Source organism: Oscillatoria nigro-viridis PCC 7112, assembly GCF_000317475.1.
GTDB lineage: Bacteria > Cyanobacteriota > Cyanobacteriia > Cyanobacteriales > Microcoleaceae > Microcoleus > Microcoleus nigroviridis.
In genome coordinates this window covers 6,050,542-6,511,914 of sequence record NC_019729.1, presented here as the reverse complement: position 1 = coordinate 6,511,914, position 461,373 = coordinate 6,050,542, and the positions used below count along the sequence as shown (strand labels likewise).

Here is a 461,373-nt window from a genome sequence, read left to right as displayed (position 1 = left end):
TCTACAGCTTCATTTTGACTGGCTAACCAGTAGAATGCTTTTTTTTCTGAGTCTGATAAACGCTCTATGTGAGATGCTAAAAGGGGTTCTAAATCACCTAAAAATAAATCATTTGTATTGTCTAAAAATAGGGAAACGCTACCATCAAATAATTCTATAATTGTTGAGGCGATAATATTTAGCCATGAAGGATGACCTTGATAAAGGGCTATCAACTCTGACCATTTTTCCTCATCTTTCAATCCTTTTTCTCGGAGAATTTCTGCCGATTGTTCTCCTAAGCCTTGGAGGTGTAATGTTTTATTAGTCTGGTTTTCTGCTTCTAAATTGGCGATATCTTTAGGTTTTTCCCAACTGAGGAGAATTAAACAACTTTGGTGCGAGGATGTGGCAATTTGTTTAAACATTTTACCATAGTCTTCATAGCCTGGTAAATATTGACTGACTAATTCACCGGCGTTAAAGATGTTCTGCACGTCATCAAGGATTACTAAACAGCGTGAGGTGCGAAAATAATCAATGACTGTGGTTAATGGGGTTGGTTGGGATTGAGAAAAAAATTGTTTTAGTTCGGTTTGGAGGGTTGAAAGGATGGGTGTGCGATCGAGGCTTTGCCAGATAATATAATCGAATTGGGTTTGAATTTGTTCGATGAGTTTGAGGGCGATCGCGCTTTTGCCAATTCCACTTAAGCCGTAGACGGTAATCAAGCGGGTGTGGGCTTGTAAAATCCATTGTTTGAGGGTGGAGAGTTCTGAAGTGCGGTTATAGAATAGGTTTGGATCTGGTGCATCGGATAAGTCTTGATGAATTTTTGGTTTAGTTTGGTTATAAAGTGGCTGATTAGGTTTTTCTGTATTGGCGATTGCTGAGGGGTGCAAATTGTTATTACAAAAATTATCAATTTGTGCATAATAGTTTCCAAAGTTTGATTCAACTATGGATAATTGCAATCTTTCCACTGTGTATCGAAAGTTAGATTGATTAATGTCTTCACCTAATATTTCTGATAAAAGTTTCCATAATTTTGATGCTACTTTCTTGACATGAGCTTCACTACGGTAGCAGGCTTTAGCAATTTCTGGGTATTTCTGGCGTTGCCAAGTGCCACGCAATATACCTTCTTGTAAATGATTGAGGTGTTTTCCTGTCTTAGCGAATACGATATCATCAGCTATTTTTAAGACTTCTTGAACGTCCATAGTTAGAAGAGGGGGTTGGTTTTGCCTATTTTATCCTACTGTTTGATACTTTGGCAACTAAATCCTATTTTATCCTACTGACTGAAATCAGAAAAACTAAAAAAATGCCTACTAAATCCTATCTTTTGCGATTGCAATAAAATAATTTTATTGATAACTTAGAGTTGCAATAGTTCGGAGATATTTCACTGTGTTACAAGTAGCAATCAGATTATGTAGTGACAAAATTTTATTTAAAATAGCAACGATAAATTTTGCAGTTGATGATACTATCCAACGGTCATCTAGGGCTACATAACACTGTAGTAGAAATCATAAATACTGGAAAATAAGATTTTTAGTGCAAATAAAATATGTCATTTTTAACCCGTTTTGGTGTGCTGGCGACTGTTGCATCTTTTCTCTCAATATTTGCTGGAACAGCTAGTTCACAAACATCACCCCAGAACCAGAATTGGAATCTAGGGGGAACCTGGAAATTGAGCGTTGGTTACTTTGAACTCAGTTCAAATGGAAGTTGTACTGTCAAAATACCTACCGGTGGTTCTGGAGCGACGATTGAAGCACCTAAACTATTTACCAAGACAGGTTCCGGGTATAGCGTTAGCGTAAATGTGCCAGCAGAAATTAAAGTGTCTGGTAATAGGGCTATGTTTGTCGAGCAAGTCCGGTATGGTACGCTAAGATGGGAGGGAACACTGAGTAATAAGGTTGATCTGGATAGGGGACGAGTAGTTACTGAGTTCAGTGGTAAAGAAACTTGTAACGGTCAGGCGACTCTACCATTCACGTTCAAAAAAGAAAATAAACCTGTTTATAACTATATCTACATCAATGGCATTAACACGCCGAGAGGCAACAGTAATGATTTTCGGGGTAGTTGTCTTTCAGAGCGTCGTATGGTGCAACAAGTTCTAATTGATAGAACCCGTCTATGGGATGAAACGAATAAACTTCTCGACACTGACTGCAATTTGTCTGGCTTTGATGGGACAGAAGCTCTAAGAAAGATAACTACATGGAACGCCCAGGGTGTTCCTCTCTCCGTTGGTGATATTGTGCAATCATTTTCACAGACTCAAGGTTCGCGAAACCCAAGAGTAGAATCCGATCGTCTATCTGGCAAGATTGTTTCACAGATGAGAGAAATTATCAAAAAAGAAAACAACTCGCAAAATAATGAGCAAAATTATTTCATTATTGTTGCTCACTCGCAAGGTAACTTTTTTGCAGAAAAAATTGGTGGTGAAGTTGCATCATCTAATAGCGAAATCGATCAGAAACTTGTAAAGCGTCTCCGTATTATTGCAATTGCTTCACCAACCGATTACACTTATTCGCTAAATACAAACAGTGGGAGTACAAGGGTCAAAGTACAACACTTTACACGCTGCGATGACATCATCCTATTTTTGCCACTCATCAAGATACCAGGTTTTCAGTCTGCGCGTCCGTTTCCTGGCAATCTACGACCTCCTCTGAGGCGAGACGGTCAATGTGTTGTTCCCAATCTTCTAACTTCCAAAGATCCTCTGCTAGGTGATAATGTCAGAGCACATTTTCTTGATGAATATTTCAATTCACTTCCTATAGTCCAAGTAATAACGGATAGATTAGTGGCTGAGAAGAAGAATCTACTTTATGAAGATTGATACTGAAAGTTGAGCAGTAGTGGTGGGGTGGGCACTCCTTAACTACGGATAATAACTGCTTGTTCATTGGATATGTTTGTCATCTTTATAGCCTCCTAGAAATTATTTCTATATTAGGAGCTGACTACTCCCAAGTCACGGAATTGCGATCGCACCCAAAATTATAATCAAATTCCTCCTCACTCACGATCGCAAAATATCATCGACAAGAACCTTACCACCATCACAGAAGTCTATACTGAGATGACAATCTTCAAGTAGTGCAGTCCCTATGAGCGGACGATGACCCATTCCTAGCACGGCAACATCTTTTTCTACACCATTCCACAAATTAGAGGTTCTCCCAATCACTAATATCAACTTTAGCCTGTCGCAAAATCTTAGCTAAAAAGTTGGCACTGATATCACCTTGATGAGGATTGGGGATGGTAATGCGAAGGTTATCTTTCAACATGAACTGATGCCTTTTTCCCGAATAGTGGCCGTCAAATCCCAGTTGTTTCAGATAATAAATTAAGTCTCGACGTTTGACTGGTTTTAAAGGAGGCATCAGGCAACTTCCTTGGTAACTGTAAGGTCGATATTATCAAGGACAGGTAAAGGAAGTTTCAGGGTGAGACTAAGTAAAATCCAGTCTTCCAATACCTCTTGCAATTCTTCTCGACAAGCTTCGAGACTTACAGCATTTGCATAGACTCCCTCACAGATAGGAATTTCTCCGTAGAAAGTCCCATCATCAGGGAAAATTTCATACTTAGCTTGCTTCATGGCAGCTTGGATGTATTTAGTTAACATATTAAAGCAATCTCCTTTAAGGTGACAAAACGAATTGGGATGATATCAAGCCAACCTTGATTAGCAATAGAGCCAAACAAAATTAGGGCGTGTCCGTTGAGATTACGATCTAGCAAAAAAATTATGCTTTAGCATCAAGTTTTGCCTTAGCTGCTCGAAGCTTTTCCCATGCAGCTTCGGTTCCAGGTTTTGGTGGCTGGGCGGCAATTCTGGCAATGAGATCGCGATTTTTTTCTTCATAATACAGCCGAAGTTCCTCAGCTTCCTTAAGAACCATTTGATACTCAGCTTCAACATCAGCGCGATTGGCCTCAATATAAGCTAAAGCCGCATTAATTTGTTCTTCTGTAAGGTCAAACAATCCCCTGATAAACTTAGGCGGATATTGAGCCGTCACATAGTCCATGATGTCGTAGAGGGTGATGCGCGTACCTGCGATCGTCAGTCCTCTTTCTGTACGGATGATAGCTGTTTGTTCGTCGGATATGGTTGTCATACCTATAACCTCCTTGAAGTTATTTCTATATTATACCAACTCTCAAAAGTCGGGCAACAATCATTAGTGTTGGGTTTATTTCCTGTTTTAGTAACGCGATCCAAATCCAAGAAACCGGGTTTCTGCGATCGTCTTGGAATTCTCACGCCCGATTTAGTGAAGAAACCCGGTTTCTAACTCCTACGCTATCCTCCAACTTCAACTAAACCCAGCTAACCACAGCGGAAGCATCAACAGCAACCCGACAGAAGTGATGGCGATGCTGCTAGCTAACAAATCGCGATCGAGTTCGTAGACTTCTGCTAAAATCAGCACGAAAAGAGCTGTGGGCGTTCCCGACATCAAGACCAACACCAACCTCGGATCGCCCCTCAATCCGAAATAACTAGCACCCAATCCGATCAGCACCGGCACAATTACCACTTTTAACAGCGACGGGATTAACGCCAGTTCAAAACTTTCCCATTTCTTAATAGACCTCAGCCGGATGCCAACCAGCAGCAAAGCACTGGCAATTACCACCCAAACAGCAGTCTGCAATCCCGATTCCACTGTCTCGGGCAGGGGGATGTTTCTAGTAGAAAAACCAATTAAAAATGCCCAGATGGCGGGAACTGTCAGCACGTCCCGGATCAGAGTCCACCTGTGATTTTTTGGCTCGGAGTTCCCGAAATAGCTAGCAATAAATACACCGAAAAAATAAGTTCCAATAACATTGTTAGTGACGCTGTACAAGACAGCCCAGTTGTTGTTATCGGTGCTGATGATAGACAGGGTGATTGCTAATCCAACAAAGCCCGTATTCCCTAACATCGCAGCTAGGATAAAACTCCCTTCGCTCGATCGCTTCAGGGAATTAAAATTTAATAGAAATAAATTCACCAGAGAATTTTTGCCCTGAAAATAGGGCTTTTTGATGTGGGCCGCACTCAGCCTACGCAATAATACCCAAGTCAGCCAAGCACAACTCGTACTCAGAAATAACACGAATAGGGCGATCGCCGGCGTGAATCCCACAGCACCCGAAAAATCGCTCTGACGGGCTAAAACTAGAATTTGCAGCGGTATCCCAATCCAGAAAAGAAAGTGGCTCAGCAGCTTGGGAAAATCAACTGGGATATACCGAAACAGCAGCAGTCCCAAGCCCGTCCAGATAACTAGAGGCGTATAAGCGTGAAATAAGGTTTCAATCATAAAAATTTAACAAGACAATTTGAAATGCCTCTATCTATTAATAGTAATGCTAAAATCAGTTTAAGAAATGGGAATTGTCGTTAGCGGAGCCCTCGAAGAGAATTGCACTTGCACGCTTTTTCGTCCTAGCGTGTTCGCAGCACAGCAGTCCCGAAAATTTCCGCCCAAATTCCCGCACCTTGCAAGGCACAATCCTCAGACTGGCAGCCCCAAATGCTTGCAGATTTTTGCCTTCAGTTTCACAAAACCTCTGTTAATTTGACCAATGTGCGATCGATTTATCTTGCCTTGGACGAACAGACGTGCAACGTTTTCCTGCAGCTTCGAGCGAACGGAAACAGGGCGAGACTAAAGCTGCTGATGACTTGCACTCATTAATTCAATTTCAAAGCATTAACAGGCACCTCATCCCAAGAACTAACAGTCCGCAAGGTAGCAACCCAGCCCTGCTGTTTTTGCTCTGCCGTCAAATTCTGCTCAAAAGATTCGTGGCAATCCTTCGCTTGAGTCTCATCGCAACAAGCAATGCAAGAATAAAGAATGCCCGACGGATCGATTTGCTCGTTTACCCAAATAATCACGATCTACTCTCCCAATTAACTTAACTCTTCTCTAAATTTTCCTATATTTCTGTCAATTAAGTAGGTAGGTATTAATTAACCCGAGTGCGGCATTTTAGCTTAACAGGCAAGATGCCTGTGCCACACACAGGCAAGATGCCTGTGCCACACACAGGCAAGATGCCTGTGCCACACACAGGCAAGATGCCTGTGCCACACACAGGCAAGATGCCTGTGCCACAACAGATAAATTTTTTGTGGGGTGGGCACGCGAGCCCGCCCTGAATTACTTCGATGCCAAAGTTGCCAAAGACTCGCCCGCAACCCGGCAAATCCGCCAGTCGGGCATCACATCTGCACCGATGCCCTTGTAAAATCCGATCGCCAATTCATTCCAATCCAAAACACTCCATTCCAAACGCCCGCAGCCTTTTTCTACTGCCAACTGCGCTAAATAAACTATCAAAGATTTGCCAATTCCCCGCCCTCGAAACTCAGGCAGCACGAACAAATCTTCCAAATAAATTCCCGGCTGAGTCAAAAAAGTAGAATAATTGTAAAAAAACAGCGCCCAGCCCACCACTTGACCTTCACACTCGGCTAAAATCGCTTCAGCAAAAGGTCGATCGCCAAACAAATGATGCTCCAAATCAAGCGCATTGCCAGTAACGGCATGAGATAATTTTTCGTACTCAGCTAAAGCTTTAATCAAATCAAACAGCACCGGCACGTCGGCGCGGGTAGCGGGGCGCAAAATTACCTCAGAAGACATAAATAAGTAAGTAGTACGCGACAATCAACAATTAAAAATACCACATCAAGACATTTTTAATTGGTAATTTTTAATTAAGTTTTTCCACCTAAAATCAGCATATTTATGGCGGGGTGGGAGTGTCCCCCACAATAATTTTAAGATTTTTCAAAATGCAACCTCAATGTTTTTTAGCTTATTTCAACCAGCCCTTCAATCGTTCCGTCACTTGAGGGCGGCGCAGCTTTCGCATTGCCTTATTTTGAATTTGACGGACTCGTTCGCGGGACAAATTGAACAAACTGCTGACCTCTTCTAAAGTGTAAGGTTCGCCGGTCAGCAAACCGTAACGCATAGCAACAATCTCTTTTTCCCGCTCAGTCAAAATACTGTCCAACACCTCCAAAATATCTTGGCGCATCATCATCTCATTCATCTGAGCTTCGGGAGATTGCGTCGCGTTATCTTCGAGAACATCCAAAAGTTCCGAACTTTCTTCTGAGCCGATGCGGTGGTTGAGAGACAAAGATTGGCGGCGTACTTGCTGGAGGTAGCGAAGGTGTTCGCAACTAACTTCCATTTCTCTAGCAAGTTCAGTTTCAGTTGGATTGCGTTGAAGAGAACGCTTCAAATCTCGATAAACTTTTTTGAGTTTATTTAACTGTTCGACAATGTGAACCGGCAAGCGAATCGTCCGCCCTTGATTGGCAATTGTCCGGGTAATTCCTTGGCGAATCCACCAATAGGCATAGGTAGAAAACTTGTAACCCTTCTCCGGATCGAACTTTTCGGCGGCCCGATTTAAACCTAAAGCTCCTTCCTGAATTAAATCGAGAAAAGGCACGCCCCGATTGAGATAGCGTTTGGCAATCGAAACTACCAAGCGCAAATTTGAGCTGATCATTTTCCGTTTCGCCGACTGACACTGGTGGCGAAGCTGTTGCAGTTGAGTTTCGCTTATCCCCAAAGCCGCTGCGAGTTCAGCTTTTGTCGGCACTCTGTCTAATTCCTGCTGCAAACGCTGTTCTAGTTCATCCAGGGCTACCAATTCTTGAACGCGGCGCGCCAACTCCACCTCTTCGGCTGCTGTCAGTAGAGGATACCGAGCCATTTCTTTGAACAAAGCTCCCACTGGATCGTCGGCAGACCAGTTGTTGTATGCTGACGACCGAGTTACCGTGGGACGATCGCTCTCGGTGTCTTCATCTTGTGCGATCGCGAATAAGGCTTCGGGTGCCACCGCAAAACTGCCTAGGTCAGATTCTGCCATATCGTGCTTGGTGTCGGTGGAATGATTTGAAAAGTATCCCTTAACTTTAACGAATTTAACCGGAAATTTCCGAAATCCATCTAGAATCCCGTGACCGACATTAGATGGCCCCAATTTTATACCTTTCTATTGAGTTCGAGCCAGTAAAGGAGCTGCCTGCAATAATTGCTGAGTATAAGGGTGCTGCGGATTAGTAAAAATATCCCTAGTCTTACCGATTTCAACAATTTTTCCAGCATTCATTACCGCAATACGATCGCAAAAAAATCTCGCCACCCACAAATCGTGCGTAATAAACAGATAAGTCAAATTAAATTCCTGCTTCAACTCCAACATCAGCTCTAAAACTTGAGTCTGCACGCTGGCATCCAGCATACTCACAGGTTCGTCGCAAATTATCAGTTGCGGGCGAGTAATTAAAGCGCGGGCGATCGAAACTCGCTGCTGTTGTCCTCCTGACAATTCCCCCGGATAGCGGCGAAAGAAATCCTCCCCTGGACTCAAACCCACCCGCTCTAACATTTGGATTACTTGTTTTTTCGCTTCGCTGCCATTAGCTAATTTGTGAATCAACAAAGGGTCAGCAATACTTTGCCCGACAGTCATCATCGGATTCAGGCAAGCGTGGGGGTCTTGAAAGATCATTTGCATTTCGCGGCGGTGCTTCCTCACAGCATCGCGGTTCAGGGCAGTTATATCTATTCCTTGAAATTCCACTTTGCCGCCAGTCGCGGTAATTAGCTGCAAAATCGTGCGTGACAAGGTACTTTTGCCGCAGCCGGACTCCCCCACCAGCCCTAGGATTTCTCCCCGTTCTAGCTCTAAACTAACGCCGTCTACTGCTTTAATTACCTGGCGATTCCTGGAAAACAACTGATCTAATAAATTGCTTTCTAAACTGTAGTGTTGCTGCAAATTCGTTACGGTCAAAAGAGGCGAATTTGTTAAGTTTGCAGTAACGACTTCAGTCCTGATTTCCTCGAATGCTAACCCTTTGTCAGAATCGGCTTGAATGTGCAAAGCTGCTTTGAGGAGCGATCGAGTATATTCGTGCTGCGGCTTTTCAAAAACGTTTTGCACCGGCCCTGTTTCTACGACTTTACCGCCGTACATCACCGCAATGCGATCGCAATACTCGGCCACCATCGCCAAATCGTGAGAAATCAACAAAATAGCCGTTCCCCGTTCCTCGCAAAGTCTGGTTAATTCCTGCAAAATCTGAGCAGCTACAGTTACGTCCAAACTTGTAGTCGGTTCGTCCGCCACAATTAATTTGGGATCGAGCAAAAGAGCCAAAGCAATTGCTACTCTTTGCCGCATTCCGCCGCTAAATTCGTGGGGAAATTGCGACCAGCGGGACGCGGGAATTTTCACAGATTCCAGAGTTTCGATCGCCCGTTTCTTAGCTTGCTTGCGATCCAAATTCGGTCTGTGAGCTTGCAAAGTCTCGATGCAGTGTTCCCCGACAGTCATCAAAGGATCGAGACGAGTCATCGGATCTTGAAAAATCAATGCCACAGCTTCGCCCCGAAACCGTCTCAGCCGCGAAGCATTCATATCAAACACCGACTCTCCAGCAAAACTAACTCGCCCCTCAATCAGCGTCGAATCCGGCAGCAACCGCATCGCCGCCCTTCCCAAAGTTGACTTACCGCACCCAGACTCCCCAACTAATCCGAGCTTTTCCCCCGGTTTCAGCGTCAGGGAAACCCCGTCAACGGCCCAACCGGATTGGCCTCGCCGCTGAGGATAAGCTACTCGCAGATTGTCAACGGAAAATAGAGAAGAGTCATTAGTCATTAGTCCTTAGTCCTTAGTCAATCGATTTTAGATTTTAGATTTTGGATTTTAGATTAAATAATTAAAGCATTAACCCCACGGATAAATTCGGGGGCTTGTATCGTGGATGCTTGATTGTCAGTTGTCAGTTGTCAGTTGTTATTTGTTATTTAATGGTCAATATACTGGCTGTTACTTCTTAGTGTTTCAGAGTTATTAGTTATTGGCAAGAGACTGAGCTGCTGTTTGTAAATACAAATAAAAATAGCTACAAACAAAGCTTTTATTAGTACATCATTCACCGAGCAACTGATAACTGATAACTGACAACTGACTACTGACAACTAACCACTGACAACTGACAACCATCAACTGACTAAATTTCCCTTCGCTTCAACTCAGCTCTCCGCAGTATGTAAGTAGCGGCACAATCTGCGTGAGGATGGTCTGCTAAAACTTCCGCGAGTTCCAACACATATCCGGCGATATCCGGCCCCAGCTTCTCAGTCAGCACTTGACGTTCCCGAGAGGCGAGTTCTTGCACGCGGGCCTTAGCTTGCCAATTCGGAGAAAACATCTTGTCAATCTCGGTGTAGAATCCGAGACTTTCGAGAATGTCCCACTCGCCGTTATCGCACCAAATGCCCCCGCACAACATACAGCGCTCTATGTAAAAGGGCACTCTGCTGAAAGGAACTTTCGCCCGCGACAGATAGTGACCGTCTTCGGGACACAGCGCTGCTTTGCTGTCGTAGACTGACGGGGTGAATTCTATGCCGAGAGTCCCTGTCGTCGCCTCTGGCTTCTGAGATTTGTTGTACCACTGGTTCTGCTCTTTCTGCCAAGCTTCGTATTCTCTGCCTGGAATCCAGATACCGTAACAGTTCGGACACCACTGCACCGACATGCTGCCGGCTAAGGTACCGCCTTCTAAATTGGGATGTTTGCATTTTGGACATTCCACCGCTTTATTTCTCCTTGCCTTATTAATTCCCTGTTAATTCAATTATTAATTCTGTATCTGGGCGGGCCCTGAAGAACCAGAATTTTTTTGCAGCAGCGCGCCACAGTAGCCAATTAGCGTGTTGAGCCGCGCGATCGTCGCAGTTTGCCTCGCCTCTGCTGTCGCTGGCTGGCGCGACGCTTGCAAAAACGTGACATCTGTCCCCAATAACCGCAGTTGCTTGTGAATTTCCGTCAAATAGGACTGCTCTGGGGGTGTTTCTGAGGCGTCTAACTCATCGCTTTCGGCTTTCATAATTTGGTTTCCGAAAAATTGTTGCACTTTTGTGTATTCGATCGCCAGCGCGGCCCGATCCAGATTATCCTGTGCAGCAGTTCTTTGTAGTTGTTCTAGTGCTCGCTGTAATTCTTGGTAGCACTGGCGGCGGTCTTCGGACAATATCATGATTTTGTAAACAAATTTGTATTTATAATCAAAGTAGATACTTACTTAAGTTTGCTCATATGGAGGGAAGCCGTGCGTTTTTGGAGCAATTCCCTGTTTTTTGAGAACTTTTTTGGATTTGCTGCCCTGACTCTACCCTTCTGGCTGCTGCTTTTAGTTTAGCGTTGCCGGTAAATGCCGATCCCCCGCAACCTCAACTGCTACCGCCAAAATATGCTTATTTTACCCGATTTTCCCCGATCGACAGACTGCGGCGGCGGCAGTGGTGTCACTATATTTTCCTACCTACGAGGGGGGGGCGACTCGGGATTACATAGGTATAGTTTGAGAAAAATCGACTATTTTTTTGAATTGCAAATTGTGGCATTCAATTAGTTTAGTATAGCTAAACACATAATTTCGGCAATTCAACCGGAAACCGGCTTTTAACCATTTGTATTTCTAAGTTTTAAAGGTGTACCCCATGAACGCGAACACTCTGACTCCCTCTCCTTCGATCGATCCTGCTGTAGTTCCCGATTGGCTGCAAGAATGCCTGAATGCTCGATCGCAGCCTGATGGCGGCCCTAACCAGAATTGCTCCACGGACGACAGCTTAATTTGTCGGGCCTTTGAATTTGCCCGCGACTTGCACGAAGGACAATACCGCAAATCTGGAGAACCTTACATTTGCCATCCGGTAGCTGTCGCTGGAATACTCCGGTATATGGGCGGCAACAACGTCATGATTGCCGCCGGCTTCCTCCACGATATTGTTGAAGATACAGATATTACTCTCGAAGAAATAGAACAGCGGTTCGGCGCCGAAGTGCGACAGTTGGTTGAAGGTGTCACCAAGCTTTCTAAGTTTAATTTTTCCAGCAAAACAGAGCGCCTTGCGGAAAATTTCCGCCGAATGTTCCTAGCAATGGCTAAAGATATTCGCGTCATTGTCGTCAAACTCGCAGATCGGCTGCACAACATGAGGACTTTGGAGCATTTGTCCGAAGAAAAGCAGCGCAGTATTGCCCTAGAAACCCGAGATATTTTTGCTCCCCTAGCAAACCGTTTGGGTATCGGCCGCTTTAAGTGGGAATTGGAAGATTTAGCGTTTAAATACCTGGAACCCGAAGCTTACCGCGAAATTCAGGAATTGGTGGCGGTGAAGCGCGCCGATCGAGAAACTCAACTCGCAGAAGTCACCGATTGTTTGCGAGAACGGCTTGACAATTTAGGCATTAAATGCTATGAAGTTAGCGGCCGTCCCAAACATTTGTACGGGATTTACGCGAAGATGCAGCGCCGCCAAAAAGGGTTTAACCAAGTGTACGATATTGCGGCGGTGCGGATCATAGTAGAAACCAATGATGACTGTTATCGGGCTTTGGCGATCGTCCACGATTCTTTCCGCCCGATTCCCGGCCGCTTTAAAGATTATATCGGTTTACCAAAAGCCAACCGCTACCAATCTTTGCACACCGGAGTAATCGGAACCAGCGGCCGCCCCATCGAAGTGCAAATCCGCACCGTAGCAATGCACCACATTGCAGAATACGGCATTGCCGCGCACTGGAAATACAAAGAAACTGGCGGTTCTAACACAACAGTCACCGGCGACGACGAAAAATTTACTTGGCTGCGACAACTCCTAGAATGGCAAAGCGACCTCAAAGACGATCGCGAATATTTACAAAGCATTAAGGACAACTTATTCGACGAAGATATTTACGTTTTTACTCCTAACGGAGACGTGATTGCTCTCAATAGCGGCTCGACTCCCGTAGATTTTGCTTACCGCATTCACACAGAAATTGGCAATCACTGCACAGGTGCCAGAGTCAACGGGCGAATGGTAACACTAGATAAGGTTTTAAAGAACGGCGATATTGTAGAAATCTTGACCCAAAAAAACGGTCATCCGAGTTCCGACTGGCTGAATTTTGTCAAGACAAACGGAGCAAAAAACAGAATTCGCCAGTGGTTGAAGCGATCGCACCGAGATGAAAACCTCGCTCGCGGCCGGGAATTGCTGGAAAAAGAATTAGGTAAAAACGGCTTAGAATCTTTGCTGAAATCTGAACCCATGCAATCGGTGGCTCAGCGCTGCAACTACCACAGCGTCGAAGATTTAATCGCCGGTTTGGGCTACGGCGAAGTCACCCTAAATCTAGTAGTAAATCGACTGCGAGATTTAATCAAAGTGCAGCAAAAAATTGAAGCTGCTCCCGCAGGAGGACAGGAATTGCCCCAGCTAATACCTGCATCGACACCGAAACCAGTACCGAGTTCGTCTCCGAGCAAATCGCCGATCGCAGGTGTAGAGGGATTGCTGTACCATTTAGCCGGCTGTTGCTGTCCGATTCCTGGGGAATCAATTATTGGAGTTGTGACTCGCACTCGCGGAATTTCGATTCACCGACAAGGATGTTCAAATGTTGAGAGCGTACCTGGGGATCGCTTGGTTCCTGTGAGTTGGAATTCCAGCAACCGCAATGAATCTCGACCTAACACTTATCCGGTTAACATTCAAATTGAAGCCCTCGATCGAGTGGGAGTTCTCAATGATGTTTTATCCCATTTGAAAGACAACCAAGTAAACGTCCGCAGCGCTCAAGTCAAAACATATCCCGGATTGCCTGCCTTAATTGACTTGTGCATGGATATCCAGGATAAACAACAGTTCGAGCGCACTTGTATGCAAATTAAAAAGATGAGCGATATTTTGAATTTGCGCCGGATCAGTGAAGGGACTTAAGAAGATAGCCTAACTGTATGCTAGGGTGCGCCCCGCGCACCTTATCCTATGTTCCTAATTGTTTAATCTCAAATCTAAAATCCTCTAAGCCGCAATGAAATTTGCACTGTTTTCACAGGTAGCATTGCGCGAAAATATCCCCAAATACAATCTAAGAAAAGGTATTACAGGCACTATTGTTGAGAAGTCCCCCATGCCGGAAAATCAATAATACGGTTATAGCTTAGAGGGTTTGAATGTCGAAGCAATTACAGTTGAATTTGCCGAGCCCCAAACTGAACCTATAAAAGCTTCTGTTTTGCAGCTTTGCCAATTAAGTTGACGTGGGAATATAATAAAATTCAAACCCTTTATTTCGCCAGAGCGACTGGCTTTGACACGCCCAGCTTTTGCTGCAAAAACTCCTGGGCTACTTGTCCGGCTTCCTGCTGTTTTTTATCAACTTGATAATTCAGTTGGCGCATATCTTCCTCGGAGATTTTGCCGCCCAATTCTGCGAGCACTTGACGCAATTCCGGGTATTTTTCCAAAATTTGCGATCGCACAACCGGAACTGCTTCGTAGGGCGGGAAATAGTTCTTGTCATCTTTGAGAACTACTAAACCCAAACTTTGAATCAAACCGTCCGTCGTATTACCAGCAATCACATCTACTTCTTTTTGTTGCAGCGCTTGATAAAGCAATCCTAACAGCAACTCCTTCGGTTCTTCTCGAAACTTAATCCCGTAAGTTTTAGCCAATCCGGGAAATCCATCTTCTCTCTCGTTAAATTCTGGACCGAAACCAGCCCGGAGGTTAGGTGCAGCTTTCCCAAGTTGCGAGAGAGTTTGTAAATTGAGTTTTTTGGCCTCGTCTCCCCGCATAATAATCGCAAAACTGTTATTAAATCCCAGCGGTTCCGTCCATTCTGCTTTAAACTGTTTGGGATATTCTTGTTTGAGGTAATCGAGGACTTTTTTGGGGTCAGAAATCGGTTTCTGTTTGAGCAGGTTGGTGTAAGCAGTCCCCGTGTATTCGACGTACAAGTCGATTTTACCTGCTGTTAGGGATTGATGGCAAAGCGAGCCTCCGAGATTCAGTTCGCGTTCTACTTTGATATCTGTTTTAGCTTCGATATGGCGTGCTAAAATTTCTGCGAGGATGACTTGTTCGGTAAAGTCTTTCGAGCAGATGACAACTTGCTTTTTGGGCTTAGAGGTACATCCTGCTACTGCAAGCAAGCAAAGCAGCCAGCAGGAATAGAAAAAAAAATCTTTCTTAGATATTTTCATAAGCGAACTCATTTTTTAGTGACACAATTATCAGCTTCTAATTTATAGCATTTCTCAATCATTTGTAAAGGCAAAATCCGCAACTGCTGCTAAGATTTTAGGATTAGCACCGCTGACATCTCGCAAGATACCTACTTCTTCTCTTCCTCTTCCTAATTCTTGCTTCGTGTTTTACCCTTCGGGAACGGCTTCGCCAAACGCACCTCGAAGCAGTTCAATCATCCTAATTCTTCCGGCCCGCAACGAGTAGATTTTTTTTACACCCGCACTTTACCCGACTTTCCTTTTACTATTGTAACATTTATTTATAGACATGGAGGACAACAGATGGTAATCAGCGTCAGCGATATTATCCAGCAGCAGCGGCAATTTTTTGCGACTGGGAAAACGAAAGATGTGGATTTTCGGATCGAACAACTGAAAAAACTTAAAAGTGCGATCGTTTCCAATCAATCACGGATTGTGGATGCTGTCAAGGCTGATTTGAACAGGCCGGAGTACGAGGCTTATTTTGAAATTGCTGCGATCGCAGAAGTTAATTATGCCATCAAAAATGTTAAATCGTGGGCAAAGCCGAAAAAAGTGCCTACTTCGATCGATCAATTCCCAGCATCAGCCCGCATTTACCCTGAACCTTTGGGCGTAGTTTTAATCATCGGGCCTTGGAATTACCCATTTCAGCTCATGATATCACCTTTAGTCGGGGCGATCGCCGCCGGCAACTGTGCACTTCTCAAACCTTCGGAAATCGCCTCGCACACGTCGGCAGTTATCGCCGACATGATATCCAAAACCTTCGATCCCGCCTACGTAGCCGCCGTCGAAGGAGGAGTCGAAATCAGCCAACAATTATTAGCGGAAAAATTCGACCACATTTTCTTTACAGGCGGCACTAAAATCGGTCGAATCGTCATGGAAGCTGCCGCTAAACACCTGACACCTGTCACCTTGGAATTAGGCGGCAAAAGTCCTTGCATTGTAGACTCCGACATTTACCTTGAATACACGGCTAAACGCATTGCGTGGGGCAAATTCATCAATGCAGGTCAAACTTGTATCGCTCCCGATTACCTGTTAGTCGATCAAAAAGTTAAACCCGATTTGATGCAGGCAATTAAAACAGCAATTCACGAATTTTACGGCGATAATCCGCAAACAAGTCCCGACTATTCGCGGATTATCAACCAGCGGCAATTAGACCGTTTGAGTTCGTTTATCAAAGATGGAGAAATTGTCGTCGGTGGGGAAGTTAAGCCGGAAGATAGATATATTGCACCGACGGTTTTAGATCGTGTTTCCTGGGATGCGCCTGTGATGCAGGATGAGATTTTCGGGCCGATTTTGCCAGTTTTGGAGTATGAGGATTTCGGGGAGGCGATCGCCCAAATCAACGCCCGTCCCAAACCTTTAGCTTTGTATTTGTTCTCGAAAAATAAAGAGAAACAAGAGCGAGTTTTGCGGGAAACTTCTTCGGGGGGAGTTTGTCTCAATGACACGGTTATGCAAGTGGGAGTAACAGATTTACCTTTTGGCGGAGTTGGCGACAGCGGCATCGGCACCTATCACGGCAAAGCAAGTTTTGACACTTTTTCGCATCAAAAAAGCGTGCTGCAAAAGTCATTTTTACTTGACTTAAAATGGCGCTACGCTCCCTATAAAGGCAAGTTAGATTTGATTAAGAAAATGATCGGTTGAGCGATCGCACTTGGAGGGGCGGGTTCGCTAACGTTTACAAGATCGGATAGCCAAATCAACCCGCCCCTTCCCGATCTTATCGGTTAAGCGATTCCACGGTGAACGGTTATTTCCATAAATTTTAAATGATTGCTCATCTGTTTTTGGAACGGTTTCGATCGCAATCTCTACGTCACTCCTAAATGACTGTTGCCCCATCCAAAATAATTCACATTAGAAATGTCTATAATATCTTTTAGCATCTTCTCGCTAACAAGCAATTTATGGAACCTTTAGCAAAAGAACGCTGTGCAGCCTGCCGCCCAAACTCTCCCCGCGTCACAGCATACGAAATTGTCCAGCTCAAACCTGAAATTCCCGACTGGAATTTTATCGAAAAAAATGGCATTCCCCAATTAGAACGCACCTACAAATTCCCGGATTTCAAAACTGCGATCGCCTTTACAAACAGCGTCGGCGAAGTAGCAGAAACCCAAGGACATCACCCCGCACTGTTAACCGAGTGGGGAAAAGTTACCGTTACTTGGTGGACTCACGCGATTTCTGGACTGCACCGGAATGATTTTATTATGGCGGCGAAAACCGATGCGATCGCCAATCAATTCCCGAAATAAAATCAGACTTATAGCCCGATCGCAGTCTAAGAACTCACAGCTCCGGGTACCAGCGAAGAATGCCGTTGATTCCCATTCAACAACTCTAGATTCAGTCGGTAGCCAACATTCCGTACAGTTTGAATTAGGCTCGGCTGTCGCGGGTCGATTTCGATTTTTTTACGCAGAGAGAGTACGTGAGTGTCGATCGTCCGGGGGTTATCAATAGCATCAGGCCAGGCCCGACGCAGCAAATCCGAGCGCGACAGCGGCACTCCTCCAGCTTGAGCCAGCACGTACAGCAGGCTAAATTCCTGGGGAGTGAGCTCAATATGTTCCTCGTACAACCTGACTCGGCGCTGCACCAAATCAATTTTCAGCAGCCCGCACTCCAGCGTCGCCGGCGGTATCATGGTGCGGTTGCGGCGCATCAGAGCTTCCACCCTCGCCATAAACTCTTGCATCCCAAAGGGTTTAGTCAGGTAATCGTCTGCCCCCGCCTTCAAACCTTCAACAATATCCGATTCCGAATTCCGCGCCGACAGCATCAAAATCAGCGACTGCTGCTGCTGTTGCAGCCAGTTGCAAAATTCCAAACCGTCCCCATCGGGCAATTGGGCATCCAGAATGACTAGGGTTGGCTGGCGGCTGAAAAATATTTCCCTAGCGTGACTGATATCCGCTGACTGGTGCACCCAGTGACCGACTTGCTGTAGATGCCAGCCCAAGAGCGATCGCAGGTGCGGATTCCCTTCAACAATTGAAATACTTGCAGATTCCACAGAGGCGAGCTTCCCATATCACTAATTGCTACAAGGTTAACAGAGCTTTTGTCAAGCTTTTGTAACCATCGCTACTCAAGCATGAGCTGCATTTACAGCAGCGGACATACCTAGGGTAGGAATTTTAAAGATTGGGTTAATTTGGCAGGGTCAGCCTGCAGAAAGGTTAGATCATTCTGGCGATGAGCTTACAATGAAAATAAGACAGTGTAAAGACGATCGATCCCATGCCCCAACCGCCTGCTAAAAGCGAACCCCCCGACCCAGCCCCCACTCCCAGGAGGTTGACAAATCGCGCAAGTGAAACTAGAATTCCTCCAACCGTTCGCTCGGTAGCCGGAACACTCAGCCACTTTGACCGCAAAATTCAGCAAAATCCCGACTGCATTAAACGCACGGCGAATTATCTAGGTGCGCGCACAAAGTCGAGCAATTGCTTTGCAACGAGTGAAATTTTTTATGGAGGGTAGCCTGTTGAGCAGGGTAAAAACTTTTATTTAGAAATAGCCTCAAGCTGAGCCACTCAGCATCAATCGAGGCCATTCCTAAATCCCGCCGTCATTATACAAACCACAAAGGATTTCAACCTCACCATGCTACAAGACACCCAAACAATCCGGCACTACCAAAAACTCACCGACGCCCTCGTCGAAATGTGGAATAGAGGTTATCGCTTTGATGACCTGCGGCTTTACTTAGACGGTTATTTAGCAGCCCTGCGGCATTCCAACAGTCTGGAACCGCTCTATAAAACTTACCCAAAGCTACCCATTGCTCGAAAGTTTTGGACTTTAGTGTTTACTTCCTGTTTCAGCGTAGTCTCAGAATGACTTCTGAGGGTTTGCCTACTCCACAGGCAATCTCGGTAGAGCTTACCGTTTGACTTACTTAATCTGAGCGAATCGGAATGTGAATTCCTTCAAACCATCGCTCAATGTTTTTAGCTGCGTTCAAGTCTCTGTCCTCTGTATGACCGCAATCAGGACATACATAGACTCGATTCTTTAATGGCATTTTGTGGCGGTGATTCCTACAATTTGAACAGATTTGAGAACTAGGAAAGAAGCGGTCAACTAAAATCAACTGACTAGAAAATTTCTCAGTTTTATATTCAAGTTGTCGCTTAAATTCGTACATTCCACAATCGGCAATCGCACCCGCCAATTTGTGATTTTTCAAAAATGCTTTGACGTTCAAATTCTCAATTTTAATCACGCTGTGGTTTTTAGCGAGATGATTGGTGAGTTTATGAATAGCATCTTTGCGGATGAATGAAATTCTAGAATGCAGTTTTGCCAGCTTTCTAACTGCCTTAGTTCTGTTCTTTGAGCCTTTAACTTTGCGACTAACAGAGCGCTGCAATCGCTTCATTTTCTTACTCATTTTGCGGTAAGCTTTGGGGTTAGCAAAAACCTTTCCGTCACTGGTGACAGCTAATTCCTTAATACCAATATCAACACCAATAGAGGGGCGATTTAGAGGTATTGGTGGCTGTTCAATCTCATACTTGATGGCTATGAACCATTTGTCGGCAGTGCGACTAATTACGCAATTATGAGTAGCCGTAATGGGGAGAGGTTCGTGCAATCGCACCCAACCAATTTTAGGGAGTTTAACTCGCTTACCATCATTGCTGATACCAGGTTTTGCTTTAGTGCCTTGCTCAAGATAAAAACTGTCTTTAGACTTGCCTTTCTTCTTGAATCTAGGCTGTTTAGAGACTTTTTTGAAGCATCTATCCCATGCCGTCCTTACCTCTGCCAGAGCCTGTTGTGGACTTGCTTTGGAGCTTTGATAATACCAGGGATTAGCTGGTTTAATCTCAGCGACTAGACGTTTGTGCAAGTCAATAGCAGAGGGAATTTTGATTGTTTTATCAGCCTCTCTAAGTTGTAAAGCTTCCTGAATAATAGCATTGCCAAAATTGTAAGCGTGTCTGGCTACTCCACAGTGTTGACGGAATAGAGTCACCTGTCTATTGTTAGGTTTTAATTCCGTCTTGAAACTGAGTAGCATTATTTTACGTCCTCCACTGCTTTAGCTATACCATCAATCAGTTTTTTGTTTTTGTGACTTCTAGCGCCATAAAGTCTAGCGCTAAAAACCTGAATTAATTCAATCATATCTTGAACTAATTCCTGTTCAAAACTCAATTCATCCGGCGATTTATTGACTATTACTACCTCGCATTCAAATTCCTCACACATTGCGAAAACTAACTCGGAACCAAACCTTAGAAGCCTGTCTTTGTGAGTAACAACAAGTCTGCCAACCTCACCGGACATGATTCGTTTGAGTAGTTTTGTCAGTCCTTTTTTCTTGTAATTAAGTCCAGAGCCTAAGTCTTGAATTGTTTCAAATTGCCAGCCATTGGCAGCGCTAAACGATTCCAAAACAGCAGCTTGACGCTTTAAATCTTCTTTTTGGTCATGACTAGAAACTCTGGCATAGTTGATAGTGATTCGATCGTCTGCCTGGTTTAAGTCTCTGGGAGTAATTCGCTTGATATCGGTAAGGTAGAAGCGTCTCTGTCCCGTGGGAGAGCGCTCAAACTTAATCTTGCCTGCATCAGTCCAGCGTCTCAGCGTCTTTGTCGAAATACCAAGCTCCTTAGCCGCTTCCCCGATTGAGAGTGTCACGTCTGATTGAGTCTCCAAAGTTGCTTACCTCTAATACTACAACTCAATAGTTACCCAATCCGGGAAGAATGTCAATACCTGTCTAAGAAATCTATTTCAGCGCCTCACCCTATCTGATTCACAGACTAGAGGAAGAAGCAGCGCGTTACATTCACGACCCCTCCAATTTTGCAATGCCACAGACCCAAACTGAAGCAGACTACTATTAAATAGCAAATTGGTTTGATAAACCCTTGATGAATTGGGAATTGGGAATTGGGAATTGGGAATTGGGAATTGGGAATTGGGAATTGGGAATTTTAACGGGTTCCCTCGCTCCGTCTGGAAACCGATGTCCAGAGGCTCTGCCTTGCTTTGGGAGCATAAAAATTGGAGGCAGAGCCGACCGCATTGGGTTCCCAGGCTCTGCCTGGTAACGAATAATTAAGTAAATCAACCTAATTGCACGTAAAACGCAATTTCTGTTATTTCCCCGACTTCTTTAAGAAGTGGGGGATATGTTTTTTCTGTCTAATTTAAGAAGCCAAAGCCACTTCTACAATTTCTTGCAATTCGCCCTTTTGATACATCTCGATCATAATATCCGAGCCACCAATAAACTCGCCGTTGATATAAACCTGGGGAATTGTCGGCCAGTTGGAATACTCTTTAACGCCTTGACGAATTTCCTGGTCGGCCAAAACATCAAGAGTTTTGTAAGGCACTCCCAAAGTATTGAGAATTTGCACCACAGTATTAGAAAAACCGCACTGGGGCATTAACTTATTGCCCTTCATAAACACCATGATTTTGTTTTGCTTAACCAACTCGTCAATTCTTTGATGTGCTGTTGTACTCATTGTAGCTCCTAATATTGTTTGAAAATTTTTCAACGTTGACTGACGCAGAAACCGCGTTTTTTAGGAAAATCTTTCGTTACAGCCATAGATTCCGGTAAAAAAACCGGGTTTTTGTGGTTTTTGTGCGTAAGCGGAGCAGTTGTATTTCAACCAACTCTTGACACCAGCACCAACTTGTGATATCAACTTGCAATTCAACAGTTAAGCAACTTGATTTTTAGCTTCCCATTCTGCGGGAGTTAAGGTTTCCAAGCCCAAAGCGTGGATGGCTTCACTAGCCATTGCCTGCTTGAGAGCGCCGTAAACCAGTTGGTGCTGCTGTACTCGGCTTTTTCCTTCAAAAGCGGCAGAGATTACTCTCGCCTGGTAGTGGTCGCCACCGCCAGTCAAATCGTTAACTTGTATTTTAGCGTCGGGCAACCCTGCCTGAATCATTTCTGCTACTTGAGACGGTGTAACCATTGGTTTCTCTGATAAACGGCTGTAATTTAGATTTTAGTGGAACTATTTTTTCGATGAGCTCGGCTGACTGCTGGCAGGCCGGGGAAAGGGCGCATCCACAAAACCCAATTCCAGTAACTGCTGGTAAGCTTTCTTACCCAAATCGCGAGTTGGCTGCTGCGATCGAATAATCTGAATCAGCAGGGGCACAGCCAGTTCGGGCTTATTTTGGGCCCGGTGTACCAACGCCAGCCGATAGGTAGCTTCGTCGCGCATTTGGGCAGTTTCTACAGCTTTGGCGCGGTGGCTTTCGGCCAAGCGGATGTCAATTCCGGCAAAACTGCTACCCAGTTGTTGGTAGAAGTTGGAGAGTTGATTGAAAATTTGGCGGGATTCTTGGAGTTTTTGACTGGCGAGTGCGTAATTCTGATTGGAAATAGCACTGCTGGCTTCTGTCATCAAACGCTGGCCTCCTTGGACGCTCAGCAAGCTGCTGTCTTGCGTCAGAGGGCGGAGATTGTTGGGGTCTGTGGGGTCGTCGGCAGGTTCGACTTGCGGTTGGTTCTCTGGCGCAGAAGGTTGTTGTGCTTGGACTTGGAGCGGTTGCAACAGGGTAAAAGCTGCGATCGCCCCGATCGTAATCCGGGCAGTGGAGCGAAGCCAGCAAACAGTTCCAGAGTATACCATGAAATTACTTTGCGCCTGTGCGCTTTAAAAAAATATTTAGCTTGAGCCGATCTTACCATTGGCGATCGCAACCGGCTAAGTGTAAACCAAATTTGTTGAAAAGTCAAAGGGTGGGCGATCGATTTTGGATTTGAGATTTTGGATTGAACAAGGAAATCGCGGGGGATTGGACAGATCCCGGCAATCTAGTCCGGGACGCAGAAACCCGGTTTTTTTAGCTAAATACTGCCTTTGAGACTTTAAAAATGGTGGAAAACCCGCTTTCTTTGGTTTTCATGGGTAATATCAAATCCGTTGGCATCGTCCTGTATTCATCTCTCTCTTCCCTTTCTCTGTATCCTCTGTGTTCTCTGCGGTTTAATCATTCCGATACAACCGGAATGGATATAAGTCCCGATCTAATTCAACAATCGAACGAACCACGAATATCCCAATTGAAAGAACAGCTTACGGTCAACTGCTGGCGAAATCGCAACCTAAGCCCATCCTGAACGAAGAAGATGACGATCTCGCCCTCGCAGAAGTCGCATCCCTAATGTCCCAGGAAGAATTAACTCTAGAAGAAAAAACTTTACTGAGTCTCTGGGCGCTGTCGATCGAAGAATACGAAGCCAAATATTACCCAATTCCAGAATCGACTCCCCGAGATATCCTATGACACCTCATCAAAGTTCGCGAACTAAAACAAGCCGATTTAGTGGCCGTGATTGCGTCAAAAGGAGTAGTCTCTGAGGTGGTTAATGGCAAACGGGCGATTAGCAAAGCCCAAGCTAAGACGCTGGGAGAATTTTTTAATGTTAATCCTGGTGTGTTTATTTGAGTGAGATGTTGCACCATTCTCGCTTAACAGGCAAGATGCCCGTTCCACGAGAAAATTTATCTTTTGTGGAACAGGCAAGATGCCCACCCCACAAGAAAATTTAGTCTTCGCTTCACAGGCATCCTGCCTGTTAAGCGAGAATATAGTAAGACTGGAGTGAAATTAAACAAAAGCATTTCTGATGGTACAACCAAACAAACCGACCTCCGACACTCTCCAAAACTATCAAGGAATTGGAGTACCCGATGAAAGTCTGGCAGTGATTTTGCAGCGCGGCGGCGATGAATTGCTGCTGTCAAAAGCGGACGATCGCTTTACGATTCGCCCCTCACCAACAGCATCAGCCTCAAACGATTGGGCCGCAACAACAGGGGCAAAACTCAACCGCCGCATCGGCCAAACCAATCTCGAAGAATATCTCGTTTCGCCCGATCGCCTAGAAGCAGCAATGCAAGCAGCCCGCACCAGCGATGCCGTAGCTTTTGCCAGCCACGTCTATTGCCCCGCGAACAATCCGAGTACATTCTTTTATTTAACCGACCAAATTACGATTCAATTTGGCGAACAAGTAGACGAACAATTGCGAAAGGGGATCGCCAATGCAGCAGCTTTAAAAATAGTCCGACCAGTAGAAGGAATTCCCAACACTTTCGTCTGCCAAATCACAAAACAAGCAACAGAAAACCCGGTCAAAATTGCCAACCGCCTGACAAGATATCCAGAAGTTCTCGTAGCAGAACCAAACATTGTAGTAGAGACGCAGCAGCATTATACGCCCCGCGATCCCCTTTATCCCAAACAGTGGTATCTCAACAACAAAGGCGGCAAGGAACTTGTCGGCGGCGCTCAAATTTATGCAGAACCAGCTTGGGACATGACTCGCGGAGTTCGATCGATCGTAATTGCCATCGCCGACGATTCAGTTGACATCACCCACCCAGATTTTCAAGGCCAAGGCAAAATCGTCTCACCCATCGATTTCAAAGAGGGCGACACTTCCCCCATGCCAGTCGCCGACTCAGACAACCACGGCACAAGTTGTGCAGGCGTCGCCGTTGCTGAAGAAAACGGCAAAGGCATTGTCGGCGTCGCCCCCGGCTGCGCCCTGATGCCCATCCGTACCACGGGTTTTCTCGATGACGATTCTGTCGAAAAAATATTTAATTGGGCGATCGAAAAAGGTGCCGCCGTCATTTCTTGCAGTTGGGGGCCTTCAGCAGTTTACTATCCCCTTTCCCTGCGGCAGAGTGCCGTCATCACCAAAGCAGCAACCCAAGGGCGGGGCGGCAGAGGCTGCGTTATTCTGTTCGCTGCGGGCAATGCCAACCGCCCAGTCAACGGTACTGTTAACGAGAAAGGCTGGCCCGACAACGTCCTGGGCGGTCAAACTAGATGGCTGGCAGGATTTGCCGTTCACCCAGACGTAATTGCCGTCAGCGCTTCCACTTCCCTCAACAAAAAAGCAGCTTACAGCAATTGGGGCACCAGCATCTCGGTTTGCGCCCCCAGCAACAACGCGCCGCCGGGAACTTGGTTGCCAGAAACCGGATTTATCGGCACGCCGCCGGAGGTGACGCAGTATTTGCCCGGTTTGGGGGTGTTTACTGCCGATCGAGTCGGGCTTGCCGGCTACGATTCGGGGGACTACACAAATACCTTTGGGGGTACTTCCAGCGCCACTCCAGTAGTCGCTGGGGTTGCAGGGTTGATACTTTCGGCCAACCCCCGTTTGACGGCGCGGGAAGTGCGGGGAATTCTCGAACAAACTGCTGAGAAAATTGTCGATCCCGATCCCGATCCCCAGTTGGGCAATCGCATGGGAAATTACGATCCTAACAACGGTCGCAGCGATTGGTTTGGTTACGGGAAAGTGAATGCTTTTAAAGCTGTGCAAGCTGCAGTGAGAAAGGGCGGCGGCAATCCAAATATCGGGGGTCTGGTGTTCAGCGATATTTCTGGACATTGGGCACAGAAGTTTATTGAAGCTTTGGCGGCGGCGAATATAATTAGCGGTTTTCCTGACGGTTCTTTTCGGGCTGATGACAGTTTAAACCGCGCTCAATATGCGGCGCTGTTGGTGAGTGCGTTTAGTCCGATTCCGAGGTTGCCGGCTACAAATTTTATTGATGTTTCTGCTAGTTTTTGGGCGAGAAGTGCGATCGAACGGGCAAATCGGGGGGGGTTTTTGGCGGGGTTTCCGGGGTTGAAGTTCGGCCCGAATCAGAATTTGACTAAGGCTGAGGCGATCGTGTCTTTGGTTAACGGTTTGGAACTTAAAGGGGGCAATCCTGATTCTTTGAAAGTTTACATCGATCGTTCTCAAATTCCTAATTATGCTTTGAGTGCGATCGCCGCAGCAACTGCTTTGAAGATTGTGGTTAATTATCCTTCCCGCGATTGGCTTTCGCCGCAGCAGGATATTACCCGCGGTGAGATTTCGGTTTTGATTTACCAAGCTTTGGTGGCGATTAATCGGGCAAAAGCGATCGATTCTCCTTACATTGTCTAATGGCAATTGGTTCGTAGCAAGAACTTCCCTCCTCTTCCCCGCGAGGAGACAAGCAGCAACCAGCACGACACGGATAAACACGGATACACGGAGGATAGCCAAATTAGCCAATTACCTAAACCTCAGATGAGTCAAACCATCCGTGTATCCGTGTCAAAATCCGTGTAGTGCTGTGCTTTCTAGAGAAAAAAATTTTCTGTCTGGGTGAATTTTTTGGGTGCTATGCCAAAATAAAGAAAAAAGCATCTCAACAATTGGATATAAAAAAATGGGCGAAAAGATTCACGCTCCACATGAAGACCTAACTTATCGGATCATAGGTGCAGGTATGGCCGTTCACAGACAGCTTGGGCCTGGTTACAAAGAAGCAATTTATCAGGAAAAACTCGAACAACAACTGACAAAAGAGGGAATCGCTTTTGAGCCACAAAAAAACCTTCCCGTTTACTATAACGGGCAATTACTTGGTTTGTACATTCCAGATTTTATTATTGAAAACAAAGTTATTCTGGAAATCAAAGCCTTCGCTACACTTCATAACAAGTATTTGGGACAAGTCATTACTTACTTAAATCACACGGCTTTACCCATTGGTTTATTAATGAATTTTGGTGACAGAAGACTGCTATCGCGGCGTGTATTTCCCTCACCTCAAGCTACTGAGTTTCGCGACAACCATCAGTGGATATTTGTCCCTGACTGGCTGCAAGCTCAAAAACGAAGTCAAGAAGAGACTCCGTTTTAGACCCAGATTGCGCTAATCAGTAGCGAATAGTAAGATGATTCAATTCATCCGTGTATCCGTGTCAAAATCAGTGTCGTGCTTACACCTAATTTACCCTCGCAAATCCCCCAAAGCTTTCAATGCAAATTGTGGCAAAGCTAACATCCTGCGCCACCGCCAAGGTTCTTGATAAAGCCGGTACAGCCATTCTAAATGATTGTCGCAAAACCAAGCAGGCGCGCGGTCTTTTTTTCCCGCCCAAATATCGAAACTGCCGCCTACTCCCACCCAAATTGACTGAGGGCAAAGGTGTCGGTGTTCGGCAATCCAAAATTCTTGGCGCGGCACTCCCAATCCTACAAAAATTAGTTTTGGCTGCATTTTGTTGAGGCTTTCACGGAAGTCTTTTTCTTCATCTGCGGCCAGATAACCGTGTTGAGAAGCAATCGACAATCCGTTAACCTTTTGCTGCCAAGTTTCTGCAGCAGCAGCCGCTACTCCGGGGAAACCTCCATAGAAAAATACTGGTTGCGAATCCGGCAATTTTCCGGCTGCTTGCAGCAGCGATTCTGCTAATTCAATCCCCGGATAGCGCTGGGCCGGTTTGCCGCGCAGCCTCAAGTACAGCACCACTCCCGAACCGTCGGGAATCACGAGTTCAGCAGAGCGAATTACATCCGCTAAAGCCGGATTTTGCTCGGCTTGCATCGCCATTTCAGCATTCAGCGTCACGACGTGACTTCCCAATCCTTGATGCAGGCGCTGCATCAGCCAACCTGCATAATCATCTAATATGTGAACTGGTAGTCCCAGCACTGAAAATTGCGGGCGCGATCGATCCATATTTTTTTCTTTGAGATTCCTACACACCTAGTTATTTAAATTAGCTTAGATTGGCGATCGACGCTAGAGCAGTCTTGGACGCAAAAAACCCGGTTGGTGCCACCAACAGTCTGTTAAGTAATCGTTCGGTGGCCCAGAAACGGGTTTTTTTGTAAGCGACGGGTCGCGCAAGTTGATTAGAGTTGGCCAGCCAAGTGCGATCGAGCATTAGTGTTCGATTTTTTTGACCGACCCGTCAGCGTACCATTCCATAGGTACTAGCTCAATTTTACCATTGATTTTCACTGTAGAGTAGACAACTTTCACGAAAGGAACGCTGTTGTTATTGTGGTTGTGGGTAGACATGACTGTTACCTTCTTGTGTTTGGATAACTTGAGAAAAGATCTAATCTCTGATATATTTAAAAGTCTATTCCCCCCAAATCTACTCGCATCAGGAAAAACAAGGAAAACGAAATGGCGATCGCAAAAACCCAGCGGGAAACCAGGTTAGATTATTACTACCAGCAAATCAAAAACATCATCCTCAAGCGCCAAAATCCAATTACTGGTTTGCTGCCGGCGAGTACGGCCGTTAACGCTCACGGCGACTACACCGATGCCTGGGTGCGCGACAACGTGTACAGCATTCTCGCGGTTTGGGGTTTGGGTTTAGCTTACCGCAAAATTGATGCCGATCGGGGCAGGACATTTGAACTCGAACACAGCACAGTCAAACTGATGCGCGGCTTGCTGTTTGCGATGATGCAGCAATCGAGCAAAGTAGAACGTTTTAAAAATACTCAGTCGCCGCTAGATGCCCTGCACGCTAAATACAATACTCAAACTGGAAGTATTGTTGTCGGTGATGACAAGTGGGGACATTTACAGTTAGACGCTACATCTATATTCTTATTAATTCTTGCTCAAATGACGGCTTCCGGGCTGCACGTAATTTTCACAATAGATGAAGTCAATTTCGTGCAGAATTTAGTTTACTACATCGGTAGAGCTTACCGCACGCCGGATTACGGAATTTGGGAAAGAGGCCATAAAATCAATCGCGGTAATGCAGAATTGAACGCCAGTTCAGTTGGCATGGCCAAAGCAGCGCTGGAAGCAATAAATGGGTTAGATTTGTTCGGGATTAAAGGCTCTCAAGCATCGGTTATTCACGTTTTGCCAGACGAAATTGCCAGAAGTCGCATTACTTTGGAATCACTTTTGCCTCGCGAATCTAGTTCAAAAGAAGTAGATGCTGCTTTATTGAGCGTGATTAGTTTTCCGGCTTTTGCTGTTGAAGATCGAGAATTAATAGAACGGACTCGAAATAAGATTATTGACAAATTGCAAGGAAAATACGGCTGCAAGCGGTTTCTGCGGGACGGACACCAAACAGTGTTGGAAGATGCCGATCGCCTGCACTACGAACCCACAGAATTAAGGCAGTTCGATCACATTGAATGCGAGTGGCCGCTATTTTTCACTTATTTATTCTTGGACGGCATATTTCAGGGAAATCAAGCTCAAGTGCAAGAGTACCAGCAGCGTTTGGAATCTCTGGCAGTCGATCGCTCTGGTTTGCCGCTGCTACCCGAATTGTACTACGTCCCCGCCGAAAATATAGAAGCAGAAAAGCTAAATCCCAGCAGCCAGCAGCGCTTACCGAATGAAAATATTCCCCTAGTTTGGGCGCAAAGTCTGTATTTTCTCGGTCAATTGCTGAACGAAGGATTAATCGCAGTTGGCGACATCGACCCGCTGGGAAGGCACCTGTCAGTGGGTCAACACAGAGAACCTTTAGTGCAAATTGCACTGTTAGCTGAAGACGAATATTTGCAAGCAGAATTAGCCGCTAACGGTATTGCGGCGCAAACCCCAAAACAGGTAGAACCAATTCAAGTCCGCCAGACTAAAGAATTATCAGCTATTTACACGCAAATTGGACGAAACGACCAATTAGGCTTAACCGGCCGCCCCGTGCGCCGTTTGCGGAGTTTAACAACTTCTCGGGTGTTTAAAATTCGCGAAGAGGCGATCGTATTTCTCCCCTCATTTTTGGACAGACAAGAATTTTACCTAACTCTAGATTACCATTTCCTAGTATCTAAAATCAAAAGCGAAATAGCTCACATTCACCGCCACTGGTATCAGTTGGGACGCCCCACGGTAACGCTGATGTTGACTCATACCATGCTGGAAACCGGCCGGGAAGCGCTGCTGGAATTAATGAAGGAACTCCGAGACGGACTCTCAGAAAATACGCCTGTAAAACTGGGAAATCTCAAGCAGTTAATGCTGACCGCTGGCACCGAGAGAATTGATTTCATGCACGATTTTGAATTTACCGAATCTCCGGTGACAGGTGCAGTAGAAACGCGCAGCTATCTAACTTACAAGCATGAAAAAACTTGGCCTTTGGGTCACACGCAAGAATTCAAATTAGAGTGCGAAACTAATACTCAATTCTTGCTAAGTAGCCTGCGCGATTCAGAAAATTTGTACGAACAAATTGAGTTGCTGCACACGTTAGTTCGCCTCAAAGGATTAAATTTTGATACAGGATTTGGAGGTGCAGAACAAACAGTTAAAGTAGTGGATTTGCTCAACGAAGTTTATACAAAAGCTGGAGAAAGTTCGCAATCAAAAATCCAATGGGCAGTCATCCGCCATGCCGCAGGTTTGCTGGACAAAGTTGATATCAGCTTGTCCGATGCGGTGACAGACATTTTGGTGCGGCAAAAACAGATTGCTGTGGGGAAAGCCTACAGCGAAGATTCGATAATTTCGCGGCCGGGATCTTACACGGAAGTGATGGACAAAATTCGCCAATTCTGCGGAGAAGACATTCGCGATCGAGTTCTAACTCAAGAAGTTCTCATCTACCTAGGCTTGCTAATTAAAGCCGAACCGCAGTTATTTAAAGGCCTGCTGACGCTGAGAGTTAGCTACTTTATTTTGCTTTTAACAAGCGAATTAGCCCGCGAGTTGCGAGTTACGCAAAATGAAGCTTACGAATATTTAATGCAGCTAAGTCCCTTTGAAATCAAAAATCGCCTGCGCCAAGTGTTGACAGAATACGAGGAAATGAATCAAATCCTCAAACAGCAAGAATCCCTGCGCGTCAAACAGCCGGAAAAAGATATTGAATGGGTAGTAGTGCCAGTTTCCGAAGAACCGCAAATGCCTGCGGGAGGATGGCGCCGGAAGCGGCAAATGGAAGGTGCAGTCAATCGCGTACCGAAGGATTTTTATCCGAGTGTGTGGGGACTGCTGCGGCACTGCAAAGGCTTGATAATTGGCGACAAATTAGAGCGGCGCAATCGGTTAGATAGCCATATCATTTTATCGGAAATGACGCCTGGGGAAAAGAATTTCGCGCTACAAATTGAGCATTTGCTAAATAAAATTGTGGCGCCAGAATACCGACAAGTCAATATTGAGGCGCTGATGGAGTTGGCCGCAATTGGCCAGCGCAACCCAGAATTGCAAGTAGAAGAATATATCGTTTTAGATGTATTAGTCGGTCACGCAGTGCGGCTGAATTGGCAGGGAAAACACCCGGAAAGAGCGGACAGGTATGATGAAGATAAAGCGGCGGCTTGGCAAGGTTTTTACAATACTTCACCTTACGTTTGTGCGAGTCACGTACTCGATGCTTTCCGATTCTTAACCCATTTTGGATAGACAGGAATAAAGCAAGCGTGTCACACTCAAATCGAATTGTAGGGTGCGTCAGATGAAGTTCTATAACGATTATCGAGTTTTTCCGGTCTGACGCACCTTACTCAAATAGAATTGTTTATGCTTTAGCTAATTGGCTGAATAGTTTGGGAAGGTAAGGTAATATAGATTTATGAAGTAGCCACGGCTTGACATGAAACTACCCGATCGCATCACAACTTATAAATACCCGATTAAAAGTCAGGTAGAACTCGAAGCGGAGTTTAATAGCCTTGCAGAAGAATGGCGTGCCCAGACAAGGATGCTGTCATTGGTTACACAAAAGTCAATGCACCCAGCTTATCAAAGAATTATTGGCATGGGACAGCCTGTTGTACCGTTAATTTTTCGCGATCTCGAACAAAAACCCGATCATTGGTTTTGGGCGTTGAGGGCAATTACTGGTGATAATCCGGTAAAACCAGAGCAGCGCGGTCGAATGAAACAAATGGCTCAAGCGTGGATACAATGGGGAAAAGAACACGGTTATGAATGGTAGGCTGGAATATCGCAAACTCTTGAGATTTCCTAATTTAGAGAATACTGAATATGAAGTAACAAGTGAAGAAACAGTAGATTATAATTGCTTTGCTTTCGTAGCTGGCGAAGAGGACTGTAGATGGGACCCGGTAGACCCAGATGGATACTGGCCCGATGGTGTACCAAGAGAGTTAACGTTGGATGCTTTTATCAAGGCTTATCAAACTATTGGATATGAATGTTGCGATAATGGTGAGATTGAACCGGGATTTCAAAAAATAGCAATATACACCTATAACGGTGAACCGCAGCACGCTGCAATACAAGAAGAGAATGGTATGTGGAAAAGTAAATTAGGGGATTGGGAAGATATCCAACATGAATTAAAAGGCTTAGAAAATCCTAATTATTATGGGGTAGTTCAACAAATTTTAAAACGACCTGTAAATCTACTAAAGTAGATCGAGTATCTGCAACAATTTATGCAATAATTTATGCTTCAATACGGTTCACTTAAGGAAAATTGTAGCGAAAATGTTGGGCGGAGTGAAACGGAGGGTTCGTTCCTCAACCCAACCTACGCACTGCTGGCTACAATCAAGTATTTTCGTAAAAAACCCGGTTTCTGGGCCCCCATGCGTGCAGGACTGTAAAAGTCGCGCTCGACCTTTTTGTAGTATGGACTGAAGTCCTTTCTTCGCCAAGTCATCAGCAAGGACTAAAGTCCTTACTAGAAACATATTTCACTTTTGTCACAAGTCTAGTCAACAGAATATTTGCAGTAAAATAATGTCAGCTATTAGCTCAACTACCCGCGTCATAATCAAAGCATACTTAGAAGTTTTCATCGAAAACCTTGTCAATGAATACAGAGGACGGCTAATACCGAAACTTGATATTCCAGCAGCATATTTATCAGGCCAATCCTCTACAGAGCAATCCGAACTATTACAAACTGCGATCGTGCCGTCAGAGTTGCTACGGATTAACGAGTTTGAAAGAGGTTTCAGCAGCCGTTTGGGCACAACTTATGAAGAATGTGCAAAACTCATTGCTTTGGAACATCACCAAGAAGCAAGCAGAAGCTATGAAATTTCTGGCGAAGTTAGCATAGAGGCTATCCATGAAATTGAGCGTCAGCTAGCGCTATTTGAGCAGTCAGCAGACAAAAATGAAAATAAACCTGCTTTTGAAGAAATGATAGAAGCTGTTCTTGAGGCTCAAAAAACTAACCATTTAGTTACGCGATCGGTCAAAGCAGATTTGTACGTGCTATCTCATGACGGGAGGAAATTTTTATTTGAAATTAAAGGGTCAAAACCCAACAAAGGACAATGTTTGGAGGTCATTCAACGACTGCTGAGATTTCATTTACTTTGCGGACAGTCTCGCCCCGCTGCTCAATGTTATTATGCTATGGCTTACAATCCTTACGGGCCAAATCGTTCAGATTATAAATGGTCAGCGGCAAGGAAGTATACGCCCTTTGAACAAGCTGTAATTATGGGAGATGAGTTTTGGAATATTATAGGGGGAGAGACTGCCTACGAAGAACTTTTGGATATATATCAAGAAGTCGGGCGGGAGAAGGGTAAGTATATGCTTGATGCTCTTGCTTTTGGATTTTAGTAAAGTACAATTTTCATTACAGCAATATCTAAGCTTGAGGCTTAAACGTGTGATTAACAACAAACCGATAACTATTAGCCTATTTACGGGAGCATACGGTTTAGATTTAGGTCTAGAAAAAGCAGGATTTCAGACAGTAAGTTTAGTAGAAATCGAGCCTGATGCTACCAAAACAATCTCTCTAAATCGTCCTCATTTATCCGTATCTGCTGTACCGAGAGATATTTGCGAAGTCAGCGCTAAAACTTTATTAGAAGAAGGCGGACACATCTTAGGTTTAGATAGACCTCTACGCGCTGAAGAAGTAGATTTAGTGACTGGTGGCCCCCCGTGCCAACCCTTCAGCACAGCCGGAAAACGGGGGTCTGTTGGCGATCCGCGCGGCAGCTTATTTATGGATTTCATACGCATTGTTGACGAAATCAAACCGCGCTTTTTTATCATGGAAAATGTTAAGGGATTGCTGTCAGCTCCGATTCGACATCGACCTCACGATCGCCGAGGTTTAGGTTGCCCCCAGTTAGAAGCTGATGAGATGCCCGGTGCAGCTTTACAAGTGATTTTGGCAGAGATGAAACGCATTGGTTATGAAGTTGTGTATGATTTGCTCAATACTGCTGACTACGGCGTTCCTCAAGTTAGAGAAAGAGTAATTTTTATTGGTTATAAGGGTAATGATTCAGTTACTTTACCCCTCCCAAATTACAGTCAGAAAGGTACTGGTAAAAAACCCAAATGGCTGACGCTTAGAGAAGGATTAAAAGATTTAGTAGATTCTCAGCCAGAATTTGTCCCTTACTCAGAAAGTCGCGTCAAGTATTTGCGCCTGTTAACAGCAGGTCAAAACTGGAGGGATTTACCCAGCGAATTAAAGCAAGAAGCAATGGGAGGAGCTTATAAATCTGAAGGCGGTAAAGTTGGTTTTTATCGACGCTTAGCGTGGGAGAAACCATCGCCTACTGTGACCACGAGTCCTCATCAAAAGGCTACAGATATGTGTCATCCCGATGAATTGCGTCCTTTGAGTGTAAGGGAGTGCGCCCGAATTCAAACGTTTCCAGACGATTGGGTTTTTTATGGCTCAACTGCTTCTAAATATCGGCAAATTGGGAATGCAGTTCCGGTATTATTGGGAGAGGCGATCGGTAAGTACCTTTGTCAGGTAATTAAGGGCGATCAAGTTAGAGGAAGAGAAATAAGTCAACAGCTTTCTCTTTTCAGTTAACTAATATTTAAAATAGAGTTGAGGAGAAATAAAAGTGTCCGAGCAACTTCATGAATTATTAGCATTTGTCTTAGAGAAAGAAATAGGATTGCCTGCCAGCAAGTCTCGCTCTTTCGCCAGTCACTTTGCTGAGTTAGAAGAATTTTTTAACTTAGAAGCTGCAACACTCAGAAACGGCATCAGCAGCATATCGGGCAAAAGAGCGCTCAGATTTACTCCCGATGAGATTGAACGCATTTTAGCATTTATATCTTCAGGCAAGCTGTCGCTGCAACTTACTATCGCTGAAAATTTTTTAGCCAGCATTTGTCGCGATTTTACTGGGCGACAGCTAGTTATGGTTGAAAATCTGACTTTAGGGAAAATTCATCCCAACCCATTTTTAATTAGGGCGTTAAATCTGGACACTCCCGAAGAAGTTGTCAGGCTCAATGTTTATATGACGGCTACTAGGTCTATTGTCACTTCAATGGGATTTTTTATTCAAAAACTATTGATATCTTGCTCTGAAAGTGCAGAAAGTCCACCCGGCAAGTCAGGATGGGATGCAATTAAAACTACCAGTGATGGCGAGAAATGCTGGATACAGGTAAAAAGCGGCCCGAATGATATGGATAAAGACCAGATAGTATATTGGGCTGCCAAAATTGAGGAAAAAATTCAGGAGGGCGATCGCGCTTATATTGGTATAGCTTACGGTAAAAGAACTAATAAAACTGTAACACTTGGTTTACTGAAGCAAATTTTGCCAAATTCGGAAATGATCACTTTAATAGGTCGAGAACTGTGGGATTTTGTCAGTGAAGATACTCGCTATACTGTGAATCTGTTTGAAGTTTTGCGTCAGTCGGCTCGTCAAGTTTTAGCACAAAGTTCTATTGATGAAGCTATAGAAAGGTGTAGCGTTCGAATCATCGCTGAATTTATCGGAAAGTACGGCGAGGGAAGTCAAGGTGTTTTTAACTATATAGCAGATATATTTTGATTTACAAGTTCGTAGTAGCGCCCAAACGCTACTACAAACCACATACTACAAAACCCCTTTAGAACTCGGAATCCGAGCAGCGCGCCGCGGGTCGATTTCCACCGCCATCCGCAGAGCTCGCGCAAATGCTTTAAACGCCGCTTCTACAATGTGATGAGAATTTCCGCCCTGCAACTGTCGAATGTGCAGTGTCATCTGAGTGTGGTTCACCACCGCCGAAAAAAACTCTTTCACTAATTCAGTATCGTAAGTGCCGATCCGCTGGTTGGGAATTTCCAAGCCGTAACTTAAGTGAGGCCGTCCCGAAAAGTCTAGCACTACTTCAATTAAAGCTTCATCCAAAGGTGCGATGAAATGTCCGAAACGAGAAATGCCCGATCGATCCCCGACTGCTTTTGCTAGGGCTTGGCCCAAGGTAATTCCCACATCCTCGTTCGTGTGGTGGTCGTCAATCTCCAAATCCCCGATCGCCTGCACGTCCAAATCGATCAATCCGTGAGAAGCAATCTGGTGCAACATATGGTCTAAAAATGGAATCCCCGTAGACGCCTTGCAAGTTCCCACACCGTCGAGATTGAGGCTGGCAGTGACATCCGTTTCCAGTGTCGTGCGTTTCACCAAGGCGGCCCTAGCTGGTTGAACTGAATTTGCAGGAGGAAGAGAAGGGCGATCGATTATCTCCATAATTTGCAATGGGTCATTCATTAGTTATTGATAATTAGTAATTTGAGAACAGGATTTTTTTAGTGTTGAGTCTCAAGCGAGGGGCTGGTTCTGCATGCAACTGACATCAGACACAAATGTCAATCAAGGGATTTTGGGTGGGTGGGGGCGGGTGTATTTAACCTGTCTGTCACCGGAGAAAGTTTTTGGTGAACCCGCCCCTACAAGTTCTTGAAAATGGTGCAAGAAGATGCGAGTGGGTGGGGGCGGGTGTATTTAACCTGTCTGTCACCGGAGAAAGTTTTTGGTGAACCCGCCCCTACAAGTTCTTGAAAATGGTGCAAGAAGATGCGAGATCAAACTTACTTGTTAAAGTTAAAGTTTATTGTCTAAACCCGCCCCTACATAACTCAAAATAATCGACAACTGTTACATTCCCATGATTTCGTAACCGGCATCGACATACAAAACTTGACCCGTAATCCCGCTAGCGAGATTGCTGCACAGAAAAGCCGCAGCATTTCCCACTTCCTGCTGAGTCACCGTCCGCCGCAGCGGGGCCACTTCCTCAACGTGGTGGATCATGTCCAGAATACCGCCAACTGCTGACGAAGCCAGAGTCCGAATCGGGCCAGAAGAAATCGCATTTACCCGAATATTTAACGGGCCCAGTTCAGCAGCCAGATAGCGAACATTCATTTCCAAAGCCGCTTTAGCAATTCCCATCACATTATAATTAGGAACTACCCGGACGCCGCCCAAATAAGTCAGGGTCAGAATACTGCCGCCCTCGGCCATCAGGGGTTTAGCAGCAGCACAAAGCCGCACCAGCGAGTAAGCGCTAATATCCAAAGCATTGGAGAAACCTTGGCGCGAAGTGTTGGTGAAGTCTCCCGACAGTTCGTCCTTGCCAGCAAACGCCAGACAGTGGATCAGGACATCTAACTTGCCCCACTTGTCGGCGATGGTTTGAAAAGTAGACTCAATTTCGCTCTCGTCTTGGACATTGCAGGGCAAATACAGACTGGGATTGAGCGGTTCCACCAGTTCAGCGACTTTGCGCTCGTGCTTGCCTTTCTCGTCCTTCAAATAAGTTATGCCGAGGTTGGCCCCAGCTTTGTGTAGCTGCTGAGCGATGCCCCAGGCGATCGAGCGATTGTTGGCAATGCCCGTAACAAGAGCATTTTTTCCGGTCAAATCTATCATCTGTATTTCTTCTAGAAGCAACTAGCACCGTTCTCATTGGCTCTATGCGACAACCCCGCCAGTTTAGACACAACTGATTCAGATTTAACTGATTGAGACACAATTGAGACACAATTGAGACACAATTGATATTAATTTTGCTGTGGAGCTACATGGGGGGAATTGAAAAAGTTAAGAGAAGGGCTAGATTTAATCATACAGCGTGTGTTTACCTTAACATTAGATGGAAGTAACAGAATCCTTGCATATTGGAGGTTGGGAAGTATATTTACTCAATAAGGTTAATCGGCAAGTTACAAAGTATTGATTAGTACAAAGGATCTAGTCGTGACGCATGATAGACCGCTAGCAGCCGTGTTCCGCCAAATCAGCGGCGGGGCGTTTCCACCCATTGTGGAAACCTTTGAACGGGGCAAGACAATTTTTTTCCCTGGAGACCCGGCTGAGCGAGTCTACGTTCTCATTAGAGGTGCTGTGAAGCTGTCCAGGGTGTACGAAGCAGGGGAAGAAATTACAGTCGCCCTCCTGCGCGAAAATAGCGTATTTGGGGTGCTGTCTCTGATTACGGGACACCGATCGGACAGGTTTTACCACGCGGTAGCCTTTACGCCGGTAGAGTTGATCTCGCTGCCGATCGAACAAGTTGAGAAAGCGCTCAAGGAAGACCCGGAACTGTCTATGGTGATGCTGCGGGGACTGTCGTCTCGGATTTTGCAAACCGAGATGATGATCGAAACGCTGGCCCACCGAGATATGGGTTCGAGACTCGTCAGCTTTTTGCTGATTCTGTGCCGAGATTTTGGCGTGCCCGGTACAGAGGGGATTACGATAGATTTGAAGCTGTCCCACCAGGCGATCGCCGAAGCGATCGGCTCGACACGGGTAACTGTGACTCGTTTGCTCGGGGATCTCAGACAAGAAACCATGATCTCGATCCACAAGAAAAAGATCACAGTCCACAACCCGGTGGCCTTAAGCCAGCAATTCACTTGATGCCGAGAAAGTATCGGATTTTGGATTTTGGATTTTAGATTCAATCCAAAATCCAAAATCCAAAATCTAAAATCGGAATGACTGCTGGATACATCCTGGTATTTGTAATTTTAGTGTTGGGGGGTGTGATCGCCACTGTCAGCGATCGCCTTGGGACGAAAGTCGGCAAGGCAAGGTTGAGCTTGTTCAAACTTCGCCCCCGCGATACTGCTGTTGTTGTGACAGTAATGGCCGGCAGCATCCTGTCAGCACTGACTCTGGGCATTTTGTTTGCGACTAGCAAGCCGCTGCGAACCGGAGTTTTTAGAATAGACGAGATTCAAAAACGGCTCAACAACGCCCGCCGAGAAATCAACCAGGCCACTCAAGAAAAAAATCGAGTTGAAAGTGAATTAGCTCGAGCCAGAGCCGCTCAAGCGCAAGCTAGAGCCAATTTAGAGCAAATTAATCAATCCCTCCAAGCAGCTAATGCCGAGCAAGCTCGGACGCAAACAAAATTAAACTCGCTGCGGGCTCAGCTCAACAGCGTGCAAGCAGCCAAGTCTAAAACTGAAGAGCAGTTAAGTCAGGTAGAAGCGGCTAAATCCCAGACAGAAGAACAGCTCAGCAGCGTGGAAGCAGCTAAATCCCGCACCGAAGAACAATTGAAACTGGTTGAAACTGCCCGATCGACTACACAAGCTCAGCTCGCTCGCACCGAGAACCAATTGAAAACAGTTTCGGCTCAAAAAATGACTTTAGGCTCGGAAATCGCCCAACTGCAAGAAGAGCGCCAACAGTTAATCGAGCAGCGGGAACAGGTAAAAACTCAAATTGCCCAGCGCGATCGAGAAATTGCCAAGCGAGAGAGAGAAATTGCCAAGCGAGACGCAGAAATTGTCGATCGCAACGAACTAATTGCCCAGCGAGACAAGGAAATTGCCCAGCGGGTGCAAAATCTCGCCGAGCGCGATCGAACTATTGTCGAGCGCGACAAAGTAATTGCCGAGAGGGAAGCACTCCTAGAAACCTTGGCACAGCAACAAACTCAGCTCGAACAGCAACAAACTTTATTGCAGCAGCAAGTGCAAGTTTTGGAACGCGATTTTCAGGCAATCCGCGAGGGTACAGTTGCCATCAGGCGCGGTCAAATTTTAGCTGCTGGCGTAGTTCGCATTATTGAACCCGGTATGGCGAGTCGGGCGATCGATCGGCTCTTGCAAGAAGCAAATAAAACCACCGTCGGACTCATGCAGCCGGAAAATAAGAAGGTTAGAGACCAGGTTATTCAAATTACTAAAGCTGAAATCGATCAACTAATTAATCAGGTTAAAGACGGTCAAGATTACGTGGTGCGAATTGTCGCCGGCGCTAATTACCTGCGGGAAGAAAAGGTAATTAAGGTATTTGCAGAAGCAGAAATCAATCGAGTTGTGTTCCGCGCTGGAGATGTGATTGCAGGAGTTGCTGTCGATCCCGTGACTTTGACCGACGAACAGGTGCGGCAGCAGTTGCTGCAATTGATAGAAGCTTGTCAATTTCGCGCTCGCCTGATCGGTGTTGTCGGCGGTAGAGTACAAGTTGCCGACAATCAGGTTGAAACTTTAGCTGGTTTTATCGAGCGATTGCAGCAGTACGAGAAACCTCTGGACGTTCAGGCGATCGCAGCAGATGTCACTTACATCGCCGGCCCGCTTAAAATAGATTTAGTGGCTCTAGAAAACGGAGCCGTTGTTTTCCGCACCGGGCAACAAAAACAAGGCCCAGGAGACTTGAAAATTAAAAATTAAATTTGGTAATTAATAATGGGTAACTGGCTATGATTTTAGGTTTCGATCCGGGTAAAGACAAATGCGGCATAGCTGTAATGGGTAGAGATAAGAAGGTCTGCTACCATCAAGTTGTACCCTCCGAAAGTGCAATTTCTACTATTCAATCTTTGTGCGGACAGTTTCCCATTGAGTTATTGGTGATCGGAGATCAAACGACTTCTAAGAGTTGGAAACAAAAACTGACGCAGAGTTTGTCGCCGGAGATCGAAATTGTTCAGGTGGACGAGAGGTACAGCAGTTTAGAAGCGAGGGAACGCTACTGGCAAATGTACCCTCCGACGGGACTTTCTCGCTTGATTCCCGAGGGAATGCGGACGCCGCCGAGACCGGTGGACGATATTGTGGCGATCGTCCTAATTCAGAGGTATTTGAACAAAAGTTAGTCAATTTTATAAGCGTTGCCACGGATTCTCTTTGATTGTTAAGGAATCAATATGTTTTGGTGGATATTAAATTTTTAACTTAAATCATGTCCAATCGAGCGATCACAATTTTTGTAGGGGCGGGTTCACCAACAATACCTGCCAATAATTGACAATATTAAAAACCCGCCCCCATCGGCATATTATGGTTAATCGATCGGACATAATATTAAATAAAATACACCCTAAATTTAGTGAATTTATCATTAAATAACAGTTAGTGTTACTTGATGACAGCTTCGGTCAAGATTACCTTACCATTCTGCCGGACTTGTAGCCGTTCGGGGTTAATCGAATAGATAATATTGCCGTTAGTCGCTTCATAAGTTCCGTCATCACCTGTCGTTACTTGCATGACATTGATTTGGGTGCCATTTATTTTACTGAGGCCGCGGTAAAAAATATCGCCTTCCTGGGTTTTGCAAATGTATATAGAAAAGTTGGGCGTTGCGAAAAATTGCACCATTTCGGCCCTCGGACATCCCTCAACTTGAGCAATTTGCAGCGGTTGATTATTGCCCAAAGGGTTGGGTGCGATCGCCTGAACTTTGCCAATCGGTTGATTTAGTGCAGTTGCTTCTGCTGAGGCAGTCAAAAAGCCAATCGCACTAATGCCTGCCATAACTAGAACTACTCCTTTAATGCCCTTAACTCTATCTTTATCAAACATCTTGTCACTCCTGGTTTTAAGTATATAATTATATCTTAAGCGATCTTTGCTGGATATTAATAATATTTAATGTTAGAGGTGAGAGGTGTAGGGAACACGGTATACTGTCGGTTTAAGTAAGGTGCGAACGGTTCACCCTAAACCAGTGAAAATACATAAGTATTTCAATGCGATCGAAGGAAAGCAATCTCTTGCATTTAGGACATTTTTAAGATTTGATGACTTGTTCGCGCCGATCTGAGAAACCGGGTTTCTTCATATATTTGTCCTTAGTAAACCTTTGATTTTCGTAGAAACAAGGTTTCTAGCCTCCCATGCGATCGCCAACTGACTCAGTTACACGGTAATGTTTATTTGCGCTTAGCTATTTAGTGAATAATAAAAAGGGAAACAGAAGATACATTTTTCCTCCCATTTCCCATTTTTTTAATAACCCTCGTCCTGACTGCGAACCTGGTAATTAATTAACTGCGGTTAACTGTTTGTCTTTGATTTCCACAGGCGCGGTTAATGCGTCTTCCAAATCGGCACAGCCGAGTTTTTCCTCCAGAATTGCCATCACTTCGCGGCCGAAATCATGGGAATTACGCTGCCAAGCTTCTAAACAAATTTGTCCGAAAAACGAACCCAAAGGCTCGGGATTCCACAGCAACTTGCGCGCTGTCCAAGGCATCAAACTCATGGGATCGTAACCCGGTTGCAGAATATCCTTTTTAAAGGCGTATTCTTCCAAAATCGTGTGCGGCTGTAACCCGATAAAGAAAATAGCTGGTTCCACTTTATCTGCTCCGAAAATACGCTCTAATTCTCGGTGATAAGCAATAGTTTGCCGGATGGTTTCAAAGGTTTCGTCAATGACGTTAAATGAGTAATTCACGGAAACCACATCGTTGTAACCGGCTGCTTTTAAATCGCGACAATTTTCCAAAACTACTCGCAAGTTGTAGCCCATTCGCATTTTACGAACCAGTTCCTGAGAACCGCTGGTGATGCCGATTTCAAAGTAATTCATCCCCGTTTTTACCATCAAATCGCACAACTCGGGTGTGAGATTGTCCGCACGGATGTAAGCGGCCCAGTGTATGTCGTCCATGCCGGCGGCGATGATTTTTTGCAATAATTCAACTGCATCGTCGATGAATTTGCGTGCGGGGATAAATTGAGCGTCGGTAAACCAGAAATTGCGGATACCTCGATCGTACAATTGCCGCATCTCCGCCACCACCTCATCCGCCGGATTGATCCGCACTTGTTTCCCTTCAATCACCGTATAAATGCAGTAACAGCAATTGTGAGGACAGCCGCGCTTGGTTTGGACTCCCACGTAGAAGTCCATATCCTGTAGATAATAGGAAAATTCCGGCCAAATGGTTTCGATGTAGTTATAGTCGCAAGCGGTTTTCTCGATGTTGGCTGGCTTTTCGTGAATTAGCTTCGCGCGCGGCAGGGTTTCTCCCACCACATAACACCTTTCCTCGGCCAAATCTTCGCCCTTAATCAACTTCTCCAGCAAAGCTTCGCCTTCCCCCACCGAAACCACTGTTCCCGCCGGCAAACTGCGGCCCAACTGCTCGTAAAACACGCTCACAGCACCGCCTCCGACCACTGCACGAGCTTCGGGGCGGTATTTCCGGGCCCGCTTCAATCCGCGCTTGATCAGTCCCAAATTGCGCCAGAGTTCGGTGTAGTAAGACGCTGCTAAACGCAGTCCTCCGAGGGCTCCCCGGAACTTGATCAGCGGATTTTTGGCGTAGTAAAACTCGAAGGCATTTTGCAGCGGATTGCCGCCCCGGCCGCCGACGGGCGCGTAAATTTGAATGTCCCGCCAAGAGAAAACTAGCAGAGTCGGCTTAAACTCGTCTATGCTGGCATCCAAAGCTTTAGCGAAATCCAGGGGGGGTACGGCACCTAAATCGAAAATGCGCTGTTCGACATCGGGAAACAGCTTGTGTACGTGATCCGAAAGATAGACAACTCCGATCGGGAAAATCGGATTGCAAGGGAGGCGAACGTACAGGACTCGGTTTTCTCGGCTTTCCATGATTGCCATATCCTAAAGTGGAACTTTTTCAGCTATGTTAATATTCTTTTAATATAACTTTACAATATGTCTAATTTTCGCAATTTGACATTAAATATTCTTAAATTTTTCTATTTGGTTCCAGCCCGAGCTTGTTGGTGTAGATCGGCGAGAGCAGCAGAAAAAAGCTAATTTTTAAGTCTATACAGCGTATTTTGACTTAAAATCCCAGCGGGGAGTCAAAAATGCGATATTTATCCGATTAAATTTAAATTTAGGTACGATCGGTCTCTCATGTATTAGGGAGTTGGTAGTCGGCTTTACAGTAGGTGGGATCGCCTAGTGTTAGCCTAATAAGATAACTAAAACTTTTAGGCAAGGCTCCCTCAGCAGTTATGGCTCAAATTCTTGACCCCGTACCCTCAGACAGCGACAGCAAGATTCTGTGCTGCTACGTCAACGCCACCAGTCAAATTCAGATTGCTCGTATCACCAACATCCCTAACTGGTACTTTGAACGAGTAGTATTTCCCGGACAGCGCTTAGTGTTTGAAGCGATACGGGCCTCGGCATTGGAAATTCACACCGGCATGATGGCCAGTGCAATTTTGTCCGATAAAATTCCTTGCGATCGCTTGCAGATTAACGAAGGCCCCTATTCAAACCTCAATCCTAGCAGATCCGCAGAGGCAGTTCAGGGCGATCGAACAGCCGTGGCCGGCCGCCCCAAATCCAGAGAAATCTCAGAACCTTTGACTGTACCGGCGCTAACCGCCGTCGATTAATCGCAGTTGTGAGTTTTGAGTTATAAATTGTCAGTGAATTGATAACTCCGCGCTCAAAATTCCAACTTCAGCAAAGCGGTAAAAGCTCAACAGTTAAAAATCAAAGTTTGTGAAATGAATTTTAGATCAAAACTTCCGACTGCATATATTGTCCGGTTTTTCGTATTTTTCTGAGTTTTGTTGGCGGGCTCGACAACTGTGCAAAAATATCCTTAAACAGCTTCTCGAATTTCAGCCATGTCAGCACAACCTCTTGCCTATTCCCCATCTTCTGCCCCAGTATTTGAGCCGGCGGTATTCCGGCTTTCTCCCCTGATTAGAATCACGCTGTTGAGCTTGTACGCAGCCCTGACAATTCCCTTGCCGTTTTTGTCGGAAGTAACGAAAGCACCGGTTTCCCCGGCCGCACTCTGGGCGGCAATTGTTGTCGGGGCTGTGGGGCTGTACGGCGTGCTCAGTGAAAGGGTAATTTTGAGCGAGGAAGGGATTGAAGTCACCTATCCCAAGTGGTTTCCGCGTTTTGTTCGCAAGGGTTGGTCCCTACCTTGGACTGAGGTAAAAGCTCTCAAACCTCGATCGACCGGTCAAGGAGGTTTAGTTTACTATTTTTTGAGTCATTCGGGTGAAGGTTATTTGTTGCCGATGCGCGTGGCTGGATTTGCTAAATTAGTCGGTTTGGTGGAAGCAAAAACAGGTATTGATACTAGAGATGTCCGCCCTTTGTCGCAGCCTTGGATGTATCTTATTTTACTTTTATGTACGCTGCTGTTGCTGTTGGTGGATGCGTGGACTATTGTCACTGCGATCGGGCTTAAAGGTAATCTGTAAGATGATCTCCGGTACAATAATCGCTATAAAGTTGGTAATGAGGACTTCAGTCCTCATAAAACTTGCTCGGACTGAAGTCCTCACTAAGCTTTACTGCATTTAGTTTTTATTTTTGGGGCGGGCTAGGAGCCCCTGCCCACAATAGTTGCCATCAAAATAAGTATAGAGATTAAACGTGTGACAACTTACAAACCTCTTTGATTGTGTTTTTTACAGCGGATACACTCAGCTAAAAAACATTGAGTTAGTTTGCCTTTTTAAAACTCTTAAATTTATTGTGGGCTGGGCATTTTGCCCGACCTCAATATGCAGGTTAAATGTGGAACATCTTATAATCAAACACGCCCAAAAAAGAAAAACCAGGCTTCTTTAAAAAGCCTGGTTTTTGCATATTCTATTGTTTATTTAAGCTACTTAACTTCAGCCGATCCCCGACTGTGAGGTGATTCGTAGCAAACTCCCGAACCTGTATCCGAGACAAAATGACAATCCCAGTAAGAGCGAATAAAGCTCTTCCAAATTGGATCGGTTGACTTGCGATAATAATCGCCCAACACTGGCTTGATGGCTTCCGTTGCTTCCTTCAAGTGATAGTGGGGCATCGTCGAGAAAATGTGGTGGGCTACGTGAGTCCCGATGTCGTGATGGATGGAATTGATGATTCCGTAGTCGCGATCGATCGTAGATAACGCACCTTTCAAGAAATACCAATCATCACCGCGATACCAGGGAATATCGGCTTCTGTGTGGTGGAGGAATGTTACCAAATCCAGCCACATCACGAATACTACATAGGGAACCAAGTAGAATTTCAGCAAAAACAGCCAACCAAACTGATAGGTTAGCGCGCCTAAAAAGCCTACCATCAGTACCAAGGATGCGGAACTGGTCAACACGTCCCATTTTTCGGAAGGACGGAAAAGCGGGCTACCGGGCAGGAAGTGAGAACCTACCCGATCGGGCGAGCGGCGAAATAGATAAATTGGGTAGGCAAATAACATCAAATAAAAGCGTCCTAGCTTTTCGTACCAAGGCATTTGATTGTATTTGCTCTCCGATACCGGATACCAGCTTTCATCGTTATCTAAGCTGCCTGTATTTGCGTGGTGGGTTCTGTGACTAATCCGCCAACCGTGGAAGGGCACGAGAATTGGAGCGTGGGAGAGGTGTCCGATCAGGTTGTTGAGCCATTTGCTCTTAGAAAATGAACCGTGTCCGCAGTCGTGGCCCACTACAAACAATGCCCAAAACATGGTTCCCTGCATCAACCAAAAGATTGGGTAAAAGAGCCAGGAATCGACGGTGTAGGCGATCGCATACAAACCTGCGATAATTCCAATATCTAAAAAGAAGTAAGCCAGAGATCTCCCGGCCGAGGGTTCAAAACAGTGGGCTGGAATGGCTGATTTGATATCACTAAGAGTAAAAGGTAACTCTGTTGTACGAGAGGACGAGCCTTGATTGCTCGGGGGATTGAGAACAGTATTTGATTGCACGAAGTTTCCGATTTTAGCTGACTTGAGAAACCGCATTCCGCCTTGTAACAGTCAATCGATTTGAGATTTTAGATTTTAGATTTTAGATTCACTCCACAGATTAATTTGGGGGCTTAACTAATAACTAATATCTAAATTTTTTGGCTCTCCCGGACTGGAGTCGGGGGGTTGTATCCCTATGCAGGTGAGGTAACATTCAACCTGCAAGGAGCCATATTTTTACTCTGCAAGGGTTTCTAAAGTTCTTTAGTTCGCATGAACAGCCCGTCCGCGATTCTCAAGCAAGTTGGCTTGTGGAATACTTGTGTGGGAAAAATTAGTGCGATCGACCCTGTTATTTGAAAAAATCTCATGTGCCCGTTGTTGGTGCGAAATGCGACTTCTATCTGAGAGTGGACATCTGGAGGAACTACCTCCTGTCTGCAGGTAGCATACACCGCTTCGAGCAATAATTGTGAACGAGAGTGTAGGGAAAGACCCATCGATTTTAGATTCAAGGACAAATCTCAAATCTCAAATCTGCACTCTCAATCTCAAATCCGAGTGTTGGGTTTCACACAAGTTCTACCCAAGCGACTATTCACTACCGTTCACAAATTCTGCAAGAATTGCTAATGCTAAGTTAATTTAACATTACTACACACATTCTGGCAACGACTTACCAGAAAATTTTGAAAATTCATAAATCGCGGAAAGTTACGGGCGATCGCTTTCTCGCTTTTTGATTTTCTAAGTTCCAGCTTTTTCTAATATGAGCTTAGACCGTTTTACCACTTCTGGAACCTCGATCGGATAATCGCCGGTAAAACACGCCGAACAAAAACTCATCGGGTCTTCGTTAGTCGCCTTCAGCATTCCATCCCAACTCAAGAAAGCCAAAGAATCTACCCCAATTTGGGCGCAGATTTCTGCGACTGACTTAGTAGCAGCAATCAACTGATCTTGATTGTCGGTGTCGATCCCGTAGAAACAAGGATGAGTCACCGGCGGCGAGGAGATTCTCATGTGAACTGCGATCGCACCCGCATCCCGCAAGGCTTTGACAATTTTGCGGCTGGTAGTGCCGCGCACGATCGAATCGTCGATAATAATTACTCGCTTTCCTTCCAACACATCTTTGAGAGGGTTGAGTTTCATGCGGATTCCTGACTCCCGCATTGTCTGAGTCGGTTGAATAAAAGTGCGCCCGACGTAGCGGTTTTTAATCAATCCTTCGGCGTAAGGAATGCCGGAAGCTTGAGAAAAGCCGATCGCCGCCGGGATTCCAGAATCGGGAACGCCGATGACTATATCCGCATCAGCCGGAGATTCTGCTGCCAACAAACGCCCGATCCGCAGGCGGTAGCTGTACAAACTTTCACCTTCCATCTGGCTGTCTGGTCGAGCAAAATAGATCATTTCAAAGATGCAAAGTTTGCGCTTCTGCTGCTGGCTCCAGTGGAACGAAGCCATACCTTCCTCTGTAATCCAAACTAATTCTCCCGGTTCTACGTCCCGCAAAAATTCAGCACCGATAATATCCAAGCCGCAAGTTTCCGATGCTAAAACGTACCGTACCGGAGTTGTGGGGAGAGTGCCAATTACCAGCGGGCGGACGCCCTGCGGGTCCCGGACTCCCATCACGCCTTTGGGGGTGGCGATGGTCAAACTAAAGGCTCCTTGGCACATAGCAAAGGCACTGATCGCTGCTTCCAGCCAGCCTTTGCCCTTGTCTACCTCGGAACCGATCGCCACCGCGATCGCCTCTGAATCCGTCGTGCTCACAAACTCGCAATTGCGAGACAGCAACTCTTCCCGCAATTCTTTTGTATTGACAAGATTCCCATTATGTGCTAATGCCAGACTTCCCAAACGAGTTTCGACAACCACAGGCTGAGCGTTGACCACGCGGGACGAGCCGGTAGTAGAGTAGCGAGTGTGGCCTACGGCTAAGTTACCGGGCAAGTGACCTAAACTCGATTCGTTGAAGACTTGGGAAACCAGTCCCATATCTTTGTGCAGGTGTACTTTGTCACCGTCAAAGGTAGCAATCCCTGCTGATTCCTGACCGCGGTGCTGCAAAGCGTACAAACCGAAGTAGGTCAATTTGGCGACATCTTCACCCGGTGCGTAAATACCGAAAACGCCACAAGCTTCCTCGGGCTTGTCGGGTTTGCTAGAATGCTCGTCAGCCGCGAAGGAATGGTTGGGAATCATAGATGGGTGGGTTCCTAATGGGGAGGGTGGGTTAGCGGGACAGTTTCAGCGGTTCGTTCTGTTGGGGAAGATGCCACATAACTTAACACTTTCTTAATCTTGCCACGGATCTGTCATTAATTCCAACTCGTGTAGCATTTCAGACAAAAGCTATGCGGCATTTAATGGCATTGTAGTATCGATCGCCCCCAAATTATATATTAACCTTGATTAAGGGCGGGCGATCGCCCGATCGCGGGGGAACTCCCCAACCCCCCAATGGGACATTGCCCCTACTGCATAAACTTTCGTCCCTAAGAAGCGGAGACTGAGAAATAGGCGATCGTGCCTTGGAAAATAAATTAGAAACTTGCTTGATGGGCTTTTTCAAATATTAGAATGTAAGGGCGATCGAGCTTGACTTTTTCAGGGAATTGACCTACTATATCATCATGGGAATCTGTGCGGCCATGTAAAGTCATTTTGGGGCGCGATCGAGTATTAAGTAATGTCGTATTTTGTAGGCTGCATAGCTATGAGATTTGTGCTCTTACTAGGAGCAATGCCTGCGAGGTCGGCACTTTTCAAGTCTTCTATGCAAAAATGTTTGAAAGGGCGATTCCCTACGGGATAGCTACGCTTCACGGTTGTAGCCGTCATAGAATTATATTTTCTCCGGTACTGTGCGTGTTTGAACCTGGGATAAACTGAATATGATTGCCAAACTGGTCGTATCGGCGGCGGTAAAAGTTACCGCGAACGATTGACTTTTCCATGAAATTGACCTACGATATCATCATGAGAATCTGTGCGGTTATATAAAATATTTTCAACTAAAATTAGTGGCAGAAAATATGGAAACTTTGCTGTTAACCGTCGTAATTATTTTGCAGGTCGTGCTAATCTTTTTAATTCTACAGCGCGAGTACCAGTTGTTGCCAGAAGGTTTGGGTGTCCGTGGAGAATCTCAACTTTCAAAGGCTACAATCCAGAAACAAAGGGCAAGTTCACAAAACTTATGGGATAACCCACCACCAGCATCAGAGGAACTTAAGTTGACTGTTGCTGAATTTAAGGATAAGTATGACAGGAGTGAACCGTGGGATGGAGATTTTGCAGCCTGAAAACTTTTCCTACTCTACAAAAAGAGGAGTTTGACTGTGGAGAGGAGGAAATTAATAATTATCTAAAAAATTTAGTTGAAACGGCTGATGAAGCTGGTTTTTCTAGAACTTTTTTGATGATTCTGGAACCGGGAGATGCAAAGGTTTGTGGATTCTATACTCTTAGTGCCTCGACAATTCCTGTTAAAGAATTGCCAGATGAATACAAGCAACCGCTTCCTTTCCCGATTCCGGCTATCTTGATAGGACAGTTTGCAATCGATCGGGTGTGGCAAGGGCAAGGAATAAGCCGCCTACTTTTGGCAGATGCCTATCGTCGAATTTGCTTGTTATTTGAACAAGAAATTATTGGATTTCAGGCGATTAGGGTTGATACTAGAAACGAGGAGGCAAAAGCATTTTGGTTAAAACAGGGTTTTGTGCCTTTTAGAAAGACTCAGCGTTCTCTATTTCTGCCAGTTCGGACTGTTCTGAGAGAATTATAAATGTATTCATAAAATTAGAAATTCAACCCGCTATCGTCTGGTTTCGTTTGACGTTTGACAAGACGCGGTTTCGACCGCCGAGTCTTTAAAAAAAAGGCCTCGCGGGAGACTACTGTACAGAACCGAAAATCCGAGACTACGGGGAAACCAAAGCCACGCGAAAACCGATGTCCGAGAAACGATCGCCCGCCGAATTGCTAAGACGATACGCACTGCGACAATTCACCGCAGTGTCCTTCCAGGAACCGCCACACCGCACCCGGCGATCGCTTCGATCGTTGTCGGGATGACTGCACCATTCCCACACATTCCCGTGCATATCATACAGTCCAAAAGCATTGGGTGAAAAATTCCCGACATCAGTTGTTTGTTTGCGGTAAAGTCCCTTCGCTGCCGAAGCGTAGGGATTATTGCCATTATAATTAACTAAATCTGGGGTAATTGTTTCGCCAAAATAGAAAGGTGTTTTAGTTCCGGCGCGGCAAGCATATTCCCATTCCGCTTCTGAAGGTAAGCGATAAGTCTTGCCTGTTTTTTTAGAAAGCCGCTTGCAGAATTCCACAGCGTCATTCCAGCTTACTTTTTCGACAGGCAGTTTCGCACCTTTGAACTCAGAAGGGTTATTTCCCATCACCGCTTGGTATTGTTCTTGAGTAATCTCATATTTACCCATAAAAAAAGCAGGGATATTCACGGTACGCTGCGGCCCTTCATAGCTACTTCGTCCGGCTTCCGTATCGGGCGAACCCATCACAAAGCTGCCGCCAGGAATTGCTACCATTTCTAGAGTAATACCATTCCCCATATTTTCTATCAAAGCCTGTGCTTTTCCTTGACGGCGGTTGGCGATTTGCCCCGTTGAGTTGACTGTCACTGCTTCAAAAGTAAAGCTTTTTAAAGCATTGGAAGATGGCTTAGGTTTTGGAGTTTCTGGTGCGGGTTTTGGAGATGGTTTTGGCGATGGTTTTGGCGATGGACTTTCTGCTACAGATTGTGGAGATGGTTTTGGCGATGAACTTTTGGCTGTAGTTTTTGGAGATGATTTTTGAGCTGATGATTTAGGAGATGGCGCATCCTTGTTGGATGAAGGGGGAAGATTTGGTGAAGATGAAGAAGATTTGTTGTTCAACAAACTTTGACTCAGCAGGGCTAATGCAAATCCTCCCCCAGCAAAACCCGCTAATTGCAATAAACCTCGCCTTGTTGTCTTAGTTGGTAACGGCAAAGAGTGCTGTGGAATCACAGGAATTGTGGGATTTGGTGTCGGTGCGGGAGTTTGTCTTGACTGACGTTGAAAATCTCTTAAAACTTCCTCTGCTGATTGATAGCGCTGCTGAATATCTTTTGCCAACAACTTAGATAAAATCAATTCCAATCCCTTGTCTATGGGACTTTTCAAATGTTGCTGCCAATTTCCAGTCCAGCTATAACCGTGTTCCGTCCACAAACCATAAGGATGTACCCCCGTCAATAGATGAAAAGCCGTCGCCCCCAAGCTAAACAAATCGCTTGCTGCATAAGCTTCACCCCCTTGCATTTGTTCAAGCGGTGCATAACCGTGCGAACCAATTTGCGTTCCCTGTCGCGACATCACTGTTACCGACAACTGTTTGGAAACTCCGAAATCAATCAGCATTAACACACCGTCGCTGCGACGGCGCATAATATTCTCTGGCTTGATATCTCGGTGAATGATTTTTTGTTCGTGAATAAACTTGAGAACAGGTAGGAGTTCTAGTAACAGTTGCTTAACTTGGCTTTCTTGCCAAATTCCCTGCTTTTGCAAAAGCTTTAACAAATTATCCCCATCGACAAACTGCTGTACGAGATACAAATATTTGTTGTCTTCAAAATAGGCATCAAGTGACGGAATTTGGGGATGTTGTCCTAGCTGTTGCAGTTGTCTGGCTTCTTGCTGAAATAGTTCTACCGCTTTGTTAATCGCCCAAGTTCCCTGGACATTTGGTGCTAATTGTTTAACGACACAGCGTTGATTTAGTCGATCGATATCTTCTGCTAAATAAGTTCTGCCGAAGCCACCTTGACCGAGGAGTTCGATCGTGCGGAAACGATGTCGCAGGAGGGGTACGAGTTCCAGGCCGCAACTGATGCAATATGTTTGTCCGTCGGGGTTTTGAGGGTTTGGGCAGTCGGGATTGATGCAGCAAATCATTTATTTTATGAATGATATTGTTCGTATTATATAGGACTTACGCATGGGGCCCTGAAACTGGTTTTTTTTATGAAAATACTTCGTTCGATCTCGCACACTCGGTAAAAAACCCGGTTATCAAGGCGGAGTGCATCCAGTAGTCTAATTTGTAGGGTGGGGATATGTGAGATTTGCATCTTACTTGGAGATTGTAGATGGCGACGCGCCCTAAAGCTTCAACCCACGCACCATCAGGTTTTCGTTGGTGTAGACGCGGTTTCAACCGCCGATTCCAATTCTTGAAAAATTTTGTAACTACCGCAAACTACTTCGATACAAATATCCCCTTCCAGCCGAAAGTAGAAAAGAGCCGAAGAACCTGTCTCAATCAAACCTGCTTGATTTTGAAAAGGATAGGACAAACCCGATAAAATTTGACTCTTATCTTCTGTCAATTGTCTTAATTCTGCGTTACCCACCCAGAAGCAAGACTCTTCGGAGTCGGAGTTGACTGGTTGAGAAATTACCTGATGAACGAGTTGATAGAATTCTATGGAAGTGTCATAAATCCCGGTTCCGAATGTAAAGTCTAAGCGCAAGGTTAAAGGTTGGGGGATTAGAGTAATGCCTGCGAGGTCGGCACTTTTCAAGTCTTCTATGCAAAAATGTTTTAAAGGGCGATCGGCTATAGCAGTCATAGAATTATATTTTCTCCGGTACTGTGCGTGTTTGAACCTGGGATAAACTGAATATGATTGCCAAACTGGTCATATCGGCGGCGGTAACTTTTACCGCGATCGTTTTTAATTTTAGGCCCGGTTCGGACAATTTCACCAGCGGGTCTAATATGAATTAAACTGCCATCAGGATGCTCGAATGTTTCATATCCACCCTCTGTTTTAGTTTTGAAGACAAAGCCGCTGTCTGCTATAATTACCAGAGCTTCTGACTTGGTTTTTGCCGTTAAATTAGGCAACTGCTGAGATGCTACATTCATCGCTGCTGTCGGTCAAGTTTCTGCACCAAATGAGCGCGTTTTTGTTCCCACCAATCATCGGTAATTTCTATAGAATTGCCACTATCCAAACCAGCCAACAATAACGACTCAACCCGCGCGGCTCTTGCTTGTTCTTGGCGAATTAGGTGCAAGATGTATTCGGCTGCATTATTGTAGCCTTTGATTGCGACTTGTTCGTTAATAAATTTTTGAATTGAATCGGGAAGAGGAAGATTGAGGGTCATATTTTTTGTCCTTCCTGATGTGTGACTTTGGCATATTTTAACGAAAATAAACCAGGTTTGATCGATTTCCGTTATTGTAGGGTGCGTCGCTGCGAGATTTTAGATGTTATTTACAAATTTGAGATGGCGATGCACCGGGCTGACTCTCGCGGTGCGTCGCTGCGAGATTGTCGATTTGATTTGTAGATTGTTGCGGGCGACGTACCCTACCACTTAGCTCGCGGGAGACTACAGCACAGAAAGAAAAACCGGAGACTACGCAGAAACCAGAGCAACGCGAAAACCGAAGCGACTGTCGCGATAGCCCGCCGAACTCCAGCTACGATGGGCACTGCGGCAATTGACCGCATTGTCGCTCCAGGAACCGCCACGCCGCACCCGGTTATTATCTGTTCCAGTTTCCCAAGAACTTCCATCAGTCGGTGCGCCGTTATAATTATCGTGCCATTTATCGCTGCACCATTCCCAAACATTGCCGTGCATATCATATAAACCAAACGAATTCGGCCCAAAACTTCCCACATCCGTTGTTTGTATGCGGTAAAGTCCTTTCGGCGCACCACCGTAGGGATTATTCACATCATAATTAACTAAATCCGGCGTAATCGTGTCGCCAAAATAGAAAGGCGTTGTAGTTCCGGCGCGACAAGCATATTCCCATTCGGCTTCCGAAGGTAAGCGATAAATCTTGCCGGTTTTTTGAGAAATTTTCTGGCAGAATTCCAGAGCATTATTCCAGCTTACTTGTTCTACAGGACGTTTCAAACCTTTGATCTCAGAAGGGTTATTCCCCATCACTACTTCCCACTGTTCTTGAGTAATGGGATATTTACCCATAAAAAAAGGAGAGATATTAACAGTACGCTGCGGCCCTTCATTGTTACTTCGCCCTGCTTCCGTAGTGGGGGAACCCATCACGAAACTGCCACCAGGAATTGCTACCATATCTAAGATTGCACCGCTACCTAAATTTTCACTATAAAATTGTGCTTGACAGCGTTGACGGCTACTTATATTACCCCGCACCTCAACTGTCACCGGGTCAAAGTCAAACCTTTTTAAAGTCTGTATAAAATTTGGTGTTGACTGACGTTGAAAATCTATTAAAACTTCCTCTGCTGATTGATAGCGCTGCTGGATATCTTTTGCCAACAACTTAGATAAAACCAATTCCAATTCCTTGTCTATGGGAATTTTCAAATGTTGCTGCCAATTTGCAGTCCAACTATAACCATGTTCCACCCACAAACTAAAAGGATATACCCCCGTCAGTAGATGAAAAGCCGTCGCCCCCAAGCTAAATAAATCGCTGGCTGGATAAGCTTCACCTCCTTGCATTTGTTCAAGCGGTGCATAACCATCCGAACCAATTTGTGTTCCCTGTCGCGACATCACTGTTACCGACAACTGTTTGGAAACTCCGAAATCAATCAGCATTAACACACCGTCGCTGCGACGGCGCATAATATTCTCTGGCTTGATATCTCGGTGAATGATTTTTTGTTCGTGAATAAATTTGAGAACAGGTAGGAGTTCTAGTAACAGTTGCTTAACTTGGCTTTCTTGCCAAATTCCCTGATTTTGGCAAAGCGTCAACAAATTATCCCCATCGACAAACTGCTGTACGAGATACAAATATTTGTTGTCTTCAAAATAGGCATCAAGTGACGGAATTTGGGGATGTTCTCCTAGCTGTTGCAGTTGTCTGGCTTCTTGCTGAAATAATTCTACCGCTTTGCTAATCGCCCAAGTTCCCTGGACATTTGGTGCTAATTGTTTAACGACACAGCGTTGATTTAGTTTATCAATATCTTCTGCTAAATAAGTTCTGCCGAAGCCACCTTGACCGAGGAGTTCGATCGTGCGGAAACGATTTCGCAGGATGGGCACGAGTTCCAGGCCACAACTGATGCAATATGTTTGTCCGTCGGGGTTTTGAGGGTTTGGGCAGTCGGGATTGATGCAGCAAATCATTTATTTTATGAATGATATTGTTCGTATTATATAGTGTCTAAGAACCCCGACTTCTGTCATAGGTTTTTCTAAGAATCGTGAATTTTGTAAGAAGTTGGGGTTCTAGGGTGTGTTTTAAACCCCGAGATCCCCCCGGCGCCAAGGGCGGGCACGGGGGCACCGCCCCTACGAAGGGGGGGACAAGAGTATTCAAAGTCAGCCCCTACTCCCCTTTTTAAGGGGGATTTAGGGGTATCGAAACTTCAGGTTGTCAAACAGATGCAATCCGACGCTCGATCGCATTATAGAACCGATCGCCCATCTCACCCATCGCCACCTCAATTAACACTTGATTATCAGCACTCACAACCCGCAAAGGTGAGTCAGCCCCGCCAACTAAACCGATTTTATGCCACATTTTAGTCAAATGTTCTTGCAGGTAAGACTCCCAAACTTCTTGATTTTTCGGTGCGACTGAAACTACAATGCAGTTGCCCATTTCACCAAACAAAACTTCATCCCAGCGGCCGACCTTTTCCGAATTCAAACTGAGATAAATTTCTGCACCCATTTTAGCAGAAATACAGCATTCTGCGAGGGCGATCGCAATTCCACCTTCCGCACAATCATGGGCAGAACCTACCCAACCTTGCTGAATTCCATCGCGACAAACCGATTGCACTTTTCTTTCTAACTCAAAATCTATCCTTGGCGGTTTCCCAGCGACAATCCCGTGAATTGCCGCTAAATATTCCGAACCTCCGAGAGTAGGAGAAGTTTCGATTTTTGAGCTTTCCGATGGAAGTTCTGAGTTTGGGGATGATTCACCAATCCCCAGCACATAAATTAAATCACCTTTCTTTAGCCAAGCTTGGCCGCAAATCTTCTTCAAATCGGGAATTAACCCCACCATTCCGATTACCGGAGTTGGATAAATTGGTTGAGGATTTCCCTCAGCATCAACCGTTTCATTGTAAAGAGAAACATTGCCGCCAGTAACAGGCGTTCCCAACTCCCGACAAGCATCAGCAATCCCGCGACAAGCTGAGGCTAACTGCCAATATCCTACAGGCTTTTCGGGACTGCCAAAATTCAAATTATCAGTAACTGCCAGAGGTTCAGCGCCCACACAGCTTAAATTTCTCGCTGCTTCCGCTACGACTGCTTTTGCACCTTCATAAGGATCGAGATAAACATAACGAGAATTGCAATCAACCGTTGCAGCAACTCCAGGAATCATCCCCAGGGGCGCTTCCTTCTTGCTAAGGGGGGGAGAAACTTTTGGAGTTTCCCTACCTTGTGCCTTTGTAACTAGAGGAATTACCTCTTCTTCCTGTTTGATTTCGGAAGCTAGAGAAACAGCATTTTCTCTCAGTAGATCCCCCTTAGCAAGGGGGTGTACTTCTACCCCTTCAGCAAGGGAAGATTGGCAGGGTTCTAGCGGACGCAATCTGACAACGGCAGCATCAGCGCCTCCCGGTAAAACAACAGTATTGTTTTGCACTTGATGGTCGTATTGGCGATAAACCCAGCGTTTAGAAGCGATGGTGGGAGTATCTAAAAGCGTCAGCAAAATCTGATTCCAAGTTTGGAAATTACCGTTAATTTCGATACCTGTAACTGTGGACTGTGGCAGGGAATCGGCCGTCCATTCCCATGCTTCTTTAGCATATTCTGGCGGTTCTGTCAACAGTTCTCGGTGATAAATTGGCGTGTTATCGGCCAAAGCAGTCGCGGTAATTTCGGCAGCGATTTCGCCTTTAAAGAGAATTCGGACGATCGGCTTTTCGATAACTGTCCCCGCTACTACCGCGTGCAATCCCCAGCGGTGGAAAATATCGATTAATTCCTGTTCGCGTCCTTTTTGGGCAACAAATAACATCCGTTCTTGGGATTCCGAAAGCAGGTATTCGTAGGGAACCATACCGCTTTCTCGAACGGGAACTTTGTCTAAATCGAATTCAATGCCGACGCCGCCTTTGGCTGCCATTTCTGATGTGGAACAGGTGATTCCGGCTGCACCCATATCTTGGGCGGCGACGACTGCACCGGTTTTGAATGCTTCTAAACAAGCTTCAATTAAGGATTTTTCTAAAAATGGATCTCCTACTTGGACGGCGGGGCGATCGTCCATTGATTTGTCGGTCAATTCTGCACTGGCAAAACTTGCTCCTCCCATGCCATCTCGCCCGGTAGTTGAACCGACATAAAGCACGGGATTTCCGATGCCCGATGCCCCGGATTTGACGATTTCTTGAGTTTCCATTAAACCCAAGGCCATGACGTTAACTAATGGGTTGCCGGAATAAGCAGGATCGAAGTAAACTTCGCCGCCAACTGTGGGTACTCCGATGCAATTTCCATAGTGACTTATTCCTGATACTACGCCTTTGAACAATCTCTGAGTTTTAGGGTCGTCTAAATTGCCGAAACGCAGGGAATTTAAAAGTGCGATCGGGCGTGCACCCATTGTGAAGATATCGCGGAGAATCCCGCCGACACCGGTTGCTGCACCTTGGAAGGGTTCGACTGCTGAGGGGTGGTTGTGGGATTCAATTTTGAAGGCGAGTTGCAAGCCGTATCCCAAGTCTACGACGCCGGCATTTTCTCCAGGCCCGACGAGAATTCGATCGCCCTCTGTGGGAAACTGTTTTAATAGCGGCCGCGAATTTTTGTAACAGCAGTGTTCGCTCCACATAACGCCGAACATTCCCAATTCAGCTTTATTAGGATGGCGACCGAGACGGTGAACGATTTCTTCATATTCTTCAGGTGTGAGTCTTTCACCGGCAATTTGTTCGGGGGAAAATGGGGATTCGGAGATGGGAGACATGGAAACTCGTTATAAACCACAGGCTTTATTCTAAATGCCCTGTGCTTGGTTAATCTAAAATCTCTAATCTAAAATCTAAAATCCCAGCCCTTTGCTTGGTTAATCTAAAATCTCAAATCTAAAATCTAAAATCGAATGACTTTACCTCGAAATCTCAATTTTGCCAACCAAAACTTGCGGAACCGTTCTTTTAAAGGGCTTGACTTGTCAGGGGCGAATTTCAGCGGTTGCGACATTCGAGGCTGCAATTTCACCGGGGCGATTTTGAGGGGGGCAAATTTTCAGGGTGTCAGAACCGGACAAAGCCGCAGGCGGGTGAGAAATTTGATTGCTAGGGCTGGGGTGACAGCGGTGACAGTGACGGCGGCTGGGGCTTTGACTGGACTGATTGCCGGGGCAGATGCGGGGGCTGTGGCGGTGGCCGGAACGGCTGCTACGGCGATTGCTGCGACTCGGGGCGAGGCGGGAATTGTGGCGGGGGCTGTGGCTGGGGCTGCTGCTGCGATCGGGGCTAGCGGTATTGTGACCTTTTTGGGCGGAGATACTATCAGGGGAATTGTCTTATTTTTGGTTTCTGGGGTAATTCTTGGGTTAACTGCGATCGGCTTTTTTATCGCTGTTGAAGAAATAGAAAAATTGTCGGTAACGTCGTTTAGAAAGGCTGATTTAACTGATGCTGTATTCGATCCGGGGGCGGTTCTAGATGCAGATTTTTCCGATGCGCGAGGAGTGCCGTGGTAGACTGCACAATTACTGATTTTTTTGATTTTTTACCGAAAGCATCCAGGATACCCGCCACGTGATTCATCCGTGGAAAAATAAAAAACCTGTATCCGATGAAACTTGCCGAACGTATTTATTTCGCGCAAGTGAATGCTTCAATTCTAAAATCTCAAATCTCAAATCTCAAATCGATTGACAATCAAGCATCCAGGATACCCGCCACGTGATTCATCCGTGGAAAAATAAAAAACCTATATCCGATGAAACTTGCCGAACGTATTTATTTCGCGCAAGTGAATGCTTCAATTCTAAAATCTAAAATCTAAAATCTAAAATCTAAAATCGATTGACCCATTCCCGGAATTCTCGCACTGCTGCGCTTGCGCCTGTAGTTTGAGTGCGATCGATAAATTCGTCAACTTTTGCAGTCGGTAGCATCGGGAAAGCCCGGGAAAAATTGCACTCGGCATATTCGCCATTTTGCAAGTGATAAAACTTGATGTTTCGTCCGTCGTACCGCCAAATTTCTGGTACGCCTAAATCTGCATATAAATCGAATTGATTTAAGGAACTGCTGGTAATATCAATTTCCAGTGCTAAATCTGGCGGCGGATCTCGAGCAAAGTCTAATTCTGTTCTCCCTCTGACCAGTGCTTCATTCTGGATATAATAGCATGAATCTGGTTCTTTTCCCGCTGCTTTTTGGCGTTTTTTAATCGTCATCGAGCCAAAGGGGTTGTACTCCAGATTGAGTTTTTCTATGAGAGTTACAATTAAGCGATCGATCAGTCTGTTGCGATTTTCATGTTCCGGTAGCGGCACCATAATTTCTAATTGACCTTGATGATAGGCAATTCTGGCGGAACGTTTGTTGCCCAGTTCCCCTAGCAGGCTTTCATATAACTGCCAACTGATATTGGGGAGTAAAACTCGCTGTTCGGGGGGCGTTGATATTGTTAGCATTTTACTTGGGTTTTAAAGCTTGAGTATATTTTAGTTGATCTTTTTGTTTTGCGAACTGAACAAAAAGTCTCGGCCGACAGCTACGGTCATGCGCTACTGTAGTTAATAATAGACTGTGGTCATTAGTCCTTGTTGTATGAAGCTGCGATCGTTCTTTTCTTTCCTCATTGCTGGCGTCTTGGCACTCTTAGGCTTGAGTGCCGGCGGTTTTTACTGGCTGACAACTCAAACTCCCCTGAATTTACTCAACGGCGGGCCGACAACTACTCCGGCTGCGGCTGTGTTTGTCTCGAAACAAGCACCTTTGTTAGCTTCAATGCTGGTAAATCCCGATCGCCTCGAAGCATTGCGGCAAGTTTTTGCCACTCCCGAAGAAAGAAGTCGATCGCACGCGGAATTTGAGCAAATTAAAAAAAGTCTCCTCGCAAATACAAACCTGGATTACAGTCGAGATATCCAACCTTGGATAGGTGACGAAATTACTCTCGCCGTCACAACGCCAGATTTGGATGGCGACAGCAGCAACGGCAAAGAAACCGGGTTTTTGCTGGCGGTTTCCTCCCAAAAGGTCGATCGCAGCCAACAATTTCTCGACTCGTACTGGCGAAAACAATCTCGTGCCGATAAAACAGTTCGTTCGGAACTATATAAAGGGGTGAAAATTAATTATAAACAAGCACCAATAGCCAAGAAAAAATCTGCTTCGCTTTCGCCTTTTAACCCGTTGTCTCTGCCGAATTCAAAGTTGCCATCTAGCTTCGCAACCGCAGCCATCGGCGGTAATTTAAATTCTGAGAAAAACCAAAATTTTGTGTTATTTGCCAACAGTCCGAATGTGATTCGAGAGGCAATTAATAACGTTGAATTAGCCAACCTAAATCTCAACAATGCCCCGGAATATCAAAAAGCTTTGCAGGAGCTAACTCAAGGCAGAATCGCTTTAGCATTTGTCAATCTCCCGCAGTCAGCAACCGAGCAAAATCCCCAAGTTTCTCTTAATTCTCTCGCAGTTGCTGTCGGAGTCAACCGACGGGGATTGCTGGCTCAAACTGCTTTAGTGACATCGCGAGAAAACACAGCTTCTCCAACACTCTCCGAACCAGTGCAAGCCTTGCAGTACATTCCCTCAGCCAGTCCTTTCGCGGTCGCCAGCACCGATTTAAGGAATTTTTGGGCTGATTTGTCATCTGCGGTGTCAGCTAACGCTGAAGTCTCAAATTTAGTCGATCGCACCCTGGCAGACATTCAGCAACTTTGGGGCGTCAACCTGCCGCAGGATATATTTGACTGGGTACAAGGAGAATACGCTTTAGCAGTGCTTCCGAATTCGTCAAATAGTGCCGATTGGATTTTTGCCGCCGAACACTCTGCTGATTCCCAAAAAGCGATCGACAAACTCGATGAAATTGCCCGCAGCAAAGAATACAGCATCGGCAGCTTCACTCTCAGAAACCAGAAAATTACCGCTTGGACGCAGTTGACAACGAACCAAAATTATGGGACAGAAAATAAGAGAAAAACTGCGATCGAAACCGAGGCAAAAGGAGTCCGAGCCACCCTCGGCAAATACGAAATTTTCACCACATCAGTAGAAGCAATGGACGCAGCACTAGAAGCAGCCGCAACAGGCTCTTTAGTTGCCAATCAAGATTTTCAAACCAGCATTGAACCGCTACCGCCATCTAACGACGGCTATTTTTATTTAGACTGGCCCTCCAGCAGGAGAATTTGGGAAAAACAAATCCCGCTGTTGAGGTTAATTGAACTTTCGGCAAGACCATTGTTCGACCACTTGCGATCGCTCACGGTCACCAGTACGGGAGAAATAACAGGAATTCGCAAAGCTACTATATTTATGCGGCTGAATTAGTCAGTAGTCAGCAGTCATTAGTCAGCAGTCATTGGTTAGGAGGAAGAAGGAAGGAGGAAGAAGGAAGGAGGAAGAAGGAAGAAACTATGCCCAATTCCCTATGCCCAATTCCCAATTCCCCATTCCCAATAACTAAGGACTAATCACTACTGACTGCTTCACCTTTTTCGGTTGCCCAAAATAAGCTTGAAATACCTCTTTGGCGATCGGGGCCGCGGCAACAGAACCAAAACCGCCATTTTCCACAACCACGGCGATCGCAATTTCCGGCTTGTCAGCAGGCCCGAAGCCCACATACAAAGAGTGATCCTGCTGTCCGATGACCTCCGAAGTCCCTGTTTTGCCCCCCGTCAGCGGAATCGAACCGTCATTCATCCCCTGTCCAGTACCCTCGGCAACTACCGCGATCAGTCCTTCCTTAACCACCTGAAGTGTCGAAGGTTTTATCCCGATCTTTACCCGTTGAGTCTGGGGTGTGCCGGTCATAGAAGTCAAAAGATGAGGCTTCACCCGATAGCCCCCATTAGCGATCGAACTCACCATCACCGCCGCCTCCAAAGGAGTCACCAACACCAACCCCTGACCGATGGACATCGTTACCGTATCACCCGCATACCAAGGTTCTTTATAAATTTTCTCCTTCTCCTCCGGCGTCGGGATTTGACCGTGAGCGCCGCCGCCTAGCCCCAAAAGCTTCAAATCCGTATCCTTGCCAATTCCCAAGCGGTGTCCCCACTTAGAAATTTGCTCCGGCCCCGTACTCATCCCCACTTGATAAAAAAACGTATTGCTGCTGAAAGCCAAAGCCTCCCGAAAGCCGATGTCGCCGTAACCGCCGCTGTGTTCGTTAAAATCAATTCCCCCCACAGTAATGTAAGACGAAGTACCCAGAATTGAGTCCGGCGAAAATTTGCCCGACTCCAGGCCCGCGACGGAAGTCACAATTTTAAAGGTGCTGCCGGGGGGGTAGCCTTGCATGGCCCGATTCAAAAATGGATCTTCCTGGTCTTGAAGAGTTTCCCACTCATCCTTAGTGATTTTTCGCGTAAACAGATTGGGGTCAAAAGTCGGGTGGCTGGCCATAACTAATACCGCCCCGGTTTTGACATCCAGCGCCACTACTGCTCCCCGGCGGTTCCCCAGGGCTTTTTCGGCTGCTTTTTGCATGGACAAGTCTATGGTTAGCTGCACCGCCTCACCGGGTTTGGGCGGTGTCTCTCCCATCAGCCGCAATTCTTGATTTTGGGCATTTACCTCGATCAGCCGATCGCCCCAAACTCCGGCAATTTTCTTGTTAGAGCTCGCTTCTATGCCCATTTGACCGACAATCATCCCCATCGGATATTCGGGATGAGCTTTCAAGTCTGCTGCGGTAGCTTCGCCAATATATCCGAGAACGTGAGCCGCCAAACTGCCTTCGGGATAGTAGCGGTTCGCTTCTGGCCGCACTTCCACTCCCCGCATTTGTCCCACCTGTTCTGCTAGCGGCACAAACACCTCTGGCGGCATTGCTTGCTTGAGCCGCACCGGTCTGTAGGATAGAGGATCGACCTCTTTTAATTTTTTTAAAATTTCTTTGACCGGGATTTTAACCAGCGGACTCAACTTTTCTGCTGTCGCTTTCCACTCTTCCGGCGTTTGTTCTTTCGGCCACAAATATACCGATCGAGCTAAATTGTTTGCCGCTAGCAACTTGCCTGTGCGATCGATAATATGTCCGCGATTCGCAGGCATTGGCACTAGGCGAACGCGATTGTTTTCGGCTCGTTCTCGGTTTTGCTTCCCTTGTATCAGTTGCAATTCCACCAGCCTACTAGCGTGCAGCCCCAGCAAACCTGTTGCCACCAGCATGAACACGATCGCCCGGTGTATCGGGCGATCCTGTTTTTTAGGAGTTTCCCCCAGGGTTTTGTCAGAAGAGTGAAATGCTGAGATTGAATAAACTTGTCGTTGCATCATTCTATAGGTAGATGTCAAATCCTAGATTTTAGATTCTTGATTGTCAATTGTGAAGTATACATCATCAAACCGGGGCCGCTCGGCCCTTGACCATTGGGGGAAGCGGAATAATTGATCGTTAACTTTTGACCGATCGCTAATAACTCATGACTGCTTGCTAATCCCCCAAGCACCAAGAAATAGCCAGAAAAATCAAGGCCAGGCTCAGCCAATTAGGGAGGTGAAGCCAGCCGGATAGACCTATAGGTAACAATACCAAGGCCTGTGTCAATAGGGAGCCGATCGCCAACAGCAAGGCTAAAAGTATCAAATTGATCATCTTGACACCGTACAATTTCGGACATGAGTCGATCGCCTGTGGCAGAAATCCGAGTGGCACAAGCGAGCGCGATCGTACAGGGATTGTCCTGATAGACATAAGGAAGAGAAGCCAGGAGGTTTTGAACTAAATTAAAAAAAATTATTTTTCCTCCCCAGTTTGAATTCTTAGGGGCTGCGATGGGTAAATTCTGAGTTGTGATTTTAAGTTGTGACCGAGGAGTATTGCCATGTTGTTTAATCAGGGAGCCAATTTCAAAAACGGTGCGCTTTTGGCTGCGATCGCCGCGATCGCCGCCCTACCAGTTTTAGCAGAAACAGTCAATTTCGGCACTTTAACTTTATCGCGAGGTTTTGCAGCCCCAACAGCAGTTTTGAGAGGTTCCACAGGCGGATCGTACTCTCTATCTGCCATAGCCAATGCCGATCGCCACAAAAACAAATGTTTGGGTTTTGCCACCCCAACTCCCGACCACATCCTAGTCTTGCAGGAAAACTTTTCAAAACTCACACTCCAAGTCAACAGCGGAGGCAAAGACACAACCTTACTCGTACAAGGCCCCGGTAATGCGGTGCGCTGCGGAGACGATATAGGTCAGAATAAAGATGCTGCCATATTAGATTCAGACTGGCAAGCAGGCTCTTACAGAATTTGGGTAGGTACTCTCGAACCCGGAGTCAAGTCTAACTATACAATCTCAGTACAGGAATAGAACGCAGCGGCGCTGTTGGATGGTGACATTGACACTCTCCTGGCTAAAGCCGAGGAGATTCTTGATTCGCAGAATCGACTTGCCGATGCAGAATTACTTCAACATCGGTAGCGGTCAATTCTCCACAAGCGTTCGGATCTAAGATCCAAGTTCCGACGTGCCCCGCCGTACTCAATCCCCGACTTAGGATATTTTTAGCTGCGTTCCAGTCACGATCTAATACGCATCCACACCGACAAGCGTGGGTTCGCGTTGAGAGACTTTTCTTAACAATTGTTCCGCAACTAGAGCATTCTTGACTTGTTCCGTTAGCTGGTACGGCAATCGTAATTCTTCCGAATACTTTGCCAAAATATTCCAGCCAAATTCGGAACATATACCAAGAAGCGTCGTTAATCGATTTTGCCAGACAGTGATTCTTCACCATATTTTTAATCCTCAAATCTTCGTAGACTACACAGTCGTTAGACTGGATGACGCATCTTGCCAACTTCACGGCAAAATCTTTACGCTGTCTGCTTATTTTGAGGTGGCGCTTTCCTAGAATCGCTCTAGCTTTTTTTCTGTTTTGCGAACCCTTGACTCGTTTTGAAACTCGTTTTTGGGATTTCTTCAACCTGCGTTCTCCCTTGCGGAGGAAACGCGGGTTATCAACTGCAATACCATTTGAGTCAGTGTAAAACTCTTTAAGTCCTACATCTAACCCGATGGCGTTACCCGTGATTTCAATCTTTTCAGAACGGTCAACTTGAATGCAAAACTGGACATAATATCCGTCTGCCCGTCTCACCAAGCGTACTCGTTTGATTTGACTGCGCTGGTAGAAATGTAAGTCGCGCGTTCCTTTTAACTTGAGCTTTCCGATTCCTTTTTTATCGGTAAAAGTGATTGATTTCCGGTCGTCTGCCAGACGCCAGCCCGTAGTCTTGTATTCGACGGAGCGGTTGTGTTTCTGGAATTGCGGGAATCCTTTTTTTCCTGGGACTTTCTTTTTGCAGTTGTCGTAAAATCGTGAAATCGCCGACCACGCTCTTTCTGAACTCGATTGTCTGGCCATGCTGTTTAAGTCGTCGCCAAACGGGAATTCCTTCGCTAGAATGGCGCTGTATTTATTCAAGTCGTATTTGTTGACTTTTTCGTTTTCCATCCAAAAGCGCAATGCTTTGTTGCGGATGAACTGCACCGTTCTAATTGCTTCGTCTACAGCTTCAAATTGCTGCTTTTTACCGTATGCTTTCAACTCGAAAACTAGCATGACTTCGACCCTCATCACGATAGGTTTATGCTAGCAGCGTTGGCTTAACCCGGTTCTCATTGTTCACAAAGATTTACATAGTTGTAATTTACAGTACATACAATTCAGAAATCTCATGAAAAATACTGGGAGGCTAAAGCCTCCTTACCCCTTTCATCCCCGGACTGAAGTCGCGGGGTTTTCAGGGTGTTCTTTATAAAATACAGTCAAATTCTACCCCCATCTCCCCATCTCCGAGTGTTCCGCGGCCCCAATCTTCCACTCTCTTAATCTCCCACTACCCAATCTCCCGACCGACCTCTCACTTCCCCATCCAGTAAAATGTAAAATCGAAAGTAGCGTGTTTAACCAAAATAGGTAACTCCGAAAGTGCTAAAGACTCTTAGAGCTGACTTCAGTATAATTTTCGATCGCGACCCTGCCGCTCGCAACTGGCTGGAAGTTTTGTTTTGCTACCCCGGTCTTCAGGCCCTAGTGCTGCACCGCCTCGCACACTGGCTTTATGTGTTGGGACTTCCCTTCATCCCCCGCTTGATTTCCCACATTGCTCGCTTTTTGACCGGAATTGAAATCCACCCAGGGGCAACCATCGGCAAAAGCGTATTCATCGACCACGGTATGGGGGTTGTAATCGGCGAAACAGCGATTATCGGCGATTTTGCCCTAATTTACCAAGGTGTCACCCTCGGCGGCACAGGCAAGGAAAGCGGCAAGCGTCACCCTACCGTCGGCGAAAATGTAGTTGTAGGTGCAGGCGCCAAGGTACTCGGCAATTTGCTAATTGGCAACAACGTCCGCATCGGCGCCGGTTCCGTCGTGCTCCGGGACGTACCATCTGACTGTACAGTGGTAGGGATTCCCGGCCGCATCGTCTATCGATCGGGAGTGCGCGTCAATCCCCTAGAACACGGCAGTTTGCCGGATTCGGAAGCTGTGGTAATTCGCTCTTTGCTCGATCGTATCGAATCCCTCGAACAGCAAGTAAAAAGTTTGCTTCCTCAACCATCTGTCTCCTTAACTTCTGTTCCCAATTCCCACAATTTCCACTCAGTATCAGAAGCTTTAAACCAAGCCAGCAATGTAGCCTTAGCCGAAAAAACGCAGCTAGTTACAACCCCTAGCTGCCAGTTAAAAGATAAAGCAATTCAAGAATTTTTAGACGGCAGCGGCATCTAAAATTTGAATTGGGCATAGGGCATAGGTCTCCGTGGGAATTGGCAATTGGGTCTGGAAGGTTACTGGTAACAAATAACCAATAACCAACAATCACCGACTAATGACTACCCAGATTTATCAGTGGAGTCGCTTTCTTCAATCTAAAATCTAAAATCTAAAATCTAAAATCGGTTGACTTCTTTTTCAAGGATTAACCGATCGCACAGACCAATTTCCCTCCCCGTCGCGCCGATAAAGCGATCGGTTTTGCGGTTCCCCCCGCAACTCCAACAAATCCACCGTTTCCGGTTCCAACAACAGCAAGCAAAAATTAGGCAGCGGCTCGATCGCATCTGGGGAAGCAGAATCAAAAGCACTAGCCTCGGCTTTGTCATCCCCCGGATGCGGCCAAGCAAACTGCGATCTAGCCGCCTCAGAAAGCTCCTGCCAAGCTGTGCGGCGCGACGAGCACAACTGGGCCTCTGGATAATCTGCCCCTACCAAAACTAGCTTTCCAGCAATCCGAAATTGTTCGCGAGTTTTAGGAAAATACCAGCAAATTTCCCCCCAAGGATAGAGGTTAATTTCCTCTGCCTTTTGGCTGCGAATATCTGTAATAAATTTCAACTGATTAGTATCTGCTAAAAAGCCGCGAAACACCACAGTGCGGTTGGCCGGACGCCCGGTAGCCCGAACAGTTGCTAGTTGCAAGTAGCGGGCAAAAGCAAGACTGCGGTTGCGGTGGAGGGCGCGAGCTAAGGGCGATCGCCAAAGTGCTAAAGACATAATTAATAACCTATCATATTGGTAATGGGATTAGTCAGTAGTCAGTAGTCATTAGTCAGTAGTCATCAGTCATTGGAAACAAGGTAATTCGGAAAAAGAGAATTGCTAATTGGATAAGGTGTAAACACCAGCACGCTACTACTGACTGCTGACTGCTAGCTAATAACTAATAACTAATAACTGATGACTACTGACTGAGGACTCTTCTTTCTGCTATTGGTAATTTTATGTCAAATTCACTCTCAAAACTCAAAACTATTGAAACTCCCCACAGCGGCTACCACTGGGACGGCAGTTCCAGGCGCTTTTTTGAAGGCTGGTACTACCGAATAACATTACCGATTCACGGGCAATCCTTTGCATTCATGTATTCCATCGAAGACCCCAGAGGCGGTCAACCTTACAGCGGCGGTGCAGCTCAAATTCTCGGCCCGAAAGATAGCTATTTGTGTCGCACCTTTCCCGATGTAAATAAGTTTTGGGCGCACCGAGAAAGCTTGGGTTTGGGACATTGGGGCCGAACAGATTTACAAATTAAACCTCAATATTTAGAGCCGCAAGTATTCGACAGCCGCGTCGAAGAAGGCTATCAAGCTACTGCTACTTTGAATCAAGGTTATCTGCACGATCCGGGAAGCAGCAGTCACTGTTTTTGGCAGTACGAAATTCAACCTATTTACGGCTGGGGAAACTCTGAAGAAATCCAGAAATCAACGGCGGGAATGCTATCTTTCCTGCCCGTCTTTGAGCCTGGATGGCAAATTTTAATGGCTCACGGTTTAGCCACGGGCTGGATCGATTGGAACGGGCAACGCTACGAATTTAAAAATGCTCCCGCTTACAGCGAAAAAAACTGGGGCGGTGCTTTTCCGCAAAAGTGGTTTTGGATTAATTGCAATTGTTTTCAAGGCGAAAACGATTTAGCTTTAACTGCTGGCGGGGGCAAGCGGGGCGTGCTGTGGTGGATGGAATCGGTAGCAATGATTTGTTTGCATTACCGAGGAAAATTTTACGAATTTGTGCCTTGGAATTCCCAAGTTAGTTGGAATATTGAACCTTGGGGAAGCTGGAAAATGCAGGCTAGAAACAGCCAATTTGAAGTTGAGTTGATTGGCACTACAAACAATCTTGGTACTTATGTGCGAACTCCTACAGAAAAAGGCATGGCTTTTTGCTGCCGGGATACGACGCACGGCGAATTGCGCTTGCAACTGCGAGAGTTGTTGGGGGGAAATGTTGAAAAAAATGGCAAGCAGCGTTCTAGAATTATCTTAGAGGCTCAAAGTTCTTTATCGGGTTTGGAAGTTGGGGGCGGGCCTTGGGATGAAGTTTGGCGATCGCATTAAGTCAGTAGTCAGTCGTCAGTAGTCATTAGTCATTAGGCAGTATAGTCAGTAACCTGTTGCGGCATTTAAATTGTCTGTCAAAAAAATTTAAAGTCTTGTGGGGTGTCCCGCCCGCCCTGAATATACAATTTAAATGCGCGACAGCTTAGTCAGCCGTCAGTTGTCAGTCGTCAGTTAATAGTTAACAGGAGTCATAACAGCCATGATCGATTTACTCGGTTTGCAATTAGGTGAATTTTACCGCAGCCAGCGTTTACAAAAAACTTTCAAGGTGATTTTGGGACTAATTTTATGTTTGAGTACAATCTTGATGCCGGCGGCAATTGCTAGTGCTGCCGGTGATTTGTCTCGCCAACCTGTTACCGAAATTACTGTTAGTTTGGGTAACGAAGCTGGGGAACTAAAATTTTTTCCCAATCAGCTAGAATTTGAATCGGGCAAGCGCTATAAATTAGTGCTAAAAAATCCCAGTTCCCAGAAACATTATTTTACTGCTAAAAACTTTGCTGATGCGAGTTGGACTCAAAAAGTTGAAGCTGGTAATGTGGAAATTAAAGGAGCGATTCACGAATTGGAACTTAAACCGGGCGCTATGGCAGAATGGCTGTTTGTGCCAATCAAATCGGGAAGTTACAACCTGCGCTGTACGGTAGCCGGACATACAGAGGCGGGGATGATTGGCAAAATTACGATCGCCTCTTAAATCCCAGTTAATACATTAACAGATTGACTAACTTTTGTGTAATCGGAAAACCAGTCTGACGCTCAAAATGTCTGAACATCGGACTAGGATTTGCCTCTAAAAATACATACTCACCGGTTGGCTTGAGACGCCAATCAATAGCAGTCCAATCGAGCCTAAATGCCTTTGATATTGCTAAACATTGTTGGTGAACTGATTCGGGCAAATCTATCGGAATCAACTCGGACTCTAAATCTTCCCGAAAGTCCACAGCTTGACTGCGAATTTCTGCCGAATAAACTGATTCACCTATCACATAACTGCGAATATTTGTCCCAGGAATATACTCTTGTATTGTGACTGGAGAAATACTCAAGGCCAAGTCCAGGCGATTAGGTTCTAAATGCGCCTCTGTCACCAACTTGGCATGAGCGCCACCATAAACAGGCTTAAAAATTGCTTTTTCATGAGGTTCGACAAATTCTCTAACTTGCTCTGGATTGTTACTGATTAAAGTTGCAGGAATCGTAACTCCTATTTGCTTTGCCAGACTCAGTTGTAGGGGTTTTTCTTTATGAAATTGGTATGCCTGCCAGGAATTAATCCAGCGAGCCCGACAAGCTTGCATTAGCGATCGCACTGTACTCATGGAATCGTTCAATGCAACTTGCTGTTGATTTGCATCGTTTAAAGGTGGAACGCCAACACCGGAAAAATTGCGCCAAAATACACTGTGAATATCTTGAAAATTCAACTGGCGACCTCCGGGTAGCGTCAAGCACCCTACCAGGGTATCGGGTTGCCAAGACAGACGTAACTGTCTTGGAAACAGATAGGTGTCTAAGTAATCTACTTCTGCACCGGCTTGGGTGAGAGCATCTTTTATATGAGCAGCATGAGCATCTGAATCATTACCCAGAATTAAAATGTTCATGGGAAATTTGAAAATTAAAAATGTGCTAAAATCAAGTAAAAATATAAAAAGTCGCATCACTTGTTTTGAGAGTGTTGCAACTTTTTATATATTGAAAAAAAACACTCGAATGAGGCTGAATCTTTGAAAGTCTTATTCACGAATTAGGCAGAAGCTCTACCATTGTCGGCACGAATGAGATTACCAATAAATAGGGCCTCCACCGCCTTCAAACCAAGCTTTTGTGTAATGTCCTCCACCCTCTTCACCTAGTGCCATAGTGGTCATCGGAGGGTCAATGGGAATAGGCTTGGGAGGAAATCCTCCTCCTCCTTCACTTCCCGGACAGGGAGCTGAGATACACTGTATCCCACCACCACCTTCTTCACCTATAGCTAGAGTGGTAGCCCTTAATCCACCTCCGATGCGGGTGGACTCTTCATCGGTTAGCGTCTCTTCAAAATCCAAATCAATTGCTTCGAGATCGGCAATATCTAGATCAAAAGGATGATTCATAAAATTATCCTACTTGAGTAAAAGATTAGGTGTACTGACACATAATCTAAATCAAGAGGATGAAGTGATGTTGCCATTTTGGCAAGTTTCAAAGTAAGTCTTGTAACTGTCAGTTAAAAAATATTAAGCTGACTCTAGCGGAGCCATTGTCAGTCCCGCACGGCTTAATTGCATATGATAAAGTTCTGCTTGCTCTTGCGGCCCAACCCAGACAGTGGCCTGGCCTTCGTGGTGGATTTGGTTGGCGAGTTTCCAAGCCCGATCGCTCGTCATCCCTGGAATGTATTTCGTCAAACATTCCACAACGTGCTGAAATGTGTTGAAATCGTCGTTGAGAACTATTACCCGATAGTTGGGATAAGGTTTGCGTGTAACTTGACTCGATCGAACGGGTGCTATGGTTGGTGAAGAGGTCATCGCGCGAACAGCCACTGAAACTACAAAATTCGTAAAATAGTTACCTTTAAAATTATAACACAATTGCCGAATTTTTCAACCCCTACTTGGTATTTCGATCCGCTTCGGGGTTTATTTTCAGCGCCGGGCCCGGCGTTAGACTTCTCCAGAAAGTCTTGTGGGGAGTAGGGTTAGGCATCCTGCCCCCCATTGACAGGCTTTTGAGGAGAAATCTATTGCACCGCGACGATTAAACTACAGTTAACACTCGATCGACCTCAGAAGTGTCGCCGTGAGAGTACGCTTGCACCAGAAGTTGCTTTAAATCTTCAATCAGCGGGTAGCGGGGGTTTGCTCCGGTACACTGATCGTCAAAAGCGCGATCGGCCATTTCCTCAACGCGAGCAAAAAAGAAATCATCGCTCATTCCCTGACTGGCGATCGCCTCCTGAATCGTGCTAGGAATATCTACCTGACGCTTCAGATCTTCCACCGCTGCGATCAACTTCTCAACTTTCTCCTCTTCTGTATCGCCGCCCAAATTCAGATAGTCCGCAATTCGAGCATACCGCCACTTGCTGTTAGGATACTTGTTTTGAGAAAAAATCGCTTGTTTGAACGGAACATCCGTTGCATTGTAGCGAATTACATGGGAAATCATCAGCGCATTCGCTAAACCGTGAGGGACGTGGCAAGTTGCACCTAATTGGTGAGCAATTGAGTGACAAACCCCCAGAAAAGCGTTGGCAAATGCCATCCCGGCGATCGTAGCAGCATAATGTACTTTCTCCCGCGCTTTCGGATCGCTAGCACCATTTTTGTAAGCGCTGGGCAGGTATTTAAACAGCAAACGAATTGCTTCTAAAGCCAAACCATTTGTATACTCAGAAGCCAACACAGAAACATAAGCTTCTAAAGCGTGGGTTAGCGCATCAATGCCGCCGTAAGCAGTCAGTTTCCGGGGCATATTCAGCGTAAGTTCTGGATCGACGATCGCCATACTCGGAGTCAGAGCATAATCTGCAAGCGGATACTTAATCCCCGATTGTTCATCCGTAACAACCGCAAAAGGCGTGACTTCCGAACCCGTTCCCGAAGTAGTTGGAATTGCCACCATAATTGCCTTCGATCCCAAAGGCGGCAGTTCGTATACCCGCTTGCGGATATCCATAAACCGCATCGCCAATCCTTCAAACTCAATTTCTGGATGCTCGTACATCAGCCACATTACTTTAGCAGCATCCATCGGCGAGCCACCACCAAAAGCAATAATCACATCTGGATGGAAACTATTGCAGATTTGTAAACCTTTGCGAACAGTAGCAAGCGAAGGATCTGGTTCCACATCGTAAAATGTGTAGTGATCGATGCCGATTTCTTCCAAACTATCTGTGACTTCCTTAATCAATCCCAATTCAAACAATGGTTTATCCGTCACGATCAAAGCACGTTTCTTACCTGCAAGATCCCTCAAAGCTACAGGAAGACAACCCGACTTAAAATAAATCTTGGGAGGAATGCGGAACCAGAGCATATTCTCGCGGCGTTCTGCTACGGTTTTGATATTCAGCAGGTGATGGGGTGTCACGTTGACAGAAATAGAATTATCGCCCCAGCTACCGCAACCGAGGGTAAGGGAGGGATCGAGGCGGAAATTGTACAAATCGCCGATCGCACCTTGAGAAGAAGGGGTATTAATCAGCACCCGCGAAGTCTCTACTTTGCTTTCAAAATAACGAATGTGCTTCTGATTGTGCGGAGCCGTGTAGAGTACAGAAGTATGTCCGTGTCCGCCAAAAATTATCAGCGCTTCAGCTTTGTCTACTGCTTCAGTAAAGTCCTTGGCGCGGTACATGGCGAGAATCGGCGAAAGTTTTTCGCAAGCCAAGGGTTCTTCTTTACCAACCGCCTCCACTTCTCCAATCAAAACCCTGATGTTTGACGGCACTTCAAAACCCGCAACCTCCGCCACCTTTTGCACGGATTGTCCGACAAGTTCAGCATTCAATCGACCATCAATTAAGATTACCTGCCGCACTTTTTCCCGTTCTTCCGCATTGAGGAAATAAGCACCGCGCTTGATAAATTCCAGTTGCACGGCATCGTACACCTCATCCACAACAACCACCGATTGTTCCGAAGCACAAATCGTGCCGTTGTCGAAAGTTTTGCTGAGCAAAATTGAGCTGACAGCCATTTGGATGTGGGCGGTTTCATCAATGATGGCGGGAGTATTTCCCGCGCCGACACCGAGGGATGGGTGTCCTGAAGAGTAGGCAGCTTTTACCATTCCCGGCCCGCCAGTTGCCAAAATTAGTTTGATATCGGGGTGCTGCATCAAAGCTTGGGAAAGCGGCACAGTTGGCTCGTCAATCCACCCAATAATATCCGGTGGTGCTCCTGCCGCTACAGCAGCATCGAGGATGATTTTTGCCGCCGCAGCCGTGCAGGATTTGGCGCGGGGATGGGGCGAAAATATAATGCCATTTCTCGTCTTGAGCACGATTAAAGACTTAAAGATGGTGGTGGAAGTCGGGTTAGTTACAGGAACGATTCCCGCCAGCACTCCCACGGGTTCGGCAATGCGTTCGTAGCCAAAATGCCGGTCGGACTCGATGATACCGCAAGTCTTGTCGTTTTTGTATTTGTTGTAAATCATTTCCGAGGCAAAATGATTTTTGATTGCCTTATCTTCGATGACTCCCATTCCCGATTCTTTGACTGCTGCCTTGGCTAAGGGAATGCGGGCGGCATTAGCGGCTAAAGCTGCTTGCTTGAATATGCGATCGACCTGTTCTTGAGTATAGGTAGCAAATTCAGCTTGGGCTGCTTTTACTTTTTGAATTAGCACTTCTAATTCATCTACATTGGTAACTTTCATGTTATTTTTCCTGATGTTTTTTTAGGGAAAATTATTGCCTCAATCTTTAATTGGTGAGGAACCCGCCGATCGACGCAGATAATTTTACGATTGTTGGTGACTTGCGAACGCGGTCTTTTAATTATTATATACCGCTAGCTCCCATCGCATTGACCCCGCGACTGCGAAAAATATCAACAGTTTGTTGCACGAGTTCCGGTGAAGCTGGATGTGTATCCTTGAGTTCGTAATCCAATTTTAATTGTTCCCATTTGTATTCTCCCATTTTATGAAATGGTAATACTTCTAATTTTTCCACATTCTTCAGATTGGCAATGAAGTCCGCTAATTTTTCTACGTTTTCGATGTCATCTGTGAGGTGAGGAACTAGAACGAAGCGAATCCACGTCGGTTTGCCAATTTCGCTGAGGTATTTGGCCATTGCTAAAGTAGGCTCGATGGAAACGTTGGTGACTTTGTAATACAGATCGGGAATGTAGGATTTGATGTCCAATAAAACCAGATCGGTCATTTCTAGCACCGGTTTAGCAACTTCTAAAAGACAGAACCCTGATGTGTCCAGCGCTGTATGCAAACCCATTTGATGACAGCGGATAAAGATTTCTCTGACAAAATCCGGCTGCATCAACGGTTCGCCGCCGCTGACGGTAACGCCTCCTTTTCGCAGGTAGGATTTACATTTTGTAATTTGAGCGATTAAATAATCGACGGTTACTTCTTTACCATCGTGGGAATTGCGACAGTCGGGATTGTGACAGTACAGACAGCGTAACGGACAGCCTTGGGTGAAGACGATAAACCGGATTCCGGGGCCGTCTACGGTACCAAAAGTTTCGATTGAATGAATGCGACCAATTCCCGACATTTAATTTGCTGTTTGTTGGTGATGTTTCGAGATTAGGGATGAGGGAATCTCGGTGTTAACTTAAGCCTGGAAAATTGCGGATTTTTAGTTTGGTTGCTGAGGCTAGATCCCCCTAAATCCCCCTTAATAAGGGGGACTTTGAGAAGGGGACGGTTCCCCTTGAATCCCCAGATAGTCGGGGGAATTCAAGAATACTCTTCCCCCTTAAGAAGGGGGGTTATATCGTTTCCGGTTGCATCGGAATGATTTAACCACAGAGGGCGCAGAGAACGCAGAGGGAGAGAATACAGAGATGAATAATTCCGATGCTACCGGATTTGATATTAGGGGTATCTGGTCTCATGGTTCAACAGCGAAACTAGACGAAAAAAGACTTATTCAGAACCAATTATGTAGGCGCTTCTTGAGTCCCCCTCTGCTCGGACTTCGTTTGACTCGCTTAGCGGTTTCAACCGCCGATTCCAATGGGATTTAGACGCGCTCGTGGAAAGTCCGTTTAATCACATCTAATTGCTGTTCGCGGGTAAGTTTGATGAAATTAACCGCATAACCGGAGACGCGAATTGTTAGCTGGGGATAGTTTTCTGGATGTTCCATCGCATCTAGTAATGTTTGCCGATCGAGCGCGTTAACATTGATGTGATGGCCGCCATCGTGGAAGTAACCGTCTAGGACACCAACTAGGTTGTTAGTCCGATCGCTCTGGGTTCTGCCCAAGGCCTGCGGTAGAATCGAAAAAGTATTCGATATGCCATCTTGACAATCGCTGTAAGGCAGTTTGGCTACAGAAGATAAGGATGCGATCGCCCCACAGGAATCTCGGCCGTGCATCGGGTTAGCACCGGGAGCAAAGGGTTCGCCTGCTTTGCGTCCGTCGGGAGTGCTACCAGTTTTTTTGCCGTACACTACGTTAGAAGTAATCGTGAGTACCGATTGAGTCGCTACAGCGCCGCGGTAGGTTTTGTGCTGGCGAATTTCGTTCATGAAGCTTTGCACGAGTTCGATGGCCAGACTGTCTGCGCGATCGTCGTTATTGCCGTATTTTGGATATTCTCCTTCGATCGAGTAATCTACGGCCAAACCTTGCTCGTTGCGAATCACCTTAACTTTAGCGTGTTTAATCGCCGAGAGCGAGTCCGCCACCACAGACAACCCGGCAATTCCGCAGGCCATTGTCCGGTAAACATCGCGATCGTGCAATGCCATTTCCAGGCGTTCGTAGCAGTATTTGTCGTGCATGTAGTGAATGACATTCAACGTATTGATATACGTTTTTGCCAACCACGCCATCATTTCTTGGAACCGCGCTCTTACCTCGTCGTAATCGAGATATTCGGTAGTAATCGGTGGGAACTGCGGCGCGATTTGGTCGCCGGACTTCTCATCTTTACCGCCGTTAATCGCATAGAGCAAAGTCTTGGCCAAGTTAACTCGCGCGCCGAAAAACTGCATTTGCTTGCCAATTCGCATCGCGGAGACACAACAGGCGATCGCGTAATCATCGCCGTATACAGGACGCATCAAATCGTCGTTTTCGTACTGAATCGAACTCGTATCGCTGGATACCTTGGCACAGAATTGTTTGAAGTTTTCCGGCAAGTTTTCCGACCACAAAACGGTGAGATTTGGTTCGGGTGCAGTACCGAGGTTGGAGAGGGTGTGCAAGAATCGGAAACTGTTGCGAGTTACCAATGTTCTACCGTCATTGCTGGTACCGCCGATCGCCTCTGTTACCCAAGTTGGATCGCCAGAAAACAGAGCGTTATAGTCGGGAGTTCGCAAAAACCGCACCATGCGGAGTTTCATGACAAAATGGTCGATCAGTTCTTGCAATTCTTGTTCGGAACTCGCGCCGCTTTGCAAATCGCGCTCGAAATAAATGTCTAAAAACGTCGATACGCGGCCGAGAGACATCGCTGCCCCGTTTTGTTCTTTCACTGCTCCCAAGTAGCCAAAATACAGCCACTGGACAGCTTCTCGTGCATTTGCCGCCGGACGGCCAATATCAAAGCCGTAGCTAGCAGCCATTTCTTTTAACTCAAACAAGGCCCGAATTTGCTCGGATAACTCTTCGCGCAAACGAATTGTTGCCTCGTCCATCGCCTCTAGTTCGAGCGATTCTTGCTGTGTTTTTTTATCATCAATCAGGCGATCGACACCGTACAAAGCAACGCGCCGGTAGTCACCGATAATCCGCCCGCGTCCGTAGGCATCTGGCAAACCTGTGATGATACCAGAACGTCTCGCCAGACGCATCGAGCGCGTGTAAGCATCGAATACACCATCGTTATGAGTTTTGCGATATTTCGTAAATATTTCTTCAGTTTGCCGATCGAGCTGATAGCCGTAAGCTTCTAAACCTGCCTTGACCACGCGAATCCCGCCGAAGGGCATAATCGCGCGTTTCAATGGTCTATCTGTTTGCAAACCTACTATTTGTTCTAAGTCGCGATCGATGTATCCTGCTGCATGAGCCGCGATCGATGTGGGAACTTTTGTATCAACATCCAATACACCTTTTTCGCGCTCTTGCTTCATTAGTTCCAGAACTTGGTGCCAAAGCTGCTGGGTTTTTTCAGTTGGTGCTGTGAGAAATTCTGCATTCCCTTCATAGGGGGTGTAATTTTTTTGAATGAAGTCTCTGACGTTGACTTCTTTTGTCCAGTTGCCTTCAGTAAAGCCGTGCCATTCTGCAAACATAGCTTGCTTTCACCTCTATTTTTTGTTGGCGACCGATCTTTTTTCTTCGACCACCACATTTAGTATATATTTAATTTCAATATTTTAAATACCCTGTTCGGTATTTGTTACAAAAATTGACTTGCTAATTCCGTGGGAAGAATTAAGATAGATAGTAGGCAGAACATCCTCGTGAATTGTTGAGGAAGCTCTGACTAAAGGAGTTCCCGAACTAACACTTTGACAATGGAAATGTTGTTTAAGGGTGGGTGGGTCGGAAACGCGCAATGAGATTTTTTTTTCAGGAACTGCGAACCCCCGAAGATGGTGAAGAAAAAGAGTTGAGATTGGATGCGGTAATTTTTATCGAAAGCAGAGCAATATTAATTGCTGAATAGAAGTAGGGTATTATGCAGATAAATTCAAGAAATGAAAGCACAGCGAGCGATCCGGCTCACGATATTTGGAAAGAACAGCGTCATCCGCTCGATCGGATTTTTGAGCCTCGCTCCGTGGCTGTAATCGGCGCCACAGAGAGAGAAGGAAGCGTCGGACGTACTCTCCTGTGGAACTTGATTCGGAATCCGTTTGGCGGAACAGTTTTTCCGGTGAATCCGCAGCGCCGCAGTGTCTTGGGGCTCAAGTCTTATCCTGACATTGCTAGCGTCCCGGAAGTAGTGGATCTGGCGGTGATTGCTACGCCTGCTGCTGGGGTGCCGCAAGTGATCCGCGAATGTATCGCTGCTGGGGTGAAAGGGGCAATTATTGTTTCTGCTGGCTTTAAAGAGATTGGTGCGGCTGGGGAGGCTTTAGAACAGCAAGTTCTCGCCCAAGCGCGTCTGGGCGGAATGCGGATTATCGGCCCCAATTGCCTCGGCGTGATGAATCCCGTCCTCGGGCTCAATGCTACTTTTGCAGGTACGATCGCCCGTCCGGGTAATGTCGCTTTCATCAGTCAAAGCGGCGCCCTCTGTACTTCGATTCTCGACTGGAGTTTGGGGGAAAACGTCGGTTTTAGCGCCTTTGTATCGATCGGCTCTATGCTCGATGTCGGTTGGGGCGATCTGATCGAGTATTTCGGGGACGATCCCCATACCCACAGTATCGTTTTGTACATGGAATCTATGGGTGATGCTCGTTCGTTCCTGTCCGCCGCCCGCCCAGTGGCGATCGACAAACCGATCATCATTCTCAAGGTAGGACGTACCGCCGCCGCCGCCCAAGCCGCCGCTTCCCATACGGGAGCTTTGACCGGCAGCGATGACGTGCTTAACGCTGCTTTCCGCCGCTGCGGCGCGTTGCGGGTACATACCATTTCCGATTTGTTCGACATGGCAGAAATTCTCGCCAAGCAACCCCGACCGCAGGGCAACCGCCTATCGATCGTCACCAATGCAGGAGGCCCGGGGGCGATCGCCACTGATGCCTTAATTAGCGACGGCGGTGCGCTGGCAGATCTGGCACCGGAGACGCTGCAGCAGCTTGATGAGTTTTTGCCCCCTCAGTGGAGTCATCACAACCCGATCGATATTTTGGGCGATGCTAGTAGCGATCTTTACGCCAAAACTCTAGAAGTGGTCGCTCCCGATCCCAATAGTGACGGATTGCTGGTCATCCTGACGCCACAAGCGATGACAAATCCCACCCAAACCGCAGAAAAACTCAAGTCTTACAGCAAACTCGGAAAGCCCTTATTAGCAAGCTGGATGGGCGGTGTGGAAGTGTCAGCGGGAACGCAAATTCTCAATCAGGCAAATATTCCGACTTTCCCTTATCCCGATACCGCCGTCAGGTTGTTCAACTATATGTGGCGGTACACATACAACCTGCGCGCTATCTACGAAACGCCATCTCTCCCCGCTGATTGCAAAATCGAGACTTCCGGGTGTGCGACTCCTGCGAAGATTTTGACTGCCGCCCGCCAAAACAATCGCACTCTATTAACCGAGTACGAATCAAAACAGTTGCTGGCAGCTTACGGCATTCCCACCGTAGCGACAGAAATTGCAGCGAGTGCGGCCGAAGCTGTGGAAATTGCCGGTCGCCTCGGTTATCCAGTGGTGCTAAAACTCCATTCTGAGACGATTACTCACAAAACCGATGTGGGGGGCGTCCAACTAAATTTAGGCGATGCTAAGGCTGTAATTAGTGCCTTTGAGGCGATCGCCCAGCGGGTACGGGCGATCGATCCTGCAGCGTTTCTCGGCGTAACCGTGCAGCCGATGGTGAATTTGGAAGGCTACGAACTAATTTTGGGTAGCAGTATTGACCCGCAATTTGGGCCGGTGATGCTCTTTGGTTCCGGCGGACAATTAGTGGAAGTCTTTCAAGATCGATCGCTGGCACTTCCGCCCTTAAATACCACCCTAGCGCGGCGGATGATGGAGCAAACGCGCATCTATAAAGCTTTGCAAGGAGTGCGCGGGCGATCGGCAATTGACCTGGTACAACTCGAACAGCTATTAGTTCGTTTCAGTCAACTGATTGTAGAGCAACCTCAAATTTCCGAGATTGATATTAATCCGCTGTTGGTTTCTCCTGAAGGTGCGATCGCTCTTGATGCCCGCGTTGTTCTCAAGACAACAGAAAACCCGATTTTACCGGCGATTCGCCCCTATCCTACGCAATACGTTCAAACATGGTCAAGTAACGGCGATCGTCCCATCACGATCCGTCCGATTCGTCCAGAAGATGAGCCGCTGATGGTGCTGTTCCACCAAGAACTTTCCGAAGAGAGCGTCTATTTGCGCTACGCTCACATGGTAAAGTTAAAGAACCGCATCGCTCACGAACGTTTGACTCGGATTTGTTTTATTGACTACGATCGGGAAATGCTGTTAGTAGCCGATCGTCAAGACCCGGAAACCTCAGAACACCGGATTTTGGCAGTAGGGCGTCTGAGCAAACTCCACGGCACAAACGAAGCCGAATTTGCCCTGATCGTTAGCGATAGCTATCAGCAGCGCGGTTTGGGAACAGAATTATTGAGTCGGCTGCTGCAAATTGGTCAGGAAGAGAAATTAGAGGCGATCGTCGGCTACATTCTCAATAGCAACTACAAGATGCAGAGCCTCTGTAAAAAACTAGGATTTGAACTCCAACCAGACCGAGGCGAAGGAATGTTGAAAGCTGTTTTTGTTTGCTAATATCATTTCCGGTTACACTCATACATGATGTTGACTGTTGACGCCGTGAACGCCGTGAACTCGAATTTACTATTCCGATGCTAACGGATTTGATATTAGTCCTCACTACAAACTTTATCGGTTTGTAGTGATATCATGTCCGATCGAGCGACCGCGATTTTTGTAGGGGCGGGTTCACAAACAATACCTGCCAACAATGGACAATCTCAAAAACCCGCCCCGACCGGAATATTATGGTTAATCGATCGGACACGATATGAGGACTTTAGTCCTCAAACTCAGATGCTACTAAGCCGCAGCCAAATTTGCTGCTGCGAAATCCCAGTTAGCCAAATTATCCAAGAAATTAGTAATGTAGTCGGGACGGCGGTTTTGGAAATCCAAATAATAAGCGTGTTCCCACACATCCAAAGTCAGCAACGGAGTTTGGCCGTGTGCTACCGGAGTGTCGGCGTTAGCAGTTTTGGTGACTTTCAAAGTGCCGTTATCCAAAACCAGCCAAGCCCAGCCGCTACCGAACTGAGTTGTCGCTGCAGTCTTAAATTCTTCTTTGAATTTGTCAAAGCTGCCGAAGTCGGCGTTAATTTTGTCAGCTAAAGCTCCTGTCGGAGTACCGCCGCCGCCCGGTTTGAGGGAATTCCAGAAAAAATTGTGGTTCCAAACTTGACCTGCATTGTTGAAAATGCCGGCTTTGGATGGGTCTTTAGCAGATTCCTTGACAATTTCTTCAAGGGATTTGCTCGCCATTTCCGTTCCTTCAATCAGTTTATTCAGATTGGTCACGTAAGCAGCGTGGTGCTTGTCGTGGTGGAACGAAAACGTGTTCGCCGACATATGAGCTGGTTCTAGGGCGTCAGCGGCGAAGGGTAACGGTGCAAGTTCAAATGCCATGGTGTTCAATCCTCTCTGGATTACTTTGGGTTTTTCGGTTGACTTGTTGGCTTTTGTATGATTAAAGCCGAGAGTCACTAGCTTGAGTTTATCAAGCTGTGGTAAATAATTCTTTACAATTTTCCTATTTTATAGCAGTTGCAGCATTTTAGGATTCAGACTTCTATTTTTTAGATATCAAACCTACTTATTGCAGGCTTCAGATAGCATAAACCATCACTAAATGTCAAGCCACCTGGGAGGCAAATAAAAGTGTGGGTGAAATTGTCAACCGCTCGAAATTTTATGAGACTGATAAAGAGATTAAACCTGTAAATTGGCAAAGATTAACCTAAGTTCAATTAAGCTGTAAGAAAGTCAAACAAGTTCCAGGAGCTGTCAATGGAAAAGCGTTTAAACAACTCGTCCAGTAACCCCCCTCAATGGTTGAACCTGCAATTAATCGTCACCGCTCTGGAAACAGTCCAAGACTTAATTGTAATTTCCCTATGTATTGGTTTGTTTTGTTTCATGGTGCTAGAACTCCGAGAAATGTTCTTCTCGCTGCTACCTCCTTTAAATTTCCAGCAAGTGACTGCAGACATTCTATTTTTATTGGTTTTAGTGGAATTGTTTCGGTTGCTAATTATTTACTTGCAAGAACAAAGAGTTTCGATCGGTGTAGCTGTAGAAGTTTGTATTGTATCAGTTTTACGAGAAGTGATAGTGCGGGGAGTGCTGGAAACTCCCTCGGTTCAAATATTATCAACAGGCGCATTTTTGCTGGTTTTGGGAGTGTTGTTGGTAGTCCGAGTTTGGTTGCCGCCAACTTTCGAGGGAATTGACCCGGAACGTCGCATGGCTAGCAGAAATAGAAAATATTCAGCGCCTGAATCTTTTTCCGATCCTGTTGCAGTTGATAGCAAGTTTAATTCTCATTGAATATGGCAGGACAGGCGATTTTAGATTTTAGATTTTAGATTTACTCTTCGATCGCTTGTCACGTTAACACCTATCATTTTCGATCGAACTGAGATGTTGCACCATTGTCAAAAACGGGATCTGTGGCCCGTGAAGCGAAGAGTATATTTTCTCCTAGGGTGGGGAGGAGAACCCACCCAAAAAAGAATTATTGAGAATGGTGCAAGATGTGAACTCAAATCAACCCGATCGTGTTTGCAGTGAAGACTAAAATTATCTGCATTTTCAGAGGATGTTAGTCCTCACTACAAACACAAGCTTCATCAGTCATTCCCAATGATTCAAATCTAAAATCTAAAATCTAAAATCTAAAATGGTATTACCCGTTAGCCTGTAATTCACCCAAACGAGCCAACACTTCTTTAGAATGAATCGCGGGATTAATCTTCACAAAAGTTTCGCGCAAAATACCTTCAGGGTCAATAATAAAACTGTGCCGCGCCGAGATAAAACTCATCCAAGAACCGTAAGCTTTACTCACTTTACCATCCGTATCAGCTAGCAGCGGAAACTTCAAACCTTCCGAATCGCAAAATTCCGCGTGGGAGTTGACATCATCAGCGCTAATACCGAGAATTTGAGTATTCTTTGCCAAGTATTTCGGCAAGTCTTCCTGAAATCTCCGCGCTTCGATCGTACAACCCGATGTAAAGTCTTTCGGATAAAAATAGACTACCAGCCACTTACCGCGATAATCGGACAGGGAAACTTGTCCGTCGCCGCTGTTTGTCGGCAAACTAAAATCCGGTGCGGCTTCATTCACCGTGGGAAGCTTGCCACCGAGGGCAAATGCAGGTGCGGCAAAATTGAAACTTAGAAAAACTAGACAAATTGCCAATAAAGTGCTAAAAAACTTGCGACGGGACATCATAAATTTAGAAGTAGAACTGTACTTAAGATAAGTTTACAGTTTTCTGATTAAATGGGTAGGGGCAATTCGCGGATTGCTTCTAAAACCCAAATATCACTCACTCAAATAGCAATTTATCTATGAGCGCTGCACTCCCATTACCAGGCAAAGCTATAGTAGTTCAGGTAATTAACGGTCAACCCGTGACGATCGAAGTAGACGGCACTAATGCCCCGATTACTGGGGGAAATTTTGTTGACTTAGTTGAACGCGGCATTTACGACGGGGTGATGTTTCACCGAGTTGTGCGCCAGCCAGATCCTTTTGTGGTGCAAGGAGGCGATCCGCGCAGCAGAGATACTACAATTCCAGCCAGTCAATTGGGAACGGGTAGTTTTATTGACCCGGATACCAATCAGGCGCGTTTTATTCCTTTGGAAATTAAGCCGCAAGGGGCCGCGCAACCTGTTTACAACCAAGTTGTAACCCAGACGCCGCAGTTGCAGCATACTCGCGGGGCTGTGGCAATGGCTCGTTCTAATGCTTTGAATTCGGCTTCTTCGCAGTTTTATTTTGCTTTGGATGATTTGCCCTTTTTGGATGGGAATTATGCTGTTTTTGGCAACGTTATTCAAGGTTTTGAAACGGTGAATGCGGTGCAGCAGGGCGATCGCATTTCGACTGCAAAAGTCGTTGGAGGTATTGTCCCCAGCCGGGTTTCTAGCATAATTACCGACGTTAATGTACTCAACGATTTCATTAACAGTACCAATTTCGTAAATTTATCTTTGCGATCCCTCAGACTGTCAAACACCCCCAACAACTATCAAGCCACTTCCCAAGACTCTCAGCAAAATCCCAGCGGTGTAGTGGGAGGTAGCGCAAACGATCGCATCCTCGGTTCACCGACGGATGATGCAATTAATGGCAGCCAAGGTAACGATACCATCACTGGCGAAGCAGGCGACGACTTTTTGCGAGGCGGCAAAGGTAACGACTTGATTAGCGGCGGTGTTGGCAACGATATTATCAACGGAAATCTCGGCGACGATACTGTCAATGGCGATGCTGGTAACGACTTTTTGCGAGGCGGCAGAGGTAACGATGTTTTAATCGGCGGCGATGGTAACGATATTTTAGTCGGCGATATTGGTAGCGATACTCTCACTGGTGGCGCAGGTGCAGATACTTTTGTTCTGACCACAGGCGAAAATCTGGCTTTAGATACGGCAAGCGATATAATTCTTGATTTTAGGCCGGGAGATGGCGATCGTATTGGCTTAACCAGCGGTTTATCCAACACCTCCTTCACCCAATCTGGCAGCGACACACTCATTCAATTTGGAGGAGTTACTTTGGCTGTGGTTCAAAATTCCGTCCCCGCAGCAGTTCAAAACGCCGCCTTTGCAATTAACTTTTCTACTATTTCCCGTCCTGATGACTTGCCAGTCGGCGACGCCGCCTTGAGAATTGGCTAACTTTAACAAGACTGAGGCAATAAATATAAGGGTAGGGTGCTCTTCGGTGCACCTTACCTGATTATCAATTCCCAATTCCCAATTCCCAATTCCCAATTCCCCAATTCAACTAATACCATAGCTGGCTAATTTTACAAACCGCATCTTGATAATAATCCATCCTCCCCTGTTGCTTAAAAAGCTCGGCAGCCTTCTGAAAATCCTCAAATGCTCCCTGAACCTCTCTCAATTTATATCGAGTCACTCCTCGGTTAAAGTAAGCTTTAGCAAAATCGCTATCGAGGCGAATTGCTGACTCAAAATCAGCTAGTGCTGCCAGGGAATTTTCCATTTGCAGGCGGATAGCACCTCGGTTAAAGTAAGATTGAGCTACATTAGGGTTGAGCAGCAGTGCCGAGTTGTAATCGGCGATCGCCGCAGTATAATGTTTTAAACCAGTCAGCATAAACCCCCGATTGGTGTAATACTTGGCTCGGTAAGGATTGAGTTCGATGGCTGTAGTTAAATCTTCGAGCGCCGATTGCTTGTAGCCTAATTTGTAGCGGGCCACACCGCGATCGTTGTAAGCTGACGCAAATTGCGGATTAATGTTAATTGTGGCAGTAAAATTTTTAATAGCGCCGTGCAAGTCTTGTTGTTCGAGATTTTTTAAACCCTGAGTGTAAAATTTTTTGGTACTAACTTTTAAATTTGCCTCTTGTCGGGATTCAGCTTGCTCCCCCGGAAATACTTTGGCTGCAATATTAGTGAATCCCAAAGATTCGATCGAATTGAAAATATTTGTCACAACTAATTGGGTTTGGAGAAGGGGGATAGTAGGCATGGGAGAAGTGCTGTTTAACTGTATGCTCTTATTTTCCTAAATGATTGAGCTATTGACAGTGATATCCGCAGTCTCAGAAAAGTGATAAGTTTGATGAGATTTGGTGATGCTGGGGCATTGACTTGTGTGATGAAAGTTCGGCTTAGTTAGTGATGACGATCGCAATTCAGACAAAATGCGTCTACAACCATTTAAATATAAGGTTTTCAGGCTAGCTTGGCGGTTTCTTTCTTCCCGTATTGAGCAGTTCCTACCGGGATTGTTTGCAGGTATGCCCCTGGGAGATCGATCGCAACTGCCGGCTGCAAGTATTACTTTGTAGCGATATTGCACTGGCAAATCTCGATCGAACTTGCGGTTATCTCATACCAGGTTTTTAGGAAAAATTTTAGTTTGGAAGAGAGGCATTTGTGAATCAACCGGGTTTCTAGCTCAAAGCGCGTCTAAGGCTGGCTGAGTTAAGTTTGTGCATGCGCCAACCCTCATTAATCTTTCACTACACTAATATTTTTGAGTAATCTTGCTGAGGGAAGTTGCAGATTATTTGCTATGCTTTGATTAGACATCAATAATTTATGGCGCAAATTAGTGTCAATGAAAAGAGTTATGAGGTTGAAAACTTTCTTCGCTGCCGTGTTGGCGATCTTCCTGTTCACTCTCTACTTAACTCCTCCTGTGATGGCCGCGAATGGGGAGGATTTGAGTCACCTATTAAAAGATAATTGGTGCGTCAGCTTTCTGTGGAAGCAATGCGATTTGAGCGCTGTCGATTTGCGGGGAGCTAATCTCCAAGAAGCCAATTTGTCCGGCGCTAATTTGAGCGGCGCTAATTTGTCCGGTGCTAACTTAAAAAATGCTGACCTTTCTGACGCAGACCTCACCGGCGCTAATTTAGCAAATGCTGATATTTTAGGCACGGATCTCAGTCGAGCCAATTTGACCGAAGCTAATTTCAACGGCACGAAGTTGTGGGATGCTAATCTGACTTTGGCAAATCTGAGCCGCGCCAATTTACAAGATGCTAATGTCTTAGATTCTCGACTGTGGGGAAGCAATCTTACCCACGCTAATTTAACGAATGCGACGCTGCACGGTGCTGACTTGCAATATGCTAATTTGGCAGACAGTAATTTGACAGGTGCTGACTTGCACAGCTTCTTTTTCCGAGGTTCCAAACAAGTCACAAATTTGAGCAATGCTAATTTAGAAGGCGCTATTTTAACTGGCGCAAATCTCAGAGGTGCGGTGCTGGCAGGGGCAATAATGCCAGACGGCTCTATTAATGAAGAAATTGGCTTTAATTTAAAGTAAAGTTTAATTAAAGTCTGTTTGAATAATTTTCACAACAGGTTTTCGGGCTGATTTCGCAGTCAATGAATTATCTGGTGTAGCTGCACCCCTTGCCCACAGGTTGTTGAGGATGCTGTCAAGATATCAATTTCAACCAGGGTGCGATCGACCTTTTCACTCCCAAGCTGCGCCCGTTGCCAACAGCTTGTTGAGGATGCTGTCAAGATATCAATTTCAACCAGGGTGCGATCGACCTTTTCACTCCCAACCAGTAAATCTCGCTAAAATCTTAAATTTCAAACCAAACCTGCGCGCATCTGTTACAATTTTCAACAAACCCAGAACAGCCCCGAACGTGAAGTCACCTGCCTAGGGATACCAGCCCCCGACAGAAGTCGTGAAGAGCAAAAATATTAGATATTTAGTTTAAGCTCCCAGATTCATCTGTAGAGTTAATCTAAAATCAATTGTGGAGTATCTAAAATCTAAAATTTAAAATCGATGGGCTGTGAAGTTAATCTAAAATCTAAAATCTAAAATCTAAACTCGATGGGCTGTGGAGTCAATCTAAAATCTAAAATCTAAAATCTAAAATCGACTGATGGAAACCCTGCAAACTCAACTTTACCAACTCGCACTATTTGCTAATAATTTAGTAAATACTCAACTGACAAACCTCAGTTTAGTCAGCGTCGGAGTCATCTTTCTGGCAGGGTTGCTAACGAGCTTAACGCCCTGTATGCTTTCAATGTTGCCGATCACGATCGGCTACATCGGTGGATACGAAGCAAAAAGTCGCCTGCAAGCTGCAGCCCAGTCTGCGTGGTTTTCCCTGGGATTAGCCACCACCCTTGCGGGCTTAGGTATTGTAGCATCATTTGCCGGACAAGTTTACGGCAAAATTGGTCTGGGTTTGCCAATTCTTGTCAGCATTATTGCTATTCTAATGGGGCTGAATTTACTCGAAGCTTTACCCTTGGAAATGCCGTCTTTCGACGCTGTGGGGTGGGTGCCGAAAGATTTGCCTGCGGGCGTGCGATCGTACTTATTGGGCTTAACTTTTGGTTTAGTAGCGTCTCCCTGCAGCACGCCGGTTTTAGCTACACTCTTAGCTTGGGTTTCCAAAACTGGAGATACAGTTTTAGGTGGTGTGTTGCTGCTGTTTTACGCTGCTGGCTACGTCGCTCCCCTAATAATAGCAGGTACTTTCACTGCCAGCATTAAAAAGTTGTTAGAATTACGTCGGTGGTCGAGTTGGATTACGCCTGTTAGCGGCGTTTTGCTAGTAGGATTTGGCGTTTTCTCCCTGCTTTCCCGAATCCTTCCCGCGTAAGGCTTGTAGTAAGGACTTCAGTCCTTATTTAAGGATATAGCAATCTTAACTAAATGCGTGAATTAAGTTTTTTTTGACGAACCGCGAAGACGCGAAGAACACGAAGGAAGGAAAAAAGAAAAGTGAAAGACTTCAAAATTGATTGAGACTTTCTCAATAAAAATAATAATAATATTTTGTTCATTTTTTGTTTTTTCCTCCTTTTTCTTCCTTCTCCCTTCTTCCTTCCGTTACAAAATCCGTTGCCGAACTTCCTTCATAATTACCAATGACATCAAAAGACGTATTTCTATCAAAACTCTCAAGCTGGGCGACTGCCCCTCAAAGGTTTTTCAAGCGAGAAATTTTGCCGGTGCTAGCAGATTTGCGGCTGGCAATTATCTTACTGCTGACGATCGCATTTTTCAGCATTTCCGGCACCGTCATCGAACAAGGTCAATCAGTACCCTTTTACCAATCTAACTATCCAGAACACCCCGCTTTGTTCGGCTTCCTAACTTGGAAAGTTGTGCTAATTGCAGGGCTAGACCACGTATACCGCACTTGGTGGTTTTTGTCAATCCTAATTTTGTTCGGCAGCAGCTTAACAGCTTGTACGTTTACCCGACAATTTCCCGCATTAAAATCCGCCCGCCGCTGGAAATTTTATGAAGAACCAAAGCAGTTTGAAAAATTAGCTCTCAGTGCGGAATTAGAAACAGTTGCTTTAACTTCGTTAGAACCACTTTTGCAGCAAAAAAACTATCGCATATTTCGAGAAGGCGAAAAAGTTTATGCCCGCAAGGGAATAATTGGCAAAGTCGGCCCGATTATTGTTCACGCCAGTATGCTAATTATTTTAGCTGGGTCGATGTGGGGCGCGATGACGGGATTTTTAGGTCAAGAAATGGTTCCCAGCGGCGAAACATTTCAGGTGCAGAATATCATGGATGCGGGGCCTTGGGCGGGGCCGCAAATACCGAAGGATTGGTCGATGCGAGTTAATCGGTTTTGGATTGATTATACTCCGAGCGGTGCGATCGACCAATTTTACTCTGACCTGTCAGTTTTGGACAAAACAGGCCAAGAGGTCGATCGCAAAACCATTCACGTTAACGAGCCCCTCAGATACCGGGGAGTCACATTTTATCAAGCAGATTGGGCAATAGCAGCCGTGCGAGTTCGCCTCAACAAAAGCCCGGTTTTACAATTGCCAATGGCTCAGCTAGACACCCAAGGTAAAGGTCGAATTTGGGGTGCTTGGATTCCCACAAAACCAGATTTGAGTGCAGGAGTTTCTCTGCTAGCAAAAGACTTGCAAGGAACGATGTTAGTGTACGGTACGGATGGCAAATTGTTAACTACAGTTCGCGCAGGCACGGCGGTAGAAGTTAACGGAGTCATGCTGGCAATTGACGAAGTTGTAGGCAGTACGGGATTGCAAATTAAAGCCGATCCGGGCATTCCAATAGTTTATACTGGCTTCGGGTTGCTGATGCTCAGCGTGCTGATGAGCTATCTGTCTCACTCGCAGATTTGGGCTTTGGAAAAAAACGGCAAACTATACGTCGGCGGGCGCACTAATCGCGCTCAGGTGAGTTTTGAAAGAGAAGTTGTGGAGATTTTGGACAAGTTGGCAGAATCGAAAAAAGAGGAAGAAAAGAGCGAAATAGCACCGACTTCTCTAGCGAATCAAAACTAACCGTAGGGTGCGCCTAGCGCACCTTACACCAGGTGAAAAACGGATAATTAAACAGGAAATAAATGTGATAAAAAGGATTGAGTTCAGTCAACATGCCTTAGTGACATACTCCCACATCAAACTGAGTACAGTTATGATGTGGGCTTCTTAGCAGCCCGATGAAGGGTGTGCAAGATTTCCTTTACGGTACTGTCATCCATAGTTCCCACCACAGAAAGATTCCCGCTACGGCGTTTTATACTTGGGAAAATGTCCAACCCAAGTCTCTTTAGATTTATCGCAGCATTAATATCGCGATCAACCATCAGAGAGTTTTGCTCATCCCAATAATTCCGTATCCCACAATCGGTAAAAATGATTTCATTCCGATAGCACAGAACCATTGAAGTATAAGCAGGTTTTTGCGAAACGACGACTGATCCAGCTTTTTCGGCTATGTATTCCAGCGTCTTGAAAAATTGACCGAACGCAGCATCCAACCAAGATTTATTCAATCCTGATTTTGCTGATTGACCGTTCGGAAGGTAATTACCCTCATCGTCTTGCTTAACTTTATTCCGCTTTGTTAAGCCCTTTAAGTTCAAATCTTCGTGAAAGAAAAACTTAGCTCCAGACTTGACAAGTTTGTGAGCCGTTTTGTAATGGAAGTCTTGGCGAGAACGCGCTATTTTTTGGTGTTGTCTCGCTTCTTTTTTGGCTAATTTTCGTCGAGATTTAGAGCCACGTTTTTGCTTATTCCGCTTCCTTGAAATGCGGTCTAACTTAGATTGGTTTTTACGAAGTGGTTTTAACGAAGGCAACTTTTCGCCCGATGATGATGCCAGGTAGACATCTTCATGCAGTACCGCATCCAACCCGATCGAGTTGTTCCAGTTTGGGGTAATTTTATCAGGAATAAACTGCGGTACTGAAGCGTCTTCAAGCATTATTTGGATGAACCAACCGTCAGCCTTCCTAGTTACGCTGATTTGCTTGACGCTAAACCCATCAGGGATTAGACGGTGCATCCGAACTTTTATGATGCCTAGCTTTGGCAGTCGGATATAAAGCCAATTCTTACGAACCAACTTAATCCAGTCGCTGTTAGCTGTAGAAAAAGTCATCGTCCGGTAGTCTGCCTCAGTCTTGAAGCGGGGTTTACCCGATCTTCCGCCCTTACTATCCCCTATGACAAACCGCTCGAAAGCTTTGTCTACTCGCTTAGAGACATCTTGCAGTACGGTTGAATCTACCTGCTTAAAATCCAAAAGTTCGCCACTATGAAAAACTTTTACTAGGTCTTTCTTAATGACGGGCAATTGTTGTTTTTGGGAGTAGTAGTTGGGCTTCGCACGGGGCGCAGAGATGCTAGCAATCAATGGACAAGCATTTATAGCAGTGCGGTTCATCTCCCACCAATCAAATCGATCACCTAACTGTCGATTATACCAATAGCGACAGATTCTCAGCCAATGGTTGAGGGTTAACTTTTGATTAGTGTCGGGATAGAACTGGTACTGGTAGGTCGCTTTCATTGCATCGTAGCCGATACGCATTAATTAGTGTTAATTTATCAGAGAATGTTGTTTGGTGTCAAGTCTATGAGTACAGATTTTATCCATAAAGCCAGAGGAGTTTCCGATCTCAAGTGTCATTTAGTGTTGACAACCAAGTATCGGCGGAAAGTTCTGACCGATCAAATGTTGTCTAGGCTTGAGGAAATTTTCAAGAACTTAATGGAAAAATGGGAAGGAAGATTGGTAGAATTTAATGGTGAGCGTGACCACGTACATTTGCTGCTTCAATATACACCGCAAACTGAACCAAGTAAGCTTATCAACAATCTTAAGACTGTATCTAGTCGCTATTTGCGGAAAGAGTTTGTAGATGAAGTTGAAAAAGTTTACTGGAAAGATGTTTTTTGGACAAATGGATATTTTATTGCTTCATGTGGTGGCGTGACGGTTGAGCAATTAAAGAAGTATATTGAGGGGCAAGATAGACCTGTAGAATAAGATTTGTTCGTCTCGTCATCCATCTGTCCACCGCTCAAAGCTGCGCCTTGAGATTGTGGACAGATGGAATCCTCGTCTCACGCGCCTTTCATCCCACACCAACCTTGATCGGTATGGTGTGGGGATTCCCGTCTGTCTAGCTAAAAATAGAGATTCTAGAAAGTCGCGGGGTTACAATATCAACAGATTTGATTTCGGAAACTATCAGAACCCCTAGTAAGTTAGAAGCAAGTGGTGAAGGAAAGTTTATTTGTCAGCAGAGATTGAATGGACTTGTCCTAAGAGTAGTTTACCAAGAATATGATGATAAAATTTTAGTAATTACTGCTTATCCTGGTAAGAGGTCAAGATATGAAAAAGATTAGATATAGCCCTGATGTAGATGCGATGCTGATCGAAATTTCCGATTGCCCGATCGCTTATGCCGAAGATGAAGGGAACATGATTCTGCACTATTCTAGCAGCGGAGAACTGGTGTTGATTGAAATATTAAATGTCAAACAATTTATGTCATTAGAATCTCTCTCCGATGAGATACCTACCCGCTAAAGCAGTTCAAGCGGGCGGACACTCAAAGGGACTGCACCTACTTCTGGTGCGACACCTCAATCACGGTGTGGACGTTCCCCCGCGGCGAAAAATCGCCCTTAATCGTCGCTTCTAGGGGCGCGCAAGCCGCCACAAAATCGTCTAAAATTTGATTGATCGATTCTTCGTGAGAAATGTAGCGATCGCGATAACTGTTAACGTACAGTTTCAGCGCCTTTAACTCTACCACCCGCTCGTCTGGCACGTAAGTAACGTGAATTGTCGCAAAATCGGGATAGCCAGAAAACGGACATTTGCAAGTAAACTCCGGCAACGTAATGTTAATCGAGTAGCGCCGCCCGACTCGCGGATTCGGGAAAGTAATTAACTCGCCTTCCAAAATCTGGCGTTCGCCGTATTTCATTGCCTCGGTGCTTGACTTTTGCGACATAGTTTGTTCCGGTGCGTAGTTGTTCATAGCGATTGACTAAAAACTTGTAACATTAAATTAAATTTACCTTCAATATCTGTAACAAATATCTTGACGAATTGTGTTGCGATCGATCTAATTGCAAATACTCTCAGGCTAAACTAAAACAAGCTCACCCTCGCCATCTACAATTATGCAAAATACTACCTTATCTGACAATACTTCCCCTGAAAACTCAAATAGTTACTCTCCATCGGTACCGATTTCCCTCTATCGAGAAGTCACGGCAGAGCTCCAAGCAGCCCAAGCGATGGTGGATTCCCTCAAAACCCACAATCAGCAATTAGTCCAACAAAATCAACAACTGCGGCGAGAAGTAGAAACAGTAGTTCAAGTATCCCAACAGTTACAGCAAGTAGTCAACTCGGCTCAGAGCGTCACCCAGACAGGGATGCCTCAAATGCCGTCAGTCAACAAATTCAATTTCAGCGTTCAACCTCCGCCCCCACCACCTGCAACCTCCCAGACTAACTCTGCCATACCTCAACCACCTCAGACAGTGGCTTTCCCCTTCCCACTACCGGAACCGGAAGCAACAGCCGCCTCGATGCCGCAACCACTCCCCGAAAAATTATTTACAGAGGTGCCGGAAACTCCTTACCGCGTGCGATCTCAACTCAAAAAAACCTCAGACTTAAGCGGATTGTGGTTGGCGATCGCGATTTTTCTGATTGTGATTGCAGCTTTCGGTGCAGGTTATTTAGTTGTCCGCCCTTTATTAATCAAAAAGTAAATTCCAGCAAGAATCCCACGGATTGAGCCGTGGGATTTTAAACAAAACCTAGCATAAATTGTTCAAAGTTACGCTAATTGGCTATCATCCTCTGGCGGCACTCGTTTCTACTGAACGAGGGGCATACTGCTCTTCACAAGCAGAACCTACAATGCCCACCCCTGGCTCGAAACCGCGCGTGAACTCAGTGAGTTTTACCTGTTTAGCTTCCAAAGCTGTCTGTAGCACCTTCATGGCTCGGTGAGGGTCGCCGGCTCCGCAGAAAAATAAGTCTGCTGCAAAATAACCGTGTTCAGGCCAAGTATGGATTGCTATATGAGACTCTGCCAAAGTAGCAGTAGCTGTCACTCCGTGAGGACTAAACTGGTGTACGCACAAATCGATGAGAGTAGCTCCTCCGGCTTCGATCGCATCGAGAATAGCGCGGCGGATACGTTCAGGATCGTTGAGCAGGTCTCCAGGAGACTGCCAAGCATCAGCGACCAGATGGGTTCCCAATTGTTTCATTCTGCGGGGTTTTACCTCTATTGATGTTAAGTCTCAAACCTTTTAACCGTAGCACGATGTCAAAAATTTTGCAAGTATATTTCGCAAATAAAGATGAAGATTAGGAGAAGTACGCATGACCAACCGCTGACGGTATGCTGGGGTCAAACTGCGGAGCATCTCAATGAAAGGAGCCCAGCTAGAAATTGGAGTTGGGAGCCCCTCTTGCTGCGAGCCTGGAGGAAAGAGTCAGAAAAAAGGAGGAAGAACGAAGGAGGAAAAACGAAGGAGGAAGAACGAAGGAGCCCGAAGAAGTGTTGTTACAAATATGAGATGCTCCTTCAAACTGTCTCACAGGCACAGGCTAGTAATCGAATTCGTGTTATTTCAGCGCTGCCTTGTTCTGCTCAAACAACCTTCTTTGACTAAAGCGATCTTTTGTTTTACTTGGTGGCTAAAAAACCAAAGCTCGATCGTTCTGGCTGTGGCCCAATTGATACGATATCGAAAGCCCAAAGATGGACGGCTATGCTCTCATGGGTAAAATTCGACAGATCCTAGACGATCGCCCGGCGGGCAGATTCCCGCGCTCGCTTTGGCAGCCTATGCTGGAGAAGTTGACCCGCAACCGGCGATCGCCGCTGGGTTTCTGCGTCACCTAGCTAAACCCGCCCGGTCAGCAGAGATAGTGAAGATAGTTGCCCGTTTGTGTCGGCCAAAGGGAAAGACAAGCCCATGATCCAGCAGTATCAACTCGTCGAACAGATTTTTGCAGGCAATAGCGAGATGGCGATGCTGATGCGATCGCACGATTGGTCGCAAACGCCGCCGGGGGCTGTCGAAACCTGGCCTCAAAGCTTGAAAACCGCCATTCGGATCGTCTTAGGATCTCGCTACCCCATGTTTGTCTGGTGGGGACAGGAGATGACCAAGTTTTATAACGATGCTTACATTCCTATCCTCGGCAAGCGACATCCGCAAGCACTAGGTCAGCCTGCCTCACAGATATGGGCTGAAATCTGGGACACGCTAAGCCCCCAAGCAGAAGCGGTTTTGAACCAGGGACAATCGACGTGGAATCAAGAATTGCTTCTGGTGATGGAACGCAACGGGTATACAGAGGAAACCTACTTTACCTTTTCCTACAGTCCGGTAGCCAATGATGATGGCCCGGTGGGGGGCGTTTTCTGCGCCTGTAGCGAGGACACTCAGCGCGTTTTGAGCGATCGCCGCTTGGCAACGTTGCGCGAATTAGCAGCAGAAACAGTCACTGCCAAGACGCAAGAAGCAGCTTGCGAGATTTCCGCCACCGTATTGACCAATAACGCCTATGACATCCCGTTTGCGCTGTTTTATCTACTCGATGGCGAAAGCCAGATCGCACGACTCGCCGCTACAACAAGGTTAGCAGCCGGAACCCTTGCCTCTTGTGAGGCGATCGAGCTTGCATCCGCCCAAAAGTGCCAGTGGCAATTGAAGCAAGTCATGGAGACGGGCGAAAGCAGAATCATTGAAGATTTGGAGGCGCAATTTGGACTTTTACCGGGCGGCGCGTGGTCCCAATCTCCTCATCTAGCGGTAGTTCTACCGCTGGGCCGATCGGGAGAAACCTTCGGGTTCCTGATTGCTGGAGTGAGTCCGCTGAGAACCTTTGATGATGATTACAAAGGTTTTTTCGACTTGATGGCAGGGCAGGTGACAACAGCGATCGCCAACGCCCAAGCCTATGAACAAGAGCGTAAACGCGCCGAAGCATTAGCTGAGTTAGACCGCGCCAAAACCGCTTTTTTTAGCAATGTTTCGCACGAATTCCGCACGCCGCTGACCTTAATGCTGGCTCCCTTAGAAGACACGATCGCCAACCTGGATGGAACAATTCCACCTCAAGAATGCGAACAATTACAGTTGGTGCAGCGCAATGGAATGCGGCTGCTCAAACTCGTCAATAGCTTGCTCGATTTCTCGCGCATCGAAGCAGGTCGAGTCCAAGCATCTTATGAACCTGTAGATTTGGCAACCTATACGGCGGAACTTGCCAGCACGTTTCGATCGCTGATTGAACGGGCAGGAATGTCGCTGATTGTTGACTGTCCCAGCCTGCCCGAAGCGATTTATATCGATCGCGAAATGTGGGAAAAAATCGTTCTCAATCTATTATCAAATGCTTTTAAGTTTACCTTAGCAGGAACAATTACTGTTCGATTGCAGTGCCTAGAAAATTGTGTTAAATTAACGGTTTCAGATACAGGAGTCGGTATTCACTCCGAAGAACTACCGCATTTATTTGAGCGATTTCATCGAATCAAAAATTCTCAAGGACGGAGTTTTGAAGGCTCCGGCATAGGGCTGTCGCTGGTGCAAGAACTCGTCAAAATACATGGGGGAGCGATCGATGTCAGCAGCACTTTTGGGCAGGGCAGTTGCTTTACGGTGACGATTCCCGCCGGAACAGCTCATCTGCAGCCGGAGCGCATTGGCGCAAGTCGCACGTTAGCATCAACGGCGTTAGGGTCGATGCCATATATCGAAGAAGCTCAACGCTGGTTGTCAGAAGAGAAATGGAAGTCGGAAGAATCTACCGATGCCCGATGCCCGATGCCCGATGCCCGATGCCCGATGCCCGATGCCCGATGGCCGATGCCCGATATCTTATTGGCAGATGATAACGCTGATATGCGCGATTATATTCGGCGACTCCTGAGCGGTTCTTATATTGTTCAAACCGTCGCCGATGGAGTTGCCGCATTGACTGCCATTGAGAAGAATCCACCCGATTTGGTATTGACAGATGTGATGATGCCGGGGATGGATGGGTTTGAGTTGTTGCGATCGCTGCGCTCTAATCCCGCAACCCAAGACATTCCCATCATTCTATTATCAGCCCGCGCGGGCGAAGAATCCCGCATTGAAGGACTCGCAGCCGGAGCCGACGACTATCTGATTAAACCGTTCTCGGCGCGCGAACTGCTGGCAAGGGTAGAAGCAAGTTTGAAGCTCTCCCGGCTGCGGCAGGAAGCAACAGTGCGAGAGCGAACCATTCTGGGGCGCGTAACCGATGCGTTTATGGCAATGGAGCTCGACTTTCGCATTACCTACGCCAACCAAGCCGCACAGCGAGTGTCGCGAACTCCCCTAGAAGCAATGCTGGGCAAAACGATGTGGGAAGCATTTCCAGGCACGATCGGCACTCAGTTTGAATTCCAGTATCGCCGATCGCTCAGCGAGCAGGTTGCGGTGGACTTTGAGGAATATTATGCTCCGTTTGATGTGTGGCTTGAGGTTCACGTTTATCCTTCACCGACTGGGCTGTCTCTTTTCTTCCGGGATATCAACGATCGCAAAAAAATCGATCGGGAACGGGAACGGTTTCTTGCCGTCGGTTCGGATTTGCAAGTGATTGCGGGCATCAACGGGTATTTCCGCTGGGTCAGCCCAACCTTTGAACGAACCCTCGGCTGGACACCGGACGAAATGACATCCCGCCCCTGGACAGAGTTTGTCCACCCAGAAGACCTCAGCGCCTCCATTGCAGAAGCCGACAGTCTGTTCTGTGGTAACGAAACCTTGACGTTTGAAAACCGTTACCGGCACAGAGACGGTTCTTATCGCTGGTTTCTCTGGAATGCCCAGCCGTACCCAGAAGAACAAGTGATTTACGGCGCTGCCGTTGACATCACCGATCGCGTGCGCGTCGAACAGGAGCGCCAACAGGTCCAACAAGCCTTGCGCGAAAGCGAGGATCAGAGCCGGAATATCCTCGAGAGCATTGCTGAAGCATTCTTTGCCGTGGATGAAAACTGGCGGTTTACCTACGTCAATCAATCCGCCTGTACACTGCTCGATCGCATTCCGGGTGATTTGATTGGCAAGAATTTATGGGAAGAATACTCAGCGCTGATGGGTAGGGAGTTTGAGCCGATCTATCGGAGCGCCATGCGCGATCGCGTGGCTGGGTCACTCACGGCGTTTTATCCGGATCGCGATCGATGGTACGAAGTCCGCACCTACGCAGCGGCAAAGGGAATCACCGTTTATTTCAGGAATGTCACCGATCGAATTCAAGCGGAAGCAGCCCTGCGCCAATCGGAGGAACGCTACCGAACGCTGTTTGAGTCGATCGATGAAGGCTTTTGCATCATTGAAGTGCTGTTTGATGCCAATGACACGCCGATCGACTACCGCTTCTTGGAAATCAATCCGGGCTTCGAGCAACAAACAGGACTTCGACAAGCCGTTGGTAAAACGGCGCGTCAGTTAGTTCCAAATCTTGAAGACGACTGGATTAAGATTTACGGACAAGTCGCGCTGACGGGTAAATCCGTTCGCTTTGAAAATGGCTCCGAAGCGATGAACCGTTGGTTTGACGTTTATGCTTGCCGCACCGGGCAGCCAGAATCCCGAAAAGTTGCCGTCGTGTTCAAAGATATTAGCGATCGCGTTTCGCACGAAGCTGAACGCGAACAACTCCTGCAACGCGAACAGACTGCACGAGAAGCAGCCGAAACCGCCAACCGAATCAAAGATGAGTTTTTGGCAGTGTTGTCTCACGAGTTGCGAACGCCCCTCAACCCTATTCTCGGCTGGTCGAAGCTGTTGCAGCACGGGAAACTCGACGCTGCAAAAACGGCTAGCGCCCTTGTCTCGATCGAACGCAACGCCCAACTCCAGTTACAACTGATTGATGATTTGCTCGACATCTCCCGCATTCTGAGCGGCAAACTTAGTTTGAATGCGATGTCCGTTGATTTGAATATGGCGATCTCGGCCGCCTTGGAAACCGTTCGACTAGCAGCCGAAGCCAAGTCACTGCAAATTCAAACAACCTTTTCACCGGGCATCGGAATGGTAATGGGCGATTCCGGGCGTTTGCAGCAAGTAATCTGGAATCTTTTATCGAATGCAGTGAAATTCACCCCTCAAGGCGGGCAAATTAGGGTTAGGTTAACCCAAACTGGAAGCTATGCCCAGATTCTGGTCGCCGATACTGGAAAAGGCATCAATCCTGAGTTTTTGCCTTATGTGTTTGAGCATTTTCGGCAAGAGGATGGAGCCATAACTCGTAAATTCGGGGGTTTGGGATTGGGGCTGGCGATCGCGCGTCAAATTGTGGAACTGCACGGCGGCAGAATTTGGGTGGAGAGTAGGGGTGAAGGACGGGGAGCCACCTTCACCGTTGAACTTCCCCTCTGGCATACCGCGAATCCGGTTGAAGCAGTTGCCGGCCGGGTTGAAGCTCGATCGGACGATCTTCACCTGGCCTCTGTGCGGGTGTTGGTTGTGGATGATGAACTCGATTCGCGGGAGTTTGTGGCGTTTGTAGCCGAACAAGCGGGGGCAAAAGTGACTGCTGTTGGGTCTGCGATCGAGGCACTGCAATTGCTCTTAGCCACACCCTTCGATATCCTCCTGAGCGACATCGGAATGCCAGATATGGATGGCTATATGCTAGTGCGGCAAGTGAGAGCTCTACCACCAGAGCAGGGCGGGCAAATTCCGGCGATCGCCCTGACTGCTTATGCTGGAGACTTTAATCAGAAGCAAGCTCTTGCTGCTGGGTTTCAACATCATCTTGCAAAACCTGTCCAACCCAATGAGTTAGTCAAAGCAATCGTGACTTTGCTAAGGAAACGCTAAGGTAACTGCATCGCTGACTCCAAATTTTAATAGATTGTCGAGCGCCGACAATCTATTAAAACCCGTCCCCCACAACTGAATTATGACTCTTGAATCCTGAATTCTTTCTTGTTAAAAGTTTTGAGTTTTGAATTAAAGATTCTTTAATTTAAAACTCAAAACTATTTTCTCTTAATCAACTCATCAATCCCGGCTGTGAGTAGCTCCATTCGGCAAAATCGCCCCGCCCAAAGCTGCTTCATTCAAATTATCAACATTCAAGCTTGCCCCAATCAAATTAGCCTCGGACAAATTAGTTCCTGTCAAATTCGCCCCTGTCAGAGAACTCAGCAGCAAACCCGCTCCCGACAAATTGGCGTGACTCAAATTCGCCCCCCGCAAATCTGCTTCCAGCAAGCTAGCACCTGCCAAATTTGCACCGCTCAAGTTAGCTCCCCGCAAAGAAGCTTTGTTCAAATTCGCAGCCCTCAAATCAGCATTGTGCAGAATCAAACCATTTAAATTAGCTTTACTCAAATTAGCTCCCTGCAAGTCGGCACCGCTCAAATTAGAGCCATTTAGATTGGCCGATTGCAAGTCAGCACCGCTCAAGTCAGCAGCGCTCAAATTAGCAGCGCAAATAGAAGCTTCCCGCAGACTTGCTTCGCTCAAAGAAGCCCCAACTAAATTGACGCCGCTGAGATTTCCGCGATTGAGATAAGCCCGAGTTAAAGTTGCTCCGCTCAGGTTCGCCCCAGTCAAATCTACCTCGCTGAGAATCGCTCTCGTCAGATTTGCTCTGCTTAAGTCAACCCCGCTCATAATTGCTCGGCTCAGCGTCGCCCCGCTCAAATTAGCCTCATTTAGTTTCGAGCAGCTTAGCAAACAAGCTCCTACTAAACTCGCTCCCGTCATCACAGCTTTGCTCAAGTCAGCCTGAGACAATATTGCTCCGCTGAGATTTGCCCCGCTAAAATCTGCGGCGATCGCCACAGTTCCAGTTAAACTAGAACTCCCCAGGTTAGCTTCAATTAATTTCGCCTTACACAAATTAGCCCCGCTCAAGTCGGCGGCGTTTAAATTAGCTCCAATCAGTTTGCTTTTAATTAAGTTGGCACCTTTCAAATTAGCGCTGCTCAAATTTGTTCGACTGAGATTAGCTTCACTCAAATGAGCTGCAATGAGGTTAGCTCCTCGAAAATCTCGTTCCCCGTTTCTATGTCTAATTAAAAGTTCATCGGCACTTAAAGCTTCAGTGAAATTCATAAAAAAATTGAGTGAGTTTCCTTAATCTCTCGATGTTCTATGTTGTGTGAAAGTTTGTACTATCGTGTTTGCCAGTCAGTTTTTTAAACTAATACTGCCACATTAACAATTGTCAAAACTGCTTAATTCCTACCATCACCCTGCTCACCTAGTTATAATTTTTTACGAAAATAAACCAGGTTATGGTATAATCTGAGGTTGGCTAGCGCGGAAGTTATGAAAAAACCGCGTTTCTCGCCTGTAAGTCCTGTAAGTATTATTTTGCTAGTAATTAGTTGGCGGTTGATGTTAGTTGTTAATGGTTAGTTGTATTTATACTAACTGCTAACCACTAACTATTACCTGCTAACTCTTTACCAAAATACCGAGAAGTTGTCGATCGCTCTTGTCAAGGTCGATCGCATATTTGGGCGATTGGTGGCAGCATCCGCGCCGCATTCTGACCCGAAAATTTGCCAGTACAGGCGATCGAATTTATGAGTGCAATCAAGAAACAAGATATTGGAGCTTCAACCCCTAATGCCTTCTACATAAGTGCCTTCTACCTTCGAGTAACCCGGACGGCAGCGCCAGCCCAGCTCAGCTAGTGTCACCTCCCCCCACTGTGCTCCGTGCCAGTGAAAACCAACAGGAAGGCTGTTTCCCTCTGAGTGCTGAGCGAGTCGCCGGCGAAGCAAGCAATACGCTCTGCTGAGCCTGAGATTGCGCGAAAAAATGGATCGCGAGTCGTTCCCTTATTCCCGCGCTGCTGTGCTTGCTGTTAATGTTTTCTCGATCCATGAGCGCTTGCGGTTCTAATTTACAGAACACTCGACACCAGACGCGCTCCCGGACATAAAAGCTGTTCCTGGGCTTCTCAAATGCTTTTCTGAGGCATTCCCAGAAAAACTGTATTCATGCCGCAGGTCTTGCCAACAGCAATTGGGCTGCTACAGCCAAGCAATGACCAGCCTAAGTCTTGCGGGAAGGCGACGACAATATTATTCTAATAGTTGCCGACCACTGCAGGCCGTAGTCGGCGCGCGGGACTGGCTACTTCACCTGTATAAGTTGCTAAAATTAGCTACCCATAATTAAAGATAGTCGCTCTTTGACTAACTGGGCAATATCTGCGGTAATTTAGGTCATTAAATTTGATATTACTGCGGGGTTTAAAATCGAGCAGTAGTGAGTGTTACAGACTAAAAAAACGCTGCCGAAATCGGCTGTAAAATTTCAGGGAGCCGATCGGTCCTCCGGCGCAAAGCCCAGCTCGCGGACTGGGCCCCTAATCAAAATTAAACTTTTGACAGGTGGCTTTTTTAAGTTTCCAGAACAAAACACAAGCCGGCTTTCAGAGAAAAAGCCGACCTGTGAGATACTTTTACCGACGAAGCGTAAAACCGCTAGCTCGCCGCTGTTGGTTGGATCGCTTTCCACAATCCGAGTGCGCGAGGGCCACTACCCTGCAGGAAGTAGAAACAATCCCCAAACAAAGTCTGAAGTATTAAACCCTAGGGTGGCGGGTAACGCCCTGATTGGGGTCGTAAATATGAGCCGTAGTATCAACGCCCGGAGTCCCAGGAGCGCCGTAATCAGCCCGAGCGCTATCGACGCTGGGATTATAGTCGTAGGTGTTCCAATGCTGAATGCCTCCGCGGCTCAGAATGGTTTCTGCTTGAGCGACTTCTGCTTCGCTGCCGTCAACCAGTACCAAGTAATCTCCCCTTGCCACGCGATCGTTGTATGCTCTAGCTTCCTCTTCGGGAATTCCCATACCGACTAAAGCTCCGATCAAGCCGCCTGCTGCAGCACCCAAAGCCGTACCGGCGAGTGTAGTGGCGAGGGCGGTAGCTGAGGCTCCTGCCAGCATAATCGGCCCGATTCCCGGAATTGCCACTAGGCCCAGACCTACCAACAAGCCTGTCAAACCGCCCAAAGTACCGCCTGTGAGTGCGCCCTTTGTGGCCCCTTCGTCGGATTTGTTGTCCGCGCTGTCGTGTACGTCAATGCCTGCGATGTCCCCTTTAGAGTCAGCATCCTTAGCGATGACCGAAACCCGATTCATGTCGAAACCGGCAGTTCTCAGTTCTCCCAGTGCGTGTTCCGTCTCGCGCCGGGTGGAAAATACTCCCACGGCGCGCTTCTGGCGGCCCGAAGCTCTCCGGCCGGTGTCTGCGGGAACATCGTAAATGCCCCAATCGTGAATGCCCCGCACGCTCATAATTCCTTCGGCTGTGGCAAGTTCAGCATCTGTTCCTTCTACGAATACCAAATATTCTCCGCGCGAGACCCGATCGCTATAAACTTTAGCTTTTGCTTCGGGAACTCCCAAACCGACCAAACCGCCTACCAAACCGCCCGCTGCAGCCCCAATCGCGCCTCCGACTACAGTATCTGCCAGCAGAGTTGCGATCGCGCCCCCCGCCATCACCGGGCCAACTCCCGGAATCGCCAGCGCTCCAATGCTTCCGAGTAACCCAATCAAACCGCCCGTTACAGCTCCCGCTGTCGCGCCTGCTTTTGCGCCACCACCCACTTTCTCGTCAGTACCCTTACCAGCGGTAGCGCCCGCAATTTCGCTGCGATCGAGATTTTCCCCAACTACCGAAACTTTATTCATCGGAAACCCCGCACTTTGCAGCTCCATCAGGGCTAGTTCCGTATCTCGGTAATTAGAAAATGCTCCTACTGCTCGCTTGTGTTGACCTAAAGCCATTTTCTTTCTCCTGCAAAATATACTACTTTTTCACAACCACAGAATTTATGCTCTGCTTGCTGCCATCAATCACATTTAGTCATTCTTTCCCAACAATTTTCATCGGTCGCTGGGAATAACCTCGTTCTCTATCTTCAGGTTGGTTTCCCACTCATTCTCCGCGATGGGAAAGCAGAAATTGGGAAGGGAAAGTTGTAGGTATTGCGAGAGTTTTGAGGGCGTGAATTGTAAATTCAATTTACACTCTTTAACTTAAAACCCCGCTCTCCCTAGAGGATGACCTAAGCGTTGCGATCGACTCCGAAAGCAGTCTTAAAATGCCAAACTTTACCCTCTTCCCTCAGACTTTTCTCCTCGATAACTAAATCCTTCTTCCTTGTTTCCCTCGGAATTCTTCTTTCTAATTTATTGCTTGCTGCTAGGCGATTCGGGTGCAGCGGGGGCGACAACAGCCGTAACATTCACCTGTTTAACACCCTTAATCTCTTTAGCTAGCGGCTCAATTTTAGCTAAATCAGCTTGACTGGGAACTGTGCCACCTACGGTGACAACCCCGTCTTTTGCATCAACAGTTAGCTGACCTTTAGTGATGTTTACTTCTAACTTGGAGCGCACTTCACTTTTGAGGTCGCCCTCGGCTCTTGTTGCATCGCCGCCGGTCGCATTGTTGCGCTGTTCTCTGGCCCTAATATCAGAATTTGCTTGGTTTCTGCGAATATCGCTAGTTGCGTCACCCTGAGTTTTTTTAACTGTCTCGGCTGGGGGCGGGCTGGTGGTATTTTCTGTGGTAGAATTAGGAGCATCAGCGCTAGTTTTAGCCCCCTCGCTGCAAGCAGCAGCTCCAAATAGTAGGAGGCCGCTGAGGAGAATGGGTGTTAGTTTGTTCATAATATGTTAATACCCTCCGGGTAAGCTTTCTATGAGCCTGACTTCCCTGACTTCGTGGAGCCAGATGTGAGCCAGATGTGAGCCAGATGGAGCAAGACAGAATCTTTGTTTGTGCTTTCTGCGATTTAAAAATCCTTATATCAAATGTATAAACTTGAGGAAATATCCACATCGCTCCACGGGTGTAAAATATATCTATGCCGTTAGATAGAGTACAAAAAACAAAATAAGGTCTTAAGTCACATTTAACTTAATGAGTTCTGACCGCATTATTCCTCAGAAACTCGGTTGATGCCGACTTTGTTTGTTGCTCACGCCAATATTTTCCCAGACACCAAGTTGAAAAGCGTAAGTTTGATCGATAAATTCGATCGCCACTCCCAACTAATTTTTCCCTCGAACCTCGAACCTGGGACTTCTTTCCTCAACATCCATCCATTAAATCCGTTAAATCTCCTACACTACTCATTGCCGAACCTCCTGCTTCAAAACAAACGAAAAGAGTCGAGAAATTTTTGAGCATTTTCTGGTTCTGGAGTAGTGGCAACCAGCCCGTAAACGCGCGTTTCCACCAAAAAAACTTGACCTACACCTACAGGTTCAGTGGGGGAAAGCGGCTGAAACTCAAACTCTTTTCCCGGATAGCCTCCGAGGGAAATATCGCGCACTTGCAACAATTTAGCATTCGCTGCCACGACGAAAAAATCAACGGCATTATTTAAAGTAATTCTGATATTATTGATATTATTGTTCCTCATCCGAAAATCTAGATCGAAGTATTGAAGCAAATAAGTTTCTTTGTTTTTTAAGTGGGAGCGGTATGTATGAGCAATAATTTGATTTGAAAAAGTTTCGGAATTAATTTTGGGATTTCCCGGCATATCGATCGCAAACTGACCCATCGCCGAGCAAAATGGCTGCCACTCTGGCGTCTGAATGGCTGTCCGCAGCGGGGCTGGTTGAGATGCAGCGGGACGGGCAAACTTGACAGGCCAGACAAGTAATGTAGCAGTAACTAGAAGTAAATACAAAAAATTCATTTGGGTAAGAAATATATATGCCCGATCGATCTGCGCTAGCCTAGAAATATATCCGCAAAGGGGCGATTTATGCTGAATATTATATTTACTCAACGGCGAGGCAAGGCTCAAGGACGATCTAAAATTACTAAAACCAATAAAACCAATATACTCGCTGCTGTAAATACTTGGCTGGCTGTGTGTCTGCTGGCTGCTGTCACAGGTTGTGCAAACAGCCCCAACAGCAAGGCACTCGAAGAATCATTAGCCGCCGATCCGAAATTAAAACAAAATCCAGTAGTTTTCTCTTCCCCGCCACCAGCGACAGCAATTGAGACAAACTCTACCGCCAAACTTCCTCCCGATTTCCCGACAGAGATTCCACTCTATCCTAATGCTGAGTTAATCGAAGTTGGTGGGCCAACCGATCCGTCCCAAAAAAATGTGCGGCTGCGCTGGGAAAGCACAGATCCTGTTAATTCGGTTCAGAACTTTTACTCCACAGAGTTTGGGCGCCGCAACTGGGAAATAGTCAGCCGCCCCACCGCCGAGGGACAAGGTTCTTTCGTCGCAACGCGAGATAATTTACGGGTAACAGTCTCGCTTTCTCCTACTCAGAAAGTAGGGGGTTCTACAGAATTTGCGATCGACTACAGCAAAGAAAGCCCCGAAATTGCCGCCAGTCCCCAACCTAATAATTCCGAGTCTAGCCCATCTCCAACCGCTTCACCAACTCCATCTAATTCCGAGAAAACTACTCCAACACCATCCGCCTCGTCAAAATCAGCAAATGTTAGCGAACCAGAAAGCCAAATTCCTCAACAGTTGCGGCAGTATGTGGCAGATTTGACTCAGTTGGAAGTGCTGAAAGTGCGATCTGCCCAAAGTGCTAATTTAGAAACTGGCAGCACTTTACCCAAACCCAACAAAATTATCACTCGCCGCGAATACGCCCGCTGGTTAGTAGCAGCTAACAATCAGATTTATGCTAGCCGTCAAGCCAAACAAATTAGATTAGCAGTAGACTCTAGCGAACCAGCCTTTTCTGACGTACCCAAAACAGACCCGGATTTTTCAGCAATTCAAGGTTTAGCAGAAGCCGGTGTAATTCCGAGTTCGCTTTCGGGAGAAACTAAAGATGTGAAATTTCGCCCGGATGCACCTTTAACTCGCGAAACAATGATTCTTTGGAAAGTCCCTTTAGATAGTCGTCAAGTTTTACCGACAGCTAACATTGAAGGAGTGAAAGAAAAGTGGGGCTTTCAAGATGCTTCTAAGATTGATTCCCAGGCGTCGCGGGCCGTTTTAGCTGATTTTAACAATGGAGATTTGGCGAATATTCGCCGCGTTTTCGGTTTTACTACTCTGTTTCAGCCGAAGAAACCAGTGACTCGCGCCGAAGCTGCTGCTAGTTTGTGGTATTTTGGCGTTCAAGATCAGGGATTGTCTGCTAAAGATGCCCTGGAAGCCAAGTCTAAACCTGCTGAGTAGAGTTGTTTGGGGTTGTTAATAGTTGCGAACACAGCATCTACTTACCAATACCCCAAAAACCGGGGCTTTTCTCTGTAACAAAACCCGGTTTCTGCGTCCAAGACTGAAGAAATTGTACCAATTTTCGATCGATCGGCGTGCGATCGCCCGCCAGAAAACTTGCAGCTTGAGTTTCTAGGATTTCTGTGAATACGGCTGACCCAAAAACCGACTTTTATCTACGAAAATGCCCAGTAAAACGCGAGGCATATCCGGTGAAAAACTTTGTTTCTTTAATTCCTATGGGCGAGTTATCGTAAAAAATCCTTTCAGAGATTATACATCGGCTTTTGTGCCCTTGTGGCCTACCCTAGGAGATAGATTTTTTTTTTATCTTAATTTCTGTATCCTGCCATACAACCGCTGCATTTGGCGGGCAAATTTTCTACATATTTTAACTAACACTTTGTTCAAAACTCTCAGTAGGATTCCGGATGCGGTAGCGGCCTTAACGATAAATGAAAAACAGTGTTTGAGCTCTTGGAGAGCATTTTTTAATGTACGATATTACCTTATTTACCCCGCAAGACATGGCAAAATGCAGCTTAGTCCTGCGCCAGTTAGGTAGAAATACTGCTAGTATGGAAGCCAGCAGCCAGAAGATTGTTAACTATATTTACCGACATTTTTGCAATTCGCAAACTGGAGAAAATTCCTGTGCCTTAGTGCGTTTGTTCAAAACTCATCCCTACGGGGAATTAGAAGACTCATTGCAACAATCCGCCCGCCGCTTGATGAAGGGCAATTCCCCCGCCCCCGACATGAAATGTTGGACTCTGCTAGCAGCAGCAGGCACAGAAGCGCACTGGAATTCTCGACACACAGCAGCAGAAAATACAGCTATTCCATTAGTTAGCACAAAATTAGTGGCTCAAATGCCAGCGATTTCGGAAATAATCCGGCAGTTTGGTTTAGACATTCCTACATTCCTCGGAATTGAGCGAGAAAGGTTCCTGAAATTAGAGCGCGCAGTATTAAATATTTTTCACGTATCAGAGGCAAAAGGCAGCCCCTTTATTCCCGAGCAAAATTCTTTAATTATCCCCTACCAAGTCAAGTCTGTCTTGGCATTTGGGGGACTTCTGCCGTCAGGAAGTTTGTTTGCGGTAGTGATGTTCCTGAAAGTTAAAATTCCCCAAAGCACGGCTGAAAAGTTTAAAGATTTGGCACTTAGTGTCAAAACAGCATTGTCCATCCCCGACCAAGAAAGTGTTTTTGAGTATTCAGAAAATCCTACAACGTTTGTTACAAATAACAATATTGACGAAACCCAATTACTGGAAGCTCAAGTGGCTAATCTGATTCAATTGCTGGACTTTTCAGAACAAGAAAGGCTCAGAGAAGCCGCTCAGTTTCAACAGACAATTGACAATTTACAGCGCGAACTGGCAGAGTACAAAAATAAGGAACAAGCTTTGAAAGTAAGCCAAAATTCATTTACAGGCATCCTCAATATTCCGAAAGATGGTATTGTGCGCGTAGAGGAAAATCAAGGAATTCAGCGTTTAAATCAAGGGGAAGAACTGATTTAAACCAAGCTCTGTGTGTAGCAACCCGGTCGATCCAAGAAACCGAGTTGTTGCTGTTTTTGTTGAGGAAATTTTGTTTTTACAGGAAGGAGTGCGAGTATTCCGCTCGCTGTATATAAATCGTAGCTTGCTGGTTAGAGTATACTACCCAAAAGCTAGCAAAATATCGGATCGAATACTGGTGTCATATTAAATCTGTTAGTCTCGGAATTCTCCGCTCTATAAAACTTACCCAAAGCTACCCATTGCTCGAAAGTTTTGGACTTTAGTGTTTACTTCCTGTTTCAGCGTAGTCTCAGAATGACTTCTGAGGGTTTGCCTACTCCACAGGCAATCTCGGTAGAGCTTACCGTTTGACTTACTTAATCTGAGCGAATCGGAACCCACATTCCGCACCCTCAACTGGCACACACGCAGTTGGGGTGCCCCGTCCGAGTCGATCAGTCGGCTCTAGATGAGTAGAAATACTCTCGCCTGCCGTGTCAGGTGATCGAGCAAGCGATCGATTCAGTTGGAAAATGTACGAGCGTGTAAATTAACAACAAAAACCAATTATCCCCCGTGCGACGCGGAGGATAAAAATAGTCTAAACTCAAGTAGCAAACAATTCGCTCGATCGAATGAAACCCGTGCATCAAGCAACTGAACTCGCCGTCTCTAACCTCGACCATCTTGGTTTAATAGCAGGTCTAGTTGATGAAATAGAAATTGTCCAAAAAATCAATGAGTTAGTAGGGGAACAACCGGGTGAGATTGTCAGTCCAGGTCTAGCAGTCAAAGCAATGATTATCAATGGGTTAGGGCTTGTTTCCGCTCCATTATACTTATTTCCTAAATTTTTTGAAGGCAAAGCGCTCGAACATTTAATGGGTGAAGGTATTCAAGCATCACACCTGAATGAATACCGTTTAGGTAGAGTATTAGACAAGCTATATTTAGCAGGCAGCAGCCAAATATTTACAACTATTGCCGCTTCAGCAGCTCAAAAATTTGAGCTCGATACAGAGACATCCCATTTAGATTCAACTTCCTTTCACCTGCATGGCAAATACGAATCCGAGCTACCATCTGTATCTGTTATCGAGCCAGAAACGGCGCTAGATAGCGAAGATAGCGAAGATAGCGAGTCAACTAAACCCGTGTCATCTGCCGTGCCAATTAAGATTACCTACGGCTACTCCCGCGATCGCAGACCCGACTTAAAACAATTCATTTTAGATTTAATTTGTAGTAGCGATGGAGATGTACCGCTATTTTTACGGGTGGGTTCGGGAAATGAATCAGATCGAGCCATATTCGCATCAATTTGTCAGGAGTTTAAACAACAGTTAAACCTTGACAGTTTAATGGTTGCAGATAGTGCATTATATTCAGCTCCTAACTTAGAAATGTTAACCAATTTAAGATGGTTAACCCGCGTACCGTTGAGTATCAAGCAAGCGCAGCAACTGGTATCTCAGTTAAATGAAGCAGAATTTACCCCCAGTTCTGTGAGTGGATATAGCTGGTCAGAACACAAAAGTAATTATGGTGGAATTGAACAAAGATGGCTAGTAGTAGAGAGCAGTTTGCGACGCGATTCAGACCGACAAAAACTCGAAAAAAACTCAAAAAAGCCCAGGCTGAAGCTGAGAATAAACTGCAAGAACTCTCAAAAATTGAATTTGCTTGTGCCGCCGACGCTGCCGCCGCAGCTCATCGCTTATCCAAACAACTAAAATTTTACAATATCACCCAAGTTAGTAGCAAAGAAATTACAGTAAAGACTAATACTAACGATCCAAATGCTCGCGAGAAATCCAGCTCGAAACAGAGATTTAAAGTTCAAGCAAAACTGGAACCAGATACAGGTGCGATCGCCAAAGAAACCAAAGCCTGTGGCAGGTTTATTCTCGCCACTAATGTGCTGGAAACTCAGCAATTAGAGCCTGACGATATGATTGTGAAATACAAAGAACAGCAGTCAGCAGAAAGAGGGTTTGGGTTCTTGAAAGATCCGCTGTTTTTTACGGACAGTGTATTTCTCAAGTCGCCGGAAAGAATCGAAGCTTTGGCATTGGTAATGGGTTTGTGTTTGTTAGTCTATACTTTAGGTCAAAGGTTACTGCGTCACAGTTTGCAACGCACTAATTCCCAATTGAAAAATCAGTTGGGCAAACAAACTAATCGACCGACGCTCCGTTGGATTTGCCAGATATTTCAATCAATTCATCTGGTGAGCCTACAAGGGATTCAACAAATTTCTAATTTAACAGCCGAGCGAATGGCTATATTGAACTTGCTGCCGCTCTCCTGTAAGTCTTATTATTTATTAATCTGAGATCGAGCAGTTTGTTTGATGAGCAAAACTGACAGAAATTTCATAAATATTTGATTCAGTAGTGATGTGTAATTATCAGGCTGCTGGAAATATCTGCTGTCGATTAATAGTTAATTATGACGGATGAAGGTGTTGTTAGATATCGAGAATCTAGGATTTGCCCGAAAGCAGTTAATTTTCAACTTGCCCCAACAGGTCGATGCGATTGTGACCCAACAGGTCGCGGGTATTTTTGATTATTATCTCGGACGAGAGACTCGGACGGAGCACCCCAACTGCGTGTGTGCCAGTTGAGGGTGCGGAATGTGGGTCGGAATGTGAATTCCTTCAAACCATCGCTCAATGTTTTTAGCTGCGTTCAAGTCTCTGTCCTCTGTATGACCGCAATCAGGACATACATAGACTCGATTCTTTAATGGCATTTTGTGGCGGTGATTCCTACAATTTGAACAGATTTGAGAACTAGGAAAGAAGCGGTCAACTAAAATCAACTGACTAGAAAATTTCTCAGTTTTATATTCAAGTTGTCGCTTAAATTCGTACATTCCACAATCGGCAATCGCACCCGCCAATTTGTGATTTTTCAAAAATGCTTTGACGTTCAAATTCTCAATTTTAATCACGCTGTGGTTTTTAGCGAGATGATTGGTGAGTTTATGAATAGCATCTTTGCGGATGAATGAAATTCTAGAATGCAGTTTTGCCAGCTTTCTAACTGCCTTAGTTCTGTTCTTTGAGCCTTTAACTTTGCGACTAACAGAGCGCTGCAATCGCTTCATTTTCTTACTCATTTTGCGGTAAGCTTTGGGGTTAGCAAAAACCTTTCCGTCACTGGTGACAGCTAATTCCTTAATACCAATATCAACACCAATAGAGGGGCGATTTAGAGGTATTGGTGGCTGTTCAATCTCATACTTGATGGCTATGAACCATTTGTCGGCAGTGCGACTAATTACGCAATTATGAGTAGCCGTAATGGGGAGAGGTTCGTGCAATCGCACCCAACCAATTTTAGGGAGTTTAACTCGCTTACCATCATTGCTGATACCAGGTTTTGCTTTAGTGCCTTGCTCAAGATAAAAACTGTCTTTAGACTTGCCTTTCTTCTTGAATCTAGGCTGTTTAGAGACTTTTTTGAAGCATCTATCCCATGCCGTCCTTACCTCTGCCAGAGCCTGTTGTGGACTTGCTTTGGAGCTTTGATAATACCAGGGATTAGCTGGTTTAATCTCAGCGACTAGACGTTTGTGCAAGTCAATAGCAGAGGGAATTTTGATTGTTTTATCAGCCTCTCTAAGTTGTAAAGCTTCCTGAATAATAGCATTGCCAAAATTGTAAGCGTGTCTGGCTACTCCACAGTGTTGACGGAATAGAGTCACCTGTCTATTGTTAGGTTTTAATTCCGTCTTGAAACTGAGTAGCATTATTTTACGTCCTCCACTGCTTTAGCTATACCATCAATCAGTTTTTTGTTTTTGTGACTTCTAGCGCCATAAAGTCTAGCGCTAAAAACCTGAATTAATTCAATCATATCTTGAACTAATTCCTGTTCAAAACTCAATTCATCCGGCGATTTATTGACTATTACTACCTCGCATTCAAATTCCTCACACATTGCGAAAACTAACTCGGAACCAAACCTTAGAAGCCTGTCTTTGTGAGTAACAACAAGTCTGCCAACCTCACCGGACATGATTCGTTTGAGTAGTTTTGTCAGTCCTTTTTTCTTGTAATTAAGTCCAGAGCCTAAGTCTTGAATTGTTTCAAATTGCCAGCCATTGGCAGCGCTAAACGATTCCAAAACAGCAGCTTGACGCTTTAAATCTTCTTTTTGGTCATGACTAGAAACTCTGGCATAGTTGATAGTGATTCGATCGTCTGCCTGGTTTAAGTCTCTGGGAGTAATTCGCTTGATATCGGTAAGGTAGAAGCGTCTCTGTCCCGTGGGAGAGCGCTCAAACTTAATCTTGCCTGCATCAGTCCAGCGTCTCAGCGTCTTTGTCGAAATACCAAGCTCCTTAGCCGCTTCCCCGATTGAGAGTGTCACGTCTGATTGAGTCTCCAAAGTTGCTTACCTCTAATACTACAACTCAATAGTTACCCAATCCGGGAAGAATGTCAATACCTGTCTAAGAAATCTATTTCAGCGCCTCACCCCTATCTCTCTTCTCGACCTCTGCGTGCATCTGCGTCCATCCCTTGTCCGGGGCGGTTAATACATTCTCTTTTTTTGACCGCAGATGAGGGCAGATAAACACAGATTAACGCGGATGAATTAGAGCGAGTCCGCCTGCACGGTGATTGTTGACTGTTGATTGGATTGTACGGCTGGCGATGCTACTGGATTTGATATCAAAATGAAACTAGAATGGGCTTAAAAACGATTTAATGAAAAAGAATTACAGTTTTTGGATTTAAAGCAATAGGTAAACTTAAATGAAATTTTAATAAAATTGAAAAAAGTCAAAAGTAAGAAAGCTTTCAGTAAAAACAAGTTTTTTTACTTTTGGCTTTTGACTTTTGACTTTTAGCACATGGAGTATTCAACTCAAAATTCAAAACTCTTAAGGCGCTGCTGCTGCCCTGCGGTTGGCAACAATCAGATTAGCCTGATACTCTGCTGCTTTTTGCTGAGCCTTTTGATAGTTCGGGCTGGTTGACGGTACGGCTCTCATGAGCTTAACCGCTTGCTGCCACTCGCTTGCTACTGCTATCCACTCATTTTGAGACTGAGCCTTCTGGGCCAAAATTGCTGCCTTCTGAGCTGTGTTAACGGCTACCCTCCAAGAGTCAGGCTTAGGCGCGGCGGGTTTTGGTGCAGGAGAAGCTGGGCTGGCTGGTGCTGCAGCAGTGGGAGCGGGTTTTGGTGCAGGGGAGGCTGCCTGTGGGGTGCCCGGAGATGCGGCGGTCGAGGATGCAGCGGCTTTAGAAGGGGGAGATGAGGGTTGCGGGGAGGGGGAAGCTGCTTCGGGGGCGATGGGTTCTGGGTTCGAGTCGGCGAAGGGGAAAGTTTTAGTAAAGAATAGCCCTGCGATCGCCGCCAGAGGTACTAAGATACCCACAGGTATTACCCATTTGGGAAATTGTTTTTTCGGAGGCGGGGCTTGATCTTCGTCTTCGTCTTCGTCTTCGTCTTCCTCGTCGTCATCTCGATCGAATTCTTCTTCTTGATAATAGTCTTCGCCTTCGGGCTCGACATCATCTAAACCTACAGAGTCGTCAGGCATTCCACTATCCAAGGGGTAAGGCATTGAATCCGCAGGCATCAGATCGATTTCATCTTCCCACGCAGGCGATCCGTCACCTGTTCGACGCCCGTAAACCTTTACAGTGTGAATTGATGCGAGTCCCAGCTTCGTCATGCCGGTGCGGATGAAATCGACCAATACCATTTGATCCGGTACTTTGTCTGCCTCCAGAATTATGTGGAGGCAGCCGTTGTCCCGCGTCACATCGGCGTTGATGCCTTTGGGTTTGAGTGTACGGTTGATGCTAGATGCGATCGCTTTTGGATCGCCCTGCTTGAGCAGTTCCCGCAGGTTCTGTTGTGTCATGGGTAGCGCTCTTTTTTGGGGGGGGGTGGAGAGCCGGCAAATAATATTAACCGATCGGCATTCGGCGGACAATATTTATTTACCACATTAACTTCTACTTTGGCATTCTGAGAATATTTCTAGTATCTATTGACCTTTTGCCCCGCGCTCCGGCATCAAGCACATAGGCGCTATTGAAATTTGTTGTAAAAATTTGTTGTAAAAATTTACAGTAAGGGGCCGTTCCTGTGCCCTGTCGCGCCTCAGCGAAACAAGCTAGAAAGTTCTATAACTTTGGTTTGCAGGGTTGAGTTTTCTTCTCGCCCCCGTTTTAAAGAAGCTTCTAAGTCTAGCAGCAAGGGCAAACTCTTTTGCAGTTTTTCTAAGCTGGCGTTCTTGACTTCTTGACGAAAATAGTATACTCGTTTCGGATTGCCGAGATCTAGAGCTTGAGCAATTTTATCATCGCGATCGCCCGCTTGGATCATCGCCTTTACCCACAGCCAAGTCCGAAACTTACCTGTCAAGCCAGCCACAATCCTCAAACCAGGCTCGCTGCGGCCAGTTAAGCCGGCCAGTAAATCCAAAGCGGCGGAGGTATTGCCCTCGCGAATCGCATCGGCTAGCTGGAAGGTATTCTGGGCGTGACAGTGCACCAGTGCTGCAACTTCCTCCGGGTTCAGAGGTTGGCTGCGGTTGCCCGCAAACAGCAGCAATTTTTCGAGTTCGCTGTATAGCTGTCTAGTATCGCTGCCAATGGATTGGGCCAAAAGTTCGATCGCCGTGGCTGTCAATTTTACGTTCATTTCGCCGGCGACTTGGCGCACCCGCTGGGCTAATTCTTTGTCATTCCAAGGCGGAATCGGTGAAAATTCCCGCACTTGGGCGGACTGGGAAATTAACTTGGTAGACTTGAGCCGGCTGTCGGGTTTTTTGACGGATGTCAGCAGCAGCACGGTGGTAGGGGGAATCACCGGCAGCGTCCGTTCAAATTGCGCTAACAGTTCGGGAGAGCACTGCTGCGTTACAGTCGTATTTGCCAGCCAGACAAAACGGCTGCCGGTACCGAAGGGGGGCGTTAAGGCTCGATCGAGCCCTTCGACCACAGCTCCGGCGGAATCGGCAATAATCTTGTCATAGTTAAAACTAGCCCAGTTGGGGTCGAGGACTGTTTGGCGCAAACTTGTCACAGCCTGGGCCATCGCAAAGTCGTCTTCCCCCCAAAACAGGTAAATTTGCATGAAGAACGCTCACTAGCCAAAAAAATTAGAGTTGCACGCGAGGCTTGTCCAACATATCCTGAATAGGGCTGTTGGAAGCCCGCGCCATAATATAAAATTTGGTGTGGGAGTATGTCACCGCGAGGAAATCAAGATTGGATGATACTTATCAAGCTTACGTAAATCGGGTGGCGCGAATGACGCTGCTGGACTCCTACAAGTCCCAGGTGGAACACATTCAGGAATCTCCAAAATTTAAGCCCGACGAAGCAGGCCGGAGAGCTCCTGTACCTTTTCCAGGTTATTCAGTGATTACGCCCCCTGCGGGAGAAGATGCAGAAAATGCTGCATTGTATAGTAATTTGCACTCGATCCAACAACGGCTATTGCAGGAAACAGCGGAGGGTGCGATCGTGGCACTGCCTCCTGATACCTTCCATTTAACCGTAGCCGATTTGATTTGGAACAGCGCTTTTCGAGATGCCTCTGATAAAAATCCCGAATTTGAGGAGCAACTGCGCTCGCGCATGGCCGATAGTTTTGCCGCCTGCAAACCCTTGGCGGGCGGCGCTCCCATTCGCTGGATAGTGCTGGGGTTGATGGTGATGACTAGAGCTGTGGGTGTTTGTTTGGCACCGACGGATGAAAACTCTTACAAGCAAATTCTGGAGTTTCGCCGATCGATCTATCAAAATCCCGATTTAATGGCTTTGGGAATTGAACAGCAATATCATTTTACTGCCCACATTACTCTGGCTTATTTTGGGGACACCGGGCCGAACCTTGACCGCGATCGCTTGTGCGCTTTGCTGTCAGAGTTGAACGAGCAATGGCTGGACACGCCGCAAGAACAGTCCGTAAACCGAGTGGAACTGCGGAAGTTTGAGGACATGGCCACCTACCTCCGGCAACCGGACTGGCCTGTTTTTGAGTTTTAACGAAGGAAGAGGGAAGAAGGAAGAGGGAAGAAGGAAAAAGGAAAAAGGAATAGGATTGATGTGAAGATTTTTTCCATCTGCCACTCTCCCCATCTCCCACTCTCCCACTCTCTCGCCCCCTCTCCCTCTCTCCCCTTTGACAAGAGTCAGGATATTGCCTATTAAATGCTTTAATTATTTTTGTTTGACAGTAAAGTCAAGGAAAAAATTTATGAAAAACCAGGAAAAATCAATAATTCTGGTTTTTTACTTTTTGCTTAAAAAGTGACAGTACACGTTGTTGGTATCGGTTTAGATGGAGCTGCTGGGCTGAGCGAATCGGCGCGGCAGGTTGTAGAAATGGCCGCTCTGCTAATAGGGAGCGAGCGCCATTTGAGCTATTTTCCCCAGCACGACGGAGAGCGCTGGGCTTTGGAAGATTTGACCGAAGCAGTTCTGGAAATTCGGCGCTGGTGGGCGACCCAAGCCGAATTAGAACCCTCTGCGGGGACGGTGGAACCCCGCGATCGACCGATCGTAATTTTAGTGGCCGGCGACCCGCTGTTCTACGGCTGGGGAAAGTTGTTAATTTCCCAATTGCCGGCAGAAAAATTGACTTTTCACCCCCACGTCAGTTCTGTGCAGTTGGCTTTTAACCGCTTGCAAATCCCTTGGCAAGACGCTCATTTTGTTGGCTCTCAAGGACGTTATTTTGAGGAACTGACTGCAAAACTCAAACTCGGTGTCGAGAAAATTGCGGTGCTCGCCGACGAAACTCATACTCCGGCGGCCCTGGCCAATTTGGTGAAAGCTCTAGATTTGCCTGCACGCTACCAGTTTTGGGTTTGCGAGAATTTGGGTTCGGCCCACGAGCGGGTGGGCCTCCGTTCTCTGTCTGCTTTGCTGGGAGAGTCTTTTGCACCGCTGAGCGTGGTTGTGATGCTGCGGGAGTCCCCGCCGAGGGCAGAACCTTTGGATTTGGAAAAGTTGCCTTTGTTGGGCATACCGGATGCAGCTTTTATCGGTTGCGGCGACAGGCCGGGTTTGACGGTTGAACGGGAAGTGCGGGTGTTGGTGCTGGCACAATTGGCTTTGCAACCGGGACAGGTTGTCTGGGATGTGGGTGCTGGTAACGGTTCTGTGTCGATCGAAATTGCTCGTTTATTCCCGCAGTCTGAGGTGTACGCGATCGAAAAAACGGTTTCTGGTACTTCTGCGATCGAGTTCAACTACGGCCGTTTTGGGCTGCAAAATGTGTTTTCGATTTACGGAACTGCCCCGGAAATCTTGCACCGCTTGCGTCCTCCGCACCGGATTTTTATTGGCGGTAGTGGCGGAGGGTTGACTAAAATTTTGGGCGTTTGCGCGCTGCGGCTGCTCCCTGGAGGCTCGATCGTGTTGGCTTTGGATGCTTTTGAGGATATTGCTACTGTTTTGAGCTGGATGGGCGATCGGGTGCGCCGGGAACCGCACTGGAGTTACCGAATTTTGCAAGTGCAGTTATCGCGTTCTGTGGCTGGGGGGAATTCAACTCGTTTTGATGCGTTGCGGCCGGTTTCGATTGTGACGATCGATCGACACTTGAATTAATCTGAAATCTGTCATATCAAATCCGCGCTTCATCGTCTGGCATAAAATCGAGTCAACATCCAACACTCAACCATCATTCAGTTTTTCGATTAACAGTTAACAGTCAACAGTTAACAGTCAACAGTCATGAGCAGTGCAACCGGAATTGATATAACTCTAACTTTTGGGTCTACGCAGAACACAGAGCATCCTCTGGTTAGCGGACAATCTCCAAGGGGTGCAACAATGAGTTGAGAAGTCAAATAATTAATTTAACACCTATGGATCAACTGCTGCGCCAACTAATTGAGGAGGTATGCGAGTACCCCCCAAACAGCTCCCAAAGGCGCAAAGCGATGAACCGATTGCTCGCCGAACTGCAGCAACTTCCCGGACTACTGCGATCGCCACATCCCGATTATTTAGACGCCTTAAATAAAACCTGGGTATGGGTGAACAAAAGCATTTGCTCGAACTTCAAGCTTAGCGATCCGAATGTGTCAAGACGACTGCGACAATGGATAAATAGTTACCTAGAGTGGCGCATTAAGGATTTGAAGTTACCTTCTCAACCGCCCACCTACAGTTTAGATGCCCCCATAGGAAGCTCAGATACTGAAACCGCGTTGCTGGATTTGCTTTCAGAAACAAGTTTTTATACTCCTACCCGCAGTGGTTTGGATGGCTATATCACACTTTTAGAGCAAGAAAATTATCAGAATATTATTCAACAGCTAGAACAATACGTCCAAGAAGACCCCGATGGGAAATTTCGATCCTGTCATCCTAAAAATTATCCAGAGTGTAACTGTCAAGTTCTCACATTAAAGGTGCTGTTTAAAACCACGCCTGACAAGTTTACTGCGATCGCCAAAGAATTTAACATCAACTACCAAACTCTAAAATCACACTGGGAAAGGAACTGTCGCCCCTTGCTCCAAGCGATCGCATTAGAGCTAGGATACACAAGAGAGGATTAAATTATGCAAAGCACAAACCCAACGCTATTGACAGTTCCACTAGGTACTGATGCTCACCGCACCGCTCGAAAATTTGCTGCCGAAACTCTGCAACTCGCTCCTGAATTGACAAAGCACGAGGCTGCCAAACGAGTTTATGTGAATACTTTAGCAGTTTATGTTGTTTATAGTTACCTCAAATGGCAAGCTTACGAACCCGATTTAATTCAAGGCGATAGTTGGCATCCTGTCGTCCGCGCCCAGTGGGATATTGCTGATTTGGTGTTACCAGGGATTGGTAAATTAGAATGCCGCCCGGTTTGGTTTGGAGAAAGTGCGATCGCAATTCCACCAGCAGCCATAGAAGACAGAATCGGCTATGTAATAGTTGAATTTGGGGAAAAATTAGACTCAGGAAAACTGCTAGGATTTACCCCGTCACTGGATAATTCCCCGTTGCCAAGCCAGATCCAAATTGCCCAACTCCAAAACTTAGATGCTCTGATCGATCATCTCTATCGTCTGGAATTAGGAAATCAGTTTTTGAGAAGTGACGATCCAGTAGCCGTAGAAGTGCGACAACTCTTAGAAACACAAAACTTTTCAGAAATTATCGCTCAATTAGAGCGCATTTACCGAACTACTAAACCCATTAAATGGCGGTATGCAGGAGCAGATGTATTAGTCGCTAGTATTCCTATTAATCCTCACCACAAAATAGTTGAGTATTCTGCTGAACAACAAACTTTTATTGGAGAAATTGGTCGAGAAGAAAAAGTTATTTCCGCAGATTTACAACGCCAACAATTAGCCCAAAAACTGCTAAATAAATTAGCAGAAATTTGGGGCATTGAAACAAAAAATTAAATATTTTTTCACCAAACTGAGAACATTCCCATTTTGTAAAAAGCGTTTTTTAGGAATGCGAGTATCATGCTCGCTTGCCTATATATTTGTAACGATACAGATACTTGCACTCCTGTGATATCAAATCCCCTACCCTCGGAATTAATATTACTCAGAGCTTTCGACACGGCGCAGTGTCGCGTGTCCCGAAAATTAATCCAGGTAGGAAAACGGCACTGCCGTCTCCTCTAGATCGTGTCACTCGTGCAACCGGAATTGATGTAAAACCAAAACTGATATTAACCCAAAAAATGTAACATGAAAGAACAGCTCAACTCTGCTTATCGTCACCTAATTGAAATGCTACGTACCTGTCCGGAGGGTGAAGAAGGAGATATTTTGGATGACTGTTCAGACCTGATTAATGAAGGTTTATTAGAGGTGATGAACGAGGTAGCCGATGAGTTATTGATTGAGGGAAATGAAGAGGGTTCTGACTGGCTGCGGAGTGCTGCGGCGAAGATAAAAGACTTAATTCAAATTCGGTCTGAATTAGCTAATTCTGAAGAATTATTAAAATTTCTCATAGAAGTCTTGGAAGCAATCGAAGCAAGTGAAGGAGATGCAGAAGTTGTGTATCCTATTTTAGAGAAAAATTTAGATAAATTAGATGATAATTTTGATTGGTTTTTGCGAAGTTGGGCAACTGACGTTTTAGCGAAATTAGAGTCTGAAGAAGCTTACGATATAGCCACGGTAATTGGAACTTTTAGTAGCCTTATTCAAGATTTTACTCTGGGCGATTGTGTAAACAATATTGAAATTGCGATCGCGGGATATCAACAAGTAGCGACTGCGATCGATCGAGAAGATTACCACGAGGATTGGTTGATTGCTCAAAACCATTTGGGGTTTGCTTATCAAATTCGCCTTGCTGGGAACCGTAGCAGGAATTTAGAAAGGGCAATTGAGTGTTATGAATTAGCTTTACAATGTTGTAATGATACCGATGAACCGGAATTGTGGAGTTTAATTCAACATCGCTTAGGTTTAGTTTATTTTGACAGAGTTGAAGGTGATTTAGAAGAAAATCTGGAGAGGGCGATCGCTGCTTTTCAATTAGCATTAAAAGTGTGTAATTGTCAAGAGTTTCCCTTAAAATGGGCGGAAATTCAGCATGATTTAGGTTTGGCTTATCTCCACCGTGTTAAGGGAGATGAATCGGAAAATATAGAACTAGGAATTAAATATTATCATGCTGCTTTGGCTGTTTATCCAAAAGAGGATAATCCTACAGATTGGGCAAGAATTCAAAATAATTTGGGTCTAGCTTATTATAATCGTATTCAAGGGCAAAAATTAGATAACATTGAAAGGGCGATCGCCGCTTTTGACAATGCCTTAAAAGTCCGTACTTATACTGATTTTCCCCTACAGTGGGCAGAAACGCAAGAGAGCTTAGGTAATGCTTATATGACAATAATTGAAGATAGTCGAGACGACAATCTCCAAAAAGCAATTGAGTGTTATCAAGCGGCTTTAACTGTTTATATTCCTGAAGAATTCCCCGAAGAATCGAGTACGATCCAATTTTGTATGGGAGATGCTTACCGTCAAAAAATAGAAAATCGTGCTGATAATATTGAGAAAGCGATTGAGTGTTATCAAACTGCTCTACAAATTTGTAAAAAAGAAGAATTTCCTGAATTATGGGCGTTTATTCATAATGATTTAGGGGCGGCATATCTCAGCAGATTCAAGGGAAGTCAAGAACAGAATATAGAATTAGGTAGGAGTTTGATAGAGGCTACTTTACAAGTTTATAATCGTGAGGACTATCCCGACAATTGGGCGAACACTCAAAATAATTTAGGATTTTCCTATTATCTTTCTACAAGTGGAAAATATTCCGATAACTTGGAACGGGCAATTGCATATTATGAATTAGGATTACAAGTGTATAATTCTGAGAGTTTTACAGAAGTGTGGGGACTGATACAACTTAACTTAGGAGTTGCTTATTTAGAAAGACTAAAAGGAGACCTTTCCGAAAATATTGAAGCTTCAATTGCTGCTTCTCAAAATGCCTTAACTATTTACGATCCAGAGACTTCTTTAGAAAATTGGTTGAAAATTCAGAATAATTTAGGGTATGGCTATCAAAATAGAGTTAAAGGAGAGCGAGTTGATAACCTTGAGAAAGCTCTCGGCTATTATAAAATTGCTTTAGATGCTGGCTGTTCTAGTCAATTTCCTGAAATTTGGGGTTTGCTCCAAAATAACTTAGGAACTTTTTATTTAAGAAATGCTCAAGGGAATCAAGCTGAAAATGTAGAAGAAGCTATTGTTCTTTATCTTACCTGTCTTGAATCTTATCAAAAAGCATTTAATCGGAAACAATGGTCGATGATTCACAATAATGTAGGGATTGCTTATCTCAATCGCAAATATGGTAGCCGTCTCGAAAATATAGAATTAGCAATTGAAGCTTTTAATAATGCTTTGCAAGTTCGTAATTATGAAAATTATCCCGAACAGTGGGCGGAAACACAACAGCATCTAGGAATTGCTCATAGCGAACGAATTTATGGAGATTCCTTACAAAGTTTAGAAAGTGCTATCAAATGTTATGAAAATGCTTTACTAATATATACTCGTTCAGATTTCCCTGAACAGTGGGCAATGCTGCAAAATAATATTGGTAGTGCTTATAGCGAACGTCGGCTAGGAGATGAGGATAATAACTTAGAAATAGCCATTAATTACTATCAAATGGCTTTGCAAGTAAACACCCGTCAAATTTCCCCTGATGATTGGGCAATGATGCAAAATAATTTAGGAAATGCCTATAGGAGTCGCAGTATTGAAAATGAAGTTGAAAATTTAGAAATGGCTATTTATTACTATAAGTCAGCTTTGGAAGTTTATACTCAGAAAGATTTTCCTGAAGATTGGGCTATGGTGCAATTAAACTTAGGTAATGCTTATAGCGATCGCACTCAAGGAAGTTTTGACGAAAATCTAAATCTGGCGGGGGACTATTACCAAGCTGCTTTAGAAGTTTATACTCTCAAAGATTTTCCTGAAAATTGGGCAACTGTACAAAATAATTTAGGTTATCTCTACCACAACTTAGAGCAGTTTACTGAAGCAATGCAATACTTCAAGTTAGCATTAAAAGTCAGAACTCCTCAAGATTTCCCCCAACATTGTCTGATTTCGGGACAAGTTTTAGGTCAAATTGCCTTCAAATTAGGACTATGGATAGAAGCTATTGAAGGGTATTCTCTTGCTATTGAAGCTTTAGAACAATTGCGAGTTTGGGCTAATACCGATCGACGCCGCCAAGAAATTTTAGGAGAAGATATATATCTTTATGAACATATTGTACAAGCATTAGTTAATACGAAAAATTTTCAACAAGCTTTTGAATATGTAGAACGTTCCCGCTCTCGTCGCTTAGTAGATTTAATTGCCAGTAATGACCTTTACTCTCATGGAGATATACCTTCAGAAGTAGAAGAATATTTAGCAGAATTTGAAGTAATTCAACGACAGATAGATTGCGAACGTTCCGGTTTAAATAAATCAAGCAAAAAGCAGAAGTTAATTGCAGTTAGAGCTAAGGATCTAATTGATATGGAGCGTACACGCAATAGAGCAGCTTTAGAAGCCATTAGTGAAAATATCCAAGGTTTAGAAAGTGAAAAACAACAAATTTGGGAACAACTAAGACGTTTAGATCCGGTTTTAGCGGGCGAAATTCAAGTAAGTCCCCCTGATTTAACCGCTATCCAAGAACTCATCGATCGCCCTACTACAGCTATACTTAATTTTTACACTACTGATGAAGATACATATGTATTTGTTGTGCGACAAACCGAACTTAATTTGTACAAAATAACCAGAAAACGAGGCAAAAACTTACAACAATGGATTTATGAAGGTTGGCTAAAACCCTACTTGGAGGCTGGCGATTCAAGTAAATCAGCCCAAGAGCAATTACAATGTAAAGCTAAGTGGAGAAATCGAATTCCGCAGTTTTTAGCGAAACTTTCCCGCCGCCTGCAAATCGATAACCTGATTAGTCAGTACCTGAATAATATAGAGGAACTGATTATTGTTCCTCACCTTTGCCTACACCAAATTCCTTTTGCTGCTTTACCCTTAAAAAATGGTCAATATTTAGGAGATAAATTTCTTATTCGTTACAGTCCTAGCTGTCAAGTTTTAGAATTTTGCCACAAACGTCCACCTGTCAACGATCGATTAATGTATGGTATTGTGGAAGATGCAACGGAAGATTTACCCTGTGCAAGTTTTGAGGGTGAACAAATTGCCAAACTGTATAATATTCGCAACGAACAACGCTTACGAGGACGCAGCCAAGCAACCGTCAGCAACTATCGGCAACTGTCTCAACAAGTCCAGGGAATTATCTCTAGCCATCACGCTCAATCTCGCCTTGATAATCCGTTAGAATCCAGACTAGAATTGGCAGATGGTAGCATTACTTTGGGGCAGTTAATGACACCGGGCTGGCGGCTTCCTCATCTAGTTGATGTGTTTTTATCCTGTTGTGAAACAGGGTTGGGAACTGCGGAAATTACTGATGATATTTTGACATTATCGACGGGCTTTTTATGTGCGGGTGCTCGGAGTGTTGTGAGCGCGCTGTGGGCTGTAGATGATTTAGCAACAGCCTTATTTTCAATTTTTTATCACAAACTTCGGCAGCAAGGAAGTAGCCGCCCAAAAGCCTTGCAGCAAGCACAAATAAATTTGCGATCGCTCTCTGGGTCAGAATTTGTCGCTTGCTATTCTCGGCAACTTGGTGATTTATTAGAACGCAAATTTGAAGAGGCTGAGGGCGATCGCCAGTTTGCAGAAAACCAGCGTAATTCCTATTCAGAAGGTTCCCCCGACTACCTGCAATGGCTACAAGAGGAAGAAAAGCGGGCCGAAACAGCAACACGCAATTACAAAACTTTGCAACGACTGGAAATAATTAGTTGCTTAGATTTCCCTTTTGCTGACCCTTTTTATTGGGCCGCTTTCACTTGTTCCGGTTTACGGTAAACTTCAGCCTCAATCTAAATCTGGACTCTTCAGCATCCCCATTAACTTCCGCTTCCGATTGTGTACTTGCATAAGTTGAGAACGATAAGCAGACCACTGAATATTTTGCCCCATTTGTAAATAGGCAGCGCGGGCTTTTTCCAACCACTTAATTGCACGATCGTAGTCCTCTGATTTCCCCCGATCCATAATCGATTCAGCAAGCCGACAAGCATTGGCGATCGTCCAATCGGGGCGGTGGGCGATCGCAGCCCCCATTACTCGGTGAATCAGTGCGGATTCGTAGCCACTCAAACCATCAGCAACAGCGATCGCATCTTCAATAAGTCCTTCATAGAGAAAAATATCAACCTGTGCTTCAGAAACTCCCCAACTTCTATCACTTCTCAGAGTTGCTAACAAATTTGCTTTTACAGTTGACCAACTGTTTCCTGCCAACTCCTTCACTAAAAGATAATCGGCAAAGGATGGTTTGATTTGAAAGACCTGCATTCTAGAATTTAATGCAACTTCGTTCTCTCCCAACTCAACAGCCAACTCACTCGTCCAAATTGCTAGTTTATAAAGGCAATTGCCTGACAAATTCAACCCAGTTTGAGCAATTTTTAGAGCTTCAGATTGGGCTTCCTGTGCTTGTAAACTTTGAGCGAGAGCAAAAGCATCTTCCGCTGATTTCATCTGAGTAGCAGCAGCTTCCACTGCTTCTTCTACTCTCCCCAAACGACTTAACATCGTCAAGTATTGTTGAGAGCAGTTTTCTGCTTGCGCTAAGTATAAGTATTCTTGATAGCGTTCCTGGCGATCGAGGATTTGCAAGCGAATTAATGCTAAGTTCTTAGCACATTCTGGTGCGTCATTAGCTCCTATTTCTTGCCCCGTAATATTTCCTTGAAGTACCTGTTGAATTAGGGGGTCATCCCAACCTTGGCGTAAAGCTTTCAAGCTCATGGTGAAATCGCAATCCCATTCATCTTGCCAAGCTTCTAACATCACCTGGAGATCGATCTCTTCTTCAGCAGTTAGTTCAGCCGTCAAAATGGCTTCTGTCCAAGCTTCATCCAAAGCGTTAGCTATATCAGAACTTTCAGCGCCATATTCTTCTACGTCATCCCAATCTTTAACGCAGGCTTCGGTGATGGCTTGTAAGATTACTAAGGCGTTGTTACCGTCTCCCTCTGCGATCAATTCCTGTGCTTGCTGAATCACATCTAAAAGTTCTTCTGTAATGGGGTCTTCTTCCCCCCATCCCTCGTCGAAATAACGCACAGCATTTCGCAAAATTTGTCGTACTTGTTGTCGAAAAGGAGCCGGATTAATGGAGGTGCGACGGGGTGCTTTAGTAGGTTGCTGTGGAGGCGTAGAAATAGCAATTAAGTTAACGTATCGTTCGATCGGATCGATGAGGGAGGGTTCTTTTTCTACTAAATGTTGTATTAATTGCTGGGTTTGTACATCGTGGAGGCGATCGAGTAATTGTTCCAGTGTCGGGCGCTGCTCAATTATTTGTGGTTGTCGCAGACATAATAACAGGGTAGCAACAATATGTTTGCACCACCCAAAGCGATCGTAAGCACAAGTACAATTTGATGATGCCACATTAGCGCCATCAAAGTTTATCGTAATACGGTAAGGTTGCACAGAAGAACCCTCCACTATTGCTTGCACGATATTGCCACGCAGGACAGCGCTAGTAACATTACCCGCTAAATAGTAAGTTTCACCGCGCTTGAGGGATTCGGCAGAGGTATTGTGCTGGATCGTCGCTTCACTGAGTTTGGGAATTGGCATGAGACTATGCCTGAGCAATTAAAGGATTAGACTTGATTTTACCTCAGAGATGTACTCTGCCTAGGATTTAATTGCGTCTCAATGTAAGATTTTCAGAAATTTCAATAATCCGTAAAGCAAGCACTGAGAAGGTTTGCAGCTTGATGAGGGGAAATTTTTTCTGAAAATTTTGCATAATTGTTTCCCTACCCCCTGGTTAATAATAGAGCGCAGTTGGCCAACTCGCTTCTCCCTGATCCCTTTCTTTGACGGAGAAACGAGCTGTGATACCTATAGTTTCATCTACCCCCCTGACATTATTAGCAATGGTGGTTCCCAATGCTGCGGGAGAAATCATCGCCAATATAGAGGCAAGTTTAGTATCAGCCATTGGTAGTTACCTCTTGATGGAAATTGCCCAAGCTGAGCGCAGAACAAAATGCAGTTCTGGAGAGGAAGATCCGATAGTTCCTCCGAACTAAATAACTTTAATTGCTAGCGCTCTTTTATTAGGGTGCGTCAGCTAGTTAAATGGTGAAGTAGGATCGAAAAACTGAGAACTACTGACGCACCCTACAGTAATTGAATTAATTAGGTTCTCTGCCCGAAGCACTGAGGCGGTCGCGGGCAAAACTCTTCCAAATACTTAATTCTGGAAGTTTCCACGCCACACCTTCTTGTTGTTGGCCTTGTGCAGAGCAATTCAGGCATTTTTGCCAGCAAGAAATAGCTGCTGTTGTATCCCCTTTTGCTTCGAGAACTTGTGCTAGCAAGCAGTGTGCTACAGCATAGGAGTTATCTAATTCAATTGCTTTTTCCAAGTGAGTCTCTGCGTCACTGTAAAGTTGCAGTCCTAGATAAGCCCATCCCAGATTTTTGTGGAGCGTGACTTGCACTATTTTGTCATTAACTTGTGGCAAAATAGAGAGAATTAGTTCTACCGCTACGTCAAAATTTTCGCTGAGAATTTCCAATCGAGCTAAATTATTGACAGCAGCACCGCCAGCGCGACTGTTTTTATATTCTGCTGCTTTTTTGTAGTGCTGGCGAGCGTTGGGCAAATCTTCTAGTTTTTCGTAGGTTGACCCTAAATTGTAGTGAGCTGCTGGCAGTTCTGGATTGTAGCGAATGGTTTGTGTTAAATAACATTTTGCTGTCTGTAACTCACTCTCTAAGTATTTCTTGTAACCAATTTGATTCAGGTATTTAGCAATTAATTGATGGGTGACAAATCGCCTAGCCTGCGGGCTGACTGTCAGGCGTTCTTCCCCGGAGTCGGTGAGGGCTTGCAGGAGCGATCGCTCGATTAGAATTTCTACAGCCAGTTTCAATTCTGATAAGTCTTCAGCAAATAGTAGACTGGATTGCAACTCGCTAATGGTGGCGGGTTTATTGCTTGCCAAACAAGACAATACTTTTACTTCTAATTCATAAAAATTCTGAAATTTATCCTCAAACAAATCTCGATCCTCAAACAAATCTCGGACAATGCCCTCAATAACCGACGGAGTTTTTTTAATGAGTTGTGCTAAATTGCCCGCTAACATATCTTGAGCATGAGTGACGGCTATTTTTAAAAGGAGGGGATTGCCGCCATATAGGTCAATGATTTCTGATAGTAAATTACTCTCTGAAGTATAAACTTGGGGGGCGGATAAGATGATCTTTTTGGCATCTCTTTCTGGTAATTCACTCAGTTGTAAAGCTCGACAAGGTAAGGTTGTTTCTACTAAATTACCGAGTTCTCTAGGGTGAGTCCAACTGATGATAAGCAGGCAACTTTGGTGAGGGGTTTGTGCTATTTGTTGGAAGAGTTCCCGGTAACTTTCGTATCCTGGGCGGTATTGTCCTGGTAGCTGTCCGCTTTCGAGGATAGTTTCGACTTCATCGAATACTAATAAACAGCGGGTTAAACGCAAATATCCTATTAATTGGGAGATGAGTGAGTTGCTGGGTTTGGGAAGCTCAATTTCTGAATTATGAGATAGGAATTGCAAGAGGTCTGGCAAGAGTTTTTCAAGGGTGCCAGAGGTGGCGATATTTCGCCAGATTATGGTTTGAAATTCCCCTTGAATTTGTTGTATAGTTTGGGTGGCTAATGCTGTTTTGCCAATCCCTCCCATGCCACAAATTGTGACTACTCGACAACGGTTTGTTACTATCCATTTTTTGAGAGTTTCTATTTCGGAATTACGCCCGTAGAAAGGTTCTTGAGCTGGGAGTTCTCCCCAATCAATACGCGGTGAAAATTGAGGGATAGTTGCGTCTTGGAAGCGGGTATTCTCTAGGGTTGGAGCAACTTCGCGGTCGGTTGTAGCATCGTGACGGTTCGTGGCAACTTGTTTCTGGTATTCAGTTACGAGAATTTGCTGGAGTTTTGCTAATTTTCCAGGCCCAGCACCTTGAACTTCAAATTTTTTATACACTTCTCCCAGGCGTTTTTGTAAGGCATCTTTGCGAACTCGAAGCTGGTCTGAAATATCAGACATGGATTCGCCTTTAATTGCTCTTGATAAGACTTCAAATTCGTTTTCGGAAATGCCAACTTTAGTGGCTAAAGTTATTAAAAAATCTTCGGGAAGTTTCATACTACGTTGAATACAGGTATTACAAGGCGGGCGGTTCTACTCAAAGATAGCTGGGAAAGGACGGGGCGATCGCTGCAAATAAGCGAACACAGGCATTTGGGTATCGGAAACAGAGGCTTCTGGGCTGTAACTTGATTATATGGCTTTTTTCTCACTTAAAACGAGATAAACGAGATATACAACAGAAGAACTGAGGGGTGGCGCAAACAGAGGTTTCTGGGCTGTAACTTGATTGTACGGGCTTTTTTCTCACTTGTCGCGAGATAAACGAGATAAATAACAGAATAATTGAGGGGCGACCGGCTGAAATTTAGAGCCGTTGCTCGGTCTGAATACTTTATTGGTAGAGGTTTAGAGCTTGTTTCAGTTGCCGTTAGAGGGGCTAAAGCCTTTTGAAATCAACTTTTGAGGGTCTTGTCTCACTTAATGAGATTTTTTTGAGCATTAGCTTGACAAATTAGAACTTTGCTTGATACATTAATCTCAGTTAGGCGCGGTGGATGTTTCAGAAAGTCGGCGCAGCCGGAGAGCTTTCTGAGTTCAGCGAACCTGAATACAGTTTCCCCCCTCAGCTTTGCATAATTTTTGGGTTTGACCCTGGTTAATCAGTGGAGGTCAAAACCAGATTTATCTGTGAAAACTGCTGGACTAAAACAACTTACGAGTATCGTTGCCGATTGGAGAGTAAAAAGCCATGTTTAGGTGCGTCAAGTTGATAACCGCTTTACCTGCGATCGCGCTTCTGTCTGCTTTCAATCTGTTTCCGAGGGCGATCGCCCAAGAGTATCCGGGGTGTTTTCAGTTGAATTCTGAAAGAAAACAGTATGAATCTCTCGATCGGCTTTGTCGATTTCCCAAACCACCTGAAAACACGCGGAAGCCAGACCCTTTTAGGGTTCAGCTCGTGAATGGACTGGAGTTAACTGGATTAGCGATGGAAAATACAGGAACTCAGCGATTTCTTGTAGGGCGGTTGACCAACAAGCAAAGTAAGACGGCTAAAGTTCAGTCTATCAGCGTCCAATTTATCGATAAACGAGACGGAGCTGTAGTCCAATTTTTGACTGTTCAGCTTGGGGGTGTATTAGCTCGCAATCAGGGTTATGAATTCAGGAAAATTATGGACAACGCTCTTCAACTAGGCGATCGCAATAACAATGATTTGTCTATCAAGTTTTTGGAGTGGGACTAGCTAAGATACTAGAGTTCAAACTTAAACACATACCAAATCTTTCAATCAATTAGGAAAAATTAATGAAATGAGTATTTTTTTTCTTGTTTCATTGAAGCCTTTTGTTAAAAGGAAGTCAAGGCAAAAAAACAAAAGTATATGATGTTTAATCCCTCTATATACAGACTAGGAGCGACATTATGGACGAGTTTGTTAGGAAAGCAGCAGGACTAGGATTGCCTGTGATTTTACTTCTAATTGTGATGGCAACTACAGGTTTTGCAGGAGCCGCCGCAATTACGACGGCTTTGGCAATGTTAGGTGGGCCAGCAGGAATGTTCGGTGGCATTGCTTTGCTGGGCATCATCGGTTTAGCGACAGAAATGTTATCTAAGTACGGTCTAGAAGCGCTGTTAATTGGAATTTACAGGCAGCGCATTCAAAATGGAGAATCTCATGCTGCAATTTGCAAAGAAATCCGCCAATTACCACTATCTGGAGATTTGAGGCGGAGACTTGCAGAAGAGTTTGGGTGTTAGTAAATATAAGATGAGCAATTTTATTTGTAAATTGCCCAAGAGAGATCGCTGCTAATTGCTTAGAGAATCGAATAGGAGGAACAGATGGAGAGCGAATTGATTGGAGAGGTTAAATTACGCAACTGCCACCTCGTCTACCGTGAAGGCTCAAACTATCGAGTAGATGTGATTAAGACTCAAAGACCTACAATCGTATTTACAAAAAACATTACTTGTGAAGTAGTGGAGTATTTGTACAATCAACTCAAGGGACATCAAGTTAATAAAGATGAAGCAGCCAATGTCCTCAAACCAGTGGCCAGCCAGTTAGATTTACCTTACAGCTACGGGCATCAACTTTCCTATTATACGCAAGAGGTTTTAGTGGTACTTGTGGCGATAGGAAGAGCAAGTTTGAGTCAACAAATAGGTCGAGGTTGTTGTTATACAATTCTTCGGACGTGCTAAATCATAAAACGAGGCGATATAATAGCTTTTCCGAACCGCCAATAGACAATAAATATGAAATCTAATCAAGTCATCCAAATCAGCGGTACACCCGGTCAAATTGTGGGGATTGTTCCAGTTCAAAGTAATGGCACAATTGCGGTTAAATTAGTTGGCGAAATGTTACAAATCAGCTCGGAATCTTTTTTCGGATTAGAAACAAAAGAAGTGTTTATTCCGATTGAGGATGTTAGAGCAATTGAAACAGGAGAGGGTTGTACTTGGTGGCTGTTTTGGTTAGGAATTCCGACTCTCAGTATTTTTATCGGTGTTGTCTTTATTATTCTTGCCTTCATTGTCAAACAGCGCTATCTGACTATTTACAGCAGTCGGGTTAACGTGATAGTATTTCACAGGAAGGGAGAAAAAGTGGCTCAGTTTAGAACTGGTGTTTTAGAGGCTCGCTATTCTAAGTCTCTGGCGATCGCTAAACCGCCAATGCCACCACCGCCATCGCGTCCTTTGAATATTTGAGTCAAGAGAGTAGATATCATATCTAATTCGCGCTTCGCAAGTCGGGCGTAAAATCGAGTCAACATTCAACACTCAAGCATCATTGATTTTTGCGATCCAGAGTTAACGGTTAACAGTCAACAGTCAACTATTATCAGGAGTGCAACCGGAATTGATATCATAATCCAAATGTCCTGAGTTTATGGTGCTCAGCAAAATAAAAATTCTCGTGGTGCGGGCCCCATATCTCGGATGAGGAAGACGCTTATACTATCATTTATACCACAAATTCAGGAGAGCCAATCTTTTCTAAGAAACCGGATTTTTTAGGGTAAGTCTTATTTAAATTAACAAAAGCACGGCTGCTGTTACTAGCAATAACAAAATTCCGGCTGCACCTGCTAGGGGTTTCGCTGCTATTCCTGTAATCCATTCCGGTGCCCTGCCTGTGGGATTAATTGCGCCTTCTGTATCTACGGTAGTTATACCCCAAATCCAAGCTGCGTGAATGCCGATCGCCAATCCTAAACTGCCGTTGTCGGCGATGCGGGCTAATGTTAAAACCATGCCCATCAGCCACAATCCGGGCAGTTGCGGTAGAGTTTCTTTGGCGGCCCAAATTAGATGGGCGATCGCGAAAATGAAACTGGCGATCGCTGCTGCAATTAGCACTGAGTAATCTTGCTGGAGGATTGTTTGCAAGCAGCCGCGAAAGATTAACTCTTCTGTGGCGCTGATCCACAGTCCTAATAACAGAGTCAGCAGACTAGCAGGGTTAAAAATTAAAGTCCAAAAATTTATTTGTTTTTCGCCTGTTTCGGTGGAATTTTCGCTTTTTTTTATATCGAGCCAGCCTGCGGTTAATTGCAGACCGAATAAAAATACTAAGCTGATTATTCCTAATCCTAATCCCCGCATTAATGACATCAAAACTGCGGGTTGCCAATCCCAACCCCAGTTAGTAAAAGATGTGTTTTCGATCCAACTTGTCGCCCATAAAATGAAGGGGACAATCAGGTATAGGGAAGCTAGTAAAGGTAATTTTTTGTTTCCCAGGGGTTGGGGCGGATGCCATTTGAGGGCGATCGCCAGCACGATCGCTGCGGGAAGCCACACAACAATCCAAGTTGAGAAAAACAAGATTATTTTGACAATTGCTGGTATTGACGGCGACAGCAATCGCAGGTTAGTTATACTATTCCACATTTAATGGGTTGCAACTATAATACTGTTGGCTGTTGACTGTTAACTGTTAACTAATGACTGCTGACTGCTGCCAACTGCCAATTGACTACCGATCGAGCTTGCGCTGAATTTGCCTCAGAGACTGGTACATTTCGGGCAAGCGGTTGTAGATTGCTGCGGCTTTGAGAAATAGTTTGTGGGGAATTGCTGGAACGCCCGTCACGATCGCACCTGCAGGCACGTCGTTGTGAATTCCAGCTTTAGCAGTGGCGATCGCCCCATCTCCGATTTTGGCTTGATTGGCAATTCCTACTTGACCTGCCAAAATTACATTGTTGCCAATTTTTACTCCCCCAGCCATGCCGACGTGAGCGGCAAACGCACAATTTTTCCCGACTTGACAGCCGTGACCTACCTGTACTAAATTGTCGATTTTTGTATTTTGGCCGATGCGGGTTTCTCCGACAGCGGGCCTGTCGATCGTGCTGTTGCAGCCAACCTCAACGCCCTCTTCTAATACAGTGCAGCCAGACTGCTCCATTTTCACCCACCCGGAGGCTGTCGGCACGAACCCAAAACCTTCGGAACCGATCGCCGCACCGCTGTGAATCACGCAATTTGCCCCGATGCGAGTACGTTCGTGAATGACACAATTAGCGTGTAAAACTGTGCCGGCGCCTATTTCCGCATCAGGGTAAATTACGACATTTGGGTGAATGCAAACGTTGCTGCCAATTTTGACTTTTGCTTGAATAACGGCGTGGGGGCCGATATAGACATTTTCACCAATTTCTGCTGAGGGGTGAACGACGGCTGAGGGATGAATTTCCGATGCTGGGCGAAACGGTTGATAGAAAATGGCGATGGTTTCAGCAAACAGCAATCGCGGATCTGCTGCGGCAATCCAAGCAATGTTGCGATCGGTACATTGAGCTTGGAGGCTTTCATCTAAGGGTAAAATTAAAGCCGAAGCATTTGTAGTGGCTGTATGAACGGCAAATTTAGCACCTTCTATGTAACTTATAGTACCGGGTGCAGCTTCATCAACAGGGGCCGCGCCTGTAATTTCCGGATCGGTAGCAGCCGACGCTGTGAGGGTGCGACTGGTGGCTAAGTTAAGTTTTTCTACTATTTCGCTAAACTTCATCTATAAAAATTTGTTGTTAGCACAGATGGATCATAGTTAAAATTACCAGCTTTGGAGCACGATCTGAGCAGTTACCATTTAAAAAACAAGAACCCCGATTTCTTGAAGAAGTCGGGGTTGTAGCGATCGATTATTTTTGGCAATTATTGTACAGAAACTGCATCTACGTCAACGGTGCTGCCTTTGGCTTCAGAAGGGCTGCCGGTGGCTTCGGATGCTGAAGCTGTCTCTGTTTGGCGGGATTTAAAGTAGTCGATCGCCATTTGGGACACTTCCGAAATCAGCAAGACTGCAATGGCCACATCGTCAATTTGTCCGACGACGGGGAGAAAGTCTGGGGCAATGTCGATCGGGCTTACCAGATATGCCAGGGTTCCCAGAATAATCCACCAGCGGTATTTGGGGTTGCGGAGGGTGTCGCGGTACCAGTTGTAAACAGATTGTATAGAAAAGCTCATGGGGTTGTCCTCTACTTATATTTTCAATCTTGACAAATTGTCGCTCGAAATGGTTGTGGAGATATCCCCCCTAGGGTTGGCAAGAGACTTCTACCTGGGAGTATAGGGAATTGGGGAGGGAGAAGTTGTCAATCGATTTTAGATTTGAGATTTTAGATTTTAGATTAAAGAATTGAAGCATTGACTTGCGCGAGATAAATACGTTCGGCAAGTTTATCGGATACAGGTTTTTTATGTATGGACGGATGAATACCGGGGCTTGTATCCTGGATGCTTGATTGTCAAGCTGTGTTGAAAGGGCGGGGACTCTTGGTAACGCCCCTACAGAAACCTGACTGATGAAAGCCGATGGAATTTATCTGCGTTTATCTGCGTTTATCTGCGGTTTAAAAAAACATTCATATTGACGGTAGATTCGGAATCTATTACTTGTATATCGTGATTAAAGCAAGTTACTCAAATTGGGATTTTTTAACCGCAGATGTCAGCAGATAAACACAGATGAACGCTGATGGGGTTTATCTGTGTTTATCTGCTGTTTAAAAACATCTTCATATTTGTCACTCACGAATTTTGAAAGATCCATTTTTGGTCGCCGATCGCAATTTCGCAACCATTTGGCAGCCAAAAAGGCTCGTTAGCAGCCAGCCTCTGCCCACCCACAAAAGTGCCGTTGGAACTGCCGCTATCGACAAGCTGATATCGCTGTTTGCCAAGTTCGTCAGTGGCCCGGCGGATTTGAGCGTGGTAGCGCGAACTTTGCGGATCTTGCAATACTAAAGTGTTGGTTGGTTCGCGTCCAATTGTAAAGGGATTGGCTGTTAGGGCGATCGCCTCTCCAGAAAGTTTGTAGATTAAATATGCGGTTGTTTTGCGATCGCTGCTTGCGAGTACGGTTGGTGCAAGTTGGGGAGGATTTCTCCCAGGAGGGAGGCTGTTTTGAGCAAGTTGTTGTGTCAGTTGTTGTAAATCTCGATCGAACCCTGCTGCTGTGTCAGAAGCTGGAAGACTCGCAGGAGAATTACCTGAAATTAAGTTTAACTGCTGTACGGGAGATTGAGGAACGATCGGACGGCCTGCTTCGGCAATTCTCATTTGCAGGGCGGCGGCATTTTCTGCTTCTTGTCGGGCACTCATTCCCTCAACTTGGCGAATAACTCCGTTGGTTTCGGGAAAGCTGACATCGCCAATTCGCACGTCTTCTAAGTTGAAACCTAGGGTATAAAAATCTTGGACGCGATCGAGCAAATTTTGGCGCAGCAACAGCCGTCCTTGACTGATAAGCTGTTGTAGGGGTATTTGCCCGATCGCTAATCCCATACAATCCTTAACTGCACTTGCTAAAACAGCTAGAGGATCGGACAATTCCAAAGCTACTCGTTTCGGATCTATAACTTGATAAATAACAGTCAGAGTGGCATCAATTAAAAATCGATCCTTAGACAAAAAATCTCCGTGCGACTGTACCTCCAAATTGCGGAGTTTGGTGTCTACGATGACAATTTGACACTGTTCTAGCAGGGGAAGGGCGAAGCTGAAATGCCGCCCGGATTTTAGGGTACGCACGACGCGGCCGTTTTTGACCAACAAACCCGTGTAACCCGCCCCTATAAAGTCCATACTAAACCCGGCCCAGCGTTCTGGAGTCACGGTTTGAATCAGGGGAGAAGCGTTGTTCATGGGAGGGAGTTGAGGGAGGGGAGATTCTATTTTTAGGGTAACAAATTGCTGGGGGCGAGCGATCGGGCGGTGTGCCGGTTCGGCAACCTCTATTCTATACTTCTGGACTCCCCCCGATTCAGGCCGGACTGGATCTAGTTTGCATCTAGTTGGTGGTGAGGGCGATCGAAATACTGTTCGTAGGGTGCGTCAGATCCTTCAAACCGGTTGAAATCGAAAGAATTAATGTCTAACGCACCCTACAATTTGGTTTAACTGTGACTATTTGTGCTAATATTAAAGAGCTTAAAAATTACCAATTAATAGCCTTTAACTATAATGTCTAAGGAATCCGTCATCACAGAACATATCGAAATTACGCCTGGGGTACTTGGTGGTAAGCCACGCATTGCTGGTCATCGAATTGCTGTAGCACACATCGCCGAAATGTATCTGAAAATGGGAATTTCTATAGAAGAAATTGCCGGCAAGTATGACTTACCACTTGCCTCAGTTCATGCAGCAATGACCTATTATTACGATCGTCGAGAAGAAATCGATCGTCACACTGCTGAAAGTCGAGCTATTGTGGAAGAATTAAAGCGTAATAGTCCACCATCTCCGTTACAAGAAAAATTGAGGGCAATTAGAGGTGAGTGAGCAAATTCGTTTTCATTTAGACGAACATATTGACTCTAATATTGCGCGCGGTTTACGTCGTTACGGGATAGATGTGACGACAACAGTTGATGCAGGGTTGCGTACTAAAAGCGATGAGTCACACCTAGCGTTTATTCGCGAAGAGCAGCGCGTGATATTAACTCACAATGACGATTTTTTAATTATGGCAAGCGATACCACAGATTATCCGGGGATTGTCTATTGTCCTCCTAATTCTCGTTTTGTTGGCGAGATTATCCGTAGTTTTATTTTAATTTATGAAGTGTATGCGCCTGAAGAAATGATGGGGAGGATTGAATATATTTGACATGATTTTAAGGCGATCGCACTTTCGGAAAATAAGGGCGATCGCACTTTAAGATTGAGGAGGGGAGAGGGGCTATCGCTCTGGGAAAAACAAAAAACTGCTACATCTGAGCAACTTGTCTCATCAACTCATTCAGTTCCCCATCAATAGCATTTAATTGCTCCGAGAGCAATTTTAACTCCTGAATCTTTTGGTCAACATTGACTTGACCTTTTTGCTTTTCAGCCAAAATTGAGTTAACTTGAGTCCGAACACTTTGAATCTCGCTACCAAGTCCTCCATCTACACCGTCCTCAATTTCTTTAATCTTAGCTGCAACAGCATTAGCTACTTCATTTGGCTGGTTTGATGCTTGCAATGTAGATCCATATTCTTTGCCTACTTGTTGTTTAACCTTATCGTTAATTCCGTTAACCTTAATAAAGGCTTGTAGTGTACTACTACCAAATATTGCTGGAATTAATACCCAAGGATTGAGTCCAGCAAACGCTATTGTTACTGCAACGGTAGCAATTTGAGGAATCAGACTCTTGAGCATTTCTTTGTAGCCAAATAACCCTCCTATCGCGGCTGAACCATAGTCCATGAATACAAAACCAGCAATACCAGAGAGAATGCGATTAATAGGAGAAATTTTAGTGTCTTCTACTTCTACATCTAGTTTTGATATCTTAGTTCCAGAAACCTCAACACGCACTCGATCTAAATCGGAGAAAAAATTACCTGCCTTGTCTTCTAATTCTCGGAATAGATCGTCCAAACGGCTTCCCAAAAAAGGCTGTAACTCGTGACGTTGCCATTGGGTAAACTCTTTCTCTACTTTGCTAGAAAGATATTGAGTTACCTCTTCGACAACTCTTTTAGCTGCCGCTTCCATGTTGAAGATATCTTTAGAGAATAGTTTTACGCTTTCTTGGATTGTATATTCACTCACCCAGTCATCAAGTTTTTCATTGACTTTATTGAGAAGCTCGCGAGCTTTACCCCGAACTAACTCTTTAATATCTTCGCGGAAGTTCGATATCCGTCTAACTATGCTTTCACGCTCCTTTTCTAGGGATCGCAATGACTCTTGAGCATCAGCATAGCGTTTTTCCAAAGTTTGCAAATCAGTTCTCAGCATCGATTCTCGCTGAGGAATAATTTTTCTGGATTCCTCAACAGACATTCGGAAAATCTTTTCTGAACGAACAATTTTTACCCGCCCTCTTTCCTTAGCTAAAAATGTTGCTAGTGCTTGCTCTACAAGTTCTATACCAGAAGCCTTAATCCGGTTCACATCGTTCTCTAAATAACCTTCCAAAGCATCCACAGCCGTGATGAAAAAGATACCCTTGGTTCCTTGTTTGGTTAGATTACTAAACTGAGATAAGCCGTGTTGTCTGACTCGCTCTTGCTCTTCTTTTCTGCGAATATCATTGAAGCGATTGCAGATAAAAAAGATATCCTCATGACCGCAATTACTCAACAGTTCAATCATCTTCTGTTCAGAAATTGAAGGACCAAGTTGTTCGCAAGACAGAACAAAAAGCACAGCATCGACTCTTGACAAGTAATCTACCGTGACTTGCTGGCGTACTTCATTTTCATTGAGTCCGGGAGAATCAATAATTTCTACACCATTGCGACAAAGTTCTAAAGGCCAAAATAATTCCACCTTTTCATAGGGGCTTTCTTGGCCTTCTTTTTTACCAGAGTCTTTAATAACAACATACTCCTCAATTTTGTCCACAGGTATTTCCTGGGGCGGTCGCGGTGAACCAGAAGCAGGCTTTTTGTGATATAGCATCGCTTTCTGCTTATCTCCCCATTTAACTTCATTGATGATTGCAGTAGTTGGGGTTGAATAAGCAGGTAGCACTTCTTGTCGCAACAAAGCATTAATAAAAGTGCTTTTTCCCCGCTTAAACTCACCCACTACAAGCACTTTGAAGCCATCGGTTAAAATTCGCTCCTCTAGCTTACAAATATTTGCTTCTGTTTCGGTCATGTTAAGAGAATGTAACACATCTATTTGCTGCTTTACTAAAACAGCTAGGGCGTTACGTTTTTGTTGAAATAACTGATATTGTCGATCGTTAGAGTTCATAGTAGTCTCCTTTTGACTATTAGATAGAGTTAGCCAGTGAGATTAGAGAGATTGAGTTAGGTAACTGATTTAATACATCAACGTAAATTGACTTTTATTTGCAGTTGCCTTCGCTCAATCTCCGCTAAGTCAGCTTGAATGGTCGCTTGCAACTGTGTCAATCGCTGCAATTCCATTTTTTGTTCGTTCAACATACCATCTACAACAGATTTGTAGTGAGTAATGTAAGCATTAATCCGCTGATTGATGGCTGTCTTCAGATTGTCTGCATCTTTCTTTACTGTTGGTTGCACCTGTTGTTTGATTTCAGCAAAACAGTTATAAATTTTAGGTCGAATTTCATTCCAAATCTTTTGCTTGCGATCGTCAAGTAAACCACGAAATACATGAGAAAAAAAGCCTGCCATTGCATTACCAAAATTTGAACTATTGAGTTGTTGTGCAGAAGAAATAACTGAATATGTATTGATTGAAATATTACTACTGGCGAACACCGAATTAGTTTCAACACGCCCACCTAATGCTTGTAAGCTTCGATAGACTTCAGTAAATTTTTTATCAAAATATTGCCCAACTTCCTGTGCAGACTGAGAAAGATTATGGCATTCATTTTGAATACTATCACTTAGTAAGTTTTGTTGATCTCGTAAAATTGTCGCAACCTTAGTATTAACAACATACTTGAGACCGTCCCAATCACTTGCGCCAAAAATAGCTTCTTTTACTTTAGCAGTAGTTCGATCTCTAAAAGTGTCAACATGATCGTTGATTTTATTTTCCGAGCGACTAGCAGTTCTATCGATCATATTAATACACTCTCTATATTGTTGATTTTTAAAAAATTCAATGTCTTGAATCGTTTCTTTCTGAATTTTAGATTCTTTTTCCTTGTATTGATTCCATTGAGATTGTAAATAACTTTTGATTTGATTAAATAGCTGACCAAATAAACCTTGGATATTTTCACTAATAATTGCGTTCCGTTCAGCTTTTAAGCGTTCTATGATTTCAACCTGCATTTGCGTAAATTGCTCGATCCAAAATTCCGGGTTATTTACTGCTTGCTGCTCTCCTGTGACATCATCTATAACAACCTGAGCAGAACATGAATACAATTTATTAGGATTAACTTCTAGCTGATCTACCAATCTCTCTCTCACATTAGCCAACATTCTATTATGTTCTCTCTGGCGAATTTGATCCATGCGGCTAACAACAAATATACAGCGATCTAGCGAAGATTGTATTGTCGAGCTCAAAAATTCCGCCAAAGTGTCACTTACAGGTTGTGTAGCAGGAATTATAACAATAGCAACATCAGCTTCATTTTCTACAATTTCTCGTGTAATTTGTGCGTGTCTGGTATTGGTAGCATTAGTACCAGGTAGGTCAATAATCACGATATTATTTTGTAGAAAAGTGGCTGGATGATTAATATTAACATCAATAACTTCTTTAGCTATCTCTTCTTCAGACGTAACTTTGTGAATAAACTCCCTAATATCTATACCCTTAGCCCTAATGTCTTCAGATGTAATTATATTTGTAAGATTATTTGATATGTTAAAAAGGCTGAATAAAAAAGCAACGACATCATTAAAAAAAACTTCAATAGCAGTTATTATGTCAAAGTCTAAACCTAAACTATCGAGAAATCTAATAATAGCTGATATCGCATTTCTAGCCCAAAATCTTCTGGGTTTAATTATTTCTGGAACTTGCCTAAAATTTATTTCTATGTTAATTTCTTGACCATAGCGTAATCTAGTAGCAGCAGCAGTTGTCACTAAAGCTGATGTTTTCAGCAAATTATCACGGAGTAAGGCATTGATAAAGGTACTCTTACCACTAGAAAATTCTCCAATCACTGCTAAATAAAGATTTGGATCGTTTTGTCTTTGCTGAATGCGCTGGATTAGCTGACGTAACCCATCTCTTTGAGATTGGGGAAGTTGCGATCGCTCAATTACATTCTCGGCAAATTGTATATGGTCATCATAATTATTCATATTACTATCCGTTCAATTTTTGATACAGAAAAGCGTGTATTGCCCGATCGCACTCACCCCAAATAGATACCGCAACGCCTAAGCATCCAGTACCAACTCAGTCCCGCACCAAGCAAAATCTTCCTCCTATATATGTATTCGGCTTCAATCCCGAATTTTTACGCAGAATTTGGCGTATTGTTACAAATCTTTACACTAGCCCATTAACCGCTGCTGTATCTGCACCCTAAACTCTTGACACATAGCCCGCTCTTTTTACAGCAGAGCGATCGCCACACCGGTTTCAGCAATGATAAACTAAGTTATACTCAGATAGCAACTAGCCAAAGCTATAATTTTAGTTAGGCTTTAGCTATCAACTAAGCGAGACATACTGCGATGACATCCAGCGACGAGATGTTTGCCGAAGCTGCGAATAACTGGGACTTGGAAAGGCTCTACAAAGCTATGGCAGAAGCCAAGTGGCAAGTATCTCCTCGTGCCAGAAAGGGACTTACAGAACGAGAAAAGCTTTTTCTCCGAGGTTTGCTCTGCGGTCACAGTCCTGCGGAAATAGCTAGCCAACTCCATCAAAGTCGTAAAGGTGTTGAGGTTTATGTATCTAAAACTTTATATCAATACTTCAAAAAAATTACAGATGTACCTAACGAAAAGGTAAGCAACTGGAGAAATATTCATAACTGGCTAGAGGAAGCTGGATATAAAACTATGCCCTCTGTTAAATCTCACTCAAGCAATTATTCACCCCAAATTCCGTTAGTAAACATAGTTAACATAGGTTTGAATAATCAAACTCATACCATAACAATTGACATTCACCTCCAACTAACATTACCTTCGCTTTCAGAAGCAACAATGACAGAAGACATGGATACAAAAGATCGCCCCTCAACAAACCAATCTAACTGAAGGGCGATCGCCTACAATAGAATAAACACCCCCTCATCTCAAACACCATGCAAATTGTTTTGCCACCTGAAGCCGAAGCCCTCATACAGCGCCAACTCACCAGCGGCAAATACAACAGCGCGATCGACGTTATCCTTGCAGCCATTAAACTACTCAAACAACAGCAAGATATTTATCAAGGACGACTGCAAGAACTCCAACAAGACGCACTGATTGGACATCTTGCATCCCAACGCGGTGAAGTCGCAGACGGTGCAACCGCAATGGCACAAATTCGAGCTAATTTGCGATCGCGCGATCGAGAGTAAAACAGAATTTCCTAAACAGCCTAAGCGACACCATAGCTCGTAAACTGTCTTGCATAGGGAGGCTGAAGCCCCAAAACAATATCCTCCCGCGCCACACCCATCAGCACTAACTCCTGAGCAATCAGTTCATCGGTTTGATTGCGTTGAATCCAGACTTTCCCATCTCTGATGTCTAAGTGGATCGGGCAACTATAAATCCGATTGTGACCGTCCCAACCTAAATCTACTATCTGATAATGGTCATGTTCTGTGTCAAACAATACCTGGATTTCAATGTCGTCATTGATCGGTTTAGTCTTGCTATATTCCATCAAGAAAGTGCGAACAATTTGCCGATATTTAGCTAATCTATCCATTCTACAATCACCTCATTAGTAGGGTCGTATACTAACAACTTTAAATCGTACTCAGCTATCGCCGCTTGGGGCAAAGCACGAGAGAAAAATGAATTATAAGCAGCGATCGGAACTGCCAAATAGAGCGATCGATCTGGCTCCAAATTTCTGAGTGCTAGTCGATAATTCAAAAATTGACCGAGGGCTAGGTGGAAATCAAACATAGCTGATTCACTCAGAAAGCTTTTAACTTCCACCGCAATCTTCTGCACACCTCGCTCTGCGGCTAAAAGCTGTTCCGCCCCCAAGTCAATCCTGAGCCGATCGTCTTCGCTAAACTTTAGCTTCAGCGGATCGTGGGTAATTACCCAATTATCCTTCAGGAGAGCGGATTTCACAGACTCATGGAAAACATCCCTAGCCGACATAAACTTTACTCAAAGACCTAGTTTCCATTCTCTCCAAACCCACGCACTTAGGAACTTAGCACAAATAGTATTATAACACTCAACCAAAATGCCAAGAATCAAATAAGCGCGATCGCCCTTTCATTCCCAAAAACCGATCGCCCTTTCATTCACCGCACCAAAAACGCCGCACACTCAACATGAGAAGTCTGAGGAAAGAAATCCGCCGGCTGCACTCGCGCTAACTTATAATCCCCATTTTCGCACAAAATCTTCAGGTCGCGAGCCAAAGTAGCAGGCTTGCAGCTAACATAAACAATACGATTTGGTTTGATTTCCTCGATCGCTTCCAAAACCGCGCGATCGCACCCTTTCCTCGGCGGATCTAGCAGCACAATATCCGGTGTCAATCCCAAGGAAGGCAGCAAACTCTCTACAGTTCCTACCTGAAACTCGACATTTCTCACGTCATTTAACTCAGCATTTAATTGGGCTTGTTCGATCGCCGCCGCTTGCACTTCTAGACCTATGGCTATTTTTACTTGTTTTGCCAGGGGTAAAGTAAAAGTACCAATTCCGCAGAAAGCATCAACCAAAACCTCGTTTCCCTGCAAATTCAATTCTCCTACCATCACCTCTAACAACGCTTCAGCCGCCTCTGTATTTACCTGAAAAAAAGTATCGGCTCTTAGCTGAAAATTCATCCCAGCAAAGCTTTCTCGCAGATAAGAACGACCCGCAACGCAGCGAGTTTCGGTACCAAAAATCACATTAGTTTGAGCGGGATTTATATTCAAACAAACCCCTGCCAGTTGAGGATATTGTTTCAGCCACTCTGATGCTTGCTCTTCGATTCCCGGCAAGTCTCCAGTCCGAACTATTAAAGTTAGCAGCATCTCGCCGGTGCGCCGTCCGATCCGCAAGGACAAGTGACGCAATTCTCCTGTATGTTTCTTTTCGTCGTAGACTTGCCAATCCCGCCAGTGGATGTCTTCTTTGACTTCTTTTAACAAAGGATTGAGGCGCGGGTCTTGCACCGGACACTGATTGAGATTGACTAATTTGTGGGTGCTTTTTTGATAGTAACCTGCTTGGACTTGACCTGTCGCAGATATTGCGACTGGATAAGTCGCTTTGTTGCGGTATCCCAAAAATTGGGGAAATCCCTCGATTTTTCCCGTTAAGATTTCATCAACTGGCGGATTGCTAAATCCGCCAATCCGTTCTAACGCTTGAGTGATTTGATTTTGCTTGGCTGCAAGCTGATATTGATAATTTACGTGCTGCCACTGACAGCCGCCGCACTTGTCGGCGACAATGCAGTTAGCTCGAATGCGGTGTTCGGAGGTTTCCAGAAGTGTGTCCAGCTTGCCTGTAGCATAGGTGGATTTGACTTGCACGAGGCGGACAAGGACTCGATCGCCCGTCACGGTATCGGGCACAAAGACTACTAACTCGCCAAAACGACCAACTCCGTCGCCGGTGTCTGTCAAGTCAGTAATCTCTATCTCAATCAGTTGACCTTGCTGGCAAGGGTTTGCCAATTTCGTCGAGTTTGGGGTGGGGAATTTAGATTTGGTCACAAGTAGTCGTGGTAGGATTTAATATGGTAATGCAATATCGCTCTCTCTTTCCTGAGATAAGTCGTAGCGAAGCGGGGCGTAAGCCATCGCACTCAAGCTCAATTGCAGGCTGTCTTCCTGCTGCTGAACGTCTTGCTGATAAAGCCAAGCTTCAACCGGGGAGTCTAGCTTGTCGCGAGTTGCCTCGATCCCGTCGGTGCGATAGGCTGTTGGGGCGATGTAGCAAAAACTCGTTAAACAGTCAAAGTGTCTGCCGACATCAAAACTCTCACTCGCAGTTTTTGAGTTTTTCCCGCAGTACCTTGGAACACAAGGAAACTGGCTTGAACATCAAGCATAACGCTTGGGGAGATTTACCCTCTACTTCTAGGATTGATAAATGTTAGGAGCAAGGCGAGTCTACGAACCAAGAATCCCGTCGCCAACAGATGGGAATGTTTATTAATGTTATCCTCAAATTTGAATAACAATGAGCGTAGTTAGCCAATTAATTCTCCAAGCCGACGACGAACTTCGTTATCCCAGTACCGGCGAACTCCAAAGTATCAATGATTTCTTTAAAACCGGAGAACAGCGGGTGCGTATTGCTACTGCGCTGTCTGATAGTGAGAAGAAAATTGTTGAAGAAGCTAGTAAAAAACTCTGGAAAAAACGACCTGACTTTATCTCTCCTGGGGGCAATGCTTACGGCCAGCGCGAACGGGCTTTGTGTCTGCGCGATTACGGCTGGTACTTGCGCCTGATTACCTACGGTATCTTGGCGGGTGACAAGGAGCCGATCGAAAGCATCGGTTTGATTGGCGTTCGGGAAATGTATAATTCTCTGGGCGTTCCTGTTCCTGGCATGGTCGAAGCTATCCGCTGTTTGAAGGAAGCTTCTTTGGCTTTGCTCAATCAGGATGATGCTAAGGAAGCAGCTCCTTATTTTGATTATATCGCTCAGGCAATGTCTTAATTGCTTTGGCGATTGCTTTCATGGATGTGGCGGAGCATTCGCGGGTGATTTTTGGGGTGATTCGATCTCGCAATTGCTCGCAAATGTTTCGCTTCTGTTTTGGGCAAGGAAGAGTTGACAGTTGACAGTTGACAGTTGACAGTTGACAGTTGACAGAATCAAAGGCAAGGTTTGAGTAATTAACAGCGTCCTCACGGTTGGGTGCGGTTGCTAGTGTTAGGAAATCTGCTTGATTTCTGCTAGGAAGCAATGCAGTTTGAGCTTTCCCAGATTTCGAGAATGTCTTGTCTTTCAATGCACATTTGAACTAAAAAGTCAATGGTTTTTGGAAGAGATTGTTTTTGAAATTTCCGGCTGTCGTAGTGAATGGATGTTTTGATCTGCGAGAGTTCGGAAAGGGTGGGGCAGGTTTGGATGTGATGGGCGATCCTCTTCGAGGGCTTCGCTAACGCATTTTGCCATTCTTCCAGCCTGCGGTAGCTGACAAACAGGCCGCCTCTATCCCGCCGGTGGACGAAAACCACGAAAGCCCATGATTCGACTCGCTTAATCAGGTTTTGGCTGATTTTGAGCAGTTGGGCGATGGCTACGCCCCGGCTTACGCCTACGACCTGACGGTGATGCGGAGCTTTTTCGAGGGTTGGATGCGGCGAAACAGTGCTGTCATGGCTGTATACTCAGGGTTTGAGAGGCAAGTTCTGTTGAGAGTCAATTACATATTACTAGATCGGAGTCTTATTGCACTTGTGCAAAGAGATTTAATTTAAACTTCTTAAGCTCAGATGTTGCTCGTGGAACCCTCAATCATTGATGCTGTGCTAGTTTGAGAGTTAACGTAGGTGGGAAAAATGTCAGGACTCTCTAACAAGGCTGTGGTAGATAATCGGCAGGAATTGCGTCCCGTTCGCTTCACGGAAACGGGGCGGATGCGTTTGGGGAAGATTTTAAAAGCAGCAAGACAGACAACAGGCTGGTCTGTCAGCGAAACAGAGTTCAAAACAAAGGGATATGAAGAGGCGCTGTTCACAGCTACAAATCAACCCGTACCCAAAGATGTGGGTATCAGTGCCGCAACAGTCAACCGTTACGAACGCGGGAAGCTGGATAATTTGGATTGGCGATCGCTCTCTCTGTTATGCTTTGTTCTCAAGCCGATCGATCCGGTGACAGGGCAGGCCCTGGAACCGACAAATGCTTTATATATCGCGTGCGAACATCCGCCGTACAATGATGCCAAGCTCTACGAGTAGTTGATATCTGAACTGATTAAACCAAATTAGTTAGATTTGGAGTTTTTAACCGCAGAGAGCGCAGAGGGCGCAGAGAAGGAGAAAAGAGAGAGATTTATCATTCTGATACCAACGGATTTGATATTAAGCATCGCCCTTTTGAGCCACTATAGCTTTAGCATGCTGCCAAATTGCTTCTATTTCTTCCACCGGATAATCGGACAAAGGTCGATCGCAGTTGGCTTCAACTAAGGCAAACCGCTGCACAAACCGCTGATTCGTTCCCTGCAAAGCAGCCGACGGATCTAAATCGTACCAGCGAGCTAATTGAATCAACACAAACATAATATCTCCCAATTCCGACTGCTGCGCTGCCTTATCCTCGTGTTTGAGAGCGTGTTCAAATTCTGCCATTTCTTCGTGAAATTTATCCCAAACGCCCTCTACACTGTCCCAATCAAAACTCACTTCCGCAGCTTTTTGAGAGATTTTCATCCCGGCGGCGATCGGCGGCAAAGTGCTGGCATAACGGCTCATTTTCGAGGCTAAAGTTGGCGGCTTTTCTGAAGTTTCACCTTTTTCTGCTGCTTTGATTTTTTCCCAGTTTTCGTTAACTTCATCGACGCTGTTAATCTCGACATCGCCGAAGACATGGGGATGGCGCCGAATCAGTTTTTCGGTAATGCCCGCAGCGATTTCGGCGAAGGTAAACTGATTCGATTCGCTGGCAATTTGAGCTTGTAAAACTACCTGTAACAATAAGTCGCCCAATTCTTCGACGATCGCATCTTTATCTCCTTTGCGAATCGCGTCGGCGGTTTCATAAGCTTCTTCGATTATGTGGGGAATTAGAGTTTGGGGAGTTTGGGCTAAATCCCAAGGACATCCGCCGTCTGGCGATCGCAATTTAGCCACAACTTCTATGAGTTCTTCGAGTGCTGTGAGCGATCGACTTTCAGAATTAGACATAATAATTTACCTTTTATATCAACCGCCAAGACGGTTATAACGTTGTTACTCCCACAATTGATTTTATTACTTCTTCCTTCTTCCTTCTTCCTTCTTCCTTCTTCCTTCTGCTATGGATTTGCTAGATGTGCGAGTGGGAGCTTTGATTTTGGGCCTCTTAATTGTCTTAGGAGGGCGCAACCCGCTCAATCCTTTCTTTTTGAATCTTTTGTAAGCCGAGCCGCCCCAATCGCTCAGATAGTGGCTCATAGCGCCCAATTCTAGACCGATGTAAACGGCTAAAATTTCGATGTGGTGTTCCCAGATCGATCGACCGCAACTCAAAACCACATCCTGCCAATTCCCGCCTAAGTTCCCGACTTTTTCGGCAATTGCCAATCCCAACACTCCGAAAACCGCGATCCAGATAGCGAGGTACAAGATTCGCAAAGCAGTGCCGATCAGAGGGCCGTGGGACAAAAAAGAGCGGTGGCGCAGGCTTTTTTGGTACGGGAGCCAAATCGGTTTGAACCATCCCCAGCGCTGATACTGGCAGGAGTAGATATCCAAGTCGGGCCCAAACATCAGCCCGCCGAATAAGAAACTGCCGGAAACGAGCAAAGTCAGGTTGCTGCTCTGAGTCTGGCCAAAGGTGAGGGCTGCCACAGCGGGCAAACTCCACATGGTTATTCGATCGTGGGTGCGGCCAGAGGGCATTTAAAGTTTAGGATTTTTTTTACTTGATCTTTCTGAGTTACTGTGATATGATAAATCCTTGTGAGTGCAATTGGGTGATTAGCTCAGTGGTAGAGCGCCTGCTTTACACGCAGGATGCCGTAGGTTCAAATCCTACATTACCCATCCGATAACTCAATATCAACAGTTTCAGCCGTTTTTAGCCGTCAAGCCGAGAACGGCTGTTACTGTTGCTGTTGACGGTTGACTTTTGAATTTGGTGAGGACTAAATTTAACATTCTGTGGCGAATGTCTCAAAAGTTGGCACCCAATGCTAGAAAATTAATTTATTGATTTTCTTTTTTAGAACCCTGTATATGAAGCCTAAAATAACTAGCCCGATCGCGTGGCAGCAAGCTGAACTGCTCATGCAGCCGGCGATGATTCGAGTGCTCGACAACATCCGCAAACAATTAGAGGAGTCAGTTTGGACGGGTACTTATCAAGAAGTGCAGATTCCAATTCCTGGTTATCAACTACTTTTAGAGCTTCAAGGCGAGCAAAGATGCCTCGATATTTGGGAACTTTGCTATCGAGTCTGCTTTGTCAACTACCAGCCCGGCCACACTCACATCCAAAGCCAAGAAGTTGTAATTGATACTAGCTTGATTGATGATGAGACTGGCGATGTAGATTGGAATCGTCTTGATGCTAAAGCCAGCCAATTAATTCAAGAAATATTCGCTAATTTGGGTAATTAGTTATTGGTTATTTGTTATTGGTTATTGGTAGCAGCTAACAAATAATATCGTTTCCGGTGGCATCGGAGTAAGATATTTGGATAATGTCAGCGCTCACGTCGTGCCCGATCGCACGCTGATAATTCCGCTCCCACCGGATTTGATATAACAAATAACCAATAACAAATAACCAATAACAAGAGTCAACAGTCAACAGTTAACAGTCAACAAAATCTTATGATTCAAGAATTGCACGACATTCAAGCAGCGGCAGGTGCTACTTTTGCAGAGTTAACAACCAAAGAAATTGTGCCAGTCAGTTTTGGTAACGACGCAGAAGCGATCGCAGCAACGAAACAAGGTGTGGCTTTGTACGATCGCACTCACTGGGGACGCATTCAAATCTCAGACAGCGATCGCCTCCGGTTCTTGCACAATCAAAGTACCAATAACTTCAATATACTCAAACCCGGTCAAGGTTGCGATACCGTTTTCGTCACATCCACCGCCCGGACGATCGACCTCGCCACCGCTTACGCTACAGAAGATGCCGTACTGCTGCTAGTTTCGCCCAACCGCCGCCGCCAACTACTGGAATTGCTCGATCGCTATATTTTCCCAATGGATCGCGTCGAGTTAACAGATTTAACCGATACAACTGTTGCTTTCAGTTTCCTCGGCCCGGAAAGCACTCAACTATTAGACAAAATCGGAGTTACCGAACTAGAAAATCAACCTTACGCTACCCACAAATTGATACATTTTGCAGGTAGGGAAGTCCGAGTTGCGGTGGGTAGCGGTTTAGCAACTCTCGGATACACGTTAATTGCACAAGCTTGCGATGCAGCCAATTTGTGGCAGGAATTAGTCAAAGCTGGGGCCGTACCGATGGGCGATCGAGTTTGGGAACAACTGCGAATCGAACAAGGACGCCCCGCCCCCGATTTTGAACTCACAGACGATTACAACCCCCTAGAAGCCCGTCTTTTACACACGATTACCTATGACAAAGGCTGCTACATCGGTCAAGAAACAATTGCCCGGTTGAACACCTACAAAGGAGTCAAACAGCAACTTTGGGGCGTTCAGTTGAGCGGTGCGGTTGAACCCGGAACAACAGTCACAATCGAGGAGGAAAAAGTCGGCAAACTCACCAGTTTTACGGAAACTGAATCTGGCTTTTTTGGTCTTGCTTACATCCGCACAAAAGCGGGCGGCGAAGGACTGAAAGTGCAAGTCGGATCGGTGTCAGGGGAAGTAGTAAACGTGCCTTTTTTAAGTTTGTAAGCTTGGGAGGACTCATATTTGTAAAAACCCTTCTTCTGACTCCTGACTTCTGACTCCTAACTCCAATTTCTAGCTGGGTTGCTTTCATTTAGATGCTCCCGTTATACTCGACATCATAAGCTAGCTCAGTATTTAAATTGCACGTCAATAAATAATCAAACTCTTGTGGGCCGTTGCTCCGACGCCGCCCCAAGTATGCAGTTTAAATGCACAATAGCTGATTAAATGATGACATAATCTTCGCCCAAAACAGCTTGAGTGACCTGTGGTTCCGGCTCTACTGGGTCGCTGTAATGAGTCTCAATGTGTTTGATGAAACTTTCCCGATAAGCTTTGAGATGCGAGTTCAGTGCTTCGATATCCTGCTCTCCTGTCGCGTAACCCCTCTCTCTTCTGAAGTGACCGGATTCCTTAACAAAAGCCATGTCAACTTGCCACAAAGCTGAATCAACCGGGCGATATGACAAATCAACTATATCGTAAGCTGCGAATCCTTGGGACTTCATAAAACTCATTACATCATACATCTGACCGAACAAAGTAACTTCTACAATTACATATTCTGTCTGCTGCAAAATCTCAGTTGCTCCCGCTAAAACATCTAATTCCTGTCCGTCTACATCAACTTTAATTAAATAGGGCCCTGGCAAGTTTCTTTCCCTGCATATTCCATCTAGGGTAATTGCTGGTATGTTTCTCAAATAAGGATCGCTGCTGTTAGTAACGCGATTTTCAGAAATTGAAGAATGTACCATACCGGGACTGACGTTGAGGGTTAAAACTCCCGCTTCTTTGGTCGCTGCAGCAATAATGTATTCTGCACTTTTGAGCTTGCGGCAAATTTTTGCGAGATAAGGTTCATTTTCGGCGATGGGTTCAATTAGCAAATGTCGCGAATTTGGGAAAGTTTCGTAAAGGTTAAAAGTTCCCAAGGCGGCACCGACATCAATCACAGTTCCTGGTTGAAAACCTAATTTTTTAGCCAGCAGCAAGCTGCCTGACATCGAGTTTCTGAGAATTCCTGTTTGTTGTTGGCTCACAATTTTTTCCTGATTTCAATGTGGATCAAGTTAATATTATGTCTGGCAGCAGAGTTATTGTATGTCCGAATAAAGAAACTCAGCAATCGCCGACGTTTGCGATTGCTTCGTGTCGGATGGCAATGACAGAAATATGTTTTAACGTAACCTCCTACTATTTCGCAGGTTTCTGCGCCTTGTTTTCCGGTTCGACAGATTGCAAAGCTTCGTCGAGAATTGCCCGCGCTTCTTCGGCTTTACTTCTAGCTTCTCGATAGCGGACGTTAGCTTGAGCAAAGTTTTTGAGAACCTTGAAACCATCTTTCAAACGACCAATTTCCTCGGCAGTCACAGCCTCATCTGTAAACAAAATGTCGATCGCCGCCCGGATTTTGAGTGCTTCTTCGCGGGATTCCATGACTTTCAATTTGAGACTTGCCAAATTGCTCAAAATCTGGACGGCTTCAGTAATCGCGTCCTCGCCGTCAGACGCAGCATCTTCGATATCCTTAACTTCAACAAACTGCTTGGGCCCAAATCCCTCCACGAGTTCCGTAGGCAGCTTTCCCTCATCCATGAGATCCATCAGCCGATCCATCGCTTCTTCGCGGGCTTTGGCTGAATCTTTCCCTCTGACAGTTAAAATAATTTCGGGGCTTTGAGGAAGTGTATAGCGAACCATATTTTGACAGCCTGTGCGCGAAAACAATTGAATGATATTTTATCTTTATTCGATCGCCAGTTGCAGCTATCAATCCGCTCCATTACCAACCGCTTGCCAAAACTTGACACATATACACTCAAAAGGAACCCTCCACAATGAAAGATAAATTTCTTAACTTGCTCAACTTGATTTTAGTAGCTGATGTATTTTTCGTCTTTGCCAGTTTTGCGTGGTTTGCGATCGCAGTAGCGGGTCGATCGACCGGGGTGAATCTCGGTTTTGATTTGTGGTACAGTCTCTGGCAGCCCGTATTTAATCCCGCCCTGGGAATTCTGATGGGCGGTGCTATTCTCAGCGGTATAATTAACCAAGTTTCTAAACGCCTCAATCCCAAGTAAAATTGATGTTTTGTTGGAAACGGTGATTGGCGGTGCTACTTTGTTGGCGATCGAACTTGTGGGATGCGTCAGAGATGAGGCACTCAATGAGGTCGATGCAGCTTGAAAATACAATAAGTAGTCACAAACGAGTGAAACGCTCCCCAAAGAAGCGATATCTTATGAAGCAATCACAAAAGTTATAATAGCTTTACATTCTGTTACAGAGTAAAGTTTATTTTTTCCTACCTATTTTCGTCGAAAATCAGGATTGGACGATCGGGCTCTAGAAAGCTCAACTCATATTCGGAGTAACAAAAGTCGAGCATTAATTATGGGAGAACAAAAATGTATCGGTATCCTCACTAGCGGAGGTGACTGTGCAGGCTTAAACGCAGTTATTCGAGCCGTTGTCTACCGCGCAACGGGAACTTACAATTGGAAAGTGATGGGGATTCGTCAAGCCACCAACGGATTGATGAGTCGTCCCCCTGAAGCAATTCCCTTGGATATTGAGAAAGTAGACTCGTGGCTCACCATTGGCGGTACGATGCTAGGCACGACAAATAAGGGCGACCCTTTTGCTTTCCCGATGCCGGATGGGACTGTACGCGATCGTTCTGACGACATTATCGAAGGCTATCATCAACTAGGTCTGGATGCCTTAATTGGAATTGGTGGCGACGGCAGTCTCGCCATTCTCAGGAAGATTGCTCAACACGGCAATTTGAATTTAGTTGCTATTCCTAAAACTATTGATAATGATGTCGGAATTACCGAGCGTTCCATCGGTTTTGATACTGCTGTCAATATTGCCACTGAAGCACTCGACCGCTTGCATTTTACTGCGGCCAGTCACAGTCGCGTCATGATTGTTGAAGTCATGGGACGCGACGCCGGACATATTGCGATCAGTGCCGGAATTTCTGGGGGAGCTGATATAATTCTGATTCCCGAAATCCCTTACACAATTGCCAAAATCTGTGCCACAATCCAAGAACGCCAAGACCGGGGAAAAAACTACTGTTTAATTGTAGTAGCGGAGGCAGTTCGCACTGAAGAAGGCGAGTTAATGATGCACACAAATCGCTTAGGTCAAAGTCGATTAGGCGGAATTGGTCAGTATTTAGCTGATACAATTTCTGACTGCAGCGGTGCAGAAACTCGCGTCACCGTTTTGGGACACACTCAACGCGGGGGAACACCTTCACCGCTAGAAAGATTAGTTGCTTCTGCTTTTGGCGTGGCAGCAGTTGATTTAATTGCCGAAGAGAAATACGACTGCATGGTATCTTGGCAAAAGCGGGAAGTTGTGAGCGTTCCCCTGGAAAAGGCGATCGCCAGATACAGTCCTGTAGAATTCAATGGTACTCTGGTTAAAACTGCCCGCGGTTTGGGAATTTGTCTGGGAGACTAAACAATTACCCGTCCGATTTCTCAAAGATTAACAGTTTGTAGTAAGGACTTGACTGCTTTATTTCCCAACTCAATAGCAAAGACTAAACTCCTTACTACAAACATTTTGCAATTCTGGAAAAGGTTTAGGGTGTAATCCGCCCAAAAGCCCGATCGCCCGCCTGCCAGTTTGGATGCCGCAGAGGTACGATGGAATATAGGGAGGGAGGCCAAGCCCGCGAAGGTTAAGCTTGGCGGCAATACCCACAGGAAGGGAAAAATGACACTTAACTTGCGACGACCGATTTTGATAGGCGGAATAGGACTTTCAGCAGCGCTGTGGCTGCTGGAAACTCTACAGCATTCGGGTTCAGAAATGGGCGAAACGGCACTCATCGGCTTGGCGGCTGCCGGTGCGGGGTATTGGTGGTGGAAACAACAATCCCCCAAACTAGAACTCGCACTCCCCGAACCCCTGGCGAACCGGGAAGCCGCCGAAAAAGCGATCGCGACTTCCGAAGCCGCCATTAAATTGCTGGCTTCAGAAGCTCAAAACTCCGCCGCTCCTGCTAATCTAACAGCAAAGCTCGATCGGCTCAGAACCGAATTAGACAGACAAGATTTGCGGATTACCGTCACTGGGGGCAAAGCTGTCGGGAAAACTACCTTAATTCAAGTTTTAAATTCTAATTGGGCATCTCAACACCCGCAAAAGCTTAGCATACAAGAAACATCACCGCTGTTTGCTAATAGCAATGCCGATGGCAAAATCGGCGGTGATTTAGTGCTGTTTGTGACAGCGGGCGACATCACAGATTCCGAATTTAAAACATTATCTCAGCTAGCTTCAGCAGGTCAGCGCGTGCTGCTAGTCTGGAACAAACAAGACCAATATTTGCCAGAACAGCAGTCGCAGGTTTTGCACTCTTTGCAGCAGAAAATGCAAGGAATATTGGGAACAAAAGATATAATTGCGATCGCAGCTTCTCCCAATTCTATTAAAGTGCGCCAGCACCAAGCGGACGGCACATTTAAAGAACGCATTGAAAATCAAGTCTCTCAACTCGACGCGCTGACGGAAAGATTGACTAAAATCTTAACTGAAGAACGGCAACAGTTGGTCTGGGCGAGTGCAGTGCGCGAATCTGCAAGTATCAAGTTAGAGGCAAAAATATTCTTAAATGCAGTCAGGCGCGATCGGGCAATTCCCATTATCGAACAATATCAGTACATCGCCGCCGCCGCCGTCTTTACTAACCCGGTTCCCGCTTTAGACTTGCTAGCAACAACCGCCATCAGCACCCAACTCGTAATCGACCTCGGCGCTATCTACCAGCAAAAGTTTTCCTTAGACCAAGCTAAGACAGTAGCGGCAACTTTGGCAAGTCAAATGTTAAAATTGGGATTAGTAGAACTGTCAACTCAAACTATTTCTGGACTGCTGAAAAGCAATGCCGTCACCTATGTAGCAGGAGGCGCGGTTCAGGGAATTAGTGCAGCATATTTTACCAGAATAGCTGGACTGAGTTTAGTTGAATATTTCCAAAGTCGAGAAGGGGAAAATGCTGCAATAGGCATTTTAAATATCGACCAGTTGACTAAAACTTTACAAGCAGTATTTACGCAAAATCAGCAAGTTTCCTTCTTGCAATCTTTCATCAACCAAGTAGCGAGTCGCCTTTCATCTCAGGTATCTGCGCCCGAAACAGTTAAGTCGGCGGCCAATTAAGTAAAATAAAGGAACAGGTCGGAAAGCCTGTTCCACAAGACAGTTTTTTGGTTGTGGAACGGGCATCTTGCCCCTTCCCCGGCCGAACCAGGCAACCAGTTAATATTTTCCTTCTTCCTTCTGCCTTCTGTTATACAATCAAAGACAGTTTGCACGATGATACAAACTCCACCAAAAATACTAACCTTTGAACAATTTCTAGAAGATAAATCCGAAAACAGATGCTACGAACTCCACGACGGGGTAATGGTTGAAATGCAGCCAACAGGAGAACACGAAGATATCACAGCATACCTTGTTCAAGAATTTACCCTGCTCTACACCCAACTGCAACTGCCATACCGTATTCCCTCGAAAGCGCTAGTTAAGCCACCAGCTAAAGATACAGGGTATATCCCTGATGTTTTGCTATTAAACCGTCAGGCTTTAGCATCTGAACCCTTATGGTTGAAGTCAGCCACAATCACCCAAGGAACATCTATCCCGCTACTTGTTGAAGTTGTCAGTACCAACTGGCGCGACGATTATCTAAAAAAGTTGGCAGATTACGAAATGATGGGAATCCTCGAATATTGGATTGCGGATTATGCTGGATTCGGCGGTATACGTCATATTGGCGACCCCAAACAACCAACGCTTTCGGTTTGCCAGCTTGTGGACGGAGAGTATAGGATTACACAGTTCAGAGGGAGCGATCGCATTATTTCACCTACATTTCCCAATATGGAACTCAACGTCGATCAAATTTTCCGAGGCGGAGCCTAGTGTTAGGGAAAAGAACAGGCAAGATGCCTGTGCCACAATTTTTTTTTGTTATTGTGGAACAACAGGCAAGATGCCTGTGCCACAATTTTTTTTTGTTATTGTGGAACAACAGGCAAGATGCCTGTGCCACAAAATTTTTTTTGTTATTGTGGAACAACAGGCAAGATGCCTGTGCCACAAAATTTTTTTTGTTATTGTGGAACGGGCCGGAGAGCCCGTTAAATATTTTTTGGAAAACTCAAAACTCAAAAATTATAAATTTATGAAAAATTGTATTAAAATAAGAAGTAGAATTTATAATTCGACGCTAAATTATACTTGCTTAAAAAAGCCGATCGCCAATGGGTGACAATTCCCTTCAAGAAAATCGCTTATCCCTTGCCCGCGCCAGTTTGCGCGAAGCCCTGGCGCGCTATTCCCACCTGCGCCAAGGGAAAAAAAACTCGAATAATACAGAATTAGAAGCGGCGCTGCAATATCAGTTAGATATCTTAACTTCCACCTCAGAAAAACTAGACCACAATATAATCCGCATTGCTACTTTCGGGCTAGTCAGCCGCGGCAAGTCAGCCGTATTAAACGCGCTTTTAGGTCAAAAAATTCTGCAAACAGGCCCTCTCAACGGCGTGACTCAGTGGCCGCGTTCCGTGCGCTGGAGTGTGCCTTTATCCTTCCTTGACAGCGACGAATCCCCCCAACCCCCCCTTGTCAAGGGCGGGAAAGGAGGGGTGCAAGTTGAATTAATAGATACTCCCGGACTTGATGAAGTTGGCGGCGAAGTGCGCGGCGAAATGGCGAAACAAGTAACTCGCCAAGCTGACTTAATTCTGTTTGTCGTTGCAGGCGATATCACCCGCACTGAATATCAAGCACTGTGCGAATTGCAAACAGCTCAAAAACCGGTAATTTTAGTTTTTAATAAAATTGACCTGTATCCAGAATTAGACAGAAAAGCTATTTACCAAAGTTTGCAAGCGCTGGCAAATTCTGAAGAGTTAGCAGCCGCTGCGGTAACAGAGAAAACAGATAGCGAAAATTTGTCTGACCCAAACAACCCATCTGATAAATCTACTGTAAAATCACCGCCTAAAGCTGCCAAATCTTTAGAAATAGTCATGGTAGCCGCCGAACCGGCGCCGGTGCAAGTGCGGGTGGAATGGTCAGACGGAAGAGTAACTAACGAATGGGAGTCCCCGCCCGCGCAGATAGACGAACTCAAACATAAAATTCTCACAATTCTTAACAGAGAAGGTCGATCGCTCCTCGCTCTAAATGCTTTAGTTGAAGCTAGAGATGCCGAAGCAAACATTGCCCGTCACGTTCTCAAATTGCGACAAACAGAAGCCGAAGATTTAATCTGGCAATTTGCAAAATATAAAGCTTTGGCTGTCGGTTTAAATCCAGTGGCATTCTTGGATGTAATGGGAGCAACTGTCGCAGATTTAGCCTTAATTCGCTCTTTATCCAGACTTTACGGTTTACCCATGACTGGTTACGAAGCGGGGAAACTTTGGCAGACTATTTTCTCCAGCGCTGGCGGCGTACTTTTGGGAGAATTGGGTAGCAGTTTTCTGTTGGGATTTGGCAAAAGTGCGGCGGCTGCGGCCCCGCAAATCGGCTTTTCTACTTTTGCCGGAGTTGCTGTCACTCAAGCTAGTTTAGCAGCCTACGGAACCTACGCTGTCGGTCGCGCCGCCCAAGTTTATTTAGAAAAAGGCTGCACCTGGGGCCCCTTGGGACAAGATACGGTAATTCAAGAAATTCTCGCCACCATCGAGCGCAATACAATTATCGATCGCTTGCAGCAAGAGTTTAAAATATGACACAAACAACAGCCATTACTGAAATTATCCAAACTTTAGCAGATGTTGAATCTCGATTCAATATTACGCGAACTGAATCGGAGGGATTTTTCCCAGAATGGTATGCAGATTTACCCGAAATTACAGAAGTCGATCAAGCCGCTCTCAATTTAATTCGGCGGCGATATCTCTATCATTTAAATGATGGAAGCCTTACAGAAGGAACCGTTACGCTAATCATGGGTTCGCCTCTATTGGAACGAGCGGGTTTTTACGATCCACCTTTTAAAATGATGGCTGAAAAATCTGTACAAATTGTTTTAGATGACGAGGATGATGAAGTAGAAACTCTCAAGGGACGGATTGATGTTTTAGTGATGCAAAATCAGTTTTGGGTGACACTCTTAGAGTCGAAGCGCACCACCATTTCAGTAATGTCTGCACTTCCCCAAACACTAGCATACATGACCGCCAATCCCCGCAAGGATAGACCGAGTTTTGCGGCGATGACAAATGGCAGTGAAATTGTATTCGTCAAGCTAGACTTTCAGAATCCGCCTAAATATGACTTATCAAGAATTTTTTCACCTGTTCCTCTAATGAATGAACTTTATACGGTTCTTCAAGTCTTGATAAAAATTGGTCAACTGATTGTTCAGCCATAAAAATCGCAGTTTACTAGGGTGCGTCAATCGATTGCGCGATTTTAGATTTTAGATTTTAGATTGAAGCATTGACCCCGCAGAGAAATTCAGGGGCTCGTTTATCGGATACAGGTTTTTTATTTCTGGACGGATGAATCCGGGAGATTCTATCCTGGATGCTTTCGGTCAGAAGAGCGTTATTTCTTAAGAATCGAAGAGCTAGGATTTATCGAAAATCGAAAATCGTATTACCGTCTCGCGATTATAACACCTTCCCTAAAATGAGCGATCGTCGCAATTACCGCTATAGAAAAGTAAAATATTCTAATCAGCCAAAAACAAATCCGCATTGACCAAGAAACAATAGTCGGAGCAATACCTGTGAACTGTACAAATCTGGAATTAACTTTTTTTTCAAAACTGTCGAGGTCTTTCATCTCAGATTGTTTCGTCGGAATAACCGGAAACTGACCAGTATATACATAATAACCTATGAAACCAGGCAATCCTACCTTTCTGTTCAAAAATGAGTTAGTTAAGGTTGCAGTTTCCGCAGGCGATAACTTATCCGATTCTTCCACTTTTTCCAGCCAAGAATTATATCGAATGGCTGGCGTAATCATGAAAACTAAGGGAACTATAACTATCAATAAAGCCGCACTAATTTTGCGACCGTATTGAGGGGGTAGAAGCCTTGTCGCCACACCCACTCCCATACCGATAAAAGCAAATACCAATATATTTAACAGTTCAATAATTTCGATCCCCCTCAACAGATCGCCGATAATCAGAATTGTATATAATAATTTGTCCGCCAGTAGCAGAGCTGCCCACTTGATTAGAATTGAAACGCCTACAATAGTAGCTACAATCGCCACATACCCGATGGCACCTAGAACGTACAGTAAAATCGAACCGGCTTGTTTGAATGATTGCATGGAATTATTCACTCTTGTGAAAGTTGAGGAGTCCGATTGAAAAAAAATTGAAATTTTAGATTAATCAGGAGTTCCAAATTTGATTTTTTAAATTGATTAGCTTGACATCTTGAAATCAATCTCAAATCTACAATCGACCGACAAGTTCCCGGGCGGCCGCTTTTGCGACTTGTGCGATCCGTTCCTTCACGACACCATCTTCGTTAGCGCAGCCCTCGAAGAGGATCGCCCTCTGGTCTGATTCCAGTTCGCGATCGATCCCCAACCATAAAAGATACTCGATATTACCGGCCGGGCCAAGTAAAGGCGACCACGTTAAGCCGCGCTGCTGCCATCCTAAAGCTGCGGCTGCCTTCCACACTTGAAAAATCGCATCGGCTTGAGTTGCTGAGTCTCGCACTACGCCTTTTTTCCCGACTCTCTCGCGCCCTACCTCAAACTGCGGCTTTACCAGCAACACCGCTTCTCGCGGCGGTACCAACAATTCCCACAGCGCCGGTAAAATCTTATCCAGGGAAATAAACGACACATCTACTACCGCCAAATCTGCTGGCGCAGAGTCGCCGTAAAGCTCAGCAGGAGTCATGTACCGCAAATTGGTGCGTTCTTTCAAAATTACCCTCGGATCGTTACGCAAGCCCCAATCTGCTTGACCGTAGCCAACATCTATGCCGTACACTAGGGCGGCGCCGGCTTGCAGCAAACAGTCGGTAAAACCGCCTGTGGAAATGCCGCCGTCGAGACAAATTCTGCCTGCAACGGGAATCGCAAAAACTTCTAAAGCTTTGGCTAATTTGTCGCCGCCTCTGGAAACATAGCGCGATCGCTCTTTGATCTGAATCTTTGCTGAAATATCGACCTCAGTGCCAGGTTTGTCAACTATCTGTTGGTTGATGGAGACTTTCCCCGTCCGAATTAATGCCTGAGCTTGCTGTCTGGAACTGCACAAATCTAGGCTGACCAATAAAATATCTAGTCGCTGTTTAGCCAAGGTTTTTAATCTGTACGGATAGGGTGAAGAACAGTACCAGATTAGCACTTACCCACAAGCCCGACTGCTAATTTTTGGCGATTATTTTGGTTTTTCGATCGTCGCGGGGCGATCGCGCCCACCTCGCATGATGTGACTGAGATCGCTCTGAGTGTGTAGTTGGATCACAGATAAACATCCGTAGAATCACACAATAATTTTTGCGACTAGCGGATGATTTAGATCGAGCTAAAAGCGCTACAAATATTATTAGGGCGATCGACCATGAAAACAATTAACTTTCCTATCAGAAATCCGGGCAATTGTCAAGAAAATCCCCTCGCCTTCCTCAGCGGTGACATCATTCACATTCTTTACCCCAATGGCGAAGTAGAAGCAACAACCGCCGCCAAAGTCGATCTGCGCCAAACCAAAAATCCCCTGGACAAATGCCTCGTCTGGGGATTTGTTGACGATTTTTAGCACCGGTTTCAAACAAGAATGCAATTATAGGGAAGCTCCAAACCCTTAATTCATCAGTCATTCCTAATTATTCAAATTTTTAATCTCTAATTTTTAATCTAAAACCTTTAATCTGAAATCTATAATCTCAAATTGTATAACCCATAAAAAAAGATCGCTTGGAGGCTGTGAGGCCAAAAAAAGCGATCCATCTAACTGCTGCTAACTGCCAGCCACAAGTACAATTTGCTGCTAAAAGAACTAGCAAATTGACTTAAATATCTTGTTCGCTCAATTCGCGAATCATGTAATCAAAAGGCTGATCCAAAAAAGGCCCCACAGACAAGCCAGCAGCTTCCACCTGAGCCTTAACCATCTCCTTCATAATGCCAATCCCCATCACCGTCGGGCCAATGGGAACGCTTAGAGAATTGTAAGTTTCGCGCAAACCTTGCAGCACGCGCTCGTCGAGCACGTCGGTACTTCCAGCCACTAGGGCGTAAGTAGCATAGCGCAAGTAGTAGTCCATATCCCGCAGACAAGCCGCGTAGCGACGAGTCGTGTAGGCATTTCCGCCCGGACGGATTAATTCCGGCTGTTCGGCAAATAGCTGAATACCAGCTTGCTTGACAATTGTCGCAGCATTGCTGTTAATCGCAGCCGCCGCCTGTACCCGTGCCGTGCCCGTTGCAAAATAAGATTTCAACCGATCGATACCATCCCGGTCTAAATACCTACCAGCAACATCATAATTTTCAATCAGGCTCGTCACTGCATCGCGCATAAGTTTCTCTCCCAAAAATCTTTATCAATACTTTGCTATCTGAGACAGACCGCCTATTGTAGACTACTACAAATCGGCGTTTGATTAAGATTTGAGATGGGATTTTCACCAAGGGTAGTCTATCCCCGGCAAACTGTCGTAAAATTCAGCCGTTTGCCTTGTATGTTCAGCCGAAAAATCCACAGGGCAAGAATCTCAAACTGCCCGACCGCACTGGGCCCCTATTTCAAAATTTTGTAGCCATAGATACAAAATAGTGGATGCTGAAGGCCTACGATCGCCCAAACAGTCTGAAATCGGCCGATCGCCAAGACACAACCAATATCAGGAGTAAGTCATGTTCCAGACGCCGCAAGAAGCCTTAAACTACATAAAAGAAAATCAAATCCAGATCGTTGACCTCAAGTTCATCGATATGCCGGGGATCTGGCAACACCTTTCCCTGTACCACGACCAAATCGACGAAAGCGCATTCACAGACGGCGTACCCTTTGACGGTTCCAGCATCCGGGGCTGGAAAGCCATCAACGAATCAGACATGACGATGGTCATCGATCCGACCACCGCTTGGATGGACCCGTTCATGGCAGAACCGACCATCAGCTTCATTTGCAGCATCAAAGAACCCCGCACCGGCGAACCGTACAGTCGCTGTCCCCGCACCATTGCCCAAAAAGCCATAGACTACTTGCTTTCCACCGGTCTCGGCGATACAGCATTCTTTGGCCCGGAAGCAGAATTCTTTATTTTTGACGACGTTCGCTTCGACCAAACCCAAAATTCCGGCTACTATTACGTAGATTCGATCGAAGGTCGCTGGAATTCCGGCAAAGAAGAAGCAGGCGGCAACCTCGGCTACAAACCGCGTTACAAAGAAGGTTATTTCCCAGTAGCACCAACCGATACCTCACAAGACATGAGAACGGAAATGCTGCTGACAATGGCAAAATGCGGCGTACCCATCGAAAAGCACCACCACGAAGTCGCCACCGGCGGTCAATGCGAACTAGGTTTCCGCTTTGCAACTTTAGTACAAGCCGCCGACTACTTGCTGACTTACAAATACGTCATCAAAAACGTCGGCAAAAAATACGGCAAAACCATCACCTTCATGCCCAAACCGCTGTTTAACGACAACGGTTCCGGGATGCACGTTCACCAGTCGATTTGGAAAGACGGTCAGCCTCTATTTGCAGGCGATAAATATGCTGGTTTCAGTCAAATGGGACTGCATTACATCGGCGGCATTCTCAAGCACGCACCGGCACTTTTGGCAATCACCAACCCCACGACCAATTCCTACAAGCGTTTAGTTCCGGGCTTTGAAGCTCCTGTAAACTTAGCTTACTCTCAAGGAAACCGATCGGCATCAGTGCGGATTCCGTTGTCGGGAACCAACCCCAAAGCCAAGCGGTTAGAATTCCGCTGTCCCGATGCCACATCTAACCCCTATTTAGCATTTGCAGCCATGCTGTGCGCCGGCATAGACGGCATCAAGAATCAAATCGATCCGGGCGAACCTTTGGACGTGGATATCTACGACCTTTCCCCTGAAGAATTGAGCAAAATTCCTTCCACTCCCGGTTCCTTGGAAGGCGCTTTAGAAGCTTTAGAAAAAGACCACAGTTTCTTAACTGATAGCGGCGTATTTACCGAAGACTTCATCCAAACCTGGATTTCCTACAAACTCGACAATGAAGTCAACCCGATGCGGCTGCGTCCTCACCCCTACGAGTTTTCTCTCTACTACGACTGTTAGAAAATTAATAATTAAAAATTAAAAGTTAAAAATGGCAATTGTACTATTTTTAACCGGTAATTTTTAATTGATAAAAACGCCGCCCTTAAAAGCGGCGTTTTTTTGAAGTTTAGAACTTCTGAATCAGCGCCCAAACTCTCCCGTTACCCGACACTATCTCGGCAACGCTGTGAGTAGTAGGGCCCATTGTAGCCTCAGAGACATTTTCTACAGCCCATTTATTTGCTTTCTCATCAACAATAAACAAATCGTCAGCGGTAGTGCCTTCCTGAACCCGATATATCTTATTCAGAATAAAACGCCGCCGCGCTTCAGCTTTTGGTATGCCAACCACACGATCTGGATCGACAGAGAGGGCACTGCCTTCTTTTAATGTACCTTTCGAGTTGCTTAAATTGCGATCGTCCCTTTGAGCAACCCGCACGCTGTGAATCTGCAAACAAGGCCCTGTCTCAGAGATATTCAAGACAGCAGCTAGCGCCGCACTTTTTCCCAAACCGAGAACCGCTGTACTAACAGTCACAATTAGCAAAAAATTGAAATGATTCACCGTATTTACGATCTTTTGTTTGTAAGATGCTGCACTCATTCTAAATTAGCAACTAGCAATTAACAATTACCAAAAAATGTCCGATATTTTTGTGATGATCCGCAATCAGAGTAACGTCGCCATGACTTCAGTTGACGGCATTGCGTTTGTCACTTTACTGACTCAAGAGGGACGAGTGCTCGCCGAGGAGACAGTTGACCTGTTTGAGGCAGATGTGAATTTTGATAACCTGAAGCAGGGAAAATATACTGTAGTTGTCAGACACGAAGGCGTTGAACCTCGATCGGCAACCTGTAGTGTTACAATCACCGATGAAGATAAAGTAATCATGCTGACATTTGTTTACTTGGAGCTAGAACGGGTGCTGCTCCGCATTCAAACTTCAACAGAAGAAAGACTATGACCGTGAAAGTTACTCCGCCAAATTCAATTAAAATGTTTCGCTATCGAGTACATTTCTTGGCAAAAGACCTGTGGAGGGAAAAAAACCCGGTTTGTCGGATGAATCTGGCTTTACAGTTAGCCGATGTGGCGACAACTCTGGCTAGATTAGAAGTAGAAGAGGCGCGAAAATTTCAACAAGAGTCTGCTAGTGTGGAGCTTTCAGACTCGACAGAAACTGAAAAGTTTTGAGTGTATGAGGTTGCTTTCTGCGATCCGCGCAACGCTTGCGTGATAGCAGTTTAAAAAAATAATCTAACTGTAGAAAAGCTCCAAACCCTCATAGTCATCAGTCATGTTTAATCTAAAATCTAAAATCTAAAATGGTATGACTCGCAACTCAAAACTATTGTCATTTGTTGAGCCAGTCAAAAAATTGTCTGTATAAAATTGAATCTCCGTGCTAAACAACAACTTTCACCCTTGCGAGGTAATTGGTTGTCGCCCAAATTGCGTTACACTTATACAAGTATCTTTACAAAACAACATAAAAGCATGACTGTTGCCTATCCCCGCAAGCTTCGCAACGCTATGGGAGCGCGCGAAATTTTAGCTAATGTAGTGCGCGATCGCGAAGTTCACCTGATCACCCTCAACCGCTACCGGTACAGCGAACAGCGCAGTTGCAAAGACCTCACCGACTTGATCGAACGGCTAAACGGGGAACCGGCCGAACTCGTGCGCGACCTCTCCCGGCACATTTCCGACGAAGCGCGGCACGCCATGTGGCTCACCGACTTGCTGGTAGACATCGGCCAAAATGTGGGAACGCCGCCGGGAGTCTCCTACATTGACGAATTTGAAAGGTTGCTCGACAGCGAGCAAAAAGACCCCGCCCAAGACCGCGAAGACTTTGTAATTTCTTCCCTAGCCGCGATTAACGTCACCGAAAAGCGGGGCTGCGAATACTTCTCAGCGCACATCCATGCCCTCAAACAGGCTCCCCAAACCGCAGAAAACGTCAAAATCCGCGAAACTATCGAAAAGATTTTTCCAGAAGAAGCCGGTCACGTCCGCTGGGGCAACCGCTGGCTGGCCCAAATCGCCGACAAAAGCCCGGAACACCGCCAGAAGGTGGAACAGGCAAAGCGCAAGTATGTGGCGATCGAACAAGCAGCTTTTGAATCGGGAATGGATATCATGCTGGGGGCAGAACTGCGCCGCGTTAGCCGCCTCGTGGACATTGCCAACACCATGCCGATGTGGGAACGCCCGCAATACCTGATAGAACGCTTGCCCGCAACCCTGCTGGCCCCGGATCTGCAAATGACCAGAGTCGATGTAGCTCAGCGGGCCTGGAAGCGCGACCCGCAGGCATTTGTCGAGAAATTTGTGCCCATGTTCCTCAACGGCTTGAATACCATTGAGAAAAAGCCGGCGACTAAGCCCAAGGCTTAAATACGATCGCGAACCTGGTTGAAACCGCTTTGCAAGTCAAACTTGCCTCTGCCTCCGCAAACAAGCGAGAGATACTGGTTCCCGGGCCTAGCCTGGGAACCAGTTATTTAAAGTCATAATTTTAAGCTTTAGCAAGTAAACTGATTATTGGAATAGTTTTCCGTCTAAATACAATCATGACTACCAGCGAGCCGAACCTACAAACAACTTCCGCAGAAAGCCAATCGAGTGAAAGCGCGATCGCCTCCGAGCAGGTCGAAAAAGCCACAGCCGTCACCTATGCAGAAGAAATTGAAACTGTCATCGCCAGCATGGCTGTAGACCAAAAAGTGATGGTCGGTCAAAATGAAGCTGGCGGACATCTTTGGAAGTTTAAGTACGGCAGTGTTGAAGTGTTCGTGCAACTCACCGGCGACACCGAAGATGATTCTTTGACTGTGTGGGCTTTTGTACTGCAGTTGCCGGCGAAGAATGAAGCTCAATTAATGCGGAAACTTCTAGAAATGAATTGGCTGTCTACTTTGGAATCTCATTTTGCGATTGTTGACAATCAAGTTGCGGTAATATCGACTCGGACGATCGCCGAAATCTCGGCGGGGGAAATTTCTCGGGTTATTACTATTGTCGCCACGATCGCCGATGACAACGACGATATTCTGCAAGGAGAATTCGGTCAGTAGTGATTAGTTAACAGTCAACAGTTAACCGTTAACCGTTAACTAATATGCAGGCCCTGCGATCCAAGCAATAGTGATTCCCAGCCCCAAACCGACAAGCACTTGAAAAGGAGTGTGTCCCAGCAACTCTTTCAGGCGAGCCTCATTAAGGTTGTGATCTTCCTCAAAAAACTCGTCAATAATTTGGTTGAGGATGCGAGCTTGCTTGCCTGCGGCTTGGCGGACGCCTGCTGCGTCGTACATCACAATAATTGCAAAGATCGCAGCGATCGCAAAGTCCGGACTGTCCCATCCCATCGTTTGTCCGACTCCAGCAGCCAAAGCGCCCACAAAAGACGAGTGAGCGCTGGGCATTCCCCCCGTTGTTACCAAATACTGAAGATTAAACTTGCGATTTTTGACCAACTCGATCGGCAACTTCATGATCTGAGCCGCCAGACAAGCGAGCAAAGCAACCACCAGTACATGATTGTTTAAGACGCTGCTGCAAATTTCCTGCATAGTATTTGGTATTTCTAGTTACTGCGGCTGGTAATAAAATCGGCGATCGCCAGCAGCGGTAGAGCTTTGCTCCCAAACACTGCTAATTGAGCCTTAGCATCAGCAACAAGCTGCGAAGCTTGGCGCCGAGACTCCTCAATTCCCCACAAACTCGGATAAGTGACTTTCCCGGCTTGAACATCTTTGCCAGCAGTTTTGCCCAGTTCTTCTTGGGTAGCAGTAATATCCAGAATGTCGTCAATTATCTGGAAAGCCAGCCCAATATTTTGAGCAAAACGAGACAGCCGCTGCAAATCTGCAGTCGAGGCCCCAGCCAGAATTCCCCCACAAACTACGCAAGCCTCTAACAGCGCGCCTGTTTTGTGAGCGTGAATGTAATTCAAAGTTTCCAAAGAAACATCTGTCTTTCCTTCCGATTCCAAATCAACCACTTGACCGCCTACGAGTCCAGCAGCGCCCGATGCCCGCGCTAAATGGGCGATCGTCTGCAACACCTGCTGGGGGGGTACGTTCTGAGTTTTAGTGGCGATAAATTCAAAAGCATAGGTCAGCAAACCATCGCCTGCCAAAATGGCGATATCCTCGCCGTAGACTTTGTGGTTCGTCAGTTTCCCGCGCCGGTAGTCGTCATTGTCCATTGCCGGCAAATCGTCGTGGATCAGCGACATCGTGTGGATCATTTCCAAAGCGCAAGCTGTCGGAATTGCCATAGATGTAGTGCCGCCGGCGAGTTCGCAGCTAGCGAGACACAGGATCGGACGCAGGCGCTTGCCCCCCGCTAGCAGCGAGTAGCGCATTGCTTCGTAAATTGTCTCTGGGTAGATGACCGGGAGTGCACTGTCGAGAGCTACCTCGATCGCCTCTTTTCGCTTGACTAGATAAGCAGATAAATCGAAAGAGGATTCCGGTTGGGACGAACCCATTTCTGTTGCCAATACCATCCCTTGCTCTCTTGTACTGAATAGTTACGTGGGATATTGTGAGCCGTTTGGGTCGATCGTGCCGACTTTTACGGCGGTAGTTGCTCGAACTCCGAGCATCAATTAATCATTCTACGGGTGTTGTTGCACAGAAAATCTTTGAGTTTTAATAACTTTGTCAAATTACCAGTCAATCTAAAATTTACAATCTCAAATATCAAATCCGCCGATCTGTCTGGTGACTTCCAAAAACCGCTGCACCGCCTCCGTTGGATCGCTGCGCCAAATCAGAGCGATCGCCACAATGCAGGTTGATTCTGGCAGCGCTTTGTAAACAACCCCGCTGCGCTGGAAATTTTGCATCGACGCCGGGACGATCGCCACTCCCATCTCGGCCGCTACCAGACTCACAATAGTTTGCATTTGAATTGCTTCTTGAGCCGCGCGAGGGCTAAAACCTGCTTGCTGACAAAGACTGACGATCGCATCGTACAATCCCGGAGCCTGGGAGCGCGGAAATAAAATGAACGGTTCGGTAGAGAGTTCGCGCAATTCTACCTTCGCGCGATCGGCCGCCGGATGCGTTTCTGGCAGTGCCACGATCAGGGATTCTCGAAAAACGATTTCAGAATTTATCCCCTCTTCCTCAACCGGAGGGCGCACGAAGCCGATATCAATTTGCCCGAACCGCAGCCGCTGCAACTGTTCGTTTGTGGTCAGTTCGTGCAGTTCCAGTTTGACGGCGGGACACCGAGTGCGAAACGCCTGCAAAATCGCCGGAACCACGTTGTGTGCTGCGGAACTCACAAAGCCGATCGTCAATTGTCCGAGTTCGCCCCGACTGGTTTGTCGGCCGAGTTGAATTGCTCGATCGACTTGCAGCAGAATTTTCCCGGCCTCCTCGAAAAAAACCTGTCCCGCTGCCGTTAAATGTACCGTCCGCTTGGTGCGGCGAAACAGTTGAAATCCCAACTCTGCCTCTAAATGCTGGATTTGTTGGCTCAGCGGAGGTTGGGCAATATGCAGTTTTTCTGCTGCACGAGTGAAATTCAGTTCCTCTGCTACTGCAATGAAATAACGCAAATGCCGAAGTTCCATAAGTCCCAATCATTTATATTTTAAAAGTATCAGTTGTTAGTTAAACATATATTGGACATTGATGATGATATTTCATACAGTGATTAATAGGCGAAGTTGAGAGTTAAACAATGGCTAATTTGGATATCAAAATTAGAGAAGCCGATCGGGCAGATTTGGAATTAATTGTGGATTTTATTTCACAAAAAAGCGAGTTTGACGGATCTAAAAATTTGTTGGTAGCAACAGTAGATAAATTGCAGCCAACGTTGTTTTGTCAGCCTCCGCTAGCGCGAGTTTTGTTGGCGGAAGTTGCGGGAAAAGCGGTAGGATTTGCTCTTTTTCATTCCTCCTATTCAAGTTTATTGGCGCAGCCGTGTCTTTGGCTTGATGATTTATTTGTGCAAGCTCCTATGCGCGGTATGGGAGTCGGTACAGCGCTGTTAAAGTATTTGGCACAAATTGCTGAGTCCACAAATTGCGGGCGGATTGAATGGACTGTTAATACTGGAAATGCACCGGGAATTGCTTTTTATGAAAAGCAGGGAGCGCGCATTTTGGAAAATATTAGGGTTTGCCGTATTGATGGGGATGGAATTGGTTTGCTTGCTGGCTAATAATTTAATAACGAACCGCGAAGGCGCGAAGGACACGAAGAGAAGAGGAGAGAAGAGATGTCACAATATTTTTGGAATTCAGCTCTTTACGAGCAAAATCATGCTTTTGTTTGGCAGTACGGCGAATCGCTTTTGGAGTTACTCGCTCCGAAGGCTGGTGAACAAATTCTGGATTTGGGCTGCGGTACGGGACAGTTAACTGAAAAAATTGCTCAAAGTGGTGCTTTTGTGCAAGGTATTGATTCATCTTTGTCGATGATTTCCACGGCAAAAGTTAACTATCCTCACATTAACTTCGCTGTAGCTGATGCGAGGAGTTTTCAAGTTGAAGAGCCGTTAGATGCTGTTTTTTCTAATGCGGTTTTGCACTGGATTAAGCAGCCGGAGGCTGTAATTAATTGTGTGGAAAAAGCGCTGAAGCCGGGAGGGCGTTTTGTGGCTGAGTTTGGCGGTAAAGGGAACGTGGGGGCGATCGTCCGCGCACTTTTGAGTGTTTTGTCAGAAATTGGCTGCGAGGAGCCTGAAGCGCTTAATCCTTGGTATTTTCCGAGTATTGGCGAGTATGCTGGGCTTTTGGAAAAGCAGGGATTTGATGTGGGTTATGCGGTGTTATTCGATCGCCCTACTCCCCTAGAAGGCGGCAGGGCGGGTATGGTAAATTGGATTGAGATGTTTGCTGGTGGGTTTTTGTCGGGGTTGTCTGATGATGTGCGATCGCACGTAATTAACGGAGTTGAAGAGCGTTTGCAGCCGACCCTGTACCGCGATGGTAATTGGATTGCAGATTATCGCCGAATTCGCGTTGTTGCTGTCTTGAATTCCTCACACTAAATCTTAGTGATTAGTGATTTCGAGAGGAGCTTGAAATCGCTACTACACCAACTTTCGTCCGCCGCTCCGGACTCAAAGAGTCAATAATTTTACAATACTTACGCTGCACAGTCAATTTTTACACTACCCATAGTAGTAAGGTGCTAAATACGCACCCTACTACTAGCATTTATGCGTAAGTCCTGTAAATATCAGGAGTTAATTTGTAGCTAACAACATTATAAGTTGGTGAGATCACCAATGATTGTCCTGAACTTAGAAACCCTGAACCGAAATAATCCTGCTTTGTAGTTCATTAGGGGTTACATCGTCTACAAAACCTAAAATCGCGTTAGAATTCCTGACTCTGATTAGAGTTCCTGAAAGAGGTTCGCTAAATTCGCTGAAAAAAGCTGGAGGGAAGAATGCTTGTAAAGCTTGCGGGAAATCGAATCTAACTGTTACTGTCACATTCTGTAGCGGCTCCAACACTATATCATTGACCGTTAAGTCACTCGCTAATCCAATGCGATCAAAATCAGGATCGAAACGTGCGATTCTATCACTAGAATTGATATCTGTAGTGGCAGGATCTATTCCTAGAACGCATAAATTATTGCCCAACTCACAATTTAATAAGTCTCTGCCCAAGCCGCCAACCAGAGTGTTATTCCCATCTCCGCCACCTAAAATATCATTGCCTCTACCCCCAAATAAAATATCATCGCCAGCGTCTCCAGTAAGGAAATCAGCATCTAGACCACCACTGAGGCAGTCATTTCCCTCATTTCCATACAGGGCATCTCTTCCTTTTCCCCCAAATAAAGAATCGTTGCCTGCAAAGCCTGTGAGAAAATCTTCCCCTTCATTTCCCAGGATTAACTCGCTAGCCCCTGACCCATCTACTGTATCGTTGCCATCGAGGGCCCAAGCTCCTAAAGGGAAGTTTGTTAGATCTCCAGGAGTAAGTTGAATTACTTCCGAGGCGTTGTCGCCAATTAAGCGCATTATCCCTGATGGATCGGGTTTTAAAGCCATAGCTAAAATCTCTGTATGTTGGTAGATTACTAACCCTAATTGAACCAATACTGGCTCACAAGTTTGCCCCAATTCAATTAGAACCGTATTCAATATAACTCGAAACGGTATTTTCCAAAAGCATAGCAACAGTCATCAGGCCGATTCCTCCCGGCACCGGCGTGATAAATTCGGCTACTTTTTTAACAGCATTAAAATCCACATCGGGGGGAAAACGGCTCGTACCGTCTGGATTGACAACGCCGAATTAGCGTTGTTGCTATCTTGAATTCCTCACACTAAATCTTCGTGAGTAGTGATTTCGAGCGGAGCTTGAAATCGCTACTACACCAACTTTCGTCCGCCGCTCCGGACTCAAAGAGTAAAGAATTTTACAGGACTTACGCTGCACAGTCAATTTTTACACTACCCATAGTAGTAAGGTGCTAAATACGCACCTTACTACTAGCATTTATGCGTAAGTCCTGTAAATATCAGGAGTTAATTTGTAGCTAACAAAATGATAAGTTTGTCAGCTCACCACTGATTATCCTGAACTTAGAAACCCTGAACCGAAACAATCCTGCTTTGTAGTTCATTAGGCGTTACATTGTCTACAAAACCTAAAATTGCGTTAGAATTTCTGACTCTGATTAGAGTTCCTGAATAAAGTCCGGTAATTCCGCCTCTGGGTTGAGTTCCTGAAGCAGATCCACTTGCGCCGGCCGGACCTGGAGGGAGTAATGGTTGTAAAGCTTGCGGCAGATCGAACGTATATGTTAATGCCACATTCTGTACAGGCTCCAACACTATATCATTGACCGTTAAGTCACTCGCTAATCCAATGCGATCTAAATCAGGATCGAAACTTTCGATTATATCACTAGAATTGATATCTGTAGTGGCAGGATCTATTCCTAGAACGCATAAATTATTGCCAAACCCACAACTTAAGAAGTCTCTGCCCAAGCCGCCAACCAGAGTGTTATTCCCCTCTCCGCCGTCTAAAGCATCATTGCCTCTACCCCCAAATAAAATATCATCGCCAGCCTCTCCAAGAAGAAAATCAGCATCTAGACCACCACTGAGGGAGTTATTTCCCTCCTGTCCATACAGGGCATCTTTTCCTTTTCCCCCAAATACAGAATCGTTGCCTGCAAAACCTCTGAGAATATCTTCCCCTTCATTTCCCAGGATTAACTCGCTAGCCCCTGAGCCATCGACTGTATCGTCGCCATCCAGGGCCCAAGCTCCTAAAGGGAAGTTGGTTAGATCTCCAGGAAAAAGTTGAATAAATTCCGAGGTGTTGTCGCCAATTAAGCGCACTATCCCTGATGGATCGGGTTTTAAAGCCATAGCTAAAATCTTTGTGTGTTGGTAGATTACTAACCCTACTAATTGAGCTAATACTGGCTCACAAGTTTGCCCCAATTCAATTAGAACCGTATTCAATATAACTCGAAACGGTATTTTCCAAAAGCATAGCAACAGTCATCGGCCCGATTCCTCCCGGCACCGGCGTGATAAATTCGGCTACTGTTTTAACCGCATTAAAATCAACATCTCCGGCCAAACGGCTCGTACCGTCTGGATTGACGACGCGGTTAATACCGACATCAATTACTACCGCTCCGGGTTTGACCATATTAGCTGCAATCATTTCTGTGCGGCCGACTGCGGCTATTAAAATATCGGCTTGATTGGTAATCGATTCTAGGTTTTGCGATCGAGAATGAGCTACAGTAACAGTGCAGTCGGCTTCTAACAGCATCAGCGCCATCGGTTTACCTACCAAAATACTCCGTCCCAAAACAACGGCATTTTTTCCTTTTAAATCAATCTGGTATTCCTGCAATAACCGCATCACTCCGGCGGGAGTACAACTCCGCAAACCTTCTTCCCCGCGCACGAGACGGCCTAAATTGACAGGGTGAAGTCCGTCAGCATCTTTGTCGGGGGCAATTTGGTACAGCAGGGAAATTGCATCTAAGTGTTCTGGTAGCGGTAATTGAACTAAAATGCCGTCTACTCGATCGTCCTCGTTGAGTGCACGAATTGCAAGTTCTAGTTCGGCTTGAGTAGCGTTTGCGGGGTAATGCTTGCCGAAGGAAGCTATGCCAACTTTAGCGCAGGCTCTCTCTTTATTGCGAACATAGGCTGCGCTAGCTGGGTTGTCTCCCACCATCAGCACCGCAAGTCCCGGAGGACGCCCCTTTTGGGGTTGTAGGGCGCGGACTCGATCGCTCAGCTCGCTTTGAATCTTTGTCGCTAAAGCTTTGCCATCTAGTATTTGAGCAGTTTTGGCATCCATTGTAGACTCTGGGTTAGGGGCTGACGATTTTAGATTTTAGCTTAATCCCCGCCAAGGACTACACTAGAGAAATTTCTTATTTGCGATCGATTCTGGGGATTCTGTTAAAGTAAGTCGTATCTCAAATCTCAAATCAGTTGACCAATGACTACTGCAATTAAGCAAGTTTGGGTTCAAAGATTCTGTACCGGCTCTTTGTCGCTAATCCTCGCCAGCGGTTTTTTCAGTTGTGGCAATTTACCTCTGTCTCAACTTAATCTTGGCTTTAATGTGGCTAGCATTGGCGACGTTCAACAAAAGCGGCAAGTGGATGCTGAAGTTTATCTTCGGGGAAAGGTAGAAAATCGCGCTCCGTTTGTAGGGAATGCGGCTTATCAACTTGAGGATGGTACTGGCAGTATTTGGATTTTAACCAAGCAAGATTTACCCCAGCTTGGCGATGAAGTGTTGCTGAAGGGACAAGTCCGCTACAAGAGTATTACTCTGAAGGAATTGGCCGGAAAAGATTTAGGTGAAGTGTATGTGGAGGAAATGGAACAATTAAAGCGCACTCCAGCGGCAAATAAATAAAACTAGCAATATGCTATAGCCTTTCGAGCGTAACATGAGGTGCTCTGGCGGGCATAGGGCATAGCCCTGAAGTGGGCATGGGCATAGGAAGGAGCCCCCATACCTCACCACGCGATCGAACCGCTATAATTTATTTCACCAAGTAATTCTATTTCATAAAAATTAAAGGTTTATAGTTGCGCTTGGGCAATTTGGATCTGTTTATTTATCCTCAAAGTTCATTAACCATAATATTATAATCTGGGGGGGGAGACCTAGATTTTTGGTGGGTTTTACAGGTGTTGGTGAACCCGCCCCTACAGCAATTTATTCCTTCTTTCTTCTTCTTTATTTCTTCTTTTTAACAAATGACTAAAATTCACGTTGCGATCGCGATTTTGTACCAAGACGGCAAGTTTCTCTGTCAGTTGCGAGACGATATTCCTCATATCAGGTATCCCGGACATTGGGCTTTGTTTGGCGGACACTTGGAACCGGGAGAAACTGCGGAAGTGGCTGTATTGCGGGAATTATCAGAGGAAATTGGCTATGCTCCTGCAAGTGTTTCTTTTTTCTGTTGCGATGTCGAAAAAGATGTGGTTCGCCACGTTTTTCACTCACAACTTAGTGCGGATGTCAAGGATTTAGTTTTGCTTGAGGGTTGGGATATGAAGTTGTTGACACCCGAGCAGATTCGGGCCGGCAAATGCTATTCTGAGCAGTCAAGAGATGTGCGACCTTTTGGCATGGCTCACCAGCGTATTTTATTGAATTTTATGGAGTCGATTTGAGAAAATTGGCACCCACCCTACATTTCATGCCTTTGAGCAGGGAGATATTCGTAAGGTGCGCCCGGGCGTGCACCCTACATTGCAGGGGGGTTTAACAGTTAAGAGCGAGCAGCAATCATTCCCGTTTGGCGCGCGTACTCAAACAACCCTCCGGCATCTATTACCGGGCCTACTTCTCCTAAAGGTTTGAGGGAGAAAGTTCGATCGAGAGTGTGGTTGACAATTTGCTCTGCTGTAAAATCGACCGTCACTTCTTGGCCCGTAGCAAACAAGTCGCACAGCCGATCGACTGATTCCATCGGGTACAATTCGCCAGTAGCCGAGCAATTGCGAAAGAAAATGCGCGCGTAAGACAAAGCCACCACTGCTGTGACGCCGGCGGCCCCCAGAGCGATCGGAGCGTGCTCCCGCGAAGAACCGCAGCCAAAATTTTCCCCGGCAATTATAATCGGATACCGGGTTTTCTGTTCGCCGGATTCGATAAACTTACCGTAGCGATCGGGCAACCCAATCATCGCGTAACTGCCTAGTTTCTCGTACTCGTCCGGCTTCGAGGGAACCAGGGTCAGGTATTCGGCAGGGATAATTTGATCTGTATCGATGTTGTCGTCTACAACAAAAATTTGACCGCTAATTACTTTACCCATAGTTTATTTCCTGTTAGCCTCGCTCGATGTTGTGGTGATAATTTTAAGTGGATCGGTATGCAAAATTTGCATCAGTTCATTTTAACCTGGCAGTGTCAGTGATAACCTGTATGAGTAAAAATTAGATCCGATACTTTGGGTTAACAATTAACAATTGCTAAGCGTCAAGATAGTTTTATGGCAAATCCAATAGATGACATTGCTCGACAAGCTCGCGAGGGCTCGGTTGCATCGATTATTCAAATCCTTAATGACGAATTGGCACAGGTAGGGGTCAGGGCCCGAGCCGTGTTTGCAGACGGGGTGCTGCAACTGCTGTGCGAAGCTGCAACGCCCCAACTGCTCGAAGAGTCTAGTTTGGTCACTCGAGTCCGAGAAATTTTGGAGGGGATTTCGCCCCGCAATATTCGCCGAGTCAACATCAACAGCCGGCTTGTGCGAGAACACCAACTGCTGTGGCTCGAAGAAATTAGCCGCGATCCGGATAATCAACTGTTGTGGTCTCAAGAAATTAAACTCCGAAAGCCCAATTTGTTCAAGCGTTTGGCCATCGCCCATCACGAACGCCAAGAACTCGCAGGCAAGCGGGCTTTGCCGAGAATGGCTGTACCTCGATCGATGCAGCAACCGCGGCAATTTCAGCGCGGTATCGTCGGCGGCATCAGTTTGACCGTGCTGTTGCTTGGGGCCGCGGCCGCCATCCACAAAGGACTTAATTCCCAAGTGCCAAAAAGCACACAAGCCAGCACCCAAGCAGTTGCCACTGCCCCTTCCTCGGTGGCAAAACCTGCTTTGAAAATTTCTAAGGAGACTGTTAATTCTGCTGTTGACTCTTTTGCCCAAGCAGTGCGAGTAGCCGAACAAGCAGCCACCGAGGGCAAAACCGCTCAATCTCGCGAGGATTGGTTAATCGTAGCTACTAAGTGGCAGCAAGCTTCCGATTTGATGGCCGCCGTGCCTTCCAAGCATCCCCGCTACACAACGGCTCAGAACCGGATGGCACTTTACCGCGAAAATAGCGATAAAGCCCAACAGGAAGCACAAAATAAGTAAGCAGGTAAGTTGGATAAATTTAACAAGAGAGTTGGCTCGGCTGCTGTAGGAGTTGTGAAAAATGAGTTTTTGAGTAAAAACTCGGAAACTCTCAGCTATGTTATGAGTGATAATTTTGGGATTTTGAATTTTTGCGATCGGCGTCACTCGAACGGCGGATTTGTATCACAATAAAAATTTGTTAGGATCACAAGCTTAAATAGAAAACATCACACAGTGACAAGAGGGGTGTCACTAAGCGGTCTCTAGAAAAGCTTCATACTACTAATAACCGTCAACATTAGCGGGAATGGGATTGATAATCATCCGGTAAAGGATGGTAAAGTTCATCCCGTAGAGATAGAAGGGTAGAAAACAGGAAAATAGAACTCGGTCAGATCTGGGTATATTTTTACAGATCGAGCGACCCGCCGATCGGCTGCACAAACACAGAAAGCAGGCTCATAACGGTCAAGCCGACAGTTAGGGAGAGGTTCTATATTTGCAGCGGGAGCCGGCTCAAACATCTTAGAATAAAGGCTTGGTTGCCATGATCCATCGCCAGGGAAATCAAGACTTTACTTCGATCGACCGATCGCCGTCAGAGTCTTGCACTTTGCACTTACCGCAAATCGCAGAACCAGTATCAGTCCAAAAATTTCTGGATCGTCTTATGCAGTTCCAGGTCGATCCTGCCCTTCTCGGGCGACAAATTTGCCAAATTCTCGCCACCAGCTTCGATCGAGAACTCCTGCTGCTGCAAATAGCCAATACTTTGGGGGTTGCATGGGGGGCAGATTTCTGTTTAGTTACTGCTGTGGTTGACCGAAAAGTAGTACATCCGAATGCTTACTGGCAAAATAGCAGCGATTTCCCCTATGTTGCCGGTGTTGCCGATTCCACTGAAACACCGGAACCCCCCCAAACCACAAGATTAAAACCGCCTAGCATATCACTCGAACATCCCGTTTGGGCAAACGTCCTAGCAGACGGCGAGATAGTGGGGATATCCGACTATCTTGATATTCCGGCAGCTTCATCGCCCAATTCCCCTGTGACTGCGCTGCCTTTTCGGGCAATTTTGGCAGGGCCTGCGCGATTTGGAGGGGCTGTAAATGGCATGATGATTGTTGGTAAGTCGCAACCTCACGAGTGGTCTGTAGCCGATCGGCAGCGCCTTGAAGCAGCATCAGACGCGATCGGCAGTGCGATTTCTCACATTCAAAAAACTCAAGAAATTGCCAGCTTAAACGAACAGTTACAGCGACAAGTTAAATACAAAAATCTACTCATCTCAGTTGCTGCATCGATCGACACAAATTCAGAAGTCGATCGAATATTGCAGCAAGTTATTGAAAATACCGTCGATACCCTGGAAGTAGATAGAGGTCAAATCCTCCTCTTGAAATATACAGATCCTCTATTTACAACTCGCTCCCCCAATCAGACTGCCAAAGCGAAAGTCGAATTAGTTTGCGAATCCGTTGTAAAAAAAGATCCCAACAAACAGGCAATAGCACAAAGCCTTGCCGGAAAAAAAAGCTCAACATCCAAAACAAAAAACAAGGATAAAACTACTAATTCCCAATCCAAAATTCCCAACTCAAAACCAAATCACTCTCCCGCTTTTTGGCTGTCAGAATCTAATTTGTGCCAGCAAGCATTCCACAGCGCACCCAAACCCCTCGCCCTCGCTGACGCAGGCGCATTAATCGGCAAAGAACAAGAAGCAGCCACAGAAATTTTGAAACTCCAAGGCATTCGCGGCTTGCTGCTGGTTCCCCTCACGGGCGGTAGCAGCCACGAAACAGTTTTGGGTTTCTTGGTTTTGCAGCACTCCGAGCCGCGCACTTGGAACCCGGAAGAATTAGAAGTTCTCGAATCAGTCAGCGCTCAAGCGAGCAAGATGATTATCCAAACTCAAACGTTTAAGGAATTGCAAACCGCCGTCTTCGACAGAACCGCTCAGTTGCAGCAAAGCCTCGACGTGCAGGGGAAACTGTACGAACAATCTGCCACTCAGCTAGAGCAAATGCGGAAATTGAAGCTGATTAAAGACGAGTTTCTCAGCACTCTGAGTCACGAGTTGCGTACCCCTTTAACAATCATGAAGCTGGCGATTCTGATGCTCAAACAAGCTGAACAGCCGTCAGCGAATCGGACTAAGTATCTCGACATTCTAGAACAGCAGTGTTCTAAGGAAACTTCTCTGGTTAACGATTTGCTGGCCCTCAAGCAGTTTGAGCCTCAGCAATTCCCGATTTCTCTAATCAAAATCGATCTCAACCGTTTATTTCAAGATTTAGCTGGGGATTTTGAAAAAGAGTGGGCGGATAAGCAATTGACTCTGAAGCTAGATTTGCCCAAGTTGACCCCTTGCTGGGAAACTGACCCGGACATTCTCAATCGGGTGCTGCTGGAACTGCTGACGAATGCTGGAAAATACTCTGCTTCTGGAACGGCGGTAGTTTTGGAGGCGTCTGAGGCAGCCGGCTATATTGTCCTGAGCATTTCTAATTTCGGGCGCGGCATTTCTGCGGCTGATTTGCCCCACATCTTTGACAAGTTCCGCCGTGGCACTGGCATTACTGACCAAGCTATCGCCGGTACGGGTTTGGGTCTGGCTCTGGTAAAGAGTTTAGTGCAGCACTTGAATGGTACTATTGAGGTATCTAGCTGTCCGGCAGAAAGTTCAGAAGCGGAGAATTTGTGGCGCACATCTTTTACTCTGACTCTGCCGCAATTTGCAGCGGAACTCTGTAATGTAGAAGAATAGTTCGGTGGAGAAGTTGCTGGGAATTGGCAGCGAGCAGGCGAAACTAGAAGACTTGCCAGAAGAGAGAGATTTGGAAATGTCCTAAACGCTACCAAGTCATTTGTTTTGAATTGTTGATATGGTTCCCTTCTAAATTGCCGGTTCTCGATTGATGATGTTGCCCAGGACTTATATTATGTCTGGTTATTGGCCCGTAATTAGCGCGTGTTTTTAGTGAGTGCGACAGTCCTCTATTTATGAATTAATCAGGACTTGCATTACTTACTAGGAACTTAATTATAATTGTAGAGTCGGAGATGATATTACGCAGTATAGACCAAAGAAACTGAGTGTTTTAACTGTTTCAAAAGCCTGTAAACCGTCTTTTCGTACAAGCGGGTTTCAGCTTCCTGGATTGTTCCCTAAAAATTGTCACGGTGCATGGAATTCGATCGCCAATATTATGCTCACAAAAGCTGCACCTAAAACCCTGCGTTGGCAACGTTCTAAATATTCGCCACTGGCACGGCAAATAGATATTTTTGCAGCGGCAGGAAAGTTTATGTTTTTTTTGTGGTGGGACGCACTGCTGCAAAATAATTCGCCTCATACTAGAAGAATTCGCGCTCATTGGTTGGTCAATACTTTGCTGAATTTAGGCCCGACTTTTATTAAAATCGGGCAGTCTCTCTCGACTCGCGCGGATTTGCTGCCGCTTGAGTATGTGAAGGAACTCGAACAGTTGCAGGATCGGGTTCCTGAGTTTAGTTCCGAAGAGGCGATCGCTCTTGTAGAATCAGAGTTAGGCAAGGATATTTATGCTTTGTACCGCGATTTTGACCCGTCGCCGATTGCTGCTGCGAGTCTGGGACAGGTGCACAAAGCAAGGCTGCACACCGGGGAAGATGTGATTGTAAAGGTGCAGCGTCCGGGTTTGGAAAGTTTATTTGATTTGGATGTGAAGGCGGTGCGCCAAGTGATGCGTTTTTGCGATCGCTATTTGCCTGGGACGCGCAAATATGACCTAGAATCTATTTATCACGAGTTTTTTAAGATTTTATATCAAGAAATTGACTACGTGCAAGAAGGTAAAAATTCCGATCGCTTTAGCCATAATTTTCGAGAATATCCTCAAGTTATTGTCCCGAAAGTCTACTGGCAATACACGACTAAAAAAGTGCTGACTATAGAATACGCACCAGGTATTAAGGTGGACGACCGCATTAGTTTAGAGGCGATTGGAGTCGATATTGTGAAACTGAATCAACTCGGAATTTGCTGTTATTTGAAACAGTTGTTAATTGACGGTTTTTTTCAAGCTGACCCGCATCCGGGAAATTTGGCGGTGACAGAAGATGGTAGCTTGATTTTTTATGATTTTGGGATGATGGCTGAGGTGAAGTCTCTGGCTAAAGACCAAATGGTTAAGACTTTTTTTGCTGTGATGAGAAAGGATACTGACGAGGTAATCAATACTTTAATTAAGATCGGCTTGGTTGAGCCGATGCCGGATATGATGCCGGTACGCAGGCTGATTGCTTTTCTGTTGGATAAGTTTATTGATAAGCCGATCGACTTTCAAGCTTTTAATGAAATTAAGAACGAACTTTACATCATGTTCGAGCAGCAACCGTTTCGCTTGCCTGCAGAAATGATGTTTATTATCAAGTCGGTGACGACTCTCGACGGCATTGCGAGAACTCTCGACCCGGACTATAATTTCCTAGCATCCGCTCAGCCTTTTGTCAAGAGTATTGCGGTGAGCAAGGGGCGGGGAAATGCGATCGGAGAATTGGCAAGGCAAGCGCGAAGTTTTATCACATATAAGTTGCAGCAGCCAAGTAAAGCGGAAGTTTTTTTCAAACGTTTAGAGAAGCGGATAGAAGATGGCGAGTTGCAAATAAGAGTGCGAAATATCGAGAGCGAAAGAGCCTTGAAACGCATTCATTTAGCCCTGAAAACTCTAATTTTTGCTTGTCTGACTGGTTTTGTGTTTCTGTCGGGTGCTGTGCTGCTGGTGGGCGGATATCAAACGGGGGCGATCGCAGCTTTTGCGGTTGCGGGATTCAGTGGCTTGTTTGTGTTGCGCTCGTTGTTAGACTTGTTGGTTAAGGAAAAGCTCGATCGAATCGTCGATTGATAAATATACTGGGTAATTGGGAATTGCGATCGTAGTCAGGACATTAGCCCTCATTAAAAAGACTAATGCTGACTCATGTCTCCTGCAATAGTTAGTCTGACCAGTATCCTTTCCTACTCCTATATCTTAGACTTCTTGCAAAAGTCCTTTCGATCAAATTTTCGGACGGGCTCTCCGGCCCATCTCACAAGAGAAAAAACTTTTTGTGGGACGGGCCGGAGAGCCCGTCCCAGCTATTTTTGCAAGAGGTCTCTTGTTAAACAGGAGAATTGGTGATTTTTTGAACCATCAAGTTTTTAATCTCGTGAAGATCGCTCTTGATGAGATAAAAAGGAGCTCCCTGTTTGGGAACACTATATATAGGGGGCCTGCGTAAGTCCTGTCAAAGCTAAACTCCTCTTAGATACGACTCAACAACTCATGAGTCCTCATAGCGAGCACTTTAGCTAAACGTGGGTTTCAACCCCTGGCGGACTGGCGGACGATCGGCTGACGTTGGTACTGCAAACTAAACTTGTTAACATAATTTGCGACTTTAGGTAGGGGCGGATTCTCAAAGCACGAAGTTATACTCCTAACATATATTAAACGCGATCGCCCGCCCTACAAAAAATGTACGCCCAAACATTGCTAAAACCCGACGGCCGCCCACTCACACTGTACAGCCGCTACCCAATCCCAGAAGGTATCGCGGCCGTAAGTCCCAGCAATGAACCCGTACAGGCAAACCCGCACTTTCGCTGGCATCCTTTGCGGGGGGAATGGGTAGCATACGCCAGCCACCGTCAGGGAAGAACTTTCATGCCGCCGCCGGAATACAACCCGCTAGCAGCTACAATTAACCCTAAGTTTCCGACAGAATTGCCGCCGGGAGATTACGATGTAGCAGTGTTTGACAACCGCTTTCCCTCGATGACTTTGCAAGCAAAAAATGCACCTGCAAGTATTGTCGAAACTTTGCCAGCTAAAGGCATTTGCGAAGTCGTGGTTTTCACTCAAGATCCCCTGGCTTCCCTCGGCGCTTTGGAGTTATCTCACTTGGAATTGCTGTTAGAAGTATGGGCCGATCGCACTTCAGTTATCGGCAGCAATCCCGAAATTGAATACGTCTTGCCCTTTGAAAATCGCGGTGTGGAAGTCGGAGTAACTTTGCACCATCCCCACGGTCAAATTTACGCTTATCCGTTCGTCCCACCGGTGCCGGCACGGATGTTAGAATGTCAGTCGGTTTACTATCAAAAAAACAGTAGCGGTTTGCTGCAAGATTTGATTCAAAAAGAGATTTCCGACAAACAGCGAATTATTTATTTAGACGAAGAGGCGATCGCCTTTGTCCCCGCTTGTGCCCGCTACCCTTACGAAGTGTGGATGGCCCCGATCGCCCCCGCTGCTACATTTATCGATTTGACGGAAAAACAGCGGCAATCACTCGCTAAGGCCTTAAAAACAGTCACCCTCAAATACGACGGTTTGTGGCATCGCCCGTTCCCTTATTTGATGGCTTGGTTTCAAGGGCCCACAGACGGGAAGCCCCATCCCGAAGCGCATTTGCACGCCCAATTTTATCCGCCCTATCGATCGAGCGATCGATTAAAATACCTAGCAGGAACCGAACTCGCCGCCGGAATGTTTGCCAACGACGCTTTACCCGAAGAAAAAGCTAAAGAATTGCAAGCAGTATCTATCGATTTTAGATTTTAGATTTTAGATTTTAGATTTTAGAGATCGCAGATTTTAGATTTAGGAAATGTTAACTAAAATCAGTGACTTTCTTCCTTCTTCCTTCTTCCTTCCCCCTTCAGGGGCAGCAGGGGGAGTTGACTTCTTCCTTCTTCCTTCTTCCTTCTTCCTTCTTCCATATATGATAAACTCATTAAACCCAGAAGTTGACAGCAAACTCGAATTCATCCGCAAAGCCTTAACCGAAACAAAAGCGATCGCCCTTCGCTTGCGAGGCACTGACTGGTTTGCCTGGGCCACAGCCGGCGGTTCCCATACAGTATTGCTAACCGCAGAAACCGGAGTGGCAGAACTTTTAATCACCGCCGAAACAGCTTGGGTTCTCACCGATGAAATCGAAGCTCAACGCTTGCAAGATGAAGAATTGCCAGCCAACTTTCAACTGCACATCTATCCTTGGGCTGATGTTGCACAGCGCGAAGCTTTCGTCAAAGAAATTACTGGTGGCGGTAACGTCATGAGCGATCGGCCAAATTCCCAAGAAACACCAATAATCGCATCTCTACAATCCCGCAAACAGGCAATGATGTCAAGCGAATTAGAGCGATACCGGCGAGTCGGGCGTCTAGCCAGCGAAGCGATGACAGAGGTACTTTCCGCAGCAAAACCAACATGGACAGAATATCAGCTAGCGGGAGCCGGTGCAGAAGCTTTGTGGGCGAGAGGTTTGCATCCAGCCCTGACATTAGTTGCTGGAGAAAGGCGTTTGCCGCTGTACCGCCACGCCACAGCAACCGCCGAACCAATTGGACGACAAGCAATGTTAGTATTTTGCGCGAGGGGATGGGGTTTGTATGCAAATTTAACTAGATTTGTCTGTTTCGATTTTCTTGGGGAAAAGCATTCAGAGTTGCACCGACAAGTCAGGGAAATTGAAGCCACAGCGCTAAATTTTTGCCGGCCGGGAGTTAGGCTGAATGCGGTTTATGATACGCTTAAAACTGCTTATGAAGAGCACGGATATCCTCAAGCAATTGCGGAACACCATCAAGGCGGAACTACCGGATATTTGGCGCGGGAAATTGTGGCGAATCCGGGTACTTCAGATATTTTGGCAGAAAATATGGCTGTGGCTTGGAATCCGAGTTTGTCGGGAGCAAAAATTGAGGATACGTTTGTAATTCACAGCGATGGAACGTTGGAAAATTTGACTTTCGATCCGAATTGGCCCAGTGTAGAAGTAGCGGGAAGGTTGCGCCCTGTGCCGCTGGAAATATGGGACGATCGACCTTAGTCAATCTCAAGCAGTACCGAGCGATCGCAACCCGCTACCACAAACGCGCTGCCAACATTTTAGGTGCAATTTATCTGGCAGCTTCTGTCATTTGGCTTAATTTAGGACACGACAAGCGAGGAAAAAAGGAAACCACCATACAAAAAACATTAAATTGAGTTCGGCTCGCCGTACTTAATGTTTTGTTACATACTTATGATTTTTCCCACCGACATACTTAAGCAAAAACGCTGCTACATCAGAGTTTCCAGGACTTGCAGTCATGTAAAAAATTTTTCAAAACCGGGAAAGTCTCACTCCGTATTGGTTTGGATCGGAACTATAGCAGCAGGCGGCGGAAGTTCCGCTCGCTCTGCCCCACAGCCCTGTCTTTTAGTCTGCCGTTTCTAATTCCTCTAATTCTTGCGTAGACTGCCATCCAGCTTGCCAGAGCGATCGGTCTTTGAGCTGTGCGGCGTTCACCCAAAAACGGACATTTGGATCGCAAGCCGCCACCATTTCTGCAAATACCCATTTACCTTCGTTTTTTCGGTTGACCACTTGAAAGTGCCGCCACCCCCAAGTTTTTTGGTGTGAAGTCCATCGGGAACCAACTAAATAAGGAAATTTTTGTTTTTTGCTCACAGAATTTTTGTGGAAAAATATATTAGAAAGCAAGTGAATTGTAATATAGCAATCCTAAATCCTTTGTGTAATTCTTGTAGGGGCAAACCCCTCGTGGTTGCCCCCATGAGGCAGGGGTAGGCAAAGAAAGGCACTATCCCTACATCTTTGTACGACTCCTGCAAGGATTGCTATAACTCGTTCTGTTTGATGATATTCATTCCCTATTAAAGCTCGTCAAATCCTCTCCCCCTCTCCCCTTCTCTCGAACCTACCAGATAATATAGAGCCGCTGCTGCTTACAGGAAAGTTCACCTAAACTCTATCTGCAAGTAGATGCGTTTATTGTAACTTGCACCAGTTTCGCATCGGGGTTCAAAAGTAAGGGCAGTTCAATGACTGCCCCTGTAATTAGTTATACCTATTGAATAGGATAATTTTTCAGGCGATCCACAAATAGCAAATTTATCCAGTACCAGCTAAATCGTGAATCTCAAATCTAAAAGCAAATAACCCAGGTTATAGTTGTGCAGAATAATCCTTTCTGTGAAACTTACTCAAATCTACTTTTAGAGCAGGTTTGACGTTCACTTCCTGTGTCTGCCAAGGCGGTCGGCCGCTTCTTGTCCACAGGCGTGTTTTCGAGCCCAACTTTCCCTACAAACATTTTTTCAATCTTAATCGTGTTTCATTGATCCTGTACAGCTCAATAAAAACGCACTTTTAGGTAAGATTGACTAATTTCTTTGATTCTGTCGCTATCTCTTGATTACTTCCCTGTTAAGGCTTTTGGCCTGATAAGTCCAGAGGAAGTTGGGGAAGCCGGAGGCGAACCGCATTTGTTTGCAGCCAGAGAGTGATAGCGTGCTTCCGTTGCGGAGTCACGTACTCTCCCGGTCGGATCACGCCAGCACAGACGCCGATGTTTTTAATAAGGGTTTCTCGCTCCGATGAACTTGCACCCTGTAGCAACCTGACTTGGGCTTTGATAAAATCCACGTTCATAGCTGAAAGTAAAAGTAAGTAAAGAACTCAGTTAAATAGCGATGCTTTGGTTCCGATTGTAACTCTAAAACCACTTTGTATGAATCAAATTGATTCAATATCCCCAGGATGGGGATCGGAGCGTCTAGAGCTAGCCAACTTTATTTACTTTATCTGTTTTTGCTAGCAAAAGTGTCACTATGCTAGCAGTTTTGGCAGAATTATTTATAGTTAAGAACTGTTACAAATTTGGCTCGCTTTCCACAATACGGCAGAGTTTAGTGCTAATGCTACTCTCCTAAACTCAAAAAGTTCAGCATTGTCTCCAACTCCTTGCCTTCCTAGGTTTTACACTCCCCGATTGGGAAGCGATCGCTCGGGGAACATTCCTCTTCGATCGCCCCTCTTAACACCCCCACACTGGCACATCACCCTATTGATTTAGATCGTCCCGTAGACTTGGCTGTGGACTATAACTTCAGGCATACGTGTTGTTACCGGGGCTACAATAAGCGAGCAAGTTTTTATTGTTGTTTCTCAAGGATATATTTTTGGGATTTTCTTGCAAAGCCCTTATTTGTGTTAATTAAGGCAGCTTTGCGATCTCCGGGCCAACGAAGACTCGCAGCTTGAGAATCCAGATATTTTGTGCAGTGTGGCGGTGAATCTGTTTCCTGAATTCATTGGGGGCGATCGCTCGTCCGCGAGAATTGCCAGTAACGGCTCATTTTGTATAATTCATCACATATCTGTCGCTGCTAAGAATTTAAAAACAGCACAAGTTTAAACAGTATTCGTATCCGCTCAATAAATCGGGGTCACAGCAAAAAAAGAAGGTTCACAATTTAGGCACAGCATGGTAAAATATGACGTATTATCAATCATAAAATCAAGAATGTCATAGTATTTTTTAGCCACTAAAGTCACAATTAACCGTGGGTTTATACGACACTTATTAAAGGAATCAAGGAGCAATAATTCAGAGCATTTATATTTTTTTGAATTTCTTCAATAATCCCAGGACATACCGAAAGAACAAAGAGAAGAGTGTTCACGAATAATCATCCCCAAAGATGGAATATTTCCCCGGTGAGAAATACGGTCGTTCATATATTCAAAAAAGCTAATTCCTAATTTGCGGGTAGTCGCCACCAGAGACATGAAAACATCCATCGCCTTAGTTCCTTCACAAGTTTGGGTTGCATAACTAATATTTCGTCGCTGCACGATTGTTCTAGCAGCTAATTCGGCAGGGTTATTATGTAAAGGTAATTCCGGATGCTCCAAAACTAAAAGCAATTCAGATATTTTACTCAAAGTTAATTTTTTTCGTTCATCTAATTGTTCATAACCACTTAGACTGCCAAAAATTTCCAAAAAATTTGATTTGAGTCTGAGCTTCTCTAACCCAGATGGAGAGTTTTTGTAAGCTAATAATTCTCGGTAGTAATCCCAAAAATCATCAAGAAACTTGTCTAACTTTTTTTGATGACAAGTAACAAATGGACTTAACTTTTTATAATGTCTTGCTTCATGCACCCAACATAAAGATAAATCATCTGTGAGTAATTTAAACAGGGGTGCATCATCAGTCACCAGAGTTTTTATTACCGGAATCTGGGATTGCTGAGCATAAAAAGCAATCGCTGCTGCCTCGAAAATCCTGGTACGATGTTGAGAGCCAGCAGAACCCAGATTTTGATTCAGCAAGGAGTTAAACTCATCACCCTTCAACGGAATTTCTCTTAGCAATCCTTTAATTTGATGGCTCCACTTCTGGGGTACATTGAACTTATCTAATAGCTGGTAAGTAAGTGGAGATAGAATAAACTTAAGTTCTCGGTTGTTCTGTAATACTCCAAGTACGCTTAATCGGTCTTTTCTTAAGGTTGTAGAATAAACTGTATATAATGGGTTGCCAATTATATTTGTAGTGTGATTTACTCCTTTAACACGCGCACTTGTTTGGTCTAAGTGTTGCCAGGGGCTACTTGCTAATCCGGATACATACACTTCGTTAAATTCTGATTCAAACTTTGATGAATTATTTACCAGCAGATTTGATAAATAACCGGCTGACATGGAAATCCCAATATTGCTTAAAAAATCTAATAGCTTCCCTTGAGTCATGTTTCCCCCGTAATACAGGCTCATAACTAACGCTTTTATTCCCGGGCCAAACTCTCCATCATATCCGGATAGTAACGATGCTAAGTATGTTTTCTTTTCAGAAGGTGAGTAATACTTCTCTTTCCGGAATAACACGTTATCTGTTTTCAGTAAAATGTCTTGAACTATTACATTATTTGTGGTGATAATCCGGAAATTAAATATTGGCAAATCACAACTGATAAAGAGGCGCTGCCCAAAAACACTACTTGGTATGTAATGAGTAAATTTCCCAACATTACACCCAGAGAAGTAGGTAATTTTTATGGTTTAAGAACTTGGGTAGAATATGGTTTGAAGCAAAGTAAAAACGAATTAGGATGGGCAGATTTTCGCTTAACTAATTATCCACAAATAGAAAAATGGTGGGAAATTATTTTTAGCGCTTATTTGATGGTTAGTCTCCACTCTGAACAACTGCTAAAATTACCACCACAATCTGAATCTAATTTTTCATCACATCCAGGGTGGGATCGAGGAAATGGGTGGAAGAATATTCTTAACAACCTCCGTTTAATACTTCAACCATTTGTACTATTTAACTTGATTAAACCTTGGCTACAAGTTTTTACTGTTCCTAAGTTATCCGAGGGCTTTTTTAAACTTCAAATGCTTGTCAATAATTTAAGTCGTTCAATTTTTCCAAACCTCAATATCCCTGATTTCCACTTTTCCTCTGCTTATAGTGACAAAAGAGGGTTAATTCTTGTTAGTTAAAGGAATAGCAATCGCAAATTCCGTTCCCTTTCCTGGTTCGGAGACGCATTCGATTTTTCCGCCGTGTCTCTCTACTATAATTTGGTAAGTTATTGATAAGCCGATTCCCGTACCTTTGCCTACTGGTTTAGTAGTATAAAATGGATCGAATATTTTCCGTCGGACTTCTTCTTTCATTCCCGATCCATTATCTGAAATCCTAATTTCGGCCATTTTGCCCTTAAGTTGAGTAGCAATCTGAATCGTCGGAATGAAATATAGATCCTGAGAATTCGGCGACGATAGCTTCTCTTGCAAAGTATCGATCGCGTTGTTGATTAAATTCAAAAAAGCCTGGTTTAATTGTCCTGCATAACACTCGATTGCTGGTAAATCTCCATATTCTTTCACAATTCTAATTTCCGAGTGATGCGAGTTAGCTTTTAAGCGATTTTGCAAAATTAATAGCGTACTATCAATGCCTTCATGGAGATTTACTTTTTTGCGGTCCGACTCATCTAAACGCGAAAAATTACGTAATGACAGGACGATCTGCTGGATGCGTTCGGTTCCGAATTTCATCGAGTTGATAGTTTTTGGTAAGTCTTTAACTAAAAATTCTAAGTCTATATTATCAGCTTCTAGTTTAATTTCTTGGGCAGGTTCGGGATAGTATCTTTGATACAAATCTAACAAACGAATTAAATCAGCTACATACTCGCTGGAATAACTAATATTACCGTGGATAAAGTTTACTGGATTGTTAATCTCATGCGCGACACCTGCTACCATCTGACCCAAACTCGACATTTTTTCAGCTTGAATCATCATTGTTTGGGTACGTCGTAGTTCCTCCAAAAGAGATTCTAACTGTAAAGCTCTTTCTCTTAGTTTTGCTGGCGTACTTACCAAAACAAATATTGCACCTCCCGTTAATATAGCACTAAAACTAGCAGCTATCCACAACCTCTTAAAAATAGGTGAATTCTCAATCCAACCATTTTGGGGAATAGCTGCTAACTGCCAGGAACCATTAGGTAAAGTTACTTCTAAAGTAACAGGCGATTGCTGGAAAACCTTAGCATTTCCAAAAAACACTTCTCCCGCAGCGCCTAATCCATCTTTCCCCCGAATCGCATATTTAAGCTTGGCAGATGAGTCTAATAGTCCCGCTTCTTTTAATAAAATATTCCAATCAATACCAATGCTTACCATTCCCCAATAGCGACCGCTTTCAGGAGGTTTGCCGACAGGAGTCAGAAAAATTGGGGTACGAGTAATCAAAGCCATATTACCCTGTTCGATTAATTTAACTGGTCCCGAAACTACAGTATTCCTAGTATCAATTGCTCTTTGAAATGGCTTTTTTTCTTCTGGTATTTTCAGGGGTGCAAATCCTAAAGCACCTTCTTGACCTGCTAAAGGATAAAGATGGGTTGCAATTGAATTTTTGAACAATGCAGCGCTAGGAATACCGGGTTGTTTGGCTAAGATAACTCTAGTCAAATTTTCAAACTCTGCTTGGCTAATATTTGGATTGGTTACTGAAATATAAGCTACCAAACTTTGCATTACAAATAATCGCTGGTTTAAAGACCCTTCAAGCTTAGCTCTCACCGTGCTCAGTTGGTCTAGTACAGCAACGCGGTTTCTCTGCTGGAAGTGTTCGTTTTCTAAACGAATGAATAGCTCGGCCATCGCTAAAACGAGCGTCGCTGTTAACAAGGCTGCTAGATAGGGTAAGTACCTGATTTTCACGTTCTTATTATATTAGAGCTAATTTGTAAACAAAAGATTAAGCAGACAACTTGCGGGTCATCAAACGGATGAGCGACCCGTAAATCATCGCTTCACTGGTCTGGGTGTATAGTTCAAAGTCCTTACTCAAGTGTCGAAACTGATTGAGCCAGCCAAAAGTACGCTCGACAATCCTGGGTTTAGGCAAAATCTCAAATTCCTTTGATGTCCGCTCAATTACCTCCACTCGTACCCTACTCTATCGTTGCTACCGAAAAAAATTCCCCCAAAGTTTCCGACTCTGGCTTTAGATCGGGAAATAGAGATATAACGACCTACAGCCTGAATTCCCTGCTATGCGGTTAACTCAGTCCCCAGAGAGCTTAAAAAGCCACGTTGTTGATACTGACTGGCCGTTTGTTGAGAATAAACTTTAATCTGTTGTACCCAGGATGTATGCTTATTTTTTACTGAGATATTTTGCTAGTTCTGGGACTTCACCGGCTTTTTGCCAGTCAGCTTCCCCTCGCCGAACTTTTGTGCGATCTGTGATTTTCTGAACTTCCCAGAGTTGCAGTGCGGTGTACGGCCCTTCAGGCTTACCCGATCGGAACACGTACCAGTCAGCAATTTCAGGGGCTGCTTGCTTAGCAGGTTTTACCACCCGTCGCTCTACCGGGCTTGGAGTTGGTGAGGTGGATTTCTGATTCATCTTTATTAACCATGCGCCCAGAAAACCAAATCCACCAAGGAGTCCTCCTCCGACTCCCAACATTACGACAGGAGAAGTGGCACGGTAGGGTTCCGGGGCAGCCGGAGTGGGAGAAGGTGTCGGGGAGGGGGTTGAGTCGTCGTAATTTCGGTGTCGGTTTCGCGGATAATATGGCTCGCTGCGAGTCCTTTTTCCTTTTTTCGCGGCTTCGGATGGGAGAGAAATTGTTGTGGCAGCTAACAAGCTTCCGCCTAAACGTAGCAGCAGTTTTCGGCGCGACAGTTTAGTAGAATAGTTCATGTTCTGAGAAATGATAGGGGTATCAATATTTTCTCAGAACACCCGACAAAGCAAAATAGCACTCGCAGCCCGCCAAGTATTTTATTTTTGACGGGCTGAACATTTAAAGTTCGATTAATTATAAATAATACCCTGAAAACCCCGCGACTTTAGTCCGGGGATGAAAGGGACAAAGAGGCTTTAGCCTCCCAGTCTATTTTCTGAGCTCTCAGGATGGCGCTGTCAAGTAAAACCATGTAAATCTTGGTGAACAACTAGAGGGATATTAAGCCGACTCTGGTAGCATAAGACTATCGTGATGAGGTCGAAGTCATGTTAGTTTTTGAGTTCAAAGCATCGGGTAAAAAGCAGCAATTTGACGCTGTAGATGAAGCGATTAGAACAGTGCAGTTCATCCGAAACAAAGCACTGCGGTTTTGGATGGAAAACGAAAAAGTTGATAAATACGCATTGAACAAGTATAGCGCTGTTTTAGCTAAGGAATTTCCGTTTTGCAACGAATTGAATAGCATGGCTCGACAATCTAGCTCAGAAAGAGCGTGGTCGGCAATCTCCCGATTCTACGACAACTGCAAAAAGAAAGTCCCAGGAAAAAAAGGGTTTCCGCAATTCCAGAAAGACAACCGCTCGGTAGAGTACAAAACTACGGGCTGGCGTCTGGCAGATGACCGGAAATCAATCACTTTTACCGATAAAAAAGGAATCGGCAAACTTAAATTAAAAGGAACGCGCGACTTACATTTCTCTCAGCGCAGTCAAATCAAACGAGTACGTTTGGTGAGACGGGCAGACGGATATTATGTCCAGTTTTGCATTCAAGTTGACCGTTCTGAAAAGATTGAAATCACGGGTAACGCCATCGGGTTAGATGTAGGACTTAAAGAGTTTTACACTGACTCAAATGGCATTGCAGTCGATAACCCGCGTTTCCTCCGCAAGGGAGAACGCAGGTTGAAAGAAATACCCAAAAACGAGTTTACAAAACGAGTCAAGGGTTCGACAAAACAGAAAAAAGGCTAGAGCGATTCTAGGGAAGCGCCACCTCAAAATCAGCAGACAGCGTAAAGATTTTGCCGTGAAGTTGGCAAGATGCGTCATCCAGTCTAACGACTGTGTAGTCTACGAAGATTTGATGATTAAAAATATGGTGAAGAATCACTGTCTGGCAAAATCGATTAACGACGCTTCTTGGTATATGTTCCGAATTTGGCTGGAATATTTTGGCAAAGTATTCGGAAGAATTACGATTGCCGTACCAGCTAACGGAACAAGTCAAGAATGCTCTAGTTGCGGAACAATTGTTAAGAAAAGTCTCTCAACGCGGACCCACGCTTGTCGGTGTGGATGCGTATTAGATCGTGACTGGAACGCAGCTAAAAATATCCTGAGTCGGGGATTGAGTACGGCGGGGCACGTCGGAACTTGGATCTTAGATCCGAACGCTTGTGGAGAATTGACCGCTACCGATGTTGAAGTAATTCTGCACCGGCAAGTCGATTCTGCGAATCAAGAATCTCCTCGGCTTTAGCCAGGAGAGTGTCAATTAATGCGTCTGCACTGAGGATGCGCTATCAATGAACCGCGTGACACAAGGGTATCCGCATTGTCGCTATTTGTCAGGCTGAAAACGCTTACATTAAAAATCCAGCTTGGGTGACAAAAATCCACTTTGAGGATTTTTTAGCTTTATGTAAGTGGTTGGGTATTTCTCCTGCTGAGTTGGTTCTTACCCCTATTCTGCAAAAAATTCTTGCCGCTCGCAGCGGTTCTGAGCCTGGCCCCTACGATGCTGTGATGGGAGGCTATCAACGACACAAAACTTAACACCCCCATTGGGAATCGCTGTTAACTTCGCACGGATTAGAATTCCAGCCAAAATTTGCAACCCCCATTCCGCAACCAACCCCAAGATGCCTGTCTGAGTTTGGTGTATATCCGTCTTTGGTGTATACCCGAAATCTTGGTGTACGTCACTTCTTCTGTTGGCGTTGACCAAAAAAATGGGGCGTTGCTGAATTAGGGTATGATACGAGCAAAAATACGGGAGGGGAGTCGAAAATGATTTCCGGGATTTTGATGGGGAATTGGAACCTCTCCAAATTTTAGATAATGAATTAGTAATTTAATTGAATACCTTAGCATTTTTTCACACTTAGAATCACAAAGAGTTTTTCTTTTTAACCGAGCTTGCGTAATGTCTGAGTCTTGTATTTTCACCTTCAACTCTTGTCATATAGGTTTTGCGGTGGGTTCTGGTCTCCCTCCGGAATAAAATTTGGGTAAACTTTCCAGCCATCTGTTACATAAAAGTAGGATTCCCATTTACTAACTTCCGTCCATAGTGGTTCAAAATTTTTGGCGCTATGGTCGCCTAAAACCCATCCTAAAATACCTGGCTTAAAATGGTCTACCGCTGTCCACAGCCAGGTTTGGTTTTTTTTGAACCCACAAATGTTTGTAATTCATCTAATTCTCCCACTTCGGGATTTGTTTCTGGTTCGTAAAAATATGGTAAGAGTTTTCCGGCTTCTTTTACCCAATTAATGATTGTAGTATGATGTACATTTTTGACTCTTTCAATTGCTCGAAAACCCAGACCATTAACATACATTTTTAGACATTCACGCCTAACTTCTTTGGGATATCCTTTTTGAAGCTTATAATCATCTATAAATTGTCTTTTACATCGGACACAAATCTAATTCTGCTTGCCTTTTTTATGACCATTTTTATTTATATGAGTAGAATTACATTCGGGGCATTTCATAATATTGCTTTTAAATTTGTGTTATTTTTGACGCTCGGAGGACAACTTCATCATACCATAGTTCAGCAACGCCATCCAGTCCAGTTACTTCACCGCTGTCTAGCCCTACCTGAATTTCCTGCCGCAATTCCTGCAAGCGAATTTGTTGGAATTGTTCCCGTTCTTTCAGCAGGCGCAATCCTTCACGGATCACCTCGCTGGCAGAATAATACAGTCCGCTTGACACTTTCTCCTGGGCGTACTGCTCTAACTCCGGTGTCAAAGACACGTTGATGCCTGAGTCCTCCTGTAATTTGGGCTATTCCATTTTGAGTTGAATAACAGGGAATAGCAATTGTTGTTATTATACTACCAAAAAACTCGCTCTTGCGTACAAGCGGGTTGAGCAATTGTTAAAGTAACTCTACAAATCCTTGCATCCAAAATTTAAAATCCTCAAGCCTCGCCCTCTTGCGATCGGGGTCAATCCAAAATCCTTGCATCCAAAATCGATTGACTCGATCGAGCGATCGCACCCAACATTTTGAGCAAAGCAAGTTTATGTTTTCAACCGATCGAGCGAGCGGTTGAAAAATTTTGGCGATCGTGCAATGAAACTCTTAACTCCACAAGACATCCTCAAGCGTTACTCAAAACACCGGACAGCTATTGACAGCCCCGGCTCCTTTTACTCTGCTTTAGAAACAAAAGTAATGATGAGAGCTAATCCGCCCGTTAAGCCTGAAATATCAACCGCTATCCCAACTTTTTTGACACCCAATAAACTTAAAATAGCTCAGTTGCAAGCTACACTTAAAACTCCCTACCAACTGATCGATACTGCTTTCAATCTTGCAACAGCCCTTCAAGCATTCTAACAAGGAAAAATCATCGGTATAGACTGCGAAACAACAGGGCTTAACCCCTACCAAGCCAAAATTAGATTGTTACAACTTGCCATTCCTGACCATCCAGTAATCATTGTGGTAGTGCTTTTTTGTAAAGTACAGATAAAAATAGTCAAATAGAGCGACTTTCGTGAGAGAGGAATGATGGAATGAAATTGGATTTAAGTTGCCCAACGTGTGGCTCTGATGACATTATGAAAAATGGGACAACGCGCAGAGGCAAGCTTTCACCATAAATGTCGAGACTGTGGAAGACAGTTTGTGGAGAATCCACAGTGGAAACCAAAAGACAAAGACACCATCGCATTGGTAAAATTATTATTACTGGAAAAAATCCCATTAGCCGGAATAGTCAGAGCAGTAGGTGTGTCAGCAAGCTGGCTCCTTGCATTATGTCAACAAATATTATCAACAGGTAGAGCAGCAAGCAGAAGTAGTGCCAAAAGAAAAAGGGAAGCTGACGGTTCAAATCGACGAGTTGTGGTCATTTGTGGACAATAAAGGGAACAAGCAATGGGTCTGGCTCGCAATAGATGCTCGAACCAGAGAAATCATCGGATGTGAGATTGGAGACCGTTCGCGGACATCAGCTTTCGCAACTCTGGGATTCATTACCAGGGGTATATAAGCAGTGCGCCTGCAGTGTATACGGACATCTGGGAGGCGTATGAAAAGGTAGTGCCAAGCAAAAGACATTTTGCGGTAGGAAAGGAGACGGGATTAACGAGTTATATTGAAAGACTCAACAACAGGTTAAGACAGAGAATATCAAGGTTAGTAAGAAAGACATTATCATTCTCAAAGAAGCGAGAGAATCCGATCGGGGCAATTTGGAACTTCATCCACGAAGACAACCAACAAATCAGAAAAAAAATGGGGATTGGATAATAAGAGAGATTGTTTTCCTCTGTCCTTTACAAAAAATCACTACCCACTATTTTTGGTGATGATTGACTATGGTTGCCATCGCAATTAAGGCATTTTCGTCATCACTCAGGTAACAGTGAGGTCATAAACTTGGTTTGTGACGAGCGCAATTTTAACCTACATCAGATTTAACTCACGCCCTCACGTCTATTATCAGGAATTCTTAACGCTCGTGATGCCAGCGTGACCGAGATTATTGAGTATTTTTACTCACTATTGTTTCGGATGATTCACTTTACCCCCTCAATCCGCGTATGTGCCAGTTGTGGGTGCGGAAGAATGTGGGTTAAACTAATTCCGATCGCTCTCAACGCTCAAGACGATTTGATTCAATGTGGGATAAAATTGCCGCACGCATTAGCGAAGTAACGGGAAACAAATTTTCGATCGACAATCGCCGTTCCGTCAGCGGTGGCTGCATTAATCAAGGCTATTCTATCAGCAGCAGTTCCCGCACTTACTTCGCGAAAATTAATCAAGCTTGCCAAATTGCGATGTTTGAAGCCGAGGCTTTAGGTTTGCAGCAAATACGGGCAACCCAGACGATTCGAGTACCGCAACCGATTTGCTGGGGAACTGAGGGGAATTCAGCTTATATTGTGTTGGAATGGTTGGATTTGGGAGGACGCGGGGGCGATAAAGTTTGGGAAGAAATGGGTCGGAAACTCGCCGAAATGCACAAATATACCCCCCCCAGCCCCCCCTTGCTAAGGGGGGAAGAAGAGGCTAATTCTACTTTGCTTAGGGGAGTTTTTGGGTGGGATAGGAATAATACGATCGGCTCAACGGTGCAAATGAATACTTGGACGGCAAATTGGGCAGAATTTTGGACCGAACATCGGATTGGTTATCAGTTAAAATTGGCTAAGCGTCGGGGCGGCCATTTTCCGCAAGCGGAACGTTTATTAGATGTGATTCCTGAATTTTTAGCAGGTTACGAACCGCAACCCTCGCTAGTTCACGGGGATTTGTGGGGGGGAAATGCGGGGGTGACATCTGCGGGGGAACCGGTCATTTTTGACCCGGCAACTTATTTTGGAGATAGAGAAGTTGATATCGCGATGACGGAGTTATTTGGCGGGTTTGCGCCGCAGTTTTATCGAGGATACAATCAGGTTTGGCCGTTAGATGGAGGCTACGATCGGCGCAAAACTTTATATAATCTATATCACATTTTGAATCATTTTAATTTGTTTGGTGGGAGTTATGAGTCGCAGGCGAATCAGATGATTAATAGAATCTGCGGTTAGAAATAGGGATTTGTTTATTTCTAACCGCAGATGAATGCAGATCGACGCAGATGTAAGATTTATCTGCGATCCTTGCAGCTTTATTTTTGCTTAGCTGTTGCTTTTTTCTTCGCTTCTTTTTCTGCTTTTTTAGCCGCTTTTTCAGCTTCCAGTTTTGCGATTTTTGCTAGCTCTTTTTCCTCAGCAATTTTATCGAGATAGTAGTGGTAATCTCCCAAATAAGGGCGAAATTCTCCATCCCGAATCTCGACAATTTTGTTAGCTACTTGGGAGATGAAATAGCGATCGTGTGAAACGATAATTACGGTACCGTCATAATTCTGAATCGCCTCTTCCATCATCTCTTTGGCCGGAATGTCGAGGTGATTTGTCGGTTCGTCCAAAATCAGCAAATTCACGGGAGTCAACAGCATTTTTGCCAAAGCTAGGCGGGCTTTTTCGCCGCCGCTTAAAGCGCCAACCTGTTTGAATACTGTTTCGCCCGTAAATAAGAAACGGCCCAACAAAGTCCGAACTTCTTCATTTTTCCAGTCGGGAACTTCGTCGTGAATCGTTTGCATCACGGTTTTATTCAAATCTAATGCCTCTGCCTGATTCTGTTCAAAGTAACCGGGGATGACGTTGTGGCCTCCCAATTTGACCGTACCTTCAGTCGGCTTTTCCAAGCCCATAATCATCCGCAGCAGGGTTGATTTGCCCGCGCCGTTGGGGCCGAGAAAGGCAATGCGATCGCCCCTTTCAATTAACAAGTCGGCTCCCAAAAATAGGATTTTTTCGCCGTAGGTGTGTACCAAATCTTCAATTATTGCTACTTCGCGACCGCTGCGGGGTGCGGGGGGAAAGCGGAAATGCAAAGTTTTTAATCCGCCGGTGGGCGCTTCGATACGTTCGATTTTATCTAACTGTTTCTCGCGGCTTTTGGCTTGGGTGCTGCGAGTGGCGCTGGCGCGGAATTTTTCTACGAATGCTTGCTGTTTTTCGAGTTCTTTTTGCTGGCTTTCGTAGGCGCTGAGTTGGGCTTCTCTGGCTTCTGCTTTTTGCAGCAGGTAGGAGGAGTAGTTGCCGAGGTAGGTGGTGGAAACGCCGCGTTCTGTTTCGACGATTTGGGTGCAGAGCCGATCGAGAAATTCCCGGTCATGGGATACGATTACCATCGGGGTTGTCAGCCCTTTGAGGTATACTTCGAGCCATTCGATCGTTTCTAAGTCGAGGTGGTTGGTAGGTTCGTCTAGCAGCAGGATGTCGGGTTTTTGCAGGAGAATTTTGCCCAAACTCATCCGCATTTGCCAGCCGCCGCTGAAGGCGCTGACTAATCGATCGCCATCTTCGGGTTCAAATCCGATTTCGGGCAGAATTTTCTCGATTTGGGCTTCTAAACCGTAGCCGTTTAAGCCTTCAAATTGCCGTTGCAGCCGATCCATTTTGTGGATCAGTTCGTCGAGATTTTCTGGGTTGGAGGCTTCCAAGTCTCGATGCACTTGCATCAGGGATTCGTGGACTTCGTTGGCTTCGCTGAAGGCGCGCCAAAATTCTTCTCTGACGGTGCGAGTCGGATCTACTTCAAATTCTTGGGAGAGGTAGGCGATGTGGAGGCTGGCGGGGCGAATGACTTCGCCTGCGGTGGGTTCGATTTCGCCGGCGATGATTTTGAGTTGGGTGGATTTGCCGGCACCGTTAACGCCTACTAAGCCGATGCGATCGCCCGGTTTGACTTCCCAGGTGACATCTTTGAGTACGACGCCTGTGGGGTAAATTTTACTGATGTGTTCGAGTCGCAGCATTGTTGTGGGGACTGGGGAAGGGGAGGTTTAGCGGCGGATGGGATGCCGGCGCTGAGGTCGTGTTAATCTTAACAAATTTTAAAGATTTTTAGCGTATTGCTAGATTTTGATTTGGTGGAAGTTACACGTGGGGCCCCAGAAACCGGGTTTTTTTACGAAAAGACGCATTCGTACTAGAAGATTAGCTAAAAAACCCGGTTTCTAGCCTCGACGTGGGTTTGGGACTATTTTGTTTGGTGTGGTGGGGCGATCGTCTTCTGCAAGCTTCGCTAACGCACTGTTTCTGTGTGGCGGGTTTGACTACAAATATTTCAACATCAAAGCAACTTCCTTCGCAAAATAAGTCAAAATCAAATCGGCACCAGCCCGTTTGATACTCGTCAAAGTCTCCAAAATAATCCGCTTTTCATCAATCCAACCCAACTGTGCAGCAGCTTTTACCATTGCGTATTCGCCACTAACATTATAAGCAGCTACGGGCAAATTAGTTGCTTCGCGCACTTGGCAGATAATATCGAGATAAGCCAAAGCAGGTTTTACCATCACAATATCTGCTCTGCACCTTCTGCGATATCCAAAGCAACTTCTTTCAGTGCTTCTCGTGCATTAGCCGCATCCATTTGATAAGTCTTTTTGTCTCCAAACTTTGGGGCAGAATCGAGGGCATCTCGAAACGGGCCATAATAGGCAGAGGCATATTTTGCTGAATAAGCCAGAATTGCGGTATCGATGTATCCTGCGGCATCTAAGGCTTTGCGAATTGTGCCGATTCTGCCGTCCATCATGTCGGAAGGTGCTACCATATCTGCACCAGCAGCGGCTTGAGAAACAGCCATTTTTACTAATACTTCAACAGTTGGATCGTTGAGGATTTTACCGCTTTCGTCAACTAAACCGTCGTGTCCGTGTGAAGTGAAAGGATCGAGGGCTACGTCGGTAATTACAATTATTTCGGGAATGTTTTGTTTGATAGCTTTGACTGTTTGTTGCACCAATCCTTCTGGGTTGTAGCTTTCGGTTCCGGTGTCATCTTTTTTTGTTTCTGAGATTACTGGGAAAAGGGCGATCGCACCTATCCCCAAATTCCAACATTCGGCTATTTCTGTTAGCAATAAATCCAGCGAATAGCGATAACAACCGGGCATGGAAGCAATCTCAACTTTTTGCCTTTCTCCTTCCATCACAAACATCGGATAGATGAGGTCGTCAACTGTCAGGTGATTTTCCCGTACCATACGGCGCAAAGCTGGTGTGCGTCGCAGGCGGCGGGGACGGATGGTTGTGAGGGAGGGATTTCGATCGTTTGGAGTGGGAACGGCGGACTCGACGTTGTTTGCGGATGACATAGGAACTAAAAGCAATAATGATAATCATTATTATTGTATCATTAGACCTCTCCCATATTTATTGTGGAACAGGCATCCTGCCTGTTCAAGACTTGGTTTTCTGGAGAGGTTTATTGCAGTCAATTTGCGCGCAGCGGTAGCGCCACGGAATTGAAAAAACAACTCCTCACGCCTGTGTGACAAGCTATTGCACCAATCTGTTCTATTTTGAGCAGAATAGTATCGGCGTCGCAATCGTAAAATATTTGTTTGACTTTTTGGATGTGCCCGGATGTCGCGCCTTTGTGCCAAAATTCAGAGCGCGATCGGCTCCAATAGTGTGCTTCTCCTGTAGCTAGAGTCTGCTTAATTGACTCTTTGTTCATCCACGCCATCATTAAAATGGTACCATCTCGATCGTCTTGGGCGATCGCCGGAATCAAACCTCGATCGTTAAATTTTAAAGCTTCTATCCACAAATATTTTTGATCCATATTCAGTTTACAGGAGTTGTATTTCCTCAAGTAATATTTTTTACCGCAGAGGGCACAGAGGGCGCAGAGGGAGGAAATGAACAGAAAAGAGAGACAACAGGATGGAAATCAAATTATGCCTCTCTTTTCTTTTCTCAGCGCGGCCGGATGAAAGTTGGTATATCAGCGAATATTATTCGCCGATGATTCTAGTGAAAGCTTGATTTGTGCGCGATTAAACTCATAAATTCTTGACGAGTTCTGGCATCTTCAGTAAACACTCCCCGCATCGCTGAAGTCGCAGTCCAAGAACCTGGTTTTTGCACTCCCCGCATTACCATACACATATGAGTTGCTTCAATTACAACTGCTACACCTTGAGGTTTTAGCAATCCTTGAAGTGCATCCGCAATTTGTGCAGTTAAGCGTTCTTGTACTTGCAATCTGCGGCCGTACATTTCACAAATTCGAGCAATTTTTGACAGTCCAATTACTTTGCCGTTGGGGATGTACGCAACGTGTGCTTTGCCAATAATTGGCAGGATGTGATGTTCGCAGGAACTGAAAATATCAATGTCCCGCACTAACACCATTTCGTTAGCATTTTCTGTGAATACTGCTCCGTTGAGCAATTCGTCGAGAGATTGACGATAACCTTCAGTTATAAACTGCAAGGCTTTGACAACTCGTTTCGGTGTATCTCGTAACCCTTCACGGTCTGGGTCTTCTCCCAATCCTAGCAGCAATGTACGCACTGCTTGTCTCATTTCTTCATCTGAGACAGCGGGCTGAGATTGGGTAGTAATCGATGACACTATACCATTTGGAGAAGTCAGTTCTGGACGAGTAGATAAAGTCATGCTTGCAGTTTGTGAAAATGTTTAACAGTGGCTATGGACTTTTATTTGCCCTTTGACTATAACAAAAATTACAAAATAAAACATTAAAATAGTTGATTGTTTCTTAATAGTTTAATAGCTAAAAAATATGAAATCAACCGTTGGTAGTTACACGGTTTTTGCTGTCAAAACGTGCAACTACTAACGGCGTAATTACAGCATATTCCAAGTTCATAAAGTACAGTAGCACCTATATTGTCAGTTAATTTCTAGGGTACGTCGCTTGCTGGATCTGGGAGATAAATAGCTTTTTTACGGTTGGCGACGCACCTTAGTTTCCATAAGATTGTGTGTACCACATATACAGGGAAAATGCTGTAAATCTAAAATATCTTAGCTATGGATGTGATACTGAGATTGATGCAAGCTTAAATTAAGCAACTGTTAAGTTGTTCTCGAATTTGAGCGGTATCTAAGTTGCGACCGATGACTACGAGTTGATTCTTAGGTGGAGTCAACCATTCGTAAGCATTTAGTTCATAGCGCGCGCCACTAAGTTGAAAAATGTGTCTCATCGGACTGTCTTCAAACCAGAGAATCCCTTTTGCCCGAAATACATCTAAGGGCATTTCTTGGGTGAGAAATTCTTGGAATTTGTGGAGATCAAAAGGTCGATCGCTCTGAAATGATAGCGAAATAAATCCGTCATTATCTAAGTGATTGGAGTGATGTCCGTGATGGTGGTGTTCGTGATGATCTTCGTGTTCGTGATGATGCTCGTGATGGTTATGCTCGTGATGGTGTTCGTGTTCGTGATGCTCGTGTTTTGCCTCGGTTTCAAAATTATCGAAAAGATCGGCTTGGGTTAAACCTACACCCAAAATCAAGGGTAAAGGAACTTCACCATATTCAGAGTGTAAAATTCTCGCTCCTTCTTTCACAGTGCGAATGTAAGCTTCTAATTCTTCTACTTTTTCTGAAGGAGCTAAATCAGTTTTGTTCATCAGCACAATATCTGCAAATGCTACTTGTTTTAACGCTGCTTCACTATCAAAATGATCGGTGGTGAATGTTTCGCTATCGACTACAGTTAGGACAGAATCTAGACTGGTTAAATCCCGCAATTCCGTGCCGATAAATGTCAATATAATCGGCAGTGGATCGGCAACTCCCGTGGTTTCAATCACCATGCAGTCGATGCGGTCTTCCCGTTCTAACACTCGGTATACTGCATCAACTAAGCCTTCGTTGATGGTACAACAAATACAGCCGTTGCTCAGCTCTACCATATCATCTTCGGTAGAAATTAAAAGCTGTGAATCGATGTTAATATCGCCAAATTCGTTAACTAAAACTGCTACTTTTAAATCTTGACGATTTTTGAGGATTTGATTGAGTAAAGTCGTTTTTCCGCTGCCGAGAAAGCCGGTAATTATAGTGACTGGCATTCCTCTCTTGGGAAAATCGGAAATTAAATCTGGGGTTTGTACAGTGAGATTAGTCATTGTCCCTCATTGATTAATTGTAGAGGCCCTGCTGTTAAGCTGTTGCACATTTAAACTGTGATACAAGCATTGCCCTTATTTTTGATTTTGCGATTCCATTTAATTATTAATTGCCCTTCATTTAAGAGGCGGTGCAATAAATACTCTAGCTCTTCAATAGATGTAAAAAGTCGATTGGCAATATATTCTTTTGCCGAATGCCATACTAATTCAATTAAGTTATAGTCTGGGCTGTATTCGGGGAGGAATTCTAAATGAAGATTAGGCATTTCTGTTTCAATTATTTGCAGGTACTCTTCTTTCTTATGAAAACTAGCATTATCCAGAACAATCACTATTTTCGCTCCTTTTTTAGCAAATTCTGAGGCTTGATGACCTGCTGATACCCATTCATTAATTAGCTCTTCATAAAATAGTTTTAGCACTTGATAAAAATTATATGAATTGCCTTTTTTGAGGAATTCTACCCACCTTTTTTTATCCGAATTCCTCACTCCTCCCATTACATTAACTCTGCCTTTTCTTCGGTCTCCTCTGACCTTTTTTCGGCTTCCTTTTTTACACCAGTTCTTTCTTCGGGTGACTCTTAAACTAAATCCACTCTCGTCCCAAAACCATACCTGTAATCGTTCTGGGGATTCTTTTTCTGTTTTTAAATATTCGGCTATCTTTATTTTAAACGCTGTTCTTTTTTCGGGATTTCTCTTTGATTCCAAACTATACTTTGCCCAGATGTAAACATACTTTTTTTGCTTTAATATCCTCCGAACTTGTCCTCCACTTAATTTTATCCCTGTGGATTCCTCTAAGTATGTTGCTAATCTCTGCGCTGTCCATCGTCCAAAATCATATCCTAGTTCTTGAGGGTCTTTCTCTATAGTTTCTAATAATATCTCTATATATTGATCGGTGGCTTTTTTGTGATTTCCCTTCATCCTTTCATCTATTAGACTTTCTAGATTGTCGGGGTCTCCCTTCATACACCAATAAGATACTTTATTTATTGAACAACCCAAAAATTCAGCGATTTTAGATTGTGTTTTTCCGTCATTTAGCAATAATAAAATCAGAATCCTTTCTCTAATATTGGCTTTTTCTTCCTCTTTTAAGGCTTTCTGTAGTTGATCTATTTGTTTGGAATTGAGATGGTTTTTGGCTGGCATTTTTGTAGATATTGACTAAACTTAATTTTTATTATACCCTATTTAAAGGTACAACAGCTTAGTTCAGAAAGCTGCTAAGTATCCCAAAGCTCTTGTGGATAGCACTTCCTAGCCAAAATTTAGGTGCGCTCGCCTGTATCGCACTAGATTGAGTATGATAATCATTATCATGATATCTCAGATGTGCTTTAAGCACAAGCCCTAGAATTATTGCTCAGCTAGCTGATGACTCACAAACACTTCACTGTCATCCCTTTTCCAGATAAATCCCATGTTACAAACGGGAAGTTAAAACAATGTATTGAGGGCGAGTGCGATCGATAATTCCCTCTTCCTCCAACCGACACATCAGCCGCGTCACCGTAATCCGCGTAATTCCCATCGCCTCAGAAATCTCCTGGTGAGTCAATCTCAGATCGATCGAGATTCCTTGTGCCACCTCGCGACCAAATTTTTTTGCCAACAAAACTCATAGTTGCAACAGTCGATCGCGTAGAAATAAATTCCAATTCGGGAGTCAAGAAGGTTGAAACCTTTATGGGCGGGCAGGATCCCCACCCCACCAGAAACCGGGTTTTTTACCTAATATGTCGGTGACAAGGCGTCTTGTGGTAAAAAATCCGGTTTCTTTGTCGGAGTGCGTCAGTCGATAAGGGCGATCGCACTCCGTAACAAAGTAGATTTGGCATTGACAAATTACTCGATTTGTGATATGCACGAGTGGTGGAAATTTTTAAGGGCGATCGGGATCTACTTCTGCAAAACGGGCGATCGCGATCGATCCTAACTCATTCCCCAGCAGCCTCAGCCGACGCAGCGAATCTATCAGCTACAGCTTTGCCAATTAGCGCCACCTGACTCAGAGGCAAAAACTGAATTTTTTTGACCAAGAAATGGGGATACAAGCCCCGTCTTTCAAGACGGCATTAATTCTCTTTGAAGTCTCTTAATTTTGTTGGTAAAGCCTAGTATAATAAAGCAAGTAAGTAACGGAAAATAATGAAAGCAAGGTATCAATACAGAATTTATCCGACTCATCAGCAACAGCAGAGTTTAGCTCAGTTGTTTGGATGCTGTCGAGTAGTCTGGAATGATGCCCTAGCGCTCTGCAAACAGTTTGAGAAAAAGCCAAGCTCTGCTGAACTTCAGAAAATAGTAATAACCCAAGCCAAAAAGACCGAAGAAAGAGCTTGGTTAAGTGAAGTTTCTAATATCCCCTTACAGCAGTCTCTAGCTGATTTGGAAACAGCTTTCCAGAACTTTTTCAACTCCTGTAAGGGAAAGCGGAAAGGTCGTAAAGTTCAGTATCCTAAATTAAAAAAAGAACAAATAGGCAATCAGCGCGATTTAGGATGGGAGGGTTTTCCTTCAAAAATGGGGGTGTCTATTTAGCTAAAATTGGTATTGTCAATCCAGTATGGTCGAGAAATCTACCTTCAGAACCTAGCTCTGTCACAGTAATCAAAGATTGTGCAAACCGTTATTTTTTAAGTTTTGTTGTAGAGGTTCAACCAATTCAAGTCGAAGCTAAAAACCCAAGTATCGGAATTGACTTGGGAATCAAAACCTTTGCAGTAATGAGTAACAGCGAAAAAGCCGAAAGTCCTAGCTACAAAAAGTTAGACCGGAAAGTTCGCAAACTCCAACGCAAGTTAGCCCGCCAGCCCAAAGATTCCAAAAGGAGAAATATAACTCGAATCAAGCTCGCCACACTACACAATCGTATTACGGACACCCGTAAAGATTTCCTGCATAAATTATCAACCAAAATCGTCAACGAAAACCAAGTGATTATTCTGGAAGATTTGAACGTGTCAGGAATGCTGAAGAATCGGAAACTCTCAAGGGCGATTAGCCAACAAGGATGGAGAGAATTTAGAACTCTCTGTGAATCCAAATCCGAAAAATTTGGCAGAGAGTTTCAAGTAATTAGTAGGTGGGAACCTACTAGCCAAGTCTGTGCGGACTGTGGCTTTAAGTGGGGAAAAATTGATTTGTCTATTCGTTCAGTGGTTTGCATGAGTTGTGGTACTGAGCAAGACAGAGATGAGAATGCGGCTAAAATTATAGAGAAAGTCGGGATGGGGAATCGCCACGACTCTAAACGGGCGCAGAGGGTTTGTCAGGCTAGCAACGGTTAGCAGAACTCTATGAAGCGTCAAGAATCACCGCACCTTCAGGTCGGTGAGTATTTCAAAATATCGTTAATTTCTGGGGCTTGCGAGACTGGATTGCCATCCAAAAAGTTGAGAAACTCTTCCAGCGAATAACCAGCTCTCGCAGCAATTTTAGCCAAGTTTTCCGTTTCCTGGAACAGTATCGCCCCTTTCCCACAATTGCACAGCAGTCGCAGAAACCCCCAAAAGCTTGCCAAACGCTCGTTGGCTCATATAGCCACGGGCAGTTTTGATGATTTCACTAAGTTTTTGTCTATTTTGGATGTTCACGCCTTAGAAGCTACTCGATCGTACCTACAAGTAAACAGGCCTACCTACATCAACCATACTTCCCTGAAGCCACAGCAGCATCAGCCAGTCGCTCCATACCAGCTCGAACAATCACTGCTAAGTCACTCAGTGGCATACATTGGATTTTCTTGAGCAGATCGTTAGTATCTACGGGTTCACGCATAGGCTTGCCTTCGAGATGAGCAAGCAGCTCTTCAAGTGTAAACCCGGCCCTCACTGAAATCTGAGCCAAATTTTCTGTATCTGGGATGCTCTGACCTTTTTCCCACAACTGAACAGCCGTCGCCGAGACCCCCAAAAGCTTGCCAAATGCCCGCTGACTCATGGAACCGCGAGCTAGTTTGACAATTTCGATCAATTTTTTCTTAGCTTCTGCGTTCACAACTGCCGTCATTACTTAAATCACACATAACTCAGTTTACTTCCCAACTCCAGAATTTTCCACTTGCAATTCATAATTACACTTGACAGACGCGCTGATGGCAAGTAAACTAATAATTACAACCTAACTTTAAATGCACCGAAGGGTGGCTAAATAAATGGTTCTGAGCTAGGAACACAATCTAAGCGGACAGCCCGATCGAACTTAGAAACCAGAGACAGACATCAGGGGAAGCAAAAATGACCAAAAGACGCAGCCAAAACACGCACAACTCACGCAACACCCGTCAAAGCCTCACAGCCTCCGGTTGGCTCAAACCCCAGCGCTGGCAAATCTCCAAAAAAGAGGCAGCCGAAGCCCTGAGAATGCCGGTCAACCGCATAGTCAAAGTCTACCCCAAACAACATCAAGTAATAGTCGTTTACCTGAACAAGAAAGGACAAAAATGCAGTTCCTTTTTCAGCTACAGACTATTTGCCAGATGGGAACAAGAGGCGATCGCAGCAATTGCCAGTTGTCAAAACCAGCAAATCCTAGCACCCCTAGAAGTCATTGTACAATACGACCTCAAACATTTCAAATATCCAGTGGCGATCGCCAATGCAATTTGGGAAGCCCTGCTCAACCACATCCGCCACCTCAACAGAGAACAAAGGCTCAGCCTAGCTTGCGCCTAGTCCCCCATTAACCCCCACCTATGTCGATCGTGGTTAATGCTTGGGAAAATCGATTCCTGAGATGGATATTCCTTGCATCTTCTCTACATATCGTCCTTGAGCCGCTACACACTCTGCCATTTTTTGAGCCTGTATAGGTTGACTCCTGGGATCTGGTGAGGTGCCTCTATACTCCCATACACCACCACGACCACTATTTATTACTTTTCCATTTTTTTCTAAGATTAACTCTTCTCCGGTAGCATCAATATAGAATTTCCCCTTTTGAAAAGACACGCTGCTAATTGTGATATCTTCCACTCCCTTGTAAGGATTTGCAGGGCCCTTGACAATCTTAATACAGATTCTATTGTTTTTATGTGCAATTTCTCTCCGGGAATTATTGAACATGGTTCCTTGAGAGTAGTAAGTTCCTGTGGGTAGAATTGTAGAATCTTGTTGATTACTTTGAGCAGATGACAAGGATGAAATTGATAGAATAAGAGAACTAGCAATTAGTGTTTCGAGTACCCTAAATTTCATTTATAATTAAACTCCATTAAAATTGTTTTTTCCGATTCAACACGATCACAGATTATCTAAAAAATCCTCTGGGGTAACATTTGCTTGGCGAAGAATTCCAGCTAGTGTCCCAGAATCTAATTCATCATGGAGTGGCACAGTACAACTATCTATTTGCTTTACAACCCGAACCCGTTCGAGAACAACGTGACTGCCATTTTGCCTATCTCTCCTGAATCCCAAACGCTCTAAAGACCCCATAGCTTCTCTACCTGAAATGCTTGGCAATTGAGACCAAGGTATAGCTGAATGGGAATTTTGCGACTGATTTTGAAGCCGAACGTTTAGAGATTCAATAGTATTTTCTAATGTTTGAGTCTGATATTTGGCTGCACAGAGATCGCTTTCTAACTGCCTCTTTCGATCTTCTAAGAACTGAGTTTTGCTTTTAGATGAATATAATTTGCTGTTTAACTGAACTTTTTCTTTTTCTAACCTATCAATTTCTTCCACATAAAATTTTTCCCAATCTCTTGACTGTTCCTTAGTCCGATCTAATTCTGTCCTAGCTCCTTCTAGAGCAGCATTGAGTTCATTATTAATATCTAGAGCAGCCTTGAGTTCATTAATATTAGGTATTGTTTCTAACTGTTGCTCTAGCTGACGGGATTGCTGTTGTATTAAATCTCGATCGCGCTTCAAATCAACTATTGTCTGATAGAGCGCTTCACTCCGCTGCTTTGCTTCAGATTCTCGCTGAGACGTTTCTTGCCACTCTTGCCATAGTAATTGCAAGTCGTCTTCTAAAGTTTGAGCAGTTTCTTGCTGTTGCTGTTCTTTAAGAGCCAGTTCGCTTTCATAAGATGCAATTTCATTTTCCAGTTCTCCCTTATTTTGCTCCTGTTCTTGCCGATAAGATTCCAGTTCAGCAAGACCTCTCTCTCGCTGGTCAATTAATTTGATAGTTTGCTGGTTTTTCTCTTCTAATTGCAGCTTAATCAGTTGAATTTCCCGCTGTAATTGTTCCCCTTGTTGCTGTGCAAGGTGCTGCTCATTCCGTTTGGCAGATAAAACTACCTCAATAATTATCCACGCGCTCAAACCACTAACGAAAAATAAAGCGAATGTCGATGTGTAAAGAGTCCGGGAACCTGTTCTTTTAAAGGGATTTTTAATCCAATTATTATAATCTTCAATAAATGTCGGCGGTACTCCCCGGACATAGTATACACGACCGATTATTTCTCCTGAGTTAACTTTACCAGTAGGGATGGGTTTACTATCATCAGGTTTAGCATATTGTCGCTCTGTTTGCAGCGGAGGTGGATTTTGTAGTAAGTCGTATGGATGGTTTGATAAAGTTGCTAATGAAATTTCCTTTGTCCACTTCTGAGAAGATTTTGATTGATAAAGAATTTGCTCGGATAGGCAATCTTTGGTAGATATTTGGCAATCAGTAACAATCAGCCCAAATAATCCATAGTTGCTGTCTAAAGTACGCTGCAATTCTCCTATGTTTCCTTGTAATAAGGTATAGGATAGTTTTACTGGCAGAGTATGAGATAACATATTGAAATCAACTGTTTGCACGCGAAAGATTGTGCCATGCCAATAGTTGTTATAATGTTCCCAGTTTCTCAAAGTCCCCAGACCAAAAGCAAAGGTCGCAAGCAGGGTAAATCGCCCCAAACTCTTAATCAGCGTAGTCGGGTTGATCCGGGGAAGTTTTTGCTTCATAATATGCTTCATAAGGTCAACAGCCAAATGAATCTGAGTGAGAATATATCTAATATAACTTCAGCTACATATTATTTGCGCGTTGGCAACAAGAGGCGATCGCAGCCATAAAAACCCGCCGCAACCAGCAAACCTTACAACCACTAGAAGAAGTTGTACAGTACGACCTCGAACATTTCAAATATCCCGTCCAAAGCGCCGATGGAATTTGGGAAGCCCTGCTCAAGCATATCTCCCGCGTAACAAGGGAACTGAGGCTGAGCAAACAATGCGCCTAGCCCCCCATCACTCCATCAATTAGTAGAAGCAGCCAACTCAGCCAAACGTTCCTGCTGATCCTGAGAAATGCAAGTTTGAATAATCCCCTCAATATCCCCTTCCAAAACACTATTGAGCGAGAAATTTTCCCCCAAACGGTGGTCGGTAGCCCGATTGTCCTTATAGTTGTAGGTGCGAATCTTCTCCGATCGCGAACCAGTACCAACCTGAGCCAAACGCCGCGACTTCACCTCATCCTGCTGCTCCCGCAACTTCATCTCGTAGAGCTTAGCCCGCAAAATCTGCATCGCCCGCTCCTTATTCTGCAACTGACTGCGCTCCTCAGTACAGAAAATCCGAATTCCCGTCGGCTTGTGAAACAAATCCGCAGCAGTTTCCACCTTGTTCACGTTTTGACCGCCAGCGCCGCCCGATCGAGCCGTGCTCATCTCAATATCCTTCGGATCGATGTGAATCTCCACATCATCAACCTCCGGCATCACAGCCACCGTCGCCGTCGAAGTATGCACCCGGCCGCCAGCCTCAGTCACAGGCACCCGCTGCACCCGGTGTACTCCAGCCTCAAACTTCAGCTTGCTGTAAACGCTGTCGCCTGTAATTTCCAGAATCACCTCTTTAAACCCGCCCATTTCCGCCAGCGACTCGCTCACCAACTTCACCTGCCAGCCTTGAGTTTGAGCGTAACGGGTATACAGCCGCAGCAAATCTCCCGCCCAAATACTAGCCTCATCTCCGCCAGTACCCGCCCGAATTTCCAGCATAATATTCTTGTCATCGTTCGGGTCGCGGGGGAGCAGCAAAACCTTCAAACGACTTTCCAAATTCTCCAGCTTCGACTCAAGTTCGTCAACTTCCAGCGCAGCCATTTCTTGCATATCTCGATCGCCCGCGGCTTCCTTGAGAACCTGTCGCGCGCCCACCAAATCTTCCTGAGTCGTTTTCCACAGAGCAAAAGTATCGACCACTTCCTCCAAGGACGATCGAGCTTTCGCTACCCGTTGAAACTCTTGATTGTCCCTAGCCACATCCGGGTCAGCCATGCGGCGAGTCAACTCATTAAAAGTTTGCTCTACCGACTTCAATTTATCCAGCAAATAAGATTCGGCCATTGTCAGTTGTCCTTTGTCAATCGATTTTAGATTTTAGATTTTAGATTTTAGATTTTAGATTTGAAGAACAGTTGGGATAGAATCTCGATCGAACTTTACTCGCTCGAACTCTACTGCCAGCCGTAGCAAGTCTTCAATCTAAACTCTCCAATCCGAGGGCGGATCGATTTTAGATTTTAGATCTTAGAACTGAAGAACACTTAGGATAGAATGTCGATCGAACTCTACGCGATCGAACTCTACTGCCAGCCGCAGCCAGTCTTCCATCTAAAATCTAAAATCCGAGGGCGGTAAGTTGCCAGTAGAAAGAACTACTCTCAACAAACTGCGGACAAATGACAATCCGGCTACTTCTTCTTTTTGCCTTTACCAGCAGCCTTAGAAGCATCTGCTTTCGGCTCTTCCATTTTCAGCGGTCCAGAGGAAGCATCTGCCTTCGGCATTTCTACCTCGCTCATGCCGTATTTCCGCATAAAGCGCTCCACACGACCTTCAGTATCAATAATCTTCTGAGTGCCAGTATAAAAAGGATGATTTCCCGACCAGACATCTACTTGAAGCTTTGGTCTAGTTGAACCCACAGTCATCACAAGTTCCCCGTTGCAATAAACCTGAGCTTCGGGATACCACTCAGGGTGAATGCCATCTTTTGCCATTGTTTTTTACTCTCTAATTTTTGACTTTACAACCATTTTAGCTGCCGCAGGACTTGTACACCAACAACAGCACGAATTTTGTCTTATATCTGTTGGAACCAGGAATCAGGAATCGGAAATAAACTTCAAAAAAAGGCAGATCAAATCTGGATAGATAATTTTTGCCTTTTTCTTCGTCCTTCTTCCTTCTTCCTTCTTCCTTCTTCCCTCGATTACCGCTTCGAGTATTGAGGAGCTTTGCGAGCTTTCCGCAAACCGTACTTTTTCCGTTCTTTGGCCCGCGGGTCGCGAGTCAAATAGCCCTCAGTCTTGAGAGGCTTGCGGTTGTCCGGGTCTAACTGACAAAGTGCTCTAGCGACACCCAAGCGAATCGAGTCAGCCTGACCTGTCAAGCCACCGCCTTCGACTTTTACCAAAATGTCGTACTCATTTTCCAGACCCAAAGTTTCCAGAGGGGCCTTAGCGAGAGCCAAATAAGTAGGGTTGAATTGCAGGTACAAATCCCCCTCTTTACCATTGACAGTCAGTATGCCAGTGCCGGGAACCAAGCGCACCCGCGCTACGGAACGCTTGCGGCGGCCGGTACCCCAGTACACAGCGCGACCCGATGTATCTGTTGCTTGCATTACTCATTTCCTCCCGGAATCGTGTGAACAATTAATTCTTCTGGTTTTTGAGCTTGGTGCGGGTGGTTGGGGCCAGCGTACACCTTGAGTTTAGTAAACAGTTGTCTGCCCAGAGAAGTATGAGGCAGCATTCCCCGTATAGCTTCTTCGACAATTCTTTCGGGCAAACGTGCTTGCAATTTGGCAAAAGTTTCTGTTTTCATCCCGCCCGGTCTTCCAGAATGGCGGCGGTAGATTTTCTGGGTGCGTTTTTTGCCAGTAACAGCGATTTTGTCAGCATTGATGACAATTACGAAGTCGCCGGTATCCATAGAAGGAGTGTAAGTCGGTTTGTGTTTCCCCCGGAGGTACATGGCAACTTCAGTTGCCAGACGGCCCAGCCGCTGGTCAGCGGCATCGACCACGTACCACTTGTGCTCTAGGGAGTCTTGAGTAGGAACGTAAGTTTTGTTCATTGTTTGTTGTTAGTTGTCGGTTAACTGTTAACTGTTGTTAGGTGTCAGTTGTCAGTTGTCAGTTGTCAGTTTTTAATTGTTAGTTGTCCTTAGTTTTTTATTAGTAGTTACCTAATGACTAATGACTAATGACTAATGACTAATGACTAATTTTGGCTGAGTGTCGTACCAGACATCTGCGGGAAAGGGAAATTCACAATAGCCAACCCGCAGCAGGCACAAACCTTGAGCGGGAGCGGCATATTTTACCATTTCTCGGCGTTCGTTGACCCAGATATCTGTGAAATTGTCGATCGGCCTTTCCCCGCGACCCACCTGCACCAGCAACCCCACCAGCAGCCGCATCATCCCGTACAGAAACCCGCTCGCCTGAACCTCAATATAGATAAAAGGCCCAGAACGCTGACACTCTGCAGCTTGCACGTCCACCCAGGAATGGGGGCGGGCAGACCCCGCGCGGTGGAAAGCAGCCAGGTGATGCCGCCCGATTAGCGGTGTCAAAGCTGTCTGAATCAAAGATTCATCCACAGGGGTGTGATAGCAGTGCCAAGCAAAAGGACGCACAAACAAATTAGGGGTCGGGTCTGTATAAAGGGTGTAGCGATAGCGCCGCCAACTGGCTGAGAACCGAGCGTGCCAGGTAGGTTCCACCTTTGCCGAAGCTCGAATTAAAATATCTTTTGCCAGTCGAGAGTTGAGAACGCTTGCCCAGCGGTGAGCCGGAATTGGGCCCCGGGCGTCAAAATGGGCTACTTGAGCAGCGGCGTGAACTCCCGCATCCGTTCTCCCGGCAGCGTGCAGCGTTACCGGGCGTCCCAGAACAGTCGATATTGCTGTTTCAATTTCTTCTTGTACTGTACGCTGGTTCGGCTGTCGCTGCCAACCGTGAAAGTTTGTGCCGAGGTATTGGATCACCAGAGCAACGCGCTGTATCGATTGGGGATTTTCGATTGGGGATTTTCGATTGTCAGTCATAAATCACAAATCTCCAACCCAAAATTGAATTAAACCAGTTCAACGATCGCCATTTCGGAATTGTCTCCTTGACGGGGGACAGTTCGTACTACGCGGGTGTAGCCCCCGTTGCGCGAGCCGTACCGTTCTTGTGCGGCCTCAAACAAGGCGTGTACTAACTGTTTATCGTAGATATAGCCCATAGCTTGGCGGCGAGAGGCCAAGGAGCCATCTTTGGCAAGGGTAATCATCCTGTCCGCCTCTGAGCGCAGCGCTTTGGCGCGGGCTAGAGTGGTAGTGATTTTACCGTGGCGGATTAATTCGGTCGTCAGCGAGCGCAGTAGGGCGCGGCGCTGGTCAGCCGGTTTGCTGAGTTGGGGAACGCGACAGCGGTGACGCATAGCAGTTGGTAATTGGTAATTGGTAATTGGGTGCCGGGATAGTCCGCGAGTTTTGAGCGGTGAATTCTTTAACTTAAAAACTCACCTACTTAAAATTCAGAACTTTTTTACCCGTTACCCGTTGATTAACTTTTAGCTGATTTTTCCTGTGGCAAGGTAATGCCCAAGCGTTTTTGTAAAGCTTCAATCACTTCTTCGGCAGACTTCTGCCCGAAGTTCTTGATCTCGAGCAAGTCTTCTTGGGTATAATCCAATAAGTCTGCGACTGAGTTGATTTGAGCCCGCTTGAGACAGTTGTAAGCTCGGACTGACAACTGCAATTCTTCGATCGGAATTTGGCTAGTAGGATCTGCTTCACCTGGATACTCTGGTTTGAGAGAATCTTGGGTGATGTCTTTGAGAGGTGCAAATAAATCTACCAGGATGTTGGCAGATTGACTCAAAGCTTCTTGAGGAGTCACGCTGCCATCAGTCCAGATTTCCATAATCAGCCGGTCTTTCTCGACCGTACCGCCTACCCGAGCATCTTCAACGCTGTAGTTGACTCTGCGAATCGGCATAAAGATGGCGTCAATTTGGAGAAAATCCAAAGCCGACCCATCATCGCGACTGCGGTCTACTGCTCGGTATCCGATGCCTTTTTCAATTCTGAATTCCATTTCCAGAACAGAGCCTGGGGAGAGAGTTGCAATGTACTGGGATCGATCGATCAATTCCACCTCTGAGGGCAAATCGAATCGATCGGCCGTAACGGTGACGGGCCCCTCAATCCGCAACCTGCCGATTTGCGGCTGCTGAGAATGAGTTTTGAGGACGACCTCTTTCATGTTCAGGAGAATTTCTAGAACATCCTCACGTACCCCTTCGATCGTGGCAAACTCGTGATTGACGCCCGCGATTCGGACTGAAGTTACTGCCGTTCCTTCCAAGTTTGACAGCAGAACTCGCCGAAGCGCATTCCCAACAGTTGTTCCCTGACCGCGATCGAGCGGTTCCAGGACAAATTTTCCGTACTGACTGCGGTCTTTGTCAGTGTTAGACTCTATACATTCAATTTGAAACTGCGCCACGGAGTGACCTCCCTTTTCCACTTTGGATTTTTGATTTTGGATTTTAGATTGCAGAGCATACCCCTGAACGGATTTCGGATTTTGGATGGACGGGGCAACAGTTAGAACCATTAGTTTTTGACTTTAAGCAGTTAGCCATTATCCAAAATCTAAAATCTAAAATCTCAAATCGTTTTAGACTCTACGCCGCTTGGGAGGGCGACAGCCGTTGTGAGGAATTGGGGTAACATCTCTAATCAGGGTGATTTCCAGTCCCGCCCCTTGCAGCGCCCGGATTGCAGTTTCTCGACCTGCTCCAGGCCCGCTCACCATTACTTCTATTTGGCGCATTCCTTGGTCGTTGGCTCTGCGGGCAGCACTTTCTGCTGCTGTTTGAGCTGCAAAGGGAGTTCCCTTTTTAGCTCCTTTAAAACCGCTGGAACCTGCCGATGCCCAGGATATCACTTCGCCGTTGAGGTCGGTAATAGTTACAATCGTGTTGTTAAAGGTAGACTGGATGTAGCCTACCCCATTGGGTACATTCCGTTTCTGCTTTTTTGCACCAGATTTCTTGCCTGTTTGTTGTCGCGCCATATTAGTCTCTTTAACGTTTCTCTCAACTAATGTCCCGAAGCGCTAGGAGCCCGCAGCCCCCAGCGTATTTTTCCAAAAAAGATGTTACTTCTTGGAAGGTGCCTTTTTCTTGCCCGCAACTGTTCGGCGGACGCCGCGACGGGTTCTGGCGTTGGTACGGGTTCGCTGGCCCCGCACCGGCAGACCCAAACGGTGACGCCGACCGCGATAAGTTCCGATGTCCATCAGGCGCTTGATGTTCATTGACTCCCAGCGCCGGAGGTCTCCTTCGATTTGGTATGTGGTTTCTACATGAGCCCGCAGAGCGGTCACGTCGGCCTCTGTTAAATCCTTGACGCGAGTGTCAGGATTTACGCCTGTTGCAGCGATAATTTTTTGGGCCCTCGACAAGCCTATTCCGTAAATGTATGTCAGACCTATTTCGACGCGCTTATCGCGTGGAAGGTCTACCCCGGCAATCCGTGCCACACTTTTTGTCTCCCTAGTTTTCCTGTTTGGCTACAATGTTCAATTAGGATGCACCTGCGTGCATTGCCCAATCTTGCTTTTTTCTAACCTTGGCGCTGTTTGTGTTTCGGGTTAGTGCATATCACCATCACTCGACCGCGACGGCGGATGACGCGACATTTCTCACAAATTTTTTTGACAGATGCTCGAACTTTCATCTTTCTTCCTGCCTGGAGAACCCCGCTCTACCGGAGAGCAGGCACGCTGGGACTGCCCGTAGAGCGGTGGGAGGAGAGGCTGGGCAAGGTGTAGGCCTCTCCTCGATTAAATTGTATAAAGTGCGGGTTGTTTCATGAAGGAGCCCGCTTGCACCCACTCCCATTGCTGGGTCAAGTTCGCCTGCGCCAGAGAGTTGGCTAGCGATACTTTGACGGTGTAACAATGACTTAACCCGCTACACTGGTGGGTTGTTGACGCCCTTCTCGGCAACACTACAAACGTAGCATTATAGCATAAATTTGAAGCTTTTTACCAAATTCTCTCTAAATTAAACTTAGAATTAGTTTTTAGAAAGTTTTATCTAAGCCTATTTTTTCCGAAGGCGATAAGTAATCCTGCCTTTGGTCAAGTCGTAGGGAGTCAATTCGACTTTGACGCGATCGCCAGGCAGAATTTTGATGTAGTTGCGGCGGATCTTGCCGGAAATGTGAGCCAGCACGTTAAACCCATTGTCTAGGTCAACGCGAAACATCGCATTAGGCAGGGATTCCGTCACTGTCCCTTCCATTTCAATTAAATCTTGCTTAGACAATTTGGTATTTACCTCAACTCTACATTTGATTAACTAGGAGTGTCCGGGTTCGCCTTGACAACCTATTGATTGGTAGGTGTCAAACTAGCACCGGGGAAAGGGAGACTCGATCGACTTAAAGACTCAACCAACTGCTAACTTTAGTGAGACTCAAATAAAGTTAGGGCAATTAGAATTGATTGACCTCAATCTTGGAACTAGCAACCCTCAGAAAACCAAATAGCACAAAAAGCTCCTAGTTAACACATCTTAGCAAAAGTTGTTGGGGGTGACAGGCTCGATTGAGAAGGCTCAAGAGTCTCCTGAGAGAGCCTTTTGAAGTTCTGCGGTAACTTCCTGCATCTGGCGATCGCCATCAACCGCAACTAACTGTTCGCGGTTTCTGTAAAACTCAATCAAAGGTGCTGTTTGCTCGCGGTAAACTTGCAAACGGCGGCGAATCGTCTGTTCGTTGTCATCCTGACGCCCCCGCGACAGCAGGCGAGCCACCAAAACATTGTCAGGTACGTCCAAATTGACAGCTTTGAGCTCGCAGCCCTTTCCAGACGAACTTGCCCCACCGCCAACATCGGAGAGCAGTTTGTCAAAAAAAGCTGCCTGCGGCACTGTGCGGGGAAAGCCGTCGAGAATCCAGCCAGCACTAGCATCTGGCTGATTCATGCGTTCTTTCACGATATCCATCAATAACTCGTCAGGAACCAACTCTCCCCGATCCATGTAGGATTGTGCCTTTTGACCCAAGTCAGTTTTGGCAACTACGCAGGCGCGCAGGATATCACCTGTAGAAATGTGGGGTATTTTCCAGAGAGCGGCTAAGAGCTGAGCCTGAGTTCCCTTTCCCGCCCCTGGAGGTCCCATAAAAATCAATTGCATTGCGATTACTTCACCATTCCTTCATATCGCTGGGAGATGACGTAAGTTTGAATTTGCTTAGCAGTTTCGATCGCCACACCTACTAGAATCAGTAGGGAAGTTGCGCCAAAACCTCTAAAAGTTTGCACGCCGATCGCGCTTTCTACAGCAGTTGGTACAATGGCCACCAGACCGAGAAAAATCGCTCCCAAGAAAGTCAAACGGTTCAAAACCTTCTCCACATAATCACTCGTTTTCTGACCCGGACGAATGCCAGGAATGCTGGCGCCCATTTTCTTCAAGTTCTGAGACATATCTACGGGGTTGACAATCAACGAAGCGTAGAAATAGCTGAAGAACAGAATCAAAGTTAGATAAAACAGCGCGTAAGCCCAAGGGGCAGGGCCGTTCGGACTCAAAACATTAGCCACTTGAACCAAAAACGGGTTATTGAGAGATTGAGCGAGGAAAGAAGGTACAATCAACACCGAAGATGCAAAAATAATCGGCATCACTCCGCCTTGATTCAAGCGAAGGGGCAGATAACTCCGGCTCTCCCGATAAACTTTGCGGCCGACTTGGCGGCGGGCAGAAATAATCGGAATGCGGCGAGTACCTTCCTGAACAAACACAATCCCGACAATCGTCACCAAAAACACCAGCAGCAGAACGACTACGCGGCCGACTACTTGCGTGTCCCCGCTTTGAGCCAATTCAAAAGTTTGTCCCAAAGATCGCGGCAAAACCGACACAATGTTGATAAATATCAGCAGCGACGCTCCGTTTCCGATACCTCGTTCCGTCACCAATTCCGACACCCACATCACAAACATCGACCCTGCCGTCAGAGCCAAAGCAGTTTGTGCTATGAATAAAGGCGCTGGAGATTGAGCAAAAGGGCTGACCCAAATCGCAATGCCTATACTTTGCAGAATTGCCCAGCCCAAAGAAACGTAGCGAGTAATTTGAGAAATCTTGCGCCGCCCTGCTTCCCCTTCATTTTTCTGCAAGTCTTCTAAACTTGGCAGAGCCGCAGTTAGAAGTTGCACAATAATTGAAGCATTAATGTAGGGCAAAATCCCCAACGCGAAAATCCCCAAAGCTGACAGCCCGCCTCCTGAGAACAAATCCAGAAAGCCAATTAAAGGGCTATTTTGGACGTTTTGGGCAAAGGCGACTCGATCGATTCCGGGGACTGGCAAGTGGACACCCAGGCGTACTAAAATCAGTAAGCCAATGGTTACAAGGATGCGGCCTCGCAAACCAGCAGCTTGAGCCATCTGCATGAACGTCTCTTGTGCAGTTGGCGCTTTCTCTCTACTAACGTCCATAGTTACGATTTGGGATTTTAGATTTGGGATTTTCGACTAAATCATTTTCTGATAGCAAGCTTGAGGATTTGAGATTTGGACATACTCTCAAACCTCAAATCTTCACGCAACTAATTCGCAACTTCCGCCTGCAGCTTCTATTTTGGTGCGAGCACCTGCGGTAAAAGCCGAGGCGCGCACTTGCAAAGGTACATTCAGTTCACCATCTCCTAAGATTTTCAGCGGCCCGTCGTCTGTGGTGACAATTTTTGCTTGGATCAAAGAGGTGAGAGTAACTTCTGTGTTTGCTGCCAGCGATGCTAATTTACTTACATTAATGGTAGTGTACTCTTTCCGGTTCACTAGAGGGAAGCTTTTCAACTTGGGGAGACGGCGGTAGAGAGGATTTTGACCACCTTCAAAACCGGGTCTAGTGCCGCTACCGGCTCTAGATTTTTGACCGCGCATCCCTTTGCCGGAGCTCGCGCCTTGACCGGCAGAAATACCTCTGCCCAAGCGTCGGGGGCGCTTTTGGGAGCCTGCTTTGGGTCGGGCGTCTTGCAATCTCATAGTTTTAGTAATTGGTAATTGGTAATTGGTATTTAGAGAGGGGGTACGCAGTAGTTTTGAGTGCGTGAGTTTTGAGTTGCGGATTTTTTTATTTTCACCGCAAGCACTTAACACTCAAAACTTACAGTTTCCCATTCTCGCGTGCCCTAACCGTAGAGGTTTTCTACTGGAATTCCGCGTTCTTGAGCAACTTCGGACAAGGTGCGGAGGGTGGAGAGGGCATTGACTGCGGCTCGGGCGTTGTTTAAGGGATTTCCAGAACCTAGCTGTTTGGCTAAGATGTTGCGGACTCCTGCTAGTTCGAGAACTGTTCGCACTGCTCCCCCTGCAATTACCCCGGTTCCGGGAGCTGCCGGCCGCATCATGACTTTAGCTCCGCCACCGTCACCGTTGATGGGGTGAGGGATGGAGTTAGATTTGGTGAGGGGAACTTCAATGAGGTGCTTTTTGCCGTCAGCGACGCCTTTTTTAACGGCACCGATTACGTCGCTAGCTTTGCCGACTCCTACTCCAACTTGACCGCGTTCGTTGCCGATAATGACTATGGCGCGGAAGCTGAGTTTTTTACCACCTTTGACTACTTTAGTAACGCGCCGGATCTGAACGACCCGTTCTTGCCATTCGGATTCTTTTTCGCGCGTTTTGTTGCTGCTGCTTTTTTTCTTGGTGCGCTGTTCTTTTTGTTCTGCCATAGTTTTGTCCTGTGGGAATTAGTAATTGGTGAAAGGCGATCGGCAAGTGGTAATTGTTTGAGTAAAAAGTAAAAATAGAAGAAATCTGGATTTGGCCTTTTAACTTTCAACTTTTGACTTTTTACTTTTTAATTACTCATTACCCGCTACCCATTACCCCCTCTAGAAGTCTAACCCCGCTTCGCGAGCTGCTTCTGCAAGGGCTTTGACACGACCGTGATAGAGGTTGCCCCCCCGATCGAATACGACTTTGACTATGCCAGCGCTGGAACAGCGTTTGGCAATCAACTGACCGACTTGCACGCTCGCGGAGCAGTTGGCACCAGAACTGAGAGTTGACTTCAATTCGGGATCGAGGGTTGACGCGGCGGCCAAAGTGTGCTGGGCGGTGTCGTCGATTACTTGGGCGTAGATGTGCTGCTCCGAGCGAAATACCGCTAGTCTGGGACGTTCGGAGGTGCCGAACACCTTGCGCCGAACGCGGCGGTGTCTGCGCTGGACTGATTCTTTGCGAGTAAGCTTCATTGTTACTTCTTACCTGTTTTGCCTGTTTTACCAGCTTTGCGCCGGATGACTTCGCCGCTGTAGCGAATGCCTTTGCCCTTATAGACTTCGGGCGGACGCACCGCGCGGATGCGGGCTGCTGTATTGCCTACGAGTTCTTTGTCAATGCCGGAGACAATGACGTTGGTGTTGCCTTCAACTGCCATTGTGATGCCTTCTGGAGGGGGCATTTCAACGGGTTTGCTGTAACCGACGTTTAAAATCAGGTTCCGTCCTTGAACCTGTGCCCGATAACCTGTGCCGATAATTTCGAGACGCCGCTGAAAACCTTGGGATACACCTTCGACCATGTTGGCGACTAGGGTGCGGCACAAGCCGTGCAGTTGTCGGGCGACGCGAGATTCGTCTCGGCGGGTAACGAGTAAAGTCTCGCCTTCAATTCCCATGACGATTTCGGCTGGGATCACTCGGGAAAGTTCACCTTTAGGGCCTTTGACGGCTACTTTTTGACCGTCTAGGGTGATGGTGACTTTATTGGGAATGCTAATCGGACGCTTGCCAATTCGCGACATAGTTTTTTGTCCTTTGTTTTTAGTTATTAGTCCTTGATTATTAGTGTTTAGTTATTAGTCCTTAGCGATCGATTTTTGAGTCTGTTGCCCGCGAGCGGTGACTAATTACTAATTACTAATGACTACCAAACATAACAAAGCACTTCACCGCCCAAACCTTGGCGTCGGGCTTCTCGATCGGTCATAATGCCGCTGGAGGTAGAAATAATGGCTATGCCAATTCCGCCTAACACTCTGGGCAATTCTTTACGGTTCGAGTAAACGCGCAGTCCTGGTTTGCTGACTCGCTTAAGTGCCGTGATAATGGGCTTGCGAGTTTTACCTTTGTACTTTAGAGAAAGCACTAAATGTCGCTTGATCCCTTCTGCTTCTGCTTCTTCAAATTCGCCGATGAAGCCTTCACTTTTGAGGACTTGGGCGATGCTGCGGGTCATTTTTGTAGCTGGAATTTGGGTTGTTTGGTGGCGCGCCATGCAAGAATTGCGAATGCGCGTCAACATATCTGCTATGGTATCGTTAGCTGCCATCTTTTGCTTTTTACTCTAGTGCTTAGTTGTCCCGGAACGGCATTCCCATTTCTTTAAGCAAAGCGCGTCCTTCTTCGTCGGTGTTTGCTGTGGTGATAATTGAAATGTCCATGCCTCGAATTTGATCGATGCGGTCATATTCTATTTCTGGAAAAATTAGCTGTTCTCTCAAACCCAAGCTGTAGTTGCCGCGCCCGTCAAAGCTTTTGGGGCTGATGCCGCGGAAGTCGCGGATTCGGGGGAGTGCGAGGTTGATCAGCCGATCGAGAAAATCGTACATCCGATCGGCGCGCAGCGTCACCATAACGCCGACGGGTACTCCTTTGCGGATTTTGAAGCCTGCGATCGCTTTTTTCGCCCGCGTCACCACTGGTTTTTGCCCGGTGATGATGCCAATTTCGTCGATCGACGAATCCAGTGCCTTAGCGTTTTGAGATGCTTCTCCCAAACCTCGGTTCACTGTGACTTTGACGAGTTTCGGAACCTGATGGATATTAGTATATTTAAACTGATCCATCAGTTTCGGAACGATTTTTTCTTGATAAATAACCTTGAGTTTGTCCGGCATAGTTTTTGTGTTTCGTTAACTGTCCCTGGGCTTGGTCAGGGAATTGTTAGTTGTCAGTTGTCAGTTGTCAGGAAAGCATTGGTCAGCTCATGACTAATGACTAATTATCGATGATTTCTCCGGTTTTTTTGAGCTGTCGCAGTTTCCGGCCATCTTCGCTAAATGTATAGCAAACGCGGCTGGCTATTTTCTCTTTTTCGGAATAGTGCATGACATTTGAGCTGTGAATGGGAGCCTCAAACGTGACTATTTTCCCGGACTCTCCCTCTTGCTGGGGCTTGACGTGCTTGGTTCTGATGTTTACACCTTTAACAATTACTTTGCTGACTTTAGGATATGTCTTTAAGATTTCTCCGACTTTTCCTTTCTCTTTGCCAGTAATTATTTGCACTGTGTCGCCTGCTTTGACGTGCATTCTGTAGCGCTGCGGTTCGCTAGTTGGTTTACCCTTTTTTCCGTACATTTTAAAGTACCTCCGGGGCTAAGGAAACGATTTTAGTAAAGTTTTTGTCGCGCAGTTCGCGGGCGACGGGGCCGAAGACGCGAGTACCTTTCGGGTTGTTGTCTGCGTTGATAATAACGGCGGCGTTATCGTCAAAACGAATGCTCATGCCGCTGTCGCGGCGCAGGCCTTTGCGGGTTCTGACAATGACGGCCCGGACGACATCTGATTTTTTGACGGCCATATTGGGGATGGCGTCTTTGACGACGGCAATGATGACATCGCCGACTCCGCCGTAGCGGCGGTTGCCACCTCCCAATACGCGGATGCACATCAGTTTGCGGGCTCCGCTATTGTCGGCGACATTGAGGTATGTCTGGGGTTGAATCATGGTGATTGGGGAAAAGGTAATTTGATGCTTGCTAACTGCTAACTGCTAATTGCTAATTGATGGTTAATCACAGGGTCGATCGATTGATTTGACGATCGCATACTTCAAAGCAATTAAGAATTAACTGTTAGCCATTTTTTGCACCGAAAATCTCAGCAACCGTCCAACGTTTGGTTTTGCTCAGTGGGCGAGTTTCAGTGATGCGGACGCGATCGCCCGATTTGCACTGATTTTCTTCGTCGTGAGCTTTGTACCGCTTGGTGCGGACTACGATTTTGCCGTATTTGGTGTGGGAGGAGCGGTTTTCGATTGCTACCACGACGGTTTTATCCATCTTGTCGCTGACTACTACGCCAACTCGTTCTTTAATTGCCATAGCTACCTATTTTTGTTGTGCAATTGACTTTTTTTTAGCTACTGTGCGAGCCGAGGCTAGGCTGCTGCTCACTCTTGGCTGACTTCTGGGCTTGGAGCCGAACCTGCTGCTTCTTTAGCTGCGGCTGATTTTTCTGTCGCTTCTGCATCAGCAGCGATTTGGCGCTCGCGTTCAACTGTCATCAATTGAGCGACGCGGTGCTTGGCGTGCTTGAACAGGTGAGGCTTTTCCATGCGGCCGGTAGCTTGCTGGAGCCGTAATTCCATTAGTTGGCGCTTGGCGGCTAAAATTTGCTCTGCTAGTGCTGCATCGCTTAATTCTCTAGCTTCTTTAATCTTGGGCAAAGACATAATTGTGTGCTTTCTCGTTAGCGATCGGTATGACAGAAGACAGAATTGTCTAGATGCTGAATGTCGAAGGAAAGAAAAGTTATGAATGACCGATTTTAAATTGCTGTCGCCGTTTAAAATTTTGACCAATGCCGACCTACTTCTACCTTCGATTATCGCTATGACTGGCCTTCTTCGCGAGTGATGAACTTGGTTTTAATTGGTAATTTGAAAGATGCCAAACGCATTGCTTCGCGGGCAGTTTCTTCACTTACGCCGCCAATTTCAAACATTACCCGGCCCGGTTTGACCACGGCAACCCAAAACTCTGGTGAGCCTTTACCAGAACCCATCCGGGTTTCTGCTGCGCGCTCGGTGACTGGTTTGTCGGGAAAAATGCGAATCCAGATTTTGCCGCCCCGGCGGATATAACGGGTCATGGCGCGGCGTCCGGCTTCTATTTGGCGGGAAGTAATCCAGGCGGGTTCGACGGCTTGGAGCGCGAATTCGCCAAAGCTAACTGTATTGCCGCGGGTGGCAATACCGCTCATTCGCCCGCGCTGTTGTTTGCGGAATTTCGTTCTTTTAGGGCTTAACATGGCGAAAGGGAGTTGGGTAATTGGTAATTGGTAATTGGTAATTGGTGATTGTTAATTGCTAATTGGTTTGGAACAACTCACACTTAACAAATGACAACTAACAGTTAACAATTAGCTAGCCTTCGTTCGATCGATCTTCAAAGTTCTGGCGGCGGCGCTTTTGTTTGGTACGGGGTACTGCAGCATTTGGTGCAGCCTCCTGTTCCTGTCCGGGAATAATTTCACCTTTGAAAACCCAAACTTTAATGCCGAGAATACCGTAGATGGTTTGAGCAGTGCAGTAGGAGTAGTCGATGTCGGCCCGCAGCGTGTGCAAGGGGACTCTTCCTTCTCGCGTCCATTCGGTACGGGCAATTTCTGCACCGTTGAGGCGTCCGCTGACTTGAATTTTGATGCCTTGGATGCCGACTTTTTGGGCGCGGGTGATTGCTTGGCGGACTACTCGGCGGAAGGATACGCGCCGTTCTAGTTGCTGAGCGATGTATTCCGCGATCAGTGTGGCATCGGCATCTACTCGCTGGACTTCGACGACGTTGATGCGGATTTGGCGGTTGCTACCGAGTTGCTGCTGCAAACCGACCCGCAAGGTTTCGATGCCTGCTCCGCCGCGGCCTACGACAACGCCTGGTCTGGCGGTGAACACTTCTAGGTCTATTTGATCGGCTTTCCGCTCAATTTTGACCGATGAAATGCCAGCATTGTTGAGGGTTTTACGAACGTACTTGCGAATTTTATAGTCTTCTTGCAAGAGTTCTGGATAGTTTTTGGGATCGGCAAACCAGCGAGAGCGGTGCTCTTGGGTAATGCCGAGGCGAAAACCAATTGGATGTATTTTTTGGCCCATAATAGTTGATGAGTTAATTGGTAATTGGTAATTGGTAATTGGTAATTGGTAATTTGTGATTACCCATTTTTTTCAACTTTAAGCTGTTTATTACCTCTTACGTTTTTCCCAGGTTTAGTTTTCTAGGAGCGGAGCTACTACTACGGTAATGTGACAGGTTGGCTTGCGGATTTGGTAGGCGCGACCTTGAGCGCGGGGTCTAAAGCGTTTGAGGACTGGGCCTTGGTCTGCGTAAGCTTGAGAAACTACGAGCTTGGATTTATCCAATCCTGCATTGTGTTCGGCGTTGGCTACTGCCGATCGCAAAACTTTGACGATTGGTTCGCAGGCGCGGTAGGGCATGAATTCGAGTAAAATCAGCGCTTCTTGATAGCTTTTGCCGCGAATTTGGTCGAGGACTCGGCGCACTTTGAAGGGGGATGTCCGGATGTAACGGGCGATCGCCTTAATTTCGGATGTGGTATCTATAGCCATTTCGATTTGGGTAATTGGTAATTGGTAATTGGGGAAAAGGTAATTGGTAATTGGTATTTTGTTTTCCTACTACCTATTACCTGTCACCTAATTAGGCTATCTTTTCGCCTTTTTATCACCACTTTTAGCGTGACCTCTAAAGGTACGAGTGGGGGAAAATTCTCCGAGTTTGTGGCCTACCATTTGGTCTGTGAGGTAGACTGGTACGTGCTGTCTGCCGTTGTGAACGGCGATCGTGTGACCTACCATCTGGGGCAGGATTGTGGAAGAGCGCGACCAAGTTTTAATTACTTGTTTTTGGCCTGCGGCGTTGAGTTTTTCGATTTTTGTCATCAGATGGTCTGCGACAAAGGGGCCTTTTTTTAGAGATCGAGACATGGTTTTGGTAATAGGGAATTGGGCATCGGGCATCGGGCATCGGGCATCGGGCATTGGTAATTTGTTATTTCCAATTACCCATTACCCATTACCCATTACCCATTAAACTAACTTTGTCTGCCGCCCTTGCCGCGCTTGGAAGCTTTGCGGCGGCGCCGGACGATTAAAGCGTCGCTGCGCTTGTTTTTGCGTCGAGTTTTTGCACCCAATGCTGGTTTACCCCAAGGAGTGACAGGCCCCGGACGTCCGATGGGAGCTCTGCCTTCGCCACCGCCGTGCGGGTGGTCTACCGGGTTCATGACGCTACCGCGAACGGTGGGTCTGCGACCTTTCCAGCGGGTGCGGCCGGCTTTGCCGAGGCTGATGTTTCTGGCGTCGGTGTTGCCGACTTGACCGATGGTGGCGTAGCAGTCGGCGCGGACTTTGCGCTGTTCGCCGGATGGCAGTTTGAGGGTGACGTAGCTACCTTCTTTTGCCATTAGCTGAGCGCTGGAGCCGGCGGAGCGAACGATTTGTCCGCCTTTTCCGGGTACTAGCTCGACGTTGTGGATGCTGGTACCGAGGGGAATGTTCTTCAGGGGGAGGGCGTTGCCGATTTCGATCGGCGCGTCTGGGCCTGAGACAATTACTGTACCGACATTTAAGTTGAGCGGGTGCAGGATGTACCGTTTTTCGCCGTCTTTGTAGAACAGGAGGGCGATGCGGGCGTTGCGGTTGGGGTCGTATTCGATCGCCTTGACAGTAGCGGGAATGCTGTGTTTGTCGCGGCGGAAGTCGATGTCTCTATAAAGCCGTTTGTGACCGCCTCCCCGGTGGCGGCAGGTGATGACGCCTCGGTTGTTGCGGCCTTGTTTGGTGTGCTTGTTGCTGGTTAGAGACTTTTCTGGTTCTGATTTGGTAATTTCAGCAAAGTCCGAGACGGTTTGTTCCCGGGTGCTGGAGGTATAAGGCCGGTAAGAACGGATGCCCATAATCGATCTATTTTAGATTTTGGATTTTGGATTTTGGATTTGACGTTTATCGATTTTAGATTTTAGGTTGAAGATTGGCGATCTTTGGTTAACTTACGAGTTTTCTGGTTCGATAATTTCCACCAGTTAACCGCAATTTAAAATCTAAAATCTAAAATCTAAAATCCAAAATCGTCTAGACTTCTGGGAATAGGAGTTTGCGGATCGAGTCTCCGTCGGTCAGGGTTACGGTTGCTCGCTTGTAACAAGGTTTAAAGCCGACGAATTTGCCAACTCGACGCTTTTTGCGCGGCGGATTTTGGGTGTTGACGCCGATGACTTTGACCTTAAATAGTTCTTCGATTGCAGCTTTGATTTGAGGCTTGGTCGCTTTGGGGGCTACGTCGAAGGTGAATTGATTTAATTCCATCATTCGGGTAGCTTTCTCGGTGAGAATCGGACGCTGGATCAAATCTGCGTAGTCGCGGGGGTCGATTTTACTCACCGTAAATCTCCTGAATTTTAGCTATGGCTGTAGATGTGACGATAATTTTGTCAGCCGCGAGAACGTCGTAAACATTTAGGGAAGTTGCCAAGATGACGTTTACTAATTCGATGTTGCGTCCTGATAAGTAGACGTTTGGTTGCGGTTCTGGCAAGATTAACAGAACTTTTGTATCGGGTTCGATGCCCCAGCGGGAGATCGCACTCAGCAATTCTTTGCTTTTCGGTCTCGGAAATTGCTCTGCAAATTCTTCAACCACAATGATGTCTTCGGTGCGACTTTGGAATGCTGTCCGCAAAGCGAGACGGCGTTCCTTTTTGTTCATTTTGACTTCAAAGTCTCTCGGTTTTGGCCCGAAGATGACACCGCCGCCCCGCCACAGCGGAGAACGGATCGAACCTGCTCTGGCTCGGCCGGTGCCTTTTTGACGCCAGGGTTTGCGGCCACCGCCTCTGACTTCCGATCGAGTTTTGGTGCAAGCATTTCCTTGGCGGGCGTTATTCAGTTGGCGCGTCAATGCTCTGTGAACGATGTGAGACGCATTTTCTTCTTTGGCTACGCGCAGTTCTAAAGTTGTTTCCCCAACTTCTTCGCCTTGCCAATTTCGCACTACACAGTTAACCATATCTTTTGTCCTTTGTCTGTTGTTAGTTGTCTGTTGTTAGTTGTCTGTTGTCTGTTGTCTGTCGTCTGTTGTCTGTTCTCAGGTCTTAGTTTTCAGGTCTTAGTTTTCAGCTTTTAGTTCTTAGTTATTGCTTGCTACTAACGGCCAACTACTATCTACTGACTGCTGACTACTGACTACTTACTACTGACTAACGTCCTACTTTTTTCTCAGGCACAACATTGACTAAGGCGCCAGCTTTGCCGGGAACTGCTCCCTTAATTAGCAGCAAATTCTGCTCTGCATCCACCCGGACAATTGTTAGTTTGCGGACGGTGACTTGAACGTTGCCCAAACGTCCTGCCATTCTTTTGCCGGGATAAACGCGACCGGGAGTTGTTCCAGGCCCGATCGATCCAGGCTCGCGGTGGTTCTTGGAACCGTGAGACATAGGGCCTCGTTTAAAGTTGTGGCGCTTTTGAAAACCTGCAAAACCTTTACCGATGTTTGTACCGATGACATCTACTATTTGTCCCGGTGTAAAGGTATCTGCTTTTATTTGTTGACCTAATTCAAATGAACTGGTATCTTGCAAGCGGTATTCTTGCAAGTGGCGCAATGGATTTGCCCCAGACTTGGCAAGGTGTCCCAATTCTGGCTTGTTGAGAGCCTTTGGTTTGACTTCGTTGTATCCAACTTGAACGGCACTGTAGCCGTCAGTTTGTTTCGTTTTAATTTGCGTTACTGTACAAGGCCCTGCTTGTATGACGGTGACAGGGATTGCTCTCCCTTCGTCGTCAAACACTTGAGTCATGCCTAGTTTAGTGCCAAGAATGCCTACAGACACGGATTTTTTTCCTTTTATGTACGCAAGAGGTTTCGGATTGCGAAGTTTACGTCAATCCGCTTGCTCTTGTGCAGAAACATTTATTTCAGTGTTCCTGCAATTAACTGTTATCAACCAACAGCCTTCCTCGGTGTTTAAAATTGGAGTTTTAAATTTGGGAGCGAGCTTGTGGAAGTCTTGCAAGAGTTTAGATATGCGGCTTTTTACCTGCTAAATCTCCGAGTTTTTTTTCGGTCTTGCTTGTTTGCGCCAGGACTTGAGCATAAATGTACTCAGTATCCTTTACGGCGACGACAATTCACAATAGTACATGAAGTGTTTGCCGTTTGTCAAGGCCGCGATGAGAATTTTTCGCCTCAACTTTAGGATTTATAATATTTTAAGCTCGCAAGCAGCGATCGACCAAATTTTGATACAGCAGGAAACACAAATTTATGGGACTGATTACGACGGGATCTGATCTGATTCGGGATTTGGAAAAGTCGGGGTCGCTGGCCCTGTACGTTCCTTTAGAGGGAGGATTTGAGGGGCGCTACCTACGCAGGCTGAGGGCTGCGGGCTACGGTGCGTACACAATTACGGCGCGGGGTTTGGGCGATTTGGCGATGTATTTGACCGGGGTTCACGGCGTGCGGCCGCCGCATTTGGGCAAGAAAACTACTGGCAATGAAGCGTCGGTTGGTTATACATACTACGTGCCGCCGATGTTGAAAACTCAATTAGACAATTTGCCACCGAAAGCAAAAGGACTGGTGCTGTGGATTATTGAAGGGCAAGTTTTGTCGAGTCAGGAGATTGAGTATTTGACTGTTTTGCCGACGTTAGAACCGCGAGTTAAAATAGCAGTTGAGATGGGGGGCGATCGAGCTTTTAGCTGGAAGCCACTTAAAGATGCTTTAGTTGCAGCTTAAATTCCGGTCTTTGCGATCGCAAATCAACTAAAAAACGCAGCGAGCAACTAAAGCTCAACAGCTTCTGCTCGCTGGTTTTGATATTTTTGGGAAAAACTTAATTAACAGGAAAAATCTTATGCTTCAGAACCGCGATTATACCATCATCATTGACAAAAGCGGCAGTATGTACACGAAAGACCAGATGGGCGGTAAAAGTCGGTGGGCGCTCATGCAAGAATCGACGATCGCATTGGCGAATAAATGCGAAGAACTCGATCCTGACGGCATAACAGTTTATGTGTTTTCCGGTCGCTTCAAGCGCTACGACAACGTAACAGCAGCTAAAGTCGTGCAAATTTTCCAAGAAAACGAACCTGCGGGGACTACCAATTTAGCTGCTGTGCTGCAAGACGCTCTGAACAATTTTTTTCAGCGCAAAGCATCCGGTAAGACCAAGCAAAATGGGGAAACAATATTAGTGGTGACGGACGGGGAACCGGACGATCGCAAAGAAGTGATGAAAACGATTATAGAGGCTTCCCGGAAGCTCGATCGAGATGAAGAGTTGGCGATTTCTTTCATTCAAGTAGGGAATGCGCCGGAAGCTACTAAGTTTCTCAAGATATTGGATGACGAACTGCAAAGCGCCGGGGCTAAATTCGATATCGTTGATACTGTCACGATGGATGATATTGAAGGAATGACCCTGACAGAGGTATTGCTGAATGCAATAACTGATTGAGGAGGCGGGCGAAGTTCACGCGATTATATTTGGGCCAGTTGACCCAGCAGCATTTTTTAGGGGGGTTTAAGTTATGGAATCGATCGATCGCCTATTAGGTGAACTTAAGGCAGAGTATCAAGCATCTCAAAAAATTGCTGAGTTGAAAAGTCAGGCGTCGGTGCAAGCACAAGCGCCTTTGCCACAAGCAGCAGTGCCGTCAAATCAAACATTTAAAACATCAGATATAAATTTGTATGCTAGTCCTTTGGATAAGGATTTAGCTCAAATTAAGGCTGAGTACGAAGGGCCAAGTCAATCTCGGGAAGTGGCTTCACAGCAACCGCTTAAGGCTGAGCACGCAGCGCCAAATCAAGCTCGGGAAGTAGCTTCACTGGAACCGCAGCCAGCAGAAAAAGTCGCGGGGCCGCAGTTGGACGTACAAACGCACAGACAGAAAGTTAGGCAAGCTCAGGTTTGGTTGAAAAAGTTGGATAAGAATTCCGATGAGGGATATTGGTTCGATCAGTTTGCTTTTAAGTATTCTTCGAGGATAGATGCCGCGATCGACTATTTGCAAGTTGTGAATGAGTTTGATTGACCGATCGAACTTAAACATTGCCTAATTGTCTCCAAGACTGAGCTCGAAAGACTGTCTAATTCATACCCACCCTCTAAACCAAACATAACCCTCGGTGTAATTTCTAGACTGTATTGCGTAAGTGCAGCATAGTCTTGGGGCTGTAGATTTATTTTAGACAGTAAATCGGCTTGGTTGGCATCGTAGCCTGCGCTGACAATAAGCAAATCTGGGCAAAAGTTATGGAAAAAGGGGAGAACTTTGGTTTCAAACAATTGATGGTACTTTTGTATAGTGCTACCTGGGGTTATGGGGAGATTCAAAATGTTGTTAAATTTGCCCTGTTCTTGTGATTTTCCTGTGTGCGGATAACCGGGCGATTGATGAATCGAACAGAACGCGATGTTGGGGTAATTTTCTACAGCAGCTTGGGTTCCATTGCCATGATGGACATCCCAATCTAGAATGCCAACACGCTTGATGTTCTCATTAGTAAGTGCGTAAATAGCGGCAATGGCTGCGTTGCAGAAAATGCAAAACCCCATACCTTCATCTGGGAGTGCATGATGTCCTGGAGGTCTTGCTAAAACGAAAACAGGTTTTCCTTGCATCCAAACTCTATCAACCCCATCTAACCAAGCTTTCACAGCCAGCTCCGCCACTTCAAAGCTTTTCGGAAAAATCTGGGTTGACTCAAAGCAGCCCCAACCTCTTGCAGAATAAGCACTCACCAAGTCGATGTAGGTCATGGAATGAACCCGTTTAATCGCCTCGATTGCATTTCTGGAGGAAGAAGGCTCGACCCATTCAATTAAGTTGGCAACTGTTGAGGCTTTTAATCTATTTATAATTGCCGTAAGTCGCTCGGGCTGTTCGGGGTGCATGTACCCGGTTTGATGTTCGAGGAATTGCGAGGAGTAGATGATGGTAATCATTTAGTCACAAGCCAAAATAATGCGTCTCGAATTATATCAGAAGAAGGCTTAAGCTCTGGCTTATAAACTAGAGCTTGGCTCGATCGCCGAGTTCCTTAAATTTAACTGTTGTCCTCCTCCCGAAGATCGTTTTTCTCAAGGAATCGCCCCAGATACAGATTGATAAAATCTTCCGCAGCAGCTTCATCAATATTTTCTAAAGCTTTGACTATTTCCGTTACCGCTTCAGCTAGAGGATCGCTAACTTCGTTCACCCACTGGTAAACAGTAGATCGATTAATGCCCATTGTCACCGCGAGGCGATTTTGGCTGATACCGTAAGTTCCTAAGACTTGCCTGAGTGCTTTTCCTGCTTTTCCCATGCCTCCAATCATCTCAGAGGATTTTAAGGACGTAAATGTTTGTAACTATAAACATCAAGTAAGGTATGATGTTTGTAGTTACAAACATTATTTGGTTAGAAACTTGGTAAAACCCTATGTCAGAGAAATTACCTGCACAAGCCGATCGCTCCCCTGCTAGCGTTGTCGCCGACGCTTTAACGATTTCCGGCAAGCCGGCCAACCGCATGATGAGAGCTCGGCGATCCCAAATGGGTTAAGGGCATCATTCACCGCTTGCACAGTTTGGGGACAGCCGAAGTAGGAACGCGCAAGCAAGTTGACGCGAACTCGCAATCCCGGAGAAGTCATCAGCATCCTGAAGCGTTCCAGACAGCAAGATAAAGCTTGAGAAAATGCCCGTCTCACAGCTAGCTTTGAGGCGGTAAAAATCTTTCCCCAACCCCTGTGCAAACAGAGAGGTTGGGGGGGTTAGGTTTTATTGTTTGCCTGGGCCTACAATTCCTGTTACAGCGTCTTTGGACACAGATGTAGGATGCAATAAAAACAAAGCCGCCTTTTTTGCTGTATCTTCAGATAGCTGAATTTGTTTTAACTCAACAATACCTTCACTGATAAAAGTATCTCTCAAAGCAGCTTTTTCTCCGCTGTTAAAACTCGTTTCGTAAAACACTTCTCGAATTCCAGCCGCAATGACTAATTTCAAACAATAGATGCAGGGTTCTAAGGTGACGTAAATACTGGCCCCAGCAGTAGATATACCGTGTTTAGCAGCTTTGGCGATCGCATTTGCTTCTGCGTGAACCGCCCTTGACGGCAAAATTTTGCTGGCGTCGCAACTACTCAAACCGGGATAGCAGAAGCCTTGAGTTGTACAGTGTGCCGAACCTGACGGCGAACCGTTGTAACCCGTTGCTAAAACTTGCTTGTTTTTAGTTATCACTGCGCCTACAGGAAAAGCCAAACAAGTCGATCGAGTTGCGGCTAATTTGGCCAACATTAAAAAGTATTCGTCCCAGTTTGGTCTTTGAGGGGGTTCGTAGTTGTCTGGTGTATTGTCCATTTAAAATGTAGAATTATAACTGTATCGAGACAAGTCATTTATGGCGAGATTCCAGTCGAGCCAAATCCATTATCTCCCCTAGAGCTGGTACTTAACATTTTTACTTCTTCAATTTCCACGCGAATTACCGGCGCGATTACCATTTGAGCAATTTTCATGCCTTTTGTCACTTGAAAAGAAGTTTGACCGTGATTGATTAAGATTACTTTGATTTCGCCTCGATAGCCCTCATCTATTGTTCCTGGTGCATTGAGTACAGTGATTTGGTGCTTGAGAGCTAAACCGCTTCTGGGACGAATTTGGGCTTCTGTTTTTTCAGGTAGTTCTATGGATATACCTGTATGAATTAACTTGCTTTCTCCAGCAGCAATTTCTAATTCATCTATAGAAAATAAGTCCAGTCCAGCATCAGTATCATGGGCATATTGGGGGATTATCGCTAATTCATGCAGTTGCAGAATTTTTAATTTCATCTTGTTTCTTCCTTCTACCTTCGGCTACAGCAGATTCCACGTTTGTGAAGTATACCAGCCTATCGCTCAATCCCCGTAGGGACAAGGCACGGTACGGTGTCCCTACTACACTTCACAAACCTGGAGTACCCTGTATATTACGGTGCTAGCCTTGCTTTTCCCAGACGATTTGTTGTGTACCACTTCGCAATGTCGGGTGCCCACTTCTCAAAATGAGGCCACATCATTTCGCAGAGTTTTTGAATTTCCAGTTGAGCATTTTTCTTATTTCTCAAGTCAGAAAAATGCAGGAAAGACCTTAAATTGAAACTGACTACAAAATGCTGGCGGTAGTCAAAGGGTAATTTGCCTCTGGCGTGTTCTTCGGACATACCGCCGTCGAAGTCAATTTTATAACGTTTAGCTGCTTCTAGACACCACTGTAAATCTTGTTGTCTTTGTTCGGGAGAATAGTAGTATTTTTTGCCTTCGCGGTCTGTATAATAATCTACTGGACGCAGGTAAAAAATATCTTCTATATCTTTTTTGCCAACTGCTACATCCAGAAATTGATTGCCTGTATAGCGCAGGGAATTATGTACTACTAAACCATTAGCAACAAAATTATGCCATTCACCATCCACCTCTAGGTCATAAGTCATTTGTTCGCCAATATATTCAACACTCTTGACTTTTACGGGATGAGAACGCAATTTTCTCCCTTTTTGCTTTGGCTTGACTTGCCAATTTTCCGGCTCTAATATTGGCGAGTAAGCTTTAGCAAATTCAAGCTCTAAGTTTTTTTGATGAATATATTCGTGACATTCTTTGCAGAAAGTCACTAGATTATCAAAATCATAAGCAAGAGATTTATCTGCAAAAACTGGTATTAAGTGATGGGCGTGAAGAACACCACCTCTGACAGCACATTTCTGGCAAATAAAATCAAACTTTTTATGGACTTGGGGCGCAATTTGCCGCGTCCAAGCGCCAATTAATTCTCGATCCGTAGAAGTACCACCTTTCCAAAAATTAGACTCAGCACCTCTTTGCGTGTAGATTTTTGCATTTTCGATTCGTCTCTGGCGGCTTTCTTCAGAGAGGTTAAGTTGATAACCTCCTTTACCTTTATTCCAAGGTTCATCTCTTCCAGGTTTTCGCTTATTTAGAGACAATCCATAAGCATAGATCCATTTTTTAACCGCCTCAATTGAACAGTTAGCTAAAGTCGCTATTTCATCGGCGTGCAGTCCTTGATTAAGTTGCTCTACCAACCAAGCCTTGTTGCGATAGAGGGCATGAGGATTGTAATTCCAAGGTTTATGATTGTCAAGATAATGTGGACTAGAGCATTTTAAAGACAACTCAAATTTATCAATCCATACTTTAACCGTAGCAATAGAGCAAGCCGATAAACCAGCAATTTCTTTGATAGTTAATCCTTTTGCGATTTGGGCTTCTAGCCATGATTTGTCTGTGTAAAGCCTATCGTCCGTCACTGATAAACCATTGCACATGACATAGGAGTTTTTGGCTATGCTAACGACATTGCCATCAGATGCGGTTGTCAATCCAACCGCATCTTTCATTGTTTGCCAACCGCTTGCGGTGAATAAACGGTGATTGGTAGTACACTCTAAAGTCTTGCCATCTTCCAATGTAACTTTATAAACGGGTTGAATACCGCTACACATTACATCTTTGATATGACCCACTTCAAACAAGCCAGTTTGTTCATTTAAAACTCGCAAGCGCATTTTACGGATTCTTTGCTTGCAGTCACGACGATATTCGCCTGGTGGTTCACCATTTCGACCTCGAATAGACCGAGAACGAATCGCTTTTTCCCCATTAGTCCAAAGGTCATACAGTTCTCCAATAGTTTTGCTCAAATTTTTCTTGCCAGCACTTCCCTCGCAATCAACAAAAGTGATTGCGGTATCAGCAGCAAGACATTGCACATCAAAGGATACTCCTACCCGATGTGTCCTGGCTTGCTGCATGACACTGTGGGGAAAATAGCCACAATTAAAGATAATTTGGGGATGTTCTAAGGGGCCGTAATGCCCCCGATCGCCAGCTAAGAGCCTTTTTACGATAATTTCTCCGCATTCTGCCTCACAGGGCCAGGAATCGCGCTCGTCAAACACGAAATTCTCGGTATAGTCTTGATGGAGGGCTGCGTAAATTACTTGCTGAGGATTTGGTGTTTGAGAAATAACTTCTACTCGAAATCTATCCATATATATTTTTATTTTTGAAGCTCGCTCTAGTTGAAAAATTTAACATTTTAAATTATTTCATAAGATGGCATTCTTGGCAAGTTTTTCAAGCTAATAATTCGTTGACAGCTACGCTAAAACCTGAGTCCTAGTAAAGTTACCCGATCGCAGCATATTCTTGAGCTTGTAAATTTTTGCCGTTAGTGCAGCCCGGGCGAGAGGATCGCACTTTTTACTGTCGGGCCGCTGACTATGGCTGTTTGCCCGGTTCCGCAAATTAATTGATTTGGCTTGTATAGGGGTTTGTACTCAAATTTATTGACGAGATTTGTGGCTGTCATGTTTTACCGTTTTTTGCACCGCGTACTACTATATCAATAGTTTGGATGGTTTGAAGGGGCGCTATCAATCATCTTTATGCTGCCGCTGCAACGATTTGTTATGCTGCGTCAACGCCGATCCTTGCCTGAATGTCTTTTACCGCGAGATCCTTCAGCGGAATTGAAATCACAAACTCTGTACCTTCACCTAAAGTTGAGTTGACTTCTAGAGTTCCAGAGTGTTTCTGGACTACGATTTGATGAGCGATCGCCAATCCCAGCCCTGTTCCTTGCCCCACGCCTTTGGTGGTAAACAGATACTCAAAAATTTTTTGCTTCACCGCATCCGTCATGCCAATCCCATTATCGTGAATTCGGATCGCTGCCTGAGATTCCGACAATTGGGTTTTGACAGTAATCTGGTTGGGGTTGGCTTCGATCTGAGCAAAACTGCGTCCTTTATTTGATTCCTCAAGGGCATCGATCGCATTGGCCAGCACATTCATAAATACCTGATTCAACTGTCCGGCAAAGCATTCTACCTGCGGCAGATCGCCATAGTCTGTGATGACTTGAATTTCCGGGCGACATTCGTTGGCTTTGAGGCGATGCTTGAGAATCAAGATCGTGCTGTCAATCCCGTCGTGGATATTGTAATGAATGGGGCGATCGCAATCAGAACGCGAGAAGGTTCTTAAACTGCTGCTGATTGTGTGAATGCGATCGACTCCTTCTTGCATCGAATCGATTAACTTAGGTAAATCCTCTTGTAAATATTCCAAGTCTATTTCCTCCAAAAAAGCCTGTAGCGCGGCACTCGGATTAGGGAGTTCTTGTTGGTAGAGAGCGAGCAGTTGAAAGAGGTCTTTAATATAGTCCTGAGCGGGTTTCAGATTGCCAACAATAAAGCCAAGCGGGTTATTAATCTCGTGCGCGACACCCGCCACTAAATTGCCCAAAGCAGACATTTTTTCCCTGTGGACTAAATGAAGCTGAGACTGTTGAAGTTGTGTGAGTGCTGCTTCTAAATCAGCCGTTTGCTCAGCTACACGCTGTTCGAGATTTTTAGTTAACTGTCTTAGCTGCAAATGAGTTTTCACCCGTGCCAGCACCTCTTGTTCTTGAAATGGTTTGGTGATGTAGTCCACTGCACCCAAGTCAAATCCTTTCACCTTACTGTCGGCATCGGAGAGAGCGGTCATAAAAATGATGGGAATACTGGCTGTTTTCGGATCTGCCTTCAGACGTTTGCAGGTTTCAAAGCCGTCAATTCCTGGCATTTGAACATCGAGCAATATCAGATCGGGAGGATAAGCTTGGACTCTCTTAAGAGCGCGATCGCCGTTGATTGCGGTTGCTACTTCATACCCCGCATCACTTAAGGTTTCACAAACCACTTCTAAGTTCGCAGGGGTATCATCCACCACAAGAATTAATTCAGGACTAGACATCGGCTTTTTTCTCTGTGAGGTGTTGTTTTAGCAACTCTTCAATTTCTTCGTCTTTAAATTGCTTGGCAAGCTGAAGAATTTGTGAGGCAAAATCAGCGTAACGAGGGTTAGAGCGAGCAAGATACTCTGTGTGTTCTCGTAGCCGTTTTAAGTTGCCTTGCTCTGCCAGTTCTAGTAACGTCTTTAACTCTCCAGGAGAAGGAATAATCCCTTCTGGCTTCTGTAAAGCAGTCGTTGGAGTGGATGGCCCCGAGTCGTTTGACGCTGCGATTCCGTATTTCCACTTTAATGCCAAATGAGTGGCTAAGAGGTTAAATAATTCACTGACTTCCACTGGCTTGGCCAGGAAATCATTTCCCCCTGCATCTAAACTCATCTGTCGATAGGCTTGTGATACTGATGCAGAAGAGACTACGATCTTCTGGTGTTGCAAATCATTTGCACTGCGAATTTGTTTGAGCAGTTCAAAGCCGTCCATGACTGGCATTGCCAAGTCTATAATCACTAAGTCAGGTTGAGACTGTCGGATTTTTTCCAATCCTGCTTGTCCATTTTCTGCCTCGCTAACTTGAAATCCTAGTGGTTCTAACAAGTTGACCAGAACGGCTCGGTTTTCCCAACGATCGTCTACCACAAGTATGCTGCGCCGTTGTCCTTCGTAACCAATAATTTGTTTTCCAGTTGTGAAGGAGTTTTGCTGTGCCCAATCGGTGGCGATCGCCAGTTCCACCTCAAAAAAGAACTCACTGCCGACTCCGGGTTGGCTTTTAACTTGGATTTCTCCGTTCATGAGTTGGACAATTCTTTGGCTGATCGCCAATCCTAAACCCGTGCCCTCGGCTTGGCGCTTGCGATCGCCCACTTGTTCAAAAGCCTGGAAAATTTTATCCAATTGATCGGGCGCAATTCCTACGCCCGTATCCTCAACTTGAAATTTGAAAAAGCGAGTGGACGGATTGGGATGATTCTCAACTACGGCAACCTCGATCGTAACAGAACCTTTGTCGGTGAATTTAATCGCATTTCCCACCAAGTTGAGTAACACCTGACGCAGCCGTTTTTCATCGGCAAAAACCCCTTCCGGCAACTGCGGATCGGGCTCGTAAACAAAGTCAATGCCTTTTTGATCGGCACGAATGCGGCAGATTTCAGCCACACCTTGGAGGAATGAGGGAAAGTGAATCGCTTGAGGTGTGAGTTCTAATTTGCCGGCTTCAATTTTGGACAAGTCCAACACATCGTTAATCAGCGTCAGCAAATGAGAACCGCACTGGTGAATGACCTCTACCCCATGACGTTCTTTTGCTGGCAATGCGCTGCTGCGGTTGAGGATTTGAGCATAGCCCAAAATGCCGTTGAGGGGAGTGCGGAGTTCGTGGCTCATGTTGGCGAGAAATTCGCTTTTTGCTTGGTTCGCGCCATCAGCTACCTGTTTTGCTTCTTGCAGTTCTGCGGTGCGTTCCTCGACACGGCTTTCCAGTTCGATAAAGGAGGTTTTGAGTTGACCTGCCATCTGGTTAAAGGAATCTGCCAGCGATTCTAATTCACTAATTCCTTGCACCTGAAGTGTTTGATCCAACTGTCCCGAACTAATCGCCTGACTGGCTGTTTGTAGCTGCAAAATCGGTTTGGTAATCCAACGCGAAGTAAAAAGACCCAGTATAGTCGTCACCACCAAAGCCCCTAGACACAGCAAAATTGTGGTGCGAGTATTGGCATTGATTTGTGCCATGAAATCTGATTCGGGTACCACAACGACACTGAGCCAATCGATACCTCGTTCGTCTCGAATTGCGGAAACCTGCACGAACTGCCGTTGGTTTGCTAGCATAAAATCAAGCTGTTGATTCTGTGCAATAGCGTTGAAGTTGCTAAATCGATCGAGGATAGCTTGCGCTGTGGCACGAATTACAGAACTTTCAGACTTGACGGCAGGAATTTGTTGCAACTCCTCATTTTTAAGATCGATAATGTAAGGCTGACCGATCGTTGAACTGGCAATCAGATTGCCCGATCGATCTACGATAAACGTTTGTCCCGTTTTGCCCACCTTCAACTCGCTCAGAAAACGATGAATCTTGTCCAGCCGAAAGGTGCTTTTTTGCACCCCTAGTAACGTTCCATCGCGATTGTAAATCGGCTGGGATAGACCCAGCGTAGCCGAGTTATACGAACTGCTGACGTAGGGCACAGATGTCCAGGCTGGTTTTCCAGCTTCCTGTACAACTTGATACCAGGGTCGAGTCCGAGGGTCAAACTCTGCCTGAGTTTTGAGCAGTGCGATCCGTTGACCTCGATCGTCAAGTTTGTAGAATCGGCGTTGAGGTAGACGCGCTTTGTCACTGAGGCGAGAAACGATGCCGTCATTGATTGTTGTATCTAGGGCAATATTCGTGCCGTCCTCTAAACCAATTTGCACGTCTTCGAGGGTATTTTGGCTGACTAACCGCCACAAAGTTCGTTCCAGTTTGGTGAAATCTGTTAAATCAAGCTGACCCTCTTGGGCGGCAGCTACGATCACTTGTCCGGCAATATAAGGTTTTTCCAAATAGTTTAGAACTTGCAGGTTGAGGCGATCGCTCATCTCTTGTCGCAACTGACTGGCAACATCATTGACTGCCTTCTGTCCATTTCTCAGAGAAATATATCCCGTTAATCCAACTGCTGCAAAGATTTGTAGAACAAACGGGACAATCAAGAGCGATCGCAGGGAAAGTTTGCGCTTAAGTTTAAATAGATTCAGGGATGAGTTTGGCAGAGACATGGTAGTAGCTTCTCTAGAAAATAGACTTTGAGGAATTGCTAGCTCGATGTTCAATCCACCTTGGTAGAGGTTTCAAGGTGCTTAAATTCCTGGCCAGACACCGACGCTAACAATTAATGTCGTGCCTCCAAGGAGCAGTCGCATTAGTAAGTTGCGAGTGGTTTTCTCTTGTTCACGGAAGTGCAACAATCGCTGAGTTGGTTGATATGCCGTTGGTTGGTGGAGTGGCCCGGAGGCTGCGATCGGCGGCCGATCTGTTAGCCGACTGTTTTTTGCAGTAAATCGGGCGATCGTTCTGGATCGAATTTAAAGGCGATCGCACTCTACCAAAAATCTCTCAACCCCATTCCCATCGAAGACTACCGCTTATAGAAAATCGCATAGAAAGCCGAGGGCTTCTAGTCGCGGGAGGAATCTGCTGACTCTTTAGGGTCAGTCCTTTTAAGTCTATGCCTCAGTCCCCTAATCAGAGTTCTTAGCACAACTGGTTTGATTGCTCACTTCGGACTCGCAATTTTCTTTAGTAATTATTTCTCTTCTTGAGTGACGCCAAACGTAATAAATACATCGGGCTTGGTCATGGACGGATACCACAGTTAGAGATACCTTAATTATAGTGGTTAGGGTATTAAACCACTTTACAATCTAGAAACAAGTTTGTATTTGTTATTTTGAAAAAATAATTATTTATGATGCCCCCGCTCCGACCTCTTTTGCCAACACCCCTGTTAACAACTATGCCGCTGCTTTAGGTGCTGAGTAAACGCCATCAGTCGGCAAAATCAAACCAGTAACAGACTAATAAAAATTGATTGCCCGTCCATTAGGATGAAGCTGAGTTGCACCCTCTTTAAACATCCTGAAAAACGCCTTTAAGTTGATTTGAAAAAGCGGAACGTTATAGTTTGCTTCCAGCGAATTTATCAATAGTTAAAACTTGCATATAAAGCGATACTGAACTATGTTTGCTGGCTCCTATCTTATCATTAAGCCTCGTATCGATATCAAGTTTATAGCCTTAATTTTCAATTTTTTAATTGCTATTTTTAGGCTTTTAATAAATTACTTTGACACATTCCTCAAGCCAACAATTCACTCACAGCTACGCTAAAACCTGTAAGTACCCTTTGAGTGTTAACAACTTCATCGTTATTAAACAACCGCCAGCGTTGCCCTGCATTGACAAATATTAATCTAGCTTCAGGAAACAACAACCAAACTTCTAAACATCCCGATTCCAAATATTCTTGAGCTTTTGCAAATAACTCTTCGCCGCTATCTTCCGGGGAAGCAACTTCCGCTATCAAAGGAAAACTTTGGGAAAATGCTGTAAAATTGCCTGATTGTGGCAACAATTCAGGAGTGATGTAAGCAACATCGGGACGGCGACCCTGCTTGCTAGTGCGGCAAAGGACTTCTGTAACAACTTCTCCTCCCTGTCCGCTGGAATTTTTGTAAGTTTTCCAGGAAGTAGCTAGATTAACTTGAGCGAGACCGTGCTTGAATGTCATTCCTGTTTTCTCCACTAAGTTGCCGTCAACCCATTCCATTCTATCAGGAGGATTGACTAAAAACTCTTCTAGAGATATGACTTTTTCTGGCTGAGATTCTGGGTAAATTTCGGGTGTATTTTCTAATTTGGGATGTGATTCTGGCTCTGAGTTGCGATCGGAATTTTTGGGTATAATTATAGTAGCTGTCATGCTAGCAACCTCTCTTTAACGATTATAATTGTACAAGCGATCGCTCTCGATCGCATCTTGACGATTTTAGGGAACTTGGTAGATTTTGTCTTTTCAACTTAGCCCGACAATTTATATATCATAGCAATTCAGAAAGGTGACTTTCATGATTCTCTCAAACCGTTTTTCAGAAGCCCTCACCTATGCCGCCGAATTGCACGCTACCCAAGTCCGCAAAGGTTCCGGCGTTCCCTACATTGCCCATTTGTTGGGGACTGCTAGTATAGCTTTAGAATATGGGGCTTCGGAAGATGAGGCGATCGCAGCTTTGCTTCACTCTGGCGATCGAAGATCGAGGCGGCCCCACCACCCGCGAAGCCATCCGCCGCCGATGCAGGCGATACCGTCACAGCGATTGTAGACGGCTGTACCGACAGTGACGCGACGCCGAAACCCCCTTGGCGTCAGCGAAAACAAGCTTATATCGATCGCATTTCTACAGCTTCTGCCTCAGTCAGATTAGTCTCGGCTGCTGATAAACTTTATAAATAAAACCCTGAAAACCCCGCGACTTTAGTCCGGGGATGAAAGGGACAAGGAGGCTTTAGCCTCCCAGTCTATTTTCTGAGCTCTCAGGATGGCGCTGTCAAGTAAAACCATGTAAATCTTTGTGAACAAATCGAGGTATGTTAAGCCGACTCTGGTAGCATAAGACTATCGTGATGAGGTCGAAGTCATGTTAGTTTTTGAGTTCAAAGCATCGGGTAAAAAGCAGCAATTTGACGCTGTAGACGAAGCAATTAGAACGGTGCAGTTCATCCGCAACAAAGCATTGCGCTTTTGGATGGAAAACGAAAAAGTTGATAAATACGACTTGAATAAATACAGCGCCATTCTAGCGAAGGAATTCCCGTTTGGCGACGACTTAAACAGCATGGCCAGACAATCGAGTTCAGAAAGAGCGTGGTCGGCGATTTCACGATTTTACGACAACTGTAAAAAGAAAGTCCCAGGAAAAAAAGGATTCCCGCAATTCCAGAAACACAACCGCTCCGTCGAATACAAGACTACAGGCTGGCGTCTGGCAGACGACCGGAAATCAATCACTTTTACCGATAAAAAAGGAATCGGCAAACTTAAATTAAAAGGAACCCGCGACTTGCATTTCTACCAGCGCAGTCAAATCAAACGAGTACGCTTGGTAAGGCGAGCAGACGGATATTATGTCCAGTTTTGCATTCAAGTTGACCGTTCTGAAAAGATTGAAATCACGGGTAACGCCATCGGGTTAGATGTAGGACTTAAAGAGTTTTACACTGACTCAAATGGCATTGCAGTTGATAACCCGCGTTTCCTCCGCAAGGGAGAACGCAGGTTGAAGAAATCCCAAAAACGAGTTTCAAAACGAGTCAAGGGTTCGCAAAACAGAAAAAAAGCTAGAGCGATTCTAGGAAAGCGCCACCTCAAAATAAGCAGACAGCGTAAAGATTTTGCCGTGAAGTTGGCAAGATGCGTCATCCAGTCTAACGACTGCGTAGTCTACGAAGATTTGAGGATTAAAAATATGGTGAAGAATCACTGTCTGGCAAAATCGATTAACGACGCTTCTTGGTATATGTTCCGAATTTGGCTGGAATATTTTGGCAAAGTATTCGGAAGAATTACGATTGCTGTGCCAGCTAACGGAACAAGTCAAGAATGCTCTAGTTGCGGAACAATTGTTAAGAAAAGTCTCTCAACGCGAACCCACGCTTGTCGGTGTGGATGCGTATTAGATCGTGACTGGAACGCAGCTAAAAATATCCTGAGTCGGGGATTGAGTACGGCGGGGCACGTCGGAACTTGGATCTTAGATCCGAACGCTTGTGGAGAATTGACCGCTACCGATGTTGAAGTAATTCTGCACCGGCAAGTTGATTCTGCGAATCAAGAATCTCCTCGGCTTTAGCCAGGAGAGTGTCAAAATGTTCGATCGATCCTGAAAGATTCCCGTCAATTGGGTGACGTTGTTTGGGAACGCTTCAAAGGTGGCGCATTGGGTTCTCTCTGGTATTATCGTTCTTTAGTAGAAGCATTCCGCCAAGCTGAGTTAACGCCTATAGTGGAAGAATTAGACCGCACAGTTTTAGAATTGGAACAGTTTTCTGAAGGCTGAAGGCTGAAGGTAAAAATCACTAATTATCAATTACCAATTACAGTTACAAAATGGCAAATGTTCGCTTAGAAAATATTACCCGACGCTACCAAAACGTCACCGCGATCGAAAACATCAGCTTCAAAATCCCGGACGGGGAATTTTGGGTATTAGTCGGGCCATCCGGCTGCGGTAAATCCACAATTATGCGGACAATTGCTGGCTTAGAAACCGCAACTTCCGGCAATCTTTACATCGGAGATAATTTAGTTAACAACATTCCGGCGAGACAGCGGGATGTAGCAATGGTGTTTCAAAATTACGCGCTTTACCCGCACATGACTGTCGCAGAAAACCTGGCTTTTGGATTGCGGATGCGGAATGTTGACCCGACTAAAATTCAAGAACGAGTCGAAACAGTCGCCCGATCGCTCTCGATCGACCACCTCCTCAAGCGTAAGCCCAAACAGCTATCAGGCGGACAGCAGCAGCGGGTAGCACTCGGAAGGGCGATCGCCCGCGAACCGAAAGTATTCCTTTTAGATGAACCGCTTTCTAACCTCGACGCTCAACTGCGAGATGACACTAGAGCCGAACTCAAACAACTGCATCAACGGCTGGGAATTACCACAATTTACGTCACCCACGACCAAGTGGAAGCGATGACTTTAGCTGATAAAATTGTAGTTTTAAATGGGGGAAAAATTCAACAAATTGGAGACCCCCAAAGCATTTATGCCAAACCAGCTAACCGCATGGTTGCCACATTTTTAGGCAATCCCGCCATGAACATTTTGCCTGCAATTTATACTAACGAATCCTTTCAAGTAGGAAATCAAGCTTTAGCCTGTCCGCCCTCGATTCAGAAAAAATTGCAGGCGAGAGAAGGACAAGGATTTGATTTGGGCATCCGTCCAGAAAATATAGAAATCTTTACGCCACAAACAGTAGAAGATGATGATTTGAAAACCGATGTTTGGGCATTAGAAAAAGTCCCCCTCGATGTAGAGGTAAAAGTAGTGGAACCTCTGGGGCGAGAAACTTTAATTCGGGCGAGTTTGCCGTTGTTGAGTGCTGAAACTACTCTACAGTTACAAATACCTGCGAGTGTTCGCTTGCGATCCTCTTCGAGGGCTTCGCTAACGGGCGATCGGCTGACGGTACAGCTTGACTTCGATCGACTATTTATATTTGACCCTTCCACCGGCGAGGCGCTGTACCCTTAACGGGATTTAACAGGACTTACGCACAGGTAATCAGCAACCAGGTTTTTATAGTCGCAGTGCCTAAGTCCTGTTCAATCTAAAATCTAAAATCTAAAATCTAAAATCTAAAATCTAAAATAGACCGATCCTTCCAGTGGGAAAGTCTCGATTCGTAGTTACAAAAGTTTACACTTGACATTTATTAATTTACCAAGTAATGATACGATGAGTATTGGCAAAACGGAAAAACCTCCCCCCAAAAGCAGATCTTTCCTGACTCAGGGCGATCGCGACCCACAACGCCAGCATCTTCCCGCTAAGACGCGGCTTTACGCCCAGACTTGGGAGCAACTAGCGAACCAAAAACTCAGAAAAACGTTCTAGCGGCATTTTTAGATGAATCCCGACAACCTGCCTCAAATGCTGCAAACAGGATTTCACCTAACTTTAGGTGCAACTTCCTTTTTGATTGAGACATTGCAAGATCCCCTGAAGCGAGAAGAAAATCTTGACAAACTGAAGTCAGATTTTGGCCAGCTAGCCGATGAGCTGCTGGAAAAAGGAGAAATGACTGAGCGAGAAGCCCGGAATTTTGTAGATACTATTTTCTCTCAACCGGGCGATCGGGAGAATGCAGACAGCGAATCTGTCTCGCCCAAGCCATCAGATGCAGCGACTGATGCTCCTCCCGAGTCGGTTGTACAGTCTAACGTAAAGCTAGAGATTCAAGAATTAACTGCACACATGGCAGCGCTGAGGGCCGAGTTGGAAAATTTGCGAGCCGAAAATTCCCAGTATTAAAGAATCAAGAGTCTTTAACACAGCCGGAGTTTACTTGCGGACTGATTTAAGAGAACAAAACTTTAGTCATTGTCCCATTGTTCAGACCCGATCAGGTCGGCAATCCGATCGCGCAGCAAGAAGTCGCATTTTTCTAATTCGCACTCTACACAGGCCCATTCCCGGGGCGGAATGAATTGGCACAGGGTATAGATGGGCTGTTGGCGGCTGAGTACGCCCTCATGCACGAGGTGACGCGCTTCATCTTGGATCACATCTAAAGAGTATTGGATTTGGGGAATAGTGGAGTGAATCATAATGCGCCCTCAATGTTTTACTAAAAAATTTTATGGCCCTGGTAATAATATAGTCCAAACTTACGAATATGGAAGTTAAATTTTGTCCGTATACAGGTATACAATTCACTGCCGTAAATAAAAATAAATTATACGAATTATCAATAAGTGATGAGATCTGTCTGAGGATGTGGAGAAGCAGCACATTTTCCAGACTAGCAAGCGCATCTGCTGGAAAGCTCTATTGAGAACTTAGGAACCCGCGTCCAATTCCCGGTTTCTCGATGCTTTGCCACCAAAGGCAGAATTTATCGCCAGAAACCGGGTTGATGAATTTAACTCCTAACGCAGCAAGCAGCAAAGGAAAGATTTAGGAATTCGACTGCTCAAGCATTGCCCTTTGCGTCAATGCCGAATAGCAATTCTAGAGCGATAGATTGCGCTGCCGGCATCTGCCCATAACAAAATACATAAGGAATACTCGGAGGCAAGTGTGGCAAAAATTGCTCTAAAACGTAGGGGCTTCCGTAAATTAACACAGCTTGCAGTTCTCCCGTCTTTAATAATTTCTTAAACCAATCTTGAGCTGCTTGGGTCAAGCCAGCACTGCCTCGGAAGCAATTGCCGCGAATGAATATTTGCAGCAGTGTCGGATAAAAATTCTCTGCACCTGTATTTTCAGCGATCGCCCCTGTGCGATCGTCAATCAGTTGCAATTCGTAACCAAACTGTTCGGGAAGGGCGATCGCCGGAGTGTGGTTGCCCAAAAACTCGCACCCCAAAACATCATCTACAACAATCAAATTCCGCAAAAGCTGGTTTTCTGCGGGTTTTGGAACCTGCAAAGGTAGATTGCCGCCAAATTTCAAAGAATCTCGCAAAATATCGGCAGCAGTTGCCCTCGCCTGGGGAGTTGCCAGCAAACTTAAGTCGATCGAGTCGATCGATTCTAGATGCTTGCTCCCCCCCTTGTAGGGGCGGTGCCCCTGTGCCCGCCCTGGTTGGGGGGGGTCAGAAATCGGCAAACCCACCTTTATTTTCGCTTTCCAAATTCGCTTGACAGATTCCTTGATTTGTGATAAGGAAATCCGCCCTTGAGTGACAGCTTCGCAGACAGCGAGAATCGCCCCTTCCGGGTCAAGCGGCATCAGCAAAACATCAGCACCAGCCTCAGCAGCCAAAACAGCAGCTTCATTAGCGCCGTACTTATTGGCGATCGCACCCATCACCAAAGCATCCGTCACGATCAAACCTTCAAATCCCAACTCTTCTCGCAGCTTCCCAATCAAAATTTTGCGAGAAAGAGTAGCAGGAAACTCGGCATCCCAAGCCGGAATCAGCAAGTGAGCACTCATCACAGCATCGACCCCAGCAGCCATCGCCTCGACAAAAGGAGGCAACTCAACCCTTGCCAATCTCGCTGGCGAATGCGGCAAAACCGGCAATTCCAAGTGAGAATCAACCGCCGTGTCGCCGTGGCCGGGAAAATGCTTAGCTGTAGTCAAAACCGGGTGTTGGCCTGCGCCCCGAATAAAAGCAGCGGCTAATTTCCCGACAATTTCCGGTGTCTCGCCAAAAGCGCGGACGTTAATCACAGGATTGTCGGGATTGTTGTTAACATCAACCACCGGTGCGAGAATCCAATTTAGACCGATCGCCCTAGCTTCGATCGCAGTGACAGCGCCCATTCCTTCAGCATATCGATCGGCCTTACCTGCATCGTGCCGCGCCACTTCGGCAATTGCCATCGGCGGCCCGAACCAAGTCGCCCCCGCGAACCGCTGGCCGACACCTTCCTCAATATCCGCCGCCAGCAGCAGGGGAAACTTAGCCCAAGACTGCAATTGGTGCGATCGAAGCGCCAACTCCGCAGCACTTCCCCCCACCAAAATCACCCCACCGACGCCCAAATTTTCCAGATAATAGCGGAGTTTGCTGGCAGTTGGTTCCCATTCGGGATAGCGAATTTGGTGGTCGAACAAGCAGCCAGAAGCGCGCACCACGAACATCTGGGCCACCAGTTCTGGTAAGGAAAGATTGTCAATCATTCGATTTTAGATTTTAGATTTTAGATTTTAGATTTTAGATTTTAGATTTGGGAATCGGGAATTGGGAATCGGGAATCGGCCAAACAGGGAATTGGGAATTTTCCCTATCTCCTTCTCTTCCCCTCTTCCTTCTTCCCTCTTCCTTCAATCGGGACTTTCATCGTCAGCGAATTCTTCCTCGGTATCTAAAATATCCGGTTTGCGATCGGCAGAAAGCTGATTCAGCAGCATCAGCATTTTATCGCCCCGTTCCAAAGAATGGTCTTCGAGAAAAATCACTTCCGGCGTCCGGCGCAGTTGCAATCGTTGGCCCAACTGACTGCGGACGTAGCTAGTTGCAGATTTCAAACCCTCCATAGTCTCGGCCTTCGCCTCATCAGTACCGTAGATGCTGACAAAAATTTTTGTATGCTGAAGGTCTCCCGAAACAATTACATCGGTAACGCTAACCATACCGGCACCTACCCGGTCGTCCTTGATTCCATTCAGCAACATCAGGCTGACTTCCCGTTTAACCATTGAAGCTACACGCTCAATGCGACGACTTGTAGCCATAGCACCTACTCCTCTACTTTCCTAATCAGCCGTTTTTATCCCGATCCATAATTGTAGCGCGATCGGTATCGGGTGTTACGGGCGATCGGGGATAAAATTAGGATTTGAGATTGCAGCGCGCAGCTAATAATGACATAAACTTGCCCAATTTGCTACTTTTGCGATCGCTCAATATAAAATCATCCGACAAATACGATCTCCTATCATCATGCCCGATTCTATCCAACAAGAAGCCCGCCAAATTCTTGACACCCTTGCCTTCACCTCATTCGAGCAATGCCAACCCCTCAGCCACAACTTTAATACCATCCCCTCTCGCCCTGGACTTTATGCTGTCAGACATCGTGTGGATGGCCTGCTTTACATCGGTAAAACCAAAAGCTTGCGGGGTAGATTTAGCGGCGGACACAAAGCATTTCTTTGGGCATGGCTCGACAAATACAACTCGGAAGATGTTCGCATCGCCATTCACCCGCTCTCGGCGTGGAGCAACCCTGCGTTATTATTAGAACTAGAAGCCATTATTCTGAGGGCAACTGAGCCGCCCTACAACGTTCAAATCCCACCGGAAAACTAGACTCATGCGATCGACAACTCTGGAACAACTATCTGCTGCCGATGCCGAAGCCATCCTAACATACCTTCCAGAACGAATTCGTGCCGCCCTCATCGCCCGTGCTGCGGAAATTGAATATCCGATCGAAATTGTTGTGGAAATGGCTATTGCTAATTTCCTCGATAGCGAAGCACTTGGTTTTGCCGATTGCCAACCGGGGCGAGGTAACTAAAGATTCTGAACTTGAAATCAGAGAATCATGACTCAAACTATCGCCACGCAACACCTTTCTCCAGAAGCTATTCATCAGTTTGTCGATTATTGATCCGACTAGATAAAAGATGCCCTATTGTCCAAGTCCAATGAATTTGAATGTTCTCTCTCTTACGCGAGCGCAATGGCAATATCGAGGTTTTTACATGAAGAATCCTTGAGCTTTGAGGATTGTCTGCCGATCCAAAACTTGAAAGAGAAGTCAGCCTGCCTAACTCTCTTTTGTCACTTCGGGCGAGAGTATAGCGGTATGGTGCGTCGCTCATTGATAGTCGTCAACAATCAGAATTCTGGTGGCGACGCACCCTACTTTAATTAGAATAGGAGTAGGATAATAATCTCTACCGAAAGTGACAGAAGAGGGCTCAACAAAATACCTACCCACATACCCGACTTTTTGAAGAAGTCTGGGCTCTAAAAGAAGAACGTTTTACTAGATTATGCCGATCGGCAAAAGGAATAAAAGTTATGGAAAAAGAATTTACAATCGGTCAAAAAGTCCGAGTTGTGGCGATGCCGCCTTACGTCAAAACTGCCGAACCGATGCCGATGCTGCGGCCCGCGAATTTAATTGCGATCGGCGCTGAAGGCGTTGTGATCGATCGGCGTCCCGGCAATTATTGGGGAATTCGCTTTGAAAAAGGTGCTTTTCTGTTAGACAGTCAGTACATTGAAGCAGCGGAAACAATTTTAGAAGGTAATGGGTAATGGAGAATGGGGAGTGGGGAATGGGGAAGTGATATCAAATCCGGGTTACTCATCCCCTTTATCCTATTGTAGGGTGCGTCGCTCGATCGCTTTCTGGGCAGCAAGAATTGTTCGTGGCGACGCACCCTACTTTTAGTAAACATCAAGGGGTACGATACCCGGATTTGCTATGATATCACAACTTAAAATCTCCCTTTTCCTTTTCCCTTTTCCTTCTTCCCTCAACATCCATCTGTTAAATCCGTTAGACAATCGATTGCCCCACATCCTTCTTCAACAAGCCAGCTTAGCCTCAAAAGCCAAAGGATTAACAGGAAACTCCCCCAAAACTTCCTCTAAAATAGGAGATGTGAAGTTACAAGGTTGAGGCTTGCCCAAATGATAACCTTGAGCGTAATCTACCCCAAGTTCATTGAGTTTATCCATAATTGTTTGATTCTCAACATACTCGGCAATAGTTTTAATTCCCATGACGTGAGCGATTTTGGTAATAGCTTCCACCATGGCGATATCAATAGGATTATCGACAATATGCTTAATAAAATTGCCGTCTATTTTGAGATAATCAACCGGCAAACTTTTCAGGTAAGCAAAGGAAGACATCCCGCTGCCGAAGTCGTCCAAGGCAAACTGGCAGCCTAGTTCCTTGAGCTGCAAAATCAAGCTGGCTGCCTTGCTGAGATTACCGATCGCCACGGTTTCGGTAATTTCAAAACAAATTATTTGTGGCGGTATTTGATGGATGGAAAACTGTTCCTGAATAAACTCGATAAACTTTTCTTCGTTGAGGCTGTCCCCAGAAAGGTTGATTGAATAAAGGTTGGGATATTTGCCAAAGGACGATTGCAGATCCGACAAAACAGAGCCAGCCGGGAAGGTAACGATTTTATCGCTGTCTACATCGGGGTTTTGGACTAATAAATTGGCGGTGAAAATATTAGATAAATTGCTAAATAAAGTGCGAATTACCCAGCGGTCGATCGCGTGCATCAAGTTGTAGCGTTCTGCAGCCGGAATAAACGCCATCGGCGACACCAACTCACCAGTTTCCAACTGGAGGCGCAGGAGGATTTCGCAGTGGGTTCCGGTGGTTGGAGAATTGAGCAAAGGTACGATCGGCTGAGAGTACAAGCAAAAGCGATTCTCTTCTAAAGCTTGATGAATTTGCACCACCCACTCGGTTTCGCCGTGCTGTTTGATTAATTCTCGATCGCCGGCTTGATAAACCTGTACCCGGTTGCGGCCTTTATTTTTAGCAGCGTAGCATGCCATATCGGCCGCGCTCAAAATCGCAGATGTCGATGCTGTTTTGGGATTGATTGCTACCAAACCGATACTGACGCCGATCGAAAAAGTTTTGTCCTGCCACGCAAAGCGGAATCCCTGAATGCTTCGCAGCAGCGTTTCAGCAACATTCAATCCTCGTTCGACGGGACGGTGATACAGGAGTACGGCAAATTCATCGCCGCCGAGACGCGCCAAAATATCGCTTTTGGGGATATGGCTTTTAAATAGCTGGCTGACTTGGCGCAGCAGTTCGTCCCCTGCAGCATGACCGCAGGTGTCGTTAACTATTTTGAAGCGATCGAGATCCAGGTAAAGCATCACGTGTTCTTGCCCGTAACCTTGAGCGCCGTGTAGGGCGTGCTCTAGCTGGTACTCAAATTCCCGGCGGTTGACTAATTGCGTCAGGGGGTCATGAGTTGCCTGCCAGGTGAGTTGCCGCGCTTGAGTTCGCACTTGCGTGACATCTCGGAACACAACGACGGCCCCGACTATTTCGCCGCTGCTAGCGTGGATGGGGGCGAGGCAGTGGTCGATCGCAAATTCGGTGTTGTTGCGGGCAATCAGCAAGCTGTTGTGTCCTTGGTCAACAATCCGACCTTCGCACAAAGCGATTTCGGCGATATTTTCGATCGGCCGCCTGGTAGTTTCGTCAACTATTCTCAGCACGCTGGCGAGGGGTAAACCTTTAGCTTCCAATGCAGACCAACCCGTAAGTGTTTCGGCAACTGGATTCAGGGTGGAAATGCAGCCGTCGGCGTCAGTAGTGATTACGGCATCGCCGATCGATTGTAGAGTAACCTGAGCGAGTTCTTTTTCTTCAAAAAAGGCTTGTTCCATGCGCTTGCGCTCGGTAATATCTCGCTGCACTGACACCCAGTGGGTAACGTTCCCGGAGGTGTCGGCAATGGGTACGCTGTTGAGTTCCACCCAATAAGTTGAACCGTCTTTGCGGTAGTTAATCAATTCTAGGCGTAGGGGTTCTCGGCGAGAGAAAGCACAGCGAATTTTAGCGACTTGGGTTGGGTCGCTTTCTGGGCCGCGCAAGCAACTGGGGGTTTGCCCGATGATTTCTTCGGGTAGGTAGCCCGTCATTTGGGTAAAAGCTTCGTTGGCATAGATGATGGTGGGGTCGGAAATATCGCTGTCTCCGGCATCCATAATCACGATTGCGTCGTTAGCGTTTACTACGGCAGATTCTAAAAGGTGGAGTCTGGCCTCGGCCCTAAGGCGGGTAGCAATTTCGCTTTCTAGTCTGGCGTTAGTCAAGCTGAGGGATGCGATCGCATTTTCCAATTCCCTAGTCCTTTCTGCCACTGAATCGTGCAGAACATCGATCGCCCCGGACATTTCCATCGGGTCAAGTACGCGCAGTATGTTGGTTTGAGTAACTATTCCCAGGAGTTCTCCGCGTTCCCCCGTTACTACCAACCTGCGGACTAAACGCTGGTGCATTTCCTGATGAGCTACCCACAGCGAGTCTTCTTGCTTGAGGCTAAATAAGGGGGTACTCATCACAGTTTGGGCGATCGTTTGGGACAAATCTATATCTAAAGCTTGAAATTCGACTATATCCCGTTCTGTGACTATACCTACTGGAATGGGGAACGGTAAATCCATCGATAATTCTGTTGATTCGGTAATTACTACGCAGCTAACGCGGTGCTGCGCCATCAACTCGGCTAAACTCCTAACTGACGCGGAGCGAGGTGCTTGAATGACTTGTGCGGTCATTACTTCTTTCACGCGGCGCATTTTTAAGAGATTTGCCGGTTTCAGCATGGCTTGGCGAATGCTTTCCGGGGTAATTACTCCTAAGAGTTGACCTTGAGTGTCCAATATTGGCAAGTGCTTAATTCTTCGTTGTCCCAGCAGAATTAGGGCGCTGAAAATGTCTTGAGTCTCGGATTTTGTCAGAGTTGCTGCCGGCTGCCTCATCACTTCTGCGATGGTGACACCTTTTAAGTTTTTGCCCGAGGCAATCAAATCGACAAGATCCCTTTCGGTGAAGATTCCTTGCAATTGAGAATGTGGAGCCGAGTGGGAGGATAATTTTTCTAGAGATTTTTCCACGACAAAGACGCAGATACCTGCCGCGTCTCTATATGCGCTTGAGGTGGGGGGATTTGCGATTTCTGTTAGTGGCTGATAGATATCGGTTGGTGGAATGTCTGCGTTTAGAGAGCAAATTCCGCGCCGTTGGCCCATCAGGGTAATTACTTCTGCTAGTGGGGTATCGGGCGCAACTGTCAAGGGGTAGCGGTCTATTACTTGAGCTAAGGTTGGCAGATACTTGGAAGAATCGTTGTTGAGCATATTTAATTGAGTTTTGCGATCGCGTGGACTTTGCGACATTCCAAAAAAGTGCTGATTTCCAAGCACTAGGTAGATTTTTACGGCGCTGCTAAGACCTAATTAAAATTTATTGTTAAAAATGCAGCCGAGCTTGGGCTGGGGATCGAGCCTGTGACTGCTTTTCCTCTACCTATAAAGTTATAAGCTTATCTTTATTTTAAGTTAAATTTTCTATCCCGTGACACATTTATTAAAAATAATGTATTTGTTGTGAACTTTTTGCGATAAAATTACCTACTAAAATCATCTGTAGCATTGCGAATCATCTCCCTCTTCAGAAAGACGCATCAGTTGGCTATCCTAGCTAACCTAGAAGAGGTTACTACAAAAAGGGACTGTATTAAGTTCGGCAGTGTTAAGTTTTGCAAGCTGGTCGAGACCGTGTATGTGTTTTTGAGGGGAATCGATGTCACAGCAAAGCTGTGAATTAGATCGCAACTTGCGAAAACAAGCGTGGTAAGATTGTAGATATCAAGACAAGAACTTAAATACAGAGTCTGGTGAGGAAAAGGGATTATGAAACGCAATCTATTAGCCGCTACCTTTTTAATTACTCCCCTACTGTTGGCCGGGCCGGCTCGCGCTGAAAATCCCGCTCACGTCAAACAGTTATTGTCAACGGGGCAATGTTTTCAGTGCGACTTGTCAGGAGCAGATTTAATAGGAGCCCATTTAATTGGTGCTGATTTGAGAGAAGCAAATTTACAAGGCGCAAACCTATCTAGTGCCAACCTCGAAGGCGCGGACTTGACGGGTGCTAACTTGACGGGTGCTAACTTAACCCAAGTTTTCCTGACTAATGCCAGTTTAAATGACGCAGACCTCGATCGGGCAAATCTGACCGCAGCTATCATTAACACCGCTGACGTATCCGGTGCATCAATGCAAGATATGACCATCACTGATGCCAAAATCTACAATACCCAAATCGGCGTCGGCGGCAGCTACGACCAGTAAACTCGTTAAAAGAATGGAAAGCACCAATTTTGAGGTTAAAAACCCGGTTTCTACCCTGAAACCGGGTTTTTAGTCTTTTTGTAGGCTGCCCCGGAACCTCACATTTTCTCTCGTATTTCAAGCGAACAATCTGACCACGAATTTCAAAGGTGGTACCCGCCACGCGATTTATCCGTGGAATCAATCCAAAATCGAAAATCGAAAATCCTCAAGCCCCCCGCATTTATCTCGCGCAAGTCAATCTAAAATCTAAAATCTAAAATCGCGCAATCGATTGACGCACCCTACAATTACCACTAAAAACCCAAATCAACCGCAATTCGGTGCGCGCAAGCAAACCCAGAAAATGCCACCGCATTTAAACCCTGTCCGGGAAACGTACTGTCACCCACACAATACAAACCAGGCATAGAAGTTCGGTTAAACGGCATTCCCAGCAAACCCATTAGCTTCTGTCGCGGAATCGGCCCGTAAGTTCCGTCTTCGCGCCCCAAAAAGCGGCGGTGAGAACGCGCCGTCCCAACTTCCATATAATCCAAGCCGGCATCTAAACCGGGAAAAATCTTTTCTAATCTTTCAATAATTCTCCCTGCGGCCTCTTCCTTTTTCTCCTCGTATTCCGGCTGTGAAAGTCCTTCCCACTCTTCCATCCAACTCGAAGTAAAAGCGTGAACGATGTGATATCCTGCGGGAGCTAAATCCGGGTCGAGCACGGTCGGAACTGACACCAAAACAGTTCCCTCCGGCGCTTCCATTTTGTCCCAATCTTCTAACAAAATGTGGTGGCAGGCACTACCTGCAGGAATTGCGCTTGCTTCCACTCCTAAATGCAAACTCAAGAAACTGGGGGCTTTTTGATAGCGCTGCTGCCATTTTTTTTCACTCGCGGGCATCTCTTCTGCAGGCAGCAATTTCTCGAAAGTATCCCACCGCGTGGCGTTAGAAACTATGCGCTTTGCCCGGTAAACTTCGCCGGTTGCTAGCTCAACTCCGACAGCGCGGCCGTTTTCTGTAATAATTTTTTTAGCCTTAGCTTTGTATTGAATTTTCCCGCCGCATTTTTCTAATCCTTCTACTAATTTTTGGGCAATTTGACCGACTCCGCCTTTGGGATAATTGATGCCACCGTAATGTCTGTCGGAAAATACCATTCCGGCATTAATCATCGGCGTCAAGTCTGCAGGTACTACAGACCAGTAGTAGCATTCCATGTCGATAAATTGCAGCAAAGTAGGGTCTTTTATGTAGCGCCGCGCAATGTCGCCAGTATTTTGAGGCAGATATTTTACTAATCCCAAACAGGCTAAAGGGTTCTGAAAAAAGACTCGGACGAGATATCCGGGTTCTTCTAGAGATAGCAATTCCATGCCGTTGAGGCAGTTGAAGACGCTCCAGCATTCGCCGTAAAATTTGTGGATTCCTTCGCGTTCGTGAGGGAACCTGTCAGTTAATTCTTGCAAGTATTTATCATAAGCCTGGGGCACTTCAAGTTCCAAGCCGCTGGGTAAGTGATAGTGAAGCTGTACGGGGTCGGGAATGGTTTCTAAGGTGACGTTGACTGCTTTCAGGGCGCGGGTGAGGAGGTTGGTTGTGCCCCGCTGTCCGAAGCCAAAAATCATGGAGGCCCCAACATCAAATCTGTAGCCTTCTCGATCGAAATATCCAGCGCTACCCCCCGGAATTGTATAGCTTTCGAGCACTAAAACTTTGGCTTTCTTAGCGGCTAGCTGGGTGGCTGTCACGAGTCCGCCAATGCCGGAACCGATGACAATTACATCAAACTCTTGCTCTGTTGGGCGGGAGTTGGGAGAAAATAACTGGGATTGGGTAGGAGCTGACATTGGGTGAAAAATCTTAATATTTCTATGATTTTACAGTCGATCGCTCCGGAAGCAAGAAGTTCGGCAACGGATTATGTAGCGGATGTAAAGGATAGAAGGAAGACCGAAGTTCGGCAATGCCCAATATCCAATGCCCTGCGCGGGCCGATGCCCGATACCCTATTTTGCCGATGCTCCTGTTTCAAAAAAAATGCGGGAACAGTCTACCATTGCCGACTGCCCCCGTCTGCCGATCCTTTGAGAGGAGAACACTAAAAATCACTATAGCCTTGTTGCTAATTAATGTCAATACTATTGGAAAAATATTTCAATAAGCTGATGGAGGTCGATCGGCGAATGGGTTCTAAGGGAAGGCTTGTGGTCGCAATACTCCAGCAGTCCGGCAGTGGTTTAAACCCCTGCCTAAAAGCTGAAGTCCTTTGAAAAGGACTAAAGAGAAAACTGAAGTTGAGGTTTATTTGGTTGCTGTTGAGTCGTCCTTAGATGAAGGCGAGCTCTGAGGCGGAGGTTTGAAGCCGCGACTGCAATCTTGAAGATGCCGATTCTCACTCTCTGGCTTGTATGCACCCTCAAGGATGTGATAAGTTGCACAGAGCGATCGATCGCCCGTTGGGGAAGCCCGCCCCTACGGGGGCTACGCCAACGAAGAAGATCGATCGCACCGCATAAAATCCTCAAACCTAGCAATCTCCCCAATTTCCTAATGTCCCTGCAACTGCGCGTTTACGTTCCTCCACATCCATTAATTAAACACTGGCTGGCTGTTGCCCGCGACGCTGCCACCCCATCGGTACTTTTTCGTTCTGCGATGACAGAATTGGGAAGGTGGCTGGCTTACGAGGCGATTCGAGAATGGCTGCCGACAGTGGAAACAACGGTGCAGACGCCTTTAGCAGAATGTCCGGCGACTTTTATCAACCCGGAAGCTCCGTTAGTTGTGGTACCGATTTTGCGGGCGGGTTTGGCACTGCTGGAAGGAATTCAGACGGTTGTACCGCTGGCTTCGGTTTACCACCTCGGCATGGCAAGAAATGAGGAGACGCTGGAACCGATTTGTTATTTGAACAAATTGCCGGCGCAGTTTAACCCGGAAACGCGGGTGATAATTAGCGAGCCGATGCTGGCGACGGGCGGGACGATTGTAGCGACTATGCAGGAATTGACTGCACGGGGAATTGACCCGAGCTTGATTCGGATTATCTCTGTGGTGGCTGCTCCTCCGGCTTTGAAGAGGCTGAGTGCAGAGTACCCGAGTTTGATGATTTACACGGCAACGATCGACGAAATAGTAAACGAACAGGGCTTTATTGTACCTGGTTTGGGAGATGCGGGCGATCGAACTTACGGCACATGAACAAGTCAGTCAGTCAATTTTAGATTTGAGATTTGAGATTTGAGATTTTAGATGGACTCGACAGATAAGTCAGGGGGCTTGTAGGCCTTTTTGGGGGCGGTGAGTGGTTCCAGGAACCAGTTGCTGAAATATCGGGGGAAAAAGATGACAATCAAGCATCCAGGATACAAGCCCCCGAATTTATCCGTGGGGTCAATCCTTCAATGCTTCAATTCTAAAATCTAAAATCTAAAATCTAAAATCTAAAATCGATTGACCCTGGTTTGGTAAAAGCAGGCACAGAGAAAGTTAGAATCAAAAGTACAATTCAAAAATAAATAGCGTTTAGCACTCATTGCCCGTGAAACTTGATTCTGTTCCGCCAAGCTTGTCTGCTTCTGACTCAGTAAACCTCAATTATGATTTGCCACAAGAGGTACCACTACAAATAAAAGAGGTTACTGAGATTTGTGCTGATTCAACCCCGGAGCCCGCTGAACTCTCAGTGACTGTAAATCCCGATATTTGTCAGGAACAAAAGAAACTGAAGCCAAAGCACTGGGCAATTTTTGCTTCGACTTTTGCAACTATTTTTTTAGCTGAAATTGGAGACAAAACTCAGCTCGCGATTTTGCTGATGACGGCTGAATCTCGAAATCCTTGGATGGTTTTTGCGGGTGCGGGTTCGGCTTTGATAGCCACCAGTTTGCTGGGGGTGTTGCTGGGAAGGTGGCTGGCTAGTCGGATTGCTCCGAGAACTTTGGAGAGAGCAGCCGGAGTGATTTTACTGGCGATTTCGGCGGTTCTGCTGTGGGAAGTGCTGGGTTAATTGTCTGCCTTGTCGGTGAGTCCTAGATTTCTACAATAGCTAACTAAGAACTAAAAAAACATGGACTGGCAACTTTTGGGAATCAGTTTTATTACAGTGTTTTTGTCAGAATTGGGAGACAAAAGTCAATTAGCTGCGATCGCCCTGGGCAGTAGTTGTAACTCGCCCCGGGCTGTATTTTTCGGTACGGCGTCGGCGCTGCTGCTGGCGAGTTTAATCGGCGTGGCGATCGGCTTGGGCACGGCAGAGGTGTTGCCGGAGAGGCTGGTAAAGGGACTCGCGGCGATCGGATTTGCGGTGATGGGTTTGCGCTTGCTGTGGCCAAAAGCAGATTTACCGGAAGCATCCGAGTAGGGCGTGCCGTCAGTCGAGTTTAGATTTTAGATTTTAGATTTTAGATTTTAGATTTTAGATTGACTCCACAGATGAATCTGGGAGTTTGAACAAGAGTCTAAAATTTTGATCTCTCCGCAACAGGAGTCGTTCGCAAGTATCCGTTTTTGGGCTGGTCAGGAAACTTGACAGTATAGTTATATCAAATCTGTTAGCATCGGAATTATTCAGATATCTCCGCTCTTTATCTGCGTAAATGGGCGTCAATCCATTGTCCGGGGCGGTTAGTACATTCTCTTTTTTTTACCGCTGATGAGGGCAGATAAACACAGATTAACGCAGATGAATTTGATCGATGATAACTGATTTGATTTTATTGGATAAATGTTTGATTGATAGGGAAACCGCAGATGCAACGCAGGTGCATTTCCAGCCTAGTTGACGATCGCCTTAAAATTTTAAAAAAAATTAGCGGGGGGCGTGAATTCACGCCCCCCGCGGCTGGTTGAGTTGTTTTTCTCCACTCAACATCTGAGCATTGTGTCGATTAAACTTGGTTTTGGTAGCACCAGCCCAGCAGCGTACCGGCGACAGCCAACTTCAGCGCTTCCAATCCAAAATAGCCTTGGTGCAGTAGATTCATGCCGGCGGGCACTTCTGCTGCGGAATCGAACAGATTTAGCTGCATTCCCAAGGCGCTCATTTGGGGTGTCAGGGCGTAGGTGTCCATCAGGGCGATCGCCAGAAGTACCAATGATAATAAGATTGCTGTGCGGCTGCGCTTGCCGAAGTCGCCGACTAAATTGCTCAAAACCATCAAACCCGTTGCCACCACGCCCGAACAGATTAACTCAACGCGGTTGAATCCCCAGAACATTAAATTTCCGGCCGTTGCAAACTCGGGTGATGTCGTCATCCCAGATACGTAAAGACTGGGCATAATGACTAGATCCAATATCAGGCTAACGCTGATCCAGAAAATTAGGGCCACCATGACAATTGCTTGCCAGCGCGGTTTGATTGATTCCACTCTTGATGTTGTAATAGCTGTCATATAATTAGACCCTCTAAAATTTTCTTCTGCCTTTTCTAGAGTTTAACTAACTTTTTTCTAAAATTCTGTTAAGTATTTTTAAATTAATGGTAACTTTTGTGTAACAGACGCTGAAGAATTGTTAAGCTCACTGATGTTTTTCCTCACCTCGGTTAAGTAAATACTAATCCGAAAAAAGTACGGAATAAATTAATAATTACTCACAGGACTTATGCACTGCTACCAAAGATATCTGTTTTTGACCGAGAATTTCAAAGGTGGTACCCGCCACGCGATCGATCCGTGGAATCAATCGAAAGCATCTCAAATCTAAAATCCTTGCATCCCCCGAATTTATCCGTGGGGTCGCCTCCAAAATCGAAAATCAAAAGTCAAAAATCGAATGAGCCTGATTAAACACAGTAAAGTATTTTTTATAAAAAACTAGGTTTCTGCGTCCAGAAATAACTTTTAATTTAACTACAGCGGTTCTCAAAAAAGCGAGGTATGCCTTATGCCCTATGTCCTGTGTCCTATGCCCTATGCCCTATGCCCGATAGTACATCATCTTTCTGAGAAAGGCTGTATATATGCCTAAATTTTCATTATCCTCTTGGTTGCCCCGTCTCCCCCCTCAAGTCTGGATTCTTGCCGCCGGCAGATTCCTCTCCCAAAGCGGCACTGGTTTTACTTTATTTTACGCGCCGATATTTTTTGTCGATGGCGTCGGTTTATCTGCTACTGCTGTTGGGATTGGTTTGGGTAGCGGTTCAGTTTCGGGAATATTCGGCAGAATTTTGGGCGGTTCTTTTTGCGATTCCAAATTTTGGGGCAGGCGCCGAACTTTACTGCTGGCGACAATAATAGCGGCGGCGGCTTCTTTTGTACTGGCGGCGACTAATGATTTCGCTGGCTTAATTGCGGGCAATTTACTGATGGGTTTGGGTGTGGGTTTGTATTGGCCTCCAACCGAGACGATGGTGGCGGATTTAACTGAGGGCGAACAGCGACAGGAGGCTTTTGCTTTGACGCGGCTTGCTGATAATTTGGGTTTGCAAGTTGGGATTATTTTGGGCGGTTTGTTGATTGCTGTAACGGGGAATTATCGATCGCTCTTTATTATTGATGGTATCTCGTTTTTAGTGCTGTTTGCGGTGGTGGCGATCGCGATCGCCGAAACCTACAAACCTGTTAATTCAGCGGATAGAGGTCAAAAAAATCGGGAAAATGGTTGGATGGTGGCGCTGAGCGATCGAAGTCTTCTAGTTTATGCTTTAGTAAATACCCTGTTCACATTATATATTTCCCAAATCCAAACCACAATGCCGCTGTACTTTAGCAAGTTTGTCGCGGTGGGGGCGGGAAAAGGCTTTTCAACAGGTACAATTACGGTTTTGTTTGCTTTTAGCACGTTTTTAACTGTGGCTTTGCAACTGCCGGTGGTTAAAGCTTTGAGGCCGTTTTCCCACTCGAAAGCTTTGATGATTTCGGCGCTGCTGTGGGGAATGGGATTTATCGCGATCGGCTTGACGGGAATGGCTGCCACTGGCAATCTATTTTTAGCTGTTTTAGGCTTGAGCTTTTTGTCGGTGGCGACTGTTGCTTATACGCCTTTTGCTTCTGCTTTGGTGGTGGATTTAGCGCCGGAGTCTTTGCGGGGCGTGTATTTGGCCGTTAGTTCTCAGTGTTGGGCGATCGGCTATTTAATCGGGCCGCCGCTAGGCGGTTGGGCTTTGGATAGAGGTAAATGGGCGGCGGATAATTTTTGGTTGGGTTTGGCTCTGAGTGTGATTGCGGCTGTGGTTATTTTGCAAAAGCTCGATCGAATGTTAAAAAAATAGTTGCTAAAATACAACTTTTGTGATATTATAACTCTCCCGATACATAAATAAATAACTCGCAAAAAATGCCTAGCAGTCTTAAGCTCTGATAGCAGGCGGTTGTTTTACTTATTTTATTAGACCCATAAAAAATATTAACTCAAAACTTTGTGGTTGGCGATACCAAATAGCTTTACAATTCCTAGAAGCTAATAGCAATTTTACTATCAAATTTGTGAGGAGTTCTAGTGAAAGCACATCTACTATTTAGTGCTGGCGCAGTAGGTTTAGTGTACATACTTGCCGGTTCTTTACCATTGGCAGCGATGCCTCCCGCCGAAAAAAAAATATTAGGTAGTGAAGAGTTAAAAGAGTCAGAGGCTAAAATTAGCCTGAATACAACTGTTGAAAATCACGTCAAAGCCCCTGAAACATCCGAGTTAAAATTTGTTGAGGGGCTGCAAGTTGACAACACCGTCTCAACAACCAATCAACTCGCCAATCTCCCCCAAGAAACTGCCAACCTGAATCTGCCCGAAACAGCAGCATTAACCGCAGAAAATCCCGGGGAAAACTCATTAAACTTAGCCGAAAAACCAGCAAACCCAGCCCCAGCCGTCACAGAACAAGTATCTGTTGCCCCTACCCAAAACTCGCAGACACCAGCAGAAGTCACAGAAAAAACATCTGTCATTCCCGCCCCTAACCCTGCACCAGTAATTGCCCAAACAGAAACTTCTACTTCTGAAAAGTTAGCTGAAATCGAAAACAGCGCTTCCTTAGAACCCGCAGCAACCAACAGCCAAACTTCTGAATCCAGCGAACTACAACAAGTAACATCTGTATCTCAACTCTCCGACGTGCGCCCGACGGACTGGGCATTTCAAGCCCTGCAATCTCTAGTAGAAAGATACGGCTGCATAGCAGGATATCCAGACGGCACATTCCGAGGCAATCGGGCCATGACTCGCTACGAATTTGCCGCCGGTTTAAACGCTTGCTTGGATAAAGTTACTGAGCTAATTAAATCAGGTACAACCAACTTAGCAACCAAGGAAGACTTAGCCGCATTGCAAAGATTGCAAGAAGAATTTGCAGCAGAATTAGCCACTGTGCGGGGTCGAGTCGATGCTTTAGAAGCTCGTACTTCCGAACTAGAAGCCAATCAATTTTCGACAACAACTAAACTCAGCGGCGAAGCAATTTTTAGCGTTGCCGACACTACCAAAAACAATCGCCGGGAGACTGAAACAGCCTTAAACTACCGACTGCGCTTGAATCTGCTGACCAGTTTTACAGGCAAAGATACGCTGATAACTGGCTTGCAAGCTTACAACATTCGCAGCTTCGGGCCTAATTTAGGTTTGTCAACAGGGGCATTTAGCGGTTTGTCCGACAGTCAAGCAAAACTGAGTTTTGAACCGCAATTTCCCGGAATTAATCCTCAGACTCTATCTAGCATTGATGCGAATGCTGTTGAACTTTACAAGCTGCTTTACGTCTTTCCCGTTTCTAACAGCATCACTTTATTTGCCGGTCCGAAAGCCGAAACTTCCGACGCTTTTCAAGCAATTACTCCCTTTGCTGGAGAAGGGCAAGAAGCCGTCTCTAGATTTGCAGCTTACAACCCTGTAGTTCGCGTATCCGGTGGCACTTCTGGCAGCGGTTTGGCATCGGCAGGCGGGTTTATTTGGAACATTTCCAAAAAGGTCAATCTGACAGCTTTGTACGGCAGTGTAAATGCTGCTTTGCCAAACGATTTAGGCTTTCCTGCTACGCCTTTAGGAGCGGGTGCATTTGATGGTAGTACCGTGGCGGCAGCGCAGTTAACTATTAAACCTACCAGCAGTATCGACATAGGTTTAAATTACGCTCACAGTCGTCACAAATTGAATATTCTGGCTACAGGATTAAGTGATGCCGATTTGGGTTCTATTTTGGGAAGAGATAGAGAACCTGTTAGCGGTGGCGTGAGGATAAATTCGTTTGGCGGTACTGCAACTTGGCGGCTTTCTCCGAAATTAGCTGTTTCTACCTATGGAGGTTGGATAATTGCTGATGCTGAAAGAAGCAATGCTTCTACAACTTTCAACAGTTGGATGGTAGGTTTGCATTTCCGAGATTTGTTCGCCCAGGGCAATAATGCAGGTATTCTGTTTGGACAGCCACTCGATCGCGATTCAGTAAGTGGCGGTGCTCGCTTTCAGCAAAACAAAGCAACTCCTTACCATTTAGAAGCTTATTACCGTTTCAAAGTCAACGATAATATCAGCATTACACCCGGAGCTTTTGTGCTGTTCAATCCTGAAGGAACTAAGGATAATGACACAGTAGGGGTGGGAGTCCTGCGGACAACTTTTACTTTCTAAGGAAAGTCACGATACTATTATCTGTTTGTAGTAAGGACTTCAGTCCTTCATCTGTTTGTAGTAAGGACTTCAGTCCTTTTTCATAAATTTAGGCAACTAAGGACTAAAGTCCTTACTACAAAAGACATCTCCCAAAAAGATAGTCAAGAACAGGTAGTCAAGAACAGGCAAGATGCCTGTTCCACAATAATTATGGGAGAGATTTAAAGAGCCTGGTAACGCCGAATTCCCGATTCCCAATTACCAATTACCAATTTTTGATTATTTTCGCCGATCGCCCAATTTGCGATAGACTTCTCTCAAATCAACTTGATGGTGAGCTAAAGCAACCAAAGCGTGATAAAATAAATCCGCAACTTCCCCAGCAATTCCATCTTTGTCGTCATCTTTGCAAGCCATCACAACTTCCGCCGACTCTTCGCCAATTTTCTTGAGAATCTTGTTGTCGCCGCCCTCGAACAACTTGCAAGTATAAGAACTTTCGTTAGGATGGTCGCGCCGATCGCAAATTACCTCAAATAATTGAGATAACATATCTCCAGGCGGCGGTACAATTTCTCCGTCAACTTGGTGAAAACAACTTCTTTCTCCGGTGTGACAAGCAATATCTCCGACTTGTTCGACTGTTACCAACAAAGCATCGCTATCGCAGTCGTAACGCAGCCCTTTGACATTTTGAACGTGTCCCGAAGTCGCGCCTTTAGGCCACAATTCCGAACGAGAACGACTCCAAAACCAAGTTTGGCCGGTTTCCAGGGTTTTTTGCAGCGACTCCCGGCTCATCCATGCCATCATCAACACCGTACCGTCCAAATAATCTTGGACGATCGCAGGCACTAAACCGCGATCGTCGTAACGAATCTTTTCAATTGGGATCGATCGGCTCAAACTCGATAAATCAGTAGTAGACATAATTTTATTTCAACTTGGTAATATAGATTAACGCTTTCCTGTCGGAGATTGTTTTTTTATTAACCGCAGAGAACGCAGAGGAGGCAGAGGAAGAGAGAAGATTGAGCAAGTGATGGCTAAATTGTCAAGAACTATTTTACAAAAAATTACATTTTAGGGCGATTCCCTACGGGATAGCTTCGCTTCACGGTGCTAGTGCTACAAACCCTAAAAAACCCAAGCTAGTATTGCTACTCATTGGTTTGTACCCTAAAATCTACTAGAATAGTTTCCTTGAATCGACCTAACCTTTATGTTGAACTGGCTATAAAATTATTCTACCAACAACAGACCTTCACTAAGGAGAAAACATTGGTTTCCACAACCTTGAAAACGACCAAATCAGAAGAAATTTTCGCAGCAGCCCAGAAGTTGATGCCAGGTGGCGTCAGTTCCCCCGTGCGCGCCTTCAAATCCGTAGGCGGACAGCCCATCGTCTTTGACAGGGTAAAAGGAGCCTACATTTGGGATGTTGACGAAAACCAATACATTGACTATGTAGGCACTTGGGGCCCAGCCATCTGCGGCCACGCCCACCCGGAAGTCATCAAAGCCTTGCACGAATCTTTAGAAAAAGGTACGAGTTTCGGCGCACCATCGCTGTTGGAAAACGTACTCGCCGAAATGGTCATCGATGCCGTTCCCAGCATCGAAATGGTGCGATTTGTCAACTCCGGCACCGAAGCCTGCATGGCCGTTTTGCGGCTGATGCGAGCTTTCACCGGACGCGATAAAGTGATTAAATTTGAAGGCTGCTATCACGGGCACGCCGATATGTTCTTGGTAAAAGCCGGTTCCGGCGTCGCAACTCTGGGCCTTCCCGACTCTCCGGGCGTCCCGAAATCCGTTACCGCCAACACCCTCAACGCTCCCTACAATGACTTAGAAGCAGTCAAAGCTTTATTTGCCGAAAATCCCGGCGAGATAGCAGGCGTAATTCTCGAACCAGTGGTGGGGAATGCCGGTTTTATTACCCCGGATGCAGGTTTTCTCGAAGGTTTGCGGGAAATTACTAAAGATAACGGTGCTTTGTTAGTTTTTGATGAAGTAATGACCGGTTTCCGCATCGCCTACGGCGGAGCTCAGGAAAGATTCGGTGTCACCCCAGATTTGACTACTTTGGGTAAAGTTATCGGTGGCGGTTTGCCGGTGGGAGCTTACGGGGGAAGGCGGGATATTATGGGGATGGTGGCTCCTGCTGGGCCGATGTATCAAGCGGGTACGCTTTCGGGAAATCCTTTGGCGATGACTGCTGGGATTAAGACTTTGGAATTGCTGCAAAAACCCGGCACTTACGAACAGTTGGATAAGATTACCAAAAAACTGTCTGACGGATTGCTAAAAATTGCTAAGGAAGCCGGACACGCGGTTTGGGGCGGGCAAATTAGCGGGATGTTTGGCTTGTTTTTTGCGGCTGGCCCGGTTCACAATTACGAGGATGCGAAGAAGTCGGATTTGACGAAGTTCAGCCGCTTTCACCGGGGAATGTTGGAGCACGGAATTTATCTTGCTCCTTCGCAGTTTGAGGCGGGATTTACTTCTTTGGCTCATACTGAGGAAGATGTCGATCGAACTTTGGCTGCCGCGCGTGAAGTGATGGCAAGTATTTAACGTGAGTTTTAAGGACTGTAGTCTTTAAAACTGAGGAATAAATAATTAAAGTCCTTGCTGTTTTTTGGCAGTAAGGACTTTAATTTTTAACGGCTACCCAATCCGGGTTAAAAACCTCTCGGTCGAGGCTTATGCAGGGGACTAGAAACCTAACCTGATTTCTACGAGATTTGGCGACGAGTCACGAGAAATATACGATAGGAATAAACCAGGTTTCTGAGGTATTGTTTTTTTGCGCTCACCTGCCTGTACCAAGTTGCGTTCAGACGTACAATCATGAGTGATACCAAGTTGGGGTATAAACCGTAATTCCATGAATAAGAAAAACTTTTTGCTGGCACTCTGTCTGTTGCTACCAAGCCTAGTCATAGGCTGCAAGCAGCCAGAAACCTCTCAACAACAGGCATCAAGTCCGTTGGTCGCCACACAAACCACCACCATCCCAGGTTGGAAAAAATTTGAGGGACGCGGTGCACAATTGCAGTTACCGGAGAGTTATAGCGGCGGAGATCTCAGCCAAAATCTGGACGTGGTGGTTCAAAAGCTGGAATCTTTGGGGCCCTACTATCAGCAGATAGCTCAGTATCTCAAACAGAATCCATCCGCATTCGTCATCTGGGCTTTTGACTCGAAGGCTGGTAAACCCGGTTTTCTGAGTAATGTCGCTATTGCTAGAGAGTCAGTTGGATCTACAGTGACAATAGAGACATACTTGGATATGATTACCAAACAATTACCCAGCGAATTTCGTGTCGTGGAGCAGAAGAAGGTGTCGCTTGACCGCTATCAGGCAGGTCAGATCGTGACAGAAGCCACAATTTCGGGTGTAACTGCCAAACAGATAATGTACACGATTAAGCAAGGGAGCAATATGTGGATTGTTGCATTCTCTACCAGTTCTGATGAATTTGAACAGCGCAGGCCCACGTTTGAACAAAGTATTAACACGTTTTCAGTGAGCGATTAGCTCGACTTTTTTTCCAGCGAACATTGTATGCCTGTTGTATAAGCTGATACTAAGCAATAAAGACAACAGGAACGAAAAAAAAGGTAGTGCTGCATAGTCAATAAAACTTGTTATAATTTAATTATTTAATCTGCCTTAAATTTTAGCTTGTGAAATGTCCCGGTGTGAGTATAAGACCCATTTATCAAATAAAGTCCTGAATAATACAGACTGTTCGGGACTTTATTTTAATAAGGCTTACAGGCTTTTTTAGTAAATCTGCACGGGGTAATTTCAGCTTAATCGTGTGGGGAAATTTAAAATTAGTAATTATAGGATAACTCTACTTTGCGGTAGCAATCCCTAACTTAGCTCCCTTAATTCGGCGCAATCGATCCATAACTTCCACCACATTTCCGTGATTGACGCTTTTATCCGCATTCAGCACAATTAATGAGCTCGGATTTGACCCCATTACCTGTCGCACTGTACTCTCAATCTGCTCTAAGTTGACTAACTTTTTATCAACCATTAATTTTCCCCGAGCATCAATGGTGACGGTAATTTTAGCAGGCGAGTCCTGAACTTGAGAAGTTGATGCTTTCGGTAAATTTACGGGTAGACCCTCGGATTTGGATAAAGACAGAGAGGAAACAATTAAAAACGTCAATATGGCAAAGACCACATCAATCATTGGCACGATGTTAATCTGGGGAATACTATCAGGTTCATCGGGTAGGCGCATAGTTAGATTCTCTTGGTAGTTTTTCGTAGCGGTGACGGTACAATAACTCTAGCTGGCCGGAGGCTTCCTGAATAAAAGCTATCTGCTGTAAATAAAACCCGCGAAACATATTGGCAAATAAGAGCGTAAAGATTGCCACAACTAACCCTATTGCCGTAGAAACGAGGGCTTCGCTAATCCCAGAAGTAACGCCTGCGGAATTGGTGCCTGTGGCATCCCCCAGTTTGAGGGAAGCAAAGGTAGTAATTAACCCCAAAACTGTTCCGAGCAACCCAAATAGTGGGGAAAGGCTGATAATGGTGTCAAGTATTGTATTGAATCGCTTCAGGATGGGGATTTCTGCCTGAGCGCCACTCTCTAGGGCCAAACGAAATTCTTCGATGTTGGGCGAGTCTAATTCTAAAGCTTCTAAAAAAATCCGGGCTAGGGGCAAATCGCCGTTTACTTGTAACTTTTTGATGGCGGAATCGGGGTTTTGACTGTATAGCTGTAGCACTTCCCGCACGACTCGCCGCTGCCGCCGATTTACTCTAAACCAAAAGGCAAGACGCTCTATGATCAGCGCGACTGCTGCGATTGACGAGGCAAATAGCGGCCAAGCAACAATGCCTGCGGCGCGAAAAATGTAAATGAAAGCATCCATTGATTTGTACTCTCGCTAGCTCTGTTGAACGATCGCAAGCTGCCTAATGGTGCAATTAGCCCGAAGGTTGGTAGAGTTTCTGCGTCAAGTCGGCACAAGTGATTCAGGCTGCGAATTGTTTCAATCAAGCGCGATCGCGATCGCACAAACGCACTACCTGTATGTGACTATCTTCGTCTGTACCCAAAATGCTCCTAGTGCGATCCCGATCGAGATCGCGACAGATTGTTCTGCCAGTGCTTCTTTGCTAAATATTTGCGTTAGGACTTGACAATAATCTTCAATAATTTAAAAGATTCTCAACTAGATTTTCACAAACTTCAGGGTTTGTCAAGTCATGAGCCACACTTTTAGATAAAAATAACCTATGTATTTAAAACAAATACTTTAGTTTTAATTATTAATAGATTTTTATGAAAAGCTTGAGAATCTGGAAATTTGTTGGTAAATTAAGGGCTAGAGTATTGCAGTTAAGTCATTTTGGAACCTTGCCCTGCCAGAATCAGAACATTGACAGCGCCCATAAGAGCAAGGTAGACGCCCCCAAAGGAAAGGCTGATTGGTAGAGTCTACTCGCTATATCAAAATTAAATAATGAAAATTAATTGCAAGAGTCTTGAACAGGGTGACAGTCTTCTTATAGGATGGGTAGGTTCATCATTGATAGCAAGCTCAACCGGCAGTTGGTCGCTTGTTTCGGGTTATGTGGGGGAGCCAGCGAGGACGTTGCCAACCCATCCATAAAGGAGATTCATAAGGCATGAGTTTTTCAAATATTTCGGCGACGCAAAGACAACAACAAGAAGAAGCTCTCAAAAAAGTTCTGGCGATCAGTCTGTTAGCCTCAACCTTACTGCACGGTGTCGCGCTGCCGTTGAGCCTCAAGTTCGTCAAACCTGCTGAATTTGCAGAGGATGCAATTGAAATTGTTGTGCTTGATGAGCCCAAAGTAGAGGAAATCCAGCCAGAGCCGGCGATTCCAGAACAGGTATCTCCCCCGCCTGAGACGTTCAAACCAGAACCGCCACCAGAGCCAACCCCCCCAGAGGAGCCACCGGTAGCGGCAACGCCCCCGCCGATTCCAGAGGAGCCACCGATAGCGGCAACGCCCCCGCCGATTCCAGAGGAGCCACCGGTAGCGGTAACGCCACCGCCGATTCCAGAGGAGCCACCGATAGCGGCAACGCCACCGCCGATTCCAGAGGAGCCACCGATAGCGGCAACGCCACTACCAGAGATTAAGAAAGAGTCGCCCTTAACGGAAACTTCGCCACCAACTCCTGTGGAGCCTTCCCCCGCACCCAAACAGGATTTCAATTCCCCAGAAACTCCTAAAACCCCGATCGCCAAGGAACCCGAAACCCCCTCGCCCGATCCTCCAAAAAGCGAACCACCCGTTATCCCCTCTCGCCCCAAGGGTGCTGGAAGTTCCGCAGACTTTACAAAAGATGCTGGAAATCCCAACTCCTCCGACAGCCCTGAAAAAAATAACCCGCTCTCGTCATCTGCTTCGGCGGGTAGCGGGGAGCCTTCCTCAGAGCCATTAAATCCTTCTTCCGGGCCCCTGCAGCGATCGCCCGGGGCTGGCTCGCCAGTCACAGCTACTAGGCCAGGAGGCGGCGGCAATTCTGGAAATGCGATCGGGGATCTCACAAACCCCTCCTCCTCTGATAGCCCCGGAGGAAGCGCGTCGAACTCACCATCCGGTGCCAGCAAAAATGGCGACATACCTTCTGATGAGCCATTTGCGGCTGGTTCGGGGCGATCGCCCCGAAGGCCTGCGGCTGGCTCACCAGTCACCGCCACCAGGCCAGGAGGTGGCGGAAATTCTGGAAATGCGATCGCAGATGCAGGAAACCTCGCCTCCTCTGGTAGCCCGGTTGGAAGTGCGTCGAACTCATCACCCGGTGGGGGTGGAAATGGTGGCGGAGGTTCGTCACAGCCATTTGGCAGCGGTTCCGGGCCAGTGCCAAAACCGACAAATCCAGGAAGAGGGGGGAGTCCTTCGCGCCCTCCGGGCGCGCCTTTGGCCACTTGCATTAGTGGCTGCGGTAAACCTGAATATCCGAGCGCAGCCAGAGAAGAAGGGCGCCAAGGCCAAGTGGAACTCATTTGTGACATTGACCCCAACGGTAAGACATCCAACATCAAGATATTGACTCCTAGCAAATACAACGACTTGAATCGCGCAGCGATGAAACAAGTACAAGAAAGGAAATATGCCCCATCAGAGAGTGGCATTCCAGGAGAAAGAATAGTCATTATCTTCCGGCTCACTGACTAGGGATTTTTTTGAAACTCTAGCAATTTGGCTGGGAATTCTATAGCACCGTCCAAGGAATAGCAAAGTTAAAAGTTGAATTTTTTGTGAATTATGAATTTGGGAATGTCGTCAGCAATATTAAGTAAACTTCAGCGAGTTGGACTCGTTCTATTACTTGGTTCCAACTTGGGAATTGCTTTGTTGTTTGCCAACCCTCACAGCGCAATGGCAGGAGTAATTACTTTACCCGATGGCGGACGTTGCGAGGGAGAATTGAGTGAGGGAAAACTCAGCGGCCCCGGTAGCTGTCAATATGCCAACGGCGATCGCTACGAAGGCCAATTTCTCAACGGCCAACCTCACGGTCAAGGCATCTATACCTTTAAAGAAGAAGGTCGATACCAAGGAGAATTTGCATCGGGTGAATTCAACGGTCAAGGTGTCCGCGAATTTGCCAACGGCAACCGCTACGAAGGAAGTTTTAAAAACGGTGAGTTCGACGGTACAGGAACTTTTACCTCAACTAACGGCATTCGTTACGAAGGCTCTTTTACCAATGGTTCTCCCAGCGGTCGCGGGGCTTTTACCTTCAGTAACGGCACTCGTTGCGAAGGAGATATTAAAGAAGGAAAAGTTAACGGCAAAGGCGTCTGTCAATATGCTAATAAGAACCGCTACGAAGGAGAGTTGCTGAATAATGTGCCTCACGGGCAGGGAATTTATACCTTTGCTGAAGGAGGCCGTTATGAGGGGCAATTTAGTGAAGGGCAATTTCACGGTAAAGGGGTTCGCGAATATCCGAACGGCAACCGCTATGAAGGAGAGTTTGTCAAGGGCAACACTCAAGGTCAGGGGTTGTTTACGTTTAAAGAAGGGGGACGTTATCAAGGGTCGTTTGACAATGGAGAATTTAGTGGTGAAGGTGTCCGTGAGTTCGCCAATGGAAATAGCTATAAAGGCACTTTTGTCAAGGGTAAAATGAGCGGGAAAGGAGTTTACATTTTTAAGAATGGCGATCGCTGCGAAGGCGAATTTAGCGAGGGTCAGTTCAACGGCAAAGGTACTTGCATTTACGCCAATGGCGATCGCTATCAAGGTGAATTCCTCAACGGGCAAAAACACGGGCAAGGTTCTTATCTATATGCAGATGGAACCAAGGTAGAGGGAAATTGGCAACAGGGGCAGCTCCAAAAATAACCTTATAACCTATCTCCCCCTACTTGTTTACCCCCCCTCCTCACCAATGACATAATGTGCTTTACAGGCGACACAGCGGCGTTTTATAGCCTTTTAAATTTGGTGAGCGTAGCGGAGGGCTTTTAATTTCACATCCGATTTATATAGAGTGTTTTTTCGGATTTTCGGGAGTTCTTGAAGAGGTATTATTTTTTTAACCGCAGATGGACGCAGATGGACGCAGATAGGTTAGCTTTTTGGGCATCGGATTTGGTAGAATTTTCTCTCTTGTTCTTCCTAAAATGGCTTTAAATCCTTGACGTTTTGTTCGTGCAGCTTGTTGAAAAGGTGGCAATGTCTCAGTTTAACCCTAGCAAATTAATTTTCAGTGTTTATACAACTAAAAAAAACAGGCAGGCGGATTGTCTCCTTATTAATGAGTTTTATTTTAGTTTTGCTCCTCAATAATTCGATTCAAGCCGCGCCTCAAACTGGCACTCAAATTCTTTGGGATACCTATGGAATTCCACATATTTACGGAGAAAATAGTAAAAGCCTTTTCTACGCTTTCGGGTGGGCGCAGATGCAAAGTCACGGTAATCTGATTTTGCGTCTTTACGGGCAAGCTCGCGGGCAAGCTGCCGAATTTTGGGGCGAAGATTATCTGGAATCCGATCGCTGGGTGCAAACTATGGGAATTCCTAATCGCGCCAATGCGTGGTATGAATCACAAAATCCCATTTTTCGCAACTATCTCGATGCTTTTGTTGGCGGAATGAATGCCTATGCGAAAGAACACCCAGAGGCACTCACCGCAGAATTAAAGGTAGCATTGCCTCTCAAACCGGTAGATGTATTGGCACACGCGCAGCGCGTCATCAATTTTACTTTTGTAGTCGATCCAGAGCGCGTTGAAAATCTCGCTGAAAATGACACCCCCAAAGGCTCTAACGGTTGGGCGATCGCTCCTTCCCGTTCTGAAAGCGGCAATGCCATGCTATTGGCAAATCCTCACCTTCCTTGGTCGGATTTATATTTATGGTACGAAGCGCAACTGATTGCCCCAGAAATTAACGCTTACGGAGCGACTCTCGTCGGATTTCCTGTATTAACGATCGCCTTTAATGACAACTTGGGATGGACTCATACTGTCAACACTCACGATGGCTGGGATGCCTACGAATTGCCCCTCGCTAACGATGGCTATCGCTTCGATGGCGAAGTCCGAAGTTTTGACAGGGAAGAGAAGGTTTTAAAAGTCAAAGAAAAGAATGGGAATTTGCGATCGGAATCTCTAGTCGTGCGGCGTTCTGTTCACGGGCCGATTCTCACAGAAAAACAGGGCAAAGCGATCGCCCTGCGCGTTGTCGGACTCGATAAACCAGCAGCCCTTCAGCAGTGGTGGGATATGGCACGCTCCAAGAATTTTTCTGAATTTGAAGCCGCTTTAAAGCGCTTGGAAATTCCCATGTTTACCGTCATGTATGCCGATCGCGAGGGGCATATCATGCACTTGTTCAACGGTCAAGTCCCCATACGCAAAAACGGAGATTTTAAATACTGGTCGGGCACGATCGCAGGCAATACGTCAGAGACTTTGTGGAGCAAAAATCATCCCTATGCGGATTTGCCGCGCGTTGTCGATCCGCCCAGCGGTTGGTTGCAAAATACCAACGATCCGCCTTGGACGACGACGTTTCCCAGCGCGATCGCACCGGATAATTATCCCGCCTACATGGCACCGCGCGGCCCGATGGATTTGCGATCGCAGCGATCGGCAAAAATGCTGTTAGAAGATGAAAAAATCTCTTTCGATGAATTGATGCAATACAAACATTCCACTCAGGTAGAACTCGCAGATCGCCTCCTCGACGATCTAATTCCCGCCGCACGGCAAGGCAGTGCTCAAGCGCGCCGCGCTGCGGAAGTTCTCGCCACTTGGGATCGGAAAGTCGATGCTGACAGTCGCGGTGCGGTGCTGTTTGCCTTTTGGAAACAAGCGATGGATGCCGATCGGTTATTCGCTAAACCTTGGAGCGAAGATGCGCCGCTAACGACGCCAGACGGGCTGGCAAATCCTGCTGAGGCGGTGCGGGTGCTGGAAGCGACAGCAAGCAAAGTTGAGGCGACTTATGGCGCGTTAGATGTCGCGTGGGGCGAAGTCTTCCGATTGCCTGGGGAGGCGAATCTGCCTGCAAATGGGGCTGACGGTGCTTTGGGTGTATTTCGCTCAGTCTGGTTCGCTCCACGGAAAGACGATCGCTTTCAAGCGGTTGCGGGCGATTCTTTTGTCGCCGCGATCGAGTTCTCCAATCCGGTGAAAGCGATGGCGCTAAACAGTTACGGCAACGCCACTCAACCCGGTTCGCCCCACGCCGGCGATCGGTGGCAGCTCTTTGCTCGCAAAGAATTGCGCCCTGTATGGCGATCGCGATCGGAAATTGAAGCTCACCTGAGTTCGCGCCAGAAACTCTAGGAGAAGACAGAAGGCAGAATTTAAAAGACTTCTCTGCGCCGTTTCCCCTTGATATCAAATCCGGTAGCATCCGAATTATTCCTCTCTGTATTCTCTCCCTCTGCGTTCTCTGCGCCCTCTGCGGTTAAATCATTCCGATGCAACCGGAAACGATATTATCCATCGCGCAGCAGCCGGCAAGCATACCCACCGACTGCAACGAGCAATAAGCCCAGCGAGGAGATAGCGTATAACAAAGCCATGCCAGCACCGGCACCTGTCCCGATAATTGGGCCAAAAATAGCTGCTAAAAAACCTCCCGGTTGCATGGCGGGTTCAAAAACGCGATCGGCAAGTGGCCCTGCGATCGACAAACCGATCGCTGAGGCCAATTGCACGATAACTGCTCTGGTAGCAAAAACGCGCCCCTGTACCTCTGGTGGGACTTTCGCCAGCCAGATAGCCTCGTGGGAACTGCCGAGGATGGGGAAATTGAAAGACGAACAAAATTGAGCGGGAATCCAGATGGAAAGCGCCTGACTGAAAGCAAAGACTATTTTGCTCAAGCCCGCGCCTGCCATGCCGAGCACAAAGCCCCGGATTCGGCGTTTGGGGCCGCCCCAAATACTGACGGTCGATGCTCCTAAAACGCCGCCGGCGCCGGCTGCTGAAAGGATAGTACCTAGGATTCTGGCATTGTTGCCGGTGCGTGCCAGTATCATTGGTGAGTAGAGGGCCGCGCCGATGTCGTGAGCAAACCAGAATAGCGAAACCGACACCAGCAAGGCAAGCAGGCTGGGACGATCGACGATGTAGCGGAATCCAAAGCTGAGTTCTTGCAACAGGTGGGGGCGAGTCGGCTGGGGATTGGAGGCGATATTGCTCCGCAACGCTGGCGCGATCGCGGGCTGGGGTATTTTGACAGATACTAGGGTGGCGATCGCGATTGTAAAAGTTGCCAGGTCGATCGTAAAAATCCCCCTCAACCCGATCGCAGAATAGAGAATCCCCGCCAGCGTCGGAGCAATAATACTCGCACCGTAACTTGCCAGAAAACTTAAACTGCTAGCGCGGCTGTAATGCTTTTCTGGCATCATTGTGGCGATCGCTGCTGAGTAAGCTAACTGCTGAATTTGGTCAAAAATTCCGTTAACCGCACCCGCTACATATATATGCCATATTTGCAGGTTTTGGCTGATATAAAGTAATAGGATAGCGAGCGTTAACAGAGCTGAAACCGCATCGCCGATCGCCATCAAAAATTTTCGATTCCAGCGATCGACGAGAATGCCAGCAACCGGAGCGAGCAAGATGCGCGGCAATTGAATAAAAAGCATCAACAAAGCCAAAGCCGTCGCTTGACTGGTGGACTCCCAAATCCAAATAGTCAGCGCAAACGCGGACATAGCGCTGCCAATCATCGAAGCAGTTTGTCCCACCCATAGTTGAATAAATTTTTGCATTAAATAAGCGATTGAGAGGATTTAAAATTCAAAGGATAGGGGTGTTTAGTCAGGAGAATCACAGCCACATCAAACCGCACGCCGCTCTCATTAAAACCAAGGCCATTGCTGGCTAAGGGGAGATAATTCTTCATATTGCTGTCTCGCCTCCTTGCGGTAAAATTTCGCCAAATGCCGCTGCCGCCACATCATTACGCCCGTAATAAACAGTACGATCGCTGCTAATCCTGCGATCGCGTGTACCAGCCGCAAGTAAATTCCGCCATAGCTGCCAATATGCAGCGGATAAAGCGAGTTGAGAATTCGATTTGCTACAGAAGCTGAATTTACACTGTCAGCCTGCAATATTTCGCCACTGTATTGGTCGAGATAAATAGTGCTAATCCCGTTTGGGTGCGGGTCATTTGGAAATTTTTTCCGTACCTTAAAAGTTGCTTCAGGCGTCAAAGGCAGAGAAATAAAAGTGGTTTTAGCTTCCGGCCAAACGGTATTAACTTGGTGTAAGATTTCGTCAAGGTTTTGCCTCGAACTGCTAGATTGGGGATGAGAAGTCAATGCTGGCTGTGGCTTTTCATTCGTCAGCCAATACAGAGCCGATTCAACCGGCGCGTAAAAAATCATCCCTGTCCCTGTAGCGGAGATGAGTATGAGAAAAGCGACCGATACAATGCCAGAAACGTTATGTAAATCAAATACAGTCCGCTGCCAGTGAGCTTTCCAATTAATAGAAAACCCCCTAGCAAAATTGCGCCATCCCGTCCACAATACCAAGCCAGTAAAAGTCAGTCCTAGCATTGCTATACCGCAAATACCTACAACAAAATGACCTAATTCTCCTCCAGCTAAGTCCGCGTGTAACGTCAAAACAAAACCTGTAAAAGTTTCTTTTTCAAGGCGCGCACCCGTAATTGATCCGCTGTAAGGATTGACATAAACGCTAACTATTTCCTCACTCTTTGACCGCATCCAAACTTGGCAAACTTCCTTCGCCGATCGCGGCAGCAAGATACTAAGAGCTTGATTTTGCGGATAAGCTTTTTCGACAATTTGCAGGACATTTTCCAGCGGTATCCGTTCGGTTTGAGGAATTACTTGCAGGAGTTGGGGATTGAAGAACCGCTCTATTTCGGGACCGAAAACCAGCAAGCTGCCCGTTAAAGCAATTGCTGCTAGAAATATTCCTACCACCAACCCCAAGTACAAGTGCAGTTTGAATGCGAGTTTGCGGAAATTCATCTCTAGATTTTTCTCAAAGCCGTTAACTGTTCTCATTCAAGTCCGTTAGTGGGCCCGCGAGTCCGTCAGGGGTTGAAACCCCTGTCTAATAGCTAAAGTCCTCTCAAGAGGACTAATGATACTAAATCCGGGTTACTCACCCCCTTTTTGAACTGGCGAGCTAATTTTTCCCCCTCTCCCCCTCTCCAGCAATAAAGGGGTTTTTAACCCGGATTTGGTATGAGTCCTTCAGTCCTCGGAAGCGAGGACTTTAGCTTTGAGGCAGGGGTTTAAACCCCTGCCGGACTGTCGGTTTGACGTTAAATTGACACCAATGGGTTCTTGGAGTGTCCCTACGGGGGATATTGAATCTACCTCATAAACCTGCAATCTGCTGTAATTACCAGTTAAGGCGGTAATTAACACTGAGAGTCAAACCTCTCCCTGCATAATTAGAACTGTCCACGCCAAATCCAGCTAAGTATTGCGACAGCACGGGAAAATATTGATTATTCAATAAATTTTCAACTTTGACTTGTAGCAGCCCTTTTCCCAGTTGAATTGTGCTGATGTAATCCAATGTTAGATAGCTGCTAATTGGGCCGCCATCCGAGCCGTCTTTGAATGCCCGATCGCGATTTCCCGAATATAATAGCTGTAACCGATTGTTCCATCCCTGTAAAGTTTCGTTTTGGAGATAAGCTGTTAGCTTGAGCGGTGGAATTCTGCTGCTATCGAGGGCGAGGGAACGGCCATTGTCGTCGTCATATTCGCCTTGAATATAAGTAGCAGTCCCGCCGATCGCCCATGTTCGTCCAGGTTGCCAATCCACAGTCCCTTCTAAGCCGTAAATGCGTTCTGGGGCGCGCTTTAGTTCCAGGCGACCTGTGTTGCCAACTGGTTGAAAATTCACTCCGAGATCCGAGGTATTGTAAAAAGCGGCAAGCGACATTTGCACGGATGGCCACCCTCCTCGAATGCCAATTTCGTAGCTGTTGACTTTTTGCGGTTGAGTTACTTCTAACGAAGATTCAATTCCCACAAAATCGTCGGGGGGTTGGCGGAGAATGCGGCCGAAATCTGGAACTGAGAAACCTTGAGAAAAGTTGCCAAATACGTTGAAGGTGTCATTAATTTTATAGACAGCCCCTGTATTAAATAGGGTGGCGTTAAATTTGCGATCGCCTCCTTCGATCTGGCGATCGTTAAAAGTGGTATAATCATTGACTTTTAACCCGGCGCGTTCGTGACGTATTCCGCCACTTAGAATCACGATATCGTCAATATTCCATTCCAATTGACCGAAAAAGCCAAGGCTGTTGTAAGTGTAAGGAGGGACGAAAGGACGCTCGGAAATTTTCCGGTAAACCCTGCCGCCACTTGCGTCAACTCTCTCTGGGTCGTACAGGTCGAAACGCTGTCTGCTATCTTCAGTAACATAGTCAGAACCCCAAGTTAATCGAAGATTTTCGGCACGGGATAAAGGAGTGGTTATCGCCAGTCTACCTCCTATCTGTTCGTTTTCGGCTCGCGAACGAGCAACGCCGACAAACGGGCCAAAAAACTCGGACGTGCGGTAATCTGAAGGAACGCCTGAATTAGAATTCGTTCGATAGTAAATTTGACTTTGAAGGCTGCTGCCAAAAAGGTTTTGGTTGGTGTAACTGAGGTTGAGCTGTGTACTTCTATTTCCCGGTGTTTCCCCGTCAATATCCAACTCTCCGGTGCGGATGGCGCGGGCTTTTTGCCGTCCTTCCCGATCGTCAACACTAAAGTCTGGAATCACATTGGGATCTTGGGTTTCCCGATAGTGATTGACAGTTAGTTGCAGCCGCTGTTCGGTATCCAAATCTACCCCGACTTTGCCCATGATGTTGAAGAGGGTGCTGCTATCTCCGCCGAGTTCAAAAAAGGGAATGCGCGAGCCTTGGGCATCGTAAAAAGCTCCACTTCTAGAGAGCGAGACAGTGCCCGTCAGATCGACATTGCCCGATCGGCCAGAAACCGTCTGCTGAGCGTTAAAGCTTAGAGCATCATCCGTGTTTGTTAAACCGCTACTGACGCCCACTTCAGTAACAGCACTTAGCCTTTCCTCAGTTGGCCGACGAGTAATAATATTAACCACGCCACCTGTAGCCTGAGCGCCGTAGATTGCTGTAGACCCCCGCACTACTTCAATGCGTTCGATCGCGCTGGGATCGATGTTTCTAAATTCTCTGCCAAACGATTGAAGATTGGTCGTTTGCGGCACGCCGTCAATCAGAACGGAAACATCCCTACCCCGCAAAGTTTGTCCGTAAGTGGCCGTACTTTGAGTCGGGGGCGCGAAACCGGGAACCTGATTTGCCAGAGCTTCCCCGATATTTCTCGATTGCCCTACCTGCTGCTGAAGTTCTTCGGAGTCTACCACCGTTATAGAGCGCGGCACGTTGGTCACTCTTTCTGCGGTTCGCGTTGCAGTGACGACGATTTCAATCGGGTCTCTCCCCGCCTGTGGCGTCCCAGGTGGCTGCACTGTCGGCGGCAAGGGTTCTCCGGGTGTCCCAGGTGGCTGCGCTGTGGGCGGCAAGGGTTCTCCGGGTGTCCCAGGTGGCTGCGCTGTGGGCGGTAAAGGTTCTCCGGGTGTCCCAGGTGGCTGCACTGTCGGCGGCAAAGGTTCTGCAGGTATCTCTACCGGCTGCCCTGTCTGTGGGAAGGGTGCTGCAGGTGCCCCCGGCCGCTGTGTTGTAGGAGCAGGTGCAGACGGGCGAGCCGTCATCTCCGAGGTGGGTTTTAAACTGAGAATCAGACCCGCAGCATTAGGAATCACCCGTGCCACTGGTTGACCCCTCTCGCCAATCACTTTGATTCGGATGCTGTTGTTATCTAAACGAGTAACGGTGACAGAAGCAATTCCGGCAGCAGGCTTGTCTTGACGAAACTCATTTCCCCCCGGTAGTCGCAGTTGAGCGGTGATGACATCAACTTGTAAAGTTTCGCCAAAGCTGCCACTGAAGATTTGCAGGGGTCTTCCATCTTCAGTGTCTAGGATGATTTCGATGCCTTCTGACGTGGGGTTGAGGCGAACGCCCGTCACCTGCGCGATGTTGGAAGCGCACGCCGGCCCAGCGACTAACGCCGACACGACTCCTGCCAGCCCAAGGCTGCTTAGTAATTTCTGCGATCTGTTCATTACTCTTGAATCAACAATTAATGGAACTTCGGATATGTGGTTTACGTTGCTTGCACAACAAAATGTGTGAGTGAGAGCGTTGCTGCTCTTCTCTGGCTCCTAAATCTGGCTCCTAAAACTGACCTGCGGAAGATGTAGCAACCGCCTTGGCGGCGCCGGACGAGATCGATTGCTGAAATGCTTGCTCTGATTGCCTCTGCCTCGCAGCCTCGACCTATACGACCCAGTTGTCGGGCGCAGTTCGATGCGATTCTCCCGTCGCTAGTGGCATTTGTCTGGGAATACAGCAGGCGCGTGAGGGCGAACTCCTCAGTCCGGTGGCGCTCTGGACGATCGACCACGGTTGGCACTTTCCTCGCTTAAAGGAAGTAGTCGCTGGGGGCTTAATGAGAAAGTGCCTTAATTAGATAACAGAGCACTTGCATCTGTCAAGAGTTAACTAATGAAAAATTATTGCATTTTAAGATAGGGGGTCTGACCCCTCTATCTAGTTGGGTACGACTTGCCTATTATGGTTGCTTGTCAGGGATAGACAAACGACCGCCTAAAATGCTATGGCAAGAGTTAGAAAAAATTGTCATATAGGCAATGAGAGGAGTCAATAAACTATCTCAACTACTCTTGACAATAAATATCATCTAGCCTACTATGCTTAAAGTCGATAGCCGTAAAGCCCATGAAGCTGATATCGAAGCTGGCTCGGACTGAAATCGCCCCGGAGCCATTGCCGAACAGCGCGATCGACCACAAAACGTGAAAACAAGCGCTAATACCCGGATTGAAAACTCAAACGCGCTGATGGGAGACTCGTAACGCCCGACAACTATTCACAGAAAGTCTATGTGGAAAGGATTTGGCGGAACTGGTTGGCGTACTGCAAACAAGATTTATAGGTAAAAAGAATCGATGAGTGACGCAAGCATTAAGGGAAACCAACTCACCGAAAGTTGTACCAATTTAGTAGAACTCCTACAACACAGAGCGTTACACCAACCAGAGCAGAAATATACATTTCTGTTAGACGGAAAAACTGAAACCGCCAGTTTGACTTATCGAGAGTTAGATGCGATCGCCCGATCGCACGCCGTGCGGCTTCAGACATTGGGAGTCGCTGGCGAACGAGCCTTACTGCTTTTCCCGCCAGGATTGGACTATCTCGCCGCCTTTTTCGGATGCTTGTACGCCAAAGCGATCGCGGTTCCCCTCTATCCGCCGAAGCTGAAACGGAATTTAGCGAAAATTAGCGCGATCGCCAAAGACGCAGGAGCAACAGTTGCGATCGCTCCCGCGCGACACCTGGAAAATTTAGAACAGCTATGCGAGCAAGCGCCGGAACTCAAAGGGCTGCACTGGCTGAGTGCAGAGATGCTTGCCGGTGACGGCGAAAAGTGGCAGCAGCCACCCATCCATCCCGACGAAGTAGCTTATCTTCAGTACACTTCCGGCTCCACCTCCACCCCCAAAGGCGTCATGGTGAGCCACGCCAACGTTTTGTACAACATAGAATACATTCACCGAGGCTTTGACCACGATGCCGAAAGCGTTGCGGTAACGTGGCTTCCCCACTTTCACGACATGGGGTTAATTGACGGATTGCTCAAACCTTTGTATCTGGGAATTCCCTGTTACTTCATGCCGCCAGCCGCGTTTATTCAGAACCCGATGTGCTGGCTGGAAGCAATTTCGCGCTACAAAGCTACCCACAGCGGCGGGCCAAATTTTGCTTACGACTTGTGTGCTAGCAAAATAAGCAAAATCTTGGGCGATGGCCAAAAAACCCTGGATTTGAGCAGTTGGCGCGTGGCCTATAACGGCGCAGAACCCATCCACAAAGAAACCCTAGAGCGATTTACCAAAGCTTTTGAGCCCTGCGGTTTTCAGGCGGATGCCTTTTGTCCTGCTTACGGAATGGCAGAAACCACGCTAAAAATTGCCACGGTTCGCAGCGGGGAAACACCGACTTTCTTACCAGTAAAAACAGCGGCGCTGGAAAACGATCGCATTGTAGAAGTTGTCGGAGGCGAGGGGGGCGCGAGAACTTTAGTCGGCTGCGGTTTCCCTGAATTTGGCACTCTAGTTGCGATCGTCAATCCCGAAACTCTGACGCAATGCCAGCCGCAGGAAGTCGGAGAAATTTGGGTAGCTGGCGAAACAGTGGCGCGAGGCTATTGGAATCGCCCAGAAGAGACAGAAAAAACCTTCCAAGCATATCTTTCAGATACCAGGGAAGGGCCATTTTTGCGAACAGGAGATTTAGGCTTTTTGCGCGAGGGAGAACTGTTTATTACAGGGCGGCTTAAAGATTTAATTATCATCCGAGGTCGCAATCTTTACCCCCAAGATATAGAAAGAACGGCAGAGCGCAGCCATCCCAGTTTGCGGCCGGGGGCGATCGCAGCATTCTCGGTGGAAGTCGCAGGCGAAGAACAGCTCGTTATCGTGCCAGAATTACAATCTCGCAAAGCGCCGGATCATGCCGAGGAAATTATCAGCGCCATCCGCGATCGCATTGTTCGAGAATATGAAGTGCAAGTTTATGGAGTAGTGCTGATTAAGCCCGGAAGCATTCCGAAAACTACCAGCGGTAAAATTCAACGCCGCGCCGCCTGTGCTGACTTTCTAGCTGACAATTTGGAAGTTGTCGCCAGTAGCGTTTTAGAGTTAGCTGATTCGGTGGAAATCGACAATCAACTCACGCGAGAAAATCTGCTGGCAGCAGAGTTAGAAGAACGGCAGTCGCTGCTTGAGGCATACCTTTGGCAGCAGGTAAACCGCCGGGGAATGAATTCCCCGGCTAATAGCCAAAGTCGGCTAAAGCCGACTGAAGAGGAATCTTCAATCCACTGCAGTGCCAGCGGGAAAACACAAGATATTATCGATCGACCGCTCAGTAGCTTTGGACTAGATTCTTTAAGAATGTTTGAGTTAAAAAATCAAATAGAGAGTGACTTGGGCGTTACTGTATCGGTTGCCGATTTGTTTGAGGATAGGAGCATTGCTCGACTGGCAGTGCAAATTCTAGAGCAACTAACAGGAAATACCGCAGCAGCCGTCCCAAGGCCAGTTTCTCGATCGCGCCATCTTCCCCTATCTTTTGCCCAAGAGCGCTTGTGGTTCTTCGACCAATTGGAACCGGGAAACCTCTTCTACAACCTCTGCGGTGCGGTTCGGGTGACGGGGCAACTCAATGCAGAAGCACTCAGGCAAAGTATTGAGAAAATTATCGAGCGGCACGAGATTTTAAGAACTGCGTTTGCTGGTGGAGAAAAAGAACAGATACAAGTTATTTTTGATGCGAAAAATTTCCCATTACCGCTGATAGATTTGAGCCATTGCTCCCCGGAGGAATGTGAAAAAGAAGCGCAAAAACTGTCTGTTGAAGCAGCGCGATCGCCCTTTGATTTAACTCAACCAAATCTGCTCCGTGCAAAGCTTCTGCGCCTGTCAGAAACAGAACATACTCTGCTATTATCCGCCCACCATATCATTTTTGATGGGTGGTCTCTGGGCGTATTTTTACGGGAACTAGCGGCATTTTATGAAAATTTTACTAATAATAATTTAGCCTCGATTCCACCGCTGCCAATTCAGTATGCAGACTTTGCAACTTGGCAGCGCCAACAAATGCAGGGAGAAATATTACAAACTCAACTTACTTACTGGAAGCAGCAGTTAAGTGGCAGCGCAGCGGTTCTAAATTTACCCACCGACTTTTCTCGTCCCGCTGTTCAAAGTTACAAGGGAGGTCGGCAATTATTTGAATTGCCAGAGCGGTTAACCGAGGCAATTAGGCAATTGAGTCGCCGGGAAAAAACCACTGTATTTATGACATTGCTGGCAGCATTCAATACGCTGCTTTACCGCTACACGGGGCAAGAAGATATCCTCGTCGGTTCACCAATTGCCAGCCGCAACAGCAGCGAAACCGAATCATTAATTGGATTTTTTGTCAATACTTTAGTCCTGCGATCTGACTTAACCGGAAATCCCACTTTTCGAGAGTTGCTGAGTCGAGTGCGAGAGGTTGCATTAGGCGCTTACGCGCATCAAGATGTACCGTTTGAGAAGTTGGTAGAAGAATTGCAGCCGAATCGAGATTTAAGTCACTCGCCTTTATTTCAGGTGATGTTTGCCTTTCAAAATGCCTCTGAATTCGCCTTAGAATTGCCTGGTTTAAGCCTGAACTGCCAACAGGTTCACAGCGGCACAGCCAATTTCGATTTAACGCTGGAATTAGAAGCGACAGCAACAGGTATTAGAGGGTGGTTTGAATATAGTCTAGACTTGTTTGAAGTTGCTACAATCGCGCGAATGGCAACGCACTTTCACAACTTATTAGAAGGCATAGTTGCGAATCCCGCCGCGCGTTTATCAGATTTGCCCATGCTTGCAGAAACAGAGCGCCAGCAAATTATATTTGAGTGGAATAATACTCAAACAAATAACTTTCAAAATGCCTGCATTCATCGCTTATTTGAAGCGCAAGTGGCGAAAACACCTGATGCAGTTGCGGTGCAATTTGAATGCCAAAGTTTGACCTACCGAGAACTGAACGATCGCGCGAATCAACTTGCCCATTACTTGCACTCTTTCGGCGTAAAACCAGATGGGATAGTCGGCGTTTATCTGGAGCGATCGCTCGATGCGATCGTCGGGATTTTAGGCGTATTAAAAGCAGGTGGCGCTTATTTGCCCCTCGACCCCATCTATGCTAAAGAACGCCTCGCCTTCATGTTAGAAGACGCTGGAGTTAGGGTATTGCTAACGCAAGCAGAATTAAAAGCAGAAATGCCAGCCCAAAATAATATTTCTGTGATTTGCTTGGATGCAGAATGGCAGACGATCGCTCAACAAAATAAGTCAAATCCCGATCGCGCCGTTGGACCCGAAAACCTAGCTTATATCATCTATACATCCGGGTCAACCGGCAAGCCAAAGGGAGTGATGGTGCAGCATCAATCTTTGGCGAATTATACGCAGGCTGCAAGTGTCGAATATGGAATTAAAGCAGGCGATCGCATTCTGCAATTTGCTTCCCTCAGCTTCGACGCCAGCGCCGAAGAAATCTATCCCTGTTTAACGCAAGGTGCCACCTTGGTACTGCGCGGAAATTCCATGTTAGACAGCATTTCTTCCTTCCTGCAAAAATGCCGGGAATGGCAAATCACCGTCTTAGATTTGCCGACAGCTTACTGGCGCGAATTAACGGCCAGACTCAGCACCGAAAAAGCAGAATTTCCCCCATCAGTGCGCTTGACAATTATTGGCGGAGAAACCGCACTTTCAGCATCCCTGAATCAGTGGCAAAAGTGCGTATCAGAAAAAGTGCGGCTCGTCAATACTTACGGCCCCACAGAAACAACAATTGTCGCCACGTGGTGCGATTCTCTCCCCTCTGCGCCCTCTGCGCCCTCTGCGGTTAAAAACTCCGCAAAAACCTTGCCGATCGGTCGTCCAATTCCAAATGCCCGCACCTATGTACTCGATGCTAATTTGCAACCCGTTCCGATCGGAGTCCCAGGCGAACTTTATATCGGAGGTGCGGGCGTTTCCAGAGGATATATCAACCGTTCGGATCTGAATCGAGAAAAATTTATTCCCGATCCTTTTAGCAGCAAACAAGGCGTTTGCCTTTACAAAACAGGCGATTTAGTCCGCTATCTCCCCGACGGCAATTTAGAATTTCTCGATCGCACCGATCGCCAAGTGAAAATTCGCGGTTTCCGCATAGAGTTAGGAGAAATCGAATCCGCACTCAGCCAACATCCAGACGTGCAAGAAGCAGTAATTCTCGCGCGCGAGGAAGATTCAGGCGACAAGCGCTTAATCGCCTACCTCGTTTTAAACTCAGCAGTCAGCATTGGCGACTCTGCACCGATCAAAAATCTGCGCTCTTTTCTCCGGGAACAACTGCCAGATTATATGGTTCCTGCCAGTTTCATGTTTTTAGAAGCGATGCCATTAACGCCAAACGGCAAGGTAGATTTCAAAGCCCTTCCCGCACCGGAAACCAACAGTTCAGAGGCAGATTTTATCGCTCCTGAGACTTTAGAAGAACAAGTATTAGCTGATATTTGGGCTGAGATTCTCGGCTTAAAACAAGTGGGAATCAATGACAATTTCTTCGAGTTGGGAGGTCACTCTTTGCTGGCAACTCAACTGATTGCCAAAGTGCGCGATCGCTTTCAAGTCGAGCTATCGCTGCGCTGTCTGTTTCAATCCCCCACCGTCGCCAGTCTAGCAGCGACGATCGCGAAAACTAAAAGCGAGCCAGATCGAGAACCTATTAAATTACTGCCGACAATCGCCCCCGATCCTCAAAATCGCTACAAACCATTTCCGCTCAATGAAATGCAGCAGGCGTACTGGATCGGCCGAAATAGCTTCTTTGAAATGGGCAATGTTGCCATTCACGGCTATGTAGAAATTGACAGCGACGAGTTAGATTTAGAGCGGTTTAGCCTCGCGTGGCAGCGAGTTGTACAGCGTCACGATATGCTGCGGGCGATCGTACTTCCGAACGGACAGCAGCAAATTCTGGAAAACGTGCCCGCTTATAAAATTGAGGTTTTGGATTTGCGATCGCTCGATCCAGAGGTTGCGGGTGAAAAACTCGAAGCAATTCGCGATCGCCTTTCCCACCAAGTGCTGCCGCTCGATCGCTGGCCGCTGTTCGAGATTTGCGCTTCTAAAATTAATCAGCGCCGCATCCGCCTGCACATCAGCATTGACGCCTTGTGCATAGACGGCTGGAGTTTTCAAATTTTGTTTGGCGATTTGGTCAAGTTTTACCGCAATCCCAATACTGCGATCTCACCCTTGCAACTATCTTTCCGCGATTGCGTTTTAGCCGCGATTGCCTTAGAAAACTCCCCACTTTTCCAGCAATCCTTAGATTACTGGCGAACTCGCCTCAAAACCCTGCCGCCAGCGCCGGAATTGCCCCTCGCCAAACACCCGAATTCCTTAACGCAGCCGCGATTTAAACGCTGGAGCGATCGCTTAGACTTGCAAACCTGGCAGCGCCTCAAAACGCGCACAGCTCGCGCCAGCCTCACTCCTACGGGTTTATTGCTGGCAGCCTATGCAGAGGTTCTGTCTCTGTGGAGCAAAACGCCTCGGTTTACCCTCAACGTGCCGCGCTTTAATCGGTTGCCTTTGCATCCTCAAGTTGAGGAAATTATCGGAGAATTTGCGTCATTTACTCTGCTAGAAATAGATAACTCCAAGCGAGAGAGTTTTGAAGTACGAGCCAAGCGATTGCAAGAACAGCTTTGGCAAGATTTAGAACACCAATATGTCAGCGGCGTGCGGGTTTTGCGAGAACTCGCTCAAGCGCAAGGTACAACCGCAGCGCTAATGCCAGTCGTGTTTACGATCGATCCGCAAAACGCGCCTGGGGAAGATTCCTCTATCTTTTCACTCATTCAAGAATTGGGAGAATTGGTACACATTATCGGTCAAACTCCGCAAGTTTGGATAGACGCGCAATTTACCGAAACCGCCCAGGGGCTGTCTTTTAGCTGGGATGCGGTGGAAGAACTCTTCCCGCCAGGGATGATTGACGAGATGTTTGACGCCTATTGTCGCCTGTTGCAGCGCCTCGCTAACGAGGAGGAAACTTGGCAGGAAACCGTGTCGTTTCAGCAAGCTTTTGCTAACAGCATTGAAGCACCGATTCCCGATGGATTGCTGCACGAGTTGTTTGCTCAGAAAGTCGCCTTGCGATCGCACGAACCCGCCGTCATTACGCGCGATCGTATCCTCACCTACGAAGAGCTCTATCGGCGAGCGAATCAAGTCGGTCATCGCTTGCGAAATCTCGGAGTTCGCCCTAATCAATTGGTTGCCGTTGTCATGGAGAAAGGATGGGAGCAAATCGTCGCTGTCCTGGGAATTCTAGCCTCTGGAGCCGCTTATTTGCCCGTAGATGCGGCGCTGCCAAAAGAGCGGATTTGGTATTTGCTGGAAAATGGCGAAGTTGAGATTGTTTTGACGCAATCTCAGTTAAATCAACGCTTGGAATGGCCGGAAAATGTGCGGCGAATTTGTCTTGATACTGAGGAATTAGCAACAGAAAGCGGCGAAGCTTTGGAATCAGTGCAGGAGGCGGAAGATTTAGCTTATGTGATTTATACTTCTGGCTCAACTGGCTTGCCGAAAGGCGTGGCGATCGCGCACCGAGGTGCAGTCAATGCGATCGCTCAGACCAATCAAGTGTTTGATGTGGCCGAGGGCGATCGCGCGATCGCAGTCACCGCACTGCACCACGATATGTCGGTTTACGATATCTTCGGCATCCTAGCAGCCGGAGGAGCGATCGTCATTCCCGATGCCGCCCAACGGCTAGACCCCGATCACTGGGCGCAATTGATGGTAAAAGAGCGCGTCACCATTTGGAACTCGGTTCCCCCGATGATGGAAATGCTGCTCGATTACGCTGCCGGACGTTCTGAGGTGTTGCCGGAGTGCTTGCGCTGGGCGTTTCTCGGCGGAGATTGGATTCCAGTAACGCTGCCCCAGAGGTTAAGTGCGATCGTCAAAAAATGTCGCGTTGTCAGCGTCGGCGGGCCAACTGAAACCACTCTCTGGAACATTTGGTATCCGGTAGAAACTGTTGACCCTTCTTGGAAAAGCATTCCCTACGGATCGCCGATCGCCAATACACGCTATTACATTTTGAATGAAAGGTTGGAAGACTGTCCCGTCTGGGTTGCCGGCGAGATGTGCTGTGCCGGAGTTGGACTGACAAAAGGATACTGGCGGAATGAAGAAAAAACTCGCGCCAGTTGCCTCACGCACCCCGTCACGGGCGATCGCTTGTACCGAACGGGAGATTTAGGGCGCTTCCTCCCTGACGGCAATATCGAATTTTTAGGACGAGAAGATTTCCGCCTTAAAATTCGAGGATTCCGCATCGAAGCAGGAGAAATTGAAGCTGCTTTGAACGAGCACCCAGCAGTCAAAGCATCCATTGTCACCGCATTCGGAGAAAATCACAGTCAAAAGCGCTTAGTAGGGTATATCGTTCCCCAACAAAAGGCTGCCCCTGCGGTTGAAGAATTGCGCCAATTCCTGAGCGAAAAACTGCCCGATTATATGGTGCCTTCTGCATTTATAGTTCTGGACGCGCTGCCACTTTCGGCGAACGGCAAAGTTAACCGCAAGGCACTGCCAGAACCGGATGCCGCCATTCCAGAAGAAAAGATTTTTGTCGCACCGCGCACCCCTATTGAGGCAATGTTAGCGATAATTTGCTGTGAGGTTCTCGGCATCGAACAGTTAAGCATTACCGATAACTTTTTTGAACTTGGAGGAAATTCGCTGCTGGCAATTCAATTAGCAGCCAAGGTACGAGAATATTGTCAGATAGAATTGCCTTTGTGTGATATTTTTGCAGGACGATCGCTCGCCGTACTTGCCGAAAATATTTCTGAAGCCAAAAATAAAAATGCGGTCGTTGAAGAACCCGCGATCGCGCCTGTTTCGCGATCGGCGTACCGCAGGTCACTGTCATCTTTGCAATAAGTGATGAGTCGCGGGCGATCGGCCGATCGCCCATAAGTAATCCCCAATTATCGGCTGCAATCCTCTATTCCCAATTGCCAATTCCCAATTATCAGTTACCAATCCCATGACCGAAAATTTCTTGATGCTACAAGCCCCCTGATTTATCCGTGGAATCAATCGAAAGCATCTCAAATCTAAAATCCTCAATAAAGAGACTCGATCCGTGGGGTCAATCCAAAATCTAAAATCTAAAATCTCAAATCAAAAATCCCATGACCGAGAATTTCAAAGGTGGTAAAAGCCCCCTGATTTATCCGTGAAATCAATCCAAAATCTCAAATCTAAAATCCTCAAGAAAGAGACTCGATCCGTGGAGTCATATCATGTCCGATCGATTGACCATAATATCCCGGCCGGGCGGGTTTTTGAGATTGGAGATTGTTGGCAGATATTATTGGTGAACCCGCCCCTACCTGATGAAGGGTAATCGAACGGACATGATATCAATCCAAAATCTAAAATCCAAAATCTAAAATCTAAAATCCCATGACGGTGCATTTTTCCGAAAAACCTCCAACAGATACTCGCGACTCTGCGAATGCTTCCGAAGAAGAAGTATTTGCATTTCCCACCTCTTTTGCCCAGCAAAGACTGTGGTTTATTGACCAATTGGAACCGGGAAACCCTTTTTACAACCTGCCGGCGGCTGTGTTACTCAAAGGCAGGCTAAATGTAATAGTGCTAGAACGAAGTTTCAAGGAAATTGTGCGCCGTCACGAAGCTTTGCGGACGACATTTGCCACTGCAGACGGTCAACCCGTGCAGGTAATTCGTCAGCAATTTAATTTCGGGCTGCAAGTTTTAAATCTGCAACAATTGGCGGAAACTGAGCGAGAAGAAAAAGTAAAACAACTGGCGGCCGAAGAAGCTAGCAAACCTTTTGACCTAACCAAAGGGCCGCTGTTGCGAGCTAGTTTGCTACAGTTAGATGCTGAGGAATATGTCTTGCTGCTGACGCTACACCACATTATTTTTGATGGCTGGTCGATCGGAGTCTTTCTGCAAGAATTAGCAGCACTTTACGAAGCCTTTTCGATTGGCAAACCATCCCCACTTCCCGAACTCCCCATACAGTACGCCGATTTTGCTATTTGGCAGCGGGAATGGCTTGCGGGCAATCGCTTGCAAACTCAACTTAACTACTGGAAAAAGCAGCTAAGCGGCGCTCCCCCCTTGCTGGAATTGCCAGCCGATCGCCCCCGTCCCCCGGTGCAAACCTATCGGGGCGCGAAAGAATCATTCCTCATCCCCAAAACGCTAACGGCAGCCCTCAAAAAGCTCAGCCGCCAGGAAAATGCCACCCTGTTTATGACGCTGCTAGCAGCCTTTAAAACGCTGCTCTACCGCTATACAGGACAGGCAGATATCCCCGTTGGCTCTCCCATTGCCAACCGCAACAGAGCGGAAATTCAAGGGCTAATCGGGTTTTTTGTCAATACTTTGGTATTGCGAACTGATTTGTCAGGCGATCGCACTTTTCGGCAGTTGCTCGATCGCATTCGGGAGGTGAGTTTAGAAGCTTACGCTCACCAGGATTTGCCGTTTGAGAAACTGGTTGAAGAGTTGCAACCCGATCGCAATTTGAGCTACAATCCACTGTTCCAAGTTGCTTTTGTGTTGCAAACTGCGCCTGTTGCTGCCGAATCAATCGCCGGACTCAATCTCACTCTGTTAGATGTTGAGAATCAGACAGCAAAAGTTGATTTAACGCTGTATTTAGAAGAAAAGCAGGAAGAAATTAGCGGTCAGTTTGAATACAGTACGGATTTATTTGATGCGGTCACTATTAGGCGGATGGCGGGGCATTTTCTCACGTTGCTGGAGGGCATAGCTGCCAACCCCGATCGGCGGATTGAAGAGCTACCGTTGCTGGGGGAAAAAGAGCGGCATCAGTTGTTGGTAGAGTGGAATGACACCCGCGCCGATTATTCGAGCGATCGCTGCATTCATCAATTATTTGAAGCGCAGGTCGATCGAACTCCCGATGCCATTGCAGTCGTATTTGAAGACCAAAAACTCACCTACCGCGAGCTGAATGAACGAGCCAACCAACTCGCGCATTACCTGCAAAAACTCGGCGTCAAGCCAGAAGTTTTGGTGGGGATTTGTACGGGGCGATCGCTCGATACAATTGTCGGCATTCTCGGTATTCTCAAAGCCGGGGGCGCTTACGTTCCGCTCGATCCAGCCAACCCGCGCGATCGCCTCGCTTTTATACTCGAAGACGCGCAGGTAAATGTGCTGCTGACTGAGGAAAAGTTGTTGCAAACCCTTCCCAAATGCAGCGCCCAAATCCTTTGCATCGATAGGGATAAAAGTGCTTTCTCCCAACACAGCAAAGAAAATCCCGCCAGCGCCACCACTGCCGAAAATCTCGCCTATATCATCTACACTTCTGGCTCAACTGGCATCCCCAAAGGCGTTTTAGTCCCTCACTCAAACGTCGTCCGCTTGTTTGCTGCTACCCAATCTTGGTACAACTTCAACGAGCAAGATGTGTGGACGCTGTTTCACTCTTATGCCTTTGACTTCTCAGTCTGGGAAATTTGGGGCGCTTTAGTCTACGGCGGGCGACTCGCGATCGTCCCTTATTCAGTCAGCCGATCGCCCCAAGATTTTTACAGCTTGCTATGCAAAGAAAAAGTGACAGTTCTCAATCAAACTCCTTCTGCATTTTACCAGTTGATAAAAACAGAAGAATCTGTCGGAATTGGCGAAAATTTAAGCCTGCGCTTAGTAATTTTTGGCGGGGAAGCTTTAGACTTGCAAAGCTTAAAACCTTGGTTCGACCGGCACGGCGATCGGCACCCCCAACTTGTCAATATGTATGGCATTACAGAAACAACAGTCCACGTCACGTATCGGCCGCTGACTGCCGCCGATTTAAGTAAAAATGCCAGCCTTATTGGCCGTCCAATTCCTGACTTGCAAGTTTACCTGCTCGATCGCAACTGCCAACCCGTTCCGATCGGCATTCCCGGGGAAATTTACGTTGGCGGTGCTGGCGTCGCGCGGGGCTATCTCGATCGGTCAGAATTAACGGCCGATCGGTTTATTCCCAACCCCTTTAATGACAGTTTGAAAGCTCGGTTGTACAAATCGGGAGACTTAGCTCGCTATCTGCCAAATGGCGATATTGAATACTTGGGACGAATTGACCACCAAGTAAAAGTGCGCGGTTTCCGCATCGAATTGGGAGAAATTGAAGCAGCGCTAGGACAGCATCCCGATGTCGCCCGGGCTGTGGTTGTAGTGCGAGAAGATGTGCCGAGCGATCAGCGCTTGGTAGCTTATATCATTGCTAACTCAGCAACACAAAATAAGCATTCAATACTGATTCGCGAACTGCGCTGCTTTCTGAAAGAAAAATTGCCGGAATACATGATACCTGCTGCTTTCGTGACGCTGGAGACGCTGCCTTTAACAAACAACGGCAAAGTCGATCGCAAGGCACTACCTGCACCGGATCGCGATCGGCCAGAACTCGAAGAGGCATTCGCCGCGCCCAGCACGGCTATTGAGAAAATTTTGGCAGAAATTTGGGCGCAAGTATTGGGGTTAGAACAAGTGGGAATTGACGACAATTTCTTTGAATTGGGCGGCGATTCTATCCTCAGCATTCAAGTCATTTCTCAAGCCAATCGAGCGGGGTTGCGGCTCACTCCTAAACAACTGTTTCAGCACCAAACCATTGCACAGTTAGCAGCCGTCGCCGATACCGCTGAGACCCCACAATCGGAACAGGGATTAATCACTGGCGAAGTTCCTCTGACACCGATTCAGCACTGGTTTTTTGAGCAAAATCTCTCCGATCCGCACCACTGGAATCAGGCGGTGCTTTTAGAGTTGCGGCAACCTCTCGAACCTGCATTAATTGAGTCAGTTTTGCAGGAATTGCTGAAGCACCACGACGCGCTGCGCCTGCGTTTTGCGCGAGGTGAATTTGGCTGGCAGCAGGCAATTTCCCATCCAGAAAAGGTGGCTCCGTTGACCTGCATTGATTTGTCGCCGCTACCTCCAGAGGAGCGAGAAGCCGCTTTCCAAACCGCCGCTACTCAGTTGCAAGGCAGTTTGAATTTGTCAGAGGGGCCATTACTTCGCGCTGCCCTATTTGACTTCGGCAAACATCAGCCAAATCGCTTGTTATTGGTCATTCATCACTTAGCGGTTGATGGGGTTTCGTGGCGAATTTTAATTGAGGATTTCCAGACAGCTTATGGGCAGATCAGCCGCGGCGAAACAGTCGCGCTCCCGCCCAAAACAACCTCATTTAAGCAGTGGGCAGAACGCTTGCATGAGTGGGCGCGATCGCCCGAATTGCAAGCAGAGTTCGATTACTGGTTCGCCCTTTCTCACCAACCAATTTCTCGCTTGCCGGTGGATTTCCCAAACGCAGGCAATTTAGTTGCATCTGAAAAGACAGTATCCGTTGCTTTGAGTGTTGAAGAAACAAAACTGCTCTTACAAGAAGTACCTGCCGCTTACCGCACTCAAATTAATGATGTATTGCTAACTGCTTTAGCTCAAGCATTTGAACGCTGGACTGGCAATAACTCTCTTTTACTGGACTTAGAAGGTCACGGGCGCGAAGATATATTTGAAGGAGTAGATTTGTCGCGCACGATCGGCTGGTTTACCGCAGTTTTCCCCGTCCTGTTGAATTTAGAAAAACCTGCCGAGATAGGGGCGGCAATCAAATCAGTGAAAGAGCAATTGCGCGCAGTTCCAAATCGCGGTATTGGCTGCGGTGTCCTGCGATATTTAAACCGAGAAATTGCTGAAAAATTGCACAAATTGCCGCAAGCTGAGGTAAGCTTTAACTATCTCGGACAGTTTGACCAAGTGCTGCCGAAATCTTCTTTATTAATGCTGTCCTCCGAGCCTAGTGGCTCCATTCGCAGCCCGCGCGGAAATCGGCGTTACCTGCTGGAAATTAACGGATTTATTGCCAGCGGCAAGCTGCAATTAGATTGGACGTACAGCGAAAGCATTCACCGACGAGAAAGCATTGAAAATTTGGCAGCGGGCTTTATAGAATCGCTGCGATCGCTAATTCAATACTGTCAGTCCCCCGACGCAGGCGGCTGCACTCCTTCTGACTTTGCAGAGTTTAAGTGGAGCCAGTGGAGCCAGGACGATTTAGACAACATTACTGCAATTTTGGGAGATATGTAAGATGAGCAAAGGCAATATTGAAGATTTTTATCCCCTCTCTCCAGCGCAGCAGGGCATTCTCTTTCATTCCATTTACCAGCCAGAATCGGGGGTGTATTTTGGGCAATTGCTGTGCGTTTTGCGCGGTTCTCTCAATGTTTCTGCGTTTAAAAATAGTTGGCAAAAAGTGGTCGATCGCCATCCGATTTTGCGGACTTGTTTCTTGTGGGAAAAATTGAAAGAACCCGTGCAAGCGGTGCGTAAAGAGGCGGCATTATCTTGGCAGCAGATGGACTGGCGATCGCTCTCTGCGTCGGAACAACAACAGCAGCTAGAAACGTTCCTAAAAGCCGATCGCGAGCAGGGCTTTGACTTGACATCAGCTCCCTTGATTCGCATTGCGCTAGCGCAGTTAGAAGCAGATACTTTTCAGTTTATTTTGAGCCACCACCACTTAGTTTTAGATGGGTGGTCGCTGGCGATCGTCCTCAAGGAAGTTTTTGCATTTTATCAAGCAGAATGCCAGGGCGAGGAATTGCACCTCAAACGCCCTCGCCCTTATCGGGATTACATCGCGTGGCTGCACCAGCAAGATTTATCGGCGGCTGAGTCATTTTGGCGGCAAACTCTCAAAGGTTTGGCAGCTCCAACTGCGATCGCCCGGGGCAATATTGTCGCGGGAAACCGTTTAGAAAGTAGTGGCGAACAGCAGGTGATATTTTCTGCAACAGCCACCGCCGCACTGCAATCTGCCGCGCGGCAGCATCAGCTAACATTAAATACCCTCGTACAGGCAGCTTGGGCGCTACTTTTGAGCCGGTACAGCGGCGAGGAAGATGTGGTTTTTGGTACGGTTGTCTCCGGGCGGCCGCCAGAGTTAATCGGTGTTGAATCGGTAGTGGGGCTGTTCGTAAATCCTCTGCCAGTGCGCGTTAAAATTGACCCGCAGGATGGTATTTTATCCTGCTTGAAACAACTCCAAGCGCAACAATTTGAGGCGCGGCAGTACGAGTACAGCCCCCTCGTTGAGGTGCAGGGGTGGAGCGAAGTTCCTCGGAGTTTGCCTTTATTTGAGAGTTTGGTCGTTTTTGAAAATTATCCTGCGGATGCTTCTTTGCAGGAGAAGATTCAAAACTTAAAAGTAGAGAATGTTCGCTCTTTGGAAACAACGAATTATCCTCTAACGGTGATGGCAATTCCCGGTGCCCAATTGACGCTGAAAATTATTTTCGATCGCAGCCGCTTTGAGGACAGCGCGATTGTGCGGATGCTCGGACACCTGCAAACTTTACTGGAAGTAATGACTGCCAATCCTCACCAAAAACTATCGAATTTATGCTTATTGAGCGTTGCTGAACAACAACAATTACTTGTCCAGTGGAACGACACCCAAGCGGATTACCCCAAAAATTCCTCAATTCACGAATTATTTGCAGCGCAAACAGAGCGCACCCCAGATGCAGTGGCTGCAATTTGCGAAAATGAACAATTGACTTACCGCGAATTGAATGCCAAAGCCAACCAAATGGCGCATTACCTGCAATCTCTAGGTGTAAAACCCGAAGTTTTGGTGGGAATTTGCTTGGAGAGATCGCTGTCGATGCTGGTGGCCATTTTGGGCATTTTAAAAGTCGGTGCCGCTTACGTTCCTCTCGATCCTGCTTATCCCCAAGAACGCCGATCCTTCATGCTGGCAGACGCAAAAGTTCCGGTGCTTTTGACTCAAAAAAACCTCCTAGAAACCCTCCCCCAACACAGCGCAAAAGTCGTCTGTATCGACGCCGAATGGCAGGAAATTTCCCGCGAGAGCGATCGCAACCCCGCTGTTAAAGTGGAAGCTGAAAACCTCGCTTACGTCCTCTACACTTCCGGCTCGACAGGCACTCCCAAAGGCGTACTCGGCACCCACCGAGGCACAGTCAATCGCTGTTTTTGGAACCCCTACCCTTTTACTGAAGCAGATATTTGCTGTCAAAAAACGTCCTTAAATTTTGTCGATTCGGTGTGGGAAATCTTTGCTCCTTTGCTGCACGGGTTGCCAACTGTGATTATTCCCGATCGAGCCGTCAAAGATATTAACCAATTCCTTCAAACCTTATCAAAGCAAAATGTAACGCGACTGGTGCTAGTTCCTTCTTTGTTGCGCGCTATCTTAGATTCCTTCCCCGATCTAGACAGGCGTTTGCCTCAATTAAAGTATTGGATTTGCAGCGGAGAAACTCTGCCGGTGGAACTAGGCCAGCAATTTCGAGAGCAGATGCCGCAGCGGGTATTAATTAATCTTTATGGCTCTTCTGAAGTAGCTGCCGACGTGACGTGGTACAATGCAACTCACTGTGTCGAGAAAGTGCCAATCGGTCGCCCGATCGCCAACACGCAAATTTATCTGCTCGATCGCAATTTGCAACCCGTTCCCATAGGAATTCCCGGCGAGATTTACGTCGGGGGCGATGGATTGGCACAGGGCTACTTAAACCGCCCCGACTTAACCTCGGAGAAATTCATTTCTCACCCCTTTGGGCAAGAAAAATTAGATATTCTCGGTAATTCTCATCAAAAAGTTTTGTTCAAAACAGGCGATATCGGTTGTTACCTGCCGGATGGTAATATAGAATTTCTGGGCCGTGGCGATAGCCAAGTAAAAATTCGCGGTTTCCGCATCGAGCTAGGAGAAATAGAGGCAGCACTTTCTCAACATTCTTCTGTATCCACCGCTGCTGTTTTGCTTCAGGAAAATACACCGGGCAGTCAACGCCTAGTCGCTTACCTAGTTCCTAACTCAGGGTTCAGAAATCAGTCAGAACTTATTTCCGAACTGCGTTCATTCTTGAAGCACAAACTGCCCGATTACATGGTGCCTTCAGCTTTTGTGCTATTAGATGCGCTGCCGCTAACGCCCAACGGAAAAATTGACCGCCTCGCCTTATCTCAAAGGTGCGATCGCGTTTCTGATGAAACAGCCTTCACTGAGGCACAAACGCCCACAGAGGAAGAAATTGCTGAGATTTGGACTGCTCTTTTAGGGCTAGAAAAAGTAGGAACTAACCAAAACTTTTTTGACCTCGGCGGTCACTCTCTGATGGCAACGCAGTTAATATCGCGAGTGCGATCGTGCTTTGGGGTAGAGTTAGCGCTGTGCGATTTTTTTACCGCTCCCACTATTCAGAACTTAGCTGAACTAATCGAGTCAGAAATTCTGGCAAACGCCGATTCTAACCAGATAGATGAATTGCTAGACATCTTAGAAAAGAGTGATGAAGAGTCAGCACCAACTGTGATGCTTACTGAGTAAACATCGGGGGGTAAAAAAACACAAAAAGCCCTTTGTTCCTTAAGGGTTCGGTGGGGAATTGGAGATTTAAAAATCCCATTTAATATACATTCCGGTTGTATCGGAATGATTAAACCGCAGAGGACACAGAGGATACAGAGAAAGGGAAGAGAGAGATGAATACAGGACGATGCTAACGGATTTGATATAACAGGATAAATTCCATGAATAAACTAACAGTAAAAGCCAAAAATTCTCAAGATGTAATGCAGCCATTAAAAGCCTCTGTTACGCCACTTGAAGAAAAGTTGATGGAGCTATTCAGTGCCTCAGAAAAGTCATTTTTGGCCGAGGAAGCAATGGAGGAGCGAATTTCTGCCCTAGTTGAAGACTTTTTGTACGCAAAAACCGCTAGTACAGATATTGACTTAGAGTTAATTATTCAGGAGTTTACGGAAAACAAAATTCCCGCCCTTCCTGCAGATGTTGGGAATTATATCGATGATTTGGCCCAAACCCTAGTTGCTCATTCCATTCACACATCTTCCCCCCGATATATCGGTCACATGACGAGCGCACTTCCCTATTTTGTGCGCCCGATCGCGAAGCTGTTAATCGCGATGAATCAAAATTTAGTCAAGATGGAAACTGCCAAAGTTTTAACCCCCTGCGAGCGCCAGACTTTGGCAATGATGCACCGATTAATTTACGATTTTTCTGAGGATTTTTATAACCAGCACATTCAAAAAAATGACAGCACGCTCGGTATCGTGGTAACGGGCGGCACCCTAGCTAATATCACAGCCCTGTGGTGCGCTCGCAACGCTTCTTTAGGGCCAAAAAATAACTTTAGTGGCATTGAAAAAGAAGGCTTGTACGCAGCTTTAGAGTTTTACGGCTACAAGGGAATGGTGATAATCGGCTCCAGTTTGATGCACTATTCTTTTGAAAAGGCTGCCGGTTTATTAGGCATTGGCGATCGCAATCTCCTAAAAGTCCCCACCGATTCCCATCACCGCATGGATTTGGCAGCGCTGCGCCAAACTGTAGCCGAATGCCGCGATCGCAACCTGCACATTCTGGCAATTATCGGTGTTGCAGGCAGCACCGATTCGGGAAGTATCGATCCGCTTCCAGAAATAGCCGCGATCGCGCAATCCGCAAACGCTCACTTTCACGTCGATGCCGCTTGGGGCGGCCCCGTGCTTTTTTCCGAACGTCACCGGCACAAATTAGCAGGCATTCAACTAGCAGATTCCGTCACCATAGATGGACACAAACAAATGTATTTGCCAATGGGAATCGGTATGGTTTTATTCCGCAATCCCCAAATCGCGAAAGTTATTGAAAAAAACGCGCCCTACACGGTGCGAAAAGACTCCATCGATCTAGGCAAGCGCTCTCTCGAAGGCTCTCGATCGGGTGCGAGTTTGTTCTTGCAAGCCGCCTTGAATATCATCGGCCATCAAGGCTATGAGTTTTTGATAGATGCAGGCATCCATAAAACGCAGCACTTGGCCAATTTAATTCGGGAAAATCCAGCATTTGAATTGCTCCTAGAACCCGAAATTAATCTTCTTTTATACCGCTACATTCCAGAAACCTTCAGGGAAAAAGCAGCCAAAAAACAACTAACCGAAGCAGACAACTACTTCATTAATGAATTTAACGAGCGCCTTCAAGAGGCCCAGCGGCAAGCCGGCGACACCTTCGTATCGCGAACAACCGTGCAAAACACCTGTTACGGCAAAACAATTCCCATTGTTGCTTTTCGAGTCGTCCTTGCCAACCCCCTCACCACTGAAGCAGATATCAGTTTTGTTTTAAACGACCAGCTCAAAATAGCAGCAAAGCTTTCCTTAACTATCGCAAACAGCGATCGCTGCGACGAGGTGAATTATGCTGTCTACTAATCGTTCAGAACGACTGAAAAACCTCTCGCCCCAGAAGCGAGCGCTCCTCCTCAAAGCATTGGGCAAAGAGGCAGTACAGGCTGAGCAATCTAAGCGCATTCCCAGGCGATCGCAGCAAAATTATGCTCCCCTTTCTTTTGCCCAGCAACGGCTGTGGTTTCTCGATCGATTGTCTCCCGAAAACCCTGCCTACAACCTTCCTGCTGCTGTGCGTTTGCAAGGGCAGTTGAATTTGTCGGCACTGCAACAAACACTCAATGAAATTGTCAGGCGTCACGAAGTTTTACGCACTGCTTTTGCAGAAGTGGACGGGGAACCTGTTCAACTGATTTCTCCTTCCTTGGATTTCGCTTTGTCGGTGGTAAACTTGCGACATTTGCCAGAAACTGAGCAGCAAACTGAAATTGAGCAGCGTACTCTTGAAGAAGCCCAACGCCCCTTTGATTTAACGCGATCGCCCTTACTGCGGGGCACTCTGCTGCAACTTAGTCCGGCAGAATATGTGTTGCTGCTGACGATACACCACATTATTTCTGATGGTTGGTCTATGGGGGTATTGGTGCGAGAAGTAGCCGCACTTTATGAAGCTTTTTCCACTGACAAACCCTCTGGGCTGCCCGAACTTCCCGTACAGTATGCCGACTTCGCCAGTTGGCAGCGGCAGCATTTCCAGGGAGAGAAATTAGAAAAACAGCTCGCTTATTGGAAACAGCAATTGGGAGGCAATTTAGCTGTGCTGTCAACTGATAAACAGCGTTCTCCCGTGCCAACTTTCCGAGGATCGCAGCAATCTTTTGCGATTTCTGCTTCTTTAACTGAAAGGCTAAAAACGCTCTGTCAGCAACAAGATATCACCCTATTTATGACGTTATTGGCAGCATTTCAATCCTTGCTATCCTGCCAAATAAAGCAGGATAACCTCGCTATTGGCTCTCCTATTGCCAACCGCAACTTCCTGGAATTAGAGGAACTAATTGGATTTTTTGTCAATACTTTAGTGCTGCGAATTGACACGGCAGGCAATCCAACTTTCCGCGAACTACTCGGTCGAACACGCGAGGTAGCGTTAGCAGCTTACGCTCACCCGGATGTTCCTTTTGAAAAGCTCGTGGAGGAATTGCAGCCGGAGCGAAATCTCAGCTATAACCCGCTGTTTCAAGTGTGGTTTGTACTCCAAAATGCACCCATGCCACCCCTGGAGTTAGCTGGTTTGACCTCGAGCATTCTGGAATTCGATGTCGGTATGTCGAGACACGACTTAAGCCTCACTCTCTGGGAGGTTTCAGAAGGAATTCAAGGCTTATTTGAGTACAAAACAGACTTATTTGAGGCTGCGACTGTTGCCCGAATGGTGAGAGGTTGGGAAACTATTCTCAACCAAGTGGTTGCCCAGCCAGATATCAGGATCGACGACTTGGCAGAAATTATTGCCCAAGCAGAAAGGCAGCACCAAATCGAACAGGAAAAACAAATTCAGATTTCGGGAATTCAAAAATTAAAAATGGCTAAACGCCAAGTTATGAAAAGTTAGAAATAATGGCTCAATATCTCATATTTTTTCACCAAAAAAGAATCATCGCTCAGCAAAGCAAAAACTATGACAAATACAGAAACAAAGAATCTCAATTCCCAAAAGTTAGGATCGGTTAGGCGCAAAGCCGTCAGCCTGTCCTCAGAGGAATTAGTCAAAACCGCCTACCTCCAGCCCGAAAACCTTCTACCTCTAGTTGTTCAGCCAACAGTAGAAAAATTAAATCTCGCAGGTTGGGCACAGAACAATCGCTCATCAATTGAAACGCAGTTATGGAAGCATGGAGGAATACTTTTTCGAGGCTTTGAAGTCTGCGGGGTGAACGGTTTCGAGCAGTTTATTCAAACTCTTGCTGGCGACTTGTTGGAATATTCTTTTCGCTCAACTCCCCGCAGCCAAGTGAGCGGAAATATCTACACTTCTACCGAGTATCCTGCCGAGCAATTCATCCCGCTGCACAATGAAATGGCTTATTCTCGCAATTGGCCGCTGAAAATTGCTTTTTTCTGCGTCAAGAATGCCGAACAGGGAGGAGAAACTCCGATCGCTAACAGCCGCCAAGTTTTTGAAAGCCTGGATTCAAAGATTAGAGAAAAGTTTGCCCAAAAAAAGGTAATGTATGTGCGAAATTACGGCGGTGGCGTAGATTTACCCTGGCAAAATGTCTTCAATACCGATCGCAAAATTGAGGTAGAAGAGTATTGCCAAAAAGCGGGAATTGACTTAGAATGGAAAAGTGGCGATAGCTTGAGAACGCGCCAAATATGTCAAGCTGTCGCCCAGCACCCAAAAACGCAGGAAATGGTGTGGTTTAATCAAGCTCACCTCTTCCACATTTCCAATCTCGAACCCGTCGTTCGCAAAGAGCTTTTAACTTCTTTTAAGCAGGAAGATTTACCCCGCAATGCTTATTACGGCGATGGCTCGCCGATTGAAGATTTTATCTTAGACGAAATTCGTCGCTGCTATCAGCAAGCAACAACTGTTTTCCCTTGGGAAGAAGGAGATGTCTTGCTGCTAGATAATATGCTAACCGCGCACGGACGCACCCCATTTTCTGGTTCGCGTCGAGTTGTTGTCGGGATGGCAGAACCGTTTAGCTGTCAAGACATTTAGACCTATGAAAGGAACAGTAGATATGCAAAAGGAAACAATCGAAGGGTTTAGACTTTCTCCACAGCAACGGCACCTGTGGGAATTACAGCAAAATAATCCTAAACATACCTATCGCGTTCGAGGTGCAATTTTAATTACAGGAAACCTCGATCGAGAGATTCTTAAAAGTGCGCTGCAAAATGTCGTGAATCGGCACGAAATCCTGCGGACTAGCTTTCACTGCTTGCCTGGGATGACACTACCCCTGCAAGCGATCGCCTGCACTTGCGAAATTGCTGTCCTAGAACACAATTTGAGCGGTTTGTCTCCCGAAGAACAAGAAGCTAAAATCGCAGCGCTTTTTCAGCAACTAAACCTGCTTCCTTTTGATTTTGAGCGCGGCCCGCTTTGGCACATCTCTTTAGTCACTCTGGCCCCAGACAAGCACCTATTGCTGGCGAACTTCTCTGCCTTAATTGCAGATAGCGTCACCCTGAAAAATTTCACCCGCGAACTCAGTCTTTCCTACTGGGGCTGCGCCTGCGGGGAAGAGTTCTCTGATGAGTCAATGCAATATGCCGATATTGCTGAGTGGCAAAATGAGTTACTCGAATCAGAAGAAACGGCAATCGGCAAAGAATACTGGCGAAAGCTGAACCTTGAATCTTTGGATTTATTAACGCTTCCTTGGGAAAAGAAGAATTCAGAAGCGGAATTTGGGCCGCTAGTAGAAAGGGTGGAAATTCGGGGTGATTTGTTCGACAGCCTGGAAGCGATCGCCCAAAAACACCACAGCGATATTTCTACATTTCTGCTGGCTTGCTGGCAAATTCTGATTGCGCGGCTTACCAGACAGCCAAACCCGATCGTCGGCGTAACTGGAAACGCCAGGAAATATGAAGAATTAGAGCGATCGCTGGGGCTGTTGAGTACCTATTTACCACTACAATGCGACTTGCAAGACGAATTCAGTTTTGCCAAGATTTGGCGGCAAGTTGAGCTAAATCTCCAAGATATTCACACTTGGCAAGAATATTTCACCTGGGAAGAAACTCTAGAATCCGATAAAAGTAACGCTTTTTTGCCCATCTGTTTTGAGTACGAAACAAAGCCAGAGAAATATGGCGAGTCTGGCGTTTCATTTTTCCTCGATCGGCAAGATGCCTGCGTAGAACCCTTCAAACTTAAACTTTCCTGCCTTTCACGAGGCAATTGCTTAATCGCCGAGTTTCGCTACGATTCGGCTTTATTTGAAGCTGAAGATGTCAAGCGCTTGTCAGAACACTTCCAGGCTGTGTTAGAAAGTGCCTTAAAAAATCCACAAATACCCATCAGTCAATTAAATATACTGAGCGATCGCGATCGCCACCAGCTTCTAGTCGAGTTCAACCAAACCCAGAAAGATTACCCGACAGACAAGTGCGTTCACCAGCTTTTTGAAGAACAAGCAGAACGCAACCCAGATAGAATTGCCGTCGTCTTTGAAAGCGAACAAATCACCTACAGAGAACTCAACGATCGCGCCGATCGACTCGCCCGTCACCTGCAAAACTTGGGAGTTGAACCAGAGGCAATTGTCGGCATTTGCGTCGATCGCTCTTTAGAAACAATTGTGGGAATTCTGGGCATTCTCAAAGCAGGTAGCGCGTATTTACCAATAGATCCAGCAACCCCAGCAGATCGCAAGACACTCATGCTAGAAGATGCCCGAGTACAGGTGCTGCTAACGCAACAGCAACTCGCTGAAAGCTTGCCGAAAACTCAGGTAAATATTGTTTGCATCGATACAGAAATTCCCGCTGTTTCTGCATCTTACACGCCTCGCGCCTCTTCTGACAATTTAGCTTACGTCATCTATACTTCCGGTTCCACTGGCACGCCCAAGGGAGTAGCGATCGAACACCGGCAACTGCTCAATTACCTGTACGCTATTCAGGAAAGATTAAACCTGCCATCAGGTGCCAGTTTTGCCACCGTTTCCACCTTCGCGGCAGACTTAGGAAATACAGCTATTTTCCCGGCACTTTGTTCCGGTGGATGCCTCCATATAGTATCCCAGGAGCGCGCAACCGATCCAGAAGCACTGGCCCAATATTTCCGCCGCCATTCTATCGATTGCCTCAAGATTGTTCCCTCGCACCTTGCTGCTCTTTTAACTTCTTCTGTCGCCGAGTATATTTTGCCACGAAGACGGCTAATTTTAGGCGGTGAAGCTGCTAGTTGGGAGTTGATTGAAAATGTTCGTAAAATCAATCCAGATTGCCTGATTTTCAATCACTACGGGCCAACAGAAGCGACGGTGGGCGTACTCACCTATCAAGTTTATGGCGAGGAATTGAAAGGAATTTCCGAGACAGTTCCACTCGGCAGACCTATAGCAAATACCCAGATTTATCTACTGGATTCCCATTTGCAGCCAGTACCAGTAGGCGTCCCAGGGGAACTGCACATCGGCGGCCACAGTCTGGCGCGAGGCTATCTAAATCGCCCCGAATTAACCGCAGAAAAATTTATTCGCCATCCCTTTGACGCGCAGGCACATCTTTATAAAACGGGTGATTTGGCTCGTTATTTGCCAGACGGAAACATCGAATTCATCGGGCGAATTGACAGTCAAGTAAAAATCCGGGGCTTCCGCATTGAATTGGGAGAAATTGAGGCGGCGTTAGGGCAGCATCCCGATATCGCGCAGGCTGTAGTTGTGGCGCGGGAAGATGCGCCTGGTGAAAAGCGCCTCGCGGCTTATTTGGTTTCTAATCAGAAACAAGCACCAAGCAGCAGCGAACTTCGCCGTTTTTTAGGGACAAAATTGCCTGAGTACATGGTGCCTTGGGCTTTTATAACGCTCAAAAGTTTGCCTTTAACTCCTAACGGAAAGATCGATCGGCGATCGCTGCCCGCACCTGACGAAATGCGACCCGAGTTGACAGAAAACTTTGTCGCGCCTCGCACAAATATCGAGGAAGTTTTAGCCGCTATCTGGGCTGAAGTTCTCAAAATTGAAAAAGTCGGCATTTACGACAACTTTTTTGAATTAGGAGGGCATTCCCTATTAGCAACTCAAGTAATTTCCCGAGTGCGCCAAGCATTTCAGGTCGAGTTGCCTTTGCACCGTTTATTTGAGTCGGCCACTGTCGCCGATTTTGCTGTAGCGATCGCCCAAAAGCAAGCCGAACAAACAGACAGTGAAATGCTAGCGAGGGTGTTAGCAGACCTCGATCGACTGTCAGAAGCACAAATTCAGGAAATTCTCGCCCAACAAGGAGTCAATCGATTTTAGATTTTAGATTTTAGATTTTAGATTGACTTGCGCGAGATAAATGCTCTTTCTTGAGGATTTGAGATTTGAGATTTGGGATTGATTCCACGCATAAATCCGCCGCCTTGTACCACCTTTGAAATTCGCTTGTCAGCAAATGAGTGATTTAATCGAACGCATCGCGACTCTTTCTCCCCAAAAGCGCGAGTTGCTGTTGCAGCGACTCAACCAGAAAAAAGAAAGCGTTTCGCTAGAAAGAATTCTGCCTCAAAGTCGAGAGTCTAACACTTTCCCTCTGTCGTTTGCTCAACAGCGGTTGTGGTTTTTTGAGCAACTAACTCCAGGCAACTTTACCTATCACATCCTCGCCGGCGTGCGTTTGACGGGAACACTCGACGCGAGATCTCTCGATCGCAGTCTCAACGAACTTGTCAAGCGTCATGAAGTTTTGCGAACGGCTTTTAAGACAATAAACGGGCAACCAGTTCAGGCGATCGCTTCCAATCTGGAATTGAAAATTTTAGAAATAAATTTGCGATCGCTTCCTGAAACTGCACGCGATCGCGAAGTAGAACGGTTAATCGCCGCAGAATCAAAGCTTGCTTTCGACCTGTCACAAGCACCCTTATTGCGTGCCAAATTGCTGCAATTGAGCGATTCAAACTGGGTGCTGCTATTGAGTACGCACCACATCATTTCCGATGCCTGGTCAATGGGAATATTCATCCAGGAACTCGCCACGTTTTATCAAGCCTTTTGCACTGGCCAACCTTCTCCCCTTCCCGAACTGTCGGTACAGTACGCAGACTTTGCAAGTTGGCAGCGCCAGTGGTTGCAGGGAGAAGTTTTAGAGACGCAGGTTGCTTACTGGAAAAAACAGCTTGGAGGCAATCTCCCCGTACTAAATTTGCCAACCGATCGCCCCCGCTCGGCAGTCCAAACCTTCCGAGGTGCCGTGCATAAATTCACCATTCCCAAGGCAATCGCAGAGGAAATCGCCCAATTAAGCCAGCGGGAAAAAACTACTTTATTTATGACCCTACTGGCAGCGTTTAAAACATTGCTCTATCGCTACACCGGGCAAGAAGATATTTTAGTCGGCTCCCCCATTGCTAACCGCAACCGACGCGAAATCGAGGAAGTAATTGGCTTATTTGCTAACACCTTAGTTTTCCGCACCAATCTGTCGAGCAACCCGACTTTTAAAGAGTTACTGGGTCGCGTGCGAGAAGTAGCTCTCGGCGCCTATAACCACCAGGATTTGCCCTTCGAGAAACTGGTAGAAATCCTACAGCCAGAACGAGATTTAAGTCATAATCCGCTATTTCAGGTGTTGTTTTCTCTGCGAAATGTTCGGACGCCGCAGATAAAATTGCCAGGAGTGAGGTTGAGCAGTTTGGAAATAGAACAGAAAACGGCGAGATTAGATTTAGCGCTTGACCTGGAGGAAGGATTAGAGGGTATTAATGGAACGCTTGAGTATAGCCAAGATTTGTTTGATGCTAGCACTGCACGGCGGATAGCCGGACATTTTCTAACCTTACTAGAAAGCGTTGCCGCTAATCCCGAACAGCGCATTTCAAATTTGCCAATCTTGACGAAACCTGAACAGCAGCAACTGCTGTTTGAGTGGAACAATACTCAATCGAATTTTCCGCAGGATAAGTGCATACATGAACTCTTTGAAGCGCAGGAAGAACTGACGCCGGATGCGACCGCTGTCGTCTTTAAAAATGAATATCTGACTTACCGGGAACTGAACAAAAAAGCAAATAACCTCGCAAGTTACTTGCAAAAAATCAGTGTCAACCCAGAAGTTTTGGTGGGAATTTATGTCGAGCGTTCCCTAGAAATGATGGTAGGGCTTCTAGGCATTCTCAAAGCCGGTGGCGCGTATGTTCCCCTCGATCCAGCGTATCCACCAGAGCGCCTTGAATTCATGCTGGAAGACGCGAAAATTTCTGTGTTACTAACTCAGAAAAAACTATTAGAAACCCTGCCCAAAAATAGCGCCTATATCGTGTGTTTGGATGCAGATTGGGAAGGCATATCGAGCTGCGGCGAGCCAGTCGTGGGTTTACAAAATTCCTCCAATTTAGCCTATGTCATCTATACTTCAGGCTCAACAGGTAAACCCAAAGGAGTGCAAATTTCCCACGCTTCTGCCGTTAACTTCTTGAGTTCTATGCGCCAACAACTCGCGATCGCAGACCGAGATGTTTGGCTGGCAGTAACATCCTTATCTTTTGACATTGCAGCGCTGGAACTGTTCCTGCCTATTACAACAGGTTCTCGCCTTGTTGTAGCCAGCCGAGAAGTGGCATCTAACGGGGAAAAGCTTTTAGAAACATTAACAAATTCTGGCGCGACAGTCATGCAAGCTACTCCAGCCAGTTGGAAAATGCTTTTAGCAGCAGGATGGCAGGGAAACAATCAATTAAAAATACTGTGCGGGGGAGAAGCTTTACCCCGACACCTCGCCAATCAGTTGCTTTTGCGCTGCGCTGCTGTGTGGAATTTATACGGCCCTACAGAAACCACTATCTGGTCTACTCTCTATCAGGTCGATCGCAAAGATGAATCAGTTTCCATCGGTCGCCCGATTGCTAACACTCAAATTTTCATATTAGACCGCTATTTAATGCCGGTTCCCGTTGGCGTATTTGGCGAACTGCACATCGGCGGTGCCGGCTTATCTAGAGGCTACCTAAACCGACCGGAACTGACCGCAGAGAAGTTTATTCCTAACCCCTTTGCAGAGGGCGGACTTCATGCTTCATTCATCCTTCATCCTTCATCGTTTATTCTTTCAGAACGCCTCTATAAAACCGGGGACTTGGCTCGCTATCTCCCAGATGGAAACATTGAATTTATGGGGCGCAGCGACCACCAGGTGAAAGTTCGCGGATTTCGCATCGAATTAGGCGAAATTGAAGCGGTACTCAGCCAATACCCAGCCGTGCGAGAAGCGATCGCACTGGTTCGAGAGGACAATCCGGGCGACAAGCGTTTAGTAGCTTATATCGTTGCTAACTCAGAACTCCGGGGCGAACACGGGGACACCGATCCTACGCATTCAGAATTTATCAATCACTTGCGCGTCTTTCTCAAACAAAAACTGCCGCAGTACATGATGCCTTCAGCGTTTGTGCTGCTGGAAGCAATGCCTTTAACGCCTAACGGAAAAATCGATCGGCGATCGCTAAGAGCACCTGACACAAACACAGCGGAATTCGAGAGCAATTTTACCGGTTCTCGAACTCCCGACGAGCAATTAATAGCAGAAATTTGGGCGGAAGTTCTCGGTTTAGAGCGAGTGGGAATTCACGATAACTTCTTTGAATTGGGAGGTCATTCGCTCTTAGCTACTCAGGCGATCGCGCGACTGCGAGAAGCATTTAAAATTGAATTGCCCCTGCGCGTCTTATTTGAATCGCCAACAGTGGCAAGTTTGAGCGATTGCATTTCCCAAATCTGCAGCAGCGAGCAAAAACAGGAAGCACCCCCCATCGATCGCGCACCGCGAGGCCCAGAATTGCCCCTTTCTTTCGCCCAACAGCGGCTGTGGTTTCTCGATCGGTTGCAACCGGGCGATCCGGCTTACAATATCCCCGCAGCCGTGCGCTTGAAAGGTGCGATCGACCTGACAGCATTAGAGCGCAGTTTCCAAACAATTATCGATCGCCACGAAGCCTTGCGGACAACTTTTGGCGCGGTGGAAGGGCGGCCCATTCAGTTGATAATTCCCGAACCTACTTTCGCCCTCTCAGTGATAGATTTGCAGCACTTTCCTCAATCTCAGCGAGAAGCAGAAGCTGTGCGACTCGCCGCCGAGGAAGCGCAACAACCTTTTGACTTAGCAAACTGGCCGTTAATGCGCGTCAATTTGCTACAGTTAGGCGACACAGAATCTATCTTATTGCTAACCATCCATCACATCATTGCAGATGGCTGGTCTCTGGGGGTAATCGTGCGGGAAATGGCAACCCTCTACGAAGCTTTTTGCACTGGCAAACCCTCCCCACTTCCCGAACTTTCAATCCAATATGCCGATTATGCCGTGTGGCAGCGAAACTGGCTCTCTGGGGAAGTTTTAGAACAAAAACTTGCCTATTGGAAGCAACACTTAGGCGATCGCTTACCAGTGCTGCAACTGCCTGCCAAACAACCGCGCGCGGCTGTTTCTACCTATCGCGCTGCCCTTCAACCTTTCCAGCTTTCCCCAAACCTTTCCGCAGCGCTCAACAAGCTGAGCCGCCAACAAAATGTCACCCTATTTATGACGTTGCTAGCTGCTCTTGAAACGCTGCTATATCGATCGACAAATCAGGATGACATGGTGGTCGGCACCGACCTCGCCAACCGCACCCAATTGGAAACAGAAGCTCTGATTGGTTTCTTTGTCAATATCTTGCTTTTGCGCGGCGATCTGGGCGGCAATCCTACTTTCATTGAATTGCTCGATCGCGTGCGCGAAGTCACCTTAAAAGCCTACGCTCACCAGGATTTACCCTTCGACAAATTGGTGGAGGAATTGCGGCCCGATCGCAGCCTGAATCAAACACCGCTCTTTCAAGTCTTATTCGTCATGCAAAATATGCCCATGCCTGCTTTAGAGCTAGGCGGGTTAACTTTGACACCCATAGAACAAGACAGCGGCCTCGCCAAATTTGATTTAGTTCTCTTCGTAGGAGAAACCGAGCAAGGAATTGCAGGCACTTGGAAATACAATACTGACCTTTTCGAGGCCGCCGCCATCGAGCAAATGTCCGGCCGTTTTGAAACCTTACTCAACAGCATTGTGGCGGAGCCTGAGACTCGGTTAAATAACTTAGAAATTCTCACGGAAGCGGAAAAAAAACAACAAGCCATGCAAGAAGTCAAGCGCGAAAAGCTAAATTTTAGCAAGTTTAAGAGCGTTAAACCAAAAGTAGTCACTCTGCCAGACGGCGAGTTGATCAAAACCGAATTTCTCCAGCCTGGGGAACTATTCCCGCTAGTCATTAAACCCGCTGCCAGCGATGTCGATCTGATTGATTGGGCGAAACACAACCGAACTGCGATCGAGACAAAATTGCAGCAACACGGTGCAATTTTGTTTCGAGGATTCACCGATTCCTTAGTTTCTACTTTCGAGCAGTTTGCCTTGGGGATTTGTCCGCAACTGTTCGGCGAGTACGGAGATTTGCCGCGCGAAGGAATCGGCGGCAAAGTTTACGGTTCGACCCCTTATCCCGCCGACCAAACCATCTTCTTTCACAACGAAAGTTCGCACCTGCACCGCTGGCCAATGAAAATCTGGTTTTTCTGCGTTCAACCCGCGCAGTCAGGCGGCGAAACCCCGATCGTTGATTGCCGAAAAGTTTACCAGTTGCTCGACCCCAAACTCCGAGAAAAATTCGCCCAAAAGCAACTGATGTACGTCCGCAATTACACCGACGGACTCGATGTAAGCTGGCAAGAATTTTTCAAAACGGCGCATAAAACTGAGGTGGAACAATATTGCCGTCAAGCGGGCATAGAATTTGAGTGGAAAGACGGAAATAAGCTCAGAACTTGCAAGCGGAGGCCGGCGATCGCCAAGCACCCCAAAACTGGAGAGATGGTATTTTTTAACCAACTTCCTTTGCACCACATTTCCTGCTTAGATACCGCCGTCCGCAACTCCTTATTATCTGTCTTTGGAGAAGCAAACCTGCCTCGCAATGTTTATTACGGCGACGGCACTGCCATTGAAGACTCGGTAATGGCAGAAATTCAGGCCGTCTATCAGCAGGCAACCGTTAGTTTCCCTTGGCAATCTGGCGACATATTAATGTTAGATAATATGTTGGTGGCTCACAGCCGCAATCCATTTGTCGGGCCGCGCAAAATTGTGGTAGCGATGGGCGAAATGATCGGTGAAGCAGAGTTTAAAAGCTGACTAATCTCTCGCAAAAGTCGGCTAAATCTGACTCTGGTATGAAGTTATAATTGCCAGTAGTAGCCACTTCAACGCCTTTCCCATAGTCTGTTTTAACTGAGATGTTGCACCATTCTCAATTACTTGTTTAGGAACAGGCAAGATGCCTGTTCCACAAGAGATGAATTTTATTGTGGAACAGGCATCTTGCCTGTTCTTGACAATGGTACAAGATGTGAGTTTTAGCGGACTTGAGCTATAAGCTTTGGACTAAAGTCCCTGGCGATCCTAAAACATAAAGCAATATAACCAATGCAAACAATTAATGGATTTCGGCTTTCTCCTCAACAAAAATATCTGTGGCTGTTGCAACAAGAGAGTCCCGCTTATCGCGCTCAATGTGCGATTTCGATCGAGGGCAATCTCCAAGCAAATGCTTTAAAAGAAGCGCTGCAAAAAGTCAGCGATCGCCACGAAATTCTGCGGACCAGCTTTCAGCGACGTTCTGGGATTAAATTTCCGATTCAAGTCATCGGCGATCGCAGCTTAATTTCCTGGCAGATCGTTAATCTCGAATGCTTGACCCCGCCAGAACAAGCGGCTAAAGTCCCTGAAATTTTTCAAAACGAAAAGCGCTCAGTTTTCAACTTTGAACAAAATCCAATTTGGCGCTTATCCTTAATTTCTCTATCAGCAAACAGGCACATTTTGCTTGTCAGCCTCCCTTCCCTGTGCGCCGATTCCCGCACCATCAAAAATCTAATTCGAGAAATTAGCCAGTGTTATGCAGCTTGCTTGCAAGGTGAGGAACTGGCCGACGAAGTGGTGCAATATGTCCAATATTCGGAATGGCAGAATGAATTGATTGAGGATGAAGAGGCGGCAGAGGGCAAAAAATATTGGACTCAGCGGGATTACTCGGCGCTAGCCAGTTTAAAATTGCCTTTTGAAAATAAAACAAGCGGCGTTTCTGATGCCTTTGAACCAAACTGTTTTGAGGTTAAAATAGAACCGAGTTTACTAGAGGAAATAGAAGCGATCGCCCGCCGCTACAATACCTCAACATCTGCTTTCTTTCTAGCTTGCTGGAAAACGTTGCTCTGGCGGCTGTTGGGAAAGGCAGAAATCATTATTGGCACCGCCTTCGACAATCGCAAATATGAAGAATTAGAGCCAGCACTCGGTCTATTTGCCAAGTTTTTACCGCTTCGCAGCCAACTGCAAGAAAATTTTACCTTTCAGGAAGTCTGGCAGGAAACTCAGCAATCCCAAAGCGAGGCTTATAAATGGCAGGAATATTTCAACCGGGAAGATATCAACGGATCGGCTGGATTTCCATTTTGTTTTGAGTTCGAGGAACAAGTAGAAAAGTATGCGGCGGCAGGCGTAGATTTTTCGATTTACCAGCAATATGTCTGCGGCGATCGCTTCAAAGTTAAACTCTCCTGCGTGCGCCGAGAGGAGGCGCTCATCGCTGAGTTTCACTACGATCCGGCCTCGATCGGGGAACAAGCGATCCAATGTTTAGCAGAGCAATTCTACACCTTAATAAAAAGTGCAGCTAATCACCCAGAAACCGCTCTCGGCGAGTTGGAAATTCTGAGCGATCGCGCCCGCCGCCAAGTCTTAGTTGAGTTCAACCAAACACAGAAAGATTACCCAACAGACAAGTGCATTCACCAGCTATTTGAGCAACAAGTGGAGCGCGTACCAGATCGCCTTGCGGTTGTCTGTGAAAATCAGCAAGTCACTTACCGGGAACTCAACGGCCGCGCCAACCAAATCGCTCATTACCTACAACAATTAGGAGTTAAATCCGAAGGATTAGTGGGAATTTGTGCTGAGCGATCTGTGGATGCGATCGCCGGAATGCTCGGCATTCTCAAAGCAGGCGGCGCGTACTTGCCACTCGATCCGGCCATGCCAAAAGAGCGCCTCGCCTTGATGTTGCAGGATGCCGGAGTGGCAGTGCTATTAACGCAACAACAGCTAATCGAAAACTTGCCAAAAACTCAGGCAAAAATCGTTTGCTTAGACGCAGAAATTCCCTCTGTCTCCCCCTCTCCCTCTCCTCCTCTCTCTCCTGAAAATTTAGCTTATATCATTTATACTTCCGGTTCCACTGGCACGCCAAAGGGAGTGGCAATTGAACACCGATCGCTCGTCAATTACCTCTACAGCATTCAGGAACAGCTAAACCTGCCATCAGGTGGCAGTTTCGCAACCGTTTCTACCTTGGCAGCAGACTTAGGAAATACAGTAATTTTTCCAGCTTTATGTACGGGAGGAAGCCTTCACATAATTTCCCAGGAACGCGCCACCGATCCAGAGGCTATCGCTGCTTACTTTCAGCAGCATTCCATTGACTGTCTCAAAATCGTTCCCTCCCACCTAAAAGCTTTATTAACTGCTTCTAATCCCGCGCAGGTTTTGCCGAAAAAGCGATTAATCCTTGGCGGCGAGGCCTTAAGTTGGAATTTGATCGAAACTATTCAGAAATACGCCCCAGAATGTTCAGTATTCAACCATTACGGGCCAACAGAAGCAACCGTAGGCGTGCTGGCTTATCCCATCAAAGACCGAAAAAATTGCATTTCTGAGACAGTTCCTCTCGGTCGCCCTATCAATAACGCGCAGATTTATTTACTTGATTCGCACTTGCAGCCAGTTGCCATTGGCGTGTCCGGCGAGTTATACATTGGCGGTGCTTCTTTAGCTCGCGGCTATCTAAACCAACCCCAATTAACCGCAGAAAGATTCATCCTCAACCCTTTGAGAAATCCCGAAGGCATTCTTGCTTCTAATTGCTTAGCTATACCTTCAAATCGCCTTTATAAAACAGGAGATTTGGCTCGGTATTTGCCGGACGGAAATATTGAGTTTTTAGGGCGGGCCGACAGCCAAGTTAAACTGCGAGGGTTCCGCATTGAATTGGGGGAAATAGAAGCAGGGCTATCTCAACATTCCGCTGTGCGCCAAGCAGTAGTTTTGCTACTGGAAAATGAACCGGGGAATCAGCGCTTAGTGGCCTATGTTGTACCCGCGAGGGAATCAGCGATCGCTATTAACGAGCTGCGGTCATTTTTAAAAGAAAAACTGCCCGACTACATGGTTCCTTCTGCTTTTGTCGTACTGAAAGCATTGCCCCTCACTGCTAATGGAAAAATAGACCGGCGGGCGCTGCCAGCGCCGGAGGCCGCGAGAGCCGATTTAGCAGATACTTTTGTCGCTCCTAGCACTCCCATTGAGAAAATGCTTGCTGAGATTTGGGCCCAGTTGCTAGGGCTGGAAAAAGTGGGAATTTATGACAATTTCTTTGATTTGGGGGGACATTCATTACTGATTACTCAGTTGCTAGCAAAGGTGAGAGATGCTTTCCAAAAGGAATTGCCCTTGCGCCGTTTCTTTGAAGCGCCTACCATCGCTGCTTTAGCAAAGAATATTGAGGTGAAGCACGGGGCTGATTCTGCGGGCGATCGCACTGCAAGTTTCGATATTAACGCTGAAGTTGTTTTAGATCCGGAAATTCGCCCTGCAACTCCATTGAGCGAGCAAAAAACTGAACCAGCTTGCATTCTTTTAACAGGGGCGACGGGCTTTTTGGGAGCCTTTTTACTCCGCGACCTCTTGCAACAAACTCAAGCAGAAATTTATTGCCTAGTCCGTTCTGCCGATTCAGAATCAGCTAAAAAGCGGATTCAAAGCAGCCTCGAATCCTATTTAATTTGGGATGAAAGCAGCAGCGATCGCATTATCCCAATTGCTGGAGATTTGTCTCAACCACTTTTGGGGCTTTCCGAGGAGCAGTTCCGAGTTTTAGCCAGTAAAATTGATGTCGTTTACCACAATGGCGCCTTTGTCAAGTTTACTTATCCCTACTCGGTTCTCAAACCCGCTAACGTTTTGGGGACGCAGGAAGTTCTGAGATTGGCGAGTCAAAGTAAGCTAAAACCAGTCCATTTAATTTCTACGATTTCCGTTTTCTCGGCAATGGGAGAATCTGGGATTAAGGTGGTGCGAGAGGAGGATGAACTCACTCCGGGAGAGGGTCTCAAAGGCGCTTACACTCAGACTAAGTGGGTGGCAGAAAAGCTAGTAGAGATTGCGCGCGATCGCGGGATTCCTGTTAGCATTTACAGGCCAGGCCGCATTTCTGGGGACAGCCAAACAGGGGCCTGCAATCCCAGCGATTTACTGTACAGGTTAATCGCTGGTTGCGTGCAACTTGGATGTGCGCCCGATGACGATAAGCTGATGAATGTAGCGCCTGTTGACTATGTGAGCCGAGCGATCGTTCATCTTTCGAGGCAAAAAGAATTGCTCGGAAAGACTTTTCATTTAGTCAACCCTCAGTCGTTTCAAATGAGTGAATTGCTGGGCTGGATTTGCTCAATGGGTTATCCAATCAAACGAGTTTCGTCTGAGACTTGGCAAGCAGAAATAATCAATCGCGCTGGATATTCTCCAGAAAATGCGTTGTATCCGCTTGTAGGTCTTTTCTCCGAAAAAGTTTCGTCAGCAGAAATGGCTAAATCTGCCACGCTGCAATTCGATTGCCAGAATGCGTTGAAGGGGCTTTCTGGAACGGACATTATCTGCCCGCAAGCGGATGCGAGTTTGTTTCGGACTTATTTTTCCTATCTCGTCGATCGCCAGTTAATAGAGGCTCCCAAATATCTGGTCTAAAAATGTAGAGGCGCGATCGCTCGCGTTTCTACCTTGCTCACTTTGAGGAGAATTTTAAATCAAGCATCACTTAGACTTGCGAAAGTCCTGATTAGTTTATTTAAGAGAAGGCAAAAGATTTTTATGTTAGGAAGTAGTAATGCGATCGCAGGCAGAGCTACCCCAGAAGGAACGCGGCGTTACAGGGAACGGCACAACAAAAATTGTGCAGCCGATCACTTCCGAGAAACTGGTTCGCTCGTTGCCAGCTCGATTGGAATTGGCACCTACCTTGGGGAACCAGATGAGTATACTGACTCTCTTGTGGCGGAAGCTGTAGTTGAGTCAGTTCGGCGGGGTGCAAATGTAATTGACTCAGCAATTAACTATCGCTACCAGTACGGAGAACGGAGTGTTGGAAAGGCTATCCGCCGTCTCCTGGAATCGGGAGAAGCCTCAAGAGATGAACTAATTATCTGTACGAAAGGCGGCGTTGTTCCGCATCCAACTCCAAACCATGTAGACTGGTTTTATCAGCAGTACGTCGAGCCAAGCAACTCTACTGTCAGCATGGCAGATTTGGCCCAGGAGCGTTACTGCATCCACCCAGAATACATTCAAGATCAGCTTAATTGGAGCCTCGCCAACCTCGGCATCGACACAATCGATGTCTACTATCTTCACAATCCAGAAAAGCTACTTTCTCAAGTTGAACCCGATACTTTTTACAATCGGTTGCGAGAGGTTTTTGAGGTACTTGAAGGTGCGGTTTTAGCTGGAAAAATTGCCAATTACGGTCTGGCAACTTGGAATGCTTTTCGCGTACTTCCCACTGAAAAAAACCATATCGATTTGGCGCGTGCGAAGTCCATTGCTGGAGAAGTAGCTGGGAACAAAGAGGATCGGTTTCGGTTTATCCAGCTTCCTTTGAATATGGGGATGCCGGAAGCGGTGCTAATTCCAACTCAAACAATCGAAGGAGAACAAGTTTCAGTATTGGAAGCTGCCGATCGCTTAGGCATTTGGGCGATCGCCAGCAGGTCGATCTGTGAAGCGCAGGTTATCGGTCAGATCCCAGAAAAGATTGCTTCTGCCTTTGGCGAAAGCTTGCGAACAGACTGCCAGCGGGCGCTCCAATATACCCGCAGCGCCCCTGGCCTCCTGAGTGCTCTTGTAGGGATGAAAGCGCCACAACATATCGAAGAGAACCTAGCCCTTGCTGCTGTCGGGCGGCTTGGGAGAGCAAGCTTTCAGGAACTTACTGATTCAATTGTTGAAGTGTTAAACGGAAATTGAAGTTTGCCTTGCCGGAGAACGGCTGAACTTAAAATCTTGAATGGCATTATGGAATAGTTTCAGTTAATGTTTATGGATATTCCGTACTTAGTGTGCTATAATTGGATATTATTGTAACATTTTAGCCCATTAAGTACGCAAGCTTCCTGATTGCTGACTAAATCAATCATTAATAAATTCACCTTCACAGATAATCGAGTCTCTGTTCTCCAAATCTTCTTGATTCCAGACCGCGTTTAATGCTGCAGAACTTAAGGAAGTTGACATCGTATTTAATGTTGTGTTGTAGTATTCGGCAGCATTATTAAGTTCTACCTGTGGCGCTTCCTTGAAGTATGAATTAATATCAGGCGTACACCGCTGGGCTTGGTAGTATAAATAAGCTTCAGCATTAATGCACATTACGTGGTAAAAATCCTTATTTGCTGCCGCAATATCTCCAAGTTTATACAGCGCTAAACCCCGGTTGAGATAAGCTTTAACATAGTTCGGATCTAGTTCCACTGCTTTGTCAAAGTCTTCAATGGCAAGCTGCATTTGTTTTAATTTATAGCGAACGCAACCTCTGTTATAATAGGCATAAACATTTTTTGGATCGATGGCGAGTGCAGTGTTGTAATCTGCCATCGCCTGCGTGTTGTCTCCTAATTGGTGGTAACAGAGACCTCGATTTATGTAAGCTTTGATATATTTAGGATTCAACCGCAGCGTTTGGTTAAAGTTTTCCGTTGCTGCCTCTTTTTCTCCCAAAAGGTAGTAAGCGCGCCCCCGGTTGTAATAGGTTTTATAATTGTTGGAATTGATAGATAGAGCTCGATTGTAGTCTTCTATTGCTTCTTCGTAATTTCCTAAATTAGCAAGTACAAGTCCCCGGTTGTTGTAGATAGCGTGGCTGTTAGGCTTATTTGCTAAAGCGCAGTTTAGATCTTCAATGGCTTTTTCGTGTTCTCCGAGATGACGCCAAGCATTGCCTCGATTCAAGTAAGCCTCGAAGAAATTAGGATTGATATCTAGGGCTTGGCTGAGGTCGGCGATCGCTTTTTGGTAGTCTTTCATGTAATAGTAAACCAAGCCGCGATTGTTATAGGCTTTGGCATCGGCGGGATTGAGTTGCAGTATGCGATCGAAATCGTCGATCGCCGCTTCATAGTTTCCTTTCTTGGCGCTGTGCAAACCGCGCTTGTAAAATTGTTTGAGGTTCATAGGTCAACTTTCAGGATAGCTTGATTCTGGGGGTTGATTCCTGTGCTGTCAGTTTTGAGTTGAACAACTGTTAAACTTCTCTTTTTTTCCCACCCGTTATTAGATTACCCTCAAATTGATTGCAGGCTATCTACCGGAAACAGGATTTTTGGTTTATTTTAACAGTAGTTAAATCCTGTTGAAAGGCTCTGCACCTCGGCTGGATTTACTTATTAGTCAGTTCGATTGTTTACCCGATCGACTCGATCTCAAAAGTCGAGTTTTACTTGGTGCTCTGTGTCCCTTGAGGCGGCGGCGATCGGCTCGATCGGCAAATTAAGTTTGAGACCGCTACTCAGTATAAATTGTTGCCAGCAGTCCCACCGAGTAAACTCTATATTTTTTTGACAAACTTCGTCTCAGTATTTGCAGCAGCACGTCTCTACAAACTTTTGTTGCCTAATTACCAATTACCGATTGATTTCCTCTTCTACATAAACTCTCAATTTCTCCAAATCTGGAAGTTCTATCAATTCTTGTTCCTTTTCCTGAACCGACACGGGCATCATCACAGGTTTACGCTGCTCGATCCAGCAACTCGCCAGCGGTAAAGTTTGTTCCAAATCTTCCAAAGGCCTGGGAATTACCATCACCGCGTTCAACTCGCCAATTCGCTCAGCTTCGTACATCCCGGCCTCTACGGCTACTGCTACATCTGCCACTGCACCGCGAATAATGGCCGTGCACAAACCGGCGCCTATTTTCTCGTAAGCTGCCAAGTGTACGTCTGCGGATTTGAGCATAGCATCGCAAGCACCGACCATTGCCGGAAATCCCCGGGTTTCGAGCAAACCGATCGCCTGATTGCTAAGCCGAGAATAACTGCCTTTTTCCGAAAGTTCAGTCAGGCGAAAGCCGATCGGCAAAACCACTTCCAAATTAGCCAAAGGTCTAGGAATCACCAACTTAGAAACAAACTGCCCGAACTGTTCGGCTGTTTGAGCTCCAGCTTCCACAGCCAAACGCACATCCGAAATTCGGCCCCGGACGATCGCGGTACAGTGACCGGAACCAATTTTTTCGTATCCTACTAAAATCACTCCTGCCGACTTCAGCATCATGTCAGCAGTCCCCACAATTGCCGGAAAACTCTTGGTGGATACCAAACCCAAAGCAGTGTCTTTGAAGTATTCCTGGCGCTGCGATCGCTCGGGGTGACTGTTACGATCTGTTTGTCCGTCCATCTTCTATTACCCTTAGAAACTTCCCAAAATAAAAATTAGTTGATAGTTTATAGTTTCTCAGATGAGAAGACAGACTGCACGAGCTACAAGACACAGATTGCTGCTGCAAGGCCTTACAAATTGCTGAGCTACCAATAATATGAGAGTACCTATTTATATTCGATCTTTCTGCTTTCAGCATAGCTGGCTTTTGCCGAAATGACGGCTACCCGGAATCGCCCGATATAGTTTTGCCGTTTTCCTCCGATCGATTAAAAGCTTGCCGGTGCGGAAACAGCGTCCCCAACAGCCGATTGATGTGAGCTTGACCGTAGAGAATAGTTGGCGTTTCCCCTGGTTGGGGCGGCTCTGCGGCGGTGGATTCCGGCGGGTCTGGGGCAGTCTCCGGCGCAGTTTGAGGCGGTGTTTGGGCCGGTTGTGGCGGCTCGATCGGCTCGATCGGTCGATCGACTGGTGGCGTAGTGGCTTCGGGGGTTTCTGGTGATGTTGGCGCTGCTGTTGGCGCTGTTGCGGTTGCTTCTTCTGCGGGGGCTTGGCGGCTGGTATCTCCGATTAGAGAACCTGCTGGCATAATTTGCATTTTGTCGGTACAAGGATTGATTAGGGTCGTCCCGGCGCCAATACAGGCATTTTCCCCGATCGTTCCCGCACCTACCACCAGCACCCCTGCACCCAGAATAGCGCCCGCCGCGATTTCCAGAGTACCTTCACGGGCGTGAAGGATAACTCCCATACCGATACAGGCACCGGCGGCGATCGAGATCCGGCTGCCCGGCTCTGCTTGCAGGATTGCTCCGGGGGCGATCGCCGCACCCTCATTCACAACTACATCGCCACTCATCAAAATCTGAGAGTTGCTACTTAATTGCAGTGGCGATAAATACATTCGACTTCACCATGAAAGGAGCTATTTTTTTCGATAAAAGGACTTTAAATTATGGGTTTTCTCGACTGATAAATTTAACCCTGTCAATCTAAGAAACGATAATTTACTAATACTGAGAAACTTGATGCTTTAACGTTTTATAGAAACTTTCAGAAGATTCTAGATTTTGACCAACATTTGTCAATCGAGCTTTTTAACTATCTCAAATCCAACTTCAATCCGCTGGGGTTTCTCCCGTTGGCCCCAGTGCGAGGGCTTAACGGAAGAAACAGGCTAATTAGCAGGCAAATTAAGGTCGTTGGATAATTTCTTCGAGTACCCGGCGCTTCGCCTTGGAGTCGATGCCCAGCAAGCGGACGTACTCGCCGCTGTGTTCTTTGAGACAGCTTTCGAGGGCAGAAATCACTTCGGATTCGCGGTTGGATGAGATCGGGGCGCAACTGCTCCAAGAACCGGTGCGGAAACGGCGCGCGTCGGCGTGTTCCGTGCCAATTTTGTAGCCTTGGGAAAGCAGGTTGCGGATTTGGTCGATCGTCTTGCCGGTCAAGCTTCCGCTGCCCGCCGAACCAGTCGAAGCTGGTTTGTATCCCGAGGTTGCTGCGGGCTTAGCCGATTGAGCAACTGGGCCGTCGGGACGCTGAATAAGTTCTTCTACCACGCGCCGCTTAGCTTTCGGGTCAATCCCGATCAAGCGCACGTACTCGCCCGGGTACTCGTTCATCACAGATTCTAAAGCGGCGATCGCCTCAGATTCGTTTCTCACTTGCAGCGAAGCCCCGCTTTGCCAAGAACTGGTGCGGAAGCGGCGCGCGTCGGCGTGTTCCGTACCCACTTTGTAGCCTTGAGCTAGCAAGCTGCGAACCTGAGCTACTGTTTCGGCACTCAATTTTGAGCTTGACACGGAACCGCTATTGTGGTGGGAAGCTTGTGCAACTTTACCGTTAGATTGATGAGTTTTCGCACCGTTAGAACCGTTAGAGCCGTTGTCTCCCGGTCTTTGGACGATTTCTTCTAGTACGCGGCGCTTGGCTTTGGTGTCAATCCCGATCAAGCGGACGTATTCTCCTTGGTGCTCGGCCATGCAAGCTGACAAAGCCGCGATCACTTCTGAGTCACGGGTTGAGGAAATCGGGCCGCAAGTGCGCCAAGAACCGGTACGGAAGCGGCGTACATCGGCGTGTTCGGCTCCCACGCTGTATCCTTGGGCTAGTAAATTGCGGATGCTATCGGCAAGAGTTGAACTCAATTGGGTGCCGGCATGGGTAGAATATTTGGTTTGAGTCATATTGGAGTTTTTAGTTTGCTCGTTGCGAAGTGGTGCTAGACAGGCGATGTTCTCAGCGCAGCGATAACCCGCTCTTAGAGCGTCATTGATGCCGATGACATGGGTCGCAAATTCAATGTCAGAATCTTGAACGTCAGGCAAGCGATCGGCTTGCTTCTGATTAGTGATGATGGCTCCCGAAGGTACGTACTTACCTGCGGGAATCTCCACATCTTTAATTAGTACGTGCATCATGACAATGCAGCCGTTGCCCACTCTGGCATTGAACACCGTCGAGCGAAAGCCGATAAAGCAGTCGTCGCCCACGTAGGCAGGGCCGTGAATTAAACTCATGTGGGTGAGGGAAGTATTTTTCCCCACCCACACAGAATAGGATTTGTCGTCGTCTCCTGTGACTCGCCCTTTTTCTAGACCGTGAATCACTACTCCGTCTTGAATGTTGCTTCCTTCTCCGATATGAAAAGGAGTGCCTTCATCGGCGCGGATAGATGTCCCGGGGGCAATCATCACATTAGAACCGATATGCACATCCCCAATAATGTTAGAAAAGGAATGTACGAAGGCGGTGTCGTGAATTTTGGGCTCAGCCAAGTTTTTCGACCAAGGCGTCGGGGGAGCCGCAACATTGCGGACTGCCATAAATTAAGTTCTCCTAAGCTGAAAAAAATTTTTGTTAGTTGTTAGTTGTTAGTTGTTAGTTGTTAGTTATTCTTCCACTAACTGCTAACTGCTAACGGTTGCAACTAGCGGTACGGGTCGTCTTTTTTACTGTAAATGAGGCGGTTTTCTACATTGACAGTATCTATAATGCCTACAACTAGAGCATCGATCGGACGGTTTTCGCTCCCGGGCGCGATCCGGGCTGCGCTGCCTCGGGTTACTAAAACCCATTCATCTATACCAGCGCCCACACAGTCAGCGGCTACCTCATAGCCGGGAACTGCTGAACCTTCCTCATCGATGAATTGCAGCAGGAGAAATTTCGATCCTCTCAGCGTCGGCTCTTTTTGGGTACTGACAACTGTGCCGAGAACTTTGGCCATTTGCATTTTAGGTAATAGGTAATAGGTAATTGGTAATTATCATTTTTTCACTGAGTCACTTGTCGTTTTTAAATTAGCTTTCTTCTGTCTGCTCGGCGCCTTTTAGAGTTCTTCGTCTGGTAACTAATGACTCGCCAGAAACGGGTACAATCCCGCACTTAAGTCGTGGATGATCCCGAAATTTTAGACTAAGAGTTCAAGCTCCCCGATTCAATGCGAGAGTCAATCTAAAATCTAAAATCTAAAATCTAAAATCGACGGACTGATGACTCATGACTAATAACCAATATCCCATGCCCACCTCAATTAAAAATTAAAAATGCTAAATCAAAAACATCGCGATTTTTAATTTTTAATTACCAAACGCCCCTAACAGCCGTGAAGCGAAGCTATCCCGTAGGTAATCGCCTATCTTACGATCTGTTGAGGGGGCGAATGCCGCTGACGCCTTCACGGAACTGTTCTACAGCTTCGGTGTAGCGAATGGGCAGCACGTACTCCAAGTTTTCGTGAGGGCGGGCGATAATGTGGGTGGACATCACTTGTCCGCCGTTAACGCGCTTCACTGACTCTACTCCGGCGGCGACAGAAGCTTGCACTTCCGAGACATCTCCTCTTACAATGACCGTAACCCGAGCGCTACCGATTTTTTCGTAGCCTACCAAGGTGACGCGGGCTGCTTTGACCATCGCGTCAGCGGCTTCTACAACTGCGGGGAAGCCTAGGGTTTCGATCATGCCAACTGCAATTGCCATTGGTTTTACTCCTGATTGAATATTGGGGGAACTAAACTGTTAATTTTTGACGGTCGCACAAATTTTCGTTTAACGAAATTGTTGTGCGCTAAGAACTTAGTAGCCTCGGAACTGTTCTACTGCTTCTGTATATCGAATCGGCAGAACGTATTCTAGGTTTTCGTGGGGGCGAGCGATGATGTGGGTAGAGACGACTTCTCCGCCGTTCACCCGCTTGACGGATTCCACTCCGGCTGCGACTGAGGCTTGGACTTCCGACACGTTGCCGCGCACAATCACGGTGACGCGGGCGCTGCCGATTTTTTCATAGCCCACGAGAGTAACGCGGGCAGCTTTGACCATAGCATCGGCAGCTTCCACAACAGCGGGAAAACCTTTTGTCTCAATCATTCCCACGGCAATTGACATTTTTGAATCTCCTTTGAGGATGAGCGAAATTACCGTTACAAATCTTTGACAAATCTAAAAATTTGGACGGGGAGGCCCACATTCTTTAGTAATGCAGTGTAAAGCTTCCTATCCTATAAGAATAGGGGAAGCTGTCCACCTTGACAATATAAACTAACATCATAATGTTTAATAACAAAAATTAAAATTTTTTATGTTACTTAAAATATTTTAATATTTATTTAATAATCTTAATATAGAGAGGGGTAGATGCCGACGGCGAGGGGGGATAAAAGTAAGTAATAATACTCATAAAGTAGAGTTCGGTATGTGAAGCCGGAGCCGATAGCAGCCGGGAAAATTGGGGATTTCACAAGGGGGATCGCGGGTAAATCGGCAAAAAAACAGTCTTGGCTCATCGGCAGATATTTTTTTCTTTGAGTGCCTCCTCTGCTCAGCCAGTAATTTTGTAGTGAGATAATTATCATTTTTGATGCTTTAATGTATAGTTAATCTGGAGTGCAAATTATTTTGCCACAGCTATACGATCGGGTTTAGTCAAAGTTTTAGGGTCTCGCGCGATCGCCCGCGACTGTTTTTGTATAAAGGCAGCCAGTAATTTGAAGTTTAAGGCATAAATTAAATGACTCAATTTCTCCTCCAAGCCTGTTGGTGGGTACCTTTATATGGCTTAATAGGCGCAATTTTAACTTTGCCGTGGTCTACGGGCACCGTTCGCAGAACAGGCCCGAGACCTGCAGCTTACTTCAATTTGCTGATGACGGTGTTGGCTTTCATACACGGGTCAGTTATTTTTACAGCGACTTGGGATCGACCGCCCCAACAGTTGCTCGTGCACTGGGTGCAAGCAGCCGATTTAGATTTGTCTTTTGCAATAGAAATCTCCACGGTCAGCGTCGGAGCAATGGAGTTAGTTACAGTTCTGAGTTTGCTAGCACAAATTTACGCTCTTGGCTACATGGAAAAAGACTGGGCGCTAGCTCGATTTTTTGGGCTGCTGGGTTTTTTTGAAGCGGCAATTAGCGGCATTGCGATTAGCGACTCGCTGCTGATAACTTACGCTTTGTTGGAAGTGCTGACGCTTTCAACTTACTTGCTAGTCGGGTTTTGGTACGCTCAACCGCTGGTAGTAACAGCCGCTAGAGATGCCTTTTTAACAAAGCGTGTAGGAGACGTGCCGCTGCTGATGGGAGTAGTGACGCTTTCAACTTTAGCGGGAAGTTTGAATTTTTCCGATTTGGAAACATGGGCTGAAACTGCAACTTTGTCTCCGGTAGTAGCGACTCTTTTAGGTTTGGCTTTAATCTCCGCACCTACGGCCAAGTGCGCTCAATTTCCCTTCCATTTGTGGCTCGACGAGGCGATGGAAGGGCCCAACCCGGCTTCGATTATGCGGAATACGGTAGTTGTAGGCGCTGGGGCTTATGTTTTGATTAAACTTCAGCCTGTTTTAGCGCTGTCGCCCGTGACGGGTGGGGTGCTGGTGGTTTTGGGTGCGGTGACGGCTGTTGGCGCTTCCTTGGTGGCGATCGCCCAAATCGACATCAAAAGAGCACTATCGCATTCTACCAGCGCTTCTATGGGTTTGGTGTTTATCGCCGTGGGGCTAAATCAAGTTGACATTGCTTTGCTGTTGCTGTTCGCGCACTCGATCGCCAAGGGCCTATTATTCATGAGCGTAGGGTCAATTATTACCACAACTAACACTCAAGATTTAACAGAAATGGGTGGGTTGTGGTCGAAGATGCCTGCCACGACTACCGCTTATTTAGTAGGCGCTGCGGGGATGGTAGCGCTGTTGCCTCTGGGCAACTTTTGGGCGATGCGGCGCTGGCTCAACGGTTTTTGGACGGTGCCTTTGTGGCTGGTAATAGTGCTGCTTTTAGTTAACGGTTTGACAGCGCTAAATTTAACTCGCATATTCGGTTTAGTGTTTGTGGGAAAACCGCAGGCGAAAACTCGCCGAGCTCCAGAAGTTGGTTGGCCGATGGCTTTGCCGATGGTAATTTTGACGGTGATGGGGCTGTTAGTGCCTTGGATGTTGCAGCAGTGGCAACTGTTAATTAGTTGGACTGGCCCTTGGGTGGAAACGGGAGATTTTTATGCTTTAAATTTGCTGTTGAAGACGCTGGATACGCCGCTATTGATTTTCTCTGGGTTGATTGGCGTTGCGGTTGGGGTGGCGATTTATTGGTACGGGGTTTTACCTCGACCGGTACGGCTGCCGGTGCCGGCGTTGCAGGATTTGTTTGCTTACGATTTTTATATCGATCGAGTTTACCGCTTGACTGTCGTTTGGGCTGTGGCTTTTATTTCTAAAATCAGCGCTTGGACTGATAGGTATGTGGTGGACGGGGCGGTGAATTTGTTCGGTTTGGCGACAATTTTCAGCGGCGAAGGGTTGAAGTACAGCGGCACAGGTCAGTCGCAGTTTTATGTGTTGACTATTGCGGGGGGGGTTGCTGTGTTGCTGGCGTTGATTATTTGGCAGTTTTAAACTGTAGAGGTTGGCAGATGAATCTATTCTGGGTTTGTCTGCTTTCGATCTAGTTTTATTTAATTTTCAACCGCAGATTAGGGCGGATGAACGCAGATGAACGCAGATGATTTTATTCTGGGTTTGTCTGCTTTTTTATCTCATTTTACTCAAAATCGATGGGCCACAATTCGGTCACCGCAACTTCCCAACCGGGCAAAAGTTCGGGAATTGAAATCATGTCGCCGTCTCGCAATACCACTGGCTCGGCTGTCGGAGTGTAAATTGTTACTGTGCGCTTGTCTGGGTCGATTAATATTCCTACTTTGGCTCCGAGTTCGATAAATGATAAAATTTTTTCTCTCAGGGGTTTGAGGCGATCGGACTGAGATTTTATTTCTACAACTAAGTCGGGAACGAGTTCGGCAAAATGCCTTTTACTTTGTTTGAGGCGATCGGCTATTACAAAAGAAACATCGGGAGCTCTCAGATCGGAATTGGGGAGAATAAACCCGCCGCTGGACTCAAACACTCGTCCGAGTTTGCGAGGTTTGACCCAGTTCCCCAAAAGTCTGCCAAACTCTGCTCCTATTTCGCTCGATACAATGTCTGATGGGCCCATAACGATAATCTTCCCGTCTACCAGTTCTAATTGGTAGTCTAGATGTGCTTCGCAGAGTATACCTTGCACTTGTTCTAAGTCGGCAACGGTGAGGCGGGTGGAAGGAGAACCGGATTTAATTTGCAAATCTTCTCGATCTGTAAGACTTGTGGTCATAGGAGGATTCCAGAGACATTTGAATCTATGTTAACAAGAAAATGGGCCGATCGCTTTTATATGTAGTTGCTTTGCGTTAATGTTAAATATAGCTCTAAATACTGTGTAACAAAGGAAAGTTTTAATTGATGCTCAGTGCTTTAATCTGGATACCTATTTTGGCGGCGGCTCTGATTGGACTCTGGCCCGGTTCAGTGAATTCTAAGATAGTTCGGAATGTCGCGATCGCCATTGCGGGTATAACTTTTATTCTCTCGGTGATTTTGGCAGTTCAGTTTGATGCCAGTACCAGTCAGTTGCAGTTTTCGGAATTTATTCCTTGGGTAGATGTTTTGGGATTGAATTACAATCTCGGTGTTGATGGTTTGGCTCTGCCTTTGGTAATTTTAAATACTCTGCTGACAGGGGTAGCTATTTACGCTACGGATGAGTCGCTCCGCAGGCCTCGACTTTACTATTCTTTGATTCTGTTAATTACCGGCGGCGTAACAGGGGCTTTTTTATCTCAAAATTTGCTGCTGTTTTTCCTGTTTTTTGAGGTAGAATTGATTCCGCTTTACCTCTTAATTGCTATCTGGGGAGGCGAGCGCCGGGGTTATGCTGCTACTAAGTTTTTAATCTATACTGCATTTTCGGGAATTGTGCTGCTGGCTGCTTTCTTGGGCACTGGTTGGCTTAGCGGTGCTTCGAGTTTCGATATGGTGGGTGCAGCGGGCGCATCGCATTTGCAAGGAGGATTGCCATTGCCTTTGGTAAGGCAACTTGTTTTGCTGGCAGGGGTGTTGCTGGCTTTTGGAATTAAGATGCCTTTGGTGCCTTTTCATACTTGGCTGCCGGATGCTCACGTAGAAGCTTCGACGCCGGTTTCGGTGCTGCTGGCGGGGGTGCTTTTGAAGCTGGGAACTTATGGGATGCTGCGCTTTGGTTTGGGTTTGTTTCCAGATGCGTGGGCGGTGGCGGCGCCGATTTTGGCGAGTTGGGCGGTGGTGAGTGTGCTTTACGGGGCCAGTTGCGCGATCGCCCAAAAAGATATGAAAAAAATTGTAGCTTACAGTTCGATCGCTCACATGGGCTACATTTTGTTAGCTAGCGCCGCAGCTACTCCGATTAGTATGCTGGGAACAGTGTTGCAAATGGTTAGCCACGGTTTAATTTCGGCGCTGCTATTTTTGAGTGTCGGCGTTGTTTACAAAAAATCCGGCACCCGCAACATCGATGTCCTCAAAGGTTTGTTCAATCCCGATCGCGGTTTGCCGATGATTGGCAGTTTAATGATCCTCGGCGTGATGGCAAGTGCCGGCATTCCGGGTTTGGCTGGATTTATTGCTGAATTTTTGATGTTTCGGGGCAGTTTGCCAGTGTTTCCGGTGCAAACTTTGCTCTGCATGATCGGCACTGGTTTAACTTCAGTTTACTTTTTAATTATGGTCAACCGCGCCTTTTTCGGCCGCCTTTCGGATTTGGTGGAAAATTTGCCCCAAGTCCGCTGGCGCGATCGCATCCCTTCGCTGATTTTAGCAATAATTATCGCCATCATGGGAGTGCAGCCCGGAGTTTTAGTTGCTTTGAGCGAAAAAACTGCGATCGCAATGGCAGCTAATGTCCCACCCCAAGTTAAAGTGATTGCTCAAAACTTGAAATAAAATACGATCTAGGTTCGTAGTGAGGAATGCAAGTCCTCTCTTAACAGCTTTGAGTCCATAGGTTCGTAGTGAGGAGCGCAAGTCCTCTCTTAAGCTAATCCGCATTTAAATTGCATAGTAAAATAAATCTTTCCCTTTGTGGGGTGGGCCCGAAAGCTCGCCCTCAACATACAAATTAAATGCACAACAGCTTAACAGCTTTTAGCCGATCGTTAAAGGACTTTAGTCCTTACTACAAACCTATTTCTTCGTTCTTCCTTCTATTCAGGCTTACTTAAAATGACAACTACCGTATTAAAACCCTCTTCCCATCCCCTATCCGCATACATTGACATCTTGGAATCAGGCCAAGCTTTGCTGCCTGAATCTGCGGAAAATGTAGTAGAAGTTGTCGGCATTCTCAAAAGTTACGGTGTGGTTCTCGATGCCTATTCTCGCAATCTCAATTATATTGCTGAAGAACAGTTTTTAGTGCTTTTCCCGTTTTTTAAATATTTCAATGGGGAAGTCACTCTGCCGAAGTTAATGCGCTATTTGTGGCACGATCGCATAAATTTTGAGTATGCTGAGTATGTGATGAAAACTATGCTGTGGCACGGCGGCGGGGGGTTTGACAGTTATTTGGATACCCCGGAATTTAGCAGTTTGGTCGAAAAGGCGATCGCGGCTAAATTGAAAGGCAACTTTTTCATGCAGGGACTACACAAAACATTTCCTGAGTTTTTGCCTGAACAAGTGCGGATGCTGGCTTACTACACCGGTCTCGGTCAGTTTTGGCGGGTAATGAGCGATTTGTTTATGGACTTATCTGATTCCTACGATCGAGGGGAAACTAAGTCTATTTCTGATGTAGTTGATTTTGTCAAAGCCGGTTTAGTAGCCGCTGCCAGCCTACCGATTACCTACAGCGTCAAGATTCACGGTCAAGTCTACGATATCATTCCGGCCTCGGCTAACTTGACATTTTTACCAGATGTAGCCGTGCCTTATGTAGAGTCAATTTTCTTTCGGGGCACAGCTTTTTTTGGCACAGTTTCCTACAACGCTCAAGCGCATCAAATCCCGGAAGAACAAAGAGATTTTGCCTACGGGGCTTTGTTTGCCGATCCTTTACCGATTGGAGGTGCAGGGATTCCGCCAACTCAATTGATGCAAGATATGCGGCATTATTTGCCGGAGTATTTGCACGAAATTTATCGCAGTAGCTGTCGGGGTGAAGACGATCTGCGGGTGCAAATTTGTCAGAGTTTTCAAAAGTCGATGTTTTGCGTGACGACGGCGACTATTTTGGGTTTAGCACCTCATCCCATGAATACCTCCGATCCAGAGGAAAAAAAGGCTAATCGGGCTTATTTGGAAGGTTGGATGGATCGGTTTGGGAATTCTCGCTTGCATTGGGCAAATCAGCCAACTAACCGGGCCTGTCAGTTGTTCCCCGAACGGTAGAAGGGCGACTGGTTTTTAGGGGCAAGGTCTCTCGGAGTTGCCACAATATTACCTGAAGAAAGCAATTGCTTTCTTTTGGAGGGCGAAAGCTCATCCTGGCGATCGCAATGAGATCGCTTCCCGTAAAATAGCCCTTATAAGGCAAGTAGTGAAAACTTCAGTCCACAGACTTTTATGAGGACTGAAGTCCTCACTACAAACCAATTTGATAGTAGTCGTTTTAGCGGACATAATATGACCTGATAAACTGTTTGTTTTCGGCTCATTGTGATTGCTTTCATAACAGATATATCCGCTAACGCTTAGACTGGCAATCACAGGATAAAACACTTGTTATTTCCGAACTATTTAGATTCGGACTAGAACACTCAGACCGTGAGAGTCCGTGCCACAAGTTCCCAGCAAACCATAAGTTTCTGCTAAATCTTTGACTAAAGCAGTTTGTTTGGAGCTTGGTTTCCAAGGATTTGGATTACCGTAAGCATAGTAGATTTCTACGCCGTCAATGCCGAAACGGGCTGCTTCTGGGATTAGTTGATCTGCTGTCGATCGATACCTGCAAGGATGTGCGAGAACTGCTAAACCTCCTGCTTCATGAATAGCTTCAATTACCCTGGCTGCTGAATAACAATAAGTGCCTTCAGTGCTTTTACCTCCTAGGTATGGTTGGAGACTGGGATGTTGCGGATCGAAGGAGTAACCGAGAATGTGTACCTCATTGTTGAGCAATTCGGCATTAATTTCAGCGCCTGTCCAGAGACTAGGTGCTTCGCTATTTTTGTCGGGATGGTTTAATTTCCAATTATCCAGCCAAATTTGAGCTTGAACGTAGCCTTGGGTGCTGTGGTGGTCGGTGATAGCTAAGCCCTTGAGACCCCGGGCTATGGCTTGTTCCATCAATTTCTCTGGCTGCAATCGCCCGTCGGAGTAGACTGTGTGCATATGAAAATTATAGGAACCCGGACAGCTATCGGCATCAATTGTCTGGAATACTTGTTTGAGTGCTGAGATATTCTGGGCTTCTGGTTTGAGACTAGAAGCGGGGGAGGCAGCGAAATTGACAGCCATAAGCGTTATTATAGAAAAAACTAGCTTTGTTTAATATATCTAATAAATTGATATGTTGCACCTGTGGCAATAGTCTGCTGTGGGATTGAAACATCTGGCGGATTGTTGCGTTCGGCACAAGATATCAATTCATATCACATCCGTTAGCATCGGAATAGTAAATTCGAGTTCACGGTGTTGACTGTTGACACCGTGAACATTCAACCGTCAACGCCGTGAACATCATTCCCGTGTAACCGGAAATGATATCACTCGGACATCTTGCACAATTCTCTATCCAGCATTTTCTCGTCGGCTGGGGGCGGGTTTATGAGATTATTGATTTTAGGCAATTATAGTTGGTAAAACCCGCCTCTACAAGTTTGGGGAGAATGCCGCAAGATATCAATTTACTCGCACCTATTACATCATTCTCCGCAACAGGCAAGATGCCTGTGAAGCGAAGAGTAAATTTTATTGTGGAGTGGGCATCCGGCCCGCCCTTAAAAGGTTTGTGGACAATGCCACAAGATATCAATTCAATCGCACTTTAAACCTGCGGCTGCGGCTGTGGAAAATTCGATCGGCACAAATGTAACTCCAAACTGTTCTCTAGAACACGGCACAATATGCGCCACTCGTTTAGGAGGGTTTTTCCGATTTCCAGTCTTTGAGTCAAACTCTATTATACCGGTAGCTCCCTCGGCTTTAAAGTTTGGATCGGCTAAGGTTTTTTGCATTCCTTCGCGGCTGGGTTCTGGCTGCATTTCTAGGGCTTTAATCAGCGTCCGGGCGGCATCGTAGGTTAAAGCCGATCTGGTATTCAACGGGCCTCCCCACAATTTTTCAGCGTTTTGCGGAAATTTTTTGTCAAAACTTATTAACGGATGCCAAAACACGGATACGCCCAGTTTTTTAACAGACTTTAGCTGTTTGGCTACTTCTAACGTTCTCGGCTCGTACAGCGTCCAGGGCCCGACAATCCAATTGCGATCGCCGTTAGCTTTAATCATTTCGATCGCATTTTCCAGGGAATTAGTGACTTGACCGTCGGGAATGACAAGTAAGGCTGTTTTTCCGGCTTTCTCAACTTTTTGGATTGCTGCTTCGGCGTTAAAATTATTTTTAGATAAGTCGTAATAATTACTGATTCTAAAAGTCGAGCCTCCTTTTGCTTCAAATTGCTTTTTGAATTCTTCCCACAAAGAAGCGCTAAACGGACTGTTGGGATTGTAAAATACTGCGGCTTTTTTATCACCGACCAAGAGCAGTTGATTTACTAAAGCTTCAGCCTCTATGCTAGTTGTCGGAGCCGTCCGAAAGAAAAATTTTCGAGGTTTTCGCGTCAGTTCTTCTGTTGTGCTTCCCGGAGAAATGGCGACGAGTTTATTTTGATTGTAAATATCTACTGTTTCCACAGTCATGTCGCTGGTGTAGTGTCCGATAACTGCTAGAATATCGGGCTGAGCGACGAGATAATTAGCCCTTTGAACGGCGTAGGATTTGATATTGCCATCATCGGCGATGACGACTTTGAGACCTTTTCCTTTAATAGCTTTTGGTTGGAGAAAGCCTTGACCGGGAAAATTTTTATTGTTCTCATTTGCAGCCAGAAGACCTAAATTAACTTCGGTTTGAGCTTGAGCAATGCCGCGGAGCAGTTCTTCTGCTAAATTTGCGTTGAGGATGCTGCCGTCCAGATTGCGGCGGATAGGAACAACAATTGCGATCGTGTAATATTCTGCATTTATTGCCTTCAGCAGAGCGTTGTTGATGTAAATTAAAGTTTCTGGATCTCTGCGGTCTTCCCGCCAGGACTGTTTGAGCAATTTTAAAGCTTCGGGATAATTTGAGTCGGCAAACTCATTGATTCCCCTTTGTTTTGACCACAGGGCGGAGGTTTGCACTAGGAGTTTTTTGCCGGAACTTACACCATCGGGGGAGGGTGTAGGCAGCGTTGGGGGCGGGGAAATTCTGGGGATTAGCGGGGAAATTCTGGGGGTTAAAAATACGATCGCCCCAAAAGCCGCAATCCCCGCAACGGCGAACAGCAGCCAGCGAAAGCCCGATCGCAACTTCCGCGCAGTTTTGGGTAACTCGGGCCCTTCGACGATCGACAAATCCAAGTCTTGCAAAACTTCATCCACCGATTGGTAGCGGTCTTGAAAGTGGAAACGCACCATCTTGGTTAAAATATTTTTGAGCTTGTCGCTAACTTGTACCGCAGGGCGATCGGGCGTCGAGTAATCCCAGACAATTTCACCAGTTTCGGGGTCTTGCGGCAGATTGGTGGGACGTTGGCCGGTGAGAGCTTGGATAGCGATGATTCCGAGAGCGTAAATGTCGTTGTAGGGTTGCGGGAGAGACCGCGGGTTGTATTGTTCGGCAGGCATATAACCGCTGGTGCCGATCGCCTGCGATGTGAATATTTCACCTGTAGAGTTAGAGGTAAAAGTGCTGATTTCTTTGACCGCCCCAAAATCAATTAAAACTATTTTTTTATCTGTTTCGCGCCGAATTAAGTTAGAAGGTGTAATATCGCGGTGAATAATATTTTCTTGGTGTACTGATTTTAATATTTCCAGAACTTCCCGCAACAAAGCAACGGTATTTTTCTCATTCCACCGATCCCCCGCAGTGAGTTCTTGACTGAGCGGATGTCCTTGAACGTATTCTTGTACTAAGTAAAAGCGATCTTTTTCTTCAAAGCGATCGAATAATTCCGGAATGCGCGAGTTTTTCCCGAGACGGCGCAAAGCGCTAGCCTCCCTTTCAAATCGCTTCCTTCCCTTCTCCAAGACTCGCGGATCGTTCGATGGGGGAAAAGGAATTTCCTTAACAACGCACAGAGGATTATTGGGTTTGTTTATTTGTGCAGCCGTGTAGGTTCTAGCAAACCCTCCCTGTCCCAACAAAGCGATAATTTTGTAGCTTTCGTGCAGGATCTCCCCTAAGTTGACACACATAAATTTTCCAACACCTCTTGACAGGCTGCGGTCTTTCATGTTAATTATAAACTTTTTTATGTCCGGATACAGCTTGGCAACATATCAAATTCCTCTGTGTCTATATCAAAAACACTATAACTCTCAGCAATTACCAATTCTATATTAGTGATGAGTGATGACTAATTATTAATTATCTTTCTGCTAACTTGCTGAGTACAAAAGCAACGAAAAACCCGCAGACAGTAATTAGTCCGGCAAAATCGTGAGTTTCCTCGAATGCTTCGGGAATCATGGTATCTGAGATCATGGCTAAAATACCCCCAGCAGCTACGGCGGTAGTTGCCGCTATTACTTCCCCAGAAAAGCGGCTGAAAACCGTATATCCTAACAATGCTGCGATACCGGAAATAACTGCGATCGCGCCCCAAACTCCAAAAATGTAACCGATCGATCTCCCTGCTTTTTTCATGCCGGCGGCGCTGGAAAGTCCTTCGGGAATGTTGGAAAGAAAAATTGCCGCTACTGTCACCCAACTGACAACGCCTCCAGAAATCATGCTGACGCCAATGACGATCGACTCCGGTATTCCATCTAACAGGGCGCCGAGGGCGATGGCTAATCCGCCATCGCCTGACTCTGTTTTAGCTGGGTGAAAAGAGCCCGATCGCTTGCGGTGTTTGGCTCCCTGTTGACTCAAAAACCAATTGGCGGCTGTGTAGACAGCAGCGCCCCCCAAAAAGCCGATCGCCGTAGAGTCGAAACCGCCGCGCTTGTAAGCTTCATCCATCAGCTCAAAGGATAGCGCTGAAATCAGCACACCAGCGCCAAAAGCCATAATTGTCGCGATCGCGCGCTGGGGAATGCTGACAAAGTAACCCACCGCCGCTCCCAGTAGCAAGGCCGAACCCCCCACTAAACCCCAAAATCCTGCCTGCAACCACACTGGAAACATCAGCCGCACCTCAAAGGGAAAAATTTTTTATGCCCGCCTAAAAATTATATATAGGACTTACGGATGGGCGCCAGAAACCGGGTTTTTTACCTCATCTGCTAAGTACATTCCTCACAGTTAGAGTCGCTAGTGTTCCCATCAACATTAACTTTTTTACCCCAGGATGCGATTGACTCGAAACCAGCGATAGCCGTAGGCTTCTAAGGGAATAGAGGGCGAGTCTGGACCGAGAGGTTCATACAGGCGATCGCCAAATAAATCGAACAGATGGCTGTATTCGTTAGATTTCAGCGTAGCGGTACAAGGCTTGTCGGCTAGATTGTGGACAGCCATCACCGTCCTGCCTTGCCAGTCGCAGCAGTGGGCTAACACCGAGGGAGAGTCGGTTTCGAGAATGTGCCACTTGCCCCTACCCAACTCAGGACATTGCTTGCGGATGCTGATTGCACGTTCCATCCAGTTAATTAATGAGGCAGGATCGCGCTGCGCTGCAACGACATTGACTTGTTTGTAACCGTATTCTCCGTTGGCGATCGCAGGTCTGGCAAGGGCATCAGTTGCAGCCGTCGAGAAGCGACCATTCGCTGCATCTGACCATTGCATCACCGTGCGAACGCTGTCTCGACCTTCCAGCGAAAGGTCATCGCCCATGCCAATTTCTTCGCCATAGCGCAGCATGGGTGTACCAGGGAGGGTGAAAAGCAAACTGTAGATTAGTTCAATCCGGCGGCGATCGCCTCCCATCATCGGTGGTAAGCGACGACGAATCCCGCGGCCGAAAATTTGCATAGTTTTCTCAGGGGCAAACGCTGCAAAAATTTCCTCTCGTTCCGAGGAAGTAATGCGGTCTAGCGTCAGTTCATCATGGTGGCGCACAAAATTAAGCCACTGACAAATAGCAGGAATATCCGGTAAGGTTTTTAGTCCATCGCGCAATGCAGTGGATTCTTGACGCGCCAGGGCCAAAAACAGATGCTGGTTCAGCAAAAAGTTGAACAGGATGTGCATTCTGTCGCCCTTAGCAAAGTAGACAGGAATTTGCTCGCGATCGACATTTGCTTCTGCCAGCAACACTGCATCACCCTGACGCGATGACACAAACTCTCTCATTTCTTCCAAGAAACCTCGCAGGTTTTCGGGGTCTGCACCTTCGATGCCAATTCCTTTAATTAAAAAGGGAACAGCATCAATGCGAAATCCAGACACGCCCAGTTCTAGCCAGAAACCCATAATTTTGCAGATTTCTTCTCGTACCGCCGGATTAGCAATATTCAAATCTGGCTGTTCTTTATAGAAGTGATGCAAATAGTAAGCGTTTGCTTGTTCGTCGTACTCCCAAATACTGTCCTCGGCATCAGGAAACACCAGCAATTCTGGAGCGGTTTTGGGTGGATTTTCTGACCACACGTAGTAATTGCGATATTTGGAGTTTTTATCGCTTTTGGCTGCAACAAACCAAGGATGCTGATTGGACGTATGATTTACTACCAGATCGATCGGCACGCGAATTCCTCGTTCCCTTGCTTGGTGCATGAACTCGACAAAATCTCCCAGGGTTCCCAGTCGCGGATCGATGTTGTAGTAATCCATCACGTCGTAACCATTATCCCGGTTAGGGGAAGAATAAAACGGCAGCAACCACAAACAAGTAATTCCTAGCGCGGATAAATAGTCTAGGCGGTTGATAAGTCCCTGAAAGTCCCCGACACCATCGCCGTCCGAGTCCATGAAGGTTTCAACATCAAGGGAGTAGACAATTGCGTTTTTATACCAGAGGTCTTTCATTGCAGTAAATTTCCTAATAGAGAAACGGTGTAACATCGCTGTGTTCAGAAACCCGGTCACAGGGCCATTTAGGAAGCTGAATGCCACGGGTATAGCTCATCTTTCGGAATATGAGCCTAAGTCCTGTTTTTCCCAATAAAAAATCTATCTATCTAAAGGTAGATGAAATATCTATCAATATAATAAATAAATTACGTTTTTTAATTTTAAAAACGGTTGAGCAGGCTGACTACCATTAGCAGGAGCGATCGCTACCAATTTCCGATTAGATGTTCATCCAAATAGCCAACTTGTTTAGCTTGTAGCTGCACTGTCTTCGCTCTCTTTAGCCAAGACAGTGCAAAACCACAAACCTTAGTTAAATCCGTCAGCCTTTGTCAGTCCTAACGACATAGGAGCTGTGTTTGCCTTGAGCGATGCCAATGCTGCCAACTAATCCTCTACCCAATTGAGTAACCCAAGAGAAGTAACAGCTCCAAAAAAGTGAGCGCCAATCAGATTGACGTTTGCCATCGTCACAAAAATATCTAGCGAACGAATCACATTTTCTGGCGCATAAGCTGCCATCGCTTGGGGCTGACTAAGAGTTTTCGCTAGCACTACAGCAACTGTTTCTTCAGAAGCGACAAACGCGATTAATACCCCCACCAAACTAGAAACTAATCCAATCCGTAAGGTGTGAGTAATATGTTCTTTGCTGGGATATACCTGGGAATTTTCGGCGTGCAAAAGTCGGCCTAAAAGCCTATAGCGAAAATCCCAAAAAATTCTAAAGCACAGCAATAACAGGCCAACTATTGCTAAAAATACCCCGAAACCAATACCTGCATTATTGGTTTGCTCGCTCATGTTGCGACCCAACATAGCAAATACTAAAACAATGCCGGAAACAGCACCCAAGAATAACTGTATCCAGAAGCTAAATCGACTGAACAAGCGAAAAGTTGCGACGAATTCGCTTTGGGTCAGCGGTTGCGACAAGGATTCTGGTTGATTCATTATATACACCTTATTGCTGAATTTATCGTCAAAGCAAACGATGTAAGAAATAGGTTCTGCTTGTCTTCCTGTCGCAAGCGATCGCCTTGTGGTTAGCTCTTATAGTTTTTCTGAAAAGTCAGTTAAGGGCAGGACAGGATGCCTGATGTTTGGGAACCGACTTGGGCAATTTCCGGTAAATAAAAGGTTGAACTCAACACAGCAACTGCCGTTGTGGTTGATTGGATTTTCCTAAAATACTCCCGGTTCTGAACAATCAACTTCTTGCGACAATGGGAATTTAAAGTCTTAAAAATCGACTTAGGCAAAACGTCTATTGTCTTTGTTCACCATTTCAAAATCTTGCTTCTATCTCTATTTAATCTAACTAGCCCAACCGTGCCATCTGTCTGATGCCATAAGAAAATATCCACCTGATGGAAGATGATTGAGGAAAAATTTATGATACAGCTTTGAGTTAAGTGCGATCGATCGGAGTATTGGCGATAGATGCTGGATTCCCAACTCCCGCACAGGGGCGCATCCATTCTTGCAACGTGCATAAGCTAGTTAGGCCAGCTATTGCAGATTCCAAACTATCCATAATCAAATCAATAAAAATCAATCACAATTTTGTCCACCTATTATTATGACAAATCAGGTTTCTTTGCTTCCCAATTACACTTTAGCAATCTAGACATTATTCCGATTATTATATTTTTTTTGTAATCTTTTTAGCCCTGGCCATTCTAATTGTTATTCAAACTTGGGTTAAAGAAGTTTTAATCAAAGATCTACTATACTGCTTGCAGACTGCTCCATCAGGGAAGCCATCGCATAGCCTATAGAGCTATATTTGTCAACGCTAATAAATGTGAAATTTATCAATCTATCAACCGATGACACTCCCACTCAAGACAGATGAAAACAACCTCTAAACAAGCTAACACTTAAATTAAGAGATAATAACATAAATTATTTGTTTAAAAACTCAGTTAACTGCAAAGGAATTCACCATATGCCTATGCCCGCAATCGTTAACAACTAAAGTATAAAAAATATGAAAGGGAACAACTCACCCACCGACAGCATTAAACAGTCAATTGGACAGGCAGCTTCTCATGCCTGGTTTGAGCGACTGGCAAGATTGGGATATGCTTCCAAAGGCTTAGTTTACTTTATTGTCGGTTTTTTAGCAGCACAAGCAGCCTTTAGTATGGGAGGCAGGACAACCGATACTAGGGGTGCATTATCAGAAATTGTTAACCAACCCTTCGGTAAATTTCTGCTATTTCTTGTAACGATTGGCATTATTGGTTATGCCCTTTGGCGTATCGTTCAGACAATTCTCGACCCTGAACACCAAGGAGACAAAATGGATGCCAAGCGAATTGCCCAACGCATTGGCTACGCCTTAAGTGCTTTAGCTTACGCAGGTTTGGCTTTAACGGCTGTAAAACTGATAATGGGTTCGGGCGGTGGTAATAGCGATACAACCCAAGATTTGACAGCCCAAATTTTAGCGCAACCGTTTGGACAATGGCTGGTAGGATTGACAGGTTCAATCGTTATTGGTGTAGGATTTTATTATTTTTACGAAGCATATAAAGCCAAATTTCGCCGCCATTTCAAGCTAGATGAAATGAGCCAAACCGAGCTAATTTGGGCGACACGGTTGGGTCGATGCGGAATTGCTGCCCGTGGAATTGTTTTCGTTATCATCGGTTTTTTCTTAATTCAAGCAGCAAGGTTATCGGATGCCAGCCAAACGAAGGGATTGGGCGAGGTGTTGGCAATTCTGGCACAACAGCCTTTTAGTCCAGTGATTTTGGGTCTAGTACCTTTGGGTTTAATTGCCTATGGCATTTACTCGGTAATTGAAGCTCGCTATCGGCGACTTTTGCGCTCATAAACTTGCCCGTTATACAGAAAGTTATGAATTTTGAGTACAACATTTTTTTAATAAAAAACTTATCTAACTCAAAACTCAAAACTCAAAACTTTGACAAGATGTACTGTCCGATATGCTACAGGAACTTCGCAACAGTTTGTCAACCATTGATGCACTTCTTTGTAACTGCTGAATCCTTCTGGTTGACTCAATTCTTTTTCGAGTTTCTCTACAATTTAGGCATTCATAATTCTGGGCGATCGCGAGGGAGGCTTCTGAGATAATAATTCCGCTATTCCCACCTTTCGATAGCTAGATAACCATCTTTGTAGTGGTACGATGTTTTCCGTGCGCCTCACAGCAGCAGACAATACACTGTCTACCATTTGGGTTGTGAGCAAATACAGAACTAGGAGTTTTTTCTGACGCATAGCATCTTTCTTTTGACGCATCAGGTCTTTGAGTTCAAGGGGTGTTTCCACAATCTCAATCCGAACTACTCATGACATTTTTTCTCCCAATCTTTCACTACTAGCTGACAAATTTTGCCCCGACTAACTATAGCACTATTTGAGGAAATTGGTATAAATATTTCATCAAGATATCTTGTAAAAAAGCCTGTTTCAGCTAAAGATTGAATAAATGAACGCGCCCAGTAATTAGGCGGAACATCAGGAAATGTCTGCTGAACTTGTTGAGCTGCAACTAGCTCAGACTTTACAAAAAAACTGGTCGCATAGATGCTAAACGACAAAGCTAAAAATGCTGCACTTAATTAACGGGAAACGCCAGCAATTAGACATTATAAATATCCTGTTTTTTGGTAGTTGTAGTGATTGTTGAGGTTCGTATTTGCGCTTCAACGCTCATGTGGGCGAAGACAGCGCAACTACCAACTCTTGTTCAATTCATTCGCACTCTAACGCCCTTGCGTCTTCACGTCCAACTCTTCGCGACGCAGTGTTTCCGTTGCCTCAACGGTCTCCGTTTCAACTTCTTTCCTGATGTTAACTTCTTCGCGCACGAAAGCTTCTTTTTTGATATCAGCAGTTTCTTCGTAAACTTCCATACGCATCACCTTTTCCTGCTTGAAGGGAGTATCCCGAGTTACTGGCGCACCTGCCTTGTCTGGAGTTATACTCTCAATTACAACTCGCTCTTTTTCTGTGGGAATTGAAACTCGTGCTGTTTCGGTTTCTACTCGCTTGCCAATTGCTACCTCGCCAGCTTTATGACGGCTTTTTTCTGCAACCAGTCGTTATTCTTAGAGTCGGAATTGGTGATGACCGCGCTCGTTCATCTGATACAATTGAAGCTCTTGTTCGTAAGTGTAGGTGTTGCGGTCATAATCAGCAGCCCTAGCTTGGTTAGAGACAGAACGCGGCATAGAAACTGGTGCAGATGCTTGTACAGGCAATGAGGTTTCTAAAGGCAATGATGCTTCTACAGGTGGAGACGCTTCTACAGTTAGAGTACGATAAACACCCCGCACTTGTTCTTCATAATCGTAATCAACCACCATCCCATCCTCATACCTGGGTAGTCTTTCTGCTTGGTTTTTACTCCTCAAACCCGTCGCGTAGATGCGTTCTGCATCAACCTCTACTCGACAAAGAGCAACTGGGACTAATACCTTCTTGCCAAAAATCGAGAAACCCGTGTCAACAACAAAATATCGGAAACGCCCTGTCTCATCAACGATCGCGGTATCGATGGAGCCAATCTTCTCATGTGTATTTCCAGCATAGATATCCAGACCTTTGATATCTTCGCCATTAAAAGCAACTTCGCGGTAGTTGGGATTAAATTCTTCAATTTTGTCAAGTAACATACGAGTCCTTCCCTTTCTATCTACATCAACTTATGCCCCCATTTTAGATAGAACTAACTCAAATTTGATGCTTCTTTATTATGAAGGATTAAGTGAAACAGAATAATACGATGAGTATATTTATTTTAATCTTTTTATGTCTTTGGATAGATGAATTGTCATTTTCGATCTACCTTCCGCACCCTCAAGTTTCACAATCGGTTTTTAACTATTTTTCTCAATCAATAAATCTATAAATTATACTTTAATACTGTATATTAACGGATAAAAAGTTTCATCTAGATGATTTATTACTTTAAAAATAGGCTTTTGTGTGAGATATTTTTGGGAAACACATTTGAACAAATTGGCCTTGATTATGCTACTCCCTATGTTGAAATCTCATTATGAATATATGCAATGCCGCCTCTTAAGCAATTTTCCATAACTGATGACTGATGACTGATGGCTAATGAGTAATAAAAACAAATTCCCCGGCCTAACCAGGGAAGGAAAGATATTAAAAAAAGTAATGTTGTTTTAATAAATTGAATTGGCCAAAAAGCGGCGATAAATAAGTAGCAGCGCTGGTTGATTTGAGAGCGGACGCCGGGGCGGGCATTCCTGTGCAGGTGCCGCACCCGATCGCATTTTTCAGTCTCAAGAAAACAGTTGCATTCATATTTGAGTACCAGTTAAGCTTGGCTGCTGTTGCGAGTCTGGCTAGCCAGCTCCAACAGTTGCGCCCAGCGTTTTTGGACTTGTTTGGGAGTGCATTTGAGGGCGGTGGCGATCGCCTTGTCGCTTTCTTGATTCCGCTTCATTTCTAACAGTTGCTGCATTTCGGGCGCAAGTTGAGCGCGAAATTCTTCCCATTTGTCCGAAGTCATTCCCAGCTTTTGATCGACATCAGCACCCAGCCATTCGTGGACGAGTTTCCAATTTTGAGTGCGGGCAAATTTTTCGACGTGGTACTTAAACCGCTGTTGCAAGTAGTCGCGCTGGCGGGCAGACAAACCGAGAACTCGATCGATTTCCGAAGCCGAAAAATCTTGCAATTTTAAAGTTAAGTAATTCACGCATTCTGGCTGATTTTGCGATTCCAGATAGGCGATCAATTCCGAGACTACTCGATCGCGCAGCACAGCATCAGCCGGATCGACAGTTTCCGATACCATTTGCTCGCGCACTTGTTGCAGCGCCGGAGAGCGGCTGTACATTTCCGCTTCTTCTCCCTTGCCGGATTCTACAGCCATTTCAATGTCGATCGCAGTTTCCGGAGGCTGGCCCTTGGCAAATCCTTGAGCGCGCAACACGATCAGGCGCTGGCGGTTGCGGCCCGGTAAGCCGATTTGGCGCTTGGCGTAGTGTTCGGTAAAAGCCATGTACTCAGCCAATTCTAGCTGCGTGCGAGGCTGGTAGGTGACATCGAGTTGGTGTTCGCGGCGGAAAGCTCGCAGAGATTCGATGTAAAAGCCTTGCAAAAAGTCTTCAATCATGTTGTAGCGAGCTTGGAAGTTCAAGTTCGAGCGGAAAGAAGCAACATGGCGGTAAATCATAGCCGCGAGGTGAGAATGCAGTTCGACGCGGCCTTGTTTGGAACCGAGGCGGTAGTATTGCAGGGTTTTTTGCAACCGGTGCTCGGCCAAAGTGATTTGCCAAGCTTCAACTTCGCCGGAAATTTGGATGCGATCGCTTTTTTGGCAAATCCGTTCGACTTCCTTAGCAATCCGCATCGCCACTGCTTGAGCGCTGCGGCTGGGAGTTTTCATTTCCGCTTGCAATTCTTTGAGGGCGAAGTCAGCCAAAGCGAGGATATTGATGCTGGGAACAGTATTGATTTCGGCGTTTGGTTCGCTGGAGGTAGCCGGAATGCAGTTGAAGCCAGAAGCGGTGTTGCAGTGGACGGTGGTGGCAGTTTTGACAGTCATGGCCTTTATCGGGTGGTAGGGCACAGCGGATGTGCGAGGACTTTTATCAGAGAGTGAGGCGGCAGTGGCTGGCGGTTTCGCTTGCTGTGCTGATTCAACTCTCTATACATTGAATGTTAGAGAAGTAGAGATAACCGTAGTGATGGGAGTGTTCCACTCTCTCATGCAACAGTTTTTGGCTGCTGAATCTGATTCTAAGCGCTGGCTGTAGAAGATTGGTTTTATTGCCCTTAAAGCCTGACTGTACAAGCATTCTGAGCTGTTATTCGGGTGGGGCGATCGCTCTTTGAGATGGGGGTGCTCCAAGGCCGCTGAGTGGACAATCTAATAACTGGCTATTTGAGGTGGTTTTGGCCGTTAGAGATTGTGGAATCGAGACTCGGCAGAGTGTAGCTAACTGCAATGTATTCTGAAGCTACGGCACAGTAATTCGGAAACCCGGTTAATCTGAAAATTTGATCTTATCCAAGAAGGAAGAAGGAATAAGAAAGAAGCACAGAGAGCTTTGTTTGCAAACAATTCACCCTGATTCTTTCTCTAATACCAAAGTCACCGGCCCGTCATTCTCGATCGAGACTTGCATCATCGCTCCAAACAAGCCTGTTTCGACTTTTAAGCCGCTCTGGCGCAACTTTTCGACAAATTTATCATAAAACATTTCAGCTCGTTCAGGAGCTGCCGATCGGTCAAAGGAAGGTCGCCGACCTTTGCGGCAGTCCCCATAGAGCGTAAACTGACTCACAACCAGCAACTCGCCGCCGATGTCCTGTACGGACTTGTTCCAGCGGCCGGTATCCCCGGCAGTGTCGGGAAACAAACGCAATTCTAGGCATTTGCGAGCCATCCAATCGAGTTCTGCTTCGGTGTCGGTGTCTGCAATACCTACAAGCAAGTTAAGTCCGCCGCCAATTTTGCCGACAATTTGACCGTCAATTTCGACTTGAGATGATTTGACTCGCTGGATGATGACTCGCATTGGAAATTAGAAATGCTTAAATTTCAAACTAAAAATCAAAAGGTAAACTTACCTTTTGAATAGGAACGATCGAAAGAAACCCGGTTTCTCGGATAAATCTTGGTTTTGACCGCGAAGTCTCGACGAAAAAACCCGGTTTCTAGCCAGCGCACGTCTGTTCTGTTTAATTTTCAACCTTTAGTTTTTCCCAAAACCTTTGCCGCGATTGGTTGAAGGCATACAAAGACAGTTTTCGAGTTGCGATCGCAAAGTCTCCGTATCCAAACCCTGACCAATGAGAACAAGCTGGTTTTTGCGATCGCCTTTCCACTCGTCGTCATCCATCGAAAATCGCTTACCGCTCAAGTGAAAAATATGCCGTTTGGGACTTTCTTCAAACCACATAATCCCTTTCGCGCGAAACACATTTATTGGCAGTTGGTTGTCTAAGAAATATTGAAATTTCCTCAGAGAAAACGGCTTGTCGCTCTGGAAAGAAATTGAGGTAAATCCGTCATTTTCTAAATGGTGGGAGTGGTCGTGATGGCTGTGGTCGTGATGGCTGTGGTCGTGATGGCTGTGGTCGTGATGTTCGTGATGTTCGTGATGTTCGTGATGTTCGTGATGTTCGTGATGGTCGTGACTGCTAGGAGTTTCCTCAGATTGGAAATATTTGTCCGATTCAAACAATCCCACGCTGAGGACTAGCGGTAAGGGAACTTCCGATTTTACGGTTCGCAGAATTCTAGCACCTTCTTTGACATCGCGAATCTTAACTTCCAACAAATCTAAATCTGCTTCTTCAACCAAATCAGTTTTGTTGAGGATAATTATATCGCCGTAAGCTATTTGACTGTAAGCTGCTTGAGAGTTGAACAAATCTAAGCTGTAGTTGGCTGCGTCTACTACTGTAACTATCGAATCGAGACGAGTCAGATCGCGCAGTTCTGTGCCTAAAAAAGTCATCGCTACTGGCAGCGGGTCGGCGAGTCCGGTTGTTTCCACTACCAGATAATCGAGATTTTCTTGACGTTCCAGAACTTTGTAAACTGCATTAACTAAATCTTCATTAATTGTGCAGCAGATGCAGCCGTTGTTCAGCTCAACCATGTTGTCGTCGGTGGTGACAATCAGTTCGTTGTCGATGCCGATTTCGCCAAATTCATTTACCAAAACTGCTGTTTTCAAACCCTGCTGATTGGTCAGGATGTGGTTGAGCAGGGTTGTTTTGCCGCTGCCGAGAAATCCTGTAATGATTGTAACGGGCAATCCGTGTTTGGGAGCGTCCATCGCCGGTTCTGTCTCGGGCTGATTTGTTGTAGATTGCATAGCTTGGATGTCAAATAACGTCGATCGCACTTTCCTTGTGGTTCTTATTGTATCTTAATTAGGACAAGGCCTCGTAAACCCAGTTTCTCGGAGAAATGTTGGGTTTGGTGGCATGGTATCTACGCATCAACCGGGAATCAGCCCGATAGTGCAAAATAACTGGGCCGCTAATTATCGGCAATTGCTAACGCACTCGATCGCACTTTTTGATTTTTTTGATAAAATTTTGTCCAGAGTACCTGTCGCAGTTAGCCTGCAACCAGTTTTCCCGGTAAATTCAGCAGCGAAAAATTTGGGCCCGAATCAAGCTGAGTGCGATCGGCCAATTCCCGCTACTCTATAATACTTTTAATTATCGAGCTGCGTAAAATATTTAAATCTCAACTATCAACGAAAACAGGGCAGTGGCTAACAACAGCCACCGCCCTCAAGATAGTATTGCGCTATCTAAGTCTGTGCTTACGCAGGAAGCAAGACTGAATCAATAATGTGGATGACGCCATTATCAGCAGCAACATCGGCTGTTGTAACGGTAGAATCATTGATTTTGACGCCATTGGAAGCATCAATTTTAACTTCTGAACCTTCAACTGTCTTAGCCGATTTCAGCTTGACCGCATCAGCGGCCATAACTTTGCCAGAAACGACATGATAAGTCAAGATTTTTGTGAGCTTAGGAATGTCCTTAAGCAGTGCTTCTACAGTACCTGCGGGAAGCTTAGCAAAAGCTTCGTCAGTAGGCGCAAAAACTGTGAAGGGGCCAGCGCCTTTGAGAGTATCTACTAAACCAGCAGCTTTGACAGCAGCAACTAGGGTTGTAAAAGAGCCTGCCGAAACGGCGGTATCAACGATATCAGCCAAGTGAGTCACCTAGTTTTTGTAATCTATAAATCACTATAACGCTAAAAAGTTAATTTAGCTACATTAATTTTTTCTCTAGTTATGTCTGGTTTTCTGCTTATTTAAGATAGCATTTTTTTATTTAAATACTTTCCTGAAATACCTATCTAAAGGTAGATATTTATTTTTCAGTTTTAGTGTATTTTTATTTAGCAATGTAATCCTAAATACATTAGTAAGACGATCGCCCCTGCGCGCTTTTTAAACTAAATGCAGGCGCAATGCCCCGGAGCCCTCGCCCCTGCTACGACATTTTGATTAACTTGGTCAAACATTCAACATCCGGCATAGCGCTAAGCTGTCGCGCATTTAAATTGTATATTCTCCGCGGGCTCATAGGCCCACCCCACAAGACTTTAATTTTTTTTGATATAGAATTTCAAGGCCGCAACAGCTTAACACATTACAAAAGCCCGTCACCCCGACTTATGGCAACAGTGTGGGAAATCCCGATCTAAACTGTTAACAACCACTAACTAGCGGAAGGGTGACATGAGATACAAACTACTAGGTCACAGCGGACTTCGCGTTTCGGAAATCTGCCTCGGAACCATGACTTTTGGGGAAGAGTGGGGTTGGGGCGGTTCCTACGACGAAAGCCGTAAAATGTTCGACGCCTTTGCAGAAGCGGGCGGCAATTTCATTGATACCGCCAATCTCTACACCAACGGTACTAGCGAAAAATATGTCGGCGAGTTCATCGCAGCCGATCGCGAAAAATGGGTAGTTGCCACTAAGTATAGCCTCAACATGAAAAATGGCGAAATCAACGGTTTCGGCAACCACCGCAAAAATATGGTACAAGCAGTAGAAGCAAGTTTGAAGCGATTGCAAGTTGAATACATAGATTTGCTGTGGCTGCACGCTTGGGATTTTACCACACCAGTCGAAGAAGTAATGCGCGCTTTTGACGATTTGGTGCGCGCCGGCAAAGTTCTTTATATCGGCATTTCTAATACGCCGGCTTGGATTATTTCTCAAGCAAATACGATCGCCCATCTGCGCGGTTGGACACCATTTATCGGCTTGCAAATCGAGTATTCTTTAAAAGAGCGAACTCCCGAACGGGATTTGATCCCTATGGCAAAAGCCTTTGATATTGGAGTCACAGCTTGGAGCCCCCTAGCAAGCGGTTTGCTGACAGGAAAATACAACACTTCAGAAACAGCCAGCGAAGCTAAACGGCTGAATTCACCTGAATCGGGAACAATTAACGAACGAGACCTCAAAATTGCTGGCGAAGTTAGCAAAATAGCAGCCGAAATTGGCAAACCCGCTTCTCAAGTAGCCCTAAATTGGCTGCGACAACAGCCAGTCGAAGTTATTCCGATTGTGGGTTCGCGCAAACTCTCGCAACTTCAGGAAAATCTGGCTTGTTTGGAGTTTAAATTAACCCCCGAACAAATGCAGCAGTTAGACAAAGTAAGCGCAATTGAATTGGGTTTCCCTCACGATTTCTTAAAGAGTTCGACGGTGCAAGATTTTGCCTTTGGAGGAGGAATCGCCAAAATTGACAGCCGCCGACTGTAAAGTTGCTGCTATTTTCTAGTCGCGGGTTTACGTGGATATTTGGCGTTCGATCGCAGATATCGGCGAACCCGCCCTTAGAGGGATGATTGACATTTGTGCTGTGGGCGCGAGGTTAAATTTACGCCCACAGCGCAAATGTCATCACCTTCGTTTCTTGCCACAGACTCGCGCAAAATCTTAGGTTTATTGTTGCGGTTGCCTGGTTTCTTTGCTATTGTTGAGACAGGCGCTCTTCGGTGAGTTTCACCCCACTGCATAAACTGTCAATTGTTAATCTATCGCAAGTCAGAAATCTCTGGTGCAGCTTTGTATATTAAGATACAAATTTTCCCTAGGAGCGATCGGATGAGTTTAAAAAAGGCTAGGTTTGTCAAATTAAAAAGCAACATAAACTTGATGGCAAATTTTCTATCATCTCCAAATAAAGCAATAAAACTCGCTCTTTTTTCACCCCGTACCTGCCAGTTAAGAGTCATTTTACAAGATCGATCGGCATTTTAACGGCTTTTGAACCCAGCGTGCAAGCTAGGTGTCTCATGAGATAAAAGTCATCCTTCAGATAGAAGTTAAGACCGAAAAACTGGGTTACATTTAACAACAATAGCAAGTCTAACAATATTAACTTATCTCCAACTTTCAATTGTGAAAAAAGCAGATAAGCGTGTTTTTCCGCAGCTAAACAGTTTCTTTGTTTGGCTCACTGAATTCGGCGCTTGCTCGTCAATAAAAGTTCTCAGATTTATGCTTGCTACTTTCAGTAAGACAATCCTGAGAAATATATCCTAGTGACCAATTTTAACTGACAAATTTTCCTTGACAAATTCCAGAGGCTAATATGTCGCCCCCAGAAAACTCAGTCAACAATAATTATAGCAATAAAGAGCGAGCATGGCAGATCCGATTTACCTCTATAGATCCAGCCAAATCGCCCTCTCAATTTGCTCCCTCGCCCGCATTGCGCGCCAACTTATCCAAAACTGAGGCTTTAGATACACCAGATTTAGTTTGCCTGTCTCATTTGCGGTGGAATTTTGTCTATCAGCGTCCGCAACATCTGTTGAGTCGTTGTGCCAAAACTCGTCGCGTATTCTTTGTAGAAGAACCTGTTTTTAGCGCAGCTACAGATTGGTGGCTTGATGTCAGCATCCACGAAAGCGGAGTCTGGGTAATAGTACCGCACCTGAGCGAAGGAATCAGCGAAGCAACAGCACAAACTGCTCAGCAAGCCATGCTAGATGATTTGTTTCGATCGGCCGGAATCAGCCAGTACATCCTCTGGTATTACACACCAATGGCTGTCAGTTTCACCAGCCACTTAAAGCCGCTAGCTGTAGTCTACGACTGCATGGATGAACTGTCAGCATTTCAAGGCGCGCACCCGGATTTAAAAGCCAATGAAAACCAATTATTAAAGCGCGCTAGCGTAGTATTTACCGGGGGACACAACCTTTACGAAGCCAAACAGCACCAGCACCCAAACATTCACCCCTTCCCCAGCAGCATCGAAAAAGAACACTTTGCGACAGCCAGGAATCTTTCACAAGAACCGGCGGATCAAAAAGACATTCCTCACCCGCGTTTGGGATTTTATGGCGTCATAGACGAACGCATGGATATCGAACTGCTAGCGGGCCTTGCGGAAGCAAAGCCGGACTGGCATTTAGTCATCATTGGCCCGGTGGTAAAAATCGATCCGGCAACTCTGCCAACTCACCCCAATATCCACTATCTCGGCGGCAAATCTTATCAAGAACTGCCCGCGTATCTTGGCGGATGGGATATAGCCATGCTGCCTTTTGCGATTAACGAATCGACTAAGTTTATTAGTCCCACGAAAACTCCAGAATACCTCGCTGCCGGCAAACCGGTGATTTCTACTCCTATCCGCGACGTGGTGCGGCCCTACGGAGAAAAGGGCTTGGTTCGGATTGCTAGCAATTCTGAAGAATTCGTTGCTTGTGCCCAAGAAATCCTCAGCGAAAGTTCGGACGTTCGCACCAAGTGGCTGAGCGAAGTAGACGCCTTTTTAGCAGACAATTCTTGGGACAATACCTGGGGCGAAATGCTGGGGTTGATCGAAATTGCGATCGATGAGAAACGGCAGAAAGCCGAAGCCAAGATGAAAGTTTTAAGTTAGGAATGTTGAGGTTGAAGTTAAAAAAATACACGTTACGGATTCAAAAATTAACATTCAACACTCCTCGCTTTATGTCCAATTACCAATTATTGCTTACCCTTACCCTTACCCTTACCCACAATCAGAGGTGTTTCAATGTTTGACTATTTAATCGTCGGAGCCGGATTTGCAGGTAGTGTCATTGCCGAAAGACTAGCAAATGATGCCGGAAAAACTGTCCTGATAATTGATACCCGCAACCACATCGGCGGCAACGCATACGATCGCTACGACAACCACGGCATCCTGGTACATAAATACGGCCCCCACATTTTTCACACCAATTCGCGCCAAGTTTTCGAGTATCTTTCGCGCTTCACCGAGTGGCGGCCCTACGAACACCGCGTCCTCGCCAGCGTTGACGGTCAACTGCTGCCAATTCCGATAAATCTCAACACCGTAAACAAACTTTACGGACTCAATCTCACCTCATTTGAAGTAGAAGATTTCTTCGCGAAAGTAGCAGAACCAAAAGATTACATTCGCACTTCCGAAGATGTAGTTGTCAGCAAAGTCGGTCGCGAACTTTACGAGAAATTCTTCCGCAACTACACCCGCAAACAGTGGGGAATGGACCCGTCGGAACTCGACAACTCAGTGATTGCGCGCGTTCCCACTCGCATTAACCGGGACGATCGCTATTTCACCGATACCTATCAAGCAATGCCCCTGCACGGCTACACTCGGATGTTTGAAAAGATGCTTTCTCACCCAAACATCAAGGTGATGCTGAATACCGACTACCGGGAAATTGAGGGTTTTATCCCTTACGGAGAAATGATTTACACCGGGCCAGTCGATTCCTATTTCAATTATTGCTACGGCAAACTTCCTTACCGTTCCTTGGAATTTAAGCACGAAACGCTGAACGTACCCGTACACCAAGAAGCACCGGTGGTAAATTACCCCAACGAGCATTTATATACTCGCTGCACCGAGTTTAAATACCTCACCGGACAAGAGCATCAAAAAACTAGCATTGTCTACGAATATCCCCAAGCTGAGGGAGACCCTTACTACCCGGTTCCTCGTCCCGAAAATGCCGAAATTTACAAGAAATATAAGGCTTTGGCTGATGCAACTCCGGGAGTCTCTTTCGTGGGAAGGCTGGCGACTTACAGGTATTACAACATGGATCAAGTGGTCGCTCAAGCTCTGACAACTTACACACAAATTACTACCAAGCCGGTGATTGAATTGGTAGAAAATGTTAACGGTTCTGCCTCTAATGTCAGCTCCTCCAATAAGGGAGTTGCCCATCGCCCAGCCGCAGCTTCTCTAGAAGTCGCTGCTGTCAACCACAACGGCAAATCTGGTAGCAAGTAGCTGGAATCTGCGAGTTAAGGGTAAAAAGGTAAGGTGCCCACAGAGCACCTTACTCGGTTTTCATCAAAAGTCATTTAATAATTAAAACAAGCATTGAGGTGAAAATGAACGTTCTAGTTAAAATTGTTTTGTCTCATGAGGTTTTGGAAAATTCTCAATTGGCTCTGTTTCAGAAAGAAATACAGCGCCTAATTGAAAGCGGTGGCAAAATTATTATGCTGGATTTCTCAAAAATAAATTTCCTGAAAAATTCCGAGTTAATGGCTGTAGTGGCGATCGTGAAATTAGTTAGAGACAGCGAATGTATACTTTTGATCTCTGCCATGAGCGCACAAGTTAGAATTCTATTTGAACTCACGGGACTACAGCAAATATTTCATTGTTTGCCGTTTGCAGAAGAATTTTATCTCAAAAGTGAGCTAACTGAACCGTTAGGAGGTTTGCAAAGTCTTGCTAGCTAGAGGGAGAGTGAGAGAGGGGAGAGTGGGGGATAGGAAGAATCTTCCTTATTTTTTCTTCCTGGTTTATTCTTTTTTCTTCTGACTAATGACTTCAGCACAAGAGAGCCTTCTGATGAGGCTGTTTTAATGGGCATAACTTTTGCAAATTAATCAGCAAAAAACTTGTCAAAGTCGGGGTAATTGTCGCTAACCTAGATATATAACTTCAGGTAGATGTGCCGATGAGTTGGTTAGGTAGAGAAATAGAAAATTGTGAGATAGAAGAGTCTGCAACTCTTGATAGTAAGGTGACAGTTCAAGGACGGAAAACAGGTTATCCGCGCCCCCAACTGCGCCGGAGCAACTGGATTTGTCTCAACGGTCAGTGGAGGTTTGCTTACGATGACACCGGCCGCTGCGTGCAGCCGATCGATATTTCTGAGTGGACTCACACTATAGAAGTGCCGTTTGCTCCAGAATCCGCAAAAAGCGGGATCGGCGACACGAATTTTCACGCCAACTGCTGGTATGAACGCGAATTTGACGTACCCCACACAGAAGGCAGAGTTCTCCTCCACTTTGGGGCCGTAGACTACCGCGCCCGCGTCTGGGTGAACGGTCAGTTTGTCATAGAACACGAAGGCGGACACACTCCTTTCACCGCAGACATTACAGCAGTTGTGAACCTCAACGGGCCCCAGCGGGTGACAGTCTGGGCCCAGGACGACCCGCAAGATTTGGAGCAGCCGCGGGGCAAGCAAGACTGGCAAATAGAGCCCCACAGTATTTGGTATCCGCGCACGACCGGCATTTGGCAGACAGTCTGGGTAGAATTGGTGCCTCACACTTATATCGAGCGCATCCGCTGGACTCCCCAGTTTGAACGCTGGGAAATCGGTTTTGAAGCGTTTGTCGCGGGCGATCGCCAGTCGGGAATCCAAATTAAAGTTAAACTGTCGATCGGCTGTATGCTGCTGGTCAACGACACCTACGAAGTCATCAACGGCGAAATCCACCGCCGCATCGCCCTCTCCGACCCCGGTATCGACGACTACCGCAACGAATTGCTGTGGAGTCCCGAAAAACCGACATTAATCAACGCTCAAGTGCAGTTGTGGGCCGACGGCAAACTGCTCGACGAGGTTAAATCTTATACCGCCATGCGGACGGTCAGCATCCAGCGCGATCGCTTCATGCTAAACGGCCGCCCCTACTATTTGCGGCTGGTGCTCGACCAAGGTTACTGGCCCGACACCATGATGACTGCCCCGAACGACGAAGCTTTGCGGCAGGATGTCGAATTAGTCAAAGCAATGGGTTTCAACGGCGTCCGCAAGCACCAAAAAATCGAAGACCCCCGATTTTTGTACTGGGCTGACGTGCTGGGGCTTTTAGTTTGGGAAGAAATGCCCAGCGCCTACCGCTTCACTCCCAAAGCCGTGCAACGGCTGACGCGGGAGTGGACGGAAGTCATCGAGCGCGACACCAGCCACCCCTGTATCGTAGTCTGGGTGCCGTTCAACGAATCCTGGGGAGTTCCGAATTTAGTCGAAGCCGCAGCCCACCGCAACTACGTGCAAGCGCTGTATTTCTTGACCAAAACCCTCGATCCGACTCGCCCCGTCATCGGTAACGACGGCTGGGAAAGCATCGATACCGACATCCTGGCAATTCACGACTACGACAACAACCCGCAAACCCTAGCCAAGCGCTACGGGCCCGAAGTCCAGCTAGCCGATTTGTTCGATCGCGGGCGTCCCGGCGGGCGAGTCCTCACCCTCGACGGCCACCCCCACCAAGGACAGCCGGTGATGCTGACAGAATTCGGTGGCATCGCCTGCGCCGGTCGCGAAAACCCCGATTTTTTCAGGGTTTGGGGCTACGTGCGCGCGGAGGACACGCTGGAACTCCAAAGGCGCTACAGCGCGCTGTTGAAGGTGGTAAACCGAGTGGAAATGTTCAGCGGATTTTGTTACACGCAGTTAACCGATACTTACCAAGAAGCTAACGGTTTGCTGTATGCCGATCGCACTCCCAAGTTTCCCTTAGAGGTGATCGCGGCGGCAACTCTCGGCTGGGATATTCCCGAAGAAAGTTCACAGCCGCAAGCTATTACTCAATGCTAATTGGGCATGGGGAATGGGGCAGCGGCATCGGTTATTAGTTATTAGTTATTAGTTATTAGTTAATTGCTAACAATTACCAATTTCTAAATTCCTAATGCCCTGCGCGGGCCGATGCCCGATGCCCCATGCCCAATGCCCCATGCCCAATTCCCCATGCCCAATTCCCAATGCCCCATTACCCATTACCCATCCGATTGATGTTTCAAAGTTTTTTCATGGGCGGATTTGAATGTTCCACCCACAGGTTGCAATCTGGAAAACGCCTCGATGTCACAGCCGCCACCGGTCACGATAAATTTGCAGTCGCCGACTACCAACGCTTGCAGGATCAAGGCATTTACACAGTCCGCGAAGGCCTCCGCTGGCACTTAATTGAACAGTCGCCCGGAAAATACGATTTTTCCAGTTCCCTGCCCATCATCCGCGCCGCCCGCGACATGAAAATGCAGGTAATTTGGGATTTGTTTCACTACGGCTGGCCAGACGATATTGATATTTTCAGTCCCGAATTTGTGTCCAGGTTTGCAAACATGGTGCGCGCTTTTATGGAAGTGCTAACTGAGGAAACAGACCAAACACCTTTCGTAACACCTGTCAATGAAATTTCATTTATTGCTTGGGCCGGCGGCGATGTCGCCTACATCAATCCGTTTGCAAAAGGGCGGGGAGACGAGCTAAAAGTCCAGTTAATCAAAGCTGCGATCGCAGCGATAGAATCTGTTTGGGAAGTAAATCCCCGCACCCGGATCGTTCAAATCGACCCCACAATTAACATTATTGCTGACCCTGACAAACCGGAGGATCGGGACGCGGCGGAAGGTTATCGCTTATCTCAATATCAAGCTTGGGATATGTTGGCGGGACGCTTTCGCCCGGAACTCGGCGGTAAGGAAAAATATCTCGATATTATTGGGGTGAATTATTACGATCGCAATCAGTGGATTCACAATGAAGACCCAATGAAATACACCGATCCGCTGTACCGCCCGTTTCGTGAAATGCTGCAAGAAGTGTTTGAGCGCTACCGCCGCCCCTTATTCATCGCTGAAACAGGCACTGAAGACGATTTTAGACCTGTCTGGTTTAATTATGTGTGCAGTGAGGTAATGGCGGCGATGAAAGCAGGAGTTCCGATAGAGGGAATCTGCTTGTATCCGATTGTTAACCATCCGGGTTGGGACGACGACAGGCACTGTTACAATGGTTTGTGGGATTATTGCAATGAATCGGGCGATCGAGAAATTTACCAGCCTTTGGCGGATGAATTGCAGTTTCAAAGGCAGCAGATTGAACCTTTGTTGAAGTTGCAGGATTGATAATTGCTTCTGTAGGGTGCGCTTCGGCGCACCTTAAGCTGTTAATCTAATTAATAGTCTGACATCGTGTCCGGTCGATCGACTGCCATATCCGAAAAAAGCCTTGAGCTGCTTCAAGAAAGCAAATAGCTCTACAACCGCTGGTCTCATTCTTCCCAGGGACTGCCTTTGGCTTCCAACTCTGCCATTTTTTCCTTCCTTAGTTCATGTAAGGTTCTATTAGTCGAACTAAGCACTGCCCATTCATAAATACTTATAGAAGACCAACCAGTAACTTTCTTTCCCCAATTATTATAGGAGATTTCTTCCCCATTAAATACGACAAATGTCGGATCGACTATTATAGCTTCAGAGCTTTCAAAATATTTAATTTCAATGCTATCCCCAGCTTTGATTAATTCCCACTCAAACAACTGGTCCATTCGAGGTAGCCAAGTTCTATTAAAGCCCGAATCAGTGGATATAATTTCTTCCTTGATTGTAGAACATTCTCCGGCTAAACCCACGTAAAAATCATCCAGTTGTGGCGGAGGCAAAAGTTTCTCAATCCTCAAAAAACCTTGCTCTCCTATAAAAACAGGAGTGATCTTAAGACAGATTGCGTCTACCCCATTTGCAATCAACCAAGCAACAGCAGAAAGGGTTTGCTCATCAAAGGATGAGGCTATAAGTATTATTCGTTGTTTTTTGTTAAAGGTTTTGAGTGCGTCATTGCTTGACAAGAATTTATTTAACTCTCGTCTCGCTTTTTCACTAGGAGTCAAATCACCTAATTCATACTCATCTTTGTGGATATCGATATACGAACTATAGACCAACTCTACAAGGGATTCAGGTGTAGAAATTTTGGCATAACTCGCGGCATACCTGATAGCTTGAGATTCAAAAGGTTCTTTTCTGGCTTTGATGTCTTGTTCGTCGCGTTTAATCTCGATTAGAACAATATTGCCATCTGCATCAATGGCAGTTAAGTCGCTAATCCCGTTACTCGCATTACGAACTTGTTGACCTACAACTAGAAGAGTTTGGTCATCCCCAAAGAGCAAATTAATGTTTTTGCGTAAGAACTCTTCAATATGTCTTTCCTGTAAGTTTAAGTCTTTAAAGTTTCTAACTTTTATTTCTATTGCTTCGTTCCTTTGGATGCCGCTGTGGTCGAAAGTAACAGGTATGTACATCGCACTCCCTTTGCTGCTATTAGCTGTCTAAGTGTTCAACTATATTGAGCCTATGTATCCGCTCAATAATCCGGGGTAAATCGCTCAACGATGCACCAGAAACCAAACTAAATAAAGCCCGTTTTTGCTGTTGCTGCGGGCTCTCACGTGTCTTCTCAGCAAAAACCCGGTTTTTGGCTACCCGTGCCTAAGTCCTAAAGCAATAAGGGCGGGCAAAATGCCCACCCCACATACTAGATATCAGTTTGATATCAGACTTAAATTTTCAATACCCCCAGGGGAATTCGAATCCCCGTCGCATCCGTGAAAGGGATGTGTCCTAGGCCTCTAGACGATGGGGGCGCGTCGCGTTTGCTTGTGTTCCGCACCTTTATTACCTTAACTAATCTTTCCCAATCTGTCAACCACTTTGCGAAAGTTTTTTTTCTACTCGCCCGAAAGCTCGTCACAGTAGGCTTTGAGGATGGCGGCGCAATTGCCGATCGCCCCGAGATGAGCAATTTCAAAGCCGTGGGTGTTCTGGGTGGGGAAAGCCAAACAAGCGGCGCGGGCTACGTGGCCGAACTTCATGGCGATCGAAGCATCGCTCCCAAAACCGCTAATTACCGCCAACTGCACCTCTACATCGGCTGCTGCGGCTGCTGCGCGCAATTGGGCGTTCAATCCTTCATCGTAGACTCCGTAGCCGTCCTGAACCAGCAAAACCGGGTTTTCGCCGTCAAGAATCGGGTATTCCGGCGCCAGAGGGCAAATTTCCAAAGCGATCAGCGCGTCCAACGGCTGGCGCTGGGTGAAATACAAAGCTCCGATCGCCCCAACCTCCTCCTTCGCCGACGCTACCAAATAAACATTCACCGCAGGCTCTTTCAAACATTCCGCCAGAGCCAGCAAAATCGCCACTGAAGCCTTGTTGTCCAGAGTGTAGCTCGCGATCCAGTCCTTCAACCGCAGCGGGCGCTTGCGGTGCTTTCCCACCACCATCCGCGTGCCCGGTCGAATTCCGGCCTCGGCTAATTCCTCGGCGGTACACTTAGTTTCAATCCAGGCATTTTCCCACTTTAAAGAAACATCTTCCTGCTGAGCTTTCTGAGGAGATTCGTGAGAAACATGGCGGGAACCGAAGCTGAGAATGCCGCTAATTGTTTGCTTGTCTCCGAGCAAATCCACCACGCCTTCGCCGTAAACCCAAGGAAATGCGCCGCCCAATCTGCGGACTTCCACGCGGCCACTCTCGCCTATTGTTTTAACTAGGGCGCCAATTTCGTCTTTGTGGGCGGTAATGGCGATCGACTTTTCGGGATTGCGACCCTTAATTAGGGCGATCGCATTGTCCGCGCGATCGACCCAAGCATTCACTCCCAAAGCGGCGAATTTTTCCATCAACCGCTGGTTAATTTCCGACTCCGCACCGCTGGGTGAGTGCAGCATTACTAATTCTTCGATTGTTTGGAACAGGCGATCGAACTCTAACATTTTTCAATTCCGTGTTTTGAAGCGCATTTTGACATATATTAAACCATATTTACTCTTACTTTACTCTTCTTATGAACAAAAAACTAACTCTCTGTAATCAGATCTAGCGCATTCTCAACAAACTCTTCATCAGCCGAATTGGTTGACTAAAACTCTCGCCTTCAGGTTAAATTCGCAGACATAAACTCGATTTACAACCGGTGCAAAATGCGAATTATTACCTAGAGGCTTTTCCATCATTTAAGGTTATTTTAAAAATACAACAAATCTCAATCTCTCCCTATGTTTGTCCATAAACTTCAGCAACTCGTGCAGCGCCAAATTCGAGCCAAAAAGTTAGGGATTAAATTTAGCAGAGTTGCTAACTTTCAATTGCCAGAACAATTAATTGTGCAAGGAAAACTGCATCGAGTAAACGTGCCTTCAGAGAAAGGCATGGACGGAGAATTTATAGAAGTGCTTTTAGACGACTGCTACGGAGTCGAGCAACTATCTGAATCGCTGATGACAATTATTGATATTGGAGCCAATGTCGGCTTATTTCCGATTGCTGCGAGGAACAGGTTTCCCCAGGCCGTAATTCACGCCTACGAAGCTAATCCCTACCTAGAAAATTACCTCAAACATCAATCTAAAATCGCAAATTTTACATATTTTATGGAAGCAGTAGGATGTCGAGATGGTAAAGTAGTCCTCGACATTCGGGAAGTTTCGGGAAAAACCAGATCGACAGTTAGCGAAAGTGGCGAAATACCAATGATATCATTTCGCAGGGCGATCGAGCGAATTGGTGGTAGCGTCGATTTAGCCAAAGTAGACTGCGAAGGTGCAGAATGGCTGTTATTTGAAGATCGAGATACTTGGCAACTTGTGCAAAACCTTTCTTTAGAATATCACTTGTGGTCTGGTCACACTCACGCGGAAACCCGACAAATTATTGAAAGCTTAGGATTTCGGATCGGAAAGCAAATACCAATAGATAAATGGTACGGCTCGATTTTAGCATCCCGAAGCTGCAACCCTCAAGGATATAGCAGATGTTGAAGAAGGAAGTTCGGCAACGGATTCGCTTTCTTCTAATTTAATGGATGTCAGAAAGAAGGTTAAATTTTCTGGAGTTGTGGCGATAAATCAAACTAATCACACAACCCAGCTCATAACCGGGTACGAAAATTGTCGAACTTAGCAAAGCCCTAAGCTGCTGTGGATTTAAATAGGGTTTCATTAAAAATGAAAGGAGCATCTCAATGAAAGCAGCCCAGCTAGAAATTGGAGTTTTGAGGCTCTCTTGCTGCGAGGAAAGAGTCAGAATGAAGCATCCAGAAAAAGTTTTTTTACAAATATGAGATGCTCCCTTTTGGTACGACTCAGAAGCCGAAAGTAGAAAACAGCATTTTTCTCGTAGAGGAATTCTACGGCTGTAAGGCTCTATCCCCAAGCAGTTTGCTTGTTTTTGTGTAATTTTGAGATGTCCGACACAACTTTGGCTTCTATCATACTTTTAACCATTTACAAAACCGGGATGCTCCCCGTTAAGTATGAGTAAAAGCGTTGAGCTCAAAAAAAAATAGGCTAGCTATATTTCACAGCGCCTATCTCAATCAAAATTTTAATGGCTCCCCGCAACGCCGTCTTACCTCAGCTTTTGACCTGGTATTTTACCAGGTGGGTACCGTTGGCTCGGACTTAAAGTTTCTGGGTACAAGCCCAGTTTACTGCTGTCCAAACATCTTGATTCCCGAGAGTTAAGAGTTATAGATCAAAAAAACATTATTGGCAGTCACCAACGTCGCAGTAGAACCTTTATTTAATATATACCAACTAACCAGATTTTGGCAAGCTTCGAGCAATTTAACTTGCATACCAGATATATTCAACGGTTTGAGCGATCGCCAGTGCTTGCGATCGCCCCTGAGCCACCAAGTCCGCGTCGAACACAACTGTAACGTGACCGAGTTTGCGGCCCGGACGCGATACTTTCTTACCATACCAATGGACAAAAGCACCGCTAATTTGTGCCAGTTGTTTTCTTTTTGCTAAATAATCGGACTGGGCCGACTCGTAGCCTAGCAAATTTACCATGACAGCGCCTGCACATTTCAGAGCCGAATTACCTAAAGGCAGTTGACAAACTGCGCGCAAATGCTGTTCAAATTGTGAAGTTTCGCAGGCATCGATGGTAAAATGTCCCGAATTGTGGGTGCGGGGTGCAATTTCATTGACTAACAGCTTATTATCGGCGGTTAAAAATAATTCAATGCCGAATACGCCGACAGCTTGCAAACTGTTGAGGAGAGTGCGGGCGATCGCACAAGCTTCAGTTTTTACCTCTAAACTAATATCAGCGGGCGCAATCACCAGATGACAAACCTGATTTTGCTGCTGAGTTTCCACTATCGGATAAATCGCAATTTCGCCATTTGCCGATCGAGCTGCAATCACAGCCAACTCGCGATCGAACGGCACAAACTCTTCCACTAGCAAAGACTGACCCTTGAGTTTAGCACGAATTGACTCAAAACTCCCCCGATCCTTAACAATAAAAGTACCTTGGCCGTCATAACCGTGGCGGCGAACTTTGACGACAAAGGGAAAGTCGATCGATCCAGCATCCGAATCTTCTTCACTCTGCAGGCTGTCAGAAACAGAAATTGCCGGAAAGTCGATCGCCACCGCCTTAAACAATTCTGGGGGCAAATCCGCGCTGCAATCCCATTCCCAAAACCTCGGAGTTGGCAAACCCAAACCTTGTAAATAACAGCGCTGAACGTACTTATCCAACAAAGGAGAAAGCGACGACAAACTCGGCTGAAACAACACACCTTGCTCTTCTAGCGGCCGCAAACCATCCAAATCCACAAACTCATTTTCAAAAGTAATAACATCGCAGCCAGCCGCCAATTGAGCCGTAGCCAAAACATCATCAACAGCAGCCAAAACAGCACCAGCAGCAACAGAAACTGCCGGATCTGTAGCATTAGGAGTTTGCACTACCAATTCAATACCCAGCGCCCTAGCAGCATCCCCCATCATCCAAGCTAACTGGCCGCCGCCGACAACGCCTACCCGCTGAAAATTGGCAGACGAACTCGCAGCGGTTTGATTTGATTTCATGTGAGTAAAATTCCCCAAAGTCAACCTGCCTATCTTATCGCTATTTGGCCCTGGCTCAATTACAGTAATTGCAGAGTTAAAAGCCAGAAAATAGTTTTAATTGCATGATTAAATCGAGACCGACCCAGAAAAATTGGTCGGCTAAAGTCTTTAATTATTGCACGCTCCCAGCCATTGAGAAACAGGCGTCGCACCCCACTCCTCCAGAAAAGTGCCACATCTAGCAATTCCCTAGCGCCAAGCATGGCATAATTGACAGCACTGCAAAAAGCAGATAGACAGATGCCAACACTGAAAATCAGACATTCAGGGAACAAAATTTATAGGTGAGGATACTGTGAAAGTTTTAGTTGTGGGAAACGGAGGTCGCGAACACGCGATCGCAAAAAAACTGCTAGAATCTACGCGGATTAAACAAGTATTCTGCGTACCGGGCAACGGCGGCACAGCTACCACCCCAGGCTGTCAAAATCTGTCGCTCAACATCGACGACTTCCAAGGCATCGAACGCTTTGTGATGGTCAACAACATCGGATTAGTCATCGTCGGCCCCGAATTGCCCCTATCGCTAGGCATCGCCGACTATTTCCAACAGCGAAAAATGATGATTTTCGGCCCCACCAAAGCCGGCGCCCAAATTGAATCCAGCAAATCCTGGGCCAAAGAATTGATGCTCGAAGCAGGCATCCCCACACCCAAAGCTGCCGTATTTACAGACGCAGAAGCAGCCAAAGCATACGTTCTGGAACAAGGAACCCCCATAGTCATCAAAGCAGACGGACTCGCATCAGGCAAAGGAGTCACCGTTGCCACCACCGTCAAAATGGCTCACAGCGCCATCAACACCATTTTCCGAGGCGAATTCGGCACCGACAACATCCGAGTCGTCGTCGAAGAATTTTTAACAGGTCAAGAAGTCTCAATTCTCGCCCTCACCGACGGCATCACAGTGGAACCGTTGCTGCCGGCCCAAGACCACAAAGCTATCGGCGAAGGCGACAAGGGAGCCAACACCGGCGGTATGGGAGCCTACGCCCCAGCGCCCATCGTCACCCCGGAACTCATGGAAAGGATTCAAGAAGAAATTCTCGAACCCACCCTCGCAGCACTGCAAAAACGCAAAATCGACTACCGGGGTGTACTCTACGCAGGTTTAATGATTACCCCCGACGGAGAACCCAAAGTCTTAGAATTCAACTGCCGTTTCGGAGATCCCGAAACTCAAGCGGTTTTGTCGCTGCTGGAAACTCCTTTAGAAGATTTGGTGCTCGCCTGCTGTCAGCAGCGTCTCGGTGAATATTCTATTCGCTGGAAGTCGGGGGCCTCTGTTTGCGTAGTTTTGGCTTCAGGGGGCTATCCTGGAAGTTATCAAAAAGGCAAAGTTATTACAGGTATCGAGGAAGCTGAAGCCAAAGGAGCAGAAGTGTTTCACGCCGGCACCCAGTTGAAGCAGCACCAGTTGGTGAGCGACGGCGGCCGGGTTTTGGGTGTCACCGCGGCGGGAGAAACTTTGGAACAAGCTATCTCCAAAGCTTATGCAGCAGTTGATTGCATCCAATTTGAAGGGGTCTACTGCCGTCGGGACATCGGTCGCCGAGCTCTGGGCGATAAAAATTAGGAATTGCCACATCGGCCGCCATCCGAAAGCCAAGCAATCTCAATGTAGAAATGTAACAATGAAGTTTGGTATCTCTGCGGTGGCGGTAGCGGACAAGTCGCAGCAGAAAATTCGATCGGGAGCCAACGGAATTGATCTTGCTTTTAATATTGAACTGGTGAAATGCTGGCCATACTAAACAAAATCGGAGAAATTATTGCCCGCTGGTGGTCGGATTTTACCCTCCAGACCCGCCTGATGGCCGGTGCTACCCTCGTAGTGTCGTTAATTATGAGCGGCCTGACATTCTGGGCCGTGAATACTATCCAACAAGACGCCAGACTTAACGATACTCGTTACGGCCGCGACCTCGGCCTGCTGTTGGCGGCAAATGTGGCGCCGCTGATTGCCAAAAACGATCGCTCCGAAGTAGCCCGCTTTTCCCGCCAATTTTACAGCAGCACCTCCAGCGTCCGCTATATGCTTTACGCAGACGAAGCGGGAGATATTTTCCTGGGGATACCATTTTCGGAATCCGAGGTGCAGACTTCCCTAACGCTGCGCCGCCAGATCAAACTTCCCGATAATTTTCTCGCCGATATTGAGGCGAGAAATTTAACTTCTTTGCCTTTGGTACGGCAGCATTTGACGCCAGATGGAGAAGTTACCGATGTATTTGTGCCGTTAATTCATGAAGACAAATATTTGGGAGTTTTGGCGATCGGCATTAACCCCAATCCCGCAGCAGTTATCTCTTCAAATCTGACTAGGGATGTCACTTTAGCAGTATTCGTCACTATTTGGGTGATGGTAATTTTGGGAGCTGTATTTAATGCCCTGACAATTACTCAGCCGATCAAACAATTAGTCTTTGGGGTCAAAAATATTGCCAGCGGCAATTTTAAGCAGCGAGTTGACCTACCTTTAGGGGGAGAATTGGGCGAGTTGATCGGCAGTTTTAATGAAATGGCCCAGAAACTCGAAAGTTATGAAGAACAAAATATTGAAGAGCTGACAGCGGAAAAAGCTAAGTTAGAAACTTTGGTATCAACGATTGCTGATGGCGCGCTTTTATTAGACGCAAATTTGCAGGTGATTTTAGTTAATCCGACGGGGATGCGGATTTTTGGATGGGAAGGCAAAAATGCGCTCGGAGTAAATGTTCTGAACATTTTGCCTTCGGAAGTGCAGCAGGAGTTGGCGAGACCTTTGCAGGAAATAGCTGCGGGCGATCGCGAAGGCGGCGAATTTCGCATCTCGATGAGCGAACCAGTTAACCGTACAATTCGGATTGTTTTAACTACAGTCATTCTGCACAAAGCGCCCGGTGCCGAACCGCTTTGCAGAAGCTGCATCCGCCACGAGGAAGATACCTGTACCGAACCGCAACGCCCGGTAGCTGTAGAGTGTACTTTCTACGAGCAAACCTCCAAGCATCAAGGTTCCGGAAATTACCGCGAAAGTCTAAAAGGCATTGCAATGACAGTGCAGGACATCACTCGGGAAGTAGAGCTCAATGAGGCTAAAAGCAATTTTATCAGCAATGTTTCTCACGAATTGAGAACACCTTTATTTAATATCAAATCTTTTATCGAGACTCTCCACGAGTACGGAGAAGACCTTCTAGAAAGCGAGCGCAGGGAATTCCTAGAAATTGCCAATCGAGAAACCGATCGACTAACTCGTTTAGTTAACGATGTGTTAGACTTGTCGCGACTGGAATCCTGCCGAGTTTATCACTTGGAAGCTGTTGACCTCCTGCAAGCTGTTGAACAAACCCTGCGGACTTATCAGTTAAATGCTAAGGATAAAGGCATTGAATTAGAGCAAGAAGTTGACCCGTATTTGCCGCCTGCTTTAGGTCATTACGATTTGCTGCTGCAAGTATTTGCAAATTTAGTAGGAAATGCCTTAAAATTTACTGAGTCCGGCGGCAAGGTGGCAATTCGAGCGTATTTGTTAGAACCCGAGACGCCCACCCATAAAGACAGTCAATCCGTCAACCAAAACTTGTCACCGGATGCCAAACATTGTCCGGTAGTGCGGATCGAAATTTCTGATACTGGAATTGGCATAGATCCCGAAGACCAACAAGCAATCTTCGATCGCTTTTTCCGGGTAGAAAACCGAGTACACACTTTAGAAGGAACGGGATTAGGTCTTTCTATTGTCAGAAACATTATTGACAAGCACCACACTAAAATTAATTTAGTTAGCGAAGTTAATGTGGGTACGACTTTCTGGTTCGACTTGGCAGTTTATCAGCCGAAACAAACAGTAGAGATGGAAAATTCTTGGCCAGTGGAAGCAACTGTGGAGAGTGAAACAATTGCGAGTCATATTAAGTAAGCCCACTTATCTCAATTCCGGTAACACCGGAATTGATGTAAGTGGGGAGTGGGAGAATGTGGAATTACTGACCTTGATTTTATCATTCCCATTCCACCGGAAACGATATTAATTAAACGTAAAATGCGATCGGTGTTAATGCCCCAACTTCTTAAAGAAGTCGGGGATATGCCTATTCTGTTTAAAGATTCTCCTCATAGGCCTCACCAAACGCTGACACCATCAGTGTTGACGATCCTTAGCTGTGGGATCTAAGCTCAATTTTACCGATAAAACTACATACCAACACCAATAAGTACCAACCCCCAATAGTCCTCCCTCTGTCAAATTGGTCATTAGCATAAATGTTAATAAATACAAAGGCAAACCTGACTCTGGAAAACTTCCTTTAACTAGGTACTTTATACCTCTAAAGATATTATTAAAAAATGACCCAATAAACAACAATAATCCAGCCCAACCCAGTTCGCAAAGTATATCAATAAAACCATTGTGAGAGTGGGGTGGCACAAAACCAGTTTTAGCTACTACAATTCCGTAAGCCGGATTTGCCGAGCCACGCCAAGACTGCCAAAATCCTTTCATTCCATAACCAAATATGGGATGATTTTGATTAATTCGATCAATAATTAAAGGCCAAAAATCGGTTCTACCGGTTAAAGTCATATCTTTTTTCAAACCCTCGACAATAATAGCCTCTAAATTATTTAATACCAAAATACTTATACCTATAGTACCGACCAAAAATAAGATAAAGCAGAGAAAAGCCCATTTTACAGGTAATCTTTTTAAAAGAGCTAAATAACTCCACAAACTGATTAATACCACAGTCAAAATCCGACTAGCACCGCTACAACCTTTTTGCAATCCTACTAAAGCTATTAAAATGATAAATAATGAGAAATATCGATACTTACGCTCCTTAAAAGCATATAAAATCCATAAAGAAGCTGTATTAGCCATTTGAAAAGAAAAAGGGTTTTTATGACCGAAAACTCCTGTCCAACAACCGTCCAGCGCTGGATTTCTTTTCACAAGTAACCATAAAGCTAATAAACCAGTTAGCCATCTTAATAATCCATAAATTTCTAACCAACTATACACTTTCCCTACATAAATAGAAACCAGTGTTACTATCCAAATAGCAAAAATAGCCCTAAAAGTAATTTCAGGAGTTTCCGACCACAAGCCCGATAAAGTCATAATCAACAAAAATAAACCCAAAAAAATGTCTCCTGCTATCCATTTAATGCAGATAGAAACTGCTTTTTGGGTTGTTTTAGTTAAGCGGGGAAATATCATTAATATCATGGCCCCATAAATGGCAATTTGACCAATCATCGTTGGGGGTGTAGTTTCTAAATTGTAGAAAACGTTAGGATGGAGTTTGGTAAAGGGCATGGCTACGATACCCGATCCACCAGTTATGGTAAAAAAAAGTATCCCCACAAAAATCTTTTCTAATCTGGCACCAAATTTGGGATAGCGTGCGACTAAAATATAAATAGTCACAAAGACGATAAGCGTTAAACACAATAGCATCAACGCAAACATCGGCACCCTTAAAATATCTTTCATGGCTTTACCTCTATCATAAATTTGTTACTACCTATGAAATGGCTTACTCTCCCTGCTTTACAACTGCCACTGCTGGCGCTGGTACTCACTCTCTCCTACCCTCAAACCAACCTCGCTCAGTCCCCAGCCCCCGCAACAAGTATTAATACTGACTACTATCTAGGTGGTGGAGACAATATTAGAATTGATATCTACGATCTGCCCCAGCTTAGTGGGGAGTATCAAATTCCCGCTGGGGGAGCTATTCAAATCCCCATTATTGGTAGTATTCCCCTTCAAGGATTAACTTTAGAACAGGCAGCCCAAGTTATCAGTAGAGCTTATGGCCGGGTTGTAAAAAGACCTTTAGTTACCATCAGCTTACAAGCTGCCCGCCCGCTCAATATTTGGTTATCGGGTGAAATAAGCCGTCCCGGCTCCTACTTATTACCCCTAGCTAATGGAGGCGGAAACAGACCATCTGTTCAGTTTCCCACGCTTCCTCAAGCTTTAGAAAAAGCTGGGGGTATTCGAGCTAGCGCTGATATTCGACGAGTAATTGTGCGGCGTCGGCTCACGGCTAACAAAGAAATAACTATCACTTATAATTTGTGGGATTATTTACAAACTGGTCAGACCAGCCAAGATATCACGTTGCGAGATGGAGATCAAATCTTGGTTCCCCCTCAAGAAACAATTAATTTAGCAGAAACAAGTCAACTTAGTGAATCTAATTTTTCTATACCAGCAGAGCAACCCCGTACTGTCTCAGTATTCGGAGAGGTGAAGCGTCCCGGTAGATATGTAGCCATTGGTGGTGATACCCAAAATGGTCAAAGAAGCAACGGACAGCCGACAATTATTCGTGCTCTACAACTAGCTGGTGGAATCACATCAATCGCCGATATTCGCCAAATCCAACTCCAACGTTATACTAGAAGTGGCAAACAACAAATTAGAACGATTAACCTCTGGCAATATTTGCAAGAACAAGATACCTCTCAAGATACTATACTACAAGAAGGGGATATCATCTTTGTCCCGACAGCGACGGCGATCGACCCCGGAGAAGTTTCGGTTCTAACTACTGCTAGCTTTGCTCCGGGGACTGTGCAAGTGAGTGTTATCGGAGAAGTAAATACTCCGGGTGGACTTAAGTTACCTCCTAATACTACCTTAAATCAAGCAATTATGAGTGCGGGCGGTTTCAGACAAAATCGCGCTAACTCTAGATATGTGGAACTGATCAGGCTGAATCCTAATGGCACTATATCCAGATCGCAAGTAGCAATTAATTTGAATCAAGGAATCGACGCTCAAAGCAACCCACTGATTCAAGATAATGACATAATTATAGTGGCACGTTCGAGGACTGCTATCTTGGCAGACAACATTAACACTGTTCTCTCACCAGTTAATAATATTATTGGTGGAATTCTCGTTCCTACCCGACTCATCGAGCTACTCAGACTATTCGGAAATTAGGAATTAAATAACATTTTTGCTATGGATAAAAAACTGTTGTCTTCCCTCAAGAATGACCTGAATGGTCAATATTTGTCTGTTCCCTCCGCTAATTACCTAGCTAGTACCCCAGCAGAGGATGACCAAGTTCTTGATATGAATTGGGTACTAGCTGTCATCAAACGTCGCCTTCTGGTGATGGGCATAGTAGCTGCCAGCATAGCTACTTTAAGCGGTAGTTTCGTGCTTAGGGCTGCCAAAAACTCTATTACTGAGTATGAAGGAAAATTTACAGTTTTAGCGGAACCCATTACGGCTGACGATCGGCTGTCAAAGCTCTTGGTGCAAGCTCAAAATAACAGTTTAGGCATCACAGACTTGAACAAAATTAAATCATCAGTGGAAGAAGGTTCTTCGGTGGATTATCAAAGTTTATCGCGGGTTTTAAAAAGCCCAGAAGTATTACTACCTTTAGTTAATAAGTTGCAGAAAAAATATCCAAAATTTGACTATAAAAATCTCAACAGCCGCTTGACCATCCAACGTGTTACTTTCTTGCGAGATGGGAAGCAGGGGGGTACTAAGCTTGTAGATATTAGCTACCGCGATCGAGATCCCAAGCGGATCAAATATGTGCTGGATGAAACTGCCAAATATTACCTAGAATATATGGACAAAGAGCGTTTAAAAGTTAGCAAACAAAGTAGTGATTTTATCGATCGACAAATGCCACCACTCCAGCAGAAAGTAGATAAATTGCAACAAGAATTACAAATATTAAGAGTTCAGTATAACTTTAATCAACCAGAACTACGCAGCCGCAGCCTATCCGATCAGCTAGATAGTGTAACTAATCGTCGCCTAGAAGTGCAAGCACAACTGGCAGAAAGTAGGCTTCAATATGAAAGCTACAAAAAAAGATCGTTAACGGGCGATAATCGGTGGATTGTTGATATTAGCCCCAAATCTTATGAAAATTTAATGAGCAAAGTAAATGAAATAGAGTCGCAATTAGCTTTAACCTCTACTCAATTTTATGAAAATAGCCTTCCCATTCAATCTTTGCGAGAAAAGCAGCAAAGTTTGCGCGCTTTAATGAAAAAAGAAGCTGATACTGTCCTCTTGCAGATGCAATCACAACTCAAACAGTTAGAAGCTCGCGAGCGATTGATAACTAATAGTCAAAATTTACTGCAAGCAAAAATCACTCAAATGCCCCAAGCTCAACGTCGCTATGATGATATACAATTAAAGCTAGAACTAGCTAAAGATACTCTCAAACTATTCATCGAAAAACAAAAAGCTTTACAACTAGATGCTGGTCAAATTGAGGGTTCTTGGCAAATTATATCTAAACCCCAGTTAGTCACAAACGAAAATGGTGAGATCAACCCAGTCACAGAAAAACCAACCCGCCGCCACCTAGCCATCGCGCTCGTTATTAGCACTTTACTAGGCATTGCTATAGGTTTTCTAGTAGAAGTTTTAAATACTGTTTTCCATACTCCAGAAGAAATTAAATCTGCAACTAAAAGCCCTCTTTTGGGAGTAATTCCGATCGCCAAAGCGATGAAAATTAAATCTCGTAGAGGTGAAAGGGTTCCCGCTCAATTCACTAGCGTAAGTTCAAATACTAACAGTGCAAGCTTAAAACGAATAATAGTTTCAAATTACAAAGATTTTCCTGTGGTCGAGGCATTTCACTACTTATACACAAATATTCAATTATTAAATGCTGAACACCCAATAAGTTCTTTAACCATCACTTCGACTATTAAAGGTGAGGGTAAGTCAACTGTAGCACTTTATTTAGCTAAAACTGCTTCTGCTGTTGGTAAACGAGTATTATTAGTGGATGCTAATATGCGTTTGCCTCAACTGCACACATACCTTGGCTTATCAAATATGAAAGGTTTAAGTAATGTTTTAAGTTCTGATTTAAGCTTAAATGAGGCTATTCAGCGATTACCAGACGATGACAATCTTTTTGTCCTCACGGCAGGTACTATTCCCTCCGACCCAATTAAATTACTTTCATCGAGAAAGATGCACTATTTAATGGAACAATTCCTAGCCTTATTTGATTTAGTCATTTACGATACGCCACCTTTAATGGGTTTAGCAGACGGTCATTTACTAGCATCTCAAACTGATGGTACAGTGCTGATAGTAAAAATAGAAAAAACCGATCGCGGTCTGGTCAACAAAGCTTTAGATCAACTAAAGGTAGCGGATTTTAAAGTATTGGGAGTAGTAGCTAATGGGGTTAAATAACGATCGCTCAAATGGAGTTAGATAGGGCTTACTGAATAAGTTAGGAAAAATCGCGATCGCAATTAATGGGCAATTCAAGCTCGGCAAAACATAACTTTTTGTTGACTATAACTTGCCCAGTTATAGCTTTTAATAATCATTGAACCATAAATAGGTGTGATTTTTGGTTTTTGACATAAAAACACACAAAAAACCCGTCTTAACCAGGTAGCAAGGTTCATCACTAAAAAAGTAATAGCAATAGCTGTTTCCGAAGTATTATCAAGCTTTGCCATCACTCGATTCAAGCTAAATCTTCTTTTACCTTGTCCAAATTTGCCCTCAATAGAGTTACGAATTCTTTCATCTTCCCAGGCTTGTTTCTTGGTTTCCTTACTAACAATTGCTGGTGGCCTTCCTAAAGGGGGGCCACTAATTCTAATTCCTCTTTCTTTACACCAGGCTCGATTTTCCCTGGTTCGATAAATGCGATCGGCATGGACTGATTCTGGATAGCATCCTGTGTAAATTTTAAATGCTTCAAATGAGTGCTTTTAAGTCTCCTGATTCGTTAAAGTTATCCCAACTTATCCGGTCTAAAAATACATATCCTTCACTGCAACTCGCTGACAGTTTAGCTCCAAACTCTACGGGTTTTCCTGCTTTTCCTCTAACAATGGGACGGATGTGCGGTTGGCTTAAACTTACCCCAACTGTCCGATATACTCTGTTTTTTATTTTCCAATAACCAGAGTTGTTGGCGATAGACTTCTGTGAGAACTAGCAAGGTTTTATATTGCTTTTTGGTCAAACTTTGTAGGGTGGCACCTGATTCGATTAGCTGTTCAATATTAGCGAGGTTTCTTTTGATATATTGCAGTTGTTTTTTAAGGGCTTGGATTTTTTTGTTTCGTTTAGGTCGTCGTTGTTTTGCTACTGCTAAGTAGTCTTTCCTGGCTATTTTCCGGTAGGTTCTGGGTTTTTTATTGATTTTTACTTTGAGGGATTTATAGAGAATATCGATGATTTTTTCGGTATGAACTCTGGCTCGGTTTAATAGCCCTAAGTCGGTGGGATAGCTAATATCTGCTGGAGCACAGGTCGCATCTATGACTAATTTTCCTTGATTGGTTAATTCATTTTTTGCGTCCGAATCCTTTTTTTTTTCGGGCGGTTTTGGGGTGGTTTCGCGCATTTTTTCCACCATCCGTTCGTTCACTTTCTTGATTAAGTTTGCACTGATTCGCTGCCGAAAGTGGACTAATAATGATGGATCAAATGGGGGTTCATTACTGTATGTTGATTGACCTATAAAGTATTGCAGGTATGGGTTTTCTCGGATCTGTTCTACTGTTTCTATGTCGCTGATTCCCAGCTTTTCTTTGATAATTAATGCCCCTAATGCCATCCTAAATGATGCAAGCGGGTGCTCCCATTTCGGTCGGAAAATTTGCAGCATATTCTGATTCAAATTCTAACCAAGGAATTAGTTGGGTCATTTTTACCCAACGGTTATCTTCTGACAATCTTCCTTCAAAGGGGAGTTCAAAGTCGGATGGGGAGCTTGGGGCAAGCTCAGCTTTTCTATACACGATCGCAGGTGGTGATGCACGGGTTTTGACTGATTATACCTGTTTTTCACGGCGACCCTTACTACTTTTTTGTTCGGAAAACCCATACACTGTTTACTTTTCTCACTGATTCAGCAAGCCCTAGATAGCCAAAGGAAGAAGTAAGACTATTTTGGATTTTTGATTGGCGAGGGGTATTAACTTACTCGATAGGGGTTTGGAGTTAGCCTCTAGTTGGATTTTTTGGAGAAACTGGTATAAGAAGTCGATGTAAAATCGAAACTAAGTAAATCAATTTAATTAAACGTAAAACGATCGCGCTGTTACAACCCCGACTTCTTAAAGAAGTCGGGGTTGTAATTAGATCGAGACTTAAGAAAGAGTCTTTCTAGCACGTTCCGATCGCTCTTGAGCGGTATCCATAACATCCGCCATTTTATCCACCATTTCCCCTGGGTAATTTTCCAGTACGCGAGTAGAAAGTGAAATGCGGCCGCGACTTTCATCGAGGTCAACCACGATCGCTTTCAGGGGTTGACCGGGAGCAAAGAGCTTTCCAAGGTTATCAATATATTTTTGGCTGACTTGCTTGATGTGCAGCAAACCGCTCACTCCTTCCAAGTCTACAAACACGCCAAAAGGCTTGATGCTGCTGACTTTTCCTTCCACCAACTGACCGATTTGCAAGTCCTTGAAAGCATTCGATTGAGTGGCCATCCGCTGGGAAAGTACGAGTTTTTCTCGTTCGCGATCGACCTCCAAAAAATTAACGCTCAAAGATTGACCGATCAGCGATTCTAGGTTATCGCGGTCCACTAAGTGCGATCGGGGAATAAAGCCGCGCATTCCCTGAACATCTACTGTCACGCCGCCCTTATTCGCCCCAGAAACCCGCACCTGAAGAACTTTACCGGTTTCCTGCAATTCAATTAAATCTTCCCAAGCTTGCTGAATTTGTAACTGCCGCAGAGACAAAGTAACTTGGCCATCTGCATCTTGTTCGCGGATAATCAAAAAGTCCCGTTCCTCGTCCAGCGGAACCACTTCCGACAAATCCGTTACTGTTCTCAAAGCAGCCTCTTCGATCGGCAAAAAAGCCGAAGACTTGCCGCCGATATCAACATACGCGCCGTTTGAGTCGTACTCGAACACTTTGCCGCGCACTACTTGTCCCTTCTGGAATTCGTAATTGTGCTGTTCGAGGGCTTTAGCAAAATCATCCATTGAAAAGGATGCTTTTGCGCTTTGAGAACCTGTAGATTTGGAATTCATGTGAGTTTAGTTGTCAGTTGTCAGTAATTTAGTTGGCAGTCGTCAGTAGAAAAAATTTTCCCACTCTCCCCATCTCCCTATCTCCCCATCTCCCACTCTCTAAGCTGGTTGAAGTTGCTGATGAAATAGCTGCTTCACCTGCATCCACGAGTCGGCTGCTGCGGTAGCGTCGTAACTGCCGCGGTGGTCGCAGAAGAAGCCGTGATCGGCATTGTAGCGGAAAATTCGGTGAGAAATATGGTGTTTTTGCAATTCCGCGGCGATTTGGTCAACTTGTTTTAAGGGAATGCTGGGGTCTCGATTGCCGAAAAAGGCGTAGAGAGTGCCTTTAATGTCTGCTGTGCGGGCGATCGTGGGGGTGCCGCCGCCGGGGGTTTGGGTGGCGATACCGGCGCCGTAGAACGACGCTGTAGCCTTGATTTCGGGCAAAGTAGCGGCGAGGTAGGCGACGTGTCCTCCAAAGCAGAAACCGATGCAGCCAAAACCTTGTTGTTTGACAGAGGGTAGAGTTTTGAGGTAATCGATGGTGGCTTGGATATCGCCCAGAAGTTCGGAAGCGGTGGTTTTTTCTTTGTATTCTCTGCCGATTTTGATAGCTTCGGGTGTGTAGCCGGTTTCAAAGCCGGGGGCTTGACGCTGGTAAATGGCTGGGGCGATCGCCACATATCCTTCTTTTGCTATTCTTTCAGTAACTTCGCGGATGTGCGAGTTGACGCCAAAGATTTCTTGAATCACGATTACTGCGGGAAATTGCCCTGGGGAGGCTGGTTGGGCTAGGTATGCAGCTATTTGCAAATCCCCGTTAGGAACTGTGATGTTTTTGGTGCTAATTTCGGTTTTTGTCATAGGTAGTTTTAAGGTAAATGCCACTCTACTTATTTTAAGTTAATTTGGGTGAGTTGTAGGCAATTAGCCAATAATATTTTTCGGAACTGCAAAGCGCAAATGCTGCAAATATGGCAGGTAAAAATTCGCTAATTATTGAATATTTAGGTTTTGTTGAATAAGTTGCGGGAAATCGCTCGCAGCAATTCATTTTGGCTTCCATCGCGGTAGAATATAAATTCCGATCGGTGATTTGCTAAAGCATAGATTTTGATAATTCTACGATTGGGAACGTTTTATCTGGCTTTTTCGTGAGAGTTTATCGATAAGTGTCTAAATCGATTAGCTGTTAAATATGAACAAAAAAAAATGATATATCGGAGTTGTTTTTAAATCGCTTTGCTTTTTGGTTGGCGGAATTGTTGTGGTTGTTTGGCTAATTTTAAGTAGCCTTTTAGGGCTATATTGCGGTAGGTTATTGGTTATTGGTTTTTCCTTGAGCTTCCCTTTATGGGCAGTGGATGTAGTAGAGTGTGTTTGAGTGTGGTGAGTTGAGTGAGACTGACTATGGTAAGTTACGATCGCCACGCCGAACAAAGTTATCAAACCCGTTGAGGAGCTCGATGCAGGCTCGGACTCAAGTCTAAGTTACGATCGCCCCGCCGAACAAAGTTATCAAACCGGTTGAGGAGATTGATGCAGGCTAGGACTCAAGTCTAAGTTACGATCGCCCTTGAAGAAAGTCATCTAACCCAAGGAAGACAGTATTTGGTTTTTTCCGCTGTACGCTTGCTGTCAGGGTAAGATCGAACGCATTGGTGGGGTAGTGCCAGTCGATCGCACAATATTTTTTGCTTAGTTTCCGTGAATCGGTAGGTGTTAAAATCGGGGTATCAAATTTTTAGGCTCAAACTCATGTCCGGCAAGAGTTTGATGCCCCCAACCTGAAAAAACGATTCACGGAAAGTCTGAAAGCTTTACAGGATAACGTTTTGGAGTGAGGAAGAAGAATTTGCTATTGACAAGACCCAGGCTGGAATGGTACTTTTGTTTTAGATTCACAGAACTGAACCTTGAAAACCAAATACAGCAAGGCTTCTGGAACGGGCGGCCGGAAAAAACCTAAAACCCTATCAGGGATTGAAACAACCGACGCTTAGGATTTAACCCAAACACACACCACAGCCGGAAAAAACCTAAAACCCTATCAGGGATTGAAACCACTTCAGGCGGCGAACCTCGGCAGTGGTTTGCTCAGCCGGAAAAAACCTAAAACCCTATCAGGGATTGAAACTCTCTTCAATTTCGTGGAAACTATGACCTTCATGCCGGAAAAAACCTAAAACCCTATCAGGGATTGAAACATGATATAGAAGACAACAAAAAACAGCAAGCGCTAAAAACGCCGGAAAAAACCTAAAACCCTATCAGGGATTGAAACTCGATCGAGTGCGATCGAAACTCTCTAGTTTTATGCCGGAAAAAACCTAAAACCCTATCAGGGATTGAAACACGCTAGATACTTTGAGGTACAGTTTTTGCGCTTGCCGGAAAAAACCTAAAACCCTATCAGGGATTGAAACCCTGTTGTAAACACTGTAAACAGTTCCATTGCTCCTGCCGGAAAAAACCTAAAACCCTATCAGGGATTGAAACATTCGATCGAGATTCCGAAATACGGATGCCTGACTTAGCCGGAAAAAACCTAAAACCCTATCAGGGATTGAAACACAGCAGTAGCCAGTGAAGGAGTGGCTGCTTTGACGCCGGAAAAAACCTAAAACCCTATCAGGGATTGAAACGCAATGCTGTTATTTTATCGACATCGCCTACGATGTGCGCCGGAAAAAACCTAAAACCCTATCAGGGATTGAAACGCCCAATATATTCACCTTGTGCTGAGTCAAATCCGCCGGAAAAAACCTAAAACCCTATCAGGGATTGAAACTACTCGCCACCCCCAAGCAATTGTTGCGGCTATAAAATGCCGGAAAAAACCTAAAACCCTATCAGGGATTGAAACTTAAACATTATTTGCTTGTTTTAAAATGATTGATAGAGCCGGAAAAAACCTAAAACCCTATCAGGGATTGAAACATTAGTGCCTTTGATGCTCAGACTTTTCTCACTTGCCGGAAAAAACCTAAAACCCTATCAGGGATTGAAACCTCGCCCGGAGATATCTATGAGCACGCAACTTTTGAGCCGGAAAAAACCTAAAACCCTATCAGGGATTGAAACTTTTTGGTGTGTGTAATTTAAACACAGGAGAAAAGCCGGAAAAAACCTAAAACCCTATCAGGGATTGAAACATTGAGTTTTCGATGGATTGGGCTATGCAAGCTGCCGCCGGAAAAAACCTAAAACCCTATCAGGGATTGAAACTTTATTGAAACAAATATTAAATTAACTGAACAGCAAAGCCGGAAAAAACCTAAAACCCTATCAGGGATTGAAACCGACGGCTGTGCCAGACATCCACACGGTTTCTCTGCGCCGGAAAAAACCTAAAACCCTATCAGGGATTGAAACCATATTCTAACCTTAGATGAGTTAACCCAAAAATACAAAGCCGGAAAAAACCTAAAACCCTATCAGGGATTGAAACCTAGATATGAAAAATGCCCCATCTAGAATTTTTTCAAGCCGGAAAAAACCTAAAACCCTATCAGGGATTGAAACTTGATGAGGACAGAGGTAATTTAAAAGTTTTCAATGCCGGAAAAAACCTAAAACCCTATCAGGGATTGAAACGGATTAGGGAGCCACTGAAACTAATCGGGCCCCGCCGGAAAAAACCTAAAACCCTATCAGGGATTGAAACTCTTCTATTCCTATCAATTAAGGTTACATTTGACTAAGCCGGAAAAAACCTAAAACCCTATCAGGGATTGAAACTTGATTGCGGCTACGTCGGTCGGTGCGATCGGCTCGGTCGGTGCGCCGGAAAAAACCTAAAACCCTATCAGGGATTGAAACTAGAGTAATCCGGGCTGGGGCTTATCGTACCCAAGCCGGAAAAAACCTAAAACCCTATCAGGGATTGAAACCGATCGGGCGGACTTTGTGGTGCGGATACCGCACAGCCGGAAAAAACCTAAAACCCTATCAGGGATTGAAACAATCGGTAAGAATTGCCCGGTCACCTTCCCCAGTACGCGCCGGAAAAAACCTAAAACCCTATCAGGGATTGAAACGCACAAAAGGCTGCACTCCAGCGGGAGCCATCTCCCGCCCCGCCGGAAAAAACCTAAAACCCTATCAGGGATTGAAACATACCCAGTAGCTGCCGCGCTTAAGAATGCGCCTGGCCGAAGCCGGAAAAAACCTAAAACCCTATCAGGGATTGAAACAAACCAGGGTTTCGCTCCAACCAATCTTCCAAGCTTTCGAGAGCCGGAAAAAACCTAAAACCCTATCAGGGATTGAAACAGTCCTGCCACTGTCAAGAAATTTGAGGTAAATAGCCGGAAAAAACCTAAAACCCTATCAGGGATTGAAACGTCCTCTTAACTGCCCGTAAAATTTAGGGCATCCCGCCGGAAAAAACCTAAAACCCTATCAGGGATTGAAACCCAGTTTTTGAGCCGACAGATCCAGTATTTTGCCTTGCGCCGGAAAAAACCTAAAACCCTATCAGGGATTGAAACATTAACTTCGGAGCCAGAAAATCTGGCCCAACAGCCGGAAAAAACCTAAAACCCTATCAGGGATTGAAACGGGCAAAAGTGCAAGAAGTGCGATCGCTCCTAGCGCCGGAAAAAACCTAAAACCCTATCAGGGATTGAAACTCGATTTTCAATGTGATGCTGTTTCGGGATTATTTGCCGGAAAAAACCTAAAACCCTATCAGGGATTGAAACCGAAGGAGCAAGAGGTGAGCGACCGACAGACAAGCTCCAGGAAAGCCGGAAAAAACCTAAAACCCTATCAGGGATTGAAACGGGTTCACTTCTTGACTAAATCTCACTCATTCGCGCCGGAAAAAACCTAAAACCCTATCAGGGATTGAAACCGGAATTACCGAACAAAAGCCGTTAAATTAGGTGCCGGAAAAAACCTAAAACCCTATCAGGGATTGAAACGCGATCGAGCAGCGCTTTTCAAAATCCGTAAAGTATCGCCGGAAAAAACCTAAAACCCTATCAGGGATTGAAACACTTTTATAATTATTACGCGCAGCCAAGATAAGTGCGCCGGAAAAAACCTAAAACCCTATCAGGGATTGAAACTAGATTTTTTAAACCCTTTAGTCACCTCGTTTTTGCCGGAAAAAACCTAAAACCCTATCAGGGATTGAAACCAAAGAATTTGCTCCTTGCTTGTCACCTGGTTTAGATACGCCGGAAAAAACCTAAAACCCTATCAGGGATTGAAACAATCCAACGGGGGGCGCGCATCCTACACGCGCATCAGCCGGAAAAAACCTAAAACCCTATCAGGGATTGAAACACCGCCCGTGTCGCCTTTCGAGGCTTCTTTAGCGAAAAGCCGGAAAAAACCTAAAACCCTATCAGGGATTGAAACGCGGCAGTTCTTAATCCAACTTTTGGACAATTAGGCCGGAAAAAACCTAAAACCCTATCAGGGATTGAAACGCATCGGTGGTCGGTTCGTTAGCAAGAAAATTAGCCGGAAAAAACCTAAAACCCTATCAGGGATTGAAACCGGGCTCTGGTTCGTGGGCCTCGGCTGCCTTCGCTGTGCCGGAAAAAACCTAAAACCCTATCAGGGATTGAAACGAACCTTTGGCTGTTGTTGAATGGGTTGATAAGCAACGCCGGAAAAAACCTAAAACCCTATCAGGGATTGAAACAGAACAAATCGCGTGAACTGCACTGTGAACCTGAGCCGGAAAAAACCTAAAACCCTATCAGGGATTGAAACGAAGCTCTCAAGGCATTGGTGCAAGCAGAGGAAGAGCCGGAAAAAACCTAAAACCCTATCAGGGATTGAAACCGGGCCGCGATGCGACGCTACGGACAATCGCAATCTCGCCGGAAAAAACCTAAAACCCTATCAGGGATTGAAACGTTGCAAAGTCTCGCGCCCAGGAAGCGCGAATCAATCAGCCGGAAAAAACCTAAAACCCTATCAGGGATTGAAACAGGGCGATCGCTTCCTCCCATTCTTATGAAAAAGCCGGAAAAAACCTAAAACCCTATCAGGGATTGAAACTAACCCTTTCTGCCTAGGGGGGAAGCGGTGCATATATTCGCCGGAAAAAACCTAAAACCCTATCAGGGATTGAAACTAAGGATTTAAAGTCCGCTGCAAGTTATCTTTTGAGGCCGGAAAAAACCTAAAACCCTATCAGGGATTGAAACAAACACTACCAGCCATCGCCCTTTAGCCTTCTGTATGCCGGAAAAAACCTAAAACCCTATCAGGGATTGAAACTTTTGAGATGCTTGCGCCAGTAGTAAGAGTAAGTGCCGCCGGAAAAAACCTAAAACCCTATCAGGGATTGAAACCCCCATCGGGGCGGGGAAGTCCCAAGGAACGATTGCCGGAAAAAACCTAAAACCCTATCAGGGATTGAAACAATTCGTACCAGGCGAAGGCGCTTGACGCTGAAGCCGGAAAAAACCTAAAACCCTATCAGGGATTGAAACTCATTTAAATCGCGTGCAGTCACCTATCATTAAGCCGGAAAAAACCTAAAACCCTATCAGGGATTGAAACAAGAATCATCAGAAACATCAAATTGCGATCGACAATCATGCCGGAAAAAACCTAAAACCCTATCAGGGATTGAAACAAACGGAGCAATCCTCCCATCTGGGAAAGCGCATCAGAATGCCGGAAAAAACCTAAAACCCTATCAGGGATTGAAACGAATCGACCGACGAACCGCCAGACCCCGACGACTGCCGGAAAAAACCTAAAACCCTATCAGGGATTGAAACTAGGCGCCCAGATATCTGCTAAAAGGATTAATAGCCGGAAAAAACCTAAAACCCTATCAGGGATTGAAACGGCACGGGAAAAACTGCGCCAGACTAACCAGCTTGAGCCGGAAAAAACCTAAAACCCTATCAGGGATTGAAACAAGGAACCTTAGACATCTTTGGCAAGAGCACTCAGCCGGAAAAAACCTAAAACCCTATCAGGGATTGAAACTCAATACTTCCAACACTCTGATCGATTCCTGACAGCCGGAAAAAACCTAAAACCCTATCAGGGATTGAAACTGACAGTAGGTTTCAAAGCTGCGATATCCCAGTGCGCCGGAAAAAACCTATTTCCCCATCTAGGGCTTGAAACGTCCAACCTACAAAATGATTGGCTCAAAAATAGACCTCTCCTCTCTCTTTTTATCTCCTCCCATAACCTCAAGCAATCGATCGACTACACGCCTCCAAGTAAAATTTTCAGCCACAAAAGCCGGGCCCGCAACCCTCGCTTTCGCAGCGATTCCAGGCTGTTCGATCGCCCTTTGCATCAAATCAGCCAAATGTTCCCACTCAGGAGCTAAGATAAATAAGGTTTCCCCGTCACTCGCCACAGCCGTAAATTTACTCTCAATCCGCATTGCAAAGTCCGATCGCGTAAAATCATCCGTAGGGCCACCTGCAGTGCAAATAACCGGCAAACCGCAAGCTGCTGCTTCCAACACCGGCAGATTAAAACCTTCTGCCAAATAGGGAGAAACATAAACATCTGCTGCTTGGTAAAACTCTGCTATTTGAGCAAAAGATAGCTGGCTACCAGTATAAATTAATCTCGGTAAAACCCTCGCTCTTTCCGCACCGTTGAGCACAACTCGGCAGGCTTCAGCAATCTCGTCTCTCGACGGATAAAGCAGTTCCGAACCTTTTAAAACTAATCTCGCATCTGGATATTTGTCAACTACCGCAGCGAAGGCTTTTAATAAAGGGCGAATACCTTTGCGATCGGTTTGTCCTCCGATGTTTAAAAATATAAAATAGTTTGACCAGCCCAAGCTTTGGCGCAGCGATTGACGCCGATCGCCCGCAGCAGGATAATAAATCTGAGGATCGACTCCCAAAGGTACGACGGCAATGCGATCGGCCTCAACTCCGCTGCGAATTAAGCCGGCTTTTGACCAAGCTGAAGGTGTAATAATTTTCGTTTCTGAATTAACCGGGGTTTGGGCGATCGACTTAACACCCATCGCCTGTAATACTGAACTCGTAACAATCCCCCATTCTGTGGCTGCAAATACCCAAGTTTGAGCGCTGCTGGATGCCGAGAAGTCCCACGGGCAGTACATTCGCAGGGTAACATCCGCTGACTGATTTACCGCAGGGCTCTTAATGCTGCGAAGTAATGTTTCATTTGGGCGATCGAACAAACTAATTTTCGTCTCCCAAGCTGCGTCAATGTAGGGCATATCGCGGTGGAAAAGCTCAATTTTTCCTCGCGGGCTATCGAGCATTTCCAGCAGTTGAAATTGATTGGCTACGCAATAGGAATGATAAATAAAACGCCAGCCTTCAACAATAATCTGCAATTCAAAACTCCCGCTTTTGGAATTAAAAATTTAACTAATAATGAGAAATTGGTAATTAGCAAATAGCAAGCATAAATTATCAATTACCGAAGAATAATTCAGAATTCAGGAGCCAGAATCCAGAATTGATTCTGTGCGACTGATGGAGAATCGAGGTTTAAAGCCCGCGATTTTAATCGTGGATCGCAAAAAATTCTTTCCGTGACCGTTACCCCTGACTTGGGGCATGGTGTATTCTGAATTCTGTCTTCTATCTTCTGACTTCTGACTTCTGATATCATGTCCGATCGAGTGACCGCAATTAAAAGGGCGGGTTTTTGAGATTGGAGATTGTTGGCAGATATTTTTCGTGAACCCGCCCCTACCGTATTAGGGGTAATTGACCGGACATAATATGACTCCTTCTGCTCAATTACTAATTACCAATTCCTTACTTAATCACTTGCCAATCCATAATCCGCCACTGTCCGTCTTGGCGGATCAAGTCGTAGCGAACCCGCAGGTTTTCATTGCGCGAAGAAACGAGTTGAGAACGATCGAACACTTCGGCTTTTTCCGAGACTTGCGCTTCTACTTGGGCGCGATCGGGATTAGTCGGATTCGTCTTAACTCCACTAACTTCCAGCTTGTGTACGTAACGCTGGTGCGCGTTGTTTCGCTGTTGAGCTTCTGCCATCAATTGCCAGCGAGACAAAGCCGGTTCTGTCAGAACTTGCTTTAATTCTTCGACAGCGTGATTGGGGCCCAAAGCCGCTGCTTTAGCCGACAGCCAGCTTTGAACTAAGTCTCTTGCTGATTGCTCAGTGATTTCTCCCGACACTGGGCCTGCTGCGCTCGGCTCTGGGGCCGCGGCCAAGGCAGGAATTTCTAGGGGCGGTTCTTCCAGGCGGAGGAGGGCTTGCTCTCCTTGGAGGGATGGGCCCGATAGGGCTTGCATCGCGCTAGCCAACAGACTGAGTATTAACCACAGGAGTAACAGGCTCAGGACACCTGCTACTAGAAACAAAGCCAGCCTGTTTGGAGGCATGGACTTGACTTGGGCGGTAATTTCTGCTGCCTTGGTGCGCGCCCGATCGACCAAATTGCCCTTTACCCCATGACCGATTGCTCCGCTGCGCCCTGAATGTTGGCGCCTGCGTTGTTTGGCAGTCGAGTCTGCGGGGTGTGGCACTGTAGCTATCGGGATAGAGACGGGGGCAACAGCGCTCGGCGCGGCCGCCGTTGCCTGGGGTTTGGCGCCCGAGGCTGCGGTGGAAGCGTCGCCCGGTACGGGGGTCAAGGTGACGGTACTGGCTCCCTGCTTGGCTGTGGGTGGCTGTGGGGGTATGGCAGCGGGCGATCTGCCTGCTGTCGGTTGCAGTCGCCCCGAGAGCTTGCCGGAGCGGGGCTGCACGACGACCCATTCGTTGGCGGTTTCTGCGTCCTGTGGCAAAGCTTCTAGGTAAGCTTGTACTTTCGGGTCGGCAAAGTAGTCTTTTAAGGACACTGACTCGTTGGCCAAGTCGCGGAAGTGGGGAAACACTTCTTCTTGTAGCCAGTGTTCGGCGTACAAGCACAGTCCGGGCAACAAGTCGGGTGAATCTTGGGAATGTTCGCGAATGAAGGCCAGGGGTTCTTTTTCCGAACTGAGTTCGAGGGCTCTGCTGGCTTCTTCTGTCTGGCCCAGCAGCAGGGAACAGACGGCTTTTTCCAGGTGAACGTCTTGGCGGCGACCGAGCTGCATCAGCATCAGCTTTGCCCGACGGATCATCGATGGCTGTCTGGCGGCAAATCCTTGGGCTAACAGGGTGTAGACCGAGAGGTAAGTGGCGACTGCGGAGGGGCGGCCGGCTTCGGCTTCAAATAGCGCCTGCTGCTCGCTGCTGGTTAGGTGTTTACGCATTTGCTGCACGAACCGGAGGAAGTCTTCTATTCCTAAACCCGATCGATCGTCTCCCGAACCGTCGATACCGCCTCGTTCTTGAAGCATTTCTCGCAGGATTTGCAGTCCCCGGCGACGCTCGGCGACTTTTTCTTCGGGGAGTGATAAAAGCTCTAAAATGTTGTACGGACGGAGTTTGTATATGTCGGCTTGCATTTCACCCCTCACGCTTGCAAATAGGCCCTCAAGCAGCAGCAATTCTTGACCTGCTTCTAACGATCGTGCGGCATTTTCGTACTGACCTTGCTGCCACTGTTCGCGGCCGAGTTCTAGACAGGCAAGGCTGACGGTTAAAACTATATCTGGCCTCACGAGCTCTTTGTCGCCGAAACGACCTTCTGCGATCGCGATGCTGCCATTGTTAAGATACGGGCGACCCAGCTTCTGTACGAGTTCGTATTCCCCCAGTTCTTGCAGTATGAGCAGGGCTCCTACGAATTGGTTGTCATCGATTTCAATACTTGGAGTGTGGGGGTCGGGAGCAGCCTCTAAAGCCTTGGACTCCGGAGCGGTTTCTCCTGCGTCTTGCAGAAATGTGGCCGTACCTGCTGAGGTTTTTAACCTCTGGTGCTTGGCTTCCTGTGCGGCTTCCGACTCTCGATCGTAAGTTTTGGCTAAAAAACTGGCATCGTAAGCTTTGCGCCCGTCTGAGTCTGACAGAACGGCGCAGGCTTCATCGAGCAGTTGTTTGCGGGCGACGATCGCAACTTCGGAATACTCCCTGCGCGGAAGCTGTAAAGTTCGATCGCGGTGAGCCTGCTGCAACTGCTCGGCAGTAGCTTGAATCGGTAGACCCAAAATCCGGTAGTAATCTAGTGGAATTAACACTCGTCCACTTCCCCAAAGCGCTAGCAACTGAATTAGCCTATCTTAAGTGAGATACTCCCGCAAACCAAATCAAAAATTCTGGTGTTGGCTTCCAACCGCCCAATTCACGGTATCTTGGACTTGCCGTAGATCTCCTCTGATTTTTTTCCTCTACAGCTTTTTACAGTGAGGAAAATGTCTTGCCCTACTGACCGTCAGATCGATGAGTTGTTTCACTCTTGAGCATTTTCGGGTTTGAGAGTAATGGAATTATATCATTCGTTGGCATGGGGTTTAGATGGGAGTTGGTTCTCCGAGTCCCGGCAATCCGCCCCGAGGGCCAAACTCATTTTAACAATTGGTGAACTGCTGCGGAGCAAAGGTGCGATCGTTTTCTGCTGCGGTTGTGTCCCATCTCGGTTTAAATTTAGATGTCTAGGAAGCCGATCGTCGGGTATTAATTATTTATGGTTCAGGAACGGACTTTACCAGTTTTTGACGCGCAAAGCGTAAACATTTCTCGGGATGAGGGCTTGATGCTCTACGAGGATATGGTCTTGGGGCGCTATTTTGAGGACAAGTGTGCTGAGATGTACTACCGGGGCAAAATGTTTGGTTTTGTCCACTTGTACAACGGTCAGGAAGCTGTGTCTACTGGCGTGATTCGATCGATGCGCCGGGATGACACCGATTACGTCAGCAGCACCTACCGCGATCACGTTCACGCTTTGAGCGCGGGCGTCCCGGCGCGGGAGGTAATGGCGGAGTTGTTCGGGAAGGAAACTGGTTGCTCTAAGGGCCGCGGCGGTTCGATGCACATGTTTTCGGCCGAACACCGACTGTTGGGAGGTTATGCTTTTGTGGCTGAGGGGATTCCTGTAGCTACGGGGGCGGCTTTTCAATCGAAGTACCGCCGCGAAGCTTTGGGGGATGAGAGTTCCGATGGGGTGACTGCTTGTTTTTTTGGCGATGGTGCTGCAAATAACGGGCAGTTTTTTGAATGTTTGAATATGGCGGCTTTGTGGAAGTTGCCGATTATTTATGTTGTGGAAAACAACAAATGGGCGATCGGGATGGCCCACGAACGAGCTACTTCTGACCCGCTGATTTACAAGAAGGCTCATGCTTTTGGCATGGCTGGCGTCGAGGTTGACGGGATGGATGTTTTGGCGGTGCGGGAAGTCGCGAAAGAAGCTGTAGCGCGGGCGCGAGCCGGCGAAGGACCGACTTTGATCGAGGCTTTGACTTATCGCTTTCGCGGCCATTCTTTGGCCGATCCTGATGAGTTGCGTTCTAAGGAAGAGAAGGAATATTGGTTCCCCCGCGATCCGATTAAGAAGTTGGCTGCTGAGTTGATCGATCGAACTTTGGCGACTGCTGAAGAATTGAAAGAGATCGATAATAAAATTCAAGCAGTAATTGATGATGCAGTCGATTTTGCTGAGAAAAGCGCCGAGCCAGATCCTAGCGAATTGTATCGGTTTATCTATGCAGAAGATGAGTAAGCTGTTGTGCATTTAACTTGTATGTTTAGGGCGGGCAGGATGCCCACCCCACAAGAGTGATAGAACCCCGTAGGGACAGGGCGAAACCCTTTGTCCCTACTGCACTTCCTAAACCGGAAATACGCTGTAAGACTTACGTACAAACTTTACTTGTAGGGTGTGCACCGCGAACCTTACTACCATAAATTATTGCTAGAATCAAAGGTAGACTTTTTAGACGAAAAGAGGCGATATGATAAATCTCGATCTAACTCAAGCCAGCAAAAATATGGGTGCAGTTCGAGTCAAAGTCAAGCTAACCAATGCCATTGATGAAGAGTTAGTCAAGAGAGGATTGCTCAATCCAAATCTGTTGCGCGTGTACGAAGCAGAAGCACTGATAGATACTGGTGCAGTACGCACAGCTATTCCTGTAGAAGTCTGCGAACACCTCGGCTTAAGAATTCGGAGTCAAGAAATAGCAAAATATGCCGATGGCAGACAAGAAACAGTGGGATTAACAGGGCCTGTTATCATTGAAATAGAAGGGCGGGAGACAATTGAGGCGGCAATGGTTTTAGGGGATATGGTGCTCATCGGTCAAACTGTGTTAGAAACTTTAGATTTGCTGGTAGATTGCAAAAATCAGCGTCTAGTTCCCAATCCCGAAAATCCCGAAAGGCCTGTATTGAGAGTTTAATACTCAATCCAGCTTAAATACCTCCTTTATTTGTGATGTTCGAGTGCCGATATCGGCATGATGCCAGCATTTTTAATCAGCACATATTCCAAGGTTTACGAAGGCTTTTAGTCGTAGAGCCATTCTTCAAACTCATCTTTACAGCGCCAAGCATCAAAACAGGTAAAAGGTTCCCAAAACCAACGCAAGACTTACAATAAAATTAGGCGTTGCTTAATCAGGGTATGAAAAAAATAAGTTGAAAATTCCCAAGCTTTGTGGATACTGGTTTCTATGACTGGCATATTTAGCCTTTCATACCGTAAATCAGCAACGCCAAAATTTGATGTAGCTCAGCTTAAAAAATCGCCAAGAAGTCTCTAATAATTGTACATAAATTTTCCACTTACGTCGCACCAAACTTTGGAAAATGTAAGTTATCTATCCCAGTTTCAAAATTTTTAGTTATTCATAAAAATTCCTAAATATCAATAGAATCATAGGCGCACAGAAGCAATTACGCCCGCCTTCTTTTGCAAGATGTCTAATGTATAGGCCAACAGTATCTCCCGGATTTGAAAGAAAAACCTTTTTCCGTTACTCTATATAGGATTTAGCTGCTATAACTTGCATGGGTTTATTTTACTCTAACTATTGCAAGCCCTTGTTATACCCCGAAATCAACATTCAAATACTCATACTATATCTGCAAGTTTTTCCTAAACTCCTCTAGGGTTGGCGTTGGTTTAATGCGATGAATCATACTATGGCAATTTGAGCATAGCACAGTAAAATCCTTAAGCGGATCTAGTTGAATCTTTGCCCCGCTCAAGTTAGAAATTGGGACATTATGATGAGCTTCTATGTATCCTCTGCCTATTTCTCCGTATCGAGACTCAAAATCAAAACCGCACGCTTTGCACTCATATCCTTGCAACTGCTTAACTTTTTTAGATAACGTCTGATTTCGTTCTGTTACTCGATGAAGTCTATACTTTGTCGGATCTTCAAACCATTCTTTTTTTTGTTCATTGTTCTTAGCCTCCTTCTTCAAAGAAACCTACTTGAACAAATCAGAATCAGCCTCCTCCTTCAAAGAAACCTCCTCAAACAGGGAGAAGTAAATTTCAAGCACTTTCCTAACATCGTCTACCAACTCCTTGTCATCAGGAAGTGATTCCCTTGAATAAAACTTCGATGCTATGTTTCCTGCTTCATAAGCAAGTCCAAGCCTTCTAGAAGTAGTTTTTTTGGGAACCGAATCAAGCTGAAGATCGAGAGGTTCGGAAAATTCTCTGAGCTTGTCAGAACCAAGCTTATCTTTAAATAGTTGTGCTTGATCCCTTACCATGTCCCTCGACTTCCCAAGTCCGAACTTCTTTCTTTTATCTGCTATTCCTTGATTGAGAGAAAGATAAACGCCAGAGAAGTCGGCGCGAAATAAATAAACACAGTAAAACCCCGACTGGACACTCTCAGTTACAAGCTTGTTAAATATTGCTATCCAAGGAACTTTAGCCCAAGAACCCTTACCTGCTGAAGCTTCTACGCTATAGATTTCTGGTAATTCCAATGAAGCACTTATTGATTTCGGCACTACATTTTTGACATAACTAGCAAAGGAATGTCCCTGGAAGTTGTCCTTACTGACCAATGGATATTCCCAAAGGATTTTTTCAATGGACTCTCTAAGCGCCATAACCAATAATTAATGTTGCATCTTCGATTTAATTATCGTGCCTCACCAGCAGCTTTCAAATATTAACCCTGCCGATAACTTAGAGTATAACCCTTAATTATACCGCAACTGCGGTATAACATTCTATACTAGGTGTTAACTGCAGCAAACAACCACAAGATTAGCCGATCGCCCATCCTGTATATCGCCGCAAATGCAGCGCTACCCCCAACCAGCAAATCTGCCTTGCAGAAAGTACCACAAACGTGATACGGTATAAGCTTGTGTCCAAATAACACCAGTTCATGCCAAAACTCAAAACTCGCAAAGCAGCCGCAAAGCGCTTTAGAGCGACCGGCAGCGGTAAAATTGTGCGCCGCAAAGCTTACAAAAGCCACTTGCTACAGCACAAAAGTTCAGCTCGCAAAAGCCGTCTCTCTAAGCTGGTCGTCATCGACGAGACCAACGACGCTAACGTGCGGTTAATGCTTCCATACTTGTAAAGTTTAACGGAAATTAAAGATGACACGGGTAAAACGCGGTAATGTCGCCAGAGCGCGCCGCAAAAAAATTCTCAAATTAGCCAAGGGTTTCCGAGGCGCACAGTCCAAACAGTTCCGCACAGCTAACCAACGGGTGATGCAGGCCCTGCGTAACGGTTATCGCGATCGCAAAAAACGCAAACGCGATTTCCGCCGCCTGTGGATTGCTCGGATCAATGCCGCATCGCGCCAGCACGGCACGAGCTACAGCAGACTGATCGGCAACATGAAAAAAGCCAACATCGAAATCAACCGCAAAATGCTGGCACAAATGGCGATCGTTGACCCCGCAACATTCGGTAAAGTCGTGGAAATGGCTAATCGAGCCGGAGCCTGAAAGTTCGCTTGATTTTCAGAAGGCAGAAAGCAGAAGTAAGAAAGATTTAACGGTCTGCCAGAGAAGGAAAACTCCTGATAAATTGAGGAGGTTGAGACAAACTTTCCTTCTTTGTTCTTACTTCTGGACTCTGGCTTTTTCAGAAATCGCGATCGGGCCGGTCGATCGCTATTTCCTTGTTTTTTATACAGTTGCAGAGGCCAATGTCAGAGATGGCTAGCGCCTTAAAATAAATAAGACCTTCCACAGACCTACCTAATTTTAAGAAAAACATGGATAGTAATTTGCTCATTATTTACTTGTCAGTCCTGCTCGCTATACTCGGCAGCACTTCCTGGTTTGTGGTGCGCCAGATTCTCAAAACTCGGAAGTTGGAAATGTCTCTGGAACGCTTAGAAAATAAGCTGACAGTAGAAAAAGGAACAGCACAGGAATACTACGAATTAGGAAGTATCTATGTAGATAAGAAGCTTTACTCCCAGGCGATCGTACTGTTTCAAAAAGCCCTGAAAGCCAAAGACTTAGAAGGCGAAGAAAATCAAGCTGTTATTTACAACGCCCTCGGTTTTGCACACTTCGGCCAAGAACAGTACGACATCGCCATCCGCCAGTACAAAGAAGCCCTGAAGTTGCAGCCAGAATACGTTACATGTCTCAACAACCTGGCTCACGCCTACGAGCGCAAGAAATTAACAGCTCAAGCCTTGGAAATGTACGAACAAGCTCTCGCCTGCGATCCAGACAATACCACGGCCAAACAGCGAGTAGAGTCCCTTCGGAAGCGTTTGGTAATCTATAATTGAGCGCCCATGTTATGAGCAATAGAGATCCCGCAAACCTGGTTTCATTCAGAAACCGGGTTTTTTCTTCATATAGTCCAAGATACTAAACTATCCAACACATTAATGCGTTAGTTTTTAAGAACAGGAATTCCAAGTGAAGCTCGATCGCACACCGTCCCACCACTTTAAATTACTGTCAAGATAAAAGCAGTACCTGCAACGCCGGTCAGTTCTAAACAATAGAAGGAGGAGAACGTAGTGACATCAATTCTCGTTGTCGAAGATTCGTGGTTGACTCGCAGGGTAATCTGCAAAATCCTGCGAGCAGAAGGATACGACACTTGGGAAGCATCCAGCGGCCCAGAAGCTCTAGAACAGCTCGGCACTAAAACCCCAAACTGTATGCTCTTAGATCTGCTGATGCCAGAAATGGAAGGTCGGGAAGTCCTGCAAGCCATGCGCGATCGAGGATACAAAATTCCAGTGATCGTAATTACCGCAGACATCCAAGCAAGCACCCGCTCCGAGTGCATGGAACTCGGGGCCCTGGCAGTCATTCACAAAATGCCCAACTCAGACGAACTGATCGGGTGGATCAAAAAAGCTGTCAGTGTCAGCGAGGAGAGCACCCAATGAAATTAAGCACTCGACAGCTCGATGCTTTGCAGGAACTCGTCAACATCGGGATCGGTCAAGCCGCAGGGGTTTTGAACGACATGATCGACTCCCCGATTCGCTTGCAAATCCCCTACCTTCAAATCCTGACTCCCATCGACGTGGAAGAAGAGTTAGAGCAGCACCTCAACGGCGAGCCAATCGCCGCTGTCCAGCTCAAATTCACAGGCTCCTTTGGAGGCATTGCCCAGCTAGTCTTTCCCACCAACAGCGCTGCCTTGCTGGTGACAATGCTTACAGGTGAAGAAGTTGGAACTCACGATCTCGATTCAGTCAAAATTGGTACGCTGAGTGAAGTGGGAAATATTGTAATTAATGGGGTCATGGGTGCAATCAGCAACGTACTTCAGCAGCGCCTGAACTACTCAATTCCCACCTATAGCGAAGGGACGATTGCTAATTTGCTGATATCTGGCGGTTTAGCTACTGATACAGTTGTTTTATTAGCCCAGACCAGTTTCATGATTGAAAGGCTTCACATTGAAGGAGATATCATTCTTATTTTCAATGTTAATTCCTTTGACACCTTGTTGACTGCTATCAATCAACTTGCCGGGGGTCTATGATTGAGGAGAGCAAAAGTATTAAGGAAAAGTTTGGGGTTCTCGACAGCGTACCAGTCGGCGCCTGCTTGCTGCAAGATGATTTTGTGGTGCTGTTTTGGAACACTTGTCTGGAAGAGTGGACAAAAATTCCCCGCAGCCAAATATTGGGAACAAAGATCACAGCCCATTTTCCTCACCTGAGTCAGCTAAAGTACGCCACTCGCTTCAAGCAAATCTTTGCAGGAGGCCCGCCAACAATTTTTTCTTCTCAAATTCACAAACACCTGATTCCGGCAACTTGGCAAGACGGCCAGCAGCGAATTCAGCAAACTACTGTGACGGCTGTGCCGGCACTGGAGGCTGGCATTGAAGAACAGGAGATTAGAGACTGGATTCTCCATACTCTTGAGTTGGAATCAGACGGTACTGTCGGAGTCGGATCGCCAACAAGTGCTTTTTTGTCTAGGGAATCTCCACCCTCAGCTTCGTCATCAATATGGCCGGGGGTCAATGCCCCATCGTTCTACGCGCTGCTGGTGATTCAAGACGTGACCGACCTCACCCACCGCATCCAAGCTTACCGCACAATGCGGGATCAAGCTTTGGAAGAAGTGCAAGTGCGCCAGCGGGTGGAGGAAGAATTGCGATCGAGCCAGCATTTCATCCAGCAAATTGCTGACGCGGCGCCTTATTTGCTCTACATCTACGATTTGACCCAACAGCGCAACGTCTACGTCAACGGTCAAGCTTCTAAATTGCTGGGCTACACTCCCCAAGAAATTTTACAGATGCAAACTGCTTTGTACTCGAGTTTGGTGTACCCAGAAGATTTGCCGAGGCTCAAAGCCCACCAGCAAAAATTTCCCTTGACTCAAGACGGGCATATTTTGGAGTTGGAGTATCGGCTCAAACATCGATCGGGCCAATGGCGCTGGTTCCGCTGCCGCGACCAAGTTTTCGCCCGCACAGCCGACGGCTGCCCCAAACAAATTTTCGGCACCGCTCAAGATATCACCGAGTACAAGCGGGCAGAAGAGACGCTGCGGCAGCAGAACGAACGAGAACTGCTGATGGCGACAATTACTCAGCACATCCGCCAGTCTTTGGATTTGGGCGAAGTGCTCAGCACGACAGTGACAGAAGTGCGCCAGTTCCTTCAGGCCGATCGAGTGATGATCGTCCGCTTTAACACCTGTACCGGCAGTCTCTGCGCCGGCCCGGCGACGGGGGCGGTAACAGTCGAATCTGTAGCTGCCAACTGCCAGCCGATGTTGGGGGAAACCCTGGAAAATTTCTGTTTTGATCAGTTCTATCTCGAAGCGTACCAACATCGAGCGATCCGACCGATCGCCGATGTCTCGGCCGCCGATTTGCCACAATATCAAATTGACTTGCTCGCACAATTTGATGTAAAAGCTTCTTTGGTGGTACCGCTAGTGCAAGGAGACGAGTTGTGGGGGCTGCTGATGGCCCACCAGTGCAGTCCCCGGCAGTGGATGCAGTTGGAAGTAGAGTTGCTGTCTTCTCTGGCCACCCAGTTGGCGATCGCCATCAAGCAAGCAGAACTATACCAGCAGTTGCAAGCCGCCAACCTCAAGTTAGAGCGCTTGGCCAGTTTAGACGAACTCACGCAGCTAGCAAACCGCCGCCGCTTCGATCGGTATTTAGAAGTGGAGTGGCGAAGACAAGCGCGGGAACAAACGCCTCTGTCGCTGATTCTCTGCGATATTGATTCTTTTAAAAGTTACAACGATACCTACGGGCACCCAGGGGGAGACGAATGTTTGCGGCAAGTCGCCGCGGCGATCGGCAATGCAGTCAATCGCCCCGCCGATTTAGTAGCTCGCTACGGAGGCGAAGAATTTGCCGTTATTTTGCCCAATACCGCGATTCAAGGCGCCGTGCTGGTAGCCGAACACATACAGCTCAAAATCGCAGCTTTGCAGCTTCCTCACGCTGGTTCTCAGGTGAGCCAGTACGTCACTCTCAGCCTGGGCGTAGCGAGTATTGTTCCTGGATCTGAATCGGGAGCCGAAATTCTGATTGCCGCAGCCGACCAAGCGCTTTATCAAGCTAAACGACTTGGGCGTGCTCGTATCCAACTATACCAGCCTGAGCCTGCTGCGGGCAAGCCGAATGGGACAGGCACTTCGATACTTCCTGTAGATTTTTCCCTACCCAATACTAATTTACCCTCTCCCACTAGCGCTTGACTAATTGCACTATTTGTTGATTCGGAGTAGTTATCCCTCTTGTGTCACTTTCGCGGTAGTATAATAACCCGCATTCCGCACCCACAACTGGCACATACGCGGATTGAGGGGGTAAAGTGAATCATCCGAAACAATAGTGAGTAAAAATACTGAATAATCTCGGTCACGCTGGCATCACGAGCGTTAAGAATTCCCGATCATAGACGTGAGGGCGTGAGTTAAATCTGATGTAGGTTAAAATTGCGCTCGTCACAAACCAAGTTTATGACCTCACTGTTACCTGAGTGATGGCGAAAATGCCTGAATTGCGATGGCAACCATAGTCAATCATCACCAAAAATAGTGTAAAGTTGCGCTGGGTATGAACGCTCAAATCAGGATTCAGCAGCCCATGCAGAAAGCATCTTCCATGAAAGTAGAAAACTTAGACCATCTGGGATTGGTAGCAGGTCTAGTTGATGACCTAGGAATTGTCCAAAAAATCAATGAATTAGTAGGCGAACAACCGGGCGAGACAGTCAGTCCTGGGCTGGTAGTTAAAGCCATGATTATAAATAATACCCTGAAAACCCCGCGACTTTAGTCCGGGGATGAAAGGGACAAAGAGGCTTTAGCCTCCCAGTCTATTTTCTGAGCTCTCAGGATGGCGCTGTCAAGTAAAACCATGTAAATCTTGGTGAACAACTCGAGGGATATTAAGCCAACTCTGGTAGCATAAGACTATCGTGATGAGGTCGAAGTCATGTTAGTTTTTGAGTTCAAGGCATACGGGAAAAAACAGCAATTTGACGCTGTAGATGAAGCGATTAGAACGGTGCAGTTCATCCGAAACAAAGCACTGCGGTTTTGGATGGAAAACGAAAAAGTTGATAAATACGCATTGAACAAGTATAGCGCTGTTTTAGCTAAGGAATTTCCGTTTGGCGATGACTTGAACAGCATGGCTCGACAATCGAGCTCAGAAAGAGCGTGGTCGGCAATCTCCCGATTCTACGACAACTGTAAAAAGAAAGTCCCAGGAAAAAAAGGATTCCCGCAATTTCAGAAACACAACCGCTCCGTCGAATACAAGACTACGGGCTGGCGTCTGGCAGACGACAGAAAATCAATCACTTTTACCGATAAAAAAGGAATCGGCAAACTTAAATTAAAAGGAACGCGCGACTTACATTTCTCTCAGCGCAGTCAAATCAAACGAGTACGTTTGGTGAGACGGGCAGACGGATATTATGTCCAGTTTTGCATTCAAGTTGACCGTTCTGAAAAGATTGAAATCACGGGTAACGCCATCGGGTTAGATGTAGGACTTAAAGAGTTTTACACTGACTCAAATGGCATTGCAGTTGATAACCCGCGTTTCCTCCGCAAGGGAGAACGCAGGTTGAAGAAAGCCCAAAAACGAGTTTCAAAACGAGTCAAGGGTTCGCAAAACAGAAAAAAAGCTAGAGCAATTCTAGGAAAGCGCCACCTCAAAATCAGCAGACAGCGTAAAGATTTTGCCGTGAAGTTGGCAAGATGCGTCATCCAGTCTAACGACTGCGTAGTCTACGAAGATTTGAGGATTAAAAATATGGTGAAGAATCACTCTCTAGCAAAATCGATTAACGACGCATCTTGGTATATGTTCCGAATTTGGTTGGAATATTTTGGCAAAGTATTCGGAAGAATTACGATTGCTGTGCCAGCTAACGGAACAAGTCAAGAATGCTCTAGTTGCGGAACAATTGTTAAGAAAAGTCTCTCAACGCGAACCCACGCTTGTCGGTGTGGATGCGTATTAGATCGTGACTGGAACGCAGCTAAAAATATCCTAAGTCGGGGATTGAGTACGGCGGGGCACGTCGGAACTTGGATCTTAGATCCGAACGCTTGTGGAGAATTGACCGCTACCGATGTTGAAGTAATTCTGCACCGGCAAGTCGATTCTGCGAATCAAGAATCTCCTCGGCTTTAGCCAGGAGAGTGTCAAAACCATAAGTTCAGGAGAGCAAGAAAAATTAGTTGACGAGCTAGGAATAGAAATTAGAATCGCACACTATCCCCCCTATACATCGAAGTATAATCCGATTGAACATCGTTTGTTTCCTCACGTAACCAGAGCCTGTCAAGGAGTAATTTTTACTCCTCTTGAGTTAGTGAAAAAACTCAGGGCAAAAACTCATACTAAAACCGGGCTTTCTGTGGTAGTAAATGTGAGCGATAAAATTTATGAAAGTGGTCTAAAAGTAGCTAAGGGATTTAAAGAAAAAATGAAAATTATTTTTGATGAATATCTACCAAAATGGAATTATCGTGCAGTTCCGACTATTTAGCAGACGCTAAAGTTATTAAATTTTCATTCCTTAGTCAATTTCGCGGTGATGAGATAATCGAGTCGCCAACTTTTCCAGAGGTGAAACTAACGGCGCAACAAGTTTTTCAAGCTGGATTGACTGCGGATGAAATTGCTGGCGATGCGTGAGTGTAAATATTGCTCAGTCTGACAGATTTTTCGCCCTCACGCACCGTACAACTACAACTACTTCGGTTCGTGACTCGCAATCCGCTTGCCTTCGCCATCATACACCTGCATCGGGATTTTGGCGTTTTCGGCGATCGCCTCCAAAGCTTTTTGCAATGTTTGAACGTGCTTTTCTACAGCTTGGCGAGTCTTCACAGCATTGTTGTTGTTTGCTTGGATGAAGGTTTGTTGCAGTTTCTGCACGTAACCGGGAGTCATCTGTACGGCAATCAAATCTTTGCTAACAGTATAGTCGCAAATCTTGGGGTTGCCTTTACAAGTTCTATCTAAATCCGTGCGGGCTTTTTGCAGATTTCTTTCTTCCTGCAACCTTACTTCTGCTTGCTGCAATGAAGTTTTGTAGGAAGCGATCAGGGGTTGGGCTTTCTGAGAATAGGCAGTTGCCGCCGGCACTTGTTCCGCGTAACTCAAAGCTCTTCGCCAGGATTCTGATGCTTTAAACCAGGCGTTTTTGCCCTCAAAAATTTGAGCTTCCGCTGCTAAAGTCACAGCTTGAGTATACGCATTTTCCGAAATTCCTTCGACATTTTTGCGCTCGCGAGCTTCTGAAAGTTTGGTTTCGTATTTGGGAACTAACAGTTTAGCTTGTTGGTAAGATGTCGTGCTCGTGGGAATTTCTGATAGGATGTCGAGGGATTCTTCCCAACCTGATTGTACTTGAGTCCAAGTCTCGGCTGTCTGAGCTACGGCTTCGCGAGCTTCTGCTATTTGGGCTCTACTTTTGGCCGCGAGCAGCGTTTTTTCGGCTTTTTTCTCTGTGCTTAACTGGCGATTTCCAGTTGCTAAATTTTTCCGGTATTCCTTCGTTTTTCTCTGAGCGAACTGATAAACTGGGCTGTCTGTGGGGATTTCTCCGAGTTCGGCGATCGCACTTTGCCACAGAGATTGCGCTTCTTGCCCGTTCTCGGCAGAATAAGGCGGATTTTGGGTTTTCTGGGCTGCTGACTGTGCGAGGCGCGCTGCATCGATCGCAGAGTTTAAATTCTGATTTTGCGAACGGTAGCTTTCCAGAGCGCTTTGAGCTTCACCGCGATGAATTGACCAGGAGGGAATCGGTTCTAAAAGGGCGATCGCCTGTTTTAACTGTCGCTGCGCTTCTTGGGGGCTGTTGGCAACTTTTGAGGTTTTCAGCGTCTTCGTCGAATTCTCGCTCAACTGTTTGGCATTAGCTAATGCAGTACATTCTCCGATGACGCAGGGGCGGCTCAGCATATAATAACCGCCTGCCAAAATTAGCGCCGCCATGCTGACCATTCCTGCTGCAGCCAGCATCGCCAACGGTGAATGCTTGGGTTTTTGGGCAACTGTTACCGCTTCCATATCCAGCGGATTGAAGGGATTGTCTGCAATATCTGTGGGTATGGCAGCTACTTTAAAGGCGATCGGAGCGGAATTGCTGGAACTCTCAGACAAATTGGGGAAATATTCTTCATCCCACGCATCTTTCCCATCCGTTTCTAACGGTATCTCCTCCTCTACATCCGCCGTCTGCGCCACATTTTCTGTTAAGACTATCCCGGTTTCTGCTGCGGGGATATTCTCTGTTTTTTTTAACAACTGCACTGTTTTTGGTCTTGACAAAACAGGGTTGTGCATGGTAAAAGAATGGAAAGCATAAGGCTGTTTTTGCCCGGTAATTTTTAGGCAAAGTCCAATCTGTTGAATAGATGCTGGTTCTATTTCGAGAATTGCTGCTTCTAGCACCGCAAAAGTCGGTTTGGCTTTGAGAACTAAACTGCGCGGGTGTTCTCCCACAACCGTTAAAGATTCATCTCGAACATCGCAACTAATATAAAGCGGTAAGTTTTTAAATCCGGCTGCTTGCAAGTGTTGCTGCAATTTTACTTCTAGAATTTGGGCGTTGCTTTGTCGCGTTGCTGCTGTCATATTTTTTCCTCTCTCTGATATCACCACTTTCGATTTTAGATTGGGGATTTTAGATTTTAGATTGCAGAAGAGTCGGGATTTTTGATCTGTTTGAACTTGAGCCCCGATTCATTCCCAATCTTAACTCTGAAAATTCAAGTTGCCAAAAAATCTTAACTCTCAAATCTCAACTGACAATGCCTGTCCATAACTTTCGCTGTAATAAACTTGAGTCACGTCAAAACGTCCGCCATATTGTTTGAAAGGTTCTGCTGCATAACCAAGCGGCAGCAAACAGCAAACATCTACTTCTTCGGGAATTTGAAAGGCTTCTTTCACCTTAGCGCTGACAAAACCTTCCATCGGACAACTGTCTACCCCAAAACTTTTAGCTGCAATCATTAAGTGGGCTACTGCGAGCATTGTATGTCTGTTTGTCCAAGCTTCTAGGGAGTCGAAGCAGGGACGGTTCTCGAACAATTGCGGGATTGCTTGTCGCATATAACCGGCTAAATTGTCATTCATTGCCCCTGTGGCTTTGCCCAATTCGATGACGGCTTCGGTGTTTTCGGGGCTGGCGGCGCGCCGGTCGCCACAACAGATTAAGACTACTGGGGCTTCTACCACTTGGCGCTGATCGAAGGCGCAAGCTTTTAATTTTTGTTTGCTGGCTGGATCTTGAAGTACGATAAACCGCCAAGGCTGTAAATTGTAACCAGAGGGCGATCGCACTCCCAACCGCAAAATCTCTGCCAATATTGCTGGGGGAATCGGATCTGGTTTGAAGCTGCGGGCGGCGCGGCGGCTTTCGATCGCGGTTTTAACATTAATTGAAGGTTGGATTTCAATTGTCATGGATAATTGGTAATTGGTAATTGGTAATCGGTAATTGGGCATTGGCCCGCGCAGGGCATGGGGCATTGGGATTGGGGCATGGGGCATTGGGCATTGGGATTGGTAACTTAAAAAAGTTGAATTGTTTTTCTTCCTTCTTCCTTCTTCCCTCTGCATTCTTCCTTCTTCCTTCTTCCTTCTTCCTTCGTCATCCCAAGCCCAACTCGCGCTTGAGCAAATTAATCGACTTAGAGCCGATGTAATTTTCGGAGCATATCAGTTGCGGGGGACGAATAATATCTTCTCTAGCCGCATTGATGGCAGCTTTTACTGTAGCAAAACTCGGTTGGTCGCAAAAAATTGTTCTGGCCGATCGCACGATCGAGTTAATCTTGTATTCGTCTGACACCAAGGCCGTCATCACCAGCAAATCCTCTCCCCGGATGCTGTGGATGATGACTTCGGTCGATCGCAGCATTCCCGGACTCAGGCTAACGAGACCCAAATAACTGTCTTTCGGCAAACCCCCAACTAGCTGGATTTCCTGGCTGTAGTCGTAGATGTCTACGGGAATAACTCGCACTGAACGCGGTGCCGAAATCGATTCTGCTTCTCCGATAAAATATCGACTCGTGATCACAGTTCCCGAAGAGATTTGATCCAAAAAAGTACCTAGCTGTTCCATCGGCACTAACTGTATGGGAATGCGAAGAGCTTGTTCGAGTTCTTTCGCCATCAGTTCACCCACGCCGATGTCTTCTGTGGGGGCTGTGACGAGCACTCGGGCGCTGCACCTGAGCCGCCAGTCAATTTCGGTCAAAAATAATTCCCTCGCTTGGTTGAGCGTACAGCCCTGTCCCAGCAGTTGATCGATACTTCCTTGCACTATTTTGTTGGCAAGGGGATATTCTTCGAGGATCGGAGATTTGAGTTTGTTGCCTACCACTTCGTTGCCTTGAGCGCGGACGTAAATGCCCGATCCGGCTTGGGCTTCTACGAGTCCGGTATTTTCGAGCTGTCGGTAGACTTTGCTGATGGTGTTGCGGTGCAAACCCGTCTGCATGGCTAGCTGTCTGGTGCTGGGCAAGCGGTGTCCGGGCGGAAATTGTCGCGAGGCGATCGCAAACCTGATTTGATTGAATAGTTGGGTGGATGCTGGAATATCGCTATCGGTTTGAATATGAAATTGAACCATATTAAAGGCTCCGAGGACTTCAACTTAGTATTTTTATAACGTCGAGTACCGCGCCTAGGATTGCTCGGATATCTCTGTCTATAGCATAATCTTATTTGGTCGCTCTGCGGCAGCCGTTCTGCCGAGCGGGCGATCGCGCCGAAGAGATGATTAATCGCAGCCTCTGGAGTTTCCCTCAACAATCAGGTACTTTCAAGTCTTAGTTTTATTTACTCTGCAATTTTGAGATCGCTTGCTGTTTTTCTACCCGTCAGCAAATAAGTCCGCATTTGCCCTTTACCTTTAATCTCGATCTCGCCGCGATCTTCAAATTCATATTTATCCTGCAGCAACTTATAAGTATAGTGGCTGACTTGAATGCGACCTGTTATGCCGTGAGATTCCATGCGGCTGGCTGTATTCACGGCATTTCCCCACAAATCGTAAATAAATTTTTTAGTGCCGATTACCCCCGCTACCACCGGGCCGCTATTAATCCCGATGCGGAGGTCAAATTTCGCGTCTAGCTTCACATTTAATTCATCAATTGCTGCTAGCATATCCAGCGCCATTTCGGCGATCGCCTCTGCGTGGTCCGGGCGTTCAATGGGAATGCCGCCTGCTACCATGTAAGCGTCCCCGATCGTCTTGATTTTTTCTAACCCGTGCTTCTCGCTCAGTTGGTCGAAAGTTGAGAAAATTTCATTCAGCAAAAATACTAATTTAGTTGCAGGCATGGTGGTAGAAATTCTGGTAAAATTCACCAAATCGGCAAAAAGAATTGTTGCTTTTTCAAACTTATCTGCAATTAGCCCCGGTTGGTACTTCAACCTGTCGGCGATCGGTTCTGGCAAAATATTTAGCAGTAAACTTTCAGTTTTTTTCTGTTCTTTCCTGAGTGCCGATTCCATCTTCCTGCGCTTAGTTATATCATGAAAAAACACAGAAATGCCGTCGTGAGAAGGAAAAACCCGGACTCCCAACCACACTTTTAAGGGACGATAATATTTTTCAAAAGCCACTCCAATTTGTTTGGCTACAGCTTCATGATACTCTTTATAAAAATCCGAATTCACGAATTCGGGAAACTCTTCCCAAAAATTTTTACCGTAAAGTTCTTCCTGCGAGCGCTTCAAAAATTGCGATCCTTTGTAATTGACGTAAGTAAATCGCCACTGGGTGTCGAAAGCAAAAAAAGCATCGCTCATTCCTTCTAAAAAATTGACAATTTGCTCGTCTGTAGAACGCAGTTTTTCTTCTACTTGTTTGTTCTTGATCTGTGCGCGCTTTAATTTAGTTATATTTATTCGCAACTCCATCTGGTTGATAATTTGCCGTCCTAAAGTCCGCAGCGCTTCTAGCTGCTGTGGGGTGAGATTGCGAGGGATTGTATCTATCGCGCACAAAGTGCCGATCGGATAACCGTCAGGAGTTACTAGCGGGGCTCCAGCATAAAACCGAATATTTGGATCGGAAGTTACTAGCGGATTGCCGGCAAAGCGATCGTCATCTAGAGCATTGGGTACAACTAGCAATTCCTTGGGATTTAAAATAGCGTGGGCGCAAAAAGCTAACTCTCTCGGAGTTTCGGGCGCTTCCAGACCGACTTTAGATTTAAACCACTGTCGGTTAGAATCTATTAAGCTTACTAAGGCAATAGGAGTGCCACAAATATAAGATGCTAAAGCTGTTAGGTCATCAAAAGCTGCTTCGGCTTCTGTATCGAGAATGTTGTAGCGGTGAAGTGCTTCTAGCCTCTCTTCTTCGTTGCTGGGCAAAGGTGCAGCTTGCATCGGAGGCCGCGAGGATATAGGTTTACGAACAATGCGTGGAACTATTAGTGCTGCGAATTTTCTGACTTGCGAGATTACTTTTTTAACTAATATCAAAAGACTTGTTTTCCAACCTTTATTCATCTTTATTTATTTTTTTTCACCCCGGATGGAACTGCGTATGTGCGATCGAACTCGGCTCTACTTACGTATTTACCGCCACTAACTCCTCAATCTCTGGAGCTTTTGTCGGCAATTCGCCTGTCAATAGTTCTCTACCCTCATCGATGACAAGTATATCATCTTCTATGCGTATCCCCCGCACATCTGCAAATTTTTCCAACTTTTCCCAGTTTACAAAATCTTTATATTTGGCGCGGTTTTCTGGGTTATTTAAGATTGCCGGAACTTGATAAAATCCCGGTTCGATCGATACCAGCATTCCCGGACGCAAAACTCGATTCAACCGCAAAAATCCCAACCCAAAGCGACTGCTTCTGGTTCTTCCTTCTTCATAGCCAGCCAAATCTCCTAAATCTTCCATATCGTGAACATCCAAACCGATTAAATGTCCGATACCGTGGACAAAAAATAGCGCGTGAGCATCCATTTCTACTAAATCTTCAACATTGCCCCGCAAGATACCTAAATCAACCAATCCTTCCGCCATAATTCGAGCAGCTAACAGATGAATATCTTGATATTCCACCCCCGGACTAATTTGATCGATACAAGCATCGTGCGCTGCCAAAACCACATCATAAATCGCTCTTTGAGTCGGAGAAAACTTGCCAGAAACCGGCCAAGTGCGAGTCACATCAGCCGCCCATCCGGTTGATGTTTCTGCACCGACATCTGCTAACAACAAATCTCCGGTTTGTAGGGGATTGTGATAATGTTCGCTGTGCAGCACTTCTCCATGCACCGTCACGATACTGGGATAGGCATAGGTCATATTTTTGGAGATGATGACACTTTCCATTGCAGCGCGCACCCCTGCTTCAATTTGAGCATTTCGAGTGGCCGCCATTCCCGCTTTGTGAGCTTCTACAGTGACAGCCGCAGCTTGACGCAATTCGGCCAAACTGGCTGCATCGTGGCTCAGGCGCAGAGATATAATTGCCTTGGTTAATTCTAGGTCGATTCCGGTTGGGGATTTGGGCGGTGCCAGAGGGCGAGCGAGAATTTGAGACTGTTCCAACTGAGTCCAAGAATCCTGAACTGCGATCGTGGTTGCATTTGTAGATCGCGATTTCAATTCGGCCATTGGGAAAGCAGCATCAGCCCCAATTAGTTCGGCAATTTCTGCTCTTTTCGGCATTTCTCCGTGCCAAAGCGTGCTGCTAGCAGGTGCGTCATCTAAGAACAATTCTAATTTGCCCGATTCTAAGCGAATGGCAGCATTTTCTAAGGGCAAACCAGCAAAATATAGAAAGTGGCTGCTGGCACGAAAGGGATAAGTAAGTGCCGGATAATTGCGAGGAATGCTGCGCCCCGACCATAAAATTACCGGAAAATTAATTAAACGGGCCAGTTTTTGCCGCCGTTGGTGTAGAGTATTAGTCAACAAATCATAACCTTGTGTAATTGTCATGGGTAAAAACCTATAATTTTGAGTTGGGTTTGCAGTCAGCCACAAGTTTTTGCATTCTCAGCATTAAAGCACTAAAATTATGACTGCCAACTTGGCAGCCATTTTTGCGAAAATTCTCATCGGTCACTTCTTTTTTGCTAGCATTTATAGGCTGTCTTGTTTATAGCCTTTGTCCTCATCGCCTGGATGATTTGGTTAAGCAGTAAGCCCGATCCATCGGGAGGAAAACAGGCTGCAAGTGCTACTTGGCAGGCAATTAGCAGAAATGTGACAACACCTGCAATTAGTCAAATTCCTTGGTCTGGTTTTTGTTGATTGGGTGACGTGAGCGATCGCCTCTCTTGACTGTTTGATATATGAGACTTTAAAGTATAAGTAAAATTCACAGAAAAAACATGAAAATTTCTCATACAGATCCTCAAACTTCTGTGCAAGTACGCGACTGGCCGATCGCACACTTACCGGGATTGAGCAAGGAAAACCAATCTCAACTGGAAGAGTGCAGCATCACCACAACCGGACAACTAATTCGCATGACGAAAACGCAGGCGGCGAAAGTGTTGCTAGCCAATCAATTACAGATTAACATTCAATATATTAATAAATGGGTAGCGATGGCAAATTTGGCTCGAATTCCAAGTGTAGGGTGTCAGTATTGCGGGCTGTTACTTCACGCCGGCGTTGCTTCGCCGGCTCAATTGGCTCAAATGCCCGTGGAGAGATTGCACCAACAAATTTTAAGGCTGCACGTAGCGACAATGCAGCGCAATGACTTAACTCCTTCAGTCGATCGCGTGCAAAAATGGGTTCAACAAGCTAGATCGGTCAGTAGTCATTAGTCAGTTGTCATTAGTCAGTTGTCGGTTGTTAGTTGTTATTAGTTATTGGTTAATTCCCAATTCCCAATTCCCCATTCCCCATTCCCCATTCCCCCATATTATGTCAATTCAAGTTTACGGAATCCCGAACTGCGGAACCTGCAAAAAAGCTTTCCAGTGGCTCAAAGATAGCGATGTTAATTACGAGTTCATTAACACAAAAGAACAGCCGCCGACTCGCGAAACAATTCAAAGCTGGGTAGCTGCTTTGGGTTTTCAACCCATGCGAAATACTTCCGGTCAATCTTACCGCGCTTTGGGCGATGACAAGAAAAATTGGACTACCGAACAGTGGGTGGAGGCTTTTGCTAAGGATGCGATGCTGCTGAAACGTCCTCTTTTCGTTAAAGATGGAACGGCTGTTTTAGTAGGTTTCAAAGAAGACGCAATTAGAGAAAAATTGGGGCTTGAAAATGGCTGAGTTCAGCCTGTTGTTCGCCGCAAAAACTTGAGTTCGCCCATATCATCCGAGAAACCCCAACGCTCGTAAAACGGCATCATGTTCGGCAAACAATTAAGATAAAAATGCTCGACAGCTTGCAGTTCAGGATGAGTTAAAACTGCATCCATCAACTTCGCACCCAGTCCCATCTTTCTGTGTGTCGGCTTGATAATCACATCAAAAATCATGGCTCTATATACGAAATCGGTAATGACGCGGGTAATGCCAATTAGCCGATCGGTCTCATCGACAAAACCAATGATAACATCAGTCGCCGCCAGCATTTTCACAACATCTTCCCGCGTCCGCTTGTCGCTCCAAAACTCGTTTTTGTACAAATCCATCAAGTCAGAAACCTGGTTTTCGGTCAAAGTTTCGACAATTCGGTAGTTATCCATTTTATCTGTCATACTCTACTTTACCGTAATCTAGTTTAATTGCGCGATCGGCTAAATCAAAATAGCGATCGTCGTGACTAATCACAAACACCGTTTTCCCCCGCCGCTTCAACTCCGGTAGCAACTGCTTGTAAAAAATATCCCGGAAAAACGGATCTTGATCCGAAGCCCATTCATCAAACAAATAAATCGGTCTATCTTCCAAATAAGCCGTCAGCAAAGCCAGCCGCTTTCGCTGTCCCTGAGACAAAGCCGTAGTGGACAAAACTCCCTCTTTCACCTGAACTTTATCCTCCAAATGAAACTCTCGCAAATATTCAGCCGCCTGCTTGTCCAAATCGCGATCAGTCATCCCCAAAAGCCTTTCAAACAGATAGAAATCCGAAAAAATCACAGAAAAATGCTGCCTGTACCACTCTCGATTTCCATCAGTAATTGGCTGGCCATCTAAGAGAATTTCTCCCGATTCAGGAATGTACAAACCAGTGATTAGCTTAGCTAAAGTAGACTTACCGCTGCCGTTACCGCCAATTATAAACACCAATTGACCCGGATGAAACTTCAAATTAAGCTCGCCCAAAATAAAATTGCTGTCTTCTTTTTCTCCCGGATAGCTGTGAATTACTCGATTTAACTCCAGCCTATCCCACTCAGCAGTTTGAATCGGTTTAACCGTTGAATTTATCTCAGATTGACTCGCCAAAGCCAATCCCATTCTCTCTATCTTTTCCACAGAAGTATTAGCACGAAAAATCGCCGGCAACCTTTGCAAAATATTCTGAAACGGAGACATTAAATAGGTACTTGTCAGAATGTAAGCGGACAAAACCGGAGTAGAAACTGGCACAAACTGGGGTAAAGCAAATAACAGCAAACCCATCAGCATAAAAAATAGCAACTGCCCGACTCCAATCGCAACTGCACCAGTATTCAAAGCAGTCACGTTATAATCGCGGGAAGCATCAGCACTCACCTGCAATTGTTCCGTAAAAAACTCTTGGCGGCGCAAGGAATGCAGTTTAAGTTCCTTAATTCCATCAGTAATACTGCGAAAATGCTTAAACAATATATCTTGTTCTTCTCTGGCTAAATCGAAGAATTTCCGCATTTTGCTGAGCAACAACTGCACCGTGCCAATCATCAGCACCAGAAAACAAAATACAACCACAAAAACCGTACCAGAAATGGTGCTTAAATAAGTTAAGCAGCCCACGACAACGGCGATATCAACACAAAGAAAAGGAATCAAAAATATAGTATTAGAAAGCGTTCCCACATCATCAGTCAGAGTTGCCAGCAAGCGGTTAGCGCCCAACTCTTCCAAATTCCGCAAAGGAGTAGACAAAATGCCACGGCTCAAACTCAGCCGCAGATTGTAAACAGCTTCTTGAGAGAGATAAATTAACAAAAATTGGGATACAAAGCCACTCAAAAGAGCCAAGATTGCCAATCCCGCAAAATACCAGACTAAATTACCATTGGAATTGTCGCTGATGGCGCGGTTGATTAGGGAAATTAACATAGCGCTGCAACCGCCGCTGATTAAGCCTGTGAGTATGGCGATGGAAACATTTAACCAAGAAGCTTTTAATAGTAACCAAATTACATTCATCTAATTTTACTCTTAATTTAACTTTTGAAACTCAGGTGCAAACCAACCAAATCCCTGACTTCTTGGTAACAATCTCGATTACTACTGAATAAATTTGATTCAGCAGTCGGGTTTCTTGATATTCGCATCCCCCAATAGAATTAATTTTATTCTTGCACTTCCGTTTCCTGGGTTTCAAATACAACCAGCTCATAAATATCGAGCATCGACATTTGCACTTCCACGGAAGCGAAGGAAACTATTGCTGATTCTCCCTCATATTCCCGAAACAACCATTCATTTGATTCTGTTTTAATATATTGTGCGACTAAAAACTCAGATTGATTGACTAACACATATTCACGGAATTCAGGGATCGAGCGATAAAACCGAAACTTATCCTCCCGATCGAAATCCTTGGTAGACTTAGAAAGCACTTCCACAATCAGCACAGGATTGAGTATTTCATCTTTCCGTCCCTCTGTGCAAACTAATTCTCCTTCAACTACCATCACATCTGGATAAGTCCCGCGTCGATACCGAGGAATCCACAACCGCAAATCGCTCATAAATGGTCTGGCATTCTTTTCCCGCAAAGCAGATTTTAAGAACGCATAAATATTACCGATTATCTGGCTGTGATTAATACTACCACCCGTCATTTGTACAATTTGTCCATCGCGGTATTCATTTCTAAACTCAGCAGTTTCCTCTAACTCCCGGTACTCATCTGGAGTATAAAACTTTTCCTTACTTTGTACTAACATTGTTACCTCTGTACTAACTTTTATCTGCGTTAATTTGCGTTAATCTGCCTACATCTGCGGTTAAAAATCATAATTCACAGTATATCACAACAAAAAAAAAACGCCCAACTTCAAAGAGTCAGGCGTTTTCCACTATTTCAAAACCCAGAAAAATTAATCTCCGCGAGACACCAAATTCGATTCAATTTTGGCAGCCACCACAGGTTGCACCTGACTCAATGCCGACTGCAACATGGGAGTTTTGGTAATAGCATCATTAGCCAAATTAAACAAAGGGTTAGACAAAATTCCCGCCAATGTTGTCGCAACCAAGGTGAGTACAACGCTGACTTGCAAAGGCCGCATTCCCTGAAGGTTCCAGCGAACTTCGGGATAATTTTTTACCGCGTCTGACATTTCTTGAGGTTCTTTTACTACCATCATCTTGACAACGCGGATGTAGTAGTAAATCGAAACTACGCTGGTAACTAATCCCAGAATAACTAAGCCGTAAAGTCCTGCTTGCCAGCCGGCCCAGAACAGATAGATTTTGCCGAAAAATCCAGCCAGGGGCGGAATTCCACCGAGAGAAAGCAGGCAAATACTTAAGGCTAAAGTTAACAGCGGGTCTTTTTGGTACAAACCCGAGTATTCGCTAATTTGGTCGGTTCCAGTCCGCAGCGAGAACAGGATGATGCAGGCGAAAGCACCCAAGTTCATAAACAGGTAAACCAACAGATAAAATATCATGCTGGAGTAACCGGCTTCTGTTCCTGCAATCAAACCCAGCATTACAAAACCGGCTTGGGCGATCGACGAATAAGCCAAAAGCCGCTTCATGCTAGTCTGGGCGAGGGCAACCACATTTCCCAACACCATGCTGAGAATGGCTAAGGCCGTGAACACGAAGTGCCACTGTTCGGTAAGTGCGGGGAAAGCAGTTGTTAACAAGCGGATTGCTAGGGCAAAACCTGCTGCTTTGGAACCGACAGAAAGAAAGGCAACAACGGGTGTAGGAGAACCTTCGTAAACGTCAGGAGTCCACTGGTGGAAGGGAACTGCAGAGATTTTGAAGGCGATGCCGGCGATCGCAAAAACCAAAGCAATCACCAAACCGAGAGATTGACCTTCATTCACACTAGAAAGGTTAGCCGCGATCGCACTTAACTTAGTTTCGCCGCCCGACAACCCGTACAGCAGCGAAATTCCGTAGAGAAACACCGCCGAAGAAGAAGCCCCAATTAACAAATATTTCAAAGCAGCTTCATTGGAACGCGGGTCGCGTTTTGTGTAACCTGTCAGCAAATAAGACGAGATACTCAGAGTTTCCAACGAAATAAAAATCATCACCAATTCATCAGCGCCGCTGAGGAACATTCCCCCCAAAGTAGCGGTTAGTAAAATGCCGATGAATTCCGCTAAAGCAGTACCAGTTTGCAGTACATAGCGGACGGATATCAAAATAGTGACAGCCGCAGTCAAAGCGATAATGCCGCGAAACACTAAACTCAAGGCATCGCTGTTAAAACCGCCTAGAAACGAGATGGTATCCGTGTTATCCCACTGCAAACACAAGGCAGCGACGGCGGCCAGCAAACCCGCAACGGCAGCGTAGGGAGTCCAACCCGAGGAACTGCGGCCTACGATTAAATCGCCGACGAGAACCACCAAGAGGGTGATGATGACAATTCCCTCTGGCAAGATAGTTCCAGCATTTAGCTGGGCGGCAAGAGTAGCAAAATCCATATTTTCAGGCAGGTTGGGTAGTACAAGCCGCAAAGGCTGTAATGGGCAGTGAACTCGTAAAAATTCTTTACCAAACACAGATTGTAGCGGATTACAGCTTCCCGATCCCAATTGGGCCGGTGTTTGTTGCCGGAGAGTTGATACTCGGTAGCGGTTTTGCATACATTGGCGCGCATTGTAGAGATTGCCAACCGAAAGCATCCAGGATACAAGCCCCCGGATTCATCCGTCCAGAAATAAAAAACCTGCATCAGATAAAGGAACCCCCCGAATTTATCTCGCGCAAGTCAATCCTTCAATTCTTTAATCTAAAATCTAAAATCTAAAATCGATTGACTGGTGCCACCTGCGACTCTCGTCGCGATCGACCATAACTGCCACAATATAGAAAGTTAAACCAGTAATTCGGCATGACTGACTCGCTAAGTGCCTACAAACCACTTATTCTCAATGACTTCAACAACCGCCCCGACTGCGAAAATGAATTTCAAAAACAAGCTGCAACTCGGTTAGTAGAATTGGCAAAAGTGCGATCGGGCAAGCTTGTTCTAGATATCGCCACCGGAACAGGTTTAGCGGCGATTGCGGACGATGCACTTAGGTCGATCGGGATCGAGAAAATATCAGTCGCCTTTTCTACACCAGGAATGCAATAGCTAGTATGTCTAAACTACTCAATTACATCTGTATATTTATTATTACCTGCTGGCTGCTGTTTGCCTGTCAGTCTTCGCAACCTTTAAAAGTAAAACGTCCTTCCCTCAAAGTATCTTGTGTTCCTTTTGTTGGCTATACACCTCTGATCGTTGCTCAAGAGAAAGGATTCTTCAAAGCGCAAGGGGTAGACGTGGAACTCAGCTATATAAAGCACTCACAATTGCTTTTCGCGGATTTCAGTGCAGGGAAGTATGATGCGATCGCATTGACCTTGGGCGATTTTGTGATTTTGAGTGCCACATATCCTGATATACAAGCTGTGATGGTTGTGGATGAATCGACAGGGGCAGATGTGGTAGTCGCGCAATCGGATATTAAAACAATCCCTAACTTGAAAGGAAAAAATCTTGGTGCAACTCTAGGCGACTTTAGCGAGGTTTTCGTTACTGAGATGTTGAAAACCTCTAAGCTGACAAGCGATGATGTTAGACTGGTTAAAGTCGAGACTTTTGAAGTTCCCAATCGCTTACAAAACAATACTATCCAAGCAGGACACACTTGGGAACCCTATCTTTCTGAAGCATTAAAATTAGGGGCGCATATCCTGTTTACCAGCAAACAAACCCCAGGCTTAATTTTGGATTTAATCGCGTTTCGGGGTGAGGTGATACGCGATCGCCCCGAAGATATTCGCGCCTTTGTGCGAGGCGGGCTTCAAGGCTTGTCCTATTGGGAAGCAAATATTCCCGAAGGAAAGGAGATCGTGAGCAAAGCGTTGAATATTCCCATCAATACCATTTCTTTCGAGGGAATAGACCTCACTGACTTTGCAGACAATCAATTTTTTTTTCAATCAAACAGTCCTAATTATATCTACAAAACCGCCAAGAAATATGCGGACTTTTTTATTCGCGCTGGCAATGTGACGCGCCTTCCCAATCTAGAAACCTTGTTCAATTCTTCTTTCTTAACCCCCCCTCCTAGTCTTAAACCATGAAGCGATTGTTTTTCAACAGCATTCGTACAAAGTTAATCGTGTCGTTTCTCGTCGTTGCTCTGATTCCGTTGCTGTTGCTAGCATTTATCAACAAGCAGACAACTGAAAAGGCATTGACCGACAACGCACGACAAGCCCTATCTGCGGCGGCTAACGAAACCGCTTACAGAATAGATGGGTTTATCGATGGGAATCTCAATGCCGTGCGCGTAGAAGCGATTTTACCAGGTTTGGCTGCCTATCTGGGCATACCTCCAGAACGGCGAAATGGTAGTCCCCAAGAGATGTTAGCGACTGAAACCTTAACCAGGCTCAGTCGCAAAGATACGCTTAATATTATCTCCTATGCCTTGCTCAACTTAAAGGGACGGAATGTACTCGATACGAATACACTGGATGTGGGACGAGATGAATCCGGTCAAGATTACTTCCAAGAACCGCTCAAAACTCAACTATCTTTTGTTTCTAGCATTAGGCAATCGCCGACAATTCCCAACCTCGTTACGCTCTTCTTTAGCAGTCCTGTTCGCGATGCGAAGGGAAATATATTGGGTATATTGCGGGTGACATACAATGCCACATCTGTCCAGCAGTTGGTGAGTCGGAAAACTGAACGTGCAGGTGCGAAATCGTTAGCCGTTCTTTTAGATGAGAACTATATCCATCTGGCACATAGCACTACACCTGAACTTCTTTTCAAATCAATTGTGCCTTTGTCACCCAATGTTGTAGCACAACTGCAACGCGAAGGACGTTTGCCTAAAAATATAACGGAAGAACTTGCAATCAATTTGCCCGACCTCAAGCAGGCTTTAGACACTAAACAGCCTTATCTAATCACACGATTGACAGCTACGGGTAATAATGAGTTAAGCCTCTTAGCGATCGCCCGCCTGCAATATCAACCTTGGTCAGTCCTTTTCGCACAACCCATTGCCGTTGCCCTAGCACCTGTAGAAAAACAAATACAGGATGCACTTCTTTTATTAGCAATCATCGCCACAATTGTAACTATCATCGCTTTGGCGATCGCGCAACTATTAACAAAGCCTGTGATTTACCTCACCCAAGCAGTTGCCGAGTTTACGGCGGGTCACTTAGATATGCGTGTGAAGATGCGATCGCGAGACGAAATCGGTCTGCTAGCACGATCATTCAACAGCATGGCGAGGCAAATCCAAGAATCCTTTGAAACCCTCGAAGACAAAGTTAAAGAACGAACATCAGAACTCGCTAATGCTAATCAGGAAATCATTACCCTCAACGAAAAACTCAAAGTAGACAACCTCCGTTTAGGTGCAGAATTGAATGTGGCGCGTCAGATCCAGCAAATGATTTTGCCCAACCCTCATGAACTGGAAATTGACGGACTAGATATCGCCGGATACATGGAACCCGCCGATGAAGTAGGAGGGGACTACTACGACGTGCTACAGATCGATGGTGTTGTCACACTGGCGATCGGTGATGTCACCGGACATGGGCTGGAAAGCGGCATTCTGATGCTGATGGCGCAAACCTCAGTTCGCACCCTGCAAGAGATTCGTGGACTAGATCCAGTTCGATTCCTGGATGTACTCAACCGTACCCTCTACAAAAACGTGCAGCGCATGAATTCTGAGAAAAGTCTGACGCTGGCGATTTTGAACTACTCCGAAGGACGGATCAGCATCAGCGGTCAACATGAAGAAACGCTAGTGGTGCGAAAAAATGGAGATGTTGAGCGCATCGACACGATGGAGTTAGGCTTCCCGATCGCTTTAGATGATGATATCGCAGACTTCATCAGTCACGTCCTGATTGAGCTAGAACCTGGAGATGGCGTGGTGCTTTATACTGATGGGATTCCAGAAGCCTATAACATCCGCAAAAAGCAGTATGGACTAAAGCAATTGTGTCAAGTAATTAGTCAAAATTGGCACAAGTCGGCAGCAGGAGTTAAGGATGCGGTGATTGTAGATGTGCGGCAACATATCGGTAAGCAGAAAGTGTTTGATGATATTACGTTGCTAGTCTTTAAGCGGCAGGCTGACGTTACTGAAAATGGAAATTTAGTTAATAATATTATCTCCTCCAAATAAATTCTACAATGAAGAACAAATTTTGAGGAATATTTTATGAAAGTAAACTACCAAGCAAGAATTGATTTAACAGCAGACGAGTTAAAAATAATTCTGTCCGAGTAGCGAACTCTACCTAATCAACAAAAAATTCAGGCACTTGATTGGTTAAAAACTGGAGCGAGTCAAAGCCTTACAGATGTATCTGAACGTTTAGGTGTACATAGAATTACTGTACATAGGATCTGGAATTAAATAACTTACAATTTTAATGGTTATTGTGGGATGGGCCGATTCCGCCCGTCCAAAAAGGAAGGGCCCGACGCCCACCCCACTTTCAAGAGTGTAAGTTATTTAATTCTTATTCCATAGATGGTTAAAACAATATAGTGCTCGCGGTCTGTCAGATAAGTGATCCCCAATAATAAAACTGTAGGCACACTATCTATTAGCCTTAATCTATCTTACGTTTTTTTAGGTGGAGCTACTTAGAAGATGGTTTGGGAACTGCAACGCTGGTAACACGGACATTCGGATCGAGGGCGTCACCTTGAGAGTAAATATAATCAAATGCAGCTCGATCTTTAAGCATATTTGCCCGCAAAAACAGGGCGCTCCAACGGGCGATCGTTTCAATACCCACGGCTTGCTCTAAGGTAGCAGTATTGCGATCGGGGTTCGCACCCGCAGGGTTATTAACATTAGTGATGCTAAAGTGATTTGCACCCATAACAGTAATCAAAGCTTTGGGTGGTGTTTGAATTTGGTCAAAGGTGCTGTGAGATCGATCGGGCAGGGCGACACCATCGATACCGCCTTGAATCAACGCCACTGCAATGCCATCATTAGCGATGGCGACAAATTCATTTGAAATCGGATTGCGTAAGTTAGCTCCAAAAAATGCACCCGCTAATAGTTCTTTCGGGCGCGTAAATGGCTCTTGACACAAATACAATTCTGGGAGACATTTGTTAGCAATCACCGATAACCCCACTGCACCACCAAAAGAATGACCCAATAAACCCAGGCGCTGCGTATCGATAACAGACGCGATCGGAGATGTGGGCTTTTTGTTTTCGATCGCCATCTGCGACAAAACCGCCGCAATTTGCGAAGTTTCCGACGCCAAATTAGGCGGTGAAGTGGGATTGAAGGGCGAAGGGCGCAAATGGTTCGGAACGACTACCACAAAGCCGTACCGCGCCACGTGGCTAGCGTAATCTGAATAAAAGGATTTATCTACCAGCGCACCTTGCAATAAAAGTACAATGGGGAAAGAGTAATTACCCGAATTAAGATCCGATGGTTTAGGATAATAAATGTCACCTAAATCGTTATTAGCAGATATCGTCGTACTGTAAAAGCTGGTTTCTTTAAATGGCGGTGCATAATCGATTGCTGTGGCAAAGACTTTGCCCCCAAGGACAACAAACGCAGCAATTACACAAACAATTGCTAGGGCTTTTTCTGAAAAAAAATGAGCGGTTAAATTCATCATTATTTTGGGTTTGAGAGTGCGTGCATAAGCTACTAAAAAAAAGCAAGTCGGCGACCCTTGGTAATTTAACGAGCTTTGCCGGAAAAGGTTTCGGACTCTGTGACAAATAGTAGGGGCGGGTTCACCAACAAAACCTGCCAACAATCTCCAATCTCAAAAACCCGCCCCGACCGGGATCTTATGGTTAATCGATCGCACGTGATATGACTCCTAAATAAACACGATTCACAATTTTACACCCTGTGGGAATACTTGGATTTTAGTGCGGCTTATAACCGACAAAATCTTCTTTATAAAAACGTTTTTTAGAGTGGTGAATCGGAATTTCGATTTCCAATGTCGCCCCTCGATCTGGTATCGAAAGACAACGGAGTTGCCCGCCGTGGTTTTCCACTACAATAGCATAGCTAATCGATAACCCCAAACCCTTTCCTTGACCCACTTTCTTCGTTGTAAAAAATGGCTCAAATATGCGCTGTTGAATATCTTCGGTTATGCCCGGCCCATTATCAGTAATATAAATACCCACTTGACATTCCGAGAGTAACTTCGTGCAAATAGTAATAGTAGGGATTGGGCTGCTATCATCTACATCGTTTGCCGAACTTTTTTGTGATTGCAACGCATCAATCGCATTAGTCAGGACGTTCATAAAAACTTGATTCATTTGCCCCGCGTAGCATTCTATCTTAGGCAGATCCTCATACTCTTTTACCACTTTAATTATCGTTTGAGCTGCTTCATCTTTCAGCCGATGCTGCAAAATCATCAGCGTACTCTCAAGTCCTTCATGGATATCCACCGCTTTCAACTCAGATTCATCGAGTCGGGAAAAATTCCGCAGCGATCGGACTATTTCTTCGATCCGGTCAGCTCCTATTCTCATAGAAGCAATTAACTTCGGCAAGTCATTGCTCAGAAAAGTGAGATCCATCGCCTCCAATTGTTCCTGGATAGCTGCTGTGGGATTGGGAAAATCTTCTTCGTAGAGTTGCACCAGCCTCAGCAAATCTTGAGTGTACTCTGTTACCGGAGAGAGGTTCCCTTTAATGAAACTAATCGGATTGTTAATTTCGTGAGCTACCCCCGCTACGACATTCCCCAAACTTGACATTTTCTCGCTTTGGATGAGTTGAGCTTGCGTATGTTGTAACTGTTGTAGAGCCAGCTCTAGCTGCTGGGATTTCTTCCGCTCCTTAGCCTCGGACTCCCGCAATCGCGCATTTTGCTCGTGCAATTTTTTTTGCAAACGCTGAATAGTTAGTTGATTTTCGACACGAGCTAAAACTTCTTCTAAATGAAATGGCTTGGTGATGTAGTCTACTCCTCCTACAGCAAATGCTTTGACTTTATCCAACACTCGATCTAGGGCGCTCAAGAAAATAACTGGAATACCCGAAGTTCTGGCATCCGCTTTTAAATGTTGGCAAACTTCGTAGCCGTTCATCTGGGGCATAGAGATGTCGAGCAAAATCAAATCTGGCGGGGTTGAACGTGCTGCTTTTAATGCCATTTGCCCGTTTATTACGCCCCTAACTTTATATCCTTTGTCTCTCAGCATAGTGGATAAAAGACGCAGGTTGTCTGGGGTATCGTCAACCACTAAAATATTGGCAACATGAGATTCTAATTGCAGGCTGTTCATGGAATAAATCTTTCTGTTAAGTCAGTAATTTTATCAAAACGAAAGTTGTTAGCCCAATCAGCGATGGTCTCCGCGAAAGACTTATTATATTCGGGGATTGTGCCGACTAAACTTAAAATCTGGTCGGCATCAGCATCAATAGCTCCATGATGTAACTGTCTCACCCAGTCCGCAGGCATTGCCGCTAAAGTCGTCCTCAAAAATTCAGTTTTTTCTCCTTCTTTTACACTCAAGTCTTGACCCTCAAGCTGAGATGATGTAAAGTTCGGTAAATCTTCATAAATATACTCTACCCCTAAATGTTCAGCCATTTTGGCAAAAATAACTTCTTCTTGAAAAGGCTTGCTCACAAAATCGTCACAGCCTGATGATAAAACAAGAGCACGCTCCTCCTCAAAAGCGCTAGCAGTCAACGCAACAATCGGAGTAGCCTCATCTTGAATCTTGGCTTTAATTTGTCTGGTGGCCTCATACCCGTCTATCACAGGCATTTGCATATCCATCCAAATTAGGTGAGGTTTCCAAGTTTCCCAGATTCTAATAGCTTCTTGACCATTTACTGCTTCGCGCACCTCCAAGCCAAGCGGTTCGAGAAGATGAACCAATAGCAAACGGCTTTCCCATTTATCATCAACCACCAAGATGCGATATGAGGGTTGATTGGGTTGTAAACCAATTACCCGCCTTCTTGATTGTCGAGGTTGAACTTCAGCCATCTTAGGGGAGCTAATTTGGATATAAAAACTAAAAATAGTTCCTCGATTCAAGGTACTGCTGACGGTAATGTCTCCTCCCATCAGTTGTACGAATTGTCGGCTGATGGGTAAACCCAAGCCAGTTCCTTCTTGAGATTTCCGACCCGCGTCAGTTTGTACAAAAGCCTCAAATAAAGAATCTACCTCAGTAGGATCGATGCCGTGACCGGTGTCTTCCACTTCAAACCTAATAGTCCGCAGTTCGTTGTCTGTGGGGGACTTTTGTTTCGCATTAATTGCTGCAACTCGGAGCGTTACACTTCCCTTCGCAGTAAACTTGATCGCATTTCCTAACAGATTAATCAAGACTTGACGCAATTTACTTTCGTCAGTTTTTACATACTGAGGAATGTTAGAATTGATGTGCCAACAGAGCTGTAAACCTTTAGAATCAGCTTTGATTTTCAGCATTTCTTCGAGAGAATAGAGCAAATAATACAGGTCAAAGCTAGTAGGATTTAAGATAATCCGACCTGCCTCGATTTTAGACATTTCCAGCACGTCATTAATCAGTGCCAGCAAATGCTCGCCAGAACGACTAATGATGCCTAGCTGTCCCTGCTGTACGTCAGAAAGGGATGAGTCTCGGGCTAACACTTGGGTAAAGCCGAGAATTGCATTGAGGGGAGTTCGCAATTCGTGACTCATTTTAGATAAAAATTCGCTTTTAGCCTGGTTAGCCGCATCTGCAACTTCTTTGGCTTGTTGTAAGGCTGCCTCTGCTTTTTTACTTTCCGTAATATCGCTTGCTGTGCCAGTTATTCCTAGAATATTTCCCTCGCAATCCCGCACTACAAGTGAATTAAACCGGAGATTGATAGGTCTACTATCTTTAGCTAATTGTATAGTTTCATACTGAAATACGGACTCTCCATTCAGCATACGTTGGAATATCTCGTTATCTTTGGGCAGTTGTTCAGGTAGCTGAAAATCGCTGAATTTTCGCCCGATCATTTGTTCGGGGCTGTAGCCAAAAATCTGTTGGACGGCAGCGTTGACGAATGTATAACGTCCTTCAACATCAATTGACCAAATCATATCCTGCGATGTTTCAACTAAGTCACGGTATTTAGCCTCGCTTTCTTTGAGCGCTTCTTCTACCCTTTGACGTTCGGTAATGTCGTTAGTGACTAAGAGAATACAGGCTTCTCCACCCAGATCGATAATATCTGCTGATACCAGCATCTTCCTTACCTCGCCTGCGGCAGTACGAAAATCAAATTCCTGATTGCGAAGCACTCCTGATTCTTGCAATTGCTGTCTGTATCTGTCAAATTCTTCTAAATTAACCCAAAGATTCAACTCAATTGGTGTAAAACCAATTACCTCTTCGCGAGAGCAACTAAAAGTGCTGAGGAAACTGTCGTTCACTTCGATGTAGCGTCCATCTGCAAACCGGGCGATCGCGATCGGGTTAGGACTGGAACGAAAGGCTTTAGAAAACTTTTCCTCAGACTTGCCCAAGGCTACTTCTGTCTGCATTCTGACAGCAATTTCCTGTTGCAATTCTTGAGTTCTTTCTATAACCTTACGTTCCAGCGTTCGCGAGTAGTCCCCTAATCGATCGTAAAGTTGAGCATTCTCAATAGAAATAGCAATTTGGGAAGATAAAAGTTTTAACAACTCAAGCCGATCGGTAGTAAAAGCCCCTTCAATCAGGTTATTTTCCAAATAAAGAAGGCCAGTCAGCTTACCTTGGTGCAGCAGAGGAGTGCAAAGAATAGACTTCGGTTGAGTAGCTGCAATATAAGGATCGCGAGTAAATTGTCCCTCTTGAGCCGCATTATTTAACACCACATTTTCCTGAGTGCGAATCACATAATTAGCGATAGCACAAGCCAGCAAAGGAGTTCCCCCAGAAGCTGCTTCTGCATTGAGAGGAAGCGATCGCAGCACGCTAACCTCATCCTCCTGCACCGAACCTTCCGCCTCAATCGCCCAGTTTCCCGCTTTTTCTAAAATCAAAAAGCCTTTTTGCGCCCCCGCATTCTCGATCGCAATCTTCATCAACCTTTCCAGCAACCTACTCAAAACAATTTCACCCGAAATCGCGAAAGAAGCTTTCATCACCGTAGCTAAGTCTAGCGTCTCTCCCAAATTGTTGCTAGTAGTCGCCGTCGTGGTGCGGTTAACTTTTGTTTGAGTAGTTGTCTTCCCAGAAATTCTCGCTATTAATTGAGGATACTTTTCCTCTAAATACTCAACTTGACGTTTAGCACCCCAATATTGGTAGCCATAGTGAGCTTTAGTCAAGTAAATTTGGGCAAACTCTTCTTTATCTTTCCCCAACCAAAACTTAGCAGCAAGAAACGCCGCCAGCGCTTCATTCTGAATAAAATCACCCTCTCTAGCCTCAGAAGAAGCGCGATCGTACAAATCCATCGCCTCCAAATCTCGACCTGAAATTCTCGCCATTTCTGCCGCCACTAGCGAGAATTTATGTGCAAAACTTTCCGAACAGTTATCCGCCCAAACTTTGATTAGTTTCTGATTAGCTTCTAATTGCTGCCAGTAATCTTTTCGCTCCGATTCAGAAACCTCAGAATATAGAGCCGTTAAAATCAGACAGCGGTAAAAATAATGATGAGCACTAGAAATATGACCCATCAAATAATCGATCAGCCCTGCCGCCCGTTCAGATGCTTCTAGCGCCTCACTGTACTGTTCGTCAAGATAAAGATTCTGCGCTTTTAAAACATAAAACTCGCACAGCGCTGCCATACTTTTACGCTCATGAAAATTTTCTAAATGCTGTTTTTCGCTAACTTCATCCTCTTCTCCCATCAAATTCAAAATTGCCCACTTATTAGCAATAATAATATCAATCGCCCATAAATTTTTAGTGTGTTCGCAGAAATGGAGCGACTTGCCAATATCTTCCAAGAGATTATTCAAATTCATGCCCTGGAAGAAATAGGTAATAGTTTGAAACATCCGGTTATAACCAGTCCATTGCAAATTGCCCGATTGCAAGCCAACTTTATAACCTTCGTTATTAATTTGGGCCGTAGTTTTGAGAGGCCTCACCCAGCAGTTTAAGTAATTGGCAAATATCACACTATCTTGGCAATTTTGAGACAAATTATTTGAATTTTCGCTCAGAGTCAGAGCGAGTCTGCCAAACTCATAAGCAGATTGGTAATCCCCTAAAATTGAATTCAGGATAATTCCATAACACGAATAGCAGTAAGACCCTCCCGCTACAAAACCGTACTTGAGAGAAAGGTTAATCGCTTTAATCACAGTCAACTTCCACAGTTCTTGAGAGGAAAAGAACGTTAGCGGCCCCATGTTTCCCAATAATTTCATTGCCATTAGTTGAGCCGGATCTTTCATCTTTTCGGCATTAATTAATGAAGCAATTTCTTGGTTTGCCAAGCAGGCTGTAGCTGCCGCCATTTCCGCATTAACCGCCTCGCTTAAATTATCTTCAGCCAAATCTATGCCCAGCAAGTGCAGGGCTTTTAATCCAGATTGCACTGCTGCTTCATATTTACTCAAGAGAGTGTACTGCACGATCAAAATGTTGTATATTTCGGCTTTTTCTAGCTCGGATTTTGCCCGGGCAAATGCCACTTTTATTAAAGCTTCTGATTCTTCAAAATTGCCGTTTAAATATTCAGCCTCTGCCAGCTCCTTATGAAAGGTAAAAGCTAGTTCGTAGGAGTCTTGCCAAATATCGCCCGGTAAAATTTCTCGACCGATTTTTAAGTAATCTCTGGCAGCAGCATAAGCCGTTGCATCTTTGGCTTTGCGAGCGGCTGTTAAATTTAAAATAGCTAGTTCAATTTTCTCGTGTTCGTCAACGATTAAATTCCGACCCGAATTCAAATGATCCGCAATTTCAAAAATTCTTTCGGCTCGTCGCTCGGGAGAAATATTTGCCAGTAACAGACGACCAATTTGTAGGTGAATTGCTGTTTGCAGTTGGGAGTCAATCAAAGCGTAACCTGACTGCTGCACGCGGTCGTGCAAAAATTTATAAGTAGTAATTACCAAGTCTGAGTTAATTATTTCTGATTCGGCAGCGCCTAACTCAGAAGTAGTTAAGATTAATCCCTCTTGGATGGCTGGCAAGAGTTCTTGAAACGTGGTCGCCCAGGATTTTTCATTAATAATTGAAAGAGTGTTTAAGTCAAAACTATTACCCACGCAAGCAGCCAAACGCAAAACTTGCTGAGTTGATGCGGGCAGTCTTTTCAATTTTCCTAGCATCAATTCAATGACGTTATCAGTAATGCCTACTGATTCAATTTCTGAAATATTCCAATCCCAGTTTCTTTCTTGAAAATTGAATCTTAGCAGGTTTTCTTGATAGAGAGTTTTGAGAAACTGATTGACAAAAAAAGGATTGCCTTGAGTTTTACTGACCACTAACTCGGCTAGGGGGAGGGCTGATTTTTGGTCTTTACGCACGGTATCACTAATTAAGTTACTTATTTGGTGAAGGTGTAGGGGAGCTAAAGTAATTCGCTCGATTCTGGCACCTTGATTTTGCAGCTCGTCCAAAGTCATCATTAAAGGATGAGATGGGTTGACTTCGTTATCTCGATAAGCACCAATTAGAAATAGATAGTTCGTTGGCTCGTCTGCTATCATTACTTGTAGCAATTTCAATGTAGCGGCATCAGCCCATTGTAAATCGTCGAGAAAGATGACTAAGGGATAGTCAACTGAACAAAACACGCGGATGAATTTTAGAAATACTAAATTAAAGCGATTTTGTGCTTCGGTAGCGCCTAATTCTTGTACGGCCGGCTGTGGGCCAATGATTAATTCTACTTCCGGAATGACATCTACAATGATTTGACTGTTAGCGCCAACCGCAGCTAATATTTTTTGTTTCCAGGTGTTGAGTTGATTTTCGCTTTCTGTTAAGAGTTGCTTGACTAATGATTGAAAGGCTTTGACAACGGCCGCGTAAGGGATATTTCGTTGAAATTGGTCGAATTTTCCGGCAATAAAATAACCTCTGGCTTTAGTAATTGGTTTATAAACTTCTTGTACTAAGGCGGATTTTCCAATGCCTGAGTAACCGGATACTAGCATCATTTCGGTGCTGCCCCTGCTGACTCGCTCAAAGGCTGCTAATAAGGTTTCTACTTCTGTTTCTCTGCCGTAGAGTTTTTCAGGGATGAGGAAATGGTCTGTCATATCCTGCGTCCCCAATGCAAAAGTCTCAATGTTACCCGTGTTTTGTAATTGAGCCAGACAAATTTCTAAATCGTGTTTCAGTCCTAATGCACTCTGATAGCGATCTTCCGCATTCTTTGCCATCAGTTTACTAACAATTTGGGATAAAATTAGGGGGACTTCTGGGTTGATTTCATGTACCGGAATTGGCTGTTTAGCTAGATGACAATGCACTAACTCCATTGGGTCGTCTGACTCGAAGGGTAACTGTGTTGTCAACAATTCATAGAAGGTAACACCCAGGGAATAAAAGTCACTCCGATAGTCAATGCCTCGATTCATTCTTCCTGTCTTTTCTGGGGAAAGATAAGCTAAGGTTCCTTCCAGGGTGTTGGGGTTCTGGATTTCTTGGGTTTCTCTCGGCAGCACGGAAGAAATACTGAAGTCAATGAGTTTAATTTGTTTGCTATGTGGGTTAATAAGAATATTGGCGGGTTTGATATCTTTATGAATAACTCGGTTTTGGTAGAGAGAGTGGAGAATATTTGCTAGGTCTCTGGCTAGGTTGAGAAAGTTTTCTAAAGATAGAGATTTATCGGGTTGGTTTTTATCAGTTGCTCCCGGGAGATAAGTAGACAGGGAGACTCCTCCAAAGTCCTCCATTATCAAAGCATAGGCGTTTTTGTAAGGTGCTAAATCGAGGGGTTCAACCACTCCAGGTAGACGTAGATTTTTGGCGATGGTATATTGGTTGCGAAACTGCACCAGTTCGCTGAAGCTGGGGTATTCGTTTCGCAGCAGTTTGATGACGACGGGAGTGCGATCGCACTCCCGAATACCTCGATAGACTAGAGTGCGAGATCCTGCATAGAGTTGTTCTGTTATGCCATACCCCGGCAGGTCAGTAATTGTCTCCATTTTCCAGTCCTCAATAAATTGGGGGTTAGTATATCTCTAGTTTACTCAGCAAAGTTGGTAAATTCTCAATGGCCTCTAATGTTCCTGAATTTGTCAGTCCGCGTTCTGTACGATCGCTCGCAGTTCGTTCGATACTGAAGCCATATTATTAATTGTTTTACGGCTGGAGATTACCAACTGATAATAAGCGGCAATCCCGGTCGAAAATCTACCTGTTGTCCCTGCACTTCTCCATCAAAACCAAGTTCCACAAAATACTCGGTTCCTATCCGTAACTTTAGCTGATTTGTCTCAAGCACTGCTTGAAGTTCAGGTGACGGATTATTGGCAGCAGGACTGACTAATTCTACGCGAGTAATTTCTCGAAAACCAACACCATGATTCAAAGGCTGTGACTTATCAGCAGAGTATCGATCGGGACGTTTACCAAAGGGAATTTGGAAAAGCATGGGCTCAGTCAAAACATCACTATTTGTTCCTACTGCGATACTCATCGTTTCAGGTAAATAAGGTGGACGATATGCCCAACTAGAAAATGCAACTGTGTCCTCAGAACCTTTGGCTGGACGCAAACAGATGCCAAACGGACACGCACCATTATTCCGATTTGTCGATCGCTCCCAAAGACGAGTCTGATGAATTGGCTCAGACTGCGCCTCTTCTGGATCGTGAATCCATAACAATTCCAACATTGCGTTATGGAAAAAGAAACAGCGATTGGTTGTACCTTGTCCGCGATGAATGCGAGATGAACCCTCAACTAAACCGAAGGAGGATAAACGATTAGCTTCCGAAGCACCAATATCAGTAAGGATGAAAAGATGGTCGAATTCAAATGTCATAGCATTGTTGATAGAATCGATCGCTCCAGTAATTTTAACCTTGTGCGATCGCTTTCCTTCCGATCGCCGCGCTGATGCTCGACAGCGTACTGTACCAAATTCCCAAACCTCTACTGAGTCAATCTTTCCCAATCGCGCAATCGCGCAATCGCGCAATCGCGCAATCGATAGTCCCAAACCTCTACTACTCAGTCAATCTTTCCCAATCTAAAATCTAAAATCTAAAATCTAAAATCGCGCAATCGATCGCCCCAGCCTTCAAATTACAACTAGATTGAGGAACCATCAGCCCGCATCCAGCAGTCTCAACATCCAGTTAGCGACAATTCTGCTAAAGTCAGGTCATCCAAGGAGTGCATCTTGTATAGAGGCGATTCGCAGCCTCTGCCCCGAAAGCAGTAAAATCCCATCAGCTTGTCACCTGCAACCCGATCGGCAGTAACTTAAAAATTAAGGTAGTTTGAAAATAATCGCCCAAAGTTGAAAGAAGCCTGGACATCTGACCTAAACTCTCTAACTTACACCCTCTAGCTGCGCTGCCATCCATATTTAAAAGATGCCATGTCAACCTTAGTCATCGTCGAATCTCCGACCAAAGCCCGCACCATCCGCAACTTCCTGCCCTCCACCTACCGTGTAGAGGCATCGATGGGCCATGTCCGCGACCTACCATCCTCCGCCGAAGAAATACCAGAAGCCGTTAAAGGAGAAAAATGGGCGCAACTGGGCGTAAACGTGGAAGCAGACTTTGAACCCCTCTACGTCATCCCGAAAGATAAAAAGAAAATTGTTAAAGAACTCAAAGACGCCCTCAAAGACGCCACAGAACTGATTCTAGCCACTGACGAAGACCGGGAAGGCGAAAGCATTTCCTGGCATTTGCTGCAAATCCTCAAACCCAAAGTGCCCATCAAGCGGATGGTGTTTCACGAAATCACCCGCGAAGCAATCCGCGATGCTTTGACTCACTGCCGCGATATCGACAATCGAGTTGTACAAGCCCAAGAAACTCGCCGAATTCTCGACAGACTCGTCGGTTACACACTCTCTCCGCTACTGTGGAAAAAAATTGCTTGGGGTTTGTCGGCCGGTAGAGTGCAGTCAGTCGCTGTACGCCTGTTGGTGCGCCGGGAACGGGAACGGCGCGCTTTCCGCCAAGGTAGTTACTGGGATTTAAAAGCCCTTTTGGAAAAGGGGAAAATTTCCTTTGATGCCAAACTCGTGACAGTCGGCAATGTCAAAGTTGCCAACGGCAGCGATTTTGATGAAAATACCGGGCAAATTATCGCAGGCCGCCGCGTACTTTTGCTCAACGAAGAACAGGCGCGGGCTTTACTTTCACGCATTCAAAACAAACCTTGGACTGTCACCAATCTCGAAGAACGGCCAGTCACGCGCAAACCTTCGCCGCCGTTTACAACCTCGACTTTGCAGCAGGAAGCTAACCGCAAGCTGCGGCTGGGTGCGCGGGAAACTATGCGAATTGCCCAAAGTCTCTACGAACGCGGTTTTATCACCTATATGCGGACGGATTCGGTGCATTTGTCCGAACAGGCGATCGAAGCGGCGCGCAGTTGCGTGCAAGAACTGTACGGCAGCGAATACCTCAGCCCCCAACCGCGCAAATACACGACGAAAAGCAAAGGCGCCCAGGAAGCCCACGAAGCTATCCGTCCCGCCGGCAGCACTTTTCGGACTCCGCAGCAAACTGGATTGGATGGGATTGATTTCCGCCTCTACGATTTGATTTGGAAGCGGACTGTGGCTTCTCAAATGGCCGATTCCCGCCAAACTCACGTCACTGTATTAACTCAGGTAGAAGATGCCGGTTTCCGTTCCAGCGGGAAACGCATTGATTTTCCAGGCTTTTTGCGCGCCTACGTGGAAGGTTCCGACGATCCGAATGCGGCGCTGGAAGACCAGGAGGTGATTTTGCCGGCGCTGAAGGTGGGGGATAAACCTAATTGTCAGGATTTAGAGGCAGTTGGCCACGAAACTCAACCTCCCGCCCGCTACACGGAAGCTTCTCTGGTCAAAATGCTGGAAAGCGAAGGTGTGGGCCGTCCGAGTACCTATGCGAGTATTATCGGTACAATTGTCGATCGGGGATATGCGAAATTAATAGCTAACGCCCTAATTCCGACATTCACCGCTTTCGCCGTCACGACTTTATTGGAAACACATTTTCCCGATTTAGTAGACACCGGTTTTACTTCCCGAATGGAACAAACCCTCGATGAAATTGCCACTGGCGAGGCGAAATGGCTGCCGTATTTGCAAAAGTTTTATACAGGGGAAACCGGACTCGCAACCCAAGTCAAAGAACAGGAAAGTCACATTGATGCGAAAGTTGCCCGAACTGTGGTATTGGAGAATTTGCCAGCCAAAGTCTGCATCGGCAAATTCGGCGCATACCTGGAATCTGAAAGCGAAGAAGGCCTGGTAAAAGCATCGATTCCCCAAGATTTGACGCCGGCCGATTTAGATCCGGAACAAGTGGAGTTTCTGTTAAAGCAAAAAACGGAAGGCCCGGAAAAATTGGGTCTTCACCCGGAAACCGGGGAACCGATTTATGTGCTGATTGGCAGTTATGGGCCATACGTTCAGTTAGGGGAAGTTTCGGAAACGAACAAGAAACCGAAGCGGGCTTCTTTACCGAAGGGGACGGATAAGGATAGCGTGACGCTGGATATGGCGGTGAGTTTGTTGACGTTACCCCGGTTGTTGGGCACTCACCCGGAGACGGGGGCGAAGGTGCAAGCTAATTTGGGGATGTACGGGCCTTATGTGGTGCATGACCAGGGTAAGGTGGGGAAAGATTATCGATCGATCAAACCGCCGGATGATGTTTTGACGATCGAGCTCGATCGGGCATTAGAATTGTTAGCACAGCCGAAAGCCGCCCGCGGCCGCAACAGCAAAGCCACCACACCTTTGAAGGAATTGGGCGCGCATCCAGAGTCGGGAGAACCCATCAATGTTTACGACGGCCGCTACGGCCCCTATGTGAAACACGGCGATATCAATGCTTCTTTGTCGAAGGATGAATCTGTGGAGAATTTCACCTTGCAAAAAGCACTGGATTTGTTAGCAGCGAAGGAAGCAGCGGGCGGCGGAAAATCTAGCAGCAAGTCGAAGAAGTCTACTAAGGCAACTGCGGCGAAATCGGAAACTGCAACGAAGAAGACTGCGGCCAAGAAAACCACTGCTAAAAAGACGACAACTGCGGCGAAGACAACCACTGCTAAAAAGACGGCGACTGCGACAAAGACTAAGAAAGAAACTAAGTCAAGTTAGCAGAATTTACGCACTGTACGGTCAGAAACCGGGTTTTTGGCGAAAATAGTTTGTTTTAGCAGACAGATTCGGTAAAAAACTCGGTTTCTGCGATCGCGCCGTGCGTAAGTAGGTCGCCTATTTCTAAAGTAATCCTTTCGCTCTCATGATATAATCAAGACTATCCAGGTAGTAATTGGAGTAATTGAATCACCATGATAGCTGAACTTATGGTACAACCTTCCTACTGGATCGATCGTGAGATTTCGATTCAGAAAGTCAGAAATCTTTACTTATTCAAATTTACGGAAAACCTGCAAGCCCGATTAGAAGAACTAGCCGACAGAAAAAAGGCTAATCTTTTAACTTCAGAAGAGGTTGTAGAATTAGCAAGCTTACTAGAACTAGATCGGATTTTTACCTTAATTAACGCTAAAGTTATAGCAGCCTCATGTCCGTAAACCGCGCCACTCGAAATTTAGTAAGAAGTAGAGCTAATTTTCTTTGTGAATATTGCCATTCAGCGGAAGAAAGTAGCTCTACTCTATTTACGATAGATCATATTTTACCTCGCTCGATTGGTGGTAGCGATGAACTTGAAAACTTAGCTTTAGCTTGTCATCGCTGTAATAATAATCGCTATAATTTTGTCACTGGTACTGACCCAGAAACAGAACAAGAAGTAACTTTGTTTAACCCCCGTCAACAGCAATGGTCTGAGCATTTTAACTGGTCTGCGGATGGTTTAGAAATAATGGGTATTACTCCAACAGGTAGGGGAACCTGCGATCGATTAGACCTTAACGATCTATATCATAATGAAGGAGCGATTATCAGAGCTCGTCGTTTATGGATTAGGGCAGGGTGGCACCCTCCCTCTGGCGATCCTCGCCAAAATTCATAATAATGTAGTATTATAATATAGTCAGTTCAAATTATTACTGAATTTCCCTCCTCATGAATGCCCCAGCCACTACCATTCAAGCTGCATTACAAAGTCTTCCTCAAGGCGCTTCTGAAGCTATTGTCAGTGCTCACTTTTCACCTCAGTTTTTGCAAGCATTGGGATTTGAATCTGATGAGGTTGTTCCCGAATATGATACTAATGGTGGTGGAATAGTTGATAAAGCAGCTAGAAAAACTATTGAAAATGATATATTTTTACACACAAAATCTAATCCCTATCTCCTTTTAGAGCTAAAAGGAAAAGACATCAATCTTACGGAAGGTACACCCGGGTACTTAAAAACAGTTAATCAACTTAAGCGACAGTTACTTGGTTCTAATTGCAAGTCAGCCGAATGGGGAATTATTACCAACTCATCCCATGTTCAACTGTTTAGAAAGCATGGTAAAGTAATCTTCCCAGCTACTCAATGCTTGGCTCTGGACTTGAATAACGTCGATCGAGTTGTTGCGGATATAAGAAAGAAGATTCAAGCACCAAGTAGAGCCTTGACAGTAACAATCTATAATAACAAAGGGGGTGTTGGCAAAACAACTACAACAGTTAACCTGGCAGGTATTTTAACTTTTTTAGGCAAAAAAGTTTTGGTAATAGATTTTGATTTTAATCAACAAGATTTAACAAGTGCTTTAGGTATTCCAGTCAGTAATGGGGTTCTTAAAGCAGCTCTTACAGATAAGAACGCAGGTCTAAAATCAGCCGTGAATCCCTATAATTTTTCTACCAAAAAAATACAACTCAGTTTTGATATTATTCCTGCTGACAATGACCTGGGTAACGAGTCTGACGATAAACTTCGCAGCTTCATGCAAATGCGTGTACTGTACAAGAAGCTCGAATTTGCGAGGCAGGACTATGATTATATTTTGATAGATTCATCCCCGAATTGGCGTTTCATTAGTCAACTTGCGGTATATGCGGCTGATGTTATCCTCATTCCTACAAAACACAACAACCTCTTTTCTCTAGAGAATGCGGCAACCGCTATTAAGAAATTCATCCCTGCAATACAAGCCGATAAAGGTGAGGGAAATCCCATTGCCTTACCAATCTTTTTTAATGGAGAAAAAATAACACAGCCACAACTAGAAGTTGCTCAACAAGAAATTAACAATATTCTGAAAAATGCTAAAAAAGACAAATTCGATCTACTGCCCTACTTCTATCCTAAGTACACCAGCGCGAAAAAAGACTTACATATTCATCAAGTACCAAGTTACGCTAACATAGCTAATGCTGTGTTCTCACGCATTCCTGCTGTTTATCGAGATCGTTCTGCCCATGAATACTACAAAAATTTAGCAAAGGAATACTTTTTACAATGAAAATTTCTAACATTATTGGCAGTTTGATGCATCTATACCTAGATGAAATCGAGCCAGGGGAGGGTACTGATGCTCCTGAGTTTTTGATCAAAGCTACTGCAAATATACTTAAACAAAAGGGTGGACGAAACTGGCTCCCAGTTATCGTGAAAGAAACTGGTGAAGACAAGTATCAAGTTATTAGTAATTCCTTTGTTTATGCTGTAGCAGAGGAAGCTGGGCTAGAAAGAGTCTGGTGCATTATTGCTGATGATAGTGATGATACTATTACACTTACTAAAATCCTTGCAGGTGAGGACAAGCCTAAAATTAATCTTTCCACAGCATCCAGAGATGAAATTATGGCAGCATTGCAATATTTGATTGAACAGCCGAACAGCGAGCTAAAATCCGTTAAACTTGCTGTAGCGACAAATCGAATTGATGAGGCTCCTCGTCAGTATTGGAAAAATTTTGAGCCAATCACAAGCTTGAAATGCGGTATTACCAAAGGCAAAAAACTTGACGCAATTAAGAGTGTATTTTATCTGACTCCCCAATCAATGCCAGATACGATAAACGACGTGACTATTCTCAGGACAATGACTACTGTTGAATTAAAAGCAATAGCCAAGAAAAGAGGAATTGCTGGCATAACTAAGATGAAGAAAGATGCTCTCGTTGAGGCGCTAAGCTAATGGGTTCTGTTAGGAAATACTTGATTCTGTTGGGGATACCATCCAGCACTAACCCACTGACGCCTGACAGTAACAGCAATATTATTGTTTAGTTGTAGTGCTGTGACTGTTGCGCGGCCGCAATCTGTAAGTCCCATAATTTCTGTAGCGTCTTCACTCCAAGCAAAATTTTGTGACCATTGTTGAGTGCGCGGATTAAACAACTTAACGTGCTTTTGCGTGACCCGATCGAATGCGTCAGTTTGGGTTCCTTTGTAATTATTGCACAGACTACAAGCCAGCCAGAGATTTTCTTCCTCGTCACTACCGCCAATCGCTTTAGGAATAATATGGTCAATTTCCAGTATTCCCAAAACATACATTTCTAAACTGCGACAATAACCGCATCGGTTTTGAGCTTGTGCGCGAACTCTGGCTCTAACTTGTTCAGAAAGTGCCATTTTGATTATCCTTTTAATGGTTCCAGCAAGCCGCGCCGCACTGCTTCATTTAAGGCTTGAGCTTGTCGCAATAGTCGAGTTTCATATATGTGGATTAATGCCTGCAATTCAGCCAGTTCTACAGATGCGATCGTACCGGATTGTTGGCGGTCTAGCAATTCACTCAATCGTTGTTCTTGGAGTGGTTGCAGCCGGAGTTGAGTCTGAGTGATTACTTCTGAATCAGACAGTGCTGATATTGGTTTAGCGGTTGGTAAGAGAAAAATTTCCCGAGTTTCTACTAGAATCTCACTCACGGTGCGGTGGCGTTGCAGCGCTAGCAATTCTGCTTGGTGATAGACTTCATCTGGCAGATTTAGGGTGATTTGGGCGGTCAGAGGTGCAAAGCTATGAAACTAATATTTAGATTATGCCATATTTTACTTTGAGTATTAGACATCTGCCCAAAAGAAATGAAGAAGGATCTCGCTTGCTAAAAATGTAACTGCTCACCGCAACTGCGTTGCGGTATTGCTAATGATGGCAATCGAGCTGGCCTCTGTTGCATCTGTTGCAAGTGTAGTAAGGGGTTGAGCCAAAGCCGACGAAAATAGAGTATAGTAGCTTTCATGCTTAAAACACCAGCACTGACCAGCGAACCACCAGAGATAGCCATCGCAGTAGAGCAGATGGCACAGACAATGCTGTCATTAGGAGAATGGCTGCTCAAGCAACAACAGCAACTCAAACAGCAACAGCGAAAACTGGCAGAAAAACAGCAGCTTATCGAAGAACAACAACAGGAAATCGAACAGTTAAAAGAAGCATTATCCAAGCTGAAAAACCGCTCCTCATCAAACAGTTCTATCCCTCCATCAGCCGACCAAATTAAAAAACCTAGCGACAAAAGCAAGCGAAAAAAAGGAAAAAAACGCGGTCCAAAATACGACCATCCGGGCAAGACACGAAATGGATTTGGCGAACCCGACCACATCATTGAGTTACAACCCGAGCGATGTCCAGTTTGTCAGGCAGGAGTTGAGGCGATCACAACAACACCAACCAAAGTGCAACAAGTAGCCGAATTGGTAGAGCAACCAGTAGAAATCAGAGAATACCGTCGCCCATTATGTCAGTGTGTTGATTGTGGCTGGTCGGGATACTCTCAACTACCACCCTCCGTCATCGAAGGGTTTAGCTATGGTAGCAGGTTATGTAGCGTGGTGGGTTGGCTGGGATATGGTGGTAACTTACCCTGGAGAAAACAAGAATATTTTGTGGAACACGTCTTAGGAGTACCCATCTCTCAAGGAAGTTTAGCCAAAATGCAGCGCTACTTTCAGCAAAGTTTGCAGCCAATTTATCAACAATGGCTCACCTACGTGCAACAGCCGGGAGTGCGCTGCGTAGATGAAACAACTTACTGTATTGATGGCATCAAGTATTGGTTGTGGGTAGCCACCAGCGATCGAGTTTGTGTACTATTATTAGCTCCGACTCGGAGTAGTGCCGAACTTCAGCAGTTATTGGGACAAAACTTTGAAGGCATTCTCAGCAGCGATTGTTTCAGTGCTTACAACCGACAATCAGCAGCGGCGAAACAGAAATGTTTAACACATCTGGAACGAGATTTAGAAGCACTCAAGCTCAGTCGATTTGAAGCTAATCGTTTGTTTGCCCAAGGCGTGGGTGAGATTTTAACCACTGCCAGAACTTTGCACAGGGACTATCATGCTGGGAAATTGAGTTGCCTTCAACTCGCTGGCAATCGTTCGGTAATTGAAGCTCAACTGCAAGCAGTTTTGCACAATCCACCAGTTACGGGATGGCCTGCCGATGCCCAACGATTAACCAACCGAATGCAACGTCATTGGACAGAGTGGTTCACCTTTTTAGATTATCCACAAGTGAAACCTGATAACAATGATGCCGAAAGAGCTTTACGTCCAGTAGTTGTACATCGGAAAGTAACTGGCGGGGCGCGCAGCGATTGGGGCGCTCAACTGGTGGCTCAAATGTTCAGCTTTCTCGAAACAGTTCGGTTGCAAGGACATGAAGCGATCGCGCAACTTTATCAGTTACTTTGTTTAGCAGGTCGTAGTCCTCCGGGTTTACAGTTCAGTTGAACTTAATTGTGGGCTTGTGACGGTAGCTATTTTCAGTGGCAGCCTGCATTTTGAGCTTGGGAAATTTCCCGTTTCTACAAAACGCGCAAATTTTTCCATCACCATTTGTGGCTCCATTTGCGATACTGCAACGCAGTTGCGGTGAGCAGTTACCTAAAAATACGGCGACTGCGACAAAGAAGAAAACCAATTGAAATTAGTTTAGTTTTCACTCATCCAGAAACCCGCTTTATTAAAAAAACCGAGTTTCTTTATTTGTAAAACACTAGACAACAGGGCAAAAATAGGTTTGTACTTCCGTCCTTAAAATTCTCTTCTCTTCTGTTCCTTTGTGTCATAAACGTCTGTGCGGTTCGCCCGCCCCTATTTTTGTTGAGACATCTCAACTCAAACTCTTGTCAAGGCTAGCTTTTGGGCTTACTTGTTACCCGTGAGCAAAATCATCCTATTTACTTATTGACAATTTCTCCTCTCTGTTAAATTGTCAGGGAACGAACATATAAGGTTAAAAATTGTATCATAAGCAACAGAAAGTACCCAATGCTTTATGTAGTGCCCTACAATTGAGAAAAGAAACAAGATTAAGAGGCGCGATCGCTATGGGTATCAATGAAAACCTAGACTGGGAAGAAGCATTTGAGTACCGAGCGGGCTTAACAGTGGAGTTGAAGTCCCAGCCAGGGGTTTTGCATAAGATCGCTTACTATGAAGTCATGATGGTACCGCCCATTTGGTTAGAAAATGACCCGCGTCCCCGCTATCCTCACGAAGTGCGAGTCGTTTCGCAGCAGCCAACTGTGTCCAATGTTTGCCGGATTTCAGAGTCTCCTGTTTTAGTCGCCTCCTAGGTTTTTTCAGCGGGAAATATCGGCGATGGCATCTAGCCAGCAATCAAACCGATGCAGTGATTTTCGGATTGAGATTGCTGTAGGTTACTTTGTGGCGATCGCTTAAGATATAGATCGTGCCGAGAGTGCGATCGACTCAAATCACTTGACCTGTTAATGTTTCAAGTGAGGAAATAGCCTGATTAATGTTACCAGCCATTGTGTTAAATCATCCTCTCCCCTACAGACAATGTATTCCAGCACGATCGGACTGTAAGCTGTGCAGTGTGATAAAATAACGGCGATTTAGAGTTAAAACTGCTCGATTTTCACTGACTGCAAAAGCTAGCACTTCTTCGTCAGGATTTTTTGGGTTATCCTTTCCGGCTGCTTGCACTGTCACGATATTATGAATCATAGGGCCCAGCAATTCTACAACCACTCTGGGAAATTGTTCGTAAGTATGAACACGCGCCATTATCTCCATCCTGGTCATTCTCGCCGGTATCTATTTCAATTTCATCTGAAAAAGCCGCCGCATAAGTCCAGGCATTTCCTAAATCAGTAGCTGTTAGTGTGGGGTACTTATCTAAGAGTTTGGATTCGTTGATACTCAAGCGGCGAAAACTCACCAGCATTCAAACACGAAGGCGACGATTTTTCATACAAGCCTCAGCGCCACATACACTGAGAGTTTGGCTAATTCATTGTTAGGTGTTAGCTAAGTTTTGGGTTAATAATTAGATAATTATAGCTTGATTTGTTGGCGTTAAGGCTAGGAGTTTTGCTTCTAATTCTTTGATTGTCATAGAAGCTATTTGATTTATGAATTCTGTATGTCTTTGCTATTATATGCAATTCCTTTCTCTCTGCTTTCTTCCTCTGCGCCCTCTGCGCCTCTGCGGTTAATAAAAAAAAGCCCGTGCACAAATGCAATAGCATTGCTATATCTTTTTAAATTCTTGATAAATCTGTAAATTATAAAAATTGCTCACCCTTTTACCCTGAGCTTAAACGAACATAAAAAACTTTAAGATAAAAGGAGTCATACCATTTTACATTTTAGATTTTAAAATTGGGAATGACTGAGGACATAAAGCTTGGGATATTGCCTACAGTTGGATTTTTTTGGATAACCGGTATCAGCCATCTGCCGGTACAAAGTAAAATCAACTTCAGGTATAAATCATGATGACTTCTACCTTGAGAAGTATGTTTTTGGGGACTTGCACAGCACATCCGGCGACCCGCAGCACATACGTATAAGGTGCACAGTGCACAATCTACGAAAACTATCGTGTAAACCTTATTTTCTATTGCTGAATTCCTCGATCCCCTAAAATGGTCGCTTTTCTTTCCTCAAACTTGTGCGATGTTTAGCCAGAAATTAACATTGATTTAAACTTTAATTTAGAGAGAAACGAGCTAGAATTCAATAGTTTTCGTGGAAGACATGGAGTTGAAATACAAAATGTCACAGATAACAAATTAATATCGATCGCACTTCTCGATCGCACTTTACAAAACAACCACAACTTAGGAGTCAATCGCTGATGATGCTAGGAACAACCGAGATCCCGCAATTAAAGCCGCTTTCCGACTCAGAACTACACAAAATGAACGCCTACTGGCGGGCGGCAAACTACCTATCCGTCGGACAAATCTATCTCCTCGACAACCCGCTACTCAAAGAACCCCTCAAAATCGAACACGTCAAACCGAGACTCCTCGGACATTGGGGCACCACTCCAGGGCTAAACTTCATCTACGTTCACCTCAACCGCATCATCAAAGCCCAAGACCTCAACACCATCTACATCGCAGGCCCCGGACACGGCGGGCCGGGCTTGGTCGCCAACACCTATCTCGAAGGTACTTACAGCGAATATTACTCGAACATTTCCGAAGATGAAGAGGGTATCAAACGGCTGTTCAAACAGTTCTCCTTTCCCGGCGGTATCCCCAGCCACGTCGCCCCGGAAACCCCCGGTTCGATTCACGAAGGCGGCGAACTCGGGTACGCCCTCGTCCACGCTTACGGGGCAGTCTTCGACAATCCCGATTTGATTGCGGCGGCCGTTGTCGGCGACGGAGAAGCGGAAACGGGCCCCTTGGCTGCTAGCTGGCACTCTAACAAGTTTCTCAACCCGGTTCGGGACGGGGCCGTGTTGCCGATTTTGCACTTGAACGGCTACAAAATTGCCAATCCGACGGTGTTGGCCCGCATTCCGCGCCAGGAATTGGAAAGTTTGATGGTCGGTTACGGCTACAAACCTTATTGGGTGGAAGGTTCAGACCCGGAAACCATGCACCAGTTGATGGCTGCAACTCTCGATACCGCGATCGGCGAAATTAAGGCGATTCAGGAAAAAGCCCGGACGGAGGGCTATTCGGGCCGTCCCCAGTGGCCGATGATTGTGATGAAAACTCCCAAAGGCTGGACGGGGCCGAAGGAAGTTGACGGTAAGAAAACTGAGGATTATTGGCGATCGCACCAAGTCCCGCTTTCGGAAATGGCTTCTAAGCCCGGACACGTCCAACTCCTGGAAGATTGGATGAAAAGCTATAAGCCGGAAGAACTCTTCGACGAAAAGGGCAAGTTAATTCCCGAATTAGCAGAACTCGCACCCAAGGGATCTCGACGCATGGGGGCCAATCCCCACGCTAACGGCGGCCTGCTGCTGCGAGACTTGAAAATGCCGAAATTTGAAGACTACGCCGTTGACGTGCCAAAACCTGGCACTGTAATGGCAGAAGCAACCCGCGTTTCCGGCAGCTTCCTGCGAGACGTGATGAAACTGAATCAGGAAAACGCCAATTTCCGCATTGTCGGGCCTGACGAGACGGCCTCAAATCGCCTCGATCCGGTGTTTGAAGTGACGAACCGGATGTGGGCGGGGGAAATTTTGCCCGAAGACGATCGCATCTCCCCCGACGGCCAGGTGATGGAAGTCCTCAGCGAACATATGTGTCAGGGATGGCTGGAAGGCTATTTGCTGACGGGACGCCACGGCTTTTTCTCCTGCTACGAGGCGTTTATTCACATCATCGATTCGATGTTCAACCAACACGCCAAGTGGTTGAAAACTACTCGTCACATTCCTTGGCGCCGACCGATCGCCTCTCTGAATTACTTACTAACTTCTCACGTTTGGCGACAAGACCACAACGGTTTTTCTCACCAAGATCCGGGTTTTATCGACCACGTAATTAACAAGAAAGCCGAGGTTGTGCGGATTTATTTGCCGCCGGATGCGAACACTTTGCTGTCAGTAACGGATCACTGTCTCCGCAGCCGCCACTATGTAAACGTGATTATTGCAGGGAAGCAGCCTGCATTGCAGTATTTGGATATGGATGCTGCGATTAAACACTGTACGGCCGGCATCGGCATTTGGGAGTGGGCTAGCAACGATAAAGGCGGCGAACCGGATGTGGTGATGGCTTGCGCGGGTGATATTCCGACGCTGGAAACTTTGGCTGCGGTTGACATTCTCCGCCGAGATTATCCCGATTTAAAAGTGCGGGTGGTGAATGTGGTGGATTTGATGACGCTGCAACCCTCTAGCGAACATCCTCACGGTTTGTCTGACAAGGAGTTTGATACTTTGTTCACGAAAGATAAGCCGGTGATTTTTGCTTTTCACGGCTATCCTTGGCTGATTCACCGCTTGACTTATCGCCGGACAAATCACCCGAATATTCACGTTCGGGGTTACAAGGAAGAGGGAACGACTACGACGCCCTTTGATATGGTGGTGATTAATGACCTCGATCGATTCCATTTAGTTGGAGATGTACTCGATCGCGTTCCCAAACTGAGTTCTGTAGCAGCTTACGGCAAACAAGCTATCCGCGACAAGCTGATCGAACACAGGCACTATATCAACGAACACGGCGATGATATGCCGGAAATCCGCGACTGGAAGTGGCCGCACGCGGGCGCGGTTTCGTCGGAAGCGCCGAAGGAAACGAAAGATCCGGCGGCGACAGGAGATCAAAGCGTGCGATCGGGTGCACCGGGCTAGGTGCGATCGCTTCTCCACCTCTGCGTGAATCCGCGTTAATCTATTGTCATCTGCGGTTAACAAATTCTCTTTTTTTAACCGCAGATACAGGCAGATTAACACAGATTAACGCAGATGAGTTAGATTAATTCAACAGGATCTGTAATGCTGAAAGAAATAGAAATCCAAAATTTTAGGTGTTTTGAGCACATCAAAATTTCTGGTTTTGAAAGAGTCAATTTAATTGGCGGTAAAAATAATGCCGGCAAGACAGCCTTGCTAGAAGCACTTATTCTCAATTTTGCTCCAGACCCTACCATTCTAGCAATGCTAAGAGTGCTGAGAAGAGAGCCATCAGAAGCCCTACAAGCCATGCCTAATAGAGCATGGGATAACTTATTTTATGCACAAATAAAAGATAGATTTATAGTAATTATTGGCAAAGACGACAACAATAACACCGAGCGATTAGAAATTAAAGTAGAAATTCATTCAGTTAGATATAAGATAAATTTTGAGTTCATGAGAAACGAAGACCAATCTACTTGGTCATTAACAGAGGTTTCTGCCCAAGGTTTAATGCGTTATTACAGTTCTCTTGACGAAGTACCAATCATTCCCTCCTGGATCAGGATTTCGGGAAAAGAACTCACAGAAGCATACGATCGCGCCCGTTTGGATGATAAAGATAGTGAAGTTTTAAAAGCTTTTCAAGTTATCGATCCGGCTATAGAATCAGTAGAGAGTTTTTCGATTGGGGAACCCACGCTGTACTTGAGAAAAAAAGGAGAAAAGCGTTTGCCTCTTCCATTATTCGGAGATGCAATTAACAGAGTTGCAGACATTATCTTGAAACTGGTAAACAGCGAACATAAAATCCTGCTAATCGATGAAATAGAGAATGGCATACACTATACAAACCAGCGGGAGTTTTGGAGAATTTTATTTCGGTTGGCAGTTGAACTGGATACCCAGATTTTTGCTACAACTCACAGTTTAGAGATGCTTCAAGCATTTGCTGATGTTGGTTTAGAACCAAATCAGGAATGTAGCAGCGCATATTTTGAACTAGCCAAGAAACCGAAAACAGATCAAATAATCGGCATCCGGCGCGATTTGGAAACTTTGAATTACGCACTAGAGCATCAAAAAGGAGTGAGAGGTGAGTAATATTGTCATAGTAGAAAGTAAAAATGATGCAATTTTTATGCAGGCAATGGTTGACCAACTTAACTGCGATATCCTGGTAGAAAAACCTATTTATATAGATGATTATGAACGTTTGGAAGGCTTGAGCGAAACAAAGTTAATCACTACTTTAAAAGCTTTAGAAGCCGACCTTCAAAAAAGAGATATAGAAAAAATTGGGATTATTATTGATATTGATAACTATTCAGAGGCAGAGCGGCTGGAATTCGTAAATAAATGTATAAAACAGGTGTTTGAATCTGCTAAAACTTTGTCAAACACTAAACAATTTATAGATATTTGTGGAGATAATGGAACAAAGGCAAAATTGGCTTGTTACTTTACAAATGTTGGAGGTAAAGGTGAACTGGAAACGCTTTTAAAGGCAATAAAGGCTAGAGAATCACCTCATGCTGATTGTTTGAATAGCTGGAGAAGTTGCATAGAAGAAAAGGAGGGAAAGAAAATCAAGCAGAAAGATTTTGATAAATTTTGGATTAGCAACTATATTAGGTATGATACTTGCTCAAAGCAGCATCAGAAACAAGCTGAAAAATATTGCAGTATGTTGCGGTTTGATTATGTTATGGAATACAAAAAAGAGATTTGGGATTGGGAACATCCTGCACTCGATGATTTGAAAGAGTTTTTAAAACTCTTTTGTTAAGATGACAAAATTCACATACAATTAAGATCAAACCCGTAGGTATCGGAATTAGTCATCTCTCTCTTCTCTCTCTGTGCCCTCTGCGCCCTCTGCGGTAAAAAAAAATCCTGTTCGCTAAGCAAATAAGATATCTATATGAGCTTAAAAATCTACTTTGTACGACACGGTGAAACGACTTACAGCAAGACTGGCGGTTTCTGCGGCGACCTCGACCCAGAATTAACAGCCGAAGGTTCTCAAATGGCAGAACAATTTGCAGCCACTTACGCAAAATTGCCTTGGAATGCTGTTTATGTCAGTCCGATGAAACGCACAATTGCTACTGCAAAACCTTTGTGCGATGCTGTGGGAATTGAAATGCAGCTTCGCGACGGACTGAGGGAAATTAAGTACGGTGAGTGGGAAGGCAAAACATTAGAATCAGTCAAAAAAGAATATACAGAAGATTATATTAACTGGCTGACTGAACCTGCTTGGAATGCACCAAACGGCGGCGAAACTTCGGTGCAAATTGCCAGTAGAGCTTCCTTAGTTATTGCAGAAATTGAGGAAAAATACAAGAATGGAAATGTGTTGGTTGTCTCCCACAAAGCCACTATTCGGATTATTCTGTGCAGTTTGTTGGGGATTGATTTGGGACGTTATCGCGATCGCATTAGCGCTTTAGCAGCTTCTGTCAGTATTGTCCAGTTTGATGTTCGCGGCCCGTTGCTGGAGGTTTTGGGCGATCGATCGTACATGGATGAAACTCTCCGCAATTTACCCGGTACTTGAAATTGCGGGTAGGGTGCGCGCACTGCCTACCCGGAGCGTCTGAAACTAAATCGCGCCTATGTAAGACAATCCTAAAATCGTACCTGCTCCCAAAATATGACCGAAGCAGAGAGTTCCCACAACCGCACCCAAACTCAAGCCGCCGAACATATTCGAGGAGGGCGCTGCTGGGCCTGTGTGAGGATTTTGGATGGTTGATTTGCCGATCGCAATAGCTAAAATATTGCAAAGAATCATAATCAAACCGATTGTAGGGCTCCACTCTACGGTTCTGGCGACAGTGGCAAGTAAAATTGGTGTAAACATCGATCTGCTCCTTAAACTTTACTAAATGAAAATCTGCCTAGAAGATATATCAAAAAAATGCAACTGTTAGCTACACATTGCATTAAGAGTTAATTTTTCGACATAATTCTTAATAATTTTCCCAGGAACTCAAGATTTCTTAGTCTGTGCAGGCGGAGGAAAGTTTGACAAAACGCGATTTCAATCGCCTCGCGATCGAAAGAACGAATCAACAGGACATAATAAAGCATGAAAATACTGGTGTTAAATGGGGGTTCTAGCAGTCAAAAGAGCTGTCTTTACGAGTTAAACAATGTCCTGCCCGATCGACCTTTGCAACCCCTCTGGGAGGCTCAAATTGATTGGACTCACCAGCAGGGTATAGCAGAGTTGAAAGTCAAAACAGCAAAAGACGATCGGCTTGAAGATGAGTTTGCCTCAGACTCTCGCGAAGATGCTATTTCTCGAATGCTGGAGAGTCTTTGGAGGGGAAAAACTCAAACAATTAATGATTTAAAGGAGATTGATATTGTCGGCCACCGCGTCGTACACGGCGGGGAAGATTATCAGCAAAGTACGTTAATTTCGGCGGATGTTAAACAGGCGATCGCCCGTTTATCTGTTTTCGCCCCCGTTCACAATCCGGTCAACCTCGAAGGTATCGAAGCGATTGAAAAAAACCTCGGAAATGTGCCGCAAGTAGCAGTATTTGATACAGCTTTTCACGCACAATTGCCGCCCGCAGCCTTTGTTTATCCAGGCCCCTATGAATGGCTGGAAAATGGGATTCGGCGCTACGGTTTTCACGGGATTAGCCATCAATATTGCGCGCGTCGGGCCGCCGATATTCTGGGTCAAGATTTGGCAGATTTGCGGTTGATTAGCTGTCATTTGGGCAACGGATGTTCTCTGGCAGCCATTCGCGGTGGCTGGAGTGTTGACACGACGATGGGATTTACGCCTTTGGAAGGTTTGATGATGGGAAGTCGATCGGGTTCGATCGATCCAGGCATTCTCATTCATCTGTTAAAACAATCCGATTTAACTGCCGAGAAACTTGACGGTATTCTCAATCGAAATTCTGGTTTAAAAGGGATTTCAGGGGTGTCTAGCGATCTGCGGCAGATTGGAGATGCGATCGTCCAAGGCAATCAGAGAGCTCAACTTGCTTTGGATATTTACATCCACCGTTTGCGTGCCGGAATAGGTGCCATGCTGGCGAGTTTAGGAGGGTTGGATGCTTTAATTTTTACGGCGGGAGTTGGAGAAAATTCTGCTCTTGTACGGGCTGCTGCTTGCGAAGCTTTTGGATTTATCGGGCTAAAATTGGATGGGGAGAAAAATCAACAGTCACCCCTCGATCGAGATATTGCGGCAGTGGATTCAGCGGTGAGAATTTTGGTAATTCACACGCAGGAAGATTGGGAAATTGCGCGAGAATGCTGGAAACTTTATCACTAACTTATTTATGAATTCCTTCAACAGCGATGCCCACTCAGCTTCGCAGAAGGGTCAATCGATTTTAGATTTGAGATTTGAGATTTGAGATTGAAGCCTTTACCCCACGGATAAATTCGGGGGCTCCTTTATCGGATAAGCTGTTGTGCATTTAATTTGTATGTTGAGGGCGGGCTTTCGGGCCCACCCCACAAAGGGAAAGATTTATTTTACTATGCAATTTAAATGCGGATTAGCTTAGCGCCGATTACAAAACTTGTTTGGGGGCGATCGGAATTTCAATAATAAACTCGCTCCCCTCTCCGGGTGCAGAAACGCAAGTCAATTTCCCGCCATGAGAACTGACAACAATCGAGTGAGAAATAGACAATCCCAAACCAGTTCCCGAACCCACGGGCTTAGTTGTAAAAAATGGATCGAATATCTTGTGCAGCACCTCAGTGCTCATCCCCGGCCCGCTGTCGGCAATTCTAATTATGGCAGAATTCCTGTCTGTCACCTCTGTTGAAATTGTAATCGTAGGCTGTTGATGACAGTCTTCCGGGCAATCTCTTGCTACCAGGAGAGCATCGATCGCATTTGTCAAAATATTCATAAATACCTGATTCAACTGAGACGCATAACAAGTAATTAGGGGTAGCGTACTGTAATTTTTAATCACCTCAATTCCCAAACGCCCGCCCTCTTTTCTCAGGCGCGGTTGCAGCAACATCACCGTACTGTCGATGCCTTGATGGATATCTACCGACTTCATTTGCGCTTCGTCGAGGCGCGAGAAATTCCGCAAGCTTAGCACAATATCCCGGATTCTTTCCGCACCTACTTTCATGGAATCCAGCAGCTTTTGCAAATCCTCGCTCAAGAATTCCAGCTCAATTGTTTCTATTTCTTCTAGAATTTCATCAGCCGGTTCTGGATAGTGATGCTGGTAAAGAGCAATCAATTTTAGCAAGTCTTTAACGTATTCGCTAGCCGGATTAAGATTGCCGTAGATGAAACTTACAGGATTATTAATTTCGTGAGCTACACCAGCGACCATTTGCCCCAAACTAGACATCTTTTCGGTTTGGATTAATTGAGCTTGAGTTAGTTTAAGTTCGCGCAAAGTTTGTTCTAAACGCTCGTTCTTTTCATTTAACTCCTGCGTCCGCTCTTGCACTTTCTGTTCCACCGAATTGTAAAGCAGAGCATTTTCCAAAGAAATAGCGACTTGGGAAGAAAGCAACCTTAAAACTTCCAATCTGTGGGGAGTAAATGCTCCGACAGTCAAATTGTTTTCTAAATAAAGAATGCCGATCAGTTTGCCTTGATTGATGATTGGAGTACACAAAATAGATTGGAGTTGGTGTTTAGCGATGTAAGGATCGGCTGTGAATAGTCCCTCAGCCGCCGCATTGCTCAACACCAAATCCGAGCGAGTCCTTTCCACATAATTAATCACTGTCACAGGTAAATCGTGATAGTCTTCAACAGGCGTAAATTGCAGCACAGCTACATCTTCAGCAAATACTGACGCTTTAGCTGAAATCAACAGTTGACCATCTCTGACTAAAATTAGAAAACCCAATTGAGCACCCGCATTTTCTAAGGAGATTCTCATTAAAGAAGCCAGCAACTTATCGAGGACAATTTCGCTAGAAATCGCCAGAGATGCTTTCATTACCGTTGCCAAATCCAGCACTCTCGCATCGCTGCCAGTAGAAGTATGAATAGTTGTGGTAGTTTGATTGTTGTTAAAACTTCCGTTGATCGGCGTCATTTCCCGCAACTGCGGATACTTCTGTTCTAAATCTTCTACTTTGCGAACTGCACCCCAGCGCAAGTAGCACGAGTGAGCTTCGCGCAAGTGGATTTTGGCATATTGATACTTGCCTTTACTCAACCAAAACTTAGCTGCTAGTTCATTAGCTAGCGCTTCATTTTGGACAAACTCATTGTCTTGAGCTAAATTTATAGAGAAATCGTACAGTTCTACAGCTTCTGAATCTTTCTTGGAAATTCTTGCTATTTCTGCTTGTACTAAAAGGTACTTGTGCAGAAAATTTTCGGCACAGTTGTCTGCCCAAATTTTCATCTGTTTTTGGTTTTCCTCTAACTTTTCCAAGTATTCCTTTTGCTTGTCTTCTGAAACATTTGGGAAAACGGCGGCTAAAGTTAGAGAAAAGAAAAAATTCCATTCGGTAGCGGGTATCGCTCCGGTAATAAAAGATAGCTGTTTTTCTACTTCAAAAGCTAGTTGTAGCGCTTCGTTGAAGTTGCCGTACCAGTACATTACCTGGCATTTGCGAATCTGATAAAGGCAGAGCGAGTACAAATTTTGATGAGCTTGGCAGTTGTGTACGTATTCAGCTTCGCTGATATCTTCGCTTTCAAATACAAACTTTTCAGGAGTTAGTTTGCTCAGGTTACGCAGGATTAACTCTACCCCTAATAATATATCGGTTACGAGCTGATTTTTGGTTTTTTGGCTGAACTGCAAATACCTGCTCGTGTCGAGCAGAATTTGCGAGATTTCTTTACCTTGAAAAAAGTAGTTAGCTATGCGGTTGGACAGGATATAACCCGCATACTCTAAATCTCCTGATTCTAAGGCTGCTTGATATCCTTCATTGCTGATTGCGTGGGAATCTTTGATGTGATTGAACCAGTAATAAAAAATACTGACCAGGGATGAACAAGCTCTGCACTTCAAGCCGATATTGCCAGATTTTTCGCTGAGATTCAGCGATAGTAAGCCAAATTGATACGCAGCTTTGTAATCTCCCGAAACTGCGTTTAAGAACATACCGTAGCCAGCGTAGCAAAGAGAGGCTTCGGGTACTAAACCGTATTGTAGAGAAAGATTGACTCCTTTTAAAACGCTGACTTTCCACAAGTCGGGATTTTTGAGGTACGCCGATGTGAGCAAGTTTGTAATTAATTTGACTGCAACTTTTTTGTCGGGTACAGTCATTTCGGGGGCGTCAATTAGGGAAGCTATTTCTCTCCCGGCTAAAATATTTGTGGCTGCTGCAAATTCTTCGGATATGACTTTTTGTAGCCCGTCTAGCGGTAAGTCAATGCCTAGCAAGTCCAAAGCTGTGATTCCGGCTTTAACGGCTTCTTCGTACTTCGCCCGCAGGGTGTACTGCACGATCAGCAGGTTGTAAATTTCTACCTTTTCTAAGGGCGATCGCGCTTTTTCCAGAGTTATATTAATAAATTCTTCAGACTTCTCGAAATAACCGTTTAAATACTCAACATTTGCCCGCTCCATATGCAAGGCAAAGGCTAAATCGTAGTGGGCATCCCAAATATCGGCGCTCAAACCGTCCATGCCTGCGGTCAAATACTGCAAGGCCGCAACATAAGCAGTGGCATCTTTGGCTCGGCGGGCGGCGTCTAAATTCAGCGTTGCCAGTTCAATTAATTCTCGATCGTCTTTAATTAGCGATCGAGCCACATTCAAGTGATCGACTAATTCAAAAATTCTGTCAGCGCGATATTCAGCCGGAGTGTTTTCTAAGATTTGCCTGCCTATTTTCAGATGAACTGCCTTTTTTTGCGAGTCGTCGATCAGAGCGTAAGCGGCTTGCTGTACCCGATCGTGCAAAAATTTATAATTCAGAATTAATAGCGGAAACAGCACGTAATCTAATGACTTGCTTTCCAATTCCGAAGTTGGCAGAATCAGTCCCGACTTAATCGCGGGCAACAGGTGAGAAAAAGTTTCCGACGCTTCTTTTTCATGAATTAAAGAAAGAGTATTTAAGTCAAACTCGTTGCCCAAACAAGCCACCAAACGCAAAACTTGCTGCGTTGAAGTTGGCAGTTTCCTCAATTTTTGTACCATCAAATCTACTACATTGTCAGTGATAGCGCACTGCTCAATTTGAGTCATATCCCAATGCCAGCCGCCCTTGCTCCCCGACTGTGGCGGGTGAAAAACTAGCAGGTTTTCCTGATACAATGTTTGCAGGAATTGATTGACAAAAAAAGGATTGCCGTCTGTTTTGCTGATTACCAATTCCGCTAACGGTTTGACAGATTCTCGATCGCTGTGCAAAGTCTCCGCAATCAAATGAGTTATATTTTCCACCCCCAGCGGCGACAAAGCAATCTCATTAATGATAGCTTCCTGATTTCGCAGCGTCTCCACAGTCATCATTAAAGGATGAGTAGGACTAACTTCATTATCTCGATAAGCACCAATTAAAAACAGATATTGCGTAGCTTCATCTGTCATCATCAATTCGATCAATTTGAGAGTAGCCGAATCAGCCCACTGCAAATCGTCGAGAAAAATGACCAGCGGATGTTCGGGCTGGCAAAATACGCGAATGAAATTTTGAAATACTAAATTAAAGCGGTTCAGAGATTCCGTCGGTCCCAATTCAGCTACAGGAGACTGAGCTCCGACAATTAGTTCAACTTCGGGAATTACATCAATAATAATTTGTCCGTTTTGACCGAAGGAAGTGCGGAGTTTTTCGCGCCAAACTGCTAATTGAGCCTCGCTTTCAGTTAACAGTTGCCGCACCAATTCCGAAAAAGCGCTGACAACTGCAGAGTAAGGAATAGTTCGCTTGTACTGGTCAAATTTTCCCCAAATAAAATAGCCGCGCCTGCGGGTAATAGGTTTGTCTAAAATCTTCACCATTGCAGATTTGCCAATGCCGGAATAACCGGCAATCAGCATCATCTCGCTGCGGGATTTATGCTGTCCTCTCGTCAGGACTGACAAGGAAATTTCTTTTTTCGATTTGAGTTCTTTTTTGATGACTGAAATTTGAGAATCGTCGGTGCGGTAGCCTCGATTATTTGTTGCTGCTACCCGTTCAAATGCCGCTAAAAGAGTTTCAACTTCTCGCTGTCTGCCGTAAAGTTTTTGAGGTATTTGAAATTTGTCGGAAATATCTTGGCTGCCGAGAGGAAACTCAGAAACAACCCCAGATGTTTGCCACTGAAACAGGCAGGATTCCAAATCGGCTTTTAGCCCCCAAGCACTTTGATAGCGCTCCTCAGCGGTTTTTGCTAACAATTTCATCACAATATCTGAAACAGCTTTAGGAACTTCAGGGGCTATTTCAACGAGAGGTACTGGCTGTTTGGCTATGTGACAGTGAACTAACTCCATGGGATCTGTAGTGGGAAAAGGGAGTTGTCCTGCCAGGATTTCATAGAAGGTCACGCCGAGGGAATAAAAGTCGGTGCGGTAATCGACTACCCGGTTCATTCTGCCGGTTTGTTCGGGCGACATATAGGCTAAAGTGCCTTCTAAAAAATTGGGATTTTTATTGGGAATCTTTTCTAGGTTGGATGCTGTTGAGATGCTGAAATCTATGAGTTTCACTTGTCCTGTAGCTGGATTAAAAACTATATTAGAGGGATTTATATCTTTATGAATTACATTTTTTCCGTGAATTTCTCCCAAAGTTTCAGCAACTTTGATGGCCGTAGTCAGAAATCCTAAAATGGTAAATTTTTGGGAACCCATAAATATTTTTAAAGATTCCCCGCCAAAATCTTCTAAGATCATTGCCAGACTATTTCTAACCTGTTGCAACTTATACACTTTCACAACTCCGTCCAACAGGCTTAAGTTGGCAGTGATCTCATATTCGCGCTTGTATCTATTCAGTTCTTCAGGAGTCGGATAGTCTTCTTTGATAAGTTTGATAATAACAGGTTGGTTGTTCTGCTCGTTGTGGCCGCGGTAAACCAGGGAAGTGCTGCTTTCATAAATGAGAGCGAGAACTGCAACGCCGGGAATTGCCATCATAGTTGGGTTCTCTGAAATTAGGTGTGCTTGGTCAATGTTACAGGACTGACGCGCGGCGCGCTAGAAACCGGGTTTCTTTGTTGCTAGTCGTTGACAAACCCAAGATTTTTTCGTGTAAATCGGGTTTCTTTTCGTAAATCCTATGTTATTCTTCATTATCGCTCAAGAGATATCTTTTGGGATGTGTGGGAAGACACGCCTTGACAGCAAAGAACTGCTGAGGTGACAAAAGCACCCTCGGGGTTTCGTCACCTCAGCAGTTACGTAAAGAAAAGCACAAGTACAGGATTTGTGCAAGGATTTACTGTGAGAGTCGATCGCGCGCCTGAAAAAAAAACAATCTCAGCTTTTAGGATATTGCTTGAATGAAGGCCTCACACCTCAATCAAACCGCCCAAAGGTGCAACTCCTAACTACACGCTAGTCATCTACGCGCCTGCTCGAATAATAACCTTTAATCTCGGAGTTAAAAAATTTGCCTGTAGAATCAGCATCTTGCAGAGATTCCCAAATTTGGGGTTCCACATCGCTGTATTGATAGACTGACCCGCTGCTAAATTCTATTTGCAAAACTTGCTCCTCTTCGTCGTATCCGATCGATCTAGCCATTTCGGAATCTACCGACATCATCGCAATTGGTTCTTTGCTTGAAGCAATTTCTTTTAATTCTATACCAGCACTGAGTTCTGTTGAATCTGTATTCGCGATGAAATCAACCATTTGCAGCCCTTGCATTGCAGCTTCGGGAGCGGCAATTTCAATAAATTCGACTTCTTCCCCCCGATCGATTAACAGTCCTAGCTGGCCGTTAGAGTGACCAACTGCTAATACGTTGCTCAAGTCTATTTTGGATAGTTTCATGGGATTTGTCAAAAATTGATTTTACGTCAATATCTCCCCCGCTTTGCAAGTTTTGATGCCGGGAAAATAGTCGATTAATTAATAGTTTATTGTGAGTTGGCTAAAAAGTCAATATATATATTTTGCGAAAATTCTGGCAGCAATCTAGATGTAAGTTGCGCTAGGGGTATCCTACGTTGATAAAATTTGCCTGCTTATTAACAAAACTTGACAATAAATTAAGAATTATTGCCGTAAAACAAAGGTAAAGTTGCGGTAATTGCAAGTTAAATCCCAAGCAGCAAAAGCGTTTGAGCATTTCTCAAATCTGTAAATCCTCAGAAAGTTACTATTTCTAAAGGATTCATCCGGTGAGAAAATCAGAAACAACCTTAAAATTTAGCAGTAATCGCCCGATCGGGCAATTCTCAACCAGCACCAGGAAAAATACCTATGAAATTGGCTTATTGGATGTACGCAGGCCCAGCCCACATCGGCACTTTGCGCGTGGCCAGTTCCTTCAAAAACGTCCATGCGATCATGCACGCACCGATTGGAGACGACTACTTCAACGTCATGCGTTCCATGCTGGAGAGGGAACGGGACTTCACCCCAGTGACTACCAGCGTCGTTGACAGACACGTACTGGCGCGGGGTTCGCAGGAACGGGTGGTGGACAACATCACCCGCAAAGACAGAGAAGAACACCCAGATTTAATCGTGTTGACTCCGACTTGCACCTCCAGCATTCTGCAAGAAGACTTGGAAAACTTCGTGGAGCGAGCTCAATTGGATGCCAAAGGCGATGTATTGCTGGCGGATGTCAACCATTATCGGGTAAACGAACTGCAAGCTGCCGATCGCACTTTGGATCAAATCGTCCAATTTTACATCAACAAAGCCCGCAAAAAAGGCGATTTAGTAGAAGCCAAAAGCGAAAAACCATCTGTCAACATCATCGGGATGTCTACGCTGGGTTTCCACAACCAGCACGACTGCACCGAGTTGAAGCGTTTGATGGCAGATTTGGGCATTGAAGTCAACGAAGTTATTCCCGAAGGTGCTTCGGTTCACAACTTGAAAAGACTGCCGCGCGCTTGGTTTAACTTGGTTCCTTATCGGGAATTGGGGATGATGGCCGGGGAGTATTTGCAAAAAGAATTCGGCACGCCGATGGTGGATATTACGCCGATGGGTGTGGTAGAAACTGCGCGCTGTATCCGCAAGATTCAGCAAGTTTTGAACGCTCAAGGTGCGGATGTTGATTACGAAGATTTCATCGACCAACAAACGCGGTTTGTGTCGCAGGCTGCTTGGTTTTCGCGATCGATCGACTGCCAAAACTTAACCGGCAAAAAAGCCGTCGTATTTGGCGATAATACGCACGCTGCGGCGATGACGAAGATTTTGGCTCGCGAGATGGGAATCCACGTTGTGTGGGCAGGAACCTACTGCAAACACGATGCTGATTGGTTCCGGGAACAGGTTAGCGAGTATTGCGATGAAGTGCTGGTGACGGACGATCACGGGGCGATCGGGGATGCGATCGCCAAAGCCGAACCTTCGGCGATTTTCGGCACGCAAATGGAACGCCACGTAGGTAAGCGGTTGGATATTCCCTGCGGCGTAATTGCTGCACCGATTCACGTCCAAAATTTCCCGATCGGCTACAAGCCATTTTTGGGTTATGAAGGTACAAATCAGTGCGTAGATTTGGTGTACAATTCCTTTACTTTGGGAATGGAAGACCACTTGCTGGAAATCTTCGGCGGCCACGATACCAAGGAAGTGATTACCAAGGGGATTTCGGCTGATTCTGATATGGGTTGGACGAAGGAAGGACAGGCTGAGTTGAATAAAATCCCAGGTTTTGTGCGGGGTAAGGTGAAGCGGAATACTGAGAAGTTCGCGCGCGATCGGGGGATTGACAAGATTACCGTTGAGGTTCTTTACGCGGCCAAGGAAGCTGTGGGCGCATAGGTTATTGGTAGGGTGGGCAAATGCCCACCTTACTCAAAATTCAAAACTGCTTTAAGCAGGAATGACCTTTTCTATACGAGATAGTAGATTAAGCGCCAAATCATCTTCTTCTATCACATCTCGGTTTAATCTCTCTTGAAGTAGCCAAATAAGATGATTTATCGAAACTTCCTTAACTTTGATATTACCGTAATCACTGATTTCTCGCGTTTGACCTAGAGTAATAATCCAAACTTGTTTGCTTTTGCCATCAATTCTAAGAGTTTTTTTCTTTTGTACACCGTCTGAGGCTCTAATGTTAAATGTCAACTGAGCCTGCTCAAGCTTATTTATATAGTTTTCTATTTGGTCTTTTTTATATTCTTCAAAACCATCCCTGAGCGTGCAATCATACATTACTGCAAGGTTGCCAATAATGAAAAATCCATCTGCTCTACCAGCTTGGTTTCTCTTGTCATATTGATAGAGATAATGAATGCCCAAATTTTTCAATAATAAAAAAGTCAAGTCCTCAAATTCACTTGAACTTGTTGTATGTACTATTCGCTTAAATTGCTCAATTATTTGGTGTTTAAGTTCATCACAGGTGATCGGACTGGGGAGCAACTCAGCAGGAGCCTCATTTTGATCTATTGGGTCAACATCAATAAGCTGGATTCTATTGGCAAATCTTCTCCCATCTTCGCTCTCACCAATGGTAAAGGTAACTGCATCGCCTACTTTCAGAGTTTCAACTTTATTATCTTCTACTTCCTTGGCTATAAAATAGAGGTCTTTAGTGCTGCCATCAAGCGTAATATAACCGGATCTCTTGTTAGTAAAAATAATTTTTACATGGCCATGAAAACGAGTTTGTGTTGCAGAATACCTATGCTCTCCTTCGATAATTAATTCTACTTGATTAGCAAAAAGCAGAGTACCCTCCTTGCCTTTCCCAATCGTAAAAGTAACGATATCTCCCTGTTTCATAGTATCAAATTTATCGTTTTTAACTTCTGAAGCAACAAAATAAAGGCGCTCATTTTTATCATCGGGCGATATGAATCCGGCTCTTTTGTAACTCAAAATTTTTGCCACTCGCCCTTGGAAGCGGTTTGTCTCTGAAATTTCCCCCATCTTTTTTACCTGTACTGAACGATAATTGAGAAAGTAGACTTACTTGAGCTGAGATTGATTGACTTTAGCATCACTATACTATAAGCTTGAAAGCGTTTTCGCTACAATAGATTTATCAAAACAGCCTATCTTAGATATAGACCGTCCGCCCAGAATAAAATAATATGGATACAACAGTAAAAATTCTCGAAGATTCCACAACTATTACAGGTTTCTACGATAAAGAAGCGGATGTTCTTTATCTCTCGCTGGCGGAACCGCGTGAAGGTATAGCTGTGGACATTAGCGATGGAGCGATCGCCCGTTATAATGAGGATAGTGAAACAATTGTCGGCATTACTTTAATTGGATTGCGACAGCGGGTTTTGAAGGAATTGAATCACAAACTGCACGTACCACCTCATCCAAATGGGTGGGCGGTGACAGAGGAAAATGTAGAGTCAAGTCAAAAGGTATTTCCGACTCAGGAAGCAGCGTTTAAATATGCCGTGGGCTCGGCAAAAGCTCAATGGCTTGATGTGGTAATTCACGGTGAAAATGGAAAAGTTCAGGAAACGATCGATCCAGCGATAGATGCGCTGTTGCAGCGTAGAAGCGATAGCCCCGAATCTGACGGAGAGAAGCGCGAATGTTTGGGAAGTGTTTAGATTTAGGGCAATAGATACCTGTTACTCAAGGGATCATAAATCGGCTTATTTAGCTGTTGTAGGGGCGGGTTCACCAACCATCTGCGCCAAAAATAAACAATATTGAAAACCCGCCCTCACCCAACGATAAATCTCATCCGGTAGGCTGCGTATCTGTGAGATTTGCGATTTATTTCGGAGATTGTCGATTGCAACGCACCCATTGTTTTTTGGTATTTATCATGGGGATGGGGCGGGTTTTTGAGATTGTTAGTTTTTGTCAGAGATGGTTGGTGAACCCGCCCCTACAAGTCAACGGATGTATCAAATAAAACGTTCATTTTTAGATAAACTTCCCGATTCTTTCTTCGCGCATATCGGGAATAATTGTATCCCAATTAATCAGTTCTTGATTTTTTCTTAATGCTGCTTTTACAACTAAGACTCCACCAACATAATGAACCTCGCACTCTTCATCCATATTTGCTGGTTTGCTGTTGCCAGTTTCCTCTGGCGGCGAAGCTACTTCCTGCTTTCTCCGCTGCCATAACAGGAAGTCAGCAAAGTTGAGGATTTCTTGCAGTTCGATTTCAGAGAAATTTTTCAGTTTGTCAACAATTTGTTCTTGGATAGGTATCACGGCTATTTTTTCCTTGCTTAACACGATTGCTAGATTCAGTTTAACATCAGGCAGGAGCGATCGCCCTCACTCCTCATTTTGACTATCTTCTTGCTCAATCTCCTCAAAATTCACTTGTTCGTAAACATCAGATAGAGGAACTTCAACCTGGAAGGAATTAAACAGTAAAGCCGTATCTTCCTCGTCATACTCGCTATACAACCATCTTTTATTCTCGGTTTGAGAATACTGTTCAACTTTAATTTTTGTTTGGTCAATCAGAATGTATTCTCGAAAAGAAGGAATAGTTTTGTAAAATGTAAACTTGTCAACTAGATCGTAGTTTTTAGTAGACTTTGATAAAACTTCCACAATTACGTGAGGGTTGGTAATCGTGTCTGTGCGATTGCTGCGGTACTCAGGCAGCCCAAAAATTACCATTACGTCGGGATAAGTGTACAGTCGCACTTTTGGTATCCACAGACGCACGTCACCGATGAAGATGCGGTAATTCTGTTTTTTGAGAGCAAGACTTAAAGCAATGTACAAATTGCCGGCGATTTGATTGTGATTAGTAGATCCGCCCGTCATAGGAATAATTTCCCCGTCGAGATATTCGCTTTTGTACTCTGCTGTTTCTTCCAGTGCTAAATATTGCTCTTCTGTGCAGTAACGTTGCTCGGTTGTTTGCAAAGTGCCTGTCATCTTGATGTTCTCCCGCAACGATGTTGAACAAATATTTCTTTTAAGTGCGTGAAGCGGAGCTATCCCGAAGGGAATCGCTCACTTAAATGATAACCCGCATTTCCAAAAAAGCGATCGCCCTTATTCCTCCCCGCTTTCTTCTGCCTCATTTTCCGCCTCAAAATCTACCTTTTCATAAACATCGGCCAGCGGCACTTCAACTTGAAAGAAATTAAAAACTAGCGCCGCATCCTCCTCATCGTACTGACGATACGACCACCGCTTGTTTGCCAACTTACAATACTGTTCTACGTAAACCTGGGATTGGTCAATCAGAATATACTCTTGAAATGTCGGCAGCGTTTGATAAAACTTAAACTTATCACTGCGATCGTAAGCTTTAGTAGATTTTGATAAAACCTCAATAATAACTTGAGGATTCATCACGGTATCCTGGCGATTATTGTAATGCTCAGGTTTACCCGGAATTACCATCACATCGGGATAAGTATAAGTTCGCTTTTTCGGCAGCCACAGACGCACGTCGCCGAAAAACACTCTATAATCATGTTTTTTGAGGCCAAGACTTAATGCGATATAAATATTTCCAGCGATTTGATTGTGATTCGTAGTTCCACCTGTCATTGGAATAATTACTCCGTCGCGATATTCACTTTTGTATTCTGCTGCTTCTTCCAGGGCTAAATATTCTTCTGGAGTGAAGTAGCGCTGTGCTGTTGGCTGTTCTGTTACTTGTAGAATAGCTGTCACGGTTTTTTCCCCAACTCAATTGATATTTTGCGTCCAGTTTAACATTGCCCGAAAGTAGGGGCGGGCAGGATGCCCACCCCACAACAAAAACCATTCTTTGTGGAACAGGCATCTTGCCTGTTTTTGATAAGATTCCAACATCTACGATCGCCCTTCTCAAACCAAGGGCGATCGTATAGCGTTTCTCATAAAGATGAGGTACAATAACAGCAGTGAGTAAACCAATTCCTCATATCGGATAATGTAACTTGATTGAAGGCAAACTCTATCGCTTTTGCTAATTCTCGGTAATTAGTCGTCTTGATAGAACGGAGAATGTTTTTGAGTTTTGACCATAAATGTTCAATTGGTGAGAAGTCGGGCGAATATGGTGATAAGTATATTATTTTTGCCCCTTGACTTTTGATGGCTTTTTCTATTTCTTCGCTTGTGTGAATAGTACAATTGTCCATCACTACACAAGCACCTTTCCAGAGTTTTGGTACGAGCTTTCGGATGATAAAAGCCTCAAATGTAATTGTATCAGTTGTACCTATTAAGTTGACTGATGTTAGGACTTCATTGACTGATATAGCTCCAATTATTGAGACATTTTTCCCCCGTTTATTTGGTTTTTGTCCCCGAGCCCTTGAACCTTTTAGAGAACGAGCATATAACCTAACCATTGCTAAGTTGACTCCTGATTCATCAATGAATATTAAGTCTTTAAAACAAACTTCTCGGACTTTTTGCCAGAACTCATATCGCAGACCCTGAACTCGGTCAGTGCCTTTCGCGCTCGGAAAGAGAGTTTTTTTTAAAAGTCATGTTTAAGAGTTTTGCCATTCTTCCCATCGTTGCCACGCTGATGGTAAAACCAATTTTCTGGTACAGTAAATAACGGAGTTCTTCGAGAGTTGCATCATTATTTTCTTCAATCAATTCGGCTAAAATCAGTAGTTGTTCTGCATTGAGTTTCAATTTGACTCCGCATCGCTCAGTTCGAGGAGCAATGTTTTGGGTCTCACGATACTGCTTAACCAATTTTTGGACGAAACTTAGGGCCACACAAAAACGGTTAGCTATTGCTCTTTGTGACAGCGGTTCATTATGGTACACATCCATAATTTTTTGTCTAAAATCAATCGAATAAGTTTTCATTTTTACTAATGTGTGATACTTACTAAAATCCTTGATATTTGTCATTCGAGTGACTGCTGTGGGTCGAGCGATTGTTCGCTCGCGCTCCATTTAATTAGAGCTGCATAACATTTTGGGGTTCTATATTTTTCACTCCGTTCAAGTCAGTTATATCATACCTCATCTTTCTGATAAATGCTATACGCTTAGGGATGAGAATTAAATAAAATCCACTTTTCATGACTGTTGTGGGATGGGCTCTTATAGCCCGTCTATCGGGGACGGGCGGGACGCCCATCCCACAAGAAAAAAGGGAAATTATTTAATTGACGATCCTTATCAACTCGCCACCAAAATTAATCGATCGGATCGAAAACTAAGGTCAATCGAGCAGCCGGAAGCAGTTGTTTGAGAACTCGCAAATGACCCTCTGCATCTGACCAACTGCGAAACCGACCGACAACGACCCTTTGTAGATTCGGAAGCAAACGAACAACGATCCACGGTCTGAGACGTTTCTCATACGGCATAATAGGTGTATCTCCTTGTTAATTGGAGCCATAGCCAGTCCTGAGCCCTCGGAAAGCATCGGACTGGCTTTTGACTTTTGCATACTTAAGTTTAATCCAAATAAAGCAGTTTGACAACCGCAGCGGTCTATTGTGCAACTGTTACAGTCTATACAGCCCAAAAATTGACCTACAA

At 45.7% G+C, this 461,373-nt stretch carries 387 protein-coding genes, 2 tRNA genes, 1 other RNA gene, 12 pseudogenes and 1 CRISPR repeat array (1 of these 403 only partly in view); of the genes and pseudogenes, 181 read left to right on the top strand and 221 right to left on the bottom strand.

What is annotated here, in order from left to right:
- Positions 1–1,202 carry the 5' portion of a helix-turn-helix domain-containing protein gene (locus OSC7112_RS27230; protein ID WP_015178902.1) on the bottom strand. The gene continues 163 nt to the left of window position 1, outside the view, so 1,202 of the gene's 1,365 nt are visible here — the first part of the coding sequence; it begins with the start codon at positions 1,200–1,202; its stop codon lies beyond the left edge, outside the window.
- A 353-nt stretch (positions 1,203–1,555) separates the two neighbouring features.
- On the opposite strand from OSC7112_RS27230, the gene OSC7112_RS27225 reads away from it, so the two are divergent.
- Positions 1,556–2,854: a hypothetical protein gene (locus tag OSC7112_RS27225; protein WP_015178901.1), complete on the top strand. Its 1,299-nt coding sequence runs from the start codon at positions 1,556–1,558 to the stop codon at positions 2,852–2,854.
- A 331-nt stretch (positions 2,855–3,185) separates the two neighbouring features.
- On the opposite strand, the gene OSC7112_RS27220 is transcribed toward OSC7112_RS27225, so the two are convergent.
- From OSC7112_RS27220 to patD, 10 genes are all read right to left on the bottom strand, one after another.
- Positions 3,186–3,404 carry a type II toxin-antitoxin system HicA family toxin gene (locus tag OSC7112_RS27220; protein WP_015178900.1) on the bottom strand — a complete coding sequence of 73 codons (219 nt, stop codon included), beginning with the start codon at positions 3,402–3,404 and terminating at the stop codon, positions 3,186–3,188.
- Complete coding sequence (locus OSC7112_RS27215) at positions 3,404–3,649, bottom strand: type II toxin-antitoxin system HicB family antitoxin (protein WP_015178899.1); 246 nt, start codon at positions 3,647–3,649, stop codon at positions 3,404–3,406. The genes OSC7112_RS27220 and OSC7112_RS27215 overlap by 1 nt, the downstream gene beginning before the upstream one ends.
- 121 nt (positions 3,650–3,770) lie before the next feature.
- Positions 3,771–4,145, bottom strand: coding sequence for a DUF433 domain-containing protein (locus OSC7112_RS27210; RefSeq protein WP_015178898.1), 375 nt, complete (start codon positions 4,143–4,145; stop codon positions 3,771–3,773).
- A gap of 198 nt (positions 4,146–4,343) precedes the next feature.
- Positions 4,344–5,339 carry an AEC family transporter gene (locus tag OSC7112_RS27205; protein ID WP_015178897.1) on the bottom strand — a complete coding sequence of 332 codons (996 nt, stop codon included), beginning with the start codon at positions 5,337–5,339 and terminating at the stop codon, positions 4,344–4,346.
- A 374-nt stretch (positions 5,340–5,713) separates the two neighbouring features.
- Positions 5,714–5,920: a hypothetical protein gene (locus tag OSC7112_RS27195; RefSeq protein ID WP_015178896.1), complete on the bottom strand. Its 207-nt coding sequence runs from the start codon at positions 5,918–5,920 to the stop codon at positions 5,714–5,716.
- A 265-nt stretch (positions 5,921–6,185) separates the two neighbouring features.
- Positions 6,186–6,671: a GNAT family N-acetyltransferase gene (locus OSC7112_RS27190; RefSeq protein WP_015178895.1), complete on the bottom strand. Its 486-nt coding sequence runs from the start codon at positions 6,669–6,671 to the stop codon at positions 6,186–6,188.
- 175 nt (positions 6,672–6,846) lie between these two features.
- Entirely contained in the window at positions 6,847–7,920 is a 1,074-nt protein-coding gene (locus OSC7112_RS27185; protein ID WP_015178894.1) for an RNA polymerase sigma factor, RpoD/SigA family, read from the bottom strand.
- 126 nt (positions 7,921–8,046) lie between these two features.
- Positions 8,047–9,720 carry a dipeptide ABC transporter ATP-binding protein gene (locus tag OSC7112_RS27180; protein ID WP_015178893.1) on the bottom strand — a complete coding sequence of 558 codons (1,674 nt, stop codon included), beginning with the start codon at positions 9,718–9,720 and terminating at the stop codon, positions 8,047–8,049.
- A 355-nt stretch (positions 9,721–10,075) separates the two neighbouring features.
- Entirely contained in the window at positions 10,076–10,663 is a 588-nt protein-coding gene (locus tag OSC7112_RS27175) for a TFIIB-type zinc ribbon-containing protein (protein ID WP_015178892.1), read from the bottom strand.
- 45 nt (positions 10,664–10,708) lie between these two features.
- On the bottom strand, positions 10,709–11,107 hold the full coding sequence (gene patD / locus OSC7112_RS27170; protein WP_015178891.1) for a heterocyst frequency control protein PatD: 399 nt from the start codon (positions 11,105–11,107) through the stop codon (positions 10,709–10,711).
- 463 nt (positions 11,108–11,570) lie between these two features.
- On the opposite strand from patD, the gene OSC7112_RS27160 reads away from it, so the two are divergent.
- The gene (locus OSC7112_RS27160) at positions 11,571–13,841 is read left to right on the top strand and encodes a RelA/SpoT family protein (protein WP_015178890.1); all 2,271 of its coding nucleotides are present in this window, start codon (positions 11,571–11,573) and stop codon (positions 13,839–13,841) included.
- Between the two features lie 94 nt (positions 13,842–13,935).
- The gene (locus OSC7112_RS42485; protein ID WP_015178889.1) at positions 13,936–14,052 is read left to right on the top strand and encodes a DUF4926 domain-containing protein; all 117 of its coding nucleotides are present in this window, start codon (positions 13,936–13,938) and stop codon (positions 14,050–14,052) included.
- A 139-nt stretch (positions 14,053–14,191) separates the two neighbouring features.
- Here OSC7112_RS42485 and OSC7112_RS27150 read toward each other — a convergent pair whose 3' ends face one another.
- Positions 14,192–15,112 carry a glycine betaine ABC transporter substrate-binding protein gene (locus tag OSC7112_RS27150; RefSeq protein ID WP_015178888.1) on the bottom strand — a complete coding sequence of 307 codons (921 nt, stop codon included), beginning with the start codon at positions 15,110–15,112 and terminating at the stop codon, positions 14,192–14,194.
- 327 nt (positions 15,113–15,439) lie between these two features.
- Here OSC7112_RS27150 and OSC7112_RS27145 point away from each other — a divergent pair, with 327 nt between their 5' ends.
- Both OSC7112_RS27145 and OSC7112_RS27140 read left to right on the top strand, forming a co-directional pair.
- A complete protein-coding gene (locus OSC7112_RS27145; protein WP_015178887.1) occupies positions 15,440–16,807 on the top strand; it encodes an aldehyde dehydrogenase in 1,368 nt (455 codons plus the stop codon).
- A 263-nt stretch (positions 16,808–17,070) separates the two neighbouring features.
- The gene (locus OSC7112_RS27140; protein WP_015178886.1) at positions 17,071–17,421 is read left to right on the top strand and encodes a 4a-hydroxytetrahydrobiopterin dehydratase; all 351 of its coding nucleotides are present in this window, start codon (positions 17,071–17,073) and stop codon (positions 17,419–17,421) included.
- Between the two features lie 26 nt (positions 17,422–17,447).
- Here OSC7112_RS27140 and OSC7112_RS27135 read toward each other — a convergent pair whose 3' ends face one another.
- Complete coding sequence (locus OSC7112_RS27135) at positions 17,448–18,182, bottom strand: response regulator transcription factor (protein ID WP_015178885.1); 735 nt, start codon at positions 18,180–18,182, stop codon at positions 17,448–17,450.
- A gap of 593 nt (positions 18,183–18,775) precedes the next feature.
- Between OSC7112_RS27135 and OSC7112_RS27125 the strand changes: the two genes are divergently transcribed.
- Positions 18,776–19,012: a DUF6761 family protein gene (locus tag OSC7112_RS27125; RefSeq protein ID WP_041622756.1), complete on the top strand. Its 237-nt coding sequence runs from the start codon at positions 18,776–18,778 to the stop codon at positions 19,010–19,012.
- Positions 19,013–19,070: 58 nt separating this feature from the next.
- Here the strand turns inward: OSC7112_RS27125 and OSC7112_RS27120 are convergent, their stop codons facing one another.
- Positions 19,071–20,198, bottom strand: coding sequence for an RNA-guided endonuclease InsQ/TnpB family protein (locus OSC7112_RS27120; RefSeq protein ID WP_041622580.1), 1,128 nt, complete (start codon positions 20,196–20,198; stop codon positions 19,071–19,073).
- Complete coding sequence (locus OSC7112_RS27115; RefSeq protein ID WP_015177359.1) at positions 20,198–20,839, bottom strand: IS607 family transposase; 642 nt, start codon at positions 20,837–20,839, stop codon at positions 20,198–20,200. The genes OSC7112_RS27120 and OSC7112_RS27115 overlap by 1 nt, the downstream gene beginning before the upstream one ends.
- 71 nt (positions 20,840–20,910) lie before the next feature.
- Here OSC7112_RS27115 and OSC7112_RS42225 point away from each other — a divergent pair, with 71 nt between their 5' ends.
- Entirely contained in the window at positions 20,911–21,030 is a 120-nt protein-coding gene (locus tag OSC7112_RS42225; RefSeq protein ID WP_397319608.1) for a DUF6761 family protein, read from the top strand.
- A 306-nt stretch (positions 21,031–21,336) separates the two neighbouring features.
- On the opposite strand, the gene grxD is transcribed toward OSC7112_RS42225, so the two are convergent.
- The 3 genes from grxD to OSC7112_RS27095 all read right to left on the bottom strand — a co-directional run bounded on the left by grxD (position 21,337) and on the right by OSC7112_RS27095 (position 22,788).
- Positions 21,337–21,660, bottom strand: a complete 324-nt coding sequence (gene grxD, locus OSC7112_RS27105; protein ID WP_015178882.1) for a Grx4 family monothiol glutaredoxin — start codon at positions 21,658–21,660, stop codon at positions 21,337–21,339.
- Between the two features lie 201 nt (positions 21,661–21,861).
- The gene (locus OSC7112_RS27100; protein ID WP_015178881.1) at positions 21,862–22,122 is read right to left on the bottom strand and encodes a BolA family protein; all 261 of its coding nucleotides are present in this window, start codon (positions 22,120–22,122) and stop codon (positions 21,862–21,864) included.
- A gap of 42 nt (positions 22,123–22,164) precedes the next feature.
- A complete protein-coding gene (locus OSC7112_RS27095) occupies positions 22,165–22,788 on the bottom strand; it encodes a hypothetical protein (RefSeq protein ID WP_015178880.1) in 624 nt (207 codons plus the stop codon).
- A gap of 535 nt (positions 22,789–23,323) precedes the next feature.
- Between OSC7112_RS27095 and OSC7112_RS41970 the strand changes: the two genes are divergently transcribed.
- The 3 genes from OSC7112_RS41970 (at position 23,324) to OSC7112_RS27080 (ending at position 26,862) form a co-directional block, all read left to right on the top strand.
- Positions 23,324–23,446, top strand: a complete 123-nt coding sequence (locus OSC7112_RS41970; RefSeq protein ID WP_263053559.1) for a hypothetical protein — start codon at positions 23,324–23,326, stop codon at positions 23,444–23,446.
- Between the two features lie 343 nt (positions 23,447–23,789).
- Complete coding sequence (locus OSC7112_RS27085; protein WP_015178879.1) at positions 23,790–26,117, top strand: S8 family serine peptidase; 2,328 nt, start codon at positions 23,790–23,792, stop codon at positions 26,115–26,117.
- 268 nt (positions 26,118–26,385) lie between these two features.
- Entirely contained in the window at positions 26,386–26,862 is a 477-nt protein-coding gene (locus OSC7112_RS27080) for a GxxExxY protein (protein WP_015178878.1), read from the top strand.
- A gap of 90 nt (positions 26,863–26,952) precedes the next feature.
- On the opposite strand, the gene OSC7112_RS27075 is transcribed toward OSC7112_RS27080, so the two are convergent.
- Complete coding sequence (locus tag OSC7112_RS27075; RefSeq protein WP_015178877.1) at positions 26,953–27,684, bottom strand: WecB/TagA/CpsF family glycosyltransferase; 732 nt, start codon at positions 27,682–27,684, stop codon at positions 26,953–26,955.
- A gap of 207 nt (positions 27,685–27,891) precedes the next feature.
- Positions 27,892–28,029, bottom strand: a complete 138-nt coding sequence (locus OSC7112_RS40240) for a hypothetical protein (protein ID WP_015178876.1) — start codon at positions 28,027–28,029, stop codon at positions 27,892–27,894.
- Between the two features lie 111 nt (positions 28,030–28,140).
- Between OSC7112_RS40240 and OSC7112_RS27070 the strand changes: the two genes are divergently transcribed.
- The 6 genes from OSC7112_RS27070 to OSC7112_RS27040 all read left to right on the top strand — a co-directional run bounded on the left by OSC7112_RS27070 (position 28,141) and on the right by OSC7112_RS27040 (position 35,705).
- Positions 28,141–31,350 (top strand): glycoside hydrolase family 15 protein, encoded by a 3,210-nt coding sequence (locus OSC7112_RS27070; RefSeq protein ID WP_015178875.1) that lies wholly within the window; start codon positions 28,141–28,143, stop codon positions 31,348–31,350.
- 190 nt (positions 31,351–31,540) lie between these two features.
- Positions 31,541–31,885: a hypothetical protein gene (locus tag OSC7112_RS27065; RefSeq protein WP_015178874.1), complete on the top strand. Its 345-nt coding sequence runs from the start codon at positions 31,541–31,543 to the stop codon at positions 31,883–31,885.
- Positions 31,875–32,327: a DUF7689 domain-containing protein gene (locus tag OSC7112_RS27060; RefSeq protein ID WP_015178873.1), complete on the top strand. Its 453-nt coding sequence runs from the start codon at positions 31,875–31,877 to the stop codon at positions 32,325–32,327. The genes OSC7112_RS27065 and OSC7112_RS27060 overlap by 11 nt, the downstream gene beginning before the upstream one ends.
- A gap of 328 nt (positions 32,328–32,655) precedes the next feature.
- Positions 32,656–33,495, top strand: a complete 840-nt coding sequence (locus tag OSC7112_RS36230; RefSeq protein WP_015178871.1) for a TdeIII family type II restriction endonuclease — start codon at positions 32,656–32,658, stop codon at positions 33,493–33,495.
- A gap of 49 nt (positions 33,496–33,544) precedes the next feature.
- Positions 33,545–34,720, top strand: coding sequence for a DNA cytosine methyltransferase (locus OSC7112_RS27045; RefSeq protein WP_015178870.1), 1,176 nt, complete (start codon positions 33,545–33,547; stop codon positions 34,718–34,720).
- A gap of 34 nt (positions 34,721–34,754) precedes the next feature.
- Positions 34,755–35,705: a PmeII family type II restriction endonuclease gene (locus tag OSC7112_RS27040; protein WP_015178869.1), complete on the top strand. Its 951-nt coding sequence runs from the start codon at positions 34,755–34,757 to the stop codon at positions 35,703–35,705.
- 45 nt (positions 35,706–35,750) lie between these two features.
- Here the strand turns inward: OSC7112_RS27040 and hisB are convergent, their stop codons facing one another.
- Both hisB and fabI read right to left on the bottom strand, forming a co-directional pair.
- On the bottom strand, positions 35,751–36,389 hold the full coding sequence (gene hisB / locus OSC7112_RS27035; RefSeq protein WP_041623534.1) for an imidazoleglycerol-phosphate dehydratase HisB: 639 nt from the start codon (positions 36,387–36,389) through the stop codon (positions 35,751–35,753).
- Between the two features lie 408 nt (positions 36,390–36,797).
- Complete coding sequence (fabI, locus tag OSC7112_RS27030) at positions 36,798–37,574, bottom strand: enoyl-ACP reductase FabI (RefSeq protein WP_015178867.1); 777 nt, start codon at positions 37,572–37,574, stop codon at positions 36,798–36,800.
- 327 nt (positions 37,575–37,901) lie between these two features.
- Here fabI and ntcA point away from each other — a divergent pair, with 327 nt between their 5' ends.
- The 3 genes from ntcA (at position 37,902) to OSC7112_RS27015 (ending at position 40,761) form a co-directional block, all read left to right on the top strand.
- The gene (gene ntcA / locus OSC7112_RS27025) at positions 37,902–38,567 is read left to right on the top strand and encodes a global nitrogen regulator NtcA (protein ID WP_006634020.1); all 666 of its coding nucleotides are present in this window, start codon (positions 37,902–37,904) and stop codon (positions 38,565–38,567) included.
- Positions 38,568–38,644: 77 nt separating this feature from the next.
- Positions 38,645–40,336 carry a DUF3084 family protein gene (locus OSC7112_RS27020; RefSeq protein WP_015178866.1) on the top strand — a complete coding sequence of 564 codons (1,692 nt, stop codon included), beginning with the start codon at positions 38,645–38,647 and terminating at the stop codon, positions 40,334–40,336.
- A 29-nt stretch (positions 40,337–40,365) separates the two neighbouring features.
- Positions 40,366–40,761 (top strand): pre-16S rRNA-processing nuclease YqgF, encoded by a 396-nt coding sequence (locus tag OSC7112_RS27015; protein WP_015178865.1) that lies wholly within the window; start codon positions 40,366–40,368, stop codon positions 40,759–40,761.
- Positions 40,762–41,023: 262 nt separating this feature from the next.
- Here the strand turns inward: OSC7112_RS27015 and OSC7112_RS27010 are convergent, their stop codons facing one another.
- The gene (locus tag OSC7112_RS27010; RefSeq protein ID WP_015178864.1) at positions 41,024–41,470 is read right to left on the bottom strand and encodes a hypothetical protein; all 447 of its coding nucleotides are present in this window, start codon (positions 41,468–41,470) and stop codon (positions 41,024–41,026) included.
- A 460-nt stretch (positions 41,471–41,930) separates the two neighbouring features.
- Entirely contained in the window at positions 41,931–43,511 is a 1,581-nt protein-coding gene (locus OSC7112_RS27005; RefSeq protein ID WP_015178863.1) for a photosystem II high light acclimation radical SAM protein, read from the bottom strand.
- Positions 43,512–43,885: 374 nt separating this feature from the next.
- Between OSC7112_RS27005 and OSC7112_RS27000 the strand changes: the two genes are divergently transcribed.
- Positions 43,886–44,275 (top strand): DUF1830 domain-containing protein, encoded by a 390-nt coding sequence (locus OSC7112_RS27000; RefSeq protein WP_015178862.1) that lies wholly within the window; start codon positions 43,886–43,888, stop codon positions 44,273–44,275.
- 237 nt (positions 44,276–44,512) lie between these two features.
- Complete coding sequence (locus tag OSC7112_RS26995) at positions 44,513–45,103, top strand: hypothetical protein (RefSeq protein ID WP_015178861.1); 591 nt, start codon at positions 44,513–44,515, stop codon at positions 45,101–45,103.
- A 410-nt stretch (positions 45,104–45,513) separates the two neighbouring features.
- Here OSC7112_RS26995 and OSC7112_RS26990 read toward each other — a convergent pair whose 3' ends face one another.
- From OSC7112_RS26990 to OSC7112_RS40230, 4 genes are all read right to left on the bottom strand, one after another.
- Positions 45,514–46,599 carry a fatty acid desaturase gene (locus OSC7112_RS26990; RefSeq protein WP_041623532.1) on the bottom strand — a complete coding sequence of 362 codons (1,086 nt, stop codon included), beginning with the start codon at positions 46,597–46,599 and terminating at the stop codon, positions 45,514–45,516.
- A gap of 236 nt (positions 46,600–46,835) precedes the next feature.
- The gene (locus OSC7112_RS40235; RefSeq protein WP_190274276.1) at positions 46,836–47,036 is read right to left on the bottom strand and encodes a hypothetical protein; all 201 of its coding nucleotides are present in this window, start codon (positions 47,034–47,036) and stop codon (positions 46,836–46,838) included.
- A 292-nt stretch (positions 47,037–47,328) separates the two neighbouring features.
- Complete coding sequence (gene purF / locus OSC7112_RS26980; protein ID WP_015178858.1) at positions 47,329–48,795, bottom strand: amidophosphoribosyltransferase; 1,467 nt, start codon at positions 48,793–48,795, stop codon at positions 47,329–47,331.
- Positions 48,796–49,275: 480 nt separating this feature from the next.
- On the bottom strand, positions 49,276–49,434 hold the full coding sequence (locus tag OSC7112_RS40230) for a hypothetical protein (RefSeq protein WP_015178856.1): 159 nt from the start codon (positions 49,432–49,434) through the stop codon (positions 49,276–49,278).
- Between the two features lie 182 nt (positions 49,435–49,616).
- Here OSC7112_RS40230 and OSC7112_RS26975 point away from each other — a divergent pair, with 182 nt between their 5' ends.
- Both OSC7112_RS26975 and OSC7112_RS26970 read left to right on the top strand, forming a co-directional pair.
- Positions 49,617–49,898 carry a hypothetical protein gene (locus OSC7112_RS26975; RefSeq protein ID WP_041622754.1) on the top strand — a complete coding sequence of 94 codons (282 nt, stop codon included), beginning with the start codon at positions 49,617–49,619 and terminating at the stop codon, positions 49,896–49,898.
- The gene (locus OSC7112_RS26970) at positions 49,874–50,383 is read left to right on the top strand and encodes a GNAT family N-acetyltransferase (protein WP_015178854.1); all 510 of its coding nucleotides are present in this window, start codon (positions 49,874–49,876) and stop codon (positions 50,381–50,383) included. The genes OSC7112_RS26975 and OSC7112_RS26970 overlap by 25 nt, the downstream gene beginning before the upstream one ends.
- A 136-nt stretch (positions 50,384–50,519) precedes the next feature.
- Here OSC7112_RS26970 and OSC7112_RS26965 read toward each other — a convergent pair whose 3' ends face one another.
- From OSC7112_RS26965 to purL, 6 genes are all read right to left on the bottom strand, one after another.
- Positions 50,520–52,556, bottom strand: coding sequence for a bifunctional serine/threonine-protein kinase/formylglycine-generating enzyme family protein (locus tag OSC7112_RS26965; RefSeq protein ID WP_015178853.1), 2,037 nt, complete (start codon positions 52,554–52,556; stop codon positions 50,520–50,522).
- A 230-nt stretch (positions 52,557–52,786) separates the two neighbouring features.
- Positions 52,787–53,233 carry a hypothetical protein gene (locus OSC7112_RS26960; protein ID WP_015178852.1) on the bottom strand — a complete coding sequence of 149 codons (447 nt, stop codon included), beginning with the start codon at positions 53,231–53,233 and terminating at the stop codon, positions 52,787–52,789.
- Positions 53,230–53,532, bottom strand: coding sequence for a hypothetical protein (locus OSC7112_RS26955; RefSeq protein ID WP_015178851.1), 303 nt, complete (start codon positions 53,530–53,532; stop codon positions 53,230–53,232). Before OSC7112_RS26955 ends, OSC7112_RS26960 begins: the two co-directional genes overlap by 4 nt.
- Positions 53,529–53,777 carry a ribbon-helix-helix domain-containing protein gene (locus OSC7112_RS26950; protein WP_015178850.1) on the bottom strand — a complete coding sequence of 83 codons (249 nt, stop codon included), beginning with the start codon at positions 53,775–53,777 and terminating at the stop codon, positions 53,529–53,531. Before OSC7112_RS26950 ends, OSC7112_RS26955 begins: the two co-directional genes overlap by 4 nt.
- A gap of 255 nt (positions 53,778–54,032) precedes the next feature.
- Positions 54,033–55,751 (bottom strand): bifunctional serine/threonine-protein kinase/formylglycine-generating enzyme family protein, encoded by a 1,719-nt coding sequence (locus OSC7112_RS26945; protein WP_015178849.1) that lies wholly within the window; start codon positions 55,749–55,751, stop codon positions 54,033–54,035.
- A gap of 250 nt (positions 55,752–56,001) precedes the next feature.
- Entirely contained in the window at positions 56,002–58,563 is a 2,562-nt protein-coding gene (purL, locus tag OSC7112_RS26940) for a phosphoribosylformylglycinamidine synthase subunit PurL (protein ID WP_015178848.1), read from the bottom strand.
- Positions 58,564–58,698: 135 nt separating this feature from the next.
- Here purL and OSC7112_RS26935 point away from each other — a divergent pair, with 135 nt between their 5' ends.
- On the top strand, positions 58,699–59,304 hold the full coding sequence (locus OSC7112_RS26935) for a pentapeptide repeat-containing protein (protein ID WP_015178847.1): 606 nt from the start codon (positions 58,699–58,701) through the stop codon (positions 59,302–59,304).
- A 318-nt stretch (positions 59,305–59,622) separates the two neighbouring features.
- Here the strand turns inward: OSC7112_RS26935 and OSC7112_RS26930 are convergent, their stop codons facing one another.
- Positions 59,623–60,249: a Uma2 family endonuclease gene (locus OSC7112_RS26930; RefSeq protein ID WP_015178846.1), complete on the bottom strand. Its 627-nt coding sequence runs from the start codon at positions 60,247–60,249 to the stop codon at positions 59,623–59,625.
- Positions 60,250–60,364: 115 nt separating this feature from the next.
- Between OSC7112_RS26930 and OSC7112_RS26925 the strand changes: the two genes are divergently transcribed.
- Positions 60,365–62,119 (top strand): DUF3352 domain-containing protein, encoded by a 1,755-nt coding sequence (locus OSC7112_RS26925; RefSeq protein ID WP_223300698.1) that lies wholly within the window; start codon positions 60,365–60,367, stop codon positions 62,117–62,119.
- A gap of 132 nt (positions 62,120–62,251) precedes the next feature.
- On the opposite strand, the gene mrdA is transcribed toward OSC7112_RS26925, so the two are convergent.
- Complete coding sequence (mrdA, locus tag OSC7112_RS26920) at positions 62,252–64,078, bottom strand: penicillin-binding protein 2 (RefSeq protein WP_015178844.1); 1,827 nt, start codon at positions 64,076–64,078, stop codon at positions 62,252–62,254.
- A 548-nt stretch (positions 64,079–64,626) separates the two neighbouring features.
- Here mrdA and OSC7112_RS26910 point away from each other — a divergent pair.
- Positions 64,627–65,109 carry a hypothetical protein gene (locus tag OSC7112_RS26910; protein WP_015178842.1) on the top strand — a complete coding sequence of 161 codons (483 nt, stop codon included), beginning with the start codon at positions 64,627–64,629 and terminating at the stop codon, positions 65,107–65,109.
- 43 nt (positions 65,110–65,152) lie between these two features.
- Here the strand turns inward: OSC7112_RS26910 and OSC7112_RS26905 are convergent, their stop codons facing one another.
- Complete coding sequence (locus tag OSC7112_RS26905) at positions 65,153–66,364, bottom strand: RNA-guided endonuclease InsQ/TnpB family protein (protein ID WP_015178841.1); 1,212 nt, start codon at positions 66,362–66,364, stop codon at positions 65,153–65,155.
- 369 nt (positions 66,365–66,733) lie between these two features.
- Between OSC7112_RS26905 and cysE the strand changes: the two genes are divergently transcribed.
- Complete coding sequence (gene cysE, locus OSC7112_RS26900; RefSeq protein WP_015178840.1) at positions 66,734–67,540, top strand: serine O-acetyltransferase; 807 nt, start codon at positions 66,734–66,736, stop codon at positions 67,538–67,540.
- Positions 67,541–67,723: 183 nt separating this feature from the next.
- On the opposite strand, the gene OSC7112_RS26895 is transcribed toward cysE, so the two are convergent.
- Positions 67,724–68,305 (bottom strand): Npun_F5749 family FMN-dependent PPOX-type flavoprotein, encoded by a 582-nt coding sequence (locus tag OSC7112_RS26895; protein ID WP_015178839.1) that lies wholly within the window; start codon positions 68,303–68,305, stop codon positions 67,724–67,726.
- 227 nt (positions 68,306–68,532) lie between these two features.
- On the opposite strand from OSC7112_RS26895, the gene OSC7112_RS26890 reads away from it, so the two are divergent.
- Both OSC7112_RS26890 and OSC7112_RS26885 read left to right on the top strand, forming a co-directional pair.
- Complete coding sequence (locus OSC7112_RS26890) at positions 68,533–69,651, top strand: tocopherol cyclase family protein (RefSeq protein WP_015178838.1); 1,119 nt, start codon at positions 68,533–68,535, stop codon at positions 69,649–69,651.
- 202 nt (positions 69,652–69,853) lie between these two features.
- Positions 69,854–70,354, top strand: coding sequence for a plastocyanin/azurin family copper-binding protein (locus OSC7112_RS26885; RefSeq protein ID WP_015178837.1), 501 nt, complete (start codon positions 69,854–69,856; stop codon positions 70,352–70,354).
- Between the two features lie 7 nt (positions 70,355–70,361).
- On the opposite strand, the gene OSC7112_RS26880 is transcribed toward OSC7112_RS26885, so the two are convergent.
- From OSC7112_RS26880 to pflB, 6 genes are all read right to left on the bottom strand, one after another.
- Complete coding sequence (locus tag OSC7112_RS26880; protein WP_041623522.1) at positions 70,362–71,267, bottom strand: ATP-grasp domain-containing protein; 906 nt, start codon at positions 71,265–71,267, stop codon at positions 70,362–70,364.
- A 180-nt stretch (positions 71,268–71,447) separates the two neighbouring features.
- Entirely contained in the window at positions 71,448–71,762 is a 315-nt protein-coding gene (locus OSC7112_RS26875; protein ID WP_015178835.1) for a hypothetical protein, read from the bottom strand.
- Between the two features lie 123 nt (positions 71,763–71,885).
- Positions 71,886–72,179: an ATP-dependent Clp protease adapter ClpS gene (gene clpS / locus OSC7112_RS26870; RefSeq protein ID WP_015178834.1), complete on the bottom strand. Its 294-nt coding sequence runs from the start codon at positions 72,177–72,179 to the stop codon at positions 71,886–71,888.
- Positions 72,180–72,408: 229 nt separating this feature from the next.
- Positions 72,409–75,039 carry a bifunctional acetaldehyde-CoA/alcohol dehydrogenase gene (adhE, locus tag OSC7112_RS26865; protein ID WP_015178833.1) on the bottom strand — a complete coding sequence of 877 codons (2,631 nt, stop codon included), beginning with the start codon at positions 75,037–75,039 and terminating at the stop codon, positions 72,409–72,411.
- Positions 75,040–75,163: 124 nt separating this feature from the next.
- On the bottom strand, positions 75,164–75,904 hold the full coding sequence (pflA, locus tag OSC7112_RS26860; protein ID WP_015178832.1) for a pyruvate formate-lyase-activating protein: 741 nt from the start codon (positions 75,902–75,904) through the stop codon (positions 75,164–75,166).
- Positions 75,905–76,375: 471 nt separating this feature from the next.
- Entirely contained in the window at positions 76,376–78,604 is a 2,229-nt protein-coding gene (pflB, locus tag OSC7112_RS26855; protein WP_015178831.1) for a formate C-acetyltransferase, read from the bottom strand.
- A 389-nt stretch (positions 78,605–78,993) separates the two neighbouring features.
- On the opposite strand from pflB, the gene OSC7112_RS26850 reads away from it, so the two are divergent.
- Positions 78,994–81,729: a bifunctional acetate--CoA ligase family protein/GNAT family N-acetyltransferase gene (locus OSC7112_RS26850; RefSeq protein WP_015178830.1), complete on the top strand. Its 2,736-nt coding sequence runs from the start codon at positions 78,994–78,996 to the stop codon at positions 81,727–81,729.
- 288 nt (positions 81,730–82,017) lie between these two features.
- On the opposite strand, the gene OSC7112_RS26845 is transcribed toward OSC7112_RS26850, so the two are convergent.
- Positions 82,018–82,620 carry a superoxide dismutase gene (locus OSC7112_RS26845; protein ID WP_015178829.1) on the bottom strand — a complete coding sequence of 201 codons (603 nt, stop codon included), beginning with the start codon at positions 82,618–82,620 and terminating at the stop codon, positions 82,018–82,020.
- Between the two features lie 381 nt (positions 82,621–83,001).
- Here OSC7112_RS26845 and OSC7112_RS26840 point away from each other — a divergent pair, with 381 nt between their 5' ends.
- Positions 83,002–83,541: a phosphate-starvation-inducible PsiE family protein gene (locus OSC7112_RS26840; RefSeq protein ID WP_015178828.1), complete on the top strand. Its 540-nt coding sequence runs from the start codon at positions 83,002–83,004 to the stop codon at positions 83,539–83,541.
- Positions 83,542–83,899: 358 nt separating this feature from the next.
- Here the strand turns inward: OSC7112_RS26840 and OSC7112_RS26835 are convergent, their stop codons facing one another.
- Positions 83,900–84,451, bottom strand: coding sequence for a peroxiredoxin (locus tag OSC7112_RS26835; RefSeq protein ID WP_015178827.1), 552 nt, complete (start codon positions 84,449–84,451; stop codon positions 83,900–83,902).
- A 119-nt stretch (positions 84,452–84,570) separates the two neighbouring features.
- Here OSC7112_RS26835 and OSC7112_RS26830 point away from each other — a divergent pair, with 119 nt between their 5' ends.
- Positions 84,571–85,908, top strand: a complete 1,338-nt coding sequence (locus tag OSC7112_RS26830) for a peptidylprolyl isomerase (protein WP_015178826.1) — start codon at positions 84,571–84,573, stop codon at positions 85,906–85,908.
- 109 nt (positions 85,909–86,017) lie between these two features.
- On the opposite strand, the gene OSC7112_RS26825 is transcribed toward OSC7112_RS26830, so the two are convergent.
- Complete coding sequence (locus OSC7112_RS26825) at positions 86,018–86,731, bottom strand: tetratricopeptide repeat protein (protein WP_015178825.1); 714 nt, start codon at positions 86,729–86,731, stop codon at positions 86,018–86,020.
- Positions 86,732–86,906: 175 nt separating this feature from the next.
- Between OSC7112_RS26825 and OSC7112_RS40225 the strand changes: the two genes are divergently transcribed.
- The 5 genes from OSC7112_RS40225 to OSC7112_RS26810 all read left to right on the top strand — a co-directional run bounded on the left by OSC7112_RS40225 (position 86,907) and on the right by OSC7112_RS26810 (position 91,035).
- Entirely contained in the window at positions 86,907–87,053 is a 147-nt protein-coding gene (locus OSC7112_RS40225) for a hypothetical protein (RefSeq protein ID WP_190274275.1), read from the top strand.
- A gap of 272 nt (positions 87,054–87,325) precedes the next feature.
- The gene (locus tag OSC7112_RS26820; protein WP_015178824.1) at positions 87,326–88,042 is read left to right on the top strand and encodes a pentapeptide repeat-containing protein; all 717 of its coding nucleotides are present in this window, start codon (positions 87,326–87,328) and stop codon (positions 88,040–88,042) included.
- Between the two features lie 109 nt (positions 88,043–88,151).
- Positions 88,152–88,394, top strand: a complete 243-nt coding sequence (locus OSC7112_RS38660) for a hypothetical protein (protein WP_150111613.1) — start codon at positions 88,152–88,154, stop codon at positions 88,392–88,394.
- Positions 88,395–88,622: 228 nt separating this feature from the next.
- Positions 88,623–89,354, top strand: coding sequence for a cytochrome c biogenesis protein CcdA (locus tag OSC7112_RS26815; RefSeq protein ID WP_015178823.1), 732 nt, complete (start codon positions 88,623–88,625; stop codon positions 89,352–89,354).
- A gap of 268 nt (positions 89,355–89,622) precedes the next feature.
- Positions 89,623–91,035, top strand: coding sequence for a cytochrome c biogenesis protein (locus OSC7112_RS26810; RefSeq protein ID WP_015178822.1), 1,413 nt, complete (start codon positions 89,623–89,625; stop codon positions 91,033–91,035).
- A 131-nt stretch (positions 91,036–91,166) separates the two neighbouring features.
- Here OSC7112_RS26810 and OSC7112_RS26805 read toward each other — a convergent pair whose 3' ends face one another.
- The gene (locus OSC7112_RS26805) at positions 91,167–92,570 is read right to left on the bottom strand and encodes an RNA-guided endonuclease InsQ/TnpB family protein (protein WP_015175270.1); all 1,404 of its coding nucleotides are present in this window, start codon (positions 92,568–92,570) and stop codon (positions 91,167–91,169) included.
- 45 nt (positions 92,571–92,615) lie between these two features.
- On the opposite strand from OSC7112_RS26805, the gene tnpA reads away from it, so the two are divergent.
- From tnpA to OSC7112_RS26795, 3 genes are all read left to right on the top strand, one after another.
- Positions 92,616–93,029 (top strand): IS200/IS605 family transposase, encoded by a 414-nt coding sequence (tnpA, locus tag OSC7112_RS26800; protein ID WP_015175269.1) that lies wholly within the window; start codon positions 92,616–92,618, stop codon positions 93,027–93,029.
- Between the two features lie 146 nt (positions 93,030–93,175).
- Positions 93,176–93,394: a DUF4258 domain-containing protein gene (locus OSC7112_RS36225; protein ID WP_071884005.1), complete on the top strand. Its 219-nt coding sequence runs from the start codon at positions 93,176–93,178 to the stop codon at positions 93,392–93,394.
- Positions 93,381–93,578: a DUF2283 domain-containing protein gene (locus OSC7112_RS26795; RefSeq protein WP_015178821.1), complete on the top strand. Its 198-nt coding sequence runs from the start codon at positions 93,381–93,383 to the stop codon at positions 93,576–93,578. The genes OSC7112_RS36225 and OSC7112_RS26795 overlap by 14 nt, the downstream gene beginning before the upstream one ends.
- Positions 93,579–93,615: 37 nt before the next feature.
- On the opposite strand, the gene queF is transcribed toward OSC7112_RS26795, so the two are convergent.
- Positions 93,616–94,035 carry a preQ(1) synthase gene (gene queF / locus OSC7112_RS26790; RefSeq protein ID WP_015178820.1) on the bottom strand — a complete coding sequence of 140 codons (420 nt, stop codon included), beginning with the start codon at positions 94,033–94,035 and terminating at the stop codon, positions 93,616–93,618.
- Between the two features lie 145 nt (positions 94,036–94,180).
- Here queF and OSC7112_RS26785 point away from each other — a divergent pair, with 145 nt between their 5' ends.
- On the top strand, positions 94,181–94,780 hold the full coding sequence (locus tag OSC7112_RS26785) for a hypothetical protein (protein WP_015178819.1): 600 nt from the start codon (positions 94,181–94,183) through the stop codon (positions 94,778–94,780).
- Between the two features lie 84 nt (positions 94,781–94,864).
- On the opposite strand, the gene speD is transcribed toward OSC7112_RS26785, so the two are convergent.
- The gene (gene speD / locus OSC7112_RS26780; protein ID WP_006633984.1) at positions 94,865–95,287 is read right to left on the bottom strand and encodes an adenosylmethionine decarboxylase; all 423 of its coding nucleotides are present in this window, start codon (positions 95,285–95,287) and stop codon (positions 94,865–94,867) included.
- A gap of 497 nt (positions 95,288–95,784) precedes the next feature.
- Here speD and OSC7112_RS40220 point away from each other — a divergent pair, with 497 nt between their 5' ends.
- Positions 95,785–95,928 (top strand): hypothetical protein, encoded by a 144-nt coding sequence (locus OSC7112_RS40220; RefSeq protein ID WP_190274274.1) that lies wholly within the window; start codon positions 95,785–95,787, stop codon positions 95,926–95,928.
- A 73-nt stretch (positions 95,929–96,001) separates the two neighbouring features.
- Positions 96,002–100,900: an ATP-binding protein gene (locus tag OSC7112_RS26770; protein ID WP_015178818.1), complete on the top strand. Its 4,899-nt coding sequence runs from the start codon at positions 96,002–96,004 to the stop codon at positions 100,898–100,900.
- 183 nt (positions 100,901–101,083) lie between these two features.
- On the opposite strand, the gene OSC7112_RS26765 is transcribed toward OSC7112_RS26770, so the two are convergent.
- The 5 genes from OSC7112_RS26765 to OSC7112_RS26740 form a co-directional block, all read right to left on the bottom strand.
- Positions 101,084–102,145, bottom strand: a complete 1,062-nt coding sequence (locus tag OSC7112_RS26765; protein ID WP_015178817.1) for a pentapeptide repeat-containing protein — start codon at positions 102,143–102,145, stop codon at positions 101,084–101,086.
- Positions 102,146–102,498: 353 nt separating this feature from the next.
- Positions 102,499–102,642: a hypothetical protein gene (locus tag OSC7112_RS40215; protein WP_190274273.1), complete on the bottom strand. Its 144-nt coding sequence runs from the start codon at positions 102,640–102,642 to the stop codon at positions 102,499–102,501.
- Positions 102,643–103,631: 989 nt separating this feature from the next.
- The gene (locus OSC7112_RS26750; RefSeq protein WP_015178816.1) at positions 103,632–104,843 is read right to left on the bottom strand and encodes a general stress protein; all 1,212 of its coding nucleotides are present in this window, start codon (positions 104,841–104,843) and stop codon (positions 103,632–103,634) included.
- Positions 104,844–105,248: 405 nt separating this feature from the next.
- Positions 105,249–105,731, bottom strand: coding sequence for a BON domain-containing protein (locus OSC7112_RS26745; RefSeq protein WP_015178815.1), 483 nt, complete (start codon positions 105,729–105,731; stop codon positions 105,249–105,251).
- 485 nt (positions 105,732–106,216) lie between these two features.
- The gene (locus OSC7112_RS26740; RefSeq protein WP_015178814.1) at positions 106,217–106,771 is read right to left on the bottom strand and encodes a hypothetical protein; all 555 of its coding nucleotides are present in this window, start codon (positions 106,769–106,771) and stop codon (positions 106,217–106,219) included.
- A 69-nt stretch (positions 106,772–106,840) separates the two neighbouring features.
- On the opposite strand from OSC7112_RS26740, the gene OSC7112_RS26735 reads away from it, so the two are divergent.
- From OSC7112_RS26735 to OSC7112_RS26725, 3 genes and pseudogenes are all read left to right on the top strand, one after another.
- Positions 106,841–108,241: an S-layer homology domain-containing protein gene (locus OSC7112_RS26735; RefSeq protein ID WP_015178813.1), complete on the top strand. Its 1,401-nt coding sequence runs from the start codon at positions 106,841–106,843 to the stop codon at positions 108,239–108,241.
- A gap of 536 nt (positions 108,242–108,777) precedes the next feature.
- Positions 108,778–109,812 carry a hypothetical protein gene (locus OSC7112_RS26730; protein WP_015178812.1) on the top strand — a complete coding sequence of 345 codons (1,035 nt, stop codon included), beginning with the start codon at positions 108,778–108,780 and terminating at the stop codon, positions 109,810–109,812.
- A 626-nt stretch (positions 109,813–110,438) separates the two neighbouring features.
- A pseudogene (locus OSC7112_RS26725) lies at positions 110,439–112,129 on the top strand (IS1634 family transposase).
- A gap of 239 nt (positions 112,130–112,368) precedes the next feature.
- Here the strand turns inward: OSC7112_RS26725 and OSC7112_RS26720 are convergent.
- From OSC7112_RS26720 to holA, 4 genes are all read right to left on the bottom strand, one after another.
- Positions 112,369–113,553 (bottom strand): RNA-guided endonuclease InsQ/TnpB family protein, encoded by a 1,185-nt coding sequence (locus tag OSC7112_RS26720; RefSeq protein WP_015178811.1) that lies wholly within the window; start codon positions 113,551–113,553, stop codon positions 112,369–112,371.
- A complete protein-coding gene (locus OSC7112_RS26715) occupies positions 113,553–114,194 on the bottom strand; it encodes an IS607 family transposase (protein ID WP_015177359.1) in 642 nt (213 codons plus the stop codon). The genes OSC7112_RS26720 and OSC7112_RS26715 overlap by 1 nt, the downstream gene beginning before the upstream one ends.
- A gap of 499 nt (positions 114,195–114,693) precedes the next feature.
- A complete protein-coding gene (locus tag OSC7112_RS26710; protein WP_015178810.1) occupies positions 114,694–115,683 on the bottom strand; it encodes a hypothetical protein in 990 nt (329 codons plus the stop codon).
- A gap of 242 nt (positions 115,684–115,925) precedes the next feature.
- Entirely contained in the window at positions 115,926–116,903 is a 978-nt protein-coding gene (holA, locus tag OSC7112_RS26705; RefSeq protein WP_015178809.1) for a DNA polymerase III subunit delta, read from the bottom strand.
- Positions 116,904–117,079: 176 nt separating this feature from the next.
- On the opposite strand from holA, the gene OSC7112_RS26700 reads away from it, so the two are divergent.
- The 5 genes from OSC7112_RS26700 to OSC7112_RS34790 all read left to right on the top strand — a co-directional run bounded on the left by OSC7112_RS26700 (position 117,080) and on the right by OSC7112_RS34790 (position 126,252).
- Entirely contained in the window at positions 117,080–117,820 is a 741-nt protein-coding gene (locus OSC7112_RS26700; protein ID WP_015178808.1) for a DUF1868 domain-containing protein, read from the top strand.
- Positions 117,821–118,084: 264 nt separating this feature from the next.
- On the top strand, positions 118,085–119,389 hold the full coding sequence (locus tag OSC7112_RS26695; protein WP_015178807.1) for a bifunctional cobalt-precorrin-7 (C(5))-methyltransferase/cobalt-precorrin-6B (C(15))-methyltransferase: 1,305 nt from the start codon (positions 118,085–118,087) through the stop codon (positions 119,387–119,389).
- 335 nt (positions 119,390–119,724) lie between these two features.
- Positions 119,725–120,348 (top strand): hypothetical protein, encoded by a 624-nt coding sequence (locus OSC7112_RS26690; RefSeq protein ID WP_150111612.1) that lies wholly within the window; start codon positions 119,725–119,727, stop codon positions 120,346–120,348.
- A 3-nt stretch (positions 120,349–120,351) separates the two neighbouring features.
- Complete coding sequence (locus OSC7112_RS26685; RefSeq protein ID WP_015178805.1) at positions 120,352–121,194, top strand: DUF1822 family protein; 843 nt, start codon at positions 120,352–120,354, stop codon at positions 121,192–121,194.
- Positions 121,195–121,491: 297 nt separating this feature from the next.
- Entirely contained in the window at positions 121,492–126,252 is a 4,761-nt protein-coding gene (locus OSC7112_RS34790) for a CHAT domain-containing protein (RefSeq protein WP_015178803.1), read from the top strand.
- Between the two features lie 9 nt (positions 126,253–126,261).
- On the opposite strand, the gene OSC7112_RS26670 is transcribed toward OSC7112_RS34790, so the two are convergent.
- Positions 126,262–128,040: an SWIM zinc finger family protein gene (locus tag OSC7112_RS26670; RefSeq protein WP_015178802.1), complete on the bottom strand. Its 1,779-nt coding sequence runs from the start codon at positions 128,038–128,040 to the stop codon at positions 126,262–126,264.
- Between the two features lie 263 nt (positions 128,041–128,303).
- Between OSC7112_RS26670 and OSC7112_RS38645 the strand changes: the two genes are divergently transcribed.
- Positions 128,304–128,501 carry a hypothetical protein gene (locus tag OSC7112_RS38645; protein ID WP_150111611.1) on the top strand — a complete coding sequence of 66 codons (198 nt, stop codon included), beginning with the start codon at positions 128,304–128,306 and terminating at the stop codon, positions 128,499–128,501.
- A 105-nt stretch (positions 128,502–128,606) separates the two neighbouring features.
- Here the strand turns inward: OSC7112_RS38645 and OSC7112_RS34785 are convergent, their stop codons facing one another.
- Positions 128,607–130,607 carry a tetratricopeptide repeat protein gene (locus OSC7112_RS34785; protein ID WP_015178800.1) on the bottom strand — a complete coding sequence of 667 codons (2,001 nt, stop codon included), beginning with the start codon at positions 130,605–130,607 and terminating at the stop codon, positions 128,607–128,609.
- A gap of 694 nt (positions 130,608–131,301) precedes the next feature.
- Here OSC7112_RS34785 and OSC7112_RS26660 point away from each other — a divergent pair.
- From OSC7112_RS26660 to OSC7112_RS26645, 4 genes are all read left to right on the top strand, one after another.
- Positions 131,302–131,799, top strand: a complete 498-nt coding sequence (locus OSC7112_RS26660; RefSeq protein WP_015178799.1) for a hypothetical protein — start codon at positions 131,302–131,304, stop codon at positions 131,797–131,799.
- A 179-nt stretch (positions 131,800–131,978) separates the two neighbouring features.
- Positions 131,979–132,317, top strand: a complete 339-nt coding sequence (locus OSC7112_RS26655) for a hypothetical protein (protein ID WP_015178798.1) — start codon at positions 131,979–131,981, stop codon at positions 132,315–132,317.
- Positions 132,318–132,401: 84 nt separating this feature from the next.
- Complete coding sequence (locus tag OSC7112_RS26650) at positions 132,402–132,764, top strand: hypothetical protein (RefSeq protein ID WP_015178797.1); 363 nt, start codon at positions 132,402–132,404, stop codon at positions 132,762–132,764.
- Positions 132,765–132,818: 54 nt separating this feature from the next.
- A complete protein-coding gene (locus OSC7112_RS26645) occupies positions 132,819–133,277 on the top strand; it encodes a hypothetical protein (RefSeq protein WP_015178796.1) in 459 nt (152 codons plus the stop codon).
- 321 nt (positions 133,278–133,598) lie between these two features.
- Here OSC7112_RS26645 and OSC7112_RS26640 read toward each other — a convergent pair whose 3' ends face one another.
- The 4 genes from OSC7112_RS26640 to OSC7112_RS26625 all read right to left on the bottom strand — a co-directional run bounded on the left by OSC7112_RS26640 (position 133,599) and on the right by OSC7112_RS26625 (position 137,726).
- Entirely contained in the window at positions 133,599–134,462 is an 864-nt protein-coding gene (locus OSC7112_RS26640; RefSeq protein WP_015178795.1) for a CPBP family glutamic-type intramembrane protease, read from the bottom strand.
- A gap of 85 nt (positions 134,463–134,547) precedes the next feature.
- Positions 134,548–135,588, bottom strand: coding sequence for a UDP-3-O-(3-hydroxymyristoyl)glucosamine N-acyltransferase (gene lpxD, locus OSC7112_RS26635; RefSeq protein WP_015178794.1), 1,041 nt, complete (start codon positions 135,586–135,588; stop codon positions 134,548–134,550).
- 143 nt (positions 135,589–135,731) lie between these two features.
- Positions 135,732–136,046 carry a YkvA family protein gene (locus OSC7112_RS26630; RefSeq protein WP_015178793.1) on the bottom strand — a complete coding sequence of 105 codons (315 nt, stop codon included), beginning with the start codon at positions 136,044–136,046 and terminating at the stop codon, positions 135,732–135,734.
- A gap of 564 nt (positions 136,047–136,610) precedes the next feature.
- On the bottom strand, positions 136,611–137,726 hold the full coding sequence (locus tag OSC7112_RS26625) for an SPFH domain-containing protein (RefSeq protein ID WP_015178792.1): 1,116 nt from the start codon (positions 137,724–137,726) through the stop codon (positions 136,611–136,613).
- 318 nt (positions 137,727–138,044) lie between these two features.
- On the opposite strand from OSC7112_RS26625, the gene OSC7112_RS26620 reads away from it, so the two are divergent.
- Together OSC7112_RS26620 and OSC7112_RS26615 are read left to right on the top strand one after the other, a co-directional pair.
- Positions 138,045–138,365 (top strand): DUF433 domain-containing protein, encoded by a 321-nt coding sequence (locus tag OSC7112_RS26620; protein ID WP_015178791.1) that lies wholly within the window; start codon positions 138,045–138,047, stop codon positions 138,363–138,365.
- Positions 138,358–138,693: a DUF5615 family PIN-like protein gene (locus OSC7112_RS26615; protein ID WP_015178790.1), complete on the top strand. Its 336-nt coding sequence runs from the start codon at positions 138,358–138,360 to the stop codon at positions 138,691–138,693. Before OSC7112_RS26620 ends, OSC7112_RS26615 begins: the two co-directional genes overlap by 8 nt.
- 100 nt (positions 138,694–138,793) lie before the next feature.
- Here OSC7112_RS26615 and OSC7112_RS26610 read toward each other — a convergent pair whose 3' ends face one another.
- Together OSC7112_RS26610 and OSC7112_RS26605 are read right to left on the bottom strand one after the other, a co-directional pair.
- A complete protein-coding gene (locus OSC7112_RS26610; RefSeq protein WP_015178789.1) occupies positions 138,794–140,782 on the bottom strand; it encodes a dynamin family protein in 1,989 nt (662 codons plus the stop codon).
- A gap of 77 nt (positions 140,783–140,859) precedes the next feature.
- Positions 140,860–142,791 (bottom strand): dynamin family protein, encoded by a 1,932-nt coding sequence (locus OSC7112_RS26605; RefSeq protein WP_015178788.1) that lies wholly within the window; start codon positions 142,789–142,791, stop codon positions 140,860–140,862.
- 378 nt (positions 142,792–143,169) lie between these two features.
- Here OSC7112_RS26605 and OSC7112_RS26600 point away from each other — a divergent pair, with 378 nt between their 5' ends.
- Both OSC7112_RS26600 and OSC7112_RS26595 read left to right on the top strand, forming a co-directional pair.
- Complete coding sequence (locus OSC7112_RS26600; protein WP_015178787.1) at positions 143,170–143,700, top strand: helix-turn-helix transcriptional regulator; 531 nt, start codon at positions 143,170–143,172, stop codon at positions 143,698–143,700.
- A 47-nt stretch (positions 143,701–143,747) separates the two neighbouring features.
- On the top strand, positions 143,748–144,008 hold the full coding sequence (locus tag OSC7112_RS26595) for a ribbon-helix-helix domain-containing protein (protein ID WP_015178786.1): 261 nt from the start codon (positions 143,748–143,750) through the stop codon (positions 144,006–144,008).
- 20 nt (positions 144,009–144,028) lie between these two features.
- Here OSC7112_RS26595 and OSC7112_RS26590 read toward each other — a convergent pair whose 3' ends face one another.
- The 3 genes from OSC7112_RS26590 to rlmD form a co-directional block, all read right to left on the bottom strand.
- Positions 144,029–144,364, bottom strand: a complete 336-nt coding sequence (locus OSC7112_RS26590; RefSeq protein ID WP_015178785.1) for a XisI protein — start codon at positions 144,362–144,364, stop codon at positions 144,029–144,031.
- Positions 144,352–144,771: an element excision factor XisH family protein gene (locus OSC7112_RS26585; protein ID WP_015178784.1), complete on the bottom strand. Its 420-nt coding sequence runs from the start codon at positions 144,769–144,771 to the stop codon at positions 144,352–144,354. Before OSC7112_RS26585 ends, OSC7112_RS26590 begins: the two co-directional genes overlap by 13 nt.
- A gap of 149 nt (positions 144,772–144,920) precedes the next feature.
- Positions 144,921–146,333, bottom strand: coding sequence for a 23S rRNA (uracil(1939)-C(5))-methyltransferase RlmD (gene rlmD / locus OSC7112_RS26580; protein WP_015178783.1), 1,413 nt, complete (start codon positions 146,331–146,333; stop codon positions 144,921–144,923).
- Positions 146,334–146,802: 469 nt separating this feature from the next.
- On the opposite strand from rlmD, the gene OSC7112_RS26575 reads away from it, so the two are divergent.
- The gene (locus tag OSC7112_RS26575) at positions 146,803–147,288 is read left to right on the top strand and encodes an allophycocyanin subunit alpha-B (protein WP_015178782.1); all 486 of its coding nucleotides are present in this window, start codon (positions 146,803–146,805) and stop codon (positions 147,286–147,288) included.
- 239 nt (positions 147,289–147,527) lie between these two features.
- On the opposite strand, the gene OSC7112_RS26570 is transcribed toward OSC7112_RS26575, so the two are convergent.
- Entirely contained in the window at positions 147,528–147,812 is a 285-nt protein-coding gene (locus OSC7112_RS26570; RefSeq protein WP_223300697.1) for a hypothetical protein, read from the bottom strand.
- 324 nt (positions 147,813–148,136) lie between these two features.
- On the opposite strand from OSC7112_RS26570, the gene OSC7112_RS26565 reads away from it, so the two are divergent.
- Entirely contained in the window at positions 148,137–148,538 is a 402-nt protein-coding gene (locus tag OSC7112_RS26565) for a helix-turn-helix domain-containing protein (RefSeq protein WP_015178781.1), read from the top strand.
- Between the two features lie 123 nt (positions 148,539–148,661).
- Here the strand turns inward: OSC7112_RS26565 and mazG are convergent, their stop codons facing one another.
- Positions 148,662–149,486, bottom strand: a complete 825-nt coding sequence (gene mazG / locus OSC7112_RS26560; protein ID WP_015178780.1) for a nucleoside triphosphate pyrophosphohydrolase — start codon at positions 149,484–149,486, stop codon at positions 148,662–148,664.
- Positions 149,487–149,552: 66 nt separating this feature from the next.
- Entirely contained in the window at positions 149,553–150,182 is a 630-nt protein-coding gene (locus OSC7112_RS26555; RefSeq protein WP_015178779.1) for a metal-binding protein, read from the bottom strand.
- A 72-nt stretch (positions 150,183–150,254) separates the two neighbouring features.
- Here OSC7112_RS26555 and OSC7112_RS26550 point away from each other — a divergent pair.
- From OSC7112_RS26550 to ygfZ, 3 genes are all read left to right on the top strand, one after another.
- Positions 150,255–150,326, top strand: a tRNA-Val gene (locus OSC7112_RS26550).
- Positions 150,327–150,518: 192 nt separating this feature from the next.
- The gene (locus OSC7112_RS26545; protein ID WP_015178778.1) at positions 150,519–150,902 is read left to right on the top strand and encodes a hypothetical protein; all 384 of its coding nucleotides are present in this window, start codon (positions 150,519–150,521) and stop codon (positions 150,900–150,902) included.
- 216 nt (positions 150,903–151,118) lie between these two features.
- Positions 151,119–152,168, top strand: a complete 1,050-nt coding sequence (ygfZ, locus tag OSC7112_RS26540) for a CAF17-like 4Fe-4S cluster assembly/insertion protein YgfZ (RefSeq protein WP_015178777.1) — start codon at positions 151,119–151,121, stop codon at positions 152,166–152,168.
- 221 nt (positions 152,169–152,389) lie between these two features.
- Here ygfZ and OSC7112_RS26535 read toward each other — a convergent pair whose 3' ends face one another.
- Both OSC7112_RS26535 and OSC7112_RS26530 read right to left on the bottom strand, forming a co-directional pair.
- Positions 152,390–153,208: an FkbM family methyltransferase gene (locus tag OSC7112_RS26535; RefSeq protein WP_015178776.1), complete on the bottom strand. Its 819-nt coding sequence runs from the start codon at positions 153,206–153,208 to the stop codon at positions 152,390–152,392.
- Positions 153,209–153,362: 154 nt separating this feature from the next.
- A complete protein-coding gene (locus OSC7112_RS26530) occupies positions 153,363–153,869 on the bottom strand; it encodes a hypothetical protein (RefSeq protein ID WP_015178775.1) in 507 nt (168 codons plus the stop codon).
- 110 nt (positions 153,870–153,979) lie between these two features.
- Here OSC7112_RS26530 and OSC7112_RS26525 point away from each other — a divergent pair, with 110 nt between their 5' ends.
- The 6 genes from OSC7112_RS26525 (at position 153,980) to OSC7112_RS26495 (ending at position 160,584) form a co-directional block, all read left to right on the top strand.
- Positions 153,980–154,249, top strand: coding sequence for a DUF8620 family protein (locus OSC7112_RS26525; RefSeq protein ID WP_510182596.1), 270 nt, complete (start codon positions 153,980–153,982; stop codon positions 154,247–154,249).
- A gap of 313 nt (positions 154,250–154,562) precedes the next feature.
- Positions 154,563–155,645, top strand: coding sequence for an ATP-dependent 6-phosphofructokinase (locus tag OSC7112_RS26520; RefSeq protein ID WP_015178773.1), 1,083 nt, complete (start codon positions 154,563–154,565; stop codon positions 155,643–155,645).
- 258 nt (positions 155,646–155,903) lie between these two features.
- Positions 155,904–157,352 carry a YcjF family protein gene (locus tag OSC7112_RS26515; RefSeq protein WP_015178772.1) on the top strand — a complete coding sequence of 483 codons (1,449 nt, stop codon included), beginning with the start codon at positions 155,904–155,906 and terminating at the stop codon, positions 157,350–157,352.
- 156 nt (positions 157,353–157,508) lie between these two features.
- Positions 157,509–158,117: a Uma2 family endonuclease gene (locus OSC7112_RS26510; protein ID WP_015178771.1), complete on the top strand. Its 609-nt coding sequence runs from the start codon at positions 157,509–157,511 to the stop codon at positions 158,115–158,117.
- 341 nt (positions 158,118–158,458) lie between these two features.
- Positions 158,459–159,940, top strand: coding sequence for a DUF697 domain-containing protein (locus OSC7112_RS26500; protein ID WP_015178769.1), 1,482 nt, complete (start codon positions 158,459–158,461; stop codon positions 159,938–159,940).
- Positions 159,937–160,584, top strand: a complete 648-nt coding sequence (locus tag OSC7112_RS26495) for a hypothetical protein (protein WP_015178768.1) — start codon at positions 159,937–159,939, stop codon at positions 160,582–160,584. Before OSC7112_RS26500 ends, OSC7112_RS26495 begins: the two co-directional genes overlap by 4 nt.
- Before the next feature lie 227 nt (positions 160,585–160,811).
- Here the strand turns inward: OSC7112_RS26495 and OSC7112_RS26490 are convergent, their stop codons facing one another.
- Both OSC7112_RS26490 and OSC7112_RS26485 read right to left on the bottom strand, forming a co-directional pair.
- The gene (locus tag OSC7112_RS26490; RefSeq protein WP_015178767.1) at positions 160,812–161,501 is read right to left on the bottom strand and encodes a hypothetical protein; all 690 of its coding nucleotides are present in this window, start codon (positions 161,499–161,501) and stop codon (positions 160,812–160,814) included.
- A gap of 127 nt (positions 161,502–161,628) precedes the next feature.
- Complete coding sequence (locus OSC7112_RS26485) at positions 161,629–162,492, bottom strand: TlyA family RNA methyltransferase (protein ID WP_041622750.1); 864 nt, start codon at positions 162,490–162,492, stop codon at positions 161,629–161,631.
- Positions 162,493–162,756: 264 nt separating this feature from the next.
- Here OSC7112_RS26485 and OSC7112_RS26480 point away from each other — a divergent pair, with 264 nt between their 5' ends.
- Positions 162,757–162,954 (top strand): hypothetical protein, encoded by a 198-nt coding sequence (locus OSC7112_RS26480; protein ID WP_015178765.1) that lies wholly within the window; start codon positions 162,757–162,759, stop codon positions 162,952–162,954.
- 253 nt (positions 162,955–163,207) lie between these two features.
- Here OSC7112_RS26480 and apcB read toward each other — a convergent pair whose 3' ends face one another.
- Positions 163,208–163,717: an allophycocyanin subunit beta gene (apcB, locus tag OSC7112_RS26475; RefSeq protein WP_015178764.1), complete on the bottom strand. Its 510-nt coding sequence runs from the start codon at positions 163,715–163,717 to the stop codon at positions 163,208–163,210.
- Positions 163,718–164,054: 337 nt separating this feature from the next.
- Here apcB and glnA point away from each other — a divergent pair, with 337 nt between their 5' ends.
- On the top strand, positions 164,055–165,476 hold the full coding sequence (glnA, locus tag OSC7112_RS26470; protein ID WP_015178763.1) for a type I glutamate--ammonia ligase: 1,422 nt from the start codon (positions 164,055–164,057) through the stop codon (positions 165,474–165,476).
- Between the two features lie 109 nt (positions 165,477–165,585).
- Here glnA and OSC7112_RS26465 read toward each other — a convergent pair whose 3' ends face one another.
- Positions 165,586–165,999, bottom strand: a complete 414-nt coding sequence (locus tag OSC7112_RS26465; protein WP_223300696.1) for a hypothetical protein — start codon at positions 165,997–165,999, stop codon at positions 165,586–165,588.
- Between the two features lie 103 nt (positions 166,000–166,102).
- Between OSC7112_RS26465 and OSC7112_RS26460 the strand changes: the two genes are divergently transcribed.
- The 4 genes from OSC7112_RS26460 to OSC7112_RS26445 all read left to right on the top strand — a co-directional run bounded on the left by OSC7112_RS26460 (position 166,103) and on the right by OSC7112_RS26445 (position 168,545).
- The gene (locus tag OSC7112_RS26460; RefSeq protein WP_015178761.1) at positions 166,103–166,429 is read left to right on the top strand and encodes a hypothetical protein; all 327 of its coding nucleotides are present in this window, start codon (positions 166,103–166,105) and stop codon (positions 166,427–166,429) included.
- Positions 166,426–166,659 (top strand): hypothetical protein, encoded by a 234-nt coding sequence (locus OSC7112_RS26455; protein ID WP_015178760.1) that lies wholly within the window; start codon positions 166,426–166,428, stop codon positions 166,657–166,659. The genes OSC7112_RS26460 and OSC7112_RS26455 overlap by 4 nt, the downstream gene beginning before the upstream one ends.
- A gap of 303 nt (positions 166,660–166,962) precedes the next feature.
- Complete coding sequence (locus OSC7112_RS26450) at positions 166,963–167,865, top strand: ferritin-like domain-containing protein (RefSeq protein ID WP_015178759.1); 903 nt, start codon at positions 166,963–166,965, stop codon at positions 167,863–167,865.
- A gap of 176 nt (positions 167,866–168,041) precedes the next feature.
- Positions 168,042–168,545: a YbjN domain-containing protein gene (locus OSC7112_RS26445; protein ID WP_015178758.1), complete on the top strand. Its 504-nt coding sequence runs from the start codon at positions 168,042–168,044 to the stop codon at positions 168,543–168,545.
- Between the two features lie 39 nt (positions 168,546–168,584).
- Here OSC7112_RS26445 and OSC7112_RS26440 read toward each other — a convergent pair whose 3' ends face one another.
- From OSC7112_RS26440 to OSC7112_RS26430, 3 genes are all read right to left on the bottom strand, one after another.
- Positions 168,585–169,043, bottom strand: coding sequence for a divergent PAP2 family protein (locus OSC7112_RS26440; RefSeq protein WP_015178757.1), 459 nt, complete (start codon positions 169,041–169,043; stop codon positions 168,585–168,587).
- A 14-nt stretch (positions 169,044–169,057) separates the two neighbouring features.
- The gene (crtE, locus tag OSC7112_RS26435) at positions 169,058–169,984 is read right to left on the bottom strand and encodes a geranylgeranyl diphosphate synthase CrtE (protein WP_015178756.1); all 927 of its coding nucleotides are present in this window, start codon (positions 169,982–169,984) and stop codon (positions 169,058–169,060) included.
- Between the two features lie 189 nt (positions 169,985–170,173).
- Positions 170,174–171,061: a LysR family transcriptional regulator gene (locus OSC7112_RS26430; protein ID WP_015178755.1), complete on the bottom strand. Its 888-nt coding sequence runs from the start codon at positions 171,059–171,061 to the stop codon at positions 170,174–170,176.
- Positions 171,062–171,171: 110 nt separating this feature from the next.
- Here OSC7112_RS26430 and OSC7112_RS26425 point away from each other — a divergent pair, with 110 nt between their 5' ends.
- The gene (locus OSC7112_RS26425) at positions 171,172–171,657 is read left to right on the top strand and encodes a GNAT family N-acetyltransferase (protein WP_015178754.1); all 486 of its coding nucleotides are present in this window, start codon (positions 171,172–171,174) and stop codon (positions 171,655–171,657) included.
- A gap of 57 nt (positions 171,658–171,714) precedes the next feature.
- Positions 171,715–172,488: a class I SAM-dependent methyltransferase gene (locus OSC7112_RS26420; RefSeq protein ID WP_015178753.1), complete on the top strand. Its 774-nt coding sequence runs from the start codon at positions 171,715–171,717 to the stop codon at positions 172,486–172,488.
- 255 nt (positions 172,489–172,743) lie between these two features.
- On the opposite strand, the gene OSC7112_RS26415 is transcribed toward OSC7112_RS26420, so the two are convergent.
- The 4 genes and pseudogenes from OSC7112_RS26415 to folD all read right to left on the bottom strand — a co-directional run bounded on the left by OSC7112_RS26415 (position 172,744) and on the right by folD (position 175,795).
- Positions 172,744–173,505: a calcium-binding protein gene (locus tag OSC7112_RS26415; protein WP_015178752.1), complete on the bottom strand. Its 762-nt coding sequence runs from the start codon at positions 173,503–173,505 to the stop codon at positions 172,744–172,746.
- Positions 173,506–173,578: 73 nt separating this feature from the next.
- Positions 173,579–173,746 (bottom strand): annotated as a pseudogene (locus tag OSC7112_RS36220) (bifunctional 5,10-methylene-tetrahydrofolate dehydrogenase/5,10-methylene-tetrahydrofolate cyclohydrolase); the annotation flags it as partial.
- 296 nt (positions 173,747–174,042) lie between these two features.
- Positions 174,043–174,840, bottom strand: coding sequence for a calcium-binding protein (locus OSC7112_RS26410; RefSeq protein ID WP_015178751.1), 798 nt, complete (start codon positions 174,838–174,840; stop codon positions 174,043–174,045).
- Positions 174,841–174,916: 76 nt separating this feature from the next.
- Entirely contained in the window at positions 174,917–175,795 is an 879-nt protein-coding gene (gene folD / locus OSC7112_RS26405; protein ID WP_015178750.1) for a bifunctional methylenetetrahydrofolate dehydrogenase/methenyltetrahydrofolate cyclohydrolase FolD, read from the bottom strand.
- A 144-nt stretch (positions 175,796–175,939) separates the two neighbouring features.
- Between folD and OSC7112_RS26400 the strand changes: the two genes are divergently transcribed.
- The gene (locus OSC7112_RS26400; RefSeq protein ID WP_015178749.1) at positions 175,940–176,365 is read left to right on the top strand and encodes a hypothetical protein; all 426 of its coding nucleotides are present in this window, start codon (positions 175,940–175,942) and stop codon (positions 176,363–176,365) included.
- Positions 176,366–176,712: 347 nt separating this feature from the next.
- A complete protein-coding gene (locus tag OSC7112_RS26395) occupies positions 176,713–177,135 on the top strand; it encodes an NUDIX hydrolase (protein WP_015178748.1) in 423 nt (140 codons plus the stop codon).
- Positions 177,136–177,233: 98 nt separating this feature from the next.
- On the opposite strand, the gene OSC7112_RS26390 is transcribed toward OSC7112_RS26395, so the two are convergent.
- Positions 177,234–177,782 (bottom strand): LeuD/DmdB family oxidoreductase small subunit, encoded by a 549-nt coding sequence (locus OSC7112_RS26390; protein WP_015178747.1) that lies wholly within the window; start codon positions 177,780–177,782, stop codon positions 177,234–177,236.
- A gap of 177 nt (positions 177,783–177,959) precedes the next feature.
- Between OSC7112_RS26390 and OSC7112_RS26385 the strand changes: the two genes are divergently transcribed.
- The 6 genes from OSC7112_RS26385 to OSC7112_RS40210 all read left to right on the top strand — a co-directional run bounded on the left by OSC7112_RS26385 (position 177,960) and on the right by OSC7112_RS40210 (position 186,841).
- The gene (locus OSC7112_RS26385; protein WP_015178746.1) at positions 177,960–178,835 is read left to right on the top strand and encodes a hypothetical protein; all 876 of its coding nucleotides are present in this window, start codon (positions 177,960–177,962) and stop codon (positions 178,833–178,835) included.
- A gap of 529 nt (positions 178,836–179,364) precedes the next feature.
- Positions 179,365–181,590: a sensor histidine kinase gene (locus tag OSC7112_RS26380; protein WP_015178745.1), complete on the top strand. Its 2,226-nt coding sequence runs from the start codon at positions 179,365–179,367 to the stop codon at positions 181,588–181,590.
- A gap of 442 nt (positions 181,591–182,032) precedes the next feature.
- Positions 182,033–183,709, top strand: a complete 1,677-nt coding sequence (locus OSC7112_RS26375) for an ABC1 kinase family protein (protein WP_015178744.1) — start codon at positions 182,033–182,035, stop codon at positions 183,707–183,709.
- A 612-nt stretch (positions 183,710–184,321) separates the two neighbouring features.
- Positions 184,322–185,410, top strand: a complete 1,089-nt coding sequence (galT, locus tag OSC7112_RS26370; protein ID WP_015178743.1) for a galactose-1-phosphate uridylyltransferase — start codon at positions 184,322–184,324, stop codon at positions 185,408–185,410.
- 160 nt (positions 185,411–185,570) lie between these two features.
- On the top strand, positions 185,571–186,683 hold the full coding sequence (locus tag OSC7112_RS26365) for a M24 family metallopeptidase (RefSeq protein ID WP_015178742.1): 1,113 nt from the start codon (positions 185,571–185,573) through the stop codon (positions 186,681–186,683).
- Entirely contained in the window at positions 186,665–186,841 is a 177-nt protein-coding gene (locus OSC7112_RS40210; protein ID WP_190274454.1) for a hypothetical protein, read from the top strand. The genes OSC7112_RS26365 and OSC7112_RS40210 overlap by 19 nt, the downstream gene beginning before the upstream one ends.
- Positions 186,842–187,055: 214 nt before the next feature.
- On the opposite strand, the gene OSC7112_RS26355 is transcribed toward OSC7112_RS40210, so the two are convergent.
- The 3 genes from OSC7112_RS26355 to OSC7112_RS34780 form a co-directional block, all read right to left on the bottom strand.
- The gene (locus OSC7112_RS26355) at positions 187,056–187,307 is read right to left on the bottom strand and encodes a TIGR02450 family Trp-rich protein (RefSeq protein ID WP_015178741.1); all 252 of its coding nucleotides are present in this window, start codon (positions 187,305–187,307) and stop codon (positions 187,056–187,058) included.
- A gap of 759 nt (positions 187,308–188,066) precedes the next feature.
- A complete protein-coding gene (locus tag OSC7112_RS26350; RefSeq protein WP_006635912.1) occupies positions 188,067–188,291 on the bottom strand; it encodes a hypothetical protein in 225 nt (74 codons plus the stop codon).
- Between the two features lie 987 nt (positions 188,292–189,278).
- Positions 189,279–190,535: a hypothetical protein gene (locus tag OSC7112_RS34780; protein ID WP_223300924.1), complete on the bottom strand. Its 1,257-nt coding sequence runs from the start codon at positions 190,533–190,535 to the stop codon at positions 189,279–189,281.
- A gap of 36 nt (positions 190,536–190,571) precedes the next feature.
- On the opposite strand from OSC7112_RS34780, the pseudogene OSC7112_RS41285 reads away from it, so the two are divergent.
- Positions 190,572–191,156, top strand: a pseudogene (locus tag OSC7112_RS41285) (IS701 family transposase); the annotation flags it as partial.
- On the opposite strand, the gene OSC7112_RS34775 reads toward OSC7112_RS41285, so the two are convergent.
- From OSC7112_RS34775 to OSC7112_RS26325, 3 genes are all read right to left on the bottom strand, one after another.
- Positions 191,139–192,893, bottom strand: a complete 1,755-nt coding sequence (locus OSC7112_RS34775; RefSeq protein ID WP_015178740.1) for an ATP-binding protein — start codon at positions 192,891–192,893, stop codon at positions 191,139–191,141. The pseudogene OSC7112_RS41285 and the gene OSC7112_RS34775 sit on opposite strands and share 18 nt — an antisense overlap.
- Positions 192,894–192,930: 37 nt before the next feature.
- Positions 192,931–193,119, bottom strand: coding sequence for a transposase (locus OSC7112_RS42480; RefSeq protein WP_051041557.1), 189 nt, complete (start codon positions 193,117–193,119; stop codon positions 192,931–192,933).
- A gap of 213 nt (positions 193,120–193,332) precedes the next feature.
- The gene (locus OSC7112_RS26325) at positions 193,333–193,884 is read right to left on the bottom strand and encodes a DUF4339 domain-containing protein (protein WP_015178739.1); all 552 of its coding nucleotides are present in this window, start codon (positions 193,882–193,884) and stop codon (positions 193,333–193,335) included.
- A gap of 312 nt (positions 193,885–194,196) precedes the next feature.
- Between OSC7112_RS26325 and OSC7112_RS26320 the strand changes: the two are divergent.
- Positions 194,197–195,412: pseudogene (locus OSC7112_RS26320) on the top strand (RNA-guided endonuclease InsQ/TnpB family protein).
- 125 nt (positions 195,413–195,537) lie between these two features.
- Entirely contained in the window at positions 195,538–195,708 is a 171-nt protein-coding gene (locus OSC7112_RS40205) for a hypothetical protein (protein WP_190274272.1), read from the top strand.
- Positions 195,709–195,900: 192 nt separating this feature from the next.
- Here the strand turns inward: OSC7112_RS40205 and OSC7112_RS36215 are convergent.
- From OSC7112_RS36215 to OSC7112_RS40200, 3 genes and pseudogenes are all read right to left on the bottom strand, one after another.
- A pseudogene (locus tag OSC7112_RS36215) lies at positions 195,901–196,651 on the bottom strand (IS1 family transposase).
- A 10-nt stretch (positions 196,652–196,661) separates the two neighbouring features.
- Positions 196,662–196,919 carry a type II toxin-antitoxin system ParD family antitoxin gene (locus OSC7112_RS26310; RefSeq protein ID WP_015178738.1) on the bottom strand — a complete coding sequence of 86 codons (258 nt, stop codon included), beginning with the start codon at positions 196,917–196,919 and terminating at the stop codon, positions 196,662–196,664.
- Positions 196,920–197,043: 124 nt separating this feature from the next.
- Entirely contained in the window at positions 197,044–197,187 is a 144-nt protein-coding gene (locus OSC7112_RS40200; RefSeq protein WP_190274271.1) for a hypothetical protein, read from the bottom strand.
- Positions 197,188–197,241: 54 nt separating this feature from the next.
- Here OSC7112_RS40200 and OSC7112_RS26305 point away from each other — a divergent pair, with 54 nt between their 5' ends.
- The 3 genes and pseudogenes from OSC7112_RS26305 to OSC7112_RS26295 all read left to right on the top strand — a co-directional run bounded on the left by OSC7112_RS26305 (position 197,242) and on the right by OSC7112_RS26295 (position 199,715).
- A complete protein-coding gene (locus tag OSC7112_RS26305; RefSeq protein ID WP_041622747.1) occupies positions 197,242–197,508 on the top strand; it encodes a hypothetical protein in 267 nt (88 codons plus the stop codon).
- Between the two features lie 179 nt (positions 197,509–197,687).
- Positions 197,688–198,426, top strand: a pseudogene (locus OSC7112_RS37320) (IS1 family transposase).
- Positions 198,427–198,797: 371 nt separating this feature from the next.
- Complete coding sequence (locus OSC7112_RS26295; RefSeq protein ID WP_015178737.1) at positions 198,798–199,715, top strand: fructosamine kinase family protein; 918 nt, start codon at positions 198,798–198,800, stop codon at positions 199,713–199,715.
- Positions 199,716–199,795: 80 nt separating this feature from the next.
- On the opposite strand, the gene OSC7112_RS26290 is transcribed toward OSC7112_RS26295, so the two are convergent.
- From OSC7112_RS26290 to OSC7112_RS26255, 7 genes and pseudogenes are all read right to left on the bottom strand, one after another.
- Positions 199,796–201,496, bottom strand: coding sequence for an ABC-F family ATP-binding cassette domain-containing protein (locus OSC7112_RS26290; RefSeq protein WP_015178736.1), 1,701 nt, complete (start codon positions 201,494–201,496; stop codon positions 199,796–199,798).
- 300 nt (positions 201,497–201,796) lie between these two features.
- Positions 201,797–202,731, bottom strand: a pseudogene (hemB, locus tag OSC7112_RS26285) (porphobilinogen synthase).
- Positions 202,732–202,961: 230 nt separating this feature from the next.
- Positions 202,962–203,315, bottom strand: a complete 354-nt coding sequence (hisI, locus tag OSC7112_RS26280; protein WP_015178735.1) for a phosphoribosyl-AMP cyclohydrolase — start codon at positions 203,313–203,315, stop codon at positions 202,962–202,964.
- 188 nt (positions 203,316–203,503) lie between these two features.
- Positions 203,504–204,154, bottom strand: coding sequence for a GTP cyclohydrolase I FolE (gene folE / locus OSC7112_RS26270; protein WP_015178734.1), 651 nt, complete (start codon positions 204,152–204,154; stop codon positions 203,504–203,506).
- 407 nt (positions 204,155–204,561) lie between these two features.
- Complete coding sequence (locus OSC7112_RS26265) at positions 204,562–205,638, bottom strand: CobW family GTP-binding protein (protein ID WP_015178733.1); 1,077 nt, start codon at positions 205,636–205,638, stop codon at positions 204,562–204,564.
- A 50-nt stretch (positions 205,639–205,688) separates the two neighbouring features.
- Positions 205,689–206,801: an IS630 family transposase gene (locus tag OSC7112_RS26260; RefSeq protein ID WP_015176282.1), complete on the bottom strand. Its 1,113-nt coding sequence runs from the start codon at positions 206,799–206,801 to the stop codon at positions 205,689–205,691.
- A gap of 274 nt (positions 206,802–207,075) precedes the next feature.
- Complete coding sequence (locus OSC7112_RS26255; protein ID WP_223300693.1) at positions 207,076–207,264, bottom strand: helix-turn-helix domain-containing protein; 189 nt, start codon at positions 207,262–207,264, stop codon at positions 207,076–207,078.
- Positions 207,265–207,524: 260 nt separating this feature from the next.
- Between OSC7112_RS26255 and OSC7112_RS41965 the strand changes: the two genes are divergently transcribed.
- From OSC7112_RS41965 to OSC7112_RS26250, 3 genes are all read left to right on the top strand, one after another.
- Positions 207,525–207,659, top strand: a complete 135-nt coding sequence (locus tag OSC7112_RS41965) for a hypothetical protein (RefSeq protein ID WP_263053558.1) — start codon at positions 207,525–207,527, stop codon at positions 207,657–207,659.
- Between the two features lie 141 nt (positions 207,660–207,800).
- Entirely contained in the window at positions 207,801–208,193 is a 393-nt protein-coding gene (locus OSC7112_RS42220) for a helix-turn-helix domain-containing protein (RefSeq protein ID WP_317623921.1), read from the top strand.
- Positions 208,154–208,942, top strand: coding sequence for an RNA-guided endonuclease InsQ/TnpB family protein (locus OSC7112_RS26250; RefSeq protein WP_317623920.1), 789 nt, complete (start codon positions 208,154–208,156; stop codon positions 208,940–208,942). Before OSC7112_RS42220 ends, OSC7112_RS26250 begins: the two co-directional genes overlap by 40 nt.
- Before the next feature lie 147 nt (positions 208,943–209,089).
- Here the strand turns inward: OSC7112_RS26250 and OSC7112_RS42475 are convergent, their stop codons facing one another.
- Positions 209,090–209,191 (bottom strand): helix-turn-helix domain-containing protein, encoded by a 102-nt coding sequence (locus tag OSC7112_RS42475; protein ID WP_339374334.1) that lies wholly within the window; start codon positions 209,189–209,191, stop codon positions 209,090–209,092.
- 106 nt (positions 209,192–209,297) lie between these two features.
- Positions 209,298–209,663, bottom strand: coding sequence for a helix-turn-helix domain-containing protein (locus OSC7112_RS26240; RefSeq protein WP_015178731.1), 366 nt, complete (start codon positions 209,661–209,663; stop codon positions 209,298–209,300).
- Between the two features lie 227 nt (positions 209,664–209,890).
- Here OSC7112_RS26240 and OSC7112_RS34770 point away from each other — a divergent pair, with 227 nt between their 5' ends.
- Complete coding sequence (locus tag OSC7112_RS34770) at positions 209,891–210,328, top strand: hypothetical protein (RefSeq protein ID WP_015178730.1); 438 nt, start codon at positions 209,891–209,893, stop codon at positions 210,326–210,328.
- 33 nt (positions 210,329–210,361) lie between these two features.
- Here the strand turns inward: OSC7112_RS34770 and OSC7112_RS26230 are convergent, their stop codons facing one another.
- The 33 genes from OSC7112_RS26230 to rplC form a co-directional block, all read right to left on the bottom strand.
- Entirely contained in the window at positions 210,362–210,850 is a 489-nt protein-coding gene (locus OSC7112_RS26230) for a hypothetical protein (RefSeq protein ID WP_015178729.1), read from the bottom strand.
- Between the two features lie 45 nt (positions 210,851–210,895).
- Entirely contained in the window at positions 210,896–212,566 is a 1,671-nt protein-coding gene (locus OSC7112_RS41280) for a type II toxin-antitoxin system HicA family toxin (RefSeq protein ID WP_223300692.1), read from the bottom strand.
- A 293-nt stretch (positions 212,567–212,859) separates the two neighbouring features.
- A complete protein-coding gene (gene prfA / locus OSC7112_RS26220) occupies positions 212,860–213,954 on the bottom strand; it encodes a peptide chain release factor 1 (protein ID WP_015178727.1) in 1,095 nt (364 codons plus the stop codon).
- Positions 213,955–214,301: 347 nt separating this feature from the next.
- A complete protein-coding gene (rpmE, locus tag OSC7112_RS26215; RefSeq protein WP_015178726.1) occupies positions 214,302–214,610 on the bottom strand; it encodes a 50S ribosomal protein L31 in 309 nt (102 codons plus the stop codon).
- Between the two features lie 212 nt (positions 214,611–214,822).
- The gene (gene rpsI, locus OSC7112_RS26210; protein ID WP_006634975.1) at positions 214,823–215,236 is read right to left on the bottom strand and encodes a 30S ribosomal protein S9; all 414 of its coding nucleotides are present in this window, start codon (positions 215,234–215,236) and stop codon (positions 214,823–214,825) included.
- On the bottom strand, positions 215,236–215,691 hold the full coding sequence (gene rplM, locus OSC7112_RS26205) for a 50S ribosomal protein L13 (protein WP_015178725.1): 456 nt from the start codon (positions 215,689–215,691) through the stop codon (positions 215,236–215,238). Before rplM ends, rpsI begins: the two co-directional genes overlap by 1 nt.
- Before the next feature lie 132 nt (positions 215,692–215,823).
- On the bottom strand, positions 215,824–216,666 hold the full coding sequence (truA, locus tag OSC7112_RS26200; protein WP_015178724.1) for a tRNA pseudouridine(38-40) synthase TruA: 843 nt from the start codon (positions 216,664–216,666) through the stop codon (positions 215,824–215,826).
- A gap of 29 nt (positions 216,667–216,695) precedes the next feature.
- Positions 216,696–217,046 carry a 50S ribosomal protein L17 gene (gene rplQ, locus OSC7112_RS26195; RefSeq protein ID WP_006634978.1) on the bottom strand — a complete coding sequence of 117 codons (351 nt, stop codon included), beginning with the start codon at positions 217,044–217,046 and terminating at the stop codon, positions 216,696–216,698.
- Between the two features lie 125 nt (positions 217,047–217,171).
- A complete protein-coding gene (locus OSC7112_RS26190) occupies positions 217,172–218,116 on the bottom strand; it encodes a DNA-directed RNA polymerase subunit alpha (protein ID WP_202798589.1) in 945 nt (314 codons plus the stop codon).
- 174 nt (positions 218,117–218,290) lie between these two features.
- Positions 218,291–218,689, bottom strand: coding sequence for a 30S ribosomal protein S11 (gene rpsK / locus OSC7112_RS26185; RefSeq protein ID WP_006634980.1), 399 nt, complete (start codon positions 218,687–218,689; stop codon positions 218,291–218,293).
- An 84-nt stretch (positions 218,690–218,773) separates the two neighbouring features.
- On the bottom strand, positions 218,774–219,157 hold the full coding sequence (rpsM, locus tag OSC7112_RS26180) for a 30S ribosomal protein S13 (RefSeq protein ID WP_006634981.1): 384 nt from the start codon (positions 219,155–219,157) through the stop codon (positions 218,774–218,776).
- 83 nt (positions 219,158–219,240) lie between these two features.
- A complete protein-coding gene (gene rpmJ, locus OSC7112_RS36205) occupies positions 219,241–219,354 on the bottom strand; it encodes a 50S ribosomal protein L36 (RefSeq protein ID WP_015178722.1) in 114 nt (37 codons plus the stop codon).
- Positions 219,355–219,722: 368 nt separating this feature from the next.
- On the bottom strand, positions 219,723–219,947 hold the full coding sequence (infA, locus tag OSC7112_RS26175; protein ID WP_006276978.1) for a translation initiation factor IF-1: 225 nt from the start codon (positions 219,945–219,947) through the stop codon (positions 219,723–219,725).
- A gap of 291 nt (positions 219,948–220,238) precedes the next feature.
- Entirely contained in the window at positions 220,239–220,820 is a 582-nt protein-coding gene (locus OSC7112_RS26170; RefSeq protein WP_015178721.1) for an adenylate kinase, read from the bottom strand.
- A 5-nt stretch (positions 220,821–220,825) separates the two neighbouring features.
- Positions 220,826–222,130: a preprotein translocase subunit SecY gene (secY, locus tag OSC7112_RS26165; RefSeq protein WP_015178720.1), complete on the bottom strand. Its 1,305-nt coding sequence runs from the start codon at positions 222,128–222,130 to the stop codon at positions 220,826–220,828.
- Positions 222,131–222,232: 102 nt separating this feature from the next.
- Positions 222,233–222,679: a 50S ribosomal protein L15 gene (rplO, locus tag OSC7112_RS26160; protein WP_015178719.1), complete on the bottom strand. Its 447-nt coding sequence runs from the start codon at positions 222,677–222,679 to the stop codon at positions 222,233–222,235.
- 146 nt (positions 222,680–222,825) lie between these two features.
- Positions 222,826–223,371, bottom strand: coding sequence for a 30S ribosomal protein S5 (gene rpsE / locus OSC7112_RS26155; protein WP_015178718.1), 546 nt, complete (start codon positions 223,369–223,371; stop codon positions 222,826–222,828).
- 162 nt (positions 223,372–223,533) lie between these two features.
- Positions 223,534–223,896, bottom strand: coding sequence for a 50S ribosomal protein L18 (rplR, locus tag OSC7112_RS26150; protein WP_015178717.1), 363 nt, complete (start codon positions 223,894–223,896; stop codon positions 223,534–223,536).
- Positions 223,897–223,898: 2 nt separating this feature from the next.
- Positions 223,899–224,447 (bottom strand): 50S ribosomal protein L6, encoded by a 549-nt coding sequence (gene rplF / locus OSC7112_RS26145; RefSeq protein WP_015178716.1) that lies wholly within the window; start codon positions 224,445–224,447, stop codon positions 223,899–223,901.
- Between the two features lie 122 nt (positions 224,448–224,569).
- Positions 224,570–224,974, bottom strand: coding sequence for a 30S ribosomal protein S8 (gene rpsH / locus OSC7112_RS26140; protein ID WP_015178715.1), 405 nt, complete (start codon positions 224,972–224,974; stop codon positions 224,570–224,572).
- Positions 224,975–224,996: 22 nt separating this feature from the next.
- Entirely contained in the window at positions 224,997–225,542 is a 546-nt protein-coding gene (rplE, locus tag OSC7112_RS26135) for a 50S ribosomal protein L5 (protein WP_015178714.1), read from the bottom strand.
- A 100-nt stretch (positions 225,543–225,642) separates the two neighbouring features.
- Positions 225,643–226,005, bottom strand: a complete 363-nt coding sequence (gene rplX / locus OSC7112_RS26130) for a 50S ribosomal protein L24 (RefSeq protein ID WP_015178713.1) — start codon at positions 226,003–226,005, stop codon at positions 225,643–225,645.
- Between the two features lies 1 nt (position 226,006).
- The gene (rplN, locus tag OSC7112_RS26125; RefSeq protein WP_015178712.1) at positions 226,007–226,375 is read right to left on the bottom strand and encodes a 50S ribosomal protein L14; all 369 of its coding nucleotides are present in this window, start codon (positions 226,373–226,375) and stop codon (positions 226,007–226,009) included.
- 127 nt (positions 226,376–226,502) lie between these two features.
- Positions 226,503–226,751 (bottom strand): 30S ribosomal protein S17, encoded by a 249-nt coding sequence (gene rpsQ, locus OSC7112_RS26120; RefSeq protein WP_015178711.1) that lies wholly within the window; start codon positions 226,749–226,751, stop codon positions 226,503–226,505.
- Positions 226,752–226,819: 68 nt separating this feature from the next.
- Entirely contained in the window at positions 226,820–227,101 is a 282-nt protein-coding gene (gene rpmC / locus OSC7112_RS26115) for a 50S ribosomal protein L29 (protein ID WP_015178710.1), read from the bottom strand.
- Between the two features lie 158 nt (positions 227,102–227,259).
- Entirely contained in the window at positions 227,260–227,679 is a 420-nt protein-coding gene (gene rplP, locus OSC7112_RS26110) for a 50S ribosomal protein L16 (RefSeq protein WP_015178709.1), read from the bottom strand.
- 115 nt (positions 227,680–227,794) lie between these two features.
- On the bottom strand, positions 227,795–228,523 hold the full coding sequence (gene rpsC, locus OSC7112_RS26105; RefSeq protein WP_015178708.1) for a 30S ribosomal protein S3: 729 nt from the start codon (positions 228,521–228,523) through the stop codon (positions 227,795–227,797).
- Between the two features lie 114 nt (positions 228,524–228,637).
- Positions 228,638–228,997, bottom strand: a complete 360-nt coding sequence (gene rplV, locus OSC7112_RS26100) for a 50S ribosomal protein L22 (RefSeq protein ID WP_015178707.1) — start codon at positions 228,995–228,997, stop codon at positions 228,638–228,640.
- A 96-nt stretch (positions 228,998–229,093) separates the two neighbouring features.
- The gene (rpsS, locus tag OSC7112_RS26095; RefSeq protein ID WP_041623488.1) at positions 229,094–229,375 is read right to left on the bottom strand and encodes a 30S ribosomal protein S19; all 282 of its coding nucleotides are present in this window, start codon (positions 229,373–229,375) and stop codon (positions 229,094–229,096) included.
- A 107-nt stretch (positions 229,376–229,482) separates the two neighbouring features.
- Positions 229,483–230,346: a 50S ribosomal protein L2 gene (gene rplB / locus OSC7112_RS26090; protein ID WP_015178705.1), complete on the bottom strand. Its 864-nt coding sequence runs from the start codon at positions 230,344–230,346 to the stop codon at positions 229,483–229,485.
- A 175-nt stretch (positions 230,347–230,521) separates the two neighbouring features.
- A complete protein-coding gene (locus tag OSC7112_RS26085; RefSeq protein WP_006634999.1) occupies positions 230,522–230,830 on the bottom strand; it encodes a 50S ribosomal protein L23 in 309 nt (102 codons plus the stop codon).
- On the bottom strand, positions 230,823–231,455 hold the full coding sequence (gene rplD / locus OSC7112_RS26080; RefSeq protein WP_006635000.1) for a 50S ribosomal protein L4: 633 nt from the start codon (positions 231,453–231,455) through the stop codon (positions 230,823–230,825). The genes OSC7112_RS26085 and rplD overlap by 8 nt, the downstream gene beginning before the upstream one ends.
- 190 nt (positions 231,456–231,645) lie before the next feature.
- Positions 231,646–232,281, bottom strand: coding sequence for a 50S ribosomal protein L3 (rplC, locus tag OSC7112_RS26075; RefSeq protein WP_015178704.1), 636 nt, complete (start codon positions 232,279–232,281; stop codon positions 231,646–231,648).
- A 434-nt stretch (positions 232,282–232,715) separates the two neighbouring features.
- Between rplC and OSC7112_RS26065 the strand changes: the two genes are divergently transcribed.
- The 3 genes from OSC7112_RS26065 (at position 232,716) to OSC7112_RS26055 (ending at position 234,496) form a co-directional block, all read left to right on the top strand.
- Entirely contained in the window at positions 232,716–233,192 is a 477-nt protein-coding gene (locus OSC7112_RS26065; RefSeq protein WP_015178703.1) for an NAD(P)H-quinone oxidoreductase subunit N, read from the top strand.
- Between the two features lie 118 nt (positions 233,193–233,310).
- Entirely contained in the window at positions 233,311–233,916 is a 606-nt protein-coding gene (locus tag OSC7112_RS26060) for a vWA domain-containing protein (protein WP_015178702.1), read from the top strand.
- A 73-nt stretch (positions 233,917–233,989) separates the two neighbouring features.
- Complete coding sequence (locus tag OSC7112_RS26055; protein ID WP_015178701.1) at positions 233,990–234,496, top strand: salt stress protein, Slr1339 family; 507 nt, start codon at positions 233,990–233,992, stop codon at positions 234,494–234,496.
- On the opposite strand, the gene OSC7112_RS26050 is transcribed toward OSC7112_RS26055, so the two are convergent.
- On the bottom strand, positions 234,466–235,410 hold the full coding sequence (locus tag OSC7112_RS26050; protein WP_015178700.1) for a histone deacetylase family protein: 945 nt from the start codon (positions 235,408–235,410) through the stop codon (positions 234,466–234,468). The two genes, OSC7112_RS26055 and OSC7112_RS26050, sit on opposite strands and share 31 nt — an antisense overlap.
- Positions 235,411–235,511: 101 nt before the next feature.
- Positions 235,512–235,772 carry a helix-turn-helix domain-containing protein gene (locus OSC7112_RS26045; RefSeq protein WP_041623486.1) on the bottom strand — a complete coding sequence of 87 codons (261 nt, stop codon included), beginning with the start codon at positions 235,770–235,772 and terminating at the stop codon, positions 235,512–235,514.
- A 116-nt stretch (positions 235,773–235,888) separates the two neighbouring features.
- Here OSC7112_RS26045 and OSC7112_RS41960 point away from each other — a divergent pair, with 116 nt between their 5' ends.
- The gene (locus tag OSC7112_RS41960; protein ID WP_263053557.1) at positions 235,889–236,011 is read left to right on the top strand and encodes a hypothetical protein; all 123 of its coding nucleotides are present in this window, start codon (positions 235,889–235,891) and stop codon (positions 236,009–236,011) included.
- 218 nt (positions 236,012–236,229) lie between these two features.
- Here the strand turns inward: OSC7112_RS41960 and OSC7112_RS26040 are convergent, their stop codons facing one another.
- The 7 genes from OSC7112_RS26040 to OSC7112_RS26015 form a co-directional block, all read right to left on the bottom strand.
- Positions 236,230–236,814, bottom strand: coding sequence for a deoxycytidylate deaminase (locus OSC7112_RS26040; protein ID WP_015178697.1), 585 nt, complete (start codon positions 236,812–236,814; stop codon positions 236,230–236,232).
- Between the two features lie 38 nt (positions 236,815–236,852).
- Positions 236,853–237,287 carry a dUTP diphosphatase gene (gene dut / locus OSC7112_RS26035; RefSeq protein ID WP_015178696.1) on the bottom strand — a complete coding sequence of 145 codons (435 nt, stop codon included), beginning with the start codon at positions 237,285–237,287 and terminating at the stop codon, positions 236,853–236,855.
- 137 nt (positions 237,288–237,424) lie between these two features.
- The gene (locus tag OSC7112_RS26030) at positions 237,425–239,509 is read right to left on the bottom strand and encodes an FAD-dependent thymidylate synthase (RefSeq protein WP_015178695.1); all 2,085 of its coding nucleotides are present in this window, start codon (positions 239,507–239,509) and stop codon (positions 237,425–237,427) included.
- Positions 239,510–239,688: 179 nt separating this feature from the next.
- Positions 239,689–239,829, bottom strand: a complete 141-nt coding sequence (locus OSC7112_RS40195; protein ID WP_190274453.1) for a hypothetical protein — start codon at positions 239,827–239,829, stop codon at positions 239,689–239,691.
- A 98-nt stretch (positions 239,830–239,927) separates the two neighbouring features.
- Complete coding sequence (locus tag OSC7112_RS26025) at positions 239,928–241,259, bottom strand: sensor histidine kinase (protein ID WP_015178694.1); 1,332 nt, start codon at positions 241,257–241,259, stop codon at positions 239,928–239,930.
- On the bottom strand, positions 241,252–244,023 hold the full coding sequence (locus OSC7112_RS26020; RefSeq protein ID WP_015178693.1) for a hybrid sensor histidine kinase/response regulator: 2,772 nt from the start codon (positions 244,021–244,023) through the stop codon (positions 241,252–241,254). Before OSC7112_RS26020 ends, OSC7112_RS26025 begins: the two co-directional genes overlap by 8 nt.
- Before the next feature lie 1,079 nt (positions 244,024–245,102).
- The gene (locus OSC7112_RS26015; RefSeq protein WP_015178692.1) at positions 245,103–245,726 is read right to left on the bottom strand and encodes a Uma2 family endonuclease; all 624 of its coding nucleotides are present in this window, start codon (positions 245,724–245,726) and stop codon (positions 245,103–245,105) included.
- Positions 245,727–245,871: 145 nt separating this feature from the next.
- Between OSC7112_RS26015 and OSC7112_RS26010 the strand changes: the two are divergent.
- The 6 genes and pseudogenes from OSC7112_RS26010 to OSC7112_RS25995 form a co-directional block, all read left to right on the top strand.
- A pseudogene (locus tag OSC7112_RS26010) lies at positions 245,872–246,251 on the top strand (HD domain-containing protein); the annotation flags it as partial.
- A gap of 190 nt (positions 246,252–246,441) precedes the next feature.
- Positions 246,442–247,653 carry an RNA-guided endonuclease InsQ/TnpB family protein gene (locus tag OSC7112_RS26005; RefSeq protein ID WP_015178691.1) on the top strand — a complete coding sequence of 404 codons (1,212 nt, stop codon included), beginning with the start codon at positions 246,442–246,444 and terminating at the stop codon, positions 247,651–247,653.
- Between the two features lie 48 nt (positions 247,654–247,701).
- Complete coding sequence (locus OSC7112_RS36200; protein ID WP_397318259.1) at positions 247,702–247,860, top strand: hypothetical protein; 159 nt, start codon at positions 247,702–247,704, stop codon at positions 247,858–247,860.
- Positions 247,861–247,910: 50 nt separating this feature from the next.
- A complete protein-coding gene (locus OSC7112_RS26000; RefSeq protein WP_015178690.1) occupies positions 247,911–249,065 on the top strand; it encodes an ABC transporter ATP-binding protein in 1,155 nt (384 codons plus the stop codon).
- Positions 249,066–249,269: 204 nt separating this feature from the next.
- Positions 249,270–249,428: a hypothetical protein gene (locus OSC7112_RS40190; protein ID WP_190274270.1), complete on the top strand. Its 159-nt coding sequence runs from the start codon at positions 249,270–249,272 to the stop codon at positions 249,426–249,428.
- A 12-nt stretch (positions 249,429–249,440) separates the two neighbouring features.
- Positions 249,441–249,845 carry a hypothetical protein gene (locus OSC7112_RS25995; protein WP_015178689.1) on the top strand — a complete coding sequence of 135 codons (405 nt, stop codon included), beginning with the start codon at positions 249,441–249,443 and terminating at the stop codon, positions 249,843–249,845.
- A 62-nt stretch (positions 249,846–249,907) separates the two neighbouring features.
- Here the strand turns inward: OSC7112_RS25995 and OSC7112_RS25990 are convergent, their stop codons facing one another.
- The 3 genes from OSC7112_RS25990 to rbfA all read right to left on the bottom strand — a co-directional run bounded on the left by OSC7112_RS25990 (position 249,908) and on the right by rbfA (position 252,723).
- Positions 249,908–250,141, bottom strand: coding sequence for a DUF4327 family protein (locus OSC7112_RS25990; protein ID WP_015178688.1), 234 nt, complete (start codon positions 250,139–250,141; stop codon positions 249,908–249,910).
- Between the two features lie 365 nt (positions 250,142–250,506).
- The gene (locus OSC7112_RS25985) at positions 250,507–252,168 is read right to left on the bottom strand and encodes a glycoside hydrolase family 3 protein (RefSeq protein WP_015178687.1); all 1,662 of its coding nucleotides are present in this window, start codon (positions 252,166–252,168) and stop codon (positions 250,507–250,509) included.
- A gap of 144 nt (positions 252,169–252,312) precedes the next feature.
- Positions 252,313–252,723 carry a 30S ribosome-binding factor RbfA gene (gene rbfA / locus OSC7112_RS25980; protein WP_015178686.1) on the bottom strand — a complete coding sequence of 137 codons (411 nt, stop codon included), beginning with the start codon at positions 252,721–252,723 and terminating at the stop codon, positions 252,313–252,315.
- 208 nt (positions 252,724–252,931) lie between these two features.
- Here rbfA and OSC7112_RS25975 point away from each other — a divergent pair, with 208 nt between their 5' ends.
- The 3 genes from OSC7112_RS25975 (at position 252,932) to sipA (ending at position 254,260) form a co-directional block, all read left to right on the top strand.
- Positions 252,932–253,300 carry a GIY-YIG nuclease family protein gene (locus OSC7112_RS25975; RefSeq protein ID WP_015178685.1) on the top strand — a complete coding sequence of 123 codons (369 nt, stop codon included), beginning with the start codon at positions 252,932–252,934 and terminating at the stop codon, positions 253,298–253,300.
- A 4-nt stretch (positions 253,301–253,304) separates the two neighbouring features.
- On the top strand, positions 253,305–253,511 hold the full coding sequence (locus tag OSC7112_RS25970; protein WP_015178684.1) for a hypothetical protein: 207 nt from the start codon (positions 253,305–253,307) through the stop codon (positions 253,509–253,511).
- Between the two features lie 509 nt (positions 253,512–254,020).
- Positions 254,021–254,260: a regulatory protein SipA gene (sipA, locus tag OSC7112_RS25965; RefSeq protein ID WP_015178683.1), complete on the top strand. Its 240-nt coding sequence runs from the start codon at positions 254,021–254,023 to the stop codon at positions 254,258–254,260.
- A 273-nt stretch (positions 254,261–254,533) separates the two neighbouring features.
- On the opposite strand, the gene OSC7112_RS25960 is transcribed toward sipA, so the two are convergent.
- Positions 254,534–257,899, bottom strand: a complete 3,366-nt coding sequence (locus tag OSC7112_RS25960; protein WP_015178682.1) for an EAL domain-containing protein — start codon at positions 257,897–257,899, stop codon at positions 254,534–254,536.
- Positions 257,900–258,415: 516 nt separating this feature from the next.
- Here OSC7112_RS25960 and OSC7112_RS25955 point away from each other — a divergent pair.
- The gene (locus tag OSC7112_RS25955; RefSeq protein ID WP_015178681.1) at positions 258,416–258,856 is read left to right on the top strand and encodes a pentapeptide repeat-containing protein; all 441 of its coding nucleotides are present in this window, start codon (positions 258,416–258,418) and stop codon (positions 258,854–258,856) included.
- 296 nt (positions 258,857–259,152) lie between these two features.
- On the opposite strand, the gene crtH is transcribed toward OSC7112_RS25955, so the two are convergent.
- A complete protein-coding gene (gene crtH / locus OSC7112_RS25950) occupies positions 259,153–260,697 on the bottom strand; it encodes a carotenoid isomerase (protein ID WP_015178680.1) in 1,545 nt (514 codons plus the stop codon).
- A gap of 703 nt (positions 260,698–261,400) precedes the next feature.
- Here crtH and upp point away from each other — a divergent pair.
- From upp to OSC7112_RS25935, 3 genes are all read left to right on the top strand, one after another.
- A complete protein-coding gene (gene upp, locus OSC7112_RS25945; RefSeq protein ID WP_015178679.1) occupies positions 261,401–262,051 on the top strand; it encodes a uracil phosphoribosyltransferase in 651 nt (216 codons plus the stop codon).
- Between the two features lie 340 nt (positions 262,052–262,391).
- The gene (locus tag OSC7112_RS25940) at positions 262,392–262,859 is read left to right on the top strand and encodes a TMEM165/GDT1 family protein (protein ID WP_015178678.1); all 468 of its coding nucleotides are present in this window, start codon (positions 262,392–262,394) and stop codon (positions 262,857–262,859) included.
- Positions 262,860–262,919: 60 nt separating this feature from the next.
- Complete coding sequence (locus OSC7112_RS25935; protein ID WP_015178677.1) at positions 262,920–263,213, top strand: TMEM165/GDT1 family protein; 294 nt, start codon at positions 262,920–262,922, stop codon at positions 263,211–263,213.
- A gap of 526 nt (positions 263,214–263,739) precedes the next feature.
- Here the strand turns inward: OSC7112_RS25935 and OSC7112_RS25930 are convergent.
- Positions 263,740–264,246, bottom strand: a complete 507-nt coding sequence (locus tag OSC7112_RS25930) for a DUF4149 domain-containing protein (protein ID WP_015178676.1) — start codon at positions 264,244–264,246, stop codon at positions 263,740–263,742.
- Between the two features lie 569 nt (positions 264,247–264,815).
- Here OSC7112_RS25930 and OSC7112_RS25925 point away from each other — a divergent pair.
- On the top strand, positions 264,816–266,066 hold the full coding sequence (locus OSC7112_RS25925) for an MFS transporter (RefSeq protein WP_015178675.1): 1,251 nt from the start codon (positions 264,816–264,818) through the stop codon (positions 266,064–266,066).
- 227 nt (positions 266,067–266,293) lie between these two features.
- Entirely contained in the window at positions 266,294–268,414 is a 2,121-nt protein-coding gene (locus OSC7112_RS25920) for an iron uptake porin (protein ID WP_015178674.1), read from the top strand.
- A gap of 261 nt (positions 268,415–268,675) precedes the next feature.
- On the opposite strand, the gene hisIE is transcribed toward OSC7112_RS25920, so the two are convergent.
- Positions 268,676–269,326, bottom strand: coding sequence for a bifunctional phosphoribosyl-AMP cyclohydrolase/phosphoribosyl-ATP diphosphatase HisIE (gene hisIE / locus OSC7112_RS25915; protein WP_015178673.1), 651 nt, complete (start codon positions 269,324–269,326; stop codon positions 268,676–268,678).
- A 351-nt stretch (positions 269,327–269,677) separates the two neighbouring features.
- On the opposite strand from hisIE, the gene hemL reads away from it, so the two are divergent.
- Positions 269,678–270,976 carry a glutamate-1-semialdehyde 2,1-aminomutase gene (gene hemL / locus OSC7112_RS25910; protein ID WP_015178672.1) on the top strand — a complete coding sequence of 433 codons (1,299 nt, stop codon included), beginning with the start codon at positions 269,678–269,680 and terminating at the stop codon, positions 270,974–270,976.
- Between the two features lie 313 nt (positions 270,977–271,289).
- The gene (locus OSC7112_RS25905) at positions 271,290–271,943 is read left to right on the top strand and encodes a DcrB/PsbP domain-containing protein (protein WP_015178671.1); all 654 of its coding nucleotides are present in this window, start codon (positions 271,290–271,292) and stop codon (positions 271,941–271,943) included.
- Positions 271,944–272,265: 322 nt separating this feature from the next.
- Here the strand turns inward: OSC7112_RS25905 and OSC7112_RS25900 are convergent, their stop codons facing one another.
- On the bottom strand, positions 272,266–272,667 hold the full coding sequence (locus tag OSC7112_RS25900; RefSeq protein WP_015178670.1) for an ExbD/TolR family protein: 402 nt from the start codon (positions 272,665–272,667) through the stop codon (positions 272,266–272,268).
- A complete protein-coding gene (locus tag OSC7112_RS25895; protein WP_015178669.1) occupies positions 272,651–273,310 on the bottom strand; it encodes a MotA/TolQ/ExbB proton channel family protein in 660 nt (219 codons plus the stop codon). The genes OSC7112_RS25900 and OSC7112_RS25895 overlap by 17 nt, the downstream gene beginning before the upstream one ends.
- 46 nt (positions 273,311–273,356) lie before the next feature.
- Here OSC7112_RS25895 and OSC7112_RS25890 point away from each other — a divergent pair, with 46 nt between their 5' ends.
- The 4 genes from OSC7112_RS25890 (at position 273,357) to OSC7112_RS25875 (ending at position 279,225) form a co-directional block, all read left to right on the top strand.
- Positions 273,357–273,581 (top strand): hypothetical protein, encoded by a 225-nt coding sequence (locus tag OSC7112_RS25890; protein ID WP_041622744.1) that lies wholly within the window; start codon positions 273,357–273,359, stop codon positions 273,579–273,581.
- A 489-nt stretch (positions 273,582–274,070) separates the two neighbouring features.
- Positions 274,071–275,594 (top strand): energy transducer TonB, encoded by a 1,524-nt coding sequence (locus OSC7112_RS36195; protein ID WP_071884004.1) that lies wholly within the window; start codon positions 274,071–274,073, stop codon positions 275,592–275,594.
- A 90-nt stretch (positions 275,595–275,684) separates the two neighbouring features.
- Entirely contained in the window at positions 275,685–276,770 is a 1,086-nt protein-coding gene (locus OSC7112_RS25880; protein ID WP_015178667.1) for an MORN repeat-containing protein, read from the top strand.
- A gap of 415 nt (positions 276,771–277,185) precedes the next feature.
- Positions 277,186–279,225: an acylase gene (locus tag OSC7112_RS25875; protein ID WP_015178666.1), complete on the top strand. Its 2,040-nt coding sequence runs from the start codon at positions 277,186–277,188 to the stop codon at positions 279,223–279,225.
- Between the two features lie 155 nt (positions 279,226–279,380).
- Here OSC7112_RS25875 and OSC7112_RS25870 read toward each other — a convergent pair whose 3' ends face one another.
- From OSC7112_RS25870 to OSC7112_RS38630, 4 genes are all read right to left on the bottom strand, one after another.
- On the bottom strand, positions 279,381–280,667 hold the full coding sequence (locus tag OSC7112_RS25870; protein WP_015178665.1) for an MFS transporter: 1,287 nt from the start codon (positions 280,665–280,667) through the stop codon (positions 279,381–279,383).
- Between the two features lie 90 nt (positions 280,668–280,757).
- Positions 280,758–281,939, bottom strand: a complete 1,182-nt coding sequence (locus tag OSC7112_RS25865) for a PepSY-associated TM helix domain-containing protein (RefSeq protein ID WP_015178663.1) — start codon at positions 281,937–281,939, stop codon at positions 280,758–280,760.
- A 343-nt stretch (positions 281,940–282,282) separates the two neighbouring features.
- On the bottom strand, positions 282,283–285,054 hold the full coding sequence (locus tag OSC7112_RS41955) for a TonB-dependent receptor domain-containing protein (protein WP_015178662.1): 2,772 nt from the start codon (positions 285,052–285,054) through the stop codon (positions 282,283–282,285).
- Between the two features lie 41 nt (positions 285,055–285,095).
- Positions 285,096–285,404 (bottom strand): hypothetical protein, encoded by a 309-nt coding sequence (locus OSC7112_RS38630; RefSeq protein WP_190274269.1) that lies wholly within the window; start codon positions 285,402–285,404, stop codon positions 285,096–285,098.
- A 556-nt stretch (positions 285,405–285,960) separates the two neighbouring features.
- Here OSC7112_RS38630 and OSC7112_RS25855 point away from each other — a divergent pair.
- Positions 285,961–294,582 (top strand): non-ribosomal peptide synthetase, encoded by an 8,622-nt coding sequence (locus tag OSC7112_RS25855; RefSeq protein WP_015178661.1) that lies wholly within the window; start codon positions 285,961–285,963, stop codon positions 294,580–294,582.
- Here OSC7112_RS25855 and OSC7112_RS41950 read toward each other — a convergent pair.
- Complete coding sequence (locus OSC7112_RS41950; protein WP_263053556.1) at positions 294,568–294,690, bottom strand: hypothetical protein; 123 nt, start codon at positions 294,688–294,690, stop codon at positions 294,568–294,570. The two genes, OSC7112_RS25855 and OSC7112_RS41950, sit on opposite strands and share 15 nt — an antisense overlap.
- Positions 294,691–295,110: 420 nt before the next feature.
- Here OSC7112_RS41950 and OSC7112_RS25850 point away from each other — a divergent pair, with 420 nt between their 5' ends.
- The 9 genes from OSC7112_RS25850 (at position 295,111) to OSC7112_RS25810 (ending at position 322,710) form a co-directional block, all read left to right on the top strand.
- A complete protein-coding gene (locus OSC7112_RS25850) occupies positions 295,111–299,799 on the top strand; it encodes a non-ribosomal peptide synthetase (protein WP_015178660.1) in 4,689 nt (1,562 codons plus the stop codon).
- A 1-nt stretch (position 299,800) separates the two neighbouring features.
- On the top strand, positions 299,801–303,070 hold the full coding sequence (locus OSC7112_RS25845) for a non-ribosomal peptide synthetase (protein WP_015178659.1): 3,270 nt from the start codon (positions 299,801–299,803) through the stop codon (positions 303,068–303,070).
- 203 nt (positions 303,071–303,273) lie between these two features.
- Positions 303,274–304,962: a pyridoxal-dependent aspartate 1-decarboxylase PanP gene (panP, locus tag OSC7112_RS25840; RefSeq protein ID WP_015178658.1), complete on the top strand. Its 1,689-nt coding sequence runs from the start codon at positions 303,274–303,276 to the stop codon at positions 304,960–304,962.
- Complete coding sequence (locus OSC7112_RS25835; RefSeq protein ID WP_015178657.1) at positions 304,949–306,493, top strand: condensation domain-containing protein; 1,545 nt, start codon at positions 304,949–304,951, stop codon at positions 306,491–306,493. Before panP ends, OSC7112_RS25835 begins: the two co-directional genes overlap by 14 nt.
- Before the next feature lie 66 nt (positions 306,494–306,559).
- Positions 306,560–307,609 carry a TauD/TfdA family dioxygenase gene (locus OSC7112_RS25830; protein WP_015178656.1) on the top strand — a complete coding sequence of 350 codons (1,050 nt, stop codon included), beginning with the start codon at positions 306,560–306,562 and terminating at the stop codon, positions 307,607–307,609.
- Positions 307,610–307,631: 22 nt separating this feature from the next.
- Positions 307,632–310,868, top strand: a complete 3,237-nt coding sequence (locus tag OSC7112_RS25825; protein WP_015178655.1) for a non-ribosomal peptide synthetase — start codon at positions 307,632–307,634, stop codon at positions 310,866–310,868.
- A gap of 136 nt (positions 310,869–311,004) precedes the next feature.
- On the top strand, positions 311,005–316,770 hold the full coding sequence (locus OSC7112_RS25820) for a non-ribosomal peptide synthetase (RefSeq protein ID WP_015178654.1): 5,766 nt from the start codon (positions 311,005–311,007) through the stop codon (positions 316,768–316,770).
- A gap of 291 nt (positions 316,771–317,061) precedes the next feature.
- The gene (locus tag OSC7112_RS25815; protein ID WP_015178652.1) at positions 317,062–321,435 is read left to right on the top strand and encodes a non-ribosomal peptide synthetase family protein; all 4,374 of its coding nucleotides are present in this window, start codon (positions 317,062–317,064) and stop codon (positions 321,433–321,435) included.
- 123 nt (positions 321,436–321,558) lie between these two features.
- Positions 321,559–322,710 carry an aldo/keto reductase gene (locus OSC7112_RS25810; RefSeq protein WP_015178651.1) on the top strand — a complete coding sequence of 384 codons (1,152 nt, stop codon included), beginning with the start codon at positions 321,559–321,561 and terminating at the stop codon, positions 322,708–322,710.
- 162 nt (positions 322,711–322,872) lie between these two features.
- Here the strand turns inward: OSC7112_RS25810 and OSC7112_RS25805 are convergent, their stop codons facing one another.
- The 7 genes from OSC7112_RS25805 to OSC7112_RS25775 all read right to left on the bottom strand — a co-directional run bounded on the left by OSC7112_RS25805 (position 322,873) and on the right by OSC7112_RS25775 (position 329,513).
- Positions 322,873–323,913, bottom strand: a complete 1,041-nt coding sequence (locus OSC7112_RS25805; protein WP_015178650.1) for a tetratricopeptide repeat protein — start codon at positions 323,911–323,913, stop codon at positions 322,873–322,875.
- Positions 323,914–324,362: 449 nt separating this feature from the next.
- Entirely contained in the window at positions 324,363–325,136 is a 774-nt protein-coding gene (gene ccmO, locus OSC7112_RS25800; protein ID WP_015178649.1) for a beta-carboxysome assembly protein CcmO, read from the bottom strand.
- A 205-nt stretch (positions 325,137–325,341) separates the two neighbouring features.
- Entirely contained in the window at positions 325,342–326,022 is a 681-nt protein-coding gene (gene ccmN, locus OSC7112_RS25795) for a beta-carboxysome scaffolding protein CcmN (protein ID WP_015178648.1), read from the bottom strand.
- Positions 326,023–326,311: 289 nt separating this feature from the next.
- Positions 326,312–327,946, bottom strand: coding sequence for a beta-carboxysome scaffolding protein CcmM (ccmM, locus tag OSC7112_RS25790; RefSeq protein WP_015178647.1), 1,635 nt, complete (start codon positions 327,944–327,946; stop codon positions 326,312–326,314).
- Positions 327,947–328,050: 104 nt separating this feature from the next.
- A complete protein-coding gene (ccmL, locus tag OSC7112_RS25785) occupies positions 328,051–328,356 on the bottom strand; it encodes a beta-carboxysome shell vertex protein CcmL (RefSeq protein ID WP_015178646.1) in 306 nt (101 codons plus the stop codon).
- A 407-nt stretch (positions 328,357–328,763) separates the two neighbouring features.
- A complete protein-coding gene (locus OSC7112_RS25780) occupies positions 328,764–329,105 on the bottom strand; it encodes a carbon dioxide-concentrating mechanism protein CcmK (protein WP_006635058.1) in 342 nt (113 codons plus the stop codon).
- Between the two features lie 96 nt (positions 329,106–329,201).
- Complete coding sequence (locus tag OSC7112_RS25775) at positions 329,202–329,513, bottom strand: carbon dioxide-concentrating mechanism protein CcmK (RefSeq protein ID WP_006635059.1); 312 nt, start codon at positions 329,511–329,513, stop codon at positions 329,202–329,204.
- A 622-nt stretch (positions 329,514–330,135) separates the two neighbouring features.
- Here OSC7112_RS25775 and OSC7112_RS25770 point away from each other — a divergent pair.
- On the top strand, positions 330,136–332,010 hold the full coding sequence (locus OSC7112_RS25770; RefSeq protein ID WP_015178644.1) for an NAD(P)H-quinone oxidoreductase subunit F: 1,875 nt from the start codon (positions 330,136–330,138) through the stop codon (positions 332,008–332,010).
- A gap of 145 nt (positions 332,011–332,155) precedes the next feature.
- Here OSC7112_RS25770 and OSC7112_RS25765 read toward each other — a convergent pair whose 3' ends face one another.
- A complete protein-coding gene (locus OSC7112_RS25765) occupies positions 332,156–332,767 on the bottom strand; it encodes a Uma2 family endonuclease (protein WP_015178643.1) in 612 nt (203 codons plus the stop codon).
- 128 nt (positions 332,768–332,895) lie between these two features.
- Here OSC7112_RS25765 and OSC7112_RS25760 point away from each other — a divergent pair, with 128 nt between their 5' ends.
- Together OSC7112_RS25760 and OSC7112_RS25755 are read left to right on the top strand one after the other, a co-directional pair.
- Positions 332,896–334,410 carry an NADH-quinone oxidoreductase subunit M gene (locus OSC7112_RS25760; protein ID WP_015178642.1) on the top strand — a complete coding sequence of 505 codons (1,515 nt, stop codon included), beginning with the start codon at positions 332,896–332,898 and terminating at the stop codon, positions 334,408–334,410.
- A gap of 279 nt (positions 334,411–334,689) precedes the next feature.
- Entirely contained in the window at positions 334,690–335,856 is a 1,167-nt protein-coding gene (locus OSC7112_RS25755; protein WP_015178641.1) for a CO2 hydration protein CupB, read from the top strand.
- A gap of 348 nt (positions 335,857–336,204) precedes the next feature.
- On the opposite strand, the gene OSC7112_RS25750 is transcribed toward OSC7112_RS25755, so the two are convergent.
- The 6 genes from OSC7112_RS25750 to OSC7112_RS41945 all read right to left on the bottom strand — a co-directional run bounded on the left by OSC7112_RS25750 (position 336,205) and on the right by OSC7112_RS41945 (position 344,170).
- Complete coding sequence (locus OSC7112_RS25750; protein ID WP_015178640.1) at positions 336,205–336,924, bottom strand: PHP domain-containing protein; 720 nt, start codon at positions 336,922–336,924, stop codon at positions 336,205–336,207.
- Between the two features lie 518 nt (positions 336,925–337,442).
- Complete coding sequence (locus OSC7112_RS25745) at positions 337,443–339,869, bottom strand: bifunctional serine/threonine-protein kinase/ABC transporter substrate-binding protein (protein WP_041622743.1); 2,427 nt, start codon at positions 339,867–339,869, stop codon at positions 337,443–337,445.
- 172 nt (positions 339,870–340,041) lie between these two features.
- Positions 340,042–340,803, bottom strand: coding sequence for a ZIP family metal transporter (locus OSC7112_RS25740; protein ID WP_015178638.1), 762 nt, complete (start codon positions 340,801–340,803; stop codon positions 340,042–340,044).
- A 153-nt stretch (positions 340,804–340,956) separates the two neighbouring features.
- The gene (locus OSC7112_RS25735) at positions 340,957–342,588 is read right to left on the bottom strand and encodes an alpha-amylase family protein (protein WP_015178637.1); all 1,632 of its coding nucleotides are present in this window, start codon (positions 342,586–342,588) and stop codon (positions 340,957–340,959) included.
- 432 nt (positions 342,589–343,020) lie between these two features.
- A complete protein-coding gene (locus OSC7112_RS25730; RefSeq protein ID WP_015178636.1) occupies positions 343,021–343,587 on the bottom strand; it encodes a DUF3611 family protein in 567 nt (188 codons plus the stop codon).
- A gap of 457 nt (positions 343,588–344,044) precedes the next feature.
- Positions 344,045–344,170, bottom strand: coding sequence for a hypothetical protein (locus OSC7112_RS41945; protein ID WP_263053555.1), 126 nt, complete (start codon positions 344,168–344,170; stop codon positions 344,045–344,047).
- A 456-nt stretch (positions 344,171–344,626) separates the two neighbouring features.
- On the opposite strand from OSC7112_RS41945, the gene OSC7112_RS25725 reads away from it, so the two are divergent.
- On the top strand, positions 344,627–345,478 hold the full coding sequence (locus OSC7112_RS25725; RefSeq protein ID WP_015178635.1) for a DUF1206 domain-containing protein: 852 nt from the start codon (positions 344,627–344,629) through the stop codon (positions 345,476–345,478).
- Between the two features lie 215 nt (positions 345,479–345,693).
- Here OSC7112_RS25725 and OSC7112_RS25720 read toward each other — a convergent pair whose 3' ends face one another.
- The 4 genes from OSC7112_RS25720 to OSC7112_RS25710 all read right to left on the bottom strand — a co-directional run bounded on the left by OSC7112_RS25720 (position 345,694) and on the right by OSC7112_RS25710 (position 349,198).
- Positions 345,694–345,939 carry a COG3415 family protein gene (locus tag OSC7112_RS25720; protein WP_041622742.1) on the bottom strand — a complete coding sequence of 82 codons (246 nt, stop codon included), beginning with the start codon at positions 345,937–345,939 and terminating at the stop codon, positions 345,694–345,696.
- A gap of 437 nt (positions 345,940–346,376) precedes the next feature.
- Complete coding sequence (locus OSC7112_RS42215; protein ID WP_317623960.1) at positions 346,377–346,712, bottom strand: YsnF/AvaK domain-containing protein; 336 nt, start codon at positions 346,710–346,712, stop codon at positions 346,377–346,379.
- Positions 346,713–346,721: 9 nt separating this feature from the next.
- Complete coding sequence (locus OSC7112_RS42210; protein ID WP_317623919.1) at positions 346,722–347,288, bottom strand: PRC-barrel domain-containing protein; 567 nt, start codon at positions 347,286–347,288, stop codon at positions 346,722–346,724.
- Between the two features lie 674 nt (positions 347,289–347,962).
- Positions 347,963–349,198: a HetZ-related protein gene (locus tag OSC7112_RS25710; protein WP_015178634.1), complete on the bottom strand. Its 1,236-nt coding sequence runs from the start codon at positions 349,196–349,198 to the stop codon at positions 347,963–347,965.
- A gap of 64 nt (positions 349,199–349,262) precedes the next feature.
- Here OSC7112_RS25710 and OSC7112_RS38625 point away from each other — a divergent pair, with 64 nt between their 5' ends.
- On the top strand, positions 349,263–349,409 hold the full coding sequence (locus OSC7112_RS38625; RefSeq protein ID WP_190274268.1) for a hypothetical protein: 147 nt from the start codon (positions 349,263–349,265) through the stop codon (positions 349,407–349,409).
- A gap of 309 nt (positions 349,410–349,718) precedes the next feature.
- On the opposite strand, the gene dtd is transcribed toward OSC7112_RS38625, so the two are convergent.
- Both dtd and OSC7112_RS25700 read right to left on the bottom strand, forming a co-directional pair.
- Positions 349,719–350,174, bottom strand: a complete 456-nt coding sequence (gene dtd, locus OSC7112_RS25705; RefSeq protein WP_015178633.1) for a D-aminoacyl-tRNA deacylase — start codon at positions 350,172–350,174, stop codon at positions 349,719–349,721.
- A gap of 177 nt (positions 350,175–350,351) precedes the next feature.
- Positions 350,352–351,482, bottom strand: coding sequence for a CobW family GTP-binding protein (locus OSC7112_RS25700; RefSeq protein ID WP_015178632.1), 1,131 nt, complete (start codon positions 351,480–351,482; stop codon positions 350,352–350,354).
- A 112-nt stretch (positions 351,483–351,594) separates the two neighbouring features.
- On the opposite strand from OSC7112_RS25700, the gene OSC7112_RS25695 reads away from it, so the two are divergent.
- Positions 351,595–351,825 carry a hypothetical protein gene (locus OSC7112_RS25695; protein WP_041622741.1) on the top strand — a complete coding sequence of 77 codons (231 nt, stop codon included), beginning with the start codon at positions 351,595–351,597 and terminating at the stop codon, positions 351,823–351,825.
- 116 nt (positions 351,826–351,941) lie between these two features.
- Here OSC7112_RS25695 and OSC7112_RS25690 read toward each other — a convergent pair whose 3' ends face one another.
- Entirely contained in the window at positions 351,942–352,343 is a 402-nt protein-coding gene (locus OSC7112_RS25690) for a CO2 hydration-associated protein CupS (RefSeq protein ID WP_041623476.1), read from the bottom strand.
- A 531-nt stretch (positions 352,344–352,874) separates the two neighbouring features.
- Here OSC7112_RS25690 and OSC7112_RS25685 point away from each other — a divergent pair.
- From OSC7112_RS25685 to OSC7112_RS25650, 6 genes are all read left to right on the top strand, one after another.
- A complete protein-coding gene (locus OSC7112_RS25685) occupies positions 352,875–353,912 on the top strand; it encodes an aldo/keto reductase (protein WP_015178630.1) in 1,038 nt (345 codons plus the stop codon).
- Positions 353,913–354,747: 835 nt separating this feature from the next.
- Positions 354,748–356,049: a glycosyltransferase family 1 protein gene (locus OSC7112_RS25670; RefSeq protein ID WP_015178627.1), complete on the top strand. Its 1,302-nt coding sequence runs from the start codon at positions 354,748–354,750 to the stop codon at positions 356,047–356,049.
- Between the two features lie 135 nt (positions 356,050–356,184).
- Positions 356,185–357,414 carry a UDP-galactopyranose mutase gene (gene glf / locus OSC7112_RS25665; protein WP_015178626.1) on the top strand — a complete coding sequence of 410 codons (1,230 nt, stop codon included), beginning with the start codon at positions 356,185–356,187 and terminating at the stop codon, positions 357,412–357,414.
- A 104-nt stretch (positions 357,415–357,518) separates the two neighbouring features.
- A complete protein-coding gene (locus OSC7112_RS25660; RefSeq protein WP_015178625.1) occupies positions 357,519–357,875 on the top strand; it encodes an STAS domain-containing protein in 357 nt (118 codons plus the stop codon).
- A 221-nt stretch (positions 357,876–358,096) separates the two neighbouring features.
- Positions 358,097–359,980: a glycoside hydrolase family 2 protein gene (locus OSC7112_RS25655; RefSeq protein WP_015178624.1), complete on the top strand. Its 1,884-nt coding sequence runs from the start codon at positions 358,097–358,099 to the stop codon at positions 359,978–359,980.
- A gap of 197 nt (positions 359,981–360,177) precedes the next feature.
- Positions 360,178–361,296, top strand: a complete 1,119-nt coding sequence (locus tag OSC7112_RS25650; RefSeq protein WP_223300691.1) for a glycoside hydrolase family 1 protein — start codon at positions 360,178–360,180, stop codon at positions 361,294–361,296.
- Positions 361,297–361,442: 146 nt separating this feature from the next.
- Here OSC7112_RS25650 and OSC7112_RS25645 read toward each other — a convergent pair whose 3' ends face one another.
- The 3 genes from OSC7112_RS25645 to OSC7112_RS25635 form a co-directional block, all read right to left on the bottom strand.
- A complete protein-coding gene (locus OSC7112_RS25645; protein ID WP_015178622.1) occupies positions 361,443–362,474 on the bottom strand; it encodes a PDDEXK family nuclease in 1,032 nt (343 codons plus the stop codon).
- A gap of 269 nt (positions 362,475–362,743) precedes the next feature.
- Positions 362,744–362,816: transfer RNA gene (locus OSC7112_RS25640), tRNA-Glu, on the bottom strand.
- Positions 362,817–362,900: 84 nt separating this feature from the next.
- The gene (locus OSC7112_RS25635) at positions 362,901–363,947 is read right to left on the bottom strand and encodes a M42 family metallopeptidase (RefSeq protein WP_015178621.1); all 1,047 of its coding nucleotides are present in this window, start codon (positions 363,945–363,947) and stop codon (positions 362,901–362,903) included.
- 282 nt (positions 363,948–364,229) lie between these two features.
- Here OSC7112_RS25635 and OSC7112_RS25630 point away from each other — a divergent pair, with 282 nt between their 5' ends.
- Positions 364,230–364,991, top strand: coding sequence for an FkbM family methyltransferase (locus tag OSC7112_RS25630; protein WP_015178620.1), 762 nt, complete (start codon positions 364,230–364,232; stop codon positions 364,989–364,991).
- 312 nt (positions 364,992–365,303) lie between these two features.
- Here OSC7112_RS25630 and OSC7112_RS41265 read toward each other — a convergent pair.
- The 3 genes and pseudogenes from OSC7112_RS41265 to OSC7112_RS25625 all read right to left on the bottom strand — a co-directional run.
- A pseudogene (locus OSC7112_RS41265) lies at positions 365,304–365,433 on the bottom strand (ISKra4 family transposase); the annotation flags it as partial.
- A gap of 127 nt (positions 365,434–365,560) precedes the next feature.
- A non-coding RNA gene (gene ssrS, locus OSC7112_RS36190) (6S RNA) lies at positions 365,561–365,748 on the bottom strand.
- Positions 365,749–365,798: 50 nt separating this feature from the next.
- A complete protein-coding gene (locus tag OSC7112_RS25625) occupies positions 365,799–367,061 on the bottom strand; it encodes a 5-(carboxyamino)imidazole ribonucleotide synthase (RefSeq protein WP_041622740.1) in 1,263 nt (420 codons plus the stop codon).
- 337 nt (positions 367,062–367,398) lie between these two features.
- Here OSC7112_RS25625 and purD point away from each other — a divergent pair, with 337 nt between their 5' ends.
- Complete coding sequence (gene purD, locus OSC7112_RS25615) at positions 367,399–368,679, top strand: phosphoribosylamine--glycine ligase (RefSeq protein WP_015178617.1); 1,281 nt, start codon at positions 367,399–367,401, stop codon at positions 368,677–368,679.
- A gap of 162 nt (positions 368,680–368,841) precedes the next feature.
- Positions 368,842–371,007: an ATP-binding protein gene (locus OSC7112_RS25610; RefSeq protein ID WP_015178616.1), complete on the top strand. Its 2,166-nt coding sequence runs from the start codon at positions 368,842–368,844 to the stop codon at positions 371,005–371,007.
- Positions 371,008–371,229: 222 nt separating this feature from the next.
- On the opposite strand, the gene OSC7112_RS25605 is transcribed toward OSC7112_RS25610, so the two are convergent.
- The gene (locus OSC7112_RS25605) at positions 371,230–372,585 is read right to left on the bottom strand and encodes an O-antigen ligase family protein (RefSeq protein WP_015178615.1); all 1,356 of its coding nucleotides are present in this window, start codon (positions 372,583–372,585) and stop codon (positions 371,230–371,232) included.
- A 33-nt stretch (positions 372,586–372,618) separates the two neighbouring features.
- Between OSC7112_RS25605 and OSC7112_RS25600 the strand changes: the two genes are divergently transcribed.
- Positions 372,619–374,049 (top strand): SLBB domain-containing protein, encoded by a 1,431-nt coding sequence (locus tag OSC7112_RS25600; protein ID WP_015178614.1) that lies wholly within the window; start codon positions 372,619–372,621, stop codon positions 374,047–374,049.
- Positions 374,050–374,070: 21 nt separating this feature from the next.
- Positions 374,071–376,302, top strand: a complete 2,232-nt coding sequence (locus OSC7112_RS25595) for a GumC family protein (RefSeq protein ID WP_015178613.1) — start codon at positions 374,071–374,073, stop codon at positions 376,300–376,302.
- 74 nt (positions 376,303–376,376) lie between these two features.
- Here the strand turns inward: OSC7112_RS25595 and OSC7112_RS25590 are convergent.
- The 3 genes and pseudogenes from OSC7112_RS25590 to OSC7112_RS25580 all read right to left on the bottom strand — a co-directional run bounded on the left by OSC7112_RS25590 (position 376,377) and on the right by OSC7112_RS25580 (position 379,970).
- A pseudogene (locus tag OSC7112_RS25590) lies at positions 376,377–377,873 on the bottom strand (IS5 family transposase).
- 351 nt (positions 377,874–378,224) lie between these two features.
- Complete coding sequence (locus OSC7112_RS25585; RefSeq protein ID WP_015178612.1) at positions 378,225–379,124, bottom strand: S1 RNA-binding domain-containing protein; 900 nt, start codon at positions 379,122–379,124, stop codon at positions 378,225–378,227.
- A gap of 99 nt (positions 379,125–379,223) precedes the next feature.
- On the bottom strand, positions 379,224–379,970 hold the full coding sequence (locus OSC7112_RS25580) for a dienelactone hydrolase family protein (protein ID WP_015178611.1): 747 nt from the start codon (positions 379,968–379,970) through the stop codon (positions 379,224–379,226).
- A gap of 694 nt (positions 379,971–380,664) precedes the next feature.
- Between OSC7112_RS25580 and OSC7112_RS42655 the strand changes: the two are divergent.
- Positions 380,665–380,808 (top strand): annotated as a pseudogene (locus OSC7112_RS42655) (CRISPR-associated endonuclease Cas2); the annotation flags it as partial.
- Between the two features lie 251 nt (positions 380,809–381,059).
- Positions 381,060–386,143: a CRISPR direct-repeat array (repeat unit 37 nt; unit sequence GCCGGAAAAAACCTAAAACCCTATCAGGGATTGAAAC).
- 80 nt (positions 386,144–386,223) lie between these two features.
- Here OSC7112_RS42655 and OSC7112_RS25575 read toward each other — a convergent pair.
- Together OSC7112_RS25575 and OSC7112_RS25570 are read right to left on the bottom strand one after the other, a co-directional pair.
- Complete coding sequence (locus OSC7112_RS25575) at positions 386,224–387,426, bottom strand: glycosyltransferase family 4 protein (RefSeq protein WP_015178610.1); 1,203 nt, start codon at positions 387,424–387,426, stop codon at positions 386,224–386,226.
- Positions 387,427–387,856: 430 nt separating this feature from the next.
- Positions 387,857–390,175, bottom strand: a complete 2,319-nt coding sequence (locus OSC7112_RS25570; RefSeq protein ID WP_015178609.1) for an IMS domain-containing protein — start codon at positions 390,173–390,175, stop codon at positions 387,857–387,859.
- Between the two features lie 446 nt (positions 390,176–390,621).
- Here OSC7112_RS25570 and pdhA point away from each other — a divergent pair, with 446 nt between their 5' ends.
- Entirely contained in the window at positions 390,622–391,659 is a 1,038-nt protein-coding gene (gene pdhA, locus OSC7112_RS25565) for a pyruvate dehydrogenase (acetyl-transferring) E1 component subunit alpha (protein WP_015178608.1), read from the top strand.
- A gap of 232 nt (positions 391,660–391,891) precedes the next feature.
- Positions 391,892–392,338, top strand: a complete 447-nt coding sequence (locus tag OSC7112_RS25560; protein ID WP_015178607.1) for a retroviral-like aspartic protease family protein — start codon at positions 391,892–391,894, stop codon at positions 392,336–392,338.
- Between the two features lie 679 nt (positions 392,339–393,017).
- Here the strand turns inward: OSC7112_RS25560 and OSC7112_RS42470 are convergent.
- Both OSC7112_RS42470 and OSC7112_RS25550 read right to left on the bottom strand, forming a co-directional pair.
- Positions 393,018–393,254 (bottom strand): HNH endonuclease, encoded by a 237-nt coding sequence (locus tag OSC7112_RS42470; protein WP_223300908.1) that lies wholly within the window; start codon positions 393,252–393,254, stop codon positions 393,018–393,020.
- Between the two features lie 123 nt (positions 393,255–393,377).
- Entirely contained in the window at positions 393,378–394,016 is a 639-nt protein-coding gene (locus tag OSC7112_RS25550) for a DUF3578 domain-containing protein (protein ID WP_041622738.1), read from the bottom strand.
- 284 nt (positions 394,017–394,300) lie between these two features.
- Here OSC7112_RS25550 and rpmI point away from each other — a divergent pair, with 284 nt between their 5' ends.
- The 10 genes and pseudogenes from rpmI to OSC7112_RS25505 all read left to right on the top strand — a co-directional run bounded on the left by rpmI (position 394,301) and on the right by OSC7112_RS25505 (position 401,550).
- Positions 394,301–394,498 carry a 50S ribosomal protein L35 gene (gene rpmI, locus OSC7112_RS25545; protein ID WP_006634164.1) on the top strand — a complete coding sequence of 66 codons (198 nt, stop codon included), beginning with the start codon at positions 394,301–394,303 and terminating at the stop codon, positions 394,496–394,498.
- Between the two features lie 19 nt (positions 394,499–394,517).
- Positions 394,518–394,874 carry a 50S ribosomal protein L20 gene (rplT, locus tag OSC7112_RS25540; protein ID WP_015178606.1) on the top strand — a complete coding sequence of 119 codons (357 nt, stop codon included), beginning with the start codon at positions 394,518–394,520 and terminating at the stop codon, positions 394,872–394,874.
- A gap of 272 nt (positions 394,875–395,146) precedes the next feature.
- Entirely contained in the window at positions 395,147–395,677 is a 531-nt protein-coding gene (locus tag OSC7112_RS25535; RefSeq protein ID WP_015178605.1) for a tetratricopeptide repeat protein, read from the top strand.
- A 237-nt stretch (positions 395,678–395,914) separates the two neighbouring features.
- Entirely contained in the window at positions 395,915–396,292 is a 378-nt protein-coding gene (locus OSC7112_RS25530) for a response regulator (RefSeq protein ID WP_015178604.1), read from the top strand.
- Positions 396,289–396,897 (top strand): hypothetical protein, encoded by a 609-nt coding sequence (locus OSC7112_RS25525; protein ID WP_015178603.1) that lies wholly within the window; start codon positions 396,289–396,291, stop codon positions 396,895–396,897. The genes OSC7112_RS25530 and OSC7112_RS25525 overlap by 4 nt, the downstream gene beginning before the upstream one ends.
- On the top strand, positions 396,894–399,089 hold the full coding sequence (locus tag OSC7112_RS25520) for a sensor domain-containing diguanylate cyclase (RefSeq protein WP_015178602.1): 2,196 nt from the start codon (positions 396,894–396,896) through the stop codon (positions 399,087–399,089). The genes OSC7112_RS25525 and OSC7112_RS25520 overlap by 4 nt, the downstream gene beginning before the upstream one ends.
- A gap of 391 nt (positions 399,090–399,480) precedes the next feature.
- Positions 399,481–399,645 (top strand): annotated as a pseudogene (locus OSC7112_RS25515) (DUF4277 domain-containing protein); the annotation flags it as partial.
- Positions 399,646–399,831: 186 nt separating this feature from the next.
- Positions 399,832–401,043 carry an RNA-guided endonuclease InsQ/TnpB family protein gene (locus OSC7112_RS25510; protein ID WP_015178600.1) on the top strand — a complete coding sequence of 404 codons (1,212 nt, stop codon included), beginning with the start codon at positions 399,832–399,834 and terminating at the stop codon, positions 401,041–401,043.
- Entirely contained in the window at positions 401,012–401,401 is a 390-nt protein-coding gene (locus OSC7112_RS36185) for an ISAzo13-like element transposase-related protein (RefSeq protein ID WP_317623959.1), read from the top strand. Before OSC7112_RS25510 ends, OSC7112_RS36185 begins: the two co-directional genes overlap by 32 nt.
- Positions 401,371–401,550 (top strand): hypothetical protein, encoded by a 180-nt coding sequence (locus tag OSC7112_RS25505; RefSeq protein WP_041622737.1) that lies wholly within the window; start codon positions 401,371–401,373, stop codon positions 401,548–401,550. The genes OSC7112_RS36185 and OSC7112_RS25505 overlap by 31 nt, the downstream gene beginning before the upstream one ends.
- 57 nt (positions 401,551–401,607) lie before the next feature.
- Here the strand turns inward: OSC7112_RS25505 and OSC7112_RS25500 are convergent, their stop codons facing one another.
- The 5 genes from OSC7112_RS25500 to OSC7112_RS25480 form a co-directional block, all read right to left on the bottom strand.
- A complete protein-coding gene (locus tag OSC7112_RS25500; protein WP_015178599.1) occupies positions 401,608–403,497 on the bottom strand; it encodes a hypothetical protein in 1,890 nt (629 codons plus the stop codon).
- Positions 403,498–403,656: 159 nt separating this feature from the next.
- On the bottom strand, positions 403,657–404,331 hold the full coding sequence (locus tag OSC7112_RS25495) for a nitroreductase family protein (protein WP_041623468.1): 675 nt from the start codon (positions 404,329–404,331) through the stop codon (positions 403,657–403,659).
- A gap of 187 nt (positions 404,332–404,518) precedes the next feature.
- Positions 404,519–405,505: a GntR family transcriptional regulator gene (locus OSC7112_RS25490; protein WP_015178597.1), complete on the bottom strand. Its 987-nt coding sequence runs from the start codon at positions 405,503–405,505 to the stop codon at positions 404,519–404,521.
- Between the two features lie 209 nt (positions 405,506–405,714).
- Entirely contained in the window at positions 405,715–407,400 is a 1,686-nt protein-coding gene (locus OSC7112_RS25485; RefSeq protein WP_041622736.1) for an adenylate/guanylate cyclase domain-containing protein, read from the bottom strand.
- 61 nt (positions 407,401–407,461) lie between these two features.
- Positions 407,462–408,850 (bottom strand): aminopeptidase P family protein, encoded by a 1,389-nt coding sequence (locus OSC7112_RS25480; protein WP_015178595.1) that lies wholly within the window; start codon positions 408,848–408,850, stop codon positions 407,462–407,464.
- Between the two features lie 395 nt (positions 408,851–409,245).
- Here OSC7112_RS25480 and OSC7112_RS25475 point away from each other — a divergent pair, with 395 nt between their 5' ends.
- On the top strand, positions 409,246–409,689 hold the full coding sequence (locus tag OSC7112_RS25475) for a DUF4332 domain-containing protein (RefSeq protein ID WP_015178594.1): 444 nt from the start codon (positions 409,246–409,248) through the stop codon (positions 409,687–409,689).
- A gap of 100 nt (positions 409,690–409,789) precedes the next feature.
- Positions 409,790–410,149 (top strand): Spx/MgsR family RNA polymerase-binding regulatory protein, encoded by a 360-nt coding sequence (locus tag OSC7112_RS25470; RefSeq protein ID WP_015178593.1) that lies wholly within the window; start codon positions 409,790–409,792, stop codon positions 410,147–410,149.
- A gap of 2 nt (positions 410,150–410,151) precedes the next feature.
- On the opposite strand, the gene OSC7112_RS25465 is transcribed toward OSC7112_RS25470, so the two are convergent.
- From OSC7112_RS25465 to OSC7112_RS25450, 4 genes are all read right to left on the bottom strand, one after another.
- The gene (locus tag OSC7112_RS25465; RefSeq protein WP_015178592.1) at positions 410,152–410,580 is read right to left on the bottom strand and encodes a GNAT family N-acetyltransferase; all 429 of its coding nucleotides are present in this window, start codon (positions 410,578–410,580) and stop codon (positions 410,152–410,154) included.
- On the bottom strand, positions 410,570–412,180 hold the full coding sequence (locus OSC7112_RS25460) for a cyclic peptide export ABC transporter (protein WP_015178591.1): 1,611 nt from the start codon (positions 412,178–412,180) through the stop codon (positions 410,570–410,572). Before OSC7112_RS25460 ends, OSC7112_RS25465 begins: the two co-directional genes overlap by 11 nt.
- Before the next feature lie 146 nt (positions 412,181–412,326).
- Entirely contained in the window at positions 412,327–412,926 is a 600-nt protein-coding gene (locus OSC7112_RS25455) for a Uma2 family endonuclease (RefSeq protein WP_015178590.1), read from the bottom strand.
- Between the two features lie 153 nt (positions 412,927–413,079).
- Complete coding sequence (locus OSC7112_RS25450) at positions 413,080–414,651, bottom strand: NAD(P)H-quinone oxidoreductase subunit N (protein ID WP_041622735.1); 1,572 nt, start codon at positions 414,649–414,651, stop codon at positions 413,080–413,082.
- A gap of 410 nt (positions 414,652–415,061) precedes the next feature.
- Between OSC7112_RS25450 and OSC7112_RS25440 the strand changes: the two genes are divergently transcribed.
- From OSC7112_RS25440 to OSC7112_RS25430, 3 genes are read left to right on the top strand one after another with little or no spacing between them, the layout of a single operon-like run.
- A complete protein-coding gene (locus OSC7112_RS25440) occupies positions 415,062–415,307 on the top strand; it encodes a hypothetical protein (protein WP_015178588.1) in 246 nt (81 codons plus the stop codon).
- Positions 415,308–415,312: 5 nt separating this feature from the next.
- Positions 415,313–416,305 (top strand): ABC transporter substrate-binding protein, encoded by a 993-nt coding sequence (locus OSC7112_RS25435; RefSeq protein ID WP_015178587.1) that lies wholly within the window; start codon positions 415,313–415,315, stop codon positions 416,303–416,305.
- A complete protein-coding gene (locus tag OSC7112_RS25430; protein WP_015178586.1) occupies positions 416,302–418,386 on the top strand; it encodes a SpoIIE family protein phosphatase in 2,085 nt (694 codons plus the stop codon). Before OSC7112_RS25435 ends, OSC7112_RS25430 begins: the two co-directional genes overlap by 4 nt.
- A 463-nt stretch (positions 418,387–418,849) precedes the next feature.
- On the opposite strand, the gene OSC7112_RS25425 is transcribed toward OSC7112_RS25430, so the two are convergent.
- From OSC7112_RS25425 to OSC7112_RS25410, 4 genes are all read right to left on the bottom strand, one after another.
- Positions 418,850–419,863 carry an alpha/beta hydrolase family protein gene (locus OSC7112_RS25425; RefSeq protein WP_015178585.1) on the bottom strand — a complete coding sequence of 338 codons (1,014 nt, stop codon included), beginning with the start codon at positions 419,861–419,863 and terminating at the stop codon, positions 418,850–418,852.
- Positions 419,864–420,122: 259 nt separating this feature from the next.
- Complete coding sequence (locus OSC7112_RS25420; RefSeq protein ID WP_015178584.1) at positions 420,123–421,508, bottom strand: sensor histidine kinase; 1,386 nt, start codon at positions 421,506–421,508, stop codon at positions 420,123–420,125.
- Complete coding sequence (locus OSC7112_RS25415) at positions 421,505–428,314, bottom strand: AAA family ATPase (RefSeq protein ID WP_015178583.1); 6,810 nt, start codon at positions 428,312–428,314, stop codon at positions 421,505–421,507. Before OSC7112_RS25415 ends, OSC7112_RS25420 begins: the two co-directional genes overlap by 4 nt.
- A 170-nt stretch (positions 428,315–428,484) precedes the next feature.
- Positions 428,485–429,288: a VOC family protein gene (locus OSC7112_RS25410; protein WP_223300690.1), complete on the bottom strand. Its 804-nt coding sequence runs from the start codon at positions 429,286–429,288 to the stop codon at positions 428,485–428,487.
- Positions 429,289–429,717: 429 nt separating this feature from the next.
- On the opposite strand from OSC7112_RS25410, the gene topA reads away from it, so the two are divergent.
- From topA to OSC7112_RS25385, 5 genes are all read left to right on the top strand, one after another.
- A complete protein-coding gene (gene topA, locus OSC7112_RS25405; protein WP_015178581.1) occupies positions 429,718–432,453 on the top strand; it encodes a type I DNA topoisomerase in 2,736 nt (911 codons plus the stop codon).
- A 194-nt stretch (positions 432,454–432,647) separates the two neighbouring features.
- Entirely contained in the window at positions 432,648–432,893 is a 246-nt protein-coding gene (locus tag OSC7112_RS25400) for a hypothetical protein (RefSeq protein WP_015178580.1), read from the top strand.
- On the top strand, positions 432,884–433,336 hold the full coding sequence (locus OSC7112_RS25395) for an HNH endonuclease (protein WP_015178579.1): 453 nt from the start codon (positions 432,884–432,886) through the stop codon (positions 433,334–433,336). The genes OSC7112_RS25400 and OSC7112_RS25395 overlap by 10 nt, the downstream gene beginning before the upstream one ends.
- A 53-nt stretch (positions 433,337–433,389) precedes the next feature.
- Positions 433,390–434,724, top strand: coding sequence for a ParA family protein (locus tag OSC7112_RS25390; RefSeq protein ID WP_015178578.1), 1,335 nt, complete (start codon positions 433,390–433,392; stop codon positions 434,722–434,724).
- Entirely contained in the window at positions 434,721–435,401 is a 681-nt protein-coding gene (locus OSC7112_RS25385; RefSeq protein ID WP_015178577.1) for a Rho termination factor N-terminal domain-containing protein, read from the top strand. Before OSC7112_RS25390 ends, OSC7112_RS25385 begins: the two co-directional genes overlap by 4 nt.
- On the opposite strand, the gene OSC7112_RS25380 is transcribed toward OSC7112_RS25385, so the two are convergent.
- Together OSC7112_RS25380 and OSC7112_RS25375 are read right to left on the bottom strand one after the other, a co-directional pair.
- Entirely contained in the window at positions 435,398–435,841 is a 444-nt protein-coding gene (locus OSC7112_RS25380; RefSeq protein WP_015178576.1) for an HNH endonuclease, read from the bottom strand. The genes OSC7112_RS25385 and OSC7112_RS25380 overlap by 4 nt on opposite strands.
- A gap of 5 nt (positions 435,842–435,846) precedes the next feature.
- A complete protein-coding gene (locus OSC7112_RS25375) occupies positions 435,847–436,137 on the bottom strand; it encodes a hypothetical protein (RefSeq protein WP_223300689.1) in 291 nt (96 codons plus the stop codon).
- 312 nt (positions 436,138–436,449) lie between these two features.
- On the opposite strand from OSC7112_RS25375, the gene tnpC reads away from it, so the two are divergent.
- Both tnpC and OSC7112_RS25365 read left to right on the top strand, forming a co-directional pair.
- Positions 436,450–437,946 (top strand): IS66 family transposase, encoded by a 1,497-nt coding sequence (tnpC, locus tag OSC7112_RS25370; RefSeq protein WP_015176254.1) that lies wholly within the window; start codon positions 436,450–436,452, stop codon positions 437,944–437,946.
- Positions 437,947–438,545: 599 nt separating this feature from the next.
- Positions 438,546–438,794, top strand: a complete 249-nt coding sequence (locus OSC7112_RS25365; RefSeq protein ID WP_015178574.1) for a hypothetical protein — start codon at positions 438,546–438,548, stop codon at positions 438,792–438,794.
- Between the two features lie 220 nt (positions 438,795–439,014).
- On the opposite strand, the gene OSC7112_RS25360 is transcribed toward OSC7112_RS25365, so the two are convergent.
- Positions 439,015–439,251: a DUF5615 family PIN-like protein gene (locus tag OSC7112_RS25360; RefSeq protein WP_015178573.1), complete on the bottom strand. Its 237-nt coding sequence runs from the start codon at positions 439,249–439,251 to the stop codon at positions 439,015–439,017.
- 1,075 nt (positions 439,252–440,326) lie between these two features.
- On the opposite strand from OSC7112_RS25360, the gene OSC7112_RS25350 reads away from it, so the two are divergent.
- The 4 genes from OSC7112_RS25350 to OSC7112_RS25335 all read left to right on the top strand — a co-directional run bounded on the left by OSC7112_RS25350 (position 440,327) and on the right by OSC7112_RS25335 (position 445,409).
- The gene (locus tag OSC7112_RS25350; RefSeq protein ID WP_015178572.1) at positions 440,327–442,801 is read left to right on the top strand and encodes a phosphoketolase family protein; all 2,475 of its coding nucleotides are present in this window, start codon (positions 440,327–440,329) and stop codon (positions 442,799–442,801) included.
- A gap of 144 nt (positions 442,802–442,945) precedes the next feature.
- Complete coding sequence (locus OSC7112_RS25345; protein ID WP_015178571.1) at positions 442,946–443,950, top strand: AAA family ATPase; 1,005 nt, start codon at positions 442,946–442,948, stop codon at positions 443,948–443,950.
- A complete protein-coding gene (locus tag OSC7112_RS25340) occupies positions 443,943–444,635 on the top strand; it encodes a DUF3226 domain-containing protein (protein ID WP_015178570.1) in 693 nt (230 codons plus the stop codon). Before OSC7112_RS25345 ends, OSC7112_RS25340 begins: the two co-directional genes overlap by 8 nt.
- A gap of 135 nt (positions 444,636–444,770) precedes the next feature.
- The gene (locus OSC7112_RS25335) at positions 444,771–445,409 is read left to right on the top strand and encodes a histidine phosphatase family protein (RefSeq protein ID WP_015178569.1); all 639 of its coding nucleotides are present in this window, start codon (positions 444,771–444,773) and stop codon (positions 445,407–445,409) included.
- Positions 445,410–445,454: 45 nt separating this feature from the next.
- On the opposite strand, the gene psaK is transcribed toward OSC7112_RS25335, so the two are convergent.
- The gene (gene psaK / locus OSC7112_RS25330) at positions 445,455–445,715 is read right to left on the bottom strand and encodes a photosystem I reaction center subunit PsaK (RefSeq protein WP_015178568.1); all 261 of its coding nucleotides are present in this window, start codon (positions 445,713–445,715) and stop codon (positions 445,455–445,457) included.
- 228 nt (positions 445,716–445,943) lie between these two features.
- Here psaK and OSC7112_RS25325 point away from each other — a divergent pair, with 228 nt between their 5' ends.
- Positions 445,944–447,155 carry an acetate kinase gene (locus OSC7112_RS25325; protein ID WP_015178567.1) on the top strand — a complete coding sequence of 404 codons (1,212 nt, stop codon included), beginning with the start codon at positions 445,944–445,946 and terminating at the stop codon, positions 447,153–447,155.
- 244 nt (positions 447,156–447,399) lie between these two features.
- Here OSC7112_RS25325 and OSC7112_RS25320 read toward each other — a convergent pair whose 3' ends face one another.
- Together OSC7112_RS25320 and OSC7112_RS25315 are read right to left on the bottom strand one after the other, a co-directional pair.
- Positions 447,400–452,913: an ATP-binding sensor histidine kinase gene (locus OSC7112_RS25320; protein ID WP_015178566.1), complete on the bottom strand. Its 5,514-nt coding sequence runs from the start codon at positions 452,911–452,913 to the stop codon at positions 447,400–447,402.
- Positions 452,914–453,333: 420 nt separating this feature from the next.
- On the bottom strand, positions 453,334–453,774 hold the full coding sequence (locus tag OSC7112_RS25315) for a KTSC domain-containing protein (RefSeq protein WP_015178565.1): 441 nt from the start codon (positions 453,772–453,774) through the stop codon (positions 453,334–453,336).
- A gap of 432 nt (positions 453,775–454,206) precedes the next feature.
- On the opposite strand from OSC7112_RS25315, the gene bchB reads away from it, so the two are divergent.
- On the top strand, positions 454,207–455,733 hold the full coding sequence (gene bchB / locus OSC7112_RS25310; protein ID WP_015178564.1) for a ferredoxin:protochlorophyllide reductase (ATP-dependent) subunit B: 1,527 nt from the start codon (positions 454,207–454,209) through the stop codon (positions 455,731–455,733).
- 51 nt (positions 455,734–455,784) lie between these two features.
- Here bchB and OSC7112_RS34760 read toward each other — a convergent pair whose 3' ends face one another.
- Positions 455,785–456,849 carry a cold-shock protein gene (locus OSC7112_RS34760; RefSeq protein ID WP_015178563.1) on the bottom strand — a complete coding sequence of 355 codons (1,065 nt, stop codon included), beginning with the start codon at positions 456,847–456,849 and terminating at the stop codon, positions 455,785–455,787.
- 164 nt (positions 456,850–457,013) lie between these two features.
- On the opposite strand from OSC7112_RS34760, the gene OSC7112_RS36180 reads away from it, so the two are divergent.
- Positions 457,014–457,496, top strand: a complete 483-nt coding sequence (locus tag OSC7112_RS36180) for a DUF2188 domain-containing protein (protein ID WP_015178562.1) — start codon at positions 457,014–457,016, stop codon at positions 457,494–457,496.
- A 322-nt stretch (positions 457,497–457,818) separates the two neighbouring features.
- Here OSC7112_RS36180 and OSC7112_RS25290 read toward each other — a convergent pair whose 3' ends face one another.
- The 5 genes from OSC7112_RS25290 to OSC7112_RS40185 form a co-directional block, all read right to left on the bottom strand.
- Positions 457,819–458,115 carry a hypothetical protein gene (locus tag OSC7112_RS25290; protein WP_015178561.1) on the bottom strand — a complete coding sequence of 99 codons (297 nt, stop codon included), beginning with the start codon at positions 458,113–458,115 and terminating at the stop codon, positions 457,819–457,821.
- A gap of 66 nt (positions 458,116–458,181) precedes the next feature.
- The gene (locus OSC7112_RS25285) at positions 458,182–458,799 is read right to left on the bottom strand and encodes a Uma2 family endonuclease (RefSeq protein WP_015178560.1); all 618 of its coding nucleotides are present in this window, start codon (positions 458,797–458,799) and stop codon (positions 458,182–458,184) included.
- Between the two features lie 120 nt (positions 458,800–458,919).
- Entirely contained in the window at positions 458,920–459,549 is a 630-nt protein-coding gene (locus OSC7112_RS25280) for a Uma2 family endonuclease (protein ID WP_015178559.1), read from the bottom strand.
- A 185-nt stretch (positions 459,550–459,734) separates the two neighbouring features.
- A protein-coding gene (locus tag OSC7112_RS37290; protein WP_150111637.1) for an IS630 family transposase occupies positions 459,735–460,689 on the bottom strand; the annotation gives its coding sequence in 2 pieces (ribosomal slippage) (positions 459,735–460,347 and positions 460,346–460,689; 957 coding nt in all).
- 335 nt (positions 460,690–461,024) lie between these two features.
- Positions 461,025–461,198, bottom strand: coding sequence for a hypothetical protein (locus tag OSC7112_RS40185; protein ID WP_015178557.1), 174 nt, complete (start codon positions 461,196–461,198; stop codon positions 461,025–461,027).
- Positions 461,199–461,373: the final 175 nt, after the last annotated feature.

What these genes read in the sequence shown, in the direction of transcription:
- OSC7112_RS27225 (WP_015178901.1), top strand. Translation starts at nt 1,556, where the DNA reads ATGTCATTTTTAACCCGTTTTGGTGTGCTGGCGACTGTTGCATCTTTT.
- OSC7112_RS27220 (WP_015178900.1), bottom strand. Translation starts at nt 3,404, where the DNA reads ATGCCTCCTTTAAAACCAGTCAAACGTCGAGACTTAATTTATTATCTG.
- OSC7112_RS27215 (WP_015178899.1), bottom strand. Translation starts at nt 3,649, where the DNA reads ATGTTAACTAAATACATCCAAGCTGCCATGAAGCAAGCTAAGTATGAA.
- OSC7112_RS27210 (WP_015178898.1), bottom strand. Translation starts at nt 4,145, where the DNA reads ATGACAACCATATCCGACGAACAAACAGCTATCATCCGTACAGAAAGA.
- OSC7112_RS27205 (WP_015178897.1), bottom strand. Translation starts at nt 5,339, where the DNA reads ATGATTGAAACCTTATTTCACGCTTATACGCCTCTAGTTATCTGGACG.
- OSC7112_RS27190 (WP_015178895.1), bottom strand. Translation starts at nt 6,671, where the DNA reads ATGTCTTCTGAGGTAATTTTGCGCCCCGCTACCCGCGCCGACGTGCCG.
- OSC7112_RS27185 (WP_015178894.1), bottom strand. Translation starts at nt 7,920, where the DNA reads ATGGCAGAATCTGACCTAGGCAGTTTTGCGGTGGCACCCGAAGCCTTA.
- OSC7112_RS27180 (WP_015178893.1), bottom strand. Translation starts at nt 9,720, where the DNA reads ATGACTAATGACTCTTCTCTATTTTCCGTTGACAATCTGCGAGTAGCT.
- patD (WP_015178891.1), bottom strand. Translation starts at nt 11,107, where the DNA reads ATGATATTGTCCGAAGACCGCCGCCAGTGCTACCAAGAATTACAGCGA.
- OSC7112_RS27160 (WP_015178890.1), top strand. Translation starts at nt 11,571, where the DNA reads ATGAACGCGAACACTCTGACTCCCTCTCCTTCGATCGATCCTGCTGTA.
- OSC7112_RS42485 (WP_015178889.1), top strand. Translation starts at nt 13,936, where the DNA reads ATGAAATTTGCACTGTTTTCACAGGTAGCATTGCGCGAAAATATCCCC.
- OSC7112_RS27150 (WP_015178888.1), bottom strand. Translation starts at nt 15,112, where the DNA reads ATGAAAATATCTAAGAAAGATTTTTTTTTCTATTCCTGCTGGCTGCTT.
- OSC7112_RS27145 (WP_015178887.1), top strand. Translation starts at nt 15,440, where the DNA reads ATGGTAATCAGCGTCAGCGATATTATCCAGCAGCAGCGGCAATTTTTT.
- OSC7112_RS27140 (WP_015178886.1), top strand. Translation starts at nt 17,071, where the DNA reads ATGGAACCTTTAGCAAAAGAACGCTGTGCAGCCTGCCGCCCAAACTCT.
- OSC7112_RS27125 (WP_041622756.1), top strand. Translation starts at nt 18,776, where the DNA reads ATGCTACAAGACACCCAAACAATCCGGCACTACCAAAAACTCACCGAC.
- OSC7112_RS27120 (WP_041622580.1), bottom strand. Translation starts at nt 20,198, where the DNA reads ATGCTACTCAGTTTCAAGACGGAATTAAAACCTAACAATAGACAGGTG.
- grxD (WP_015178882.1), bottom strand. Translation starts at nt 21,660, where the DNA reads ATGAGTACAACAGCACATCAAAGAATTGACGAGTTGGTTAAGCAAAAC.
- OSC7112_RS27100 (WP_015178881.1), bottom strand. Translation starts at nt 22,122, where the DNA reads ATGGTTACACCGTCTCAAGTAGCAGAAATGATTCAGGCAGGGTTGCCC.
- OSC7112_RS27095 (WP_015178880.1), bottom strand. Translation starts at nt 22,788, where the DNA reads ATGGTATACTCTGGAACTGTTTGCTGGCTTCGCTCCACTGCCCGGATT.
- OSC7112_RS41970 (WP_263053559.1), top strand. Translation starts at nt 23,324, where the DNA reads ATGTCCCAGGAAGAATTAACTCTAGAAGAAAAAACTTTACTGAGTCTC.
- OSC7112_RS27085 (WP_015178879.1), top strand. Translation starts at nt 23,790, where the DNA reads ATGGTACAACCAAACAAACCGACCTCCGACACTCTCCAAAACTATCAA.
- OSC7112_RS27080 (WP_015178878.1), top strand. Translation starts at nt 26,386, where the DNA reads ATGGGCGAAAAGATTCACGCTCCACATGAAGACCTAACTTATCGGATC.
- OSC7112_RS27075 (WP_015178877.1), bottom strand. Translation starts at nt 27,684, where the DNA reads ATGGATCGATCGCGCCCGCAATTTTCAGTGCTGGGACTACCAGTTCAC.
- OSC7112_RS40240 (WP_015178876.1), bottom strand. Translation starts at nt 28,029, where the DNA reads ATGTCTACCCACAACCACAATAACAACAGCGTTCCTTTCGTGAAAGTT.
- OSC7112_RS27070 (WP_015178875.1), top strand. Translation starts at nt 28,141, where the DNA reads ATGGCGATCGCAAAAACCCAGCGGGAAACCAGGTTAGATTATTACTAC.
- OSC7112_RS27065 (WP_015178874.1), top strand. Translation starts at nt 31,541, where the DNA reads ATGAAACTACCCGATCGCATCACAACTTATAAATACCCGATTAAAAGT.
- OSC7112_RS27060 (WP_015178873.1), top strand. Translation starts at nt 31,875, where the DNA reads ATGAATGGTAGGCTGGAATATCGCAAACTCTTGAGATTTCCTAATTTA.
- OSC7112_RS36230 (WP_015178871.1), top strand. Translation starts at nt 32,656, where the DNA reads ATGTCAGCTATTAGCTCAACTACCCGCGTCATAATCAAAGCATACTTA.
- hisB (WP_041623534.1), bottom strand. Translation starts at nt 36,389, where the DNA reads ATGGAGATAATCGATCGCCCTTCTCTTCCTCCTGCAAATTCAGTTCAA.
- fabI (WP_015178867.1), bottom strand. Translation starts at nt 37,574, where the DNA reads ATGATAGATTTGACCGGAAAAAATGCTCTTGTTACGGGCATTGCCAAC.
- OSC7112_RS27020 (WP_015178866.1), top strand. Translation starts at nt 38,645, where the DNA reads ATGACTGCTGGATACATCCTGGTATTTGTAATTTTAGTGTTGGGGGGT.
- OSC7112_RS27015 (WP_015178865.1), top strand. Translation starts at nt 40,366, where the DNA reads ATGATTTTAGGTTTCGATCCGGGTAAAGACAAATGCGGCATAGCTGTA.
- OSC7112_RS27010 (WP_015178864.1), bottom strand. Translation starts at nt 41,470, where the DNA reads ATGTTTGATAAAGATAGAGTTAAGGGCATTAAAGGAGTAGTTCTAGTT.
- OSC7112_RS27005 (WP_015178863.1), bottom strand. Translation starts at nt 43,511, where the DNA reads ATGGAAAGCCGAGAAAACCGAGTCCTGTACGTTCGCCTCCCTTGCAAT.
- OSC7112_RS27000 (WP_015178862.1), top strand. Translation starts at nt 43,886, where the DNA reads ATGGCTCAAATTCTTGACCCCGTACCCTCAGACAGCGACAGCAAGATT.
- OSC7112_RS26995 (WP_015178861.1), top strand. Translation starts at nt 44,513, where the DNA reads ATGTCAGCACAACCTCTTGCCTATTCCCCATCTTCTGCCCCAGTATTT.
- purF (WP_015178858.1), bottom strand. Translation starts at nt 48,795, where the DNA reads ATGATTCCCAACCATTCCTTCGCGGCTGACGAGCATTCTAGCAAACCC.
- OSC7112_RS40230 (WP_015178856.1), bottom strand. Translation starts at nt 49,434, where the DNA reads ATGACGGCTACAACCGTGAAGCGTAGCTATCCCGTAGGGAATCGCCCT.
- OSC7112_RS26965 (WP_015178853.1), bottom strand. Translation starts at nt 52,556, where the DNA reads ATGATTTGCTGCATCAATCCCGACTGCCCAAACCCTCAAAACCCCGAC.
- OSC7112_RS26960 (WP_015178852.1), bottom strand. Translation starts at nt 53,233, where the DNA reads ATGACTGCTATAGCCGATCGCCCTTTAAAACATTTTTGCATAGAAGAC.
- OSC7112_RS26955 (WP_015178851.1), bottom strand. Translation starts at nt 53,532, where the DNA reads ATGAATGTAGCATCTCAGCAGTTGCCTAATTTAACGGCAAAAACCAAG.
- OSC7112_RS26950 (WP_015178850.1), bottom strand. Translation starts at nt 53,777, where the DNA reads ATGACCCTCAATCTTCCTCTTCCCGATTCAATTCAAAAATTTATTAAC.
- OSC7112_RS26945 (WP_015178849.1), bottom strand. Translation starts at nt 55,751, where the DNA reads ATGATTTGCTGCATCAATCCCGACTGCCCAAACCCTCAAAACCCCGAC.
- purL (WP_015178848.1), bottom strand. Translation starts at nt 58,563, where the DNA reads ATGTCTCCCATCTCCGAATCCCCATTTTCCCCCGAACAAATTGCCGGT.
- OSC7112_RS26935 (WP_015178847.1), top strand. Translation starts at nt 58,699, where the DNA reads ATGACTTTACCTCGAAATCTCAATTTTGCCAACCAAAACTTGCGGAAC.
- OSC7112_RS26930 (WP_015178846.1), bottom strand. Translation starts at nt 60,249, where the DNA reads ATGCTAACAATATCAACGCCCCCCGAACAGCGAGTTTTACTCCCCAAT.
- mrdA (WP_015178844.1), bottom strand. Translation starts at nt 64,078, where the DNA reads ATGATGCAACGACAAGTTTATTCAATCTCAGCATTTCACTCTTCTGAC.
- OSC7112_RS26910 (WP_015178842.1), top strand. Translation starts at nt 64,627, where the DNA reads ATGTTGTTTAATCAGGGAGCCAATTTCAAAAACGGTGCGCTTTTGGCT.
- OSC7112_RS26905 (WP_015178841.1), bottom strand. Translation starts at nt 66,364, where the DNA reads ATGCTAGTTTTCGAGTTGAAAGCATACGGTAAAAAGCAGCAATTTGAA.
- OSC7112_RS26895 (WP_015178839.1), bottom strand. Translation starts at nt 68,305, where the DNA reads ATGTCTTTAGCACTTTGGCGATCGCCCTTAGCTCGCGCCCTCCACCGC.
- OSC7112_RS26890 (WP_015178838.1), top strand. Translation starts at nt 68,533, where the DNA reads ATGTCAAATTCACTCTCAAAACTCAAAACTATTGAAACTCCCCACAGC.
- OSC7112_RS26885 (WP_015178837.1), top strand. Translation starts at nt 69,854, where the DNA reads ATGATCGATTTACTCGGTTTGCAATTAGGTGAATTTTACCGCAGCCAG.
- OSC7112_RS26880 (WP_041623522.1), bottom strand. Translation starts at nt 71,267, where the DNA reads ATGAACATTTTAATTCTGGGTAATGATTCAGATGCTCATGCTGCTCAT.
- OSC7112_RS26875 (WP_015178835.1), bottom strand. Translation starts at nt 71,762, where the DNA reads ATGAATCATCCTTTTGATCTAGATATTGCCGATCTCGAAGCAATTGAT.
- clpS (WP_015178834.1), bottom strand. Translation starts at nt 72,179, where the DNA reads ATGACCTCTTCACCAACCATAGCACCCGTTCGATCGAGTCAAGTTACA.
- adhE (WP_015178833.1), bottom strand. Translation starts at nt 75,039, where the DNA reads ATGAAAGTTACCAATGTAGATGAATTAGAAGTGCTAATTCAAAAAGTA.
- pflA (WP_015178832.1), bottom strand. Translation starts at nt 75,904, where the DNA reads ATGTCGGGAATTGGTCGCATTCATTCAATCGAAACTTTTGGTACCGTA.
- pflB (WP_015178831.1), bottom strand. Translation starts at nt 78,604, where the DNA reads ATGTTTGCAGAATGGCACGGCTTTACTGAAGGCAACTGGACAAAAGAA.
- OSC7112_RS26850 (WP_015178830.1), top strand. Translation starts at nt 78,994, where the DNA reads ATGCAGATAAATTCAAGAAATGAAAGCACAGCGAGCGATCCGGCTCAC.
- OSC7112_RS26845 (WP_015178829.1), bottom strand. Translation starts at nt 82,620, where the DNA reads ATGGCATTTGAACTTGCACCGTTACCCTTCGCCGCTGACGCCCTAGAA.
- OSC7112_RS26840 (WP_015178828.1), top strand. Translation starts at nt 83,002, where the DNA reads ATGGAAAAGCGTTTAAACAACTCGTCCAGTAACCCCCCTCAATGGTTG.
- OSC7112_RS26835 (WP_015178827.1), bottom strand. Translation starts at nt 84,451, where the DNA reads ATGATGTCCCGTCGCAAGTTTTTTAGCACTTTATTGGCAATTTGTCTA.
- OSC7112_RS26830 (WP_015178826.1), top strand. Translation starts at nt 84,571, where the DNA reads ATGAGCGCTGCACTCCCATTACCAGGCAAAGCTATAGTAGTTCAGGTA.
- OSC7112_RS26825 (WP_015178825.1), bottom strand. Translation starts at nt 86,731, where the DNA reads ATGCCTACTATCCCCCTTCTCCAAACCCAATTAGTTGTGACAAATATT.
- OSC7112_RS40225 (WP_190274275.1), top strand. Translation starts at nt 86,907, where the DNA reads ATGCGTCTACAACCATTTAAATATAAGGTTTTCAGGCTAGCTTGGCGG.
- OSC7112_RS26820 (WP_015178824.1), top strand. Translation starts at nt 87,326, where the DNA reads ATGAAAAGAGTTATGAGGTTGAAAACTTTCTTCGCTGCCGTGTTGGCG.
- OSC7112_RS38660 (WP_150111613.1), top strand. Translation starts at nt 88,152, where the DNA reads ATGCTGTCAAGATATCAATTTCAACCAGGGTGCGATCGACCTTTTCAC.
- OSC7112_RS26815 (WP_015178823.1), top strand. Translation starts at nt 88,623, where the DNA reads ATGGAAACCCTGCAAACTCAACTTTACCAACTCGCACTATTTGCTAAT.
- OSC7112_RS26810 (WP_015178822.1), top strand. Translation starts at nt 89,623, where the DNA reads ATGACATCAAAAGACGTATTTCTATCAAAACTCTCAAGCTGGGCGACT.
- OSC7112_RS26805 (WP_015175270.1), bottom strand. Translation starts at nt 92,570, where the DNA reads ATGCGTATCGGCTACGATGCAATGAAAGCGACCTACCAGTACCAGTTC.
- tnpA (WP_015175269.1), top strand. Translation starts at nt 92,616, where the DNA reads ATGAGTACAGATTTTATCCATAAAGCCAGAGGAGTTTCCGATCTCAAG.
- OSC7112_RS26795 (WP_015178821.1), top strand. Translation starts at nt 93,381, where the DNA reads ATGAAAAAGATTAGATATAGCCCTGATGTAGATGCGATGCTGATCGAA.
- queF (WP_015178820.1), bottom strand. Translation starts at nt 94,035, where the DNA reads ATGAACAACTACGCACCGGAACAAACTATGTCGCAAAAGTCAAGCACC.
- OSC7112_RS26785 (WP_015178819.1), top strand. Translation starts at nt 94,181, where the DNA reads ATGCAAAATACTACCTTATCTGACAATACTTCCCCTGAAAACTCAAAT.
- speD (WP_006633984.1), bottom strand. Translation starts at nt 95,287, where the DNA reads ATGAAACAATTGGGAACCCATCTGGTCGCTGATGCTTGGCAGTCTCCT.
- OSC7112_RS40220 (WP_190274274.1), top strand. Translation starts at nt 95,785, where the DNA reads ATGGACGGCTATGCTCTCATGGGTAAAATTCGACAGATCCTAGACGAT.
- OSC7112_RS26770 (WP_015178818.1), top strand. Translation starts at nt 96,002, where the DNA reads ATGATCCAGCAGTATCAACTCGTCGAACAGATTTTTGCAGGCAATAGC.
- OSC7112_RS26765 (WP_015178817.1), bottom strand. Translation starts at nt 102,145, where the DNA reads ATGAATTTCACTGAAGCTTTAAGTGCCGATGAACTTTTAATTAGACAT.
- OSC7112_RS26750 (WP_015178816.1), bottom strand. Translation starts at nt 104,843, where the DNA reads ATGGCTTTAGGTCAACACAAGCGAGCAGTAGGAGCATTTTCTAATTAC.
- OSC7112_RS26745 (WP_015178815.1), bottom strand. Translation starts at nt 105,731, where the DNA reads ATGAACAAACTAACACCCATTCTCCTCAGCGGCCTCCTACTATTTGGA.
- OSC7112_RS26740 (WP_015178814.1), bottom strand. Translation starts at nt 106,771, where the DNA reads ATGAATTTTTTGTATTTACTTCTAGTTACTGCTACATTACTTGTCTGG.
- OSC7112_RS26735 (WP_015178813.1), top strand. Translation starts at nt 106,841, where the DNA reads ATGCTGAATATTATATTTACTCAACGGCGAGGCAAGGCTCAAGGACGA.
- OSC7112_RS26730 (WP_015178812.1), top strand. Translation starts at nt 108,778, where the DNA reads ATGTACGATATTACCTTATTTACCCCGCAAGACATGGCAAAATGCAGC.
- OSC7112_RS26720 (WP_015178811.1), bottom strand. Translation starts at nt 113,553, where the DNA reads ATGCTACTCAGTTTCAAGACGGAATTAAAACCTAACAATAGACAGGTG.
- OSC7112_RS26710 (WP_015178810.1), bottom strand. Translation starts at nt 115,683, where the DNA reads ATGACACAACAGAACCTGCGGGAACTGCTCAAGCAGGGCGATCCAAAA.
- holA (WP_015178809.1), bottom strand. Translation starts at nt 116,903, where the DNA reads ATGCAAATTTACCTGTTTTGGGGGGAAGACGACTTTGCGATGGCCCAG.
- OSC7112_RS26700 (WP_015178808.1), top strand. Translation starts at nt 117,080, where the DNA reads ATGACGCTGCTGGACTCCTACAAGTCCCAGGTGGAACACATTCAGGAA.
- OSC7112_RS26690 (WP_150111612.1), top strand. Translation starts at nt 119,725, where the DNA reads ATGAACCGATTGCTCGCCGAACTGCAGCAACTTCCCGGACTACTGCGA.
- OSC7112_RS26685 (WP_015178805.1), top strand. Translation starts at nt 120,352, where the DNA reads ATGCAAAGCACAAACCCAACGCTATTGACAGTTCCACTAGGTACTGAT.
- OSC7112_RS34790 (WP_015178803.1), top strand. Translation starts at nt 121,492, where the DNA reads ATGAAAGAACAGCTCAACTCTGCTTATCGTCACCTAATTGAAATGCTA.
- OSC7112_RS26670 (WP_015178802.1), bottom strand. Translation starts at nt 128,040, where the DNA reads ATGCCAATTCCCAAACTCAGTGAAGCGACGATCCAGCACAATACCTCT.
- OSC7112_RS34785 (WP_015178800.1), bottom strand. Translation starts at nt 130,607, where the DNA reads ATGAAACTTCCCGAAGATTTTTTAATAACTTTAGCCACTAAAGTTGGC.
- OSC7112_RS26660 (WP_015178799.1), top strand. Translation starts at nt 131,302, where the DNA reads ATGTTTAGGTGCGTCAAGTTGATAACCGCTTTACCTGCGATCGCGCTT.
- OSC7112_RS26655 (WP_015178798.1), top strand. Translation starts at nt 131,979, where the DNA reads ATGGACGAGTTTGTTAGGAAAGCAGCAGGACTAGGATTGCCTGTGATT.
- OSC7112_RS26650 (WP_015178797.1), top strand. Translation starts at nt 132,402, where the DNA reads ATGGAGAGCGAATTGATTGGAGAGGTTAAATTACGCAACTGCCACCTC.
- OSC7112_RS26645 (WP_015178796.1), top strand. Translation starts at nt 132,819, where the DNA reads ATGAAATCTAATCAAGTCATCCAAATCAGCGGTACACCCGGTCAAATT.
- OSC7112_RS26640 (WP_015178795.1), bottom strand. Translation starts at nt 134,462, where the DNA reads ATGTGGAATAGTATAACTAACCTGCGATTGCTGTCGCCGTCAATACCA.
- lpxD (WP_015178794.1), bottom strand. Translation starts at nt 135,588, where the DNA reads ATGAAGTTTAGCGAAATAGTAGAAAAACTTAACTTAGCCACCAGTCGC.
- OSC7112_RS26630 (WP_015178793.1), bottom strand. Translation starts at nt 136,046, where the DNA reads ATGAGCTTTTCTATACAATCTGTTTACAACTGGTACCGCGACACCCTC.
- OSC7112_RS26625 (WP_015178792.1), bottom strand. Translation starts at nt 137,726, where the DNA reads ATGAACAACGCTTCTCCCCTGATTCAAACCGTGACTCCAGAACGCTGG.
- OSC7112_RS26620 (WP_015178791.1), top strand. Translation starts at nt 138,045, where the DNA reads ATGTCTAAGGAATCCGTCATCACAGAACATATCGAAATTACGCCTGGG.
- OSC7112_RS26610 (WP_015178789.1), bottom strand. Translation starts at nt 140,782, where the DNA reads ATGAACTCTAACGATCGACAATATCAGTTATTTCAACAAAAACGTAAC.
- OSC7112_RS26605 (WP_015178788.1), bottom strand. Translation starts at nt 142,791, where the DNA reads ATGAATAATTATGATGACCATATACAATTTGCCGAGAATGTAATTGAG.
- OSC7112_RS26600 (WP_015178787.1), top strand. Translation starts at nt 143,170, where the DNA reads ATGACATCCAGCGACGAGATGTTTGCCGAAGCTGCGAATAACTGGGAC.
- OSC7112_RS26595 (WP_015178786.1), top strand. Translation starts at nt 143,748, where the DNA reads ATGCAAATTGTTTTGCCACCTGAAGCCGAAGCCCTCATACAGCGCCAA.
- OSC7112_RS26590 (WP_015178785.1), bottom strand. Translation starts at nt 144,364, where the DNA reads ATGGATAGATTAGCTAAATATCGGCAAATTGTTCGCACTTTCTTGATG.
- OSC7112_RS26585 (WP_015178784.1), bottom strand. Translation starts at nt 144,771, where the DNA reads ATGTCGGCTAGGGATGTTTTCCATGAGTCTGTGAAATCCGCTCTCCTG.
- OSC7112_RS26575 (WP_015178782.1), top strand. Translation starts at nt 146,803, where the DNA reads ATGAGCGTAGTTAGCCAATTAATTCTCCAAGCCGACGACGAACTTCGT.
- OSC7112_RS26565 (WP_015178781.1), top strand. Translation starts at nt 148,137, where the DNA reads ATGTCAGGACTCTCTAACAAGGCTGTGGTAGATAATCGGCAGGAATTG.
- mazG (WP_015178780.1), bottom strand. Translation starts at nt 149,486, where the DNA reads ATGTCTAATTCTGAAAGTCGATCGCTCACAGCACTCGAAGAACTCATA.
- OSC7112_RS26555 (WP_015178779.1), bottom strand. Translation starts at nt 150,182, where the DNA reads ATGCCCTCTGGCCGCACCCACGATCGAATAACCATGTGGAGTTTGCCC.
- OSC7112_RS26545 (WP_015178778.1), top strand. Translation starts at nt 150,519, where the DNA reads ATGAAGCCTAAAATAACTAGCCCGATCGCGTGGCAGCAAGCTGAACTG.
- ygfZ (WP_015178777.1), top strand. Translation starts at nt 151,119, where the DNA reads ATGATTCAAGAATTGCACGACATTCAAGCAGCGGCAGGTGCTACTTTT.
- OSC7112_RS26530 (WP_015178775.1), bottom strand. Translation starts at nt 153,869, where the DNA reads ATGGTTCGCTATACACTTCCTCAAAGCCCCGAAATTATTTTAACTGTC.
- OSC7112_RS26520 (WP_015178773.1), top strand. Translation starts at nt 154,563, where the DNA reads ATGGGAGAACAAAAATGTATCGGTATCCTCACTAGCGGAGGTGACTGT.
- OSC7112_RS26515 (WP_015178772.1), top strand. Translation starts at nt 155,904, where the DNA reads ATGACACTTAACTTGCGACGACCGATTTTGATAGGCGGAATAGGACTT.
- OSC7112_RS26510 (WP_015178771.1), top strand. Translation starts at nt 157,509, where the DNA reads ATGATACAAACTCCACCAAAAATACTAACCTTTGAACAATTTCTAGAA.
- OSC7112_RS26500 (WP_015178769.1), top strand. Translation starts at nt 158,459, where the DNA reads ATGGGTGACAATTCCCTTCAAGAAAATCGCTTATCCCTTGCCCGCGCC.
- OSC7112_RS26495 (WP_015178768.1), top strand. Translation starts at nt 159,937, where the DNA reads ATGACACAAACAACAGCCATTACTGAAATTATCCAAACTTTAGCAGAT.
- OSC7112_RS26490 (WP_015178767.1), bottom strand. Translation starts at nt 161,501, where the DNA reads ATGCAATCATTCAAACAAGCCGGTTCGATTTTACTGTACGTTCTAGGT.
- OSC7112_RS26480 (WP_015178765.1), top strand. Translation starts at nt 162,757, where the DNA reads ATGAAAACAATTAACTTTCCTATCAGAAATCCGGGCAATTGTCAAGAA.
- apcB (WP_015178764.1), bottom strand. Translation starts at nt 163,717, where the DNA reads ATGCGCGATGCAGTGACGAGCCTGATTGAAAATTATGATGTTGCTGGT.
- glnA (WP_015178763.1), top strand. Translation starts at nt 164,055, where the DNA reads ATGTTCCAGACGCCGCAAGAAGCCTTAAACTACATAAAAGAAAATCAA.
- OSC7112_RS26460 (WP_015178761.1), top strand. Translation starts at nt 166,103, where the DNA reads ATGTCCGATATTTTTGTGATGATCCGCAATCAGAGTAACGTCGCCATG.
- OSC7112_RS26455 (WP_015178760.1), top strand. Translation starts at nt 166,426, where the DNA reads ATGACCGTGAAAGTTACTCCGCCAAATTCAATTAAAATGTTTCGCTAT.
- OSC7112_RS26450 (WP_015178759.1), top strand. Translation starts at nt 166,963, where the DNA reads ATGACTGTTGCCTATCCCCGCAAGCTTCGCAACGCTATGGGAGCGCGC.
- OSC7112_RS26445 (WP_015178758.1), top strand. Translation starts at nt 168,042, where the DNA reads ATGACTACCAGCGAGCCGAACCTACAAACAACTTCCGCAGAAAGCCAA.
- OSC7112_RS26440 (WP_015178757.1), bottom strand. Translation starts at nt 169,043, where the DNA reads ATGCAGGAAATTTGCAGCAGCGTCTTAAACAATCATGTACTGGTGGTT.
- crtE (WP_015178756.1), bottom strand. Translation starts at nt 169,984, where the DNA reads ATGGTATTGGCAACAGAAATGGGTTCGTCCCAACCGGAATCCTCTTTC.
- OSC7112_RS26430 (WP_015178755.1), bottom strand. Translation starts at nt 171,061, where the DNA reads ATGGAACTTCGGCATTTGCGTTATTTCATTGCAGTAGCAGAGGAACTG.
- OSC7112_RS26425 (WP_015178754.1), top strand. Translation starts at nt 171,172, where the DNA reads ATGGCTAATTTGGATATCAAAATTAGAGAAGCCGATCGGGCAGATTTG.
- OSC7112_RS26420 (WP_015178753.1), top strand. Translation starts at nt 171,715, where the DNA reads ATGTCACAATATTTTTGGAATTCAGCTCTTTACGAGCAAAATCATGCT.
- OSC7112_RS26415 (WP_015178752.1), bottom strand. Translation starts at nt 173,505, where the DNA reads ATGGCTTTAAAACCCGATCCATCAGGGATAATGCGCTTAATTGGCGAC.
- OSC7112_RS26410 (WP_015178751.1), bottom strand. Translation starts at nt 174,840, where the DNA reads ATGGCTTTAAAACCCGATCCATCAGGGATAGTGCGCTTAATTGGCGAC.
- folD (WP_015178750.1), bottom strand. Translation starts at nt 175,795, where the DNA reads ATGGATGCCAAAACTGCTCAAATACTAGATGGCAAAGCTTTAGCGACA.
- OSC7112_RS26400 (WP_015178749.1), top strand. Translation starts at nt 175,940, where the DNA reads ATGACTACTGCAATTAAGCAAGTTTGGGTTCAAAGATTCTGTACCGGC.
- OSC7112_RS26395 (WP_015178748.1), top strand. Translation starts at nt 176,713, where the DNA reads ATGACTAAAATTCACGTTGCGATCGCGATTTTGTACCAAGACGGCAAG.
- OSC7112_RS26390 (WP_015178747.1), bottom strand. Translation starts at nt 177,782, where the DNA reads ATGGGTAAAGTAATTAGCGGTCAAATTTTTGTTGTAGACGACAACATC.
- OSC7112_RS26385 (WP_015178746.1), top strand. Translation starts at nt 177,960, where the DNA reads ATGGCAAATCCAATAGATGACATTGCTCGACAAGCTCGCGAGGGCTCG.
- OSC7112_RS26380 (WP_015178745.1), top strand. Translation starts at nt 179,365, where the DNA reads ATGATCCATCGCCAGGGAAATCAAGACTTTACTTCGATCGACCGATCG.
- OSC7112_RS26375 (WP_015178744.1), top strand. Translation starts at nt 182,033, where the DNA reads ATGCTCACAAAAGCTGCACCTAAAACCCTGCGTTGGCAACGTTCTAAA.
- galT (WP_015178743.1), top strand. Translation starts at nt 184,322, where the DNA reads ATGTACGCCCAAACATTGCTAAAACCCGACGGCCGCCCACTCACACTG.
- OSC7112_RS26365 (WP_015178742.1), top strand. Translation starts at nt 185,571, where the DNA reads ATGATAAACTCATTAAACCCAGAAGTTGACAGCAAACTCGAATTCATC.
- OSC7112_RS40210 (WP_190274454.1), top strand. Translation starts at nt 186,665, where the DNA reads ATGGGACGATCGACCTTAGTCAATCTCAAGCAGTACCGAGCGATCGCA.
- OSC7112_RS26350 (WP_006635912.1), bottom strand. Translation starts at nt 188,291, where the DNA reads ATGAACGTGGATTTTATCAAAGCCCAAGTCAGGTTGCTACAGGGTGCA.
- OSC7112_RS26325 (WP_015178739.1), bottom strand. Translation starts at nt 193,884, where the DNA reads ATGAACTATTCTACTAAACTGTCGCGCCGAAAACTGCTGCTACGTTTA.
- OSC7112_RS26305 (WP_041622747.1), top strand. Translation starts at nt 197,242, where the DNA reads ATGAAACTCTTAACTCCACAAGACATCCTCAAGCGTTACTCAAAACAC.
- OSC7112_RS26295 (WP_015178737.1), top strand. Translation starts at nt 198,798, where the DNA reads ATGTGGGATAAAATTGCCGCACGCATTAGCGAAGTAACGGGAAACAAA.
- OSC7112_RS26290 (WP_015178736.1), bottom strand. Translation starts at nt 201,496, where the DNA reads ATGCTGCGACTCGAACACATCAGTAAAATTTACCCCACAGGCGTCGTA.
- hisI (WP_015178735.1), bottom strand. Translation starts at nt 203,315, where the DNA reads ATGGATCAAAAATATTTGTGGATAGAAGCTTTAAAATTTAACGATCGA.
- folE (WP_015178734.1), bottom strand. Translation starts at nt 204,154, where the DNA reads ATGACTTTATCTACTCGTCCAGAACTGACTTCTCCAAATGGTATAGTG.
- OSC7112_RS26265 (WP_015178733.1), bottom strand. Translation starts at nt 205,638, where the DNA reads ATGACTAATCTCACTGTACAAACCCCAGATTTAATTTCCGATTTTCCC.
- OSC7112_RS26260 (WP_015176282.1), bottom strand. Translation starts at nt 206,801, where the DNA reads ATGCCAGCCAAAAACCATCTCAATTCCAAACAAATAGATCAACTACAG.
- OSC7112_RS42220 (WP_317623921.1), top strand. Translation starts at nt 207,801, where the DNA reads ATGAAAGCAAGGTATCAATACAGAATTTATCCGACTCATCAGCAACAG.
- OSC7112_RS26250 (WP_317623920.1), top strand. Translation starts at nt 208,154, where the DNA reads ATGGGAGGGTTTTCCTTCAAAAATGGGGGTGTCTATTTAGCTAAAATT.
- OSC7112_RS42475 (WP_339374334.1), bottom strand. Translation starts at nt 209,191, where the DNA reads ATGAGCCAACGAGCGTTTGGCAAGCTTTTGGGGGTTTCTGCGACTGCT.
- OSC7112_RS26240 (WP_015178731.1), bottom strand. Translation starts at nt 209,663, where the DNA reads ATGACGGCAGTTGTGAACGCAGAAGCTAAGAAAAAATTGATCGAAATT.
- OSC7112_RS34770 (WP_015178730.1), top strand. Translation starts at nt 209,891, where the DNA reads ATGACCAAAAGACGCAGCCAAAACACGCACAACTCACGCAACACCCGT.
- OSC7112_RS26230 (WP_015178729.1), bottom strand. Translation starts at nt 210,850, where the DNA reads ATGAAATTTAGGGTACTCGAAACACTAATTGCTAGTTCTCTTATTCTA.
- OSC7112_RS41280 (WP_223300692.1), bottom strand. Translation starts at nt 212,566, where the DNA reads ATGAAGCAAAAACTTCCCCGGATCAACCCGACTACGCTGATTAAGAGT.
- prfA (WP_015178727.1), bottom strand. Translation starts at nt 213,954, where the DNA reads ATGGCCGAATCTTATTTGCTGGATAAATTGAAGTCGGTAGAGCAAACT.
- rpmE (WP_015178726.1), bottom strand. Translation starts at nt 214,610, where the DNA reads ATGGCAAAAGATGGCATTCACCCTGAGTGGTATCCCGAAGCTCAGGTT.
- rpsI (WP_006634975.1), bottom strand. Translation starts at nt 215,236, where the DNA reads ATGCAAGCAACAGATACATCGGGTCGCGCTGTGTACTGGGGTACCGGC.
- rplM (WP_015178725.1), bottom strand. Translation starts at nt 215,691, where the DNA reads ATGAACAAAACTTACGTTCCTACTCAAGACTCCCTAGAGCACAAGTGG.
- truA (WP_015178724.1), bottom strand. Translation starts at nt 216,666, where the DNA reads ATGACTGACAATCGAAAATCCCCAATCGAAAATCCCCAATCGATACAG.
- rplQ (WP_006634978.1), bottom strand. Translation starts at nt 217,046, where the DNA reads ATGCGTCACCGCTGTCGCGTTCCCCAACTCAGCAAACCGGCTGACCAG.
- rpsK (WP_006634980.1), bottom strand. Translation starts at nt 218,689, where the DNA reads ATGGCGCGACAACAAACAGGCAAGAAATCTGGTGCAAAAAAGCAGAAA.
- rpmJ (WP_015178722.1), bottom strand. Translation starts at nt 219,354, where the DNA reads ATGAAAGTTCGAGCATCTGTCAAAAAAATTTGTGAGAAATGTCGCGTC.
- OSC7112_RS26170 (WP_015178721.1), bottom strand. Translation starts at nt 220,820, where the DNA reads ATGCAATTGATTTTTATGGGACCTCCAGGGGCGGGAAAGGGAACTCAG.
- secY (WP_015178720.1), bottom strand. Translation starts at nt 222,130, where the DNA reads ATGGACGTTAGTAGAGAGAAAGCGCCAACTGCACAAGAGACGTTCATG.
- rplO (WP_015178719.1), bottom strand. Translation starts at nt 222,679, where the DNA reads ATGAGATTGCAAGACGCCCGACCCAAAGCAGGCTCCCAAAAGCGCCCC.
- rpsE (WP_015178718.1), bottom strand. Translation starts at nt 223,371, where the DNA reads ATGGCAGAACAAAAAGAACAGCGCACCAAGAAAAAAAGCAGCAGCAAC.
- rplR (WP_015178717.1), bottom strand. Translation starts at nt 223,896, where the DNA reads ATGAAGCTTACTCGCAAAGAATCAGTCCAGCGCAGACACCGCCGCGTT.
- rplF (WP_015178716.1), bottom strand. Translation starts at nt 224,447, where the DNA reads ATGTCGCGAATTGGCAAGCGTCCGATTAGCATTCCCAATAAAGTCACC.
- rpsH (WP_015178715.1), bottom strand. Translation starts at nt 224,974, where the DNA reads ATGGCAGCTAACGATACCATAGCAGATATGTTGACGCGCATTCGCAAT.
- rplE (WP_015178714.1), bottom strand. Translation starts at nt 225,542, where the DNA reads ATGCCGGACAAACTCAAGGTTATTTATCAAGAAAAAATCGTTCCGAAA.
- rplX (WP_015178713.1), bottom strand. Translation starts at nt 226,005, where the DNA reads ATGTACGGAAAAAAGGGTAAACCAACTAGCGAACCGCAGCGCTACAGA.
- rplN (WP_015178712.1), bottom strand. Translation starts at nt 226,375, where the DNA reads ATGATTCAACCCCAGACATACCTCAATGTCGCCGACAATAGCGGAGCC.
- rpsQ (WP_015178711.1), bottom strand. Translation starts at nt 226,751, where the DNA reads ATGGCAATTAAAGAACGAGTTGGCGTAGTAGTCAGCGACAAGATGGAT.
- rpmC (WP_015178710.1), bottom strand. Translation starts at nt 227,101, where the DNA reads ATGTCTTTGCCCAAGATTAAAGAAGCTAGAGAATTAAGCGATGCAGCA.
- rplP (WP_015178709.1), bottom strand. Translation starts at nt 227,679, where the DNA reads ATGTTAAGCCCTAAAAGAACGAAATTCCGCAAACAACAGCGCGGGCGA.
- rpsC (WP_015178708.1), bottom strand. Translation starts at nt 228,523, where the DNA reads ATGGGCCAAAAAATACATCCAATTGGTTTTCGCCTCGGCATTACCCAA.
- rplV (WP_015178707.1), bottom strand. Translation starts at nt 228,997, where the DNA reads ATGGCTATAGATACCACATCCGAAATTAAGGCGATCGCCCGTTACATC.
- rpsS (WP_041623488.1), bottom strand. Translation starts at nt 229,375, where the DNA reads ATGTCTCGATCTCTAAAAAAAGGCCCCTTTGTCGCAGACCATCTGATG.
- rplB (WP_015178705.1), bottom strand. Translation starts at nt 230,346, where the DNA reads ATGGGCATCCGTTCTTACCGGCCTTATACCTCCAGCACCCGGGAACAA.
- rplD (WP_006635000.1), bottom strand. Translation starts at nt 231,455, where the DNA reads ATGGTTAACTGTGTAGTGCGAAATTGGCAAGGCGAAGAAGTTGGGGAA.
- OSC7112_RS26065 (WP_015178703.1), top strand. Translation starts at nt 232,716, where the DNA reads ATGGGACTGATTACGACGGGATCTGATCTGATTCGGGATTTGGAAAAG.
- OSC7112_RS26060 (WP_015178702.1), top strand. Translation starts at nt 233,311, where the DNA reads ATGCTTCAGAACCGCGATTATACCATCATCATTGACAAAAGCGGCAGT.
- OSC7112_RS26055 (WP_015178701.1), top strand. Translation starts at nt 233,990, where the DNA reads ATGGAATCGATCGATCGCCTATTAGGTGAACTTAAGGCAGAGTATCAA.
- OSC7112_RS26050 (WP_015178700.1), bottom strand. Translation starts at nt 235,410, where the DNA reads ATGATTACCATCATCTACTCCTCGCAATTCCTCGAACATCAAACCGGG.
- OSC7112_RS26045 (WP_041623486.1), bottom strand. Translation starts at nt 235,772, where the DNA reads ATGGGAAAAGCAGGAAAAGCACTCAGGCAAGTCTTAGGAACTTACGGT.
- OSC7112_RS41960 (WP_263053557.1), top strand. Translation starts at nt 235,889, where the DNA reads ATGTCAGAGAAATTACCTGCACAAGCCGATCGCTCCCCTGCTAGCGTT.
- OSC7112_RS26040 (WP_015178697.1), bottom strand. Translation starts at nt 236,814, where the DNA reads ATGGACAATACACCAGACAACTACGAACCCCCTCAAAGACCAAACTGG.
- dut (WP_015178696.1), bottom strand. Translation starts at nt 237,287, where the DNA reads ATGAAATTAAAAATTCTGCAACTGCATGAATTAGCGATAATCCCCCAA.
- OSC7112_RS26030 (WP_015178695.1), bottom strand. Translation starts at nt 239,509, where the DNA reads ATGGATAGATTTCGAGTAGAAGTTATTTCTCAAACACCAAATCCTCAG.
- OSC7112_RS40195 (WP_190274453.1), bottom strand. Translation starts at nt 239,829, where the DNA reads ATGACAGCCACAAATCTCGTCAATAAATTTGAGTACAAACCCCTATAC.
- OSC7112_RS26025 (WP_015178694.1), bottom strand. Translation starts at nt 241,259, where the DNA reads ATGTCTAGTCCTGAATTAATTCTTGTGGTGGATGATACCCCTGCGAAC.
- OSC7112_RS26020 (WP_015178693.1), bottom strand. Translation starts at nt 244,023, where the DNA reads ATGTCTCTGCCAAACTCATCCCTGAATCTATTTAAACTTAAGCGCAAA.
- OSC7112_RS26015 (WP_015178692.1), bottom strand. Translation starts at nt 245,726, where the DNA reads ATGACAGCTACTATAATTATACCCAAAAATTCCGATCGCAACTCAGAG.
- OSC7112_RS26005 (WP_015178691.1), top strand. Translation starts at nt 246,442, where the DNA reads ATGTTAGTTTTTGAGTTCAAAGCATCGGGTAAAAAGCAGCAATTTGAC.
- OSC7112_RS26000 (WP_015178690.1), top strand. Translation starts at nt 247,911, where the DNA reads ATGGCAAATGTTCGCTTAGAAAATATTACCCGACGCTACCAAAACGTC.
- OSC7112_RS40190 (WP_190274270.1), top strand. Translation starts at nt 249,270, where the DNA reads ATGAGTATTGGCAAAACGGAAAAACCTCCCCCCAAAAGCAGATCTTTC.
- OSC7112_RS25995 (WP_015178689.1), top strand. Translation starts at nt 249,441, where the DNA reads ATGAATCCCGACAACCTGCCTCAAATGCTGCAAACAGGATTTCACCTA.
- OSC7112_RS25990 (WP_015178688.1), bottom strand. Translation starts at nt 250,141, where the DNA reads ATGATTCACTCCACTATTCCCCAAATCCAATACTCTTTAGATGTGATC.
- OSC7112_RS25985 (WP_015178687.1), bottom strand. Translation starts at nt 252,168, where the DNA reads ATGATTGACAATCTTTCCTTACCAGAACTGGTGGCCCAGATGTTCGTG.
- rbfA (WP_015178686.1), bottom strand. Translation starts at nt 252,723, where the DNA reads ATGGCTACAAGTCGTCGCATTGAGCGTGTAGCTTCAATGGTTAAACGG.
- OSC7112_RS25975 (WP_015178685.1), top strand. Translation starts at nt 252,932, where the DNA reads ATGCCCGATTCTATCCAACAAGAAGCCCGCCAAATTCTTGACACCCTT.
- OSC7112_RS25970 (WP_015178684.1), top strand. Translation starts at nt 253,305, where the DNA reads ATGCGATCGACAACTCTGGAACAACTATCTGCTGCCGATGCCGAAGCC.
- sipA (WP_015178683.1), top strand. Translation starts at nt 254,021, where the DNA reads ATGGAAAAAGAATTTACAATCGGTCAAAAAGTCCGAGTTGTGGCGATG.
- OSC7112_RS25960 (WP_015178682.1), bottom strand. Translation starts at nt 257,899, where the DNA reads ATGTCGCAAAGTCCACGCGATCGCAAAACTCAATTAAATATGCTCAAC.
- OSC7112_RS25955 (WP_015178681.1), top strand. Translation starts at nt 258,416, where the DNA reads ATGAAACGCAATCTATTAGCCGCTACCTTTTTAATTACTCCCCTACTG.
- crtH (WP_015178680.1), bottom strand. Translation starts at nt 260,697, where the DNA reads ATGTCAGCTCCTACCCAATCCCAGTTATTTTCTCCCAACTCCCGCCCA.
- upp (WP_015178679.1), top strand. Translation starts at nt 261,401, where the DNA reads ATGTCCCTGCAACTGCGCGTTTACGTTCCTCCACATCCATTAATTAAA.
- OSC7112_RS25935 (WP_015178677.1), top strand. Translation starts at nt 262,920, where the DNA reads ATGGACTGGCAACTTTTGGGAATCAGTTTTATTACAGTGTTTTTGTCA.
- OSC7112_RS25930 (WP_015178676.1), bottom strand. Translation starts at nt 264,246, where the DNA reads ATGACAGCTATTACAACATCAAGAGTGGAATCAATCAAACCGCGCTGG.
- OSC7112_RS25925 (WP_015178675.1), top strand. Translation starts at nt 264,816, where the DNA reads ATGCCTAAATTTTCATTATCCTCTTGGTTGCCCCGTCTCCCCCCTCAA.
- hisIE (WP_015178673.1), bottom strand. Translation starts at nt 269,326, where the DNA reads ATGTCTACTACTGATTTATCGAGTTTGAGCCGATCGATCCCAATTGAA.
- OSC7112_RS25905 (WP_015178671.1), top strand. Translation starts at nt 271,290, where the DNA reads ATGAATAAGAAAAACTTTTTGCTGGCACTCTGTCTGTTGCTACCAAGC.
- OSC7112_RS25900 (WP_015178670.1), bottom strand. Translation starts at nt 272,667, where the DNA reads ATGCGCCTACCCGATGAACCTGATAGTATTCCCCAGATTAACATCGTG.
- OSC7112_RS25895 (WP_015178669.1), bottom strand. Translation starts at nt 273,310, where the DNA reads ATGGATGCTTTCATTTACATTTTTCGCGCCGCAGGCATTGTTGCTTGG.
- OSC7112_RS25890 (WP_041622744.1), top strand. Translation starts at nt 273,357, where the DNA reads ATGGTGCAATTAGCCCGAAGGTTGGTAGAGTTTCTGCGTCAAGTCGGC.
- OSC7112_RS36195 (WP_071884004.1), top strand. Translation starts at nt 274,071, where the DNA reads ATGAGTTTTTCAAATATTTCGGCGACGCAAAGACAACAACAAGAAGAA.
- OSC7112_RS25880 (WP_015178667.1), top strand. Translation starts at nt 275,685, where the DNA reads ATGAATTTGGGAATGTCGTCAGCAATATTAAGTAAACTTCAGCGAGTT.
- OSC7112_RS25875 (WP_015178666.1), top strand. Translation starts at nt 277,186, where the DNA reads ATGAGTTTTATTTTAGTTTTGCTCCTCAATAATTCGATTCAAGCCGCG.
- OSC7112_RS25870 (WP_015178665.1), bottom strand. Translation starts at nt 280,667, where the DNA reads ATGCAAAAATTTATTCAACTATGGGTGGGACAAACTGCTTCGATGATT.
- OSC7112_RS25865 (WP_015178663.1), bottom strand. Translation starts at nt 281,939, where the DNA reads ATGAGAACAGTTAACGGCTTTGAGAAAAATCTAGAGATGAATTTCCGC.
- OSC7112_RS41955 (WP_015178662.1), bottom strand. Translation starts at nt 285,054, where the DNA reads ATGAACAGATCGCAGAAATTACTAAGCAGCCTTGGGCTGGCAGGAGTC.
- OSC7112_RS25855 (WP_015178661.1), top strand. Translation starts at nt 285,961, where the DNA reads ATGAGTGACGCAAGCATTAAGGGAAACCAACTCACCGAAAGTTGTACC.
- OSC7112_RS41950 (WP_263053556.1), bottom strand. Translation starts at nt 294,690, where the DNA reads ATGGGATTGGTAACTGATAATTGGGAATTGGCAATTGGGAATAGAGGA.
- OSC7112_RS25850 (WP_015178660.1), top strand. Translation starts at nt 295,111, where the DNA reads ATGACGGTGCATTTTTCCGAAAAACCTCCAACAGATACTCGCGACTCT.
- OSC7112_RS25845 (WP_015178659.1), top strand. Translation starts at nt 299,801, where the DNA reads ATGAGCAAAGGCAATATTGAAGATTTTTATCCCCTCTCTCCAGCGCAG.
- panP (WP_015178658.1), top strand. Translation starts at nt 303,274, where the DNA reads ATGAATAAACTAACAGTAAAAGCCAAAAATTCTCAAGATGTAATGCAG.
- OSC7112_RS25835 (WP_015178657.1), top strand. Translation starts at nt 304,949, where the DNA reads ATGCTGTCTACTAATCGTTCAGAACGACTGAAAAACCTCTCGCCCCAG.
- OSC7112_RS25830 (WP_015178656.1), top strand. Translation starts at nt 306,560, where the DNA reads ATGACAAATACAGAAACAAAGAATCTCAATTCCCAAAAGTTAGGATCG.
- OSC7112_RS25825 (WP_015178655.1), top strand. Translation starts at nt 307,632, where the DNA reads ATGCAAAAGGAAACAATCGAAGGGTTTAGACTTTCTCCACAGCAACGG.
- OSC7112_RS25820 (WP_015178654.1), top strand. Translation starts at nt 311,005, where the DNA reads ATGAGTGATTTAATCGAACGCATCGCGACTCTTTCTCCCCAAAAGCGC.
- OSC7112_RS25815 (WP_015178652.1), top strand. Translation starts at nt 317,062, where the DNA reads ATGCAAACAATTAATGGATTTCGGCTTTCTCCTCAACAAAAATATCTG.
- OSC7112_RS25810 (WP_015178651.1), top strand. Translation starts at nt 321,559, where the DNA reads ATGTTAGGAAGTAGTAATGCGATCGCAGGCAGAGCTACCCCAGAAGGA.
- OSC7112_RS25805 (WP_015178650.1), bottom strand. Translation starts at nt 323,913, where the DNA reads ATGAACCTCAAACAATTTTACAAGCGCGGTTTGCACAGCGCCAAGAAA.
- ccmO (WP_015178649.1), bottom strand. Translation starts at nt 325,136, where the DNA reads ATGGACGGACAAACAGATCGTAACAGTCACCCCGAGCGATCGCAGCGC.
- ccmN (WP_015178648.1), bottom strand. Translation starts at nt 326,022, where the DNA reads ATGTATTTATCGCCACTGCAATTAAGTAGCAACTCTCAGATTTTGATG.
- ccmM (WP_015178647.1), bottom strand. Translation starts at nt 327,946, where the DNA reads ATGGCAGTCCGCAATGTTGCGGCTCCCCCGACGCCTTGGTCGAAAAAC.
- ccmL (WP_015178646.1), bottom strand. Translation starts at nt 328,356, where the DNA reads ATGCAAATGGCCAAAGTTCTCGGCACAGTTGTCAGTACCCAAAAAGAG.
- OSC7112_RS25780 (WP_006635058.1), bottom strand. Translation starts at nt 329,105, where the DNA reads ATGGCAATTGCAGTTGGCATGATCGAAACCCTAGGCTTCCCCGCAGTT.
- OSC7112_RS25775 (WP_006635059.1), bottom strand. Translation starts at nt 329,513, where the DNA reads ATGTCAATTGCCGTGGGAATGATTGAGACAAAAGGTTTTCCCGCTGTT.
- OSC7112_RS25770 (WP_015178644.1), top strand. Translation starts at nt 330,136, where the DNA reads ATGACTCAATTTCTCCTCCAAGCCTGTTGGTGGGTACCTTTATATGGC.
- OSC7112_RS25765 (WP_015178643.1), bottom strand. Translation starts at nt 332,767, where the DNA reads ATGACCACAAGTCTTACAGATCGAGAAGATTTGCAAATTAAATCCGGT.
- OSC7112_RS25760 (WP_015178642.1), top strand. Translation starts at nt 332,896, where the DNA reads ATGCTCAGTGCTTTAATCTGGATACCTATTTTGGCGGCGGCTCTGATT.
- OSC7112_RS25755 (WP_015178641.1), top strand. Translation starts at nt 334,690, where the DNA reads ATGACAACTACCGTATTAAAACCCTCTTCCCATCCCCTATCCGCATAC.
- OSC7112_RS25750 (WP_015178640.1), bottom strand. Translation starts at nt 336,924, where the DNA reads ATGGCTGTCAATTTCGCTGCCTCCCCCGCTTCTAGTCTCAAACCAGAA.
- OSC7112_RS25745 (WP_041622743.1), bottom strand. Translation starts at nt 339,869, where the DNA reads ATGTGTGTCAACTTAGGGGAGATCCTGCACGAAAGCTACAAAATTATC.
- OSC7112_RS25740 (WP_015178638.1), bottom strand. Translation starts at nt 340,803, where the DNA reads ATGTTTCCAGTGTGGTTGCAGGCAGGATTTTGGGGTTTAGTGGGGGGT.
- OSC7112_RS25735 (WP_015178637.1), bottom strand. Translation starts at nt 342,588, where the DNA reads ATGAAAGACCTCTGGTATAAAAACGCAATTGTCTACTCCCTTGATGTT.
- OSC7112_RS25730 (WP_015178636.1), bottom strand. Translation starts at nt 343,587, where the DNA reads ATGAATCAACCAGAATCCTTGTCGCAACCGCTGACCCAAAGCGAATTC.
- OSC7112_RS41945 (WP_263053555.1), bottom strand. Translation starts at nt 344,170, where the DNA reads ATGGATAGTTTGGAATCTGCAATAGCTGGCCTAACTAGCTTATGCACG.
- OSC7112_RS25725 (WP_015178635.1), top strand. Translation starts at nt 344,627, where the DNA reads ATGAAAGGGAACAACTCACCCACCGACAGCATTAAACAGTCAATTGGA.
- OSC7112_RS42210 (WP_317623919.1), bottom strand. Translation starts at nt 347,288, where the DNA reads ATGTTACTTGACAAAATTGAAGAATTTAATCCCAACTACCGCGAAGTT.
- OSC7112_RS25710 (WP_015178634.1), bottom strand. Translation starts at nt 349,198, where the DNA reads ATGACTGTCAAAACTGCCACCACCGTCCACTGCAACACCGCTTCTGGC.
- dtd (WP_015178633.1), bottom strand. Translation starts at nt 350,174, where the DNA reads ATGCGAGTCATCATCCAGCGAGTCAAATCATCTCAAGTCGAAATTGAC.
- OSC7112_RS25700 (WP_015178632.1), bottom strand. Translation starts at nt 351,482, where the DNA reads ATGCAATCTACAACAAATCAGCCCGAGACAGAACCGGCGATGGACGCT.
- OSC7112_RS25695 (WP_041622741.1), top strand. Translation starts at nt 351,595, where the DNA reads ATGGTATCTACGCATCAACCGGGAATCAGCCCGATAGTGCAAAATAAC.
- OSC7112_RS25685 (WP_015178630.1), top strand. Translation starts at nt 352,875, where the DNA reads ATGAGATACAAACTACTAGGTCACAGCGGACTTCGCGTTTCGGAAATC.
- OSC7112_RS25670 (WP_015178627.1), top strand. Translation starts at nt 354,748, where the DNA reads ATGTCGCCCCCAGAAAACTCAGTCAACAATAATTATAGCAATAAAGAG.
- glf (WP_015178626.1), top strand. Translation starts at nt 356,185, where the DNA reads ATGTTTGACTATTTAATCGTCGGAGCCGGATTTGCAGGTAGTGTCATT.
- OSC7112_RS25660 (WP_015178625.1), top strand. Translation starts at nt 357,519, where the DNA reads ATGAACGTTCTAGTTAAAATTGTTTTGTCTCATGAGGTTTTGGAAAAT.
- OSC7112_RS25655 (WP_015178624.1), top strand. Translation starts at nt 358,097, where the DNA reads ATGAGTTGGTTAGGTAGAGAAATAGAAAATTGTGAGATAGAAGAGTCT.
- OSC7112_RS25650 (WP_223300691.1), top strand. Translation starts at nt 360,178, where the DNA reads ATGTTTCAAAGTTTTTTCATGGGCGGATTTGAATGTTCCACCCACAGG.
- OSC7112_RS25645 (WP_015178622.1), bottom strand. Translation starts at nt 362,474, where the DNA reads ATGTACATACCTGTTACTTTCGACCACAGCGGCATCCAAAGGAACGAA.
- OSC7112_RS25635 (WP_015178621.1), bottom strand. Translation starts at nt 363,947, where the DNA reads ATGTTAGAGTTCGATCGCCTGTTCCAAACAATCGAAGAATTAGTAATG.
- OSC7112_RS25630 (WP_015178620.1), top strand. Translation starts at nt 364,230, where the DNA reads ATGTTTGTCCATAAACTTCAGCAACTCGTGCAGCGCCAAATTCGAGCC.
- OSC7112_RS25625 (WP_041622740.1), bottom strand. Translation starts at nt 367,061, where the DNA reads ATGAAATCAAATCAAACCGCTGCGAGTTCGTCTGCCAATTTTCAGCGG.
- OSC7112_RS25610 (WP_015178616.1), top strand. Translation starts at nt 368,842, where the DNA reads ATGCTGGCCATACTAAACAAAATCGGAGAAATTATTGCCCGCTGGTGG.
- OSC7112_RS25605 (WP_015178615.1), bottom strand. Translation starts at nt 372,585, where the DNA reads ATGAAAGATATTTTAAGGGTGCCGATGTTTGCGTTGATGCTATTGTGT.
- OSC7112_RS25600 (WP_015178614.1), top strand. Translation starts at nt 372,619, where the DNA reads ATGAAATGGCTTACTCTCCCTGCTTTACAACTGCCACTGCTGGCGCTG.
- OSC7112_RS25595 (WP_015178613.1), top strand. Translation starts at nt 374,071, where the DNA reads ATGGATAAAAAACTGTTGTCTTCCCTCAAGAATGACCTGAATGGTCAA.
- OSC7112_RS25585 (WP_015178612.1), bottom strand. Translation starts at nt 379,124, where the DNA reads ATGAATTCCAAATCTACAGGTTCTCAAAGCGCAAAAGCATCCTTTTCA.
- OSC7112_RS25580 (WP_015178611.1), bottom strand. Translation starts at nt 379,970, where the DNA reads ATGACAAAAACCGAAATTAGCACCAAAAACATCACAGTTCCTAACGGG.
- pdhA (WP_015178608.1), top strand. Translation starts at nt 390,622, where the DNA reads ATGGTTCAGGAACGGACTTTACCAGTTTTTGACGCGCAAAGCGTAAAC.
- OSC7112_RS25560 (WP_015178607.1), top strand. Translation starts at nt 391,892, where the DNA reads ATGATAAATCTCGATCTAACTCAAGCCAGCAAAAATATGGGTGCAGTT.
- OSC7112_RS25550 (WP_041622738.1), bottom strand. Translation starts at nt 394,016, where the DNA reads ATGGCGCTTAGAGAGTCCATTGAAAAAATCCTTTGGGAATATCCATTG.
- rpmI (WP_006634164.1), top strand. Translation starts at nt 394,301, where the DNA reads ATGCCAAAACTCAAAACTCGCAAAGCAGCCGCAAAGCGCTTTAGAGCG.
- rplT (WP_015178606.1), top strand. Translation starts at nt 394,518, where the DNA reads ATGACACGGGTAAAACGCGGTAATGTCGCCAGAGCGCGCCGCAAAAAA.
- OSC7112_RS25535 (WP_015178605.1), top strand. Translation starts at nt 395,147, where the DNA reads ATGGATAGTAATTTGCTCATTATTTACTTGTCAGTCCTGCTCGCTATA.
- OSC7112_RS25525 (WP_015178603.1), top strand. Translation starts at nt 396,289, where the DNA reads ATGAAATTAAGCACTCGACAGCTCGATGCTTTGCAGGAACTCGTCAAC.
- OSC7112_RS25520 (WP_015178602.1), top strand. Translation starts at nt 396,894, where the DNA reads ATGATTGAGGAGAGCAAAAGTATTAAGGAAAAGTTTGGGGTTCTCGAC.
- OSC7112_RS25510 (WP_015178600.1), top strand. Translation starts at nt 399,832, where the DNA reads ATGTTAGTTTTTGAGTTCAAGGCATACGGGAAAAAACAGCAATTTGAC.
- OSC7112_RS25505 (WP_041622737.1), top strand. Translation starts at nt 401,371, where the DNA reads ATGGAATTATCGTGCAGTTCCGACTATTTAGCAGACGCTAAAGTTATT.
- OSC7112_RS25500 (WP_015178599.1), bottom strand. Translation starts at nt 403,497, where the DNA reads ATGACAGCAGCAACGCGACAAAGCAACGCCCAAATTCTAGAAGTAAAA.
- OSC7112_RS25495 (WP_041623468.1), bottom strand. Translation starts at nt 404,331, where the DNA reads ATGACAATTGAAATCCAACCTTCAATTAATGTTAAAACCGCGATCGAA.
- OSC7112_RS25490 (WP_015178597.1), bottom strand. Translation starts at nt 405,505, where the DNA reads ATGGTTCAATTTCATATTCAAACCGATAGCGATATTCCAGCATCCACC.
- OSC7112_RS25485 (WP_041622736.1), bottom strand. Translation starts at nt 407,400, where the DNA reads ATGAATAAAGGTTGGAAAACAAGTCTTTTGATATTAGTTAAAAAAGTA.
- OSC7112_RS25480 (WP_015178595.1), bottom strand. Translation starts at nt 408,850, where the DNA reads ATGACAATTACACAAGGTTATGATTTGTTGACTAATACTCTACACCAA.
- OSC7112_RS25475 (WP_015178594.1), top strand. Translation starts at nt 409,246, where the DNA reads ATGAAAATTTCTCATACAGATCCTCAAACTTCTGTGCAAGTACGCGAC.
- OSC7112_RS25470 (WP_015178593.1), top strand. Translation starts at nt 409,790, where the DNA reads ATGTCAATTCAAGTTTACGGAATCCCGAACTGCGGAACCTGCAAAAAA.
- OSC7112_RS25465 (WP_015178592.1), bottom strand. Translation starts at nt 410,580, where the DNA reads ATGACAGATAAAATGGATAACTACCGAATTGTCGAAACTTTGACCGAA.
- OSC7112_RS25460 (WP_015178591.1), bottom strand. Translation starts at nt 412,180, where the DNA reads ATGAATGTAATTTGGTTACTATTAAAAGCTTCTTGGTTAAATGTTTCC.
- OSC7112_RS25455 (WP_015178590.1), bottom strand. Translation starts at nt 412,926, where the DNA reads ATGTTAGTACAAAGTAAGGAAAAGTTTTATACTCCAGATGAGTACCGG.
- OSC7112_RS25450 (WP_041622735.1), bottom strand. Translation starts at nt 414,651, where the DNA reads ATGGATTTTGCTACTCTTGCCGCCCAGCTAAATGCTGGAACTATCTTG.
- OSC7112_RS25440 (WP_015178588.1), top strand. Translation starts at nt 415,062, where the DNA reads ATGACTGACTCGCTAAGTGCCTACAAACCACTTATTCTCAATGACTTC.
- OSC7112_RS25435 (WP_015178587.1), top strand. Translation starts at nt 415,313, where the DNA reads ATGTCTAAACTACTCAATTACATCTGTATATTTATTATTACCTGCTGG.
- OSC7112_RS25430 (WP_015178586.1), top strand. Translation starts at nt 416,302, where the DNA reads ATGAAGCGATTGTTTTTCAACAGCATTCGTACAAAGTTAATCGTGTCG.
- OSC7112_RS25425 (WP_015178585.1), bottom strand. Translation starts at nt 419,863, where the DNA reads ATGATGAATTTAACCGCTCATTTTTTTTCAGAAAAAGCCCTAGCAATT.
- OSC7112_RS25420 (WP_015178584.1), bottom strand. Translation starts at nt 421,508, where the DNA reads ATGAACAGCCTGCAATTAGAATCTCATGTTGCCAATATTTTAGTGGTT.
- OSC7112_RS25415 (WP_015178583.1), bottom strand. Translation starts at nt 428,314, where the DNA reads ATGGAGACAATTACTGACCTGCCGGGGTATGGCATAACAGAACAACTC.
- topA (WP_015178581.1), top strand. Translation starts at nt 429,718, where the DNA reads ATGTCAACCTTAGTCATCGTCGAATCTCCGACCAAAGCCCGCACCATC.
- OSC7112_RS25400 (WP_015178580.1), top strand. Translation starts at nt 432,648, where the DNA reads ATGATAGCTGAACTTATGGTACAACCTTCCTACTGGATCGATCGTGAG.
- OSC7112_RS25395 (WP_015178579.1), top strand. Translation starts at nt 432,884, where the DNA reads ATGTCCGTAAACCGCGCCACTCGAAATTTAGTAAGAAGTAGAGCTAAT.
- OSC7112_RS25390 (WP_015178578.1), top strand. Translation starts at nt 433,390, where the DNA reads ATGAATGCCCCAGCCACTACCATTCAAGCTGCATTACAAAGTCTTCCT.
- OSC7112_RS25385 (WP_015178577.1), top strand. Translation starts at nt 434,721, where the DNA reads ATGAAAATTTCTAACATTATTGGCAGTTTGATGCATCTATACCTAGAT.
- OSC7112_RS25380 (WP_015178576.1), bottom strand. Translation starts at nt 435,841, where the DNA reads ATGGCACTTTCTGAACAAGTTAGAGCCAGAGTTCGCGCACAAGCTCAA.
- tnpC (WP_015176254.1), top strand. Translation starts at nt 436,450, where the DNA reads ATGCTTAAAACACCAGCACTGACCAGCGAACCACCAGAGATAGCCATC.
- OSC7112_RS25365 (WP_015178574.1), top strand. Translation starts at nt 438,546, where the DNA reads ATGGGTATCAATGAAAACCTAGACTGGGAAGAAGCATTTGAGTACCGA.
- OSC7112_RS25360 (WP_015178573.1), bottom strand. Translation starts at nt 439,251, where the DNA reads ATGGCGCGTGTTCATACTTACGAACAATTTCCCAGAGTGGTTGTAGAA.
- OSC7112_RS25350 (WP_015178572.1), top strand. Translation starts at nt 440,327, where the DNA reads ATGATGCTAGGAACAACCGAGATCCCGCAATTAAAGCCGCTTTCCGAC.
- OSC7112_RS25345 (WP_015178571.1), top strand. Translation starts at nt 442,946, where the DNA reads ATGCTGAAAGAAATAGAAATCCAAAATTTTAGGTGTTTTGAGCACATC.
- OSC7112_RS25335 (WP_015178569.1), top strand. Translation starts at nt 444,771, where the DNA reads ATGAGCTTAAAAATCTACTTTGTACGACACGGTGAAACGACTTACAGC.
- psaK (WP_015178568.1), bottom strand. Translation starts at nt 445,715, where the DNA reads ATGTTTACACCAATTTTACTTGCCACTGTCGCCAGAACCGTAGAGTGG.
- OSC7112_RS25325 (WP_015178567.1), top strand. Translation starts at nt 445,944, where the DNA reads ATGAAAATACTGGTGTTAAATGGGGGTTCTAGCAGTCAAAAGAGCTGT.
- OSC7112_RS25320 (WP_015178566.1), bottom strand. Translation starts at nt 452,913, where the DNA reads ATGATGGCAATTCCCGGCGTTGCAGTTCTCGCTCTCATTTATGAAAGC.
- OSC7112_RS25315 (WP_015178565.1), bottom strand. Translation starts at nt 453,774, where the DNA reads ATGAAACTATCCAAAATAGACTTGAGCAACGTATTAGCAGTTGGTCAC.
- bchB (WP_015178564.1), top strand. Translation starts at nt 454,207, where the DNA reads ATGAAATTGGCTTATTGGATGTACGCAGGCCCAGCCCACATCGGCACT.
- OSC7112_RS34760 (WP_015178563.1), bottom strand. Translation starts at nt 456,849, where the DNA reads ATGGGGGAAATTTCAGAGACAAACCGCTTCCAAGGGCGAGTGGCAAAA.
- OSC7112_RS36180 (WP_015178562.1), top strand. Translation starts at nt 457,014, where the DNA reads ATGGATACAACAGTAAAAATTCTCGAAGATTCCACAACTATTACAGGT.
- OSC7112_RS25285 (WP_015178560.1), bottom strand. Translation starts at nt 458,799, where the DNA reads ATGACAGGCACTTTGCAAACAACCGAGCAACGTTACTGCACAGAAGAG.
- OSC7112_RS40185 (WP_015178557.1), bottom strand. Translation starts at nt 461,198, where the DNA reads ATGCCGTATGAGAAACGTCTCAGACCGTGGATCGTTGTTCGTTTGCTT.